This is a genomic window from Streptomyces sp. LaBMicrA B280 (genome assembly GCF_049222185.1).
GTDB classification, from domain to species: Bacteria; Actinomycetota; Actinomycetes; order Streptomycetales; family Streptomycetaceae; genus Streptomyces; species Streptomyces murinus.
Genome location: NZ_JBMJCT010000022.1, coordinates 1 through 437162 on the forward strand (window position 1 = coordinate 1; position 437162 = coordinate 437162).

368 protein-coding genes, 4 tRNA genes and 13 pseudogenes are annotated in these 437162 nt (G+C 72.5%); 207 read left to right on the forward strand and 178 right to left on the reverse strand.

What is annotated here, in order from left to right; all coding sequences use genetic code 11:
- The coding region (locus ACLF5H_RS19420) for a methylated-DNA--[protein]-cysteine S-methyltransferase (RefSeq protein WP_421677273.1) at positions 1-184 on the forward strand (184 nt) is incomplete at its 5' end.
- Between the two features lies 1 nt (position 185).
- On the opposite strand, the gene ACLF5H_RS19425 is transcribed toward ACLF5H_RS19420, so the two are convergent.
- From ACLF5H_RS19425 to ACLF5H_RS19435, 3 genes are all read right to left on the reverse strand, one after another.
- Positions 186-926, reverse strand: coding sequence for an SIR2 family NAD-dependent protein deacylase (locus tag ACLF5H_RS19425; RefSeq protein WP_421677274.1), 741 nt, complete (start codon positions 924-926; stop codon positions 186-188).
- A gap of 71 nt (positions 927-997) precedes the next feature.
- The gene (locus tag ACLF5H_RS19430) at positions 998-1492 is read right to left on the reverse strand and encodes an NUDIX domain-containing protein (RefSeq protein WP_421677275.1); all 495 of its coding nucleotides are present in this window, start codon (positions 1490-1492) and stop codon (positions 998-1000) included.
- The gene (locus ACLF5H_RS19435; RefSeq protein ID WP_421677276.1) at positions 1476-2594 is read right to left on the reverse strand and encodes an ADP-ribosylglycohydrolase family protein; all 1119 of its coding nucleotides are present in this window, start codon (positions 2592-2594) and stop codon (positions 1476-1478) included. The genes ACLF5H_RS19430 and ACLF5H_RS19435 overlap by 17 nt, the downstream gene beginning before the upstream one ends.
- Before the next feature lie 174 nt (positions 2595-2768).
- On the opposite strand from ACLF5H_RS19435, the gene ACLF5H_RS19440 reads away from it, so the two are divergent.
- Complete coding sequence (locus ACLF5H_RS19440) at positions 2769-3905, forward strand: glycerate kinase (protein WP_421677277.1); 1137 nt, start codon at positions 2769-2771, stop codon at positions 3903-3905.
- Between the two features lie 108 nt (positions 3906-4013).
- On the opposite strand, the gene pssA is transcribed toward ACLF5H_RS19440, so the two are convergent.
- Together pssA and ACLF5H_RS19450 are read right to left on the reverse strand one after the other, a co-directional pair.
- On the reverse strand, positions 4014-4832 hold the full coding sequence (pssA, locus tag ACLF5H_RS19445) for a CDP-diacylglycerol--serine O-phosphatidyltransferase (RefSeq protein WP_421677601.1): 819 nt from the start codon (positions 4830-4832) through the stop codon (positions 4014-4016).
- Positions 4833-4854: 22 nt separating this feature from the next.
- Positions 4855-5511, reverse strand: a complete 657-nt coding sequence (locus ACLF5H_RS19450; protein ID WP_421677278.1) for a phosphatidylserine decarboxylase — start codon at positions 5509-5511, stop codon at positions 4855-4857.
- Between the two features lie 18 nt (positions 5512-5529).
- On the opposite strand from ACLF5H_RS19450, the gene ACLF5H_RS19455 reads away from it, so the two are divergent.
- Positions 5530-5655, forward strand: coding sequence for a hypothetical protein (locus tag ACLF5H_RS19455; RefSeq protein ID WP_256638473.1), 126 nt, complete (start codon positions 5530-5532; stop codon positions 5653-5655).
- 36 nt (positions 5656-5691) lie between these two features.
- Here ACLF5H_RS19455 and ACLF5H_RS19460 read toward each other — a convergent pair whose 3' ends face one another.
- The 7 genes from ACLF5H_RS19460 to ACLF5H_RS19490 all read right to left on the reverse strand — a co-directional run bounded on the left by ACLF5H_RS19460 (position 5692) and on the right by ACLF5H_RS19490 (position 15021).
- Positions 5692-6897 (reverse strand): acyl-CoA dehydrogenase family protein, encoded by a 1206-nt coding sequence (locus ACLF5H_RS19460; protein ID WP_421677279.1) that lies wholly within the window; start codon positions 6895-6897, stop codon positions 5692-5694.
- Positions 6897-7409, reverse strand: a complete 513-nt coding sequence (locus ACLF5H_RS19465; protein WP_421677280.1) for a MaoC family dehydratase — start codon at positions 7407-7409, stop codon at positions 6897-6899. The genes ACLF5H_RS19460 and ACLF5H_RS19465 overlap by 1 nt, the downstream gene beginning before the upstream one ends.
- 5 nt (positions 7410-7414) lie before the next feature.
- Positions 7415-8380 carry an HpcH/HpaI aldolase/citrate lyase family protein gene (locus ACLF5H_RS19470; protein WP_421677281.1) on the reverse strand — a complete coding sequence of 322 codons (966 nt, stop codon included), beginning with the start codon at positions 8378-8380 and terminating at the stop codon, positions 7415-7417.
- The gene (locus ACLF5H_RS19475; RefSeq protein ID WP_421677282.1) at positions 8377-10428 is read right to left on the reverse strand and encodes a protein meaA; all 2052 of its coding nucleotides are present in this window, start codon (positions 10426-10428) and stop codon (positions 8377-8379) included. The genes ACLF5H_RS19470 and ACLF5H_RS19475 overlap by 4 nt, the downstream gene beginning before the upstream one ends.
- A 9-nt stretch (positions 10429-10437) precedes the next feature.
- Positions 10438-11775: a crotonyl-CoA carboxylase/reductase gene (gene ccrA, locus ACLF5H_RS19480; protein ID WP_421677602.1), complete on the reverse strand. Its 1338-nt coding sequence runs from the start codon at positions 11773-11775 to the stop codon at positions 10438-10440.
- Between the two features lie 431 nt (positions 11776-12206).
- Positions 12207-13025 (reverse strand): TetR family transcriptional regulator, encoded by an 819-nt coding sequence (locus ACLF5H_RS19485; protein ID WP_421677283.1) that lies wholly within the window; start codon positions 13023-13025, stop codon positions 12207-12209.
- 193 nt (positions 13026-13218) lie between these two features.
- Positions 13219-15021, reverse strand: coding sequence for a 3-hydroxyacyl-CoA dehydrogenase family protein (locus ACLF5H_RS19490; protein ID WP_421677284.1), 1803 nt, complete (start codon positions 15019-15021; stop codon positions 13219-13221).
- A 403-nt stretch (positions 15022-15424) separates the two neighbouring features.
- Here ACLF5H_RS19490 and ACLF5H_RS19495 point away from each other — a divergent pair, with 403 nt between their 5' ends.
- Complete coding sequence (locus ACLF5H_RS19495) at positions 15425-16009, forward strand: adenylosuccinate lyase (protein ID WP_421677285.1); 585 nt, start codon at positions 15425-15427, stop codon at positions 16007-16009.
- 180 nt (positions 16010-16189) lie between these two features.
- Here ACLF5H_RS19495 and ACLF5H_RS19500 read toward each other — a convergent pair whose 3' ends face one another.
- The 5 genes from ACLF5H_RS19500 to ACLF5H_RS19520 all read right to left on the reverse strand — a co-directional run bounded on the left by ACLF5H_RS19500 (position 16190) and on the right by ACLF5H_RS19520 (position 21234).
- Positions 16190-16666 (reverse strand): hypothetical protein, encoded by a 477-nt coding sequence (locus tag ACLF5H_RS19500; RefSeq protein ID WP_421677286.1) that lies wholly within the window; start codon positions 16664-16666, stop codon positions 16190-16192.
- Between the two features lie 162 nt (positions 16667-16828).
- Positions 16829-17890, reverse strand: a complete 1062-nt coding sequence (locus ACLF5H_RS19505) for a YihY/virulence factor BrkB family protein (protein ID WP_421677287.1) — start codon at positions 17888-17890, stop codon at positions 16829-16831.
- Between the two features lie 101 nt (positions 17891-17991).
- Positions 17992-18408 carry a RidA family protein gene (locus ACLF5H_RS19510; protein ID WP_421677288.1) on the reverse strand — a complete coding sequence of 139 codons (417 nt, stop codon included), beginning with the start codon at positions 18406-18408 and terminating at the stop codon, positions 17992-17994.
- A gap of 78 nt (positions 18409-18486) precedes the next feature.
- Positions 18487-20040 (reverse strand): alpha/beta hydrolase, encoded by a 1554-nt coding sequence (locus ACLF5H_RS19515; RefSeq protein ID WP_421677289.1) that lies wholly within the window; start codon positions 20038-20040, stop codon positions 18487-18489.
- 147 nt (positions 20041-20187) lie between these two features.
- Complete coding sequence (locus tag ACLF5H_RS19520) at positions 20188-21234, reverse strand: Rv2578c family radical SAM protein (protein WP_421677290.1); 1047 nt, start codon at positions 21232-21234, stop codon at positions 20188-20190.
- A 174-nt stretch (positions 21235-21408) separates the two neighbouring features.
- Between ACLF5H_RS19520 and ACLF5H_RS19525 the strand changes: the two genes are divergently transcribed.
- The 5 genes from ACLF5H_RS19525 (at position 21409) to ACLF5H_RS19545 (ending at position 28682) form a co-directional block, all read left to right on the forward strand.
- Entirely contained in the window at positions 21409-21852 is a 444-nt protein-coding gene (locus tag ACLF5H_RS19525) for an SRPBCC family protein (protein ID WP_421677291.1), read from the forward strand.
- 321 nt (positions 21853-22173) lie between these two features.
- On the forward strand, positions 22174-24525 hold the full coding sequence (locus ACLF5H_RS19530) for an MFS transporter (RefSeq protein ID WP_421677292.1): 2352 nt from the start codon (positions 22174-22176) through the stop codon (positions 24523-24525).
- Positions 24526-24677: 152 nt separating this feature from the next.
- Positions 24678-27215 carry a SpoIIE family protein phosphatase gene (locus tag ACLF5H_RS19535; protein WP_421677293.1) on the forward strand — a complete coding sequence of 846 codons (2538 nt, stop codon included), beginning with the start codon at positions 24678-24680 and terminating at the stop codon, positions 27213-27215.
- A gap of 106 nt (positions 27216-27321) precedes the next feature.
- Positions 27322-28041, forward strand: a complete 720-nt coding sequence (locus tag ACLF5H_RS19540; RefSeq protein ID WP_421677294.1) for a class I SAM-dependent methyltransferase — start codon at positions 27322-27324, stop codon at positions 28039-28041.
- Between the two features lie 104 nt (positions 28042-28145).
- Positions 28146-28682, forward strand: coding sequence for a MarR family winged helix-turn-helix transcriptional regulator (locus ACLF5H_RS19545; protein WP_421677295.1), 537 nt, complete (start codon positions 28146-28148; stop codon positions 28680-28682).
- A gap of 50 nt (positions 28683-28732) precedes the next feature.
- Here the strand turns inward: ACLF5H_RS19545 and ACLF5H_RS19550 are convergent, their stop codons facing one another.
- On the reverse strand, positions 28733-30457 hold the full coding sequence (locus tag ACLF5H_RS19550) for a chloride channel protein (protein ID WP_421677296.1): 1725 nt from the start codon (positions 30455-30457) through the stop codon (positions 28733-28735).
- A gap of 208 nt (positions 30458-30665) precedes the next feature.
- Here ACLF5H_RS19550 and ACLF5H_RS19555 point away from each other — a divergent pair, with 208 nt between their 5' ends.
- The 6 genes from ACLF5H_RS19555 (at position 30666) to ACLF5H_RS19580 (ending at position 38365) form a co-directional block, all read left to right on the forward strand.
- A complete protein-coding gene (locus tag ACLF5H_RS19555) occupies positions 30666-31499 on the forward strand; it encodes a M55 family metallopeptidase (RefSeq protein ID WP_421677297.1) in 834 nt (277 codons plus the stop codon).
- Positions 31492-32796 carry a M20/M25/M40 family metallo-hydrolase gene (locus tag ACLF5H_RS19560; RefSeq protein ID WP_421677298.1) on the forward strand — a complete coding sequence of 435 codons (1305 nt, stop codon included), beginning with the start codon at positions 31492-31494 and terminating at the stop codon, positions 32794-32796. Before ACLF5H_RS19555 ends, ACLF5H_RS19560 begins: the two co-directional genes overlap by 8 nt.
- Before the next feature lie 5 nt (positions 32797-32801).
- On the forward strand, positions 32802-34769 hold the full coding sequence (locus tag ACLF5H_RS19565; protein WP_421677299.1) for a prolyl oligopeptidase family serine peptidase: 1968 nt from the start codon (positions 32802-32804) through the stop codon (positions 34767-34769).
- Positions 34766-35689, forward strand: coding sequence for a S66 peptidase family protein (locus ACLF5H_RS19570; RefSeq protein ID WP_421677300.1), 924 nt, complete (start codon positions 34766-34768; stop codon positions 35687-35689). The genes ACLF5H_RS19565 and ACLF5H_RS19570 overlap by 4 nt, the downstream gene beginning before the upstream one ends.
- A 41-nt stretch (positions 35690-35730) precedes the next feature.
- Positions 35731-36276 (forward strand): GNAT family N-acetyltransferase, encoded by a 546-nt coding sequence (locus tag ACLF5H_RS19575; RefSeq protein ID WP_086808944.1) that lies wholly within the window; start codon positions 35731-35733, stop codon positions 36274-36276.
- Between the two features lie 91 nt (positions 36277-36367).
- Positions 36368-38365 carry a DUF5107 domain-containing protein gene (locus ACLF5H_RS19580; RefSeq protein WP_421677301.1) on the forward strand — a complete coding sequence of 666 codons (1998 nt, stop codon included), beginning with the start codon at positions 36368-36370 and terminating at the stop codon, positions 38363-38365.
- Positions 38366-38369: 4 nt separating this feature from the next.
- Here the strand turns inward: ACLF5H_RS19580 and ACLF5H_RS19585 are convergent, their stop codons facing one another.
- Positions 38370-38717 carry a VOC family protein gene (locus tag ACLF5H_RS19585; RefSeq protein ID WP_421677302.1) on the reverse strand — a complete coding sequence of 116 codons (348 nt, stop codon included), beginning with the start codon at positions 38715-38717 and terminating at the stop codon, positions 38370-38372.
- A gap of 82 nt (positions 38718-38799) precedes the next feature.
- Here ACLF5H_RS19585 and ACLF5H_RS19590 point away from each other — a divergent pair, with 82 nt between their 5' ends.
- From ACLF5H_RS19590 to ACLF5H_RS19650, 13 genes are all read left to right on the forward strand, one after another.
- Entirely contained in the window at positions 38800-39240 is a 441-nt protein-coding gene (locus ACLF5H_RS19590; protein ID WP_421677303.1) for a phage holin family protein, read from the forward strand.
- Positions 39241-39515: 275 nt separating this feature from the next.
- Positions 39516-41363, forward strand: coding sequence for a transketolase (locus ACLF5H_RS19595; RefSeq protein ID WP_421677304.1), 1848 nt, complete (start codon positions 39516-39518; stop codon positions 41361-41363).
- Positions 41360-42295: a non-homologous end-joining DNA ligase gene (gene ligD, locus ACLF5H_RS19600; protein WP_421677305.1), complete on the forward strand. Its 936-nt coding sequence runs from the start codon at positions 41360-41362 to the stop codon at positions 42293-42295. Before ACLF5H_RS19595 ends, ligD (ACLF5H_RS19600) begins: the two co-directional genes overlap by 4 nt.
- A gap of 56 nt (positions 42296-42351) precedes the next feature.
- Positions 42352-42831, forward strand: a complete 480-nt coding sequence (locus tag ACLF5H_RS19605; RefSeq protein WP_421677603.1) for a gas vesicle protein — start codon at positions 42352-42354, stop codon at positions 42829-42831.
- Between the two features lie 53 nt (positions 42832-42884).
- Positions 42885-43298: a gas vesicle structural protein GvpA gene (locus ACLF5H_RS19610; protein WP_421677306.1), complete on the forward strand. Its 414-nt coding sequence runs from the start codon at positions 42885-42887 to the stop codon at positions 43296-43298.
- Entirely contained in the window at positions 43295-44053 is a 759-nt protein-coding gene (locus ACLF5H_RS19615; RefSeq protein ID WP_421677307.1) for a GvpL/GvpF family gas vesicle protein, read from the forward strand. Before ACLF5H_RS19610 ends, ACLF5H_RS19615 begins: the two co-directional genes overlap by 4 nt.
- 95 nt (positions 44054-44148) lie before the next feature.
- Positions 44149-44412, forward strand: a complete 264-nt coding sequence (locus ACLF5H_RS19620; RefSeq protein ID WP_037654781.1) for a gas vesicle protein GvpG — start codon at positions 44149-44151, stop codon at positions 44410-44412.
- On the forward strand, positions 44409-45041 hold the full coding sequence (locus ACLF5H_RS19625; RefSeq protein ID WP_421677308.1) for a DNA primase: 633 nt from the start codon (positions 44409-44411) through the stop codon (positions 45039-45041). Before ACLF5H_RS19620 ends, ACLF5H_RS19625 begins: the two co-directional genes overlap by 4 nt.
- On the forward strand, positions 45038-46183 hold the full coding sequence (locus ACLF5H_RS19630) for an SRPBCC family protein (RefSeq protein WP_421677309.1): 1146 nt from the start codon (positions 45038-45040) through the stop codon (positions 46181-46183). The genes ACLF5H_RS19625 and ACLF5H_RS19630 overlap by 4 nt, the downstream gene beginning before the upstream one ends.
- Positions 46180-46527 carry a gas vesicle protein gene (locus ACLF5H_RS19635; protein ID WP_421677310.1) on the forward strand — a complete coding sequence of 116 codons (348 nt, stop codon included), beginning with the start codon at positions 46180-46182 and terminating at the stop codon, positions 46525-46527. Before ACLF5H_RS19630 ends, ACLF5H_RS19635 begins: the two co-directional genes overlap by 4 nt.
- Entirely contained in the window at positions 46524-47366 is an 843-nt protein-coding gene (locus ACLF5H_RS19640; protein WP_421677311.1) for a GvpL/GvpF family gas vesicle protein, read from the forward strand. The genes ACLF5H_RS19635 and ACLF5H_RS19640 overlap by 4 nt, the downstream gene beginning before the upstream one ends.
- Positions 47363-47572 carry a gas vesicle protein gene (locus ACLF5H_RS19645; protein ID WP_086808204.1) on the forward strand — a complete coding sequence of 70 codons (210 nt, stop codon included), beginning with the start codon at positions 47363-47365 and terminating at the stop codon, positions 47570-47572. Before ACLF5H_RS19640 ends, ACLF5H_RS19645 begins: the two co-directional genes overlap by 4 nt.
- Positions 47572-47853 carry a gas vesicle protein K gene (locus tag ACLF5H_RS19650; protein ID WP_085567438.1) on the forward strand — a complete coding sequence of 94 codons (282 nt, stop codon included), beginning with the start codon at positions 47572-47574 and terminating at the stop codon, positions 47851-47853. The genes ACLF5H_RS19645 and ACLF5H_RS19650 overlap by 1 nt, the downstream gene beginning before the upstream one ends.
- 56 nt (positions 47854-47909) lie before the next feature.
- On the opposite strand, the gene ACLF5H_RS19655 is transcribed toward ACLF5H_RS19650, so the two are convergent.
- Together ACLF5H_RS19655 and ACLF5H_RS19660 are read right to left on the reverse strand one after the other, a co-directional pair.
- Positions 47910-48731 (reverse strand): class I SAM-dependent methyltransferase, encoded by an 822-nt coding sequence (locus ACLF5H_RS19655; RefSeq protein WP_421677312.1) that lies wholly within the window; start codon positions 48729-48731, stop codon positions 47910-47912.
- 165 nt (positions 48732-48896) lie between these two features.
- Positions 48897-50405 carry a bifunctional phosphatase PAP2/diacylglycerol kinase family protein gene (locus ACLF5H_RS19660; protein WP_421677313.1) on the reverse strand — a complete coding sequence of 503 codons (1509 nt, stop codon included), beginning with the start codon at positions 50403-50405 and terminating at the stop codon, positions 48897-48899.
- A gap of 92 nt (positions 50406-50497) precedes the next feature.
- On the opposite strand from ACLF5H_RS19660, the gene ACLF5H_RS19665 reads away from it, so the two are divergent.
- The 3 genes from ACLF5H_RS19665 (at position 50498) to ACLF5H_RS19675 (ending at position 53266) form a co-directional block, all read left to right on the forward strand.
- The gene (locus ACLF5H_RS19665; RefSeq protein WP_421677314.1) at positions 50498-51154 is read left to right on the forward strand and encodes a histidine phosphatase family protein; all 657 of its coding nucleotides are present in this window, start codon (positions 50498-50500) and stop codon (positions 51152-51154) included.
- A gap of 118 nt (positions 51155-51272) precedes the next feature.
- Positions 51273-52892, forward strand: coding sequence for an ABC-F family ATP-binding cassette domain-containing protein (locus tag ACLF5H_RS19670; protein WP_421677315.1), 1620 nt, complete (start codon positions 51273-51275; stop codon positions 52890-52892).
- Between the two features lie 86 nt (positions 52893-52978).
- The gene (locus ACLF5H_RS19675; protein WP_037654794.1) at positions 52979-53266 is read left to right on the forward strand and encodes a DUF6158 family protein; all 288 of its coding nucleotides are present in this window, start codon (positions 52979-52981) and stop codon (positions 53264-53266) included.
- 111 nt (positions 53267-53377) lie between these two features.
- On the opposite strand, the gene ACLF5H_RS19680 is transcribed toward ACLF5H_RS19675, so the two are convergent.
- The 3 genes from ACLF5H_RS19680 to ACLF5H_RS19690 all read right to left on the reverse strand — a co-directional run bounded on the left by ACLF5H_RS19680 (position 53378) and on the right by ACLF5H_RS19690 (position 56217).
- The gene (locus ACLF5H_RS19680) at positions 53378-53920 is read right to left on the reverse strand and encodes a type 1 glutamine amidotransferase domain-containing protein (RefSeq protein ID WP_421677316.1); all 543 of its coding nucleotides are present in this window, start codon (positions 53918-53920) and stop codon (positions 53378-53380) included.
- 57 nt (positions 53921-53977) lie between these two features.
- Complete coding sequence (locus tag ACLF5H_RS19685; RefSeq protein WP_421677317.1) at positions 53978-54355, reverse strand: DUF2795 domain-containing protein; 378 nt, start codon at positions 54353-54355, stop codon at positions 53978-53980.
- A gap of 65 nt (positions 54356-54420) precedes the next feature.
- Positions 54421-56217 (reverse strand): thiamine pyrophosphate-requiring protein, encoded by a 1797-nt coding sequence (locus tag ACLF5H_RS19690; protein WP_421677318.1) that lies wholly within the window; start codon positions 56215-56217, stop codon positions 54421-54423.
- Between the two features lie 587 nt (positions 56218-56804).
- Between ACLF5H_RS19690 and ACLF5H_RS19695 the strand changes: the two genes are divergently transcribed.
- From ACLF5H_RS19695 to ACLF5H_RS19705, 3 genes and pseudogenes are all read left to right on the forward strand, one after another.
- A complete protein-coding gene (locus tag ACLF5H_RS19695) occupies positions 56805-57356 on the forward strand; it encodes a hypothetical protein (RefSeq protein ID WP_421677319.1) in 552 nt (183 codons plus the stop codon).
- A gap of 199 nt (positions 57357-57555) precedes the next feature.
- A pseudogene (locus ACLF5H_RS19700) lies at positions 57556-58789 on the forward strand (aminotransferase class I/II-fold pyridoxal phosphate-dependent enzyme).
- Positions 58786-59949 (forward strand): MBL fold metallo-hydrolase, encoded by a 1164-nt coding sequence (locus ACLF5H_RS19705; RefSeq protein ID WP_421677320.1) that lies wholly within the window; start codon positions 58786-58788, stop codon positions 59947-59949. Before ACLF5H_RS19700 ends, ACLF5H_RS19705 begins: the two are co-directional and overlap by 4 nt.
- On the opposite strand, the gene ACLF5H_RS19710 is transcribed toward ACLF5H_RS19705, so the two are convergent.
- The gene (locus ACLF5H_RS19710; protein WP_421677321.1) at positions 59932-60594 is read right to left on the reverse strand and encodes a DedA family protein; all 663 of its coding nucleotides are present in this window, start codon (positions 60592-60594) and stop codon (positions 59932-59934) included. The genes ACLF5H_RS19705 and ACLF5H_RS19710 overlap by 18 nt on opposite strands.
- Positions 60591-61364, reverse strand: a complete 774-nt coding sequence (locus ACLF5H_RS19715) for an MBL fold metallo-hydrolase (RefSeq protein ID WP_421677604.1) — start codon at positions 61362-61364, stop codon at positions 60591-60593. Before ACLF5H_RS19715 ends, ACLF5H_RS19710 begins: the two co-directional genes overlap by 4 nt.
- 84 nt (positions 61365-61448) lie before the next feature.
- Here ACLF5H_RS19715 and ACLF5H_RS19720 point away from each other — a divergent pair, with 84 nt between their 5' ends.
- The 3 genes from ACLF5H_RS19720 (at position 61449) to ACLF5H_RS19730 (ending at position 64691) form a co-directional block, all read left to right on the forward strand.
- Positions 61449-61880, forward strand: a complete 432-nt coding sequence (locus tag ACLF5H_RS19720; RefSeq protein WP_421677322.1) for a hypothetical protein — start codon at positions 61449-61451, stop codon at positions 61878-61880.
- Positions 61881-62010: 130 nt separating this feature from the next.
- Entirely contained in the window at positions 62011-64152 is a 2142-nt protein-coding gene (locus tag ACLF5H_RS19725; RefSeq protein WP_421677323.1) for an alkaline phosphatase family protein, read from the forward strand.
- Between the two features lie 113 nt (positions 64153-64265).
- On the forward strand, positions 64266-64691 hold the full coding sequence (locus tag ACLF5H_RS19730; RefSeq protein WP_421677324.1) for an OsmC family protein: 426 nt from the start codon (positions 64266-64268) through the stop codon (positions 64689-64691).
- 93 nt (positions 64692-64784) lie between these two features.
- Here the strand turns inward: ACLF5H_RS19730 and ACLF5H_RS19735 are convergent, their stop codons facing one another.
- Both ACLF5H_RS19735 and ACLF5H_RS19740 read right to left on the reverse strand, forming a co-directional pair.
- Entirely contained in the window at positions 64785-65648 is an 864-nt protein-coding gene (locus ACLF5H_RS19735; protein ID WP_421677325.1) for a helix-turn-helix domain-containing protein, read from the reverse strand.
- A gap of 119 nt (positions 65649-65767) precedes the next feature.
- Positions 65768-66595: a helix-turn-helix domain-containing protein gene (locus ACLF5H_RS19740; RefSeq protein ID WP_365200356.1), complete on the reverse strand. Its 828-nt coding sequence runs from the start codon at positions 66593-66595 to the stop codon at positions 65768-65770.
- A 182-nt stretch (positions 66596-66777) separates the two neighbouring features.
- Between ACLF5H_RS19740 and ACLF5H_RS19745 the strand changes: the two genes are divergently transcribed.
- Both ACLF5H_RS19745 and ACLF5H_RS19750 read left to right on the forward strand, forming a co-directional pair.
- Positions 66778-67083, forward strand: a complete 306-nt coding sequence (locus ACLF5H_RS19745; protein ID WP_421677326.1) for a 4a-hydroxytetrahydrobiopterin dehydratase — start codon at positions 66778-66780, stop codon at positions 67081-67083.
- A gap of 5 nt (positions 67084-67088) precedes the next feature.
- Positions 67089-67829, forward strand: coding sequence for a class I SAM-dependent methyltransferase (locus ACLF5H_RS19750; protein ID WP_421677327.1), 741 nt, complete (start codon positions 67089-67091; stop codon positions 67827-67829).
- 69 nt (positions 67830-67898) lie between these two features.
- Here the strand turns inward: ACLF5H_RS19750 and ACLF5H_RS19755 are convergent, their stop codons facing one another.
- Positions 67899-68663: a phytanoyl-CoA dioxygenase family protein gene (locus ACLF5H_RS19755; protein WP_421677328.1), complete on the reverse strand. Its 765-nt coding sequence runs from the start codon at positions 68661-68663 to the stop codon at positions 67899-67901.
- A 147-nt stretch (positions 68664-68810) separates the two neighbouring features.
- Here ACLF5H_RS19755 and ACLF5H_RS19760 point away from each other — a divergent pair, with 147 nt between their 5' ends.
- Positions 68811-69791, forward strand: a complete 981-nt coding sequence (locus ACLF5H_RS19760; protein ID WP_421677329.1) for a class I SAM-dependent methyltransferase — start codon at positions 68811-68813, stop codon at positions 69789-69791.
- Between the two features lie 42 nt (positions 69792-69833).
- Here ACLF5H_RS19760 and ACLF5H_RS19765 read toward each other — a convergent pair whose 3' ends face one another.
- Complete coding sequence (locus ACLF5H_RS19765; RefSeq protein WP_421677330.1) at positions 69834-70541, reverse strand: glycoside hydrolase family 75 protein; 708 nt, start codon at positions 70539-70541, stop codon at positions 69834-69836.
- Positions 70542-70731: 190 nt separating this feature from the next.
- Between ACLF5H_RS19765 and ACLF5H_RS19770 the strand changes: the two genes are divergently transcribed.
- On the forward strand, positions 70732-71343 hold the full coding sequence (locus ACLF5H_RS19770; protein WP_421677331.1) for a hypothetical protein: 612 nt from the start codon (positions 70732-70734) through the stop codon (positions 71341-71343).
- Between the two features lie 105 nt (positions 71344-71448).
- Here ACLF5H_RS19770 and ACLF5H_RS19775 read toward each other — a convergent pair whose 3' ends face one another.
- From ACLF5H_RS19775 to ACLF5H_RS19785, 3 genes are all read right to left on the reverse strand, one after another.
- Positions 71449-72285 carry an aldo/keto reductase gene (locus tag ACLF5H_RS19775; RefSeq protein WP_421677332.1) on the reverse strand — a complete coding sequence of 279 codons (837 nt, stop codon included), beginning with the start codon at positions 72283-72285 and terminating at the stop codon, positions 71449-71451.
- Between the two features lie 108 nt (positions 72286-72393).
- The gene (locus ACLF5H_RS19780) at positions 72394-74220 is read right to left on the reverse strand and encodes an AMP-dependent synthetase/ligase (RefSeq protein ID WP_421677333.1); all 1827 of its coding nucleotides are present in this window, start codon (positions 74218-74220) and stop codon (positions 72394-72396) included.
- 308 nt (positions 74221-74528) lie between these two features.
- Positions 74529-75398 carry a LysR substrate-binding domain-containing protein gene (locus tag ACLF5H_RS19785; protein ID WP_421677334.1) on the reverse strand — a complete coding sequence of 290 codons (870 nt, stop codon included), beginning with the start codon at positions 75396-75398 and terminating at the stop codon, positions 74529-74531.
- Positions 75399-75607: 209 nt separating this feature from the next.
- On the opposite strand from ACLF5H_RS19785, the gene ACLF5H_RS19790 reads away from it, so the two are divergent.
- Positions 75608-76657: a bile acid:sodium symporter family protein gene (locus ACLF5H_RS19790; RefSeq protein WP_421677605.1), complete on the forward strand. Its 1050-nt coding sequence runs from the start codon at positions 75608-75610 to the stop codon at positions 76655-76657.
- On the opposite strand, the gene ACLF5H_RS19795 is transcribed toward ACLF5H_RS19790, so the two are convergent.
- Together ACLF5H_RS19795 and ACLF5H_RS19800 are read right to left on the reverse strand one after the other, a co-directional pair.
- Positions 76607-78511 (reverse strand): exo-alpha-sialidase, encoded by a 1905-nt coding sequence (locus ACLF5H_RS19795; RefSeq protein ID WP_421677335.1) that lies wholly within the window; start codon positions 78509-78511, stop codon positions 76607-76609. The two genes, ACLF5H_RS19790 and ACLF5H_RS19795, sit on opposite strands and share 51 nt — an antisense overlap.
- Before the next feature lie 184 nt (positions 78512-78695).
- On the reverse strand, positions 78696-79613 hold the full coding sequence (locus ACLF5H_RS19800; RefSeq protein ID WP_421677336.1) for a quinone oxidoreductase family protein: 918 nt from the start codon (positions 79611-79613) through the stop codon (positions 78696-78698).
- A 181-nt stretch (positions 79614-79794) separates the two neighbouring features.
- On the opposite strand from ACLF5H_RS19800, the gene ACLF5H_RS19805 reads away from it, so the two are divergent.
- On the forward strand, positions 79795-80271 hold the full coding sequence (locus ACLF5H_RS19805; RefSeq protein ID WP_421677337.1) for a MarR family winged helix-turn-helix transcriptional regulator: 477 nt from the start codon (positions 79795-79797) through the stop codon (positions 80269-80271).
- A 71-nt stretch (positions 80272-80342) separates the two neighbouring features.
- On the opposite strand, the gene ACLF5H_RS19810 is transcribed toward ACLF5H_RS19805, so the two are convergent.
- Positions 80343-81062 (reverse strand): SDR family oxidoreductase, encoded by a 720-nt coding sequence (locus tag ACLF5H_RS19810; RefSeq protein ID WP_421677338.1) that lies wholly within the window; start codon positions 81060-81062, stop codon positions 80343-80345.
- A 151-nt stretch (positions 81063-81213) separates the two neighbouring features.
- Positions 81214-82074 (reverse strand): formate dehydrogenase accessory sulfurtransferase FdhD, encoded by an 861-nt coding sequence (gene fdhD / locus ACLF5H_RS19815; RefSeq protein WP_421677339.1) that lies wholly within the window; start codon positions 82072-82074, stop codon positions 81214-81216.
- 287 nt (positions 82075-82361) lie between these two features.
- Between fdhD and ACLF5H_RS19820 the strand changes: the two genes are divergently transcribed.
- Complete coding sequence (locus ACLF5H_RS19820) at positions 82362-83309, forward strand: beta-ketoacyl-ACP synthase III (RefSeq protein ID WP_421677340.1); 948 nt, start codon at positions 82362-82364, stop codon at positions 83307-83309.
- A 183-nt stretch (positions 83310-83492) separates the two neighbouring features.
- Positions 83493-83580: transfer RNA gene (locus tag ACLF5H_RS19825), tRNA-Leu, on the forward strand.
- A 1262-nt stretch (positions 83581-84842) separates the two neighbouring features.
- On the opposite strand, the gene ACLF5H_RS19830 is transcribed toward ACLF5H_RS19825, so the two are convergent.
- The 7 genes from ACLF5H_RS19830 to ACLF5H_RS19860 all read right to left on the reverse strand — a co-directional run bounded on the left by ACLF5H_RS19830 (position 84843) and on the right by ACLF5H_RS19860 (position 92218).
- Entirely contained in the window at positions 84843-85352 is a 510-nt protein-coding gene (locus tag ACLF5H_RS19830) for a hypothetical protein (RefSeq protein ID WP_421677341.1), read from the reverse strand.
- 559 nt (positions 85353-85911) lie between these two features.
- Positions 85912-86271: a PD-(D/E)XK nuclease family protein gene (locus ACLF5H_RS19835; protein WP_421677342.1), complete on the reverse strand. Its 360-nt coding sequence runs from the start codon at positions 86269-86271 to the stop codon at positions 85912-85914.
- Positions 86168-86773, reverse strand: coding sequence for a UvrD-helicase domain-containing protein (locus ACLF5H_RS19840; RefSeq protein WP_421677343.1), 606 nt, complete (start codon positions 86771-86773; stop codon positions 86168-86170). Before ACLF5H_RS19840 ends, ACLF5H_RS19835 begins: the two co-directional genes overlap by 104 nt.
- A 485-nt stretch (positions 86774-87258) precedes the next feature.
- Positions 87259-88623 carry an AAA family ATPase gene (locus ACLF5H_RS19845; RefSeq protein ID WP_421677344.1) on the reverse strand — a complete coding sequence of 455 codons (1365 nt, stop codon included), beginning with the start codon at positions 88621-88623 and terminating at the stop codon, positions 87259-87261.
- Complete coding sequence (locus ACLF5H_RS19850; protein WP_421677345.1) at positions 88620-90137, reverse strand: hypothetical protein; 1518 nt, start codon at positions 90135-90137, stop codon at positions 88620-88622. The genes ACLF5H_RS19845 and ACLF5H_RS19850 overlap by 4 nt, the downstream gene beginning before the upstream one ends.
- Positions 90134-91252, reverse strand: coding sequence for a hypothetical protein (locus ACLF5H_RS19855; protein ID WP_421677346.1), 1119 nt, complete (start codon positions 91250-91252; stop codon positions 90134-90136). The genes ACLF5H_RS19850 and ACLF5H_RS19855 overlap by 4 nt, the downstream gene beginning before the upstream one ends.
- 90 nt (positions 91253-91342) lie before the next feature.
- The gene (locus ACLF5H_RS19860; RefSeq protein WP_421677347.1) at positions 91343-92218 is read right to left on the reverse strand and encodes a hypothetical protein; all 876 of its coding nucleotides are present in this window, start codon (positions 92216-92218) and stop codon (positions 91343-91345) included.
- A 136-nt stretch (positions 92219-92354) separates the two neighbouring features.
- Between ACLF5H_RS19860 and ACLF5H_RS19865 the strand changes: the two genes are divergently transcribed.
- The 5 genes from ACLF5H_RS19865 to ACLF5H_RS19885 all read left to right on the forward strand — a co-directional run bounded on the left by ACLF5H_RS19865 (position 92355) and on the right by ACLF5H_RS19885 (position 106293).
- Positions 92355-93995: a PD-(D/E)XK nuclease family protein gene (locus ACLF5H_RS19865; protein WP_421677348.1), complete on the forward strand. Its 1641-nt coding sequence runs from the start codon at positions 92355-92357 to the stop codon at positions 93993-93995.
- Complete coding sequence (locus tag ACLF5H_RS19870; RefSeq protein ID WP_421677349.1) at positions 93992-95167, forward strand: hypothetical protein; 1176 nt, start codon at positions 93992-93994, stop codon at positions 95165-95167. Before ACLF5H_RS19865 ends, ACLF5H_RS19870 begins: the two co-directional genes overlap by 4 nt.
- Positions 95160-98597: a signal recognition particle gene (locus ACLF5H_RS19875; RefSeq protein WP_421677350.1), complete on the forward strand. Its 3438-nt coding sequence runs from the start codon at positions 95160-95162 to the stop codon at positions 98595-98597. The genes ACLF5H_RS19870 and ACLF5H_RS19875 overlap by 8 nt, the downstream gene beginning before the upstream one ends.
- Before the next feature lie 88 nt (positions 98598-98685).
- Positions 98686-101481, forward strand: a complete 2796-nt coding sequence (locus ACLF5H_RS19880; RefSeq protein ID WP_421677351.1) for a pPIWI_RE module domain-containing protein — start codon at positions 98686-98688, stop codon at positions 101479-101481.
- A gap of 1461 nt (positions 101482-102942) precedes the next feature.
- Positions 102943-106293: a lectin gene (locus tag ACLF5H_RS19885; RefSeq protein WP_421677352.1), complete on the forward strand. Its 3351-nt coding sequence runs from the start codon at positions 102943-102945 to the stop codon at positions 106291-106293.
- Positions 106294-106336: 43 nt separating this feature from the next.
- Here ACLF5H_RS19885 and ACLF5H_RS19890 read toward each other — a convergent pair whose 3' ends face one another.
- The 3 genes from ACLF5H_RS19890 to ACLF5H_RS19900 all read right to left on the reverse strand — a co-directional run bounded on the left by ACLF5H_RS19890 (position 106337) and on the right by ACLF5H_RS19900 (position 110021).
- Positions 106337-106843, reverse strand: a complete 507-nt coding sequence (locus tag ACLF5H_RS19890) for a cysteine hydrolase family protein (RefSeq protein WP_421677606.1) — start codon at positions 106841-106843, stop codon at positions 106337-106339.
- Complete coding sequence (locus tag ACLF5H_RS19895; protein WP_421677353.1) at positions 106827-109562, reverse strand: MXAN_6230/SCO0854 family RING domain-containing protein; 2736 nt, start codon at positions 109560-109562, stop codon at positions 106827-106829. The genes ACLF5H_RS19890 and ACLF5H_RS19895 overlap by 17 nt, the downstream gene beginning before the upstream one ends.
- A 141-nt stretch (positions 109563-109703) precedes the next feature.
- On the reverse strand, positions 109704-110021 hold the full coding sequence (locus ACLF5H_RS19900; RefSeq protein ID WP_421677354.1) for an SCO0607 family lipoprotein: 318 nt from the start codon (positions 110019-110021) through the stop codon (positions 109704-109706).
- Positions 110022-110315: 294 nt separating this feature from the next.
- On the opposite strand from ACLF5H_RS19900, the gene ACLF5H_RS19905 reads away from it, so the two are divergent.
- The 3 genes from ACLF5H_RS19905 to ACLF5H_RS19915 are packed head-to-tail and all read left to right on the forward strand — an operon-like array spanning position 110316 to position 116125.
- Positions 110316-111302 carry a hypothetical protein gene (locus ACLF5H_RS19905; RefSeq protein ID WP_421677607.1) on the forward strand — a complete coding sequence of 329 codons (987 nt, stop codon included), beginning with the start codon at positions 110316-110318 and terminating at the stop codon, positions 111300-111302.
- 48 nt (positions 111303-111350) lie between these two features.
- On the forward strand, positions 111351-113198 hold the full coding sequence (locus ACLF5H_RS19910; RefSeq protein ID WP_421677355.1) for an HSP90 family protein: 1848 nt from the start codon (positions 111351-111353) through the stop codon (positions 113196-113198).
- Between the two features lie 2 nt (positions 113199-113200).
- Positions 113201-116125: a hypothetical protein gene (locus tag ACLF5H_RS19915; protein WP_421677356.1), complete on the forward strand. Its 2925-nt coding sequence runs from the start codon at positions 113201-113203 to the stop codon at positions 116123-116125.
- Here the strand turns inward: ACLF5H_RS19915 and ACLF5H_RS19920 are convergent.
- Both ACLF5H_RS19920 and ACLF5H_RS19925 read right to left on the reverse strand, forming a co-directional pair.
- On the reverse strand, positions 116052-116996 hold the full coding sequence (locus tag ACLF5H_RS19920) for a squalene/phytoene synthase family protein (RefSeq protein ID WP_421677357.1): 945 nt from the start codon (positions 116994-116996) through the stop codon (positions 116052-116054). The genes ACLF5H_RS19915 and ACLF5H_RS19920 overlap by 74 nt on opposite strands.
- Before the next feature lie 91 nt (positions 116997-117087).
- Positions 117088-118539, reverse strand: coding sequence for an MFS transporter (locus tag ACLF5H_RS19925; protein ID WP_421677358.1), 1452 nt, complete (start codon positions 118537-118539; stop codon positions 117088-117090).
- A 193-nt stretch (positions 118540-118732) separates the two neighbouring features.
- Between ACLF5H_RS19925 and ACLF5H_RS19930 the strand changes: the two genes are divergently transcribed.
- Positions 118733-119185: a MarR family winged helix-turn-helix transcriptional regulator gene (locus tag ACLF5H_RS19930; RefSeq protein WP_037654852.1), complete on the forward strand. Its 453-nt coding sequence runs from the start codon at positions 118733-118735 to the stop codon at positions 119183-119185.
- 35 nt (positions 119186-119220) lie between these two features.
- Here the strand turns inward: ACLF5H_RS19930 and ACLF5H_RS19935 are convergent, their stop codons facing one another.
- The 18 genes from ACLF5H_RS19935 to ACLF5H_RS20020 form a co-directional block, all read right to left on the reverse strand.
- A complete protein-coding gene (locus ACLF5H_RS19935; RefSeq protein ID WP_421677359.1) occupies positions 119221-120573 on the reverse strand; it encodes an MFS transporter in 1353 nt (450 codons plus the stop codon).
- 79 nt (positions 120574-120652) lie between these two features.
- On the reverse strand, positions 120653-122194 hold the full coding sequence (locus ACLF5H_RS19940; protein WP_421677360.1) for an amino acid adenylation domain-containing protein: 1542 nt from the start codon (positions 122192-122194) through the stop codon (positions 120653-120655).
- Between the two features lie 98 nt (positions 122195-122292).
- Complete coding sequence (locus ACLF5H_RS19945) at positions 122293-125595, reverse strand: non-ribosomal peptide synthetase (protein ID WP_421677361.1); 3303 nt, start codon at positions 125593-125595, stop codon at positions 122293-122295.
- Positions 125596-125616: 21 nt separating this feature from the next.
- Complete coding sequence (locus ACLF5H_RS19950; RefSeq protein WP_421677362.1) at positions 125617-128796, reverse strand: non-ribosomal peptide synthetase; 3180 nt, start codon at positions 128794-128796, stop codon at positions 125617-125619.
- Positions 128793-129932, reverse strand: coding sequence for a condensation domain-containing protein (locus ACLF5H_RS19955; protein ID WP_421677363.1), 1140 nt, complete (start codon positions 129930-129932; stop codon positions 128793-128795). Before ACLF5H_RS19955 ends, ACLF5H_RS19950 begins: the two co-directional genes overlap by 4 nt.
- A gap of 40 nt (positions 129933-129972) precedes the next feature.
- Positions 129973-130695, reverse strand: a complete 723-nt coding sequence (locus tag ACLF5H_RS19960) for a phosphopantetheine-binding protein (protein ID WP_421677364.1) — start codon at positions 130693-130695, stop codon at positions 129973-129975.
- Entirely contained in the window at positions 130688-130912 is a 225-nt protein-coding gene (locus tag ACLF5H_RS19965) for an MbtH family protein (protein ID WP_421677365.1), read from the reverse strand. Before ACLF5H_RS19965 ends, ACLF5H_RS19960 begins: the two co-directional genes overlap by 8 nt.
- Before the next feature lie 66 nt (positions 130913-130978).
- A complete protein-coding gene (locus tag ACLF5H_RS19970; RefSeq protein WP_421677366.1) occupies positions 130979-133249 on the reverse strand; it encodes a pyridoxal-phosphate dependent enzyme in 2271 nt (756 codons plus the stop codon).
- Positions 133250-133251: 2 nt separating this feature from the next.
- Positions 133252-134079 (reverse strand): kinase, encoded by an 828-nt coding sequence (locus ACLF5H_RS19975; protein ID WP_421677367.1) that lies wholly within the window; start codon positions 134077-134079, stop codon positions 133252-133254.
- On the reverse strand, positions 133976-135841 hold the full coding sequence (locus tag ACLF5H_RS19980; protein ID WP_421677368.1) for an argininosuccinate lyase: 1866 nt from the start codon (positions 135839-135841) through the stop codon (positions 133976-133978). Before ACLF5H_RS19980 ends, ACLF5H_RS19975 begins: the two co-directional genes overlap by 104 nt.
- Before the next feature lie 82 nt (positions 135842-135923).
- Positions 135924-143246, reverse strand: coding sequence for an amino acid adenylation domain-containing protein (locus ACLF5H_RS19985; RefSeq protein ID WP_421677369.1), 7323 nt, complete (start codon positions 143244-143246; stop codon positions 135924-135926).
- 163 nt (positions 143247-143409) lie between these two features.
- Entirely contained in the window at positions 143410-144621 is a 1212-nt protein-coding gene (metC, locus tag ACLF5H_RS19990) for a cystathionine beta-lyase (protein ID WP_421677370.1), read from the reverse strand.
- Positions 144618-145877: an MFS transporter gene (locus ACLF5H_RS19995; RefSeq protein WP_421677371.1), complete on the reverse strand. Its 1260-nt coding sequence runs from the start codon at positions 145875-145877 to the stop codon at positions 144618-144620. The genes metC and ACLF5H_RS19995 overlap by 4 nt, the downstream gene beginning before the upstream one ends.
- A complete protein-coding gene (locus ACLF5H_RS20000) occupies positions 145874-146746 on the reverse strand; it encodes a sulfurtransferase (protein ID WP_421677372.1) in 873 nt (290 codons plus the stop codon). The genes ACLF5H_RS19995 and ACLF5H_RS20000 overlap by 4 nt, the downstream gene beginning before the upstream one ends.
- Positions 146743-147963, reverse strand: coding sequence for an ATP-grasp domain-containing protein (locus tag ACLF5H_RS20005; protein WP_421677373.1), 1221 nt, complete (start codon positions 147961-147963; stop codon positions 146743-146745). The genes ACLF5H_RS20000 and ACLF5H_RS20005 overlap by 4 nt, the downstream gene beginning before the upstream one ends.
- Before the next feature lie 48 nt (positions 147964-148011).
- Positions 148012-149256: a radical SAM protein gene (locus tag ACLF5H_RS20010; protein WP_421677374.1), complete on the reverse strand. Its 1245-nt coding sequence runs from the start codon at positions 149254-149256 to the stop codon at positions 148012-148014.
- Positions 149257-149336: 80 nt separating this feature from the next.
- The gene (locus tag ACLF5H_RS20015; RefSeq protein ID WP_421677375.1) at positions 149337-150557 is read right to left on the reverse strand and encodes an ATP-grasp domain-containing protein; all 1221 of its coding nucleotides are present in this window, start codon (positions 150555-150557) and stop codon (positions 149337-149339) included.
- Positions 150558-151081: 524 nt separating this feature from the next.
- On the reverse strand, positions 151082-152788 hold the full coding sequence (locus ACLF5H_RS20020) for a DUF4157 domain-containing protein (RefSeq protein ID WP_421677376.1): 1707 nt from the start codon (positions 152786-152788) through the stop codon (positions 151082-151084).
- Between the two features lie 346 nt (positions 152789-153134).
- Here ACLF5H_RS20020 and ACLF5H_RS20025 point away from each other — a divergent pair, with 346 nt between their 5' ends.
- The gene (locus ACLF5H_RS20025; RefSeq protein WP_421677377.1) at positions 153135-154577 is read left to right on the forward strand and encodes an aminopeptidase P family protein; all 1443 of its coding nucleotides are present in this window, start codon (positions 153135-153137) and stop codon (positions 154575-154577) included.
- A 128-nt stretch (positions 154578-154705) separates the two neighbouring features.
- Positions 154706-155587, forward strand: coding sequence for an alpha/beta fold hydrolase (locus tag ACLF5H_RS20030; RefSeq protein ID WP_421677378.1), 882 nt, complete (start codon positions 154706-154708; stop codon positions 155585-155587).
- A gap of 52 nt (positions 155588-155639) precedes the next feature.
- On the opposite strand, the gene ACLF5H_RS20035 is transcribed toward ACLF5H_RS20030, so the two are convergent.
- Both ACLF5H_RS20035 and ACLF5H_RS20040 read right to left on the reverse strand, forming a co-directional pair.
- Complete coding sequence (locus ACLF5H_RS20035; protein ID WP_421677379.1) at positions 155640-156059, reverse strand: ASCH domain-containing protein; 420 nt, start codon at positions 156057-156059, stop codon at positions 155640-155642.
- A 147-nt stretch (positions 156060-156206) separates the two neighbouring features.
- Complete coding sequence (locus ACLF5H_RS20040) at positions 156207-157475, reverse strand: S53 family peptidase (RefSeq protein WP_421677380.1); 1269 nt, start codon at positions 157473-157475, stop codon at positions 156207-156209.
- Between the two features lie 241 nt (positions 157476-157716).
- On the opposite strand from ACLF5H_RS20040, the gene ACLF5H_RS20045 reads away from it, so the two are divergent.
- Positions 157717-158526, forward strand: a complete 810-nt coding sequence (locus ACLF5H_RS20045; RefSeq protein ID WP_421677381.1) for a TrmB family transcriptional regulator — start codon at positions 157717-157719, stop codon at positions 158524-158526.
- 196 nt (positions 158527-158722) lie between these two features.
- Here the strand turns inward: ACLF5H_RS20045 and ACLF5H_RS20050 are convergent, their stop codons facing one another.
- Positions 158723-159736: a zinc-binding dehydrogenase gene (locus tag ACLF5H_RS20050; protein ID WP_421677382.1), complete on the reverse strand. Its 1014-nt coding sequence runs from the start codon at positions 159734-159736 to the stop codon at positions 158723-158725.
- 123 nt (positions 159737-159859) lie between these two features.
- Between ACLF5H_RS20050 and ACLF5H_RS20055 the strand changes: the two genes are divergently transcribed.
- From ACLF5H_RS20055 to ACLF5H_RS20090, 8 genes are all read left to right on the forward strand, one after another.
- Positions 159860-160459 (forward strand): TetR/AcrR family transcriptional regulator, encoded by a 600-nt coding sequence (locus ACLF5H_RS20055; RefSeq protein WP_421677383.1) that lies wholly within the window; start codon positions 159860-159862, stop codon positions 160457-160459.
- 405 nt (positions 160460-160864) lie between these two features.
- The gene (locus tag ACLF5H_RS20060; RefSeq protein ID WP_421677384.1) at positions 160865-162181 is read left to right on the forward strand and encodes an ABC transporter substrate-binding protein; all 1317 of its coding nucleotides are present in this window, start codon (positions 160865-160867) and stop codon (positions 162179-162181) included.
- A 5-nt stretch (positions 162182-162186) separates the two neighbouring features.
- Positions 162187-163176, forward strand: a complete 990-nt coding sequence (locus ACLF5H_RS20065; protein WP_421677385.1) for a carbohydrate ABC transporter permease — start codon at positions 162187-162189, stop codon at positions 163174-163176.
- 7 nt (positions 163177-163183) lie between these two features.
- Positions 163184-164023, forward strand: a complete 840-nt coding sequence (locus ACLF5H_RS20070) for a carbohydrate ABC transporter permease (protein ID WP_421677608.1) — start codon at positions 163184-163186, stop codon at positions 164021-164023.
- Positions 164020-165420, forward strand: a complete 1401-nt coding sequence (locus ACLF5H_RS20075; RefSeq protein WP_421677386.1) for a GH1 family beta-glucosidase — start codon at positions 164020-164022, stop codon at positions 165418-165420. The genes ACLF5H_RS20070 and ACLF5H_RS20075 overlap by 4 nt, the downstream gene beginning before the upstream one ends.
- A gap of 174 nt (positions 165421-165594) precedes the next feature.
- Positions 165595-166176, forward strand: coding sequence for a hypothetical protein (locus tag ACLF5H_RS20080; protein WP_421677387.1), 582 nt, complete (start codon positions 165595-165597; stop codon positions 166174-166176).
- A gap of 44 nt (positions 166177-166220) precedes the next feature.
- Positions 166221-166931, forward strand: coding sequence for a YcnI family protein (locus ACLF5H_RS20085; protein WP_421677388.1), 711 nt, complete (start codon positions 166221-166223; stop codon positions 166929-166931).
- A gap of 153 nt (positions 166932-167084) precedes the next feature.
- A complete protein-coding gene (locus tag ACLF5H_RS20090; protein WP_421677389.1) occupies positions 167085-167522 on the forward strand; it encodes a PPOX class F420-dependent oxidoreductase in 438 nt (145 codons plus the stop codon).
- Between the two features lie 42 nt (positions 167523-167564).
- Here the strand turns inward: ACLF5H_RS20090 and ACLF5H_RS20095 are convergent, their stop codons facing one another.
- Both ACLF5H_RS20095 and ACLF5H_RS20100 read right to left on the reverse strand, forming a co-directional pair.
- Complete coding sequence (locus tag ACLF5H_RS20095; RefSeq protein ID WP_421677390.1) at positions 167565-168116, reverse strand: DinB family protein; 552 nt, start codon at positions 168114-168116, stop codon at positions 167565-167567.
- 62 nt (positions 168117-168178) lie between these two features.
- Positions 168179-169111 carry an NAD(P)-dependent oxidoreductase gene (locus ACLF5H_RS20100; protein ID WP_421677391.1) on the reverse strand — a complete coding sequence of 311 codons (933 nt, stop codon included), beginning with the start codon at positions 169109-169111 and terminating at the stop codon, positions 168179-168181.
- A gap of 83 nt (positions 169112-169194) precedes the next feature.
- Here ACLF5H_RS20100 and ACLF5H_RS20105 point away from each other — a divergent pair, with 83 nt between their 5' ends.
- Positions 169195-169791 carry a TetR/AcrR family transcriptional regulator gene (locus ACLF5H_RS20105; protein WP_421677392.1) on the forward strand — a complete coding sequence of 199 codons (597 nt, stop codon included), beginning with the start codon at positions 169195-169197 and terminating at the stop codon, positions 169789-169791.
- Between the two features lie 79 nt (positions 169792-169870).
- On the opposite strand, the gene ACLF5H_RS20110 is transcribed toward ACLF5H_RS20105, so the two are convergent.
- The 8 genes from ACLF5H_RS20110 to tkt form a co-directional block, all read right to left on the reverse strand.
- The gene (locus tag ACLF5H_RS20110) at positions 169871-170548 is read right to left on the reverse strand and encodes a TetR/AcrR family transcriptional regulator (RefSeq protein WP_421677393.1); all 678 of its coding nucleotides are present in this window, start codon (positions 170546-170548) and stop codon (positions 169871-169873) included.
- 147 nt (positions 170549-170695) lie between these two features.
- On the reverse strand, positions 170696-171289 hold the full coding sequence (locus tag ACLF5H_RS20115; RefSeq protein ID WP_421677394.1) for a histidine phosphatase family protein: 594 nt from the start codon (positions 171287-171289) through the stop codon (positions 170696-170698).
- 2 nt (positions 171290-171291) lie between these two features.
- Positions 171292-172170: a phosphogluconate dehydrogenase (NAD(+)-dependent, decarboxylating) gene (gene gnd / locus ACLF5H_RS20120; protein WP_421677395.1), complete on the reverse strand. Its 879-nt coding sequence runs from the start codon at positions 172168-172170 to the stop codon at positions 171292-171294.
- Between the two features lie 2 nt (positions 172171-172172).
- Positions 172173-173831 carry a glucose-6-phosphate isomerase gene (pgi, locus tag ACLF5H_RS20125; RefSeq protein ID WP_421677396.1) on the reverse strand — a complete coding sequence of 553 codons (1659 nt, stop codon included), beginning with the start codon at positions 173829-173831 and terminating at the stop codon, positions 172173-172175.
- A 1-nt stretch (position 173832) separates the two neighbouring features.
- Positions 173833-174759, reverse strand: a complete 927-nt coding sequence (gene opcA / locus ACLF5H_RS20130; protein ID WP_416481730.1) for a glucose-6-phosphate dehydrogenase assembly protein OpcA — start codon at positions 174757-174759, stop codon at positions 173833-173835.
- On the reverse strand, positions 174756-176342 hold the full coding sequence (zwf, locus tag ACLF5H_RS20135) for a glucose-6-phosphate dehydrogenase (protein WP_421677397.1): 1587 nt from the start codon (positions 176340-176342) through the stop codon (positions 174756-174758). The genes opcA and zwf overlap by 4 nt, the downstream gene beginning before the upstream one ends.
- Complete coding sequence (gene tal, locus ACLF5H_RS20140) at positions 176339-177484, reverse strand: transaldolase (protein ID WP_421677398.1); 1146 nt, start codon at positions 177482-177484, stop codon at positions 176339-176341. The genes zwf and tal overlap by 4 nt, the downstream gene beginning before the upstream one ends.
- Before the next feature lie 19 nt (positions 177485-177503).
- Entirely contained in the window at positions 177504-179579 is a 2076-nt protein-coding gene (gene tkt, locus ACLF5H_RS20145; protein WP_421677399.1) for a transketolase, read from the reverse strand.
- Between the two features lie 146 nt (positions 179580-179725).
- Between tkt and ACLF5H_RS20150 the strand changes: the two genes are divergently transcribed.
- Genes ACLF5H_RS20150 through ACLF5H_RS20160 form a run of 3 tightly spaced genes read left to right on the forward strand, consistent with a single transcriptional unit; the run spans position 179726 to position 182034 of the window.
- Complete coding sequence (locus ACLF5H_RS20150; RefSeq protein WP_421677400.1) at positions 179726-180628, forward strand: helix-turn-helix domain-containing protein; 903 nt, start codon at positions 179726-179728, stop codon at positions 180626-180628.
- 49 nt (positions 180629-180677) lie between these two features.
- On the forward strand, positions 180678-181631 hold the full coding sequence (locus tag ACLF5H_RS20155) for an aldo/keto reductase (RefSeq protein WP_421677401.1): 954 nt from the start codon (positions 180678-180680) through the stop codon (positions 181629-181631).
- A 37-nt stretch (positions 181632-181668) separates the two neighbouring features.
- Positions 181669-182034, forward strand: coding sequence for a MerR family transcriptional regulator (locus ACLF5H_RS20160; protein WP_421677402.1), 366 nt, complete (start codon positions 181669-181671; stop codon positions 182032-182034).
- A gap of 76 nt (positions 182035-182110) precedes the next feature.
- On the opposite strand, the gene ACLF5H_RS20165 is transcribed toward ACLF5H_RS20160, so the two are convergent.
- Entirely contained in the window at positions 182111-182953 is an 843-nt protein-coding gene (locus ACLF5H_RS20165; RefSeq protein ID WP_421677403.1) for a hypothetical protein, read from the reverse strand.
- A 265-nt stretch (positions 182954-183218) separates the two neighbouring features.
- Here ACLF5H_RS20165 and ACLF5H_RS20170 point away from each other — a divergent pair, with 265 nt between their 5' ends.
- The 3 genes from ACLF5H_RS20170 to ACLF5H_RS20180 all read left to right on the forward strand — a co-directional run bounded on the left by ACLF5H_RS20170 (position 183219) and on the right by ACLF5H_RS20180 (position 186179).
- Positions 183219-184556: a 6-phospho-beta-glucosidase gene (locus ACLF5H_RS20170; protein WP_421677404.1), complete on the forward strand. Its 1338-nt coding sequence runs from the start codon at positions 183219-183221 to the stop codon at positions 184554-184556.
- Positions 184557-184639: 83 nt separating this feature from the next.
- Positions 184640-185548 (forward strand): metallophosphoesterase family protein, encoded by a 909-nt coding sequence (locus tag ACLF5H_RS20175; RefSeq protein WP_421677405.1) that lies wholly within the window; start codon positions 184640-184642, stop codon positions 185546-185548.
- The gene (locus tag ACLF5H_RS20180) at positions 185496-186179 is read left to right on the forward strand and encodes a 4'-phosphopantetheinyl transferase family protein (RefSeq protein WP_421677406.1); all 684 of its coding nucleotides are present in this window, start codon (positions 185496-185498) and stop codon (positions 186177-186179) included. Before ACLF5H_RS20175 ends, ACLF5H_RS20180 begins: the two co-directional genes overlap by 53 nt.
- 88 nt (positions 186180-186267) lie before the next feature.
- Here the strand turns inward: ACLF5H_RS20180 and ACLF5H_RS20185 are convergent, their stop codons facing one another.
- Both ACLF5H_RS20185 and ACLF5H_RS20190 read right to left on the reverse strand, forming a co-directional pair.
- Positions 186268-186498, reverse strand: a complete 231-nt coding sequence (locus ACLF5H_RS20185; protein ID WP_421677407.1) for a hypothetical protein — start codon at positions 186496-186498, stop codon at positions 186268-186270.
- Positions 186499-186617: 119 nt separating this feature from the next.
- Complete coding sequence (locus tag ACLF5H_RS20190; RefSeq protein WP_421677408.1) at positions 186618-187274, reverse strand: helix-turn-helix domain-containing protein; 657 nt, start codon at positions 187272-187274, stop codon at positions 186618-186620.
- Between the two features lie 261 nt (positions 187275-187535).
- On the opposite strand from ACLF5H_RS20190, the gene ACLF5H_RS20195 reads away from it, so the two are divergent.
- From ACLF5H_RS20195 to ACLF5H_RS20205, 3 genes are all read left to right on the forward strand, one after another.
- On the forward strand, positions 187536-188207 hold the full coding sequence (locus ACLF5H_RS20195; RefSeq protein ID WP_421677409.1) for a hypothetical protein: 672 nt from the start codon (positions 187536-187538) through the stop codon (positions 188205-188207).
- A gap of 117 nt (positions 188208-188324) precedes the next feature.
- The gene (locus ACLF5H_RS20200; RefSeq protein ID WP_421677410.1) at positions 188325-190373 is read left to right on the forward strand and encodes a phosphocholine-specific phospholipase C; all 2049 of its coding nucleotides are present in this window, start codon (positions 188325-188327) and stop codon (positions 190371-190373) included.
- Positions 190374-190439: 66 nt separating this feature from the next.
- Entirely contained in the window at positions 190440-191288 is an 849-nt protein-coding gene (locus ACLF5H_RS20205) for a phospholipid scramblase-related protein (protein ID WP_421677411.1), read from the forward strand.
- 111 nt (positions 191289-191399) lie between these two features.
- Here the strand turns inward: ACLF5H_RS20205 and ACLF5H_RS20210 are convergent, their stop codons facing one another.
- Both ACLF5H_RS20210 and ACLF5H_RS20215 read right to left on the reverse strand, forming a co-directional pair.
- The gene (locus ACLF5H_RS20210; RefSeq protein ID WP_421677412.1) at positions 191400-192371 is read right to left on the reverse strand and encodes a hypothetical protein; all 972 of its coding nucleotides are present in this window, start codon (positions 192369-192371) and stop codon (positions 191400-191402) included.
- Positions 192368-193174 (reverse strand): phosphatase PAP2 family protein, encoded by an 807-nt coding sequence (locus tag ACLF5H_RS20215; protein ID WP_421677413.1) that lies wholly within the window; start codon positions 193172-193174, stop codon positions 192368-192370. The genes ACLF5H_RS20210 and ACLF5H_RS20215 overlap by 4 nt, the downstream gene beginning before the upstream one ends.
- A gap of 213 nt (positions 193175-193387) precedes the next feature.
- Here ACLF5H_RS20215 and ACLF5H_RS20220 point away from each other — a divergent pair, with 213 nt between their 5' ends.
- The gene (locus ACLF5H_RS20220; RefSeq protein ID WP_421677414.1) at positions 193388-194002 is read left to right on the forward strand and encodes a TetR/AcrR family transcriptional regulator C-terminal ligand-binding domain-containing protein; all 615 of its coding nucleotides are present in this window, start codon (positions 193388-193390) and stop codon (positions 194000-194002) included.
- Positions 194003-194148: 146 nt separating this feature from the next.
- On the opposite strand, the gene ACLF5H_RS20225 is transcribed toward ACLF5H_RS20220, so the two are convergent.
- The 4 genes and pseudogenes from ACLF5H_RS20225 to ACLF5H_RS20240 form a co-directional block, all read right to left on the reverse strand.
- Positions 194149-194664, reverse strand: coding sequence for a hypothetical protein (locus ACLF5H_RS20225; protein ID WP_421677622.1), 516 nt, complete (start codon positions 194662-194664; stop codon positions 194149-194151).
- A gap of 770 nt (positions 194665-195434) precedes the next feature.
- A pseudogene (locus ACLF5H_RS20230) lies at positions 195435-195518 on the reverse strand (DUF2510 domain-containing protein); the annotation flags it as partial.
- Between the two features lie 72 nt (positions 195519-195590).
- On the reverse strand, positions 195591-196787 hold the full coding sequence (locus ACLF5H_RS20235; RefSeq protein ID WP_421677415.1) for an anhydro-N-acetylmuramic acid kinase: 1197 nt from the start codon (positions 196785-196787) through the stop codon (positions 195591-195593).
- Positions 196778-198121: an MFS transporter gene (locus tag ACLF5H_RS20240; RefSeq protein ID WP_421677416.1), complete on the reverse strand. Its 1344-nt coding sequence runs from the start codon at positions 198119-198121 to the stop codon at positions 196778-196780. The genes ACLF5H_RS20235 and ACLF5H_RS20240 overlap by 10 nt, the downstream gene beginning before the upstream one ends.
- A gap of 174 nt (positions 198122-198295) precedes the next feature.
- Here ACLF5H_RS20240 and ACLF5H_RS20245 point away from each other — a divergent pair, with 174 nt between their 5' ends.
- Positions 198296-200974, forward strand: coding sequence for an ATP-binding protein (locus ACLF5H_RS20245; RefSeq protein WP_421677417.1), 2679 nt, complete (start codon positions 198296-198298; stop codon positions 200972-200974).
- A gap of 22 nt (positions 200975-200996) precedes the next feature.
- Here ACLF5H_RS20245 and ACLF5H_RS20250 read toward each other — a convergent pair whose 3' ends face one another.
- Positions 200997-201962: a DUF3048 domain-containing protein gene (locus ACLF5H_RS20250; RefSeq protein WP_421677418.1), complete on the reverse strand. Its 966-nt coding sequence runs from the start codon at positions 201960-201962 to the stop codon at positions 200997-200999.
- A gap of 177 nt (positions 201963-202139) precedes the next feature.
- Here ACLF5H_RS20250 and ACLF5H_RS20255 point away from each other — a divergent pair, with 177 nt between their 5' ends.
- Positions 202140-203330 (forward strand): zinc-dependent alcohol dehydrogenase, encoded by a 1191-nt coding sequence (locus ACLF5H_RS20255; RefSeq protein ID WP_421677419.1) that lies wholly within the window; start codon positions 202140-202142, stop codon positions 203328-203330.
- A 41-nt stretch (positions 203331-203371) separates the two neighbouring features.
- Here the strand turns inward: ACLF5H_RS20255 and ACLF5H_RS20260 are convergent, their stop codons facing one another.
- Positions 203372-204442: an ATP-dependent DNA ligase gene (locus ACLF5H_RS20260; protein ID WP_421677420.1), complete on the reverse strand. Its 1071-nt coding sequence runs from the start codon at positions 204440-204442 to the stop codon at positions 203372-203374.
- A gap of 109 nt (positions 204443-204551) precedes the next feature.
- Here ACLF5H_RS20260 and ligD (ACLF5H_RS20265) point away from each other — a divergent pair, with 109 nt between their 5' ends.
- Positions 204552-205571, forward strand: a complete 1020-nt coding sequence (gene ligD / locus ACLF5H_RS20265; protein WP_421677421.1) for a non-homologous end-joining DNA ligase — start codon at positions 204552-204554, stop codon at positions 205569-205571.
- Between the two features lie 73 nt (positions 205572-205644).
- On the forward strand, positions 205645-206775 hold the full coding sequence (locus ACLF5H_RS20270; protein WP_421677422.1) for a LacI family DNA-binding transcriptional regulator: 1131 nt from the start codon (positions 205645-205647) through the stop codon (positions 206773-206775).
- 42 nt (positions 206776-206817) lie between these two features.
- Here the strand turns inward: ACLF5H_RS20270 and ACLF5H_RS20275 are convergent, their stop codons facing one another.
- Entirely contained in the window at positions 206818-207597 is a 780-nt protein-coding gene (locus ACLF5H_RS20275) for a VOC family protein (RefSeq protein WP_421677423.1), read from the reverse strand.
- A 268-nt stretch (positions 207598-207865) separates the two neighbouring features.
- Between ACLF5H_RS20275 and ACLF5H_RS20280 the strand changes: the two genes are divergently transcribed.
- On the forward strand, positions 207866-208111 hold the full coding sequence (locus ACLF5H_RS20280) for a WhiB family transcriptional regulator (RefSeq protein WP_421677609.1): 246 nt from the start codon (positions 207866-207868) through the stop codon (positions 208109-208111).
- Between the two features lie 44 nt (positions 208112-208155).
- On the opposite strand, the gene ACLF5H_RS20285 is transcribed toward ACLF5H_RS20280, so the two are convergent.
- The 3 genes from ACLF5H_RS20285 to ACLF5H_RS20295 form a co-directional block, all read right to left on the reverse strand.
- Complete coding sequence (locus ACLF5H_RS20285) at positions 208156-209133, reverse strand: acyl-ACP desaturase (protein ID WP_421677424.1); 978 nt, start codon at positions 209131-209133, stop codon at positions 208156-208158.
- Positions 209134-209381: 248 nt separating this feature from the next.
- Positions 209382-210158: a dimethylargininase gene (gene ddaH, locus ACLF5H_RS20290; RefSeq protein WP_421677425.1), complete on the reverse strand. Its 777-nt coding sequence runs from the start codon at positions 210156-210158 to the stop codon at positions 209382-209384.
- A 78-nt stretch (positions 210159-210236) separates the two neighbouring features.
- Entirely contained in the window at positions 210237-210476 is a 240-nt protein-coding gene (locus ACLF5H_RS20295; RefSeq protein ID WP_421677610.1) for an EthD domain-containing protein, read from the reverse strand.
- On the opposite strand from ACLF5H_RS20295, the pseudogene ACLF5H_RS20300 reads away from it, so the two are divergent.
- Positions 210408-210632: pseudogene (locus tag ACLF5H_RS20300) on the forward strand (MerR family transcriptional regulator); the annotation flags it as partial. The gene ACLF5H_RS20295 and the pseudogene ACLF5H_RS20300 sit on opposite strands and share 69 nt — an antisense overlap.
- Positions 210633-210720: 88 nt before the next feature.
- Here ACLF5H_RS20300 and ACLF5H_RS20305 read toward each other — a convergent pair.
- From ACLF5H_RS20305 to ACLF5H_RS20315, 3 genes and pseudogenes are all read right to left on the reverse strand, one after another.
- Positions 210721-210789: pseudogene (locus ACLF5H_RS20305) on the reverse strand (transposase); the annotation flags it as partial.
- Positions 210790-210904: 115 nt separating this feature from the next.
- The gene (locus ACLF5H_RS20310) at positions 210905-212533 is read right to left on the reverse strand and encodes an ABC-F family ATP-binding cassette domain-containing protein (protein ID WP_421677426.1); all 1629 of its coding nucleotides are present in this window, start codon (positions 212531-212533) and stop codon (positions 210905-210907) included.
- A gap of 402 nt (positions 212534-212935) precedes the next feature.
- Positions 212936-213349 carry an SsgA family sporulation/cell division regulator gene (locus ACLF5H_RS20315; RefSeq protein WP_421677427.1) on the reverse strand — a complete coding sequence of 138 codons (414 nt, stop codon included), beginning with the start codon at positions 213347-213349 and terminating at the stop codon, positions 212936-212938.
- A gap of 205 nt (positions 213350-213554) precedes the next feature.
- On the opposite strand from ACLF5H_RS20315, the gene ACLF5H_RS20320 reads away from it, so the two are divergent.
- Entirely contained in the window at positions 213555-214682 is a 1128-nt protein-coding gene (locus ACLF5H_RS20320; RefSeq protein WP_421677428.1) for a WD40/YVTN/BNR-like repeat-containing protein, read from the forward strand.
- A 73-nt stretch (positions 214683-214755) separates the two neighbouring features.
- Complete coding sequence (locus tag ACLF5H_RS20325) at positions 214756-215094, forward strand: plasmid stabilization protein (RefSeq protein WP_421677429.1); 339 nt, start codon at positions 214756-214758, stop codon at positions 215092-215094.
- A 10-nt stretch (positions 215095-215104) separates the two neighbouring features.
- Here the strand turns inward: ACLF5H_RS20325 and ACLF5H_RS20330 are convergent, their stop codons facing one another.
- Entirely contained in the window at positions 215105-215401 is a 297-nt protein-coding gene (locus ACLF5H_RS20330) for a YciI family protein (protein WP_421677430.1), read from the reverse strand.
- A gap of 60 nt (positions 215402-215461) precedes the next feature.
- On the opposite strand from ACLF5H_RS20330, the gene ACLF5H_RS20335 reads away from it, so the two are divergent.
- Positions 215462-216211 carry an endonuclease V gene (locus ACLF5H_RS20335; protein ID WP_421677431.1) on the forward strand — a complete coding sequence of 250 codons (750 nt, stop codon included), beginning with the start codon at positions 215462-215464 and terminating at the stop codon, positions 216209-216211.
- Here the strand turns inward: ACLF5H_RS20335 and ACLF5H_RS20340 are convergent.
- A complete protein-coding gene (locus tag ACLF5H_RS20340) occupies positions 216160-216348 on the reverse strand; it encodes a hypothetical protein (RefSeq protein ID WP_421677432.1) in 189 nt (62 codons plus the stop codon). The two genes, ACLF5H_RS20335 and ACLF5H_RS20340, sit on opposite strands and share 52 nt — an antisense overlap.
- A 90-nt stretch (positions 216349-216438) precedes the next feature.
- Entirely contained in the window at positions 216439-217623 is a 1185-nt protein-coding gene (locus ACLF5H_RS20345; RefSeq protein ID WP_421677433.1) for a saccharopine dehydrogenase family protein, read from the reverse strand.
- A 219-nt stretch (positions 217624-217842) separates the two neighbouring features.
- Here ACLF5H_RS20345 and ACLF5H_RS20350 point away from each other — a divergent pair, with 219 nt between their 5' ends.
- The 3 genes from ACLF5H_RS20350 (at position 217843) to ACLF5H_RS20360 (ending at position 222495) form a co-directional block, all read left to right on the forward strand.
- A complete protein-coding gene (locus ACLF5H_RS20350) occupies positions 217843-218997 on the forward strand; it encodes a CaiB/BaiF CoA transferase family protein (RefSeq protein WP_421677434.1) in 1155 nt (384 codons plus the stop codon).
- Between the two features lie 61 nt (positions 218998-219058).
- A complete protein-coding gene (locus ACLF5H_RS20355; protein WP_421677435.1) occupies positions 219059-220273 on the forward strand; it encodes an acetyl-CoA C-acetyltransferase in 1215 nt (404 codons plus the stop codon).
- A 41-nt stretch (positions 220274-220314) separates the two neighbouring features.
- Positions 220315-222495, forward strand: a complete 2181-nt coding sequence (locus tag ACLF5H_RS20360; protein ID WP_421677436.1) for a 3-hydroxyacyl-CoA dehydrogenase NAD-binding domain-containing protein — start codon at positions 220315-220317, stop codon at positions 222493-222495.
- Here the strand turns inward: ACLF5H_RS20360 and ACLF5H_RS20365 are convergent.
- Positions 222484-223221, reverse strand: coding sequence for a MerR family transcriptional regulator (locus tag ACLF5H_RS20365; protein WP_421677611.1), 738 nt, complete (start codon positions 223219-223221; stop codon positions 222484-222486). The two genes, ACLF5H_RS20360 and ACLF5H_RS20365, sit on opposite strands and share 12 nt — an antisense overlap.
- A 254-nt stretch (positions 223222-223475) precedes the next feature.
- On the opposite strand from ACLF5H_RS20365, the gene ACLF5H_RS20370 reads away from it, so the two are divergent.
- Both ACLF5H_RS20370 and ACLF5H_RS20375 read left to right on the forward strand, forming a co-directional pair.
- Positions 223476-224939, forward strand: a complete 1464-nt coding sequence (locus tag ACLF5H_RS20370) for an amino acid permease (RefSeq protein WP_421677437.1) — start codon at positions 223476-223478, stop codon at positions 224937-224939.
- Between the two features lie 42 nt (positions 224940-224981).
- Entirely contained in the window at positions 224982-225473 is a 492-nt protein-coding gene (locus tag ACLF5H_RS20375) for an Appr-1-p processing protein (RefSeq protein WP_421677438.1), read from the forward strand.
- A gap of 195 nt (positions 225474-225668) precedes the next feature.
- Here ACLF5H_RS20375 and ACLF5H_RS20380 read toward each other — a convergent pair whose 3' ends face one another.
- On the reverse strand, positions 225669-227156 hold the full coding sequence (locus tag ACLF5H_RS20380) for a M1 family metallopeptidase (RefSeq protein ID WP_421677439.1): 1488 nt from the start codon (positions 227154-227156) through the stop codon (positions 225669-225671).
- A gap of 184 nt (positions 227157-227340) precedes the next feature.
- On the opposite strand from ACLF5H_RS20380, the gene ACLF5H_RS20385 reads away from it, so the two are divergent.
- Complete coding sequence (locus ACLF5H_RS20385) at positions 227341-229317, forward strand: Xaa-Pro dipeptidyl-peptidase (protein WP_421677440.1); 1977 nt, start codon at positions 227341-227343, stop codon at positions 229315-229317.
- 14 nt (positions 229318-229331) lie between these two features.
- Here ACLF5H_RS20385 and ACLF5H_RS20390 read toward each other — a convergent pair whose 3' ends face one another.
- Positions 229332-230249 (reverse strand): FAD-dependent oxidoreductase, encoded by a 918-nt coding sequence (locus ACLF5H_RS20390; RefSeq protein ID WP_421677612.1) that lies wholly within the window; start codon positions 230247-230249, stop codon positions 229332-229334.
- A gap of 174 nt (positions 230250-230423) precedes the next feature.
- On the opposite strand from ACLF5H_RS20390, the gene ACLF5H_RS20395 reads away from it, so the two are divergent.
- A complete protein-coding gene (locus tag ACLF5H_RS20395; protein ID WP_421677441.1) occupies positions 230424-232064 on the forward strand; it encodes an ABC-F family ATP-binding cassette domain-containing protein in 1641 nt (546 codons plus the stop codon).
- 82 nt (positions 232065-232146) lie between these two features.
- Here ACLF5H_RS20395 and ACLF5H_RS20400 read toward each other — a convergent pair whose 3' ends face one another.
- Positions 232147-232818, reverse strand: a complete 672-nt coding sequence (locus ACLF5H_RS20400; RefSeq protein WP_421677442.1) for a hypothetical protein — start codon at positions 232816-232818, stop codon at positions 232147-232149.
- A gap of 219 nt (positions 232819-233037) precedes the next feature.
- Positions 233038-235497: a Tex family protein gene (locus ACLF5H_RS20405; protein ID WP_421677443.1), complete on the reverse strand. Its 2460-nt coding sequence runs from the start codon at positions 235495-235497 to the stop codon at positions 233038-233040.
- Positions 235498-235681: 184 nt separating this feature from the next.
- On the opposite strand from ACLF5H_RS20405, the gene ACLF5H_RS20410 reads away from it, so the two are divergent.
- From ACLF5H_RS20410 to ACLF5H_RS20420, 3 genes are all read left to right on the forward strand, one after another.
- The gene (locus tag ACLF5H_RS20410; protein WP_421677444.1) at positions 235682-236641 is read left to right on the forward strand and encodes a GlxA family transcriptional regulator; all 960 of its coding nucleotides are present in this window, start codon (positions 235682-235684) and stop codon (positions 236639-236641) included.
- Positions 236642-236737: 96 nt separating this feature from the next.
- Complete coding sequence (locus tag ACLF5H_RS20415; protein WP_421677445.1) at positions 236738-237373, forward strand: DJ-1/PfpI family protein; 636 nt, start codon at positions 236738-236740, stop codon at positions 237371-237373.
- Between the two features lie 98 nt (positions 237374-237471).
- Entirely contained in the window at positions 237472-237942 is a 471-nt protein-coding gene (locus ACLF5H_RS20420) for a hypothetical protein (protein ID WP_421677446.1), read from the forward strand.
- 179 nt (positions 237943-238121) lie between these two features.
- Here the strand turns inward: ACLF5H_RS20420 and ACLF5H_RS20425 are convergent, their stop codons facing one another.
- On the reverse strand, positions 238122-238871 hold the full coding sequence (locus ACLF5H_RS20425; protein ID WP_421677447.1) for an enoyl-CoA hydratase/isomerase family protein: 750 nt from the start codon (positions 238869-238871) through the stop codon (positions 238122-238124).
- A 171-nt stretch (positions 238872-239042) separates the two neighbouring features.
- On the opposite strand from ACLF5H_RS20425, the gene ACLF5H_RS20430 reads away from it, so the two are divergent.
- A complete protein-coding gene (locus ACLF5H_RS20430) occupies positions 239043-239624 on the forward strand; it encodes an HdeD family acid-resistance protein (RefSeq protein ID WP_421677448.1) in 582 nt (193 codons plus the stop codon).
- A gap of 148 nt (positions 239625-239772) precedes the next feature.
- Complete coding sequence (locus tag ACLF5H_RS20435) at positions 239773-240264, forward strand: ATP-binding protein (RefSeq protein ID WP_086805866.1); 492 nt, start codon at positions 239773-239775, stop codon at positions 240262-240264.
- Positions 240265-240286: 22 nt separating this feature from the next.
- On the opposite strand, the gene idi is transcribed toward ACLF5H_RS20435, so the two are convergent.
- From idi to galE, 3 genes are all read right to left on the reverse strand, one after another.
- A complete protein-coding gene (idi, locus tag ACLF5H_RS20440; protein WP_421677449.1) occupies positions 240287-240880 on the reverse strand; it encodes an isopentenyl-diphosphate Delta-isomerase in 594 nt (197 codons plus the stop codon).
- A 242-nt stretch (positions 240881-241122) separates the two neighbouring features.
- Entirely contained in the window at positions 241123-242064 is a 942-nt protein-coding gene (locus ACLF5H_RS20445) for a cation diffusion facilitator family transporter (RefSeq protein ID WP_421677450.1), read from the reverse strand.
- A 134-nt stretch (positions 242065-242198) separates the two neighbouring features.
- Positions 242199-243170, reverse strand: coding sequence for a UDP-glucose 4-epimerase GalE (gene galE, locus ACLF5H_RS20450; RefSeq protein ID WP_421677451.1), 972 nt, complete (start codon positions 243168-243170; stop codon positions 242199-242201).
- 333 nt (positions 243171-243503) lie between these two features.
- Between galE and ACLF5H_RS20455 the strand changes: the two are divergent.
- From ACLF5H_RS20455 to ACLF5H_RS20545, 19 genes and pseudogenes are all read left to right on the forward strand, one after another.
- A pseudogene (locus ACLF5H_RS20455) lies at positions 243504-243761 on the forward strand (CDP-alcohol phosphatidyltransferase family protein); the annotation flags it as partial.
- Positions 243762-243899: 138 nt separating this feature from the next.
- Positions 243900-245444: pseudogene (locus tag ACLF5H_RS20460) on the forward strand (DUF5941 domain-containing protein); the annotation flags it as partial.
- Positions 245441-246193, forward strand: coding sequence for a sugar phosphate nucleotidyltransferase (locus ACLF5H_RS20465; protein ID WP_421677452.1), 753 nt, complete (start codon positions 245441-245443; stop codon positions 246191-246193). The pseudogene ACLF5H_RS20460 and the gene ACLF5H_RS20465, both read left to right, overlap by 4 nt.
- The gene (locus tag ACLF5H_RS20470) at positions 246181-247242 is read left to right on the forward strand and encodes an iron-containing alcohol dehydrogenase family protein (protein ID WP_421677453.1); all 1062 of its coding nucleotides are present in this window, start codon (positions 246181-246183) and stop codon (positions 247240-247242) included. Before ACLF5H_RS20465 ends, ACLF5H_RS20470 begins: the two co-directional genes overlap by 13 nt.
- A complete protein-coding gene (locus ACLF5H_RS20475) occupies positions 247220-247999 on the forward strand; it encodes a CDP-alcohol phosphatidyltransferase family protein (protein WP_421677454.1) in 780 nt (259 codons plus the stop codon). The genes ACLF5H_RS20470 and ACLF5H_RS20475 overlap by 23 nt, the downstream gene beginning before the upstream one ends.
- A gap of 35 nt (positions 248000-248034) precedes the next feature.
- Positions 248035-248880, forward strand: a complete 846-nt coding sequence (locus tag ACLF5H_RS20480; protein WP_421677613.1) for a glycosyltransferase family 2 protein — start codon at positions 248035-248037, stop codon at positions 248878-248880.
- A gap of 55 nt (positions 248881-248935) precedes the next feature.
- Positions 248936-249865, forward strand: coding sequence for an ABC transporter permease (locus ACLF5H_RS20485; protein WP_421677455.1), 930 nt, complete (start codon positions 248936-248938; stop codon positions 249863-249865).
- Complete coding sequence (locus ACLF5H_RS20490; protein ID WP_421677456.1) at positions 249858-250670, forward strand: ABC transporter ATP-binding protein; 813 nt, start codon at positions 249858-249860, stop codon at positions 250668-250670. Before ACLF5H_RS20485 ends, ACLF5H_RS20490 begins: the two co-directional genes overlap by 8 nt.
- A gap of 361 nt (positions 250671-251031) precedes the next feature.
- Complete coding sequence (gene hpnC, locus ACLF5H_RS20495; protein WP_421677457.1) at positions 251032-251928, forward strand: squalene synthase HpnC; 897 nt, start codon at positions 251032-251034, stop codon at positions 251926-251928.
- The gene (gene hpnD / locus ACLF5H_RS20500) at positions 251925-252887 is read left to right on the forward strand and encodes a presqualene diphosphate synthase HpnD (RefSeq protein WP_421677458.1); all 963 of its coding nucleotides are present in this window, start codon (positions 251925-251927) and stop codon (positions 252885-252887) included. Before hpnC ends, hpnD begins: the two co-directional genes overlap by 4 nt.
- Positions 252887-253015 carry a DUF6380 family protein gene (locus ACLF5H_RS20505; RefSeq protein ID WP_421677459.1) on the forward strand — a complete coding sequence of 43 codons (129 nt, stop codon included), beginning with the start codon at positions 252887-252889 and terminating at the stop codon, positions 253013-253015. The genes hpnD and ACLF5H_RS20505 overlap by 1 nt, the downstream gene beginning before the upstream one ends.
- Entirely contained in the window at positions 253012-254436 is a 1425-nt protein-coding gene (hpnE, locus tag ACLF5H_RS20510; RefSeq protein ID WP_421677460.1) for a hydroxysqualene dehydroxylase HpnE, read from the forward strand. Before ACLF5H_RS20505 ends, hpnE begins: the two co-directional genes overlap by 4 nt.
- On the forward strand, positions 254436-255563 hold the full coding sequence (locus ACLF5H_RS20515; RefSeq protein ID WP_421677461.1) for a polyprenyl synthetase family protein: 1128 nt from the start codon (positions 254436-254438) through the stop codon (positions 255561-255563). Before hpnE ends, ACLF5H_RS20515 begins: the two co-directional genes overlap by 1 nt.
- 116 nt (positions 255564-255679) lie before the next feature.
- Complete coding sequence (gene shc / locus ACLF5H_RS20520) at positions 255680-257743, forward strand: squalene--hopene cyclase (RefSeq protein WP_421677462.1); 2064 nt, start codon at positions 255680-255682, stop codon at positions 257741-257743.
- Between the two features lies 1 nt (position 257744).
- Complete coding sequence (locus ACLF5H_RS20525) at positions 257745-258386, forward strand: 1-hydroxy-2-methyl-2-butenyl 4-diphosphate reductase (protein WP_421677463.1); 642 nt, start codon at positions 257745-257747, stop codon at positions 258384-258386.
- 6 nt (positions 258387-258392) lie between these two features.
- Entirely contained in the window at positions 258393-259415 is a 1023-nt protein-coding gene (hpnH, locus tag ACLF5H_RS20530) for an adenosyl-hopene transferase HpnH (RefSeq protein ID WP_232988549.1), read from the forward strand.
- Between the two features lie 4 nt (positions 259416-259419).
- A complete protein-coding gene (ispG, locus tag ACLF5H_RS20535; protein WP_421677464.1) occupies positions 259420-260535 on the forward strand; it encodes a flavodoxin-dependent (E)-4-hydroxy-3-methylbut-2-enyl-diphosphate synthase in 1116 nt (371 codons plus the stop codon).
- 38 nt (positions 260536-260573) lie between these two features.
- Complete coding sequence (dxs, locus tag ACLF5H_RS20540) at positions 260574-262472, forward strand: 1-deoxy-D-xylulose-5-phosphate synthase (RefSeq protein ID WP_421677465.1); 1899 nt, start codon at positions 260574-260576, stop codon at positions 262470-262472.
- Positions 262469-263854, forward strand: coding sequence for an aspartate aminotransferase family protein (locus ACLF5H_RS20545; RefSeq protein WP_421677466.1), 1386 nt, complete (start codon positions 262469-262471; stop codon positions 263852-263854). Before dxs ends, ACLF5H_RS20545 begins: the two co-directional genes overlap by 4 nt.
- Positions 263855-263858: 4 nt before the next feature.
- Here the strand turns inward: ACLF5H_RS20545 and ACLF5H_RS20550 are convergent, their stop codons facing one another.
- Positions 263859-264056: a hypothetical protein gene (locus ACLF5H_RS20550; protein WP_421677467.1), complete on the reverse strand. Its 198-nt coding sequence runs from the start codon at positions 264054-264056 to the stop codon at positions 263859-263861.
- A 119-nt stretch (positions 264057-264175) separates the two neighbouring features.
- Here ACLF5H_RS20550 and ACLF5H_RS20555 point away from each other — a divergent pair, with 119 nt between their 5' ends.
- Positions 264176-264802: a helix-turn-helix domain-containing protein gene (locus ACLF5H_RS20555; RefSeq protein WP_421677468.1), complete on the forward strand. Its 627-nt coding sequence runs from the start codon at positions 264176-264178 to the stop codon at positions 264800-264802.
- Complete coding sequence (locus ACLF5H_RS20560) at positions 264799-264921, forward strand: DUF6126 family protein (protein WP_421677469.1); 123 nt, start codon at positions 264799-264801, stop codon at positions 264919-264921. Before ACLF5H_RS20555 ends, ACLF5H_RS20560 begins: the two co-directional genes overlap by 4 nt.
- Positions 264922-264963: 42 nt before the next feature.
- On the opposite strand, the gene ACLF5H_RS20565 is transcribed toward ACLF5H_RS20560, so the two are convergent.
- Complete coding sequence (locus tag ACLF5H_RS20565; RefSeq protein ID WP_421677470.1) at positions 264964-265761, reverse strand: tyrosine-protein phosphatase; 798 nt, start codon at positions 265759-265761, stop codon at positions 264964-264966.
- A 280-nt stretch (positions 265762-266041) separates the two neighbouring features.
- On the opposite strand from ACLF5H_RS20565, the gene ACLF5H_RS20570 reads away from it, so the two are divergent.
- Positions 266042-266827 (forward strand): SGNH/GDSL hydrolase family protein, encoded by a 786-nt coding sequence (locus tag ACLF5H_RS20570; RefSeq protein WP_421677614.1) that lies wholly within the window; start codon positions 266042-266044, stop codon positions 266825-266827.
- A gap of 215 nt (positions 266828-267042) precedes the next feature.
- Here ACLF5H_RS20570 and ACLF5H_RS20575 read toward each other — a convergent pair whose 3' ends face one another.
- Complete coding sequence (locus ACLF5H_RS20575; RefSeq protein ID WP_421677471.1) at positions 267043-267237, reverse strand: hypothetical protein; 195 nt, start codon at positions 267235-267237, stop codon at positions 267043-267045.
- 291 nt (positions 267238-267528) lie between these two features.
- Between ACLF5H_RS20575 and ACLF5H_RS20580 the strand changes: the two genes are divergently transcribed.
- From ACLF5H_RS20580 to ACLF5H_RS20625, 10 genes are all read left to right on the forward strand, one after another.
- Positions 267529-268653 (forward strand): AfsR/SARP family transcriptional regulator, encoded by a 1125-nt coding sequence (locus ACLF5H_RS20580; RefSeq protein ID WP_421677472.1) that lies wholly within the window; start codon positions 267529-267531, stop codon positions 268651-268653.
- A 23-nt stretch (positions 268654-268676) separates the two neighbouring features.
- The gene (locus ACLF5H_RS20585; protein ID WP_421677473.1) at positions 268677-269546 is read left to right on the forward strand and encodes a hypothetical protein; all 870 of its coding nucleotides are present in this window, start codon (positions 268677-268679) and stop codon (positions 269544-269546) included.
- Entirely contained in the window at positions 269543-271018 is a 1476-nt protein-coding gene (locus ACLF5H_RS20590; RefSeq protein ID WP_421677474.1) for a TOMM precursor leader peptide-binding protein, read from the forward strand. Before ACLF5H_RS20585 ends, ACLF5H_RS20590 begins: the two co-directional genes overlap by 4 nt.
- Positions 271008-272939, forward strand: coding sequence for a TOMM precursor leader peptide-binding protein (locus ACLF5H_RS20595; protein WP_421677475.1), 1932 nt, complete (start codon positions 271008-271010; stop codon positions 272937-272939). Before ACLF5H_RS20590 ends, ACLF5H_RS20595 begins: the two co-directional genes overlap by 11 nt.
- A 94-nt stretch (positions 272940-273033) precedes the next feature.
- Positions 273034-274734: a nitroreductase family protein gene (locus ACLF5H_RS20600; RefSeq protein WP_421677476.1), complete on the forward strand. Its 1701-nt coding sequence runs from the start codon at positions 273034-273036 to the stop codon at positions 274732-274734.
- A gap of 224 nt (positions 274735-274958) precedes the next feature.
- Positions 274959-277646, forward strand: a complete 2688-nt coding sequence (locus tag ACLF5H_RS20605) for a lantibiotic dehydratase (RefSeq protein ID WP_421677615.1) — start codon at positions 274959-274961, stop codon at positions 277644-277646.
- A 32-nt stretch (positions 277647-277678) separates the two neighbouring features.
- The gene (locus ACLF5H_RS20610) at positions 277679-278758 is read left to right on the forward strand and encodes a thiopeptide-type bacteriocin biosynthesis protein (RefSeq protein WP_421677616.1); all 1080 of its coding nucleotides are present in this window, start codon (positions 277679-277681) and stop codon (positions 278756-278758) included.
- 1403 nt (positions 278759-280161) lie between these two features.
- Positions 280162-281121: an ABC transporter ATP-binding protein gene (locus ACLF5H_RS20615; RefSeq protein ID WP_421677617.1), complete on the forward strand. Its 960-nt coding sequence runs from the start codon at positions 280162-280164 to the stop codon at positions 281119-281121.
- Complete coding sequence (locus ACLF5H_RS20620; protein WP_128792697.1) at positions 281118-281870, forward strand: ABC transporter permease; 753 nt, start codon at positions 281118-281120, stop codon at positions 281868-281870. The genes ACLF5H_RS20615 and ACLF5H_RS20620 overlap by 4 nt, the downstream gene beginning before the upstream one ends.
- Positions 281867-283855 (forward strand): TOMM precursor leader peptide-binding protein, encoded by a 1989-nt coding sequence (locus tag ACLF5H_RS20625; protein WP_421677477.1) that lies wholly within the window; start codon positions 281867-281869, stop codon positions 283853-283855. The genes ACLF5H_RS20620 and ACLF5H_RS20625 overlap by 4 nt, the downstream gene beginning before the upstream one ends.
- Positions 283856-283917: 62 nt before the next feature.
- On the opposite strand, the gene ACLF5H_RS20630 is transcribed toward ACLF5H_RS20625, so the two are convergent.
- On the reverse strand, positions 283918-284091 hold the full coding sequence (locus tag ACLF5H_RS20630; protein ID WP_037657426.1) for a thiazolylpeptide-type bacteriocin: 174 nt from the start codon (positions 284089-284091) through the stop codon (positions 283918-283920).
- Between the two features lie 180 nt (positions 284092-284271).
- Between ACLF5H_RS20630 and ACLF5H_RS20635 the strand changes: the two genes are divergently transcribed.
- On the forward strand, positions 284272-285576 hold the full coding sequence (locus tag ACLF5H_RS20635; RefSeq protein WP_421677478.1) for an amidohydrolase: 1305 nt from the start codon (positions 284272-284274) through the stop codon (positions 285574-285576).
- A gap of 49 nt (positions 285577-285625) precedes the next feature.
- Here the strand turns inward: ACLF5H_RS20635 and ACLF5H_RS20640 are convergent, their stop codons facing one another.
- Together ACLF5H_RS20640 and ACLF5H_RS20645 are read right to left on the reverse strand one after the other, a co-directional pair.
- Positions 285626-286243 (reverse strand): TetR family transcriptional regulator C-terminal domain-containing protein, encoded by a 618-nt coding sequence (locus tag ACLF5H_RS20640; protein ID WP_421677479.1) that lies wholly within the window; start codon positions 286241-286243, stop codon positions 285626-285628.
- A 4-nt stretch (positions 286244-286247) separates the two neighbouring features.
- A complete protein-coding gene (locus ACLF5H_RS20645) occupies positions 286248-287441 on the reverse strand; it encodes a Glu/Leu/Phe/Val dehydrogenase dimerization domain-containing protein (protein ID WP_421677480.1) in 1194 nt (397 codons plus the stop codon).
- A 162-nt stretch (positions 287442-287603) separates the two neighbouring features.
- On the opposite strand from ACLF5H_RS20645, the gene ACLF5H_RS20650 reads away from it, so the two are divergent.
- The 11 genes and pseudogenes from ACLF5H_RS20650 to ACLF5H_RS20700 all read left to right on the forward strand — a co-directional run bounded on the left by ACLF5H_RS20650 (position 287604) and on the right by ACLF5H_RS20700 (position 298292).
- Positions 287604-288770: an MBL fold metallo-hydrolase gene (locus tag ACLF5H_RS20650; protein WP_421677481.1), complete on the forward strand. Its 1167-nt coding sequence runs from the start codon at positions 287604-287606 to the stop codon at positions 288768-288770.
- A 386-nt stretch (positions 288771-289156) separates the two neighbouring features.
- A pseudogene (locus ACLF5H_RS20655) lies at positions 289157-290862 on the forward strand (sensor histidine kinase).
- A 100-nt stretch (positions 290863-290962) separates the two neighbouring features.
- Entirely contained in the window at positions 290963-291397 is a 435-nt protein-coding gene (locus ACLF5H_RS20660) for a roadblock/LC7 domain-containing protein (protein ID WP_037657417.1), read from the forward strand.
- Positions 291398-291399: 2 nt separating this feature from the next.
- Complete coding sequence (locus ACLF5H_RS20665; protein WP_037657415.1) at positions 291400-291771, forward strand: DUF742 domain-containing protein; 372 nt, start codon at positions 291400-291402, stop codon at positions 291769-291771.
- Positions 291749-292351, forward strand: coding sequence for a GTP-binding protein (locus tag ACLF5H_RS20670; RefSeq protein ID WP_037657413.1), 603 nt, complete (start codon positions 291749-291751; stop codon positions 292349-292351). The genes ACLF5H_RS20665 and ACLF5H_RS20670 overlap by 23 nt, the downstream gene beginning before the upstream one ends.
- A 62-nt stretch (positions 292352-292413) precedes the next feature.
- Positions 292414-292989 (forward strand): GAF domain-containing protein, encoded by a 576-nt coding sequence (locus ACLF5H_RS20675; protein WP_421677482.1) that lies wholly within the window; start codon positions 292414-292416, stop codon positions 292987-292989.
- Between the two features lie 196 nt (positions 292990-293185).
- Entirely contained in the window at positions 293186-294214 is a 1029-nt protein-coding gene (tdh, locus tag ACLF5H_RS20680) for an L-threonine 3-dehydrogenase (protein WP_421677483.1), read from the forward strand.
- Positions 294215-294304: 90 nt separating this feature from the next.
- Positions 294305-295498 (forward strand): glycine C-acetyltransferase, encoded by a 1194-nt coding sequence (locus ACLF5H_RS20685; RefSeq protein WP_421677484.1) that lies wholly within the window; start codon positions 294305-294307, stop codon positions 295496-295498.
- A gap of 31 nt (positions 295499-295529) precedes the next feature.
- Positions 295530-296432, forward strand: a complete 903-nt coding sequence (locus ACLF5H_RS20690; RefSeq protein ID WP_421677485.1) for a LysR family transcriptional regulator — start codon at positions 295530-295532, stop codon at positions 296430-296432.
- A gap of 40 nt (positions 296433-296472) precedes the next feature.
- A complete protein-coding gene (locus ACLF5H_RS20695; protein WP_421677486.1) occupies positions 296473-296832 on the forward strand; it encodes an MmcQ/YjbR family DNA-binding protein in 360 nt (119 codons plus the stop codon).
- A 272-nt stretch (positions 296833-297104) separates the two neighbouring features.
- Positions 297105-298292, forward strand: coding sequence for an MFS transporter (locus tag ACLF5H_RS20700; RefSeq protein ID WP_421677487.1), 1188 nt, complete (start codon positions 297105-297107; stop codon positions 298290-298292).
- A gap of 24 nt (positions 298293-298316) precedes the next feature.
- Here ACLF5H_RS20700 and ACLF5H_RS20705 read toward each other — a convergent pair whose 3' ends face one another.
- On the reverse strand, positions 298317-299228 hold the full coding sequence (locus ACLF5H_RS20705) for a transketolase family protein (RefSeq protein WP_421677488.1): 912 nt from the start codon (positions 299226-299228) through the stop codon (positions 298317-298319).
- A gap of 122 nt (positions 299229-299350) precedes the next feature.
- On the reverse strand, positions 299351-300058 hold the full coding sequence (locus ACLF5H_RS20710) for a transketolase (protein WP_421677489.1): 708 nt from the start codon (positions 300056-300058) through the stop codon (positions 299351-299353).
- Positions 300059-300184: 126 nt separating this feature from the next.
- Between ACLF5H_RS20710 and ACLF5H_RS20715 the strand changes: the two genes are divergently transcribed.
- A tRNA-Pro gene (locus ACLF5H_RS20715) sits at positions 300185-300258 on the forward strand.
- Positions 300259-300378: 120 nt separating this feature from the next.
- Here the strand turns inward: ACLF5H_RS20715 and ACLF5H_RS20720 are convergent.
- Together ACLF5H_RS20720 and ACLF5H_RS20725 are read right to left on the reverse strand one after the other, a co-directional pair.
- Positions 300379-301842 carry a sensor histidine kinase gene (locus ACLF5H_RS20720; protein WP_421677490.1) on the reverse strand — a complete coding sequence of 488 codons (1464 nt, stop codon included), beginning with the start codon at positions 301840-301842 and terminating at the stop codon, positions 300379-300381.
- Entirely contained in the window at positions 301839-302600 is a 762-nt protein-coding gene (locus ACLF5H_RS20725) for a response regulator transcription factor (protein WP_421677491.1), read from the reverse strand. The genes ACLF5H_RS20720 and ACLF5H_RS20725 overlap by 4 nt, the downstream gene beginning before the upstream one ends.
- Positions 302601-303009: 409 nt before the next feature.
- On the opposite strand from ACLF5H_RS20725, the gene ACLF5H_RS20730 reads away from it, so the two are divergent.
- From ACLF5H_RS20730 to ACLF5H_RS20795, 14 genes are all read left to right on the forward strand, one after another.
- Complete coding sequence (locus ACLF5H_RS20730) at positions 303010-304584, forward strand: IucA/IucC family protein (protein ID WP_421677492.1); 1575 nt, start codon at positions 303010-303012, stop codon at positions 304582-304584.
- Between the two features lie 37 nt (positions 304585-304621).
- Positions 304622-306331 (forward strand): IucA/IucC family protein, encoded by a 1710-nt coding sequence (locus ACLF5H_RS20735; protein WP_421677493.1) that lies wholly within the window; start codon positions 304622-304624, stop codon positions 306329-306331.
- On the forward strand, positions 306328-307578 hold the full coding sequence (locus ACLF5H_RS20740; RefSeq protein ID WP_421677494.1) for a type III PLP-dependent enzyme: 1251 nt from the start codon (positions 306328-306330) through the stop codon (positions 307576-307578). The genes ACLF5H_RS20735 and ACLF5H_RS20740 overlap by 4 nt, the downstream gene beginning before the upstream one ends.
- Entirely contained in the window at positions 307575-308783 is a 1209-nt protein-coding gene (locus ACLF5H_RS20745; RefSeq protein ID WP_421677495.1) for an MFS transporter, read from the forward strand. The genes ACLF5H_RS20740 and ACLF5H_RS20745 overlap by 4 nt, the downstream gene beginning before the upstream one ends.
- A 40-nt stretch (positions 308784-308823) precedes the next feature.
- Complete coding sequence (locus ACLF5H_RS20750; protein ID WP_421677496.1) at positions 308824-309477, forward strand: response regulator transcription factor; 654 nt, start codon at positions 308824-308826, stop codon at positions 309475-309477.
- Positions 309468-310736, forward strand: a complete 1269-nt coding sequence (locus ACLF5H_RS20755) for an ATP-binding protein (RefSeq protein ID WP_421677497.1) — start codon at positions 309468-309470, stop codon at positions 310734-310736. Before ACLF5H_RS20750 ends, ACLF5H_RS20755 begins: the two co-directional genes overlap by 10 nt.
- 38 nt (positions 310737-310774) lie before the next feature.
- Entirely contained in the window at positions 310775-312052 is a 1278-nt protein-coding gene (locus tag ACLF5H_RS20760; RefSeq protein ID WP_421677498.1) for a hypothetical protein, read from the forward strand.
- Positions 312053-312231: 179 nt separating this feature from the next.
- Positions 312232-313176 carry an ATP-binding cassette domain-containing protein gene (locus ACLF5H_RS20765; RefSeq protein ID WP_421677499.1) on the forward strand — a complete coding sequence of 315 codons (945 nt, stop codon included), beginning with the start codon at positions 312232-312234 and terminating at the stop codon, positions 313174-313176.
- The gene (locus ACLF5H_RS20770) at positions 313173-314012 is read left to right on the forward strand and encodes an ABC transporter permease (protein ID WP_421677500.1); all 840 of its coding nucleotides are present in this window, start codon (positions 313173-313175) and stop codon (positions 314010-314012) included. The genes ACLF5H_RS20765 and ACLF5H_RS20770 overlap by 4 nt, the downstream gene beginning before the upstream one ends.
- An 18-nt stretch (positions 314013-314030) precedes the next feature.
- A complete protein-coding gene (locus tag ACLF5H_RS20775) occupies positions 314031-315341 on the forward strand; it encodes a sensor histidine kinase (RefSeq protein WP_421677501.1) in 1311 nt (436 codons plus the stop codon).
- A complete protein-coding gene (locus ACLF5H_RS20780; RefSeq protein WP_421677502.1) occupies positions 315338-316006 on the forward strand; it encodes a response regulator in 669 nt (222 codons plus the stop codon). The genes ACLF5H_RS20775 and ACLF5H_RS20780 overlap by 4 nt, the downstream gene beginning before the upstream one ends.
- Before the next feature lie 5 nt (positions 316007-316011).
- The gene (locus ACLF5H_RS20785; RefSeq protein ID WP_421677503.1) at positions 316012-316950 is read left to right on the forward strand and encodes a lysylphosphatidylglycerol synthase domain-containing protein; all 939 of its coding nucleotides are present in this window, start codon (positions 316012-316014) and stop codon (positions 316948-316950) included.
- A 179-nt stretch (positions 316951-317129) separates the two neighbouring features.
- Entirely contained in the window at positions 317130-317591 is a 462-nt protein-coding gene (locus ACLF5H_RS20790) for a BlaI/MecI/CopY family transcriptional regulator (protein ID WP_421677504.1), read from the forward strand.
- On the forward strand, positions 317588-318535 hold the full coding sequence (locus ACLF5H_RS20795; protein WP_421677505.1) for a M56 family metallopeptidase: 948 nt from the start codon (positions 317588-317590) through the stop codon (positions 318533-318535). The genes ACLF5H_RS20790 and ACLF5H_RS20795 overlap by 4 nt, the downstream gene beginning before the upstream one ends.
- Before the next feature lie 54 nt (positions 318536-318589).
- Here the strand turns inward: ACLF5H_RS20795 and ACLF5H_RS20800 are convergent, their stop codons facing one another.
- The 5 genes from ACLF5H_RS20800 to ACLF5H_RS20820 are packed head-to-tail and all read right to left on the reverse strand — an operon-like array spanning position 318590 to position 324472.
- Complete coding sequence (locus tag ACLF5H_RS20800) at positions 318590-319984, reverse strand: MATE family efflux transporter (RefSeq protein WP_421677506.1); 1395 nt, start codon at positions 319982-319984, stop codon at positions 318590-318592.
- Between the two features lie 5 nt (positions 319985-319989).
- On the reverse strand, positions 319990-321021 hold the full coding sequence (locus ACLF5H_RS20805) for a cysteine synthase family protein (RefSeq protein ID WP_421677507.1): 1032 nt from the start codon (positions 321019-321021) through the stop codon (positions 319990-319992).
- A gap of 52 nt (positions 321022-321073) precedes the next feature.
- Positions 321074-322456 carry a Y4yA family PLP-dependent enzyme gene (locus ACLF5H_RS20810; protein WP_421677508.1) on the reverse strand — a complete coding sequence of 461 codons (1383 nt, stop codon included), beginning with the start codon at positions 322454-322456 and terminating at the stop codon, positions 321074-321076.
- Positions 322447-323436: an ornithine cyclodeaminase family protein gene (locus ACLF5H_RS20815; protein ID WP_421677509.1), complete on the reverse strand. Its 990-nt coding sequence runs from the start codon at positions 323434-323436 to the stop codon at positions 322447-322449. The genes ACLF5H_RS20810 and ACLF5H_RS20815 overlap by 10 nt, the downstream gene beginning before the upstream one ends.
- A 46-nt stretch (positions 323437-323482) precedes the next feature.
- On the reverse strand, positions 323483-324472 hold the full coding sequence (locus ACLF5H_RS20820) for a TauD/TfdA family dioxygenase (protein ID WP_421677510.1): 990 nt from the start codon (positions 324470-324472) through the stop codon (positions 323483-323485).
- 400 nt (positions 324473-324872) lie between these two features.
- On the opposite strand from ACLF5H_RS20820, the gene ACLF5H_RS20825 reads away from it, so the two are divergent.
- The 4 genes from ACLF5H_RS20825 (at position 324873) to ACLF5H_RS20840 (ending at position 329936) form a co-directional block, all read left to right on the forward strand.
- The gene (locus ACLF5H_RS20825) at positions 324873-326429 is read left to right on the forward strand and encodes an ABC transporter substrate-binding protein (RefSeq protein ID WP_421677511.1); all 1557 of its coding nucleotides are present in this window, start codon (positions 324873-324875) and stop codon (positions 326427-326429) included.
- 275 nt (positions 326430-326704) lie between these two features.
- Entirely contained in the window at positions 326705-327583 is an 879-nt protein-coding gene (locus ACLF5H_RS20830; RefSeq protein WP_421677512.1) for an ABC transporter permease, read from the forward strand.
- Complete coding sequence (locus ACLF5H_RS20835) at positions 327580-328425, forward strand: ABC transporter permease (RefSeq protein WP_421677513.1); 846 nt, start codon at positions 327580-327582, stop codon at positions 328423-328425. Before ACLF5H_RS20830 ends, ACLF5H_RS20835 begins: the two co-directional genes overlap by 4 nt.
- Positions 328422-329936 carry an ABC transporter ATP-binding protein gene (locus tag ACLF5H_RS20840; RefSeq protein WP_421677514.1) on the forward strand — a complete coding sequence of 505 codons (1515 nt, stop codon included), beginning with the start codon at positions 328422-328424 and terminating at the stop codon, positions 329934-329936. Before ACLF5H_RS20835 ends, ACLF5H_RS20840 begins: the two co-directional genes overlap by 4 nt.
- A 43-nt stretch (positions 329937-329979) precedes the next feature.
- Here the strand turns inward: ACLF5H_RS20840 and ACLF5H_RS20845 are convergent, their stop codons facing one another.
- The 3 genes and pseudogenes from ACLF5H_RS20845 to ACLF5H_RS20855 form a co-directional block, all read right to left on the reverse strand.
- Positions 329980-330582, reverse strand: a complete 603-nt coding sequence (locus tag ACLF5H_RS20845) for a hypothetical protein (protein ID WP_421677515.1) — start codon at positions 330580-330582, stop codon at positions 329980-329982.
- Positions 330583-330896: 314 nt separating this feature from the next.
- Positions 330897-331070 (reverse strand): annotated as a pseudogene (locus ACLF5H_RS20850) (peptidase M75); the annotation flags it as partial.
- Positions 331071-331484: 414 nt separating this feature from the next.
- Positions 331485-331889 (reverse strand): FKBP-type peptidyl-prolyl cis-trans isomerase, encoded by a 405-nt coding sequence (locus ACLF5H_RS20855; protein ID WP_421677516.1) that lies wholly within the window; start codon positions 331887-331889, stop codon positions 331485-331487.
- A gap of 266 nt (positions 331890-332155) precedes the next feature.
- Here ACLF5H_RS20855 and ACLF5H_RS20860 point away from each other — a divergent pair, with 266 nt between their 5' ends.
- On the forward strand, positions 332156-332920 hold the full coding sequence (locus ACLF5H_RS20860) for an SDR family oxidoreductase (protein ID WP_421677517.1): 765 nt from the start codon (positions 332156-332158) through the stop codon (positions 332918-332920).
- Between the two features lie 100 nt (positions 332921-333020).
- On the opposite strand, the gene ACLF5H_RS20865 is transcribed toward ACLF5H_RS20860, so the two are convergent.
- Entirely contained in the window at positions 333021-334253 is a 1233-nt protein-coding gene (locus ACLF5H_RS20865; protein WP_421677518.1) for a cytochrome P450 family protein, read from the reverse strand.
- A 592-nt stretch (positions 334254-334845) separates the two neighbouring features.
- The gene (locus ACLF5H_RS20870; RefSeq protein WP_421677519.1) at positions 334846-335607 is read right to left on the reverse strand and encodes an SDR family oxidoreductase; all 762 of its coding nucleotides are present in this window, start codon (positions 335605-335607) and stop codon (positions 334846-334848) included.
- Positions 335608-335775: 168 nt separating this feature from the next.
- Here ACLF5H_RS20870 and ACLF5H_RS20875 point away from each other — a divergent pair, with 168 nt between their 5' ends.
- The 4 genes from ACLF5H_RS20875 (at position 335776) to ACLF5H_RS20890 (ending at position 339921) form a co-directional block, all read left to right on the forward strand.
- Positions 335776-336669 carry a helix-turn-helix transcriptional regulator gene (locus tag ACLF5H_RS20875; RefSeq protein ID WP_421677520.1) on the forward strand — a complete coding sequence of 298 codons (894 nt, stop codon included), beginning with the start codon at positions 335776-335778 and terminating at the stop codon, positions 336667-336669.
- A gap of 9 nt (positions 336670-336678) precedes the next feature.
- A complete protein-coding gene (locus ACLF5H_RS20880) occupies positions 336679-337740 on the forward strand; it encodes an effector-associated domain 2-containing protein (protein WP_421677521.1) in 1062 nt (353 codons plus the stop codon).
- A gap of 126 nt (positions 337741-337866) precedes the next feature.
- Positions 337867-338031, forward strand: coding sequence for a hypothetical protein (locus ACLF5H_RS20885; protein ID WP_365202042.1), 165 nt, complete (start codon positions 337867-337869; stop codon positions 338029-338031).
- A gap of 36 nt (positions 338032-338067) precedes the next feature.
- Positions 338068-339921 carry an HEXXH motif domain-containing protein gene (locus ACLF5H_RS20890; RefSeq protein WP_421677522.1) on the forward strand — a complete coding sequence of 618 codons (1854 nt, stop codon included), beginning with the start codon at positions 338068-338070 and terminating at the stop codon, positions 339919-339921.
- A 71-nt stretch (positions 339922-339992) separates the two neighbouring features.
- Here ACLF5H_RS20890 and fxsT read toward each other — a convergent pair whose 3' ends face one another.
- From fxsT to ACLF5H_RS20910, 4 genes are all read right to left on the reverse strand, one after another.
- Entirely contained in the window at positions 339993-343964 is a 3972-nt protein-coding gene (gene fxsT, locus ACLF5H_RS20895; protein ID WP_421677523.1) for an FxSxx-COOH system tetratricopeptide repeat protein, read from the reverse strand.
- Positions 343965-344237: 273 nt separating this feature from the next.
- Positions 344238-345683 (reverse strand): effector-associated domain 2-containing protein, encoded by a 1446-nt coding sequence (locus ACLF5H_RS20900; protein ID WP_421677524.1) that lies wholly within the window; start codon positions 345681-345683, stop codon positions 344238-344240.
- A gap of 171 nt (positions 345684-345854) precedes the next feature.
- Positions 345855-346163 (reverse strand): trypco2 family protein, encoded by a 309-nt coding sequence (locus ACLF5H_RS20905; protein ID WP_421677525.1) that lies wholly within the window; start codon positions 346161-346163, stop codon positions 345855-345857.
- 86 nt (positions 346164-346249) lie between these two features.
- The gene (locus ACLF5H_RS20910) at positions 346250-346564 is read right to left on the reverse strand and encodes a hypothetical protein (protein ID WP_421677526.1); all 315 of its coding nucleotides are present in this window, start codon (positions 346562-346564) and stop codon (positions 346250-346252) included.
- A 298-nt stretch (positions 346565-346862) separates the two neighbouring features.
- Between ACLF5H_RS20910 and ACLF5H_RS20915 the strand changes: the two genes are divergently transcribed.
- Entirely contained in the window at positions 346863-347666 is an 804-nt protein-coding gene (locus ACLF5H_RS20915) for a chaplin (RefSeq protein WP_421677527.1), read from the forward strand.
- Here the strand turns inward: ACLF5H_RS20915 and ACLF5H_RS20920 are convergent.
- Together ACLF5H_RS20920 and ACLF5H_RS20925 are read right to left on the reverse strand one after the other, a co-directional pair.
- Positions 347584-348381, reverse strand: a complete 798-nt coding sequence (locus tag ACLF5H_RS20920; RefSeq protein ID WP_421677528.1) for a hypothetical protein — start codon at positions 348379-348381, stop codon at positions 347584-347586. The two genes, ACLF5H_RS20915 and ACLF5H_RS20920, sit on opposite strands and share 83 nt — an antisense overlap.
- A gap of 111 nt (positions 348382-348492) precedes the next feature.
- Positions 348493-348912, reverse strand: coding sequence for a hypothetical protein (locus tag ACLF5H_RS20925; protein WP_421677529.1), 420 nt, complete (start codon positions 348910-348912; stop codon positions 348493-348495).
- 210 nt (positions 348913-349122) lie between these two features.
- Between ACLF5H_RS20925 and ACLF5H_RS20930 the strand changes: the two genes are divergently transcribed.
- Complete coding sequence (locus tag ACLF5H_RS20930; protein WP_421677530.1) at positions 349123-351225, forward strand: tetratricopeptide repeat protein; 2103 nt, start codon at positions 349123-349125, stop codon at positions 351223-351225.
- Here the strand turns inward: ACLF5H_RS20930 and ACLF5H_RS20935 are convergent.
- From ACLF5H_RS20935 to ACLF5H_RS20960, 6 genes are all read right to left on the reverse strand, one after another.
- A complete protein-coding gene (locus ACLF5H_RS20935) occupies positions 351191-351805 on the reverse strand; it encodes a hypothetical protein (protein WP_421677531.1) in 615 nt (204 codons plus the stop codon). The two genes, ACLF5H_RS20930 and ACLF5H_RS20935, sit on opposite strands and share 35 nt — an antisense overlap.
- A complete protein-coding gene (locus ACLF5H_RS20940; protein ID WP_421677532.1) occupies positions 351802-353025 on the reverse strand; it encodes a hypothetical protein in 1224 nt (407 codons plus the stop codon). The genes ACLF5H_RS20935 and ACLF5H_RS20940 overlap by 4 nt, the downstream gene beginning before the upstream one ends.
- Before the next feature lie 169 nt (positions 353026-353194).
- Positions 353195-353722, reverse strand: coding sequence for an NUDIX hydrolase family protein (locus ACLF5H_RS20945; protein WP_421677618.1), 528 nt, complete (start codon positions 353720-353722; stop codon positions 353195-353197).
- Between the two features lie 16 nt (positions 353723-353738).
- A complete protein-coding gene (locus ACLF5H_RS20950) occupies positions 353739-354914 on the reverse strand; it encodes an amidohydrolase family protein (protein ID WP_421677533.1) in 1176 nt (391 codons plus the stop codon).
- A gap of 2 nt (positions 354915-354916) precedes the next feature.
- On the reverse strand, positions 354917-356320 hold the full coding sequence (locus tag ACLF5H_RS20955) for a glutamine synthetase (RefSeq protein WP_421677534.1): 1404 nt from the start codon (positions 356318-356320) through the stop codon (positions 354917-354919).
- A 112-nt stretch (positions 356321-356432) separates the two neighbouring features.
- On the reverse strand, positions 356433-357230 hold the full coding sequence (locus tag ACLF5H_RS20960; RefSeq protein ID WP_421677535.1) for an SAM-dependent methyltransferase: 798 nt from the start codon (positions 357228-357230) through the stop codon (positions 356433-356435).
- A 180-nt stretch (positions 357231-357410) separates the two neighbouring features.
- On the opposite strand from ACLF5H_RS20960, the gene ACLF5H_RS20965 reads away from it, so the two are divergent.
- Complete coding sequence (locus tag ACLF5H_RS20965) at positions 357411-358265, forward strand: Cof-type HAD-IIB family hydrolase (protein ID WP_421677536.1); 855 nt, start codon at positions 357411-357413, stop codon at positions 358263-358265.
- A 52-nt stretch (positions 358266-358317) separates the two neighbouring features.
- On the opposite strand, the gene ACLF5H_RS20970 is transcribed toward ACLF5H_RS20965, so the two are convergent.
- From ACLF5H_RS20970 to ACLF5H_RS20990, 5 genes are all read right to left on the reverse strand, one after another.
- Positions 358318-359121: an SAM-dependent methyltransferase gene (locus ACLF5H_RS20970; protein WP_421677537.1), complete on the reverse strand. Its 804-nt coding sequence runs from the start codon at positions 359119-359121 to the stop codon at positions 358318-358320.
- Positions 359122-359166: 45 nt separating this feature from the next.
- Positions 359167-359814, reverse strand: a complete 648-nt coding sequence (locus ACLF5H_RS20975; protein WP_421677538.1) for an endonuclease — start codon at positions 359812-359814, stop codon at positions 359167-359169.
- Between the two features lie 35 nt (positions 359815-359849).
- Positions 359850-360194 (reverse strand): DUF3140 domain-containing protein, encoded by a 345-nt coding sequence (locus ACLF5H_RS20980; protein ID WP_421677539.1) that lies wholly within the window; start codon positions 360192-360194, stop codon positions 359850-359852.
- 60 nt (positions 360195-360254) lie between these two features.
- Positions 360255-360731 (reverse strand): Dps family protein, encoded by a 477-nt coding sequence (locus tag ACLF5H_RS20985; protein ID WP_421677619.1) that lies wholly within the window; start codon positions 360729-360731, stop codon positions 360255-360257.
- Between the two features lie 142 nt (positions 360732-360873).
- The gene (locus ACLF5H_RS20990; RefSeq protein WP_421677540.1) at positions 360874-361683 is read right to left on the reverse strand and encodes an alpha/beta hydrolase; all 810 of its coding nucleotides are present in this window, start codon (positions 361681-361683) and stop codon (positions 360874-360876) included.
- 188 nt (positions 361684-361871) lie between these two features.
- On the opposite strand from ACLF5H_RS20990, the gene ACLF5H_RS20995 reads away from it, so the two are divergent.
- The 3 genes from ACLF5H_RS20995 (at position 361872) to ACLF5H_RS21005 (ending at position 365514) form a co-directional block, all read left to right on the forward strand.
- Positions 361872-363059: a thiolase family protein gene (locus ACLF5H_RS20995; protein WP_421677541.1), complete on the forward strand. Its 1188-nt coding sequence runs from the start codon at positions 361872-361874 to the stop codon at positions 363057-363059.
- 112 nt (positions 363060-363171) lie between these two features.
- The gene (locus ACLF5H_RS21000; RefSeq protein WP_421677542.1) at positions 363172-364680 is read left to right on the forward strand and encodes a long-chain-fatty-acid--CoA ligase; all 1509 of its coding nucleotides are present in this window, start codon (positions 363172-363174) and stop codon (positions 364678-364680) included.
- Positions 364681-364734: 54 nt separating this feature from the next.
- Positions 364735-365514, forward strand: a complete 780-nt coding sequence (locus tag ACLF5H_RS21005; protein WP_421677543.1) for a sulfite exporter TauE/SafE family protein — start codon at positions 364735-364737, stop codon at positions 365512-365514.
- Here the strand turns inward: ACLF5H_RS21005 and ACLF5H_RS21010 are convergent.
- Positions 365511-366422, reverse strand: coding sequence for an oxidoreductase (locus tag ACLF5H_RS21010; RefSeq protein ID WP_421677544.1), 912 nt, complete (start codon positions 366420-366422; stop codon positions 365511-365513). The genes ACLF5H_RS21005 and ACLF5H_RS21010 overlap by 4 nt on opposite strands.
- A gap of 197 nt (positions 366423-366619) precedes the next feature.
- Between ACLF5H_RS21010 and ACLF5H_RS21015 the strand changes: the two genes are divergently transcribed.
- On the forward strand, positions 366620-367429 hold the full coding sequence (locus ACLF5H_RS21015; RefSeq protein ID WP_421677545.1) for a cobalt-precorrin-6A reductase: 810 nt from the start codon (positions 366620-366622) through the stop codon (positions 367427-367429).
- Between the two features lie 19 nt (positions 367430-367448).
- Here the strand turns inward: ACLF5H_RS21015 and cobF are convergent, their stop codons facing one another.
- Together cobF and ACLF5H_RS21025 are read right to left on the reverse strand one after the other, a co-directional pair.
- Complete coding sequence (cobF, locus tag ACLF5H_RS21020; protein WP_421677546.1) at positions 367449-368222, reverse strand: precorrin-6A synthase (deacetylating); 774 nt, start codon at positions 368220-368222, stop codon at positions 367449-367451.
- Positions 368223-368292: 70 nt separating this feature from the next.
- Positions 368293-368799 (reverse strand): DUF309 domain-containing protein, encoded by a 507-nt coding sequence (locus ACLF5H_RS21025; RefSeq protein WP_421677547.1) that lies wholly within the window; start codon positions 368797-368799, stop codon positions 368293-368295.
- A gap of 104 nt (positions 368800-368903) precedes the next feature.
- On the opposite strand from ACLF5H_RS21025, the gene ACLF5H_RS21030 reads away from it, so the two are divergent.
- Both ACLF5H_RS21030 and ACLF5H_RS21035 read left to right on the forward strand, forming a co-directional pair.
- Positions 368904-368977: transfer RNA gene (locus tag ACLF5H_RS21030), tRNA-Pro, on the forward strand.
- Positions 368978-369134: 157 nt separating this feature from the next.
- Positions 369135-369707: a GNAT family N-acetyltransferase gene (locus ACLF5H_RS21035; RefSeq protein WP_421677548.1), complete on the forward strand. Its 573-nt coding sequence runs from the start codon at positions 369135-369137 to the stop codon at positions 369705-369707.
- A 306-nt stretch (positions 369708-370013) separates the two neighbouring features.
- Here ACLF5H_RS21035 and ACLF5H_RS21040 read toward each other — a convergent pair whose 3' ends face one another.
- The 3 genes from ACLF5H_RS21040 to ACLF5H_RS21050 all read right to left on the reverse strand — a co-directional run bounded on the left by ACLF5H_RS21040 (position 370014) and on the right by ACLF5H_RS21050 (position 374341).
- Positions 370014-370379: a hypothetical protein gene (locus ACLF5H_RS21040; RefSeq protein WP_421677549.1), complete on the reverse strand. Its 366-nt coding sequence runs from the start codon at positions 370377-370379 to the stop codon at positions 370014-370016.
- Positions 370369-372996, reverse strand: coding sequence for a polymorphic toxin-type HINT domain-containing protein (locus ACLF5H_RS21045; RefSeq protein WP_421677550.1), 2628 nt, complete (start codon positions 372994-372996; stop codon positions 370369-370371). Before ACLF5H_RS21045 ends, ACLF5H_RS21040 begins: the two co-directional genes overlap by 11 nt.
- A 283-nt stretch (positions 372997-373279) precedes the next feature.
- Entirely contained in the window at positions 373280-374341 is a 1062-nt protein-coding gene (locus tag ACLF5H_RS21050; RefSeq protein WP_421677551.1) for an ALF repeat-containing protein, read from the reverse strand.
- Between the two features lie 340 nt (positions 374342-374681).
- Between ACLF5H_RS21050 and ACLF5H_RS21055 the strand changes: the two genes are divergently transcribed.
- The 11 genes from ACLF5H_RS21055 to ACLF5H_RS21105 all read left to right on the forward strand — a co-directional run bounded on the left by ACLF5H_RS21055 (position 374682) and on the right by ACLF5H_RS21105 (position 390657).
- The gene (locus ACLF5H_RS21055; RefSeq protein ID WP_421677552.1) at positions 374682-375185 is read left to right on the forward strand and encodes a hypothetical protein; all 504 of its coding nucleotides are present in this window, start codon (positions 374682-374684) and stop codon (positions 375183-375185) included.
- Positions 375186-375246: 61 nt separating this feature from the next.
- The gene (locus tag ACLF5H_RS21060; RefSeq protein ID WP_421677553.1) at positions 375247-376821 is read left to right on the forward strand and encodes a trypsin-like serine protease; all 1575 of its coding nucleotides are present in this window, start codon (positions 375247-375249) and stop codon (positions 376819-376821) included.
- Positions 376822-377426: 605 nt separating this feature from the next.
- Positions 377427-380066 (forward strand): aldehyde dehydrogenase family protein, encoded by a 2640-nt coding sequence (locus ACLF5H_RS21065; RefSeq protein WP_421677554.1) that lies wholly within the window; start codon positions 377427-377429, stop codon positions 380064-380066.
- A 5-nt stretch (positions 380067-380071) separates the two neighbouring features.
- Entirely contained in the window at positions 380072-381760 is a 1689-nt protein-coding gene (locus ACLF5H_RS21070; protein ID WP_421677555.1) for a thiamine pyrophosphate-binding protein, read from the forward strand.
- Positions 381757-383046, forward strand: coding sequence for a beta-ketoacyl-ACP synthase II (gene fabF, locus ACLF5H_RS21075; RefSeq protein ID WP_421677556.1), 1290 nt, complete (start codon positions 381757-381759; stop codon positions 383044-383046). The genes ACLF5H_RS21070 and fabF overlap by 4 nt, the downstream gene beginning before the upstream one ends.
- Before the next feature lie 10 nt (positions 383047-383056).
- Entirely contained in the window at positions 383057-385036 is a 1980-nt protein-coding gene (locus ACLF5H_RS21080; RefSeq protein WP_421677557.1) for a condensation domain-containing protein, read from the forward strand.
- The gene (locus ACLF5H_RS21085) at positions 385033-386280 is read left to right on the forward strand and encodes an aminotransferase class I/II-fold pyridoxal phosphate-dependent enzyme (protein WP_421677558.1); all 1248 of its coding nucleotides are present in this window, start codon (positions 385033-385035) and stop codon (positions 386278-386280) included. The genes ACLF5H_RS21080 and ACLF5H_RS21085 overlap by 4 nt, the downstream gene beginning before the upstream one ends.
- A gap of 56 nt (positions 386281-386336) precedes the next feature.
- On the forward strand, positions 386337-386579 hold the full coding sequence (locus ACLF5H_RS21090; RefSeq protein WP_421677559.1) for an acyl carrier protein: 243 nt from the start codon (positions 386337-386339) through the stop codon (positions 386577-386579).
- Between the two features lie 8 nt (positions 386580-386587).
- Positions 386588-387349 carry an SDR family NAD(P)-dependent oxidoreductase gene (locus ACLF5H_RS21095; protein ID WP_421677560.1) on the forward strand — a complete coding sequence of 254 codons (762 nt, stop codon included), beginning with the start codon at positions 386588-386590 and terminating at the stop codon, positions 387347-387349.
- A 139-nt stretch (positions 387350-387488) separates the two neighbouring features.
- On the forward strand, positions 387489-388745 hold the full coding sequence (locus ACLF5H_RS21100; RefSeq protein WP_421677561.1) for an MFS transporter: 1257 nt from the start codon (positions 387489-387491) through the stop codon (positions 388743-388745).
- 106 nt (positions 388746-388851) lie between these two features.
- A complete protein-coding gene (locus ACLF5H_RS21105) occupies positions 388852-390657 on the forward strand; it encodes a PQQ-binding-like beta-propeller repeat protein (protein WP_421677562.1) in 1806 nt (601 codons plus the stop codon).
- 60 nt (positions 390658-390717) lie between these two features.
- Here ACLF5H_RS21105 and ACLF5H_RS21110 read toward each other — a convergent pair whose 3' ends face one another.
- The 4 genes from ACLF5H_RS21110 to ACLF5H_RS21125 are packed head-to-tail and all read right to left on the reverse strand — an operon-like array spanning position 390718 to position 394038.
- Positions 390718-391548, reverse strand: a complete 831-nt coding sequence (locus ACLF5H_RS21110; RefSeq protein ID WP_421677563.1) for an energy-coupling factor ABC transporter ATP-binding protein — start codon at positions 391546-391548, stop codon at positions 390718-390720.
- A complete protein-coding gene (locus ACLF5H_RS21115; protein ID WP_421677564.1) occupies positions 391545-392450 on the reverse strand; it encodes an energy-coupling factor ABC transporter ATP-binding protein in 906 nt (301 codons plus the stop codon). Before ACLF5H_RS21115 ends, ACLF5H_RS21110 begins: the two co-directional genes overlap by 4 nt.
- Entirely contained in the window at positions 392447-393223 is a 777-nt protein-coding gene (locus ACLF5H_RS21120) for an energy-coupling factor transporter transmembrane component T family protein (RefSeq protein ID WP_421677620.1), read from the reverse strand. Before ACLF5H_RS21120 ends, ACLF5H_RS21115 begins: the two co-directional genes overlap by 4 nt.
- Before the next feature lie 5 nt (positions 393224-393228).
- Complete coding sequence (locus ACLF5H_RS21125; protein ID WP_421677565.1) at positions 393229-394038, reverse strand: hypothetical protein; 810 nt, start codon at positions 394036-394038, stop codon at positions 393229-393231.
- Between the two features lie 293 nt (positions 394039-394331).
- On the opposite strand from ACLF5H_RS21125, the gene ACLF5H_RS21130 reads away from it, so the two are divergent.
- From ACLF5H_RS21130 to ACLF5H_RS21160, 7 genes are read left to right on the forward strand one after another with little or no spacing between them, the layout of a single operon-like run.
- Positions 394332-395324 (forward strand): thymidylate synthase, encoded by a 993-nt coding sequence (locus tag ACLF5H_RS21130; protein WP_421677566.1) that lies wholly within the window; start codon positions 394332-394334, stop codon positions 395322-395324.
- Positions 395325-395347: 23 nt separating this feature from the next.
- The gene (locus ACLF5H_RS21135; protein WP_421677567.1) at positions 395348-397213 is read left to right on the forward strand and encodes a B12-binding domain-containing radical SAM protein; all 1866 of its coding nucleotides are present in this window, start codon (positions 395348-395350) and stop codon (positions 397211-397213) included.
- A 23-nt stretch (positions 397214-397236) separates the two neighbouring features.
- Complete coding sequence (locus tag ACLF5H_RS21140) at positions 397237-397932, forward strand: hypothetical protein (RefSeq protein WP_421677568.1); 696 nt, start codon at positions 397237-397239, stop codon at positions 397930-397932.
- Positions 397929-398741, forward strand: coding sequence for an HAD family hydrolase (locus tag ACLF5H_RS21145; protein ID WP_421677569.1), 813 nt, complete (start codon positions 397929-397931; stop codon positions 398739-398741). Before ACLF5H_RS21140 ends, ACLF5H_RS21145 begins: the two co-directional genes overlap by 4 nt.
- On the forward strand, positions 398738-399289 hold the full coding sequence (locus tag ACLF5H_RS21150; protein WP_421677570.1) for a hypothetical protein: 552 nt from the start codon (positions 398738-398740) through the stop codon (positions 399287-399289). The genes ACLF5H_RS21145 and ACLF5H_RS21150 overlap by 4 nt, the downstream gene beginning before the upstream one ends.
- Positions 399290-399339: 50 nt before the next feature.
- Positions 399340-400509: a peptidogalycan biosysnthesis protein gene (locus tag ACLF5H_RS21155; RefSeq protein WP_421677571.1), complete on the forward strand. Its 1170-nt coding sequence runs from the start codon at positions 399340-399342 to the stop codon at positions 400507-400509.
- Between the two features lie 49 nt (positions 400510-400558).
- On the forward strand, positions 400559-401677 hold the full coding sequence (locus ACLF5H_RS21160) for a hypothetical protein (RefSeq protein WP_421677572.1): 1119 nt from the start codon (positions 400559-400561) through the stop codon (positions 401675-401677).
- 101 nt (positions 401678-401778) lie between these two features.
- On the opposite strand, the gene ACLF5H_RS21165 is transcribed toward ACLF5H_RS21160, so the two are convergent.
- Positions 401779-402660, reverse strand: coding sequence for a phytanoyl-CoA dioxygenase family protein (locus ACLF5H_RS21165; protein ID WP_421677573.1), 882 nt, complete (start codon positions 402658-402660; stop codon positions 401779-401781).
- A 130-nt stretch (positions 402661-402790) separates the two neighbouring features.
- Here ACLF5H_RS21165 and ACLF5H_RS21170 point away from each other — a divergent pair, with 130 nt between their 5' ends.
- Together ACLF5H_RS21170 and ACLF5H_RS21175 are read left to right on the forward strand one after the other, a co-directional pair.
- Positions 402791-404107, forward strand: a complete 1317-nt coding sequence (locus tag ACLF5H_RS21170; RefSeq protein ID WP_421677574.1) for an MFS transporter — start codon at positions 402791-402793, stop codon at positions 404105-404107.
- A gap of 66 nt (positions 404108-404173) precedes the next feature.
- Positions 404174-405394: an ATP-grasp domain-containing protein gene (locus ACLF5H_RS21175; protein WP_421677575.1), complete on the forward strand. Its 1221-nt coding sequence runs from the start codon at positions 404174-404176 to the stop codon at positions 405392-405394.
- 21 nt (positions 405395-405415) lie between these two features.
- Here ACLF5H_RS21175 and ACLF5H_RS21180 read toward each other — a convergent pair whose 3' ends face one another.
- The 9 genes from ACLF5H_RS21180 to ACLF5H_RS21220 all read right to left on the reverse strand — a co-directional run bounded on the left by ACLF5H_RS21180 (position 405416) and on the right by ACLF5H_RS21220 (position 414077).
- Positions 405416-405997, reverse strand: a complete 582-nt coding sequence (locus ACLF5H_RS21180) for a GNAT family N-acetyltransferase (protein ID WP_421677576.1) — start codon at positions 405995-405997, stop codon at positions 405416-405418.
- 74 nt (positions 405998-406071) lie between these two features.
- Complete coding sequence (locus ACLF5H_RS21185) at positions 406072-407097, reverse strand: SDR family oxidoreductase (protein ID WP_421677577.1); 1026 nt, start codon at positions 407095-407097, stop codon at positions 406072-406074.
- A 28-nt stretch (positions 407098-407125) separates the two neighbouring features.
- Entirely contained in the window at positions 407126-408373 is a 1248-nt protein-coding gene (locus ACLF5H_RS21190) for a beta-ketoacyl-[acyl-carrier-protein] synthase family protein (protein WP_421677578.1), read from the reverse strand.
- Complete coding sequence (locus ACLF5H_RS21195; RefSeq protein ID WP_421677579.1) at positions 408370-408630, reverse strand: acyl carrier protein; 261 nt, start codon at positions 408628-408630, stop codon at positions 408370-408372. Before ACLF5H_RS21195 ends, ACLF5H_RS21190 begins: the two co-directional genes overlap by 4 nt.
- A gap of 58 nt (positions 408631-408688) precedes the next feature.
- Complete coding sequence (locus ACLF5H_RS21200) at positions 408689-409969, reverse strand: aspartate aminotransferase family protein (protein ID WP_421677580.1); 1281 nt, start codon at positions 409967-409969, stop codon at positions 408689-408691.
- Positions 409966-410433 carry a type II toxin-antitoxin system RatA family toxin gene (locus ACLF5H_RS21205; protein WP_421677581.1) on the reverse strand — a complete coding sequence of 156 codons (468 nt, stop codon included), beginning with the start codon at positions 410431-410433 and terminating at the stop codon, positions 409966-409968. Before ACLF5H_RS21205 ends, ACLF5H_RS21200 begins: the two co-directional genes overlap by 4 nt.
- The gene (locus tag ACLF5H_RS21210; RefSeq protein WP_421677582.1) at positions 410420-411670 is read right to left on the reverse strand and encodes a GNAT family N-acetyltransferase; all 1251 of its coding nucleotides are present in this window, start codon (positions 411668-411670) and stop codon (positions 410420-410422) included. Before ACLF5H_RS21210 ends, ACLF5H_RS21205 begins: the two co-directional genes overlap by 14 nt.
- A gap of 55 nt (positions 411671-411725) precedes the next feature.
- The gene (locus ACLF5H_RS21215; protein ID WP_421677583.1) at positions 411726-412856 is read right to left on the reverse strand and encodes an acyl-CoA dehydrogenase; all 1131 of its coding nucleotides are present in this window, start codon (positions 412854-412856) and stop codon (positions 411726-411728) included.
- Positions 412857-412883: 27 nt separating this feature from the next.
- Positions 412884-414077: a cytochrome P450 gene (locus tag ACLF5H_RS21220; RefSeq protein WP_421677584.1), complete on the reverse strand. Its 1194-nt coding sequence runs from the start codon at positions 414075-414077 to the stop codon at positions 412884-412886.
- 434 nt (positions 414078-414511) lie between these two features.
- Between ACLF5H_RS21220 and ACLF5H_RS21225 the strand changes: the two are divergent.
- The 5 genes and pseudogenes from ACLF5H_RS21225 to ACLF5H_RS21245 form a co-directional block, all read left to right on the forward strand.
- Positions 414512-414799: pseudogene (locus ACLF5H_RS21225) on the forward strand (sugar ABC transporter ATP-binding protein); the annotation flags it as partial.
- Between the two features lie 32 nt (positions 414800-414831).
- Positions 414832-415734: a sugar phosphate isomerase/epimerase family protein gene (locus ACLF5H_RS21230; RefSeq protein WP_421677585.1), complete on the forward strand. Its 903-nt coding sequence runs from the start codon at positions 414832-414834 to the stop codon at positions 415732-415734.
- Between the two features lie 48 nt (positions 415735-415782).
- Positions 415783-416232 (forward strand): nucleotidyltransferase domain-containing protein, encoded by a 450-nt coding sequence (locus ACLF5H_RS21235; protein WP_421677586.1) that lies wholly within the window; start codon positions 415783-415785, stop codon positions 416230-416232.
- 211 nt (positions 416233-416443) lie between these two features.
- Positions 416444-416863 (forward strand): DUF6193 family natural product biosynthesis protein, encoded by a 420-nt coding sequence (locus ACLF5H_RS21240; RefSeq protein ID WP_421677621.1) that lies wholly within the window; start codon positions 416444-416446, stop codon positions 416861-416863.
- A gap of 254 nt (positions 416864-417117) precedes the next feature.
- Complete coding sequence (locus ACLF5H_RS21245) at positions 417118-417312, forward strand: hypothetical protein (RefSeq protein WP_421677587.1); 195 nt, start codon at positions 417118-417120, stop codon at positions 417310-417312.
- Between the two features lie 24 nt (positions 417313-417336).
- Here the strand turns inward: ACLF5H_RS21245 and ACLF5H_RS21250 are convergent, their stop codons facing one another.
- The 3 genes and pseudogenes from ACLF5H_RS21250 to ACLF5H_RS21260 all read right to left on the reverse strand — a co-directional run bounded on the left by ACLF5H_RS21250 (position 417337) and on the right by ACLF5H_RS21260 (position 419827).
- A complete protein-coding gene (locus ACLF5H_RS21250; RefSeq protein WP_421677588.1) occupies positions 417337-418341 on the reverse strand; it encodes a Gfo/Idh/MocA family protein in 1005 nt (334 codons plus the stop codon).
- An 81-nt stretch (positions 418342-418422) separates the two neighbouring features.
- Positions 418423-419363: pseudogene (locus ACLF5H_RS21255) on the reverse strand (Gfo/Idh/MocA family protein); the annotation flags it as partial.
- A 119-nt stretch (positions 419364-419482) separates the two neighbouring features.
- A complete protein-coding gene (locus ACLF5H_RS21260) occupies positions 419483-419827 on the reverse strand; it encodes a cupin domain-containing protein (protein WP_421677589.1) in 345 nt (114 codons plus the stop codon).
- A gap of 131 nt (positions 419828-419958) precedes the next feature.
- Between ACLF5H_RS21260 and ACLF5H_RS21265 the strand changes: the two genes are divergently transcribed.
- The 5 genes from ACLF5H_RS21265 (at position 419959) to ACLF5H_RS21285 (ending at position 426521) form a co-directional block, all read left to right on the forward strand.
- Positions 419959-420495 carry a hypothetical protein gene (locus ACLF5H_RS21265; RefSeq protein WP_421677590.1) on the forward strand — a complete coding sequence of 179 codons (537 nt, stop codon included), beginning with the start codon at positions 419959-419961 and terminating at the stop codon, positions 420493-420495.
- Positions 420496-420580: 85 nt separating this feature from the next.
- Positions 420581-420654, forward strand: a tRNA-Pro gene (locus ACLF5H_RS21270).
- 128 nt (positions 420655-420782) lie between these two features.
- Complete coding sequence (locus tag ACLF5H_RS21275) at positions 420783-422396, forward strand: phospholipase D-like domain-containing protein (RefSeq protein ID WP_421677591.1); 1614 nt, start codon at positions 420783-420785, stop codon at positions 422394-422396.
- Between the two features lie 274 nt (positions 422397-422670).
- Positions 422671-423024 carry a hypothetical protein gene (locus ACLF5H_RS21280; protein ID WP_421677592.1) on the forward strand — a complete coding sequence of 118 codons (354 nt, stop codon included), beginning with the start codon at positions 422671-422673 and terminating at the stop codon, positions 423022-423024.
- An 11-nt stretch (positions 423025-423035) separates the two neighbouring features.
- A complete protein-coding gene (locus tag ACLF5H_RS21285) occupies positions 423036-426521 on the forward strand; it encodes a hypothetical protein (RefSeq protein WP_421677593.1) in 3486 nt (1161 codons plus the stop codon).
- 298 nt (positions 426522-426819) lie between these two features.
- On the opposite strand, the gene ACLF5H_RS21290 is transcribed toward ACLF5H_RS21285, so the two are convergent.
- Both ACLF5H_RS21290 and ACLF5H_RS21295 read right to left on the reverse strand, forming a co-directional pair.
- Positions 426820-427896: a response regulator gene (locus ACLF5H_RS21290; RefSeq protein WP_421677594.1), complete on the reverse strand. Its 1077-nt coding sequence runs from the start codon at positions 427894-427896 to the stop codon at positions 426820-426822.
- A 310-nt stretch (positions 427897-428206) separates the two neighbouring features.
- Positions 428207-428815: a TetR/AcrR family transcriptional regulator gene (locus ACLF5H_RS21295; protein WP_421677595.1), complete on the reverse strand. Its 609-nt coding sequence runs from the start codon at positions 428813-428815 to the stop codon at positions 428207-428209.
- Between the two features lie 139 nt (positions 428816-428954).
- On the opposite strand from ACLF5H_RS21295, the gene ACLF5H_RS21300 reads away from it, so the two are divergent.
- Entirely contained in the window at positions 428955-430505 is a 1551-nt protein-coding gene (locus tag ACLF5H_RS21300; RefSeq protein WP_421677596.1) for an amidase, read from the forward strand.
- Here the strand turns inward: ACLF5H_RS21300 and ACLF5H_RS21305 are convergent.
- Together ACLF5H_RS21305 and ACLF5H_RS21310 are read right to left on the reverse strand one after the other, a co-directional pair.
- Entirely contained in the window at positions 430414-433161 is a 2748-nt protein-coding gene (locus tag ACLF5H_RS21305; protein WP_421677597.1) for a molybdopterin-dependent oxidoreductase, read from the reverse strand. The two genes, ACLF5H_RS21300 and ACLF5H_RS21305, sit on opposite strands and share 92 nt — an antisense overlap.
- Complete coding sequence (locus ACLF5H_RS21310) at positions 433158-433970, reverse strand: FAD binding domain-containing protein (RefSeq protein ID WP_421677598.1); 813 nt, start codon at positions 433968-433970, stop codon at positions 433158-433160. Before ACLF5H_RS21310 ends, ACLF5H_RS21305 begins: the two co-directional genes overlap by 4 nt.
- 214 nt (positions 433971-434184) lie before the next feature.
- On the opposite strand from ACLF5H_RS21310, the pseudogene ACLF5H_RS21315 reads away from it, so the two are divergent.
- Positions 434185-434490 (forward strand): annotated as a pseudogene (locus ACLF5H_RS21315) (PucR family transcriptional regulator ligand-binding domain-containing protein); the annotation flags it as partial.
- Here the strand turns inward: ACLF5H_RS21315 and ACLF5H_RS21320 are convergent.
- A complete protein-coding gene (locus tag ACLF5H_RS21320; RefSeq protein ID WP_421677623.1) occupies positions 434479-435078 on the reverse strand; it encodes a hypothetical protein in 600 nt (199 codons plus the stop codon). The pseudogene ACLF5H_RS21315 and the gene ACLF5H_RS21320 overlap by 12 nt on opposite strands.
- Between ACLF5H_RS21320 and ACLF5H_RS21325 the strand changes: the two genes are divergently transcribed.
- Positions 435054-435752 (forward strand): PucR family transcriptional regulator, encoded by a 699-nt coding sequence (locus ACLF5H_RS21325; protein ID WP_421677599.1) that lies wholly within the window; start codon positions 435054-435056, stop codon positions 435750-435752. The genes ACLF5H_RS21320 and ACLF5H_RS21325 overlap by 25 nt on opposite strands.
- Here the strand turns inward: ACLF5H_RS21325 and ACLF5H_RS21330 are convergent.
- The 3 genes and pseudogenes from ACLF5H_RS21330 to ACLF5H_RS21340 form a co-directional block, all read right to left on the reverse strand.
- Positions 435706-436107, reverse strand: a complete 402-nt coding sequence (locus ACLF5H_RS21330) for a TOBE domain-containing protein (RefSeq protein ID WP_421677600.1) — start codon at positions 436105-436107, stop codon at positions 435706-435708. The genes ACLF5H_RS21325 and ACLF5H_RS21330 overlap by 47 nt on opposite strands.
- Positions 436108-436270: 163 nt before the next feature.
- Positions 436271-436699 (reverse strand): annotated as a pseudogene (locus tag ACLF5H_RS21335) (AMP-binding enzyme); the annotation flags it as partial.
- A pseudogene (locus tag ACLF5H_RS21340) lies at positions 436700-437162 on the reverse strand (AMP-binding protein); the annotation flags it as partial.

The window sequence follows — 437162 nt, forward strand, 5'->3', positions numbered from 1 at the left end:
CGACGCCCTGGGCAAGCCGAGTGCCTCCCGGGCGGTCGGTCTCGCCAACGGCCGCAACCCGATCGGCATCATCGTGCCCTGCCACCGCGTCGTGGGCAGCGACGGCAGCCTCACCGGCTACGGCGGCGGTCTGGACCGCAAACGCCGCCTGCTCGACTTCGAACGCGGCACCGCCCTGTTCTGACTCAACCCGCCGGAACATCCCCGGCCAGCGCGGCCAGCAGCCGGGGCAGCGCGGTGCCGATGGGCTCGCGGATCACCTCGTCGGCCCGGTCGTCGTACGGGGTGGGTTCGGCGTTGACGATGATCAGGCGGGCGCCGTGGTCGGCGGCGACGCCCGCGAGGCCGGCGGCGGGCTGGACCTGGAGGCTGCTGCCGACGGCGATGAACACCTGGCAGGCCTTGGTGACGGCCACGGCCTGGCCGAGGACCATCGGGTCGAGACGTTCGCCGAACATCACGGTGGCGGACTTCAGGATGCCGCCGCACTCCCGGCAGCGGGGATCGTCCTCACCGGCGGCCAGCCGCTCCAGGGCGTCCTGCATCGGACCACGCGTGTGACACAGGGTGCAGAGGAACTCCCGCGCGGTGCCGTGCAGTTCGAGCACCTTGCGGGCGGGCGTCCCGGCGAGCTGGTGCAGCCCGTCCACGTTCTGCGTGATCACCCGCACCGGTACCCCGGACCGCTCCAGCTCGGCGATTGCCCGGTGGGCGGCGTTGGGTTCGGCCTCCAGGGCGCGGTTCTCGCGGCGCATCCGCCAGGAACGCCGGCGGATCTCCGGGTCGCCCATGTAGTACTCGTACGTCACGAGCTTCTCGGCCTCGGGATCGCGCCGCCACAGCCCGTTCGGGCCCCGGTAGTCGGGGATCCCGGAATCGGTGGAGATACCTGCGCCACTGAGAACGGCCACGAGAGGCTTGCCCATGGGGCCGAGGGTAGGACGCCGGGCGGCGAGGGGCCAACGGATATCCGCGCGGTGGCGGCGCGGCCGCGCGGTCAGCCCGCCCGGTGCCCGTTCTCCAGCTCGGCCGGGCCCGAGCCGTCGGTGAGGGCGTCCAGGGCGGCGAGGACGCGGCGGCCGAGGGCGCCGGGGAGGTGCGCGGCGAGTTCCGCGCGCGGGACCAGCCGCCAGGACAGCAGCTCCTCCTCCTGGAGCCGGATCGCGCCCAGCTCGTCATCGGTGAGCACCCCGCCGTCGTACACGTACGCCACCAGCGGCGGCCGTCCCGTCCCCGGCACCCAGTCCACGGCGAGCAGCCGCCCGAGCGCCCGGTCGAGCCCGATCTCCTCCCGCGTCTCCCGCCGAGCCCCCTGACGGGGCGTCTCCCCGCTGTCCGACTCCACCGTGCCGCCCGGAAGCCCCCATCCCTCGCGGTAGTTGGGCTCGACCAGCAGCACCCGGCCCGCGCTGTCCCGGAAGAGCGCGGCGGCCCCGGCGAGGACCCGGGGCAGTGAGGCGATGTACGCGGCGTAGTCAGTGGTGGACGTCATGGAGGGAAGGGTATCCAGCCGGGCCGGGCCGCGAACCGTCGTGCGCCAGGCGCACGGTGCGTTCGGCCAGCGCACTGATCCGCACCCCGTCGAATCCGAACACCGCGCTGCGGACCGTGTCTTCCAGCGGGTCCTTCCACTGGCCGGGCAGGGCCGCGGCGCCGGTGCGGACCCCGGCCACCGAGCCCGCCGTCGCCCCGTTGGAGTCGGTGTCAAGACCGCCGCGCACGGTCAGCGCGAGGGTGCGGGTGAAGTCGTCGTCGCCGTACAGCAGCCCCGCGGTGAGGACGGCCGCGTTCGGCACCGTGTGGATCCAGCCCCCGGGACTTTCCCCGGTCGCGGTGTCCACGGTGTCCGCCCAGTCGAGGCCGGCCGCGTGCAGCGACATGACGCGGCGCACCGTACGGGCGAGGCGGCTGCTCGCCGGGATCACCCCGAGTGCGCTCTCCAGCGCGTCCCGCACGGTCGGCGCGGTGAAGGCCGCCGCGATCAGCGCGGCCGCGAACATGGCGCCGTAGACACCGTTGCCCGTGTGCGACAGCACGGCGTCCCGGCGCGCCAGACCGGCCGCGCGCCCGGGATCACCGGGGCAGACCCAGCCGAAGACGTCCGCGCGGATGAGGGCGCCGATCCACTCCTGGTACGGGTTGTCGTACGTCGCCGTCAGCGGCGGCCGCAGCCCGCCCGCGAGGTTGCGGTACGCCGCCCGCTCCGCCGTGAACGTCTGGAGGTACGGCAGCCGCAGCAGCCACAGCTCGCCGACGTCCTCGGTGCTGAAGCCGAAGCCGCGGCTCTCCAGCAGGTGCAGTCCGAGGATCGTGTAGTCCACGTCGTCGTCCCGGCAGCTGCCGTAGATCCGGCCCCGGACGCAGGAGCGCCACTCGGGGCGCAGTGCGGCGATGTCGGCCGGGTCGGCGGGCTCCGGCAGGTAGTCGGTGAGCGGCAGCGCGTCGCGGTCGCCGAGATACCGGTCGATGCGCGCCCGGGTCCACACCTCGCCCTGCTCGACCGGCTTGCCGAGCATGTTGCCCGCGATCCGGCCGAGCCAGCCGCCGTGGATCCGGTCGGTGAGGCCGGTGGGCGGGGGGTGCTCGCTGCTCATGCCAGGGGCCTACCCGTTTTCCCCGGTCCTGTTCCCGATTCCCGCCCCCGGCCCGCTCAGCCCGTGGTCGGGGCATGACGGCGAGGGGGCGCCGAGGTTAGGGTCGCAGCGGCGCGACCGGTCCCGACACGTGCGGGGCCCGGAGAGCAAGGGGATGGCAAGGTGGCGGAAGCTGTGGGTGAGAGCCGTCGGGTACTCATCGCCGCGGACAAGTTCAAGGGCTCGCTGACGGCCGTGCAGGTCGCCGAGCGGGTGACGGCCGGGCTGCGCCGGGTGGTGCCGGACCTGGTGGTCGAGGCGCTGCCCGTCGCGGACGGCGGCGACGGGACCGTGGCGGCTGCGGTCGCGGCCGGGTTCGAGCGCCATGAGGTGCGGGTGAGCGGGCCGCTGGGGGAGACGGTGACGGCGGCGTTCGCGCTGCGCGAGGGCACCGCGGTGGTGGAGATGGCCGAGGCGAGCGGGCTGCACCGGCTTCCGGCCGGCGTCTTCGCCCCGCTGACCGCCTCCACGTACGGCTCCGGTGAGCTGCTGCGGGCCGCGCTGGACGCGGGCGCGGAGACCATCGTGTTCGGCGTCGGCGGCAGCGCCACGACGGACGGCGGCGCCGGGATGCTGGCGGCGCTCGGGGCGCGGTTCCTGGGGGCGGACGGGGAGCCGGTGCCGCCGGGGGGCGGCGCTCTCGCCGGGCTGGCCCGCGCAGACCTCTCCGGTCTCGACCCCCGGCTGTCCTCGGTCTCCCTGGTGCTCGCCAGCGATGTCGACAACCCGCTGACCGGACCGAAGGGCGCGCCCGCGGTGTACGGACCGCAGAAGGGGGCCTCGCCGGACGACGTACGGGCGCTGGACGCGGCGCTCGGGCACTACGTGGCGGTGCTGGAGGCTTCGGCCGGGGCGCGGGCGGTGGAGTACGCGGCGGCGCCGGGTGCGGGGGCGGCGGGGGGCATCGGCTACGGCGCGCTGCTGCTCGGCGCGCGGTTCCGGCCCGGGATCGAGATCATGCTCGACGTCCTCGGCTTCGCTCCCGCGCTGTCCCGGGCATCCCTGGTGATCACCGGCGAGGGCTCCCTGGACGAGCAGACGCTGCACGGCAAGGCCCCGGCGGGGGTGGCGGCGGCGGCGCGCGCGGCGGGCAAGGAGGTCGTGGCGGTGTGCGGGCGGCTGGCGCTGGCGGAGGCCGCGCTGCGGTCGGCCGGGATCAGCCGGGCCTACCCCCTGACGTCGGTCGAGCCCGACGTCTCCCGCTGCATCGCGGACGCCGGCCCGATCCTGGAGCGCCTCGCGTCCCGCATCGCGGAGGACCTGCTGGTGTGACCACCCTGACGTGACTGCCTTGGGGGCTTCGGCCCCGGCCAGCGCGGGAAAAGACAAGGGCCCCGAACCCAGCCAACCCTGGGTTCGGGGCCCTTCGTCAAGACGCCGTCACGGCAACTGCGCCGCCCGCGCCTCCCGCCGGTTGTCGCGGAAGTTGTTCACCCGCCGCGCCGTGGCGAACAGCGGGATCACCGCGCCCATGACCAGCTGGAGCGCACACCCCGTCTGCAGGAGCAGCTGACCGCTCGGCGCGTCGAACGCCCAGGCCGCCAGCAGACCCATGGACAGGACGATCCAGGACAGCATCGCCCCGGCCAGCCGCCCCCGCGGCTTCGGGTACTCCACCCGGCTCACCATCAGCCACGCCGTACCGACGATCGCCAGCAGCGTCGCCACGAACGGCAGCTCCAGGAGCACGATCGAGACGACGGTGAGCGCGCCGAACGGCGAGGGCATCCCCTGGAACACGCCGTCCTTCATCGTCACGCACGAGAAGCGGGCGAGCCGCAGGACGACGGCCAAGAGCACCACGATTGCCCCGAGCGCCGCCACTCTCTGATGCGCGTCGTCCGCGACCATGCCGTAGACGAGGACGAAGTACGCCGGCGCGAGGCCGAAGCTGATCAGGTCGGAGAGGTTGTCCAGCTCCGCGCCCATCGGCGAGGACCGCAGCTTGCGCGCCACCAGACCGTCGAAGAGGTCGAACACCGCCGCGCAGAGCATCAGGATGACCGCCGTGGCCGCGCTGTGGCGGGCCATGCCGGACTCCTGGCTGCCGGTGAGGTGCGGGATCAGGATGCCGGTGGTGGTGAAGTACACCGCCATGAACCCGCACGTGGCGTTACCGAGCGTGAGGGTGTCCGCTATCGACAGGCGGAGCGAGAGCGGCATCTCCTCCTCTTCGTCCACCTCGTCGGCCTCGGGCACCCAGTTCGCCTGGGTCTCCGGATCAATCACGGTCAATGCGAGTCACCCCAGCCACGGTCTTCTGACCGACCTCGACCGCCACCTCCACGCCCTCGGGCAGGTAGAGATCGACACGCGAGCCGAAGCGGATCAGACCGATACGGTCGCCCTGCTCGACCTTCGTGCCCGAAGGGATGTAGGGCACGATGCGGCGGGCCACCGCACCGGCGATCTGGATCATCTCGATGTCGCCGAGTTCGGTGTCGAAATGCCAGACTACGCGCTCGTTGTTCTCGCTCTCCTTGTTGAAAGCCGGAACAAAGCCGCCGGAGATGTGCTCGACCGACGTCACCTCGCCCGCGAGCGGCGCGCGGTTGACATGAACATTGAGCGGGCTCATGAAGATGGCGACGCGGGTGCGGCCGTCCTTCCAGGGCATGATGCTCTGCACCACACCGTCGGCCGGGGAGATGACCCGGCCCTGGGCGATCTCTCGCTCGGGGTCGCGGAAGAACCACAGCATGCCCGCCGCGAGCGCGGTGGCGGGCACGGCGACGGCCTTGGCGGCACCCGAGCGGCGGGCGCGGGCCAGGCTGAGGGCTGCGGTGGCGACGGTCGGGAGAAGCCACGGCGATGCTCCGCGCGCGAGGCGTACGCCGGCTCGGCTGTCGCGAGGTGCAGAGGTTTGGCTGTGGGGCATGGATGACCTTCGTAGCGGATGATGCCGCGCAAGACGGGGGACGGCGGCTTTCCGGGGATCGTACCGGTCGCGGGCCACAACTGGGCAAGCCAGGAAGCCGAGTCGGCGGCCGAAGACCGGCTGAACAACCTCTACGGGGTGTGATCTTCCCCTCGAAGAAAACACCCCGTATGCGGACAATCAGCCTTGGAATCGATACTCTTCGAGCAACCTGCGACCGATGATCATTTTCTGGATCTCGGCGGTACCTTCACCGATGAGCAGCATCGGCGCCTCACGATACAGGCGCTCGATCTCGTACTCCTTGGAGAAACCGTACCCGCCGTGGATGCGGAAGGCGTCCTCCACGACCTCCTTGCAGTACTCGGAGGCGAGGTACTTCGCCATGCCGGCCTCCAGGTCGTTTCGCTGCCCGGAGTCCTTTTTGCGCGCCGCGTTGACCATCATCGCGTGCGCGGCCTCGACCTTGGTCGCCATCTCGGCCAGCTTGAACTGGATGGCCTGGTGCTGGGCGATCGCCTTGCCGAAGGTGTGCCGCTGCTGGGCGTACCGCACACCCAGCTCGAAGGCGCGCTGGGCGACGCCGCAGCCGCGGGCCGCGACATTGACCCGGCCGACCTCCACGCCGTCCATCATTTGGTAAAAACCCCGGCCGGTGACGCCGCCGAGCACCCGATCGGCCGGGACCCGCAGCCCGTCCATGATCAGCTCGGTGGTGTCGACGCCCTTGTAGCCCATCTTCTCGATCTTGCCGGGGATGGTGAGGCCCGGGCGGACCTCGCCGAAGCCCGGCTCCTTCTCGACCAGGAAGGTCGTCATGGACTTGTGCGGGGCGGTGCCCTCCGGGTGGCCCTCGTCGCTGCGCACCAGGACGGCCACCAGCGACGACGTGCCGCCGTTGGTCAGCCACATCTTCTGACCGGTCAGGACGTACTCGTCGCCCTCCTTGACCGCCTTGGAGCTGATCGCCGACACATCGGAGCCCAGCGCCGGCTCCGACATCGAGAAGGCGCCCCGGATGTCACCGGCCGCCATCCGCGGCAGGAAGTGGTCCTTCTGCTCCCGCGTGCCGTGCTGCTTGAGCATGTACGCGACGATGAAGTGGGTGTTGATGATGCCGGACACCGACATCCAGCCGCGGGCGATCTCCTCCACGCACAGCGCGTAGGTGAGCAGCGACTCGCCCAGACCCCCGTACTCCTCGGGGATCATCAGACCGAACAGGCCCAGCTCCTTGAGGCCGTCCACGATCTGCTGCGGGTACTCGTCGCGGTGCTCCAGCTCGGTGGCGACCGGGATGATCTCCTTGTCGACGAAGTCCCGGACGGTGGAGAGGATCTCCTGCTGGACGTCGGTCAGACCGGCGGTCTGGGCGAGGCGCGCCATCACTTCTCCTGCTGCTTCGGCTCCGGGCGGCCCGGCTGCTCGCCGCCGCGCTCCTTGATGTACGTCTCGGTCGGCACCATCACCTTGCGGCGGAAGACGCACACCAGGGTGCCGTCCTGCTTGTAGCCCTTGGTCTCGACGTAGACGATGCCGCGGTCGTTCTTCGACTTCGACGGCCACTTGTCCAGCACGGTCGTCTGGCCGTAGATCGTGTCGCCGTGGAAGGTCGGCGCCACGTGCTTGAGCGACTCGATCTCCAGGTTGGCGATCGCCTTGCCGGAGATGTCCGGCACCGACATGCCGAGCAGCAGCGAGTAGATGTAGTTCCCGACGACGACGTTCCTGCCGAAGTCCGTCGTCCTCTCCGCGTAGTTGGTGTCCATGTGGAGCGGGTGGTGGTTCATGGTGAGGAGACAGAACAGATGGTCGTCGTACTCGGTGACCGTCTTGCCAGGCCAGTGCTTGTACGTCGCCCCGACCTCGAACTCCTCGTAGGTGCGTCCGAACTGCATCGCGCTCAGCCCTCCGGGATCTCGAACTCGGTGGTGCGGCGCATGCCGGCCGCGCGGCCCTTGCCGGAGATGACCAGGGCCATCTTGCGGCTGGCCTCGTCGATCATCTCGTCGCCGAGCATCGCGGAGCCCTTCTTGCCGCCGGCCTCGGACGTGTAGTAGTCGTACGCGTCCAGGATCAGCTCGGCGTGGTCGTAGTCCTCCTGCGAGGGCGAGAAGATCTCGTTGGACGCCTCGACCTGGCCCGGGTGCAGCACCCACTTGCCGTCGAAGCCGAGGGCCGCGGCGCGCTGGGCGACCGCGCGGTAGCCGTCGACATTGCGGATCTGGAGGTAGGGGCCGTCGATCGCCTGGAGGTCGTTGGCGCGGGCGGCCATCAGGATCTTCATCAGGATGTAGTGGTAGGCGTCCGCCGGGTAGCCGGGCGGCTGCTCGCCCACGACCAGGGACTTCATGTTGATGGAGGCCATGAAGTCGGCCGGGCCGAAGATGATGGTCTCGATGCGCGGGGAGGCCTGTGCGATCGCGTTGACGTTGTTCAGGCCCTGCGCGTTCTCGATCTGCGCCTCGATGCCGATCCGGCCGACCTCGAAGCCCATCGTCTTCTCGATCTGGGTGAGCAGCAGGTCGAGCGCCACGATCTGCTCGGCGTTCTGCACCTTCGGCAGCATGATGCAGTCGAGGTTCGGCCCTGCGCCCTCCACGACCGTCACGACATCGCGGTACGTCCACTCGGTCGTCCAGTCGTTGACGCGGACCACCCGCGTCTTGCCCGTCCAGTCACCCTCGTTGAGGAACTTGACGATGGTGTGCCGCGCCTCGGGCTTGGCGAGCGGGGCGCACGCGTCCTCCAGGTCCAGGAACACCTGGTCCGCCGGCAGGCCCTGCGCCTTCTCCAGGAAGCGGGGGTTGCTGCCCGGGACGGCGAGACACGAGCGCCGGGGACGCAGGCGGTTGACGGGGGCGGTCATGCGGGGACCTCCAGGGGGTCGAGCTTGTTCGCGGTCCGGATCTCGTCGACGATGCGGCCGATGATCCCGGTGATGTCGAAGTCCTTCGGGGTGAAGACGGCGGCCACTCCGGCCTCCCTGAGCTGCTCGGCGTCACCGTTCGGGATGATGCCACCTGCGATCACCGGTATATCTGTGGCACCCGCCACACGCAGGCGCTGGAGCACGTCCGGGACCAGCTGGGCGTGCGAGCCGGACAGGATGGACAGGCCGACCGCGTGCACGTCCTCGGCGAGGGCCGCGTCCACGATCTGCTCGGGGGTGAGCCGGATGCCCTGGTAGACCACCTCGAAGCCGGCGTCACGGGCGCGCACGGCGATCTGCTCGGCGCCGTTGGAGTGCCCGTCAAGGCCCGGCTTGCCGACCAGGAAACGCAGCTTGCCGACGCCCAGGTCGCGGGCGGTGGCGTCCACCTTGGCGCGCACCTCGGCGAGCGCCGAGCCGGCCTCGACGGGCACGGCCACCGGCGCGGAGGAGACCCCGGTGGGCGCCCGGTACTCGCCGAACACCTCGCGCAGCGCCCCCGCCCACTCGCCGGTCGTGGCCCCCGCGCGGGCGCACTCCAGGGTGGCCTCCATCAGGTTGCCGGTGCCCCGGGCGGCCTCCTTCAGCCGCTCCAGCGCCTTGCAGGGACGCGGATGGTTGAACGGCGGCTGGTAGCGGGTGTCCCGCCACCGCTGGAGCGCGGAGACGACCTGGGCCTCGATCGCCGGGTCCACCGTCTGGATCGCGGTGTCCAGGTCGGCGGTGAGCGGGTTGGGCTCGGTGCCCTCGAAGGCGTTGACGCCGATGATCTTCTCGTCGCCGGACTCGATCCGGGCCCGGCGCTCGGCGTGCGAGGAGACCAGCTGGGACTTGAGATAGCCGGACTCGACGGCGGCCATCGCGCCGCCCATCTCCTCGATCCGCGCCATCTCCGCGAGGGAGTCGGAGACCAGCTGCGCCACCTTGGCCTCGATCACCTTCGAGCCGTCGAAGATGTCCTCGTACTCCAGCAGGTCGCTCTCGTAGGCGAGTACCTGCTGGATGCGCAGGCTCCACTGCTGGTCCCAGGGGCGGGGCAGGCCGAGCGCCTCGTTCCAGGCCGGGAGCTGCACGGCACGCGCGCGGGCGTCCTTGGACAGCGTCACGGCCAGCATCTCCAGCACGATCCGCTGGACGTTGTTCTCCGGCTGCGCCTCGGTCAGGCCGAGGGAGTTGACCTGGACGCCGTAGCGGAAGCGGCGCTGCTTGGGGTTCTCGATGCCGTACCGCTCGCGGGTGACCTGGTCCCAGATGCGGCCGAACGCCCGCATCTTGCACATCTCCTCGACGAAGCGGACGCCCGCGTTCACGAAGAAGGAGATGCGCGCGACCACGTCGCCCATGCGCTCCTGCGGCACCTGGCCGCTGTCGCGCACGGCGTCCAGCACGGCGATCGCGGTGGACATCGCGTACGCGATCTCCTGCACCGGCGTGGCCCCGGCCTCCTGCAGGTGGTAGCTGCAGATGTTGATCGGGTTCCACTTCGGGATGTGGGAGACCGTGTACGCGATCATGTCCGTCGTCAGGCGGAGCGAGGGTCCCGGCGGGAAGACGTGCGTGCCGCGGGACAGGTACTCCTTGACGATGTCGTTCTGGGTCGTGCCCTGGAGCTTGGTGATGTCCGCGCCCTGCTCCTCGGCGACGACCTGGTAGAGCGCCAGCAGCCACATGGCGGTGGCGTTGATCGTCATCGAGGTGTTCATCTGCTCCAGGGGGATGTCCTGGAACAGCCGGCGCATGTCACCGACGTGCGAGACGGGCACGCCCACCCGGCCGACCTCGCCGCGGGCGAGGATGTGGTCGGGGTCGTAGCCGGTCTGCGTCGGCAGGTCGAACGCCACCGACAGACCCGTCTGGCCCTTGTCGAGATTGCGCCGGTACAACTCGTTGGACGCCTCGGCCGTCGAGTGGCCGGCGTACGTCCGCATCAGCCACGGACGATCCTTCTTCTTCTGCGCCTGGGACACAGACTGACGCTCTGTCATCTACGGCTCTCAGATGTTCCGGAAACGGTTGATGGCGTCGAGGTGCTCGGCCCGCATCTCCTCGTCGCGCACGCCGAGGCCTTCCTCGGGGGCGAGGCACAGGACGCCGACCTTGCCCTGGTGCAGGTTGCGGTGGACATCGTGGGCCGCCTGGCCGGTGTCCTCCAGGGAGTACACCTTCGACAGCGTCGGGTGGATCTTGCCCTTGGCGATGAGGCGGTTGGCCTCCCATGCCTCGCGGTAGTTGGCGAAGTGGGAGCCGATGATCCGCTTCAGGGACATCCACAGGTAGCGGTTGTCGTACTCGTGCATGTAGCCCGAGGTCGAGGCGCAGGTGGTGATGGTGCCGCCCTTGCGGGTGACGAAGACGCTGGCACCGAAGGTCTCGCGGCCGGGGTGCTCGAAGACGATGTCGATGTCCTCGCCGCCGGTCAGCTCGCGGATGCGCTTGCCGAAGCGCTTCCACTCCTTGGGGTCCTGGGTGGTCTCGTCCTTCCAGAACTTGTAGCCCTCGGCGCTGCGGTCGATGATCGCCTCGGCGCCCATCGAACGGCAGATGTCCGCCTTCTGGTCGCTGGAGACGACACAGATCGGGTTGGCGCCGCCGGCCAGCGCGAACTGCGTGGCGTACGAGCCGAGTCCGCCGCTCGCGCCCCAGATGAGGACGTTGTCGCCCTGCTTCATCCCGGCGCCGTTGCGGGACACCAGCTGCCGGTAGGCGGTGGAGTTGACCAGACCGGGGGCGGCGGCCTCCTCCCAGCTGAGGTGGCCGGGCTTCGGCATCAGCTGGTTGGACTTGACCAGCGCGATCTCGGCGAGGCCGCCGAAGTTGGTCTCGAAGCCCCAGATGCGCTGCTCGGGGTCGAGCATCGTGTCGTTGTGGCCGTCGGAGGACTCCAGCTCGACGGAGAGGCAGTGCGCCACGACCTCGTCGCCCGGCTTCCAGGCGTTGACGCCGGGGCCGGTGCGCAGGACGACGCCCGCGAGGTCGGAGCCGATGATGTGGTACGGCAGGTCATGGCGCTTGGCCAGCTCGTTGGTGCGGCCGTAGCGCTCCAGGAACCCGAACGTGGACAGCGGCTCGAAGATCGAGGTCCACACCGAGTTGTAGTTGACCGAGGAGGCCATCACGGCCACCAGGGCCTCGCCCGGCCCGAGCTCGGGCACGGGGACGTCGTCCAGGTGGATCGACTTGCGGGGGTCCTTGTCACGGGTCTCCAGACCCGCGAACATCTCCGTCTCGTCCTTGTGCACGGTGATCGCCCGGTAGGACTCGGGCAGCGGCAGTGCGGCGAAGTCGGCGGACGTGGCGTCCTTCGACTGGATCGCGTCGAGGATGTCCTTCACGGTCACGGTATTGCCTCCGGCGGTGAGCGCCCTGAGGGAGGGGCGCTTGAGGGTTCGTCGGTGCTGCGGGGCGTGCTGCTGAGGGTTTGGTGAAAAGTGCCGTCGGTTCGGCTCGGTGGTGCTTCGGCAGCGCTTTGTGGCGCGGGAGGTTGCCTGTGACGCAGGCGTCCGGGCGCGCGGGCCATAAGGCCCCGGGGACAGCCGGCGAACGAATGGTCGCTGCTCGCCGGCCGCCCGGACCTCTTCAACGTATGACACCGCGTGTCAGGTGACAAGGCACTGAGTGCCAGAAGTTCCTCTCAGATGAAATCTTTACGTAACAAATGAGCGATGATCGATCGAACGGCCTCCGGAATCCGCGGGAAAAGGGCCCCTGACATGGCAAAACGGCCACCCCGAAGGGTGGCCGTCATCACAAGGGCAGAGCGGGTTCAGCGCTCCTTCAGCGCCTCCTCGATGGTGCGCATGACCTCTTCGAGGGGGGCGTCGGTACGGGCGACGGTGACCAGCACCTCGCCGTGCGGGGACACCGTCGCCGGGGCGGTGGCGGCCGTCCGGGCGGCCGTGCTCCGGCCGGCGCCGATGCCGGTGCCGAAGGTCTTGCGGACGATCGCGAACGCGTGGTCGAGCTGCGCCTCCACATCGCCCTGGCCGTCCGCGCGCAGCCAGCGCCGCAGCACATGGTTGTGCGCGGTGACGACGGCGGAGGCGGCGACCTCGGCCAGCAGCGGGTCGTCGTTGGCGTCGTCCGCGTGCGCGCGCTCGTCGAAGTGGCCGAGCAGATAGCGGGTGAACAGGCGCTCGTAGCGGGCGACGGAGGCGATCTCGGCCTCGCGCAGGGTGGGCACCTCGCGCGTGAGCCGGTAGCGGGCCACGGAGATGTCCGGATGCGCCGCGTACATCCGCATGACCTCTTTGATGCCCCGGCACACCGTGTCGAGTGGATGCTCGTGCGCCGGAGCGGCGTTCAGGACCGCCTCGGCGCGGACCAGGGTGTCGTCGTGGTCCGGGAAGATCGCCTCCTCCTTGGAGCGGAAGTGGCGGAAGAAGGTGCGGCGGGCGACTCCGGCCGCCGCCGCGATCTCGTCGACGGTGGTGCCCTCGTACCCCTTGGTCGCGAACAGCTCCATGGCTGCGGCCGCCAGTTCTCGGCGCATCTTGAGCCGCTGGGCGGCGGCGCGACTGCCTGCGGCACTTTCCGGCGCGTCGGGCGTAGCTGGTGTACGGGAGGACTTGGCGGGCTGGGACATGACCCGAACGTACTGCATGGACGCGGTGCCATGTGCGGGAGTCCGGTTTGCCCCGCCAGGCCACGAAGGGCCTGGCGGGGGAGCCGTGGCGGGGCCGAGCAGCCCGCCCCAGTCCGTCTCCGTGTCCGCCTGCGTGTCCGTCTGAGTGTCCGTCCCCGCGTCCGTCTCCGCGCGGGACCAGTCGCCGACGCCGTCAGCGGCGGGCATACTCGCGGAAGCCGCGCCCGGTCTTGCGGCCGAGGCAGCCCGCGGCCACCAGGTGCTCCAGGAGCGGGGCCGGGGCGAGGCCGGGGTCGCGGAACTCGCGGTGCAGCACCTTCTCGATGGCCAGCGAGACGTCCAGGCCGACCACGTCCAGCAGTTCGAACGGGCCCATCGGGTAGCCGCCGCCGAGCCGCATCGCCGCGTCGATGTCGTCCAGCGTCGCGTAGTGCTCCTCGACCATCTTCACGGCGTTGTTCAGGTACGGGAACAGCAGCGCGTTGACGATGAAACCGGCCCGGTCGCCGCAGTCCACCGCGTGCTTGCGAACCGTGCGGCAGACCTCGCGGACGGTGGCGTGCACCTCGTCGGCGGTCAGCACCGTGCGCACGACCTCGACCAGCTTCATGGCCGGGGCCGGGTTGAAGAAGTGCATGCCGATCACGTCCTGCGGGCGCGAGGTGGCGCGGGCGCAGGCGACGACGGGCAGCGAGGAGGTGGTGGTGGCGAGCACCGCGCCGGGCTTGCAGACCTTGTCCAGCGCCTGGAAGAGCTGCCGCTTGACCTCCAGGTCCTCGGCCACCGCCTCGACGGCCAGGTCGACGTCCGCGAACGCGTCGTAGGAACCGGCCGGGGTGATCCGCTCCAGGGTCTGCGCGGCCGCCTCGGCGGTCAGCCGGCCCTTGTCCACGGAGCGCGCCAGCGACCTGCCGATCCGGGCCTTGGCCACCTCGGCCTTCTCCTCGCTGCGCGCGGCCAGGACGACGTCGTAGCCCGCCTTGGCGAACACCTCGGCGATGCCGGAGGCCATGGTGCCGGAACCGGCGACGCCCACCGAGCGGACCTCGCGGCCCGCGGCGCCGGTGCCGTCCGCCGCCGGGGTCAGCGGGTCCGGCACCACGGCGGCGCTGCCCGGCGCCTCGTAGGTGTAGAAGCCGCGCCCGGCCTTGCGGCCGGTCAGACCCGCCTCGCTGAGCTGCTTGAGGATCGGGGCGGGGGCGTGCAGCCGGTCGCGGGACTCGGCGTACATGGCGTCAAGGACGGTGCGCGCGGTGTCGATGCCGATCAGGTCGAGCAGCGCCAGCGGGCCCATCGGCAGACCGCAGCCCAGCCGCATCGCCGCGTCGATGTCCTCGCGGGAGGCGTAGCGGGCCTCGTACATCGCGGCGGCCTGGTTGAGGTAGCCGAACAGCAGGCCGTCGGCGACGAAGCCGGGGCGGTCGCCGACCGCGACGGGCTCCTTGCCGAGCTCCAGCGCGAGATCCGTGACGGCGGCGACGACCTGCGGCGCGGTCAGCACCGAGGAGACGACCTCCACCAGCTTCATCGCCGGGGCCGGGTTGAAGAAGTGCAGGCCGAGCACGCGCTCGGGGCGGGCCGAGTCGGCGGCGAGCCGGGTCACCGACAGCGCGTTGGTGCCGGTGGCCAGGATGGTCTCCGGGCGGACGACACCGTCCAGTTCACGGAAGATCTGGTGCTTGATCTCGTACGACTCCGGGACCACCTCGATCACCAGGTCGGCGTCGGCCGCCGCGGCCAGATCGGTGGAGGTGCGCAGCCGGGCGAGGGCGTCCGCGCGCTCGGCCCCGGTCAGCCGGCCGCGCTCGACGGAGCGGGCGGTGGATGCCTCCAGGGCGGTCAGCGCGCGGGCGGCCTGGGCCTCGCTGACGTCGATGCCGACGACCTCGCGGCCGGCCTGCACGAGGACCTCGGTGATGCCGGTGCCCATCGTGCCGAGGCCGACGACGGCGATCTTCTTGAGGGACAGAGGGGTGTCGGACAGGGGAGTGGCCATCGCGGGACTCCAGGTATGAGGGTGACGACGAGGAAGCGCCGGGTGCGCCGAGGGCGCACCACGGAGCGCGGAGGAGTGCGGGTGTTGCCGGGCTGACGAGCGCACACGCCCGGTGCCGGTGCCGACGGGCGTTTTGGGCGCCCAGCGGTGGCGATGTCTTCCGACCGGCTCTGTCCCAAGCCGGGTCGTACTCGCGGTACTTAGCGCACGAGGCGCACCTGGCGTACCGAACCGTTCCTTGCCCGCGACGGCCGCGTCACCAGACCGTCACCAGCGGAGTGCGAGAGAGGGTTGCTCGCTCGTATGAGCTTAACCGGTGGGTAACGAGCGCGCCAGTCCCCTGAAGGGTTCTTTGTGTGCGAGGTGTCTCCCGTTGCCCCGGCAACATGCTTAACCTGATGCCGTGGACGAAGAGTTGCGATCGGTCACGGAACGCTTACGGCGGGAGTCGGGAGGCTCGGCGGCCTTCGACGCCCTGCTGGCGACCGGGGACCTGGACGAACTGGCGGAGGTCCTCACCGCGCCCGGACAGCCGCTGTGGGCCAGGGAGTTGGCCGCCTTTCGGCTCGGCCGCGCGGGCGACCGGCGCGCGTTCGAGTCCCTGGTGCTCCTCCTCAACCACCGCGACCCCCCGCGCTGCGCCGGCGCCGCGCACGCGTTGGCCCGGCTCGGCGACCCCCGCACCGCCCGCGCGGCCGCCGCCCTCGCCACCAATGAACTCCGCGTCGCCTACGCCCTGCACCCGGTGCGGCTCCTCGTCGTGCTGCGGGCCCCCGAGTCCGTGCCCGCGCTGATCACCACCCTGGAGCGGCGACTGCGCCCGCACGATCCGTACCGGCGGGTCTCCCTCGCCTGTGTGGAGGGCCTCGGCACCCTCGGCGACGGCCGCGCCCGGCGCGTCCTCACGGAGGCCCTCGCCCATCCGGCGCTCGCGGAGGCGGCGGTGCACGCGCTGGCCCGGCTGCCCGCGGAGAAGCGGACCGGCTGACGGCGGCAGCGGGACGGCGGCAGGGGGACGGCGGCCGGGCGGAACGGCGGGCACGGCGGCCGGGCGGAACGGCGGGCCGGGCGGTTCGGCGCCCGGCCCGCGGCTTGTGCGATCACGCGGCTTGTGCGGCTACGTGGCTTCTGCGGCTACGCGGCCTGTGCGGCTACACGGCCTGTGCGGTCAGGGCCAGTACGCGGTGCACGCCCGGTGCCCGGCGTGCCGCCCGCAGGCCTCCGCCTCCAGGTGCCAGCCCTTGCCGTGCACGTACTTGACCGCGCGGGTGTTCTGCGCCCCGCCCGAGTGCACGGTCGCCGAGCAGACGCCGAAGTCCGCCCACGAGCCGTAGTCGACGTCCCACTCCAGGGCGACCGTGTCACCCCCGCGCGCGCCCGAGACCGCCGCCCACACGTAGTACGGCGCGCCCTGCTTAGCGTTGCCGTAGCGCACCTTGACCGTGGCCCCGCCGATCCGCAGGGTCGGGCCGGAGTGCCGACGGCCGCTCGGGATCCGGGTGTCGGGGTCGATGCTCGTGCCGCAGGAGGCCGCGGCACCGGCCGGGCGCGCGGTCTGGGCCGCCGTCGCGGTCGCCGCCGACGCGGCGGCCAGCACCGCCACCCCGGCCATCGCGGCCACCACGCCCCTGGACTTGATCACCATGCGGCTGCCCCCTCTTGCCGACTGCGTGGTGTCACCGATCTCTGACACACCGTGCGCACAGTGGCCCGAGGTCGAGGTTGACAGCAGTGCGGGGGAGCGGGCAAGGAGCAGTGGGGGCATGTCCCGCGCGCCGCCCCCGCGCACCCGGCGCGCGGGCGGCGATCAGCTGTCTTTCATACGGCGGACATCGTCCTGGTCCCATGTCGCGGTGTCCCGCGGCTCGGTGTACGGCGCGTCCGACTCGGGCGGATGGCCACCGGCGATGGCCCGCTGCCGGGCGGTCTCGGCGTCGAACTCCAGGCCCAGGAGGATCGCCAGATTGGAGATCCAGAGCCAGATCAGGAAGATGATGATGCCGGCCATGGCGCCGTAGGTCTTGTTGTACGACGAGAAGTTCGCCACGTAGATCGCGAAGCCGGCGGAGGCCACCATCCAGATGAGCAGGGCCAGCAGGCTGCCCGGGGTGATCCACCGGAAGCCCCGGACCTTGGCGTTCGGGCAGGCCCAGTACAGGATGGCGATCATCAGGACGACCAGCAGGACCAGCACCGGCCACTTGGCGATCGACCAGGCGGTCAGCGCCGCGTCCCCCATGTGCAGCGACTGTCCGACATGCCGGGCCAGGCCACCGCTGAAGACCACGATCACGGAGCAGACCAGCGCGATCAGCATCAGCGCCACGGTGACCCCGAGGCGTACCGGCAGCACCTTCCAGATCGGGCGGCCCTCCGGCACGTCGTACACGGCGTTCGCGGTGCGGATGAAGGCGGCGACGTATCCGGACGCCGACCACAGGGCCAGCACGATGCCCACGACCGCCAGGATCGAGCCGGTCCCGGCGCTGTTCTGCAACTGCTCCACGGTGCGGGTGAGCACGTCCCGCGCCGAGCCGGGGGCGAGCTGCCGGATGCTGTTCAGCAGCCGGTCGGTGGTCGACCGCCCGGTGATGCCGAGCAGCGCCACCAGCACCAGCAGCGCGGGGAACAGGGCCAGCACCGAGTAGTAGGTCAGCGCCGCCGCCCGGTCGGTCAGCTCGTCCTTCTTGAACTCCTTGAGGCTCCCCTTGAGCACGGCCACCCACGCGGCCTTCGGCAGCTGCGCGGGTGACCGCGGCGCCCTGTCCTCCACCTCCCGCCCCGGCCCGGCCTCCTCGGGCGACGGCACCCGAGCGTCCGGCTCGCCGCCGTCACGGTCCCTGCGTCCTGGAAGATGCGGTTTCTCCATGGGGGGCGAGTACCCCGAAGTCGGCGCGGAGTCATGGGGCGGAGCGGAGGTCACCCCGGTCGGCGGTGCGCGCGGCCCGGCCGGTGCGGGCGGCGTCCGGGTCAGGCCGCGGCGGGCCCGGGGTCCGGGAGCACCGCCAGCGCCTCGATCTCCATCAGGAAGTCCGGGGAGACCAGACCGGCCACCTGGACCGCGGAGGCGGCCGGGAGCCGGTCCTCGGGTATGTGGGCGCCGCGGGCGGCGCGCACGGCCGGCATATGGGCCATGTCGGTGAGGAAGTACGTCAGTTTCACCACATGCTCGAAGCCCGCGCCCGCCGCGGCCAGACAGCGGCGCAGGTTCGCGAAGACCTGGCGGGCCTGGGCCGCGGGGTCGCCGGGGCCGACCAGCTCGCCGTCCTCGTCCAGGGCCAGCTGGCCGGAGACGGCGACGAGACGGCCCGTCGCCGTCACCACATGGCTGTACTGCGCCGCGGGGGCGACACCGGCGGGGGCGGTGATCCTGATCGGTTCGGTCATGCGCCCCATCATGGACCACGCCACCGACAACGCCCGCGCGGCGCCCGCCCCTTGGCGGCGCCCCCCTTCACCCCGCCCTCAGCGCCGGAACCCCAGCAGGCCGTGCAGGATCGACCCGCGCGAGGCCGTCGACGCCGCCTTGGACGCGAGCGGCGTCGGATCCGGGGACTTGGCGCAGACCGCGTCGGCGGGACCGGCGGAGCGGGGGACCTTGCCCTCGGCCAGGTAGGCGGCGAGATAGCGGTCCAGGCACGCGTTGCCGCTCAGGGTGATGCCGTGGTTGCCGCCGCCCTGTTCGACCACCAGGCTGGAGCCGGTCAGCAGCCGGTGGGCCGCGACGCCACCGGCGTACGGGGTGGCCGCGTCGTCCGTGGCCTGGAAGAGCAGCGTCGGCGGCAGCCCGGCGTTGGCCACGCTCGGCTGCTGGGCACGGCCCGTCGGCCAGTACACGCACGGCGCGTTGTACCAGACGTTGTTCCAGGCCATGAAGGGCGACTTCTCGTACACCGCCCACGCGTCCCGCCGCCAGCGCGCCCAGTCGCGCGGCCAGGCGGTGTCCCCGCACTGCACGGCCGTGTACACGCTGTAGCCGTTGTCGCCGGAGGAGCTCGCACCGGCGAAGTCGTCGTACACCTCCACCAGCGGCTCGGTCTTCTTGTCGTGGACGTAGGAGGCGAACGCCTCGGCGAGGTAGGGCCAGTAGCCGTTGTAGTAGCCGCCCTGGACGAACGTGTCCTCCAGCTCGGCCGCGCCCACCTTCCCCCCGGCCGGTCTCCTCGCCAGGTCCGCCCGCATCGCGTACCACCCGGCCTCGACCTTCGCGGGGTCCTTGCCGAGCCCGTACGTCGCGTCGTACTTGGCGATCCAGGCCATCAGCGCGCGGTGCCGGTCGTCGAAGGCCCGCTCCTGGCCGATGTTGTCCGCGTACCAGACCCCGGTCGGATCGACGATCGAGTCCAGCACCAGCCTGCGCACCCGCCCGGGGTGCAGCTTGGCGTACACCGCGCCGAGGTAGGTGCCGTACGAGTAGCCGAAGTAGCTGATCCGCGACGCGCCGAGGGCCTCGCGGATGCTGTCCATGTCCTGCGCGCCGCTGACGGTGTTCATGTACGGCAGCACATCGCCGTACCGCTTGCCGCACGCCGCGGCGAAGGACCGCGCGCGCTCCAGGTTCGCCTGTTCGAGCGCGGGCGTGCCCGGCACGGTGTCCGGGCGCACCGGCGTGAAATGGCCGGGCGCGCAGTCGAGGGCGGGGCTGCTGCGGCCGACCCCGCGCGGGTCAAAGCCGATGACGTCGTACCGCGCCGCCACGTCCTTCGGCAGCGCCGAGGCCACGAACCCGGCGAGCGTGAGCCCGCTGCCGCCGGGGCCGCCGGGGTTGACCAGCAGCGGGCCCAGGGAGGCCGCCGCGGTGTGCGGGACGCGGGACAGGGCGAGGGTGATCTGCCGGCCCGCCGGGTCCGCGTGGTCCAGCGGCACCTTCAACGTCGCGCACTCCAGCGTCGGATAGTCGCCGGTGGCGCACTTCTTCCAGGTGAGCGGCGCGGGTGCGGCGGCCCGCGCCGGGGCTCCGGTGACCGAGCCCGCCAGGACGGCGGCGGCCGCGCACAGCACGGCTGCGCGTCTTCTCATGGGTCCTCCCGGGACGGAGAGGTCGAGCGGACCGCGCGATCGCGGTCCTCGCCGCATCGTCCCGATGCGGGGCCCCTGGAGAACGTGTTGCGCCGATAGTTGACCCTATTGCCCGCGCGAAGCCCTCGAACGCTCCCGCGGGGGGTCTCACATCAGGGTGAGCTGCGTCGGCTCGGCCGCCTCGGGCACCGGCGCGGGCCGCGCCGGGCTGATCCTGCGGGCCGCGTCCGCGCGCGTGGGCCCGATGCCGTACTCCCGCGCCAGCTCGTGCACCTGACGGGTGATCCGGCGCTGGTACCAGGTCGGCGCGTAGGACCCGCCGGCGTACATCCGCTCGTAACGGGGCACCAGATGCGGGTGGTGCTCGGCCAGCCAGGCCATGAACCACTCCCGCGCGCCGGGCCGCAGATGCAGCACCAGCGGGGTCACCGAGGTCGCCCCGGCCGCCGCGACGGCCGCGACGGTCGCCCGCAGCTGCTCCGGCCGGTCGCTCAGGAACGGGATCACCGGCGCCATCAGGACACCGCAGCCGATGCCGTGCTCGCCGAGGGCGCGTACGACGTCCAGGCGCCGCTCGGGCGCGGGCGTGCCCGGCTCCACGGTGCGCCACAGCCCGGTGTCCAGGAAGCCCACCGAGACCGAGATCCCGACGTCCGTCACCTCCGCCGCGCGCACCAGTAGGTCCAGGTCGCGCAGGATGAGGGTGCCCTTGGTCAGGATGGAGAACGGGTTCGCGTGCTCGGTGAGGGCGGAGATGATCCCCGGCATCAGCCGGTAGCGGCCCTCGGCGCGCTGGTAGCAGTCGACGTTCGTGCCCATCGCCACGTGGTCGCCCCGCCAGCGGCCGGAGCCCAGCTGGCGGCGCAGCACCTCCGGGGCGTTCACCTTCACCACGATCTGGGTGTCGAAACCGATGCCGGTGTCCAGATCCAGATAGCCGTGCGTCTTGCGCGCGAAGCAGTACACACACGCGTGCGAGCAGCCCCGGTACGGGTTGACCGTCCATTCGAACGGCATCCGCGAGGCGCCCGGCACCCGGTTGAGCACCGAGCGCGCCCGGACCTCGTGGAAGGTGATCCCGCGGAATTCGGGCGTGTCGAACGTACGGGTGGTGACCGCGTCCGCGCCGAACAGGGCGGCGTCGGGGGTCCGGCCGTGTTCGACGGGCTCGTCGGTGAGGTTGTCCCAGCGCATGAGCCGTCCTCCTCGGTAGCACTCAGCGCCACAATAGAACATGTGTTCCCATGATCGTGCGCACCCGGCTCCGGGCCCGGACACGGCCCCCGAGGCACCCCCCGATTTGGGCGGCCGGGACCCGGGGTGGTTGGCTTTTCCCAACCCCGAGCAATCAGGTCCTGGAGGAACGCAATGGCGCAGGTCGAGGCCACTACGGAGCGGGTCGTCGCGGCGGACGCGGAGAAGGTGCTCGACGCCCTCGCCGACTACCGCGGCACCCGGCAGAAGCTGCTGCCCGAGCAGTTCAGCGAGTACGAGGTGCGCGAGGGCGGCGACGGCGAGGGCACCCTCGTCCACTGGAAGCTCCAGGCCACCAGCAAGCGGGTGCGCGACTGCCTGCTGGAGGTGAGCGAGCCCACCGACGGCGAACTGGTCGAGAAGGACCGCAACTCCTCCATGGTGACCACCTGGCGCGTCACCCCCGCCGGTGAGGGCAGGGCCCGCGTCGTCGTCACCAGCACCTGGAAGGGCGCCGGCGGCATCGGCGGCTTCTTCGAGCGGACCTTCGCCCCCAAGGGCCTCGGCCGCATCTACGACGCCGTGCTCGCCCGGCTCGCCACCGAGGTCGAGAAGTAGTCCCAACCTCCGCGCGGTGAAGGGGTGTTGAGCCCTCGGAAGGGTCCCCCCTTCACCGGTTCGAGTGGAAGTCCCGCCCACCGGGAACCGCCCCGTAACCCCCCGCTGTTGTTCGTAGTTGTCGCCTCGCGCGAGAAATTGCACGGGTACGACAGCCGCGATGACGGCGACGAGGGGAGCGGCACGTGGGCGGGACGACTCTGGAGGACCACGACACGCTCGTGCTGCTGCCCGCGGCCCGGACGGCACCCGCCGAGAGCGCCGCGGGCGAAGCCCCGGCGGACGGCGCGGCGCACCGCGTGGAGATCGGAAGAGCGTCGTGTGGGGGGAGTGGCGGGCGGCCCCGGGGCCCCGGCGCCCGGCCCCGCCGCCGCGCTGAGCCCGCGCCGGGTGCGGCTGGTCTTCCTCGGGCTGATGCTGGCGATGCTGCTGGCCGCCCTCGACCAGATGATCGTCGCCACCGCCCTGCCCAAGGTGGTCGGCGAACTCCACGGCCTGGACCGGATGTCCTGGGCGATCACCGCCTATCTGCTGACCTCCACCATCGGCCTGCCGCTGTACGGAAAGCTCGGCGATCTCTTCGGCCGCAAGGGCGTCTTCCTGTTCGCCATCGCGGTCTTCGTCCTCGGCTCCGCGCTCGCCGGACGCGCGGGCGACATGGACCAGTTGATCGCCTACCGCGCGCTCCAGGGCGTCGGCGCGGGCGGGCTCATGATCGGGGTGCAGGCGATCATCGCCGACATCGTGCCGCCCCGGCAGCGCGGCCGCTACATGGGACTGATCGGCGCCGCCTTCGGAGTCGCCTCCGTCGCCGGGCCGCTGCTCGGCGGCTACTTCACCGACCACCTCTCCTGGCGCTGGTGCTTCTACGTCAACGTCCCCTTCGGACTGGTCACGTTCGTCGTGGTCGCCGCCGTCCTCAAGCTGCCCGGGCCCGAAGCGCGCGGCCGACTCGACGTGCTGGGCTCCCTGCTGCTCGCCGCCGCCTCCACCTGCCTGGTGCTGCTGACCAGTTGGGGCGGCACCGAGTACGCGTGGGGGTCCCGGCAGATCCTCGGCCTCGGCGCGGGCGCGCTCGCCGCCACCGCGCTCTTCCTGGTCGCCGAGCGCTTCGCCGCCGAACCCCTCATCCCGCTGCGGCTGTTCCGCGACTCCGTCTTCAACGTCACCGGTCTGGTCGGCCTCGTCATCGGCGTCGCCCTGTTCGGCGCGGCCAGCTATCTGCCGACCTTCTTCCAGATGGTCGACGGGGCCAGCGCCACCGGCTCCGGGCTGCTGATGCTGCCCATGACGGCCGGCATCGTGGTGGCCTCCCTGCTCTCCGGCCAACTCATCAGCCACACCGGGCGCTACAAGATCTATCCCGTGCTCGGCGGCGCCGTCTCCGTCGTCGGCATGTGGCTGCTGTCCCGCCTCGACGCCGACACCTCCCGGCTCCAGTACAGCATCTGGATGGCCGTCCTCGGCGCGGGCATCGGCCTGGTGATGCCCGTCCTCGTCCTCGCCGTGCAGAACTCGGCGCGCCCCGCCGACCTCGGCACCGCCACCAGCGCCAACAACTACTTCCGGCAGATCGGCGGCAGCGTCGGCGCCGCCGTCTTCGGCACCCTCTTCGCGAACCGGCTCGCCCACGCCCTGCGCCGCGAGCTGCCCCCGCGCGCCGGTGCCCGGCTGCCCGACCCCGAGTCGCTCACCCCGCAGCTGGTCCACGCCCTGCCCCCGGCCCTGCGCGACGCCTACGTCCGCGCGTACGCCGACGCCATGCCCCGGATCTTCCTGTACCTGGTCCCGGTGCTCGTCCTCGGCCTCCTCGTCGCCTTCTTCCTCAAGGAGAAACCCCTGGTGTCCCACCACGCCACCGAATCCGACCCCGACAGCGCCCCCACCTCCGTCCCGCAACCGCGTTCGTACGCCGCCGGGATCCCGGTGTGCGGCACCGTGCAGCACCCCGACGGCACCGTGGTGCCCCGCGCCGCGCTCACCCTCATCGATGTCACCGGCCGGCAGATCGGCCGGGGCGCGAGCGGCGACGACGGGCGGTACGCGCTGAGCACCCCCGGCGCCGGGTCGTACGTCCTGATCGCCGCCGCCGGAGGGCATCAGCCGCAGGCCGTCTCCGTCACCGTCGGCGAGCGGCCCGTGGAGCTCGATGTCGTCCTCGGCGGCGCCGGTCGCCTCGCGGGCAGCGTGCTCACCGCCGACGGCAGCCCCGTGCGGGACGCCACCGTCACGCTCACCAATGTGCACGGCGAGGTGGTCGCCACCACCCGCAGCGGCCGCGAGGGCGGTTACGTCATCACCGAGCTGGTCGCGGGCGAGTACACCCTCGCCGCCAGCGCCCCCGCCTTCCGCCCGGCCGCCCTCCCGGTCAGCGTGCAGGCGTCCCGGGAGACCCGGCAGGACGTCGAACTCGCGGGCGGCGCCGTGCTGCGGGGCGTCGTACGGGCGAGCGGGGGACGGGCCGTGGAGGACGCCCGGGTCACTCTGCTGGATGCCGCGGGCAATGTCGTGGACACCCTCACCACCGGAGCGGACGGCGCCTTCCGGTTCGTGGATCTGTCCTCCGGCGAGTACACGGTCATCGCCGCGGGTTACCCGCCGGTCGCCACGGTCCTCCAGGTCGCGGGCGGGGGCCGGACGGAACGGGATCTCCAGCTGGGGCACGAGGACTGAGCCGACGGCCGCCAGGGGCCCGGCCGCGGGCCGGTGCGATCATGTGAAACCAATTCCCGGATTGCCACACATCGCCACCGGCCGCCCCCGTACCGTAGTGGCCAGCGGCACAGATCGTTTGCGAACAGCCGTGGGGAGAAGGGGCCTGGGCCATGGACCGTGGCAGCGAGCGGGACACGACTCCCGGGCGCGGCGCCGCCGACACCGACGCGGGCCGGATTCCGCTTGCCGTGATCGTCGTGGACCGCGGCGGCCTGGTGTCCCACTGGAGCAGCGGGGCGCGCCGGTTGTTCGGCGTGACCCGCGAGGAAGCCGTCGGACGCCCCGCGGGCGATCTGCTGCCGGTCTCCGGCGCCCTCCCCGACCAACTCCGGGGCGAGGCCATGCCGGACGCCTACGAGGCGTACGACGGGGAGCCGAACGACCCTGCGGAGCACGGCGGTTCGGGCGACGGCGACCTGGACCCGGGCCCCGACCTGGAGGCGTCCCTCGGCGGCCGGACCTCCTTCGCCACGGCCGGTCGCGCCCGCCTCACCATGCCCCGGCAAGGGGAACCGGACGGCGGGCCCGAGCCCGACCCCGAGCGGCTCGATGTGCTGTGGTGGGCCTACCCGTTGGTCGGTCCCGGACCCGCGCGGCTGCTGGTGCTCGCCGCCGACGCCGTCCGGCTGCGCGCGGAGCGCGGCTACGACGACGAGACCGCCGAACGCATCGCGCCCGGCTTCGCCCGCCACACCGAGCTGCCCGCCTTCGACGAACTGGAACGGCGGCTGCCGGAGATCCTGCCCAACATGGGCCCGGGACTCAGCGGCCGCATCGTCTCCCAGGTCCTCGAACTCGGCTATCCCGTCCTGGAGTTCAGCCAGTTCGAACGGGTCCCGGTGACCCCGTACTGGGGCGTGCCCCGCCGCCTCGGCCGCACCCTCGCCGATCCCGCCGAGAACGTCGTACCGCGCCAGCGCACCCCCGTCGCGCGGACCGTACCCCTGGGCGCCGAACGGGACCTGGAGTACGTCGCCGTCCGCGAACGCCTCGAATTCCTCAACGAGGTCAGCTCCGGCATCGGCTCCTCCCTCGACCTCGGTGAGACCATCCGCGAGGTCACCAGCGCCGCCGTGCCCCGCTTCGCCGACTTCGCCGGCACCCATCTGCGCGCGGCCGTCCTCGCGGGCGAGGGCTTCCCGGACGGCCCGCCGGACGCCAGCACCGTCATGTTCCGGGTGTGGGTCGAGCACAACGACGAACCGGGCCGCTGGGACGACACCGTGCCGGTCGGCGAGGCCTTCGCCTTCCCCGAGCACACCCCGTTCTACCAGTGCATGGTCACCGGCGACCCGGTGCTCGTCCCGAAGGTCACCGACGAGCTGTCCGAGCGGATCTCCGGGCAGTTCGAGAAGCGTGACCTCAGGCCGCTGATCGGCGGCCGCTCCCTGCTGATCGTGCCGCTCAAGGCGCGCAATGTCGTCCTCGGCTTCATGGTGCTGATGCGCCGCCCGGACCGGCCCGAGTTCGACGACATGGACCGCACCACCGGCGCCGAACTCGCCGCCCGCGCCGGGCTGGTGCTCGACAACGCGCGCATGTACACCTACCAGGAGAACGTCGCCGACACCCTCCAGGACAGCATGCTGCCGCAGGTCACCCCGCGGATGGCGGGCTGCGACGTGGCCACCCGCTATCTGCCGGGCACCCTGCTCGGACGGATCGGCGGCGACTGGTTCGACACCATCAAGCTGCCCGGCTCCCGTACCGCCCTCGTGGTCGGCGACGTCATGGGCCACGGCCTCAACTCGGCCGCGATGATGGGGCAGTTGCGCACCGCAGTACAGACCATGGCCACGCTGGAGACCCCGCCCGCCCAGCTCCTGCGCAATCTGGACGACCTGGCCCGCCGGCTCGGCGACAACTACCTCGCCACCTGTCTGTACGCGGTCTACGACCCGATCCGCGGCGAGGTCACCCTCGCCAACGCCGGACACATCCCGCCGGTGCTGGTGCGCGCCGAGGACGGCACCAGCGAGCTGCTCGACCTGCCCACCGGGGCACCCATCGGCGTCGGCGGCGTCCCGTTCGAGGCGGCCCGGATCAGGGTCGCGCCCGGCGACCGGCTGGTGCTGTGCACCGACGGACTGGTCGAGGTGCGCGGCTCGGACATCGGCGAGGGACTCGCCGCGCTCTGCGAGTCCGCCGCGCATCCCGCCGCCTCCATGGACGCCGCCTGCGACACCATCATCCGCGCCCTCAACACCCGGGGCGGCCGCAAGGACGACGTCGCCCTGCTCATGGCCCGGCTCAACGGCATCCCCGCCGAACACGTCGCCGACTGGCGGCTCGACAACGACGCCCGCGAGGTGGGCCGGGCCCGCCGCCTGGTCCGCGAACAGCTCCTCGCCTGGGGGCTGCCGGAGCCGGTGGAGACCGCGGAACTGCTGGTGAGCGAGGTCGTCACCAACGCCGTACGGCATGCCGAGGGCGACCGGATCGGGCTGCGGGTGGTGCGCACCGACGCGCTGCTGTTCGAGGTCACCGACGACGAGCCCACCCTGCCCGCGATGATCACCGCCGGTCCCGGCGACGAGTACGGGCGCGGACTGCGCGTGGTCAGCAGGCTCGCCCGCGAATGGGGCGCGAGCGCCACCGGGCACCGTAAGACCGTCTGGTTCGAACAGTCGGTCACGGGAACCCACTGAACCGGCGAGAGCCGTCGGTACGTCCGGTGAAGGTGGCCGCCGGGCTCTTGCCCGCACCCCGCTCCCCGCGATATCCCGATCACGGCAACCGATCGTGGGAGGGCGCATGAACGTCTCGGACAACTATCGTGGCAACTGGGAGAGTTACTGGAGCGAGACCTCCGACGCTCCGGGCGAGGCGATCTGGGACTCGGACCCCTCGCTGACCGCGGAGCCGCATTCCGCGCTGCTCCTGCCGCACGCGGACCCGGCCCGCCCCATAGTCGACCTCGGCTGCGGCAACGGCACCCAGACCCGCTATCTGGCCACCCGGTTCGCCCGCGCCATCGGCGTCGACCTCTCGCACGCGGCCGTCGAACACGCCCGGCGCGCCGCCGGGGACGCGCCCGTGGAGTTCGAACAGCTTGATCTGACCGACAGCGACGCGGTGAAGGCCCTGCACGACCGGCTCGGCGACTGCAACGTCTATATGCGGGCCGTCATCCACCAGAGCGAACCCGCCGCGCGCCCCGCGGTCGCCGCCGCCGTCGCCACGCTGATCGGCAGCGCGGGCCGCGCCTTCGTCGTGGAACTCACCCCCGCCTCCCGCGACGTCCTGGGGCGCGCCGCCGCGGAGCCGTCCGGCCCGCCGCCCAAGCTGCGGCGCGTCTTCCATCACCACCTCAAGCCCGCCGACGCCGACGAGGGCGAGATCCCGCGCCTGCTCGGCGAGGCAGGGCTGACCGTCCTCGCCGAGGGCGACACCGTCCTCCCGCAGACCGAACACCTCACCGACGGCACCCGGATCGATCTGCCGGCCCGCTGGTTCGTGCTCGCGGGCCGGTAGCCGGGCCCACCCCGAGCTGCGGGACGGCCCCTCGCGCCGTCCCGCACCGGCCTCGGCGGGACGCCCGTGCGAGCGTGACGGGCCGGGCGCGGTAGAAAGGAGCCATGCCGGAAAGAAACACCCCCGCGGGCGCCTTGGACGACGTCGACGCGGTCACCAGGGCCGTGCTGACCGCCTCCCGTCTGCTGGTGGCCGTCTCCGCCCGTTCGCTCGCCGCCGTGGAGGAGCGGGTGACCCTCGCCCAGTTCCGCATGCTCGTGGTCCTGGCGACCCGGGGGACGACCAAGCTGGTGGCGCTCGCCGAACTGCTCCAGGTGGCGCCCTCGACCGCGATGCGTATGGTCGACCGGCTCATCGCCGCCGGGCTCGCGGACCGGCAGCCCAACCCGGACAACCGGCGCGAGACCCTGCTGCGGCCGACCGAGGAGGGCCGGCGCATCGTGGCCGACGTGACCGCCGGGCGCCGCGCCGAGATCGCCGCCATCGTCGAACGGCTGCGCCCCACCGAGCGGTTGGCCCTCATCGAGGCCCTCAACGCCTTCAACGAGGCGGGCGGGGAGCCGCCGGCGCCCGGGGTGGACGACCCCGAACCGCATCCCCTGGGCTGGATCGTGGACGGTTCGACGGCCCACGAGATCTGACTCCCCGCTCCCGGGCGCTGCCTTGCATGATGCAAAGAAGCCGGTGTCGCTCAGGCCGTCGCATGCACCGCCCGCAGCGCGCCCTGGTGGCTGAGCCAGCCCACCGGCCTGCCCCGTTCGGCGTCGAGCACGGGCAGCCCGCCCCCGGCGGCCGTCAGCAGGGTGTGCAGGGCCTGGGCGAGCGGCTGGTCGGCGAGCACCGCGGCGGGGGGCTCCGCGAGCTGCCCCACGGTCGCCGGTGCCGCGTCCGGCTGTTCCGCCAGGGCCTCGGCCACGGCCTGTGCGGTGACCACGCCGAGGTACTCTCCGGAGGCGGCCACGACCGGGAGCGCGCCATGGCTGGACCGGCTGAGCAGGTCGGTGGCCTCCTTGAGCGGCATGGCCACGGGCAGCGGAGCGGGCAGCGGCTCCATGACGGTGCCGACGCGCTGGGCGCCGAGCGGCGCCCCCGGGGCGGGGCCTTCGAGGTCGATGCCGCGGCGGCGCAGCTTGAGGGTGTAGACGGTGTCCCGGGACAGCAGCCGCCCGGTGGCGGTGGCCAGCACGACGGCCAGCATCAGCGGCAGGATGATCGAGTACTCGCCGGTCAGCTCGAAGAGGATGACCACGGCGGTGATCGGCGCCCGGGCCGCGCCCGCGAACACCGCGCCCATGCCGACCAGCGCGTACGCCCCCATGGCACCGGCCGAGCCGGGCAGCAGCCGGTGGACGCCGATGCCGTACGCCGAGCCGAGCATCGCGCCGATGAACAGGCTGGGCGCGAAGACGCCGCCGGAGCCGCCGATGCCGATGGTGAGGCTGGTCGCCAGCATCTTCCCGGCCAGCAGCAGGAGCAGGAAGCCCGCCGCGTAGCCGCCCTCGGTCGCCCGTTGCAGGACCGGGTAGCCGACGCCGTACATCTGGGGCAGGGCCAGCAGCACCAGGCCGAGCGCCAGTCCGCCGACCGCGGGGCGCAGCCACTCCGGGCCCCGCCACAGCCGGTCGCAGGCGTCCTCGACCAGGTAGAGGACGCGGGTGAAGCCCACGCCGACGGCGGCCGCGACGACCCCGAGCAGGGCGAACAGGGCGTACTGGGAGAGGTGGCCGACGTGGAAGCCGGGCAGGTCCAGGAAGGCGTTGTCGCCGAACGCGGCGCGGCCGATCACGCTCGCGGTGACGCTGGCCAGCACGGTTGCGCCGAACGCCTCGGCGGAGAAGGTGCCGAGGATCAGCTCCATGGCGAAGAAGACACCGGCCAGGGGCGCGTTGAAGGTGGCCGCGATGCCGCCCGCCGCGCCGCAGGCGACCAGGAGCTTCAGCCGGCCCTCGGCCGCCCCGGTCAGCCGCCCGAGGGTGGAACCGAGCGCCGAGCCGATCTGCACGATGGGGCCCTCGCGGCCCACCGAACCGCCGGAGCCGATGGTCAGCGCCGAGGCCAGCGTCTTGACCACGGCGACCTTGGGGCTGATCCGGCCGCCCCGCTGGGCGACGGCGAGCATCACCTCGGGTACCCCGTGCCCGCGTGCCTCCTTGGCGAACCGGTTGACCAGCGGGCCGTGGAGCAGGCCGCCGACGACCGGGGCGAGGAGCACGAAGTACGGCCCCAGCCAGGGCACATGGGGATTGGCCGCGCCGGGTGCGGCGGCGTAGTCGGAGTGGCCGGACAGCAGCAGGGTGAACGTCCGGATGCACCAGCGGAAGACGATCGAGCCCGCGCCTGCCCCGGCGCCGACGACGGCCAGGACCAGGACGGCCCAGGCCCCCTGGGACGGTCCCACCGGCCTCGCCGGCCCCATCGGTCGCGTCGGTCCTGACCCTTGTGGCGCGGGCGCCCGGCCCCTCGCTCCCGCGCCGCTCCCGGGCTTCTCGTCCTCTGCCGCCGATATGGCACTCATTGATTCTCCTCCCTCACTTTTGCATTATGCAAAAGAAGTGCCGGAGTCGCCACGTCGTCTCGGCCGCTTTCCTGGTCCGGTGACCCCGCAGCGCGTAACGTGCTGCTCCATGAAGATCCTCATCAGTGCCGACATGGAGGGGGCCACCGGTGTCACCTGGCCGGCCGACGTGCTGCCGGGGACGCCGCAGTGGGAGCGGTGCCGGGGGATGTTCACCTCGGACGTGAACGCCGCCGTGCAGGGTTTCCTCGACGGCGGCGCCGACGAGGTGCTCGTCAACGAGGCCCACTGGACGATGCGCAATCTGCTGCTCGAACAGCTCGATGAGCGGACGGAGATGCTCACCGGGCGGCACAAGGCGCTGTCCATGGTGGAGGGCGTCCAGCATGGGGACGTCGACGGCATCGCCTTCATCGGCTACCACGCGGGCGCCGGGATGGAGGGCGTGCTCGCCCACACCTACCTCGCCAACCAGATCACCGGCGTCTGGCTGAACGACGTACGCGCCAGCGAGGGCCTGCTCAACGCGCATGTCGTCGCCGAGTACGGCGTCCCCGTCGTCCTCGTCACCGGCGACGACGTGGCCTGCGAGGACGCGCTCGGTTACGCGCCCGAGGCGCTGAAGGTCGCCGTCAAGGACCATGTGTCCCGGTACGCGGCCGTCTGCCGCACCCCGGCCCGCACCGCCGCCGACATCCGCGCCGCCGCCAAGGACGCCGCCCGGCTCGCGGTGCGCCACGCACCCGTGGAGGCGGGGCCGTTCACCGTCGCCGTGGAGTTCGACGCCGAGCATCTGGCGATGGCCGCGACCGTGGTCCCGGGCGTCGCGCGCGTGGGCGAGCGGAAGGTGGCGTACACCAGCGCCACCATGTACGAGGGCATCCGGACGTTCAAGGCGGTCACCACGATCGTCTCCAACGCCGTGGAGGAGCAGTATGGCTGACCCGCGGGCCCTCGAGGAGGTCGTGGAGTTCACCTCGGGGCTGATCCGGATCGACACCACGAACCGGGGCGGCGGCGACTGCCGGGAGCGGCCCGCCGCCGAGTACGCGGCCGAGCGGCTGGCCGGCGCCGGCCTCGAACCGCTGCTGCTGGAGCGCACCCCGGGCCGTACCAATGTGGTCGCCCGGATCGAGGGCACCGAGTCGGGCGCGGACGCCCTGCTGGTCCACGGTCATCTCGACGTGGTGCCCGCCGAGGCCGCCGAGTGGAGCGTGCACCCGTTCTCCGGGGAGGTCCGGGACGGGGTGGTGTGGGGGCGGGGCGCCGTCGACATGAAGAACATGGACGCGATGATCCTCGCGGTCGTCCGCTCCTGGGCCCGCTCGGGGGTGCGGCCCCGCCGGGACGTGGTCATCGCGTTCACCGCCGACGAGGAGGCCAGCGCCGAGGACGGCTCCGGCTTCCTCGCCGACGAGCACGCCGAGTTGTTCGAGGGCTGCACCGAGGGCATCGGCGAGTCCGGCGCTTTCACCTTCCACGACGGCGCCGGGCGGCAGATCTACCCGATCGCCGCCGGGGAACGCGGCACCGGATGGCTCACGTTGACCGCGCGCGGCCGCGCCGGGCACGGCTCCAAGGTGAACAGGGAGAACGCGGTGACCCGGCTCGCCGCCGCCGTCACCCGTATCGGCGAGCACCAGTGGCCGCCGCGGCTCACCCCGACGGTGCGCGCCGCGCTCACCGAACTCGCCGCGCTGTACGGCATCGACGCCGACTTCGGCGATCTCGACCGGCTGCTGGAGAAGCTGGGCCCGGCCGCCAAGCTGGTGGAGGCGACCGTTCGCAACAGCGCCAACCCGACCATGCTGAACGCCGGTTACAAGCTGAACGTGATCCCGGGCGAAGCCGTCGCCCATGTCGACGGACGTTATCTGCCGGGCGGCGAGGAGGAGTTCGCCGCCACCCTCGACCGGCTCACCGGACCGGACGTCGACTGGGAGTTCGCGCACCGCGAGGTCGCCCTCGAAGCACCGGTGGACTCCACGCTCTTCGGACGGATGCGGGCGGCCGTACGGGAGCTCGCGCCCGAAGGGCATGTCGTGCCGTACTGCATGTCGGGCGGCACCGACGCCAAGCAGTTCTCCCGGCTCGGCATCACCGGCTACGGCTTCGCACCGCTGAAACTGCCCGAAGGGCTCGACTACCAGGCGCTGTTCCACGGCGTGGACGAACGCGTGCCCGTCGAGGCGCTGCACTTCGGCGTCCGCGTCCTCGACCGCTTCCTGCGCACGGCCTAGACGAAATGGGGGAGGACACCATGCACAGGGCGCCCTACGGCACCTGGCCGTCACCCATCGACGCGGCACTCGCCGCCGCCCACGGCGGCCGCCCGGACTGGGTGGGCTACGTCGGGGACGAGACCTGGTGGACCGAGCCACGCCCCGGCGAGGGCGGCCGCCGGACGCTGATACGGCGCCGCGCGGACGGCACCGAGGAATCGCTGCTGCCCGCGCCGTGGAACGTGCGCACCCGCGTCATCGAGTACGGCGGCCGACCCTGGACCGCCGAGAGCGAAGGCGGCGCGCCCCTCGTGGTGTTCGCCCACTTCGCCGACCAGCGGCTCTACCGGTACGAGCCCGGCGGCGAACCCCGCCCGCTCACCCCGCTCTCCCCGGTCGGCGGCGGACTGCGCTGGGCCGAGCCGCACCTCGACCTCGAACGGGGCGAGGTGTGGTGCGTGCTGGAGGAGTACACCGGCGACGACCCCGGCGACGTCCGGCGCGTCCTCGCCGCCGTGCCGCTGGACGGCTCGGCCGCCGAGGACCGGGGCGCGGTGCGTGAACTCACCGAGGAGCGGCACCGGTTCGTCACCGGACCCCGGCTCTCCCCGGACGGCCGGCGCGCCGCCTGGCTCGCCTGGGACCACCCGCGGATGCCCTGGGAGGGCACCGAACTGCGGGTCGCCGAGGTCGGCGCGGACGGCACCCTGCACGGCGCGCACACCGTCGCCGGGGGAGAGCACGAGGCCGTCGCCCAGGTGGAGTGGGCCCCGGACGGGGGGCTGCTGTACTCCAGCGACCGCGGCGGCTGGTGGAACCTCTACCGCGACGACGTCCCGCTGTGCACCCGCGAGGAGGAGTTCGGCGGCCCGCTGTGGCAGCTGGGCCTGCGCTGGTTCGCACCGCTGGACAACGGGCTGATCGCGGTCGTGCACGGCAAGGGCTCGACCGTGCTCGGGATCCTGGACCCGGAGTCCGGGGAGATCGTCGACGCGGCGGGCCCCTGGACCGAGTTCGCGGCGAACCTCGCCGTGCACGGCGGCCGGGTCGCCGCCGTCGGCGCCAGCCCGCGCACCGCGTACGAGGTGGTCGAGCTGGACACCATCACGGGCCGCGCCCGCGCCGTCGGCGCCCGCCACCGGGACCCGGTGGACCCGGTGTACTACCCGGAGCCGCAGATCCGCGTCTTCACCGGACCCGACGGGCGCGAGGTGCACGCCCAGGTCTTCCCGCCGCACCACCCCGAACACACCGCGCCCGACGGTGAGTTGCCGCCCTACGTCATCTGGGCGCACGGCGGCCCCACCAGCCGGGTGCCGCTCGTCCTCGACCTGGAGATCGCCTACTTCACCTCCCGGGGCATCGGTGTCGCCGAGGTCAACTACGGGGGCTCCACCGGGTACGGCCGCGCCTACCGCGAGCGGCTGCGCGAGCAGTGGGGCGTGGTCGACGTCGAGGACTGCGCGGCCGTCGCCCGCGGGCTCGCCGAGGAGGGCACCGCGGACCCCGCGCGGCTCGCGATCCGGGGCGGCAGCGCGGGCGGCTGGACCACCGCGGCCTCCCTCACCACCACCGGTGTCTACGCGTGCGGCACCATCCTCTACCCGGTCCTCGACCTGACCAGCTGGGCCTCCGGCGGCACCCATGACTTCGAGTCGCGCTACATGGAGTCCCTGATCGGCCCGTTCACCGAGGTGCCGACCCGCTACACCGAGCGCTCGCCCGCGAGCCACGCCGACCGGCTCGCCGTGCCGTTCCTGATGCTCCAGGGCCTGGACGACGTGATCTGCCCGCCCGTGCAGTGCGAGGAGTTCCTCGCCCGCATCCAGGGCAAGGGCGTCCCGCACGCCTACCTCACCTTCGAGGGGGAGGGCCACGGCTTCCGCAGGGCGGACACCGTGATCCGCGCCCTGGAGGCCGAACTCTCGCTGTACGCCCAGGTGTTCAAGCTGGACATCTCCGATGTGCCCCGACTGGAGCTGCGCCGGTGAAACCCCTCACCCGCCCGCCGAGACTGGCCCCGGGCGCCCGGGTGGCCGTCGTCGCCCCCAGCGGCCCGGTGCCCGAGGAGCGCCTCCAGGCGGGCCTCGACGTGCTGCGCGGCTGGGACCTCGACCCCGTCGTCATGCCCCATGTCCTGGACCGGAACACCGAGCTGGGCTATCTGGCGGGCACCGACGCCGACCGGGCCGCGGACCTCCAGAACGCCTGGTGCGATCCGTCGGTGGCCGCGGTGCTGTGCGCCCGCGGCGGCTACGGCGCCCAGCGCATGGCCGACCTGGTCGACTGGGACGCGCTGCGCGCCGCCGGGCCGAAGGTCTTCCTCGGGTTCAGCGATGTCACCCATCTGCACCAGGCGTTCGCCACCCGCCTCGGCCTGGTCACGCTGTACGGGCCGGTGGCCGCCGGGATCGACTTCATCAAGAGCGCCCGGGCGCAGGAGCATCTGAAGGCCACGCTGTTCGCACCCGAGACGGTACGGACCATCACCACGACCGGGACGGCGCTGGTGCCCGGCCGGGCCCGCGGGGTGACCCTCGGCGGCTACCTCGGCGGGCTCGCCGCCGACCTCGGCACCCCGCTCGCTCGGACCGGTGCGCGCGGCGGGCTGCTGATGATCGAGGACGTGACCGAACTGCCGTACCGCATCGACCGGTTGCTCACCCAGCTGCTGCGCTCCGGCTGGCTGGACGGGGTCGCCGGGATCGGGCTCGGATCCTGGGAGCGCTGCGGTCCCTACGAGGAGGTGCGCGCCGTCCTCGGGGACCGGCTCGGCGTCCTTGGGGTGCCGGTCTGCGAGGAGATGGGGTTCGGGCACTGCGCGGACGCGCTGACGATCCCGTTCGGGGCCGAGGCGGAGCTGGACGCGGACGCCGGGACGCTGACACTGGCGGAGCCCGCGCTGAGCTGATCACCCGCCGCGCGGCGAGAAGGGACGCGTAAGCTGGCCGGATGCCGCACATCGCGTCCCGTTATCTCGCCGAAGGCCCCCGGGTGGGCATCCGTCACTTCACCCTCCAGGACGGTCCCGAGTTCACCGCGCGTGCCCGCGAAAGCAAGGACCTGCACCGCCCGTGGCTGTTCCCGCCGGACACCGAGGACGCGTACGCCGAGTACGCGGGGCGGCTGATCGACGACCCCACGAAGGCCGGTTTCCTGGTGTGCGAGCGCGAGGGCGGGGACATCGCCGGGTTCATCAACATCAACAACATCGTCCGGGGCGGCTTCCGCTGCGGCGCCCTCGGGTACGGCGCGTTCGCGCACGCCGCCGGGCGGGGCCTGATGCGCGAGGGCCTGGACCTGGTGATCGGCCACGCCTTCGGGCCGCTCGGGCTGCACCGCCTGGAGATCAACGCCCAGCCGGAGAACCTCGCCTCGGCCGCGCTGGCCCGGGGCGCCGGGTTCCGCCTGGAGGGCTTCTCCCCGAAGATGATCTACATCGACGGGGACTGGCGCGACCACGAACGCTGGGCGCTCACCGCGGAGATGCGCGCCTGACCTCGGGCGGCCCGCCCCGTCGCGGTTTTTACGCCCTTTGCGCAATCCTGACCGGCAGCTCCCCTGGCCGAGTCACCGCGCGCCGGGTTCCATGGTCGTCGTGACAAGGATCCGACGTGAGGTACTGACCCTGCCCGCCGCCGAGTTGGGCCCGGACAACCCGCTGCCCCCGCTGCGCCCGCTCGACGAGGTCCACCGCGTCGACGACCGCGACCGGGAGGACATACCCCGGGACATGGCGCGCGGGCTCGGGTACGCGCCGCTGCGCAGCCTGCTGCCGGTCCGGCTGCGCGACGGCTACGGCAGGACCCGCGAACCCCGGGCCCTGGACGTCCTGGTGATCGAGAACGACCGGCTGCGCGCCACCGTCCTGCCCGGCCTCGGCGGCCGCGTCGCCTCGCTGCTCCACCTGCCGACCGGACGCGAACTCCTGTACCGCAACCCGGTGTTCCAGCCCGCCGACTTCGCCCTCAACGGCGCCTGGTACTCCGGCGGCATCGAGTGGAACATCGGCGCCACCGGCCACACCACCCTCTCCTGCGCCCCCCTGCACGCCGCGCGCGTGCCCGCCCCCGACGGCGGCGAGATGCTGCGCCTGTGGGAGTGGGAGCGGCTGCGCGATGTGCCCTTCCAGGTCGATCTGTGGCTGCCCGACGGCTCCGACTTCCTCTACGTCGGCGTCCGCGTCCGCAACCCGCACGAGCACCCCGTGCCCACCTACTGGTGGTCCAACATCGCGGTGCCCGAGGAGGTCCGGGTCCTCGCCCCCGCCGAGGAAGCCTGGCGGTTCGGCTACGAGCGCCGGCTGCGCCGGGTGCCCGTCCCGTCGTACGACGGCATCGACCGCACCTACCCCCTCAACAGCCCTTACGCCGCCGACTACTTCTACGACGTGCCGGACGGGCGGCGCCGCTGGATCGCCGCGCTGGACGCGGCCGGGCGCGGGCTGGTGCAGACCTCCACCGATGTGCTGCGCGGCCGCAAGCTGTTCGTCTGGGGCAGCGGCACCGGCGGCCGCCGCTGGCAGCGGTGGCTCACCGAGCCCGGCACCGGCGGCTACTGCGAGATCCAGGCGGGCCTGGCCCGTACCCAGCTGGAGCACGTCCGCCTGGACGCGGAGAGCGAGGTGTCCTGGCTGGAGGCGTACGGCCCGCTCGACAGCCCGCCCGCGGGGGAGTGGTCCGGCGCGGTCCGAAGGGCCGAGGAGAAGCTGGAGTCGGTGCTGCCGCGCGCCCGGGTCGAGGAGGCGTACGCGCGATGGCGGGCGCACGCCGACACCGAACCCGGCGAGATCCTCGCCACCGGCTCCGGCTGGGGCGCCCTCGAAGTGCTGCGCACCGGACGGAAGCTGCCGGGCACGCCCTTCCCCGAGTGCACGCTCGGCCAGGCCCAGGAGCCCTGGCGGGAGTTGCTGCGTACCGGGGGCCTGCCCGCGCCGCGCGGCCCCGAGCCGGGCGGGGAGACGCTGGTCGCCCCGCACTGGCGGGACCTGCTGGAGAGCGCGCCCGCCACCTGGCACGCCGAGTACCACCTCGGCATCGCCCAGTGGCACGCGGGCGACCGGGCGCAGGCCGTCCGCAGCTGGGAACGGGCCCTGCCGCTGGCCCCCGCGCGCTGGCCGCTGCTGCGCGCGCTGGCCGTCGCCGACCAGGACGACGGCCACCACGAGCGGGCCGCCGACCGGTACGCCGACGCGTTCACCGACCTGTGCGCGGCGGGGCGCCCCGAGGACGCGGACCGGGACGCGGACCCGGATGTGGACCGGGCCGCCGACCGGACCGCCGCGCGGGCCGCCCTCGGCCGCGAGACGCTGGAGGCGCTGCTGCGGGTCGGGCGGCCGACGGAGGCCCGCGCCGTCTGGGAACGGCTGCCGCCAGACGTCCGGCGGCGCGGCCGATTCCGGCTGCTGGAGGCGGAGTTGCTGCTTGCGGAGGGCCGACGGGCCGAGGCTCGGGCCGTGTTCGAGGCGGGCTTCGAGATCGCCGACCTGCGGGAGGGATCCCAGGTGCTCGACCGGGTGTGGGCCCGGCTCACCGACGAACCCCTGCCCGCCCGCTACGACTTCAGGATGCGTCCCGATCCCGCCTGAGCGCTCAGCCGTGCTGGTCCACGTACTCGAAGAGCGAACCGTCCGGGTGCATCGCGAGCATGTTGCTGCCCGCCGGTGTCGGCACCGGCTCCACCAGGATGCGGGCGCCGAGCCCGGTGAGCAGCTCACGCGCCTCGCCCACGTCCTTGACGGCGATGGTCGCGGTGACCTTCCGCAGGATCTCCAGCTCGGCTTCCGGACCGCTCATCAACAGGAAGGAGCCGATCGCGGCGACCTGGACCCCGCCGCGTTCGAACCGCTGTGCCGTGCCACCGGCCAGCCGCTCGTAGAAGGGGATCGCGGTCTCGATGTCGGCAACGCAGATACGCAGCGAGGCGCCCATAATCTCCATGCGGCCGAGCCTAGTTGGGGCGAGGGCCGGTGCGCAGGTACCCCCGGAGTTATCCGGGGTGCGCCCAGGGTACCCGCGTGACATGAACCGTTCGCAACCTTTGGATCATCTGGAACATCTCGACAAGGAGCTGGTCGAGGAGCTGGCTCAGGTGGCCCGTGTGACGGTACGGGAGGAGCTGCGCGAGCAGACCCGCAAGCAGCGCCGTACCGCCGTGCTCTACGGGGCGTCGGGCGCCGCGGCCCTGTACGCGGGCGGCGCGGTCGTGGTCGCCGTCGGCCTGGCCCTGGCGATCGGGCTGCCCGGCTGGGCGGCCGCGCTGATCACCGGGGCGCTGATGGCCGCGGTGGCGTACGCGCTGCGGGCCAGTGCCCACTCCTCTGGCCACGGACCGCGACCGCCGCACCACGTGGTCGGCGGGAGCCCGCCGGTCGCCCCGCCCGGCGGCCTCGGCATGCCGTACCCGCCGATCCCCAAGAATCCGCCGGAGACCCCGGCCGACCTGGACGACCCGCGCCGATAACCGGCGCGGGAAGCCCCCCCCTCGCGGGGGCACTCCCCGGTCCGGCCGGTACCCCGTGTGCTCCGGCCGGGTGAGTGCCCCCGCGTTTGGTTGGTCCGGCCCCGGATACGCGGGAAACCTCGCACGAGCCCACCGCCCGGGGCGTCCTTCGTGGGTCGACCGCGCGTGCCGATCGCCGGTGCCGGTCCGGCCGGCCGTCCCCGCGCCCCGGTGATCCCGGGTGGCCCGTACGGACGCCCACCGACCGACGACCACGATCTCGCGCAAGGAGAGCCATGGACACCGCCGAACTCGCCGAACTCGGACAGCAGTTGCGCGTCGACAGCGTACGGGCCGCCGCGGCGGCGGGCTCCGGGCATCCCACGTCCTCGATGTCCGCCGCCGATCTGATGGCCGTACTCCTCGCCAACCATCTGCGCTACGACTTCGAACGCCCCGAGCATCCCGCCAACGACCGTTTCGTGCTGTCCAAGGGCCATGCCTCGCCCCTGCTGTACTCCGCGTACAAGGCGGCCGGCGCCGTCGAGGACGGCGAGCTGGTCACCTTCCGCAAGCTCGGCAGCCGGCTCGAAGGACATCCGACACCCCGCAGGCTGCCCTGGGTGGAGACCGCCACCGGCTCCCTCGGCCAGGGGCTGCCCGTAGGGGTCGGCATCGCCCTCGCCGGGCTGCGCCTGGACCGCACCGGCTACCGGGTGTGGGTGCTGTGCGGGGACAGCGAGCTGGCGGAGGGCTCGGTGTGGGAGGCCGCCGAGCACGCCGGGTACGAGAACCTGGACAACCTGAAGGTGATCGTGGACGTCAACCGGCTCGGGCAGCGCGGCCCCACCCGGCACGGCCACGACCTGGACGCCTACGCCCGCCGCTTCCAGGCCTTCGGCTGGCACACCATCGAGATCGACGGCCATGACGTGGACGCGATCGACCGGGCGTACGGCGAGGCGCTGTCCACCACCGGGCAGCCCGTCGTGATCCTCGCCCGCACCCTCAAGGGCAAGGGCGTGGCCGCCGTGGAGGACCAGGAGGGCCACCACGGCAAGCCGCTGCCCGACGCCGACGAGGCCATCGCCGAGCTCGGCGGCCCCCGTGAGCTGCACGTCCGGGTGGGGGAGCCGCCGGCCGCCGCCGCGCTGCGCGACCGCACCACCGAGGTGATCCGGCTCCCGCGCTACGACAAGGGCGACGAGGCCGCCACCCGGGACGCCTTCGGCGCCGCCCTCGCCGCCCTCGGCGACGCGCGCGGCGATGTCGTCGCCCTGGACGGCGAGGTCGGCGACTCCACCCGCACCGAGGAGTTCGGCAAGGCGCACCCCGAGCGCTTCTTCGAGTGCTACATCGCCGAGCAGCAGCTCGTCGCCACCGCCGTGGGGATGGCGGTGCGCGGCTGGGTGCCGTACGCCGTGACGTTCGCCGCGTTCCTCACCCGCGCCCACGACTTCGTGCGCATGGCGTCCATCAGCGGCTCCGGGATCAACCTCGTCGGCTCGCACGCCGGGGTCGCCATCGGGCAGGACGGGCCCTCGCAGATGGGCCTGGAGGACCTCGCCATGTTCCGCGCCATCCACGGCTCCACGGTGCTCTACCCCTGCGACGCCAACCAGACCGCCCGGCTGGTCGCCGCCACGGCCGGTCTCGACGGCATCCGCTATCTGCGCACCTCGCGCGGCAAGACGCCGGTGCTCTACGACGCCGACGAGGAGTTCCCGGTCGGCGGCAGCAAGACGCTGCGCTCCTCGGAGGAGGACCGGCTGACGATCGTCGCCGCCGGGGTCACCGTGCCCGAGGCGCTGGCCGCCGCCGACCGGCTCGCCGAGGACGGCATCGCGGTCCGGGTGATCGATCTGTACTCGGTCAAGCCCGCCGACGCCGAGACGCTGCGCCGGGCCGCCGAGGACACCGGCTGTCTGCTCACCGTCGAGGACCATCACCCCGAGGGCGGTATCGGGGACGCGGTCGCGGAGTCCTTCGCGGACGGCCGCCCGGTGCCCCGCCTGGTCCGGCTCGGGGTCCGTACGATGCCCGGCTCGGCCGCCCCCGACGAGCAGCTGCACGCCGCGGGCATCGACGCCCTCGGCATCGTGGCCGCCGCGAAACTGCTGGTGGAGGAGGCGGTGGTGCGGTGAGCGCGGACGCGGACCGGCCGATACGGGCCGGCCGTCGCACCGTACGGATCCAGCGGCCGGGAAAGGTCCTCTTCCCCGGCCGCGGGGGCGCCCCGGAGTACACCAAGGGCGACCTCGCCGACTACTACCACGCCATCGCCCCCTACCTGCTGCCGCACCTCAGGGGCCGCCCGCTGATGCTGGAGCGCCACCCGGACGGCATCGACGGGCCGCGGTTCATGCAGAAGAACACCCCCGAGCACTACCCGGAGTGGATCACCCGCGCCGAGGTCGCCAAGGAGGGCGGCACCGTCACCCATGTGGTGTGCGACGACACCGCCACCCTCCTCTTCCTCGCCGACCAGGCCTGCGTCACCCCGCACCGCTGGCTGTCCCGCACCGACCGCGCCGGGGGCCCCGGCCACCCCGACCGGCTGGTGTTCGACCTCGACCCGCCGGACGACGACTTCGCCCCGGTCCGCGCCGCCGCGGTCGTGCTGCGCACGCTGCTGGACGAACTCGCCCTGCCCGCCGCCCCGATGACCACCGGCTCGCGCGGGCTGCACCTCGTCGTCCCGCTCGACGGACGCCAAGGCTTCGACGAGGTACGGAAGTTCGCCCACGACGTCGCCGAACTCGCCGCCGCGCGGCACCCGGACCGGCTCACCACCGCGGTCCGCAAGGACGACCGCGGCGACCGCCTCTATCTCGACGTGCAGCGCAACGGCTACGCACAGACCGCGGTGGCCCCCTACGCGGTCCGGGCCCGCCCGGGCGCCCCCGTCGCCGTGCCCGTCGCCTGGCCGCAGCTGGAGGACCCCGGACTCCACGCCCGCCGCTGGACCATCGCCGACGCCCTGGAGCAGGCCCGCACCGACCCGTGGGCGGAGCTGCCGGCCCGGGGGCGCGGTCTGGGCCCCGCCCGGCGGCGTCTCGCGGACCTGCGCGACTGAGGACGGCTCGAAGGTTTGGCCACGGGATGAGCGGCCACCCGCACCAAGAGGTGGCCATGTCGAACACACATCGCACATCACGGACACGGAATTCACGGGAATCCCAAGAATCCCCACAGGAAGCCGGGCGGGAAGAAGAGCGGGAAGAAGAGCGCGAAGCTCGGCAAGAAATCGAACAGGAGCCGGAGGCGGAGCCCCGGAAGACCCGCAAGGGCTCCCGGCCGTCCCCCGGCGGCGAAGAGTCCACGCACGAGCCCGAAGGGCGTCGGCCGCCCCTCATGGAGGTGCTGCGGCGGGCGCGCGGCCAGCTCGCCGAGCTGACCGGGCTCGAAGCCGAATCGGTGTCCTCCTTCGAGCAGACCGAGGACGGCTGGTCTCTCGAGGTCGAGGTACTGGAGCTGTCCAGGGTGCCGGACACCATGAGCCTCATGGGCGGCTACCAGGTCGAACTCGACCGGGACGGACAGCTCACCGGCTACCGGCGGGTCCGCCGCTACGAACGCGGCAGAGCCGACCCGCGACCCGGCGGCCACTAGCGGGCCGCACCGATCGGACCATCAGCGACTATCCCGGAGGAGGAACGGCCGGCATGACCGTTGTCCCGGCACAGCAGTCCGGCGGCGGAGGCAGCAGCGGCCTCTACGACGTACTGGAACTGGTTCTCGACCGCGGCCTGGTGATCGACGCCTTCGTGCGCGTCTCCCTGGTCGGCATCGAGATCCTGAAGATCGACGTCAGGGTCGTCGTGGCGAGTGTCGACACCTATCTGCGCTTCGCCGAGGCCTGCAACCGCCTCGATCTGGAATCCGGACCCAACAAGAGCCCCGGCCTGCCCGACGTGGTCGGCCAGGTCACCGAGTCCGGTGCGCGCGGCAAGTCCAAGGGCGCCCTCTCCGGCGCCGCCGAGACCATATCCGACGCGTTCAAGCAGGCGCGGGAAGAGGGCGAGGAGCGCCCCCGCACCCGTAAGGCCGCGGCCCGCCGCAAGGAGGAGCAGGAGTGAGCACGTACGTCTACGGGATCACCGCCCGTTCGCACCCGGCGCTCCCCGAGGGGATGACCGGCGTGGGCGAACCGGCCAGGACGGTGCGCGTCCTCGCCGAGGGTGAGCTGGCCGCGCTGGTCAGCGAGGCCCCCGAGGGGCTGCGTCCCAAGCGCCGGGACCTGCTCGCCCACCAGAACGTGCTCGCCGAGGCGGGCGCCGGCGGCTGTGTGCTGCCCATGCGGTTCGGCAACGTGGCCCCCGACGACGACACCGTCACCCAGGTCCTCGACGAACGCGCCGAGCACTACCGGGAGCGGCTCGCCGCCCTGGACGGCAAGGTCGAGTACAACGTCAAGGCCAATCACATCGAGGAGGCCGCGCTGCACCTGGTGATGGCCGAGCAGCCGGACGTACGCGCCCTCGCGGACGCCAACCGCAAGGCGGGCGGCGGGAGTTACGACGACAAGCTGCGCCTCGGCGAACTGGTCGCCGGTGCCGTCAAGGCCCGGGAGGCCGCCGACGCCGCCGAGGTGCGGGGCCTGCTGGAGCCGGCCGCCGCCGCGGTCAGCGCCGGACCCCAGTCCACCGGCTGGCTGCTCAACGACTCGTTCCTGGTGGCCCGCGACACCGCCGAGGACTTCCTGGCCGCCGTCGAGCGGGTCCACGCCGGCCATCCGCACCTGGAGCTGCGTGTCAACGGCCCGCTGCCGCCGTACAGCTTCGTCGAACCGGGCCCCGCCCAGCCGGCGGAGACCACCGCCCCGGCCCCTTAGGGGGCGACCGGGCGACCCGGGCGACCGGGCCGCCCGGGTGACCCGAACGGCAACGGCCCGGACAGGGACCGGACGGAGACCGGAAGGAGGACCCCATGGGACTGATCAAGGAAGTGCTGCTGCTGCCCTTCGCGCCCGTGCGCGGCAGCGGCTGGGCGATCAACCAGGTGCTCCGCGAGGCGGAGCGTATCTATTACGACCCCGCCACCGTACGGGCCGAACTCGCCCGCCTCGAAGAGCAGTTGACGGCGGGCGAGATCACCGAGGAGGAGTTCGACCGGCGCGAGGACGAACTGCTCGACCGGCTGGAAGCCCCCCAGGGCCCCGGCGACACCACAGGCAACGGAACGGGACGATGAACCGAACGGCACTGGGCCTCGCCATAGGGGCCGGATACTTCCTGGGACGCACCAGGAAACTGAAGATGGCCATCGCGGTCGGCTCGCTCGTGGCGGGCAAGAAGCTCAACCTCGGCCCGGGCGCGCTCGCCGACCTGGCCCGCCGCCAGCTGCGCGACAACCCGCAGTTCAAGGAGATCGGCGACCAGCTGCGCACCGATCTGCGGGGCGTCGGCAAGGCGGCCTCCGGGGCCATGGTCGAACGCCAGATGAGCACCCTCGCCGACCGCCTCCACGACCGTACGGCCCAGGTGCGCGGCGAACTCCCCGGAGCGCCCGCGGACGAGGCCGACGAGGGGCCCGAGGGCGACGACGGGCCCGAGGCCGGGACCGGGCGTGACGACGAGGACCGCGCGGCCGGGCGCGACGAGGAGCCGGACGGCGGCGGCCGGTCCACCGGGAAGTCCCGCGCCCAGAAGCCGGCGGCCAGGAAGACCGCGGCGGCACGGCGCACGGGCACGGCGGAGAAGACGGGCCCCGCGAAGAAGACGACGGCGGGCAAGAAGACCGGCGCCCAGCGTCAGACGGCCGCGAAGAAGCCGGCCGGCTCCCGCGGCGCCGGTTCCGCGAAGGGCGGCGATGAACGATGACCGACACCGTCGGTTCCGCGGCCTCGGCCGCGGGCAAGGCCAAGGGCGCCGCCAACGACGCCAATCCGCTCACCGACCTCGCCCACAGCGAGGCCGCCGACCGGCTGAAGGAGGAGGCGCAGGAGTACCTGTCCGCACAGGCCCAGCGGCTGCTCACCGGCCTCGGCCGCAAGCTCGGCGAGACCACCGGCAAGCTGAACGACATCGCCGAGGGCAAGAGTCCCGGCTTCGCGAGCCTCGCGCTGGACGGCGGCCGCAAGCTCGCCGAGGGCAAGGGGCCGCTGCGCACCGCGCTGGAACTCGGCACCTCCCGCGTGAAGGACAACGTCATGGACGCGGTCAAGAACATCGGGGGCGGCAAGAAGGGCGGCAAGGGCCGCGGCGGCAACAAGCCGACCGTGATCATGGAGTTCATCGACGTCGGCGTGCCGCTGCGCACCGCCTACGACCAGTGGACCCAGTTCCAGGACTTCTCCACCTTCGCGCACGGCGTCAAGAGCGTCTCCCGCGCGGGCGACACCGAGACCGACTGGCAGGCGAAGATCTTCCTGTCCAGCCGCAGCTGGAAGGCCCGCACCACCGAGCAGATCCCCGATCAGCGCATCCAGTGGACCTCCGAGGGCGCCAAGGGCAGCACCAAGGGCGTCGTCACCTTCCACGCGCTCGGGGACAACCTGACCAGGGTCCTGCTGGTCATCGAGTACTACCCGAGCGGCTTCTTCGAGAAGACCGGCAATCTGTGGCGCGCCCAGGGCCGCCGGGTCAGGCTGGACCTGAAGCACTTCGCCCGCTTCATCACCCTCAAGGCGGAGGCGGACGACGGCTGGCGCGGCGAGATCCGCGACGGCGAGGTCGTCCGCAGCCACGAGGACGCGGTCGCGGAGGAGGAGTCCGAGGAAGCAGAGGGATCCGAGGAGTCCGAGGAGCCGGAGGGCCGGGCCGAGGACCAGGAGTCCGGGGAGCCGGAGGAGTACGAGGACGAGGAGGACGGCTCGTACGAGGGCGAGGACGAGGACGAGGAGCCGGAGGAGGACGACGAGGAGCAGGAGGACGAGTACGAGGACGAGGAGCCCGAGGACGAGGAGTACGAGGGCGACGAGGAGGAAGAACCCGAGTACGCCGAGCGCGGGAGCCGTCGATGACGACGCCCGCCCCCCGGTCGAGCGGTTTTCCCGACCCGTACGGCCACAGCTCGGGCGCGAACCTCGCCGACATCCTGGAACGCGTCCTCGACAAGGGCGTCGTCATCGCCGGTGACATCCGGATCAACCTGCTCGACATCGAACTGCTCACCATCAAGCTGCGGCTCATCGTCGCCTCGGTGGACAAGGCGAAGGAGATGGGGATCGACTGGTGGGAGACCGACCCGGCCCTGTCCTCCCGGGCCCGCCGGGACGAGCTGACCCGGGAGAACGCGGAGCTGAGAGAACGGCTGGCCCGGCTGGAGGAGCTGGAGCCGGGCCGCGCGAGGAAGGAGGCGCCGTGACCGGACTGCGCTACGTGTACGCCGTCTGCCGTCCCCTCGGGGCGCCCTTGCAGGCCCAGCTGACGGGCATCGGGGGCGCCCCGCCGGCCCTGCTGTCCCACCGCGGGCTGATCGCGGTGGTCAGTACGGTGCCGGAGGCCGACTTCTGCGAGGAGGGGCTCAAGGCCCATCTGGAGGACCTGGACTGGCTGGCCGCGACCGCCCGTGCCCACCAGGGCGTGATCGACGCGCTGACCACCGTCACCACCCCGCTGCCGCTGCGCCTGGCGACCGTCTTCCGGGACGACAGCGGCGTGCGCAGCATGATGGAGGCGCGCGAGACGGACTTCCTGCACGCCCTGGACCGGCTGGCGGGCCGGGTCGAGTGGGGCGTGAAGGTGTTCACGGAGCCGCCCCCGGAGCCCGCCACGGACGAGCGGGCCGGGACGGCGGGGACGGCGGGGACGGCTGGGACGGCGGAGAAGTCCGACAAGCCGATGAGCGGCCGGGACTATCTGCGCCGTCGCCGCGCCGACACCCGGGCCCACGAGGCGGACCTCCAGGCCGCCGAGGCCTTCGCGGACGCCCTGCACCAGCGGCTGGGCGCGCACGCCGAGGCCAGTCGGCTGCATCCCCCGCAGAACGCCTCGCTGTCCGGCGCCCGGGGCCGCAATGTGCTGAACGCGGCCTATCTGGTGCCCCGGGACCGCTCCGAGGAGTTCGTGGAGCTGGTGGACCGCACGAAGGACGAGGCCGGTGGGCTGCGGGTGGAGCTGACCGGGCCCTGGGCCGCGTACTCGTTCAGCGGGCTCGCCGAGGAGGACGCGCGGCACGGCGCGTCGGCGGGGGAGGGCCGGTGACCGTCGTGGAACGCCGGGAGATCGCGCTGGTCGACCTGCTGGACCGGCTGCTGGCGGGCGGCGTGGTCATCACCGGCGATGTCACGCTGCGCATCGCCGACGTGGACCTCGTCCGGATCGACCTGAACGCGCTGATCAGCTCGGTCAACGCGTCCGTGCCCTCGCCGTTCGAAATGCTGCCCGAGCCGCCCGCGAAGGAGCTGTGATGTCCGCCCGCAACCGGCTCGACCTCGAACCCGACACGGTCGAGCGCGATCTGGTGAAACTGGTGCTCACCGTGGTGGAACTGCTGCGCCAGCTGATGGAGCGGCAGGCCGTACGGCGCTTCGACACCGGGGATCTGTCCGAGGAGCAGGAGGAGCGGATCGGGCTCACCCTGATGCTCCTGGAGGATCGGATGGCGGAGCTGCGCAACCGCTACGGGCTGCGGCCCGAGGACCTCAACCTGGACCTCGGACCGCTCGGCCCGCTGCTGCCCCGCGACTGAGCCGCCCGCGCCTTGAGCCGCCCGCGACTCGGTCGCGGGCGCCCGCGTACGCCGGTTCACGCCTCCTTGCGGCACAGGATCTCCCCGTGCAGCACCGCGAACCAGCCGTCCTCCCGCCGCCCCCACGCCCGCCAGGCGTCCGCCACCGCCCGCAGCCGCTCGGGCGTGGCGTGGCCGCCCGCCGTAGCCCGTTCGGCGTAGGCGGAGGCGACGGTGCGGTCCGCCCACAGACCGCTCCACCAGGCGCGCTCCTCCTCGGTGGCGAAGGTCCAGGTGCCGCAGCTCGCGGTGATGTCCCGCAGCCCGGCGGCCAGCGCCCAGGACTTCAGCCGCCGCCCGGCGTCCGGCTCGCCGCCGTTGGCGCGCGCCACGTCCTCGTACAGCTCCAGCCAGTCGTCCAGACCGGGCAGCGCCGGGTACCAGGTCATCGCCGCGTAGTCCGCGTCCCGTACGGCGATGAAGCCGCCCGGCTTCGTCACCCGGCGCATCTCGCGCAGGGCCTGCACCGGGTCGCCCACGTGCTGGAGCACCTGGTGGGCGTGGACCACGCAGAAGGTGTCGTCCGGGTAGTCCAGGGCGTGCACATCGGCGACCGCGAAGTCGACGTTGGCCAGCCCGCGCGCGGCGGCCGTCTCCCGCGCCTGCTCCAGGATGCCGGGAGCGTGGTCGACGCCGGTCACCCGGCCGTCGGGCACCAGCTCGGCCAGATCGGCGGTGATGGTGCCCGGCCCGCAGCCGATGTCCAGGATCCTCATGTGCGGCTTGAGGGAACCGAGCAGATAGCCCGCGGAGTTGGCGGCGGTGCGCCAGGTGTGCGAGCGCAGCACCGACTCGTGGTGCCCATGCGTGTAGACGGCCGTCTCCCGTGCTTTCGGCATGCCGGTTCCCCTGCTCGTCGCGTCCTGGACGCGTGTCCCGTCGCACCGGCCGGAGCGGCCCGCGCCACGGTTCACGGTACGCGCGCGGGCCGAATGATGAGACCCCTGTTTTGCCATATGGACTGACGGCTCGTCAGTTCTCAATGCCTGACGGCTGATGAACCGTCAGGAAGTGCTGGGCAGCGGGCGGTAGACCGTCAGCGCCTCCGGCAGCTTCTCCACCGTCACCTCACCCGAGACGGTCGTGACCTCCCCGTCGTAGGCCAGCGGGGTGCCGGGCGCCAGGCCGGTCAGCCGCAGCCGGTTCACCTGGACGGCGGCATGCGCGGGCGAGCGGGTCAGCGGCCCCGCCGCGGCCGCCGCGAGCAGCCGCAGCGCGGGCCGCCCGCTGCCGTGCACCACGCGCACGTCCAGCAGCCCGTCCGCCAGATCGGTACGCCGCCCCGGCGCGAGCCCCATCCGGTGGTAGACGCCGTTGCCGGTGAACAGCATCCACAGCGGCCGCCGTTCACCGCCCACCTCCACCTCCAGCGGATGCCGTCCCTCGCGCAGCACCCGCAGCGCGCCGAGCAGCCCGGCCGGCCAGCCGCCGATCCGGTGCGACCAGGAGTCCCGGGCGCGCACCAGCTCCGGGTACACCCCGAGGCTCAGCGTGTTCAGGAACAGGTGCTCGGTGCCCTCGGAGACGAACCGCCCCGCGTCCACCCGTACCGCCTCGCCCTTGCGCACCGCGCGGGCCAGATCGCGCTCGTCCTCCACACCCAGGTCGTACGCGAAGTGGTTCAGGGTGCCGCCCGGCAGCACGGCCAGCGGCAGCCCGTGGCGCAGGGCGACGGCCGCCGCCGCGTTCACGGTGCCGTCGCCGCCGCACACCCCGAGTACCCGCGCCCGCGCTGCCGCCTTCGCGAGCGCGTCGCCCGTCTCGTCGGGCTCGCACTCCACGATCTCCGCGCGCGGCAGCGCCGCCCGCAGCCCGCTCACCCGGTCCGCGGTGCCCGAGCCCTGATTGGCGACCACCACCAGTCCCTCACCCTCCGGCAGCGCGGGCACCTCGGCGCGCGGCCGGGCGCCCGGCACCGTCGCCACGCGGGCCGGCACGAGGCGTCGTACCAGGAAGGCGGCGCCCGCGCCCAGCGCCGCACCGGCCAGTACGTCGCTCGGGAAGTGCACCCCGGTGTAGACCCGGGAGGCGGCCACCGAGAGCGCCAGCGGCGCGACGGCCGCGCCCCACGCCGGGGACTCCAGCGCCACCCCGACGGCGAAGGCGGCCGCCGAGGCCGCGTGGCCCGAGGGGAAGGACGTGGTGACCGGCTGCCGCCGCAGCCGTCGCCCGCGCGGCACCGGGTCGAGCAGCGGCCGGGCCCGGCGCACCGACCGCTTGCCGAGCGTGTTGACGGTCGCGGAGGCCACCGCGAGCGAGGCCATGCCCCGCACGGCGGCCCGCCGCGCCCTGGGCGTACGTGTCGCCGCCACCGCCGCGGCCACGGCGGCCCACAGCACCCCGTGGTTGGCGCTGCGGCTCAGCCGGGGCAGCACGCGCTCGGCACCCGGCCAGTTCCAGCGGGCGGCCCGCTCGAAGAGATGGGCGTCGGCCGCCAGCAGCCGTTCGTACAGGGGGTGCGGCAGGGCGGTCGGGGCGGTCAGGTCCACGTCCGGGCTCTCGGTCTCGTTCATAGGGGTGCGGTTACCCTGAAGTGCCCGTTTCCTGTCCCACCGCGTCCCGCACCGCGCGGACGCCGCCCGGACGCCACAAGGAGAACGCCCGGATGCGCCTGCTCCTGATCCGCCACGGCCAGACCACGTCCAACGTGCGCCGGCTGCTGGACACCGCCGCACCCGGACCCGGTCTCACCCCGCTCGGCGAGGCCCAGGCCGCCGCGCTGCCCCGGGCGCTGGCCGCCGAGGACATCGGCGCCCTCTACGCCTCCCCGCTGATCCGCACCCAGCTCACCGCCGCCCCGCTCGCCCTCGCGCGGGGGCTCGACGTGAGCGTCCGCGACGGCATCCGCGAGCTGTCCGCGGGCCGTCTGGAGATGCTGCCCGGGGACGCCCCCGAGGCGGAGCCCTACATGCGTACCGCCTTCGCCTGGGCGGCCGGGCACACCGCGCTGCGCGTCCCCGGCGGGGAGAGCGGCGAGGAGGCGCTCGGCCGGTACGACGCGGTGATCGAGGAGGCGTACCTCAGCGGCGCGGGCACGGTCGCCCTGGTCAGCCATGGCGCCGCGATCCGGATGTGGACCGCCGCCCGCGCCCGCAACATCGACGTCGCCTTCGCCGCCGCGCGTCCGCTGGCCAACACCGGTGTGATCACCCTGGAGGGCACCCCGGGTACCGGCTGGCGGGCCCTGACCTGGGAGGCCCACACCGTCGAGCCGCCGGGCACCCCCGGCCCGACGGGAGAGCCGCTGGGCACCACGGGCTGAAACCGGGGCGGGGGAGCAGGGGCGGAACCCCGGGGAACCGGTGCGGCCACGGGGTCCGGGCGGGGGCGTCCGTTATCGGTTTGCCCCTGTCCGCCCCCGGACCGGAGAATGCGGCCTCATGGGACATCTGGAAGCAGCGCACCTCGAATACCACCTCCCCGACGGGAGGACGCTGCTCGGCGATGTCTCCTTCCGGGTCGGCGAGGGCTCGGCCGTCGCCCTGGTCGGCCCGAACGGAGCGGGCAAGACCACCCTGCTGCGGCTGATCTCCGGCGAGCTGAAGCCGCACGGCGGCTCGGTCACCGTGAGCGGCGGCCTCGGCGTGATGCGCCAGTTCGTCGGCTCCGTGCGCGACGAGACGACCGTGCGGGACCTGCTGGTCTCCGTCGCCCCGCCCCGGATCCGCGAGGCCGCGAAGGCGGTGGACGAGGCCGAGCACACCGTCATGACGGTGGACGACGAGGCCGCCCAGCTGGCCTACGCGCAGGCCCTCGCCGACTGGGCCGAGGTGCGCGGCTACGAGGCCGAGACGCTGTGGGACATGTGCACCACCGCCGCGCTCGGGATGCCGTACGACAAGGCGCAGTGGCGCCAGGTGCGCACCCTGTCCGGCGGTGAGCAGAAGCGCCTGGTGCTGGAGGCGCTGCTGCGCGGCACCGATGAGGTCCTGCTGCTGGACGAACCGGACAACTACCTGGACGTACCCGGCAAGCGGTGGCTGGAGCAGCAGCTCAAGGAGACCCGCAAGACGGTGCTGTTCGTCTCCCACGACCGTGAACTCCTCGCCCGCGCCGCCGAGAAGATCGTCTCCGTCGAGCCGGGACCGGCCGGCGCGGACGCCTGGGTGCACGGCGGCGGCTTCGCCACCTATCACGAGGCCCGCCGCGAACGCTTCGCCCGCTTCGAGGAGTTGCGCCGCCGCTGGGACGAGAAGCACGCCCAGCTGAAGAAACTCGTCCTGAACCTCCGGCAGGCCGCCTCCGTCAGCCATGAGATGGCCTCGCGCTACGCCGCCGCGCAGACCAGGCTGCGCAAGTTCGAGGAGGTCGGACCGCCCCCGGAGCCGCCGCGCGAGCAGGACATCACCATGCGCCTGAAGGGCGGCCGTACCGGCGTAAGGGCCGTCACCTGCGCGGGACTTGAGCTGACCGGCCTGATGAATCCGTTCGACCTGGAGGTGTTCTACGGCGAGCGGGTCGCGGTCCTCGGCTCGAACGGCTCCGGCAAGTCGCACTTCCTGCGCCTGCTGGCCGGCGAGGACGTCGCGCACTCGGGTCAGTGGAAGCTCGGCGCCCGCGTCGTGCCGGGCCACTTCGCGCAGACCCACGCGCACCCCGAACTCCAGGGCCGCACCCTGCTGGACATCCTGTGGAAGGAGCACGCCCAGGACCGCGGCCCGGCCATGTCCCGGCTGCGCCGCTACGAGCTGACCCAGCAGGCCGAGCAGTGCTTCGAGCGGCTCTCCGGCGGCCAGCAGGCCCGGTTCCAGATCCTGCTGCTCGAACTCGCGGGCGTCACCGCCCTGTTGCTGGACGAGCCGACCGACAACCTGGACCTGGAGTCCGCCGAGGCCCTCCAGGAGGGCCTGGAGGCGTTCGACGGCACGGTCCTCGCGGTCACCCACGACCGCTGGTTCGCCCGCTCCTTCGACCGCTTCCTGGTCTTCGGCACCGACGGCCGGGTCCGTGAGACCCCGGAGCCGGTGTGGGACGAGCGCCGCGTGGAGCGGGCCCGGTAGCCGCCCGGGGGCACCCGGCGGCATGCGGAGGCCGGGGGACCGGGATGTTCGTACAGTGGATTCAGGAACGCGGGTACCCGGACCCCATGAACGGACACGACGAGCGGGGCACCACCATGACCGGAGTCGACCCCAGCCGACTGGACGACCAGCAGCTCATGAAGGAGCTGGAGACGATCCACCGCACGCGCCACGACACCCTCCTGTACGCCTCCAACGACGCTCTGCGGGCCCACAACGAGCGCATGGCGCAGCTGGAGGGCGAGTATCTGCGCCGCAACCCGCGCCGCCTGGTCAGCGCGGGCCGCACCCGCGAGGGCGCCCGGGAGCGCCACTGCGGCGAGTCGGTGACCCCGGGGCAGCCCGGCACCTGAGCCCGGCCGCCCACGAGGAAGGGGCCGGCCCACGGCGGGCCGGCCCCTTCTTCTTTCCCGGAGCTTCCCGGAGCTTTTCGGAGCTTCCCGGAGCCGAGGGGAGCGGGCGTCTCAGCCGGCCGCGCCCTCGAACACCTGGAGGAACGTCTCGCAGAACGCCTTCAGATCGTCGGGCTTACGGCTGGTCACCAGCTGGTTGGGCCCCTGGTCGCAGACCTTGACCTGCTCGTCCACCCAGGCGCCGCCCGCGTTGCGGATGTCCGTCTGCAGGCTCGGCCAGGAGGTCAGCACCCGGTCCCGTACGACGTCCGCCTCCACCAGCGTCCAGGGCGCGTGGCAGATCGCGGCGACCGGGCGCCCCTGGTCGAAGAAGTCCTTCACGAACGCCACGGCCTTCTCGTCCATCCGCAGGAAGTCCGGGTTCGCCACCCCGCCGGGCAGCACAAGCCCCCCGAACGAGCCGGCGGCCGCCTCGCCGACCACCTCGTCCACCTCGAAGGTGTCCGCCTTGTCGAGATGGTTGAACCCCTGAACCTTCCCGGACTCGGTCGACACCAGCACCGGCTCGTGCCCCGCGTCCGAGGCCGCCTTCCACGGCTCGGTCAGTTCCACCTGCTCGACGCCCTCGGGCGCCACCAGAAACGCGATGCGCATGATCTTCGTCTTCCTTTCCCTCGCTCTTCCCCCGCTCTTCCCTCGCTCATCCGCCGCTCATCCGCCGCCCGAGAGCGCCTCGGCCAGTTGCTGCACATTGCGGAACCGCTCGCCGCGCGGCAGCTCCGCCACCGCGTCCACCAGCGGATCCGGTGCGTTGTCCCGGCGCAGGGCCGAGACCAGCTCGCCCGGACGGGCCGGGAAGGCGCTGCGGTTCAGGCTGCGGGCCAGCTCCAGCCGCACCTTCTCCAGGGACGCCGGGGAGCCGATCCCGCCGACCGGGCCGCCGGTCACCTCCGGGTCGTCGTCGGCGGCGGGCTCCGGGTCGTGCCACTCCTCGGCCCGGGTCGGGTGCCCGGACCTCAGCAGCCCCTTGAGCTCGTGCTTCATCTCGTCGTCCCGGTGCACGTTCAGCCGGTCACTGCCTCGCTGCATATCTCCCTCCAGGGGTCGAACGTCCGCACCCGCGTACCCGGTACGGCACCACCGAACACCGCGGCCTACTGCCTGGTCCGGCCCGGCAGGAACTCCTGGACCTTCGCCTTCAGGCCCTGCTTGACCACCGAGCCCCGGTCCGGGTCGCCCTTGAGGACCGAGGCGGCCGTGGCCTCCATCTGCTCCCAGGTGGCGTGCGGCGGTACGGGCGGTACGGCGGGGTCGGTCAGGAACTCGATCACGCAGGGCCGGTCCGCCGCCAGCGCCGCCCGCCAGCCCGCCGCCACGTCCTCGGACTTCTCCACCCGGATGCCCTCCAGGCCGAGCGACCGGGCGAACGCGGCGTACCGCACGTCCGGGATCTCCTGCGAGGGCAGGAAGGACGGCGCGCCCTCCATCGCCCGCATCTCCCAGGTCACCTGGTTCAGGTCCTGGTTGTTCCACACCGCGACCACCAGCCGGGGGTCCGCCCAGCGGTCCCGGTACTTGGCCGCGGTGATCATCTCCGCGAGACCGTTCATCTGCATCGCGCCGTCACCGACCAGCGCGACCACCGGCCGGTCCGGGTGCGCGAACTTCGCGCCGATCGCGTACGGCACCCCGGGCCCCATCGTCGCGAGCGTCCCGGACAGCGAGCCGCGCATACCGGGCCGCATGGTGATGTGCCGCGCGTACCAGTTGGCCACCGAGCCCGAGTCGGCGGTGAGGATCACGTTCTCGGGGAGCAGCGGATCGACGGCCCGCGCCACGTACTCCGGGTTGATCGGGTCCGCCGCGAGCCCGGCCCGCCGGTCCATCGTCTCGTGCCACCGCCGCACGTTCGCGGCCACCGTGTCGTACCACTCCCGGCCGCCCCGGTCGGTCTCCAGCAGCGGGATCAGCCGCTGGAGCGTCGCCCGCGCGTCGCCGACGAGATTCACCTCGTACGGGTACCGCATCCCGATCATGTGCGGGTCGAGATCGATCTGCACGGCGCGCGCCTTGCCGAAGTCCGGCAGGAACTGGGCGTACGGGAACGAGGACCCGATGGTCAGCAGCGTGTCGCAGTCCCGCATCAGCTCGTAGGACGGCCGGCTGCCCAGCAGCCCGATCGGCCCGGTGACGTACGGCAGCTCATCGCTGAGCACGTCCTTGCCGAGCAGCGCCTTCGCGACGCCCGCGCCGAGCAGCTCCGCGATCTCCCGCACCTCCGCGACCGCGCCCGCGGCACCCTGCCCGACCAGGATCGCCGGCTTGTCACCCGCGTTCAGCACGTCCGCGGCCCGGCGCAGCGCCTCGTCGGTCGGGGTCGCCGTCCACTCGCTGACGCCCAGGCTGGAGGGCACCATCTTGAACGCGTGCGTCGGCGGCGAGTAGTCCAGCTCCTGCACATCGCCGGGGATGATCAGCGCGGTCGGGCAGCGCCGTGCGTACGCCGTACGGATCGCCCGGTCCAGCACGTTCGGCAGCTGCTCGGGCACCGTCACCGTCTCCACGAACTCCGAGGCGACGTCCTTGTACAGCGAGTGCAGGTCGACCTCCTGCTGATAGGAGCCGCCCATCGCGCTGCGGTCGGTCTGGCCGACGATCGCCAGCACCGGCACATGGTCGAGCTTGGCGTCGTACAGGCCGTTCAGGAGGTGGATCGCGCCCGGTCCCGAGGTCGCCGCGCACACACCGATGCGCCCGCTGAACTTCGCGTACCCGACCGCCTCGAACGCGGACATCTCCTCGTGCCGGGACTGGATGAACCGCGGCTTGTCCCCGGCGCGGCCCCAGGCGGCGAGCAGTCCGTTGATGCCGTCGCCCGGATAGGTGAACACCTGCTCGACATCCCAGGCGCGCAGACGCTCCAGGACATGGTCGGACACCTTCGTACTCATGCAAGGACCTCCCCGGTGGGGTTGCGAAGCGGACGATCCGGTCAGCGTCGACCGAGTCTCCGGTGGGCAGTCCGGAAAACCTCCCGGGGGTCCGCGAGTCCCGCGCGCTCCGGCACCCGGGGGCCTCGCGCCGGACCGCGCCGTCACCCGGGTGGGCGTCCGCGTCCCGCGAATGGGGCCCGGCGGCGCGCGCCGGGGCGTGGGGCGGGCTGTGATGGCTGGGGAAGGGGTACGGCCCCGGGCGCCGCAGCGCGTGGGAGTCGTCCCGCCGCCCCAGCCGCCCGTACGACCGCGCCGGTACGACCGCGCCGGTACGACCGCGCGGGTACGACTGTCAGCCCGCCGTCCGCCGCCCACTGCCCGCCACCAGCCGTCTGCCGCCCGTCATCCACCACCCGTCGTCTGCCGCCCGTCATCCGCAGTCCGCCGTAGCTCCCGAGGAGCCCTTCCATGCGCCGCACCGTCCGCGCCCTGCCCGTCGCCCTTGCCGCCGGCGCCGCGCTCGCCCTGACCGGCCCCGTCGCCCTCGCCGCGGCGGACGCCCCCGGCGCGCGCCGGACCAGGACACCGGGGGCGGCGCGGGCCGGGTGCCCGGACCCACGGCACGGGCGAGCGGGGGCCCCGACCCGCGGGCGAGCGGCGGCCCCGGCAGATCGTGCGACGGGACCGGGAAAGGCACCGGGACCGGGACCGGAACAGGCACCCAGTGCCGGGCGGGGGAGACCTGTACCGGTGACACACGGCAGTGCACCGGCGCCAGGAGCGGGTCCTGCGCCGACGACGACCGCGCCTGCGACGGCGCCCGCTCCGGCGCCTGCGCGGACTCCGGCGACGACTCCTGCCGCGAGCCCCGCTCCGCCTCCGGCTACTCCGAGGACTCCTACGACGACGGCGGCGGCGACGACCGCGACGGCGACACGGGCTGGAGTCCCGGCAGCGGTGACGACGAGGGCGACGACTGCGCCGCCGGGGGCGGCACCCAGCACGGCGTGGCGGCCGGCGCGGGCGGCACCTTCAACGACTCGGTCCCCGCCCTGGCCACCGGCGCGGCCCTGATCGCCGCCGCCTGCGCGGGCGCCGGATACCGGATCCACGGCCGCTTCCGCACCGGCGGAGGTGACCGGCCTGCGGACGTGTGACCCGCACAACTCCCGCCCCGGCCATGGAGTTACGCCCAGCGGGTACACAGGATCCCGAGGACACCCCCGACCCACCGGACCCACCCGCCGCCCGTCGCACCTTCGGCACCGCCCGGCGCGGGGCGGGAGGAGTCCAGGGCGGCACACCGGACGGCACGGCCCCGGGCCGGGCGGCACCACGGACTGCGCGGAGGCGGACATGCGGCGGACGGACCCCGAGGGCCACGGCCCCGTCCGCTACGGCCCGCCCCTGCCCGGCGACGGCCTGCCCGTGCTCCCCGAACTGGCCGCCGTGGTCCGCCCAGCCCGTCGGCGGCGCCCCCGCCCTGCTGGAGTCCGCCTGCGGCTACTGGACCCGCCGCGCCCTGCCCTGCGTCCCCGACCAGGTCGCCGCCGGACCCGGCGCCCCCGCCCTGCTCCTCGCGCTCACCGCCGCGCTCGCCGGGGACGGCGCCGACGTCCTCGTGCCCCGCCCCTGCGCCGCCTGGTGGGCCCCCTATGCCCGGGTCCTCGGCCGGCCCGTCTTCCATGTGCCCACGCCCGCCGAGAGCGGCGGCGTCCCCGACCCCTACGCGCTGCTGGAGACCGTGCGCCGGGTCCGCGCCGAGGGCGGCGACCCCCGGCTGCTGGTGCTGTCCGTCGCCGACGACCCCACCGCCACCGTCGCCCCGCCCGAACTGCTGCACGAGACCGTGGAGGCCGCCACCGCCGAGGGCCTGCACCTGGTCAGCGACGAGACCTGGCGCGACACCGTGCACGCGCCGCACGACACCGTCCTGCTCAGCCCCGCCGAGATGCGGCCCGACCGGGTCACCGTCGTCACCGACCTGGCCGGTGCCCTGCTGCCGCCCGGCTGGCCCGCCGCCGTCGCCCGCTTCCCCGCCTGCGACACCGGACGGCGCCTGCACGCGCGGGTGCTGGACATCCTCACCGGGCTCGGCGCCCGCCTCGCCACCCCCGTCGCCGCCGCCGCGTGCTACGCCCTGGACGAACCCCCGCCCGTCACCGAGCGCCGGGAGGCCGCCGTACGGCTGCACGCCCGGCTGGCCGGCGCGGCGCACGCCGAGATCACCGCCGCCGGTGCCCTCGCCCGCCCCCCGCAGGCCGGGCGCCATGTCTACGCCGACCTGAGCCCGCTGCGCGAGGCGCTCGCCGCCCAGGACGTGACCGACGCCCAGGAGCTGGAGGACTTCCTCACCGCCAGGACCGGCATGCCCGCACCCGGTGGCCACCGCTTCGGCGACGATCTGGCGGCCCCGCGCGTACGGCTCGGCACCGGGCCGCTGCTGGGCGGCACGGACGCGGAACGCACGGCAGCCCTCACCTCGCCGACACCATGGGAACTGCCCTTTGTGCAACGCTCGTTGATCTCCCTGAGGTCGGTCCTCGACGATCTCCGCGACGACGCCCAGCGATGGGAGCCCCCTCGATGACGCAGCAGACGCAAGAGCCCGGATCGACCCCGACGACCGACAACCCGCCCACGGCTCCCACGGCTCCGACGGCTCCGACGGCTTCGACGGCTTCGACGGCGACCGGCACCCGTACGGGTATCGACGCCGGTACGGCGACGGCGGCCGACGCCGTCACAGACGCCCCGCCCGCCTCCGGAGCGCCCCCCTTCCCGCCGCTGGCCGAGCCCCGCCCGCTGGGCGAACGCCGGGTGTGGCCGCGCACGTTCCACGACCGGCTCACCGCACCGCTGCCCGGCCTCAAGGCCCTCGCCCGCTTCGCCCGCGAGGGCGCCGTACGCCCCGACGCGCAGGGCCTCGCCGACATCTCCCGACTGCCGTACGCGCCCGCCCCGCTGCCCCGCGCCGACACCGGCACCCTCGCCGTCACCTGGGCGGGGCACGCCAGCTGGATCGTCCAGACGGGCGGTCTGACGGTGCTCACCGACCCGGTCTGGTCACGCCGCATCCTCGGCACCCCGGCCCGGATCACCCCCGTCGGCGTGCCCTGGGACCGGCTGCCCCGGATCGACGCGGTCGTCATCAGCCACAACCACTACGACCATCTGGACGCCCCCACCCTGCGCCGACTCCCGCGCGACACCCCGGTGTTCGCACCGGCCGGGCTCGGCCGCTGGTTCCGGCGCCGCGAGTTCACCCGCGTCACCGAGCTGGACTGGTGGGAGGGGGCCGAACTGGCGGGCGTCCGCTTCGACTTCGTGCCCGCCCACCACTGGTCCAAGCGCACCCTGACCGACACCTGCCACAGCCTGTGGGGCGGCTGGGTCCTCACCGCCCCCGGCGGCCCCCGCCTCTACTTCGCCGGAGACACCGGCTACGGCCACTGGTTCTCCCGCATCGGCCGCCGCTACCCCGGCATCGACCTCGCCCTGATGCCCATCGGCGCCTACGACCCCCGCTGGTGGCTCAGCGACGTCCACTGCGACCCCGAGGAAGCCGTCCAGGCCACCCTCGATCTGGGCGCCCACCGCATGGCCCCCATGCACTGGGCCACCTTCATCCTCTCGGCGGAACCGGTCCTGGAGCCGCTCACCCGGGTGCGCACGGCGTGGGAGAAGGCGGGCCTGCCCGGAGAAGACCTGTGGGACATGCCGATCGGCTCTTCAAGAACCCTCGACTGATTTCTCACCGTGCTCCCGGAACCGCCGCACCAGACCCGGCACCGCGCTGATCGCGACGGTCAGCACCACCGCCACCACCACGCCCTCCCACGGCTCGGGAAACAGCGAACCCCCCACGATCCCGATCACCTGGTACGTCGCCGCCCACGCCAGACACGCCGCCACATTGCCCCGCGCGAACCGCCGCAGCGGCCATTCCGCCATGAGGCACGCCAACATCACCGGGATCCGGCCGGCCGGCACCAGCCGGGACAGCACCAGCACCGCGACCCCATGGCCGGCCAGCTTCCCCCGCGCCTGTTCCAGCCGCTCCTCCGGCGCCCGCGACCGTATCGCCTCCAGCCACCGCGAGCCGCCCCGCGACCGCAGCCCCCGCCGTCCCAGCCAGTACAGCGCCGCGTCCCCGAGGAACGCCGCCAGCGACGCCGTGACGAACACCAGCGCCAGCGCGAACGGCGCCGTCTGATGGAACGCCACCACCGCCGCCGAACTCACCAGCGCCCCGGTCGGCACCACCGGCACCAGCGCGCCGATCAGCACCAGCAGGAACAACGACGGGTAACCGAGCGCCTGTTGCGTCGACTCGGGCGACACGGCGGACGTCGTCGCCGCGGCCAGCGCCGCCGCGGCCGCCAGCCGGGTCACCGGGCGACCGCCGGCCGTACGCTCTCGCCGTGCGCCGGTTTGTGCACCGCCACCTTCGGGGCGGCCAGGGCGGCCAGTCGTACGAACTCGTCGCCCGGGGCGTGGAATTCGTGCGGCCGCACCGCGTCCATGCCGATCGGCCAGTACGTCCCGTAGTGCACCGGTATCGCCGCCCGCGGCGCCAGCAGGTCCAGGGCCGCTGCCGCCCGGCCCGCGTCCAGATGCCCCTCGCCGAGGAACGGCCCCCAGCCGCCCACCGGCAGCAGCGCCACCTCCACCGGCCCGACCCAGTCGGCCATCGTGTCGAAGAGCCCGGTGTCCCCGGCGAAGTAGGTCCGCGCCTCGCCCTCGACGACGAAGCCCAGCGCGGGCGAGCGGTGCGGGCCCACCGGCAGCCGCCGCCCGTCGTGCCGTGCGGGCACCACCCGCACCAGCAGCTCGCCGACGCGTATCTCGTCCCCCGGGACCACCTCGGTGACGCGGAGGTGGCGCAGCCGGCGCACGCCCGGCACCACCTGGAGTGCGCCCCGGGGCACAAGCAGGCGTGTGCCCGGGTCGAGCGCCCCCAGTGACGGCAGATGCAGATGGTCGGCGTGCAGGTGGGAGACGAGCACCACGTCGGCGCGCCGGGCCTCGTCGGAGGGGAGCGCGCCCCGTCGGCGCCGCAGATGCGCCAGCCGACTCGCGAACAGTGGATCGGTGAGCACTCGTATGTTCGAATCCTCGATCGTGCAGGTGGCATGACCCCACCAGGTGATCTCCACCGGCACCTTCTTCGCCTCCTTCACGCGCCTGTCCGAAGCCTACGGGCAGGAGTAGGGTCGGCGGCGAAAACCGGAGGTGAGGGGGACGCCATGGGACAACGACGGGGCGGCTCCGGCGCGCGCACACCGGCACGGGTCATCGCCATCGCCAGTCTGACCCCCCTCGAAGAACTCGACGCCGACCCCTTCCTCGTCGACAGCCGCACCCAGCACGCCATGTGCGCCCGCTGGGCCGACGAACACGGCTATGTCGTCGCCCGGGAACTGCTCGTCGGCGGGCTCCGCTTCGACCACCGCGCCCTGTGGGACGGCGTACGCCCGGGCGTCGACGTGTTCGTCGCACCCAGCCTGCGGGTGCTGCGCCGGGCCCTGTCGTCCGTCGAGGAGTTCACCGCGGAGTGCGCGCGGCGCGGGGTGCGCGTGGTCACGGTGGGCCGGGCGGAGCCGTCGTACGACGCGCAGATGAAGGCCCGGGTGCACCGCAGGCTGTCCATGCCGACCGCCGGATACGACGGACGGTGAGCCCTACGTCACTCCTTCGGGTGATTCTCGGGCGGTATGACAAGGTGGAGGGCGGCCCGGTCGCCCCAGCGCACCGGGACGGTCACCTCGCCGCGGGGCGGGGGAGGGTCGAAGCGGAGGAAGCGCGGGCGTGCGGGGCGTAGGGTGGCGGCGGGCCGCCGGTCGGATCGATTGGCGGCGGATCGCCCGTCAGCTCGGGCGCAGCGTCGCCGTATGGGCCGTCTCCACGCTCACCATGCTGGCCCTCGCGCTGCTCCTGCCCGACTTCCGGCTCCAGTCCGCCGACGGCGACAGCGCCACCCGGATCGCCCTCACCGCCGCCCTCGGCGCGGGCGCGTTCGGCATCCTGTCCGCCGTGGTGTGGCCGCTGCTCGTCCGGCTGCTGCTGCTCGTCCCCGCCCTCGTCCTCGGCCTGCTGGTCTTCTTCCTCAACGGCTCGCTGCTGCTGGTCGCCCTGCGCCTGAACCCCACCGGCCGGGGCGCGGTCGCGCCGGAGACCGCCGTCATCGTGGCCGCGGTCATGTCGGCCGTCGCCTCGGCCACCGGCGGCGCGCTCGCCGTGCGCGACGACGAGGCGTACCGGCGGCGGCTGCACCGCCTCGCCGCCCGCCGCCGAAGAACCGACCCGCCCTGCGCCCGGACCCCCGGCCTGGTCCTCCTCCAGCTCGACGGCGTCGGCCACGACGTCCTGACGGCGGCCGTGCACAAGGGGCTGATGCCGACCCTCGCCCGCCTGCTGGCGGCGGACGGGGGCACCCGGCCCCCCACCCACCGCCTCACCCCCTGGCACACCGACTGGTCCAGCCAGACCGGCGCCAGCCAGCTCGGCATCCTGCACGGCAGCACCTACGACATCCCCGCCTTCCGCTGGTACGAGAAGGACCGCGGGGAGGTGATGGTCTGCAACCGGCCGACCAGCGCCGCCGAACTCCAGCGCCGTGCCGTCGCGCGCACCGGCGACGGCGGACTGCTCACCGAGGACGGCGCCAGCCGCGGCAACCTCTTCAGCGGCGGCGCGGGCGAACAGGCCCTCGTGCTGTCCATAGCGGCCCGCCGCCGAAGCCGGGAGAACCGTTCCCGCGCCGGGTACTTCGCCTACTTCTCCGACCCGGCCAACGCCGTGCGCACCGCCCTGTCCTTCATCGCCGAGGTGGCCCGGGAGATCGGCGAGTCCACCCGCGCCCGGTTCCGCAGGCAGCGCCCCCGCGTCTCGCGCGGCGGCCTCTACCCGCTGGTCCGCGCCTTCGCCACCGTCGTGGAACGGGACGTCGTGGTCGCCGCGGTGATGGGCGACATGCTCGCGGGACGCACCGCCGTCTACGCCGACCTGGTCGCCTACGACGAGGTGGCCCACCACTCCGGGCCCCGCAGCCGCGACGCCGAGAAGGTGCTCGCCCGCCTCGACCGGAGCCTCGCCCTGCTCGCCCGGGTCGCCGACCACGCCCCGCGCCCCTACCGCCTCGTGGTCCTCTCCGACCACGGGCAGAGCCCCGGCGAGACCTTCCACGCCCGCTACGGGCTCACCCTCGCCGACCTCGTACGGGCCGGCTGCGGACTGCACGTACCGCGCCGCGCCGTGGGGGTCCCCCCACGCGTCGAGCCATGGGGGAGAACGCACAGCGGCACCGAGGCACGGGCCGCCGTGCGCGCCGCCCTGCGCCGGCCCGTGGAGGAGGGCGAGCAACGCCGCCCGGCCCGCCGCCGCGAGCCGATCGTGCTGGCCTCCGGCAACCTCGGCCTGGTCTCCTTCCCGGACGTGCCCCACCGCATGACCAAGGAGGAGATCGACGCCCGCCACCCCGCCCTGCTCACCACCCTCGCCAACCACCCCGGCATCGGCTTCCTGCTGGTGGCGAGCGAGGCGCACGACGGCGTGCTGCTCGGCCCCGGCGGCACCGAGATCCCACTCGCCGGCCTCGACCGCGACCCCGGCCCGCTGGCCCGCTTCGGACCCGGCGCCGTCGAGGCGGTGCGCCGCACCCACTCCTTCCCGCACACCGCCGACATCATGGTCAACTCCGCGTACGAGCCCGCCGACGGCGAGGTGCTCGCCTTCGAGGAGCAGATCGGCTCCCACGGCGGGCTCGGCGGCGCCCAGTCCCGCCCGTTCCTCCTGTCGCCGCTGGAGCTGTCCGAGCCGGTCGCGGCGGGGGAGCGGCTGACCGGGGCCGAGCAGGTGCACCGGGTGCTGCGCCGCTGGCTCGGCGAACTGTCCGGACCCGAGGTCCCGCTCGACGCGACCGCCGTCGAGGAGGACGAGCGGGCGGCCTGAACACATCCCACGGGCACCGCCGAACCCCGGCCCGCGCCGCGCGGATGTGATCGGATAGGGATGATCTCCGGACACCCGGCAACGGGACCGCATCCCTCGTGAAAGGAACCATCGTGGCCACCACGCGCACCGCGCACACCGAATGGGAAGGCAACCTCCTTGAGGGCAAGGGCGTCGTCAGCTTCGACTCCTCGGGCATCGGCGAGCAGCCGGTGTCCTGGCCGTCGCGCGCCGAGCAGGCGAACGGCAGGACCAGCCCCGAGGAGCTGATCGCGGCCGCCCACTCCAGCTGCTTCTCCATGGCCCTCGCCCACGGCCTGGCCGGCGCCGGCACCCCGCCCACCAAGCTGGAGACCAAGGCCGACGTCACCTTCCAGCCCGGCGAGGGCATCACTGGCATCCACCTCACCGTGCGCGGCGAGGTGCCCGGACTGGACGAGCAGGGCTTCACGTCGGCCGCCGAGGACGCCAAGAAGAACTGCCCGGTCAGCCAGGCGCTCACCGGTACGACCATCACCCTGACCGCCGAACTGGCCTGAGCCGGGGCGGCTGTCCCGGTCGCCCGGGTGCCGCGCTCCCCATCGGGGCGCGGCACCTCGGGGCCGCAGGGCGCCGGCCGGACCCGGGGCCCGTCAGAACCGCGCCCGGTACTCCCGCAGGATCTCCCGGGTGCGCCGCGCCGAGGCGGCCCGCGCCGTCATATGGTCCAGCACCTCCAGATGCGCGGCGACCTCCCGCCGCGCGTCCAGATACAGGGCGCCGGTCAGATACTCGGTGAACACCATGTCGGGCAACTCCGGCTCGGCGAACCGGAACAGCGTGAACGGCGCGTACGTCCCCGGGTGCGGGCCCGCCGCGAACTCCGCGATCTGGAGCGTGATCCGGTCCTGCTCGGCGCACTCGATCAGCCGGTCCAGCTGCTCGCGCATGACATCGGCGGACGTGCTCACCGGGCGCCGCAGCACCGTCTCGTCCATGATCACCCACAGGTGCGGGGGATTCGCGCGCTCCAGCAGCCGCTGCCGTTCCATCCGCAGCGACACATGCCGCTCCACCGACTCCGGCTCGCTCTGCCCGATCGTGCCCGCCTCCATCACCGCCCGCGCGTACGCCTCGGTCTGGAGCAGCCCCGGCACGAAGTGCGGCTCGTAGGAGCGGATGATCCGGGCGGCGCCCTCCAGGCTGACATAGAGACTGAACCAGTCGGGCAGCACATCGTGGAACCGCTGCCACCAGCCCGGCTGATTGGCCTCCTCCGCCAGCCGCACGAACGCGGCCGCCTCCTGGTGCGCCACCCCGTAGGTGTCGAGAAGGACCTGCAAGTACGGTATTTTCAGCGCGACTTCGGCCGTCTCCATGCGCCGTACCGTCGCCGCCGCGACCCGCAGCACACCGGCGGCCTCCTCCCGGCTGAGCCCCGCCGCCTCCCGCAGCTCCTGCAACCGCTTGCCCAGCACCACCTGGCCCACGGTCGGTGCGGCCCGCCGCTCACTCACGCCACGCCCTCCCCTGCCGTGTCGCCCCGGCCTGCGGCAGTCTGTCACGCGACGCCTGCTCGCACAGCGGATCGAGCACACTGAAGGATCACAGGTTCGTCAACCCGCGAGAGGGTTCGTCAACCCGCCAGTGTCTGGAGGTACTTGGCGGTCGCCGGGTCCGCCGGCAGGAAGGTCTCGATGGCGAGTTCGGCGACGGTGACGTCCATCGGGGTGTTGAAGGTGGAGATGGAGGACACGAACGACAGGATCCGGCCCTCGTGTTCGACCCGCATCGGCAGCGCGAAGTACGGCACCGGCTCCTCCGGCTCCTCGCCCGGCGCGTCCTCGGGCACCGGATACGCCGTCACCTCCTCGTACAGGGCGCGGAGTTGATCGGAGCGGTGCAGCGCGAGCTGGCGCTCCATCTGCGCGACCAGGTGTCCGCGCCACTCCCTCAGGTTGCGGATCCGCGGCGCGAGGCCCTCGGGGTGCAGGGTCAGCCGCATGGCGTTCGGTGGCTGCAGCAGCTTCTCCGGGATCCCGTCGAGCAGCATGGTGATGCCCCGGTTGGCGGCCACGACCGTGTACCCGGCGTCCACCACCAGCGCGGGATACGGCTCGTAGCCCTGGATGAGCCGCTCCATGCCGTCGCGCAGGGCGTCGAGGGCGGGATCGTCCAGCGGGGTCTCCGGGTAGCGCGGGGCGTAACCGGCGGCCAGCAGCAGCGCGTTGCGCTCCCGCACGGGCACGTCCAGATGCTCGGCGAGCCGCAGCACCATCTCCTCGCTCGGGCGGGACCTGCCGGTCTCCACGAAACTGATGTGCCGGGCGGAGGAGTCGGCCCGCAGGGCCAGCTCCAGCTGGGAGATGCGGCGCCGCTCCCGCCAGGCACGGAGCAGCGGACCCACCCCCTTGCTGTCGGGGGCGGCGGTGGACACGGAAGCTTCGGTGGCGACCATGGTCATGCCTCGACCCTAAACGAGAAGTGCGCACCCCAACGACCTCGCGCCCGCGGACGCGCCAGGTCAGGCCGGAATCGATGGTGCCCCAGCCGGTATCGGCCCCGCGGACGCGTCGCCCGGCCGTCCCGGTCCGGCGCGTGGCAGGCTGGGAGGAGATCCGCCGCCGACCCGAAGGGAGCCGCGCCATGGCCGTCGCACCGCTGTCGCAGAAGGAGATCGAGGACCGGCTCGCCGAACTCCCCGGCTGGTCCGCGGAGGGCGACCGGCTCACCCGCACCTACCGGCTCCCCTCGCACTTCGCCGCGGCCGCCCTGGTCATGCACATCGCCCGCATCCAGGACGAGCTGGACCACCACTCCGACTGCACCCTCGGCTACCACTCCGTCGACCTCACCCTCACCACCCACAGTGCCGGCGGCACCCTCACCGAGAAGGACTTCGCTCTCGCCCGCAGGGTGGAAGACATCGCCCCGGGCCACGGCGCACACTGAGCGTCGTGCTCGATTACGACAAGGAAGCCCGTCTCTACGACGCCTCGCGCGGCGGCGAGCGGCGCGCCGAAGCCGCCACGCGCGCCGTCCTCGGCCTGATACCCGACCGCCCCGGTCGCCTCCTCGACCTCGCCTGCGGCACCGGCATCGTCACCCGCAGGCTCGCCGCGGCCCGCCCCGCGACCCGGGTGACCGGCACGGACCTCGCCGACGGCATGATCCGCCGGGCCGCCGCCCGGCTGCCCGGCGCGATCGTCCGGGCCGACAGCCGCCGACTGCCCTTTCCCGGCGCCGCCTTTGACGCCGTCACCAGCATCTGGCTGCTGCACCTGCTGACCGGCCCCGACGACCTGGACGCCGTCCTCGCCGAATGCGCCCGCGTCCTGCGGCCCGGCGGGGTGTACGTCACCACGGTCGACAAGGCCGCCGCGCACGACGTGGGCAGCGACATCGAGGCCGCCCTCGCGGGTCGTCCGATCCGCCCCGCCGCGGACGCCGCCGACCTCGTCACCGCGCGGGCCGCCCGGCACGGACTCGCGCTCGCGGGGCGGTCCGCCTTCCCGGGCGTCGGCCAGGGCCGCAGCCCCCGCAGCACCATCGCCGACCTGCACCGGGGCTGGTTCAGCATGCTGCCGCCCGGCGATCCCCGCCGGGGGACGTACGCCGCCCGGCTCGCCGACCTCCCCGACCAGGACCGCCCGCGCGCGGACCCGACGTTCACCCTGCGCGCCTTCCGCAAACACTGACGGGTGCCAGTGCCAGTGCCAGTGCCTGTGCCAGTGGCCGTCGGAACGGGGGGGCGGGGGCGCGGGTGGCTATCGCCCGAGCCCCCGGCGGATCGCCGTCTCCACCGGCGAGTACGCCCCGTCCGGCCGCTCCAGCTCGTACGGCACCGCGGGCTCCAGCGGCGGCTGGGCCATGAGCCGCGGCCGGGTGCCGTGGTGCGGCTGTGCCGCGTGGACGAGGAAGGGGTGGCACAGATAGACATCGCCGGGCTGCCCGGTGGCCAGGGCGAGCGGCCGGTGCTCGCTCGCCGCGACCAGCTCCGGCGCGATCTCCAGGCCGGAGACACCCGCCTCGCCGTACGGTTCGAGGATCCGCGGCACATCCAGATGCGAACCGACCCGGATCCGCGTCGGGGCGTCCTCCTCGGTCACCTCGCTGAACAGGAACAGCATCAGCAACGCCCGGTCCCGGGACCGCAGATTGGTGTGGAACCAGCCGGCGCCCGCGGGCAGATAGCTGCCTTCGATGTGCCAGCCGGCGTCGCCCGGGTCCTCGGGGTGCGGGAAGCGCAGCGGGAAGGTGCCGAGCGAGTACCGCGGCAGCCAACGCCGTTCGCCCACCAGCAGGTCGAACGCCGCGTGCAGGGCGGGGGAGTTGGCGGCGGCCGCGAAGGGGCCCTGCGCCAGGCCGCCGATCCGTACCACCGGTTCCTTCCAGGTGCCGGGGTCCTCCGGGTCGTACCCCGTCTCCCGCCACAGCAGCCGCGCGCAGTCCTCGGCGACCCGGGGCGCGACCGCGCCCTCGATCTTCACGAACCCGTCGGCGAGGAAGCGCTCCACCATGTCGTTGCCCATGCGGGCCATGGTGGACGAGGGGAGGCGGCCGGGCATCCGGTTTTCCGGCGGCCGCCCGGCGCGGAATTTGCCGGGTCGGCAACGGAACTGGCCCTCTTTGGGTGTGCCGTCGCACCCTGACGGCATCCGGAAGAGAGGCTGACCACCATGGCGCAGGACCACAACGGCGATCACACCCACGGCCAGGGACAGGAAGAGGACCACGGACCCAGGCACGGCCACGGCCACGGCCACCGGCATGGCCACGGACACGGACACGGACACGGACACGGCCACGGACACGGCACGGACCTCGACTGGAACGAGATGGCCCCCCTGCTGGAGGCCCAGGCCGAACTGTTCGCCCCCCTGTACCGGCAGGCCCTGTCCTGGCTCGCGGACGACATCGCCGAGCCGGGGCTGATCGCGGACGCGGGCAGCGGACCCGGGGTCCTGTCCTGCCTGTTCGCCGAGGCGTTCCCCGGTGCCCGGGTGGTCGCCGTGGACGGCACCGCACCCCTCCTCGACCGGGCCCGCGCCCGCGCCGACCGCCTCGGCCTGGCCGACCGCTTCGACACCCTCGCCGGTGAACTCCCGGACGTACTGGACGAGTTGCCGAAGCCGGCCGATCTGCTGTGGGCCAGCCGCAGCCTGCACCACCTCGGCGACCAGCGGGCCGCGCTCACCGAGTTCGGCCGGCGGCTCGCCCCCGGTGGCACCCTGGCCCTCCTCGAAGGCGGTCTGCCCTCCCGCTTCCTGCCCCGGGACCTCGGCATCGGCCGCCCGGGGCTCCAGGCACGGCTGGACGCGCTGGAGGAGGACTGGTTCACGCGGATGCGCACCGAACTGCCCGGCTCCGTCGCCGAGACCGAGGACTGGCCGGCCCTGCTGACCGCCGCGGGCCTGCGGCACACCGGCACCCGCAGCTTCCTGCTCGACCTGCCCGCCCCGGCCGACGAGCGGACCCGCGCCTACGTCGCCGCCAACCTCGGCCGACTGCGCGAGGGCTTCGGCGACGCCCTGGCCGCCGAGGACCGGGACACCGTCGACCGGCTCCTGGACCCCGCCGACCCGGCGAGCGTGCACCGGCGGCCGGACGTCTTCGTGCTGTCCGCGTACACCGTGCACACGGCCGTACGCCCGTCCTGACGCACCGGTACGTGCCGGTACGTGCCCGTACGTGCCGGTACGTCAGTTGTCGGCTATGAACTGCTGCGCCAGCTGGTCGCCGAGAGAGACGGCGGCGCTGTGGCTCTCGATGGGGGAGACCTTGGAGTCCTTGAACAGGATGTAGGTCACGCCCGAGTCCGCGCCGCCGGTCGCCGGGTCGGGATCGATCCCGAGCGCCTTGGCGGTGGCGTACGACGCCTCACCGATGATCTTCGTGGGGCCGGTGTCGCCGACGACGGCGTACTCCACCTTGTTGCCGTAGATGACGGCGACCACGCCGCCGCCCTTGATCCCGTAGTCGGAGTACTTCCAGATGCTGCTGGTGCTGGGCACCACGACATAGGGCAGCGACTCGGACTTCAGGGCCTTGCCGTCGGACTGGTGGAAGGCGGTGTCGTCCTGGTACCAGGGGTCGCGGTCCTCGTTGCAGTTGGTGGTGCGCTGGCCGTCGCAGTCGATGTCCATGTCGGCCTTCCAGAACACCGCGCCGTTCTTGCCGCAGACGGGGACCGTGGCCGAGGTCTCGTCGTCGGTCTTGTACTTGCCGTTGGAGATCTGCGAACAGGACTTCACCTTGGCGAGCAGGTCGGCCGCGCTGACCGAGCCCTCCTGGGCGGCCTTCGGCGTGGCTGTCGGCGCGGGGTTCGCGAGCGCGTGCGCCGGCATCAGGCCGGCGGCGAGCAGGGCGGCCCCGGAGGCCGCGGCGAGGGTCAGTGATCGAAGACGCACTGTGGGGGACCCTTCTGTTAGGAAACTTTCCTTACCGGGCGGCTCCACGGTGGCGCAGGCGCCATGTGCGCGTCAACCCTCCGGTTGCGAACTCGTGGGAACCCCGTGCGTATTGCGGGGGTTTGTGCTCATGGCGAGACTGGAGTCACCGGAGGGATCCGCGTTCTTCGCGCCCGGGAGGTGAGGCGTCATGTTCGTACGCACGGTGTACGCGACCGGGGGCCCGGCCCGGCTGGAGTCGGCCCTGCGCGCGCTGAACAGCCAGGGCCACGATCTGCTGGAGGAGCGGCCCGGCTATCGGGGCGCGGGCGTCTTCGTCGATCGCGAGCTGGGCAAACTGCTCACGGTCAGCTGGTGGGAGTCCGAGGAGGCGCAGGCCAACAGCGACGAGGTGATGCGGGAGCGGCGCCCCGCCCTGCTGGAACCCTTCGCCGCGTCGCTGGCCGTCGAGCACTATCGCGTCGCGGTCTTCCACGCCCTGCCCCGGCCCGTGGTGGGCGGCGGACTGCGTGTCGCCCGGCTGGAGTTCGACCCCCGGGACGCGGACCTGCTGGCCGACACCTTCCACGCGACCGCGCTGCCGCGTCTGGAGACGGTGCCGGGACTCGCCCGCACGGCGCTGCTGCTGGACCACGACCGGGGCCGGGGCATCGCGGGCACGGTCTTCACCGACCACCACGCCCTCGCGTCCTCCCGCGCCGCCCTCTCCGCCATCCGCGAGTCCGGCACCGCGAAGGCGCGGGCCGCGGTGGTGGCGCTGGAGGAGTTCGAGGTGGTGCACGCGGACGCGCATACGCTGTGAGAGCGGTACGGATGGGCGCAGGCGGCGCCCGGCCGCCGCCGGTGAGCGCCCCGGACCGGCCGCGGCTCAGGGCGTGCCCTGAACGCGCGGCCGGAGAAGACTTGCTCAGCCCATGTCGAACGTGGCCGGGTCCGGGCCGATCCGCCGGTCCTCGTTCAGCGCGCCGATCGCCGCCAGGTCCTCCGCGTCCAGGCTGAAGTCGAACACCTCGATGTTCTCCTTGATCCGCGACGGCGTCACCGACTTCGGGATCACGATGGTGCCCTGCTGGACATGCCACCGCAGCACCACCTGCGCCGGAGTGCGGTTGTGCTTCTGCGCGATCGCCACGATCGCCGGCACCTCCAGCAGCCCCTTGCCCTGCCCGAGCGGCGACCATGCCTCCGTCCGGATGCCCTGCTCCGCGTGGTACTCCCGGGCCGCGTGCTGCTGCAGATGCGGATGCAGCTCGATCTGGTTCACCGCGGGGATGACGGACGTCTCCTCGGCGAGCCGCCGCAGGTGCTCGGGGAGGAAGTTGGACACGCCGATGGCCCGGACCCGGCCGTCGGCGTACAGCTTCTCCAGCGCCTTGTACGTGTCGACGTACGTGTCCCGGGTCGGCAGCGGCCAGTGGATCAGGTACAGGTCGAGATGGTCGAGCCCCAGCTTGCCGAGCGAGGTGTCGAAGGCGCGCAGGGTCGCGTCGTACCCCTGGTCGCTGTTCCAGAGCTTGGTGGTGACGAAGATGTCCTCGCGGGGCAGACCGGAGGCCGCGATGGCCCGGCCGGTGCCCTCTTCGTTGCCGTACGCCGCGGCCGTGTCGATGCTGCGGTACCCGGCCTCGAGCGCCGTGCCGACGGCCCGCTCGGCCTCGTCGTCCGGCACCTGCCACACGCCGAAGCCCACCTGGGGCATCTCGACGCCGTTGTTGAGGATGATCGGGGGGACCTTGCTGCTCACGAGCTCGTGATCCTTCGCTGGTCGACGACGTGGTTCTCCATCGTCAACGATCACACACCGCGATACATTCCTGACGCGCCTGGAAGATCCGGATCCGTCCCGGCCCTGTCAGGACTTGTACAGGGCCTCGACCTCGCGCTCGTACGCCTTCTCGATCGCCTTCCGTTTCAGCTTCAACGACGGCGTCAGCAGGCCGTGTTCCTCGGTGAAGGGCTGCGCCAGTATCCGGAAGGTGCGGATCGACTCGGCCTGTGAGACCAGCGTGTTCGCGGCGACCACCGCGCGCCGCACCTCGGTCTCCAGATCCGGGTCCCGCACCAGCTGCGCGGGCGCCATCGCCGGTTTGCCGCGCATCTGGAGCCAGTGTTCGACGGCCTCGTGGTCGAGGGTGACCAGGGCCGCGATGTAGGGGCGGTCGTTGCCGACCACGATGCACTGGCTGACCAGCGGATGGTCGCGGACCCGCTCCTCCAGCACCCCGGGTGAGACGCTCTTGCCGCCGGAGGTCACGAGGATCTCCTTCTTGCGGCCGGTGATCGTCAGATAGCCGTCCTCGTCGAGGGAGCCCAGGTCACCGGTGGCCAGCCAGCCGTCGTGCAGCGATCCGTCGGTCGCCTTGGGGTTGTTCAGATAGCCCTGGAAGACATTGCCGCCGTACAGCCAGACCTCGCCGTCGTCGGCGATGTGCACGGTCGTGCCCGGGATCGCCTGGCCGACCGTGCCGTAGCGGGTGTGCTCGGGCGGGTTCGCGGTCGCCGCGGCCGTGGACTCGGTCAGTCCGTAGCCCTCGTAGATCTGCACGCCCGCGCCCGCGAAGAACAGCCCGAGTCTGCGGTCCATGCCGGAGCCGCCGGACATGGCGTTGCGGATCCGGCCGCCCATCGCGGCCCTGACCTTCGCGTACACCAGCTTGTCGAACAACTGGTGCTGCATCCGCAGCCCCGCCGTCGGACCGGGCCCGAGCCCCCATGCCTTCGTCTCGATCGCCTCCGCGTACCGCACCGCGACATCGACCGCCTTCTCGAACGGCCCCGCCTTGCCCTCCTTCTCCGCCTTCCGCCGGGAGGCGTTGAACACCTTCTCGAAGATGTACGGCACCGCCAGGATGAACGTCGGCTGGAACGCCTGGAGGTCCGGCAGCAGGGCGGCGGCGTTCAGCTGCGGCTGATGGCCGAGCCGCACCCGGCCCCGGATCGTGGCCACCTCCACCATGCGCCCGAAGACATGGGCGAGCGGCAGGAACAGCAGGGTGGACGCCTCGTCGCCGCGCTTGGAGTGGAACACCGGCTCCCAGCGGCCCACCACGCTGTCCGCCTCGAACATGAAGTTCCCGTGCGAGAGCACACAGCCCTTGGGACGGCCCGTGGTGCCGGAGGTGTAGATGACGGTGGCCACCGAGTCCGGGGTGACCGCCTGCCGGTGCCGGTGCACCACCTCGTCGTCCAGATGCGCGCCGGCGTCGTACAGCTCCTGCACACAGCCCGCGTCCAGCTGCCACAGCTGACGCAGCCGCGGGAGCCGGCCGATCACCGTGGCGATGGTCATCGCGTGGTCCTCGTGCTCCACGACCGCCGCGGTGACCTCGGCGTCGTACAGCATCCAGAAGCACTGCTCGGCCGAGGACGTGGGATAGACCGGCACCACCTGGGCGCCGATGGTCCACAGGGCGAAGTCGAAGAGCGTCCACTCATAGCGGGTACGGGACATGATCGCGACCCGGTCGCCGAACCGGACCCCGCTCGCCAGCAGGCCCTTGGCCAGGGCGAGGACCTCGTCACGGAACTCGGCGGAGGTCACATCGCGCCACTGCCCCCCAGCGTCCTTGCGGCCGAGGGCCACCCGCCCCGGGTCCGTCCGGGCGTGCTCGAAGACGACATCGGCCAGACCACCCACCGGCGGTGCCGACGTGAGAGGCGGGTTGGTGAACTCGCGCAATCCTCGCTCCCCGATCCTCGCTGCCTGAACGCGCCGGTGATGTGCGGCACAGCGCCGTGAAAGCTACCTCACACCCTGACCGGAGGGGAGGGGGGCGGAAACAGAGCAAACCTCGCCTTCCGCCCGATGGTTGTCCGGAAAATGCCCGCACATGGGGAAGGGACGGACACAATACTGACGGGTCAGTAAGTTTCGGCGGCGTAATCTCCACCGAATCTGTACGCGCCGATTACCGCTCTGTACAGGGCGATTACGGCCATGACCACGCCGTGCGCGGCCCGCCCCCTGTGAAGAGCGCCACACCGCCGTCAGCCGCCATGGCGCCGCAGCCGCTCCCCGCCCGCCAGGACCGCCGCAGCGAGGGCGTCCGCCGCCTCCTGCGTCCCGGGCCGGTGGCGGCCGTGCGCCAGCACGAAGTCGACCTTGCCCAGCTCCGGCAGCCCCGCGCGCTCCGGCAGCCGGAACAGGCCCGGCGGGATCAGCCGGCGCGAGTGCGCCATCACCCCGAGCCCCGCGCGGGCGGCCGCGATCAGCCCGTTGAGGCTGCCGCTGGTGCAGACGATCCGCCAGTCCCGCCCCTGCCGCTCCAGCGCCTCCAGGGCCCGCGCCCGGGTGACGCCGGGCGGCGGATACACGATCAGCGGGACCGGCCGCCCGGCGTCCAGGCGCAGCCGCTCGGCGCCGATCCACACCAGGTCGTCGCGCCAGACCAGTGCCCCGCGCGGATCCTCCGGGCGCCGCTTGGCCAGCACCAGGTCGAGCCTTCCTGCGGCCAGCCGCTCGTGCAGGATCCCGGACAGCTCGACCGTCAGCTCCAGATCGACCTCCGGATGGTCATGACGGAAGCCCGCCAGGATCTCCGGCAGCCGGGTCAGCACGAAGTCCTCCGAGGCGCCGAACCGCAGCCGCCCGCGCACCCGGGTCCCGGTGAAGAACGCCGTCGCCTGCTCGTGCACCTGAAGGATCCGGCGCGCGAAGCCCAGCATCGCCTCGCCGTCCTCGGTCAGCTCCACGGAGTGCGTGTCCCGGACGAACAGCGGACGCCCCGCCGCGTCCTCCAGCCTGCGCACCTGCTGGCTCACCGTGGACTGGCGCAGGCCCAGGCGCCGGGCCGCCTGGGTGAAGCTCAGCGTCTGGGCGACCGCGAGGAAGGTCCGCAGCTGCGTCGGGTCGTACACGGGCCCAGCGTACGTCGCTATCGCGAATCATGATGACAGTGAGAGTGGTGTACGGGATTCCCGATCAAGGCGAGGCAAGGGATCATGAGGAGGGGTCCGGTCCCACGGGCCCGGCCGGAACGCCGTCGCACACCCCCATGCCCCCCACGTCCCCCCATGTCCTCGCACACCATCGGAGCACCGTGACACGCCTGCGCTGGCCGAGCTGGATGCCGATCGACCCGTACATCGTGCTGCTCCTCGGCACGGTGGGCCTCGCCGCCCTGTTCCCGGCCCATGGCACCGGCGCCACCGTGGCCTCGGGCGCCTCGACCGCCGCGATCGCCTTCCTCTTCTTCCTCTACGGCGCCCGCCTCTCCACCCGCGAGGCACTCGACGGACTGCGCCACTGGCGGCTCCATGTCACCGTGCTGGCCTGCACCTTCCTCGTCTTCCCCGCACTCGGCCTGGCCGCCCGCGCCACCGTGCCGTTCCTCCTCACCCAGCCCCTCTACCAGGGCCTGCTCTTCCTGACCCTGGTGCCGTCCACGATCCAGTCCTCCATCGCCTTCACCTCCATCGCACGCGGGAACGTGCCCGCCGCCATCTGCGCCGGCTCCTTCTCCTCCCTGGTCGGCATCGTCATCACCCCGCTGCTGGCGGCCGTACTGCTCGGCAACAGCGGCGGCGGGTTCTCCGCCGACTCCCTCGTCAAGATCGTGCTGCAACTGCTGGTGCCGTTCCTCGCCGGGCAGCTGCTGCGGCGCTGGATCGGCCCCTTCATCACCCGGCACAAGAAGGTCCTCGGACTGGTCGACCGCGGCTCCATCCTGCTCGTCGTCTACACCGCGTTCAGCGAGGGCATGATCCAGGGCATCTGGCACCAGGTCAGCCCCGCCCGGCTCGGCGCGCTCCTGCTGGTCGAGGCCGCGGTGCTCGCCGTGATGCTGGTGGGGACCTGGTACGGCGGCCGGGCGCTGGGCTTCGGCCGGGCGGACCGGATCGCCATCCAGTTCGCCGGCTCCAAGAAGTCCCTCGCCGCCGGACTACCCATGGCCAGCGTCCTCTTCGGCGCCCACGCCTCCCTTGCCGTGCTCCCGCTGATGCTCTTCCACCAGATGCAGCTGATGGTGTGCGCGTTCATCGCCAAGCGCCGCGCCCATGACCCGGGGGTCGAGGCCGAGGACGCCGGTGCCGCCGGGACCGGGACGGGCGGCGGCGCCGAGGAGTCAGTCGCGCACCCGGTCCAGGGGCAGCCACAGAACCGTGTCCTTCGGTGACCGCAGCGCCTTCGGGTCCGCCAGCTCCTGATCGGTCAGCGCCCGGTCCCACACATGCACCTCGTCGATCGCACCGGTGAAGAAGGCCCGGCTGTCCATCCGCTGGCCTATGTGCACACCGAAGGCCGAGCCACGGCTCACCGAGCCCGGCACATCGGCCACCGAGGCCCGCGCACCGTCCACGAACAGCGACAGCGCCCCGCCGCCCCGGCGCAGCACCGCGTGGTGCCACCGCCCGTCGTTGTACGCGCCGTCCGTGCGCACGGACACCGTCCGCGGTGCCGCGGCGCCGTCCCGGGCGGTGATCAGCCCCTGTATCCGGTCGTTCGCCGGCTCCCCGCGCAGCCACACCTGCGGCTCGCTGGTCCCGATCCCGCCCATCCACAGCAGCGGCTGCTCCCCGGTCGTCGCCGTGTACCGGAACCACAGCGACGCGGTGAAGTCCTTCGCGTCCAGGGGAAGGCTCGCGCGGTACGGCAGCCGTACGGCGTCGTCCGTGCCGTCGAAGGTGAGCGCGCCCCCGAAGACACCGTCCGTCCGCCGCGCGCCGCCGAGCACCGAGGCCGGGCGGGCGCCCGGGGCCAGGTCCGGGGTGACCGGGTCGGGGCCCCGGCGCGGGGTGAGCCAGTCCTCGGTGAACCGGGCGAAGCGGATCTCGTCCCGCGCGTCCACCGCCCCGCCCTCGTACAGCAGGCCCACGGTGCCGTCGGCGGTCCGCACCAGATCCGAGTAGCCGGACCAGTCGGTGGTGACGACCGTGCCCCGGTCCACGCTGTCCCAGGTGCGACCGCCGTCGTAGGAGGAGCGGATCATCATGGTGCGGCGCCGGTCGGGGTCGGCGGGGCAGGCCAGCAGGACGCGGTCGCCCAGGCGCAGTATCGACCCCTGCACCTGTGGGGTGTACAGGCCGGGCAGGGCGCGGAAGGGCGCGGTGAAGCTGTCGCCGCCGTCGCGGCTGGTGGTCTGGGTGCGCTGGCCGAGGTCGGTGCCGTCCGTCTCCCGCCCGCTGACCAGGATCGAACCGTCCCCGAGCTCGGCGAGGGTCAGCTCGGACGGCTTCTGCCGGAAGGTGCCGTCCTCCGCGATGGGCCAGGTGTCGGTGGCGCCGATCCGCCAGTGGCCGCCGTGGTCGTCGCTGACGATCAGCGCCGCGTGGTTGGCGGTGATCCGGCTGCCGTTCCATGTCTCGGCGTTGACCCCGAACACCAGTCGGCCCGCGTACCGCCCCTTGGTCAGCTGAATACCGTGCACCGGGCCCGTCGCGTACCAGGAGTTCCAGTCGGCGGGCAGGATCTCGGGGCTCAGATCGCGGGGCGCGGACCAGGTCAGCCCGTCGTCGTCGCTGTACTGAAGATGCGGGGTGCGGTCACAGGGGACCGAGCAACTGGCGCTGTCCGTGCGCCCCGTGTTGTACGTCTCGGCGAGCCAGACGCGGCCGGTCGTCCGGTCCACGATCGGCGCCGGGTTGCCATGGGTGTCGCCCGCGCCCTCGTTGACCACCCGCAGCGGGCTCCAGGTGCGGCCGTCGTCGGTGGACCGCTTGACCACGATGTCGATGTCGGCGGCGTCCCCGCAGTTGAGCACCCGGCCCTCGGCGAAGGCCAGCAGGGTCCCGTCCTTCGTCCTGACGATCGCGGGGATGCGGAAGCAGGCGTACCCCGGGTCCTGGGACGCCCGGAACAGCACCTGCTGCCCGAACTCGGGCGCTCCGCCGGCCTGTTGGTTTTGCGGGGTCGATCGGGTCGGTTGGGCGTGGGCCGATTGGGCCGGCAGCAGGGGCGCGAGGAGGGCCGTCGTCATGACGGCGGCCGCGGCGAGTACGGATCTGAGTCGGGCGCGAAGACATGACGGCACGTACGGCCTGCCTCTCGTCGGCCGGACATCTGGACGTCCGGACATCCCATGTCCAAGGTGCGCCCCATCGAAGGTAGTTGGGCCTTTGGTGTCATACAAGAAGTGTGCCGGGACCCGCCGCGCGAGACGATGGAGCCCGCCACCGGAAGCATCCGGGGGTTTACCCGAGCAAGCGCCCGGGGACTCATGGGCGCAGCACGACCTTGCCCAGGTTGGACCGCGTATCTATCGCTGCGTGCGCCCGCGCCGCCTCCTCCAGGGCGAACTCCGCGTGCACGACGGGTCGTACGCTTCCCTCGGCGAACAACCCCCACAGCTCCCGGCGCCACCGCTCGTACAGCTCGGGTCGGCCGCGGGCGATCAGGGCCATCTGGAAGCCGATCACCGACTTGGCGCCCCCGAGGAGGTCGTACGCCCGGACCGTGCCGCCGCCCGAGCTGTAGGCGACCAGTCGGCCGTGGGGTGCGAGGGCGGCGAGGGCGGGGGTGAGCAGCTCGCCGCCGACCGCGTCCAGGACGCAGTCCACCGGCTCTCCCCAGCTCTCGTCGCCGTACCGGACGCAGTCGTCCGCGCCGAGGGAGCGCACGAACGGCGCCTTCGCCGGGTCGGACACGGCCCCCACCACCCGTCCCGCGCCCCGCGCCCGCGCCAGCTGCACCGCCAGATGGCCGACCCCGCTCGCCGCCGCCGTCACCAGCACGGACTCGCCCGGCTCCGGGCGCGCCGCCGACAGGGCGCCGAGCGCGACCAGCCCGCCGCGCACCAGCGCGACCGCGTCCACCTCGGTGGCGCCCTCGGGCACCGGTGAGGCCATGGCCTGGTCCAGCACCGCGTATTCGGCGTACCCGTGCCCGAAGCACAGTCCGGTCACCCGGTCGCCGGTCCGGAACCGGGTCACCTCCGCGCCGACCGCCACCACCTCGCCCGCCAGTTCGCCGCCCAGCGGTATCGGCTCGGCGGCCTCGCGGACCTTGCGGACGACCGGCAGCGTGACACCGATCGCGGCGCAGCGCACGAGCAGCTGCCCGGGTCCGGGCTCGGGGATGTCGGCCTTCTCCATGAACAGGGGGCCGCCGGGAGAGTCGTACCGGACGCGACGCATCGCAACCTCCGTGGCCGGTGGGGCCGGGCCGGACCGGGTCAGACTGGGTCGGGCCAGGTCGAACCGGCGGGATCGGTCGCGGGGCAAGGGGGGAGCCGAACCCCGCGAATTCGTTGGGAGTCCCAACGGTACGCCGAGATTCATGGGGGAGTCCAACGATTTCTCGGATAGGCTTCCGGACATGGCCGCCGAACCGTCCCCGAGTGCCGAACCGGCACCGACATCCGAACCGCCCCTGACCGCGATCCGGGCGCTGCCCAGCTGGATCCTCGGCCGCGCCGCCGCCCGGGGCCGGGCCCTCGTCGCCGACGCGCTCGCCGCCGAGGGCCTGAAGATGTGGCACCACGTGGCACTCTCCGCCGTCCGCGACCTCGCCCCCGTGGCGCAGGCCGACCTCGCGCGGGGGATCGCCCTCGACCCCAAGGACCTCGTCGGCATCCTGAACGACCTACAGGGCGCCGGCCTGGTCGTCCGCGCGCCGGATCCCGGGGACCGCCGTAAGAACGCCGTGTCCCTCACCGAGAAGGGCGGCCTGCTCCTCGAACGCTGCGAGCAGGCCGCCCGGACGGCCAACGAGGAACTGCTCGCTCCGCTGTCGGCGGCCGAACGCGAGCTGTTCATGCTCCTGTTGACGCGGATCTCCGGCACGGAGGGATGACCGTGCAAAGGGATGATCGCGAGGAGGGATGACCGCGCGGAGGGATGACCGGCGCGGTGTCGGACCGGACCTCAGGCCAGGGTTCCGCCGCCGTCCACGACCACCACCGAGCCGGTGCTGTAACCCCCGCGCATCAGATACAGGTACGCCTCCGCCACATCCGCGGGCTCACCCACCCGGCCCACCGGCAGTGATCCCGCCGCCGCGCCGTACCGCCCCTCGCGCTCCGCCTCCGGCAACTCCCGCCACAACTCCGTGCGTACGAGGCCGGGCGCGACCACGTTGACCCGCAGCGGCGCCAACTCCAGCGCCAGCGCCCGGGTCAGGCACTCCATCGCCCCGCACAGCGCCGACACCACGCTCGAACCCGGCAGCGGCCGGTTCCCCGCCGTACCCGTGGTCAGCACGATCGACCCGCCCTCCCGGATCGACCCGGCGCCGTACTTCACCGCCCGGTACGCACCCCACAGCCTGGTGTCCAAGAACCGCTGCGCCCGGTCCAGTCCGGTGTCCGCCACGCTCTCCAGCAGCAGCGTCTCGCCCGCCGTGTACACCAGATGGTCGAACGCGCCGAGGCCCTCGAAGAACCCGCGCACCGCGGCCTCGTCCGTCGTGTCCAGCACCTCCCCGCGCGCACCCTCCGGCAGCCGCTTCAGCGCCGCGTCCACGCTCTCCCGCCGCCGTGAGGCGACCACCACCTCGGCACCCTCCCGCGCCGCGCCCTCGGCCACCGCGAACCCGATGCCCGACGTACCCCCGAGCACCACCACACGCTGTCCCCGCAGACCCATGGAACTACCTCTCCGTCAGCCGGCTCCGTCTTTCCGTACGTCTCCAAGCCTGCGGCTCCGGGGGCGGGTTCGTCCAAGACTTCTTCCGGCCGCGGCGATTCTCCGAGGGGTGTGCCGCCGCTTGTGGCCTCGGTGGTCGTCCGGGTGGCGGTCAGCTCTTGGCCGTCTCCGGCTCCGGCTCCTGCGCGAGGACGATCCGGTCGTCCCCCGCGTACACGTTCATCGAGCTGCCCCGCAGGAATCCGACGAGTGTCAGGCCGGTCTCCGCCGCGAGGTCCACGGCCAGTGACGACGGCGCCGACACCGCCGCCAGCACCGGGATCCCGGCCATCACGGCCTTCTGCGCCAGCTCGAACGAGGCCCGGCCGGAGACCAGCAACACCGTCCGGGACAACGGCAGCCCGCCGTTCTGAAGGGCCCGCCCCACCAGCTTGTCGACCGCGTTGTGGCGGCCGACGTCCTCCTTGATATCGAGCAGCCGCCCGTCCTCGGTGAACAGGGCGGCCGCGTGCAGGCCCCCGGTACGGTCGAACACCCGCTGGGCCTCCCGCAGCCGTTCGGGCAGCCCGGCCAGCAACGCGGGCGTGACGCGGAGGCGGGGGGTGTCGGCGATCGGCCAGCGGGTGGTCGTACGTACGGCGTCCAGGCTGGCCTTGCCGCACAGCCCGCACGAGGACGAGGTGTACACGTTCCGTTCGAGGGTGAAGTCGGGGAGGGAGATGCCCGGGGCGGTCCGCACGTCGACCACGTTGTAGGTGTTCGAACCGTCTGCGGTCGCGCCCGCGCAGTAGACGATGTTCTGGAGGTCGGACGCGGCGGCCAGCACGCCCTCGCTCACCAGGAACCCGGCCGCGAGCGCGAAGTCGTCGCCCGGGGTGCGCATGGTGATCGCCAGCGGCTTGCCGTTCAGCCGGATCTCCAGGGGCTCCTCGGCGACGAGCGTGTCCGGCCGGGTGGAGACCGCGCCGTCCCGGATGCGGAGGACCTTGCGTCGTTCCGTGACTCGTCCCATGTCCTGATCAGCCCCGGTTCTGTACGTGCTGGTGGCCGAAGCGGCCCTTGGTGCGGGATCTGCGATGCGGAGATCTCATTGTCCTGCACATGCATTGTCCTGCACATGGAGGACGAGGCCGCGGCCCGCTTCGCGGGCGGCCCGGTGGTGCTCGCGAGGGCTCGGGGGTGCTGAGGGGAGCCGACAATTCATATGCCCGTTTCCTGTGGCTTCACGTGCCCTCGTACTGGTGAGTCACTCAGCAGACTGTGGATCCCGCTCACCACGGCAACAAAGGGGACCCCGTCATGCACGGCTCTCGTATCGCCGCCATCGGCCACTATCAGCCCGCCCGGGTGCTCACCAACGAGGACCTGGCCGGCATGGTCGACACCAGCGACGAGTGGATCCGCACGCGGGTGGGCATCCGCACCCGGCACATCGCCGGCCCCGACGAGCCGGTGGACGAGCTGGCCGCGCACGCCGCCGCCAAGGCCCTCGCCGCCGCGGGGCTCGGGCCCGCCGACATCGACCTGGTCCTCGTCGCCACCTCCACCGCGATCGACCGGTCCCCGAACACCGCCGCGCGGGTCGCGGCCCGGCTCGGCATCCCGGGGCCCGCCGCGATGGACATCAACGTGGTGTGCGCCGGTTTCACCCACGCCCTGGCCACCGCCGACCACACGATCCGCGCCGGTGCGGCCACCCGCGCGCTGGTCATCGGCGCCGAGAAGATGACCGACGTCGCCGACTGGAGCGACCGCAGCACCTGCGTCCTCGTCGGCGACGGCGCGGGCGCCGCGGTGGTGGAGGCGTGCGCGCCGGAGCGGGAGCCGGGGATCGGGCCCGTGCTGTGGGGGTCGGTGCCGGAGATGGGGCACACGGTGCGGATCGAGGGCACGCCGCCGCGGTTCGCGCAGGAGGGCCAGAGCGTCTACCGCTGGGCCACCACCCGGCTGCCGGCCATCGCCCGCCAGGCCTGCGAGCGCGCCGGGACCGCCCCCGAGGACCTCGCGGGCGTCGTCCTCCACCAGGCCAACCTGCGCATCATCGAGCCTCTCGCGGAGAAGATCGGCGCGGTCAACGCGGTGATCGCCCGCGATGTGACGGAATCCGGCAACACCTCCGCCGCGAGCATCCCCCTCGCCCTCTCCAAGCTCGTCGAACAGGGCGCCCTGTCCACCGGGGCGCCGGTCCTCCTCTTCGGTTTCGGCGGGAACCTGTCGTACGCCGGTCAGGTCATCCACTGCCCGTAGGGCGCGACCGCCCGCGCGCGGTCACTCTGCGTGCACGCGGTTCCGCACCGCGTGCACGGCCGCCCACCCCGCCCGCCTCCTCGCCCACCCGGGCGAAATACGCAGGTGAAAGGCACTCCGAAACCTTGGTATTGTTGTCCATGTCGCCGCGAGGGAAGCCCTCCGCAAGGCGACAGACACCTTGTCCGGGTGGCGGAATGGCAGACGCGCTAGCTTGAGGTGCTAGTGCCCTTTATCGGGCGTGGGGGTTCAAGTCCCCCCTCGGACACCAGCAGGGACGCTCGCGAGATCGCCCCGAAGCGTTCACGAAGTACCGGTCGAGTCATGTGACTCACCGGTACTTCGTCGTTTCTGGGGCCTCGAGCCTCGTGATCGGCCCGATGAGGAGGTGAGGCGGTGGCGGTCCAGGTACTGCGCCTCTCACTGCGGAAACAGGACCTGCCTGCGTGACGGCCGGTAGCTGTGGCGCAGGCGTTTGGGGTTTTCAGGGGGCGGAGCGCGGCGGAGGCTCGGCTGCTCGGTCGGAAGCGGTCGCGCCTGGCGCGGGTGGGAGGGCTCACCGGATCGGGCTGCGGTGCTCTGCGTGCTGGTTTTGCGGGGCTGGATGCCCTGGTCGCGGAGGAACCGTCGGATGGCAAGCATCTGTCGGCGACAGATGCCTTGGCGTCGGTGAACAAGCCTTTGGCCGGACTGGAGCACAGGGCTCGGTCCTGCGCACGTTCGCTCCGAGAGTGGGTCCTGAGACGATCAGCCAGCGAGGGCAACGGCCGTCCAGTGCCACGGCCCCCCGTGCGCCGACCGCTGAACTCGCCGAGGGGCCGCCACTTGCTTCGCCGCTTACCGCGACCGTGGTACTTGGCAAGGCAACAGCCGGTGCACAGCCAGTCCTGGGTACCTACGGAGCAACTCGCGGCTCACGTGGGGGGAAGTGAGCGCTGGCAACTGTTCAACACCCCTCGCGGCCGTCCCACCGGATCGATCGCTTCCGACCCAGCCCAAGAGATTCCGTTCGTGTTCCCACATAGTGTGAGCCGGGAACCAAACAGCGAACCACCCTTTGGCGGGCAAGCCGATGGTCGGCAGGCGCTCACCTCGGTAACTCAGCGTCCACTCGGCATCCGTCGGCCGCGTCGAACCTCGGGGCCTCACTCGACCGATACGAGCGTGGCGACCTGACGGGAGGCATGGCAGAGGAGATGACTCAGCAGCCCGTCATGGTCGATCACGCGGACGCCCTGGTCGACTTTGATGAAACTGCGGCACCTCAAATAGGTACGGCTGAACCTTCCGTCGCCCACGAATTCCCCCCTTGGTTTGCGCTGCTTCTCCCATATCTGTTGCAAGGACCTGCTGGTTTTGGGCCAGCGCCTCGCCAGCTACGCGGAGGCGAGATTCCGCGTCAACGCGTTCAGACGGTCCGGAGGCGACCGCACGGTGCCGTATTCGACTCTTGCGACGGAGGCGGGGCGCTCGACGCCCTCAGTGCACCGAGATCATCCAGGCAAGTTCACGCACGGCGTGAAGTCCTGCGCGTCAGCCGTCCCACGACATCGGGGCAGGGCCGAACGCGCGACGACTGGCCCTCACCGCGAGAGTGGCAATGGCGGCATTTGCGCTACCGCCGATCACAGCGCCGATACCGAACGGCGCCACTCGGCCGAGAACGATGATGCCCTGCTTGGTCCCGTACTTCGTGACGAAGTTCTTCCCCAGGATTTTGTTGATCTGACGCAGCGTCTCGACCGGAACCCTGGCGACGACCTGACGTCCCCAGTGCTGCCCGGTCCGCTCGGCAATCTTGGTGATGGTCGTGGAGCCGGTCCCGCCGAGCATGATCCCCATGACGATCGTCCGGCGCCGCTCGACCTCGTCGATGGGGACACCGTGAACCTCGGCGATCGAGAGCGCGAAGAGTGCAGTCAGCTCAAGAGACGACAATGCCTCACCCGCCGACAGCGCCAGCGCGACTCCCGTACCGACCCCGGGCGCGGCCGCGGTTCCCCCGACTGCGGCACCTGTCCCGGTCAAGGCGCTGACGTACATCCGCTCCAGGCTACGTATGACCTGCCCTGGCGTCGCCTCCGGGTTCCGCTGACGGGCCCGTGCGATGTTCTTGCGAACCAGTGGGCTCTGACCGCCGATTGCCTTGTCCAGGAGGCCGAGGACTTGCTGCCCACGAGCATCTCTGTCCGGAACCGGTCCGTCGTGGGCGTCCGTTGCCATGCCTTGACCCCTCTGAGTTGTTGCGTCCCAAAGAGTCTCCCATTCGGGCTGCCGGTTCCGGAGGGTTTTCGCGACAGCTCCTACCTGCCCATACCCGGCGCCGTTGCAGCCGACCATCGCTTGCGAAGTCACCGCCGGCGCCTCCTGGTTCCGCGTCGAACCGGTTGAAGTGTGGCGGCCCATCCGGGGGTCTGGCCTCCACTCATCGGCTGGGCAGAGTGCCGTGTTCGGCCGCCTGGCGCGCAGGTTCGTGTCGGAGGATGAGCGATGACCGAGGGCGGCGCTGGCTGTCTCGAAGGGACAGAGACGAGTCCTGACTACTCCTGTGTGACTACCCGTCTGGCCCGTACCCTTACACGGGCCAGGACTGGAGTAACCGTCAACTTCCGCGGTTGCGGCAGATGCCCGCGAAGTCGCAGCTGCCGCAGGTTGCGCACCAGGTGTGCCGACGGGACAGCTGGTTGGTGCGCAGGGAGTCCGCCGCCTCCGTGACCCTCTTGCCGAGGTCGGTCTTGACCTCGGGGTCCACCATCTCGCGGGTGTCGCGTCCCGCCTTGTCGAGGTCGAGCACCTCAACGACGTCCGTGTCCTGCCCGGTCAGCTCTCGGTAGTCGAGGACGTACAGGTGCAACTGGTCACGGGTCAGGTCCTCGGCTTGGGCGCGTTCGCTGGACTTGAAGTCGACGGCAGACGTCTCGTTGGTGTCCAACCGCTTGATCAAGTCGACACGGCCGGTCACGGTGACGCCGGGGACAGGGTGGAGCTCGACGGGCTGCTCGGAGAGTACCGCGTCTGGTGCAGGGTGGCGCCATGGTGCTCCAGGTACCGCCGGACAGCCGTTCGGCAGCGGGGCGGAGCTGGTCGGCCGCCGCCTTGTTCGCGAACGGGAGGTTCAGATGGCGGTTGACGAGGTCTTCCGCTTCCTCGGGGTTGGCGATTCCGCCTTCGATTGCACGCTTGTGAATCTCGGCCATGACATCGTGCAGGGACTTGCCGAAGCCGAGTTCCTTCTGCAGGGGTGAGTCGAAGCCGTGGAGCAGGCGAAGCTTGAAGGAATACGGGCACTCGAAGAGGTACTTCAGGTCCGATAAGGACATGACGACGTCGGGGGTGCCGCGCCTGGGGGTCGGCGTCAGCCCGGCGATCCGCTGTGAGATGACCTCCGTCTTGCCGGAACCGGCACCGGCGACGATGAGGAGGTTGTCGTCGTGGGTGTTGAGGGCGGTGCGCTGGACATCCATGAATGGCACTGTTCCCCCCGGAACTGACGGGTGCTTCGATGTGCGAGGCTGGTGGTGGGCGGGGTGGCCGCGCCCACCCCGTGAGTGGTGACGTCAGACCTCGATGGCCTTGAGGACCTCGTCGCCGTAGTAGTTGGCGACCTTGACCTTGATGCGATCGGACTCGGGCTTGGGGAAGGGGTATGACTTCGCGGTGAACAGGGTGGCCAGAGCCTCCTCGTCAATCTGTCCCTTGAGCGCCTTGCCGAGACGCTCGTACGGATTGAGCCCCGTGGACTTCCCGTCTCGCTAGGGCGGCACCCGGAAGCCCGTTCACCGGTCGGCTGCCCCCGCTCGTCCAGTTCCCAGTGCCAGGCCGGCTACGCGTACGGCGAATTGATGATCGGGTTCTCGATCACTGCTGCCATGCTCCAGATATCTCCCTCACGCCACATCTGCGTGGACCGTACGGCCTGCCACTGACAATGACCCCATTCGCCCCGTGATCACGTCGTCCGCACCCGATGCTCCCCCCGCTCCAGCCACCCCATGACCACCTGATGCGCCCGCCACCCATCCGGAAACTTAGGCGGCACATCCAGGTACACAGGGCTGCTCCGCGGATGGCGGTCCAGTAGGTCCCGGATGCCGGCGCGGGCCACCACGATGCAGGCGAAGCGGTGCCGGGAGAGCAGGACGCACAGGCGGCCCGTCTCCAGGTGGAAGGCGGAGGCGTCCTGGCGGCCGGACAGCGGGTGCCAGACCAGGGTGACGTCGAACTCGCGGCCCTGGAGGCGGTTGGCGGTGTCCACCGTGATACCGGTCAGGCCGCGGGCGGCGAGGCGGGCGCGGACGGCGTCCGCCTGCACAGTGCGTGCCGTGCCGATCGCGATGCGGTCCGAGGTCAGAAGCTCGCCGTTGACCAGCGCACCGCGCTCCAGCAGTCGCGCCGCCGTCGCCGCGAGGGCATCCGCCACCTCCGGGTCCTGGTCCAGGGTATGACGGGCGGGGAGCTCTAGGTGGCCCCAGCCGGAGTCGGCGGCCCGGGCGAGGACGTCGTCCAGTGGGGTGGAGCCGTGGGACAGGCTGGCGTACGACAGGACTCGCTCCGGTGCCGTCGTACCGGGGGCGAACCGGTAGAAGGGGTAGAAGGCCCGCTCGACCAGGGGTGCAGCCGTCTCCGGGAGGCGCCAGGAGACGGGGAGCTGGTGGCGGAGAAGGTCGGGGTTGTGGGCGAGGGTGACGTCGACCGCGTTGCGCAGGGGGTCCCAGGTCAGGCCGTGCCAGCGGTCGGACTCCACCGTGGCGAAGGGGTCGAGCTGGCCGGGGTCGCCGACGAAGAGGACCTGCGAGTCGTCCTGGGCGAAGAGCGGGGCTGTCGCCAGGAGCCCGTCCGAACGCATCTGGTATGCCTCGTCGACGATGGCCCATCGCCACGGCGCACACTTGTCCGGCGTGACGAACGACCACTTCTTCGCGGTGGACACCACGACGGGCAGGTCGCGCAGGTCCGTCACCTGGCTGCTCCCCGTGACGTTGGGGTGCCGGGTGACGCGGGGCGGAAGGACGTGGCCGCCAGCGTGGAGGCGGCCGAGCGTCAGGCCGGGGTGTTCCCGCGCGATGCGGTCCACCAGGTCGTCGACCTGCTCGTTGGTCTGCGCGACGATCATGAGCTGATGGCCCGCGGACGTCAGGTGCCCGGTGGCCCGCACCACCAGCGTGGACTTCCCGGCTCCGGGAGGTGAGTCCACGACGACGCCCCGGCCGGGCGCGGTGTCGAGGCTGGTCAGGATCCCCGCGACCGCCCGGTCCGCGCGTTCGCCGGGCGTGAGGGCTTCGGGCTCCCCGGTGTCGGGAAGGAGAGCGGTCACTCCCAGGTCTCCTCTGCGTCCTCGTCGGTGGGTTCGTACGGCTGCGGCGGACCGCCGTGGGTCCAGGGGGTGTTCTCCTCGTCGGGCAGGGCGGAGGGCATGGCCGTGGGGTTGAGCGTGGTGTACGTCAGCTCCTCGCCGGTCTCCGCGAGGGTGCCGGCCGGGGCCGGAGGCTTGCGCTTCCTCGCGAAGCCGCCCTCAAGCTGGAGCACCACGGTGTGGCCGCCGTCGCCCTCCTGTCGTACTTCGAGGATCCGGGCTCCTTGGCCGGGCCGGGTGGGGGACGTCACCCCCGTGCCGATCGCGAGATCGACGCGGGTGTCCGTGCCGGTGCGGAGGGTGATCGTCGGGCGCCAGACCTGGGAGCCGGGACGGTCGCCGGGGGCGAAGCGGTCCTCGTCCCTGGCCGTGACCGTGCCCGTGAACGCCTCGCCGGTCAGCTCGTACTCCGCCATCACCAGCGGGTCGTCGTACGCGCGCTGCGCCTCGTAGCGGGTGACCGCGTCCTCCAGCCGGGCCAGGCGGCGGGCGGCTCGGACGGCCTGGTCGCGGCGGGCCTGCGGGCGGCCGTCGGCGTCCAGGTACTCGGCGTACTCGGAGAACCAGCGCCGGTCGAGGGCCCAGCGGCCGGGGACGTGGGCGCCCTCCGGCAGCTCGCGGAGCAGCTCCACGCCGCGCCACATCAGTCGCCAGGTGGGCAGCATCTGGCCGTTCAGTTCACGGTCGATCTGGCGGCCCACCGCCTCGCGTCCGCGGTCGTCGGACGCTTCGTCGTAGCGCGTCATCAACTCGTGCAGGGTTCGGTCGAAGACCGGGTCGGTGGATGGACCGGCTGGCGGCCACACGGCGGGGTCCTCCGCCTCCCGTGCCGCCCGCGCGCCGTCGACGTCCCCCGGCGGATCGATCCAGGCGAGCAGGGACGCGAGGTGGGAGTCTTCGGAAGAACTCTGGCCCGTGGCCCAGTTGGCGGCGAGCAGCCGGGTCATCGCGAGCAGCACACTGGAGTCCGGGAACTCGGCCAGGTCCACGAACCAGGTCAACCACTTTCCGAGGGTTGGCACGGACGGGTCGACCGCGTACGGCCCCTCGGTGGCGCGCAGTCTGGTCAGTCGGCCGAGCAGGCGCACGTAGGCGATGCCCTCGCCGTTCGGGACGAGGAGCTGTGGGGCTCGCTGGAAGCGCAGGCGTTCCTCCTTCTCCTTGCCGCGGCCGACGGCGTAGGGCTCGGTCTCCGTCCGGCACCCGTCGACGTACGCGAGGAGGAGGGCGGCGAGGCGCTCGGCGAACCGGAAGCGTTCGGCGCGGTTGCGCGGCTGGCGGACGGTGAGGAGGGCCGGATGCTCGGGGTCCGTACCCGCGAGCGCGGCCAAGGGCGCGCACGCCTCGCCGGCGAGGGTGAGCGGCACCAGGACGAACGGCTTCTGGTCCAAGTGCTCGTGGCGGACGGTCGTCAGCGGCTCGGCACGGCCGGTGCGGGACGCCGTGAGCGCCGCGACGGTGGACAGGACGCTCATGCGGCCCCCCGGCGGAGTCGGCGCAGCCGTGCGGCGGCACGCAGCAGGTCGGCGGCTTCCGCCTCGGCCTCTCCTGGGGCGGCGACGCCGTCCAGGTAGTCGAGTGCGGTGCGAGTGGAGTCGATGCCCGGCAAGCTGTTGCGCACGCCGCTGCCCAGGCGGGCAGGCGAGGCGCATCCGTCGGCCTCGTCGCGGCAGTAGCGGGCCATCTCGCAGAAGGACAGGCAGGAGGGTGTGTACGACGCGTCCAACGCCTCTATGGAGGAAGAGAGTTCCTCCGTACTTCGGGCCGTGTCCAGGGTCGCCGTCTCGGGGAGCTGGGCCGCGAGGTCCTCGGCGCGCCGCAGCCGCGAGAGCTGGAACTGGAGGGCGTCGAGTTCCTGCCGGAGGTCGATCAGGCGGCCGTAGGGGCGGTTGGAGAAGTCTCTGGGGCAGACGAGCAGGAACTCGGGGGAGATCTGTTCGGTGGGCAGACCGGCGGCCTCGAAAGCCCGGTGGAGGGCGAGGACGTACACCGCGGCCTGCTTGGCCGCCTCGGCGACGGCGATCGGATTGGCCTGGCCGTCGATCGCCGCGAACGAGCGGATCAAGACGACGTGGAACTTGCCCCCGATGCGGTGGGTGAGCGCGTCCGGCTCCAAGTACGCCGTCTGACCGGCGACTTCGAGGGTGAGCACGGGACGGTCGAGGATGAGCCGTACGTCCTGGCCGGAGGCCACATGCGCGATGAGGCGGCGGGTCTCCCGCTCGCGCATGTGCAGGTCCGTGTTGCCCCCTACCTCGTTGAGGTCGGTGACATGAGCCTCCGCCACGGGGATGGAGAGCTGCTCGCGCAGCAGCCGGATGAGTTCGGCGTAGCTGCCCCACTTCACGAGGCCGTGGAACGCCTGTTCGCGGGCGAGGGCGAACGGGGACTGGCCGAAGCGCGGCTCGTATCCGACCTGCTGGGCGAGCAGTGCCTTGTCCACACCGGCGGCGTCGAGGACGGCACGGCGGGCGCAGGCGGGATTGGCGGTCAGGGCGGTGATCTTGCGAGCGGTGTACGGCTGAGGGGGCTGCGTTCCACGCAGCCGTGCGAGTCGGTCGTCGGGAGGTTCGGACTGCTGCGAGGGCATCGTCTCTACTTCAGGAACGTCTTCGGGAACGTCTTCAGGGGCTCACCGGCGTGCGAGGCGTCTGGCGTCATCGCCGTCGTGAAGGGGGCGTCAGGACAGGGTCCCACTCGCGTCGCGCAGAGCGTCACGCATCGGTGCCGCGCCGAACAGCTGCTGTACGTCGGCGAGTTGGGTGCGGGCGCGCTGTGCGGTCGCTTGCCGTTGCCGGTCGTCCTCCTGCTGGTGGACTGCCGCTTCGGCGCGGGCGGCCACGATCACGCGGGCGGGGTCGGGTTCCGGGGCCGCGGCATCGTAGGCGCCCGGGATCGTGAGGGCGAAACGGCGCAGCAGCCGCCAAGCTGCGTCGGGGGGCGGATGTCCCGCGGTGGTGAGTCGCCGGATCTGCTCGGCGGTTCCCACCGCGTGGGTGAGGAAGTCGGCACGTGGGCTGAGCGGGCCGATGATCCGCTGCTCCACGGGCCAGGTGGACAGGGCCAGGAGTCCGCGTGCGGGGACCAGGCGGTCGTAGGTCAGTGCCGCGCAGATGTAGTACGGGCGGGCATAGCCCTGTGCCGTGAAGGATCGCTCCTCGTCGCGGCGGAGGGACGCGAGTTTGGTGGCGACCAGTGTCTCGGTGAAGAACGCCTCGTACGTGGACGAGATGAGCTTCGGGGAGGCGGGTGCGCCCAGCAGGGTGAGCGCCTGGTGGACCTGTTCGCGGATCGGGATGGAGCCGTGCGCCGGGCGCTCCGTGCGGCGTGGTACGCCTTTGGTCGCCGACGCCTGCGGGGCCGGGGGTTCGGCCGGGAATGCCCCGCTGTCCGGTTCCGTCTCGGTCTCAAGGGCGTCCTCCCAGGCGGCCTCGGCTTCGCGCAGCGCGCGACGGATACGCGCGGTTTCGGCCTTGTCCCGTGCGCGCACGGCGCCACGCAGCTCGGTGCGCAGGTGGGACAGGCGCTGCTCGAGTTCCTCCAGTGATGCCGCCATGCGGGGCAGCCTAGCGCAGTAACCAACCTATGCCAAGAACTTCCAATGAGTTCCAAGATTACCTGCTACGGTCGAATGCGGCGGCGCACCCGGCCGGACCGAAGGGTGCCGTCTGCTCCGAGACAAGGGGGAGGCAATGAGTCACGACACGACGGCATGGCACAAGCCGCACTGGCTGACGGGGAACGACGGCCTCGTGCGCGTGGGGCCCGGTACGGGCGGGAGCGAGGAGCACACCTGCCCCTCGCACGCCGCCGCCAAGGCCCGGCCCGGTCTGTGGCCGGTCCAGCGTCTCCGGCTTCCGAAGCCGGAGCTCGAGACGTTCACCCTCGGGCCGGTGATGGACGCCGTCGATCGGGTCGAATTTCACGGTGAGTCACCCGATCAGGCCCTGGCAGGGCTGCGCTCCCGCACCCCCGCCCTCCACCCCGGTCACCTGACGTATGCCGAGCACGCCCTCCGCACGTACGTTGGAGCGTGCGCCGACGACGGTGCGCAGCGGCTGCGCCCGGTCCGTCCGTACTGGGTGGCCCAGCGGGAGAACGGCAAGTTCTGGGAGATGTACGCCTGGTGGCGCAGGTACGAGTCGACCGACGGACGACTGCGCGAGTACCGGCGGCTGCGGCATGGCGAGGCCAAGGACTCCGAGCCCGGCGAGATCGCCATCGCCGTGTACGTGGCCGTTCACGGGCGCCAGGCGGCCTGGCCGCAGAAATGGGCGCGCGCGTTCCAGCCGTACGGCCCCACCGCCCGGCCCGAGCGGGTGCGTGTCGTCGAAGTCGGGCTCGCCGACGGACAACCGTGCGTGCAGTTCGACGGGACGGCTGAGGACGCTGAGGCCTACTACGCCGAGCACGGGCACGCGCACGTGGCCCGTGTCGTGGCCGGTGACAGGCCGGCACCCGGCTCATCCTGCGTCGACTGCAAGCAGTTCACGGGCTGCGAGGTTGTGACGCGCAGGTCCGGTGTCCTCGGACTCTCCTCGCGGGTGGCACCCCTGAGGAAGGTGTCGGTCAGCGATCTGCGCTATCACGCGGCCTGCCCGGCACAGGGGTTCCTCCGTGCCCTGCACCTGCCGAAGTCCGACGAGTACGGCAACGCGGCCAGGCTCGGCCAGGCGGTGCACGGCTGGATCGAGAAGCTGCACCGGCGCCCGGGACGGCCGCCGTGCGCGGTCGGCGACATGCCCCCGGAGGGCAATAACTGGACAGAGGGACGCTGGCGGGTCTCCGACGAGGACGCCGCGACCGGTCGGGACATGCTGCTCCACCACATCGACGCCTGTCCCTTCCAGGACGCCGCCCTCATCCAGCGGGTCGAGCCCGAAGCCCTCCGAGTCGTCCACGACACCGCGGCGCAGGCCGTCGTCATCGCCAAACCCGACCTGCTCTATCAGGAGGACGGCTCATGGGTGTGGCGGGAGCTCAAGACGACGCGGAAGCGGCGCCGCCACCACGAGGACCTTCTCGACACCTACCCCCAATTGGCCCTGGCGGTCGCGCTCCTGGCTCAGGGCGCGCTGGGCGGCGATCTGAACGGCTCGCGCGTCGAGGTGGAGATCCTCCGGCCGGATGGTTCTGATCCGCACGTGATCGACCCGACTGACCCCGGCCGGCAGCAAAAGGCGCTGTCGGTGCTGCGACGGTACGCCGGTCCGTGGCGGGAGGACGAGACATGGGACGCCCGCCCCGGACCGCATTGCCGCTCCTGCCCGGTCTCCCGGTGGTGTCCGAGTGCCGCGCCCGACGGCCGTGTCGCGGGAGAGGGGGAGGCGTGAGCACGACCGACATGAGGGACACACGGTCCGAGGACGCCGTCGGCACGGATGAGGGGTTGCTCCGACAGATCGCCAGCGCCCTGGCGTGCCTGTCCCGGCACAGGACCGTACCCAACCCGGTCTACCCGGCGAAGGTGCAGAACGCATACAACCGCCTCGTCCTGCACTGCCTGCGCCGGGGCGAGGAAGCGCCGGGCAGTGTGCCGCAGATGGTCCGCTGGGCTTCTGAACGACCTCTGAGCGAGTGGCCGTTGGAGCTGCCGCCCGACAACTTTCCCGGAGCGGCCCTGCTCGTCGATCCGGAGACCAGGCTGCCGCACCAGTTGTGCCTGGAGTGGGAGGTGATCGCGGCCGACCCGGCCGCCGAGCTCTTCGAGAACGAACGCATCCGGGAAGCACTCGCCGTGTGCCGTGCGGCAAAGGCCCCGCAGGCCTACACCGCGTTCCGGGCCCTGCTCACCTCCAGGCCCGTGCTGACCGGCGCCGAGCTGGCGCTGCTGGGTGGCGATCCGGACTGCGGGATGCTGCTGCACGACGTGATCAAGCGCTGCTACGAGTCTGTGTCCGCCTCCTACCTGCGGCGCGGCACGTACCGACAGTGCGCTCGCTGCCGTTGCCTGATGGTGCCGCTGCTGCACGGCGGCCACCGATGCGAACTGGACCGATGCCGCCGCGACGGCACCTCGGACGAAGGCACGCCGCTTCGTGCCGACAAAGGTGGGATCTTCCAGCTCAGCCGCCCCCTGCGGATGTTCATCACCAGCCCCGGGCTCGCGGAGACCGATCTGCAAGCCGCCCTGGAGGAGAAGTTCGGAATCACCGCCGAGATGTGGCCCAACTACGACGCGTACGACCTGCGCGTCCCCCTGCCTGAGAGACGGCACTGGGCGGTGGACGTCAAGGACCGGGTGAACCCCGTTCTTCTGGCACGCTCCCTCACGCCGTTCAGGAACGAGCCGCCGTACGACCGGGCGTTCCTCGTCGTGCCCCGCTACCGCTTCCGTGACAACGAGGCGTACGGGCGGCAGTTCCGCCGCAATCTGCCGGAGCACCTGGCCGATCGGGTCACCCTGCTGGACGACCGGGCCTTCCTGCGGCTGGTCGCCGATGAGATCTCCATCCCACGTGACAAGGCGGGGGCCCCGCGTATCGAAGGAGGACGCCGTGCGTGACCGCAGAGGATGGCACCGGCGCTGCTCGCCGCAGCAGCTCAACGAGGTGTGGCCGGCGAACCTCGGCAGCTTCCGCCCCGGCGACCTTCTCGACGTCGAACTGGGCCTGTACCTCCTGGAGGACGTGACGCCCACCCGCACGGCCGCCGATGTCTGGCCGCTGCTGGGCGGTTACCCGTACAGCGAGGTGTTCGGAGACGTGCGCACCGACGATCAGCGGCTGCGCGTTCTGCGCGCCCGCCATTATCTGTGGGACATGCGGCGACGGCACGCCTGGTCGGAGGCGCTGACCGACTACCTTGAAGTCCCCCAGCACCTGCGCGGATACGACATCGACGGACCGGAATCCGTGCCGCGCCGTCGGGAGCCGTCGCGCTCCGCACGCCGGTTCGAGATCTTCGAAGAGCTGCTCTGCGCCCCTCCGCGGTTCGTGACACGAGCCGTTCCGTTCGCCGAGGAGGGAGAACACACCTTCCGGGTGCAGGACCGTACCCAGTCCGTGGTGTTCGACGAGGAACTGCTGACGGACACCCTGCCGCGCGCCCACGCGCTTGACGCACCACCGGCCGGGCGTGGAGAGCCCGTCGACGTCACCTGGGAAGAGCTCGAGAAGGCCGCCGACGAGATGGACGCCGTCGAGGCGACGGCACCGGACGGGCCGTGCAACGGCTGGGTCGGGCGGCTCCGGCGGGTGAAACTGCTCGTGCGCGACACGGAACTCGGCCGCTTCACCGAACAGGGACGGCTGAGGATCGACCGGCTGCTGCACCTCGTGGGGATGGTGGGAGCCGGCAAGTCCACCCTCCGGGACATCCTGACCTACCACCTCGTGACCCGGACGCCCCGCCGGGTCACCATCGTCGTCGGCGACGTGGCCGAGACGCTCTCGGTGGTGGAGCAGTTCGACCGGCTCGGTGTGCGGGCGGCGCCGATCCTCGGGCACTCCACCAGGGAGCGCAACATCAACCGGCTGCACCGCCGCACCGCCACGGCCGGCGCCGCCACCATGCTCGGGCACGACCACGCGGGCTTCGCCTACCTCAGCAGCGCCTGCCCCGTCGATGTGCTGCGCGGCTTGGAAGCCCGTCGTCCGCTCGGCGTCCGCGAAGCGCCGTGTATCACGCTGTACACCGTCCCCGAGCAGGAGGCCACGGACGGCGATCTCCTCCTCGACGAGGAGTACAGCGCGCAGCGTGACGCAGTAGGCGCGAAGCCGCAGCGGAGACTGTGCCCGTTGTGGAACCGCTGTCCGCGCCACCGCGGGGCTCGTGATCTGGTCGACGCCCAGGTGTGGGTCGCCACCCCGGCCGGTCTGGTGCACAGCTCCGTCCCACTGCACCAGCACCAGGAACAGCTCCGGTACCTGGAGCTCGCGTGTCGGCTCAGCGACCTGATCATCGTCGACGAGGCGGACCGGGTCCAGATGCAGCTCGACACGGCCTTCGCGCCGGCCAGCACTCTGGTGGGCAAGGCCCCGAACTCCTGGTTCGACGAGGTCGCCGTCCACAAGTTCCAGCAGATGGCCCGGGACGGCCGGCTCCAGCTGTCCGCCCGTGACGTCGACGACTGGACCAACGCCGTCAACACGGTCAGCGCCGCCACCGACCGCCTCTTCGCCCTGCTCGTCAAGGACGACAAGCTCAGGCGGTGGATCAGCGTCGACTACTTCAGCGCCTTCACCCTGCACAACCTGCTGCTGGACAGCTGGTTCCCGGGGAGGAAGGAGGGCGAACGCCCGCCTGCGGCGGCCCGGACGCTGGACAGTGCGCTCGGTCGGTTCCGCGACGACCCGCTGCACGAGCAGCAGAGCACAGGAGACGACGACGAAGTGACACCCTTGGTGAACACCTTCGTCCACCTCGCCCTGGAACTCCTGCACGCACCCCAGGGAGCACGGACGCGTGAGAGGCTGCGCGACACCCTCACCGACATCGTCGGAGACGACAGCACGGTGCTCGCGGACGCCGACCTCCAGGCCAGGCGCTTCGAGTTCACCCTGCTCCTTTCCGCTCTGCACAGCCGTCTCGACTTCATGACCACGCTATGGCCGCGCGTCGAGGCCGCCCTCAATCTCGAGAGCGCCTCGAACGTGCTCTCCCGCAGGCCCCCCAAGGACTACGAGGCGGTCATCCCCGAGTCGCCCATGGGTAACGTGCTCGGCTTCCAGTTCCGCCACGACGACCGTGAGCGCGATGGTGATCGCAGCGGTGAACTCCGCTTCTTCCACTGCAACGGCGTGGGCCGCGAACTGCTCATGCGGCTCGGTGACCTGTGCGCTGTGGACGGCCGCCCAGGCCCGCACGTCCTGCTCATGTCCGCAACGAGCTGGGCGGGCACGTCGAGCAGGTACCACGTGCACGCCGACGTCGGTGCCGTTCTGCGTCCTCACGACGAGGAAGTCGAAGCCGTCCTGGGCAGCGAGTTCCGCAAGGAGTTCTTGTACTGGCCCGGAAACGACCGGCCCAAGCCGCTGCGCCTGTCCGGCTGCGACCCCGAAGAACGCCCACAGGCCCTTCTGCACATGCTGCACCAGCTCGCGGTGCCCGACCGGAGTCTGCCCGACGCCGAGAGCATGCTGGACGCCGAGCTGAAGGAGATCGACGATCCGGACCGCCGCCGCATCCTGTTGCTCGTCGGCAGCTACGACGAGGCACGTCGGGCCGCCGAGTACCTCAACCAGATCCCCGAGTGGAACGGCCGCGTCACTCGACTCGTGTCCGACGACGCGGACTCCGACACCGCCTGGACCCGGCTGCCGGAGGATGCTGCCGCACGGACCCTGCCGCGCGGCGACGTAAAGGCCTTCCCTTCGGTCGGCGGCGACATTCTCGTCGCACCGCTGCTCGCCGTGGAGCGGGGACACAACATCGTGTTGCGCGGTGGGAAGGCGGCCATCGGCACGGTCTATTTCCTGGCACGCCCCCACCCGCGGCCCGACGACATCGCGCTCGCCATTCAGTCCATCAACGACTGGGCCGTTCGCCAACTCCGGGATGTCGACGGATCCTTCCGGCAGAACGCGCTCGCCGCAGTCACACCCGACCAAGCGGCCGTGGCGTTCCGCAGTCGCGCACGTCGTCAGTGGAACCGCTTCCTCACCCGGCGGCTGGCCTGGTCCAGTCTGCGGGACGAGGAGAAGGCGGCGTTCACCTGGGACCAGCTTGTCGTCATGTGGCAGGTCATCGGCCGCCTCGTGCGCGGCGGCGTGCCCGCCCGAGTGGTCTTCGTCGACGCGGCTTTCTCCCCCCGGGAAGCCGGATTCCAGGACACGGACACCCCCGACACCAGCCTGCTGGCGAGCATGCGGGAGGTTCTCACCCCCTACTTCGAGGACGGGAACACGGCGGAGCGAGACCCCGCCCCAATCGACAAATCCCTCGTCCGTGAGCTGTACGAACCGCTCTACCGCGCCCTGGTGGACATGGGCTGACGGCATCCGCCACCACACGGCACCGCATCCGCGACGTGTCCGCGTCGCGTCCGCACACTTCACGCCTTGCCCCGAGGAGAACGGCACCATGGCCTACCAGTACAACCGCCCGGCGGCGTATCTGCCCGACCCGGCACAGGGACCCTTCGTCGTCCCGATGCACACGCTCTCTCTGCCCGCCCACTGGGAGGAAACACTCCTGCGCCTCTACCACGGCGGAATGACCGAGGGGCAGGCCGGGCGACGACGCCGCGTACCCACAGCGGCCGTCAACCAGCTGATGCGCGCCACCGCGCCGGACATCGTCACGGTCGACTCCACGGCACGGTTCGGCTCGGAGAACCCCTGGCTGTACTGCCAGGACGCCTACCCGATGGCGGTGACGAACCTCTACATCGCCACCTGGCTCAAGAGCCTCCCGCGCGATGCCGACGATCCCGAGTCCACGACCCTGCTGATGAACTGCTTCCGTGACCTCGACACCGCGGCGCTCAGCTGGCGGCCAGGAAGCGTCGACCTCCTCGAGCAGAAGGTGTCGCCCGGGGGAACCGCTCTGCCCGCGCCCCACGTGTACCGGTTGCTTCCCGACGTCCTCGCCGAACGGATCGCGCGCCAGGGACCGTACGAACACCACGGGCAGCAGCTGTCGTTCCGGCAGGTCGCCGGCCGCGCGGGGGCCAGGGGGCAGGGCAGCGGGGGCGCCGAGCTGATGTCGAACGTGATCGAGTACGTACCCAGGCGGCGCGGTGGAGGCGACGGCAAGCCGGCCTACTACGCGGCGACCCTCCGCATCACCGTGCGCACCGTTCCCTTCTCACCCGTCCCGCGCGTCCACGTGGCCGCCGGCGTGCGTCGGTTCGTCACCGGCAAGGTCTACATGCCGTACGGCAAGGGCGTGTCCGCCTACCTGCTCCCGGACGACTCCCTAGTCCACGACGGTCCGCAGCCGCAGCGTTTCGCAGTCGCCATGCTGGAGTGGAAGAACGGCACCACGGACTGGCGTCAGGGCGGAGCAGAAGGAATGCTTGCCCGGATCAGCGCACTCGACGCGCTGCCGTCCCCGGACCGGCTGGTGAAGGAGGCCGACCACTGGATCCACAGCCGGGACGGCATCCGGATCGCGATCGGGCACCAGGCGGCCATGGGCAGGCACACGATCGGCACCGGACTGATGCCCAGCGAACGCCGACGGCTGATCGAGTGGGCGGAGCAGGCGATCGCTCCCGAGTTCGTCTCCGTTCCGAAGCTCGAGCGCAGTGCGTACGCGCGGCCGCCCAAGAAGCAGCTCAAGAAGCTGCCGTCCATTCCCAAGAACATGGAAGAGAAGGATCCCGAAGCGCGCGCGGTCATCCTGGACCAGCGTGAGCTGAACGCGGCCCACAACGCTCAGGTTCTGCGGGCACGCCTGGCCGAAGCTCTCGAAGGGGAAGACCTCACCGCGGTCGTGCTCCATCAGAACGAGGCCATCCGCGACCAGGTGATCGCGGCGGCGGAGACGGGGCTGGGGCTGGCCGGGCACCGGTGTGAGCAGGGTCCCGACACCTGGGTGTGGGAGGCGGAGGAACTGACCGTCCGGCTGCACGCGCGGCCACTGGGCGCTCTCGGTGCACCGCTGGGAGGCGACGGTGTGCCGCGCCGAGGACAGGAACACGACAAGGCCATCGAGGAGCGCCGTATCGGTGTCGCGCGGGCCATGGCCGCCCTGCGGGAGGCCGTCCCCGGGGTGCGGCTGGCCTTCGTGGAGCTCGACGGGCAGGATGCCTTCCGCCATGCCAAGCGACGGACCGACCCCAAGCACGCGATCCGCCTCGGCTGCGCGGACGCAGGCCTGGTGACCCAATTCATCCGTCCACCGGACCCGGACGCGGAGAAGGAGGAGGCTCTCGCCGATGCAGGTCTGCGTGCCGCCGCGGCCTGGTCGGACGGCCTGCGCCAGACCGGCATGCGGCTGGTGCCCCAGCACACGCTCGGTGACACGCTCATCCCCGCCAACCTGAACCAGGTGGCCTTCCACCTCGTGGAACGCCGCCTTGACGGGCCCACGGGCAAGCAGCAGTTCACGCCGATCGCGGTGCTCATCCGACCGGGCGCGAAATGCGTGCTGGGCAAGTCGGCCGACATGCACGCATGGGTGCCGTACCCCGAACTCCTCAGGTCACTGACGGGAAGGGTCGAAGGCAGGAAGAACAGCGCGGAGCAGTCGGCCCTCATGGCGGCCTTCGTCAAGAAGACCCTTGCACAACTGCGCAGCACCCCGACACTCGTCCTGGCCCACGCCCAGGACGTCCGCAAGCGCTGGCCGTGGCTGAGGAACGACGGTCTGGAACGGGACAGGCTCGGCCTCGACGGAGGCCCCGCCCAGCGGATCGGTCTCTACGGCAAGCAGCTGCGTGTCATCCGGATCGCCGACGGCAGCCGGGACGAGACGGCGCAGTGTTGGGCGGAGGCGGAGGAACTCTCCTCCGAGTTGAGGGGCAAGCAGTGTGGGGGCATCGCGATGGGGCTGTGGCGGCCCCGCCCGCGAGAAGACTCGGACCGCGTCTTCTACAGCACCACCGGCAAGTCCGGCACGCAGACGAAGCTCACCAACGACGACGCCAAACTGACTCCGCACACCAATGCCTCGGGCAACAACGCCTACCGGCCGACGGTGAATGCCTGGAACCCGGACCTCCTGGAACTGACCGTCGCGTGCCTTCAACCCGGTGACGACGCGGAGGCATGGGCTGCATTTGTCCACCAGCAGCGTTTCAGCGAGGACTACCGTGCCGGTCGTGAGGGGTTGGCTCTGCCCTTGATCCTCCATCTTGCGCGACTCGCGGACGATTACGCTCTGCCTCACGAGATCGAGGAGGCTTTGGACCCCACGGAGCCCGGGGCGTAGTTGCAGCCGTCAATAAATGCATGCGCATGCTCTCGGGAGAGTGATCTTGCGGCTTGCCGGAACCTCAACATCAATTAGCCCTGAGGCAGCTGGTCAAAGGATCTCGTGAACGTCCCACCAGCACCAGCAGAGACCCCAGTTGATCTGGGGTCTTTCTGTTTCTGGGGCTGCGGCCGCGAGCCGTCCAAGGGCACGGGCACGGTCCGTGCGAGGCGTTGCGGGATCAGCGCCACCGCGATCTCTTCGATTCGGTGGCGGCGAGGATGGCTCGCATCACGGGCTGGGCGTGATGTTCGGCCCGGGCGCGCTTCTCGGGGTAGCCGACCGGGTCGAGGTATGCCCGGTCGAGGTAGTGGGAGGCCGGCAGCGCCGGGGGGGTGGCCGGCGGCGAACCGCGCCCGCTCGTCCCACCGCCGGGCCGCGTCCAGCGCGGTCGCGTCCCGGTCGGCGTCGAGGTCCAGGAGGCCCCGGGGCCCGCTGTGGCAGCGGTCCCGGTCGAGCTCCTCCCGCTTCGAGCCTCGTTTCCAGTCGCTGTCCCGGACCAGCCCGGGGTCGTCCTCGCGCCCGGGCAGCACCGCGAAGGCGCAGTTCGCGCCGGAGATGGCCCAGTAGCCCCACTCGCCCACCCGGTCGGGGTGCGGAATGTCCTCGCGGTCGTAGAAGTAGGGAGCCATGGCCTTCCCGATCTCCGCGCGCAGGGCGTCGGGGTCGGCGGGTTCGCCGGGTGGTTCGACGCAGACGGTGATGCGCTGTTTGGCCAAGGCTGGCGAACGTATTGACGCCGAGTTCCAGGAAGATCGCCCGCGGGCGAGCGCACCGTCTCCGTGCGGGGCGAACCCGCTCGGGTCGAGATGCCGGCTGACGTGCCCGACACGACACGGGAGTTGAGCGCGCCGTCGAATGCCGGACCCGTTCGGCGCGGGGTGTTCCTCCTCGCCCGTGCCCCCGGCCCCGGGGCGCGTTCGGATCAGAAGCAGTCGGGGCGTTGCTCGTCGCTTTTGCGATGCGGGAGGCGCTGCCGCCCCGCCCCTCCGCGGGTCGCGCCGGGGTGGCGCGCCCCCGGGCAACTGGGGGCTCGCACGAAGTCCGCCCCGGGTGCATGCGGTTCGCCAGGGCGGACACCGGCCCCTCGGTCGGTCGGCGGCCGTCCGCCTCGACCGCGCCGCCGCCCCACCGGCCACCCTCCCCGCGAACTTCGCTCCCAGAAACTGCTGTTGGCCTCGTTGACACGCCGTAAGCCCACGCGTTTCACTCGACACCTGTGCATGGCAACGTTGTCAGGCCGCCGACCGAAGGCGTCCGGCGCCGAGGCCCTCACCGATGTCCCTGCCCTTCGATGTCCCTGCCCTTCGGCACATCAGCACCTGTGCGAAGCACGAAACGCTGCGGAGGCAACCTGTGGTCCGATCCCGACGTTCAGCTGAGCCACGTAATCGAAAGAGATTTCGCCAACGTCTCGCCGTGATCTCCGTCCTGGGCATCGCGGCGTTCCCGCTCCCGGCGATCGGGGGCGCCCATGCCGCGAGCGCCGCGCCGCCGGCCCTGGTGAAAGATCCCGCGTCCCTCGTCAACCCGCTGATCGGCACCTCCGGAGAGGTGGACACCTTCCCCGGCCCCGACATGCCGGCCGGGATGGTGCAGTGGGGTCCGGACACCACGCCCGACCGGCCCTCCGGCGGCGGCTATGAGTACGACGACAAGAAGATCTCGGGCTTCAGCCTCACCCATGTCTCAGGACCCGGCTGCGGTGTCGCGGGCGACCTGCCCGTCCTCCCGGTGACCGGCTCGCTCTCGGGCAACCTCGGCAACACGTCCGCGGGCTTCAGCCACGCCGATGAGCGGACCGGTATCGGGTCGTACGAGGTCACCGACGCGAACGGCGTCACGACCCGGCTCACCGACACCACGCGGGCCGGCCTGGGTTCCTTCACCTTCCCGGCGGGCAGTCAGGCGAACCTGCTGTTCAAGCTCAGCGGCGGGGCCACCCAGGTGGACGGGACCCGCGTCCAGGTGGTGAACAAGAAGGAGATCAGCGGCTCGGTCGACAGCGGCCATTTCTGCGGTGCGAAGAACCGGTACACCCTGCACTTCGACATCAAGTTCGACCAGCCGTTCACCGGCAGCGGCACCTGGGTCGGCGGCACCATCAACCCCGACGCGACGAAGCTGACGGCGGGCAAGGTCGAGCAGAAGGCGCGGCCTCACCCGTCGAAGCGGCTGAAGGAGAAGCACTTCACCGTTCCCGCGGCCCCGTCGCCGACCGTGCACGGGGGCGCCGACAAGTCCTCCGGCTCGCCTTCCCCGGGTTCGGGTACGGGTGCCACGCCCTCGCCGTCGGCCACGAGCGGGGCCGCCCAGCCGCCCACCACGGGCGCGAACGGGATGTACCTGACCTTCGACACCTCCTCGAACCCCACGGTGAAGGCGAAGGTCGGCATCTCGTACACCAGTGACGCCAATGCGGCGGACAACCTCACCACCGAGGTCAGGAACTGGAACCTCGACGCGGTGGAGCGGGCCAACCACGACGCCTGGAACGCGGTGCTGGACAAGGTCCGGATCGGCGGCGGCACCCGGGACCAGCAGGTGCAGTTCTACACGGCGCTCTACCACGCGCTGCTGCACCCGAACGTCTTCTCGGACGACAACGGCCAGTACATGGGCATGGACAACCAGGTCCACAAGCTGGCCAAGGGTCAGCAGGCCCAGTACGCCAACTACTCGGGCTGGGACACCTACCGCTCCCAGACCCAGCTGATGGCGATGGCCGAACCCAAGGTCACCAGCGACGTCGTCACCTCCATGCTCAACGGCTACGACCAGACGGGCCTGCTCCCCAAGTGGGCCTCCAACAACGGCGAGAGCTACGTCATGGTCGGCGACCCGGCGGCCGGCATCATCGCCGACGCGTACGCCTTCGGCGCCCGGAGCTTCGACACGGACAAGGCGCTGGCCGCCCTCCAGCACGAGGCGACCGCCCCGAACAACGACCGTCCCGGCGAGGCCGTACGGGACGCCAAGGGCTACCTCCCGCTGGACGAGAACGACTACGGCTGCTGCAACTTCTACGGCCCGGTCTCCACCCAGTTGGAGTACGACTCCGCCGACTACGCCCTCGCCGCCTTCGCCAAGTCGCTGGGCGAGAAGGCCGTTTACCAGAAGTTCGCCACCCGCGCCCAGGACTGGATGAACGTCTTCAACCCGGGGACCGGCTACCTGCAGGCGAAGGACAAGGACGGCCGGTTCGCGGGCGGTTTCACCCCGGGCACCTCCAACGGCTTCGTCGAGGGCACGTCGGCCCAGTACACGCCGATGGTCCCGTTCAACCTGAAGCAGCTCATCCAGGCGCGCGGCGGTGACCAGGCGTACTCGTCCTTCCTGGACAGCCTGCTCGACAACATCACCGACCCCGGCAACACCAACGCCAACCTGAGCAACGAGCCCAGCGTGGAGATCCCCTGGGAGTACGACTACACGGGTCAGCCGTGGAAGACCCAGGAGGCCGTCCGCGCGGCCCAGCGGAATCTGTACTTCAACGCCCCGGTCGGCTCGTTCGGCAACGACGACCTCGGCGCGATGAGCTCCTGGTACGTCTGGTCCGAGCTGGGCATGTACCCCGAGACCCCGGGCACGGACACCCTCGCGCTCGGCAGCCCGGCCTTCCCGGTGGCGCAGGTGACGCTCGCCGGTGGCAGGACGGTGCGGATCAACGCACCGCAGGCGGCGCCCGACGCGCCGTACGTGCAGTCCCTCGACGTCAAGGGCAAGGAGTGGAACACCTCCTGGCTGACGTACGCGCAGTTCAAGGGCGCGGGCACTCTGGACTTCACGCTCGGGACCCAGCCGGACAAGTCCTGGGCCTCCGATCCGTCGGCGGTGCCGCCGTCGGACACCACGGGCGGGGACCGCGTCCTGGCCGCGGCCGGCCCGACCAGTGACGGTCTGGTGCTCCAGCCGGGCGCTTCCGGTGACGGCACGCTCGACCTCACCAACCTCGGCGGCAAGGACGCCACCGTCGACTGGAAGGCGACGGCGCCGCCGGGCGTCACGCTCGACCCGGCGTCCGGTTCGGTGACGGTGCCCGCCTCGGGCAGCGCGCAGGCGAAGGTAAAGGTGACGGCGGGCGCGAGCGAGGGCACGTTCCCCGTCGCCTTCGCGCTGACCGATCACAGCACCGGGGCGGCACTGAACGGAGCGGCCCTCCGGGTCGCCGTGGCCAAGGCCGGTGAGCTGTGGCCGTACGACACCAACGAGGGCGTCTACCCCGACGGTACGACCTTCTCGGGCGGCTTCGACAACAGCGGCTGGGCGTTCTCGCAGAACGCGCTGTCGGCGGCCGGTGCCACGAGCGGCTCCACCCTCACGGTCGACGGCGTGTCCTACACCTGGCCGGCGGTGGCGTCCGGTCAGCTGGACAACCTGGAGATGGCCGGCCAGACCATCCCGATGCCGGCCGGTACGTCGGGAGCGTCGCTGGGCCTGCTGGGCGCGGCGACCAACGCGCCGACCGACGGCAGCGGGGTGTCGGGCACGGTGACCGTCACCTACACCGACGGCACCACCGCCAAGGCGACGGTCGGCTTCTCGGACTGGACGCTCAACGCCGGTTCGGCCAAGCCGATGGCGGGCGACACCACGGCCGTCACGACGGGCTACCGGAACACGGGCGGCGGCGGCCGGGACGGCGTGAAGACCTATGTCTTCGCCACGAAGGTCCCGCTCGACGCGTCCAAGCAGGTGGCCTCGGTCACCCTCCCGGTGACCGGCTCGTCGGGCAGCGACCACCTGTTCGCCTACGGCTTCGGCCGGTGAGGGACGGGAGACGCTGACACGGGTGGAGCCTGGCCGGGGCTGGTCAGCTCCACAGGTCCTCGCTCGGGCACACGCGCGCACCCATGTTCCGTTCCATCATGCGCAGCGCGGCCCGAGCGAGGTCCTCGTGGATGTGGGCCACGGCGTCGCTGGGGACGATCACGTCGAAGTGGCGGATGTGGGCGTCGAGAGCCGAGTAGAGCACGCACTGCTCGGTCACCTGCCCGGTGAGGACCAGCCGGTCGATGTGCTGCTGTCGCAGCAGGTACTCCAGGGGGGTCTCGAAGAAGACGGAGTGGCGGGCCTTCACGACGAAGAGGGAGTCCCGGTCGGGCTTCAGCGGCTTCACCAGATGGCTGTGCGGCCCGCTCAAGGCGTGATCGAGCAACTCACCGTGATGCGATCGCCACTCACCGAAGTTGTCGTTCACATAGATCACCGGCGCCGAGCGGTCCCGCGCGCGTCGCAAGAGGTCCGCCACGACCGGTACGACCCTGCGAGCCGAGGGAATCAGCAGGTCGGCGTCCTTGTGGTCATACGTGTTGATCATGTCGATGACCAGCAGTGCGGTGTTCACGCCCTCCGAGTTCCCCGTTCGCGTTCGCGCATCGGGCGGGCCCCTGTGCGCCGCTGCCGAGCTCCGCGACCAGGTCCCCGGCGGCCACGCGGTTCAGGCTCTCCGCGGCGTCCCCGGCTCCGGGGAAGAGCCGGTAGTACGTGCCCGACGCCCGTGCGGGCCCGATGGATCCGTGCACCGTCGCCAGGAACACCCGTGTGCCGGAGGCGAGTTCGGCCGCCGCCGCGTCGGGGTCCGGGCACGGTCGCCGCTCCTCGGCCTCCGCGAGGGAAGCGACCCGGCCGGCGAACGCGGCCGCGTCCTCGTCCGGCCGGCGCCGGTACCGCAGCAGCGCGGGCTCCGGCCCCCGGCACACCACGGCCACCTCGGGCGAGCGCGCCGCGGCCCGCCAGACCGCGAGGTCCCACAGGGTGGTTCGGCTGCCGGAGCCGAAATGCTCCCACAAGTCGCGTGCCACGGTGGATAGTTGGGCGCCACCGTGCGAGGCGATGCTCTGGAAGCCGCCCGCGGACGTCAGATGGGTGTCCGTCCACAGCGCCCGGCGCCGGCCCAGGTCCACGACCATCGGCAGGCACACCCGCGACTCGCCCGCCAGGTCGAAGCGCTGGCGCACCGTGCGCGGATCGTACGACGCGTCGCGCGGGCCCCGCGCGGGCAGCGCCATGAAACCGGCGAAGGCGTCCGGCAGCTCCTCGAACGGCACGTTGTTGAAACTGAAGACGAGCGGGACGGCGTACACGTCGCCCCGTGCCGCCAGTCGTTCCAGGTCCAGGTCCACGTACTCGGTGGCGCCCTGCGGGGCCGGGGCGGAGGTGAGGTCGCCGGAGTGGACCGCGGCCTGCGGGCCGTGCACCAGCTTCGTGTAGTCGCACAGGCCGGTGAACGTCCACTCGGCGTCGAAGAACGCGACCGACAGGTCCAGGTCGGTGCGGTTGCCCTCGGGCTCGGTCCAGTGCAGGAACAGCCGCAGCACCGCGCCCTCGGGCAGCGTCTGCGTGCTGCCCCGGGGCACCGCCACCAGCGCCTTCGCGGTGGACCGCTCGGTGAACGGCACGGTGAGGTCGGCCAGGTCCGCGTCCAGTACCGACAGGTCGTACGGCTCCCCGGCGGCGAACCGGCGCAGCAGCTCGGCCTCCAGGAGCGAGACCACCGCCGTGACCAGCCCGGTGGGCAGCGGGGCCCGCCGTTCCGGGACGGACAGGGCGCGGGTGACCTCGCCGCGCGGGAAGAACACCCGGCGGCGGCCGGTACGGTCCTCGGTGCGGACCCGCAGGGCCCCGAGCGCCGACAGCAGCGGCCCCGGGCCCACCTTCGGCAGGCCGCGCAGCAGGGCCTTCTCCAGTTCCGGCACGAGGGTGCCATGGGTGTGCAGGCGCAGCAACAGGTCCAGACGGCGCACCAGTTCGCCGGGGCGCTCCCCGGCCAGGGCCGCGGCCCGGCCCGCGTCGCCCTCGGCCACCGCCTGTTCCAGCCGCCCGGCCCAGGTGGCCGGACGGAGCCGGACACGGCCCACGCGGCCATCGTCCACGCGGCCATCGTCCACGCGGACGGCGTCCGGGTGTGCGGCGGCCGTCTCCAGCAGGGCGGCGCCGAAGGCCGTGCCGGGATCCACCGGGGTCCCGCGCAGCACGGCGAAGGCGAGGGCGGCGCGCGGATGCCGGGCATGCCGTTCGAAGGGGTGCAGTACCTCGGCGGCCCGCTTCCATGCCGTGGGGTGCCGTAGCACGTCCTCCACCAGATACGGCGTCGGCAACGCGTCGAGGACCGCGAGGAGTTCGCGGCGCAACGGGCGCGGAAGACTGGTGAAGGGCGACAGGGTCACCAGTCCGGCGTCGCCGTCGGAGAGCACGGCGAGCAGCCGCAGCACATCGGTGGCGGTGGTGAGCCGCTCCGACAGCAGCTTCGGTACGGGGAGGCCGTCCGGCGCCTCGCGTATCAGCGCGCCCAGCACCATCGCCTTGGTCTCCCGGACCGGGATCTCCTCCGGCAGCAGGCCCCGGCCGACGGGGGTGAGCGGCAGCAGCGTGAGCAGGTCGTCACGGTCCTGCGGGGGGAGCGGGGTACGGCGGGCCAGCAGGGAGTCGACCACGGTGGTGGCGTCGGCGGTCCGGTCGGCGCCGAGGCGCAGCAGCCGCAGCGGGCCGGGCAGCGGCGCCTTGGCGGCTCCGACGGCACGCACCGGCCGCAGGAAGGGGTCGTTCGCGTCGATGCGGCGGTGGCAGACCGGGCAGCCCGCGTAGTCGGATCCGTCCCAGCACAGCCGGCACACCAGATGGGCGCAGGGCGAGACGGGGAACACCGTGCGCGCCTCGCCGCACAGCACGCAGGGGTGGTCCGGCTGCTGGAGCAGGAAGGCGAAGACCCGGTCCACGTACAGCGCCTCGGTGTCCCGGGGCACGGTGCGCGGGAAGCGGCGGAAGAGCGGGGTGTGGACGCGGTCGCCGCCGAGCAGGTCGTCGACCAGGCCGGCCAGCCGGGCGTGCGCGGCCGCCAGCTCCTCGGAGCCCAACGAGCCGAGTGCCGTGTGCAGTTCGGCGGAGGGGACGTGACCGCGGCCGAGCAGTTCGGCCTCAAGTCGACGCAGTGCCGGTCCCGTTTTGCCGCCGGACGAGGACGGCCGGTCCACGTAGACGGTCTGGATACGGCGCAGCAGTACGGACTCGGCGGCGAGCAACAGGGGATTTACCTCCATGGTGATCTGGAACAGGAGAACGGGGGCGGAGAGTGGGCGCGCCGGGTCTTTTCAGGAAGGTGAGAAGGATGCACGCCGGGGAGCCGCCCCCGTTGCCCTGATCCCATCACGACGCCTCGCGCGCGCCAAACGAATTAACGGTCAGGAGTCCTTCGGCGCCTTGATGATGGTGCCGTGCTCGTCGATGGTGTGCGTCTGCCAGTAGATGTCCCACTTGTCGTCCACGTGCTTCGGCGTCTTGTCCTCGGGGTAACGGAAGGTGCCCTTCGGGACCTTGTGCCCGTCGGCGACGCACTGGCCGCCGGTCGTGCCGATGTTCTGCACCGGGTACTCGCCGTCGGAGCAGATCGCGTCGGCGGTCGAGCAGCCGGTGAGCAGCGCGGCGAGGGTGGCGGTGGAGCAGGCGAAGAGTGCGGCGGCGGTTCCGGTGGTCCGTCGGCGGGTGCGGTGCGTGGTCATGTGTTTCCCCTCGGATGCGCTCGGCCTTTGACGGACCAAGCCTCGGTGAGGGCGGGGGCGGGCGGATCGGCGCACGTACTCATTCGTGGGGCCGGAAACGTGAGTACCTGCGCGCAGAGGCAAAGGCAGAGGCAGAGGCAGAGGTGACGCGGACCGGGCGGCGAATCGGCATTCCGTCGCACCTGCCCGTGAAACACCGATTCGTGAAGCCCCCGTGCAAATCCCGTGGAAGTCCTGTCAGTGGCGCCGCTTATGCTGCACCAGATGATCAGCGGGACCCGGGGAGGGCGCGGCATGTTCGGCAAGGTGTTCGGCAGGGGCGGGGAGAGAGCGGCGGAGGATCCGCACGCCCTTCGTGCGCCGCTCGTGCGGAAGAACGGGATGTACACGCTGCGCGGGCTCGGGGACACGCGGGTGCTCGCCGCGGTGGAGGCGGCGGCCGCGGGGGAGTGGGAGGGGGTCAAGGCGGGGCTGGCGGCCTTCGATCTCGGGCGGGACGATCTGGTGCTCGGGGAGCTGGCCGAGACGGACGGTGTGCAGGACTGGATCGGGCGGGCCGTCGCGGAGGACAAGGAGCACCGGGCCGCGGCGTTGCTGATATCCGGCACCCGGCACATCATCTGGGGCTGGGAGGCACGTACCGCCGCGAGTGCCGTCGACGTCACACGGGACCAGTGGAAGGTGTTCTTCGAGCGGCTCCGGATCGCGGAGGAGCAGCTGCTCGAAGTCGCCGAGTCCCGGCCGGACTGGGTCACGCCGTGGCGCCGCCTGCTGACCTCCGGCCGCGGCATGTCGCTGGGCTCCGCCGTCAACGAGACCCGGCTCGACGCCGCCCTGCGCCGCGCCCCGCTGGACCTGGAGACCCATGTCGAGTGGGTGTCACACCTTCAGCCCCGCTGGAACGGCGAGCCCGGCGAGGCGCTGGCGTTCGCCCGCGAGGCGTTCGCCGGTGCGCCCGACGGCCATCGGCTCGGATGTGTGATCGCCATGGCGCACATTGAGAACTGGGTCGAGTCCGACCACAAGAACTGCCTCATCGCCCCGGAGATCCAGGACGAGTTGCTGGAGGCGGCCGAGCGCAGCATCCTCCACCCCGCCTACCAGCGGCGCCCCGGCTGGCAGCGGGACTTCAACATGTTCGCCATGGCCCTGTCCCTGGCCTCCGAGCGGATCGCGATGCCGCGCGTCTTCCGCGAGCTGAAGGGCGCCTACACCGAGTGGCCCTGGAGGTACATGGCGCGGCCGGAAAAGATGTACGCCGACGCCCGGCGCAACGCCTGAACCAGCCCCCACCCGCCGCCCGTCGCCCCTCTCACCCCGGACTGCCCGATGACTCTGCCCGAAACCCCTTCGACCCCGGCCGGCACCGACCGCACCTTCCAGGTGGACCTGCGCGGCCTCGTCGACCTCCTCTCCCACCACCTCTACTCCAGCCCCCGTGTCTACCTGCGCGAACTCCTCCAGAACGCGGTGGACGCGCTGACCGCGCGGCACGGCCTGGAACCGGCCGCCCCCGCGGGCGCGTTCGGCATCCGCCTGTACGCCGACGGCTCGGCGGTACGCGTCGAGGACGACGGCGTCGGTCTCACGGAGGCCGACGTCCACACCTTCCTCGCCACGATCGGCCGCAGCAGCAAGCGCGCCGAGAAGATCGCCGAGCAACGCGCCGACTTCATCGGCCAGTTCGGCATCGGCCTGCTCTCCTGCTTCCTGGTCGCGGACGAGATCCACGTCCTGAGCCGCTCCGCCCGCACCCCCGACGCGCCCACCGTGGAGTGGCGGGGACGCGGCGACGGCAGCTACTCCGTGCGCACCCTGCCCGCCGCGGCCCGCCCCCGGCCCGGCACCACCGTCACGCTGACGCCCCGCGCCGACGCGGGCGAGTGGACCCGGCCGAACCAGGTCCACGCGCTGGCACGGCACTTCGGCGCCCTGCTCCGCCACCCCGTGACCTTCGACGACGGCACCGGCGGCCGGGCCGCCGCCGTCAACCCCGAGCCCGCGCCCTGGACCCGTACGTACCCCACACCGGGAGCACGCTCCCGCGCGCTGGCCGCGTACGGCGAGGAGACCTTCGGCTTCACGCCGCTGGACACCATCGAACTGGATCTGCCGGCCGTGGGTCTGAAGGGCATCGCGTGCGTGCTCCCCGAGGCGGTGCCGGCCGGGCGCCGCCACGGCCACCGGGTGCACGTCAAGGGCATGCTGCTGTCCGAGCAGGCCGAGGAGATCCTGCCCGAGTGGGCGTTCTTCGTCCGCTGCGTCGTGGACGCCGAGAGCCTGCGCCCGACGGCGTCCCGCGAGTCCCTGTACGAGGACGACACCCTCGCCGCCGTCCGCGACGCCCTCGCCGAACGGCTGCGCGCGTGGATCGCCCGGATCGCCGCCAGCGACCCCGACCTCCTCGGCCGCTTCCTCCAGGCCCACCACCTGGCCGTCAAGTCGCTCGCGGTGCACGACGACGAGATCATGCGGATGCTGCTGCCCTGGCTGCCGTTCGAGACCACCGACGGACACGCCACCCTGGACGAGTTCGCGCGCGCCCACCGCACCGTGCTCGTGACCTCCAGCGTGGAGGAGTTCCGGCAGGTCGCCGCGATCGCCTCGGCCGCCGGGCTCGGCGTCGTCAACGGCGGCTACACCTACGACCGCGACCTGGTCCACCGGCTGCCGGAGATCAGGCCCGAGGTCAGCGTCGCCGACCTCGACCCGGCGACACTCACCGCGCACCTCGACCCCGTCGACCGGGACACGGAACTCGCCGCCGCGGCCTATCTGGCCCTCGCCCGCGACGCCCTCGCCGTCTTCGACTGCGACGTGGCGCTGCGCACCTTCCAGCCCGCCGCCGCCCCCGCCCTCCTCCTCGACAGCCGCGAGGCCCGGCACGAGCGCACCCGCTCCCAGCTCGCCCGTGAGCAACAGGGCGGAGTGTGGGGCGACATCCTGGGCCATCTGCGGCAGGAGGCGCCGCGCGCCCAGCTGATCCTCAACCAGCTCAATCCGCTGGTCCGTACGGCCGTCACCATCGGTGAACCCGAACTGGCCCGCACCAGCGCCGAAGCCCTCTACGGGCAGGCCGCGATGCTGTCCCGGCGCCCGCTCAGGCCCGCCGAATCGAGCCTCATCAACCGCTCCTTCCTCGACCTTCTCGCCCACGCTCTGCGCAAGGACAGCTGACGATGCCGACCGCACCCCAGACCACCGACGAGCTGTACCAGGCGCTCCGGGAGAACGACCGGCGCCCGTACGGCCGTACCCGCACCGTCACCGCCGAGGAACTGGCCGGGGCCGCCGAGCAGTTCGCGGATCCCGTCCCCCTCGTACTGGCGCTCTTCGCACTCCAGAGCGCGTACAACTACGGCTCCGAGCCCCGGAAGTCGCCCGTCGTCTTCGCCCGGCTGCTCACCCTCTTCGACGAGCGGCCCGACGCCTTCGACGAGCGCCGCCGGCACACGCTGTTCTGGCGGTTCAAGTGGGTGGCCCGCGCCCTCCTCGCGCTGCCCGAGATGCCGCTGACCGCGCTCCGCCAGTGGCTGACGGAGATGCGCGACCGGTACGAGAAGGCCGGCCTCGAACTCCAGCCGTACTACGGGCAGGCGTACCAACTCGCCGCCCACATCGAGGAGGACACCGATCTCGCCTACGAGCTGTGGGCGGGCCGCTCCCGCACCGAACTCAGCGACTGCGAGGCCTGCGAGACCTGCGAGCGCGCCCTGTACCACCTCGCGGCCGGGGACGACGAGCGGGCGCTGCGCGTCTGGGAGCCCGTCCTGGCCGGGCAGGAGTCCTGCCAGGAGGAGCCCGCCCGCTCCATCTCGTACGCGCTGCTGCCCCTGCTGCGCACCGGCGACACCGACCGGGCCCGCGCACTGCACCTCACCGGCTACCGCGCCTGCCGCCGCAACTCCTCGATGGCCGCGGAGATCGGCCGGCACCTGGAGTTCTGCGCGCTGACCGGCAACGAGGCACGCGGCCTGGAACTGCTCGCCGAGAACCGGAGCCTGTTCGACGAGGTCGACTCGCCGCTCGACCTGCTCGGCTTCTGCACCGGCGTGGAGGTCCTCCTCCAGCGCGTCGAACTCCTCGGCCACGGTGACCTTCCCGCCGCCGGTCCCGCGGGCCGCGCCTGGACGGTGGCCGCGCTGCGCGCCGAGGCGCGTGGCCGCGCCGACGACCTCGCCGCCCGCTTCGACGCCCGCAACGGAACGACGGCCCACACCGACCGGCGCGCGGAGCGCCTCGACCGCGCCCCGCTCCTGGACGCGCTGGAACTGACCCTGCGCACCCGCGGCCTCGACGACGTGACCCCGGTGGCCGCGCCCGCCGCCCGCGAGACCGCCGCCGTCCCCGAGGCACTGCCCGAACTCATCCTCCGCGCCCGGGCGTTGGACGAGCAGGGGGATCCGGACGCGGCGGCCTGCTGGGCACGGCTGCGCGCCCTCGTCGCCGCCCCCGGCTACGCCCACCCCGACGACCCGGCCGTGGGCCCCCTCGTACGGCTGCGCGCGGACCTGCTGGCCGACGAGGCGGCGCGGACCGGGGAGAAGGGCGGACACGACGCGGCCGTCGCCCTGTACGAGGAGGCGGCGGGCCTGTACGACGAGGCCGGAGCGCCGGGTCACGCGGCGTTCGTCCGCGCCTGCGCCCTGCTCCCCACGGGCAGGATCCCCGACGAGGGCGCCGACGGGGCCGAGGCGAGGGCCACCGCGCTGACCGACGTCCACGCCGCCCTCGTCCGGCTGCACGAGGACACGCCCGGACTCGCCCCGCACCTGGAGGCCCGCCTGCTGCGGCTGCGGGCGTCCGCGCTCGGCCTGCGTCTGCAGACGACGAAGAGCGAGGAGCACCTCGCGCCCGTGCTCGCCGAGGTGGACCTGCTGCTCGCCTTCGCCGAGCGGCACGGCATCGCCGGACAGGTCTCCGGCGCCCTGCTGCTGCGCACCAGTACGTACGCCCTCTCCGGCGATCTGCCCGCCGCGCTCGCGGAGACCGAGGCCCTCCTCGACCGGCTGAAGGCACACGGCCCCGCCTGGCACCTGCCCCGCACGCTGGGCATGCGCGGCAGGGTCCACCTCGGCCTCAAGGACGCGGGGGCCGCGCACGCGGATCTGACCGAGAGCCTGCGGCTGGCCGCCGACTGGCCCGCCACCGCCGTCGACACCGCCGGCCTGCACGGCGCGCTGGCCGAGGCGTGCATGCGGCTGCACCGGCCCGACGAGGCACTGCGGCACCTCACCCGCTCCGCGGAGCTGGAACTGCGCCAGGGCGACCGGACCGACGCGTTCTGCGCCTACGGCAACGCGGCCCGGCTCAGCCTCGACCTCGGTCGCATCGAGGACTGCATCGCCCTGCTCGACTCCCTCCTCGCCGAACCGGACGTCACCGCCGGGGAGTTGGACGACCGGCTCGTCGCCCAGCTGCGCCTGACCCGCGCCCGCGCCCTGCGCGCCGGGGAGGATCTGAAGGCCGCCACGGCGGAGTTCGCCGCCCTCGCGGCCGAGTCGGCCGGCTGGGACGACGACCCCGGGAGCCACGCCATGATCGCCGCCGAGACCGCCGTACTCCTCGCCGAGTCGGGGGAGTTCGGCCGGGCCCGGGAGGCCGCGGACCAGGCCCTTGCCGCGCACGTCCGGGCCCCGCGCCACGAACAGCTGAGCAACTGCCTGCGCGAACTCGCCCGCCTCCAGGCGGAGCGGCAGGGCGCCGAGGGCCTGGCCGGCGCCCTCGCCTTCCTCGCCGACGCGGGCAGGATCGCCGAGGAGGCCCGCGCCGCCGATGTCCGGGCCCACGGCCGCGACCTGGACAGCGCCCTCGCCTACGAGCACGGACGGGTCAACGCGTACGCGGGCGAGTACGGGACCGCCCTGACCGCCCTGGACGAGGCCCTCACCCTGCTCGGCGAACCGGGGGACGACAAGGACCACGCCGGGGAGTGGGCCGAGTGCGTCCGGCTCGCCGCCGTCGTGGAAGGCATCTACCTGGAACGCCCCACCCCCGCCCTCGCCCGCCTCGGCGCGGCGATCTCCCTCCTCACAAGCCTGGGCCACCCCGAGGAGACCGAACCGCTGAGCTCCTTGTCGGGACGGCTGCGGGACAAGGAGTGAGGACGCGCAGGGCTTTGGCCAGTGGTGGGTTCGCGGAGCCGCGGAGTATTTCCGGGCCCTTGGCGAGTACGGCTTGCGCCGTGAGGAGTTCGATCTCCACCAGGGCCCCGGCGAGGCGCCGGCCGCCGGGCGAGGCCAGGGTGTGGAGGGGCCTCGCGGCCGACAAGGAGGTCTGTGCGGCGGCGACTTGATCGGCTATCAGGCGCGAGAGGGGTGGCCCGCCGACGCCGGACTTCAAGGCGTCCATGGTGACCCCGCATCGCTCCATCGCCTCGACCGGGATGCCGGTGCGCCCTTCACGGATGTCCTCGGCGAGGTCGTTGACGAAGTCGAGGCGCTGACTGCCCTCGATGAAGGTCCGGCAGGCGGCCCGGTACGGCACATCGTCGGCCTCCGGCGCGAGCAGTCCGGCGACGAGCATGAAGGCGGGGTACGAGTAGGCGTCCACGTACGCCTGGTAGTCCGCCTCGGTGGCGAAGCCCGTGAAATGCAGTTCGGCGGTGGCGGTCGCCAGGTAGCCGTCCACGATGCCGTGCAGCCGCGGATGGGCGGAGACGGTGTGTATGAGGGTGCGGAGGACGGGGCTGTCGCTCGTACCCGTCCGCAGGGCGTCGCGCACCTGGCGCTCCCAGGACGACCACGCCGCCGCGCGCTGTGCCAGGGGGCCGGTGTCCAGGAGGTTGTCGCCGTGGTGCATCACGGCGGTCGCGGCCATCACGTGGGGCAGCAGCGGGCGGGGCAGCAGCAGCCTGGCCGCGAGGTACGCGGTGCGCCGGAAGCGTCGTACCGAACGCCGTTGACGGTCGTAGTCCTCGCGCAACCCCGGCTCCAGGACACCGGCGGTGTCCAGGCTCTTCGTCCACCCTCGCATGGGTCGATCGTAGGGTGCGGGCGCGCCGCCCTCGAACAGGCGTCCCGCCGAGGCGGTGCGCCCGGGCTCGTGGTGCGGGCGCACCGCCGGTTCAGGGGCGGGCCGGGGCCGGGTCGGCCTCGGTCGGGTGGGCGTCGGGGGTGTCGGCGGGCTTGCGCGGGGAGGGGATGAGGGAGGCGACCGCGGCGGAGACGAGGGCGACGCCGCAGCCGATCAGCAGACCGGTGCGGAAGCCGTTCTCAGAGGCGATGGTGTAGCCGCCCAGGGTGATGGTCATATGGGCCAGTACGACGCCGATCACGGCCGAACCGATCGTGGTGCCCAGCGAGCGCATCAGCGTGTTGAAGCCGTTGGCCGCGGCGGTCTCGGAGACCGGGACCGAGCTCATGATGAGCGCGGGCATGGAGCCGTAGGCGAGGGCGACGCCGCTGTTGATGACGATGCCGGAGAGCATGATGCCCCAGGCCGTGCCCATCAGCGGCAGCGCGAGCGCGTAGCCGACGGCCATCACCACGGCGCCGCAGGCGAGCGCGAGCTTCGGGCCGCGCGCGTTGATCAGCTTTCCGCCGAGCGGCGAGATCACCATCATCATGATGCCGCCGGGCGCGATCCACAGGCCCGCCGCGAGCATCGACTGGCCCAGCCCGAACCCGGTGGCCTTCGGGAACTGGAGCAGCTGCGGCGCGATCAGCATGAAGGAGTACATGCCGACGCCGATGAGGACCGACGCGGCGTTGGTGATCAGCACCCGCGGCCGGGCCGTGGTGCGCAGGTCGATCAGCGGGTCCCGGGTGCGCAGCTCCCAGAAGCCCCAGGCAGGCAGGGCGAGGACGGCGACGGCGAACAGCGCGAGCGTGGTGCCCGAGGCCCAGCCCCAGTCCGCGCCCTTGGAGATCGCCAGCAGCAGCGCCACCAGGCCGATCGCCAGCCCGATCGCGCCGAGCGCGTCGAAACGCTGCCCCCTGGCACCGGCCGGGACGTCCGGCACGACGACGAAGATCAGCACACCGACGATCACCGCGAGGGCGGCCGATCCCCAGAAGAGCAGCTGCCAGTCGGCGTACTGCGCGACCGCAGCCGCCAGCGGCAGCCCGATCGCGCCGCCGATGCCCATGGACGCGCTGACCAGGGCGATGGAGCCGCTGAGCTTCTCCACGGGCAGGACGTCCCGCAGCAGCGCGATGCCCAGCGGGATCATGCCCATGCCCATGCCCTGAAGGCCGCGTCCGACGATCATCGGCACGACGGACGTGGACAGCGCGCACACCACCGAGCCGATCACCAGCGGCACCACACAGATCAGCATCATCCGCCGCTTGCCCACGAGATCGCCGAGGCGCCCGGACACCGGCACGCAGACCCCGCCGACGAGCAGGGTGACCGTGACCACCCAGGCGGCGTTCGACGACGAGGTGTGCAGGATCCGGGGCAGTTCGGCGATGAGCGGGGTCACCAGGGTCTGCATGATCGCGGCGACGGTTCCGGCCAGTGCCAGGGCGGCGACGACACCGCCCGTTCTGCGGCTCGGCTGCGGGGCATCCATGGGTGACTCCTCGATTCGTCCGGTCGTCCGGGGCCGGCGGGGCACCGGGATGTGCATGAGGCACATCTGTCGATATGCATCATGCACATCGTATGCAGTATTCATATCGCATGTGCCATGCATGCCGCTGCCCGCCTGCGGACCTTCGCCGCCCGGCCCTGAGATACGGTCGACTTCTGAAGGAGGCACGTACATGGGGAAGCCGTCGCACCTGGTCGAGTTCGAGCACATGGTGCTCGGGCGGCATCAGCTGAGCAGTACCACCCGCCGGCATCAGGAAGGCCGGATGGAGCGGAGCGCGTACATCATGCTGAGCCGGATCGAGGTCCAGGGGCCGATGTCGATCGGGCAGCTCAGCGACGCCTTCCAGCTCGACGTCTCCACCGTCAACCGGCAGACCGCGCACGCGATGCGGGCCGGGCTCCTGGAGCGGATCCCCGACCCCGAGGGGGGCATGGCCCGCAAGTTCCGGCTGACTGGGGAGGGTGAGCGCAAGCTGCGCGAGGAGCGCGAGCTGCACGTGCAGGACCTGGACCGGGTCTTCGAGGACTGGTCGGCCGACGACGTGGAGAACTTTGCCCGCTACCTCCAGCGGTTCAACACGAGCGTGGAGCGGATCACCGGCCAGCCGTGGCCGCGGTCGTGAGCCCCGTCCCGGGCGGGCCGTCGGGATCCGGTCGGCTAGCTGACGGCGGCGGCGGTGTCCGTGTCGAAGGCGCGCATCCGGCGCAGCGGGGAGCACAGCAGGACCAGCGGGGTCGCCGACAGGGCCGCCGTCAGGAACCACAACGCGCCCCGCACTCCCGCCACCTGGCCGAGACCACCGGCGAGCAGACCGCTGAGCGGCAGGACGCCCCAGACCAGGAAGCGCATGGTCGCCGTCATCCGGCCCAGCAGATGCGGGGGGCAGACCGTCTGCCGGTAGGTGACCTGGCAGATGTTGTACGTCGTGACACCGGCCGACTGGATCAGGGCGCCGAGCACGAACAGGGCGATGCGCCAGCCGTGGCCGGTCAGCGGGAGCAGCAGCCCGAACGGCATCGTGACCAGCAGGGAGAGCCAGGTGAGCCGGGCCTCGCCGAGGGCGCGGGAGAGGCGCTCGGTGACCAGCGCGGCGAGCATCGAGCCGACGCCCGCCGTGGTGAGCACCCAGCCGACCGCGGCCGGCTCCAGGCCCACCGTGCGGGTCAGGAACAGCGTCTCCAGGGCGAAGATCCCGCTGAGGAAGAGATTGACGGACGCCGTGCTGAGGGCGATCACCCGCAGGATCGGGTTGCGCAGCACATGGTGCAGGCCCTCGCGGATCTCGTGCAGGAGCCGGCCGCGTCCGGCGGGCGACGGCCGCTCCTCCCGTGCCTCGATCTTGCCCAGCAGGGCGGCGGAGATCAGGGAGGTGACGGCCTGCCCGGCCAAGGTGCCGACCGCGCCGAGGAGTTGGACGAAGAAGCCCGCGATGCCGGGACCGGCCAGCTCGGCCGTCGAACGCACCGTCTCCAGACGGGAGTTGCCGCTCACCAAGGTCGAGCGGCCGACCAGGGTGGGCAGATAGCTCTGGTCGGCCACATCGCCGAACAGCCGGGCGCAGCCCAGCAGCAGGGCCACGACGTACAGCAGCGGCATGGAGTGCAGATCCAGCAGCCAGGCCACCGGCACCGCGGTGAGCAGCACCGCACGGGTCAGATCGGCGGCGATCATGACATTGCGGCGCCGCATCCGGTCGACCCAGGCCCCGGCGGGCAGCCCGAACAGCAGGAACGCCGCCTGCTCGGCCGCGGCGAGCAGACCGGCCTGCCACGCCGAGGCGTGCAGGGTCAGCACGGCGGTGAGGGGGAGGGCGACGTACGTGATGTTGTTGCCGAGCTCGTTGCAGATGTGCGACGCCATGAACCGGCGGAAGTCGCGCCGCTGCCGGGGGGAGGGGGCGGAGTCCTCGGGTTCGGCGGCGGTGGCCGATTCTGCCTCGGCGGGGTCGGATACGGCGGCGGTGTCGTCCGGGTCGGTGGCGGGGCCGGACGCGGCCGTGGGCTGGGACACGAGAGACGTTCCTTGTCTGGTGGAGGGCGGCGGGCGCCGCGCGATGACCGAAAGCGGTGCGGCTGGTCCGGCGTCGGTGTCAGCCGACGGCGATCTCGGGCAGGGCCCGCGGATCGAGCTTGCCGCCCGGGGTGCGGGGGAGCCGGGGCAGGACGGTGAGATGGGCCGGGACGAGGTGGGCCGGGACGCGGGCGCTCAGCACCCGGCGCAGCTCGGCGGCGTCCGGGGTCCGGCCAGGCGCGGCGGCGACATAGGCCGCCACCTGGACCTCGCCCAGATGCGTCACCGCGCGGGCGACCACGTCCACCACGTCCGGCAGCGCACCGACCGCCGCCTCCACCTCCTTGAGCTCCACCCGGTGGCCGCGCACCTTGACCTGGTCGTCGGCGCGGCCGAGGAAGCGGAGCGCCCCGTCGGCGGACCGGCGCACCCGGTCGCCCGTCCGGTACATCCGCTGCCCCGGCTCCTCGGCGAACGGGTCGGGCACGAAGCGTTCCGCCGTCAGCGCGGCCCTGCCGTGGTAGCCGCGCGCCAAGCACGCGCCGGACAGATACAGTTCGCCCGCCTCCCCCTCCGCCGCCTCCGTCAGCTCCTCGTCCAGGACATACGCTCGCACACCGGGCAGCGGCACACCGAGCGGAATCACCTCGTCGTCGGCGGCGCCGTCGAGCGCGGCGGGGTGGGCCTCGTGGCACGTCGCGGTGATCGTCGACTCGGTGAGGCCGTACGCGCTGGTCACCGGCGGGCCGCCCGCGCCGTACCAGCGGCGCAGGTCCGCGGTGCGCCCGGCGTCGCTGCCGATCACCACCCGGCGCAGGGACGCGGGCAGCGGCCGGGGCCGGCGCTCGACGTCCTTGGCCCACTGCGCCCAGTAGGGGGTGGGCAGATTGACGACGCTGATCCGCTGCCCCGCGAGGAAGGGTTCGAGTTCGCCGGGAGAGACCATGTTGTCGGCGACGAACACCGCGGCGCCGCCCGTGCACCAGGTGGGCAGGGCCTCTTCGAGGGACACGTCGAAGGCGGGCGCGGCGAACTGGAGCACCCGGTCGGTGCCGGACAGGCCGTAGCGCTCGGCGAGCACGCGGGTCTGCCGGGCGAGGCCGGGGTGCCCGACCGCGACCGGCTTGGGCGCCCCGGTGGAGCCGGAGGTGAACAGGACGTAGGCGAGGGCCCCGGGCGCGGGCCGTACCGGGACGAAGTCCGCGCCGCGGGCCTCGGCCCCGGTGGTCGCCGCCCAGAACAGCTCGGTGCCGACGCGGAGTTGGAGATCGGCCGCGGCCGCGTGGTCCGCCGTGACCAGGTACCGGGTACCGGCGGCGGCCAGCAGGGTGCGCAGCCGCTCGTCGGGCGTCGCCGGGTCGGCGAGCAGCAGCGCGGCACCGGAGTACCAGATGCCCAGCACGGCGACCGCCCAGTCGGCGCCCCGGCCCACGCCGACCAGCACCGTGTCCTCGGGACCCGCACCGGCGGCGGCCAGCTCATGGGCCACCGCGCGCGCCCGTTGGTCGAGTTGACGGTACGTCAGCTCTCCCTCGGGTCCGAGCACCGCCGTGGCGTCGGGGGTCGCCGCCGCCTGCCGGGCGATGAGCAGCGGTACGGGAAGCTCGGTGGCGGTGGTCATGCGGGATCTCCTGGTCGGTACGGCCGGACCGGGGCACGTCGAGGACACGGTCGGATACGAGGTCGGTCCGCTGGGGGCGGCCGCCGGTGGCGCGGGGCTCACGCGCCGTTCCTCGCGCGGGCCCGCAGGGCCGGGCGGGCCGGTGCCGGGCGGGCCGAGGCGAGCCGGGCGGCGATGCCCGCCGGGGTGGGCGTCTCGAACAGGTCGCGGATGGTCAGTTCGGCGCCGAGTTCGGTGCGCAGCCGGCCGGTCAGCCGGGTGGCGAGCAGCGAATGCCCGCCGTGCGCGAAGAAGTCGTCGTCCGGGCCCGCCTCGGACAGGCCGAGGACCGCCGCGAACAGGTCGCACACCTTCTGCTCGCCGGGGCCGGAGGGCGCCCGCCCGGCGGGGCGTGTGAGGCTCGCCGGATCCGGCAGCGCCTTGCGGTCCACCTTGCCGTTCGTGGTGAGCGGCAGCGCGGGCAGCCGCAGCAGCAGCGAGGGGACCATGTAGTTCGGCAGGGTGTGGGAGAGCGCCGCGCGGATCTCGTCCGGGGTGGCGGTGCCGGTGACGTAGCCGATCAGCCGCTGCTGTCCCGCGCCGTCCCGGTCCACCGCCACGACCGCGTCGCCGACACCGGGCGCGGCACGCAACGCCGTTTCCACCTCGCCCAGTTCGATGCGGTTGCCGCGGATCTTGACCTGGTGGTCCTGGCGGCCGAGGAAGTCCAGCTGTCCGTCGGCGCGCAGCCGGGCCAGGTCGCCGGTGCGGTACATCCGGGCGCCGGGCTCGGGGGCGAAGGGATCGGGGACGTAGCGTTCGCTGCTGCGCCGGGGATCGTTCAGGTAGCCGGGTCCGACGCCGGTCCCGGCGATGAACAACTCCCCGGGCACACCGGGCGGTACGGGTGCGAGGGACGGGTCGAGGATGTACAGCCGGTTGTTGCGCAGCGGCCGGCCGACGGGCAACCTGCCCTGTTCCAGCTGGGCTTGGACGTCCCGGGTGATCAGGGCGTGGGTGTTGTCGTCCGAGCACTCGGTGAGGCCGTAGGCGTTGACGATCGCCGCGTCCGGGTGGCGGTCGTACCAGCGCTCGCACAGCTCGGGCGGCAGCACCTCGCCGTTGACGATGAACCAGCGCAGCGACGGGAGTTCGGGCGCCGGGGTGCCGGAGTCCCACAGGTCGAGGGCCGCGCGGACGAAGGAGGGCACGGTCTCCATCACGGTGACGCCGTGCTCGGCGACGGCGGCGAAGAGCACCGCCGGATCGCGGGCGACATCACGGGAGACCAGGTGCACCCGGCCCCCGGTGATCAGCGGCGCGAGCATCTGCCACACCGAGATGTCGAAGGTGAGCGGCGCGTTCATCACCACCCGGTCGGCGGGCGTCAGATGGAGGTCGTCCAGCTTGGCGAGCAGATGGTTGTTCATGCCGCGCCGGTGCACCATGGCGCCCTTGGGACGGCCGGTGGAGCCGGAGGTGAAGCAGATGTAGGCGAGCGCGTCGCGGCCACCGGCGGTCGGCGGCGGCACGGGAGCCGCCTGCGGCTCCGCGTCGTCGAGGGAGTCGTCGAGGAACAGCAGCCGTACGGCGGGCACCGCGGCGGCGATCTCCTCGGCGCGGGCCCGCTGTTCGGGGGCGGCCAGCAGCCAGCTCACGCCGCCCGCGGCCAGCAGGTCGGCGGTGCGCACCACCGGACCCTCGGGGTCGAGCGGCACATAGGCGGCGCCGGCACCGAGGATGCCGAGCACGGCGACCGGCACCCGGGCGGTCGGCTCGCTGAGCACCGCGACCAGATCGCCCTCGGCCGCTCCCTCGGCGCGCAGCCGCAGCGCGAGCGCGTCGGCGCGGGCGACCAGCTCGGCGTACGTGTGCGCCCGGCCGGAGTCGTCGGTGACCGCCACGGCGTCCGGGCGCAGCTCCGCCTGACGCCGTACCCGGTCGGTGACCTCGGCGAAGTCCTCGTCGCGGGCGGTGTCGTTGAAGTCCACCAGGACACGGTGGCGCTCGGCCGGGGACAGCAGGTCGACGGAGCCGGCCGGGCGGTCCGGGTCGTCGGCGACGGCCGACAGGAGCCGGACCAGGCGGTCCAGCAGGGCCTGGGCGTCCTCGGTGTCGAAGACGTCCGGCCGGTGGTCGATCTGGAGGCGCAGCCGCTCGCCGGGGATGGCGGTGAGGGCGAGCGGGTAGTGCGCCGCGTCGTGCGGGTCGACCCCGGTGACGCGGAGGTCGCCCGTGGACAGCGCGGACAGCGAGGCGAGCCCCTCGGCGTCCACCTGGTAGTTCTGGAACGCGACACAGGAGTCGAACAACTCGCCTGCGTCGGCGGTGCGTTGGATCTCGGTCAGGCCGAGGTGATGGTGCTCGATCAGGCTCGCCTGTTCGTCCTGGAGACGGGTGAACAGGCCCATCAGGGACTCGGCGGGGTCGATACGGACCCGCACCGGCACGGTGTTGAGGCACAGGCCGACGATGTCGGCGACGCCGGGCAGTTCGGGGGAGCGGCCGCTGACGACCGCGCCGAAGACCACGTCGTAGGAGCGCAGCCGGTTGCCGAGCAGCAGCGCCCACGCGCCCTGGAGCAGGGTGCCCGGGGTGATCCGGTGGGACCGGGCGAGCGCGGTGAGCCGCTCCGTCAGGGACGGCGCGAGCACGGTCTCGACCCGGTGCGGCAGCAGCCCGGCGGGGGCCGCGGAGACCGGGGCGGTACGGGTGCCTCCGGCGAGCCCGGCCAGCGCGCGGCCCCAGGCGTCCCGGGCCGCGTCGGTGTCCCGGGTGCCGAGCCAGCGCAGGAACGACGCGTAGGGCGTGACCGGCGGCAGCGCGGCCGCGTCGGGTCCGGCGTCGTGCAGGGCCAGCAGCTCCCGCACCAGGACGGGCCACGACCAGCCGTCCAGCAGGATGTGATGGTACGTCAGCAGCAGCCGGTGGCTGAGCGGGCCGGTGCGTACGAGGGTGAAGCGCAGCAGCGGCGGCCGGGCCAGGTCGAAGCGGCGGGCCCGGTCCTCGGCCAGCAGCGTCTCGATGGCGGTCGCCTGCTCCGCCGCGCCGAGTCCGCTGAGATCCGTCTCGGCCCACGGCACCTGGACGTCACGCCGTACGACCTGCGCGGGCTCCCCGGAGGCGCGGCGCAGGAACCCGGCGCGCAGGTTGGCGTGGCGCCGCAGCACCGCGTCGGCGGCGGCCCGCAACCGCCCGGCGTCGAGGGGACCGGTCAGGTCCAGGAGCAACTGGGCGACGTAGACGTCCCGTTCGTCCTCGTCGTACAGCGCGTGGAAGAGGATGCCCTCCTGGAGCGGGGAGAGGGGCAGAACGTCCTCGACGCGGGAGGCGGCAGGGGAGGCGGCCGGGGAAGCGGCGGAGGAAGGGGCGGGGGAAGGGGCGGGGGCGCTCGGGTCCGCGGGGGCGGCGGTTTCGCTCACGGTGTGTTTCCTTGTCGGTTCTCAGGCGGGACGGCCGCGGCGGGCGCGGCGCACGATCGGCGGTTCCGGCGCGGCGGCGGACTCGGCGGTGGCCAGGGCGAGTTCGGCGACGGTGGGTCCGGCGAAGAAGCGGCGGACGGTGACCGCGGCGCCGAGGCCGGAGCGGATCTCCGACAGCAGCCGGGTGGCGAGCAGCGAGTGCCCGCCGAGCTCGAAGAAGTTGTCGTGGACGCCCACGCGGTCGGCGCCCAGCAGCTGCTCCCACAGGGCGGCGAGCGCCCGTTCGGTCTCGTCGCGCGGCGCCTCGTAGGGCCGTTCGGCGGCGACCGGGGTGGGGGAGGGCAGCGCGGCCAGATCGGTCTTGCCGTTCGCCGTGACCGGGAAGCGGTCCAGCACCGTGATGGTCAACGGCACCATGTAGTCGGGCAGTTCGGACCGCAGATACCGGCGCAGCCCCGCCGGGTCGGGGGCGGCGCCCGCGGCGGGCACCGCGTACCCGGCGAGGGCGGGTCCGGCCGCGGTGGGCACGACGGTCACGGCGGCCCGGCCGACGGAGGGATGCCCGGCGAGCACGTTCTCGATCTCGCCCGGTTCGATGCGCAGCCCGCGGATCTTGACCTGGCGGTCGGCCCGCCCGAGGTACTCGACCTGCCCCGCGGTGTTCCACCGGGCGAGGTCGCCGGTGCGGTACATCCGGGCGCCGGGCGGCCCCGCCGGGCAGGCGACGAACCGTTCGGCGGTGAGCCCGGGACGGCCCAGATAGCCCTGCGCGAGGCCCGCCCCGGCGATGTACAGCTCGCCGGTCACACCGGGCGGCACCGGGGCGAGCCGGTCGTCGAGGATGTGCAGGCAAGTGCCGTCCAGGGGGCGGCCGATGGGCACCTGCCCGTCCCGGAGCGGCGCCCCGGGCGCCACCGCGAACGTGGCGGCGAAGGTGGTCGTCTCGGTCGGCCCGTACGCGTTGGTGACGGTGGTGCCGGGGCAGTGCTCGCGGACCCGCCGGACGGCCGCGGGGGAGGCCGCCTCGCCGCCGGTCATCACCTCGACCAGCGTGGCCAGCCGCTCCGGGCAGCGGTCGGCGAGCTCGTTGAACAGCGTGGCCGTCAGGAACGTGCCGGTGACCCGCTGCTCCGCCATGAGGGCGGCGAGGGCGGGGACGTCCAGGTCGCCGGGCGGGGCGATGACCACGAGGCCGCCGTTCAGCAGCGGCACCCACAACTCGTAGGTGGAGGCGTCGAAGGCGTGCGGGGAGCGGAAGAGGACCCGCTCATGGGCGCCGCCGCGCCAACGGCGGTCCAAGGCGAGGGCGACGACCTCCCGGTGCGAGACGGCGACGCCCTTGGGGGTGCCCGTCGAGCCGGAGGTGTACATCACGTAGGCGAGGCCGTCGGGGTGGCCGCCGACGCGGTCCGGGAGGCCGTCGCCCTCGCTGCTGTCGTCGTTGTCGTCCACGCGCAGGATGTGCCGTACGCCGAGGTCGGGGGCGGCTCCGGCGTCGGTGATCAGCACGGCCGCCCCGGCCTCGGCGACGATCGCCGTCGAACGGGCCAGGGGGGCGGCCGCGTCCAGCGGGAGGTAGGCCGCCCCGGCCTTCAGCACCCCGAGGGTGGCCGCGATCAGCTCCACCGAGCGGTCCATCAGCACCGCGACGGTGTCGCCGTGCCGCACACCCAGTCGGGCGAGTCGCGCGGCCAACCGGTCGGAGAGCGCGTCGAGTTCACCGTAGGTGGCCTCGCGTCCCGCGCAGACGGCGGCCGTCCGCTCCGGGTGGTCGGCGGCCCGCGCGCCGAACAGGGCGTCCACGGTGGCGGCGTGGGGCTGCGCGGGGGCGCCCTGCCAGCCGTGCAGGAGGTCCGCGTGCTCGGCGGGGGTCAGCAGGTCGAGGGCGCCGATGGGGGCGGCCGGTTCCTGGACGACGGCGGCGGCGAGGCGGACCAGGCGGTCGAGGAGCCGCTGGGCGGTCTCGGCGTCGAAGAGGTCGGCGGCGTATTCGAGGGCCAGGCCGATCCCGGCGGGCGCGCCGCTCGCGGGGTCGTGGCGCTCGTCCACCTCCAGGGTCAGATCGAACTTCGCGGTCTCGGTGCGCACCGCCTCCGTCCGCACCCGCAGTCCCGGGAAGACCGGCTCGTCGTGCGCGTCCCGCTGGCTCGCCACCGCGATCTGGAAGAGGGGGTGACGGCCGGGCGAGCGCGGCGGGTTGAGCCGCTCGACCAGCGCGTCGAAGGGCAGGTCGCGGTGGGCGTGGGCGTCGAGCACGGCGTCGCGGACCCGGTCGAGCACCTCGGTGAAGGCGGGGTCGCCCGAGGTGTCGGCCCGCACCACCACGGTGTCGACGAACAGGCCGACGAGATCGTGCAGGGCCTCGTCGTCGCGGCCGTCCACCGGGCAGCCCAGGGGCAGGTCGGTGCCCGCGCCGAGCCGGGTGAGCAGCGCGGCGAAGGCCGCCTGGACGGCCATGAACGGCGTGGCGTGCCGCTCCCGGGCCAGCGCGGCGAGCCCCGCGTGCACCTCGGCACCGGCCTCGGCGCTCACCACGGCGCCGCGGTACGAGGCGACGGCGGGACGCGGCCGGTCGGTGGGCAGCGCGTGCTCCTCGGGCAGGCCCGCCAGCACACCCGTCCAGTGGGCGAGTTGCCGCGCGTGCAGCGAGTCCGGGTCCGCCGCGTCGCCCAGCACCTCCTGCTGCCACAGGGCGAAGTCCGGGTACTGCACGGGGAGTTCCGGCCACCCCGGATCGCCGCCCAGCACTCGGGCGGTGTAGGCGGCGGCCAGGTCGTGGACGAGGACGTCGAGCGAGGCGCCGTCGCCCGCGATGTGGTGCAGCACCAGCAGCAGCTGGTGCTCGTCGGCCTCGTCGGTGAACAGGTGGGCACGCAGGGGGACTTCGGCGGCCACGTCGAAGGGGCGTCCGGCGGATGAGCGCGCCCGCTCCCCGTGTTCGGCGGCGGGGCAGACCGTGACGGTCAGGTCCGGTGCGGCGCCCGGCTCCAGGACGTGCTGGCGGGGGCGGCCGTCCTCGTCGGGGAACACGGTCCGCAGGGCCTCGTGCCGGTCGGTCACATCGGCGAGGGCGGCGGCGAGGGCGGCGCGGTCGAGGTCGCCCCGCAGGCGCAGCCCCACGGGGATGTTGTGCAGGCCGGACGGGTCGCCGTCGCGGCACAGGAACCACAGACGGCGCTGGGCGTGGGACAGGGGGATCACAGCAGATCTCCGAGCTGGGATTCAAAGGCGTCGAGGTCGGCCTGGCTGAGGCCGGTGAGGGACACGTCGGAGGGGGTCAGCCCGGCGGCGCCGGGCAGCGCGGTGTGCCGGGCGAGGGCCCGCAGCATCGCGAACCACTCCTCGGCCAGCGCCCGCACCCGGTCGGCCGGGTAGGCGTTGCCCGCCCAGGTCCAGGTGGCGCTGAGGGTGAGCCCGTCGGGGCCCTCGTGCGCGGCCGCGTTGACCTCGACGGCGTGCGCCATGGGCAGGCCCGCGTCGGCGTCGTCGAGGGCGAAGTCGTGCCCGGGGGCGGCGGCCCAGTCGGCGGTGTCGCCCATGGGGAAGCGGCCCAGGTAGTTGAAGCCGATCTCGGGGATGCCGAGGGCCGAAAGCCCCGGGCCGGTACGGCTGTTGCCGTAGCGCAGCAGGCCGTGCCCGATGCCGTGGTCGGGGATCGCCCGCAGCGTCTCCTTGACCTGGCGCAGGGCGGCTCCGACGGTGGCTCCACCGGCGCGGGCGTCGGCCAGATCGGGCAGCCCGAGGTCGAAGCGGACCGGGTACACGGTGGTGAACCAGCCGACGGTGCGGGACAGGTCCACGCCGTCGGTGATCTCCTCCCGTCCGTGCCCCTCGATGTCCACGAGCACCGCACCGCCGTCACCGTCCCCGGTGCCGGGCCGCCGCCAGGCCAGGACGGCGAGGGCGAGACCGGTCAGCAGGACGTCGTTGACCGTGCCGTTGACCAGCCCGGGTGCCAGGGTGAGCAGCGGCCCGGTGACGTCCGGGGGCAGGGTGAGGGTGTGCCGGTTGACGGCGCTCTCCGCGTCGAGCCGGTCCAACGCGCAGACCCCGCCCAGTGGTTCGGGTGCCGGGCGCAGGGTGTCGGTCCAGCGCGCGGCCTCCGCCATCCGGCGGCCCGAGGTGGCGTCGGCCCGCAGCAGGCCGGCCCAGTGCGCGAACGGGGTCGGCACCGGCGCCGGTTCGGGTGCGCGACCCGAGGCGAGCGCCTCCCAGCAGGAGCGCAGATCGTCCTGGAGGATGCGCCAGGACACCCCGTCGACGGCCAAGTGGTGGACGACCAGGGCGAGTCGGCCCTGCCGGGCGGGGCCGCGGCCGACGCGCACGGCGCGCAGCACGATCCCCTCGGCGGGCGCGAGCAGCCGCTGCGCTCTTCCCCTACACGACGCTCTTCCGATCTAGCAGCCGCCGCGCGGCCCGGACGCGCTCCGTCACCAGGCCGGGCAGCTCCTCGTCGGTGGCGGTGTCCGCCTCGATGTGCTCGATCAGCGCGCGGGCGTCGACGCTCCCCGGCGGCGGCACCGACGGCCCCGCGCCGGTCGGTTCCGCACCGGCCGTACTCCCAGGGGCCGCACCCGCGTCGATCGTGGCCGCGCCGCCGGGCACCCGCAGCCTGAGGATGTCATGGGTGTCCAGCAGGGCCTGTACGACGCGCACCGCGTCCTCGGCGCCGAAACCGGCCGGGGTGCGCAGCACGAGCGACTGGTTGTACGTGTCGACGGGACCGCCCAGCTCGCCGAGCCACGCCATGATCGGGGTCGGCGCGAACGGGCCGAGCCGGCGCGCGGTCCTGGCGGGCCCGGCGCCCGCACCGGGGCGGCCGACCGCGCGGGCACCGGCCGCCAGCGCGGCGACGGTCTCGCTGCGCAGCACCTCACGAGTGGTGACGAGGAGTCCGGCGGGGCGGGCGCGGCTGACGACCTGGATGGCCTGGATGCTGTCCCCGCCGAGCCCGGTGAAGCTCTGCCCCGGGTCGACGGCGGCCAGCCCGAGCACGTCCGCGATCAGCGCGCACAGCGTCCCGGTGGGATCCACCACGCCGGTTCCGCCGTCAACCCCGTTGTCGGCGAGGGTGGTTGTGGAGCGGTCGAGGTCAGTCACGGGCCGGGTTCCCGGCGAGGGCGGCCACCAGGGACGCGGGCCGCATGTCGGTCCAGTTCCGCTCCACGTGGTCGAGGCAGCTCTGCCGCGGCGCGGGCCCGTGCACCCGCGTCCAGCCCGCCGGGACGGCCGCGGTGGCGGGCCACAGGGCGTGCTGGAGCTCGTCGTTGCGGACGACCAGGTAGTCGGCGTTGTCGTTCTCGAAGGGGTTGCTCATGGCAGGTCCTCGGGGTGTCCGTTCCGGGTGCCGTACGGGTCGTACGACGGGATGGTGGGGAGGTGGCTAGGGACGGGGACCGGTGTCGACGCTGAGCCGCACCAGGCGGCGCGCCTCGTCCAGCGCCGCCGTCACCCGCTCCGGCGTCGGATGGCCGGCGATGACGTGCCCGATCCGGTCTCCGGCGCTGCGCGGGCGCCGTACGGCCGTGCCGGGCGCGGCGGTGACCGTGACCGCCTCGACGTCCGGCACGGCGGCGGCCTCCTGGGTCCCGTCGACGGCGTCGAGGACCCCGTCGGCGTCGGGCAGCAGGAACTGGATGCCCGCGTGGGCGTCCTGGGCGGGCTTGAGCGCGGGGGCGAGCCCGACGGCGGTGCGCAGCTGCTGTTCGAGCAGGTCGACGCCGGTGGCCAGCCGGATCAGTTCGGGGATCATGCCGCCCGCGGGGCGCGGGTTGATCTCGATGACGGCGGGGCCCCGGGCGGTGAGCTTCACCTCGGTGTGGGTGGCGCCCAGCCGTATCCCGGCCGCGTCCAGGGCGGCGGTCACGGTCTCGGTGATCCGCTGGGCCGTCTCGGCTGGCAGCGGGGCCGGGAAGAGGTGCCGGTGCTCCACGAAGTGCGGGGTGCCGGTCACGGACTTCTCGGTGATGCCGACGCACTCGGCGCGGCCGTCCCAGGTGAACATCTCCACGCTGTACTCGGGGGCGTCCAGGTACTCCTCCACGAGGACCGTGCGCGCGGTCGGCATGCCCCGGACATTGGTGGTCACGGCGAGGACCCGCTCGGCGTGGGCGGTGGCCGTGGCCTCGTCGGCGCAGAGCAGGACGTTCACGGAACCGGAGTCGTCGGCGGGCTTGACCACACAGGGCAGCCCGGTCCGGGCCACGGCGGCGGCCACCTCGGACGCGTCACGGACGACGGCGTACCGCGGCTGGCGCACCCCGGCGCTCTCCAGCAGAGCCCGCAGCGCCGACTTGTCACGGCACGCGGTCACGGCCTCGGGCGGATTGCCGGGCAGCCCGAGCCAGCGGGCCAGGCGCGCGGCGGCGGGGACGTAGAAGTCGCTGGTGGTGGTGATGCCCGCGATCTCCTCGCGGCGGAAGCGGTCCTGGACGGCGGCGCGCAGGGCGGCGTCCGAGTTGGTGTCGCAGCGGATCACCTCGGCGCCGGTGGCGGCGAGCCCCCGGTACCGGTCGGGGTCACCCGTCAACAGCACCGGCACGGTGCCCAGTTCCGCGCGGGCCAGCTCCAGGGCGAGCATGCCCGTGCCGGTGGTGTTGGACTCCACGAAGACCAGATGCCGCAGCAGTTCCTCGGGGGCGCGGAACGGCTGCCGGGACCAGCTCAGCGCGGTCTGCCCGGCCGGAATCACGGACGGCCCCCCGGGCGCCGGGAGTTCGTGCAACCGGTGGGTGTCCCAGTGCTCGTCGCTGTAGACGGTGTCGGCGTACCGGTCGCCGCGGTCGGGCATGATGCCGACGATGCGCGAGCCCGGTTCGGCCCGCTCGGCGAGGTCGCCGAGGACGCGGTAGACCGAGCCGGAGGTGTTGCCCGCGAAGATCTGCTGCTCCCGGGCGAGGTCCCGGGTGGCGGCGAACGCCTCGTGGTCGTTGAGCCAGTGCACCTCGTCGATGAGCGAGCGGTCCAGGTTCTTCGGCAGCAGGCTGTTGCCGAGGCCGCTCTGCAGCCGCTGCGGCACATCGGGCTGCCCGAACAGGGCGCTGCCCACGCAGTCGACGCCCACCACCGTCACGCCGGGCAGGCTCTCCCGCAGGGCACGGGAGGTGCCGCACAGCGATCCGCCGCTGCCGACCGCCCCGACGACGGTGTCGATGTGCCCCAGGTCGGCCAGCAGTTCACCCGCCAACTCCCGGTAGGCGCCCGGGTTGTCGGGGTTGGTGTACTGCTGCGGCCAGAAGGCGCCGGGCAGTTCGGCCATCAGCTCCGCGAGCCGCTCCAGGCGGGCGGACTGCCAGCCGTGGCTGGTCATCGCCTCGACGATGTGCACCCGGCAGCCGAGGGCGCGCAGTTTGGCGAGGGTGACGGGATCGATGCGCGGATCGGTGACGATGTGCACCTCATGGCCGAGCGAGCGGCCGACGAGGGCGACACCGAGGGCCATGGTGCCGGACGAGCTCTCCACGACCGGCGCGTCCGGCCGCAGCGTGCCGAGGCGCCGGGCCTCCCGGATGATGTTGCGGGCGACGCGGTCCTTCATCGCGAAGAGGTTCTGGAGTTCCAGCTTGGCGTAGACCTCCACCCCGCGTGTCTCGCCGAGGCGCAGCCGGACCAGCGGTGTCCCGCCGATCGCGTCCGTCAGCGTGTCGAACAGCATGGTCAGATCTCCAGCTCGTGAGGGAGGGCGGAGGGTTCCGCGGCGGGATGGGATACGGGTACGGGGGCGGCGGGCCCGGTGGGCTGCCCGCGGTGCGGCCGGGTCCAGTCGTCGCCCGCGCCCAGCGAGCGGTGCACGGACACCTCGCCGCCAAGAGCCGTGCAACCGGCCCTGATGTGGGCGGACTTGGCGTCGAGTTCGGGGTCACCGGCTTCGAGGAGGACACCGAGCAGGGTGCCGCTGTGCGCGAGGACCAGGCCGAGCCCGCCGACCTCGGCGCACAGCACGCGCAGCCGGTCGAACCCGGGGCGCTCGCGCCGTCGGCCGTTCAACTCCGCGCTGCGGGTGGCCACTTCGCCCACGGACGGCAGGTCGCCTTCGGTGACGGCGGTGGTGAGCCGGTCGAGCAGCCGGGCGTACTCGCGCCGGTCCCCGGCCCCGATCGGACCGGCCGTGCGATTGTGGGCGACCGTGTCGACCTGCCCGCCCTCGTCATGCGCGACGACGGCGAACGGCGGCAGCGTGCCGAGCCTGCGGCCGAGGCGCACGCCCCGGTGGTGGAAGCAGACGATCTCGTCGTACATCACACCGTCGGCCGGTTCCACGCCCCGCAGGAACGCCTCGGTCTCGGCGGGGGAGAACGACCGCCCGAAGGCCGCGCCGACGGCTCGCACGGTGGCGACCAGGTCGGCCGACGAGCTGGCCATGCCCTTGCCCTCGGGCAGGTCACCGCCCAGTTCCAGCAGGCCGCCGTGGGTCACCCCGAGCGCGGACAGCACGGCCTCGGCGGTGCGCCGGGACTTGACCTTGTGCGCGGGCTCGATGCGCACGTCCGGCCGCCCGGGCCACGGGTGGAAGGCGGCGGTCGCCCACCTGGCCAGCGGGAACGTCACCAGGAAGTCGCCGTCCGGCTCGGGCAGCGCGCCCTGGAGGAGCTCCCCGAACGTACCGAAGGCGTGCCCGAGACCGGGTTCGAGGTCGGCCGCCGCGGCGGCCGGGCTGGAGAGCGGTGACGGCGGCATCAGCGGTCCCCCGCTTCCGCGCGTACGGCACCCTCGGCGGGGGCCGCCGTCGCCGTGAGCCCCAGCGCCCGGTCCGCCTCGGCGGCACCCGCGCGGACGGCCCACGACGCTCTTCCGATCTCCGCAGCTCCCAGGCGGCTCGCACCTCGGCGTACGCCGCCCGCTGGACGCGCAGCGCCTCGGCGACCGACTCGGGCCGCGCCGAACCCGCCGAGACCAGGCGGTCGAGCCCGCGCCGCACGTCGAAGGCGTCGGCGAGCAGCTCGCCCGGCGCGGTGAGCGTGACGGAGTGCTCGGCCGCCGCCTCGACCAGCAGCCCGGGCACGCCCGGGTGCGGCGGGGCACCGGCGCCGACGGCCCGCACGATGTACTTGCCGGCGATCACCTGGGCGGTGCGCCAGGGCACGCCCTCGGTCAGGGTGAGGGCGTTGGCGAGGCTGAACCCGCCCAGGAACTCCCGCTCGCACACCTCGCGCATCCGCGCCGCGCGGAAGGTGAGACGGCGCAGCACCTCGGTGAGCAGCCGGACGGTGCCGTGCGCCGAGTCGAAGGCGGCCAGCACATGGGTACCGGCCTCCTTGGAGACCTCGACCAGATTGCAGAACGGAGTGTTGCGCTGGCCCAGCAGCACATCCGTGTGGAAGGCGGTCAGATGGGCGGTGCGGCCCCGGATGCGTTCCAGCACGGGGTAGTTCTTCTTCTGCGGCATCGCCGAGGAGATGCCGGACAGTTCGTCGGGCAGCTCGATGAAGCCGTACTCGCTGCCGCCCCAGGTGAGCAGGTCGGTGGTGAAGCGGCTCAGGGCGGCGCCGAGCAGGCTGAGTTCGGCGGTGGCCTCGGCGCTCCAGCGGCGGGAGGCGACCGCGGTGAGCGCGTTGGACTGCGGGCGGTCGAAGCCGAGCAGCCGGGCCATCCGGACGCGGTCCCACGGCAGTTCCTGCCCGGCCATGGCACCCGCGCCGAGCGGGCAGGCGTCGATGCCGTCGTAGGCGGCCAGCAACCGGCGCTGGGTGTGCAGCACATGCTCGGAGAGCGCGGTGAGATGGAAGCCGGGGGTGATGATCTGGGCGGCCTGGAAGTGCGTGTACCCGGGCATGGGCAGCTCGCGGTTCTCCTCCGCGAGCTGTACGACGATCTCGCCGAGCTCCGCCAGGGCCCCGGCGAACGCGATGAGCCGCTCACGGCCGAACATCAACTGGGCGCACGCCTGGAGGTCGTTGCGGCTGCGGTCGACGTGCCAGCGCACGACCGGACGCGCGAGCCCCGCCTCGACATGCCGCTCGATCGCGAACGCGATGTCCGACATGTTGGCGTCGGGCCGGGCGCTGAGGGTGTCCGGGCCCACCCCGTCGAGGAGGGCGGCGACGGCGTGCGCCTCGTCCGTGTCGAGCAGTCCCATGCGGGCGTACTCGGCGGCGAGGGTCTTCTCGATGGCGACGTAGTGGTGCAGCAGATGGCGGGACTCGAACCGGAACTGCGGGGCGAGCACCTCCTCGTGCAGCAGTTCGCTCGGTCCGCCGCTGATGCGGCCGGTGAGTTCGGCGGCGGGTGCCGGGGACTGGCTCGTCACGTGACGGTGTCCGTTCTGTGGTGTGAGCGGGCGTGGCGCGAAAGGGCCGGTGGGCGCCTTCCGCGGGCGGGGCAGGGAGGGATCAGCGGTGGTCGGCCGCGGCCAGGGCGGCGCCGAGCGCGGCGGCCACGGCGAACACCCGCGGGGGCCGCACCAGTTGGTAGTGGTCGGCGTCGGCGTCGTACCGGATCAGACCGTCCGGGACCCGGTCGGCCCATCGCCGCGCCGAGCCGATCTCGGCGCCGGTCAGGCTCTGGTGGAAGTGGACGGGCCCCGGCGCGACCGGCGGCCGGTAGCGGACGGTGGCGAGCAGGCCGGTGCGGAAGACGGTGTAGTGCCGGACCAGGTCGTCGAAGTCCGGTCCCGTGTCCGGGAGATGGTCCGCCACGACCCGCAGCCGGGCCGGGGTGCCGGCCGCCGCGCGGAGTTCGGCGCGCAGCGCGGCACGGGCGTCCGCACCGGGGTCCGTCCCCGAGGAGCGCGCGAGATCGTCGTGGAACCACTCCAGCAGGGACACGTCGTCATCAGGGACGTCGACCGTCCCCGGGTAGGCCGTGTCCAGCAGCGTGAGCGTCCCGACGCGTTCCCCGGCGGCGCGCAGCTGATGGGCCATCTCGTAGGCGAGCAGCCCGCCGAAGGACCAGCCGGCCAGATGGTACGGGCCCTCGGGCCGGACCTGGCGCAGCGCGGCGAGATGGGCGGCGGCGAGTTCCTCGACGGTCGCCGGGGCACGGTCGTCCCCGTCCGGTCCCGCGCCCGTCAGGCCCGGGGCGGTGAGCCCGAACACCGGTCGCCCGGCGTCCAGTTCGGCCGCGAGGTCGCGGTAGCACAGGACCTGGCCGCCGATGGGGTGGACGAGGAAGAGCGGGTCCAGATCGCCGTCCGGGCGGATGCGGACGACCGTGTCCGGGCCGGCCGGTCGCCGCCGGGCGCGCAGCACCTCCGCCTGCCCGGCGACGGTCGGACGCTCCAGCACGGTGGAGACCGAAAGCCGTTGCCCGAACGCGTCGTTGAGGCGGCCGATGAGGCGCAGGGCGTCGATGGAGTGGCCGCCGGAGGCGAAGAAGTCGTCGTGGACGCCGACCGGTCCGGCGCCGAGCAGCTGTTCCCAGATCCCGGCGATCCGGGCCTCCGTCGCGTCGCGGGGCGGCTCGGGCGGGCTCTGGCGGAGCGCGCCCGCCGGGTCCGGCGCGGGCAGCGCGGCACGGTCGAGCTTGCCGTTCGGGGTGAGCGGCAGGGCGTCCAGCAGGACCCACGCCGACGGGACCATGTGGTCGGGAAGCAGGGCCCGGGCGTGCCGGACCAGCTCCTCCGTGCCGGTGCCGGTGCCGGTGCCGGTGCCGGTGTCTGTCCGCGCGCCCGTGCCCGTGGCGTCGGCACCGTCCTCGGCCGTCACCACGTACGCGACCAGCCGCTCCCCGCGCAGCAGCACGGCACAGCCGCGCACCGCCGGGTGTTCGCCGAGCACCGCCTCGATCTCCCCGGGCTCCACCCGGAAACCGCGGATCTTCATCTGGTGGTCGGTGCGGCCGGCGTACTCCAGGGCGCCGTCCGGCCGGTGCCGGGCCAGGTCACCCGTGCGGTACAGGCGGCGGGTGACCCCGTCGGCGCCGGTGTGCCGCACGAACCGCTCGGCGGTCAGATCCGGTCGGCCGTGGTAACCGAGCGCCAGCCCGACGCCCTCCAGGTACAGCTCGCCGGTGACGCCCAGCGGGACCTCGGCCAGGCGGGCGTCGAGCACATGGGTGCGCATGTTGGCGATGGGCCGCCCGATGGGCACGGTGTCGCCGTCGTCGGGCGCGCACCGCCAGGCCGTCACATCGACGGCCGCCTCGGTCGGGCCGTAGAGGTTGTGCAGCTCGACCCCGGGCAGCAGCTCGAAGAACCGGTTGCGTACGTCGGCGGGCAGGGCCTCGCCGCTGCACACGACCCGGGTGAGCCCGGCGGCCGACGCGACCGCCTCGGTGTCGTCCAGGAACACGGCCAGCATCGACGGCACGAAGTGCACGGTGCTGATCCGCTCGTCCCGCACGAGCCCGGCCAGATAGCCCGGGTCGCGCTGCCCGCCGGGCCGGGCGAGGACGAGGGTCGCACCGGTGAGCAGCGGCCAGAACAGCTCCCACACCGACACGTCGAACGTGTACGGCGTCTTCTGGAGCACCCGCTCACCGGCGACGAGCCCGTACGCGTCCTGCATCCACAACAGCCGGTTGGCGATGGCCCGATGGGACACCACGACGCCCTTGGGGGTGCCGGTGGAACCCGAGGTGAAGATCATGTACGCGGGGTCGTCGGGAGCCGCGGCCGGTACGGCGGTGCGCGGAGCCTCCAGCGGCCCGTCCGGTACGGCATCCGACTCGTCCGCCGGTACGACGACACGCACCTCGGCGTCCCGCAGCCGGGCGCCCCAGCCCCGGTCGGCGACGACCAGCCCGATCCCCGCCTCGGCCAGCAGGGACCGCACCCGCTGCTCGGGGTGCTCCGGGTCCAACGGCACATACGCGGCACCGCACTTGAGCACGGCGAGCAGGGCGACCGGCAGGGTCAGGGACCGCTCAAGCAGCAAGGCGACGAACGTGCCGGGACCGGCGCCGCGCTCCCGCAGTCGCTCGGCCAGCCGCTGTGCCGCCGCGTCGAGCGCCCGGTAACTCAGCTCGCCGCCCTCGAAGCGGACGGCCGAGGCATCCGGGGACAGCCGTACCTGACGATCGATCAACTCCGTGAGCATATGCGGCTCTTCGTACCGCTTCCCGGTGCTGTTCCACTCCGCGTACCGTCGGCGGTCCGCCACCGCAAGCAGGTCGGCGGCCAGGCAGTCCCGGTCCGGGGCGTCGGCGAGGGCCCGCAGCGCCGCCGTGTACGAGGCGTGGACCGCGGCCATCCGCTCGGCGGGGAAGCGGGCGGCGTCGTAGCGCAGCCCGAGTTCGAGCAGCCGGCCGTCGGGGCTGCGGGAGAACTCCGCGCCGAACGCGAAGTCCGTGTCGGCCTCGCCGATCTCGTCCAGCACGGTGAACGCGCCGTCGGCGGGGCCCTCCTGCTCGACGTGGAAGTGGGTGTAGTTGAAGAACGTCTCGAAGGGCGCGCTGCCACCGGCGGCGCGCACGATCTCCGCGAGCGGGAAGCGCCGGTGCTCGTGGACGGGCACCTCCAGGTCCGCGACCCGCCGGACGAACTCCCGCCAGCTCTCCGCGGTGAGGGCGACACGGAACGGCAGCGTGTTGAGGAACACGCCGACGACCTTGTCGCCGTCCGGCTCCTCCGCGCGCCCGTTGTGGACCACACCGGTGGTGATCTCGTCGCCGCCGCCCAGCAGCGCCATGACCCGGACATGCGTGGCGAGCAGGACGGTGCGCAGCGGCACGCCCAGCTCGGCGGCGCGCGCGGTGAGGCGCTCGTGCAGGTCGGCGGGGAGCGGCTCATGATGCCAGGACATCCGCGGCGCTGCGCCGACGGGACCGGTGCGGGGCAGCCGGGTCACGGTGGCGCCGGCCGTCTGCCCGGCCCAGAAGGACCGGTGCGCCGGATCGGCGAGGGCGGCGCGTTCGAGCGCGACGAAGGAGGCGAAGCGGGAGCGCGGCGCGGGGGCGGGCGCCGGCGCGTCCGCTCCGGCGCACAGACGGACGTACCGCGCACTGAGTTCGGTGAACAGGGAGCGTTCGCTCCAGCCGTCCACGATCGCGTGGTGTTCGGCGATGAAGAGCTGGAAGGCGGTGTCGGAGCGGCGCTGCACATGGAAGCGGATCAGCGGCGCCCGGTCCCAGGCGAACGGGCGGGTGCGCTCGGCCTCGTAGTGCCGGGCGACGGCCGCCTCCCGCGCCGCGTCGTCCAGGTCGCGCAGATCCTCGAAGGTGATCTCGGGGCGGGCGTCGCGGTGCACGAACTGGAGGGGTTCGCCGAAGCCGTGCAGATCGAAGGAGGTGCGCAGCATCTCGTGCCGGGCGGCGGCCTCGGCGACCGTCTGCCGCCAGGCGGCCTCGGACCAGGGCGCCCGGACGTGGTAGGCGGAGACGTTGTGGTAGACGCGCCCCGCGGCGGCCGGGAGATCGCTGTGGAAGAGCATCCCGGCCTGGAGCCGGGTCATCGGGTAGGCGTCGTCGAGCCCGTCCGGGAGCGCGGCCCGGTCCGCCTCGGTGAGCAGCGAGAACGGCTCGTACGACGGCGTCTCCTGCGCCGCGCCCGGGTCGTGGGCGACGGCCTCGGCCAGGCCGCGCACGGTCTGGTGCCGCATGAGGTCCACGACGCCGAAGCGCAGCCCGCGGTCCCGGGCCCGCGCCAGCACCTGGAGGGAGCGGATGGAGTCGCCGCCCAGCGCGAAGTAGTTGTCGAGGGCGCCGACCCGCTCGTGCCCGAGCACCTCCTGCCAGACCTCCGCGAGGGCGGTCTCGACGGGCCCGCTCGGCGGTTCGTACGCCGACCCGGGCGCGAGCGCACCGGTCGCCGTGCCCGGGACCGGCAGCGCGCGCCGGTCGACCTTGCCGTTGGCGGTCAGGGGGAGCACCGGGAGGGTGACAAGGGCGCCCGGGATCATATAGCCGGGGAGCCGGGCCGCCAGATGGGCGCGGAGGCCGTCCACCGTGAGGTCGCCCGGGGCGGAGCCGTCCGCCGCGGGGCTCTGCGCGGCCGGTACGACATACCCGGCCAGTACGGGGGTCCCGGTGGCGTCCGGGACGACCCGGGCGACGGCGGCGCCGACGCCGGGGTGCGCGGTGAGCGCCGCCTCGATCTCGCCGAGTTCGATACGGAAGCCCCGCAGCTTGACCTGGTCGTCGATGCGGCCGAGGTACTCCAGCTCGCCGTCGGCCCGCAGCCGTGCCAGGTCGCCGGTCCGGTACCGGCGCTCCCCGCAGGGTGCGGTGGGGAAGCGTTCCGCGGTCAGTTCCGGGCGGTTGAGATAGCCCCGGGCCAGGCCCGCCCCGGCGACGTACAGCTCACCGGCGGCGCCGCGCGGGACCGGGTCCCCGTGCCGGTCCAGCAGATGCAGCCGCAGGTCCGGGATGGGCACCCCGATGACGCTGCCCCGCCCCTGTGCCGCGTCCCGGGCGGTCAGCGGGCGGTAGGTGACATGCACCGTGGTCTCGGTGATGCCGTACATGTTGACCAGCCGGGGCGTGGTGTCGCCGTGCCGGTCGAACCAGCCGGTGAGCGCGCCGACATCGAGGGCCTCCCCGCCGAACACCACGTACCGCAGGGCGAGTTGCTGAGACGGCTCACCCGCTCCCTGGGCGTCCACCCGGTCGAGCTGATGGAAGGCGGACGGGGTCTGGTTGAGCACGGTGACCGCCTGCTCGCACAGCAGGCGGTGGAACTCCTCCGGTGACCGGCTGGTCTCGTACGGCACCACGACGAGCCGCCCGCCGTGCAGCAGCGCGCCCCACAACTCCCAGACGGAGAAGTCGAAGGCGATGGAGTGGAACAGCGTCCACACGTCCGCGGGGCCGAAGCCGAACCAGTGGTCGGTGGCGGAGAACAGCCGGGTGATGTTGCGGTGCGGGACCAGGGTGCCCTTGGGCCGGCCGGTGGAGCCGGAGGTGTAGATGACGTAGGCGAGATCGTCGGGCGTCACGCCGCTGTCCGGGGCGGTGCCGGGAAGTCCGGCGAGCCGGTCCGCGTCGGCCGTCAGATCGACCGCGTGCGGGGCCGCGGTCTCCCACAGCGGCCGGGTGGCGGTGGTGCCGACGACATGGCGGAGCCCGGCGTCGCCGATGATGTGCCGCAGCCGCTCCGGCGGGTTGTCCGGGTCGAGCGGAAGGTAGGCGCCGCCCGCCTTGAGGATGCCCAGCAGGCCGACGAGCAGCTCGGCGGAGCGCGGCGCGCACAGGCCCACCAGGGTGTCGGGTCCGACCCCGAGGTCGCGCAGCCGATGGGCCAACTGGTTGGCGCTGCGGTCGAGTTCGCCGTAGCTGAGGGCGCGGGCGCCGTCGGTGACGGCGATGGCGTCCGGGGTGCGGGCGGCGTGCTCGGCGAACACCTCGTGGGCGCAGCGCGGGGCGGCCGTCGCGGCCTCCTCGGGCAGGGCGGAGGCGAGCGGGCGCCGCTCCTCGTCGCCGAGCATGGGGAGTCGGCTGACGGGCAGTTCGGGCTCCGCGACGGCCGCGGCCAGCAGGCGCAGATAGTGCCGGGTGAACCGCTCGACGGTGGCGGCCTCGAACAGATCGGCGCGGTACTCCAGTCGGCAGCGGACGCCGTCCGCACCCCGTACGACATCGAAGGTGAGGTCGAACTTGGCGCTCCCGGCGGGGCCTTCGAGCAGCCGGGCGCGCGGGCCGGGCAGTGCCGCGGTGGTCTCCGCCTCGTCCTGGAAGCCGAACATGACGTCGAAGAGGGGCGCGCGGTCGGTGGTGCGCTCGGGGTTGAGGTGCTCGACGATCCGCTCGAAGGGCAGGTCCTGGTGGTCCTGGGCGTCCGCGACGGTGTCCCGCAGCCGCTTGAGGTGATCGCGGAAGCGGGGGTCGTCGGAGAGGTCGGAGCGGATCACCAGGGTGTTGACGAACAGCCCGACGGTGTCCTCGAACTCCTTGCGGTTGCGGTTGGCCACGGGCGTGCCGACCAGGATGTCCTCGCAGCCCGTGTAGCGGCCGAGGACGATCTGGAAGGCCGCCAGCATGGTCGTGTAGAGGGTGCTGTCGGTCTCCCGGCAGAGCCGGTTCAGCCGCTCCAGGACGTCCCCGGGGACCGCCGCCTCATGGAGGGCCGCGCCACGGGGCAGCGGCTCATCGCCGGTCCGGCGGTCCGTCGGCAGCCCCGCCGACGGCAGCTCGCCGCCCAACTGATCGGCCCAGTAGGCGAGCTGTCGCCCGGCGGCCGGACCGCTCAGCCATTCCTCCTGCCATTCGGAGAAATCGGCGTACTGGAACTCCGGCTCCTCCAGCGCGAATTCACCGCCCTCGGGTGAATGCACCGCGCCGGTGCGGGCCGCGTAATCGGTGAGCAGCTCCTTCAGCAGCAGCCCCGCCGACCACCCGTCACCGACGATGTGGTGCATTCCCAGCGCGAGTACGGCACCCTCTTCCCGGCGCAGCAGCGCGGCCCGGAAGAGCGGACCTGCCGCCAGATCGAAGGGCCGCTGGTGCTGGGCGTCCATCCAGCGCTCGGCGGCGCCGTCGCCCTGCTCCTCCGCCACCGACCAGTCCAGCGGTGCCGAGGCGTCGATGTGCTGCGTCAACTCCCCCTCGTCCAGCACGAACCGGGTGCGCAGCGCCTCGTGCCGGTCCAGCAGGCCCTGGGCGCACGCGCGGAGCACCTCGGCGTCCACGGCGCCGTCGAGCGCGCAGAAGACCGGCATGTGATAGGTCGGCCTGCCCTCCTCCATCTCCTGGAGGAAATACATCCGCTGCTGGGCCCGCGAAGCGCGGAAAACGCTGACCGACGGCTCGGTGAATGCTTCGGCCGTGACGTGAGTGGCCAAGTCGACTCCCTCGACCGCCACGCCTTTTGGACGTGCGGCACTGATCCCACTGGTTGGTGAGATCAACGCTAGGCGCGGGACGGGATGGAGATAAGTCCCGATCTGCCGGTCCCGGATTCACGTGACACGGCGCCGCGCCGATCAGGGGCCGGCAGTCCGCGGATCAGGAGTCGGCGGGGGCGCCCTGGGAGCGCAGCGCCTCGAAGCCCGCCGCCAGGTCCCGCCGGAGATCCTCCAGCCCCTCGAACCCGACATGCACCCGGATCAGCGGCCCCCGCCCGGCCCAGGTGCCCGCCAGCCGATGGGAGACGGGGTCGGCCGGGACGACCAGGCTCTCGTAACCGCCGTAACTGTGCCCGAGTCCGAAGAGGCGCAGCCGGTCCAGCATGGCGTCGACGGCCGGCTTGGTGAAGCCGCGCGCCAGCTCGACGCCGAACAGTCCGGCGGCGCCCGTGAAGTCCCGGCGCCACAACCGGTGTCCGGGGTCCGCCGGCAGCCCCGGGTGGAGCACGGCGGCCACCTCCTCCCGCCCGGCGAGCCAGCGGGCCAGCTCCAGGCCCTGCTCGTGGTGCCGGGCCAGCCGCACGCCGAGGGTGCGCAGGCCGCGCAGGCCCAGGTAGGCGTCGTCGGCACCGGCGCACTGGCCGAGCCGGATGGCCGCGCCCCGCACGAGGGGGTAGCTGTCCTCGGTGCACACGATCGCGCCGAGGATGCTGTCGGCGTGCCCCGTCAGGTACTTGGTCGCGGAGTGCACCACCGCGTCCACCCCGCCACCCAGCTCCAGCGGACGGCAGAACGCGGGCGTGGCCCAGGTGTTGTCCGCGAGGGTGACCACCCCGCGGGCCCGGCAGACGGCGGTGATCCCCGGGATGTCCTGCACCTCGAACGTGGTGGAGCCCGGGGACTCGAGATAGAGCAGACGGGTGCCGGGGCGTATCAGGGACTCGATCGCGGCGGCCGGGGCGTCCGGGCGGTAGTACTCCGTCTCCACGCCCAGCGCGGCCAGCGAGTCGCAGAACCGGCGGGTCGGCAGATACACCGAGTCGCTGACGAGGATGTGGTCGCCGGCCCGGACGTACGCGAGGATCGCCGTGGTGACCGCCGCCAGACCGGAGCAGGTCACCACCGTCGCGTGCCCGCCCTCCAGTTCGGTCAGCGCCTCCTCGAAGGCGCGGCTGGTCGGCGTGCCGAAGCGGCCGTAGACCGGGCCGCCCCGCTTGAGCGGGTCGGCCTGGGATGCCTCCATCTCGGCCATGTCCCGGTAGAGGACCGTGGAGGCGCGGTGGACGGGCGGGTTGACATAGCCGCTCTGGCGGCGCGGATCGGCGCCCGCGTGGACGTACCGGGTCGCGGGGGAGTCGCTGGGCTCCTTCACCGGCCCACCGCCGCCTCGGACAGGGGCCGTTCGGGCACGGCGGGCTGCCTGCGGCCGCCCAGCGCCAGGGCGAGCAGCGCGGCGATCACGCACTGGGCCCCGACCACCAGCCAGAACGTGCCCAGTTCACCACTCGCCTTGTAGTGGGCGAACACGAAGCCGCCGACGACACCGGCCAGCAGCCCGCCGACCCCGCCCGTCAGCCGCTGGACACCGAAGGCGAACGCGGCGTTGCGCGGCAGGAGTTCCACGAGTTCCAGATCGCAGCGCAGGAAGAGGAAGATCTCGCCCATCGTGAACAGCGCGGTACCCGCGAGCAGCGCCGGGGTGCGGCCGAGGGACATGGCCGCCGTGCCGAGCGCCATCAGGGCGAACGAACCGGCGACCAGCAGCCGGTAGTCGGCCCGTGCGATGCGGTCGGCGAGCGGCGGCTGGAGCACCACCACCATGGCGCAGTTGAGCAGCATCACCCAGCCCAGCGCCTGGATGTTCGACACCCCGGCCGCGTACAGGCCCATGAAGCTCTGGAAGAAGAAGTAGAGGTAGTAGGCGACAGCGGTGAACAGGACCGGGCGCGACGCGCCCCGGAGCGCCGCCCACTTGCGGGTGGACGCCTCGTCCCCGGTCGCCGACGGCAAGGCCGCCGACGGGCGTTCGACCGACTTCAGCGTGATCTGGTGGGCCACGGTGATCAGGGCGAACAGCCCGGCCAGGCCGATCAGCAGCAGCATCGGATCGGCGTCGACCAGCAGCGCGGCGAACAACGGACCGAGTCCCATGCCCGCGTTGAGGGCCGCGCTGCTCACTCCGAGGAACAGCGGGCGCAGTTCGTCGGAGACGCTGGTGACGATGTACGCCTTGTTCGCCGGGAGATACAGCGCGGGGCCGCCCGCCACCAGTACGACGGCCGGATACGCCACCCACGGCACCCGCACCGCCAGCCCGAGCAGCACCAGACCGGCCGTGCGCACGGTGAGCGCGAGGACCATGGTCCGCTTGAGCCCGAGCCGGTCCACGACCGCGCCGCCCAGGATGCTGCCGCCGAACTGGATGAAGGTGGCGACGGCCACCAGCACACCGGCGACCCGGACGTCCAGGTGGACCGCCTCGACCATGAGCACCCCGATGAACGGCGTGACCATGTAACTGCCCAGCGCGACCACGAACGACAGGACGATCAGCGACTTGAGCGCGGCCGGCAGCCCGGTGAACGTCCGGTATTTCGCGCCGAGTTTCGCGCGAGGTCCGCCGCTCACGGCGCATCGCTCCCGCCGGTGGCGACCGGGCGCTCCGAGGGCAGCCCCCACTCGCTCCACGAGCCGTCGTACACCGCGAGCTCGCGGTAGCCGGCCACGGTGGCGCCGAGCGCGAGGACACAGGCGGTCACCCCGGAGCCGCAGCTGAAGTACAGCCGCTCACGGTCCCCGGCCGCCTCCTCGAAAGCCTTGCGCAGCGTGTCCCGTGGCGCCAAGAGGCCGTCACCGTCGAGGAGTTCTCCGAACGGCAGGCTGACCGAGCCCGGCATATGGCCACCGCGCAGCCCCGCCCGCGGCTCGGGCGCGGTACCGGCGTACCGCTCCCGCGTCCGGGCGTCGAGCACGGCGGCACGCGGATCGGCGAGTGCCTCGGCGACGGTGTCGGCGTCCACGATCAGACCGGGCCGGGGCCGCGCGGTGAAGGTGCCGCGCGGACCGTCGTAGGCGGCGGGCACGCCCTCCACCGGATGGCCAGCGGCGGCCCAGGCGGGCAGGCCCCCGTCGAGGACGGCGACCCGGTCGAAGCCCATCGCGCGCAGCATCCACCAGGCGCGGGCGCTGGAGTAGATACCCAGCGCGTCATAGACCACGACCGTGTCCGCCTCGCTGACGCCGAGCGCCCGCAGGGCCTCGGTGAACCGCTCGGCGCCGGGCATGGTGTGCGGCACGGGGGAGGAGTGATCGGACAGCTCGCCGTCCAGGTCGAAGGGCCGGGCTCCGGGCAGGCGCCGGGCGCCGCCCCGCCGCGCGCCGACCGAGGCGTCGAAGAGAACCAGGCCCGCGCCGAGCCGCCCGGCCACCCAGTCCGCCCCGACGACCGGACCGGGAACACCGGCAAGGGAGTTGTCCGGGGGCGTTGTCGCGCTCATGCGGCACCTCCACCGGAAAGGACGGGCCGCCACCGGGAGTTGTCGGAGAACCAGACCGCCACCTGTTCGAGATGGGCGGCCACGTCGTCCTCGGTGTCCCCGTCGACCACATAACCGGCCAGGAACAGACCGGACTTGACCCCGCCGTGGAACACCTGGCCCACCGCCCCGGTCAGCATCTCCTCACGGACACACTCGGGCTGTCCGTCGGCGGCCGACGGCAGCCGCTCCAGCAGCCCGTGCCGCGGCGGGATGCACAGCGCTCCGGCGGGGCGGTAGACGGGGGCGCCGATGGTGGCGGGCAGGCCGCACTCGGCGTACAGCCACTCCTTGTCCAGGTCGATGCCGAACGCGTGCCGGACCATCCCGCTGATCATGCCGCCGCCGGTGCGGCTGGCGATCTCGCAGAAGACCAGGCGGTCGTCCGGCGTGATCCAGAACTCGGCGTGGAACGCGGTCGCAGGCGGCGTCGGCAGCTCGGCGAGCACCGCCCGCGCCGCCTCGACCAGCCGGTCGTACAGCGGATCCGACCGGGTGAGCGGGAGATTGGCCACCCAGTCGTCGTCCCGGAAGGACAGACAGTCGTGGAGGTAGCGGAAGGGGTGCACGAAGACCACCTCGCCACCGGCCACCAGCCCGTCCACGTGATACATCTGCCCCGGTACGAACACCTCGATCTCACTGGTCCCGCGCCATGGGGAGGCCAGATACGCGTCCAGGTCCGCCTCGTCGCGGACGATCGCCGCGCCCAGCGAGCCCGACTCGGACACCGGCTTGATCACGACCGGGTAGCCGTGCTCCGCGACGAAGTCGAGGATCGTGTACGCCGATTCGACCTGCCGGTAGGCGGGTATCTCGACGCTCCCGCGGACGAGGTGGTCCTTCATGACCACCTTGTCGCGGAACGCGAGCGCGCTCGCGGTGTGCTGGCCCTTCAGACCGAGCGACTCCCGCAACCGCGCGGCCCGCACGATGTCCGCCTCGGCGCGGGCGAAGACCGCCTCGACGTCGAACTCGCGGGCCAGGCGCAGCGCGGTCTTCTCCACCAGCTGGTTGGTGTCGTACGCGTCGAAGGCGTGCACGTACGGCAGATGGCCGTACCCTTGCGCGTACTCACGGGGGGTCAGGACGACCGGGACGATCCCGGTGCCGGCCAGCCACTGGTCGTACGGGGTCTTGGTGTAGGGCGTCTTGGCGAAGACGAGGATGTGGCGCATCGGGGCGGTACTTTCTCTGCGATCAGGGCACGGGACCGGTCGGGACGCTCAGTCGGTCAGGATCGGCAGCCGGCGCCGCTCCGGGACCCGGGAGATCAGACCGAGTTCCTCGGACAGCTCGGTGGCGAAGCAGCCGTCCTTGTACGTGCCGGAGAGCCGCTTGGCGGTGAACGCCTCGATCTCGTCCTGGTCGAACTCCACGTCGTACGTGACCTGTTCGCCCGCCTCGCCGTCGGTGACGGTGCGGGTCAGGATGCCCAGGTGCGGCTCGAAGGTGTTGACGCAGCCGACGACGTCGCCGATCTTCTCGCGGCGGCCCTCGGGACCGTCCGAGAGGATTTCCTCGGCCGCCGGGATCGCGGCGAACAGCTGGCGCCCTGCCCGGCACCAGCCGACATGGCCGGGGAAGCCCATGGCCTTGATGCCGAAGGTGCCGAAGTCCTCGCTGACACCGAGCTGGAAGCCCAGCGGGATCGTCTCGTGGACCCACTTGAAGTCGCGGTACGCCTGCTCGATCTCCTCGCGGGACAGGCGCAGTTCGGGGTGCCGGTTGCCGTGGTCGGTGAAGTTGTTGAACCGTACGGTGGCCACGCCCAGCTTGTTGAAGTAGTGGGCGTAGCGCTCCAGCGAGGTACGGCCGTGGTTGTGGCGGCCGATGGTGACGCCGATGTTGACGCGGAAGGCGTCCTGCGGGGCGACGTCCTGGTTGTACTCGGCGATGCGGCGCAGCACCTCCTCGGTGTCCGCGCCGGAGAAGACGCCCTTGATCGGGTAGGTCTTGTGGTCGGTGACCTCGAGGTTCTCGTCGATCACACCGTGGTAGGTGATGGAGACGGTGCCGTAGCCGTTCTCGACGGCCAGGTCGAGGAGGTCGCGCCAGTTGTCGGCGAGCAGCGGGCGGCCACTGGTCCAGGCGTCGCCCTTCTCCATGGTCGCGGTCGGCGTGTGGTCCGACTCCTGCCGGAACTCACGGTTGTTGGCGGTGCCGTACAGCTTCATGAACGCGCCGTCGTAGGCGAAGCTGTCCACGTAGCGGGGGTAGACCTGATAGCCGTGCGCGCGCAGGCCGGCCAGGATGCGGGGGCCCTCCTCCATCGCGAACGACTTGTCGTACACCTTCTCGTAGTTGACGAACCAGCAGTGCGCGCACTTCTGGCCGCAGGTGTTCTTGCCGACCTTGGTGTCGAGGTCGAGATAGAGGTGGATGTCCTCGGGCTTGATGTCCTTGAACGGCGTGGAGAACGGAACATCGCCGTGGAAATCATAGGAAATGGGGTCGTTCTGGGTGTACATGTGCCCCCCGGCATCGTGTCGTCGTCAGAGAAGTGACGGGTTCGTCGGTGAGGTGGACGAGAGGTGGAGCGGGGTTCTCGTCAGAGGTGCGGCTCGGGCGCGGTGACGACCACCGGGAGGGCGGTCAGTTCCGCGACGGCTGCCGCGCAGGAGTCGGTGTCGGCCGCGGTCAGGACCGCCATGCCGAGCCGGTCGGCGGAGGAGCGCAGCGGCTGGACCGCGGCTCCGGGCCGGACATGGAGGTCCCAGGTGTGGACGTCGCCCCGGGCGAGGACGGGGCGCGGCGCGACGGCGGTCACCCGTCCGGGTGAGGCGGTGAGGAAGACGGTGGCGGCGGCCGCCGCCGTGGCGGGGGCCTGGCGGATCCCCGCGTCGATCGCCCAGCCGAGGGCGGCGTGCCGCCAGTCGACGCCGGTGGTGAGCCGGACCAGGTCCGCGATGCCGTCGCCGCCGAGGCGGGTGTGGGTCTCGATCACGATGATCTTGTCGCCGTCGACCTTGACCTCGGTGTGGCTGGGGCCGTCGGTGACGCCGAGGGCGTCGAGCAGCTCGCCGACCGCACGGCCGACCAGCTCCTGGCGACCCTGGTCCAGAGAGGGCGGCGGCATCATGTGGCTCACCTCGACGAAGCCGTCGGTGGTGCCCTTCTCGGCGATGCCGATCACCGTGTGCCGGCCCTCGGAAGAGAGGGCCTCGACGCTGAATTCCCGCCCCTCGGCGAACTGTTCGAGCAGCGTCGCGGCCGTACGGCGGTCCGCGGGGAGGGCGTCGAGGTCGTCCACCAGGGCGATGGCGGTGCTGCCGACGCCGTCCACCGGCTTGGCCACCACCCGGCCGTGGGCGGCGAACAGCCGGGACACCGCCGCCGCGTCGTCGCCCGCCGCGAAGGCCGGGTTCAGATGCGGGGCCTCGCGTTCGAGGACGCGCCGCATCTCCAGCTTGTCGCGGGTGGTGCGGACGACGGCCGGGTCGACACCGGCGACGCCGAGCCTGCGGGCGGCCAGCGCGGCCGGCTCCAGGCCGAACTCGGTGAGGGAGACGACGGCGGTGGGGCGCAGCGGGCGCAGCACCTCGTCGGTGAAGGCCAGGAAGGCGGGCAGATCCTCGAAGTCGACGGTGAGGACCCGGGTGCCGGGGTCGAGTTCGGGTGCGCCGGGCCGCTGGACATGGATGAGCGTCCCGGGCAGTGTCTCCGCGGCCCGTGCCACGGTCGGATTGGCGCCGATGATCACCAGTGTGGGCGTACCGTCCGTACCCGGACAGTCCCCCTCCGGGCCGCCGCCCGCACCCACTGCGTCCACTTTTCCTCCCCGTCCCCTTGCCGACCGCTCGTTCGAAGCGGCGCGGCGAGCATGACGATCGCAAGCGCCCTCGCCGAATGTCAACAGGTGTCTTCCTGAGTCGAATTCACCGCTGTGACCTGCCCCGACCCGGACTTCGGGCTATGTCCCCAGGTCCCGCACGAAGATGTGTACGGGTGGCCGATCACTCGCGCTCCGTGTTCACCCCGTCGCCGCAGTCCTTGTTTCGGCCAATTTCTCGGCCACGCCTTCACATTGCGTTCACGAAACCGCAGTACGCCATGGGCGGCGGCGGCGGTTTCTGGTCAAAATCCAGGACGCGGGGGCGAGGGGCGGGGTTACGGGGGGACCGGTTCGTTTCGCTGGGACGAGTGGGGCTGAGCAGGAGGAGCGCTGCCGTAGCCGCCGTATCGGCGCCGCGGCGGCGGCCGGGACCGTACGGCTGGTTTCTCGGGGTGGCGGTCGGGTGGTGTGCGGCCCCGGTGGCGTGCCGGCCGGTGATGTGCCGCCCGGTGGCCCGCGCTCTAGTGGCCCGCCGCCGCGGCCCTTCGGTCGTTGCGCAGTTCCGTCGCCAGCTGGGTGACCGCCGTGTAGAGCGGATCCGTCTGGGGGACGCCCCAGCGGTGCAGATACACGAGGAGCTGGGTGACGACGGTGTCGTACTCCACGAGGGTGGAGCTGTTGGGACTGGTCAACCCCTCGATCTCCATGAGGCGTTGATGGGTGGCCGCATCGAGTTTGTCCTTGAACTGCGCCGCGTAGCGGCCGACGCCCTTGGCCGGATCCGTGGCGTACGTCAGCTTGGACTCGAAGAGGTTCGCCTGGTCCGGGGTGAGCGCCCCGGACCGGTGGAGGAGCGCCTGGAGGGCGTCGACGCGCGCCTTGCGCTCCGTGGCCAGCGCCTTGATGTCGGCGTCGGCGAGGTTTCGCCGCGACAGCAGCAGGATCTGCGTGTTGTCGAAGCTCTCACCGGCGTCCACGTGCGTGAGCTCGTGCGCGAGCGAGCCCAGCCGCTCGGTCGCGCCCTCCCCCTGCGCCATCATGTGCTTGAGGGTGTACTTCTCGGCGACTCCCGGACCCGACAGCCTCGTCCCCGGCAAGCCGGTCGTGAAGTTGACGATGCCCCGGTTCGCCAGCAGGTCGCCGAGGGTGTCCCGGGTGATCTGCGGGGCCTGCGGATCCGCCTGGAGCTCGGTCAGCAGCTGGAGATCGTCCCCGACGATGGTGCTCTTCTCCGCGTCCGTCAGCGCGTGGAGGGCCCGCAGCAGCGGGGTCTGGAGATGGACGTTGGCCACGGACAGCTCGCTGTTGACGTCCAGGTGCGCGGCCCGGACGCGCTGGAGGACGGCCTCCTGCGCGGCGAGGAAGGCGCGCGCCTGCGCCAGCGGATTCGCGATGCCGTCGGCGTTCGCGAGCTGCCGGAAGAGCGCGGCCTCGGGCCGGCATTCGGCGAGCAGGGCCTGCACGACCTGCCCGTGCCGGGCCGACTTCGACCGGGTGAGATAGTCCTGGCCGGCCTGGACCAGGTCCTCCAGCCGATCGGCCCTGCCCGCGAAGTTGTCCGGCCGCGCCCCGGCCCCGTGGCACTCGGCGAGGGCCCGCTCCACCTCGTCGATGGACGAGCCGCGCCGCTGGAAGGCGCCGACGGTGGTACGACCCTGGAACTCGTCGACCGACATCAGCCGGGCGACGGTCAGCCCCGCGCCGGCATGCGCCGCCGTCGGCGTCCGTGCCGGGCCGTCGGCCACCGCCTCGGACGCCCCGTCGGCCGTCACCCGCCGGGCGACCCGCTCCGCCTCCCGCTCGAACCGGTCCGCCGGATCGCTGACGGCGAGCCCGCCCCCGGTGTCCGTACCGGCGACCGGGCCGCGCCGCTGCTGCACGACATGCGTCAGCTCATGGGCGAGCACCTCGCGGCCCGCGCCGGACGAGGGGTCGTAGCGGCCCTCGCGGAAGACGATGTGCGAGCCGGAGGTGTACGCCTCGGCGGAGACGGCGGCCGCGGACTCGTGCGCCGCCCGGTCGGTGTGCACACGCACATCGGAGAAGTCCGCGCCCAGCCGGGCCTCCATGTCGCCGCGCACCGACTCCTCCAGGGGCAGGCCGGGGGAGCGCAGCACCCCGCGCACCGCGGTGGACTGCTGTTCGGCCGCCGCGGACCGCTCCGCCCCGGCGCGGCCCAGCATCTCGCTGACCGCCGCGTTGCCGATCAGCCGTTGCAGTGAGGCCATCGCGTCCGGTCGTGGCGCGCCCGGCTGCACGGGCCGCTGAGCGTCCGCGGCGCGCTCCGTGGTGGGCCGGGGCCGCGAGCCCGGCGCCGTGGGATCCTCGTGTCGCTTCCGGTGACCGTGCACAACTCTCCTCACCACGCCGAGACCTGCCCCACCCTGCCGGTGTACGACAGGGACGCTTCCCCCGAACAGGGCGAAACGGGCAACGCACGGGCAGATCCACTGCCCGGCCGGTCACCGGTTCCGCATGAAACAGGTTAAGGAGAAGGCTCCGGAAAATCCGGGCCGATGACGGTCGGCCGCAGGCGAACGGGCGGTCCCGACCGATTCGACGCAGGAGGAGAACGTGACCGAGCGGACGTCCGGCGCACCAGTCGCACCGCGCAAGAACGGCCTCGACCGCAAGATCGGCGATGAACTCGCCACGAACATGAACGAGGGCTGGGACGACACCGAGCGCGACGACCTGAAGCCGATAGCCCAGGCCGCCCACACCGCTCGCCGGCGCGCCGAGCTCTCCGCCCGCTTCCCCGGTGAGCGCCTGGTGATCCCGGCCGGCCGGCTCAAGGTCCGCGCCAACGACACCTATTACCGCTTCCGGCCCTCCGCCGACTACGCGTATCTCACCGGCGACCGGACCGAGAACGGCGTGCTGGTCCTGGAGCCCCGCGAGGACGGCGGCCACACCGCGACCGCGTATCTGCTGCCCCGATCCGACCGGGAGAACGGGGAGTTCTGGCTCTCCGCCCGCGGCGAACTGTGGGACGGCCGCCGCAACAGCCTCGGCGAGAACGCCCAACTCCTCGGCCTGCCCTGCGCGGACGTCCGCCCCCTGCCGGACGCGCTGCGCGAGACCACCGGGGCGGTGCGGGTGCTGCGCGGGCACGACCCGATGATCGAGGACGCCCTCACCGGCAAGGTGACCGCCGAACGCGACGAGGAACTACGGGTGTTCCTCTCCGAGCTGCGCCGGATCAAGGACGACTTCGAGATCGCCGACCTGCGCTTCGCCTGCGAGGCGACCGCGCGCGGCTTCGAGGACGTCGTACGGGTCCTCGACAAGGCACAGGCCACGTCGGAGCGGTATGTCGAGGGCACGTTCTTCCTGCGCGCCCGCGTCGAGGGCAACGACGTCGGCTACGCCTCGATCTGCGCCTCCGGCCCGCACGCCACCACCATCCACTGGGTGCGCAACGACGGCCCGGTGCGCCCCGGCGACCTGCTGCTGCTCGACGCCGGTGTGGAGACGCGGAACCTCTACACGGCCGACATCACCCGCACCCTGCCGGTCAGCGGGCGCTTCACGCCGCTCCAGCGCAAGATCTACGACGCGGTGCACGAGGCCCAGGAGGCCGGGATCGCGGTGGTCCGGCCCGGTGCCGGTTTTCGCGATTACCATCTGGAGGCGCAGCGGGTGCTCGCCGAACACCTGGTCTCCTGGGGCCTGTTGGGCGACCTCTCGGTGGACAAGGTCCTCGAACTCGGCCTCCAGCGCCGCTGGACGATGCACGGCACGGGCCACATGCTCGGCATCGACGTCCACGACTGCGCCGCGGCCCGCACCGAGATGTACGTCGAGGGCACGCTGGAGCCCGGCATGGTCCTCACCGTCGAACCGGGCCTCTACTTCCAGACCGACGACCTGACCGTGCCCGAGGAGTACCGGGGCATCGGCGTACGCATCGAGGACGACATCCTCGTCACGGAGTCCGGCAACGAGAATCTCTCCGTCTCGCTTCCCCGCCGCTCGGAGGAGGTCGAGGCCTGGATGGCGGGACTCGCGGACTGACCTGGGGGCAGCTCCTCCTTTCCCGGGAGAGCGACCGGCACCACGCCGAAGGCGGGCGGACCGGGGCCGGGAACCGGCGTGCCGGAATTCCAGGTGCGTGCCCTGACCGGCCGTGACAGTCTCCACGCATGTCGATCATCGGTGTGTCTTCCGAGGTGTCCCTCGCGTACGAGACCTTCGGCGACCCCGGCGACCCCCCGGTCCTGCTCGTGATGGGTTTCGGCGCGCAGCTGCCCGCCTGGCACGAGGACTTCTGCCGGGCGCTGGCCGACCGCGGCCGCTATGTGATCCGGTACGACAACCGCGACTGCGGGCTGTCCACCGGGTTCGACGACCACCCCGTCGACATGGGCGAGTTCATCGCCGCCGTCAGCTCCGGTGACCTTCCCGCCGCGCTCGCGATGGTTCCCTACCGGCTCTCCGACATGGCCGCCGACGGCCTCGGCCTGCTCACCGCGCTCGGTGTCGAACGCGCCCACGTGGTCGGCGCCTCGATGGGAGGAATGATCGCCCAGACGATGGCCGTCTCCGCCCCGGAGCGGGTGCTGACCCTGACATCGATGATGTCCTCGACCGGCGAGAGCGGGTACGGCGGATCCAGCCCAGAGGCGCAGGCCGTGCTGTTCGCCCCGAAGCCCGCGGACCGGGAGGGGTACGTCGCGGTGGCGGAGAAGGAACTGGTGTGGGCCTCCAGGCGGTACGGCGACGCCGCGGCGTTGCGCGAACTGGCCGCCGCGAGCTACGACCGCGCCTACCGTCCCGCCGGGATCGCACGGCAGCTCGGCGCGATGATCCTCAGCGGCTCCCGCGCGGACGTGCTCCGTGCCCTGCGGGTACCGACCCTGGTGATCCACGGCCTGGACGACACGCTGATCGACCCCAGCGGCGGCAGGCGCACCGCGGAACTGGTGCCCGGTGCCGAACTCCTGCTGATCCCCGACATGGGCCACGACCGCCCCCGCGAACTCTGGCCCACGCTCATCGACGCGCTGGCCGCCCACACCGGCTGAGCGGGCATCGCGACGCCGGAGAGTCCCACTCCTCCGCGCCGGTCACCCGGAACTAGTCCTCCGCGTCGACCACCCGGAACCGTTCGGCCACGACCAGCGCGTCGTCGTCCACGACGGGGGTGTAGCCGAGCAGTTCGGTCACCTGTTCACCGCGGAAGAAGTCCCGGTGGCCGGCGGCCCACTCCTCGGCGTTCGCGTAGCCGCGGCCCTCGTCCAGCGCGAACCGGTCGTCCACCTCGCGGAACGGGATCACCCGGGCCTCGGTCAGTTCGATCACGACGGCCGTACGGTCGTCCGAGTCGAGCACCGCGTACCGCTGGCCGGCCTGGGGGAGGGGCTGCCCCGTCCGCTCCAGGATCTCGACCAGCGCCGTCATGGCCGTCTTGCGGCCGCTGATGATGGCCTCTACCCCGCTGTCGCGCTCCGGGCCGGGAAAGGCGAGGGCGAGATTGGGGAGATCATCAGCACTCATACGGCCGAGCGTACCCGACAGTGTGTCCGAACTCCCGTATCCCACAATGCCGTTGGAGCGTAAAGCGGAACGCCGGTCCGTCCGACCCGCGGCGGGGGTCGGACGGACCGGCGTCGAGGCGCTCACACGGTCCGGATCGGTCCCGGACTACTTGGTGAAGGCGCCGGTCCCGTTGGGGGTGCCGAGACCCGTCGGGCCGTCGTACCCCTTGCCCGCCTGGCACAGGTAGGCGACGTCGCAGGACCCGTTCGAGCCGCTGGTCACGTCGTTCAGCTGGTCCGGGTGGGAGTACGGGTAGGACGCCGGGGTGTCACCCGAGCCCGGGGCGCCCGCGAGGGCGTAGACACCGGCGATGAAGGGCGCGGCGGCGCTGGTGCCGCCGTACACGTTCCAGCCGCTGGCCTGGTAGGTGTCGTAGACGGCGAGACCGGTGGCCGGGTCGGCCACGGACGCGACGTCGGCGACCGCGCGCTTGGCGCAGTCGGTGTCCTTCTGCCAGGACGGCTTGGCGTCGTACTGCGAGCAGCCCGAACCCGCGCCGTCGCCGCCTGCCGAGGTGCCCCAGACGGTCTCGGAGTAGCCGCGGGTGCTGCTGTCCTTCTTCAGCGAGGTGCCGCCGACCGCCGTCACGTACTGCGAGGCCGCCGGGTACTCGACGCCGTAGCCGCTGTCGCCGGAGCTGACGGTGATGGCGACGCCGGGGTGCTTGAAGTACTGGTCGTCCGCGGTGGTGTCGTCGGACCCCTCGCTGCCGCCGTAGCTGTTGGACACGAACTTGGCGCCCTGCTTGACGGCCTGGTTCACGGCCGCGCCCAGGTCGTCCATGTTCGCCGACTTGGCCTCGACCAGCAGGATGTTGCACTGCGGGCAGGCCGCGCTGACCATGTCGACGTCGAGGGAGATCTCACCGGCCCAACCCGCGTCCGGGGTCGGGTAGTTGGTGCCGCCGTCCTGGTCGATCTTCTTGAAGCAGCCGTTGTCCGTGCTGCACTCGGGAAGGTTGTACTGGGAGCGGTAGGCCGCCAGGTCCTTCTCGGCGTTCGGGTCGTCGTTGGCGTCGACGATCGCGACCGTCTGGCCCTTGCCGCCGTCCTTCGGGAGGTTGTAGGCGGCGGCCAGGTCGGACGGCCCGAAACCCTGCGGGGTGTCGTTGCGGCCGAGGGACTTGTGCTGGGCGATGTCGGTGCGCTCGACCGACTGGCAGGCCATGTAACCGGGCTTGCTCGGCTGCGAACACAGCCGGTGCGTGTGCACCGACGCGGCCGCGGAGGTGGTCGCCGCGTGCGCGGCGGCAGGAGTGGTGGCGAAGGCCGACGTCTGCGTGGCGACGGCCACGCCGCCGGTGATCAGCGCCGCCGCGGACAGCAGCGCGGGGGCGCTGCGGCGTATGCGGTTCCTTCTGCGGTGGGAATGCAAAGAACTGCCCTCCGTGGGGGGATGGTCGACTCCGGAGCGACGGCCTGATGGGCATGTCAAAGGCATGACAACCCACCGTTGGGGGTGGCCGGCCGGAGTCTGGTTCTGGGCATGTCGATGGATCTGCCACCCCGGTCAGTGGTGGCTGGGCTTGAGGTTATTGACTGTTTGCCGTTGAGAACAAGGGCAGTTGGTAAAACCTTGGCTCAAGCTCTTTGGACGGCCGATAGGTTGAGCGGCCATGGAGCTGGACGACACCACCGTCAACCGTCTGATGTCCCTCGGGCTCGCCCGCTACGAGGCCCGGATCTATCTGTCACTCATCAGGCGCGGCTCCTACACGGCCGCCGAGGTGGCCCGCGAGGCCGATGTCCCGCGCCAGCGCGTGTACGACGTCCTGGACGCCCTGGTGCGGCGGCAGTTGGCCACCGCACGCCCCGGACGTGTGACGACGTACTCCGCGGTGCCCCCCGAACTGGCCCTGGCCCGGCTGATGTCCGCCCAGCGGGAGACCGTCGACCGGCTGGAGCGCTCCGCACAGGAACTGGCCGGTCTGCTGGGCCCGCTGTGGACGCAGGGCCGGCAGCACACGGACCCCCTGGACTACATCGAGGTGCTGCGCGACCCGAAGGCGATCAGTGAACGTTTTGCCGACATTCAGTTTCAGGCCCGTCACGAACTCCTCACCTTTTGCAAACCGCCCTTCGTCGCACCGCCCGAGAACACGGCGGGCATCACCGCTGTGCGCCGCCTGCGGCAGAGCGGCGGCACGGTCCGCGCGATCTACCTCTGCGACACCCTCGCCGACCCCGGGACCGCCGATCACGTCCGCCGGTTCGCCGTCGCGGGGGAGGAGGCGCGCTTCGCGCCCGACCTGCCCCTGAAGCTCGTCATCGCCGACGCGTCCCTCGTCCTGTGCGACATGCCGGACCCGGTGGCGGGGGCGGACACCACGACGACCCTGTTCATCGAACATCCGGCCCTCGCGGCATGCCTGCGGCTGGCGTTCGACACGGTGTGGGCGGCGGCGCGGCCGGGTCCGGAGCTCTGAACGTCCTTGCCGCGGCGCGGAGATGGCCGGGGCGGGGGAGCGATGGTTTGTGAAGAAGCGGTGTGGTGTGCGAAGGCGGGGGGGGGGGGGGGGGGGGGGGGGGGGGGGGGGGGAGGGGGGGGGGGGGGGGGGGGGGGGGGGTGTCGGCCCCCCTTTCCCCCCCCCCCCCCACCGCCCGTCCTCCCGAGCCGCCCGGTCAGGGGCGCAGGATCAGCCGGATCGGGTCGCCGGTCTTGTTCTCCAGGCGTTCGACCGCCTCGGCCGCCCGCGCCAGCGGGAGTTCGCCGCTGATCGAGGCGGAGAAGTCCAGTCGGCCGCCCTGGAGCAGGGACAGCAGCTGCGGCAGCGCGACCGGCATGTCGGAGCCGTAGTGGCCGAGGATCTGCTGCTGGAGGTAGCTGAAGCGGGTGCCGTCGGCGACGGTCAGCGGCTGGTCGGTGAGGCCCACCAGAACCAGTCGGCCCTTGGCCGCGAGCACCGACAGCGCCTGCGCGCGGACCGCCGGGACACCGGCGAAGTCGAACGCGGCGGCGAGACCGGCCCCGCCGGTCGCCTCACGGATCCGCTCGCGCAGCGCCGGGTCGGCGGAGTCGAGCGCCAGGTCGGCGCCCTGGGCGAGGGCGCGCTCGCGGGCGGTGGGATTGGGGTCGATCGCGACGACCGGGTACGCGCCGACGGTCCGCAGCAGCTGGACGGCGTGGACGCCGAGCCCGCCGACACCCCAGACGCCGACCGCCTCGGCGGGCTTCACGGCGCCCGTGACGGTGATCGCGCCCCAGGGCGTGGAGACCGCGTCCGGGATGATCGCGCCCTGGTCGAAGGGGATGGCCGCGGGCAGCTCGGTGAGGGCGTGCTCGGAGGAGAGCGCGTACTCGGCCCAGCCGCCGTCGTAGTCCACGCCCCGGGTGTACGTGACGCCCTCGCGGATCTCACCGGCGTACAGCACGACCCGCTGGCCCGGGGTCCAGCGGGTGACGCCGGGGCCGGTCCCGGCGATGGTGCCGGACACCTCGTGGCCCAGGGTGACCGTGTCGCCGCGCAGCAGCAGCGGGGTGAGGGTGCCGTCGATCAGATGGACGTCCGACAGGCAGACGCCCGCGGCCTCCACCTTCACCAGCACCTGGCCGGGGCCGGGTTCGGGCTTCGCCACTTCCTCGATCCGCAGGGTGCGGCTGGGGATGTGCAGCCGGGCGGCGAGCATCTGCTCCATGACATGGCCTCCTTGGCACGGCGGCGACCCCTGGGGCCGCGAGCCCCTTAACGCAAGTCGCCTTGCGATGAAACCTACGCCCGCTCCCGGGCTAAAGCAAGTAGCCCTGCGTTATGCTGGACCATGCCCTCGCCCGACCAGAACGCACCGCCCCTGCGCCGCCGGGGGGCCCGGATGCGCTCCGCCGTGCTCGCCGCCACCGTGGACGTCCTGACCGCGCACGGGCTCGCCGGTACGACCGTCGGTGCCGTCGCCCGCGCCGCCGGCGTCCATGAGACCTCCGTCTACCGGCGGTGGGGGACCCGCGAGAACCTGATCCTGGACGCGCTGACCGAACAGCTCGACGCGGCGATGCCCGTGCCGGACACCGGGCGCGTCCGCGACGACCTCGCCGCCTACTTCGGCGCGCTCGCCCGGCTGCTCGCCACCGCGCAGGGCGAGGCGCTGCTGCGGCTCAGCGTCGAACGCGACGACACCTTGCCGGACCGCCGCCTCCCCTACTGGACCGAGCGCCTCGAACGCGGCGCCGTCATGGTCCGCCGGGGCGTCGAGCGCGGCGAACTCGCCCCGGACACGGATCCCGGCCTGGTCATCGAGGCCATCAGCGGCGCCCTGTTCACCCGCACCCTGATCAGCGGCGCCCCCCTCGACGAGCACCTCGCCACCCGCCTCGTCACCCTGACCCTCACGGGCACCCTCCCCCGCACCCCACCCGTCCCCTGACCCGGCCCGCGGGTGCGTCTCTCCCGGGGGCGCCGGTGGAGCTGCCCCGGGGCCCGGAATTCCGCGACGTCGTACGGCGGTTGGCGGCGGCGGAAGCGGGCGAGCGGCGGGTCGCCGGTGAGCGGCGCGCGGGCACCGGCCCCTGCCTCAGCCGAAGCCGACCGGGCCCGGTGCCCCTGCCCGGCTTAACGGTCCCCTTAACGGTCCCCGCCCTGCGTGGCCGACGGTCCTGAACGCGCGTGAACATGAGGAACCTCTGCCGGATCCCTTGACGGCGCGCGTCCGCGCCGATTAACTCACGTCCTAAATTAAGACGTGAGGGTCTTCGGAGGGGAACGGTCGCGCAGGCCGCTCCCGGGGCGCGATCCCGAAGGTTCTCGACGCCCGGAAGGGACACCTGGAGACATGCGCAGCATCCGAGCCGCGGCCGTCGGCGCCGTCACCCTCTCTCTCGCCCTCACGGCGACGGCCTGTGGAGGCGGTTCGTCCACGGGGGGCGGGTCCAACGACGCGCCGAAGACGCTGACCTACTGGGCCTCCAACCAGGGCGCCAGCGTCGCCGTCGACAAGCAGGTCCTCCAGCCCGAACTCGACAAGTTCCAGAAGCAGACGGGCATCAAGGTGAAGCTGGAGGTCGTGCCCTGGCCCGACCTGCTCAACCGGATCCTGACCGCGACCACCTCCGGCCAGGGCCCCGACGTGCTGAACATCGGCAACTCCTGGAGCGCCTCCCTCCAGGCGAGCGGCGCGCTGCTGCCCTGGAGCGCCGAGAACTTCGACAAGATCGGCGGCAAGAGCCGGTTCGTGCCCTCCGCGCTCGCCTCCACCGGCGTCCAGGGCAAGGACCCGGCGGCCGTACCGCTGTACGCGCTGGCGTACGCGCTCTACTACAACAAGAAGATCTTCGCCGACGCCGGGATCTCCCATCCGCCCACCACCTGGGACGAGTTGACGGCAGACGGCAAGAAGATCAAGGCGAAGGGCATCGCCCCGCTCGGCGCCGAGGGCGCCAACGTCTCGGAGAACATCCACCACATCTTCGTCTTCGCCAAGCAGCGCGGCGCCGACTTCTTCACCGCCGACGGCAAGCCGAACTTCACCGACCCCAAGGTCGTCGACGCGGTCCAGGCCTACGTCGATCTGATGGCGAAGGACCAGGTCATCCCGACCGGGGACGCCGAGTACGCGCAGAACCAGTCCGTCAGCGACTTCGCCAAGGGCCACCAGGCCATGCTGCTGTGGCAGTCGGCCTCCGCCAACCTCGCCTCCCAGGGCATGAAGGACAGCCAGTACGGCGTCGCGCCCGTGCCGGTGCGCTCCGGCACCCCCGGCCCCGGCACCCAGATCAACTCGATGGCCGCCGGGATCAACATCGCGGTCTTCCGCAACACCCACAACCTCGACGGGGCGACGAAGTTCGTGAAGTTCATGACCTCCGACGACGAGCAGAAGATCCTCAACAAGGCCTACAGCTCCATCCCGGCGGTCACCTCGGCGCAGAACGACCCCGCGTTCAACACCCCCGCCAACACGGTCCTGAAGAACACCCTCGCCACCAGCGCCGCCGCCCTGCCGCAGGTGCCCACCGAATCGCAGTTCGAGACGACGGTCGGCACCGCCGTCAAGGACCTGTTCGCCGACGCCGCCGCCGGGCGCGCCGTGACCACCGCCTCGGTCAGGGCCGCGCTCCAGAAGGCCCAGCAGCAGATGCCGGCGGCGTAACGGCCATGACCACCCACACCCTTGAGGAGTCGGTGGCGAAGTCTCCTCCCGGGACGGCGGCGTCCTCGGCCCGCCGCCGGCCCGGGAGGTTCCGCCGCGCCGGGCTGCCGTACCTGCTGCTCCTGCCCGCCCTCGTCCTCGAACTCCTCGTCCACCTCGTGCCGATGGTCATCGGCATCGTGATGAGCTTCAAGGAACTCACCCAGTTCTACATCCGCGACTGGGGCACCGCCCCCTGGTCCGGCCTCGGCAACTACCGGCTGTCGGTGGACTTCCACGCCCCCGTCGGCGCGGCCCTGCTGCACTCCTTCCTCGTCACCGTCGGCTTCACGCTGCTGTCCGTCGCCCTGTGCTGGCTGATCGGCACCGCCGCCGCCCTCTTCCTCCAGGACACCTTCCGCGGCCGGGGCCTGCTGCGCGCCCTGTTCCTGGTGCCGTACGCGCTGCCCGTCTACGCGGCCGTCATCACCTGGGTGTTCATGTTCCAGCACGACAACGGCCTGGTGAACCACGTCCTGCACGACCAGCTGCACCTCGGCGCCCAGCCCGCCTTCTGGCTCATCGGCGACAACAGCTTCTACGCCCTGCTGACCGTCTCGGTGTGGAAGGGCTGGCCGTTCGCCTTCCTCGTGGTGACGGCCGGACTCCAGAACATCCCGGGCGAGTTGTACGAGGCGGCCGCGCTGGACGGCGCCGGCATGTGGCAGCGGATCCGCCGCATCACCCTGCCGTCCCTGCGCCCGGTCAACCAGGTACTGGTCCTGGTGCTGTTCCTCTGGACGTTCAACGACTTCAACACGCCCTACGTGCTGTTCGGCAGGTCCGCGCCTGCGGCCGCCGACCTCGTCTCCGTGCACATCTACCAAGCCTCCTTCGTCACCTGGAACTTCGGCACCGGCTCCGCCATGTCCGTCCTGCTGCTGCTCTTCCTGCTCGTGGTGACGGGCGGCTATCTGCTGGCGACCTCGCGGGAGCGGAGGAGCACCGATGTCTGACTCGCCGCTGGCACCGCCGCGTTCGTTCCGCTGGGCCCGGCGCGTCTTCCTCACCCTGCTCACCGGCTTCGTACTGCTCCCGGTGTACGTGATGCTCTCCAGCTCGCTGAAGCCGCTCGCGGACGTCTCGGGGAAGTTCCGCTGGGTGCCGAGCGGGCTGACGATCCGCCCGTACATCGACATGTGGTCCACGGTGCCGCTCGCCCGCTACTTCGTGAACTCGCTGATCGTGGCGGGCTCGGCGACCGTACTGTCCGTCGTCGTCGCGGTGTTCGCCGCCTACGCGGTCAGCCGCTACGACTTCCGGGGCAAGCGCGTCTTCACGGTCACCGTGCTGTCCACGCAGATGTTCCCCGGCATCCTCTTCCTGCTCCCGCTCTTCCTCCTCTACGTCAACATCGGCAACGCCACCGGCATCGCCCTGTTCGGCTCCCGCGCCGGCCTGATCCTCACCTACCTCACCTTCTCCCTGCCGTTCTCCATCTGGATGCTGACCGGATACCTCGACTCGGTGCCGCGCGACCTGGACGAGGCGGCGCTGGTCGACGGCTGCGGGCCGCTCGGCGCGCTGTTCCGGATCGTCGTACCGGCGGCGATCCCCGGCATCGTCGCCGTCGCCGTCTACGCGTTCATGACCGCGTGGGGCGAGGTGCTGTTCGCGTCGGTGATGACGAACGACACCACCCGCACCCTCGCCGTCGGCCTCCAGGGCTACTCCACCCTCAACGACGTCTACTGGAACCAGATCATGGCCGCCTCGCTGGTCGTCAGCGTCCCCGTGGTGGCCGGATTCCTGCTGCTCCAGCGCTATCTCGTGGCCGGGCTGACGGCGGGGGCCGTCAAATGACCGGCAACACACCGCATTCCGAAGGGACTTCCGTGTCCGAACGCATCGACCTCGCCGCACTCCCGGACGGCTTCCTGTGGGGCACGGCCACCTCGGCCTACCAGATCGAGGGAGCCGTCGCCGAGGACGGCCGGACCCCCTCCATCTGGGACACCTTCTCGCACACCCCGGGGAAGATCGCGGGCGACGACAACGGCGACATCGCCTGCGACCACTACCACCGCAGGGGCGAGGACATCGCCCTGATGCGCCGCCTCGGCCTCAACGCCTACCGCCTCTCCGTCGCCTGGCCGCGCGTCGTCCCCGGCGGCACCGGCCCCGTGAACCCCAAGGGCCTCGCCTTCTACGACGCCCTGGTGGACGACCTGCTCGCGGCGGGCATCACCCCGTCCGTCACCCTCTACCACTGGGACCTGCCGCAGTCGCTCCAGGACCGCGGCGGCTGGCCGGAGCGGGACACCGCCCACGCGTTCGCCGCCTACGCCGACGCCGTGGCCCGGCGCCTCGGCGACCGCGTCACGCTCTGGACGACGCTCAACGAGCCGTCCTGCTCGGCCTGGATCGGCCACCTCGAGGGCACGATGGCCCCCGGCCACACCGATCTGACCGCCGCGGTCCGCGCCTCCTGCCATCTGCTCCTCGGCCACGGCCTCGCCACCGAGGCCGTCCGCGCCGCCGTCCCGGACGCCCGGATCGGCATCGTCAACAACCTCTCCACCGTGCACCCGGCCACCGACCGCCCCGAGGACATCGCGGCCGCCCACCGGCACGACGGCCATGTCAACCGCTGGTGGCTCGACCCCGTGCACGGCCGCGGCTTCCCGGCCGACATGACCGAGACGTACGGCGTCGAACTCCCGCTCAAGGACGGAGACTTGAAGACGATCGCCGCGCCCCTGGACTGGCTGGGCCTGAACTACTACTTCCCGGCCCATGTCGTCGACGACCCCGAGGGCCCCGCGCCCTACGCTCGCACCGTCCGCCGCGAGGGCGTCCCGCGCACCGGCATGGACTGGGAGATCGACGCCGGCGGCATCGAGACCCTGCTGCTCCGGCTCACCGAGGAGTACGGCGCCCGCACCCTCTACGTCACCGAGAACGGCTCCGCCTTCCCCGACACGGTCCGCCCCGACGGCACCGTCCACGACCCCGAACGCCAGGACTACCTGGAGGCCCACCTGGCCGCCTGCGCCTCCGCCGCCCGCCGGGGCGCCCCGCTGGCCGGCTACTTCGCCTGGTCCCTGCTGGACAACTTCGAATGGGCGTACGGCTACGACAAGCGCTTCGGCCTGGTCCACGTCGACTACCGGACCCAGGCCCGCACCGTCAAGGGCAGCGGGCACCGGTACGCGGAGATCGTGCGCGCGCACCGGGAGCGGGGCCGCAGCGCCGCCTGACCCGGACCGCCGGGCGCCCGCCCCCGACCGGTGCCCGGCGCGGAACCGGCCGACGCGTCCCGCCGTACCGGCGCGGGCGGGCGTCCCCTCCTGCCCGTGTCGGCTCGTGCCCGTGTCGGCCGAACGCCACGGGCACTGCGCGCGCCCCTCCCCGCCGTGGGAGGATCGCCCACTGTGAGCGCATCCCCGGCGGTGAGAGGCCTGCGGGCCGCGGTGTTCGCCGCGGTGTGCGTGCTGCTCGCCGCCGCGGGCCACGGGCTGGCCATGGGACAGCTGCCCTCGCCGCGCTGCGACGGCGCCGGTTTCCTCGCGGTCTTCGCGCTCGGCTGGGCGCTGGGCGCACGGGAGCGGTCGGGGCCGGGCATCGGCGCGGTGATGCTGCTCACCCAGGCGGGGCTGCACCTCGGCTTCGACGCCGCCCACAGCCGCTCCGATACGACCCGCATGGCCGACATGCCCGGTATGGCCGGACCCGCCGCGCACGCGACGGCCGCGCACACCATGGCCCATGCCACGGCCGCCCACCTCCTCGCCGCCCTCGCCGCCTCCTGGTGGCTGCGGCGGGGCGAGGCCGCGCTGTGGTCGCTGCTGCGGCGCACCGCCGCGCTGGTCCCCGCCCTGTGCACCCGGTGGCGGCCCGCCACCGCCGAGCCGGTCCCGCGCGACCGGTCCGTCGACGTCCCGCCCCGCCGGGCCCCGCTGCGGCACGCGGTCACCCGGCGCGGGCCGCCCGCCCCGATCCCGTACCCGCTCTGACCCCTGACCCCTGTCACTCGTCACCGTACGGAGATCGACTCACCATGTCCGCATCACGCACCACCCTGCGCCGCGCCGGCGCCGTCACCGCCCTCACGGCCGCCTCGGTCCTGCTGGCCGCCGGTGCCGCGTCCGCGCACGTCACCGTCCACCCGGAGAGCTACGCCAAGGGCGCCACCGACGGCGTGCTGACCTTCCGCGTGCCCAACGAGGAGGACCACGCCTACACCAGCAAGGTCCAGGTCTTCCTGCCCACCGACCACCCCGTCCTCGGCGTCCTGGTCCACCCGGGGGACGGCTGGAGCGCCAAGGTGACCACCACCAAGCTGAAGACGCCGGTCAAGACCGACGACGGCACCATCACCGAGGCCGCCTCCGAGATCACCTTCTCCGGAGGGAAGATCGAACCGGGGCAGTACGAGGACTTCAACGTCGCCTTCGGTGAACTCCCCGAGGACACCGACCAGTTGGTGTTCAAGACGCTGCAGACCTACTCGGACGGCAAGGTCGTCCGCTGGATCGAGCAGCCGGCCTCGGGCGACGACGAGCCGGACAACCCGGCCCCCGCCCTGAAGCTCACCGCGGACGACGCCTCGCCCGCCGCCGCCCCCGCCAAGGCGGCCGCCGCGACCACGGCCAAGGCGAGCGACTCCACCGCCCGCGAACTCGGCGTCGCCGGGCTGGTGATCGGCGTCCTGGGCCTCGCCACGGCCGCGTTCGCCCTCCTGCGCGGCCGGTCCTCGGCGCGGTCGTAGCGACGGACGCCGGTGGGCCGCGCACATCCGCGCGGCCCACCGGCGTGCGGGAGCGCGGTCAACGTGCGGGAACGCGGTCAAGGGGTGGCGGCGTCCGGGCGGTGCGGCGCGCCGCCGGGAATGCGGCCCCTGCCACCCGCGGTTGATCTCTTCATGACTCAGGACTCCACGCAGGACGCGCTCCTCCCACTGCTCTCCGCAGGACACGGCGGCGTGCTGGTCACCCTTCGCCGCGACGGCCGGCCCCAGCTGTCCAATGTCAGCCACGCCTTCGACCCGGACGAGCGGATCATCAGGATCTCCGTCACCGACGACCGCGCCAAGACCCGCAATCTGCGCCGCGACCCCCGCGCCTCGTACCACGTCACCAGCGGCGACCGCTGGGCGTACGCCGTCGCCGAGGGCATGGCCGAGCTGTCCCCGGTCGCCGAGGACCCCCAGGACGAGACCGTGGAGGAGCTGATCCGGCTCTATCGCGCGGTCAGCGGCGAGCATCCGGACTGGGACGAGTACCGCGCCGCGATGGTCCGCGACCGCCGACTGGTCGTCCGGCTGCATGTCGCACGGGTGTACGGCATCCCCGAGCGCTGACCCGGGCCAGGAACTGTCCGGCGGATCGTTCGACCCTCGGGCTCATCGCGGCGGGTCCTCGCCCGTGAGCCCGTCGACGGATTCACGGATGAGGTCGGCGTGACCGGCGTGGCGGGCGTACTCCTCGATGAGGTCGAGGAGGATGCGGCGGAGGTTGGGGCGTTCGCCGCTCCGGGTGGTGCAGGCGCCGAGCCGGTCCAGCCCGCCCGTGCGGAGCGCCTCGTCGACGAGGGCACGGGAGCGGGCCACCGATTCCTGCCAGAGCGCGCGCAGTTGCTCGGGGGAGTCCTCCGCGGCGGAGCGGTAGTCCCAGTCGGGGGTGCTGTCCCAGTCGACGCTGTCCCAGGGCGCGCCGACGGGGGAGCCGAGCCACAGCCGGGCGAAGTGACTGTCTTCCACGTGCGCCAGGTGCTTGAGGAGGCCGCCCAGAGTGATGCCGGACGTGCCGAGTGTGGCACGCAGGCCGGAGGCGTCAAGGCCGGAGCACTTCCAGGCAACGGTGGCCCGCTGCCGTTCGAGGGCGCCGAGGACGGCCGCCGCCTCGGTACCGGCGAGCGGAGGTTCTGGCCAGGCTTCGGTTCTGCTCTCGGTCATGGCCGGAGACTCTAGCGAACGGGACTGACCGTCCGGCCGACGGGTGAAGCGCGGCGAACCGCTCACTCGGAGCCGCGAGATCCGCCGGACGGGCCCCGGGCCGCGCTCCGGGTCCGTGCCTCGATCGCCCGCAGGACGGCGACCATGTCCTCGCCGCCGTGCCCCTGGCTCACCGTCTCCTCGAAGAGGGTGTGGCAGACGTCGAGCAGCGGGGACGCCAGACGGGCGCCGCGGGCGGCCTCGGCGACGAGGCGGTTGTTCTTCAGGACGTCCAGCGCGGCGGCCTGCACCGCGAAGTCCCGCTCGCGCAGCTTGGGCGCCTTCATCCGGGAGACCGGGCTGGCCATCGGGCCCGCGTCGAGGACGTCCAGGAACAGGCTGGGGTCCAGGCCCTGCCGTTCGGCGAAGTGGAAGGCCTCGGTCAGCCCGGTCACCAGGGTGATCAGGAACAGGTTGACCGAGAGCTTCATCAGCAGCGCGCCCGGCGCCGCACCGCACGCGAACGTCTGCCGGCACATCGGCGCGAGCAGCGGCGCCACCGTCTCCACGGCGGCCTGCTCGCCCGCGAGCATGGCCACCAACTGCCCCGTTTCCGCGGGCACTCGGGACCCGGACACCGGCGCCTCGACGTAACGGCCACCGGCGGCGTGGATGTCCGTCTCCAGGGCGGCCGAGTACGCGGGCGAGGTCGTGCCCATGTGGACGACGGTTCGCCCCGCGACCCGCGCGGCCAGTTCCGGGGTGCCGCGGCCGAGGACCGCGTCGACGGCCGGCTCGTCGGCGAGCATCAGCAGCACCACCTCGGCCCGCGCGAACACCTCCCCGGCGTCCCCGGCGACCTCGGCACCGGCCGCCCGCAGCGGCTCGGCGCGGTGCGGGGTGCGGTTCCACACCACCAGGGGAGTGCCGGCCGCGGCCAGGCGCAGGGCCATGGGCCCGCCCATCACTCCGAGACCGATGAATCCGACGCGCACGGGGGCCGCCCTTCGCTCCACGGGCCGACTATGACAGCGGTCATAGTAGCGAACGTTATGACGGCGGTCATAGAGTGGTCCGGGGGGAGAGACGGAGGCAGGACATGAGCGAGCGGCAGCACGGCCCGCGCGAGCGGATGGTGTTCAGCGCGGCCCAGCTCATCCGGCGCGACGGGGTGAACGCGACGGGCATGCGCGAGGTCGCCGCGCACGCGGGCGCCCCGCGCGGCTCCCTCCAGCACTACTTCCCGGGCGGCAAGGAACAGCTGGTCGGCGAGGCCGTCGCCTGGGCCGGACGGTACGCGGGCAAGCGCATCGGGCGCTTCGTCGAGCGGCTGCCCGAGCCGACGCCCAGCGCGCTGTTCGCGGCGATGGCCGCGCAGTGGACCGAGGAGTACGACCGGGACGGCTTCGGCGCGGGCTGCCCGGTCGCCGCCGCCACCGTCGACCGCGCCGCCTCCGACGACGTCATCCGCGCCGCCGTGGCCGCCGCGTTCACCATCTGGCGGACCCCGCTCGCCGAGGCCCTCACCGCCCTGGGCGTACCCGCCGACCGGTCCGCGGACCTGGCCACCTTGATGATCAGCACCCTGGAGGGCGCGATCCTGATGGCACGGGCCGAGCGGGACGTACGGCCCCTGACGACGGTGGTGCGCGAACTCGGCCCGCTGCTCGACGCGGCCGCGACCCGCCCCGCGTAGACCCGGCCCGCGCAGCCTCCGCCGGGCGGTGACGGCCGATCGGCGACGGCCGGTTGGTCAGCGGAGAGCGGCCGGGCGGTCAGCGGAGACCGGCCGTGCCCGCCCCCTCGGTCGTCAGGTACCCGATCACCATGTCCCCGAGCATCACCCGGTAGTGCTCCCGGCGGTCCGGGTCCACCAGATCGCGGCCGAACAGGGCGCCGAACGCCCGCCGGTTGACGGCGCGGAAGAAGCAGAACGAGCTGATCACCGCGTGCAGGTCGACCGCGTCCACGTCCGGCCTGAACACCCCCGACTCCCGCCCGGCGGCGAGGATCTCGCGCAGCACGTCCAGCGCCGGGGAGCCGATCGCGTCGAGCCGCCCCGAGGGCGCGGAGTCCTCGGCGCACTGGAGGTTCTCGATGCTCAGCAGGCGGATGTAGTCGGGGTGTCGCTCATGATGGTCGAAGATCAGCCCGGCCAGCCGCCGGATCGCCTCGACCGGGTCCAGGTGGGCGACGTCCAGCCGCCGCTCGGCCTCGCGCAGCGCGCCGTAGGCCCGTTCGAGGACGGCCGTGAACAACTGCTCCTTGCCGCCGAAGTAGTAGTAGATCATCCGCTTGGTGGTGCGGGTGCGGGCGGCTATCTCCTCGACGCGGGCGCCCTCGTACCCGGCCCGCGCGAACTCCCGGGTGGCCATGTCGAGGATCTCGGCCTTGGTGCGGGCGGCGTCGCGCACCCGCCCGTCGGGTCGTGTCGGCTCATCGACGCTGGTCATCGAGTGGTTCCTTCGGGCCTCGGGCCGCCTCGGTGGCGTGCTCGGTGCCGTCGATTCTAGGACGCGAACATGACAGTACGGGCGCCGTGGCCCGGAGCACCCGAGGTGCTCCGGGCCACGGACGGGGAAAGCCGCGATCGACGCCCGCTACGGCTGCCGGTTCCACTCGGCGATCACCGGGTGCCCGTGCTCGGTGGACAGCCGGCTGACGGTGCCGGTGGCCAGCTGGAACAACCGGCCCTCGGCGGGCGGGAGGCCCAGCCGACGGGCCGTCAGGACCCGCAGGAAATGGGCGTGGGCGACGAGCACCACGTCGGGTCCGTCCGCGGCGAGCGCGTCGGCCACCCGGGCCAGCACCCGGTCGGCGCGGGCGCCGACCTCGGCCGGTGTCTCACCGGGATGCCCCTCGGGCCCCGGCGCCACCCCGTCGGTCCACAGGTCCCAGTCGGGGCGGGTGCGGTGGATCTCGGCGGTGGTGATGCCCTCGTAGCCGCCGTAGTCCCATTCGTGCAGCGCGGGTTCGGGCTCGACCCCGGTCAGGCCCGCGAGCGCGGCGGTGCGCAGGGCGCGGCCGAGCGGGCTGCTGAGCACGAGGGCGTGGGTCCGGCCGGACAGGAGCGGGGCGAGGGACTTGGCCTGTTCCTCGCCGTGGTCGGTGAGGGGCAGGTCGGTGTAGCTGGTGTGCTGCCCCGACCTGCTCCACTCCGTCTCCCCGTGGCGGACCAGCAGAAGGTCCGCCACGGTCAGCCCTTCTTCTCGACCGCGTGGCCGCCGAACTGGTTGCGCAGCGCCGCGATCATCTTCATCTGCGGCGAGTCGTCCTGCCGGGACGCGAACCGGGCGAACAGCGAGGCGGTGATCGCCGGGAGCGGCACCGCGTTGTCGATGGCCGCCTCGACGGTCCAGCGGCCCTCGCCGGAGTCCTCCGCGAAGCCGCGCAGCTTCTCCAGGTGCTCGTCGTCGTCCAGCGCGTTGACCGCGAGGTCGAGCAGCCAGGAGCGGATGACGGTGCCCTCCTGCCAGGAGCGGAACACCTCGCGGACGTTCTCCACCGAGTGCACCTTCTCCAGCAGCTCCCAGCCCTCGGCGTACGCCTGCATCATGGCGTACTCGATGCCGTTGTGGACCATCTTGGAGAAGTGCCCGGCGCCGACCCGGCCCGCGTGCACATAGCCGTAGGGGCCCTCCGGCTTGAGCGCGTCGAAGATCGGCTGGAGGGCGTCCACGTTCTCCTTCTCGCCGCCGACCATGAGCGCGTAGCCGTTCTCCAGGCCCCACACACCGCCGGAGACGCCCGCGTCCACGAAGCCGATGCCCTTGATGGCGAGCGCCGCGGCGTGCTTCTCGTCGTCCGTCCAGCGGGAGTTGCCGCCGTCGATCACCGTGTCGCCGGGCTCCAGCAGGTCGCCCAGCTCGTCCACGACGGTCTGGGTGGCCGTGCCGGCCGGGACCATCACCCACACATGGCGGGGCGCGTCCAGCTTCTCGACCAGTTCGGCGAGGCTCTTGACGTCGGAGACCTCAGGGTTGCGGTCGTAGCCGATGACGGTGTGGCCGGCGCGGCGGATGCGCTCGCGCATATTGCCGCCCATCTTGCCGAGACCGATGAGACCGAGCTGCATGATCAGTTCTCCGATGCGTTCTTGAGAGTGCGGTAGGCGGCGACGAGGGCCGTGGTGGAGGGGTCGAGGCCGGGCACCTCTGCCCCCTCGGTGAGGGCGGGTTCGACGCGCTTGGCGAGGACCTTGCCCAGCTCCACGCCCCACTGGTCGAAGGAGTCGATGTCCCACACCGCGCCCTGTACGAACACCTTGTGCTCGTACAGTGCGATCAGCTGGCCCAGCACGGACGGGGTCAGCTCGGCCGCCAGGATGGTGGTGGTCGGGTGGTCGCCCTGGAAGGTGCGGTGCGCCACCTGCTCCTCGGGCACGCCCTCCGCACGGACCTCCTCGGCGCTCTTGCCGAAGGCCAGCGCCTGGGTCTGGGCGAAGAAGTTGGCCATCAACAGGTCGTGCTGCGCCTTCAGTTCGGCGCTCAGCTCGCCGACCGGGCGGGCGAAGCCGATGAAGTCGGCGGGGATCAGCTTGGTGCCCTGGTGGATCAACTGGTAGTACGCGTGCTGCCCGTTGGTGCCGGGCGTGCCCCACACCACGGGACCCGTCTGCCACTCCACCCGGCGCCCGTGCCGGTCCACCGACTTGCCGTTGGACTCCATGTCCAGCTGCTGGAGGTACGCGGTGAACTTGGACAGGTAGTGGCTGTACGGCAGTACGGCGTGCGACTGGGCGTCGTGGAAGTTGCCGTACCAGATGCCCAGCAGGCCCAGCAGCAGCGGGGCGTTGGCCTCGGCGGGCGCGGTGCGGAAGTGCTCGTCGACCAGGTGGAAGCCGTCCAGCATCTCCCGGAAGCGGTCCGGGCCGATGGCGATCATCAGGGAGAGGCCGATGGCGGAGTCGTAGGAGTAGCGGCCGCCGACCCAGTCCCAGAACTCGAACATGTTGTCCGGGTCGATGCCGAACTCGGTCACCTTGCCCGAGTTGGTCGAAAGCGCCACGAAATGCTTCGCTACGGCCTTCTCGTCCCCATCGAACGCTTCGAGCAGCCACGAACGCGCGGACGTCGCGTTGGTGATCGTCTCGATCGTCGTGAACGTCTTGGAGGCGACGATGAACAGGGTTTCGGCCGGGTCCAGATCGCGCGTCGCCTCGTGCAGGTCCGCGCCGTCCACGTTCGACACGAAGCGAACGGTCAGATCGCGGTCGGCGAAGCTGCGCAGCGCCTCGTAGGCCATCGCGGGCCCGAGGTCGGAGCCGCCGATGCCGATGTTGACGACATTGCGGATCCGCCGGCCGGTGTGACCGGTCCAGGCACCGGAGCGCACCCGCTCCGCGAAGTCGCTCATCTTGTCGAGGACGGCGTGCACCTTGGGCACCACGTTCTCGCCGTCGACCTCGATCACCGCGTCCCGGGGCGCGCGCAGCGCGGTGTGCAGCACCGCCCGGTCCTCGGTGATGTTGATCCGCTCGCCGCGGAACATCGCGTCCCGCAGCCCGAACACATCGGTGGCGGTGGCGAGTTCCTGGAGCAGGGCCAGGGTCTCGTCGGTGATCAGCTGCTTGCTGTAGTCGATGTGCAGATCACCGACCCGGACCACGTACCGCTCGGCGCGGCCCGGGTCCGACGCGAACAGCTCGCGCAGGTGCAGCGGCCTCTCGGCGCGGTGGTCGGCGAGCGCCGTCCACTCGGGCCGGTGGATCAGATTCGGATAGTGGGCGTCGGCCATCTCAGGCGTTCTCCTTGGCGGCCTCGCCCCGCAGGGCGATGGCGTACATCTCGTCGGCGTCGAGGCGGCGCAGCTCCTCGGCGATGAGTTCGGAGGTGGGTCGGACCTTCAGGGCGAGGGTGCGCGGCGGCTGACCCGGCAGGGTGAGCGTCGCGAGCGGGCCCTCGGGGCGGTCCACGACGATCTCGCCGTCGCGGGTGCCCAGCCGTACGGCGGTGACCACCGGACCCTCGGTGACCACGCGGTCCACGCTCACCCCGAGCCGTGCCTCCAGCCAGCGGGCCAGCAGCTCGGCGCTCGGGTTGTCCGCCTCGGCCTCCACGGCCGCCGACGTCACCTTCGCCCGCGCCTGGTCGAGCGCGGCGGCCAGCATCGAGCGCCACAGCGTCAGCCGGGTCCAGGCGAGGTCGGTGTCGCCGGGCGCGTAGGTGCGGGCGCGGGCCTGCAGGACCTCCATCGGCCGCTCCACCGCGTACAGATCGGTGATCCTGCGCTGCGCGAGCGCGCCGAGCGGGTCCTTGGACGGCGTGTCGGGCGCGTCCACCGGCCACCACACGACGACCGGGGCGTCCGGCAGCAGCAGCGGCAGCACCACCGAGTCGGCGTGGTCGGAGACCTCGCCGTAGGTGCGCAGCACCACCGTCTCGCCGGTGCCGGCCTCCGAGCCGACCCGGACCTCGGCGTCCAGGCGCGAGTGGGTGCGGTCGCGCAGGGTGCGGGCGTGCCGCTTGATGACGACCAGGGTGCGCGAGGGGTGCTCGTGCGAGGCCTCCTCGGCGGCCCGCATCGAGTCGTAGGCGTTCTCCTCGTCCGTGACGATGACCATCGTCAGGACCATGCCCACGGCCGGGGTGCCGATCGCTCGGCGGCCCTGCACCAGCGCCTTGTTGATCTTGCTTGCCGTGGTGTCGGTCAGGTCGATCTTCATGGCCTGCGCCAGCTCCGTCCGTCTCGTGCGAGCATCTCGTCGGCTTCCCGCGGTCCCCAGCTGCCCGACGCGTACTGTGCCGGCCGGCCGTGCGCCGCCCAGTACTGCTCGATCGGGTCGAGGATCTTCCAGGACTCTTCCACTTCCTGGTGACGCGGGAACAGGTTGGCGTCGCCCAGGAGCACGTCCAGGATGAGCCGCTCGTACGCCTCCGGGCTGGACTCCGTGAACGACTCGCCGTAGGCGAAGTCCATGGACACGTCCCGGATCTCCATCGAGGTACCCGGCACCTTGGAACCGAAGCGGACCGTCATGCCCTCGTCCGGCTGGACGCGGATCACGATCGCGTTCTGGCCCAGCTCCTCGGTGGCGGTGGAGTCGAACGGGGAGTGCGGGGCCCGCTTGAAGACCACCGCGATCTCCGTCACCCGGCGCCCGAGCCGCTTGCCGGTGCGCAGATAGAACGGGACGCCCGCCCAGCGGCGGTTGTCGATGCCGATCTTGATCGCGGCGAAGGTGTCGGTCTTCGACGCCGCGTCGATACCGTCCTCCTCGAGGTAGCCGACGACCTTCTCGCCGCCCTGCCAGCCGGCCGCGTACTGCGCCCGCACGGTGTGGTCACCCAGGTCGTCGGGGAGCCGGACCGACTTGAGCACCTTCAGCTTCTCGGTGAGCAGCGCCTCCGCGTCGAACGCGATGGGCTCCTCCATGGCGGTGAGCGCCATCAGCTGGAGCAGGTGGTTCTGGATGACGTCACGGGCCGCGCCGATGCCGTCGTAGTAGCCGGCCCGGCCGCCGATGCCGATGTCCTCGGCCATCGTGATCTGGACGTGGTCGACGTAACTGCGGTTCCAGATCGGCTCGTACATCTGGTTGGCGAAGCGCAGCGCCAGGATGTTCTGGACCGTCTCCTTGCCCAGGTAGTGGTCGATGCGGAACACCTGGTCCGGCTCGAACACGTCGTGCACCAGCGCGTTCAGCTCACGGGCGCTGGCCAGGTCGTGGCCGAATGGCTTCTCGATGACCGCGCGCCGCCAGGAGCCCTCGGGCGGGCTCGCCAGGCCGTGCTTCTTCAGCTGCTGCACGACCTTCGGGAAGAACTTCGGCGGCACCGAGAGGTAGAACGCGAAGTTGCCGCCGGTGCCGCGGGAGGCGTCCAGCTCCTCCACGGCGTCCTTGAGCTGCTTGAACGCGGTGTCGTCGTCGAAGTCGCCGGGGATGAAGCGCATGCCCTCGGCGAGCTGCTGCCACACCTCCTCGCGGAACGGGGTGCGCGAGTGCTCGCGCACCGAGTCGTGGACGACCTGCGCGAAGTCCTGGTCCTCCCACTCGCGGCGGGCGAAGCCCACCAGGGAGAAGCCCGGCGGCAGCAGACCGCGGTTGGCCAGGTCGTACACGGCCGGCATCAGCTTCTTGCGGGACAGGTCACCGGTCACCCCGAAGATGACCAGGCCCGAGGGACCCGCGATGCGCGGGAGGCGGCGGTCCCGGGTGTCCCGCAGCGGATTCACCCAGTCGGCGGCCGGCACGATGGGCACCCGCACCTCCTCCGGCGCCGGGGCAGGGCTCGCTTTTTCGGTCATCGCGCGTCAACTCCCTTGCTCTCCAGGGACTTCGCCACCGCGTCCAGCAGGTCCTGCCAGGCCGTCTCGAACTTGGCGACGCCCTCGTCCTCCAGCTGCTGGACGACCTCGTCGTAGGAGATGCCGAGCCGCTCGATCGCGCCGAGGTCGGCACGGGCCTGCGCGTAGCCGCCGGTCACCGTGTCGCCGGTGATCTCGCCGTGGTCGGCGACGGCGTTCAAGGTGGCCTCCGGCATGGTGTTGACCGTGCCCGGCGCGACGAGGTCGTCCACATACAGGGTGTCCTTGTACGCGGGATCCTTCACACCGGTGGACGCCCACAGCGGACGCTGCTTGTTCGCCCTGTCACCGGCGAGCGCCAGCCAGCGGTCCGAGGCGAAGACCTCCTCGTACGCCTCGTAGGCCAGTCGCGCGTTGGCGAGGGCCGCGCGGCCCTTGAGCGAGAGGGCCTCGTCGGTGCCCAGCGCGGTCAGCCGCTTGTCGATCTCGGAGTCCACCCGGGAGACGAAGAACGACGCCACCGAGTGGACGGTGGACAGGTCGATGCCGCGCTCGCGGGCCTTCTCCAGACCGGCCAGGTAGGCGGCCATGACCTCGCGGTAGCGCTCCAGGGAGAAGATCAGGGTCACATTGACGCTGATGCCGAGCCCCACGACCTCGGTGATGGCCGGCAGGCCCGCCTTGGTCGCCGGGATCTTGATCATCACGTTGGGGCGGTCGACCAGCCAGAACAGCTGCTTGGCCTCGGCGACGGTGGCCGCGGTGCGATGCGCCAGCCGGGGGTCGACCTCGATGGAGACCCGGCCGTCGCGGCCGTTCGTCGCCCGGTACACGGAGTCCAGGATGTCGGCGGCGTCGCGGACGTCGGCGGTGGTCATCATCCGCACGGCCTCGTCGACCGTCACGCCGCGTACGGCCAGATCGGTGAGCTGCTCCTCGTAGCCCTCGCCGGAGCCTATGGCCGCCTGGAAGATCGACGGGTTGGTGGTGACACCGACGGCGCTGCCGCTCGCCACCAGGTCGGCGAGGCTGCCCGAGGTGATCCGCCCCCGCGACAGGTCGTCCAGCCAGATGGACACACCCTCGTCGGCAAGGCGCTTGAGGGCTCCCGGGGTCGCGATTGCTTCGGTCACAGTGATCATCTTTCTTTGTGTGTCGGTGTCAGACGCGCGCGGCGGCGAGCGACTCGCGGGCCGTCGCGGCGACGTTCTCGGGGGTGAAGCCGAACTCGGTGAACAGGGTCCCCGCGGCGGCGGAGGCGCCGAAGTGCTCCAGGGAGACGATCCGGCCCGCGTCACCCACATAGCGGTACCAGGTCAGCCCGATGCCGGCCTCCACCGCCACCCGGGCCCGCACGGCCGGCGGCAGCACCCGCTCGCGCCAGGCGCGCGGCTGCTCCTCGAACCACTCCACGGACGGCATCGAGACCACCCGGGTGCCGGTGCCCTCGGCCTCCAGCAGCTCCCGCGCGGCCACGGCGAGCTGCACCTCGGAGCCCGTCGCGATGATGATCACCTCCGGGACCTCCGTCGAGGACTCGCGCAGCACATAGCCGCCCTTGGCCGCGTCCTCGTTCGGCGCGTACACCGGCACGCCCTGGCGGGTGAGCGCGAGCCCGTGCGGGGCAGGGCTGGTGGCGTGCCTCTTCAGGATCTCGGCCCAGGCGATCACGGTCTCGTTGGCGTCCGCCGGGCGGACGACGTTCAGACCCGGGACGGCCCGCAGCGAGGCCAGGTGCTCGACGGGCTGATGGGTCGGGCCGTCCTCGCCGAGGCCGATGGAGTCGTGCGTCCAGATGTACGTCACCGGCAGCTGCATCAGCGCGGACATCCGCACCGCGTTGCGCATGTAGTCGGAGAACACCAGGAAGGTGCCGCCGTAGACGCGGGTGTTGCCGTGCAGGGCGATGCCGTTCATCTCCGCCGCCATGGAGAACTCGCGGATGCCGAAGTGCACGGTACGACCATAGGGGTCGGCCGTCGGCAGCGGGTTGCCCTCGGGGAGAAATGAGCTGGACTTGTCGATGTCGGTGTTGTTCGAGCCGGCGAGGTCGGCGGAGCCGCCCCACAGCTCCGGCAGCACCGGGCCCAGCGACTGGAGTACCTTGCCGGAGGCGGCGCGGGTGGCGACCGACCTGCCCTCCTCGAACACCGGCAGGGTGTCCGCCCAGCCCGCGGGCAGCTCGCCCCGGCTGATCCGGTCGAACAGGGCGGCGCGCTCCGGCTCGGCGTCCCGCCACTCGGCGATCCGCTTGTCCCAGGCCGCGTGCGCCTCCGCGCCCCGGTCCAGGGCCCGCCGGGCGTGCTTCAGGACCGCGTCCTCGACCTGGAAGGACAGCTCCGGGTCGAAGCCGAGGAGCCGCTTGGTGGCCGCGATCTCCGCCGCGCCGAGCGCCGAGCCGTGGGAGGCCTCGGTGTCGCGGGCGTTCGGGGCGGGCCAGGCGATGATCGTGCGCAGCGCGATGATCGAGGGCCGCCCGGTCTCGTTCCGCGCCGCCTGGAGGGCCGCGTACAGGGCGGGCGCGTCCACGTCGCCGTCGGCGGTGGGCGCGACGCGCTGGGTGTGCCAGCCGTACGCCTCGTACCGCTTCAGGACGTCCTCGGAGAAGGCGGTCGCGGTGTCGCCCTCGATGGAGATGTGGTTGTCGTCGTAGAGGAAGACCAGGTTGCCGAGCTTCTGGTGGCCGGCGAGCGAGGACGCCTCGGCGCTGACGCCCTCCTCCAGGTCGCCGTCGGAGACGATCGCCCAGACGGTGTGGTCGAAGGGGGAGGTGCCCGCGGGGGCCTCAGGGTCGAACAGGCCGCGCTCGTAGCGGGCGGCCATCGCCATGCCCACCGCGTTGGCGGCGCCCTGCCCGAGCGGCCCGGTGGTGGTCTCCACGCCCGCGGTGTGCCCGTACTCGGGGTGGCCCGGGGTCCGGGAGCCCTGGGTGCGGAACGCCTTCAGATCGTCCAGCTCCAGCTCGTACCCGGCCAGGAACAGCTGGGTGTACAGGGTCAGCGAGGTGTGGCCGGGGGAGAGGACGAACCGGTCACGGCCGGTCCACTCCGGGTCCGCCGGGTCGTGACGCATCACCTTCTGAAAGATCGTGTACGCGGCAGGCGCCAGGCTCATCGCGGTGCCCGGGTGGCCGTTGCCCACCTTCTGCACCGCGTCGGCCGCCAGCAGACGGGCGGTGTCCACGGCCCGCCGGTCGAGATCGGTCCACTCGAAGCCACCGGAAGTCTGCGTGCTCATCTTCAAGAAGTCCTCGTTCAGTACGGAAGGGCTGGCCGGACGCGTTCAAACTTAAAAGTCTGACTTTTTCGACGGAAGGGCGGGATGTGTCACCCTGTGGTGAATCTGGGACAGTGATCGCGGAGCAGGGACGGCACGAAAAGGACATGGCTGACACAACGCCCCAAGAGGGCGGCGCGGCGGTCGGTGACGGCATCCGGACCCTCCCCTTCCCGACCGAGCTGGCCGTCGGCGGCGTCGGCATGCGGATCGGCCGTATGGGCACCGGCCGCGGCTGGCGGGCCGACATCCCGCTGGACCGCGTGCACCGCATCGACTTCCATGTGGTCCTGCTGTTCACCGAGGGCCCCGTACGCCATATGGTCGACTTCACCGAGTACGAGGCCGCGGCCGGCGACCTGCTGTGGATACGTCCCGGACAGGTCCACCGCTTCTCCCGGGAGTGCGTGTACCGCGGAACCGTGCTGACCATGCAGCCCGGCTTCCTGCCGCGTGCCACCGTGGAGGCCACCGGCCTGTACCGCTACGACCTGCCGCCGCTGCTGCACCCCGGGACGGCCCAGCTCGAAGCGCTCCGGGCGGCCCTGGAGCAGCTGCGCCGCGAGTACGAGGACACGGCGACGCTCCCGCCGAGCCTGCACACGGCCGTCCTGCGGCACGGGCTGACCGCGTTCCTGCTGCGCCTCGCCCACCTCGCCGCCAGCTCGGCGCCCGGCTCACGGCAGCAGTCGGACAGCACCTTCACCCTGTTCCGGGAGGCGGTCGAGCAGGGCTTCGCCACCAATCACAGTGTCAGCGCCTACGCCGACGCCCTCGGTTACTCCCGCCGCACCCTGGTGCGCGCCGTCCGCGCCGCCACCGGCGAGACCCCCAAGGGCTTCATCGACAAACGCGTCGTCCTGGAGGCCAAACGCCTCCTCGCCCACACCGAGCTGCCCATCGGCCGGGTCGGCGCGGCCGTCGGCTTCCCGGACGCGGCGAACTTCTCCAAGTTCTTCCAACTGCACACCGGGCGGACACCGGTGGCCTTCCGCGCCGAACTGCGCTGACCGCCGCGGCTCTTGACCTGGAGCGCGCTCCAGATCCGAGCATGGGCGCATGAACACCGGCCGGGTGCACGCCACCCACCCCCAGATCGTCCTCGGCACCATGGACTTCGGAACCCGCGTCGACCGCGAGCGGGCCTTCGCGGTCCTCGACTCCTTCGTCGCCGGCGGCGGCCGCTGGCTCGACACCGCGAACTGCTACTCCTTCTGGGCCGATCCCGAGGGCGTCGGCGGCGCCGGCGAACGGGTCATCGGCGATTGGCTACGGGCCCGCCCGGGGGCACGCGAGGCGGTACGGATCGCGACGAAGGTGCGGCACAACCCGCTGGTGCCGGGCTCCTGGCCAGGGAGCGCGGAAGGGCTCTCCGCGCCCGCGATCCGCAAGGGCGTCGAGGAGAGCCTGCGCCGCCTGGGCGTCGAGCACCTCGATCTGCTCTGGGCGCACGCCGAGGACCGGAGCGTGGAACTGGAGGAGACGGTCGGCGCCTTCGGCGAACTGGTCGGCGAGGGAGTGGCCCGGCGGATCGGGGCGGCCAACCACGCCGCCTGGCGCGTCGAGCGCGCCCGGTCCCTCGCGCGGGAGCGGCATCTGGCGCCCTGGACGGCCCTGCAACTGCGGCACTCGCTCCTCCAGCCGCGCCCGCTCACCCCCGTCGCGGAGGCGGGCCACCGCCTGCTCACCGCCGAGGACCTGGACCTCGCGGCGGCGGAGGGGCTCACGGTGTGGTCGTACAGCTCTCTGCTGTGGGGTTCGTACACCCGCCCGGACAAGCCGCTGCCGCTCACCTATGACCACCCCGGCACCGCACGGGTCCTCGCGGTCCTGGACGCCGTCGCCGAGGAACTCTCGGCCACCCGCAACCAGGTCGTCCTCGCCTGGCTGATGCGGCAGGGGATCGATCCCATCGTCGGCGCGAGCCGGGTGCACCATGTCGAGGAGGCGCTCGCCGCACGCCAAGTGCGCCTCGGTGACGAGCACATGGCGCGCTTCGCGGCGGCGCGGTAGTGGCCGCCGCCGGAAACCCCGCGACCAAGGAGCCCCCATGACCCCCAGCAGCCCGACCGCGACCCTCTCGCCCGCGCGGGCGGCCGACCGCACCGGCGTCTCCCTCGACACCCTGCGCTACTACGAGCGCGAAGGGCTCATCGGCCCGATCCGGCGCTCACCGGGCGGCCGCCGGGAGTACACCGAGGACGACGTCTTCTGGATCGGCCTGGTCACCTGCTTCCGGGAAGCCGGTCTCGGCATCGCGGACCTGCGCGGCTTCGTCGCCCTCCTGCGCGCCGAACAGCCCCCGCAGGACCGGGTGTCCTTCCTGCGCGAGCGCCGCGCCGCCCTCGCGGAACGGGCGGCGGCGCTGCACCGGGCCATGGCGGTGCTCGACGAGAAGATCGCCTACTACGGCTGAGCCTCGGGGGACCCGGCCGACGTCCGCGAAGTCGGCCGGAACCGTCCGCCGCGCCGCCGCCCCCCGGGGCGCGCCCCTACTCCAGGTGGTACGCGTACACCGTCGTCGCCACCGCGCACACGCCCGGTGCGATCACCTCGGTGCGCAGGGTGCCGGTGCCGGGGTCGTAGTCGACGCCCTCGGCCTCGAACGTGCCCTTGCACAGGCTCTGCTGGGGGAGTCCGAAGAGGCTGCTCACCCGGCCGGTGACCGGCCTGCCGTCCAGCGGGTGCGGCAGATCGACCTGGAGGAGCGGCCTGCTCTGCGGGAACAGCGTGCCCGAGCCGTCGTCGGAGGCGCACACCAGCCGGGTGGCGGTCACGAAGTCGCAGCCCTGGATGTCGCGCACCGGCCTGTCCAGGCTGATCTGCCCGGCCTGGGCCAGCGTCCCGCCGGTGCGCGGGGTCGCCGGGTTGAGCAGCGGCGCGGGGAACACCTGGAGCCGGTCCTGGTCCTCCCACTCGCCGGAGACCAGCCACTGCCCGTCGGGCGAGACCGCGGCGAAGGAGTTGTTCACCTTCTCGCCCGGATCCAGCGGGTGCACATAGTCGTACCGCTTGCCGTCCGGTGTGGTCACCGCGTACATCTTCGACGTGGCCGTGTCCGCGCCCTGGTAGGCGTCGAAGACATAGCCGCGCGCGATGTCCGGGTCGCCCACGTGGTTCCAGCCCTTGATCCGCAGATCCAGCGGGATGTCCAGCAGTCCGCGGTGCAGCAGCGAGCCGTCGGCCCGGCTGGCGAGGCCCTGGCCGCCGCCCAGGGTGTCGGTGTACGACGTCCCGGCCGCCGTCCACCGGTCCTGCCCGGCCGCCGAGGCGCTCGAGGCGGCACACACGAGGGCGCCCACCAGTGCGGTGAGCGCGGCGATTTGACGCTTCATCAGGCTCCTGTCACAGCTGTGGAGTCGGGGTTCGCATGCAACCACGGATCGGCGGCCGGCGGGTGACGGCGACGCGTCGGGTGTGCCGGTTCCGGCCGACGCCCCGGCGACTTCCGGCCGACGCCCCGGCGACTTGCGGGGACGCGCCGGTGCCTTCGCGGGACCGGCGGGCAAGCGAGGGGGCCCGGAACGTGCGCCCGGAGGCGGCGCACGGGGATGATGTGCCTGGCAGGGGTCTCGGGACTCGGGAAAGGTGCGTGGTGACGTGAGGCTGACGATTCTGGGCGGTGGCGGCTTCCGCGTGCCGCTCGTGTACGGCGCGCTGCTGACCGACCGCACCGAGGGCCGGGTCACCGAGGTCGTCCTGCACGACCTGGACGCCGACCGGCTGCACGCGGTCTCCCGGGTCCTCGCCGAGCAGGCCGCCCAGAGCCCGGACGCGCCCCGGGTGACCACCACCACGGAACTCGACGAGGCCCTGCGCGGCGCCGACTTCGTGTTCTCCGCGATCCGTGTCGGCGGCCTCGACGGCCGGGCGGACGACGAGCGGGTCGCGCTGGCCGAGGGCGTGCTCGGGCAGGAGACGGTCGGCGCGGGCGGCATCGCCTACGGGCTGCGCACCGTGCCCGTCGCCACCGAGATCGCCCGCCGGGTGGCCCGCCTCGCCCCCGACGCCTGGGTGATCAACTTCACCAATCCGGCCGGTCTGGTCACCGAGGCGATGTCCCGGCACCTCGGCGACCGGGTCATCGGCATCTGCGACTCCCCGGTCGGCCTCGGCCGCCGCCTCGCCCGCGTCCTCGGCGCCGACCCGCAGGACGCCTTCGTGGACTACGTCGGACTCAACCACCTCGGCTGGGTCCGCGGCCTGCGCGTCGCCGGACGCGACGAACTGCCCCGGCTGCTCGCCGATCCCGCGCTGCTCGGCTCCTTCGAGGAGGGCAGGCTCTTCGGCCCCGACTGGCTGACCTCGCTCGGCGCGATCCCCAACGAGTACCTGCACTACTACTACTTCAACCGCGAGACCGTCCGCGCCTACCGGCAGGCCGAGGCGACCCGCGGCGCCTTCCTGCGCGACCAGCAGGCCCGCTTCTACGCCGAGGCCGGGCGCCCGGACGTCTCCGCGCTGGGCGCCTGGGACCGCACCCGCGCCGAGCGCGAGGCGACGTACATGGCGGAGAACCGGGAGACCGCGGGCGCCGGTGAACGCGAGGAGGAGGACCTCTCCGGCGGCTACGAGAAGGTGGCCCTCGCCCTGATGCGCGCCATCGCCCGCGACGCCCGTACGACCCTCATCCTCAACGTCCGCAACCAGGGCACCCTGCCGGACCTGGACGCCGACGCGGTCATCGAGGTCCCCTGCCTGGTGGACGCCAACGGCGCCCACCCCCTGGCCACCGCCCCGCTGCCCGACCACGCGACGGGCCTGGTCTCCTCGGTCAAGGCGGTGGAGCGCGAGGTGCTCGCCGCCGCCGAGTCCGGTTCCCGGGCGACCGCGCTCAAGGCGTTCGCCCTGCACCCCCTGGTCGACTCGGTGAACGTGGCACGCCGGCTGACGGACGGCTACCTGGCGGTCCATCCGGGCCTTTCCTACCTCAAGTAGACCGGCTCAAGAGGCACTTGAACGCCGCACACAATTATGTTCTTGTGGACCAGACAAACCGCTGATGGGAAGGGGAACACGGGGTGGAGCCGACGGCCGGTCCCGGCCAGTTGCTGGCCATCAGCGATCTGCACATCTCCTACCCGGAGAACCGGGCGCTCGTGGAGCAGCTGCACCCGACGGGCGACGAGGACTGGCTGATCGTCGCGGGCGACATCGCGGAGACGGTGGAGGACATCCGCTGGACCCTCGCCACCCTCGCGGCCCGCTTCCGCAAGGTCCTGTGGACACCGGGCAACCACGACCTGTGGACCCACCCGAAGGACCCCGTGCAGCTGCGCGGCGTCGCCCGCTACGAGCACCTGGTCCAGGTCTGCCGCGAACTCGGCGTCCTCACCCCCGAGGACCCCTACCCCGTCTGGCAGGGCCCCGGCGGCCCGGTCGCCGTCGCCCCGCTGTTCCTCGGCTACGACTACAGCTTCCTGCCCGCCGGCTGCTCCACCAAGGCCGAGGGCCTCGCCTACGCCGAGAGCACCGGCATCGTCTGCAACGACGAGTACCTGCTGCACCCCGACCCGTACCCGAGCCGCGAGGCGTGGTGCCGCGACCGGGTGGCACGGACCGAGGAGCGGCTCGCGGCGCTGCCCGCGGACCTGCCGACCGTGCTGGCCAACCACTACCCGCTGCACCGGCACCCCACCGAGGTGCTGTGGCACCCCGAGTTCGCCATGTGGTGCGGCACCGAGCTGACCGCCGACTGGCACCGCCGGTTCCGCGTCGCCACCATGGTCTACGGCCATCTGCACATCCCCCGCACCACCTGGCACGACGGGGTCCGCTTCACCGAGGTCTCCGTGGGCTACCCCCGCGAGTGGCGCAAGCGTTCGCAGCAGCCGGGCACGGCGCGCCGCATCCTGCCGATGGAGGAGGTGGAAGCCGGTGATCGAGGAACTGCTCCCGGAGTCGGTCGTGGCCGTGGAGGCACTTCGTGACGACCCGCTGTGGGACACCCCCCTCCACCCGGAGGAAGAGGTGCTCGTCGCCCGGGCCGTGGCCAAGCGGCGCCGCGAGTTCGCGGCCGTGCGCGGCTGCGCCCGGCGGGCCATGGAGAAGCTCGGCATTCCGCCGCGGCCCGTGGTCAGCGGTGAGCGGGGCGCCCCGCAGTGGCCGGCGGGCATCGTCGGCAGCATGACCCACTGCGACGGCTACTGCGCCGCCGCGCTGGTCCGTGCCACCGACCTCGTCTCGCTGGGCATCGACGCCGAACCGCACGGCCCGCTGCCCGACGGCGTCGGCGCCACCGTCTTCCTGCCCGCCGAGACGGCACGCCTCGCGCGGCTCGCCGAGCAGCGGCCCGCCGTGCACTGGGACCGGATCCTGTTCAGCGCCAAGGAGTCGGTGTACAAGGCGTGGTTCCCGCTCACCCGCGAGTGGCTGGACTTCTCCGAGGCCGACATCACCCTGTGCCCGTCCCCCGACGGCGCCGCGCACGGCACCCTGCACGCCGAACTCCTGGTCCCCGGCCCCCTCGTCGGCGGCCGCCGCCTCCAGGTCCTCGACGGCCGCTGGGCCGCCCGGGACGCCCTGGTGACCACCACGGTCGTCATCCCGCACTCCGCCTGACGGCCCCGGGCGCCCGGCCGACGGGCACGGGCGCCCGACGAGCACCGCTACGACGGACCCGCGTTCCCCGGACCGGTCCGGCGCCCGGTCAGCCGGCCGACGGGCACCACTCGCCCAGCATCCGGAAGAACTCCTCCTCGTTGCCCGTGAGGCCCGCCCGGGTCAGGGCCGTCTCCGCCTCGGCGAGCACGGACGGCGGCACCAGGGCGGGCGGCGCCCCGTCCGGTGGACCGTCGAAGGCGGCGCGCACCGTGTGCAGCAGCCGCAAGTAGGCCTGGACTGCGGTGCGCTCATGATCGGTCAGTACGGCGGTGGGCATCGGTCGGCTCTCCCCGAGTAGGCGGCACGGTCACGCGCGCTGCGGCGCACGCACACCAGCTTGCCGCCCACCACTGACAATCGGGCGAAACCGCACCTCGGCCTGTGTCCCGGGCGCCGTCAGGCCTCCGGCCGTTTCACGCTCTCCAGGAGCATGTCCAGCCATTCCGCGACCTTGTCCCGGTGCTGGTCGGTCGGCAACTGCGCGGCCCGCCAGGCGATTCCGCGCACCCCGTGGTCCTGGAGCAGCCGTTCCAGCGGATCCTCGGCGGGACCGGCCGCGGCCCGCTCCCGGTCGGCCAGCTTCTGGAGCAGTTCCTGCTCGGTGCGCTGGAGCGCGCCCGCCAGCGCCTCGGGATCCTCCGCCGTCAGGAACCCGGCGTGCACCCGGAAGAAGCGCTGCAACGCGTCGCAGTGCTCCATGGTGGGCCGCCGGTCGCCGTTGATCAGGGCACCGGCCTGCTGCCGGGACATGCCCGCGCCGTCGGCGATCTCCTGCTGGGTGTACTTGCGGCCGTTCGGTTTCAGCCGGGAGCGCCGCAGCAGCCCGAGGCGCTGCAGAAACCGCGCCTGGACATCGGGTTCGCCCGCCGGGCGCCCGCTGAGCAGCGCCTTGACCACCGGCTCGGGCACCCCGCAGGCGACCGAGAGCCGCGCGATGTCGAAGACCTCGGCCTGGGTCACCCCGAGGCGCTCGGCGAGCGCGGTGACGCGGGCGACGACGGCCGGCAGCTGGGCGGTCGCCGCGGCGCCCGGATCCTCGTAGCCATCCGTCACCGACAGAACTCCTACGTCTCTCAAGCAAGGGCAACAGGTGCGTCCGTGCATCCCGCATGCTCGGTACCAGGACCGGCGGTCGCCGTGAACTTCCCGGAGATTAGCCCGTGCTGTGAACCCACATCCAGGTGTCGCCACAACTGTGGCGAATTTCAGCCGTCAACCGGCCTGGAATGCCACGATAGTTGACATCACTCCTCGTGGGGAAGCAGGATCGCATCGCCGCGTGAAGGCCGCAGAGGCAAGAGGGGTGACCTCCCGATGGCACATCAGGCAGGAGGGCAGTGGCCGGCGCCGCGGCCCGTCCCCGAGACCTCCGAGACCCAGTCGTACCTACAGGACTACGGCGTGCTGCTGGACGCCGTGCCCTTCCCGTCCCTGGTGGTGGACCACCGCTGGGACGTGGTGCTGGCCAATGACGCCTACGCCACGCTCTTCGGCGGGGCGCGCCCGCACCCCACGGCCATGCCCGGGGACAACTTCCTGCGGTTCGTGCTCTTCCACCCGGACGCCGGGCTGGTCCTCGGCGACCACGAGGCGGGCTGGTGCCTGCCGATGCTGGCCCAGTTCAAGGGCGCCATGGACGCCTACGGCCACGATCCCGAACTCCAGGCCATCCGCCGGGAGATCACGCAGGACCCGCTGATGGACGCCGCCTACCGGCAGGGCCTGCCGCACTGGATCCGCGCCGTCGGCGAGCGCGGCACCCGGCTCGACGGGGCCGTACGGCTGCTGCTGCCACCCGATCCGCGCCGGGGCCCCACCGAGTGCCGCATCGTGGACGAGACGCCCCAGGCCCTGCGCGAACTGGGCTGCCGACGCCTGACGTTGGTCCCGCGCGACTCCCGCGGGGCCGCCGCGCCGGTCCGGCGTCCGCGCAGGTCCCGCGCCATGCCGGCGCATCTGACGGTGGTCCCGCCCCCGGAGGGCTGACACCGTTCCAGAGCCGTACTTTCACATCGGCGTCATCTCACCCTTCCCTGACGTTCGCCGCGCTTGGAACACTCGGCGCGGCAGTCACGGACGTCAGGACGAGAGGACCCACCCCCCATGACCGAAGTCAACCGCCGGCGCTTTCTCCAGATCGCGGGCGCCACGACGGCGTTCACGGCGTTGTCGAGCAGCATCCAGCGCGCCGCCGCGCTGCCCGCGAACCATCGCACCGGATCGGTCGAGGACGTCGAGCACATCGTCGTCCTGATGCAGGAGAACCGTTCTTTCGACCACTACTTCGGCTCGCTGCGGGGCGTCCGGGGTTTTGGTGACCCGCGCGCGGTCAGCCAGCACGGCCGCTCCGTCTGGCAGCAGTCGGACGGCACCCGGGACATCCTGCCCTTCCACCCGGACGCCGACGACCTCGGCCTCGCCTTCATCCAGGACCTGCCGCACGGCTGGAACGACGGGCACACCGCGTTCAACGGCGGCAAGTACGACAAGTGGGTACCCGCCAAGTCATCGACCACGATGGCGTACCTGACCCGCCGGGACATCCCCTTCCACTACGCCCTCGCGGACGCGTTCACCGTCTGCGACGCCTACCACTGCTCGTTCATCGGCTCCACCGACCCCAACCGCTACTACATGTGGTCGGGTTACACCGGGAACGACGGCAAAGGCGGCGGCCCGGTCCTCGGCAACGACGAGAAGGGCTACGGCTGGACGACGTACCCCGAGCGCCTGGAGCAGGCGGGCGTCTCCTGGAAGATCTACCAGGACATCGGCGACGGCCTGGACGCGAACGGCGGCTGGGGCTGGATCGACGACGCCTACCGGGGCAACTACGGCGACAACTCGCTGCTCTACTTCAACGCGTACCGCGACGCGAAGCCCGGCGACCCGCTGTACGACAAGGCCCGCACCGGTACGAACGCGAAGGCCGGTGAGGGCTTCTTCGACCGGCTGAAGGCGGACGTCAAGGCCGGGACGCTCCCGCAGGTCTCCTGGATCGCCGCCCCCGAGGCGTTCACCGAGCACCCCAACTGGCCCGCCAACTACGGCGCCTGGTACGTCTCCCAGGTCCTCGACGCGCTCACCTCCAACCCCGAGGTGTGGGCGAAGACGGCCCTGTTCCTGACCTACGACGAGAACGACGGCTTCTTCGACCATGTCGTGCCGCCGTTCCCGGCCGCCTCCGGGGCGCAGGGCAAGTCCACGGTCGACGCCTCGGCCGACCTGTACCAGGGCGGCGCCGGGTACGCGGCGGGACCGTACGGTCTCGGCCAGCGGGTGCCGATGCTGGTCGTCTCGCCTTGGAGCAAGGGCGGCTACGTCTGCTCCGAGACCTTCGACCACACCTCCATCATCCGCTTCATCGAGCAGCGCTTCGGGGTGCGCGAGCCGAACATCTCGCCCTGGCGGCGGGCCGTGTGCGGCGACCTCACCAGCGCCTTCGACTTCTCCCGCAAGGACACCAAGCCCGTCTCCCTGCCCTCCACGGCCGCCTACCAGCCGCCGGACCACGACCGGCACCCCGACTACGTGCCCAAGCCGCCCGCGAACCCCTCGCTGCCCCGGCAGGAGCGCGGCAGCCGCCCCACCCGCCCGCTGAAGTACGCGCCCGCCGTGGACGGCTCCGCGGACACCTCGGCCGGCACCTTCACCCTCACCTTCGCCTCGGGCGCGAAGGCGGGCGCGGTCTTCCTCGTCACCTCCGGCAACCGCACCGACGGCCCCTGGACCTACACCACCGAGTCCGGCAAGACCCTGTCCGACACCTGGAACTCGGCCTACTCCGGCGGCTCCTACGACCTCGCCGTGCACGGCCCCAACGGCTTCCTGCGCGTCTTCAAGGGCGGCAACAAGGCGGCGGGCCCCGAGGTGACCGCCCGGCACACCGGCGACCACGTCGAACTCACCCTCACCACCAAGGGCTCCGGCACGGCCCGGCTGAAGATAGCCAGCGGCTACGGCGGCGCCCCGGTCACCGTGTCCGTACGTCCCGGCGCGACCGTCCGGCACACCGTGGACCTGACGAGCAGCCACCTCTGGTACGACCTGACGATCACCTCGGCGGACGACCCGGCCTTCCTGCGCGGCTTCGCCGGGCACGTGGAGAACGGGCGGCCCGGCGTCAGCGACCCGGCGCTCGCGACGGAGTGAACGGGCGATGAACACCGCTTCCGCCGGGCTGGTCAGGTACCGGTCAGAGCAGGGTAGTGTGCCCCGGTGACCACGCAATCAAACACTCCGGCAGGCTGGTACCCGGACCCGCACGGCGCGCCTCAGACGCTCCGTTACTGGGACGGCAGCCAGTGGACCGAGCACACGAACAACCAGGCCCAGCAGGGCCAGCAGGCCCCGGCGGCCCAGCAGGCCGCGCCGCAGCAGCAGTTCCCGCAGCAGCAGGCCCCCGACGCCCGGGTGCAGCGCCAGGTGCAGCAGCAGGCGGGTGTCGTGGCCGGCGGCCCCGGCGGCGGCACCCTGTTCACCGAGCCGGTGCTGGTGGTGAACCAGAAGGCCAAGCTGATCGAGCTGACCAATGAGTACAAGGTCATGGATCAGAACGGCCGCGAGCTCGGCTCGGTCACCGAGGTCGGGCAGGGCGCGCTGCGCAAGATCCTGCGCTTCGTCTCCAGCTGGGACCAGTTCCTCACCCACAAGCTGGAGATCCGCGACGCCTACGGCCAGCCGCAGCTGCTGCTGACCCGGCCCGCGAAGATCTTCAAGTCCCGGGTGATCGTGTCCCGCCCGGACGGCACGCCGGTCGGTGAGATCGTCCAGCAGAACATGATCGGCAAGATCAACTTCGCGATGAACGTGAACGGCCAGCAGGTCGGCGCGATCAAGGCGGAGAACTGGCGGGCGTGGAACTTCGCGATCGTCGACCACACGGACAGCGAGGTGGCCCGGATCACCAAGACCTGGGAGGGCCTCGCCAAGACGCTGTTCACCTCCGCGGACAACTACGTCCTCCAGATCCACTACCAGCTGCCCGAGCCGCTGCTGAGCCTGGTGGTCGCGACGGCCCTGACCGTCGACACCGCGCTCAAGCAGGACTCGCGGGGCTGGAACTGACCGCCTCCCGTACGGGGGCACGCGACGCACAGCAGAACACCGGGTACGGCAACGGCGGTCGGTGCACGCGGAAACGCGCGCACCGGCCGCCGACGTCTGCGGGCACCGCGGTCACAGCGCCGTGAGATGCCCCGGCTGTTCGGGCCGTTCGGGCTGCTCCGGCAGCCGGGACCGCAGGGCGGGTTCGGCCGCCGCCGTCTCCGCCCGCAGGGCGAGCACCGCCGCCACCGGATGGTCGTGCGGCTCCGCGTCGTCCGCCGTCTCCCTGGTGACCCGGGTGAGCAGCACCACACCCCGGGCGGCCAGCGCCGCCCCGGCGAGCGCCAGCAGCACACCGCCCGCGCCGCCGGTGAGCCCCTGCCCGAGCAGGGTGAGCCCGATCAGCGCGGCGGCCACCGGATTGGCCAGGGTGACGACCGCCAGCGGGGCGCCGAGGCCGCCGCGATAGGCGGTCTGCGAGAGCAGCAGCCCGCCGACGGCGAACGCCGCGACCAGCGTCGCGACCACGATCACCTTGGTGCTCAGCACCGGGCCCGAGCGGTCGGTGGCGGCCACGGTCACGGTCTGGGTGAGCGCGGAGGCGACCCCGGAGGCGAACCCGGACGCGGTCGCGTGCCGCAGTCCGGGCCGGGCGCCGGGCCAGGACAGGGCGCCGACCAGCGCGGCCGTCGTACCGGCCACCGCGACCGCTTCCGGCAGGCTGAGCACCCGGGAGGGCGCCGGGCCCGACGCGGTGACCAGCACCGCGCCGAGGCCGAGCAGGGTGAGTGCCGTACCGCGCCACTCCACCGCGCTGACCCGCCGCCCGGCCGCCCGCGCGCCCAGCGGCACGGCCGCCACCAGGGTCAGCGCGCCGAGCGGCTGTACGACGGTCAGCGGACCGTACTTGAGGGCCGCGACATGCAGCAGCGCGGCCGCCGCGTTCAGGCCGACCGCCGACCACCAGGCGCCCGTGCCGAGCAGCCGCAGCAGCCCGGCCCCGTCGTCGCAGGCGGCCAGGCGTTCCTGGGCGACGGCGGCGAGCGCGTAGGCCACGGCCGAGACCAGGGACAGCGCGACGGCGACCAGCTCGGCGGCGTTCACCGGGCCGCTCCCGCCAGGACCCGCCGGCGCTGGCGCGGGACGATCCGGCCGGTGCCGCGGCCCAGCGCGGTGGTGGCGCGGTGCGGGGGGCGGAGCAGCGCGAGGGCGACGCCCAGCATGGCGGTCGCGGCGAGCGCGTCGAGCCAGTAGTGGTTGGCGGTGCCCACGATCACCAGCAGTGTGAGCAGCGGGTGCAGCAGCCAGAGCAGGCGCCAGCGCGAGCGGGTGGCCGCGATCAGTCCGATCGCCACCATCAGCGCCCAGCCGAAGTGCAGCGAGGGCATCGCGGCGAACTGGTTGGAGAGATGGTCGTGGGCCGGTGGGCCGTACACCGAGGGGCCGTAGATCCGGGCGGTGTCCACCAGGCCGGTCCCGGCCAGCATCCGTGGCGGGGCCAGCGGGAAGGTGAAGGGCAGCACCAGGGCGGCCGCGGTGACCGCGGCGAGGACCCGGCGGGCCCAGACGTAGTGCGCGGGGCGCCGGAGGTAGAGCCAGACCAGGAAGGCGAGCGTGGCCGGGAAGTGCACCGTCGCGTAATAGGTGTTGGCCACCCGCACGAGCGTGTCGCCGTGCAGCAGCGCCGACTGGACGGCGGTCTCGTGCGGGAGGTGCAGGGACCGTTCGAGGTCCCAGACGCGACGGGCGTTGTGGAAGGCGCGCGCGGTGTGGCCGGTGGCCAGCTGACGGCCGAGCTTGTAGACGAGGAAGAGCCCCGCGACGAGCAGGAACTCGCGTATGAGACCCGGACGCGCGACGGCGTCCGGCTCCGTTTCTGCCTCGGCAGGCTCGGTGAGCGCAGTCATCCCCCGGCCCCCTTCGCTGACGATCGTGTGTGGCGGTGCTTCGGTACGGTGCGGCAACCCTTGGGTACGTGTCCGTACCGATACGTTGGTGTACCGATACGGCAGTGTACCGATACGATGGAGTACCGGTACACTCATGTATCGATTGAAGTGCGACACACTGGAAACTGGGCCCCGGGGGCGCCCGAGCCCATGAGTGAGGGGAAACACCACATGACGTCGCAGGCCGCGGAGGGACCGGAGACGGTCGTCGCCTCGCGCCGCTCCAAGATCACGCCGGAGCGTGAGCGGGAGTTCTTCGACGCCGTGCTGGAACAGATCCGCGAGTGCGGCTACGAGTCCGTGACCATGGAGGGCGTCGCCTCCAGCACCCGGTGCAGCAAGTCCACGCTCTACCGGCAGTGGAAGAACAAACCCCAGTTCGTGGCCGCCGCGCTGCGGGCCCGGGGGCGGGTGCGCTTCGCCGGTATCGACACCGGATCGCTCGCCGAGGATCTGCGCCGGGCCGCGCGGGCCGCGGGCGACTGGTCCGGCAAGGACACCAAGCTGCTCCAGGCGCTCGGGTCCGCGATGACCCAGGACGCGGAGCTGGCCCAGGCGCTGCGCGAGGCACTGGTGCACCCGGAGATCGCCGCGCTCCAGGAGATCCTCGACCGGGGCGTGGCGCGCGGTGAGATCCCCGCGGGCCATCCCGCGCTGGAGTTCATCCCCGCCATGATGTTCGGCGTGCTGCGCGTACGGCCCGTGCTCAGCGGCCAGTACGCCGACGCCGACTACCTGCTCCGGTTCGTGGAGGCCACCGTGCTGCCTGCGCTCGCACTGACTTAAAGACCCAGACCGCCGTTCACGGGATGACTGAACGGCGGTCTGCCCGCGCCGCACCGTGGGGACGGGGGCGGCGCGCACCCCCCGGCCGGGCGGGGTTCCCCTTGAGCGGAGGGGAACCCCACCCGGCCGGACTCTTTCCGCCCCGGTCAGACGTTCTGGCCGTCCCCGCCGCCGGAGGAGACCTTGATCCCCTTCAGGATCTCGTCGATGACCGAGGTGTCCTGCCCGACGTCGATGCCGAAGCGCACGACCACCATCTGCCGGGCGTCGTTCGGGGAGGGGAAGGCGACCGACTCGACCAGGCCGTCGGCGCCCTTGCTGGTGACCGCCTTCCAGCGCACCAGGTAGCCCTTCTGCCCGGCCACCGTCACCGCCTCGGCGGCCAATTGCCGGTGCGAGGTGATGCTGCCGTAGGTGCTGCCGCCGTACGACTCCTTGGCGTTCGCCGCGATGTCCGCCTTCGCGACCTGCTCCGCGGTGTCGCCGTCGGTGCCCAGCGCCACGGCGGGCGCGGTGTAGGCGCCGCCCGCGGTGCAGGTCTGGGAGCTGTTGCCGGGGCACTTGTAGGAGTTGTCCGAGGTGACCTGCGCGCCGACGCTGATCGCCTGCCCGGTCCAGCCCTTCGGCACGGGCAGGCTGACGCCGTCGATCGAGTCCGGCACGGTCCCGCCGCCCTTGATCTTGGGCGCGGGCGAACGGTCGGGCGACGGCGACTGACCGCCGGAGCCGCCCGAGCCGTCCCCGCCGCCGCCCGGGCCGCCGGAGGCGCCAGATCGGAAGAGGATCTGCCGCCGGAGCCGCCCGGGCCGCCCTGCCCGCCGGAAGCGCCACCGGAGCCGTCGGACCCACCGGGACCGCCGAACCCGCCGCCGTCCTGCCCGCCGCTCGCGCCCTGCCGCACCCCGGCGCGGTCATTGCTCCCGCCGCTGTCCTTGGTGAGCGCGTACACGCCGATCCCGATGCAGGCCAGTACCGCGACCGCCGCGGTGACGGCTATGCCGGTCCGCAGCCCGCTCCGGGAGGGCGGCGGGGGCGGCGCGGGGTAGGACGGGTAGCCGGTGTACGCCGGGTAGCCGGGCTGTCCGGGCGGGGGCTGGTGGCCGGGGTGGGCGCCGTAGCCGGGCGGCGCCTGGCCGACGGGCGACAGGGGAGCGGTCCCCGCAGCGGGAGGGGTGAGGGGGGCCTGGCCGACGGGCGGCACGGGACCCGCCTGCGCCCCCGGGCCGTCCTGTGCTCCGGTGTCGGCCGCCGCCGGGTCGGCCGCCGCCGCCCGGCCGTTCTCCGGTGTCCGACCGTCGTCCGACGCCCGGCCCGTCTCCGCCCGGCCCGCCTCCGGCCGCCCCGCCTCCGGCTGATCCGCCGGAGGCACCTGTGCCGGGGGACCCCACGGCGCGGCCGTCCCGGCGGGGCGGACCCGGTCCGTCCAGGCCGTGCCGTCCCACCAGCGCTCGGTGGGCGGACCGTCATGCGTCTGCCCGGGGTCGGGGTACCACCCGGGAGGAGTCACCTGCGTCATGGCCCCACCGTAAGAGGCAACCGTGAAAGTGCGATGAGAGGATCTGCCGCCAATCCCATCGACCCGGACATATCACCTCTCGATTTCTTCGGCCGACCCCGTCCGGCTCCCCTCCCCGCCCTCCACCACCAGCCGCACCGGCGCGCACCGTGCGGCCACCGGCATCCGGAATCCGTCCCGCCCCGGTGTCACCGACCCCAGCACGCTCGGCCGCCGCGCCCCCGTGCTGCGCGGATCGGTGCCCGGGAGGCCGTGCACGGTGAGAAAACCGAGGACGGCGAAGGCGTACGCCTCCTTCGCGGCGGCGGGCAGCCCGAGTTCGTCCGAGGAGCGCAGCGGAATCCCGTCGAGCAGCTCCCGGAGCAGACGCACCAGCACCGGATTGCGCACGCCCCCGCCGGACGCGATCACCTCGCTCGCGCCGACGGACCGCACCGCGTCCGCGACCGTCCGCGCGGTCAGCAGGGCGAGCGTGGCCAGTACGTCCGCCGGGCGGCCCCCGTCGAACGCCCCGGCGGCCCGCAGATACTCCGCGTGGAACAGCTCCTTGCCGGTGGTGCGCGGCGCGGGCAGGGCGTAGTACGGCTCCGCCAGCAGCCGTTCCAGCAGCCGCGGGTCGGGGCGGCCGCGCGCGGCGAGGGCCCCGTCCATGTCGTAGGCCAGCCGCCCGCCGCTGAACTCCCGGACCGCCGCGTCCAGCAGCGCGCAGCCCGGCCCGGTGTCGAAGGCGGTGCCGTCCGGCGCGGTCAGATTGGCGATGCCGCCGATGTTCAGCGCCACCGGACGGCCGGCCCTGCCCCGCAGCCACAGCAGGTCGAACAGGCTGACCAGGGGCGCGCCCTGGCCGCCCGCCGCGACGTCCCGGGCCCGGAAGTCGGCGACCACGGGCAGCCCGGTCGCCTCCGCGATCCACGCGGGCTGCCCGAGCTGCAAGGTGCCGCGCACCCGCCCGTCCGCCACCCAGTGGTAGACCGTCTGCCCGTGCGAGGCCACCAACTCCGCGCGTCCCGCGCACAGTTCCCGGTCCGCCCGCACCGCCGCCGCCGCGAACGCCCGCCCGATCCCGGTGTCCAGGCGGCACACCGCCTCCAACCCGCTCGCCGCGGGCGGCATCGCCTTCGCGAGCGCCGCGCGCAACGGCTCCTCGTACGGCGCGCTGACCATCCCGAGCGGCCGCAACGCCAACGTGTCGCCGTCCAGCCGCAGCTCCCCGGCCGCCGCGTCCACGGCGTCGTACGACGTCCCGGACATCAACCCGATCACTCGCACCGCTTCCTCCAACTCGCCTCGTGTGCCGCCTCTTCCGGTTGCCCATGTCGCCAACGCCCCTCCTGCGGCGCCCGCTTCAGCAGGGCCACCGCGCTGACCGCGCACGCGGCCGCCGCGTAGTACCCGGGTACGTCCGGGTTCCCGGTCCTGCGCACCGCCTCCGTGATGATCAGGCCCGCGCAGCCGGAGAAGACCGCGTTGGACAGGGCGTAGGCGAGGCCGAGGCCGGTCCAGCGGACGCGGGAGGGGAACATCTCGGCGAGCAGGGCCGGACCGGGGCCCGCCATCAGACCCACCACCGCACCGGCACCGGCCAGGGCGAGGGCCTTCGCCAGGGTCGGCGCGCCGGGATCCTGGAGCAGGTCGAGCACCGGCAGCGCGCCCGCCACCACCAGCACCGCGCCCGCGAACAGCACCGGCCGCCGCCCCACCCGGTCGCTGAGCACCCCGGCGGGCAGGATCGCCGCGGCGAACCCCGCGTTGGCCACCGCCGCGGCCAGCAGCGCCTGCGCGAAGCCCGTGTGCAGCGCGCTCTGGAGATACGACGGCAGCACCACCAGGAAGGTGTAACCGGCCGCCGCCCAGCCCGTCACCCGAGCCGCCGCGAGCACCAGCGCCCCCCAACCGAGCTTCACCCCGGGGGACTTGGCCGCCCGCTCCAGGAACGCGGGTGTCTCCGTGAGACCGGCGCGCAGCCACAGCGCCAGCAGGCCCAGCGGCACGGCCAGCAGGAACGGCAGCCGCCACCCCCACGCGGACAGCCGCTCCGTGCCCAGCACCGCCGCCGTCACCGCGGTGACCCCCGCCCCGCCCAGCAGCCCGAGCGCCACCGTGAAGGACTGCCACGCCCCGTACAGCCCCCGCCGCCCCGGCGGGGCGAACTCGGTCAGCACCGTCACCGCACCGCCGAACTCCCCGCCCGCCGCGAGCCCTTGGACGATCCGGAGCAGCGTGAGCAGCCAGGGCGCGAGGGCCCCCACCGCGCCGTACGTCGGCAGCGCCCCGATCAGCGCCGTGGCGCCCGACATCAGCGCCACCACCCCGATCAGCACCGGCCGCCGTCCGTACCGGTCGCCCAGCCCCCCGAACAGCACCGCGCCGAGCGGCCGGAAGAAGAACGCGAGCGCGAAGGAGGCGTACGTCCGCACCAGCCCCTCCACCGCGCCGCCGCCCGCCGGGGTGAAGAAGCGCTCGGCGAGCACGGTCGCGAGGAAGCCGTAGACCGCGAACTCGTACCACTCCACGAAGTTCCCGACCGATCCCGCCGCCACCGCCCGCACCCCGGGGCCCCGGCCGGCCGTACACCCCTGCGGAACCCGCCTCGTCTCGCTCACCGCTGACGCTCCGTCCGCCGACGACACCGCTGATCGGGGCGGGCCCGCGTCGCCCGGCCGTCCGAACTTTCACCCGGCTGTGCAAGAGCTGCCCCGACCGGCCACCACATATCCCACCGGACGACTACGCTCGGGGTCTGTACGTCATTCGGGCGACCTTGGGGAGGTAACGGGATGACGGAGGGACGGCCGGCGGCGGCCGCTTCGGCTCCCCTGTGGGAGCGGGACGCGGAGATCGACACCGTCGCGCGGGCCATCGAGGAGCTGCGCGCCGACGAGTCCTCCGCGGGCGGCCTGCTGGTCTTCCGCGGCGAGGCGGGTATCGGCAAGACCGCGCTGCTGACCGAGGTCCGCCGGATGGCCGAACGCCGGGGCTGCACCGTGTGGTACACCCGCGGCGCCGAGACCCTGCGGTCCGTGCCCTTCAACGTGGTGCGGCAGCTGCTCCAGCCCGCGCTGCTGTCACTGCTGCCCGAAGAGGCCCGCGAGTACCTCGGCGACTGGTACGACATCGCCGGTCCCGCCCTCGGCATAGCCGAACCGCAGGAGGAGAGCGCCGACCCGCAGTACGTGTGCGACGGCCTCGTGGCCGCCGTCCGCCGGCTCGCCCGCCGCGAATGGCCGCTCGTGCTGCTGATCGACGACGCGCACTGGGCCGACCAGGAGACCCTGCGCTGGCTCGCCGCCTTCGCCGAACGCCTGCACGACCTGTCCGTCCTGGTCGTGGTCGCCCGCAGGCCCGGCGACATCAGCGGGGAGAGCGCCCGGTACCTCGACGCGGTCGCCGAGGCCGCGGGCCGCCCCGTCAACAACCTGCGCGAGCTCACCCCCGACGCGGCGGCCGGACTCACCCGCGCCACCCTCGGCCGGCACGCCGACGACGCGTTCTGCCGCGAGGTCTGGGCCGTCACCGCGGGCAATCCGTACGACGCCGTCGAACTCCTCGCCAAGGTGCAGGAGAGCGAACTGCCGCCGGTGGAGGCCCGCGCCGGGGAGCTGCGCGCCCTCAACCGCGCGGCCCGCGGCGGCGGACTCGTCGACCGGATCAAGGAACTCGGCCTCCAGGCCACCCAGTTCGCCTGGGCCGCCGCCGTCCTCGGCACCGGCATCACCCTGGAGTCGGTCGCCCGCCTCGCCACCATGGACGAGGACACCGCCCGGCACTGCGCCGGTCTGCTGCGCACCGCCCGCATCCTCACCACACCCGACCCCACGGCCGGCGAACACCGGGGCGGCGAGCTGGAGTTCGTGCACCCGCTCATCGCCTCCGCCGTCTACAACTCCATCCCGCCGGGCGTGTGCACCGCCATGCACGGCGTGGCCGCCGAGATCGTCACCGAGCTGGGCCGGGGCGCCGCCGAAGCGGCCCGGCACCTCCTCGAAGTCCATCCGGAGGCCGACGAGAGACTGGTCGAGCGGCTGCGCGAGGCCGCCCGCGAACACCTCGCCGTCGGCGCGCCCGACGCGGCCCGCGTCTGCCTCGAACGCGCCCTGGAGGAGCCGCCCCGCCCCGAGATCCACGCCCATGTCCTGTACGAACTGGGCTGCGCCACCCTGCTGACCGCGCCCGCCGTCACGATCGCCCATCTGCGCAGCGCCCTCGGCATGCGCGGCCTCGACGGCAGCGACCGCGTCGACGCCGTGGTCCGGCTCTCCCAGGCCCTGCTCCACAACGACCAGTTGGAGGAGGCCGTCCGCACCATCGAGGCCGAGGCCGCCCGGCACGAACCGGGGCCCGTGCGGATGCGGTTGCAGGCGTTCCAGTACATGTGGGAGGGCATCCACGGCGAGACCGTCGCCCCGGCCCGCTCCCAGGGCCTCGCCGAACTCGCCGCCACCTGCGACGGTCGCGACAACACCGAACGCGCGCTGCTGATCCTGCGCGGCTTCGACGCCATGACGCACGGCGAGAGCGCCGCCGAGATCGTCGAACTCTGCGACCGGGCCCTCGTCAACGGACGGCTCGCGCCCGGCCTCGGCTGGACCGACCGCGAGTGGGGCATCGAACTGCTGATGATGCTCGGCAGCGCCTACGTCTACACTGACCGGCTCGACCGCGCCGAGAGCCTGTTCGCCCAAGCCCTGCGCGTGTACACCGGCGCCGGCTGGCACGGCGGGCACCTCTCCCTGGCCAACGCCTACCTGGGTCTGGCCTACCGTCGGCAGGGCCGCCTGCGGGACGCGGAGACCAATCTGCGCGAGGCCCTGGTCCTCGCCGAACGGGTGGGCCGACGCCTGCCGTTGCACTGGTCCGCCACCTGCGGCCTGGTCGACACCCTGCTCGCCCGCGGGCGCGTCGAGGAAGCCTGGTCGGTCGCCGAGCAGTACGGCTTCGCCCCGCCCTACCCGTCCACCATCGTGCTGCCCGACGTCCGCTCGGTGCGCGGCCGGCTGCTGCTCGCCGTCGGCCGAACCGAGGAAGGCATCAACGAGCTGGAGGCCGCCGAGAAGACCGCCGTCTCCCGGGGCGGCCACAACCCGGTCCTCGCCCCCTGGTCCGTCGACCTCGCCCGGGCCCTCGCGGCCCAGGACCCGGCCCGCAGCAAGCGGCTCGCCGCCGACGCCCGTCGGCAGGCCGAGCGCTTCGGCACGGACACCGCCATCGGCGAGGCCCTGCGCTGTGCCGCCGCGCTGGAGACCGGCCCCCGCGCACTCCAGCTCGCGCGCCGCGCCGTCACCTATCTGGAGGCCTCGCCCTCCCAGTACGAACACGCGGCCGCCCGCATCGAGTACGGCATCCTCGCCCGCTCCGCCGCCGACCTCGAACGGGGCCTGGACCTGGCCCGCTCCTGCGGCGCGGACGGCCTGGTCGCACAGGCGAGAGCGGCGCTCGACGGGGGAGGAGCACGGTGATCCGCCCGTGTCGCGGCGCGGTTCAGCCCGCCCGCGCGAACACCACCCACACCTGACCGGCGGCGAAGTCCAGCGGCGCGCCGTCCGCCCCGGTGAACGCCGTACCGCCGTTCGCCGCGGGCCGGGACCAGGTGGCGGCGAAGGAGCGCCCGTCGCGCAGCACCTCCGCCCGCCCGGAGCCGGTCGTCTCGGTGTAGGGGGTGGGGTTGCCGAGCACGTCGTGGTACCGTGAGTCGCGGATGTCCACGTACTGGACGACGACCGTCGGCGGCGCCGGGCGGGGACCGTCCGTGGTGACCGCGGGGGTGCCGTCCATCGTGATCAGCCAGCCGTGCCGGGCCGGGGACCAGGTGAAGGTGAACCGGGCCGCCGGGTAGCGCACGGTGCGCGAGGAAACCGGGGTGCCGCCGGAGGGGGCGGGGCCGTAGCGGAAGCCCGTGGTCAGCGCGCCCGCGCCCGGCGCGGAGCGCAGCAGGCGCGCGGGGCGCAGATAGAGGTTGTGCGGCGCGGCCCGCGCGCTGTCCCGGTAGTAGGCGCCGGGCGCCTCGTCGGGTGACTCGGGCCGCACCGGCGCCCGCTCGATCAGCGGCAGCAGCTTGCGCTGGACACCGGAGAACGCCAGATACGGCCGGTCGAACTGACCGAGCAGCTCCAGATCGGACTCGCGGGCGCTGCGCACCGGTCCGACGGCGCTCGGCAGCCGGCTCGCGTACACCGCCATCAACCGGCTCAGCCCGCCCTCGACCTGCTCCGCGTACACCACGTCGGCCGCGTCCAGCCCGGTCCCCGGGCGGGCCGCCGGCACATTGTCGATCTTCACGGCGAGCGGCGAGCCGCCCCTGGCGGTGGGGGCCGGGGGCCGGGTCGGAACCGGCCCCCGGTCGTGCCGTCCGCCGTGCCCGCCGCACCCCGACGCCAGGGAGGCGACCAGCACGACCGCCGTCACCGCGCCTCTGTGCGAACCACGTCTCCCGCCCACCCTCGCCACCCCGTCCGTCAACCGTCGCCGTCGCCGTCGTCCGATCGTGCGCGCACGCGGGTCATACCCACTGTGTCCCCGCCCGGCACCCACACCGCGCCCACCAGGGGATTCGGCGCCCGGACGCACGGGTACCCGGCCGCCACTGCGGAACGGACGCACGCGACCGAAGAGGAGCGCGACCCCATGAAGGCAGTCACCTGGCAGGGCAGGCGGGACGTGCGGGTGGAGGACGTGCCCGACCCGAGGATCGAGAAGCCCACCGACGCCGTCATCCGCATCACCTCCAGCGGGCTGTGCGGCTCCGACCTGCATCTGTACGAAGTGCTCACCCCGTTCATGACCCCGGGCGACATCCTCGGCCACGAGCCCATGGGCATCGTGGAGGAGGTCGGCTCGGAGGTGCCGAACCTGAAGCCCGGCGACCGGGTCGTGGTGCCGTTCCAGATCTCCTGCGGGCACTGCTTCATGTGCGACTCGGGGCTCACCACCCAGTGCGAGACCACCCAGGTCACCGGCGAGGGCATGGGCGCGGCCCTGTTCGGCTACACCCGGCTCTACGGCGCCGTACCGGGCGCCCAGGCCGAGTATCTGCGGGTACCGCAGGCCCAGTTCGGCCCGATGAAGGTGCCCGAGGGCCCGCCGGACGACCGCTTCGTCTATCTCTCCGACGTCCTGCCCACCGCCTGGCAGGCCGTCGAGTACGCGGCGATCCCGCCCGGCGGCAGCGTCGCGGTCCTCGGCCTCGGCCCGATCGGCGACATGTCCTGCCGGATCGCGAAGGCACGCGGCGCCGAACAGGTCTTCGGCATCGACCTGGTGCCCGAGCGGCTCGCGCGGGCGAACCGGCGAGGCGTGAAGACGTACGACCTGCGGACCTATGACGACGAGAAGGCGCTGATCCACGCGATCCGCGACGAGACCGGCGGCCGGGGCCCGGACGCGGTGATCGACGCCGTCGGCACCGAGGCCCACGGCAGCGTGGCCGCTCGGCTCGCCCAGCAGGCCACCGCCCTCATGCCGCGCAAGGTCGCGGCCCCCCTCGCGGAGCGCTTCGCCATCGACCGGCTCGGCGCCCTGTACATGGCGATCGACCTGGTACGACGGGGCGGCACCATCTCGCTCAGCGGCGTCTACGGCGGCATGGCCGACCCGATCCCGCTGCTCACCCTCTTCGACAAGCAGACCCAGATGCGGATGGGGCAGGCCAACGTCCGCCGCTGGAGCGACCAGATCATGCCGTACCTCACCGACGACGACCCGCTCGGCGTCGAGGACTTCGCCACGCACCGGGTGCCGCTGTCCGAGGCGCCGCACGCCTACGAGATGTTCCAGCGCAAGGAGGACGGCGCGATCAAGATCCTCATGAAGCCGTAGCGGCGGCCCGTTGTGGCGGATGCTTCCCGGCGGCGCGGGGCTCAGCCCTTCTCCCCGAGGATCTCCGCGAGGTCGTACCGCACCGGCTCCTCCAGCTGGGCGTACGTACAGCCCTCGGGTGTCCGGTCGGGGCGCCAGCGGCGGAAGCGGGCGGTGTGCCGGAAACGCTGCCCGCCCTCCATGTGGTCGTAGGCGACCTCGGCCACCCGCTCCGGCCGCAGCGGCACCCAGGACAGGTCCTTCTTGCCCGACCAGCGGCTCGGCCCGCCGGGCAGCCGGGCGCTCTCGTGCGCGGCCTCCTCGGCCCAGGCCGCCCAGGGGTGCCCGGTGACATCGTCCATCCGCAGCGGCGCCAGCTCCTCGACCAGTTCGGCGCGCCGCTTCATGGGGAACGCGGCCGACACGCCCACATGCTGGAGCCTGCCCTGCCCGTCGTACAGGCCCAGCAGCAGCGAGCCCACCACCGGGCCGCTCTTGTGCAGCCGGTACCCGGCCACGACGACATCGGCCGTACGCTCGTGCTTGATCTTGAACATGGCCCGTTCGTCCTGGCGGTAGCGCAGGTCGAGCGGCTTGGCCACGATCCCGTCGAGCCCGGCGCCCTCGTACCGCTCGAACCACTGCTCGGCCAGCGCGAGATCCGTCGTCGCGGGCGCCAGATGCACCGGCGGGCCGGCCCCGGCGAGGGCCCGGTCCAGCAGCGCCCGGCGGTCGGTGAGCGGCACCTCCAGCAGGGCGTGATCGTCCAGCGCCAGCAGATCGAAGGCGACGAAGGAGGCCGGGGTCCGCTCCGCCAGCGTCCGCACCCGGGAGGCGGCCGGATGGATCCGCTCGGTCAGCGCGTCGAAGTCCAGATGCCCGGCCCGCGCGATCACGATCTCCCCGTCGAGCACGCACCGCTTCGGCACCCGCTCCCGCAGCGCCTCGACCAGCTCGGGGAAGTACCTGGTCAGCGGCTTGCCGGTGCGGCTGCCCAGCTCGATCTCGGCGCCGTCGCGGAACACGATCGAACGGAACCCGTCCCACTTCGCCTCGTAGTGCATGCCCGGCGGGATCCTCGCCACCGACTTGGCGAGCATCGGCTTCACGGGCGGCATCACCGGCAGCTCCATGGCTCCGATTCTGCTCGCGCCCGCCGGTGCCCGCCCGGCGTGCGCGCCCGTGTGCGTACCCGTGCGCGCCCGGTGTGCGCGCCGCGCGGCGGGCGCCTACGGTGGCCGCATGGCCGAAGCGCTGGAACTGGAGGTGGCCGGGCGGACCGTACGGCTGTCCAGCCCGGACAAGGTGTTCTTCCCGGAGCGCGGCTTCACCAAGCTGGACCTCGCGCGCTACTACATCGCGGTCGGCCCCGGCATCCTGCGCGCCCTGCGCGACCGCCCCACCACCCTGGAGCGCTACCCGGACGGCATCGAGGGGGAGTGGTTCTTCCAGAAACGCGCCCCCAAGGGAATGCCCGACTGGATCCCGACCGCCCACATCACCTTCCCCAGCGGCCGCAGCGCCGACGAGATGTGCCCGACCGAGGAGGCCGCCGTGGTGTGGGCCGCCCAGTACGGCACCCTCACCTTCCACCCCTGGCCGGTGCGCGCGGGCGATGTCGACCACCCCGACGAACTCCGCATCGACCTCGACCCGCAGCCCGGCACCGACTACACGGACGCCGTCCGCGCCGCCCATGAACTGCGCGCCGTCCTCGACGAGTTCGGCGGACTGCGCGGCTGGCCGAAGACCTCCGGCGGCCGGGGACTGCATGTCTTCGTGCCCATCGAACCCCGCTGGACCTTCACCCAGGTACGGCGCGCCGCCATCGCCGTCGGCCGGGAGCTGGAACGCCGGATGCCCGAACAGGTCACCATCAAGTGGTGGAAGGAGGAGCGCGGCGCCCGGATCTTCGTCGACTACAACCAGACGGCCCGCGACCGCACCATCGCCTCCGCCTACTCGGTACGGCCGCGCCCGGAGGCCACCGTGTCCGCGCCGCTGCGCTGGAGCGAGGTCGACTCCGCCCGTCCCCGCGACTTCGACCTGGCCACTATGCCGGCCCGGTTCGCCGAACTCGGCGATGTGCATGCCGACATGGACGACCACGCGCACTCCCTGGACGCCTTGCTGGAGCTGGCCCGCCGCGACGAGCACGACCACGGGCTCGGCGATCTGCCGTACCCGCCGGAGTACCCGAAGATGCCCGGCGAACCCAAACGCGTCCAGCCGAGCCGGGCCCGTAAGGACCCCGCGCCCTGACCGCCGGAGGCGCCCCGCCGGGCACCGAACCCTCGATATCCTGGGCGGTAACCGGCCGATGAGGAGTCCCGTGGTGCCCGAGGCAGTGTCGCGTCCCACCCTGGAGGCCGTGGCGACGCGCGCCGGGGTCTCCAGAGCCACCGTGTCACGGGTGGTCAACGGCGGATACGGCGTACGGGAATCGCTGGCCGAGCGGGTCCGGCGAGCCGTGGCCGAACTGGGCTACGTCCCCAACCAGGCGGCGCGCAGCCTCGTCACGAAGCGGCACGACGCCGTCGCCGTCGTCATCGCCGAACCGGAGGCCCGGGTCTTCACCGACCCCTTCTTCGCCCTCCAGTTGCGCGGCATCAGCAAGGAACTGACCGCCCACGACAACCAGTTGGTGCTGCTGCTCACCGAGGGCCGGGACGACCACACCCGGGTCGCCCGGTATCTCGCCGGGGGCCATGTGGACGGGGCGCTGGTCTTCTCCCTGCACCTGGACGACCCGCTGCCCGGACTCATCCATGACGCCGGGGTGCCCACCGTGTTCGGCGGCCGGCCGGGCTGGCGGGACCGCACCGGCACACCGGTGTACGTGGACACCGACAACCGGGGCGGCGCGCGCACCGCCGTACGCCATCTGGCCGGGCTCGGCCGGACCCGGATCGCGCACATCACCGGTGCCCTGGATCAGACCTCGGCCGTGGACCGGCTCGACGGCTACCGGGACGTCATGGCGGAGACGGCCGACGGGGGCGGCGATCCCTCGCTGGTCGTGGAGAGCGACTTCACCCCGGCCGGCGGGGAGCGGGCCATGCGGGAACTCCTCGACCGCCGCCCCGATGTGGACGCCGTGTTCGCCGCGAACGACCTCACCGCGCTGGGCGCGCTGCGCGTGCTGCGGGAGCGGGGGCTGCGGGTGCCCGAGGACGTGGCCGTGGTCGGCTTCGACGACATGCTGCCGCTGGCCGAGCAGTCCGACCCGCCGCTGACCACGGTCCGTCAGGACATCGAGCGGATGGGGCGCCTGATGGCCCGTCTGCTGCTGCGGGGGGCGTCCGCCTCGCAGGGCACGTCCGTTCCGCTCGGCGACGCGGCCACAGGGGGCGACTCGGCCGCCCCGGACGATGCCGCAGGGCCGGGCGGCGCCGAGGCTGCGGCCCGGACCCCGGGGCCCGGCGTGATCCTGCCGACCACCCTGATCCGCCGGGCATCCGCCTGAGCCGTACGCGGCAGCCGTCAGCCCCGGCCCCCGGCCCCTGCCTCACTCCCGCGCCCGCTCGCTCCTGATCACCGCGAACCGTGCGCCGTACGGATCGGCCAGTCCGGCGATGCGCCCCACGCCCTCGACCGTCAGGGCCGGAGCGGTCACCGAGCCGCCGAGGCGCCGCGCCTCGGTCACGATCGCGTCGGTGTCCTCGACCCCGAAGTACGGCAGCCAGTACGGCTCGTCCTCCGTCCGGGTCAGCGGCACCATCCCGCCGAACATCGCGTCCTCCCCGGCACCCGCCGGGTTGACGCACGTATACATACCGCCGGGGAAGGACACGCCGGAGGTCTTCAGACCGAGCACCCGGTGGTAGAAGGCGGCCGCCGCCGCGATGTCCGGGGTGTGCAGCTCGGCCCAGCACAGCGCGCCCGGCGCGTTCGCCATGTCCACGCCCTTGGTCCGGCCGGGCTGCCAGACCCCGAACTTCACCCCGGCCCGGTCGCCGAGGACCGCCATGTGCCCCTGGCCCATCACATCGACGGGCCCGAACAGCACCTGCCCATGGGCCTGTTCGACCGCCCGCGCGGTCGCCGCCGCGTCCGCGGTCCTGAAGTACAGCGTCCAGGCCGGCGGCCCCTGCTCGGGCCCGCACCGCATGCCACCCGCGACGGTCTTCCCGTCCAGCTGGAAGAAGCCGTAACCCCCCGCGTCCGGGCCCGCCGACTCGAAGTGCCAGCCGAACAGGGAGCCGTAGAAGGAGCGCGCGCCGTCGATGTCCGGGGCGCCGACATCGAGCCAGTTCGGCGCGCCGTCGACGAAATCGGTGGTGAGCATTGCCGCCCTCCTCGAAGGGGTCCCGTCCCGTGCACTGCCGAGTCTGGCACCGCCCACTGACAATCGCCGCCGGAGCTCCACCGGAGCCCCGCCGGGACCCGCCCTCACCTTCAGTGATCCGGCATGTCCGCTGGGTTCTCGAACTTTCCGCGCGCCGCCGTGCAACCGACCGGCCCCGGGGAGCATCATCGATGCGGCCGGGGGCCCCGACGACGGCGTTGAGCGCGCGTTGATCGAACGTTTTTCGCCGATCGGCATGATCCTGGCCATGCACCTCGACACCATCACCCCGGCCGACCCGACCTGGCAGGCGCAGGCCCTGTGCGCGCAGACGGGGCCGGACTTCTTCTTCCCCGAGCCGGGCAGCTCGGTCCGCGAGGCGAAGCGCATCTGCGGGATGTGCGAGCTGCGCCCGGCCTGCCTGGAGTACGCCCTCGCCCACGACGAGCGCTTCGGCGTCTGGGGCGGCCTGTCCGAGAAGGAACGCCTCGCCCTGCGCCGCACCTCCGGCTGACCGGCCGCCCGCGATCGGGGCCGGTCAGCCGATGACCGCCTCGCTCAGTGGCCGGCGGCCCGCGCCGCCATCCGCGCCTTGCGCGCGGCCAGCTTCTCGTCGAACCGGCCGGCCTCCGCGTCCAGGCCGCCCATGTACAGGCCGAGTTCCTCCTGCGCCTGCCGCCCCTCGGGGCCGAGGCCGTCGAGCTCCATGACCTTCAGGAAGCGGAGCACCGGCTGGAGCACGTCGTCGTGGTGGATGCGCAGGTTGTAGACCTCGCCGATCGCCATCTGCGCCGCGGCCCGCTCGAAACCGGGAATGCCGTGCCCGGGCATCCGGAAGTCGACGACGACATCCCGGACCGCCCGCATCGTCAGGTCGGGCGCGAGCTCGAACGCCGCCTTGAGCAGGTTGCGGTAGAACACCATGTGCAGGTTCTCGTCGGTCGCGATCCGGGCGAGCATGCGATCGCACACCGGGTCACCGGACTGATGGCCTGCGTTGCGGTGCGAGATCCGGGTGGCCAGCTCCTGGAAGGCGACATAGGCGACCGAGTGCAGCATCGAGTGCCGGTTGTCGGACTCGAAGCCCTCGCTCATGTGCGCCATGCGGAACCGCTCCAGCTTGTCCGGGTCCACCGCGCGCGAGGCGAGCAGATAGTCCCGCATCACGATGCCGTGCCGGCCCTCCTCGGCCGTCCAGCGGTGCACCCAGGTGCCCCAGGCGCCGTCGCGGCCGAACAGGCTGGCGATCTCGTGGTGGTAGCTGGGCAGGTTGTCCTCGGTCAGCAGGTTGACGACCAGGGCGGTGCGACCGATCTCGGTCACCTTGGACTGGTCCTTCGCCCAGGCCTCCCCGTCCTCGAACAGGGCCGGGAAGTTGCGCCCGTCGCCCCAGGGCACGTACTCGTGCGGCATCCAGTCCTTGGCGACCTTCAGATGCCGGTTCAGCTCACCCTCCACCACTTCCTCCAGCGCGTACAGCAGCCGGGCGTCGGTCCAGACGGACGTGCTGCCGAGATGGGGAGAGGTGATCGTCACGGGAACTCCAGGGGACGCCGAACGGGGGAGAGCACAAACGAGGGGTACCGGCGAGCGGTGCCGAGAAACCTACGTGATCGTAAGCTACGAGTCCGTAGGTTACGAAACCGTAGGTTAAGGCCGCCGTAAGAGAGTCCCAGATCAGGTGGTGCGCCGGGGCTGTCCGGGCATACGGAACAGCCCCGGGACGCCTCGGTCCCGGGACTGCCGGAGGGAGGGATCCGCCCGGTCAGGCGTGCGGCTCCCGGTCAGGCGTACAGCTCCCGCAGACGTACGGACAGACACGTGACCGAGCCCTCCAGTTTCTCGAACTCGCCGATGTCCACCGTGACCACCTCGTAGCCGAGGTCGGTCAGCAGCTCGGCGGTCTTCGGGGCGCTCGCCGCCATCAGCAGTTTGTGCCCGCCGAGCAGCAGCACCCGCGCGCCGGACTCCTCGGGCACCGCGAGGAAGCCGGGGAACAGCGAGGGCCGGTCCATCTTCGGGATGTGCCCGACGACGGTGCCGTCCGGCAGCGTGGTCACGGCCGACTTCAGATGCAGCACCTTGCTCACCGGTACGGCCACCACCCGGGCGCCCAGCGGCTCGAACGCGGCCCGCAGCTGCTGCACTCCGGTCGCGTCGGTGCGCCCGCCGCGGCCGACGTAGACGGTGTCGCCGACCTTCAGGACGTCGCCGCCGTCCAGGGTCCCCGGATCCCAGATCCAGTTCACCGAGCAGCCGAGGCCGGCCACCGCCTCCTCCACACCGGCGGTCTCCGGGCGGCGGGACGCGCTGCCCGGCCGGGTGATCAGCGCGACATTGCGGAACAGGACGACGGTGTCCTCCACGAACACCGAGTCCGGGCAGTCGTCGGCCGGTTCGACCTCGCGGGTCTCCCAGCCGTGCGCCCGAAGCGCCTCGACGTACGCCTCCCACTGCTCGGTGGCGAGCCCGACGTCGACCTTCTGCCGCTCGACATGGGTCACCAGGCCCTCGGCGAGACGGGGGCTCGGGCGGCGGACGAGAGCCTTCTTGCTGGGCACGACGGGCCTTTCCGGTCGGGGACGCGGTGCCTGCGCCGCAGGTGCGACGCCGGTCCGCCATCATGCAGTCCGACCCGGTCAGGACAAAACCCCCGCCATCAGGCCCCGGGCCACCGATTCCATGTCGATGAAGCGCGCTTCGTCGGGGTTGACCAGCGTCCGGTAGTTCTCGGAGGCGAAGAAGGCGTCGTGATCATCCCAGTTCTCGAACCAGATTTCCGTCAGGCCGTCGTAGGCCCGGAGTCCGGCATGCGGATCGGTGAACTGTCCGCCCGGACGGGAGCCAGCCGCCGGTCGCTGCGCTACTACGAGGAGCAGGGCCTGCTCGTCAGCTCCCGCTCACCCAGCGGACAGCGCCACGACGAGGACGAGCACGTTCAGCGGGTGCGCCTCATACAGGCGTTCCTGGCGGCAGGCATGCCCAGCAGCACCATCGCCGAGATGGCGCCCTGCCGCGCCACTGCTTCAGGCGGTTGATGCGGCGCTCGACAGTGTTGCGCTGTTTGTAGCTCCCGGGGTCGAAGGGCCATGACGGCATGGCCGTCCGGTTCACCGGCCGGGGCCCTTTTTCGCGGGCCCCGGCCGCGTGCTGGTGAGCCCGCACAATCGTGGAGTCCACCGACACGATCCAGTTGAGGTCCTCGTCCGCGTCGGCCCGGGCCACCAGGGCGGTGAAAACCCGCTCCCACTGCGCGTCAGTCAACGGCACACCCGGACCAACGACCAGCTGAGCCGGACGAAACCGCCTAGCCCACCTCCTCCGGTGCGATCTCCTTCAGCTCGCCGTCGGCCATCAGCAGCCAGCGGGTGATGCCGATCGACTCCAGGAACGGCAGATCGTGGCTGGCCACCAGCAGCGCACCCTCGTACGACTCCAGGGCCGAGGTGAGCTGCCGGACGCTCGCCAGGTCGAGGTTGTTGGTCGGCTCGTCCAGCAGGAGCAGCTGGGGTGCCGGTTCGGCCAGCATCAGCGCGGCCAGCGCGGCCCGGAAGCGCTCGCCGCCGGACAGGGTGGCCGCCCGCTGGTCGGCGCGGGCGCCCCGGAACAGGAAGCGGGCCAGGCGCGCCCGGACCCGGTTGTTGGTGGCGCCCGGCGCGAACCGGGCCACGTTCTGGGCGACCGTCAGCTCGTCGTCCAGCACGTCCAGGCGCTGGGGCAGGAACCGCAGCGGGACGTGCGCGGTGGCGGTGCCCTCCGTCGGCGCCAGCTGCCCGGCGACCGTGCGCAGCAGCGTCGTCTTGCCCGCGCCGTTGCGCCCGACCAGCGCGATCCGCTCCGGGCCGCGCAGATCGAGGACGCCCTCGATCCGCGCCCCGTAGGCCATCGCCAGGTTCTCCAGGGTGAGCACCTGCCGGCCCGGCGGTACGGCGGTGTACGGCAGGTCGACACGGATCTCGTCCTCCTCCCGCACCGCGTCCACCGCGTCGTCCAGGCGCTCCCTGGCCTCGGCGAGGCGCTCCTCGTGCATGATGCGGTGCTTGCCCGCCGACTCCTGGGCGGCGCGCTTACGGGCGCCCATCACGATCTTCGGCTCGCGCTTCGTCTCGAACATCTTCTGCCCGTACCGCTTGCGGCGGGCCAACTTGATCTGGGCGTGGGACAGTTCGCGTTTCTGTTTGCGCACATCGGCCTCGGCGACCCGGACCATCCGTTCGGCCGCCTCCTGTTCGACGGACAGCGCCTCCTCGTAGGCCGAGAAGTTGCCGCCGTACCAGGTGACCTCGCCGGCGCGCAGGTTCGCGATCTGGTCGACCAGGTCCAGGAGTTCACGGTCGTGGCTGACGACGACGAGCACCCCGGGCCAGGCGGCGACGGCCTGGTGGAGGCGGCGGCGCGCGTACAGGTCGAGGTTGTTGGTGGGCTCGTCCAGGAGCAGCACGTCCGGGCGGCGCAGCAGCAGGGCCGCGAGCCGGAGCAGCACCGACTCGCCGCCGGAGACCTCGCCGACGGTGCGGTCGAGGCCGAGGTGGCCCAGGCCGAGTTCGCCGAGGGTGACCAGGGCGCGCTCCTCGACGTCCCAGTCGTCGCCGACCGTCTCGAAGTGCCGCTCGGACACGTCGCCCGCCTCGATGGCGTGCAGCGCGGCCCGCCGCTCGGCGATGCCGAGGGCCCGGTCCACGCGGAGCGCGGTGTCCAGGGTGACGTTCTGCGGGAGGTAGCCGATGTCGCCCATGACCTTGACGGTGCCGTCGGCCGGGGCGAGTTCACCCGCGATGAGCTTCAACAGGGTTGATTTTCCCGATCCGTTGACGCCGACGAGCCCGGTCCTGCCGGGGCCGAAGGAGACGTCGAGGCCGTCGAACACGGTGGTGCCGTCGGGCCAGGCGAAGGACAGGGACGAAAGGGTGACGGAAGAGGATGACGCGGATGACATGAGGGCCTCGCGGGGGAGTGGGTGCGGTTTCGCGGACGCGTCTTGAGACACCGCGGGGCGGGAACCGAAGGGTCACCCGGAGGCCGTAAAGAAAAAGGGGCCTGTGCCGGAGGACGGCTCGAACGCCGAGGGTCGTACGCCACGCACACCTCACCGGTGCGACGCGGTGTCTCCGAACCTCAGACGAGCAACGTCCTTCTCCGATCGACGGCAACAGATCCGAGACAAACGCTAGGAGCACCGCCGACGGGAGTCAAAACATTTATCGCCGCGGCAGGCCGCTGCCGCGGCGGCCCCCCCCCCCCCCCCCCCCCCCCCCCCTCCCCCCTCCCCCCCCCCTCCCCCCGGACCCGGCAACACTCGCCCAGGCCGCCCCCGCCCCGGTGCGCCGGGCCGCGCCGGTCAGGCGTCCCGCATCAGTTCGGCCAGGTGGTGGTCCAGGTCCAGCTGGAGGTGTTCGAGCCCGACCGGCACCAGCTCGCCGGTCGCCTCCAGGAAGCGGCGTATCTCGCCCGCGCGCACATGGACGACGGCGGTGCCCTCGGGGGCGTGGAACTCCAGCACGATGCGGTCGTAGCCGTACGGCCGCACCCGGACGTCGCCCTGGCCCTCGGGCGCCAGCAGCCCGGCGGCGAGCAGTTCCCGGGCGAAGGTCCAGCAGACCTCGACGCCTTCCAGGGTGGCCGGGGCCGGGAAGGTCATCCGCACCGCGAACGGGTCGCAGCGGTCGTACCGCAGCGTGGCGGGAATGCTCGGCATACGCGGTGCGGCGGCGACGAGGCGGGCTTCTACGGGCTGCTCGATGACGGTGGACAACGCCTTGCTCCCTCGTGACGGCTGGACTGCGGCCTGGTGACTCCCGGCACTGGATGAGACGACGGAACGGGCCGGGACGTGCACCTGGGGAACGAGTGACCTCGGTCACCGCGTTCATGCACGCGCGGCCGCCCCTGGCACGCAGGGCAGTTGGCCCTCTGGACGGCGACCGGCCGGTGGGCTAGCTTCGCCCGCCATGAGGCGCATGGGGAGCACGAGGGACAAGCGGGACAAGCGGGACGTGAGGGGTGCGCGGGGCCTCCGGCGGGCGGGCAGGCTGACCGCGGCGGGAGTCGCGTGCGGCGCGGCGCTGGCCGCGCTGACCGTCCCGTCGGCCGCCGCGCTCGGCCGGCACCAGGGCGTGCACTGGGCCGCGAAGGACCCCGGCACCCCGCAGGTCCGCTACCGGGGCCTTGCCGCCGTCGACCGGCACACCGCCTGGCTGGCCGGTACCGGCGGCACCGTCCTGCTCACCCGGGACGGCGGCACGTCCTGGCGAGACGTCTCCCCGCCCGGCGCGTCCGGCCTGGAGTTCCGGGACGTCGAGGCGTTCGACGCGCGGCACGCGGTGGTGCTGGCCATCGGCGAGGGCGAGGCGTCCCGGGTGTACCGCACCGACGACGGCGGGGCGAGCTGGACGGAGTCCTTCCGCAACACCGATCCGAACGCGTTCTACGACTGCATGGCCTTCTTCGACCGCCGCCACGGCCTCGCCATGGGCGACCCCGTGGACGGGAGGTTCCGCATCCTGTCCACGAGCGACGGCGGACGCTCCTGGCGGGTGCTGCCCCCGGCCGGGATGCCGTCCGCCCTGGACGGCGAGGCGGGCTTCGCGGCGAGCGGGCAGTGCCTGGTCACCTCGGGCTCCAGGGACGCCTGGCTGGCCACCGGCGGCGGCGCCCGCGCCCGGGTCCTGCACTCCGCCGACCGCGGCCTGACCTGGACCGCCGCCGACACCCCGGTCCCGGCGGGCGACCCGGCCCGGGGGGTCTTCGCGCTCGCCTTCCGCGACCGCGTCCACGGCCTCGCCGTCGGCGGCGACTACGCAGCGGGGCAGCCCTCGCCGCAGGCCGCCGCCGTCACCCGGGACGGCGGGCGCACCTGGCAGCCGTCCGCCACACCCCCGCCCGCCTACCGCTCCGGCGCCGCCTGGCTCCCGCACAGCCGGACCTCGGCGCTCGCCGTCGGCCCGACCGGCACCGATCTGACCACGGACGGCGGCCGCACCTGGCGCACGATCGACACCGGTTCGTACGACACCGTCTCCTGCACCCCCGACCTCGGCTGCTGGGCGGCCGGCGAGCAGGGCAGGGTGGCCCGGCTGGAACGGTGAGGTAGGGGCGCCGACAGCCGGGTACTCGCGCCCCGAAGGCGTCGTAGCAGCCTTCGCGGTGAAAGGAGCGATCATGCCAGCCGGTTCCAGCCCCAAGCGCGAACGCCAGTACGAGCACATCAAGGAGAGCGCGCAGGACCGGGGCGAGAGCGAGGGACGCGCCGAGGAGATCGCCGCGCGGACCGTCAACAAGGAGCGCGCCCGGTCCGGCGAGTCCAGGACCGCGAGCCGCACCTCCACCGAGGACATGTCGTCCGGCAGGCGCGGCGGCCAGCGGTCGGGCAACCGGTCGGGACCCCAGGGCCCGACCCGCGACCAGCTGTACAACGAGGCGAAGCAGCGCGGCGTCGAGGGCCGTTCGCACATGAACAAGGACCAGCTCCAGCGCGCGCTGAACGCCAAGAAGGGCTGAGGGGCCGCCCTCAGGCGGGGGTCTGCCGGTACCGGGCCAGCTCCGGGACCGTCGTGGTGGCGATGAACTCCGTGATCCGGTAGGCGCACACCCCGGCGACGGTGTACGGGTCGGCCGCGACGATCTCCTCGATCCGGGCCCGGTCCTCGGCGACGGCCAGGATCACCCCGCCGTCGCGCGGGTTCTTGCGCCCCGACGCCAGGAAGCAGCCCTTCTCGAACTGTTCCCCCAGCCATGCCATATGGTCGGCGTGCAGGGCGTTCACGGCATCGAGGGGCGCGGTGTAGGTCAGCTCCAGTACGAACATGATCGCGAGCCTAACCCCGGGAGCGGGGCGGCCCGGGCGGGGCACGTACAGTCGGCCGACATGACGACCGTAGGCGTACCGGCGGGCTGGCCCACCACCGAGGCGGAGGCCCGCGCGGTCCAGGACGAACTGCGCGGCCGGGTGGTGCTCGACGAGCCCGGACCGCCGCCGGGCACCGGCCGGGTGACCGGGGTCGACGTGGCCTATGACGACGAGCGCGACCTGGTCGCCGCCGCGGCCGTCGTCCTGGACGCCGCCACCCTGGAGGTCCTCGCCGAGTCGACCGCGGTCGGCCGGGTGTCCTTCCCCTACGTCCCCGGTCTGCTCGCCTTCCGTGAACTGCCGACGGTCCTGGCCGCGCTGGCAGCCCTGCCCGTCGCGCCCGGCCTGGTGGTGTGCGACGGCTACGGCCTCGCCCACCCCCGCCGCTTCGGCCTGGCCAGCCACCTCGGCGTTCTCACGGGCCTGCCCACCATCGGCGTCGCCAAGAACCCGTTCACCTTCACGTACGAGGAGCCCGGTGCCGCCCGCGGCAGCTCCGCAGCACTGCTCGCCGGGTCCGAGGAGGTCGGCCGCGCCCTTCGTACCCGCGACGCCGTCAGACCCGTCTTCGTCTCCGTCGGCCACCGGGTGTCCCTGGCGGGCGCCCTCGCCCACACGCTCGCCCTCACCCCCGCCTACCGCCTCCCGGAGACCACCCGGCACGCGGACGGCCTGTGCCGCAGGGCGCTCAAGGAGGCGACGGCGGACGGGCTTGCTCAGTCGCCGGCGAGCCGCCACACACCGACTTCCTTGTACTGGGAGTCGTAGACGGGTGAGCCGTCGCCCGGCTCCAGCGCGTAGTGGTGCAGATTGCCGCCCCAGTAGCGCAGGATCCGGCCCAGCTCGGCGGCCCGCTCCTGCGCCGACGCGTTCTCGTCCACGGTCACTTCGAGCACGAACTTCACTGTTTCCGCGCCTCCTTGGGCTTCGTCCGGTCCGAGTGCCCATCCTCGCACCGGGTCTCGGGGCGGGACGCGCGCACCGGACGATCCAGGTCACCGCTCGGCGGCCACCCGGAAGGTGATCCCGGCCGCCCGCAGCCGGTCGGTGAGCGCGTCGCCCATCGCCTGGGCCGTCGTCACCTGGCCGGATGTCTTCGGGAGATCGTCACAGGCGAGGCAGAGCGCGGCCTCGGCGAACATCTTGGCGGTCTCGTCGTATCCGGGGTCGCCGCCCGAGACCTCCGTGAAGAGGCGCCGCCCGCCGCCCTCGCCGACGAAGCGGACCCGGAACCAGCTCCTGGCCCGCTTCTCCGCGCTGGGCCCCGCGCCGGAACCGAGCCGGCCGGACAGCCAGTGGCGCACCGGCGGCAGCTGGGCGGCGGCCACCGTGGCACCGACCGCGGCCACCCCGCCGAGCGCGACCGGCAGATGGCGGACCGCCGCGAAGTGCCGGTAGCGGAAGTCGGGGCCGTACCGGTCGAGGGCCCGCGCCGAACGGCTCACGATCCGCGGGTCGATGGTGGGCAGCGGCAGCGCCCAGGCGCCGACCTCCGGGGCGAAGCGCGGCGCCCCGGTCGGCGCGCTCACCCGGCGCCCGTGCAGCCGCGGCCCGTGCAGCCGCGGCTCGTGCCGCGCCCGGTCGCGGGCGGCGGCCAGCATCGTGCGCCCGCGCGCGAACTGGTCGAGCGCCGAGGCCAGCGTGCCGCCGGAGAACGCCGCGTCGGCCGTCACATAGCCGTCCACCCGCAGCGGCACACCCTCCGGCAGGTGTTTCACCGTGAAGTAGACGCCAAGATCGTGCGGCACGGAGTCGAACCCGCACGCGTGCACCAGGCGCGCGCCGGTCTCCCGGGCGCGGGCGTCGTGCCGTACGTACATCAGGTCCACGAACTCCGGCTCTCCGGTGAGGTCCAGATAGTCCGTCCCGGCGTCCGCGCAGGCGGCGACCAGCTCCTCGCCGTGACGCAGGTACGGCCCGACGGTCGTGGCCACCACCCGGGCGCGCCCGGCGAGATCGCGCAGCCCGGCCGGCCGGGACGCGTCGGCGCGCAGCACACCGATGTCCGCGCCCGCGGGCAGCCCGTCCCGCAGCCGCCGCAGCTTCACCTCGTCGCGCCCGGCGATCGCCCAGCGCAGTCCCTGTGGCGCATGCGCCGCCAGATACCGCGCCGTGAGGGCCCCGACGAAGCCGGTCGCCCCGTAGAGCACCACGTCGTAGGGACGGTCCAGCCCGTTCATGACCCACCTCGCCTGCTCATGACACCCCTCGGTCGCGCAGCCCGCGCCGCTGTCGGTGGCCGAGGCTAGCGTGAGGTGAGCGTCCCGGAGGCGTCCGGGCGATTTTCGGTCGCCCGGGCACTTGGCTAAGCGCTTGCTCGTTCAGGTCTTGTGCCGGATGGAACGCGTTCATAGCATCACCGGTGTTACATCAGTTGTGTCACACGCTTGGGGGACGGCATGAGCACGGCGGCACCAGCAGAGCGGGGCCCGCTCGGCGGCGTGCGCGTGGTGGAGCTGGCCGGCATCGGGCCGGGCCCGTTCGCCGCCATGCTGCTCGCCGACCTCGGCGCCGATGTGGTCCGGGTGGACCGCCCCGGCGGCCCCGGCCTCGGCGTCGACCCCGCCCACGACATCACCAACCGCAACAAGCGCTCGGTCGTGGTCGACCTCAAGTCCCCGGAAGGCGCCGCCCGCGTGCTGGACCTCGCCGAGCGCGCCGACATCCTCCTGGAGGGCTACCGGCCGGGCGTCGCCGAGCGCCTCGGCGTCGGCCCCGCCGACTGCCACGCCCGCAACCCCCGACTGGTCTACGGCCGGATGACCGGCTGGGGCCAGGACGGCCCCCTCGCCGAGCGCGCGGGCCACGACGTGGCGTACATCGCCCTCACCGGCGCCCTCGGCATGATCGGCCGCCCCGGCGAGCCCCCGGTCGTGCCCGCCAACCTCCTCGGGGACTTCGCGGGCGGCTCGCTCTACCTGGTCGTCGGCGTCCTCGCCGCCCTGCACCACGCGCGCGCCACCGGCACCGGCCAGGTCGTGGACGCCGCCATCGTGGACGGCACCGCGCATCTGTCCACGATGATCCACGGCATGCTGTCCGCCGGCGTCTGGCAGGACCGGCGCGGCACCAACTTCCTGGACGGCGGCTGCCCCTGCTACGGCACCTACGAGACCGCCGACGGCGGCCATATGGCGGTCGGCGCCCTGGAGGAGAAGTTCTCCGCCGAGTTCCTGCGCCTGCTCGGCCTGGACGACCTCCGAGCCGCCCGCACCGACCTCACCCGGTGGCCGGAACTGCGCGCGGCGATCACCGCCCGCTTCCGGGAGCGCACCCGCGCGGAGTGGACCGCCCTGTTCGCGGACTCCGACGCCTGCGTGGCCCCCGTACTGTCGCTGCGCGAGGCCCCGCACCATCCGCACCTGGCCGCCCGCGGCACCTTCACCGACCACGGCGGCATCACCCAGCCCGCCCCCGCGCCCCGTTTCTCCGCCACCCCCACCGCCCTGCGCACCGGACCCGCGCTGCCGGGCGCCGACACCGAGACCGTGGCCCGGGACTGGGACATACCCGCGCTCACCGGCGACGACCGGCCCACCCCGGCCGCCGACTGAGCCCACCGACCCACCCGCCGCGGGCCGAACCGCCCGGCCGACCCTCCCGAAAGGCATCCCAGTGAGCACCGAAGCGTATGTGTACGACGCGATCCGCACCCCGCGCGGCCGCGGCAAGGCGAACGGCGCCCTGCACGCCACCAAGCCCATCGACCTGGTCGTCGGCCTCATCCACGAGATCCGGGACCGCTTCCCGAACCTCGACCCGGCCGCCATCGACGACATCGTGCTCGGCGTCGTCGGCCCCGTCGGCGACCAGGGCTCCGACATCGCCCGCATCGCCGCGATCGCCGCCGGGCTGCCGGACACCGTGGCGGGCGTACAGGAGAACCGCTTCTGCGCCTCGGGCCTTGAGGCCGTCAACCTGGCCGCGGCCAAGGTCCGCTCCGGCTGGGAGGACATGGTCCTCGCGGGCGGCGTGGAGTCGATGTCCCGGGTCCCGATGGCCTCCGACGGCGGCGCCTGGTTCAACGACCCGATGACCAACCTGGACGTCAACTTCGTGCCCCAGGGCATCGGCGCCGACCTGATCGCCACCCTCGGCGGCTTCACCCGCCGGGACGTGGACGAGTTCGCGGCGCTGTCCCAGGAGCGCGCCGTCACCGCCTGGAAGGACGGCCGCTTCGACCGCTCCGTGGTCCCGGTCAAGGATCGCGCGGGCCTGATCGTCCTCGACCGCGACGAGCACCCACGCCCCGGCACCACCGCCGACAGCCTGGCCAAGCTCAAGCCGTCCTTCGCCGACATCGGCGAACTCGGTGGTTTCGACGCCGTGGCGCTGCAGAAGTACCACTGGGTCGAGAAGATCGACCACGTCCACCACGCGGGCAACTCCTCCGGCATCGTGGACGGCGCCTCGCTCGTCGCGATCGGCTCCAAGGAGGTCGGCGAGCGCTACGGCCTCACCCCGCGCGCGCGGATCGTCTCGGCCGCCGTCTCCGGCTCCGAGCCCACCATCATGCTGACCGGCCCCGCGCCCGCCACCCGCAAGGCCCTCGCCAAGGCCGGCCTCACCATCGACGACATCGACCTGGTCGAGATCAACGAGGCGTTCGCCGCCGTCGTGCTGCGCTTCGTCGAGGAGATGGGCCTGCCGCTGGAGAAGGTCAACGTCAACGGCGGCGCCATCGCCCTCGGCCACCCGCTCGGCGCGACCGGCGCCATGCTCGTCGGCACGCTCGTGGACGAACTGGAGCGCCAGGACAAGCGCTACGGCCTGGTCACCCTGTGCGTGGGCGGCGGCATGGGCATCGCCACCATCATCGAGCGTATCTGAACTCCCCGCGGAACCAAGCGACTTCAACGGAGACGACTGTCATGACCGAGAGCACCACCATCCGCTGGGAGCAGGACGACACCGGTGTCGTCACCCTGGTCCTGGACGACCCGAACCAGTCCGCGAACACGATGAACCAGGCCTTCAAGGCCTCCATCGAGGCGATCGCGGACCGCGCCGTGGCCGAGAAGGACTCCATCCGGGGCATCATCTACACCTCCGCCAAGAAGACCTTCTTCGCGGGCGGCGACCTCAAGGAGATGATCCAGGTCGGCCCCGGGGACGCCCGGACCGTCTTCGACACCGCGACCGCCATCAAGAACGCGCTGCGCCGCATCGAGACCCTCGGCAAGCCGGTCGTCGCCGCCATCAACGGCGCGGCCCTGGGCGGCGGCTACGAGATCGCGCTCGCCTCCCACCACCGCATCGCGCTGGACGCCCCCGGCTCCAAGATCGGCCTGCCCGAGGTCACCCTCGGCCTGCTGCCCGCGGGCGGCGGTGTCGCCCGTACCGTGCGCCTGATGGGCATCACCGACGCGCTGCTCAAGGTGCTGCTCCAGGGCACCCAGTACACCCCGCGGCGCGCCCAGGAGAACGGGCTGGTCCACGAGGTGGCGCAGACGCCGGACGAGATGCTGGCCAAGGCCCGCGCCTTCATCGACGAGCACCCCGAGTCCCAGCAGCCCTGGGACGTCCCCGGCTACCGGATCCCGGGCGGCACCCCGGCCAACCCGAAGTTCGCCGCCAACCTGCCCGCCTTCCCGGCCAACCTGCGCAAGCAGACGAACGGCGCGCCCTACCCGGCGCCGCGCAACATCATGGCCGCGGCGGTCGAGGGCTCCCAGGTCGACTTCGAGAACGCGATCACCATCGAGACCCGCTACTTCACCGAGCTGGTCACCGGGCAGACCGCGAAGAACATGATCCAGGCGTTCTTCTTCGACCTCCAGGCGGTCAACTCCGGCGCCAACCGGCCCCAGGGCATCGAGTCCCGCGAGGTCCGCAAGGTGGCCGTGCTCGGTGCCGGCATGATGGGCGCGGGCATCGCCTACTCGTGCGCCCGCGCGGGCATCGAGGTCGTCCTCAAGGACGTCTCCCTGGAGGCCGCGCTCAAGGGCAAGAACTACTCCGAGAAGCTGTGCGCCAAGGCCGTCTCCCGGGGCCGTACCACCCAGGAGAAGGCGGACGCGCTGCTGGCCCGGATCACGCCCACCGGGGACGCCGCCGACGTCGCGGGCTGCGACGCGGTGATCGAGGCCGTCTTCGAGGACACCGCGCTCAAGCACAAGGTGTTCCAGGAGATCGAGTCCGTTCTCGCGCCCGACGCGCTGCTGTGCTCCAACACCTCCACGCTGCCCATCACCACCCTCGCCGAGGGCGTCGAGCGCCAGGGCGACTTCATCGGCCTGCACTTCTTCTCGCCGGTCGACAAGATGCCGCTGGTCGAGATCATCAAGGGCGAGCGCACCGGCGACGAGGCACTCGCCCGCGCCTTCGACCTGGTCCGGCAGATCAACAAGACGCCGATCGTCGTCAACGACTCGCGCGGCTTCTTCACCTCCCGGGTGATCGGCCAGTTCATCAACGAGGGCGTCGCCATGGTCGGCGAGGGCATCGAGCCCGCCTCCGTCGAGCAGGCCGCCGCCCAGGCCGGCTACCCGGCCAAGGTGCTCTCCCTGATGGACGAGCTGACCCTCACCCTGCCGCGCAAGATCCGCAACGAGACGAAGCGGGCCGTCGAGGAGGCCGGTGGCACCTGGACCGCGCACCCGGCCGACGGCGTCATCGACCGCATGGTGGACGAGTTCGAGCGCCCCGGCCGCAGCGGCGGCGCCGGCTTCTACGACTACGCGCAGGACGGCAGTCGCGCCGGGCTCTGGCCGGGCCTGCGCGAGCACTTCACCAGGGCCGGGCACGAGATCCCGTTCAAGGACATGCAGGAGCGGATGCTCTTCTCCGAGGCGCTGGACACCGTGCGCCTGGTGGAGGAGGGTGTGCTGACCTCTGTGGCCGACGCCAACATCGGCTCCGTCCTCGGCATCGGCTTCCCGGCCTGGACCGGCGGCGTGCTCCAGTACATCAACGGGTACGAGGGCGGCCTGCCCGGCTTCGTGGCCCGCGCCCGGGAACTCGCCGGGACCTACGGCGAGCGGTTCGAGCCGCCGGCGCTGCTGGTGGCGAAGGCGGACCGGGGCGAGCCCTTCTCGGACTCAGCCGCCTGACGGTCCCGCGCCGCCGAGCAGCTCGCTCAGCTCCTCGCGCAGCGAACGCTGGAAGGTGGTCAGCAGCGCCTGCACCACCAGCGGGTGCATGTGCGCGGACAGGTCCCGCACATCGCGGGTGTCCCGCTCGGCCACCTCGCCGCGGAAGAGCCGGGCCAGCTCACGGGCCGCGGCGCGCGAGTGCTCCATGAGCACCTCGCGCGCCGCGAGGATCGCGCCCTGCGACAACGGCACGTCCAGCAGTTCGAGGCCGAGCCGCAGCAGCCCGGTGTCGACCCGGAAACCGTCCTGCGCCGTGCCGTCGGCGCCGTCCGCGTCCCCGGCGATCAGGACCCCGGCCGCCGTGAGCCGCTCCAGCTCCTCGTCAGCCAGCTCCCGCCCCGCCCGCCGGTCCAGCTCGGCGCGCGAGAGGGACTCCACGGAGTCCGGCGCCCAGGAGGCGACGACGGCCCGGTGGATGGCCAGGTCGTAGGCGGACAGATCGGACGGCAGCTGCCCCAGATACCGCTCGATCGCCGCCAGCGTCATCCCCTGCCGCTGCAACTCCTCGATCAGCGCCAGCCGCGCCAGGTGCTTCGCCCCGTACCGCCCCACCCGCCGCGGCCCGATCACCGGCGGCGGCAGCAGCCCCTTGCTCCCGTAGAAGCGCACGGTCCGCACCGTCACCCCTGCCCGCGCGGCCAGCTCGTCGACGGTGAGGCTCAGCTCCCCGGCATCGGTCGTCATGTGCAGCAGTATCGCTGTCACACCACTACTGTGAAACCCGTCGAGAGGGCATCTACGCACCCGTGGTGAACATCATGTGGACACTGGGAAGATCATGTGAGAAGTAACGCTCTGTGACGTGGGCCACCGCGTAATGCCCGGCGTGTCTGGGAAGCTGCTGGCTTGGTCTGTGCCGCGACTCATCGGGTGGTGCGGGCCAAGCCCTGCACGACCCCCGGGCTCAGGCCCGGGCGCACCAGGAAGTGGTACCACCCGTGAGCAAGGACGCCGTGGAATCGGCACAGGCCGCCCCTACCCAGGCGGCGCAGACGCCCGCCGACGCGGGCGACGCCGGCTACAGCAAGGACCTCAAGGCCCGCCACGTCAACATGATCGCCATCGGCGGCGCCATCGGAACCGGACTGTTCCTCGGCGCCGGAGGGCGCCTGCACAACGCGGGCCCCGCGCTCGCCCTGGCCTACCTGGTCTGCGGCATCTTCGCCTTCTTCGTCGTGCGCGCCCTGGGCGAGCTGGTCCTGTACCGGCCCTCCTCCGGGTCCTTCGTGTCGTACGCGCGTGAGTTCCTCGGCGAGAAGGGCGCCTACGTCGCCGGCTGGATGTACTTCCTGAACTGGTCGACCACCGGTATCGCGGACATCACCGCGATCGCGCTCTACACGCACTACTGGAGCTTCTTCACGCCCATCCCGCAGTGGGTGCTGGCGCTGATCGCGCTCGCCGTGGTCCTCACCGTGAACCTGATCTCGGTGAAGATCTTCGGCGAGATGGAGTTCTGGTTCGCGATCATCAAGGTCGCCACCCTGGTGGGCTTCATGTTCATCGGCATCTTCCTGCTGGCCACCCAGCACCATGTCGACGGCTACACGCCGGGCCTGAGCCTCATCAGCGACCACGGCGGGTTCCTCCCGCACGGCATGATGCCGGTCGTCCTCGTGATGCAGGGCGTGATCTTCGCGTACGCGGCCCTGGAGCTGGTCGGCGTCGCCGCCGGCGAGACCGAGCAGCCGGAGAAGATCGTCCCGCGCGCGGTGAACTCGATCATGTGGCGCGTGGGCCTGTTCTACGTCGGCTCGGTCGTCCTGCTCGCGCTGCTGCTGCCCGGCTCGGTGTACTCCGCCGACCAGAGTCCGTTCGTGACCGTGCTGTCCAAGATCGGCATCCCCGCGGCCGGCGACGTGATGAACCTCGTGGTCCTCACCGCCGCCATGTCCTCGCTGAACTCCGGCCTGTACTCCACCGGCCGCATCCTGCGCTCCATGGCGATGTCGGGCTCCGCGCCCAAGTTCACCCGGGTGATGAGCCGCAGCCAGGTGCCCTACGGCGGCATCCTGCTGACCTGCGGCATCTGCGTCCTCGGCGTCGGCCTGAACTACCTCGTGCCCAGCCAGGCCTTCGAGATCGTGCTGAACGTCGCCTCGCTCGGGATCATCAGCACCTGGGTGATCATCATGATCTGCCATGCGATCTTCGTCCGCCGCGCCCGCGCGGGCCTGGTGACCCGGCCGCACTTCCAGCTGAAGTTCTCCCCGGTCACCGAGATCGCCACGATCGCCTTCCTGCTGGTCTGCCTCGGCATGATGTGGGACGACCACGAGGTCGGCCGCAAGACCCTGCTGCTCATCCCGGTGATCGCCGTCATGCTCGTCGCGGGCTGGTTCGGCGTCCGGCGCCGGGTCAACGCGGGCTCCGGCCGGCAGCCGACCGCGTCGGCGAAGTAGCGGCCCGGCGCCACTGTCAGTGGCGGCCCCTACGGTGGCGTCATGCCGGAGATCACTTTCGTCCGGGGTGACGCCACCGCCCCGTCGGGCCAGGGCCCGAAGAGCATCGCCCATGTGTGCAACGACCTCGGCGGCTGGGGCAAGGGCTTCGTCCTCGCCCGCTCCCGCCGCCGGCCGGAGCCGGAGCGGGCCTACCGCGCCTGGCACCGCGACCGCGCGCACAACGACTTCGGGCTGGGCGCGGTCCAGCTCGTCCAGGTCGACCCGCGCACCTGGGTGGCCGACATGGTCGGCCGGCGCGGCATCAGGACCGGCGGCAAGGGCGTTCCGGTGCGCTACGAGGCGATCGACACCGCCCTCACCTGCCTCGCCGCCCACGCCCTCGACCTGGGCGCCCGCGTGCCCATGCCCCGCATGGGCCGCGGCCTGGCCGGCGGCGAATGGTCCCGCGTCGAGCCGCTCGTCACCGAGCGGCTGACCGGACGGGGCACAGCGGTCACGGTGCACGACCTCGACGACCGGGCCGGGAACTGAACCGGCGCCCTCGCTGCGCCCTCGCGCCGTCGCCGGTACCGACCTGGTCCCCGGGCGGCCCGTTGTCCGACGCCTCTCCCCGGCGGCGCGCCACCCGCGAAGCCCGCCCGCCCCCGCCCTCCCGCCCCACCACGCGAACGCGCTGAGCCGGGAGGGCGACACCCCCGCGCGATGGAGCCGCCCCGGTGCGAAGGATCAGCGGTTGGGTCCGCCGTGCGCCGCCTCGACGGCCTTCCAGGACTTCGGCTGCGCGAGGGGCGTACCGGCGGCCGCGAACCCGCGTGCCGCCGACGCCGACGGCTTCATCGGCTGGTACAGCCAGGTGTCGAAGAGCCCCGCGAGAGGTTTGCCGGAGATCTGCTCGGCATACTTCTCGAAGTCGGCCACGGACGCGTTGCCGTAGGCGTGCGCCTTCGGCCAGCCCTTCAGGATGCGGAAGAAGGCGCGGTCGCCCACCGTGTCGCGCAGCGCCTGGATCGCGGCGGCGCCCCGGTCGTAGACGGCGTCGTCGAACTGGTCGTCCGGACCGGGATCGCCGGGCGCCACCTTCCAGAACGGGTCGTCGGCCGGGTGCGCGGAGTACACCTGGTCGGCGAGCTGCCGCGTCGTGCCCTGGCCCTCGTGCTCCGACCACAGCCACTGCGCGTAGGTGGCGAAGCCCTCGTTGAGCCAGATGTCCTTCCAGCCCTTCAGCGACACGTCGTCGCCGTACCACTGATGGGCCAGCTCGTGCACGACCACCGAGGGGTTGGCGCCCTTCGCGAACTGCTTGGGGCTGTAGTAGACGCGGGTCTGGGTCTCCAGCGCGTACCCGGTCGTCGTGTTCGGGACATAACCACCCGCCGTGGCGAACGGATACGGCCCGAAATAGTTGCTCAGCCAGTCGACGATCTCCCCGGTGCGCTCCACGCTCGCCCGCGCCGCCGCGTCATCGGCGCCCAGGTCCTTGCTGTACGCGTTGATCACCGGCACGCCGCGCCCGGACCGGCTCGTGGTGATGTCGAACGCGCCGATCGCGAGCGTGGCCAGATAGGTCGCCTGCGGCCGGTCCTGCCGCCAGGAGTAGCTGGTCCAGCCCCGCTTCGAGGAGACCGAGCGCAGCGCGCCGTTGGAGATCGCCTGGGTGCCCTTCGGCACCGTGACCGAGACGTCGTACGTCGCCTTGTCGCTCGGATGGTCGTTGCTCGGGAACCACCACCACGCCGACTCGGGCTCGTCCGCCGCGACCGCGCCGTCCGGGGTGCGGTGCCAGGTGGTGAAGCCGTAGGCGCTCTTCGTGGACGGCACCCCGCTGTAGCGGACCTCCACCGTGATCGGTGTGCCCTTCGCCAGCGGCCGCTTCGGCGTGATCACCAGTTCATGCTGCTCGGCACGGGTGAAGGACGCCTTGACGCCGTTGACCCGCACCTGGCTGACGTCCAGCAGGAAGTCCAGGTCGAAACTGGACAGATCCTGGGTGGTCCGCGCCTTGATCGTCGCGGTGCCCGCCAGCTCGTCCGTCTTCGGCTGGTAGCGCAGCCGCAGACCGTAGTGCGAGACGTCGTAGCCGCCGTTGCCGTAGTACGGGTAGTAGGGGTCGCCGATGCCCGGCGCGCCGGGGGAGTAGCTCGCGGCCGATGCCGGGATCGCCAGCAGGAGGGAGGCCGCCGCCAGTGCGCCCGGCGCGATGATTCTGCGGTGCACGTCAGCTCCAAGTCGTGGGGACTGCGGGTGCTTTCACGGGACTGTCCGGAGCCTATTCACCCCCTGTGCCCCTTGCCCTGTCCATGACCCCTGCTGTCACACGATCGCCATTCGGCCGCAATCAGCCACCCGGTTGCCGTAACGCACTCTTCTGTACGGCAGTTGACGGGACTATCGTCCGCGCATGCCGAAGAGCACATCTGTCCGAGCGCCCCTGCGCACGCGCCTCACCCTCTGGAGAGCGCTCGCGACGGCGGCCGTCGCCGCCCTGCTGGCCACCTTCCTCACCCCGGCCGCCGCCCAGGCCGCGCCGCCCCGGGAGAGCGCCCCCGTCTACTCCTACGCCCACGCCGTCCGCGAGTCCGTGTGGGTGGACACCGGCCTCGACGAGGACGGCGACGGCAGGCACGACCGCGTCGCCGCCGACATCGTCCGCCCCGCCGAACCGGCCCGCGAGGGCCGCAAGGTGCCGGTCATCATGGACGCGAGCCCGTACTACTCCTGCTGCGGACGCGGCAACGAGAACCAGGTCAAGACGTACGACGCGAGCGGCCATGTCGTCCAGATGCCGCTGTTCTACGACAACTACTTCGTGCCCCGCGGCTACGCCTTCGTCGGCGTCGACCTCGCCGGCACCGACCGCTCCGACGGCTGCGTGGACGTCGGCGGCCGCTCCGACGTGCGCTCCGCGAAGGCCGTCATCGACTGGCTCAACGGCCGCGCCACCGCCTACACCAGCCGCACCGGGACCCACACCGTCAAGGCCACCTGGACCAACGGCAGAACGGGCATGATCGGCAAGAGCTGGGACGGCACCATCGCCAACGGCGTCGCCGCCACCGGCGTCAAGGGCCTGAAGACCATCGTGCCGATCAGCGCCATCTCCTCCTGGTACGACTACTACTTCGCCCAGGGCGCCCCGCTCTACGAAGGCGGCCCCGCCGACCTCGCCGGATACGTCCAGAGCGACGCGGCCGCGGCCCACTGCGCCGCCGAGCAGAAGAAACTCACCGACGGCAGCCCGCGCAGCGGCGACTGGACCCCGCTGTGGACCGAGCGGGACTACGTCAAGGACGCGGCCAAGGTGCGCGCCAGCGTGTTCGTGGCGCAGGGCATGCAGGACCTCAACGTCCGCACCAAGCACTTCGGCCAGTGGTGGGACGCCCTCGCCAAGAACGGTGTGAAGCGCAAGCTGTGGCTGTCCCAGACCGGCCATGTCGACCCCTTCGACTACCGGCGCGGCGCCTGGGTCGACACCCTGCACCGCTGGTTCGACCATGAACTCCTCGGCTACGACAACGGCATCGACCGCGAGCCGGTCGCCGACATCGAACGCCACCCCGACCAGTGGGTCACCTCCGCCGCCTGGCCGCCCGCCGGTACCCACGCCACCACCCTGCACCCCGCCCCCGGCACCGCGCCCGGCGTCGGCACCCTCGGCCTGCACCGTGCCACCGGCACCGAGACCTTCACCGACGACCCCAAGCTCGGCGAGACCGACTGGGCGGCCGGACTCAGCACGTCCACACCCGAGAAGACCGGCTTCCTCACCGCGCCCCTCACCCAGGACCTGCGCCTGTCCGGCATGTCACAGGTGACGGTCACCGCGACCCCGACCACCGCCTCGGCCCATCTCTCCGCCGTGCTCGTCGACGTCGGCCCGGACACCATCCGCGACTACTCCGACGACGCCGAGGGCATCACCACGCTGAAGAACCGCACCTGCTGGGGCGCGAGCACGGCCGGCGACAGCGCCTGCTACCTGGAGACCGCCGCGAAGACGGCCGACGTCGGCTACACGGTCTTCAGCCGCGGCTGGGCCGACCTCGGCCACTACGCCTCCCTGGCCAAGGGCGTCCCCCTCACCCCGGGCAGGGCCTACACGATGACCCTCACCCTGGCCGCCACCGACCATGTCGTCCCCAAGGGCCACCGCCTCGCCCTGATCGTCGCGGGCACCGACCGCGACCTCATCGACCCGCCGTCGACCAAGCCGACGGTGACGGTCCAACTGGGCGGCACCTCGGCCGAGTTGCCGCTGGTGGGCGGCGCGGAGGCCTTCACCCGCGCGACATCCGGTACGACGGCGAAGGCTCCGGCGCCGAAGCGGCTGAAGGGCCTGCGCGCACCGCGTACGACCGAGCACCTTCCGGCGGGCTGACCGCCACGGCGGGTTCAGGCGGCCGGGCCCGGCACCAGCCCGGCCGCCTCCCGCGCACACCCCCACGCCACCGTCACGCCCGCACCGCCATGGCCGTACGAATGCACCACCACCCGGCCCCCGTCCAGCACCTCCCGCTCCAGCCGCACCGCGTCCCGGTACGGCCGCAGCCCCACCTTGTGGGCCAGCACCCGCGCCCCCGCGATCTCCGGCCGCACCCGCGCGCACCGGGCGACGATCTCCGCCGCCGTGCCCGGGTCCGGCTCCAGCGACCAGTCGCCCTCCTGCGCGGTGCCGCCGAGGATCAGCCCGTACGGCTGCGGGATGAAGTACGCGGCGACCGGCGAGGAATGGTCGACGGACGTGTAGTACGTGTCGATCCCGGGATTCTCCACCAGCACCAACTGCCCCCGCACCGGGCGCACCGTGTCGTCCCCGGCCAGCGAACGCGCCCCGAGCCCCGCGCAGTTGACCACCACGGGTGCGGGCACCTCGGCGAGATCGGTCACCTCGCGCAGCACCACCGTGCCACCGGCCCGCACCAGCCGCTCCCGCAGCCACCCCAGATGCGTCGGCATGTCGATCACCGGCAGCCGCGCCGCCAGCCCGTCCGGCACCGCGCGCAGCCCCGGCACCCGGGCCGCCCAGTCGCCCAGCTCGTCCAGGCGCGCCCCCTGATGGACGCCGTCGACCAGCCGTACGCCGGTCCGCTCGGGAGCCGCCGCCAGCTCCTGGTAGACGGCGAGGGTCTCCAGCGCCCAGGCGCCGACCAGCCGCTCCGGTTCGATGCGGTACGGCCACCACAGGCCGCCGGCGACCGCCGAGGTGGTCTCCTCGGCGGGCTCCCGTGTCCATACGCTCACCCGGCGCCCGGCCTCGGCCAGCACCACGGCGGTGGTGAGTCCGACGACCCCGCCGCCGATCACGATCACTTCGCCGTCCGTCTCACGGTCCACGCTGCTCACCCTGTTCACGTGTGGACCATAGGCCCTGCCCCGCCGTCCCCGTCAGAGCCCGGCGCGCATCGGCTGACGTGGGGATACTCACAGGAGAGGGGGGCGGGCGGGATCGGCCCGGGCGGCGGGCCCACTAGGATCGGCGTCCTGATGACTGCCACCCTCGTCGCCAAGAATCTCGCCGCCGGGCACGGCGACCGCTCGCTCTTCTCCGGGCTCGACCTCGTCGTGGCGCCCGGCGATGTGATCGGGCTGGTCGGCGCCAACGGCGCGGGCAAGTCCACGCTGCTGCGGATGCTCGCCGGACTGCTCGCGCCCGAGCAGGGCGAACTGCGCCTGTCCCCGCCCACCGCCACCGTCGGCCATCTGCCGCAGGAGCCCGAGCGCAGGCCGGGGGAGACGATCCGGGAGTTCCTGGCCCGCCGCACCGGCGTGGCCCAGGCGCAGCGGCTCATGGACGAGGCCACCCAGGCGCTGGTCGACGGCGCGCCCGGCGCGGACGACGCCTACGCGATGAGCCTGGAGCGCTGGCTCGACCTCGGCGGCGCCGACCTGGACGAGCGCGCGGAGGAGGTCGCCGACACCCTCGGCCTCGCCGTCGGCCTGGACCAGCCGATGACCTCCCTGTCCGGCGGCCAGGCGGCCCGCGCCGGACTCGCCTCCCTGCTGCTCTCCCGCTACGACGTCTTCCTCCTGGACGAGCCCACCAACGACCTCGATCTCGACGGCCTGGAGCGTCTGGAGCGGTTCGTCACCGGGCTGCGCGCGGGCACCGTCGTCGTCAGTCACGACCGCGAGTTCCTCACCCGCACGGTCGCCAAGGTCCTCGAACTCGACCTGGCGCAGGGGCAGATCAACCTCTACGGCGGCGGCTACGAGGCGTACCTGGAGGAGCGCGCGACGGGCCGGCGGCACGCCCGCGAGGAGTACGAGGAGTTCGCCGACAAGAAGGCCGCCCTCCAGGACCGGGCGCAGATGCAGCGGTCCTGGATGGACAAGGGCGTCAAGAACGCCCGGCGCAAGGCGGGCAACGACAACGACAAGCTCGGCCGCAAGTTCCGCAGCGAGGCCAGCGAGAAGCAGGCCGCCAAGGCCCGGCAGACGCAGCGCATGATCGAGCGCCTGGAGGTGGTCGAGGAGCCGCGCAAGGAGTGGGAGCTGCGCATGGAGATCGCCTCCGCCCCGCGCTCCGGCGCGGTGGTGGCGACGCTGCGGGACGCCGAGATCCGGCGCGGCGACTTCGCCTTCGGGCCGGTCAGCCTCCAGATCGACTGGGCCGACCGGGTCGCGGTCACCGGGGCCAACGGCGCCGGCAAGTCCACCCTGCTGGCCGCCCTGCTCGGCCGGGTCCCGCTGGACTCCGGGCACGCGGCCCTCGGCTCGGGCGTGCTCGTCGGCGAGGTCGACCAGGCCCGGGGCCTGTTCCACGGCCCCGAGACGCTGCTGGACGCCTTCTGCGCGGCCGTCCCCGACACCGAACCGGCGGAAGTGCGTACCCTGCTCGCCAAGTTCGGCCTCAAGGCGGACCATGTGCTGCGCCCGGCCGCGACCCTCTCCCCGGGCGAACGCACCCGCGCCGCCCTCGCCCTGCTCCAGGGCCGGGGCGTCAACCTGCTCGTCCTGGACGAGCCGACCAACCATCTCGACCTGCCCGCCATCGAGCAGCTGGAGTCCGCCCTGGACGCCTACACGGGCACCCTTCTGCTGGTCACCCATGACCGCCGCATGCTGGACGCGGTGCGGGTGAGCAGGCGCTGGGAGGTCGCGGCGGGCAAGGTGACCGAGCACTGACGGCGCCGGGCCCCGGGGGTACGGCGTCCCCGGGGCCCGGCGGGTCATGGCGTCAGATCAGCTCCGATCAGATCAGGTCTGCTCAGGAAGGCAGCACCTTCCAGGAGCCGGTGCCGGTGCCGCGGTCGGTGTAGGGGCTGGTGGAGACGCCGTACTTGGCGCCGCCGCCCTGGGAGGAACGGCCGTTGGTGTCGAGGAAGCCACCGTTGGCGGAGCCGTAGTCGTTGAGCAGATGCACGATGTCGTCGGTGCGGATGTGCCCGTCGTTCGGCGAGGACCGCACGCCGAAGATGTGCCACTTGCCGGTGCCGGGGCCCCGGTCCTTGGTGGTGGTGGCGGAGACCTTGTACTTGGCGCCCGACTGGTCGCTGACGCCGTTGGTGTCCAGGTACGTGTGGTGGCTGCCGTACTGGTTGATCAGGTAGACGACGTCACCGCTGACCACCCGGGCGCCGGTGGCCTTGCCGGTGGCGGAGACGACCCGCCATTCCGAGGTGGCCGGACCGCGGCTGTTGGGCCGGTCGTTGGTGCTCACGTTGTAGGTGGCACCCGGCTGGTTGGAGACGCCGTTGGTGTCGAGGTAGCCGCCGTCGCCGCCGTACTGGTTCTGGAGCAGGATGACGGTGCCGTAGGTCAGCTCACCTCGGGCCGCGGCGCCGGTGGCCGCCGTCGGAGCGGCGAACGAGGCCGCCGCGGCGGCCACGGCGGCGGCGGCCGTGCACGCCGCCAGGCGCTGCTTGGTAGTGCGGAACACAGAGTCCTCCCCATTGCTTCGCGTGCACGGTCACGTGCACAGAAGCGAGTGTGGAGGGGGCGGGTGGGCGCTGTGCCCGCTTCGTGCGTTTCCTTGCGCCAAACCCCTCGATACGGGGAAAAGTCTGGTTCGGCCGGTATCCCCTGATGCGGAAGAGACCGGAAGAGACCGGAAGGGGCCGGAGCAGTGCCTGCTCCGGCCCCTGAGGCGGTCGGCGGGTCAGCGCTGCTTCGGGTTCAGCAGACCCGCGCGGCGCAGCGCGTCCGCCATGGCGCTGTTCGCGGGGGCCGGCGCCTGCCGCCCGCCCCGGTCAGCGCCGCCACGGCCCTGCCGCTGGCCCTGACCGCCCTGCCGCTGCCCCTGACCCTGGCCCTGTCCCTGGCCCTGTCCCTGGCCCTGTCCTTGGCCCTGCCCCTGGCCGCCCTGCCGCTGCTGGGGCGGGCGGGCGCCACGCTGGCGCTTGCCGCCGCCGGACCGGTCCGCCGGAGCCGCCTCGTCGTCCAGGCGCAGGGTCAGCCCGATCCGCTTGCGCGGGATGTCCACCTCCAGGACCTTCACCTTGACGATGTCGCCCGGCTTCACCACGTCCCGCGGGTCCTTGACGAACGTCTTGGACATCGCCGACACATGGACCAGGCCGTCCTGGTGGACGCCGATGTCCACGAACGCGCCGAAGGCCGCCACGTTCGTCACCACACCTTCCAGGACCATCCCGGCGGACAGGTCGGAGATCTTCTCCACGCCCTCCTTGAAGGTGGCCGTCCTGAACGCCGGACGCGGGTCGCGGCCCGGCTTCTCCAGCTCCTTGAGGATGTCCGAGACGGTCGGCAGACCGAAGGTGTCGTCCACGAAGTCGGCCGGACGCAGCGAGCGCAGCGCGCCCGTGTTGCCGATGAGGGAGGCCACCTGCTGGCCCGAGGTCTTCACCATGCGCCGCACCACGGGGTAGGACTCCGGGTGCACGCTGGAGGCGTCCAGCGGGTCGGCGCCGCCGCGGATGCGCAGGAAGCCCGCGCACTGCTCGTACGCCTTCGGGCCGAGCCGGGCCACCTTCTTCAGCTCCGCGCGGGAGGTGAAGGGGCCGTTCTCGTCCCGGTGCGCCACGATGTTCTCGGCCAGCCCGGCCGAGACGCCCGACACCCGGGCGAGCAGCGGCACGGACGCGGTGTTGACGTCCACACCGACGCCGTTCACACAGTCCTCGACCACCGCGTCCAGCGAGCGGGAGAGCTTCACCTCGGACAGGTCGTGCTGGTACTGGCCGACACCGATGGACTTCGGGTCGATCTTCACCAGCTCGGCCAGCGGGTCCTGGAGGCGGCGGGCGATGGAGACCGCGCCGCGCAGCGACACGTCCATCCCGGGCAGTTCCTGGGAGGCGTACGCGGAGGCCGAGTACACCGAGGCGCCGGCCTCCGAGACCATCACCTTGGTGAGGTTCAGCTCCGGGTGTTGGGCGATGAGTTCGGCGGCGAGCTTGTCGGTCTCGCGGGAGGCGGTGCCATTGCCGATCGCGACCAGGTCGACCGCGTGCTCCTTCGCGAGCCGGGCCAGCTTGGCGAGCGCCTCGTCCCACTTGTTGGCCGGGACGTGCGGGTGGATCACGTCCGTGGCGACGACCTTGCCGGTGGCGTCGACCACGGCGACCTTCACCCCGGTGCGGAAACCGGGGTCCAGGCCCAGCGTGGCGCGGGTGCCGGCCGGGGCGGCGAGCAGCAGGTCGCGCAGGTTCGCCGCGAACACGTTCACCGCCTCGTCCTCGGCGGCCGTGCGCAGCCGCAGCCGCAGATCGATGCCGAGGTGCACCAGGATGCGGGTGCGCCAGGCCCAGCGGACGGTGTCCGTCAGCCACTTGTCGCCCGGCCGGCCGCGCTCGGCGATGCCGAAGCGGTGGGCGACGATCCCTTCGTACGAAGAGGGTCCGTCGGTCGCCTCCTCGGGCTCCAGGACGAGGTCGAGCACCTCCTCCTTCTCGCCGCGCAGCATCGCGAGGACGCGGTGCGAGGGCAGGTCGGTGAACGGCTCGGCGAAGTCGAAGTAGTCGGCGAACTTGGCGCCCGCCTCCTCCTTGCCCTCCCGCACCTTCGCGGCCAGCCGCCCGCGCACCCACATGCGTTCGCGCAGCTCGCCGATCAGGTCGGCGTCCTCGGAGAACCGCTCGGTGAGGATCGCCCGCGCGCCCTCCAGGGCCGCCCCCGGATCGGCGACGCCCTTGTCCGCGTCCACGAACGCGGCGGCCGCCGACAGCGGTTCCACCGACGGATCGCCCAGCAGGCCCTCGGCCAGCGGCTCCAGGCCCGCCTCACGCGCGATCTGCGCCTTGGTGCGCCGCTTCGGCTTGTACGGGAGGTAGATGTCCTCCAGGCGCGCCTTGGTCTCGGCGCCGCGGATCCGGGCCGCCAACTCCTCGGTGAGCTTGCCCTGCTCGCGCACCGACTCCAGGATCGTGGTCCGCCGCTCCTCCAGCTCCCGCAGATAGCGCAGCCGTTCCTCGAGCGTGCGCAGCTGCGCGTCGTCGAGCATCTCGGTCGCTTCCTTGCGGTAGCGGGCGATGAAGGGCACGGTCGAACCGCCGTCGAGCAGTTCGACCGCGGCCTTCACCTGCCGCTCCCGTACGCCGAGTTCCTCGGCGATCCTGCCTTCGATGGATCCTGCTTCGATGGACCCGGGTGTCGTCACGATCCCGTACCGCCTTCTCCACTGAGGTTGCGCGGCAATTGTGGCAGGTGACACCGACAACCGTGGATCAGGGCGGCTCCCGGCGGGGCGCCGGGCCCCGTCGCCCCGCGCAGGTCCCCGATGGCAGAAAAGGTGGGAAATTCGTCATTGCGGCCATCCGCCCGGGACCCGAAGAATCGGGGACATGCCGCAGCGCACCGTTCTCCTCGTGGTCTTCGACGGGGTCCAGAGCCTGGACGTCACCGGGCCCCTCGAAGTGTTCGCCGGTGCCGAGGCGCACACCCCCGGCACGTACCGGATCCGCACGGCGTCCCCGGACGGCGCCCCGGTGCGCACGTCCAGCGGGCTGACGCTGGTCCCGGACGAGGCGCTCACCGGCGCGGGCGACCCGCACACCCTGCTGGTCCCCGGCGGCGAGGGCACCCATGCCCCCGACCCGCGGCTGGTCGACTGGCTGCGCGCCCACGGCCCGCGCGCCGAGCGGCTGGTCTCGGTGTGCACCGGCGCCTTCCTGCTCGCCGCCGCGGGACTGCTCGACGGCCGCCGGGCCACCACCCACTGGGCCTACTGCGAGCAGCTCGCGCACGACCGTCCGGCCGTGCGCGTGGACCCCGAGCCCATCTATGTCCGCGACGGCCGCATCGCCACCTCGGCGGGCGTGACCTCGGGCATCGACCTCGCGCTCGCCCTGGTGGAGGAGGACCTGGACCGGGATGTCGCGCTCTGCCTCGCCCGGCATCTCGTGGTCTTCCTGCGCCGCCCCGGCAACCAGGCCCAGTTCAGCGTCCAGCTGGCCGCCCAGACCGCCTCGCGCGAGCCGCTGCGGGACGTGCAGCGGTGGATCACCGAGCACCCGGACACCGACCTGAGCGTCGACGCCCTGGCCGCCCGCGCCGCGCTCTCCCCCCGCCACTTCGCCCGCGCCTTCCGCGACGAGACCGGGGTGACCCCGGGCCGCTATGTCGACCGGGTCCGCCTGGAACACGCCCGCCGACTGCTGGAGGACACCCCCGACGGCGTCGAGGAGATCTCCCGTTCCAGCGGTTACGGCACCCCCGAGGCCATGCGCCGCGCCTTCCTCAAGGCGTTCGGCTCGGCCCCGGCGGAGTACCGGCGCCGCTTCCGCCCGGCCGCCGTCGACTGAGGACCACCGCGGTCGACCGAGCACCACCGCCGTCGACCGAGCACCGCCGCGGACGACCGAGCACCACCGTCGTCAACCGAACCGAAAGGAACCGCCGTGCAGATCGCCGTCGTCGTCTACGACCGCTTCACCGCCCTCGATGTCGTGGGGCCCTACGAGATCCTCAGCCGCCTCCCGGACGCGAAACTCACCTTCGTCGCCGAGCGGGCCGGAGCCGTCCGCACCGAGACCGGCTTCCTCGCCCTCACCGCGGACCGCGCCCTGCACGAGCTGCCCGACCCGGACATCGTCGTCGTCTCCGGCGGCCCCGGCACCCTGGCCCAGCTGGAGAACCCCGTGCTGCTCGACTGGCTGCGCGCCGCCGACACGACGAGCACCTGGACCACCTCGGTGTGCTCGGGCTCGCTGCTGCTCGCCGCCGCCGGGCTGCTCAAGGGCCGCCGCGCCACCAGCCACTGGACCGTGCTGCCGATGCTGGAGCAGTACGGCGCCCGGCCCACCGGCGAGCGGGTGGTGACCGAGGGCAAGTACGTCACCGCGGCCGGGGTCTCCTCCGGCATCGACATGGCGCTCACCCTGGTCGGCCGGATCGCGGGCGACGAACACGCCCAGGCCGTCCAGCTGTTGACCGAGTACGACCCGCAGCCGCCCTACGACGCCGGGTCCCCGGAGAAGGCGCCCGCGCACCTGGTCGAGGAGCTGCGGTCGGGCGGCCGTTTCGATCTGTCGTAGCCGCGAAGGGGCTGCGCGCACCCGGCGGGGCCGGGCAGGAGATGTCCTGCCCGGCCCCGGTGAGCCCCGATGCCGACGGCGATCCGTGGACCGGATCAGTGCCAGCGGTGCCCGCGGCGGTCGTGGTCGCCGAAGCGGCCGTCCCAGCCGTGCCGGTGGCCGTAGCGCCGGCCGTCGTCGCGGTGGTCCCCGCCGCGGTGGTGGTCACGGCCCCAGCGGTCGCCGGGGTACGGGAAGTGCCGCGCGTCGGTGGCGACGCCGTGGTGCGGACGGTCGGCGGGCCGCTGCTGGTGGCCGACGACAATCCCGTGGTGCGCGCCGGTCTGACCGCGCTGCTCACCGACCGCGCGGAGACCACCGTGGTGGCGCAGGCGGCGGCCGGCAGGGCGGCCGCGCCCACGAGGGCGGCGGCCAGGACACCGGCGGCGGTCAGTCTGCGGACAGAGGCGAGAGCGGACACGAGGTCCCCCTTCACAAGGTGTGTGGTGCGTGTGGGCGACCGGTCGGCCGCACGCCCACACCCTGCGACCCGCCCCCCGGCCGACACGGGGGACGCGCGGGCGTCATGACGGATATGAGGGACTTCTGTAACAGTCGCCTGTAGCAACCATTTATGCCCTGAATGCGCCCTCATCCTGCACTTTCACGCCCCTGCGCGCCCCCACGCTCACCCGAAAGTGAGTAACAGGGCGTGCGCCGGTCGAACGGCCCCGGCCCCGCGTGTCCGCAGGCTGTCCGCGCGAGCGCCTCACGCGGGCGGGGTCCAGGTGAAGTGCGGGGAGCGGCGCTCCAGGAAGGCGGCCACGCCCTCCGCGGTGTCGTCGGCGGTGCGGGCCGCTTCCGTCCAGTGGGCGTCCCGGTCCTCGCGGCCGTTCGCGAACTCCTTGGCGGCGGCCTGGGTCAGCCCCGAGCGGGCGACCAGTGTCCGCGTCAACTCGGCGACCCGCTTGTCGAGTTCGCCCTCGGGCAGCACCTCGTCCACCAGCCCGGTGCGCAGCGCGCGCTCGGTGTCGATCAACTCGGCCGTGAACAACAGGTACTTGGCGGTCGCCGGGCCCACCAGCGACACCAGCCGACGGGTCGAGGAGGAGGGGTAGACGATGCCCAGCCGCGCCGGGGTCACCCCGAACAGGGAGCCCTCCTCGGCCAGTCGCAGATCACAGGCCGCCGCGAGCTGCACCCCGCCGCCCACGCAGTATCCGCGCACCGCGGCCACCGTCGGCTTCGGGAACGCGGCCAGCGCCTCCTCCGCCGCCATCGCGAGCCCCTGCGCCGGATGCGCCGACACCCGCAGTGTGGAGATGTCCGCGCCCGCGCAGAAGGTCGTGCCCTCGCCGGTCAGCACCAGCGCCCGTACGTCGTGATCGCGCGCGAGCCGCGCCAGCAGCGGCGGCAGCGCCCGCCACATGTCGGCCGTCATGGCGTTGCGCTTGGCCGGATTGCCGATCACGACCGTGGCGACGGAGTCGGTGACCTGGTGGGACAGCTGGGGCTCCATGCGCCGGATGCTATCCGCCCGCCCCCGGAGTTACGAGACCGCCCCCGAGGGGGACATGAATAGGGGAATGCTCGCAAACAGCAGGATGCACGGGATTCGAGACGCACGGGATTCCAGTGGAAACGGCGGAATCGGAATCGGCGGGAACAGCTGATTCCCGAGGAGGTGGCGATGGCCAGGGCGCGCAAGCCCAAGGACAGGGCGACATCGATGCGCCAGGGGTTCGGCCTGCTCGCGGTGCTCGGCGTGATCCTCGTCCTCGCCGGACTCGTCGGGCTCGTCTACACCGGGGTCGCCACGCTCACCTCGATGCTGCTGTTCGGCTGGCTGCTGCTGATCGGCGGGATCGTCGGACTGCTGCACGCGATCCAGGCCCGCGGCACCAGCTTCTTCTGGCTCGGCGTGATCGTGGCCGCCCTGAACATCGCGGCCGGCGTCGTCGTCATCCGGCTGCCGCACGCGGCCGCCGCCGCGCTCACCATGTTCGCCGCGCTGCTCTTCCTGTCCGCCGGCCTCTTCCGGATGGTCGGCAGCATCGTCGTGCGCGGCCCCCAGTTCGGCTGGACCCTGCTGCTCGGCGTCTTCGACCTGCTGCTCGGCATCCTGGTCCTCGCCCACTGGCCCAGCAGCAGCCAGTACGTCATCGGCGCCTTCTTCTCGCTCGCGCTGCTCTTCGACGGCCTCGGCCTGATCGCCACCGGCTACGGCGGCCGCCGGATCGTCGGCCTCGTCAGCGAGCAGCGGGGGGCGTGAAAACAGTCCGACACGTGACGTTGTCATAAGCAGTCGGTCGAAAAGCGCTCGATACCCGGCGACTTCTGGTCAGATGTCCGGGCCGGAGCCGGTCGTTGCCAACACTCGACGCGTGGTGACAATCGAGCGCGAGGGTGGCGACCGGACGATGGACAACCACGGGCGCGGGGACGGCCCGCGCCCAGCGGGGGACGCCGAGCGGGCGCCCCATCCACTGCCGTACGAGGGTGTCTGGCGGTTCACCGCGGCCGCGGTGGACGCCTCGGTCCCGCAGGCCCGGCACGCGGTACGGGACCTGCTGCTGCGCCAGGGCGTACCGGTCTCCGAGGAGCTGGTGCAGGGCCTGCTGCTGATCGTCTCCGAGCTGGTCACCAACGCCGTGAAGCACGCGGCGCTGCTCTCGCCCATGGTGGCCGTGGAGGTCGCGGTCGGCGCCGAGTGGGTACGGGTGTCCGTGGAGGACAACCACCCCTACCGCCCGACCGCGCTGGAGGCCGATCACGGCCGGACCGGCGGGCGGGGGCTGCTCCTGGTGCGCGAGGTGGCCCGGGAGGCGGGCGGGGTGGTCGACGTGGAGCACACCGCGAGCGGCGGCAAGGTGATCTGGGCCGCCCTGCCGCTCAAGCCCGCCTACCCCTGAGTCCAGGGCGCCGCGCGGGGCGTCACCAGCCCGCGGCCGGGCCCGTCAGCTCCCGGACCGCGGGGCGGGCCGCGTCCAGCACCGTCATGAACCAGGCCGAGAAGGTGTCCCGGGCGTGGCGCTCGGCCAGCTCCTGCGCGGTCACGAAGGCGGCCTCGGCGACCTCCTCCGGGTCCGGCGCGAGCGGCGTCTGCACCAGGCCGACGAACAGGTGGTTGAACTCCTGCTCCACCAGGCCCGAGGCCGGGTCCGGGTGGTTGTAGCGCACGGTGCCCGCCTCGGCCAGCAGCGAGGGGGACACGCCCAGCTCCTCGTACGTACGCCGGGCGGCGGCCGCGAACGGCGCCTCGCCGGGGTAGGGGTGGCCGCAGCAGGTGTTGGACCACACGCCGGGGGAGTGGTACTTGCCGAGCGCCCGCTGCTGGAGCAGCAGCCGGCCCTGCTCGTCGAAGAGGAACACCGAGAACGCGCGGTGCAGCCGCCCCGGCGCCTGATGGGCCGCGAGCTTCTCCGCGGTGCCGATGGTCACGCCCTTCTCGTCGACGAGTTCCAGCAAGATCGCCGGTGCGGCGTCGTTCGTCGAGCTGTGCGTCTCGGTGGCAGGTGTGATCGGCATACCCATCCTTCGCCTCGGTCTTCGCCCCCCAAGTCTGCCGTACGAATCCGGCACTCCCGGCACTTCCCGGCACACCCGCATGTCAGAGCGTGCGAACGGCGCCGGAAGGGGGACCCGGTAGATCATCGTGCCCGGGGGCCCCGGGAGGGAACCGTCCGGGTGCCATCGAACGGATGAATGCCTTCCGTGTCCGGTACGGCGGCGGACCGCCGGTGGTACGGCGGCGGCGGTCCGCGGCCGGCTCAGTGGCAGAGCCGCGCCTCGTGCTCCGCGTGTCCGCCCGGCTCCAGCTGGAAGGTGCAGTGCTCGACGTCGAAGTGCGTGCCGATGCAGCCCTGGAGCTCGTGCAGCATCTTCTCGTGCCCGATGGCGCTGAGCGCCTCCGAGCTGACCACCACGTGCGCGGAGAGCACCGGCATGCCCGAGGTGATCGTCCAGGCGTGCAGATCGTGTACGTCCTCCACGCCGTCCAGCGCCAGGATGTGCGCCCGGACCTCCGCCATGTCCACGTCCTTGGGCGCCGCCTCCAGGAGCACGTCCAGCGTCTCCCGCAGCAGCTTCAGGGTCCGCGGCACGATCATCAGCCCGATGACGAGCGAGGCGATCGGGTCGGCGGACTTGAAGCCGGTGAGCAGGATCACGGCGGCGGAGATCATCACCGCGACCGAGCCCAGCGCGTCGGCGGCGACCTCCAGGAAGGCGCCGCGCACGTTCAGGCTCTCCTGCTGGCCGCGCATCAGCAGGGTCAGCGAGATGGAGTTCGCCACCAGGCCGATCGCGCCGAACACGATCATCAGACCGCCGTGGGTGTCCGCGGGGGTGACGAACCGCTGGACCGCCTCGTACAGGACGTAGCCGCCGACGCCGAGCAGCAGCACGCAGTTGGCCAGGGCGGCGAGGATCTCGGCGCGGGCGTAGCCGAAGGTGCGGTTGGCGCTCGCCGGTCGGTTGGCGAAGTGGATCGCCAGCAGCGCCATGCCGAGGCCCACCGCGTCGGTCGCCATGTGCGCGGCGTCCGCGATCAGCGCGAGGGAGTCCGCGAGGAGCCCGCCGGCGATCTCCACCACCATGATCGTCAGCGTGATGCAGAGGGCGATCCGCAGCCTGCCGCGGTAGGCGGCCGCGGCCGTGCCCGTGGGAGGCGCATGGGTGTGCGCATGCCCGTGATCGTGCCCAGCCCCCATGGCGGAACCGTCCTTCCGTGGTCGTCCAAGGGCCCAGTGAACTACGGGCGGGGGGTATCGGGCAACGCGGCACTGAACACCGTTGTCATGTGCCCTGACCTGCGGAAACGATCCGCTGGTCAGGGCGGTGCGGGCTACTTGCCGTGGTGCAGCCGCCAGCCCTCCCAGGCCGAGGCGACCATCGCGCGGACATCGCGGCGGGCGCGCCAGCCCAGTTCCCGGGCGGCGCGTTCGGCCGAGGCGACCGCGCGGGGCGCGTCACCGGGCCTGCGGGGCTCCACGACCGGTTCCCGGCGGTCTCCGGAGACCTCGCCGATGACCGTGATCAGCTCCCGGACCGAGACGCCCTCGCCGCGGCCGATGTTCAGCGTGAGATCGCCGGCCGGGGCGTCCCCGGCGAGACGGCGCGCCGCGGCGAGGTGGGCCTCGGCGAGGTCGGCCACATGGATGTAGTCCCGCACACAGGTGCCGTCCGGCGTCGGGTAGTCGTCGCCGAAGATCCGGGGGGCCTCGCCGCGGGTGAGCCGGTCGAAGACCATCGGCACGATGTTGAACACCCCGGTGTCCGCGAGCTCCGGCGCGGCGGCGCCCGCCACGTTGAAGTAGCGCAGGCACACGGTGGAGATCCCGTACGCCCGCCCGGCCGCCCGGACCAGCCACTCACCCGCCAGCTTGGTCTCCCCGTAGGGGTTGACCGGCGCGCAGGGGGTGTCCTCGGTGATCAGGTCCGCGTCCGGGTTGCCGTACACCGCGGCGGAGGAGGAGAACAGCAGCCGGTGGACGTCCGAGGCGGCCATGGCGTCCAGGAGGGTGGCGAGACCGCCGACGTTCTCCTGGTAGTAGCGGGTGGGCTCGGCGACGGACTCGGCGACCTGCTTGCGGGCGGCGAGGTGGACGACGCCGGTGACGCCGTGCTCCGTGAGGACCTCGCGCAGCCGGGGGCCGTCCAGGGTGGAGCCGGTGACGAGCGGGACGTCGGAGGGGAGCCGTGCGGGTACGGCGGCGGAGAGGTCGTCCAGTACGACGACCTTCTCGCCGGCGCCGGCCATGGCGCGTGCCACATGCGCCCCGATGTATCCGGCACCGCCGGTGATCAGCCAGGTCATGTTTCCTCACCCTATGCTCCGCGGGGGGTCGCGCACCGGCGCCGCCGGGCGGCCCGTAGCCCTCGGCGACCGACCGCACACCCCTCGTCGACCCGCGTGTCCCGGATGCCCGGGTCTGCGGCCGCGGTTTGTGGGGCGGGGGCGGGATCGCTCATGATGATCGCGGCAAAGGGCGGTGCCCCGGACGCGGGACGGGTCGTGAACGGCCGGTGAACACGGGCTTCGGTTCATCCGATACCCTCTGCCGACATGCCGCCCGGGTGCCGCAGGCAAGGGCGTCCCACCATGCAGAAGACCGGCGCCGACGCGCCGGCACCCAGGGAGTGAGTTCGGTTGCCGACCGCCATCGTCACCGGTCAGCCGGTCCCCGGATCGTCGCTCGAGAGCGATCTGCGGTCCCTCGGCTTCGACGTCCGGACGGCGGAGAGCACCGCCGAGACCGAGGCCCTGCTCGCGGCCGCCCCCGCCGGTGACCGCGTGGCCGTGGTCGACGCCGGTTTCGTCGGCCACGCGCACGCCCTGCGGCTCGGCCTGACCGACCCCCGCTTCCCGCTCGCCGCCGTCCCCGGCGCCGTCACCGCGCAGCCGGCCCCGGTATTCGCTCTTCGGGCATGTCCACCAGCCGCTGGCGCGCAGGATGCGGATCGGGGCGACGGAGTGTGTGAACGTGGGGCACTTCGCGAGCAGCGGGCTCGCTCTGCGACCAGGCGTCGTTCATGAGAGCGGCGGCGTAGGCAGGCGCTGACCCGCGCCGTGGCCCGCGAGACCTCCTCGGGCGGCGGCACCGCGGTCGCCGTCGGCAGCCTGGCCGACCGGATCGTCACCGAGCTGGACGCCGACGGCAGCGAGGTGCACCGCCCCGAGCTGGGCAGCCTCGTGGCCGTCGTACCCGCCGACCCGCAGGCCCGCAACGAGGCGCGGCAGGCCGTCGCCGCCGTCGACGACGAGGCCGTACGCCTGAAGTCGGCCGTGAAGTCCCGCGACGGCTTCTTCACCACGTACTGCATCAGCCCGTACTCGCGCTACCTCGCCCGCTGGTGCGCACGCCGCGGTCTGACCCCGAACCAGGTCACCACCGCCTCACTGCTCACCGCGCTGATCGCGGCGGGCTGCGCGGCCACCGGCACCCGCGGCGGTTTCATAGCCGCCGGTGTGCTGCTGATCGCCTCCTTCGTGCTGGACTGCACCGACGGCCAGCTCGCCCGCTACGCCCTGAAGTACTCCACCCTCGGCGCCTGGCTCGACGCCACCTTCGACCGGGCCAAGGAGTACGCCTACTACGCCGGGCTCGCCCTGGGCGCGGCCCGCGGCGGCCATGACGACGTATGGGCCCTCGCGCTCGGCGCAATGGTCCTCCAGACCTGCCGGCACGTGGTCGACTTCTCCTTCACCGAGGCCAACCACGACGCCACCGCCAACACCAGCCCCACCGCCGCCCTCTCCGACAAGCTGGACAGCGTCGGCTGGACGGTCTGGGTGCGCCGGATGATAGTGCTGCCGATCGGCGAGCGCTGGGCGATGATCGCGGTCCTGACCGCCGTCACCACCCCGCGGATCACCTTCTACGCGCTGCTCGTCGGCTGCGCCTTCGCCGCCACGTACACCACCGCGGGCCGGGTGCTGCGCTCGCTGACCCGCAAGGCGCACCGCACCGACCGCGCCGCGCAGGCGCTGGCCGACCTCGCCGACTCCGGCCCGCTCACCGAGACGCTCGGGCGCGTCGCCCGGCGCGGTCTGCCCGGCCTCGCCGTCCCCGCCGCCGCCCTGCTCGGCGGCGCCGCGGTCGTCGCCTGCTCGGCCCTCTCCGGACACGGCTCGGTGGTACCGGTGATCGGCGCCCTGGTCTACGTCCTGACCTCGGCCCTCGCCGTCGCCCGCCCGCTCAAGGGCGCCCTCGACTGGCTGGTCCCGCCGTTCTTCCGCGCCGCCGAGTACGGCACCGTCCTCGCACTCGCGTGCAAAGCGGGGGTGAACGGGGCGCTTCCCGCGGCTTTCGGGCTGGTGGCGGCGGTCGCCTACCATCACTACGACACGGTGTACCGCATCCGCGGCAACGCCGGAGCGCCGCCGGCCTGGCTGGTGCGCTCCATAGGGGGGCATGACGGGCGCACCCTGCTCGTCACCGTCCTGGCCGCGGCGCTCACCGCCGCGCAGTTCACGGCCGCGCTCACGGTGCTCGCCGTGATCGTCGCCCTGGTGGTGCTCGCGGAGAGCATCCGGTTCTGGGTGTCCGCAGGGGCACCCGCCGTACACGATGAAGGAGAAACCGCATGATCGGCCTCGTGCTGGCGGCCGGCGCCGGACGGCGTCTGCGCCCCTACACGGACACCCTGCCCAAGGCGCTGGTGCCGGTGGGGCCCGCGGGCATAGAGGGCGAGCCCACGGTTCTCGACCTCACCCTCGGCAACTTCGCGGAGATCGGGCTGACCGAGGTCGCGATCATCGTCGGCTACCGCAAGGAGGCCGTCTACGCGCGCCAGGCCGCGCTCGAGGAGAAGTACGGCCTCAAGCTCACCCTGATCGACAACGACAAGGCCGAGGAGTGGAACAACGCCTACTCCCTGTGGTGCGGGCGCGACGCGCTCAAGGACGGCGTGATCCTCGCCAACGGCGACACCGTGCACCCGGTCTCGGTCGAGAAGACGCTGCTGGCCGCCCGCGGCGACGGCAAGAAGATCATCCTCGCGCTGGACACCGTGAAGTCCCTGGCGGACGAGGAGATGAAGGTCGTCGTCGACCCCGCCAAGGGCATGACGAGGATCACCAAGCTGATGGACCCGGCCGAGGCGACCGGTGAGTACATCGGCGTGACCCTGATCGAGGGCGACGCCGCCGAGGAGCTGGGCGACGCGCTGAAGACGGTCTGGGAGACCGACCCGCAGCAGTTCTACGAGCACGGCTACCAGGAGCTGGTCGACCGCGGCTTCCGGATCGACGTGGCGCCCATCGGCGACGTCTCCTGGGTCGAGATCGACAACCACGACGACCTGGCCAAGGGGCGGGAGATCGCGTGCCGCTACTGACCCGGCTGATCCCCTCGCCGGTCGTCGTGGACATCCGCCCGGGTGCCCTGGACGACCTGGCCGGTGTCCTCGCCGACGAGCGCATCTCCCAGTCGGGCCGCCTCGCCGTCGCCGTCAGCGGCGGCTCCGGCGCCCAGCTGCGCGAGCGCCTCGCCCCCTCGCTGCCCGGCGCGTCCTGGTACGAGGTGGGCGGCGGCACCCTGGACGACGCGATCCGGCTGGCCGGCGAGATGAAGTCCGGCCACTACGACGCGGTGGTCGGACTCGGCGGCGGCAAGATCATCGACTGCGCCAAGTTCGCCGCGGCCCGGATCGGTCTGCCCCTGGTCGCCGTGCCCACCAACCTCGCGCACGACGGCCTGTGCTCGCCGGTCGCCACGCTCGACAACGACGCGGGGCGCGGCTCCTACGGTGTGCCGAACCCGATCGCGGTCGTCATCGACCTGGACGTGATCCGCGCGGCCCCGGCCCGCTTCGTCCGGGCCGGTATCGGCGACGCCATCTCCAACATCAACGCGATCGCGGACTGGGAGCTGTCCCACAAGGTCAACGGCGAGAAGATCGACGGGCTCGCCGCGGCCATGGCCCGCCAGGCCGGCGAGGCGGTGCTGCGGCACCCGGGCGGCATCGGCGACAACGGCTTCCTCCAGGTGCTCGCCGAGGCGCTGGTCCTCAGCGGTATCTCGATGTCGATCTCCGGCGACTCCCGGCCCTCCTCCGGCTCCTGCCACGAGATCAACCACGCGTTCGACCTGCTGTTCCCGAAGCGCGCGGCCGCCCATGGCGAGCAGTGCGGGCTCGGCGCGGCCTTCGCGATGTATCTGCGCGGGGCCCACGAGGAGGCCGGGCACACCGCCCAGGTGCTGCGCCGGCACGGGCTCCCGGTGCTGCCGGAGGAGATCGGCTTCACCGTGGACGAGTTCGTCCGCGCCGTGGAGTTCGCGCCGGAGACCCGGCCCGGCCGCTACACCATCCTCGAACACCTCGACCTCAAGCCGAACCAGATCAAGGACATCTACGCCGACTATGTCAAGGCCATCGGTAGCTGAACTCCGTCCGGTCGTCCACCCCGCCGGGGTGAAGGACCGGCGCAGCGGTGAGCACTGGGCGGGACGCCTCTACATGCGTGAGGTCTCCCTGCGCATCGACCGCTACCTGGTGAACACCAGGGTCACGCCCAACCAGCTCACGTACCTGATGACCCTGTGCGGTGTGCTCGCGGCCCCGGCCCTGCTGGTGCCGGGGATCTGGGGCGCGATCCTCGGCGTGGTCGCCACCCAGCTGTACCTGCTGCTGGACTGCGTCGACGGCGAGATCGCCCGCTGGCGGGGGCAGTACTCCCTCGCCGGTGTCTACCTGGACCGCGTCGGCGCCTACCTCACCGACGCGGCCGTGCTGGTCGGCCTCGGGCTGCGCGCGGCCGACGTGTGGGGCACCGGCCGTATCGACTGGCTGTGGGCCTTCCTCGGCACCCTGGCCGCGCTCGGCGCGATCCTGATCAAGGCGGAGACCGACCTGGTCGGTGTCGCCCGGCACCAGACGGGCAAGCCGCCGGTCCAGGAGGCCGCCGCCGAGCCGCGCTCCTCCGGGATGGCGCTGGCCCGCCGGGCCGCCTCGGCGCTGAAGTTCCACCGGCTCATCCTCGGCATCGAGGCATCGCTGCTGATCGTGCTCCTCGCCGTCGCGGACCAGATCCACGGCGATCTGTTCTTCACCCGGCTCGGCACCGCCGTCCTCGCGGGCATCGCCCTGCTCCAGACGCTGCTGCACCTGGTGTCCATCCTCGCCTCCAGCAGGCTGAAGTGAGCGCGGCCCCGCGCGTCGGCGCCGTCATCATCACCATGGGCAACCGGCCCGAGGAGCTGCGCGCCCTGCTCGACTCGGTCGCCAAGCAGGACGGCGACCCCGTCGAGGTGGTCGTCGTCGGCAACGGCTCCCCGGTGCCCGACGTCCCCGAGGGTGTGCGCACCGTCGAGCTGCCGGAGAACCTGGGCATCCCGGGCGGCCGCAACGTCGGCATCGAGGCGTTCGGCCCCGGCGGCCAGGACGTCGACATCCTGCTCTTCCTGGACGACGACGGCCTGCTCGCCCGGCACGACACCGCCGAGCTGTGCCGCGAGGCGTTCACCGCCGACCCGGAGCTGGGCATCATCAGCTTCCGCATCGCCGATCCCGAGACCGGCGAGACCCAGCGCCGCCATGTGCCCCGGCTGCGCGCCGCGGACCCGATGCGCTCCTCGCGGGTGACCACCTTCCTGGGCGGCGCCAACGCGGTGCGCACCAAGGTGCTCGGCGAGGTCGGCGGGCTGCCCGCCGAGTTCTTCTACGCCCATGAGGAGACCGATCTGGCCTGGCGGGCGCTGGACGCCGGCTGGCTGATCGACTACCGCTCCGACATGGTGCTGTTCCACCCGACGACCGCGCCCTCGCGGCACGCCGTCTACCACCGCATGGTGGCCCGCAACCGCGTCTGGCTCGCCCGGCGCAACCTCCCCGCCCCGCTGGTCCCCGTCTACCTGGGCGTCTGGCTGCTGCTCACGCTCGCCCGGCGGCCCTCGCGGCCGGCCCTCGCGGCCTGGTTCGGCGGCTTCAAGGAGGGCTGGACCACGCCCTGCGGCCCGCGCCGTCCGATGCGCTGGCGCACGGTCTGGCGGCTCACCCGGCTGGGCCGTCCCCCGGTCATCTGAGAAGCTTCTTACCTGAACAGCAAGCTTCTTACCGAGAGAGTCCGGGTTCTTACTCGTGAGTCACACAACGCATGACGCCGGTGTCGCGGTGAGCGCGATACCGTCGCCCGACGAGGGGCTGACGCCGGCCGAGCTGGCCGCCAGGTACGGGCTCGCCGTCAGCGGCGCCCGTCCCTCGCTGGTGGAGTACGTCCGTCAGCTGTGGAGCCGGCGCCACTTCATCCTCGCCTTCTCGCAGGCGAAGCTGACGGCGCAGTACAGCCAGGCCAAGCTCGGGCAGCTGTGGCAGGTCGCCACCCCGCTGCTGAACGCGGCCGTGTACTACTTCATCTTCGGCGTCATCCTGCACGCCAGCCGCGGCATGTCCCATGACGTGTACATCCCGTTCCTGGTCACCGGCGTCTTCGTGTTCACCTTCACGCAGAGCTCGGTCATGTCGGGCGTGCGCGCCATCTCCGGGAACCTCGGCCTGGTGCGCGCCCTGCACTTCCCGCGTGCCTCGCTGCCCGTCTCCTTCTCGCTCCAGCAGCTCCAGCAGCTGCTGTTCTCGATGATCGTGCTGTTCATCGTGGCGATCGGCTTCGGCAGCTACCCCGGGATGTCCTGGCTCCTGATCGTGCCGATCCTGGCGCTGCAGTTCCTGTTCAACACCGGCCTCGCGCTGATCGTGGCCCGGATGGGTGCCAAGACGCCGGACATGGCGCAGCTGATGCCGTTCGTGCTGCGCACCTGGATGTACACCTCCGGCGTGATGTTCTCCATCAGCACGATGATGGCGGACCGCCCGGAGTGGGCGGTGCGGCTGCTCCAGGTCAACCCGGCCGCGGTCTACATGGACCTGATGCGCTTCGCGCTGATCGACGGCTACGGCGCCTCGAACCTGCCCCCGCACGTGTGGGCGATCGCGGCGTTCTGGGCCGTGGCGGTCTTCGCCGGCGGCTTCGTGTACTTCTGGAAGGCGGAGGAGCGGTACGGCCGTGGCTGAGCAGAACGCCGAGCGGAACCCCCAGCAGAGCACCACGGACACCGGCGAGCGCCGCCCGACGGTCATCGCGGACGATCTGCACATCGTCTACCGGGTCAACGGCGCCAAGACCGGCAAGGGCAGCGCGACGGCCGCCCTCAGCCGGATCCTCAAGCGCGGCGAGGAGCGGGGCGTGCGCAAGGTGCACGCCGTGCGCGGGGTCTCCTTCGTCTCCTACCGCGGCGAGGCCATCGGCCTGATCGGCTCCAACGGCTCCGGCAAGTCCACCCTGCTGCGCGCCATCGCCGGCCTGCTGCCCGCGGAGCGGGGCAAGGTCTACACCGACGGCCAGCCCTCCCTGCTGGGTGTGAACGCGGCCCTGATGAACGACCTGACCGGCGAGCGCAACGTCATCCTGGGTGGTCTCGCCATGGGCATGTCGCGCGAGCAGATCAGGGAGCGCTATCAGGACATCGTCGACTTCTCCGGTATCAACGAGAAGGGCGACTTCATCACCCTGCCGATGCGCACCTACTCCTCCGGTATGGCCGCGCGGCTGCGTTTCTCGATCGCGGCCGCCAAGGATCACGACGTCCTCATGATCGACGAGGCCCTCGCCACCGGTGACCGCAAGTTCCAGAAGCGCTCGGAGGAACGCATCCGGGAACTGCGCAAGGAGGCCGGCACGGTCTTTCTGGTCAGCCACAACAACAAGTCCATCCGCGACACCTGCAACCGCGTGCTGTGGCTGGAACGCGGTGAGCTGCGCATGGACGGGCCGACCGAAGAGGTGCTCAAGGAGTACGAGAAGTTCACCGGCAAGTGAACTGTTTCGGCCAGGGCCCCGCCGGCAACCTTCCGGCGGGGCCCCGCGTCTGCAAAGGAAGCGTCAACTCCCAAGGCCCTCAGGAATCTTGACGCCAATCGGTGTGTTGTTGTGATGTGCGGGACACCCCCTCGAATCTTGATGTGTTGTACAACGTAAGCTGTACCGGTGCCGGAAAGCGGCAAGTGGGGCGATAATGCGCGACACCCTGCGCCAGGCCACGCCCCGCGAATTGCCGGGCGGCGTGTCCGAAATAGTGTGTATTGGGTCAGCAGTGTAGAACGGGAGATGTGACGGCAATGGCTACGGAAACTCCCCAGCTCAACGCAGCATGTGCCGTTGCCGCCCCGGGCGTCGCCCGATGACGGCCACCAAACCGGCGCCGGACCTGGAACGCGCCACCCTCGACAAGGCCGCGCGCGAGAACTTCCCCGTGGCCCCCTTCTTCCTGCCCCGCGACTGGCGCGACGACCTCATGGCGGTCTACGGCTTCGCCCGTCTGGTCGACGACATCGGCGACGGCGACCTCGCCCCCGGCGGAGCCGACGCCGAACAGCTCGGCGTGTCGGCCACCGACGCCGAGGACCGGCTGCTGCTGCTCGACGCCTTCGAGGCCGATCTGCGCCGCGTCTTCGACGCCACCCCGAGCCATCCCCTGCTGCGCCGGCTCCAGCCCGTCGTACGGCGCCGGGCGCTCACCCCCGAGCCGTTCCTCGGCCTGATCGCCGCCAACCGCCAGGACCAGCTCGTCACCCGGTACGAGACGTACGACGACCTCCTCGCCTACTGCGAACTGTCCGCCAACCCCGTCGGCCGTCTCGTCCTCGCCGTCACCGGCACCTCGACCCCCGAGCGGATCCGTCTGTCCGACGCGATCTGCACCGCGCTCCAGATCGTGGAACACCTCCAGGACGTCGCCGAGGACTTCGGCCGCGACCGGATCTATCTTCCGGCCGAGGACATGAAGCGCTTCCACGTCTCGGAAACGGATCTGTCCGCGAAAACCGCGGGCGCATCGGTGCGCGCCCTGGTTGCATACGAAGCACAACGCGCCCGCGATCTGCTGAATGAAGGCGCCCCCCTGGTGGGTAGCGTCCACGGCAGGTTGAAGCTGCTGCTCGCAGGGTTCGTGGCGGGGGGAAAGGCGGCGGTCCACGCGATCGCCGCCGCCGAATACGACGTTCTTCCCGGCCCGCCCAAACCAGGCAAGGTCCAGTTGCTGCGTGAGGCGGGCGTGATTCTGCGAGGAGAGGGGTGATCCGGACCGTGGAGTCTGCGTCGCACGTGTCCGCACCGGTGCTCGCCGCCTACCGCTACTGCGAGACGGTGACCGGTCAGCAGGCCCGTAACTTCGCGTACGGCATCCGGCTGCTGCCCACGCCGAAGCGGCGCGCCATGTCGGCGCTGTACGCGTTCTCACGGCGTGTCGACGACATCGGCGACGGTGATCTGGCCCACGACGTGAAGGTGGCACGGCTCCAGGAGACCCGGGCCCTGCTCGCCCGGATCCGGGCGGGCGGCATCGAGGAGGACGACACCGATCCGGTGGCCGTCGCGCTCACCCATGCCGCCGACGCCTTCCCGATCCCGCTCGGCGGCCTGGACGAGCTGATCGACGGCGTCGAGATGGACACGCGCGGGGAGACCTACGAGACCTGGGACGACCTGAAGGTCTACTGCCGGTGTGTCGCCGGTGCCATCGGCCGTCTCTCGCTCGGCGTGTTCGGCACCGAACCGGGCGCCCGCGGCGCCGAGCGCGCCGCCGAGTACGCCGACACGCTCGGACTCGCGCTCCAGCTCACCAACATCCTCCGGGACGTCCGCGAGGACGCCCAGGGCGGCCGTACGTATCTGCCCGCCGACGACCTGGCCAAGTTCGGCTGCGCGGCCGGCTTCGAGCGGCCCACGCCGCCGGAGGGCTCCGACTTCGCGGGCCTCGTGCACTTCGAGGTCCGCCGTGCCCGCGCCCTTTTCGCCGAGGGTTACCAGCTGCTGCCCATGCTCGACCGGCGCAGCGGCGCCTGCGTGGCCGCCATGGCCGGCATCTACCGCCGCCTCCTCGACCGCATCGCGCGCGACCCCGAGGCCGTGCTGCGCGGCCGGGTCTCGCTGCCCGGCCACGAGAAGGCGTACGTCGCCGTGCGCGGCCTGTCCGGACTCGACACCCGGCAGGTCACCCGGCACGGCGCCGGGCGGTCCCTCGGGAGGCGCGTCTGATGGACCTCACCGCACCAGGGGACTTCCGCCGGGCAACCCCGCGCCACGGCGTGGCGTCCCTGACTGCGACGACCGTACGTGCACCGTTCAACCAGCACGGCCGGCACGCACGGAAGGATGCACCATGAGCGACGGCGCACGCCCCGCACCGGGACAGCGCACCCCCGAGAGCGCGGCACGCGGCGCCGTCGTGATCGGCGGCGGCCTCGCCGGCATCACCGCGGCGCTCGCCCTCGCCGACGCGGGCGTCCGCGTCACCCTGCTCGAAGGCAGGCCCAGGCTGGGCGGCCTCGCCTTCTCCTTCCAGCGCGGCGAACTGACCGTCGACAACGGCCAGCACGTGTACCTGCGTTGCTGCACCGCCTACCGCTGGTTCCTCGACCGGATCGAGGGCGCGGCGCTGGCACCGCTTCAGGACCGCCTGGACGTGCCCGTCGTGGACCTCGCCAAGCCCGAGGGCCGGCGGCTCGGCAGACTGCGGCGCGACCCGCTGCCCGTGCCCCTGCATCTGGGGCGCAGCCTGGCCGCCTATCCGCATCTCTCGCTCGCCGAGCGCGCCTCCGTCGGGCGTGCCGCGCTCGCGCTCAAGGGTCTCGACCTCGCCGATCCGACCCTGGACGCCCAGGACTTCGGCAGCTGGCTGGCCGCCCACGGCCAGTCGGCGCGTGCCATCGAGGCCCTGTGGGACCTGGTCGGGGTCGCCACCCTCAACGCGGTCGCGGGCGACTCCTCGCTGGGGCTCGCCGCGATGGTGTTCAAGACCGGTCTGCTGTCCGACCCGGGAGCGGCCGACATCGGCTGGGCCCATGTCCCGCTGGGCGAACTGCACGACCGGCTGGCCCGCAGGGCGCTCGACTCCGCGGGCGTGCGTACCGAGGTCCGTTCACGCGTCACCTCCGTCTCTGTCATGGAGAACGGCGGCTGGCGCGTCGAGGTTCCCGGCGAGCGGATCGAAACCGACGCGGTCGTCCTCGCCGTACCCCAGCGCGAGGCGTACGAACTGCTGCCGCCCGGCGCTCTCGACGCCCCCGAGCGGCTCCTTGAGATCGGCACCGCCCCCATCCTCAACGTGCATGTGGTGTACGACCGCAAGGTGCTCGCGCGGCCCTTCTTCGCCGCCCTCGGCACCCCCGTGCAGTGGGTGTTCGACCGCACCCACGCCTCCGGACTGCGCTCGGGCCAGTACCTCGCGCTGTCCCAGTCGGCCGCGCAGGACGACATCGACCTCCCCGTCGCGGACCTGCGCGCGCGCTACGTCCCGGAGTTGGAGAAGCTCCTCCCGGGCACGCGCGGCGCCGTGATCGAGGACTTCTTCGTGACCCGGGAGCGTACGGCGACGTTCGCGCCCACCCCCGGCGTCGGGCGTCTGCGGCCCGGCGCCCGCACCAAGGCATCCGGCCTGTACCTGGCCGGAGCGTGGACCGCCACCGGGTGGCCCGCGACCATGGAGAGTGCGGTCCGCAGCGGAGTGAGCGCGGCCGACGCCGCGCTCCGCGCCCTGGGCCGGCCCCGCCCGAGCCGTCTCTTCGCCTTCGAGGAGGCGGCCTGATGCCTCATCGGCAGCCGGCGGCAGGCCCCCGCACCTTCGGTACCGCAACAAGAGGAGAGACTGTGCCCACTGTGCCCCCGGCCTCGACGGAGACCGCGGTGGACGTCACCGCGCTGCTGGAGCGCGGACGGACCCTGGCCACACCGGTCCTGCGTGCGGCCGTCGACCGCCTCGCTCCTCCCATGGACACCGTCGCCGCCTACCACTTCGGCTGGATCGACGCCGCCGGCAACCCGGCCGACGGCGACGGCGGCAAGGCCGTACGCCCCGCGCTCGCCGTGCTCTCCGCCGAGGTCACCGGCAGCGCGCCCGAGACCGGCGTCCCGGGCGCCGTCGCCGTCGAACTGGTCCACAACTTCTCGCTGCTGCACGACGACCTGATGGACGGCGACGAGCAGCGCCGCCACCGCGACACCGTCTGGAAGGTGCACGGCCCGGCCCAGGCGATCCTGGTCGGCGACGCCCTGTTCGCGCTGGCCAACGAGCTGCTGCTGGAGCTGGGTTCGGTCGAGGCCGGCCGCGCCACCCGTCGGCTGACCACCGCCACCCGCGCCCTGATCGACGGTCAGGCCCAGGACATCTCCTACGAGCACCGCGATCGCGTCAGCGTCGAGGAGTGCCTGGAGATGGAGGGCAACAAGACCGGCGCGCTGCTCGCCTGCGCCTCCTCCATCGGCGCGGTCCTCGGCGGCGCCGACGACGCCACCGCCGACGCGCTGGAGCGCTACGGCTACCACCTCGGCCTCGCCTTCCAGGCGGTGGACGACCTGCTCGGCATCTGGGGCGACCCGGAGTCCACCGGCAAGCAGACCTGGAGCGACCTGCGCCAGCGCAAGAAGTCGCTGCCGGTGGTCGCCGCGCTCGCGGCCGGCGGACCCGCCTCCGAGCGGCTCGGCGAGATCCTCGCCGCCGACGCCAAGAGCAGCGACTTCGAGAACTTCTCCGAGGAGGAGTTCGCGGCCCGCGCCGCCCTCATCGAGGAGGCGGGCGGCCGCGCATGGACCGCCGAGGAGGCGCGCCGCCAGCACACCATCGCCGTCAGCGCCCTGGACGCGGTCGTCATGCCGGACCGGGTGCGGGCCGCCTTCGTGGCCCTCGCCGACTTCGTCGTCGTACGAAAGAGATGATCACTATCGGTCGAACCATCCTCGCGTAGTCGCCGGCCGGTGTCGCGACAGGAAGCACACCGGCCGACGGCGGACCCACAGCAGCACGTCTCGCACGACTGTACGAAGGGGAAGCCATGACAGCGACGACCGACGGAAGCACCGGGGCCACCTTGCCGTCCCGCGCTGCCGCGGCCAGCGACACCACCCTCACGACCCCCGAGGCGGCCGGGGCACCGGAAGCCGCCGCGCAGGCCGCCCGCCGCGCCACCGACTTCCTGCTCTCCCGGCAGGACGCCGAGGGCTGGTGGAAGGGCGACCTGGAGACCAACGTCACCATGGACGCCGAGGACCTGCTGCTCCGCCAGTTCCTGGGCATCCAGGACGAGCGGACCACCCAGGCCGCCGCGAAGTTCATCCGCGGCGAACAGCGCGCGGACGGCACCTGGGCCACCTTCTGGGGCGGGCCCGGCGAACTGTCCACCACCATCGAGGCCTACGTCGCCCTGCGGCTGGCCGGTGACGCGCCCGACGCCCCGCACATGGCGCGGGCCGCCGCCTGGATCCGCGAGCGCGGCGGCATCGCGGCCGCCCGGGTCTTCACCCGTATCTGGCTCGCCCTGTTCGGCTGGTGGAAATGGGAAGACCTGCCGGAGATGCCCCCGGAACTGATCTGGTTCCCCGGCTGGATGCCCCTGAACATCTACGACTTCGGGTGCTGGGCCCGGCAGACGATCGTGCCGCTCACCATCGTCTCGGCCAAGCGCCCGGTGCGCCCCGCGCCCTTCGCGCTGGACGAGCTGCACACCGACCCGGCGCACCCCAACCCGCCCAAGCCGCTCGCCCCGGCGACCACCTGGGACGGGGCCTTCCAGCGCCTGGACAACGCGCTCCGGCAGCTGCGCAGGGTCGTCCCGCGCCGGCTGCGCAAGGCCGCGATGAACGCCGCCGCCCGCTGGATCATCGAGCGGCAGGAGAACGACGGCTGCTGGGGCGGCATCCAGCCCCCGGCCGTGTACTCGGTCATCGCCCTGCATCTGCTCGGCTACGACCTCGAACACCCGGTGCTGCGCGAGGGGTTGGCCTCGCTGGACCGGTTCGCGATCTGGCGTGAGGACGGCGCCCGGATGATCGAGGCCTGCCAGTCCCCGGTGTGGGACACCTGCCTCGCCGCCATCGCGCTGGTCGACGCCGGACTGCCCGTCGACCATCCCCAACTGGTCAAGGCCGCCGACTGGTTGCTCGGCGAAGAGATCGTCCGGCCCGGCGACTGGGCCGTCAAGCGCCCCCAACTGCCGCCGGGCGGCTGGGCGTTCGAGTTCCACAACGACAACTACCCGGACATCGACGACACCGCCGAGGTCTCCCTCGCGCTGCGCCGGATCCGGCACCACGACCCGGAGCGCACGGACCGGGCGATCGGGCGCGCGGTGCGCTGGAACCTCGGCATGCAGTCGAAGAACGGCGCGTGGGGCGCCTTCGACGTCGACAACACCAGCCCGTTCCCCAACCGGCTGCCGTTCTGCGACTTCGGCGAGGTCATCGACCCGCCGTCCGCGGACGTCACCGCGCACGTGGTGGAGATGCTCGCCGCCGAGGGCCTCGCCCACGACCCGCGCACCCGGCGCGGCATCGCCTGGCTGCTCGCCGAACAGGAGCAGAACGGGGCGTGGTTCGGCCGCTGGGGCGTCAACTACATCTACGGCACCGGGTCGGTGGTCCCGGCGCTGACCGCGGCCGGACTGCCCGTCTCGCACCCGGCGATCCGGCGGGCGGTGACCTGGCTGGAGTCGGTCCAGAACGACGACGGCGGCTGGGGCGAGGACCTGCGCTCCTACCGGCACGCCAGGGAATGGGCCGGCCGGGGCGCCTCCACCCCCTCGCAGACCGCGTGGGCGCTGATGGCGCTGCTCGCGGCGGGGGAGAGGGACTCCAAGGCCGTCGAGCGGGGTGTGCAGTGGCTCGCGGCCACCCAGCGCGAGGACGGCACCTGGGACGAGCCGTACTTCACCGGCACCGGCTTCCCCTGGGACTTCTCCATCAACTACCACCTGTACCGGCAGGTGTTCCCGCTCACCGCGCTCGGCCGGTATCTGCACGGCGACCCCTTCGAGCGGCAGCTGCTCGCCAAGGCCCCCCGGCCGCGGCCCGCGGCGGCCGACACCGCCGGGTCACCGCTCTCCGAGGCCAAGGGGAGCTGATGTGAACGTCCAGCCCGCCCCGGCCCCGCTGCTGATCGCCTGCGCGCTCGGCATCGAGCACCTCGCGCTGCGCTCGGGCGACCGCGGCGGGGCCGGCGGGCCGGTCACGTTCGTCCGTACCGGGATGGGGCCGCGGGCGGCGCAGCGCTCCCTCGCCCGGCATCTGGCCCGGCCCGCGTTCACCGATGCCGCCGTGGTGGCCACCGGTTTCTGCGCGGGCCTCGCCCCCGGCATGCACCCCGGTGACCTGGTGGTCGCCGGCGAGACCCGGGACCCGCACGGCACCGTCCGTTGCGTGGGCACCGAACTGCTGGTGAAGGAACTCACGCGGCTGCTGCCCGGCCGCACGGTCCACACCGGCCCGCTCACCGGCTCCGATCATGTCGTCCGCGGCCCCGAACGGTCCGCCCTGCGCGCGACCGGCGCGATCGCCGTCGACATGGAGTCCGCGGCCACCCTGCTCAGCGCCGTGACCGCGGGCGAACGCCCGGTCGCCGCCGTCCGGGTGGTCGTCGACACTCCCGAACACGAACTCGTCCGGATCGGCACCGTGCGCGGTGGAATATCAGCATTCCGTGTTCTTCGTTCCGTACTTCCCGCATATTTCGAATGGCACCGTTCTTTGCCGCTCCCCCGGAGGTGAGCCCAGATGGCCATGCCGTTGCGTCAGTCCATCAAGGTCGCTACATACCTGGCCGAACAGAAGTTCCGCAAGCGGGACAAGTTCCCGCTGATCGTGGAGCTCGAACCGCTCTTCGCGTGCAACCTCAAGTGCGAGGGCTGCGGCAAGATCCAGCACCCGGCCGGGGTGCTCAAGCAGCGCATGCCGGTCGCCCAGGCGGTGGGCGCGGTGCTCGAATCGGGTGCGCCGATGGTCTCCATCGCGGGTGGCGAGCCCCTGATGCACCCTCAGATCGATGAGATCGTGCGGCAGTTGGTGGCCAAGCGGAAGTACGTCTTCCTGTGCACCAACGCGATGCTGCTGCGCAAGAAGATGGAGAAGTTCACCCCCTCGCCCTACTTCGCCTTCGCGGTGCACATCGACGGGCTGCGCGAGCGGCACGACGAGTCCGTTGCCAAGGAAGGCGTGTTCGACGAGGCGGTGGCGGCCATCAAGGAGGCCAAGCGGCGCGGCTTCCGGGTGACCACCAACTCCACCTTCTTCAACACCGACACCCCGCAGACCGTCATCGAGGTGCTCAACTTCCTCAACGACGACCTGAAGGTGGACGAGATGATGATCTCGCCCGCCTACGCCTACGAGAAGGCCCCGGACCAGGAGCACTTCCTCGGCGTGGAGCAGACCCGCGAGCTGTTCCGCAAGGCGTTCTCGGGCGGCAACCGCAAGAAGTGGCGGCTCAACCACTCCCCGCTCTTCCTGGACTTCCTGGAGGGCAAGGTCGACTTCCCGTGCACCGCGTGGGCGATCCCGAACTACTCGCTCTTCGGCTGGCAGCGCCCCTGCTACCTGATGAGCGACGGGTACGTGCCGACGTACCGGGAGCTGGTGGAGGACACCGACTGGGACAAGTACGGCCGCGGCAAGGACCCGCGCTGCGCCAACTGCATGGCGCACTGCGGCTACGAGCCCACCTCCGTGCTCGCCACCATGGGCTCCCTGACGGAGTCGCTGCGGGCCCTGCGCGAGACGGTCTCGGGAAACCGGGAGTAGGGCGATGGCCGCCGTACCCTTGGGCGTTCCCGAGGTACCGGCCCGGCAGGTGACCCCGCGGCGGCGGTCGCGGGAGATCCATGTCGGGCCGGTGGCGGTCGGGGGCGGGGCGCCGGTCTCGGTGCAGTCGATGACGACGACCCGTACGTCGGACATCGGCGCCACCCTCCAGCAGATCGCCGAACTCACCGCGTCCGGCTGCCAGATCGTCCGCGTCGCCTGCCCCACGCAGGACGACGCGGACGCCCTCGCCGTCATCGCGCGCAAGTCGCGGATCCCGGTGATCGCGGACATCCACTTCCAGCCCAAGTACGTCTTCGCGGCCATCGAGGCGGGCTGCGCGGCGGTCCGGGTCAACCCGGGCAACATCAAGAAGTTCGACGACCAGATCGCCCAGATCGCGCGCGCGGCGAAGGACCGCGGCACGCCGGTCCGGATCGGGGTCAACGCCGGTTCGCTGGACCGGCGACTGCTGAAGAAGTACGGCAGGGCGACGCCCGAGGCGCTGGTCGAGTCGGCGCTGTGGGAGGCGTCGCTCTTCGAGGAGCACGACTTCCGGGACATCAAGATCTCGGTCAAGCACAACGACCCGGTCGTGATGATCGAGGCGTACCGGCAGCTGGCCGAACAGTGCGACTACCCGCTGCACCTCGGCGTCACGGAGGCCGGTCCCGCGTTCCAGGGCACCATCAAGTCGGCCGTCGCGTTCGGGGCGTTGCTGTCCCGGGGCATCGGCGACACCCTCCGGGTCTCGCTGTCCGCGCCGCCGGCCGAGGAGGTCAAGGTCGGCATCCAGATCCTGCAGTCGCTGGGGCTGCGCGAGCGGCGCCTGGAGATCGTCTCCTGCCCCTCCTGCGGCCGTGCCCAGGTGGACGTCTACCGGCTCGCGGACGAGGTCGCCGCGGGGCTCGACGGCCTCGAAGTGCCGCTGCGGGTGGCGGTGATGGGCTGTGTGGTCAACGGCCCCGGAGAGGCCCGTGAGGCCGATCTCGGAGTTGCCTCGGGCAACGGAAAGGGGCAGATCTTCGTCAAGGGGGAGGTCGTGCGGACCGTCCCGGAGTCCCGGATCGTCGAGACCCTGATCGAGGAGGCGCAGCGGCTCGCCGAGCGGATGAGCTGAGTCCACGTCACTGCACGGAGCGAGAGGGGGCCACGAACGTGACGATTCTGGAGACGATCCGGCAACCACGTGATCTGAAGGGGCTGTCCGGGGCGGAACTCGGCGTACTCACCGAGGAGATACGCGAGTTCCTGGTGCGGGCGGTCTCGCGCACCGGCGGTCACCTCGGGCCCAACCTGGGCGTGGTGGAGCTGACCATCGCCCTGCACCGGGCCTTCGACTCACCGGTCGACCGGATCCTCTGGGACATCGGCCATCAGTCCTATGTGCACAAGCTGCTGACGGGACGTCAGGACTTCTCCGCGCTGCGCGGCAAGGGCGGTCTGTCCGGCTACCCGGCACGCGAGGAGTCCGAGCACGACGTCATCGAGAACAGCCATGCCTCCACCGCGCTCGGCTGGGCCGACGGCCTCGCCAAGGCGCGCGAGGTGAAGGGGGAGCGCGGCCATGTGGTCGCCGTCGTCGGGGACGGCGCGCTGACCGGCGGCATGGCCTGGGAGGCGCTGAACAACATCGCGGACGCCCCGGACCGGCCGCTGATCATCGTCGTCAACGACAACGCGCGCTCCTACGCCCCGACCATCGGCGGGCTCGCCGACCATCTGGCCACCCTGCGCACCACCGACGGCTACGAGAGGGTGCTCGCCTGGGGCAAGGAGGTGCTCCGGCGGACCCCGGTCGTCGGCGCGCCGCTCTACGAGTCCCTGCACGGCGCCAAGAAGGGCTTCAAAGAGGCATTCGCCCCCCAGGGGCTCTTCGAGGACCTGGGCCTGAAGTACGTCGGCCCGGTCGACGGGCACGACATCGGGGCCGTCGAGTCCGCGCTGCGCCGCGCCAAGCGCTTCCACGGGCCCGTCCTGGTGCACTGCCTGACCGAGAAGGGCCGCGGCTACGAGCCCGCGCTCACCGACGAGTTGGACCGCTTCCACACCATCGGCGTGATGGACCCGGCGACCTGCGCACCGCTCGCCGCCCCCGGCGGGCGGCCCTGGACCTCGGTGTTCGGCGAGGAGATCGTTCGGATCGGCGAGGAGCGCGCGGACGTCGTCGCGCTCACCGCCGCGATGCTGCACCCGCTCGGCCTCGGCGCCTTCGCCGAACGCTTCCCGGACCGGGTGTGGGACGTGGGCATCGCCGAACAGCACGCGGTCACCATGGCCGCCGGGCTCGCCACCGCCGGACTGCACCCGGTCGTCGCCCTCTACGCCACCTTCCTCAACCGCGCCTTCGACCAGCTGCTGATGGATGTCGCCCTGCACCGCTGCGGGGTCACCTTCGTCCTGGACCGGGCCGGTGTCACCGGTCCCGACGGCGCCTCCCACAACGGCGTGTGGGACCTCTCGCTCCTCCAGGTGGTGCCGGACCTGCGGATCGCCGTCCCGCGCGACGCGGCCCGGCTGCGCGCCCAGCTGCGGGAGGCGGTGGCCGTGGACGACGCGCCGACCGTGGTGCGGTTCCCGAAGGAGAACGTCGGCCCGGACATTCCGGCCCTCGACCGGGTGGGCGGCATGGACGTGCTGCACCGCGCGGAGCGGGCGCGGGTGCTGCTGGTCGCCGTCGGCGTGCTGGCGCCGGTGTGCCTCGGCGCGGCGGAACTCCTCGCGGCGGGCGGCACCGGGTGCACGGTGGTCGACCCCCGGTGGGTCAAGCCGCTCGATCCCGCCCTGCCGCAACTGGCCTCGCGGCACCGGCTGGTGGCCGTAGTGGAGGACAGCAGCCGTACCTCCGGCGTCGGTTCGGCCGTCGCGGGGGCCCTCAGGGATGCCGGAGTGGACGTGCCGGTACGGCAGTTCGGCATCCCGGACCAGTTCCTGCCGCACGCCGAGCGCGGTGAAGTACTGGCCGACCTCGGTCTCACCCCGGTGGAGATCGCCGGACGCATTTCAGCGAGCCTGGCCGTCAAGGACATCGACGGCACCGTCAAGGAGAGCGAATGACCAGCGAGTTCGACCTCGGCGCCCTGCTCGCCGAGCGCGGAGCCGAGCGCTATGAGCTGCACACGAAGTACCTCAACCCGCAGCTGCCGCGCATGTTGCACACCATCGGCTTCGACAAGGTCTACGAGCGCGCCGAGGGCGCCCACTTCTTCGACGCCGACGGCAACGACTACCTGGACATGCTCGCCGGGTTCGGGGTGATGGGCCTCGGCCGCCACCACCCGGTCGTCCGCAAGGCGCTGCACGACGTCCTCGACCTGGACCTCGCCGACCTCACCCGGTTCGACTGCCAGCCGCTGCCCGGACTGCTCGCCGAACGGCTGCTCACCCACAGTCCGCACCTGGACCGGGTGTTCTTCGGCAACAGCGGCACCGAGGCGGTCGAGACGGCCCTGAAGTTCGCCCGGTACGCCACCGGCCGGCCCCGCGTCCTGTACTGCGAGCACGCCTTCCACGGGCTGACCACCGGCTCGCTGTCCGTCAACGGAGAGAGCGGCTTCCGCGACGGCTTCGCCCCGCTGCTGCCCGACACCGCCGTGGCCCTCGGTGATCTCGACGCCCTGGCACGGGAGTTGAGGAAGGGGGACGTGGCCGCGCTGATCGTGGAGCCGATCCAGGGCAAGGGCGTGCACGAGGCGCCGCCCGGCTATCTGCGCGCGGCCCAGGAGCTGTTGCGCCAGCACAAGGCCCTGCTGATCGCGGACGAGGTGCAGACCGGCCTCGGCCGTACCGGCGACTTCTACGCCTACCAGCACGAGGACGGCGTGGAACCGGACCTGGTGTGCGTCGCCAAGGCCCTGTCCGGCGGGTACGTCCCGGTCGGCGCGACCCTCGGCAAGGACTGGATCTTCAAGAAGGTCTACTCGTCCATGGACCGCGTCCTGGTCCACTCGGCGAGCTTCGGCGCCAACGCCCAGGCGATGGCGTGCGGGCTCGCCGTGCTGTCGGTCATGGAGAACGAGCAGATCGTCGCGGGCGTGCGCACCACGGGCGAGCTGCTGAAGTCCCGGCTCACCGAGCTGATCGACACGTACGAGCTGCTGTCCGACGTGCGCGGCCGGGGCCTGATGATCGGCATCGAGTTCGGCAAGCCGTCCTCGCTGAAGCTGCGCGGCCGCTGGGCCATGCTCCAGGCCGCCCGCAAGGGCCTGTTCGCCCAGATGGTCGTCGTACCGCTGCTCCAGCGGCACCGGATCCTCACCCAGGTCTCCGGCGACCACCTCGAAGTCATCAAGCTGATCCCGCCGCTCGTCTTCGGCGAGGCCGACGTGGACCGGTTCATCGAGGGCTTCGCCGCGGTCATGGACGACGCGCACAGCGGCGGCGGCCTGATGTGGGACTTCGGCAAGACACTGATCAAACAGGCGGTCGCCAACCGCTGACCGGTCAGTACGCGAGGACGAGCAGCAGACAGGGGAGGACGAAGGCGGCCGCACCGAGAGCGGTTCCGGTGGCGGCCGGCCACATCCTGCCGATCCCGCGCTGTGCGTAGCGCAGGCCGGGGAGCCCCAGGGTGATGGCGAGAGGGTGGCCGGTGAGTCGCACGGGCTGGGCGCGGTGCGGTGCGGTCGGGCATGTGATCACGCAGCGGCGAAAGCCTCGACTCTGAACGCGTTCAAAAGCATGGCGCGGCGGCGACCGCCGTCTTTTGCCTCACAGGCAAGAAATTTGCCCGACGGGCAAAAGTGGCGCTGAATAGAGGCATGAACGCCTCAGATGCCGCACCGCCCGCGGCGGGCCAGGGCGACGATCTGCCGGCCGTCGCGCCGCAACTGCGCGCGCTGCGCCGACGGGCCGGTCTCACCCTGGAGGCCGCGGCCCGGGACGCCGGACTCTCACCGGCCCATCTGTCCCGGCTGGAGACCGGGCAGCGACAGCCCTCGCTGCCGATGCTGCTCGCGCTCGCCCGTATCTACGGTACGACGGTCTCCGAACTCCTCGGCGAACGGGTCGCCGACCAGAACGCGATCGTCCGCGCCGCCGACATGGACCCGACCCGGGCCGCCGGGTGGACCTACTTCCAGGCCGGAGCCCCCGGCCGCGGGATGCAGGCCCTGCGGGTGCACGCGCCGTACGGCACCCAGGGCGACATCGTGCGCGTCCACCCCGGCGAGGAGTGGCTCTATGTCCTCAAGGGACGGCTGCGGCTGCGCCTCGGCGACGCCACGCATCTGCTCGCCCCCGGCGACAGCGCCCACTTCGATTCGCTCACCCCGCACCGCCTCGCCGCCGAGGACCCGGACGGCGTGGAGCTGCTGTTCGTCCACACCCTGCTGCAGAGCCCCACGGCCGCACTGTGCCTGGGGCACCTGAACGGAGAGCTGCCATGAGCGACCTGGAGACCAAGTTCCCCCGTGCCCTGTGGATCCGGCTGCTCATCTACATCGCCCTCGGGCACGTCGTGGCCGCGTTCCTCTATCTGCTCTTCGCGATCGGCGGCAAGGGCTGAGCCCGCGCCCGCGCACCAGGCGGGCGCGGACCGGAGGACGGATCAGTCCACCAGCCGCGCCCGCAGCCGCTCCCGGGTCTCGGGAGCCAGCCGCAGACCCTGCTCCAGATAGCGGTCCACGCCGCCCCAGGTCTCGTCGATGCTGTCGAAGGCGGCTGCCAGATACTCCGCGCGCGCGTCGAAGAGCGGGCTGAGCAGCTCCATCACCTCGGGCGTGTACGCGCTCTGCGCACTGCCGCTGCGCCGCACCTTGTAGCGGCGGTGCTTGGCGTTGGACTCCAGATAGTCGGCCACGATCGCGTCCCGCTCCACCCCCACGGCGAGCAGGGTGACGGCTATCGAGATGCCCGCGCGGTCCTTGCCGGCCGCGCAGTGCAGCAGCGCCGGGACGCTGTCCTCGGCGATCGCGTGCAGCACCTGGGAGTGCTCGGCGGTGCGATCGCGCAGCGTTGACCGGTACGAGGCCACCATGCGGGCCGCGCCCTTGCCGTCGTCCAGGATCGCGCGCAGCTGGTCGAGGTCGCCGTCGCGGACCATCGTCCAGAACTCGGCGCCGTCCGCCGGGTCGCTCAGCGGCAGATTCACATTGCGCACGCCGGGCAGCGCGACGTCCGGGCCTTCCAGCTTCTGGTCGGCCGCGTTACGGAAGTCGAAGATGGTGTGCAGGCCCAGGGAGGAGAGGAACACCGCGTCCCGCGCGGTCGCGTGCGCGAGGTGCCCGCTGCGGAACAGCACGCCCTGGCGCAGCCGCCGTCCGTCCACGGTCGGCAGTCCGCCGACGTCACGGAAATTGCGCACACCGGCCAGCTCCGGCTCGGTCGACGGGACCTGCTGCGTCACGGGGGCTCCTCCCGCTCGGTCCCCGCCGTCACGGTCGCGGCGGGCGCTGCGTCGACCATACGGCATGGGTTTCGCGGGGCGATGAGTTGTCCACAGGCATGATCGACGAGGGGCGGCCGGGCGCCAACAGCCCTGCCCGCGACTGTATTCCTGGAACGGGGAATCTCGCGGAGTGGCTCATCTCACCGTTCGTCAACCCCTTCCTACGGTCGCGTAAGTCACACCCCGAGGTGAATCATGGTCCGACGTGGCAGACGATTCGAAGAGTGACAGCAGATCAGTGATCGGGTCGTACGTGGCGGTGGGGGACAGCTTCACCGAGGGCGTCGGCGATCCCGGCCCGGACGGGGCGTTCGTGGGCTGGGCCGACCGGTTCGCGGTACTGCTCGCCGACCGGCGGCCCGAGGGGGACTTCCAGTACACCAATCTCGCCGTGCGCGGGAAGCTGCTGGACCAGATCGTGGCCGACCAGGTCCCGCAGGCGGCCGAACTCGCCCCGGATCTGGTCTCCCTGTGTGCGGGCGGCAACGACATCATCCGTCCCGGCACCGACCCGGACGAGGTGGCCGAGCGGTTCGAGGCGGCCGTGGCCCAGCTCGCCGAGGTGTGCGGCACCGTCATGGTGACCACCGGCTTCGACACCCGGGGCGTCCCCCTGCTCAAGCACCTGCGTGGCAAGATCGCCACGTACAACGGGCATGTGCGGGCCATCGCCGACCGGTACGACTGCCCCGTGCTCGACCTGTGGTCGCTGAGGTCCGTGCAGGACCGCCGGGCCTGGGACAGCGACCGGCTGCACCTCTCGCCCGAGGGGCACACCCGCGTCGCCCTGCGCGCCGGGCAGGCGCTCGGGCTGGAGATCCCGGCCGACCCGGAGCAGCCGTGGCCGCCGCTGCCGCCCCGGGGCACCCTGGACGTCCGCCGCGACGACGTGCACTGGGCCCGCGAGCACCTGGTCCCGTGGATCGGCCGCCGACTGCGCGGCGAGTCCTCCGGTGACCACGTCACCGCGAAGGGCACGCTGTCCCCCGAGGACATCCGGATGCGCATCGCCTCCGTGGCCTGACCGGTCCGGAACCCGCCCGGAACACGTCCGGCACACCTCCGCCCCGCCTCGCACCTCACCGGGTGCGTCGCGGGGCGCGCGCGTCTCGCCGTAAATGTCCGATCGCCGCCCGCGCACCGCCCCGTGACCCGCGGTGGAAATTATGCAACCCACTTTCGGAATGCCGGTTCGAGTTATCTCGTTCCCGCATGGAAATCGGTGACGCCGCGCGCCGACTACTCGCGGTGGCGGTCGCGGCCCTTTGGAAGCTCGCCCGAGGTGGTCTCCTCCAGCAGGGCCGTGTACTTCCGCGAGAGCTCCTCGTACCGCTCGTCCGCCCTGTCCTCGGCGCGTTTACGCCGGGTCATGACGTACAGAGCGAGCGGCCCGGTGATCATCGAGACGACCGGGATCAGCGCCCACCACGGCATGGATCCTCCCCTGGGTGCGTGGTGCCCCGGCATATGACCCGGCCCACCTCGTCGCAGCGTATGCCCTTGCGATCGGATCGCCAACGCCCCATCTCCCGGCGACCTTTGTGCCGCTCACGTGTCACCGGACGTTTTCTTCCGAGCACTGGACGCCACCGCGTCTTCGAATCTAAGTTCCCGTCTCGGCAGTGGATTTGGCGCGTCGGGGATCTTCGGCGTGCCCAACGTCGCGCCGTCGTACCACCGTTGTGCACCCCCACCGCACCCCCACCTCGACGCTGAAAGGCCACGGTGAAGACAGGCACCTCCGCGCCGGACAGCGCTTTCCCCGCACCCGGGACCCGTCAGCCCCGGTTCCTCGTGCTCGGCCTGCTCGCCATCACCGACGGCCACGACACCGTCGTACTCCAGCCCTCCCGCCCCGCCTCGCTCCTCGCGGCCCTGCTGCTCCACCCCGGCGCGGTGGTCGGCTCGGAGCTGCTCCAGCGCGTCGTCTGGGGCAACCGGCCACCCGCGGGCGGCAGATCGGCGCTGCACACCTGTGTGCTGCGGCTGCGCCGGCTCTTCGCCAAGTACGGCATCGCCGACCACGCCATCGAGGCCGTGCCCGGCGGCTACCGGCTGTACGCCGACGCCGGCACCCTCGATCTGCTGCACTTCCGCGAGCTGCTCGCCCGCTCGTACACCGCCGACGACCCGGAGTCCGCGCTGCGGCTCGCCCGCGCCGCGCTCGGGCTGTGGGGCGAACCCCTGCTGACGAACGTGCACTCGGACGAGATCCACCGCGACCTCGTGCCCCGCCTCGCCGAGGAGCGACTCCTCGCGGTGGAGCGGGTGTTCGACGGCGAGCTGCGCCTGGGCCGGCACCGCGAGCTGATCCCCGAGGCCCGCGAGGCGGTGCGCGCCCACCCCGGGCACGAGGGGCTGTCCGCCCTGCTCGTCGAGGCGCTCTACCGCTCCGGGCGGCGCGCCGAGGCGCTCGCCGAGTACCGCAGGATCCACGCCCACCTCACCGAGGAACTCGGGGTGGAGCCGGGACCGGTCCTGCGCGACCTGCAACTCGCCGTACTGCGCGGCGAATTACCCGAGGGGCCGGGCGGGTCGGGCGGCACCGGCGCACCGGCCGCGGCGCTCCTGTCCGGTCGCCGTCCGCTGCCGCTGCCGGTCGGGAGCGGCGGGTCCGGCGAGCCGCCCCCGGGGCTCGGCCGGGGCTCGCCCAGCGCCCCCGGCGCCCTGGTGCTCAGCTCGCTCGTCGACGCCGGGCTGCTCCAGGAGGACCCCTCCGGCCGCTATCGCGTCCACGACCTGCTGCGCCTGTTCGTCCAGGCGGCCGGCGCCAGTCTCCCCGGCGCCCCCGCCGTACCGCACGACCCGACGGACCTGCCTCCCCCGGCCGCCGGCCGACCCTCCCCGTGAGCATTCGAAAGGTCTCCCCGCCCATGCCCCACGCTCCCGCCTCCCCCGAGGAGATCGCGCAGTCGCGGCCCCGTATCCGCCGGGACGTGCTCTACACCCGCACCCCGGACGGAGTGCTCTTCCACAACGCCCACGGCGGGTTCAACGTCCGTACCCGCAACGCGTACCGCTTCGCCACGCTGATCGTGCCGCACTTCGACGGCGAGCGGCGGGTCGAGGAGCTGTGTGCGGGGCTGGGGGACAAGCAGCGCGACATGGTGGTCCAACTCGTGCGCGCGCTCTACGCGCGTGGCTTCGCCCGGGACGCCGGACCCAAGCCCCCGGTCGATGTGCTCGCACCGCAGGTCAGCGAGCGTTTCGCGCATCAGCTCGACTACCTCGACCACTACGCCGACGACGCGAGCGGACGCTTCGCGCGCTTCCGTGACACCCCGGTCGCCGTCCTCGGTGACGACGCCCTGGCCCGCTGGGCCGCGCTCGGCCTGCTGCGCAACGGCAGCGCCGCCGTGGCCGTCACCGAACAGGACGCCCCCTACAGCGAGTTGCGGGCCGAGCGGCACGGGGTGGAGGGCGTCGCGGAGATCGACACCGAGGCCGCCGCCCTCGCCGAGGCGGGCTGCGCCCCCCGGCTCGCCCGCCTCGGGGAGGCCGCCGACGGCACGTACGGCTGGGCCGAACTGGAGGGCTGGGACACCGTCCTGGTGACCCCCGCCGCCGGGCCCCGGCAACTGCTGCGGCTGCTCGCCGAGGGCGTGCCGGCCGGGCGCCGGCTGCTCGGCGCGTGGACCTTCGGCGACCGCGCCGTCATCGGCCCCGAGATGACCGGCCGGCCGGGCGCCGGCGGCTCGGCGCTTGGACTTTCGTCTACCTCGACTGCATCGGCCCCGAGATGACCGCCGGGCGCACCGGCTGCTGGTGCTGCGCCGCGCTGCGGCTCGGCGCGGGCGCCGACGCGGCCGACAGCGCCGACCTGTGGGCGTCCGTCGGACCCGCCGCACCCCTCGGCGCGCCCGCGCCCCTGATCGGCGGACCGCTCGCCGGGATGCTCGGCAATCTGCTCGCCTTCGAGGTGTTCCGCCTGGTCACCGGCGCGCTGCCCGCCGAGACCCGCGGCCGGCTCGTCGTCCAGGACCTCGACTCCCTCGATGTGCTGACGGAGCCGCTGCTGCCGCATCCCCGATGTCCCTACTGCTCCGCCGTCCCCGAGGGTGAGCACGCGGAGGGCGTCGACGCCCTGCGCACCGCCCGCCCCGAGGACGAGTCCGCTGCCGCGCCCGCCGACGGCGCCGCCGACGAGGACGCCGCCCGGGCCGCGCTCGCCGCACTGGAGGAGCGCGACGTCCTGGTCCGCGAGGCGACGGGCGTCATCACCGCGTACGCCGACGACGAGTGGGAGCAGACCCCGCTCAAGATCGGCACCGTACGGCTGGGCCTCGCCCCGGGACGGACCCGCGCGGTGTCCGCCGCCGACGTCCACCATGTCGCGGGGGCCCGCCTCAACGCGCTCTTCCGCGCCGCCGAGGTGTACGTCGAACACGTCGTACCGCCCCAGGTGCTGACCGCCGCCGCGCTGGAGGCCGCCGCGGGCAAGTGGAGCCGCCTCGCCCCCGCCGAACTCGCCGTCTCCAGCGGCCTGGACGTGCCCGCCGACCGGATCGCCCGCTTCAGCGAGGCCGCCTCGCTGCTCGACGGGCGGATCGTGCTGGTGCCCGCGGGCGCCGTGCGCACCTTCGGCGGCTGGAACGACGCGGGCCTGTTCGAACGGACCTCCGCCGGTACCGGCGCCGCGGGCAGCCCCCGGGCCGCGCTCGCCCGCGCCCTGCGCACCGCGCTCGCCCGGGACACGCTGGACGCCGCCGTCCGCCGGACGAACCCGGTACGCACCGTGGACCCCGCGACCCTCACCGGGGACCCGGAACTGCGGTTCCTGCTGCGCTCCGCGGAGAACCTCGGCGTCACGGCCGAAGTCCTGGACCTGGGCTGCCCGTTGCTGCCGGTCGTGCTCGCCCGGTTCACCGACGGGCGCAGCGGCGAGACGCGTTGGGCCACCGGCAGCGGGCTGCGGCACCGGGAGGCCGTCCTGGAGGCGCTGCGCGATCTGCTCGGCGCCGAGCAACTGCGCCGCGCCGGAGGCGAGTCCGACGCCGGTGACCCACTGTGGGCCGACCTGGACGCGGCCACCCTCGTCCCCGGCGGCGTCGTACCCGCCCCCGCCGCGGCGACCACCTGGCCCGCCGTCCTCGACGGGCTCGCCGCGGCCGGACGGGACGCCTTCGCGGTGCGCGTCACCGCCCCCGACCTCGCCGAGGGCACCGTGTTCGCGTCGCGTGTCCTGCTGACCCGCGGGACCCGTCGTGCCCACTGAGACCGTGACCGCGCCGCACCCCGCCCCGACCACGGCCGCCGGGCCGTGGGACCCGGTGTGCGCCGCGCTCACCGCCGCACTCGCCGAGCGCCCGGGCACCCCGCCGGTGGCGGTGACCCCGCTCGGCGTCCGCGACGAACTCACCGTCGAAGCCGATGAGTTCACGCGGGACGCGGTGCCGGTCGGCCTGTACGGACACCACGCTCTGGTCGGTCCGGTACCGGCCGAGGGCGCGCCCGGCTGCCCCCGGTGCCTCGCGCGCCGCTGGCAGGCGGTGCGGGCCGGGTATCTGCGGGACGCGCTGGAACGCGGCGCCGAACCCCGGGCCACCGGCACCCCGCCCTGGCTGGCCGGTTTCCCGGTGGACGCCCTCGCCGCGCTGGTCGCGGCGGTGGCCCGCGGGGACCGGGGCGGCCGGCACCCCTGGGTGTGGCTGCTGGACCTGGAGACCCTGCGGGTCTGCCGGGTCGCGCTGGTGCCCGACGGCGAGTGCCCGTCCTGCGGAACCCGCCCGGAGGACACCGCCGAGGGCGCCTGGATCACCCTGGACCCCGGCGCCAAGCACGACCCGGCCGACTTCCGCGCCCGCCCGCTCGCCGCCTACGACCTGGTGCCGGAGGCGTTCGTCAACCCCGTCACCGGCGCCCTCGGCCCCTCCTTCGCACCCGACCTGGCCTCCGCGTCGACCTCCTCGGTGATCGGCGCCTTCACCACCCGCTCGGGCGACTACCTGCGGGAGTGCTACTGGGGCGGCCACACCGACTCCTACGGCACCAGCGTCCGCGTCGGGGTGCTGGAGGGCCTGGAGCGGTTCGCCGGGATGCGGGCCCGCGCCAAGCGGACCGTGCTCCGCGCGACCCTCGACGACCTCGGGGACCTCGCCGTCGACCCACGCGTCACCGGCCTGTACTCCGACGCCTTCCACGCAGCCGCCCCCGAGGTGCCGCGGTTCGCGCCCGAGGACCCGGTGGACTGGGTGTGGGGCTGGTCGCTGCGCGACGACCGGCCGGTCCTCGTGCCCGAGATCGTCGCCTACTACCACGCGCCCGGCGGGATCCGGCGGCGCTTCGTCCAGGAGAGCTCCAACGGCTGTGCCTCCGGCGGCAGTCTGACCGAGGCCGTCTACCACGGGCTGATGGAGACCGTCGAACGCGACGCCTTCCTGCTGGCCTGGTTCGGCCGGCTCCGGCTGCCCGAGATCGACCCGGCGAGCAGCACCCGGGCCGCGACCCGCGCCATGGTCGACCGGCTGGCGATGTACGGCTACCGCGCCCGGTTCTTCGACACCCGCGTCACCTTCCCGGTACCGGTGGTCACCGCCGTCGCCGAACGCGTCGACGGCGGGCCCGGACTGCTCTGCTTCGGCGCGGGCGCCTCCCTGGACCCCGAGGCCGCGCTCGCCGGGGGACTGTGCGAGATCGCCACCGACTCGGTCAACCTGCGCCGCCGCACCGCCCGCGACGCACCCCGACTGCGGCGCATGGCAGGGGACTTCGGCGAGGTCCAGGTGCTGCACGACCACCCCCTGCTGTACGGGCTGCCCGAGATGGGCCGGTACACCGACTTCCTGCTGAGCGGACGCGACGACGCCGAACGGGTGCCGCTCGCCTCCCTCGCCACCGGGAAGGGCGCCCTGGTGCCCGCCGCCGAGCTGCGCACCGACGTGGAGGCGTGCGTCGACGCCGTCACCGCGCACGGCTTCGACGTCGTCGTGGTCGACCAGACCTCCCCGGAACAGCGGGAGTTGGGCCTGCACACCGTGAAGGTCCTGGTGCCCGGCCTGCTCCCGATCGACTTCGGCACCAGCCGCCAACGCGCCCCGCTGATGCCCCGGATGCGCACCGCGCTGCGCGAAGCGGGCCTGCGGGACGACGACGTGACGCCCGCCGAACTCAATCCGGCGCCGCATCCCTTCCCCTGAGCGACGCCCCGCACCCCGGCCTACCCGGCCCCGACGCCCCGTGCACGGCTCGGGCGGCCGACCTCGACCACAGACAGCAGAAAGGGAAGTGACCATGGGATACGCCCATGAGTACGCGACCGCGGTGATGCGGCGGGGCAGGATCCCCATGGAGCCCGCCGACTTCGTGCCCGACTGGTCCGACCGCCCCCGCAAGGGCAAGTTCTTCCCCGGCGCCCCCGTCCTGCCGCTGCCCGACGGCGGCTGCGCGGACGACGCCACGCTCGGCCGGGGCCTGTTCGGGCCGCGCGGCACCGGCGCGTTCAGCCTGCCGCTGCTCGGCGCGATGCTCCGCGACTCCTACGGACTGACCGGCCGCAGGCTCGCCGTCCAGGCCAACAGCGACCTCGGCTCCCTGCCGTTCCACACCCACGCCAACTGGTCGCGCGGCACCTCCTCCGGCGGCGGCCTCTACCCCATCGGCATCCACTGGATCAGCGGCGCGAGCGGCCCCCTCACCCCCGGCGTCCACTACTACGACACCCCGCGCAACGCCTTCGTCAGGACCCTGTCCGGCGATGTCACCGGCGAGGTGCGGGCCGCCCTCGGCGAACGCGAAGAGGCCGCGGGGACCGACCAGTTCCTGGTGCTGGGCGTGACGTTCTGGCAGAACGCCTTCAAGTACAACAGCTTCTCCTACCACGTCGTCACGATGGACATCGGCGCCCTCCTCCAGACCTGGCGCATGTGGGCCCGCGCGCACGGGCTGCACATCGGCGCCGCGCTGTGGTTCGACGAGCCCCGCCTCGGCCGGGTGCTCGGGCTCGACCCCGAGGACGACGGGGTGTTCGCGGTGGTGCCGCTGCGGTGGGAGAAGGCGGACGAGGGCGACGCGGGGGAGGCGGACGAGGGCGACGCCGGGGAGAGGGACGCGCGGGAGAGGGATGCGGGGGAGAAGGACGCGCGGGAGAAGGACGCGGGGTGGGAGGACGCGGGGTGGGAGGCCGCCCCGGCCACCCCCGGCGCCCGTGTCCGCCGGGTCCCCGACGAGCGGTCCCGGCGCGTCCTGACCTTCCCGACCGTGCACGCGATCCACGCGGCCACCCTGGAAGGCGCCGCCGACCGTCCCGCGCCCGGGGCGCTGGACTCCGCGCTGGTCACCCCGCCCGGCCCCGGTGAGCGCGTCGCACTGCCCGCGCCGCTCGCGCTGGACGCGACCGTACGCCGCGCGCTGCGCGAACGCCGCAGCAGCTTCGGCCGGTTCACCGCTGCCGCCCCGCTCGATCCGGCCCGGCTGTCCGCCGCGCTCGCCGCGGCCGTCGCCGCCGGCACCCTGGACACCGACGCGGAGACACCCGGCGCCGCCCCCCTCACCCGGCACTACGTCTTCGTCAACCATGTCCAGGGCATCGCGCCCGGCGTCTACGAACACGACCGTCAGACGAACGAGTTGGTCCTGATGAAGCCCGGCGACTTCGGCGGCTTCCTCCAGGAGAACTACTTCCTCGCCAACTACAACCTGGAGCAGGCCGCCGCCGTCCTGGTGCCCGCGGCCCGCACCCACGCCGTCCTCGACACGGTCGGCGACCGGGGCCTGCGGCTGGTCAACGCCGTCATCGGCGCCACCGCACAGGCCGTGTACACCGCCTCCTCGGCCGCGGGCACGGGCTGCGGTGTCGCGCTCGGCTTCGACTGCGTCTCCTTCGCGGAGGAACTCGGCCTCGCCGAGCGGGGCGAGATCCCGCTGCTCGTGATGATGATCGGCAACGAGGCCCCCCGCCCGGCCGGTTACCGCTTCGACATCGTGGCCCCATGACCCGAGGACCCCGCCCCGCCCCCGGGGCGGCCGCACACCCCACAGGAAAGGGGGAGGGCGTGAGCCCGACCGCCACCACCCCGGCCGAGGACGTCCCCGCGCAGGACGGCCCGGGGCCCGACCCCTCGGTCTCACCTTCCGGCACCCCGGCCGCGACCGCGTCGGCCGCGTCGCACGGGAACATCCCCGCCGGACCCGTGACCCCGGCCCTGCACCACCGCTTCATGCTGCGCGTCAGTGGCCTCCCCGTGGACACCGCCCTCGCCCTGCGCGCCCCCGAGGCCGCCGACTGGGCCGCCCGGACCGCCGCCGAGCAGGACCGGCTCGCCGCGCTCGGCGCCCGGCTCAGCGATCCGCTCTCCGCCGCGGTCGGCTCCGCCGACGACGCGGTGCTGCGCCGCCGGTTGCTCGCCCTGCGCCGCCAGGTGTTCAACAACCGTCTGCCCGGGGACCTTTCGGCCGCCCGCCAGCTCGCCGGGAGCCTCGGTGGGGACGCCGGTGCCGATCTCGCCGAGTGGCTGGAGGCCCGGGTCCGCTGGGAGGAACTGCGGGCCGAGGGCGATTCGGTGCTCGCCGCCGGGTTCGGCCGCACCCGCGCCGCGCTGCGCGAGCTGGCCCTGGACGACCGGCTGCGCCGGGGCCTGCTGCTGGCCTCGCCCACGCTGGAGGAACGCCTCGACGCGTTCGCCGCCGACCCGGCGCCGGTACCGGGCAAGCGCGCCCGCAAGATGGAGCGCTCCCTGCTGTCGTACGTCTACCGCACCGCCTGCAAGACCAGCCCGTTCAGCACGCTCACGGGCGTCGCCGTCGGCCGGTTCGGGGACGAGGGGGACGGTACGGCGCTCACGCGGGTCGGCGACGACTGGACCGGCCACCCCCGGCTGAACGTGGTCGCGCTCGCCCGCCTCGCCGAACTCGTCGCCGCCGACCCCGCGCGCCGCGCCGACCTCCCGGTCGCCCTGGCCTCCGGCTGGAAGCTGGACGAGGGCCGTGTGCGCTATGTCCAGCGGGCCGTCACGGCGGGCGACGACAGCGCCGCCGTCAGCTTCGACGCCGCCCAGGACCGGTTGTTCTTCCTGCGCCGCCAGGGCACCCTCGACGGCATGCTGGCCCTGCTGCGCGACCACGAAGGGCCGCTCAGACACGGGGAGTTGGCGCACTGGCTGGCCACCACCACCGGCGCCGGGGCGGAGGAGGCCGAGCGCTATCTCGCCGCGCTGCGCGACCTCGGCATGCTCCAGCTCCCGAGCCTCGCCACGGGTGTGCACAGCGGCGACCCGGTGCGCGCCTTCCAGCGCTCGCTGCGCGCCCTGGACCGGCCGTGGGCCGAGGCGCTCGCCGCCCGCCTGGACGGCCCCGCCGGCATCCTGGCCCGCTTCCCGGCGGCGGACGTCCCCACCCGCCGCACCCTGCTCGGCGCGCTCCGCACGGAACTCCTGTCACTTCAGAGCGAATTGGGGGCCGAACGCCCGTCCCTCCCGGGGACCCTCCTCTACGAGGACGTCTCGGCCGGGACCACCACCGCCGACCTCGCCGAGTGGACGCGGCTCGCCGAGGGCCCGCTGCGCTCGCTCGGGCGGCTGCTGCCCGCCTTCGACGTGGCGCTGCCCCAACGCCTCACCCTCAAGGGCTTCTTCCTCGCCCGCTTCGGCCGCGGCGGACGCTGCGGTGATCTGCTGCGCCTGGTGCACGACTTCCATGAGGACATCTTCCGGCAGTACCTCCAGTTCACCTCCGCCAAGGACGACTTCCTGCCGGACGGCGGCCACGCCCCGGAGGAGAACTGGCTCGGCCTGCCCGAGATCACGGCGCTGGACGCGGCCCGCGCCACCTTCACCGCCCGCATGCGTGAACGCTGGGCCGAACTGCCTCCGGACGCCGAGGAGTTCGTCCTGGACGACGCCTTGACCGCCGAGGTCGCCGAGGCCCTCGGCGGTGCCGCCCCGGCGTTCCAGCCGCACAGCCACTTCCTCCAGCTGGCCCGCCGCGACGGCGACCCCCTGGTCGTCCTCAACGACTCCTTCGGCGGCCTCTGCTTCCCCTTCACCCGCTTCACCCACTGCTTCGACGGCCCAGGCGACCCCGGACTGACCGCCGCCCTCCGCGCCGAACTGCCCGAACTGCTGCCGCCCGGCGCCGTGTTCGCCGAGATCACCGCGGGCTCCGCGACCACCAACCTGAATCTGCACGGCCGGCTGACCGAGCACGAGATCGTCTGCCCCGGCGAGACCAGCACGGCGCCCGAGGAGGCCCGCCTCCACCTGGACGACCTGTACGCCGTGCACGACGAGACCACCGACCGGCTGCTGCTGCGCTCACGGCGGCTGGGCCGCGAGGTCGTCCCGCTCTACCTCGGCTACCTGGTGCCCATGGTACTGCCCGAGATCCCGCGCACCCTGCTGCTGTTCTCCCCGACCGCCCGCCCCAAGCCGGACGTCTGGCGCGGCGTGCCCGCGGGACCCGAGCGCGAGGGAGTCACCCGGCGCCCCCGCGTCCGCCACCACCGCCTCGTCCTCCAGCGCCGCTCCTGGACCGTCGCCCACGGACGCCTCCCGCTGCGCGCCCCGGGCGTCCCCGACGCCGACTGGTACCTCGGCTGGCACCGCTGGCGCGTCGAACACGGCCTGCCCGAGCGGGTGTTCGCCACCGTCCACGAGGAGCGCGAGGGCGAGGGGGCCGGGGGCTGGTTCGGCAACGCCAAGCCCCAGTACGTCGACTTCGCGAGCCCGCTCTCCCTCACCGGACTCGAAGGTCTCCTCGCCGGAAAGCGCGCCCGGACCGTGTTCGAGGAGATGCTGCCCGGAGAGGACGAGCTGCACGTCACCTCGCCCCGCGGCCGCCATGTCGCCGAACTCGCCGTAGAGATGCTGCCCGCCCCGGCCGGCCCGCACCGGAAGGACGAAGCCCGATGACCGCACCCACCCCCGCCGTGGAAACCCCCGCCATGGGAACCCCCGCCGTGGACACCGCCGCCGAGGCCACCACCACCGAGGACGCGCCCGGCACCTGGCTCGCGGTGCACGTCTTCTACGCGGCCAGCCCCCGCCCGCTGCTCCTCCAGTGCGTCAAGCCCCTGGTGGACCGGCTCACCGAAGAGGGCCTGATCACCGGCTGGTTCTTCATCAACTACTGGCTGGAGGGCCCGCATCTGCGGCTGCGCCTGAAACCGGCCCGCGCCGCCGACACCGACACCGTCCGGGAGCGCACCCACACCGCCCTCGACGCGTTCCTGCGCGAACGCCCCGCCCTCTACGAGGTCAAGGCGGGCTTCTTCGCCGAGCTGTACGAGACCCTGTTCACCCTGGAGTACAGCGAGGAGGAGCGCGCCCGGTTCCTCGGCCCCGACGGGCGGATGCTGCTGCGCCCCAACAACAGCTTCGAGGACCGCGACTACGAGCCCGAGTACGGCAAGTACGGCGGTCCCGCCGGCATCGCGCTCGCCGAATGGCACTTCCAGCGCTCCAGCGACCTCGTCATCGAGGCCACCCGCACCATGAACCTCCATCTGCGCACCGTGCTCCTCGGCCTGTCCGCGCAGCTGATGATGGTCGTCTCCGGCACCTTCCTCGCCGACGACGAGGCCCTGCTCGCCTTCCTGGACCGCTACCACGGCTTCTGGAACAACGCGTTCAGCACTACCAACTACACCACCGACAAGGGCTACGAGCGGGCGTACGCCGCCATGGGCGACCGGCTGCCCGAACGCTTCCGGCACATCCGCGAGGCGGTCGCCCGCGGCGAACTGGAACGGCTCCCGGCCTTCCTGCGCGGCTGGGCCGAACACTGCGCCGAACTCCGCGACCGCGCGGCCCGGTCGGCGCACCGGGGCGACCTGGTCTTCCGCTCCTTCGACGGCACCCGCGACATCCACGCCACCGACCCGGCGCACGCCCTGCCGATGCTCCTGTCGCCCTATATGCACATGACCAACAACCGGCTGGGTATCACCGTCCGGGACGAGGCGTTCCTCTCCTACGTCCTCGCCCGCGCCCTGCGCGACGGCGCCCCGGAGGACACCAGATGACCACGGACGCCTTCCTGGCCGCCCGGCCGCGGGTGCGCCCCGACCTCGTCCTCGGGCCCAGCCTGCTGCGCGGCCCGACCCGCATCCATCTGCTGAAGGACCCGCGCACCGGACGGCGCCTGGAGGTCGGCGCCAAGGAGCACTTCATCATCACCCGCCTGGACGGCACCCGGTCCCTGGAGGAGATCGGGCAGGCGTACTCGGGCACGTTCGGCACCCGGCTCGGCGAGGCCCAGTGGGGGCAGATGCTGCGGCTGCTGGGCACCCGGGGCCTGCTCGACGGCGGCCCCGCGCCCGTCGCGCCCGCGCCGGTCCCCACCCCCGCCGAGGGGCCGAGCGGCTTTCTGTCCGGACACACCAGGATGGTGGCCGACGCGCCCGCCCTCATGGACCGGCTGCACCGGCTGACCGCGCTGGACCGAAGGCCCGCCCTGCTGGGCGTGCTCACCGCGCTGGCCCTCGGGGTGCTCGCCGCCGTCGCCGTCAGCGCGGGCACCCTGTGGCGGCAGACGGTGCACACCGCCGAGCAGCCCGTACTGCTGTTCGCTGTCGGCTGCGTCCTGTGGTGCAGCCTCGCCCTGCACGAGCTGGCCCACGGCCTGTTCGCGCGCACCTGGGGCGGCCGCGTCAGCGAGATCGGGCTGCGCTGGATCCTCGGCGCCACCTACCTCTACTGCCAGGTGGACGACGTCCAGTTCCTCGGCAGCCGGGCCCGCAAGGTCGCCACCGCCTGCGCCGGTGTCCTCGCCAACCTCCTCTTCCTGGTGCCGTTCTACGTCATCTGGCTGGTGCTCCCGGCCGCCGCCCAGGCCCGGCCCGCCCTCGGCGCGCTGCTGCTGCTCGGCGTCGTCACCGGCCTCGCCAACCTGCTGCCGCTGGCACCGCTCGACGGCTACCGGGCCCTCGGCCACGCCCTCGGCGTCTCCGGACTCGCCGAGGGCAGCCGCGCCTTCACCGCCCTCGCGGCCCGCGCCCTGCTGCGCCGCGGCCCCGGCCTGCGCGCCTACCCGCCCCGGCTGCGCCTGCTGTACGGCGGCTTCGCCCTGCTCACCGCCGCGCAGACGGCCGCGCTGCTCGCCCTCGCCGGGCTGGTCCTGCGCAAGCTGCTGCCGGACAACATGGCGCTCCTCGCCTGGTGGCTGCCGACCGCCCTGCTCGCCGCCGCCCTGCTGCTGTGGGGACTCGGCAACCTGGGCCGGCGCCTGCGCGGACGCCGTACGGAAGGCAGTACCGAGAGCCGCGCGGAAGGCCGTACGGAGAGCCGTACCGAAGGCCGCGCCCAGGGCCCTGCCGAAAGCCGGACGGCGGGCCCCGCGCTCTCCGCCGCCCCCACCTCACCGTCCGCGGACCCCGGCCAAGTCACCGGAGTACGCACCCCGTTGGACCCCGCAAGGAAAGGCGAGATGAACGAACCCCACGCACAGACCGGGACCGCACCCGGCCCCGCCAGCGTCACCGAGCCGGTCGTCGTCCTCGACGGCGTGATCAAGCGGTACGGGGAGGTCACCGCGCTCGACGGCGTCTCCCTCACCGTGCGGCGCGGTGAGTTCTTCGGCATCCTCGGCCCCAACGGCGCGGGCAAGACCACCCTGGTGGAGATAGTCGAGGGCATGCGCGAGGCGGACGGCGGCACCGTCAGCCTGCTCGGCCAGAGCCCCTGGCCCCGGGACACCGCGCTGCTCGCCCGGATCGGCGTCCAGACCCAGGCGTCCGCGTTCTTCGCGCGGCTCACCGCGGGCGAGCACCTGCGCACCGTCGCCGCGCTCTACGGGATGGACCCGGACGCGGTGCGTATCGCGCTCGAACGGGTCGGGCTCACCGAGAAGGAGCACGCGCGCGTCGACCATCTCTCCGGCGGACAGCGCCAGCGCCTCGCCATCGCCACCGCGCTGCTGCACGAACCGGAACTGATCTTCCTGGACGAGCCCACCGCCGCCCTCGACCCCGAGGCACGACGCGAACTGTGGGCGCTGCTGCGCTCGTTGCGCTCCGAGGGCCGCACCATCGTGTGCACCACCCACCACCTGGACGAGGCCGAGGCGCTGTGCGACCGGGTGGCGATCGTGGCCGACGGCCGGATCATCGCCCTCGACACCCCCCGGGGCCTGATCCGCGCCCTCGCCGCGCCCGCCCGACTGCTGCTGCCCGCGACCGAGTTGACGGCCGAGGCTGCGCTCGCGCTGCCCGGCGTGGACCGGGCCACCGTGGAGGGCGACGAACTCGTCCTGGAGACCTCGGCCGTCAACCACGTCCTCACCGCCCTCGGCGACCTCGTCGACATCGAGTCGGTCACCGTGCGCACCGCCACCCTCGAAGACGCCTACCTCAGCCTCACCGGCCATGGAACGGAGCACCGCAGTTGACCGCCTACGCCGCACTGACCAGGGCCGGTTACGTCGCGAGCGTGCGCGACCGTACGACCCTCTTCTTCACCTTCCTCTTCCCGCTCGCCTTCCTGGTCCTCTTCGGCCTCATCTTCCAGGGCCAGCACGTCAACGGTGGGATGGCCTCCATCAACTACACCGCCCCCGGCGTCCTTTCGTGGGGCGTCGGCAACGCGTGCGTGTTCTCCGTCGGCTTCGCCCTGATGCAGTGGCGCCGTGACGACCTGCTGCGCCTCATCTGGCGCACCCCGACCCCGCTGCGCTCGCTGATCGCCTCCCGCTGGACCCTCGCCCTCGGTGTCGCCGCCGCGCAGACGGTCCTGTTCACCGCCGTGGCCCTGCTGCCGTTCTTCGGGCTCGAGCTGAACGGCCCCTGGTGGACGGGCATTCCGCTGCTGGTGCTCGGTGTCACCGCGTTCCTCGCCATGGGACTGGTCGTCGGCAGCCTCGCGAACACCCCGGAGTCGGTCGCGGCCATCGCCAACCTGGTGATGGTGCCGATGGCCTTCCTGTCCGGCTCGTTCTTCCCCGACGACCTGATGCCGGGCTGGCTGCGCACGGTCGCCAAGGTGCTGCCGCTGCACTACCTCAACGACGGCCTCACCGACGCCATGGGCGGCCGCGGCGACCTCGGGGACATCGGCCTGGACTGCGTCGGACTCGTCGTCTTCGCCCTGATCTTCGGGCTGATCGCCACCCGGATCTTCCGCTGGAGCAACCGGACATGACCACCGTCACCGCCCCCGCCCCGGCGGCGGCACCCCTGGAGGCCGCCCGCGCGGCCCTCCAGGACCGTCTGGCGGCCCGCGCCGCCGCGGCGGGAGCGCCCCGCGCCGCCGCGGCGGGAGCGCCCGCCCCCGCCGTCTCCCGCATCGGCGACACCAACATCCTCGGCGAGCGCCCCGGCCCGGCCGCGCCGGTGCCCCCGCACACGACCGAGGTCCATCTCACCGCCCAGGCCGTGCTGTTCGGCCCCTGGGGCGGCACCGGACGGACCGGCCGGGCCTGCGGCACCTGCCTCGCGATGCGCCGCCAGCGGCTGCGCACCCGCACCGAACGGGACGCGCTGGAGACCGGCACCGAGACCACGGTCGCCGGTCACTGGCCCGCCCTGCCCGACCATCTGGTGGACGCCGTCTGGTCCCTGCACCGCCTCATCGCCACCGGCGGCGCCCGGCACGAACCACCTGGCCCCGACGCCGAGTTGCCCCGGGTCACCGAACTCGACCTGGAGACCCTCCAGGTGCGCACCTTCCCGCTGCTGCCCGACCCGATGTGCCCGAACTGCCGCCCCGTGACCGGCGAAGCCGTGGCCGAGGCGGCGGCCCGGCGCACCGCGGGACCCATGACCTCCCGGCCCAAGTCCGGCCCCGACGACTACCGTTCGGGCCGCCCCGGCGACTTCCCGGTGCCGGTCAAGGGGCTCGCGAACCCGGTCTGCGGGGTGCTGGGCGGCGGCACCTGGATCGATGTGACCTCGCCCACCACCGCGCCGGTCGCGGGCAGCGTCTTCATGCGGGGCTACGCCGGACTCACCGACGTCACCTGGAGCGGCCAGGCCAACTCCTTCGCCCGCAGCCGGGAGCTGGCCTTCCTGGAGGGGCTGGAACGCTACGCGGGCACCCACCGCAGGCACCGCGCCCCCGTCGTCACCGCCTGCTACGACGACCTCGGCGAACGCGCCCTGGACCCCCGTGCCTGCGGGCTGTACCCGCCGCGCACCTACGCCGAGGACCCGATGGTCCAGCCCTTCGACCCGGCCCGGCCGATCCCCTGGGTCACCGGCTGGTCGCTGCGCGACGAGCGGCCCGTCCTGGTGCCCGCCCGGCTCGTCTACTACAGCGCGGGCACCCGCGAGGACAACTTCGTCTTCGAGTGCTCCAACGGCTGTGCCACCGGCGCCAGTCTGGAGGAGGCGGTCTTCTTCGGACTGCTCGAACTCCTGGAGCGGGACGCCTTCCTGCTCGGCTGGTACGGAAATCTGCCGCTGCCGGAGATCGACCTGGGCTCGGTCGGCGGCGCACGGGTGCGGGCGATGGCGGCCCGCGCCGAACTCCAGGGCTACGACGTCCATGTCTTCGACAACCGGGTGGACCTCCCGGTACCGGTCGTCACCGGCCTCGCCGTCCGCCGCGACGACGGACCCGGCACCCTGGCGTTCGCCGCCGGCGCCTCCTTCGACCCGGAGACGGCCGTGGAATCGGCGCTCTCCGAGATCCTCACCTACATCCCGCACCTGCCCCGCCAGGTCGCCGAACGCCCCGCCGAACTCGCCGCGATGGCCGAGGACTTCGACAAGGTCGTCCGACTGCCCGACCATGCCGCCCTGTTCGGGCTGCCCGCCATGCGCCAGCACGCCCGCAGCTATCTGGCGCCGCCCCGAGTGGCCCCGCTCGCCGAGCTGTTCGCCGACTGGGAGGAACGCCGGCCCCGCACCACCGATCTGCTGGACGACGTCACGCTGCTGCGCGATCTGCTGGCCGACGCGGACTGCGATGTCATCGCCGTCGACCAGACCACCCCGGAGCAGCGCCGGATGGGGCTGCGCACGGTCGCCACGCTCGCCCCCGGGCTGCTGCCGATCGACTTCGGCTGGCCGCGCCAGCGGGCGCCGCACCTGCCGAGGCTGCGGACCGCGCCGTACCGCGCGGGGCTGGTGCCCGCCCCGCTGCGCGAGGAGGACCTGCGGCTGGTGCCGCACCCCTTCCCCTGACGGGGCCCCGGAACGCGAAAGGTCCCCGGCAGGGCCGGGGACCTCTCCACCGACGTCGGACGTCAGGCGGTGCAGGAGGTGGTGCTGGTGGTGCTGGAGCAGGTGCTCGTGGAGGAGCAGCTCGTGGACGAACCGAGCATGACCTCGCTGGCGTCCGAGTAGTCGGTGATCTCGAAGGTCTCCGACTCGAGGTCCAGGATCTCCTGGGCGAGGGAGGCGAGGGCGTTGTCAGACATGACGACTCCTTCCATTGCGGGGACGGTGCGGTACGGCCGGTCGGGCGGTTCGGACCGCACCGTCCCGCCTTCGCGGGAGCGTCACGGCCTTCCGGCACTCCACAGTTCTACGCGCGTCCGCGCGCACCCCCCTTGCCGTTCGCTGTCACCTCGCTGACACCCGCCCGAGGAGCCACAGACATGAGCACCAAACCCACCCGGACCACCCAGGAACTCCCGGCCCTGGAAGAGCTGTTGGCGCCGACCGCCGAGTTCTACCTGGACCTGCACCGCCATCCCGAGCTCTCCGGCGCCGAGGCGCGCACCGCCGCCCGGTTCGCGGACCGGCTGGACGCCGACGGCTACCGGGTGCTGCGCGGCGTCGGCGGCCATGGCGTCGTGGCGGAACTGCGCAACGGCGAGGGCCCCGCCGTCCTGCTGCGCGCCGAACTCGACGCGCTGCCGGTCGCCGAGGCCACCGGCGCGCCCTACGCCAGCACCGTCACCACCACCGGGCCCGACGGCCGCCCGGTCCCGGTGATGCACGCCTGCGGCCATGACGCCCATCTCGCCTGTGTGGCGGCCGCCGGACGCTGGCTCGCGGCCCGGCGGGACCGGTGGCGGGGCACGCTGCTGCTGCTCGGCCAGCCCGCCGAGGAGACCCTCGGCGGCGCGCGAGCCATGCTGGAGGACGGCCTGTACGACCGTGTCACCCCGCCCGACGAGGTGCTCGCCCAGCACACCGCGCCGTTCCCGGCGGGGATGGTGGCGCACGCCGAGGGCCCGGTGCTGGCCGGCAGCCGCACCCTGTCCGTGGCCTTCGAGGGCGAGGGGGGTCACGCGGCCACCGCGCACCTCGCCGCGGACCCGTTGCGGGCTGCGGCCGGGCTGGTCACACGGCTGCCCGAGGTCGCGGCGGGCGCGCGCGGGCGTCCCACCGTCACCGCCACCGCGCTGCGGGCCGGGGACGCCGGGCACCCGGGCAACGTGCTTCCCGACCGCGCCGACCTGCTGATCTCCCTGCGCGGTTTCTCCGAGCCCGCACTCGACAGCGCCGCCGCGGATGTCTCGCGCCTGGCCCACGCAGAGGCCGCGTCGGCCGCGCTGCCGCCCCGGGTCACCGTCACCACCGTCTCCCGCTCCGGCGTCACCGTGACCGACCCGGAGTGCGCCGACGGCGTCCGCACCGCCCACCGGGCCGCGTTCGGCCCCGCCCGCGTCACGTCCTGGCCCCCGGGCCTGGCCACCGAGGACTTCCCGCTGCTGACGGGCGCGGGCGCCCCTCTGCACGGCCGCGGCGGCATCCGGGGCTGCTACTGGATGCTCGGCTCCACCGGCCCCGCCCAATGGGCCGCGGCCCCCGGCCCCGACCCCGCGGCCAAGCTCCGCGCACTGCCGGCGAACCACTCACCGCGCTATCTGCCCAGCGTGCGGCTGACGTTGCAGACGGGGATCACGGCGATGGTGACGGCGGCGCTGGCGCGGTTGGGGGCGAGGGAGGGGTGACACACCGGTCGACCCCGCCGGTCGAACCCGCCGGTCGAACCCGTCCGGGTCAGACCCGCCCCCTCAACTCCTCCCGCTCCACCCCGAGTTCCCGGGCCAGCGCCTCGTCCACCCACTCCCGCGCCCGCGCCCGCGGCACCGAGCCGGGACAGGAGGTGAGCTGGACGGCGAGGCCGTCGAGGAGGGCGGTCAGGCGCAGGGCCGTGGCCGGGGGGTCGGGGCAGGTGAACTCGCCGTTGGTGACGCCCTCGGCGATGACCTCGGCGAGGGCCGCCTTCCAGCGGCGGTCCAGATCGCGGGTGACCTCGCGCAGCGCGGGTTCGCGCAGGGCGACGGCCCAGCCCTCGATCCACAGCCGCCAGCCCTTGGCCTGACCGGTCGGCGCGTACCAGCGCACCGCGGCCCGCAGCCGCCGCAGCGCGGTCGTCCGCCGCCCGAGCAGCTTGCGCAGCTGCGCGAGATCGCCCTCGGCGGCGTGCGCGAACGCGGCGGCGACCAGCTTCTCCTTGGTCGAGAAGTGGTACAGCACCAGCGCGTTGCTCACCCCGAGCGCGGCCGCCACATCGGCGATCCTGACCGCCGCCACGCCCCGCGCCTCGATCTGCTCGACGGCGGCCCGCAGCAGCTCCCCCTGCCGCTCGGCCACGCTCAACCGCACTCTCGCCACCCGGTCACCCTAGTGCGTTATGCCGATACGACCCGAACCGCTCCGCCAGCACCGGCAGCCGGTCGGCCACCACGGCATGGGCCGCCGCGCGGGGTGTCGTACCGTCGCGCTCCGCCCGGTCGAGGGTCAGCGTGAGCAGGGCCCGCATCGCGCGGCGGATCTGGGCGAACGCCGCGTCCGCGTCGGCGCCGATGTCGCCGAACAGGGTCCACCACCACCACGCGTTCGTCGCCGAGTTGACCACCACGTCCGGCAGCACGGTCACCCCGCGCGCGGCCAGCAGCGCCTCCGCCTCGGGCAGCACGGGCATGTTGGCCGCCTCCGCGATCCAACGGGCCCTGATCCGGGCCTGGTTCGCGGGGGTGACGGCGTACGACACGGCCGCGGGCACCAGGACCTCCGCGTCCGCCGCCAGCCAGGCGTCACCGGGCAACCGCCGGTCGGCGGGGCGCAGCACGGAGCGGTCGACCGTGCCGTAGCCGTCCCGCGCGGCGAGCAGCGCCTCGACGTCGAGGCCGTCCGGGTTGGCGATCGTCCCCTCGACGTCGGCGACCGCGACCACCCGCAGGCCCGCCCGGGCGAGGAAGCGCGCCGTCGCCCCGCCCATGGTGCCGAGGCCCTGCACGGCGACCCGCGTCCCCCGGTACGGCACCCCCGCGCGGTCCAGCGCGGTGAGCACCGACTCGGCCACCCCGCAGCCCCCGGCCAGCTCGTCCAGGCCGATGCCGTCCACCTCGACGGCGAAGGCGTCCGCGAGCCGCGCCCGGGCCGCCGCCTCGTCGTCCAGCAGCGGATACACCGCCTGCACGGTGGAGACCAGGCCCGCCTCGGCCGCCGCCCGGTCCACCAGGTCCTGGGTGAGACCCAGGTCCTCACCGGTCGTCCAGCAGCTCTCGACGTACGGCCGCACCGCGCGCAGATAGCGCACCAGCAGCCCGTACGCCGCCGGGTCGCGCGGATCGCAGTCGATGCCGCCCTTCGCGCCGCCGAGGGGGACGTAGCGGCTCTCGGGGTCGTAGTGCAGGGCCTCCTTCATGGTCATGCCCCGGGCCAGGCCCGCGACCTCCTCCAGCGTGCAGCCGGGGCGCATCCGCAGCCCGCCGCTGGACACACCCCGCACCAGCCGGTCCACGACGAGGAAGCCCCGCCGGCCGGTGACATGGTCGGTCCAGGTGAGGGAGATCAAGGGGGCGGTCATCGGTGCTTCCTCGGAGTCGGCATCACTGAATGCCGAGTCAGTATTGGCGGAGGTCCCGCGATCGTCAACGTACTGAATGGGTGTTCAGTAGTGCCGGGCCGTTCCCGGGTTGTCGGATGGGCCGACCATAATGGGGGGCCCAGCACTCCACCGGGAGGTACCGTGACCGGTCCGCGTTCCTCGTCCCCAGGGCCCCGTGTGCCGCGCCCCGCGGCCTTCGGTGTGGACCCGGGCGGTGAGCGCCTGGCACGCATCCGCCGCTCCCCGCACTTCAAGGACGGCGTCTTCCAGAACCCCGGCGGCCCCGCGCGCACCCGGCCCTCCGGCTCCACGCTGGACTTCGCGAAGGTCTTCTTCGACAAGGAGACCCGGCCGCTGCGCGCCCCCAGGGGCACGGTGCCGGTGCACCCCACGACCTTCGCCGACCTCACCCGGCCGCCCGCCACGGGCCTGCGGCTGACCTGGACGGGGCACTCCAGCGTGCTCGCCGAGATCGACGGCCACCGGGTGCTGTTCGACCCGGTGTGGGGCGAGCGCTGCTCCCCGTTCCCCTTCGCCGGGCCCAAGCGGCTGCACCCCGTGCCGCTGCCGCTCGCCGCGCTCGGGGACGTCGACGTGGTGGTGATCTCCCACGACCACTACGACCATCTCGATCTGCCCACCATCAAGGCGCTGGCCGGCACCGACACCGTCTTCGCCGTGCCGCTCGGCGTGGGCGCCCACCTCGAACACTGGGGCGTCCGTCCGGACCGGCTGCGCGAACTGGACTGGCACGAGTCGACCCGGGTCGGCGGGATCACCCTCACCGCCACCCCGGCCCGCCACTTCTGCGGCCGCGGCCTGCGCAACACCCAGCACACCCTGTGGGCCTCCTGGGTCGTCGCCGGGGAGGAGCACCGGATCTACCACAGCGGGGACACCGGCTACTTCGACGGCTTCAGGGACATCGGCGCCGCCCACGGCCCGTTCGACGCCACGATGGTGCAGATCGGGGCATACAGCGAGTTCTGGCCGGACATTCACATGCGTCCGGACGAGGGGCTGCGGGCCCATCTGGACCTTCAGGGCGGCGCGCCGCACGGAGTGCTGCTCCCGATCCACTGGGGCACCTTCAACCTCGCCCCGCACCCGTGGGCCGAGCCGGGGGAGTGGACCAAGGAGGTCGCCGAGGAGGCCGGTCAGGCGGTCGCCCTGCCGCGTCCGGGCGAGCCCTTCGAGCCCGCCGGGAAGCTCCCGGCCGAGGCCTGGTGGCGAGGCGTGTCCGGCGAGGTCCGCCGCACCTGGCGCTCGGTCGGCGCCCTGGTCGCGGAGCCGCCGAAGCGCGGCTGAGGCACATTTTTTCCGGGGCGCGCGGCACGAGCGCATCGAAGGCCAAGGGGAACACGCTGAGTGACATTCGTGAGCGTCCGGGAAGGGGATCGCGCCCGCTTCGGTGAGGGGTGAAGGCTGCCGAGTCGGCGTGAGCCGAGGTTGGGGGCGGGGGGGGTGACCCTCCCGCCCCTCGCGTTCTTTCTGACCGCTTTTGATCGGATCGTATCGATCTTTTTCGACCCGATCGGAGCACAGGCGGCCCGGTTATCGGTCTTTCGTACGGAGCCTCATACCAGAGCGGGACGCTGGGCGGGGGAGTTTGGCAACTGCCCCTCGCACATGAGCCGGAGGCGACTACCGTCAGTGTCCGACCCCAGGCCCGACGGACCAGTACGAGGACGCAGATGTCTCACCTTCGCGCACCGGGCACCCGTGCCGACCGCCGGGAGGGCGGGCGGCACGGGCGGCCGGTCGCCCGACCCGCTCCCGCACTGCCCGAGACGCACATACGGCCCCAGCTGATGCGGCTCGCCGTGCTGCCCCCGCTCGCGGTCGCCCTCGGCGCCACCGCCGCCGTCCTGTTCACCATCCGCTCCACCGGCGCCCGCACCGGCCCCGTCCTGTGGGCCGTGCTCGGCGGCGCGGTCGCCGTGGCCGTCGCGGGCATCCTGATCGCCGCCGTGGCCGCCGACCGGCCCGCGCGCACGAGGGCGCCACCGCCGCCGTCGTGCGCGCCGCCCAGCTCTCCAGCCACGCGGGCAGCGAGCAGAAGCTGGAGGTCTTCGTCAACCTCGCGCGCAGGCTCCAGTCCCTCGTGCACCGCGAGATCTCCATCCTGGACGACCTGGAACACGAGATCGAGGACCCCGACCTGCTCAAGGGCCTCTTCCACGTGGACCACCTGGCCACCCGCATCCGGCGGCACGCCGAGAACCTCGCCGTGCTCGGCGGCGCCGTCTCCCGGCGCCAGTGGAGCAACCCGGTGAGCATGACCGAGGTGCTGCGCTCCGCCATCGCCGAGGTCGAGCAGTACTCCCGGGTCAAACTGGTGCCCCCGACCGACGGCGAACTGCGCGGCCACGCCGTCGCCGACGTCATCCACCTGCTCGCCGAACTCATCGAGAACGCCACGGTGTTCTCCGCCCCCGGCACCCAGGTGCTGCTGCGCGCGGGCCTCGTCACCGCCGGGCTCGCCGTCGAGGTCGAGGACCGCGGACTCGGCATGCCCGTCGGCGAACAGGCCCGGATGAACGCCCTGTTGGCCGACCCCGACCAGGTCAACGTCGCCAGCCTGCTGGCCGACGGCCGCATCGGCCTCTACGTCGTCTCCCAGCTCGCCCGTCGGCACGGCATCGGCGTACGGCTCCAGAGCAACATCTACGGCGGGGTCCAGGCCGTACTCGTCGTACCCGAGGCGCTGTTGGGAACCCCGCAGGCGGAGCTTCCGGCGGCCGCCGTCCTGCCGCCCGCGCAGGTCCCGGTGGCACCGCCCGCCCCCCAGGCCCAGCCGGTACGGCACGCACCCGCACCCGCGCCCGCGCCGATGAGCGCGGCAACCCCCGTCGCCCACACGGACGTTCACACCCACGACGACCCGCCCCCGCTCCCCGTCCGCGGCACCCACCGCGAGCGTCCCACCCCCGCCGAGGCGGTACCCGGCATCGGGCCCCGGCACCGCGCGGCGGTCGAGGAGCACGCGGGCGTCCTGCCCGCCCCGCGCGTCGACACGGTGCGCGGCACCATGGCCAAACCCCAACTGCCGCGCCGCCGCGCCCAGGAGAACCTCGTCCCCCAGCTCCGGGGCGGCCCCGCGCCCCGCCCGGACGGCGACACCCTCGGCGGTCACGACCCCGGGCTGATGGCGGCCTTCCAGCGCGGCATCGGCCTCGCCGAGGCGGCCCGACCGGCGACGGACGGCGAACACACGCACGCCGGGCACCACGGACCCGCGGCGCCTGTCGCCTCCGCCGAGCCCGCGCGCCTGCGCGTCCTGCACCCCGATCAGGACCCACCCCAAGGGCCCCTGAAACCGGGCGACTTGAACCACTTCCACCCCGACCCGTCGTCCCTGTCCACCGGCCCCACCGAGGGAAGCGCACCGGCCGGCTGACCCCTCGTACCGGGCCCGCGCCGGGTCCCGTACCGACCCGTACCACCCCCCAACCCCCAGCGCTCCCACAGACCTTCGTACCCCAAGGAGTCGATCCACCATGGCGAGCGATGCGCCGACCGCTCACGCATCCGACCTCGACTGGCTGCTCAGCGGCCTAGTGCAGCGCGTACCGCACACCAGCAGCGCGGTGCTCCTGTCCTGCGACGGGCTGGTGAAGGCCGTGCACGGCCTCGACCCGGACAGCGCCGACCACATGGCCGCCCTCGCCTCCGGCCTGTACTCGCTCGGCCGCAGCGCGGGCGTCCGGTTCGGGGACGGCGGTGACGTACGGCAGGTCGTCGTGGAACTCGCCTCGACCCTGCTGTTCGTCACCACCGCCGGATCCGGCACCTGTCTCGCCGTGATGGCGGGCCGCGAGGCCGACGCGGCCGTGCTCGGCTACGAGATGGCGATGCTGGTCAAGAGCGTGCGCCCCTATCTGGTCACCGCCCCCAGGCAACACGCCGCCGACCCCGCGGCGCCGAGGCATTGAGCGTGGCCGCGGCCGGCGACGGGCCCTGGCTGGACGACGCGGCCGGACGGCTGGTACGCCCGTTCACGGTCAGCAACGGCCGCACCGAACCCAGCGTCGCACTCGACCTCATCTCCCAGGTGATGGCCACCGGGGTCACCCCGCTCGGCTACCTCGGCCCCGAGCACGCCCAGGCGCTCGATCTGTGCCGGGCCCCCGTCTCGGTCGCCGAGGTCGCCGCCCACCTGAAACTGCCCGCCGTGGTCACCAAGGTCCTGCTCGCGGACCTGGTCGACTGCGAAGCGCTGACCACCAAGCCCCCCGCGTTCCACCACACTCCCACCGACCGGTCCCTGCTGGAGGCAGTGCTCGATGGACTACGACGACAGCTCTGACCCGTTCCCCACCGCGCTCAAGATCCTTGTCGCGGGCGGGTTCGGGGTGGGCAAGACCACCTTCGTGGGCGCGGTCAGCGAGATCGCCCCGCTGAGCACGGAGGAGCTGCTCACCACGGTCAGCGCCGCGACCGACAGCCTCGAAGGCATCGAGAACAAGATGGAGACCACGGTCGCCATGGACTTCGGCCGGATCTCCCTCGATCCGGACCATGTGCTCTACCTGTTCGGCACCCCCGGGCAGGAGCGGTTCTGGTTCATGTGGGACGAGCTGTCCGAGGGCGCGCTCGGCGCGGTGATCCTCGCCGACACCCGCCGGCTCCAGGACTGCTTCGCCGCCGTGGACTTCTTCGAGGAACGCGGACTCGGCTTCATCGTCGCCGTCAACGAGTTCGACGGAGGGCACCGCTACGACACCGAGGAGGTGCGCGCCGCCATCGACCTCGACCCCGAGGTGCCCGTCGTGCGCTGCGACGCCCGGATCTCCAGCTCCGGCGTCGGTACCCTGCTGGCCCTCGTCCGCCATCTGCTCGCCCACACCCCGGAGCACGCGCCGAGCCACGGCGCCGCGCACCGGTGAACCCGCCCGACCGCCCACGGAGTTCCCCAGATGAGGCACCCGCACAGCGACGGAGCCCGGCCATGAGCTACGAGCCGCCCCGGCCGGTCCGCGGTCTGCTGCTCACCCCCGAGGACAAGGAGGCACCCGCCCGCGTCCGGCGGCTGCGGGCGCTCGGCCTCGGGGAGCGCCCCGACCCCGCGCTCGACGCCTTCGCGGACCATCTCGCCCGCCGCATCGGCGCGCCCTACGCCATGGTCAACTTCATCGGCGAGGAACGGCAGTTCTTCGCCGGTCTGCGCGTCCCCGCCGTCGCCCCGGTCCTGCGGCCGGACGGCAGCGGGGCGCAGTGGGGCCGGACGCTGCCCCGCGACCACGGGTTCTGCCCCCATGTGGTGGTCCGCCGCAAGGCCCTGGTCCTGGAGGACGTCCGGGACTACCCCCGCTTCGCGGGCAACCCGGTCGTGGATGAGTACGGCATCCGCTCCTACCTCGGCGCCCCGCTCCTCGACGGCACCGGCATGGCGCTCGGCACCGTGTGCGCCGCCGACACCGGGCCGCGCGCCTGGGGCAGGGACGGACTGGAGACGATCAAGGCGCTGGCCGCCGAACTCGTCATACGGATCGAACGCAGCGCACGGGACGGGCTGCCCATCTGAGAATCGGCTCATGTGAGAAACCGTTCCTGTGACAAGAGGGGCGTGAAGGAAAGCTGAGGCGGCGGTTAAGAAAAGCTCGATGGATTACGGCGCGTCCATGCGGCAGATTGCAGGGTGATTCCACTTATCTGACCCGGTGCGGGCGCGGCCCTTCGGCATGCCCGCGTACGGGACCTCACCCACAGGAGCCGCACGAGTGAAGGCGCTGGTCAAGGACAAGGCGGAGCCCGGACTCTGGCTGACGGACGTCCCGGAGCCCGCGATCGGGGCCGACGACGTACTGATCAAGGTCCAGCGGACCGGTATCTGCGGCACCGACCTGCACATCCGGGCCTGGGACGGCTGGGCGCAGCAGGCGATCAGCACCCCGCTGGTGCTCGGGCACGAGTTCGTCGGCGAGGTCGTGGAGGTCGGCGGGGGCGTCACCGACGTCCAGATCGGCGACCGGGTCAGCGGCGAGGGCCATCTGGTGTGCGGCAAGTGCCGCAACTGCCTGGCCGGGCGCCGCCATCTGTGCCGGGCCACCGTCGGTCTCGGCGTCGGCCGCGACGGCGCGTTCGCCGAGTACGTCGCCCTGCCCGCGAGCAACGTCTGGGTGCACCGCGTCCCGGTCGACCTCGATGTCGCCGCGATCTTCGACCCGTTCGGCAACGCCGTGCACACCGCGCTGTCCTTCCCGCTGGTCGGCGAGGACGTCCTGATCACCGGCGCGGGACCGATCGGCCTGATGGCCGCCGCCGTCGCCCGGCACGCGGGCGCCCGCAATGTCGTCGTCACCGACGTCAGCGAGGAACGCCTCCAGCTGGCCCGCAAGATCGGCGTGAGCCTCGCGCTGAACGTCGCCGAGACCACCATCGCCGACGGACAGCGGGAGCTGGGGCTGCGCGAGGGCTTCGACATCGGCCTGGAGATGTCCGGCAGGGCCGAGGCCATGCGCGACATGATCGCCAACATGACGCACGGCGGCCGGATCGCCATGCTCGGCCTGCCCGCCCAGGAGTTCCCCGTCGACTGGGCCCGGGTCGTCACCTCGATGATCACGATCAAGGGCATCTACGGCCGCGAGATGTTCGAGACCTGGTACGCGATGTCGGTGCTGCTGGAGGGTGGCCTCGACCTCGCCCCCGTGATCACCGGCCGGTACGACTACCGCGATTTCGAGTCGGCCTTCGCGGACGCCGCCAGCGGCAAGGGCGGCAAGGTCATCCTCGACTGGACCGCGTAACCCGACCGGACCGCGTATCCCGCCCGGACCGCGTAAGCCGTACCTCACCCGCTCGGCGTACGCCATCCGCATCACCTAGGAGCTTCAGTCATGTTCGAGACCGTCCGCGACGATCTGCGCACCACCCTCGACGAGATCCGCGCCGCCGGCCTGCACAAGCCCGAACGGGTCATCGGCAGCCCGCAGTCGGCGACCGTCAGCGTCACCTCCGGCGGCCGCCCCGGCGAGGTCCTCAACTTCTGCGCCAACAACTACCTCGGCCTCGCCGACCACCCCGAGGTGATCGCCGCCGCCCACGAGGCCCTGGACCGCTGGGGCTACGGCATGGCCTCCGTCCGCTTCATCTGCGGCACCCAGGAGGTGCACAAGGAGCTGGAGGAGCGCCTCGCCGCGTTCCTCGGCCAGGAGGACACGATCCTCTACTCCTCCTGCTTCGACGCCAACGGCGGTGTCTTCGAGACCCTGCTCGGCGAGGAGGACGCGGTGATCTCCGACGCCCTCAACCACGCCTCCATCATCGACGGCATCCGGCTCTCCAAGGCCCGCCGCTACCGCTACGCCAACCGCGACCTCGCCGACCTGGAGGCGAAGCTCAAGGAGGCGTCCGGCGCCCGCCGACGGCTGATCGTCACCGACGGCGTGTTCTCCATGGACGGCTATGTCGCCCCGCTGAGCGAGATCTGCGACCTCGCCGACCGCTACGACGCGATGGTCATGGTCGACGACTCGCACGCCGTCGGCTTCGTCGGCCCGAGCGGCCGCGGCACCCCCGAGCTGCACGGCGTGATGGACCGCGTGGACATCATCACCGGCACCCTCGGCAAGGCCCTCGGCGGCGCCTCCGGCGGCTACGTCGCCGCCCGCGCCGAGATCGTCGCCCTGCTGCGCCAGCGCTCCCGCCCGTACCTCTTCTCCAACACCCTCGCCCCGGTGATCGCCGCCGCCTCCCTCAAGGTCCTCGACCTGCTGGAGTCCGCCGACGACCTGCGGGTGCGGCTGGCCGAGAACACCAAGCTGTTCCGCTCCCGGATGACCGCCGAGGGCTTCGACGTCCTCCCCGGCGACCACGCCATCGCCCCCGTGATGATCGGCGACGCGGCGCAGGCGGGCCGCATGGCCGAGCTGCTCCTGGAGCGCGGCGTGTACGTGATCGGGTTCTCCTACCCGGTCGTCCCGCAGGGCCAGGCCCGTATCCGCGTCCAGCTGTCCGCCGCGCACTCCACCGCGGACGTCAACCGCGCGGTGGACGCGTTCATCGCGGCGCGCGCGGAGCTGGCGGCCTGACCAGGGGCTGTCACCTGGGATAATCGGAGGCATGATCGAGGCACGGCGGCTCCACATCCTCCGTGCGGTGGCCGACCACCGCACGGTCACCGCGGCGGCCGCCGCCCTCTATCTCACCCCCTCCGCCGTCTCCCAGCAGCTGACCGCCCTGGAGCAGGAGACCGGCCACCGGCTGGTCGAGCGGGGCGCCAAGGGCGTACGGCTCACCCCGGCAGGCGAGATCCTGCTCGGCCACACCAACGCGGTCCTCGCCCAGCTGGAGCGCGCCGAGGCGGAACTCGCGGCGTACGGCTCGGGCGAGGCGGGCACGGTCACCGTGGCGGCCTTCGCGACCGGCATCGCCCAGGTCGTGGCCCCCGCGGTGGCCCGCCTTGCCACCACCGCGCCCGGCATCCGCATCCGCGTCCAGGACGCGGAGGGCGACGCCAGCCTGCCGATGGTCCTCGACCGGCAGGTGGACGTGGCGGTGGCCGTCGAGTACCGGGGCGCGCCGTCGGCCGACGACCCCCGGCTCACCCATGTGCCGCTGTACGCCGAGCCGTTCGACGCGGTGGTCCCGGTCGGCCACCGGCTCGCCGACGCGGCCGAGGTTCCGCTCGCGGAGCTGGCCAAGGACCCCTGGATCGGGCCCTACCCCGGCAACCCGTGCCACGACGTCGTCGTACTCGCCTGCGAGAGCGCGGGGTTCCAGCCCCGCCTCGAACACTCCTCCGACGACTTCCGCGCCGTCGTCGCCCTCGCCTCCGCCGACGCGGGGGTCGCCCTCGTCCCCCGTTCCGCCCTGCGCGGCATGGACCTCAGCGATGTGGTCGTACGCCCGGTCGACGGTGTGGCCCCCACCCGCCGGGTCTTCGCCGCGGTGCGCCGGGGCGCGGAGGGGCATCCGCTGATCAGGCCGGTGCTGGTGGCGCTGGGCGGGGCGGCGGGGGGCTGACCACCGGGCATTGTCAGTGCTCGGCGCTACGGTGCGGGGCATGCCGGATGCCGAAGCTGTACGCCGTATCGCGCTGTCCTTTCCCGACACCGCGGAGAAGACGGCCTGGAACATGCCCACCTTCCGGGTGGCCGGGAAGATGTTCGCGACCCTGCCCGAGGACGAGACGTCCGTCGCCGTGCGCTGCCCGAAGGAGGAGCGGGACGAACTGGTGCTGGCCGAGCCGGAGAAGTTCTGGATCGCCGGGCACGAGGCGCAGTTCGCCTGGATCAGGGCCCGGCTCGCGACCCTGGAGGACGAGGCCGAACTCCACGACATCCTCGCCGACTCCTGGCGCCAGGCCGCCCCACCCCGACTCCTCGAATCCCACCCGGAGTTGGGCCCCCCGCCCACCCACTGAAAATCCCGGTGGCCCGGGGCGGCCCCATGGAATGATCCCGCGCGTTCGCTAGGGAGGGAGCCGGGATGGACGGCGTCGGCACGGGCGGGTCCGCCAGAACGGCGGGCGGCCGGGACGGCCAGGACGGCGGCGGTCGGCGGGGAACGGATCCGGATGCCACGGGGGCGGGTCGGCCGGGTGAGGGGTCGGACGCCGGGGTGGCGGGTCGGCCGGGTGGGGGGCCGGGTGCGCGGGGCCGGGGTGTCTGGTCGCGGGACTTCGGGCTGTTCTTCGTGGCGCGGGCCGTGGCGCGGCTCGGGGACACCATGCTGCCGGTGGCGCTGGCCGCCGGACTGCTGGAGCGCGGCTACGGCGCGGGCGCGGTGGGGCTCGCCATGGCGGCGTCGACCGCGGCCTTCGCCGGTCTTGTCGTCTTCGGCGGGGTGATCGCCGACCGGTTCAGCACCCGCCGTCTGATGATCGGCGCCGATCTGACCCGGGTCTGCACCCAGTCCCTCGCCGCGGGCCTGTTCTTCGCCGGGCACGTGGTGCTGTGGGAACTGTGCGCCATCGGCTTTGTCAACGGCGTGGCCGCCGCCGTGTTCCAGCCCGGCGTGGCCAGCACGCTGCCCCGGCTCGCCGCCGACGTCCAGGGTGCCAACGCGGCCATCCGTATCGCCGAGTCCGCCGCCCAGCTCGCCGGTCCGGCCTTCGCCGGACTCCTCGTCGGCTTCGCCTCGCCCGGCGGGGTGTTCGCCGCCCACGCCGGGACCTACGCGGTCAGCGCCCTGTGCCTGCTGCTGCTCCGGCTGCGCCCGCTGCCCCCGGACACCCTCGTCGCCACCGGCCGTGCCCTGCGCGACTTCCGCACCGATCTGGTGCGCGGCTGGCGGGAGTTCACTTCCCGGACCTGGCTGTGGTCCGTGATCGCCATCTGGTGCCTGTACATGATCGCGGTGAACGGCCCGGTCGTCCCGCTGGTCGCCACCGAGGTCGTCCAGCACCACGGTGCCCGCGCCTACGGCCTGGTCAACTCCGGCCTCGGCGCCGGCACCGTCGCGGGCGGCCTGCTCGCCCTGCGGCTGCGCCCCCGCCGCATGCTCAGGGCGGGCGCGCTGTCCCTGTGCCTGTACTTCACCTTCCCGGGCGCCGTCGGCCTCGGTCTCGGCGTCCCGGCCATGTCGGCGGGCGCCGCGCTCGCCGGAGCCGGGATGTCCTTCTGGGGCGTGATGTGGGCGACGAGCGTCCTGACCCAGGTCCCGCCCGAGACCCTCAACCGCATCCACGCCTACGACGTCGCGGGTTCCCTCGCCATGATGCCGGTCGGCCAGGCCCTCGCGGGCCCGGCGGCCGTACTGCTGGGCGCCGACCGCGTACTGCTGGTCGCCGCGGTGACCAGCCTCGCCGTGGTCGCCCTGCTCCTCGCCGTCCCCGCGATACGCGACCTGGTACGAGCGGACGCGTCCCCGGCACCGAGCTGACTCCGCATCGCGCCCGCCCCCCCCTCACGCCCCGGCGCGCGCCCCCAGGAACCCCCCGATCCGCTCCCGCAGGCTCCGCGCGTCCAGGCCGTGCGCGGCGGTGTGCTCCTCGACGGTGCCGTAACGGCGCAGCTCCCGGCGGCCGACCCCGAGGCCGAGGACCCGGTGCGGGAGGTCCGCGAGGGCGTCGTTCACGGTGGCGGTCGACGTGCCCGCGAGATACGGCTCGACCAGCACCACATCCGTCCCCGCGGCGCCGGCCGCCCGGCGCAGCCCGGCCGCGTCGAAGGGTCGTACGGTCGTCGCGTACAGCACGGCCGCATCCATGCCCTCCGTCGCGTCCAGCACCGCGTCCAGCAGCGGTCCCACCGCGATCACCACACCGGACCGCCCCTCCCGTACGGTCACGAACCGCTCGCCGTCGACCGGCCGCGCCCGCCGGTTGGACTGCGCGGACAGTCGTACGTACACCCGGTCGTCGCCCGCCGCGACCGCGTGCCGCAGCAGGGTCCCGGCCTCGTCGGGGTGGCCCGGCACATGGACGGTCCAGCCGTCCAGGGTGTCCAACAGGGCCACGTCACCCGGCGCCATATGGGTGAACCCACCGGCCGGCCAGTCGTAGGAGGCGGCGGCGCTCACCAGTACCGCCCCCGTGCCCTGATGCCCGAAGTCCAGCTTGACCTGCTCGAACGGCCGCTCCACCAGAAAACTGGCGAACGTGTGCACGACGGGCCGCAGCCCGGTCAGCGCCATCCCGGCAGCCGCCCCCACCAGCAGCTGCTCGCGGATGCCGACGTTGACCACCCGCTCGGGATGCCGGGCGGCGGCCTCGGTGAAGGCGTCCTTGCCGATCTCGGCGAGGACCACCGCGACCCGCGGGTCCTCGTCCAGGAGCCGGGAGACGACGGGAGCGAAACGGTCGCGCATGGTGTCCATGGAGATATCGCCCTTTCGGAGCGTGCGGAAAAGCCGGAGCGTGCGGGAAGGCCGGAGCGTCAGGAGGAATGGAGCGGCGTCAGAGGGAACGGGGGGTCGGGAGAAGGGGGGGGGCGGGGCGGTCAGGCGTTCTTCGGCTCGACCCGGGCCACGACCACGTGCGGCCGCCCCGGATGCGGCGCCGTGAACGCCTCGTACAGGGCCGTGTGGTCCCGCCCGTCGACGGTCGCCGCCGACCAGCCCGCGGCCTCGAACCGGGCGGCGATCCCGCCGGGCCGGGCATGGCTGGCGGAGGAGTTGTCCACCACGACGGTGTGCAGCCGGTCCAGTCCCGCGGGCCCCGCGAAGGCGATGGCCTCGTGATTGCTGCCCTCGTCCAGCTCGGCGTCCCCGATCAGCACCCAGACCGCCGGATCGGCGAGACCCTGGGCCCGTAGCCCCAGCGCGGTCCCCACGCCGATGGGCAGCCCGTGCCCGAGCGACCCGCTGCCGATCTCCGCCCCCGGCACCAGCACCCGGTCCGGGTGGTGGCCGAGCGGGGAGTCGTACCCGCCGAACCCGGGCAGCCACTCGACCGGCAGGAACCCCTTGGCGGCCAGCACCGCGTAGTACGCCATCGGCCCGTGCCCCTTGCTCAGCAGGAACCGGTCCCGGCCCGGCTCCGCCGTCCGCTCCGGCGTGACGCGCAGCACCCGGTCGTAGAGCACCCACAGCACATCGAGCGTGGAGGTGGCCGCCGGGCCGTGCTTCTCGTCCCCGGTCATCAGCCCCATCAGCCGGGGCAGGTCGGCGTACGCGTGGGTGCGGTGGTCGTCCGCTGTGATCGTCATGTACGACAGCGTGCAACCTCGACCAAACTTGAGGTCAACCCCAGGAAGTCGTGCGCGATCACCGAGCCGAGTGCGGTATTGTTTCCCTGCACGTTGCGACCGGGGAAACCGCAGGTCAAACGGCAACGGGACGTGGCGCAGCTTGGTAGCGCACTTGACTGGGGGTCAAGGGGTCGCAGGTTCAAATCCTGTCGTCCCGACTCGAGAGAGTCGCAGATCAAGGGGCGGTTTCGGAGAGATCCGAGACCGCCCCTTGATCATTTCCAGCGGACTCGCGCGCGGCGGGGACGGGTGCGCGATCGCAGTACAGGGCACCGCGCCTACCGTGCGGGTGTGGATCGGGTGGCCGTGTCGACGTTCGTCGCGAGGGCGAGGCGATCCTGCTGATGCCGGCGCTCGGCGTGCCGGAGGCGGACGACCGCGTCGAGTCCGCCGCCGGGGGCTGCCTCCAGGGTGACCTCGCCGCCTCCGGCGCGGGTGAGGTGCCGGACCAGCGGCAGACCGAGGCCGGTGCCGTCATGGTCGGCGTCGGCAGCTCGCCAGAAGCGGTCGAAGGCCCGGTGCCGTTCGGCCTCGGTCATGCCGGGGCCCTGGTCGATCACATGCAGCTCGGTCATGGGCGGGGTGCGGGTGCCTCGCGCGGGGGTGCTGACGACGGCCAGCGTGATCGCGGTTCCCGGTGCGGACACGCGGAGCGCGTTGGAGAGCAGGTTGTCGATGATCTGTTCCAGTGCGCCGGGGACCGCCAGTACCGGAACGGACGTGCCCGCGGGCACGATGATGTCGACCTGCTGTTCGTCGGCGAAGGCCGACCAGATGTCCGCGCGATCGGCGACGACGGCATCGAGGTCGGCGGCTTCCGCCCGGATCTCCGTGTTCTCCAGCCGTGCGAGAGCGAGCAACCCCTGCACCATGCGACTGAGCCGCTCCAGTTCGCCGAGTGCCGTGTCGAGGCTGCCCTGGGCGCAGGGGGCGAGGTGCGGCTCGAAGTTCTCCAGGCGCAGGCGTAGTGCGGTGAGGGGCGTCTTCAGCTGGTGCGACACGTCGGAGGCGAACGCCTGTTGGGTCTGCAGCAGGTGCTGAAGCCGGGTCGCGGTCCGGGTGAACGACGCGGCCAGCCGACGCAGTTCCGGTGGCCCGTGGTCGGTGGCCGGTGGATCGGTGATCCGGCCCTCGGCGAGTTGCGCGGTGGCGCGTTCCAGGGTCTGCACGGGGCGGGTGATCGAGCGCGCGAGAGCGAATCCGATCAGGGAGGCCCCGGCGAGGACGGTGAGACCGGCGGCGGCGAGGACCAGCCAGGTGGTGCGCACCCTGGTCTTGAGCGGGGCCAGCGCGTACACGGTTCGCACGACACAGGCGACGGCGGGGTCGGACCCGCCCGGCACGGTGACGGAGAGGAACTCACCGGCCGCAGGCGGGGCGCTGTGGGTGCCGACGGTGGAGCGATCGTGGAGCGCCGCGGCGATGTCCGGCTCGGCGGACAGGCCCTTGCCGACCATGGTGTGAGCGGCGGTGTCGGTGAGGGCGATGCCCCGACGGTCGGCGACGAGCACGGTGGCTCCGGTCCGCCGCGCGTACGCGCGGGCGAGGTCGGGCAGGTCGGCTGTCAGTCCGTGCTCCATCTTGTCCTCGCAGACCTCTGCGAGCGTCATCGCCCCCTGCTCCGCCGTGCGTGAGAAACGGGACAGCTCGCTTCGGGCGTAGAAGACGCCGAAGGGCACTTCGAGCGCCAGCAGGACGAGCAGTATCAGGCTCAGATGGCTGAGCAGCAGACGACGGGTCACCGGTGCTCTTCGCCGAGTGTCCGCACGGTGGCGGACGTGGTGTCGAGAGGGGCCGGGGGGACGAGGCGGAAGCCGATTCCGCGGATGTTCTCGATCCAGGACGCGTCGCCGAGTTTGCGTCGCAGCGCGGCGATGTGGACGTCCAGGGTCTTGGTGGGGCCGAAGAAATGAGGCTCCCAGACCGCGTCGAGGATCTGCCGGCGGGAGCAGACGGCGCCGGGGTCCTCCGCGAGGAAGGTGAGCAGGTCGAACTCCTTGGGCGCGAGGGCGACGGACGTCCGGTGCAGCGTTACCTGCCGGGTGCGGCAGTCGATGGTCAGCGGGCCGACCCGTCGGATGTCGGGCGTCCCGGGATGACTCGGGCCGTCGGAGGGCTTCGGGGATCCACCCTGGGGATCGGGGACCGCTGGGCGGGCGCGGCGGGTGACGGCACGGATCCGGGCGACGAGTTCCCGTACGCCGAACGGCTTGGAGACGTAGTCGTCCGCACCCAGTTCGAGACCGAGGACGCGGTCCACCTCGTCGTCCCTGGCCGTGATCATGATGATCGGTACGGACGAGCGGGATCTCAGCGTCCGGCACACATCGATGCCGTCCATGTCCGGCAGCCCCAGGTCCAGCAGTACCATCGCCACATCCGGCGCGGCGAGGCCCTCGGCCCCGGTTCTGGCGTGTTCCACGGTGAACCCGAAGCGGCGCAGCCCCTCCGCCAACGGTCCGGCCACCCGGTCGTCGTCCTCGATCAGCAAGACACGCATGCCGAAAGGCTCACAGACACCGGCCGCGGCGCGTGGGGCAAACGCCGCAAGCTCCCCCGAGCCAGTGATCTTCCACGGCCGGCTCATTCGCTGTGGCGCGACTTTCCGACGACATCAAGGGACTGGCCAGCGTTGCGTAAGCCAACAGTTAAGACGCCGTACGCCGGTACTCGGACCCCCAGGTGACAGTCGCTGCCTGATCCAAGGCCAGCCCTCAGCCCCCGGCGTCCTTCACGGCCGGATCGGCCGGAACCGCGCAGGGCGAAGGTCGTTCGAGGGATGTTCTCCACTTCTCGCTGTCTTCGCTCTGGCAATTCCCTTGATCGGCCTCCCGTAGCGTCGGTCGAGCGGTCGGTGCCACCGGAGCACCACCGGACGACCCGCCCACCGCGAGAACCAGGGACCCCCCATGCCCATTGACCAACTGCGCCGTGTCCGCCCGGACTTGGTGGAGCCATTCGCGACCGCACTCCCGGGAGCACGCGCCACCGTGCTGTCCCGGCTGTGGGGCGCCTTCGGACGAGAACCCCTGCCCGGTGTGACCAGCCGTCGTCGTGTGTCCGGCTCTTTGACCGTCGAGCTGCGAGGGGGCGGTTCACTCTCGGCGGCCGAGGCGACTGCGCGGCCGTTCGCCGACGTCCCGCAGGACTTCACCGTGTCGGGACCGCAGGGGCCGATCGGCGACCCGGCCCGGCTGCTGGGACAGCTGGGCCTGCGTACCCCCGCGGCAAAGCGGCTGGCGGCCGAACTCGACAACAGCGTCGTCAACCTGGCCCTCGCCAGGGCCGCGAACGCGGACCGTAAGGTCTCCCCGGCCGACTCCACGGACGCCGAGCAGGCGGTCGTCGACGGCCACCCGCAGCACCCCTGCTGCCGAACGCGCATTGGCATGTCGGTCGCCGACGTACTGGCCTACGCGCCCGAACACCACCCGGTCGTGCGGCTGGCGCTGCTGCGGGTGCCGGCCGACCGCTGGCGAGGCGCCGGCGACTGGCCCCGAGCCCTGCGCGACGGCGATGCCCACCTGCTGCCGGTGCACCCCTGGCAGCGCGACCACCTGCTCGGACACCACCCCGACCTGGTCCTGGCGGAGGAGACGATCGCGACCCGCCCGCTGCTGTCCCTGCGTACCCTCGCACCGCTGGACGCCCTGCCGGGCTGCCATGTCAAGACCGCGCTCGACGTCCAGGTCACCAACTACCGGCGCACCATCTCCCCGGCCGAGGTCGCCGACGGACCCCCGCTGTCCGACCTGGTCGCGGCCGTCATCGACAAGGCCGGACACGGCGGCAGCCTGCGCGTCCTGCGGGAGCTGGGCGGCGGCTCGGTGTGCGTGGACGGGCGGCCCTCCCCGAGCCTCACCGCCATGATCCGCGAATCGACCGAACAGCACCTTGCCGCGGGGGAGATCGCGGTACCGCTGACGGCCGTGCACGCGACCGGAGCCGCCATGGTGGCGGGGGACCCCGTGCGCTGGCTGGCGGACCTCGCCGGTCTCGTCCTGCCGCCGACCCTGACGCTGCTGTCCATGGGGGTGGCGCTGGAGGCACACGGCCAGAACACGCTGGTCGTCCTGCGGAACGGGCGGCCGGTGCGGGTGCTGTACCGGGATCTGGACGGCGTACGGGTCAGCCCGCGCCGCCTGGCCCGGTGCGGTTTCACGCTGCCGCCGCTGCTCGGCGCCCGCGCCTGCGACGACATCGGCGCCCTGCGGACCAAGCTCTTCGGCGGCCTGATCAGCGGGGTCTTCAGCGAGTTGGCCGACGTCCTCGGCCGGACCCGGGCGGCCGAGCCGCGCGCGCTGTGGGGCACGGTCGCCGAGGTCGGGCGCCGCGTCTTCGCCGCCCTGCCGGACCGGGAGGACGCGGCGGCGTTCTTCGGGGACACGATGCCGCTGAAGGCGACCATCGCCATGCGCCTGTCCGAGAACCCGGGCGCCGCGCAATGGACGTCCGTTCCCAACCCCCTGGCGCTGTGCCGCTGACCTCCACAACCGTCCGCTGTCCCACTGGAGCGACCACATGACCACCGGTACGGCCCCCCACACCGATCCCGCCGCCACCGCCTCGTCCCCGACCGCGGAGCCGTCGCGGACCGCCGACCTCGTCACGACCCACACACTGCTCAACTGCCTGATCCGCGAGGTGTCCGCCCCCGAGCACCAGGTGACGGTCGTCGACGATCACCTCCTGCTACGACTGCCCCGCCGGGGCCTTCTGCTGCGTGCCGCGCTGCGCCGCATCTCGTTGATCGGGGCGCATCGCTTCCAGGGCTCGGTGCAGCGGCTCGACGGCGACAGCTGGGTGGCCGTGGACTGGCGCGAGCTGGCCGGCTGCATCCAGGACGAACTGGAACAGCGCACGGGTCTGGCCAACGAGGAATTCCTGGGCCAGGTGGCGGACAGCAGGGAGACGATCCGCGTCGTGCTCCAGGAGCGGGCGGGCGTCCGGGCGACCGCGGACCCCTACGTGGCCTCGGAGCAGTCCCTGGTGTTCGGCCACCGTTTCCACCCCGCTCCCAAGGCCCGTACCGGCGACCCGGCGGACTGGCTGGCATACGGCCCGGAGACCGGCAACCGCTTCCGCCTGCGCTACCTGGCGGTGCGCCGCCACCTCGTACGGGAGGAGGGCGAGCCGCACGCGCTGGACGCGCTGCGCCCGGTGGCCGGCGAGGAGTTCGCCGTCCTCCCCGTGCACCCCTGGCAGTACCGGCTGATGAAGGACCACGACCGGCTGCGCGAGGCGATCGCCGCGGGGGATGTCGTGGACACCGGCACGGGCGGCCCGGAGCTGGTGCCGACCGCGTCGGTGCGGACCCTGTACGCCCCCGAGAACGACACGTTCCTGAAGTTCAGCCTCAACGTCCGCCTCACCAACTGCGTCCGGAAGAACGCGAGTTACGAGCTGTCCGGGGCCGTCGCCCTCAACCGGCTGCTCCAGCCCGTCCTCGCCCGGCTCACCGACCGCTTCCCTGACTGCGCGCTCCTGGCCGAGCCCGGCTACCGCACCCTCGACCCGGGCGGCGACAGAGCCCTCCTGGAGGGCTTCGGCGTCATCGTCCGCTCCGGTCTGCGCCACCATCTGCGGCCCGGGGTCACCCCCCTGCTCGCCGCCGCGGTGGCGGACGAGTACCCGACCAGCGCGGCGCATGTCTCCCGGCTGCTCGCCCGCGGCGACGGCGACATCCTGGCCTGGTGGGACGCGTACCTCAGGCTGCTGCTGCCCCCGGTACTGGCCGCCTACTTCGAACACGGCGTCGTGCTCGAACCCCACCTGCAGAACGTCGTCGTCGGCGTCGAGGCCGACGGCACGCCCGCGCAGATGTTCTTCCGCGACCTGGAGGGCACCAAGCTCCTGCCCGGCCCTCACCGGCAGGCCCTCGCCGCCCTCCCGGCCGACGTGCGCGGTCCCCTCACCTACGACCCCGAACGCGGCTGGAACCGGGTCGCGTACTGCCTCCTCGTCAACCACACCGCCGAGACGCTCGGCGCACTGGCCGACCTCGACCCGGTGCTGGAACCCGCCCTGTGGGGCCTGGTCCGCGACCATCTCACCGGCTACGCGCGGACCGCCGGCGAACCGCCGCGCCTGCGCGCCCTGTTGTCCGGCGTACCGCTGCCGGCGAAGGCCAACCTCCTGCTGCGCTGGTCCCGCAAGGCCGACCGGCACGCCGACTACGTGCCCCTGCCCAGCCCGCTCGGCGCGGACTTCCCCCGCGAGGTGGTCCGGTGAGGCCCGAGACGTACGATCTCGTCGCCGCGCTGCCCGAGGACGAGCTGCCCGCCTACGTCTACGACCTGCCCGGGCTGCGCGCACACGTGCGGACGATCCGGGCCGCGCTGCCGGAGCGTGTCGAGTTGCTGTACGCGGCCAAGGCCAACTCCGACCCCCGCGTCCTGTGCGCCCTCGCCGAACACGTCCACGGCTTCGAGGTGGCCTCCGGCGGCGAACTGGACCACGTCCGTGCCACCGTCCCCGACGCCCTGGTCGCCTTCGGCGGTCCCGGCAAGACCCAGCAGGAGCTGGCCCGCGCACTGGACACGGGAGCCGAGCGTCTGCACATCGAGAGCGAACACGAACTCCGCCTGCTCACCACCTTGCTGGGCGACCGGGCCGTGGACGTCCTGCTGCGCGTCAACCTGCCCGTCGACGTGGGCCGGGTCGATCTGGCCATGGGCGGCGGGCCGTTCGGCATGGATCCCGTACAGCTGGACCGTTGCGTGCAAGTGCTGGAGTCGGCCCCGGGCGTCCGGCTGCGCGGCCTCCACTTCCACCTTGCCAGCGGCCTCCTGGCCCAGCCCCAACTCCTGCTCGTCGGGCAGGTTCTCGCCTGGGCCGAGAGCTGGGCCCGCGAGCGCGGAGTGGACCTGCGCGAGGTCAACGTGGGCGGCGGCATGGGCGTCGACTACACGCATCCGGCCCGGGTGTTCGACTGGGCCGCCCTCGGCGCCGGACTGCGCCGGATCCTCGCCCGCCACCCCCGCCTCACCCTGCGCATCGAGCCCGGCCGCTCGGTCACGGCGTACTGCGGCTGGTACGTCACCCAGGTCCTGGACATCAAGTTCAGCCGAGGGCACGCGTTCGCCGTGCTGCGCGGAGGCACCCACCACCTGCGCACCCCGGCCGCGAAACAGCACGACCAGCCGTTCGAGGTGATCCCCGACGACGCCTGGTCCAGGCCCTGGAACCGTCCGGAGGTCCGGGACGAGCCGGTGACACTGGTCGGTCAGCTGTGCACGCCCAAGGACGTACTGGCACGCCGGATCATGACCGAACGGCTGCGTACCGGCGACCGCGTCGCCTTCGCCATGGCCGGCGCCTACGCGTGGAACATCTCCCACCACGCGTTCCTCATGCACCCCCACCCCACCTTCCATCATGTCCACGACGCCGACGCACCCGTCGCGGGCGACACGCGTGCCCGTCGGACGTCGCGTGCCCGTCGGACGTCATCAGCGCCGTCCTCCGCCCGCCGGTGACGCACGCGCTCGCCGTCCGGGACTTCCGGCGCTACCTGTTCGGTCAGCTGGTCTCCAACATCGGCACGTGGATGCAGCGCGCCGCCCAGGACCTGCTCGTCCTCCACCTCACCGCGAACAGCGGCAGCGCGGTCGGCATCGTGACCGCGCTGCAGTTCCTGCCCCAGACGCTGCTCGGCCTGACCGGAGGGGTTCTGGCCGACCGGTATCCCAAGCGGCGGATCCTGCTCCTGACCCAGACGGTCATGGCCGCCCAGTCCCTCCTGCTGGGACTGCTCACGGTCACCGGGGCGGTGAACCTGTCGTCCCTCTACGCGCTGGCCTGCGTCCTCGGCACCGCCACCGCCGTGGACGGTCCCGCCCGCAACGCCTACCTCTGCGAACTCGTCTCCCGCGAGCGCACGGCCGGCGCGGTCAGCCTGAACGCCGCCCAGTTCAACGTGGCCCGCGCCATCGGCCCGGCCCTTGCCGGCCTGACCGTCGCGGCCTTCGGCGCGGGACCGGTGTTCCTGCTGAACACCGCCTCGTACCTGGCCGTCCTCTACGGCCTGACCACCATCCACACCGACCCGTCGGACGCCCCTTCCCGCACCCGGCCAGGACCCGTCCGAACGCGCGAGGCGCTGCGTCACATCGTCACCACCCCGGAGCTGCTCCTGCCGATCACCCTCATCGCCTTCGTGGGCACCTTCGGTCTCAACTTCCAGGTCACCATCTCGCTCGCCGCCCTCACGGTGTTCCACACGGGCGCCGCCACCTTCGGCTACCTCTCCGCCGCCTATGCCCTGGGCAGCCTCCTCGGCGCGATCTACTGGGCCAACCACCGCAAACCGCCCACCGCGCGCCGTCTGACCGGCACCACCATCGGCTTCGGCGCGCTGGAGATCGCGCAGGGCCTCATGCCGGGCTACGGCTCGTTCCTGGCCCTTCTGTTCGTCACCGGATGTCTGGCGGTGACCGTGACCACCACGGCCAACGCGCTGATCCAGCTCCATGCCGACCCGCGGGCGCGGGGCCGCGTCCTGTCCGTCTACTTCCTCGTCCTCCTCGGCGGCACCCCCATCGGCGCACCACTGGCCGGCCTGGTGTCCGACGCTCTCGGAGCCCGCTTCGCCCTGGTCCTGGGCGGCCTCGTCTCGCTCGGCGCCGGGCTCGCGCTCTCCGTCACGCGCGGTGCGGGCACGCCGTACTCTTACAACATGTAGGAGCTGCCGGGGCGGCCCCTTGCCGAGAAGGAGTGCCCGCGTGGCTTTTATTACGGTATGCGAGGATGACGCGGCTGTCCGCGACGTCCTCAAGCGTGCGCTTGAGCACGACGGCCATACGGTCGCGGCCGCTGCCACGGCGGACAGCCTGCTGCGGCACCTCGATCCGGTCCCTCAGCTGGTCGTCCTGGACCTCGGACTCCCGGACGCCGACGGCCGCGATGTCTGCCTGGCGCTGCGGGCACATGGCGTCGATGTCCCGGTACTGATGCTCACGGCTCTGGACGGCATGCAGCACAAGGTGGGCGGCTTCGAGGCGGGAGCCGACGACTACCTGACGAAACCGTTCGACATCCCGGAGCTGCTGGTGAGGGTCCGCGCCCTGCTGCGCAGGACCACCGCGACGACCCCACCGAGGGGCGTCGTGCTCGATCCCGCCAAACACGTCGTGAGCCACGGTTCGGCGAGCGAGAGCCTGACGCCGACCGAGTTCCGGTTGCTGGGCAGACTCATCGCCTCGCAGGGCGACGCCGTACGCCGCCACGCCCTCGTCGCCGCCGGCTGGCCGCACGGCGCGCAGGTCAGCGACAACACCCTCGACTCCTTCGTGCGCCGGTTGCGGACCAAACTCGGCGTGCTGGGTGTGGCCGATCGGCTGGCGACGGTCCGCGGGGTGGGCTACCGATGGCAGTGACGGGTTTCCGCGGAAGGGTCGTCGCGCTCGCGGTCCTGATCGCGACAGCGGTGGTCGCGGTGCTGGTCGTCGTCTCGCACGTGCTGCTGGGCCAGGTGACCGACGCCGACGCGAACGCGCTGGCGCACCTGCGCGCGGAAGCGGTGGCGGGGAACGTCGCCGTACGCGGCGGCCGGGTCGTGCTGATCGAGGGCGGCAACGAGGCACTGGACACGGTCTCCTGGGTGTACGCCGACGGGCACCTCATCGACGGGATCGTGCCCCCCGCCGTCCGCGACCGCGTCGACGCGCTGGTCGGCTCCGGGCGGTCCCAGACCACCACGGTCGGCAGCCACCTCCTGTACGCCCAGCCGATCCGGCTCGAAGGCCACCGCGTCATGGCGGTCGTGCGGGTGGATCTGACGCCGTACGAGACCTCGGAGCAGCGCAGCCTGACGATGTCGCTGATGCTGGGCGGCATCTCGATCCTGCTCGCGGGCGTCGTCGCACACCTCGTGGTGCGCCGCGCGCTGCGAGTGGTCCACGACATGGCCGCCCTCGCCGACGACTGGGGCGATCACGAACCCGGGCGCCGGTTCGACCTCGGCGTTCCACGCGATGAGTTCGGGGAGCTCGGGCGAACGCTGGATCGCCTGCTCGACCGCGTGGACAACGCGCTCGCGGACGAGCGCCGGCTCACCGACGAGATCGCCCATGAATTGCGGACGCCCCTGACCGCCCTGCGGGGCGAGGCGCAACTGGCACAGCTCTCCCGTCATGATCTGGCACCGGAGACCGTGCTGACCGAGGTCGACCGCCTGAACGCGGCGATCACGACGATTCTGGGCACCGCCCGGACCCGCGTCGACGGCGGTACCCGGTGCGATCTCCGGGCCGCGGCGCGCGCGGCGATCGCCGGGCGCTCCATCGAACTGGCCGTCCCCGCGGGCGTCGACGTCGCCGTGGCGAACGAACTCGTCGTGGCCGTGTTGTCGCCGCTGCTGGAGAACGGTCTGCGGCATGCGCGTTCGCGCGTGCGGATCACGGCGCGCACGCGGCCCCAGGGGGTCGTGGTCCATGTCCTCGACGACGGCCCGGGGTTCGACCCGGCGGAGGTCGACCGGGTCTTCGAAGCGGGCGTGACCGGCGGCCACGGGCACGGGTTGGGGCTGGCCGTGGTGAAGCGCCTCGCCACGTCCGCGGGCGTCGCGGTGCGTGCTTTCGCGGAGGGTCACGGTCGCGTCGAAGTGACCTTCCCCATGCCGGAGGCGATCGCGTAGTCAGGTTGTGTGCAGGTTGGCCGAGCCAGCATCGGCGCATGACAACGACAAGCGAGGCCCGGGCGCACCGCGGCGGGCGGCTGATGCTGAACAAGGTTCCCGAGGTCACCGTCTGGTTCTGGGTGATCAAGATCCTGTGCACGACGGTCGGTGAGAGTTTCGCCGACTGGATCAACATGAAGCTGGGCGTCGGCCTGGTGAACACGGCATGGATCTTCACCGCGGTGTTCGTCGTGGTCCTGGGCGTCCAGCTGCGGCTGAAGCGGTACGTCCCGTTCCCGTACTGGCTGACCGTGGTCGTCGTGAGTGTCACGGGCACGCTGTACACCGACATCCTGACCGACCAGCTCAACGTGCCGCTGTGGATCAGCTCGGCCGTCTTCTCGGTCCTGCTCGCCGTGGTCTTCGGCGCGTGGTGGCTGCGCGAGCGCACCCTCTCGATCCACTCGGTCACCACGCCCGCGCGCGAGTCGTTCTACTGGCTCACCGTTCTCGTCACCTTCGCGCTGGGCACCGCGACCGGCGACTGGACCCTTGAGCTGACCGGCTGGAGCCCGGGAGTCTCGGTCCTGCTGCCGCTCGGCCTCATCGCGGCGATCACGCTGCTGTGGAGGTTCGGCGCGAACCCGGTGCTGTCCTTCTGGCTCGCCTACATCCTGACCCGGCCGCTGGGCGCCAACATCGGCGACTGGCTCGCCTCCCCGAAGGTCGCTCAGAGCCCGGGCGACCCGACCGGCCTCGCGCTCGGCACCTTCACCACCAGCCTGATCTTCCTCGGCCTGATCCTGGCGACCGTCGTCCACCTGACGGTGACACGCTCCGACGTGACCGAGACCCATGACGCCACGCACGCCCCGGGGACCGCCGCCGACCCGCGAAGGGAGCGCGTCGCGCTGGCGGGCTTCGGCCTTCTGGCCGTCGCGACCGTGGCCCTGCTGGTCTGGGCGCACAACCAGCCGCACGTCGGCCCGGCGCCGGAGAGCGACGCCACCTCCACCGTTCATCTCGCCCCCGGCCAGGCCGTGCAGAAGTTCCCGCCCGCGAAGGTCGACGCGTTGCGGGCACTCGCGTCGACCTCGCTCAAGGACGCGCGGTCGGGGAACGCGGGCGGCGCCCGTGCGGCCGCGCAGTCGCTGCGCGACCTCTGGGACGCGGACCAGGCCACGCTTCAGCCGCTGGACGACACCGGCTGGACGTTCCTCGACGCCCAGATGGACCAGGTCCTGAAGACCTTCGGCATCGACCACCCGAACCCGCCGATGCCGCCGGCCCGGCAGGAAGCCGAACTCACCACCCTCCTGACGGACATGCGCTGACGGTGAACGTGACCCGGACGGTGAGACCGAGGGCGCAGTGGCGCGTAGTACCGCGGTACGACCCGGCGGGCACGGATCAGTCCGCGGTACCACCGAATCCGGGTGGCGCGGCTCCTAACTTTTCCGGTGAGGCGTCCGGGGCGACGGACCGGCGCCGGTTCCGACAGGAAGAGACACACATGATCGACGCTCAGCAGCTGACCAAGCGGTACGGCGAGAAGACGGCCGTCGACGGCCTGGAATTCGCCGTGCGGCCGGGCACGGTGACCGGCTTCCTCGGGCCTAACGGCGCGGGAAAGTCCACGACCATGCGCATGATCGTCGGACTCGACGCCCCGACCAGCGGCTTCGTCACGGTGAACGGACACCGCTACGCCCGCCACCACGCGCCGCTGCAAGAGGTCGGAGCGCTTCTGGAGGCGAAGTCCGTCCATCCGGGCCGCTCCGCCTACAACCATCTGCTGGGACTCGCCCTCACACACGGGATCCCCCGGCGCCGGGTCGACGAGGTCATCGACATGGCGGGGCTGGGCGGCGTGGCGAAAAAGCGGGCCGGTGCGTTCTCCCTCGGGATGGGGCAGCGGCTCGGTATCGCGGCGGCGTTGCTGGGCGATCCGCAGACGGTGATGCTGGACGAGCCGGTCAATGGGCTGGACCCGGAGGGCGTGCTCTGGATCCGCAACCTGTTGAAGGCCCTCGCCCACGAGGGGCGAACCGTGTTCGTGTCGTCCCATCTGATGAGCGAGATGGCTCTGGTCGCGGACCACCTGATCATCGTGGGGCGCGGGCGCCTGCTGGCGGACACCACGGTGGGAGACCTCGTCCGGCAGGCGGGCGGCGACACGGTGCAGGTGGCCACCGGGGAGCCGGCCCGACTGCGGGAGGCGCTGGCCGGACCCGGGGTCGAGATCACCAGCCGGGCCGGTTCCGAGGACCTCCAGGTGGCCGGGCTGAGCGCCCGCGAGGTCGGCCTGAGGGCGGCCGAGCACGGGATCGCGCTGTTCGAACTGACGGCGCGGGCGGTGTCGTTGGAGGAGGCGTTCATGAACCTGACCAGGGACGCCGTGGAGTACCACGGCTCCACGGCCGTCGAGAGCATCGAGACCGCAGGGAAGTCCGCATGAGTACCCTCACCACGACGATCGAGGCGCCCACGGCAGCCCCGGCCCGACCCGCCTACCGTGTGACCGGGCGTCGCGTGCTGGCCTCGGAGTGGGCCAAGCTGTGGTCGCTGCGCTCGACCTGGATCACCCTGGGCCTCGGTCTGCTCTTCCTCGTCGCCTTCGGCCTGATCGCGGCGAACCACTACAGGTCCGGGATCGGCTCCGCGCATCAGGACCGGGACTTCGCCACCGCCACGGCGGTGAGCCTGTCCCTCTTCGGCACCAACTTCGCGCAGCTCGCCCTCGGCGTGCTCGGCGTGCTGGTCACGGCGGGGGAGTACTCCACCGGGATGATCCGCTCGACGCTCGCGGCCGTACCGCGCCGACTGCCGGTGCTGTGGTCCAAGGCGGCCGTGTTCGGGCTGGTCGCGCTGGTGGTCGGCACTCTCGGCGCGTTCGTCGCCTTCGGGTTCGGCAGCGGCATCGTGTCCGGAACCCCCGCCGCCATGGGCTTCACCCACGCGGGCGTCGTACGGAGCCTGCTGGGCGCCGGTCTCTACCTCGGCCTGGTCGGTGTGATCGGCACGGCTCTGGGCGCCCTGCTGCGGTCGGTGGCCGGTGGCATCTCGGTGCTGGTGGCCGGCCTGATGCTGGTTCCGGGACTGATCTCCCTGCTGCCCAGCGCCTGGCAGGACGACATCAGCCCCTACCTGCCGAGCAACGCGGGCGAGTCGATGTTCGCGCTGACCCACGACAGCACCACCCTGTCGCCGGGCACCGGGCTGCTGGTCTTCCTCGGCTGGACGGCGCTCGCGCTGGCGGGAGCGGCGTACCGGCTGGTACGCAGCGACGTCTGACCCCTGCACCATGAGCGGATGACGACCTTGACCACCACCACGATCACTGACGACATCAGCGGGATGGGGCCGCTGGCCGCCCCGTTCGCCCGGGCCGGTCAGCGGCTCCGCCAGGCGGACCGGGGTCGCCCATGGGTACTGGACACCGCGGTGGTGGTGCTGGTCCTTCTCCTGTTCTGTCTGCCGGACCTGCCGCACCACGGCGGCGCGGGGGACGGGGACGGGGACGACCGGCACAGGTTCCAGTTCGCCTTCACCCAGCTCCCCCTCGCGGTGGTGCTGGCTCTTCAGGCCGGTCTGGTGCTGCCGCTGATATGGCGGCGGCGCCGGCCGCTGGCGGCCTTCGCCGCCATAGCCGTCGTCTTCGTCCTGCAATGGTCGCTGGGTGCCGCGCTGCGCGCGGACATCGCCCTGTTCGTGGCCCTGTACAGCCTGGCCCTGCACGGGCAGCTGCGGCGGTTGCCGTGGGCCTGCGGGGTCATGGCGGCAGGGATGGTGCTGGTGGCGGTGCGGGTCTCGCCTGCCGTGTCGGTCTGGGACGCCCTGTTCTTCCTGCTGAGCACGGTGATCGCGGCCCTGGCCGTCGGCCTGATGGTGCGGACCCGGCGGGCGCGGCTCGCGGGCCTGCGGGAGCGGGCGGCGCGGCTGGAGACGGAACGCGACCAGCGCATCAGACTCGCGACCGCCACGGAACGCGCCCGGGTGGCCCGGGAGATGCACGACATCGTGGGCCACAACCTGTCCGTCATCATCACCCTTGCCGATGCCGGCGCGTACGCCGCGGACACCGCTCCCCAACGCGGCAAGGAGGCCCTCCAGCTCATCGGTGACACGGGCCGGACGGCCCTGGGCGAGCTGCGCCGGGTGCTGGGTGTCCTGCGCGAGGCATCGGACGGCACCCGTCGGGCGCCCGAACTCTCCCCCCAGCCGGGCCTGGCGGACATCGCGTCGCTGTGCGACAGCGTGCGCACCGCCGGACTGGAGATCGTCTACCGGACGGTCGGAGAGGTGGGCGCCCTGGACCGGGGCATGCAGCTGGCGGTCTATCGCATCGTCCAGGAAGCCCTGACCAACACCCTGAAGCACGCCGGTGCCGGCACCCGGGTGACCCTGTCGCTCGTCGTCGAGGACGAACGGCTCGTCATCAGGATCCGGGACGACGGACCGGGCGGGCAGCGCGGACCATGGAACGAGGAAGGACACGGACTGGTGGGCATGCGCGAACGAGCGGCGCTGTACGGAGGGACCGTGCACGCCGGTCCCGCGGCAGAGGGCGGATGGGGCGTCGAGGCCGCCCTCGACCTGACATCCGGGGAAGGCGCCCGGTGACCACGGTCCTCGTCGTCGACGACCAGCAGTTGCAGCGCTACGGCTTCCGGGTGCTGCTCGACTCCATGCCCGAGACGGAGGTGGTCGGCGAGGCCGCGAACGGGGTCGAAGCCGTCCGCAAGGCCGCCGAACTGCGTCCCGACGTCGTGCTGATGGACGTACGGATGCCCGGCATGGACGGCATCGAGGCGACCCGCCGGATAGCCGGGTCCGGGGGGCGCTCCCGCGTCCTCGTGCTGACCACCTTCGACATCGACGAGTACGTGCACGCCGCTCTGCGGGCCGGGGCCAGCGGCTTCCTCCTCAAGGACGCGCGGCCCGAGGAACTCCTCGCCGGGATCCGGGCGGTGGCCGGCGGCGACGCGGTGATCGCGCCGGTCCTCACCCGCCGCATCCTGGACGAGTACGCCCGGCACGTGCCCGCCGTAAGGGCGGACCGGGCCGAGGACCCGCGACTGGCCTCCCTCACCGAACGCGAGCGCGAGATCCTCGTCGCCATCGGCAAGGGCTGGACCAACGGTGAGATCGCCGCCCGCTTCGTCGTGACCGAGTCCACCGTGAAGACACATGTCGGCCGCGTCCTGGCCAAGATAGGTGCCCGCGACCGGGTCCAGGCCGTGATCTTCGCCTACGACCAGGGGCTCGCCCGCCCCGGTTCCGGTTGACCGCGGTGTCCGCGCCCGAGGGGCTGCCGGCCACCGTGGGCAGGCGCCGGTACGTTCAGCCGGGAATCACCCTGATCGCGTTCGCCGCCGCCGGCGGGATGCTCGCCGCGCACCGGACCGCTCTGGACACCGGCGCCGATCGGCTGGCCGCCGCCGACGGGGAGTGGCTGGTGCTCGCCTGCGTCGCGGCCGCGGCCACCTGGGTGTGTGCGGCCGTGGCGCAGCAGGGCGCGGTACGCGAACGGCTGCCCAGGGGACGGCTGGTGGCGGCGCAGTTCGCGGCCGGCGCCGCCAATCACCTCCTGCCCGCAGGGGCTGGAGCCGCGGTGGTCAATCTGCGGTTCCTGACACGGTGCGGGCTGTCCACCCGGCGCGCGGCGACCGCGCTTGCGGTGAAAGCGGCCGTCGGCGGGGCGGTCCGCTGCGCGCTGGGGGTGGCTCTGCTGGTCGCCTCGCCCGACACGGTTCATCTCTCCGCGCGGGCCCCGCAGTTGCTGGTCCTGCTGCCGGTGGCGGCCGGAGCCGCCGTCCTGACGGTCGCGATCAGCGGCCGTCTCAGGCGCATGACGGGCCGGGTCTTCGCGGACGTGCGGGACGTGCACCGGCACCGGGCGCGGGCCTGTGCGCTGTGGGGCGGGTCGGTCGCGTTCGCTCTGCTGCATGCCGGTGTGGTCGTCGCCGTGGTCCATGCGATCGGTGTCGGCCTCCCCGTGGGCCGCGTGGTGATGGCCTATCTGGTCGCCAGTGGTGCGGCGGCGCTGCTGCCCACACCGGGCGGACTGGGCTCACTGGACGCCGCACTCGCCCTCGCGCTCACGGCGGCCGGCGCGCCGGGACCGGCGGCTGTGTCGACGGTTCTCGGCTACCGCCTGCTGACCGGATGGCTGCCGATGGCCCCGGGGCTGCTGGTCCTGGCGCTGCTGGCCCGCCGCTCGGCACTGTGAACCGGCGAGGTGCCCGCCCCCTCCGGGGCGCCGTGAACGCCTTCGCGCCACCAGCCGGGACGCCACGCGTACGATTAGGCATACCTTAGTAGGTCGGTTCCGGTCGTCCACCCGCGAGCAGTCACCGGTGGGCTGGCGAGGGCCGTACGGCGGAGTGTTGGACAGGGGGGTGATGAGAAGTGGCAGGCAAGCGTCGGGATGAGAGACGTCAGCACGGCGAGCTCGTCGGGGATGTGCTGGCCGTGCTGTGGGGGGCCGGTCGGCCGATGACCGCGCAGCAGGTGAACGAGGCGCTCGACAGGGGGCTGGCCAGAACGACCACGGCCACCGTCCTCAGCCGTCTGTACGAGAACGGCACGCTGCGCCGGACCCCGTCGAAGCGGGGTTTCGCCTATGAGCCGGTGGAGGACGCTCAAGGGCTCGTCGCCGGTCGTATGCGCCGTGAGCTGGAGAGCGATCCGCATCGGGACCTGGTGCTGAAGCGATTCGTTTCCTCCCTGTCCCAGGACGACGAGGAGACGCTGCGGCGCCTGCTCCTCGAAGCCGAGGCCGAAGCCGAAGCCGAGCCCGAGGCCGAGGCCGAGGCCGAGCCCGAGGCCGAGGAAGAGGACGAACCCGAGGCCGAGGACGAGTCACCGTGACGTACGTACTGGTCCTGGTCGTGCTGGCCCTCGGCTTTCCCTGGGGCGGCGCCTTGGTCGCGCGGCGCCTGGTCGGGCTGCTGCCGCCGCGTGAGGCGTGCTGGGCACTGACCGGTGCGGCGGTCCTGCTCGCCGGCGGGACGATCGCGGCGCTGATCGGGTTGTTCCATGTGCCGTTCCTGGCTTCGCTGGAGCAGGTGTCCCTGGCCCGTGTGGTGGAGGTGTGGCCGGCCGCGGTCCCGTTCGCCGTCGCGGCCGCGGTGGCGCTTTCCGTCCAGCTGACGCTGCTGCTGAGCCGCTGGTTCAGGCAGCGATCGCTGCTCAGGCGTGCCTGGCAGGCAGCCGAGAAGGGGACGGACGAGGGCGATCTGATCGTGGTTCCGGGAGCGGACGTGGACGCCTTCGCTCTTCCCGGACACCGGGGACGGCGCGGCCGGGTTGTCATGACGTCGGGAGCGGCGCGGTTGCTGACGACGAAGGAGCGCGCGGTGTTGATGGCCCATGAACGCGCTCACCTGGCCGGTCGGCATCACCTGCTCTCTGCGGTCGTCGATCTGGCCGCTGCCGTCCACCCCGCCCTGCGCGGTATGCGCGAGTCGCTGGCGTTCCACCTGGAGCGGTGGGCGGACGAACGTGCGGCCGCGGTTGTCGGCGATCGGCGGGTGACGGCTGCGGCCATCGCGCGGGTGGCGCTGGCCAGAGCGTCCCAGGACCGGCCCCGCGCGGCGGGATTCCCGCTGCTGTCGGCGGCGAGTGGGCCCGTGCCGCAGCGGGTCGAAGCCCTGCTTCGACCGGAGCCCGCGGCACCGAGCGGCCGGGGCCGGCGCGCGGGTGCCGTGCTCCTGGCGTGCGCGATCGCCGCTGTGGCACTGACTGCTCTCGCCCTGGCCTACGGGCTGCATGAGTACGTGGAATTCGCCTGCGTCGCCGTGCGGGGCGGCTGATCGCGGGCCCGGCCACGCGGGACCGCGCGGCTGGTGCGGCGCGCATCGTGCCGGTCAGGCGGCGGCCGCGCTGGTGGGCCGGGTCTGTTTCGCGGTGAGCGCGCTGTTGTAGCGGCGCAGGAGGAGCAGGGCCGTGGCGGCGAGGCCGGTGAGGAGCCCGAGCCAGATGCCGAGGGTGTCGAGGTTCAGGGCGTAGGCGAAGAGCCATGCGGTGGGCAGCCCGAGGGCCCAGTAGCCGATCAGCGTGATGCGGAAGCCGCTCTTGGTGTCGTCCAGTCCGCGCAGCAGGCCGACGCCGATGTTCTGGGCGCAGTCGAAGAACTGCAGGAACGCGGTGACGATCAGCAGATGGGTGGCGATGGCCAGGGCCCGGTCGGATCCGGTGTCGAGGAACGGGGCCAGGACGAGGCGAGGCAGGGTGAGGTACCCGAGGCCGACGACGGTCATGACGGCTGCGGCACAGGCCAGGGCGGTGTTCTTGATGCGGCGGGCACCGTCGTGGTTGCCGAGGGCGAGTTCCCGGCTGACGTTGATGGACGCGGCGTGGGAGAGTCCGACGGCGACCTGGAAGACGATGTAGACGAGCTGGTTGACGGCGGTGTGCGCGGCGAGTGCGTCGGGGCCGAAGGAGCCGGCCATGAGCGCGGTGACGGAGAAGAATCCGGCCTCGGAGCCGTAGGTGGCCGCGATGGGGACGCCCAGGCTCAGGAGGCGCCTGACGGTGGCGGTCTCGGCGCGGGTGATGTCCAGGGTGAGCAGCGGTGCCAGCTGGCCCTCGCGCTTCGCGGCCAGGTAGAGCGCGAGGAAGGTCAGCAGGTAGACGGTGGAGGTGGCGATGCCGACGCCGGTCAGGCCGAGGTGGGGGAGGCCGAAGGTGCCGTGGATGAGGGCCCAGTTGAGTCCGGCGTTCACGGCGATGGAGGCGAGGGTGATCCGCAGGAGCGCCTGGGGGCGGCGCATGCCGACGGTGAACTGGCGGATCGCCTGGAACCACAGGCAGGGCAGCAGGCCGGGGGCGAGCGCGTAGATCATCGTCCGGGCGAGGCCGACGACATCGGCGTCCTGTCCGAGCAGGGGCAGGGCCTGTCCGATGAGGACCATGACGAGCGCCCCGGCGACACCGGCCAGTGTGGCGACCGCCATGGCGGCCCGGACGAGGCCCCGGACCTCCTCCGTGCTGTCGTCTTCCGCGCCTGCGCTTGCGTGTTCGGCTCGGGCGGCTGCCGCGGCGATCTGGTTGCCGACGGAGGTGACCAGGCCGACGCCCATGGTGCGTATCTGGTTGAAGATGACGATGGCGAGGCCGCCGGCCGCGAGTTCGGTGGTGCCCAGCAGGCCCATCATCACGGTGTCGGTGGTCGTCAGGGCGACCTGCGCGAGCTGGGTGAGGACGAGGGGGACGGCGAGGGCTCCGAGGGCGCGGCTGTCACGGAGGAGGGTGGTCAGCATCAGGGTTACCGGTTCCTGCGGAGCTTGGTGAGCCGTTCTTCGACTTCGCGTTCGACGGCGGGTTGGAGGAGGCCGTGTTCGGTCATCCAGTCGTCGTTGAAGACGGTGTCCATGTACTTCTCCCCTCCGTCGTTGATCAGGGCGACCACAGTGCTGCCTGGCGGCAGCAGGGGCAGCCGGGCCAGCGCCTCGTGGACGACACCGCCGGCGGAGCCGCCGATGAGCAGTCCGGTCCTCGCGACGGCGCGGCAGGTGGCGAAGGCTTCGATGTCGCCGACCTTGACGCCCTCGTCGATGAGGTCGAAGTCGACCAGGGCGCCGATCTCGGCGCCTTCGGGGGTGCCGGTGCCGGACTGGTAGTAGTCGTGGGCGGGCCCGCCGAACGCGATCGATCCCTTCGGCTCGACACCGATGGTGGAGAAGCCGGTGACCAGCTTGGCGAGTTCGCGGCCCGTACCGCACAGGCCGCCACCGGTGCCGACGGCGCCGATGAGGATGTCGATACGGCCGTCGAGGGCTTCGGCCAGTTCGTGTGCGACGGGGGAGTAGCCGACGCCGTTGGCGGGGTTGTTGTGCTGCTCGGTGAAGATGGTGTTGTCCTGGCCTCGGGCCATGTCCTCGGCGAGTTCTTCGCGGGCCGCGGTGTGGAGTTCCTCCCCTGAGCTGTCGCCGTCGACGTAGACGAGTTCGGCGCCCAGGGCCTTCATGGCGCGCAGCTTGTCGGCGGCGGCGTGGTGGTCGACGACGGCGGTGAAGGTGTAGCCGCGCTCGGCGGCGATGACGGACAGGCCGAGTCCGGTGTTGCCGGACGTGGACTCGATGATGCGTCCGCCGGGGCGCAGTTCGCCGGCGGCTTCGGCGGCGTCGATCATGGCGCGGGCCATGCGGATCTTCGCGGTGCCGGTGGGGTTGAACATCTCCAGCTTCAGCAGCAGGCGGCTGCCGGTCTCGGTGGTGGCCAGTTCCAGCAGGGGGGTGCGGCCGATCAGGTCGGACACGCGGGAGACCACGGCGGGCCGCTGCACGGCTCCGGGCATCAGAAGACTCCTGTGAGGGGGACGCGGGGTGACGGGTGTGCGGTGCTGGGGATCAGGTGAAGTGGCGGTCGAGGCGCCAGCGTGGCCGGGGGCGGTCGATCTGGTCGATGACGACCTTGGGCGGCAGCGGCAGGTCGTGGAAGGGAGACTCGTTGGAGTCCATCTGGTAGCCGGCCGTGTTCGGGTAGAGCAGCAGGTCCCCGACGCGTGGCGGGTACGGGAAGGCGATCTTGCGCCAGGTGAGCATGTCCGATTCCAGGCAGGTCGCGGCGCCCACGCTGGCCGGGAACACCCCGGAGGGGCCCGCGGGTGCGGCTCGGTCCTGGCGGATCAGCTGCGGGTCGGGCAGGTATTCGCTGTTGAACCACTGCTCGGACAGACTCAGGCTGGTCCCGTCGACGGTCACGATCCGGTAGCCGTCGCGGTCCTTGACGCCCTGGACGCGGAAGACGGTGGCGCCGGCCTGGTCGAGCAGGGCGCGGCCGGGTTCGAGGAGCAGCTCGATCCCGGCGTCCCCGATCAGGTCGGCCAGCGTGGAGCCGGTGTCCCGCGGGTGGATCGCCAGCAGGGCCGCCAGGGCGTCCGCGCCGGCCACGGGCGAGTGATACGGGTAGAAGTCACCGCTCCGGAACGTTTTGCGGGCGTGGTAGTGGGTGGGGCGCTGGGCGGTGAGGAAGGTGTGCCAGCTGTCGGCGTCGGTGTAACTGACGGGCAGGCCACCGCCGATGGAGATCCGGCCGGCCTCCAGCCCTTGGAGCCGGGCGGTCAGGCACAGGCCGACGAGGCGGGCGGCGAGGTCCGCGCGGGGCTGGAGGGCGTAGCCGGACAGATGGAAGCTGAAGCCCTCCATCCGGATCGCGTCCCCGGCTTGCAGGCATCGCTCAAGGGCGGTGGCCAGTTCGCTTTCGTCCATCCCGAACCGGGAGTGCGGCTGGGCGTCGGGCAGGACGCGCAGCAGCACGCGGGCCGGACGGACGCGGCCGGTCAGGGCCAGCGAGATCACCCGGTCCAGCTCGTCGAGGGCGTCCACGGCGATGGTCGCGCCGTGGGTGACGGCCAGGCGCAGCAGGGCCGGGTCCTTGGCCGGGCCGGTCACCATGAGGTGTTCGCCGCGTACGCCGTGGCCGAGGGCTTCGCGCAGTTCGGCGGCGGACGCGACATCGACGCCGGCCCCGCAGGCGGCGGCGCGTTCGACGAAGACGGCGGCCTTGTTGGCCTTCTTCGCGTAGTAGACGAACCCGTCCACCCCCGCCCGGGTGAGCGCGTCCTGCATCGCGGTGAGGTTGGCGGTGAACGCGTCGGGCAGCAGGAAGTGGAAAGGGCCGCCCAGCGCGTGGGCGAGTTCGGCGGGGAGCCCGCTGGCGACGACCCGGCGGGTGGCCGCGCCGGGTAGGGCGGGCAGCGTCGGCCAGGAGGCGGCAGTGGCTACTTCCACAGCGATATCTCCGTTCCCAGGCCCTGTTCGAGGGCGAGCTGTGCGAAGCGGTGTCCCAGGGCGATGTCGGTGACGACCAGGCCGCTGTTGTACGCGAAGATGCGCTGATCGGCCGTGGTGCGCGCCCTGTGGACGCCGGAGATGACGACCGGCAGCTCCAGGTCCACGGCGGGCAGCTTGCCTTCGGCGTCGGCCATGTCGGTGCCGGTGACCCGCATCTGGGCCTCGCTGGTGGCGATGACCCGGTCGGCGCGGTGCAGGGTGGAGGGGGCCAGCCCATGGCCGACGAGGATCGCTGTCGCGCCGGGGCGCAGCCAGTCGGCCTCGACGGCGGCGGTCGTGTGCCCACCGGCGGTCGCGACGACCACGTCGGCGTCGCGGGCGGCGGACTTCAGGTCGGTGACCAGTTCCACCTGCCGGCCGGGGAAGTGGCGGGCGAGTTCGGCACGGACGGCGGCGATGCCGTCGGGGTGGGTGCCCGACAGCAGCAGCCGGTCCAGCGTCGGCAGGGTGGTCAGCAGGAACGGCAGCGCGAGACGGCCTTGGGTGCCGGTGCCGATGACCAGAGCGGTCGAGGCGTCCGGGGCGGCGCATTCGCGGGCCAGGAGCGCGGAGACGGCGGGGGTGCGCAGGGATCCGATGCGGGAGCAGTCCATCAGCGCGACCGGCAGGCCGGTGACGTCGTCGTAGATGGTCAGGGTCGTGTAGTAGTGCTGCCGCTCGCGGCTCTCGTGCAGCCCGTGCTTGTACGAGGTCTTGATCGCGACGACCTCGCGGACGCCGTCGCGGCCGAGCATCGCGTACGCGACGGAGTGGCCGTCGGCGGGCTTGACGGTGAGCTTGCGCGGGTTGTCCGAGCCGCCTGCCGCCAGGGTGCGGTAAGCCTGCTCGACGGTGTCGACGACATCGGTCAGGGAGATGTCCAGACCGGCGAGGTCGCTGGTGGACAGCGCGCGCACGGTGGTGTCGTCCCGGTCCATGTAGGGCCCCTTCAAAAGTGGTTCGGCGTCGGGTGGAACTGACTGGTCAGACGGTCCAGGCGGTCAGCGCCGCCTGCCCGTAGCCGTGCTCGTGGCGCTCGGCCCGCGGGCGGGTCGGACGGTCCTGGACGCGGACGGAGGCGCGCTTGAGCCAGCGGTCGGTGCCGTCGTAGCGCGCCGTGAAGGGCACCCGCCCGTGGACGACGATGTCGTTGTCCACGACCAGGACGTCGCCCGGCTCCAGACTCACCGCGACCGAGACACGGGCCAGTTCGTCCTCCAGCCGTCGGTACGCCCCGCGCCACTCGGCTTCCGCCTCGTCCAGCGGGGTGTAGGCGGGGTCGAACCGCAGGGTCAGGCCCTCGGGGGTGTCGAACAGGGCCGGTACCGGGGCGGGACGGCCGGCGAACTGCTGGGCCTCCTCGTAGGCGTCGTCGGGCAGGATCGGCACGACCGGTCGCTTGAGTCGTTCCACGTCCGCCGGTGCGAGGGCGGTGCGGCGGACGCTGGCCGCGGTGGTGGCGATGCCGTCGTGGTTGCGCATGCAGCACAGCAGGAGCAGGTGCGCGCGGCCGGGGTGGAAGGCGTCCTCGGTGTGCGGGGTGAGCAGCACATCGCTGGAGGCGCCGGTCTGCTCGTTCTCGTGGCCGGGGGAGGGAACGATGTTGTGGACGAACCGGCCGTCCTGCTGGCCTTCCCAGGCGATCGGGGTGCCCATCAGAGCGGAGACGAGCAGCAGGACCACGTCCCACAGCGCACCGGCGTCGCCGACGCTCGACCAGTGGCCCGGGGTGGGCCCGAGTCCGGCGTCGTCGAGGTGCAGGCCGCGCAGGACGAACAGCCCGTCGGCGGTGTCCACGGGGCGCAGCGCATGCCGTACGGCGTCGGAGAGTTGAGCGCACGCGCCGGGCAGGGCGGCGAGCAGTTCGGGCGAGGTGGCCGAGGTGTGGTCGGCCAGCAGCTTGGCGGCGACGGTGGTCAGTTCGGCCGCGGCGGCATCGTCGAGAGGGCGTACCGGGGCAGGGCAGGTGGGCACGGTGGCACCTTCCGGGGCAGGGCAGGGCAGGGCAGGGCAGGGCAGGGCAGGGCGGAGCGCGGGCATGCGGCATCGCCGCACCGGCTCGAAAGCGGGGGAATGGGAAGACGGTCGGGCGTTGCGCGGCTGGAGGCGCCGCCGGACACCAGGGAAGGTAACAACGCCGACTTGGTGAGGCAACCCTAACTTGCTTGAGCGACTACATCAACGTAGTCCATTTTTGGGGCGGCTGACGCGTGCCTGACTAACCGTCAAAAGCCTTGCTGAGCAGGCTATTTGAGGTGTCAAAGGATCGCTTGCGCGGACGCGGAGGGCGCTCGGCGCGGCTTGCGGAGCCCGGCCTGATTAGGTTAGGTAACCCTAAGAACGACCAAGTGCTTACCTGAGACGAGGACCAGACGTGGGCGTCACCAGACGACAGCTGCTGTGGGCCGGCACCGGCATTTCAGCGGCCGGACTTCTCGCGGCCTGCCGCGGCGGCAGCGATGACTCCAAGGCGCCCGCGAGCTCCGGCGGAACCGGTGAGCCCCGCACCGGCGGCACGCTGCGCGTCGGGGCGCTCGGACATGCGAGTGCGATCACCCGTGACCCGCACGGCACCCAGGCCAACGAGAGCGACTACCTGATCCTCGCCCTCGTCTTCGACACCCTCACGATTCCGGGCGCCAAGGACAACACCGCGCCGCGGCTCGCCGCGTCGTGGGAGCCGTCGGCGGACCTGAAGACGTGGACGTTCAAGATAGCCAAGGACGCCGTGTTCCACGACGGCACTCCGGTGACCGCCGACGACGTGGTGTGGTCGCTGAAGCGGCTGCGCAATACCCCTTCCGGCGCGGCACGCCTGCCCGGAATCCGGGCCGGGAACATCAGCGCCAAGGGCACGGACACGGTCGTGGTCGTCTCCGACTACGCCAACGCCGACTTCCCCCTGATGACCCGCTTCTCCTCCTTCGTGCTGAAGAAGGGCACCAAGGCGGCGGACCTCGCCAAGGCGCCCGGAACCGGCCCGTTCAGACTGGACTGGTTCCGGGGCGGCAACGCCCGCCTGGTGCGCAATGACAAGTGGTACGGCCCCCACGTGTACCTCGACGCGATCGAGGTCACCATGTTCGAGACCCCGCAGGCGATGGCGAACGCCCTGCTCGCGGGACAGATCGACCTCGCCTCCAACGCCGGGGCGGTGGCCGCGCGCACCGCCGGGTCCCGGCACGACATCCAGGTGCTGCGCCGTCCCAACGACATGGCGATGCCCGTCGTCATGCGCACCGCGAAGGGCAGTCCGTTCGCGGACCAGCGGGTCCGTGCGGCGATGCGGCTGGTCGTGGACCGTGCGGCGATGGTCGAGCAGGTCCTGTCCGGCTACGGCACGGTCGCCAACGACATCCTGGGTACCGGCGACCCGGACTACGCCAAGGACATCCCGCAGCGCAAGCGCGACCTCGCCCAGGCGAAGCGGTTGCTGAGCGACGCGGGCTTCGACGTGTCAAAGACCTACGAACTGGTCACCACCGAGGACATCGCCGGTCTGGCCGACTCGGCAACGCTGTTCGCGAACCAGGCCCGCGAGGCCGGGATCAAGATCAAGGTCGTCAAGCAGGAGTCCGGCGCGTTCTGGGAGAAGACCTGGAAGTCCGGCGACTTCTACACCACTTACTGGGGCACCAACGACTCGGTCGTCTTCTTCGCCTCCAAGACCATGGTCAGCGAGGCGGGCCAGAACGAGGCCGGCTGGGACGATCCCGGGTTCGACGCCGCCTACCGCAAGGCCATCGGCAGCGGTGACCCGAAGAAGCGCGCGGCGGCACTGAAGGAGCTCCAGCAGATCGAACACGACCGCTCCGGCTACCTGCTGTGGGGCATGGCCGACGGCATCGACCTGGCCGCCGCCAAGGTGCGGAACCTGCCCAAGCTGCCCGGCTACGGCCGCGTCCAGCTCGAAGGCGTGTGGCTGCGTTGAGCCCGGCCACCGGGACCGGTCCGGGGGGCGGCCCCGACATGGGGGTGGTCCCCGCTCTCCTTGCCTGGAACATCCCCCCTCTGCTCTCTGGAACGGCCCCCCCCCCCCGTCTATGCCCTCGCCCCTCGCGGGGGTGTGGGTCTTCGGGAGCCCCCCCCATTGGTCTTTCTCTTTTCCCCGCCCCCGCCGCGGGGGCGGCCACCGCGCGCCGGGCCGGGAACATCGCCCTGCGGATCGCGGGAACGGCCGCACGCCGCCTCCTCCTGCTCATCGCGTTGCTCGCGCTGGTGTTCGCGGCCGTGGAACTGCTCCCCGGTGACGCCGCCGGCGCCACGTCCGAGCGCGGGGAGAGCGCGGCCGACCTCGCCACGCGCCGCCATCTGCTGGGCCTGGACCGGCCGTTGTGGGAGCGGTTCGCCGACTGGATGACCGCCCTGCCCACCGGCGACCTCGGCACCTCCGCCCGCGGCCAGAAGGTCACCGAACTCCTCGCCGACCCGCTGCCCAATACGCTCGTCCTCGCCGCGAGCGCGTTCGTGCTCACCGTGGCGCTCTCCCTGCTGCTGGGCTGCTGGGCCGCGTCGCGCCCCGGCCGCCCGGCCGACCGGATCATCTCCCACACCTCCACCGCCGCGTTCGCGGTGCCCGAGTTCGTGGTCTCGGCCGCCCTGCTGCTGGCGCTGTCCCTGTGGACCGGCTGGCTGCCCGCGGTCACCGTGACCGGCGGCGACGGAAGGCCCGCCGACTGGACCATGCTGATCATGCCGGTCCTCGCCCTGGTCATCCCGCAGACCGGCTGGAACACCCGCGTCGTACGCGCCGCCCTCGCCGACCAGGCAGCCGCCCCGCATGTCGAGGCCGCCCACTTCGACGGCCTGCCGCCGCGCCGGATCCTGCTGCGCCACCAACTGCCCGGCGCCATCCCGGCCATCGCCACCGGCCTCGCCACCTCCACCGGCCTGCTGTTCGGCGGGGCGGTCGTGGTGGAGACCCTGTTCAACTACCCCGGCATCGGCAGCGTCCTGGCCGGCGCGGTCGCCGCCCGCGACACCCCGCTGATCGCCGGCGTCGTCATGTGCGCGGGCGCCGTCATCAGCCTCGTGCTCCTGGCCGCCGATCTCATCCGCTACGCCACCCTGGGAGTACGCGCATGACCGCGACCCTGCCCGTGGCCGCCCGCCGGTCCGCCCGCCGGGCGAGAACCACCACACTCGTCGCCATGGCCGTCCTGCCGCTGTCGCTCGCCCTCGCCGGACCGCTGATCGCTCCGCACACCGTCGACACCCCGGTCACCGCACCGTTCGCCGCCCCCGGCGACGGCGCCCTGCTGGGCGGGGACCAACTCGGCCGCGACGTGCTCAGCCGCCTCCTGCACGGCGGCACCGCCCTGATCCTCGGTGCCCTGCTCGTCGCCGTCGTCACCACCGCGTGCGCCATGCTGACCGGCTGCCTCGCCGTGCTGCGGCCCCGGCTGGGGCGGGCGGTCGAGCGCTGCGCGGACGTCGCGATCCTCCTGCCGCCCCTGCTCGGCATCATGCTCATCGCCCTGGCCTGGCCCGGCGGCGGGCGCTGGGCGGTGATCGCCGCCGCCGTCGTCCTCGGCACGCCGTACGCGGTACGGATCGTCGCCGCGGCCGCCTCCCCGCTCGTCACCTCCGGCTACGTCGAAGCCGCCCTGGCCCGCGGGGAGTCCACCCCCTACATCGCGCTGCGCGAGATCCTGCCCAACCTCCGCGCCACCGTCCTCACCCTGTTCGGACTCCGCTTCGTCGAGGCCGTCTACGTCATCTCCATGGCCGGCTTCCTCCAGATCGGGCCCCAGCCGCCCGCCTCGGACTGGTCGCTGATGGTCCGTGAGAACGCCTCCGGCATCCTCCTCAACCCCTGGGCCGTGATCGCCCCCAGCCTGGCCATCGCCCTGCTGGCGATCACCGTCAACCTGGTCACGCTCTCCCTGGCCCCCGACCCCACGACGAAGGCGGTGACCCGCTCATGAGCGACCTCGCCCCTGCCCCCGCCCCGCCCACCGGCACTCGTACGCCGGTCGCCTCCCTGTCCGACTTCTCCGTACGGATGCCCGACGGCCCCGTACTCCTGCCCCCCGTCACCGCCCGGATCCACGCCGGACAGGTCACCGCCCTCATGGGTGCCTCCGGCTCCGGCAAGACCACCCTGCTGCGTGGCCTGATCGGTCACCTCCCGGCAGGAGCCACGGCGACCGGAACCCTTGACGTTCTCGGCCGCAGCCCGCACCAGCTGCCGGCCGAGGACCTGCGCACGCTGCGCCGTACCGCCGTCGCCTACGTCGGGCAGGACCCCGGCTCCGCCCTCGACCCGCGGATGACCGCGCGCCGTCTCGTCGCCGAACTGGCCACCGACCCGAGCGAGGAATCGGTCCTGGCGCTGCTCGCCGAATGCCGCCTGCCGGTGCGGACAGGCATCGCCGGGCGCAGGCCCACCGCCCTGTCCGGCGGCCAGCAACGACGCGTCGCTCTCGCCCGCGCACTGGCCCGCGCCCCCGAGATCCTTCTCCTGGACGAGCCCACCGCCGGACTCGACCCCGCGGTGCGCGACGACATCGCCCACCTGCTGCGGCACCTCGCCACCAGCCGCGATCTCGCCGTCGTCCTCGCCACCCACGATCCGCACCTGGCCGAAACCTGCGCGGACCACACCGTGCGGCTCACCTCGAGGACGCCGCCCTCCCCCCGGCCGCGCGCAGCCGAGTCCATCCCCGAGGCCACCGGTCAAGAGGGCCTCCGCGGCGACGGTCTCGCCGTGCACACGATCGACGCCTTCTTCCCGGGCGACCGAGACCGGCGACCCGTCCTGAGCGACGTCGCGTTCACCGCGGCACCCGGCGCCGCCACGGCCGTCATCGGGCCGTCCGGCTCCGGCAAGACCACCCTGCTGCGCGTGATGGCGGGGCTCCACCCCGCCCACACCGGTCACCTGACCCTGGACGGCCGCCCGCTCGCCGCCCGCGTGCAGCGCCGTACCCGGGAACAGCAGCGCCGTATCCAACTCGTGCCGCAGAACCCGCTGGCCGCGCTCAACCCCCGCCACACCGTCGGCCAGCAGCTCAACCGCCCCCTGCGCCTGCACGCCGATCTGCCCAAAAGCGTCCGCCCGGAGCGGGTCACCGAACTCCTGGCCCAGGTCGACCTCCCCGCCGAGTATGCCGACCGCTACCCCGCAGAGCTGTCGGGCGGACAGCGCCAGCGCGTCTCCATCGCCCGCGCGCTGGCCGCCGGGCCCGACATCCTGCTCTGCGACGAGGTCACCTCCGCGCTCGACACCGACACCGCCCTGGGCATCATGGACCTCCTCACCCGCCTGCGCGCCGAACACCGGATGACCCTGGTCGTGGTGTCCCACGAACACCACCTGGTCGCCCGCTACACCGAGACCGTCCACCTCCTCGAGAACGGTCGCGTCACCGAGAACGGGGCCACCACAGCCGTCCTCTTCCGCCAGTCGCGCGTCGACCGGCCAGATCAACCGTGAACCCGGCGGACCCGGGCGAGCCCGCGGCAGGGGTGTCCGCGCCTCAAGGATCCTCGCGCCGCACGAGCCGGTACCCGTTGGCGGGCGCGGCATGTCCCGGTCTCCTCGGCCGGTAGAACGGCGGAACGTAGGTCCTGGGTGTACGTGGCCTCGGGCGGCGCGCCGCGTCCACCAGGGCCACCAGTACGGGAGACGACCTCCACATCCGGCGGAGCTTTGAGCTGCCGATGCCCGCGATCTCGGCGGCGTCCGTCCAGGAGCAGCCCTTGCGCAGGGCGAGGATCACGACGCGGATCATCGCCGGTGTCTTCGTCCCGCCGGGCTCAAGCCCGTGTGCCGCGGCAAGCTTCGAGGCCGCTCGCACGGCGAGCGCGAAGTCCTTGTCGTGGTCCAGCCACTGCTGGACGAGTTGCTCGGGCACCCCGGCCCACACCGCCGCCGCCCGTGGTCCGAGCCCTTGAGCGGTGGCCTGGAGGATGTCGGCCATCCGCGCCATGCGGTCGTCGCGTGCGCTCGGCAGCCCGCCCAGTGGATCGCGGCAGGCCTCTTCCACTTCGTCACGAGCGGCCAGCCAGGCCAGTACCCGCTCGGCCTGCGGGACCGCTTTGCCGACCAAGTCCGCGTCGGGCCTTCGGCTTTCGGACATCATCTCCCTCCCCGGGCCGTATCGAGCTGTGCGGAGCGCGGCCTTCCGGACCGCCGGGTACCGGGCAGCGCGTCATCGACGTTCACGGACACGCACCGCCGACGGGGGTTTCCAGGGTGTGCGGGGCCCGGCGGCCCAGGGAGCGCCGATGGCCCCGCAGGCCGAGACGTGCGGGAGCGGTCAGGGGGCTCGCCCGGTGCTCGGCCGACTCGCGGTCTGCCGGGACCGGGCGACGGGGCGGCCGCGTTCGGGGGCGAGGAAGAGGGCCATGACGGGGACGAGATGGAGCAGCCGGTGCCGAGCGCGAGGGCGGCATCGAGCTTCGGGTCGATGTCACCGAAGGACTCGGCGACCGGCTCGGTGCGCTCCCACCCGATCCGGGAGGGCGCGTACAGCTCCTTCGCCTTCTCCCCGTCGCCCTTCGTCCCGGGCGTGCACGCGATCTCGTAGTCGCCCGCCGTGAGTTCGGTGACCAGCGTCGCCTTCGTACGTGCAGCCCGGCGGAGGCACGGCGACGGCTGTCGCCGCGCCGGTGCCGAGCAGAAGGGGGCGAGGTCCGGCGGACATGGGGTGCCTCGATTCACAAGGGACGAGCCGACGGCACGGGCACAGCCGCCCGGCCCCAGCAGAGTCTACGTAAATGTAGACAGCAAAGGAAGGCTACCCTTATCTGGCCCTCGGCTGAGGGCTGTTCGGAGGGGCCTTGGTGGCGTGCGTGGGTGCTCGTCGCCCGCGCGAAGTCCCGCAAGATCACCGAAGGTGCCGCCCGCGCCTTCAGCCGGACCCGTCTGCGTCCGCTGATCGCCGCACGAGCCCGACGGGGCGCGCTGATCGTGAAGCCTCTGCTCCTGGGGGCCAAGGGGCCGCGGGTCGGGGGCGAGCGTCAGTGGTGCTGAGTGGTGCTAGGAGTTGCTCCACCCGGTCGTGCTCGAATACGAGTCCAGCAGGTCCACCACGAAGACCAGGGTCGAGCCCGCCGGGATCAACGGCGAGGGCGACTGGTTGCCGTAGCCGAGACGCGGGGGAACGATGATCTCGCGCCGGCCGCCGACCTTCATCCCCCTCACCCCCCGGTCCCAGCCCTTGATGACCTTGCCGCCGCCCAGGGCGAACTTGTACGGCTGACCCCGGTCCCAGGAGGCATCGAACTCCTTGCCGGACTCGAAGGTCACCCCGACGTAGTGGACCCTGACCACCATGCCCGGCTTCACCTCGGGCCCGTCCCCGACGACCAGGTCCCGGATGGTCAGCTCAGTGGGAGCGGCGCCCTCCGGGACGTCGACCTCGGGCTTCGTCGGTTCACTCATCGGGGCCTCATCACTTTCCGTCGGAAGACCTCGCACGGGCCGGCCGAACACAGAACACCTGGCCACTCCCTGCGGCAGATGGTCACGTTACCGAGCCGACCTGCGGCCATCCAGCCGGATGCGACGGTGCGGAACGGCTTGTTCCCTCGGCGATCGGACCGTTCAAGATGCGCGCGCCCCGGTGCGGATGAGTCCATGGGCAGGGCAGGGCCCCGGCAGCCGCCGGGCCGTGCCGACCCCGTTCGGAACACCGCAGGAGGGCTGTCATGGCCAGTACCCCGGACAAGACACTCAACGGCAAGGTCGCCTTCGTCGGCGGCGCGTCCCGCAATCTCGGCGGGCTGATCAGCACGACCCTCGGCGCCGAGGGCGCCCTGGTCGCGGTGCACTACAACAGCGAGTCCTCCCGCGCCAAGGCCGAGGACGTCGTCGCGCAGATCAACAAGGGTCCGGGCGAGGCGTTCGCCGTCCAGGCCGATCTGACGAAGGTCGCCGAGGTGGAGCGGGTCTTCGAAGCGGTCCTGGACCGGTTCGGCAAGCTCGACTACAGCATCAACACCGCCGGCATGGTGCTGAAGAAGCCGCTCACCGAGATCACCGAGGAGGAGTACGACCGTATGTTCGCGGTCAACTCCAAGGCCGCGTTCTTCGTGATGCGCGAGGCGGCCCGCCGGATGGACGACGGCGGGAAGATCATCACGGTCGTCACCTCGCTGCTCGCCGCCTACACCGGCCTGTACTCCGTGTACGCGGGCAGCAAGGCCCCGGTCGAGCACTTCACCCGCGCCCTGTCGAAGGAGCTGTTCGGCCGGAACATCTCGGTCAACAACATCGCTCCCGGCCCGATGGACACCTCGTTCTTCTACCCCGCCGAGGACGACGACTCCGTCGCCTATCACAAGTCGTCCGCGATGAACGGCGAGCTGACCAAGATCGACGACATCGTGCCGTGGGTCCGCCATCTGCTGACCGAGGGATGGTGGGCCAACGGTCAGACGATCTTCCTCAACGGCGGGTACACCACGCGCTGATCTGTCCCCGGCGTCACGACCGCGCCGATCAGCCCGGCACCGCGGGGCGCCGGGCCGATCGGGGCCGTCGGGGCGCCCCGGCGGGCGGAGACCGTGCCGGTCAGGCGGACACCGGACGCAGGCGGACCGGCAGGGTCAGGTGCCCGTTGCTGATCAAGGTCGGCAGCGGCCGCAGTTCCTCGGCGGGCACCGCGAGCCGGGCCTCGGGGAAGCGCCCGAACAGCTGACGCAGGGCGGCGGCGACTTCGAGGCGGGCGAGCGGGGCACCGAGGCAGAAGTGGACGCCATGGCCGAACGCCAGGTGGTCCTTGGTGGTCCGGGTGGCGTCGAAGAGATCGGCGTCCGCACCGTGCCAGTCCGGGTGGCGGTTGGCGGCGGCGTAGGAGGCGAGGATGGCTTCCCCCGCCCGGATCGTCCGCCCGTCGGGCAGCGGGATGTCCTGGAGCGCGAAGCGCATGGGCAAGTGCTTGATGGCCGACTCGTGGCGCAGGGCCTCCTCGACCACGTCCTCCCAGCCGCACCGGCCGGCGCCGACGTGGGCCAACTGCGCCGGGTCGGTCAGCAGGGACGTGACGGCGTGGTCGATGACGTTGACGGTCGTCTCGTACCCGGCGCTGATCATCAGCACGAGGGTGCCGCGCAGTTCGGCGTCCGTCAGGGAACCGCCGTCGCCCTCCTCGTCGCGGGTGGCGATCAGCAGCGAGGTCATGTCGTCGCCGGGCGCGGCACGCTTCGCCGCGATCAGCTCGTCGAACAGCCGGTAGAGGGTGGCCGTGTTGGCCGTGGCCTCCTCGGCGGACAGGGTGGTGGCGAACACCCGGTCCACCACCGTACGGAGCCCGTTCGACCGGTCGGTGGAGAGACCCATCATCCGGCCGATGACCGCGATCGGCAGCGGATAGGCCAACCGCTCGCGCAGGTCCACCACTTCCCCGTCGGGGAGGGCCTCCAGATCGTCGAGGATGCCGGTGACGAGGGCCTCCACGACGGGGGCCAGGGCGGCGACACGGCGGGCCGAGAAGGCCGGCGCGATCAGTCGGCGCAGCCTGCGGTGGTCGCTGCCGTAGGCGGTGAACATGTTGTCGACGGCCACCCAGAGAGCCAGTGGCCAGGTGGGGACCGTGGCGGCGAAGGCCGGCCAGTGCGCTCGCGCGTCCTTGGAGACGGCGGCGCGGGTCAGGAGCTGCTTCAGGAGAGCGGGGTCGGAGACGGACCACGCGGTCACCCCGAGGATGTCCACGGGCGTGGCCGCGCCGCGGGCGTACAGCGCCCGGTGCTCGGCGTGGTGATCGGAACCGGTGGGGTCGAGGACGAGAGGCTGCTCTTCGGTCACGGCCAGGGCTCCTTCGACGGGCGGGAACGGCGACGGGAAGGGCGGCGAGGGGCGGGAGGGGCGGGAGGGATGGGAGGGGCGGGAGGGGCGAGGGGGCCGAAGGTCGACGGCGGCGCGCGATGCGAGCGCCCCGCACCGCCGGATCCCGCCGCCGGAGCCCGTCGCCGGATCCCGCCGCCGGTCCCGGCCGGGCACGAGCCACCGGCTTCAAGACCCACCCCGGATCCGGCCTCGAACCCGGCCTCGAACCGGGCCTCGAACCCGGCCTCCAAGGTTCGCTGCGCGGCCGGGCATGCCGACCGGCGCGGGGGAGTCCGTCGTCCGTGAGCGGGTTCAGGAGTGCCATGTCCGAACGCCTCCGTGGCAAGGTGTCACGCACCGCGTGCCGCAGGGGAGGCGAAGTCCGGCTTTCCCCCCGGCAGCCGGCCGTGCGAGCAGGGTAGACCTCGCATATCGGGTCAAGGGGGCCTGGCCGAGGAAGATACGCCGGAAGGCCCGCCGGGCATCCGTTACCGCGAGTACGGCCCCTGCCCCATCGCCGTGCGGGCTGTGACCGGAGCTTCTCACCGGGAAGGCTGATGCTCCCCGGGCGTCAGCCCGCGCGCCCGGGGAGCATCGCCAGCGCCCGGGAGCGCTGGGCGACGAGGTCGTCGTACGTGCCCTCGCGCTCGGCCCAGCGGTGCGTCAGGACGCCCCGCACAAGGATCTCGTCGGGGGTGGGGTCCGCCGAGAGCAGTTCCATGACCTCGGTGACGAAGGCCCCCAGCGGCAGCGCGTGCGGGTTCACCTTCTCCTGGCCCGCCGTGGCGACCGCCGGGGGGACGAGTTCCACCACGCCGACACCGGTCCCGGCGAGCTGTGCGCGCAGCGCCTCGGAGTAGGCGTGCACCGCGGCCTTCGAGGCGGCGTAGCTGGGCATCGGCGGGAAGGGCAGGAAGGCGATGCCGGAGGTGACCGTGACGAAGGTACCGGCGCCGCGCCCGACCAGATGCGGGGTGAAGGCGTCGATGACCCGGATGGTGCCCAGCAGGTTGGTGTCGATCGTGGCCCGCGCCGCCTCGAAGTGCGCCGGATCGCGCAGGTCCTCCATGAGCATGACGCCCGACATGGTCACCACCGTGTCCAGCCCGGGATACCGGTCGAGCACGGCGTCACGGGCGGCGGCGACGGAGGAACCGTCGGTGACATCGATCTCGAACGTGCCGAGGCCCTCCTTTGCCAGTTCCGCGAGCGCCCGGGGGTCACGGCCGCCGACGGCCACGGTGCTGCCCGCCGCGGCGAACCGCCGGGCCAGCTCCCGCCCGATGCCCGAGGTGCCGCCGACGACGAGGACGGTGCGGTGGGAGAGATCCATGAGAGCTTCCTTTCCTTTCAAAACGGTTCATCTCACATCAGAACGGTTCATCTCAGAATCGGTGTCCCCTCAGTCTTGGCGGCCGCCGCCGCTCGTGGCAGGGCCCCCGTTCTCCCTGGTCCTGCCAGGGCCCCCGCTGGGACACGCGCACCGCATTACCGTGGCCGTATGAAGGACGAGGAATCCGGCAACCGGCTCGGCGCCTATCTGCGCGCCCGGCGTGAGCTGGTCACCCCGGCGCAGGCGGGGCTCCCGCCCGGCGGCAACCGCCGGGTGCCCGGGCTGCGCCGCGAGGAGGTCGCCCTGCTCGCCGGGATCAGCCCCGACTACTACCTGCGCCTGGAGCGCGGCCGGGACAAGAACCCCTCAGCGCAGGTCCTCGAATCGCTCGCGCGCGTCCTGCGGCTCGACGACATCGAGCGGACGTATCTGCTCGGCCTCGCCGCGGCACGCCCCAGGGCGCCGCGCCGCAGGCGGCCCGAGCAGGTACCGGCGCGGGTGCACGAGTTGCTCGCCCACCTCCAGATCCCCGCGTTCGTGGAGGGCCGCGCGTTCGACGTCCTGGCCTCCAACCCCATGGCCGTCGCGCTCTCCCCGCGCCTCGTGCCCGGACAGAACCGGCTGCGCTCCCTTCTCCTCGACCCCGAGGAACAGGCCTTCCACCAGGACTGGACGAAGGCCACCGCCGACTTCGTCGCGGCCCTGCGCACCACCGTCGGGGACGACACCGACGACCCGCGCTTCGTCGAACTCGTCGGTGAACTCGCCCTGTCCAGCCGGCGGTTCCGCACCCTGTGGGCCCGGCACGACGTCCGGAGCCTGGACGGCGGTACGACCACCGTCCACCACCCCCTCGTCGGCGAACTGCGTCTGCACCGCGACAAGCTCCCCGTGGAGGACGTCATCCTCGTCGTCTACTACCCCGACAGGAACAGCGACAGCGACGAGAGGCTGCGGCTCCTCGCGGCGCTGACGCGGACCGGTTCAGCTGGCGGGCCGGAACCGGCACCTGAGGAATCACCGGGGGCCGAACGTCGCGTACCCCCGGTGCCCGAGGGGTAGAGGACGGACGTGAGGGGACCGGGGGAAGAGGGGCTGGACGCGGCGCGGGTCGCCGAGGTGCTGGTGGCGGGGACGCCGGGGCGGCGCGGGTCCGGGTACCGGGTCGGGGACGGGCATGTGCTGACCGCCGCCCATGTCGTCGCGGGGACGAGCGCCGTACGGGTACGGTTCGACGCCGACCTGCCGGGGGAGTGGAGCGCCCCCGCACGGGTCGTGCTCTCGGCCGCGGCCGCCGATGTCGCGCTGCTGGAGATCGAGGACGTACCGGCGGACCGAACCGGCGTCGACCCGCCGCGCTACGCCGCCGTACCCGACGCGGACGTGATGCTGCCCTTCAGCGCGATGGGCTTCCCGCGGTTCAAGCTCCGCGAGAGCGGGGGCGAGGGCGGGGGCGGGGACACGCCCGGCCGCTACCGGGACTCCTGCCATGTCACCGGCACCGTCTCGGTCCTGTCCAACCGCCGCGAGGGCACCCTGGAACTGGCGGTCGCCGCCCCGCCCGCCGACCCCGAGCCGCACCGCTCCCCCTGGGAGGGCATGTCCGGCGCGCTCGTGTGGTGGAGCGGCGCGGTGATCGGCGTGGTCAGCGCCCACCACCGGGCCGACGGCCTGGGCAGGCTCGCGGCACGGCGGGTGGAGCGGTGGTACGAGTCGCTGTCCGCGGCGGACCTGGAACGGCTCGGGCGGTACGCCGGTCTGCCGTCGCGCGTCGCGTTCGGCCTCACCGACGGCGTCGAGGAGCCCCGCCCGGCCGTCGCTCTCGCGGAGCTGCCGTCCGATCTCCCCTTGCGCGAACTCGTGGAGCTGGTCGACGCGTTGATCGAGGTGCCGCTCCTGCGCAGCGGCAACGGCATGGGATTCGTGCTGGACAGCATCAACGACCAGGTGGCGGCCAACTGCCCCCGTGATCACCGGCTGCGGATGGACGTCTACGGCGTCGTGCGCACCTGTCTGCGCTATCCGGGCACGCTCGATCAATTCCTGGAGGCGATACGGCTGTTGGAGGGATGCTCGCCCGAAGTGGCCCGGATGGACAGCGCGGCGGCCCGGCTCGCCCGGTTTCGCCGCTGACTCGATCTCGCGGCGTCGAAAGGCCGCAGGGTTGCGGGGCGTGCGGTGCTGGGTCATGCTGGTCGAGGCACTGATAGTGCATAACTGGTAGATACGGGAGGGGACTTGGCAGCCTTGGAGCATCCGGTGCCTGCCGTCGAGTCCGGTCTCGTCGATCTCTCGGGAATCTCCCTCGAAGCACTGCGCTCCCTGGACGACCGGACCTTCACCGAGTCCCTGGAGCAGCTGCTGCACCACATCGACGGGCCGCAGGCCATCACGCTGTCGTACAGCCCGTCCCGCTTCGACTGAGCGACGAGGTGATCAGCAGGGTGCTGTGGGGGACACGTGGCCGTTGACGCCACGACGCCGGGGGAACATCTGCCGTACCACCGGCTCTCGGCGGCCGGTCTGCGGACGCTCGCGTCGGGCGAGGGCGACGGCGCGGTCATGGCGGAACTGCTGCGCGCGGAACGCAGCCGCCGGCTTCTGCTGCTGCGGGCCCTGCGCAACGGAGCCTGCCAGGACGGCGCGGGACCGGACGGCACCGGACCGGACGGCACGGACGCCTTCGCGCAGGGCTGGGACCTGCTGGAACGCGCCCAGCGAGACGCCCCCGAGGTGTGCGAGGACCTGCTGATGTCCCCGAACACCGGTATGTGGGTGTCGCTCGCGGTGCGCCGGATCAGGGGCCGGGTCTACGAGGACGCGCCGCACTGGGTGGTCATGGGCCATCTCGCCGCCCTCGCGGCCGCCGCCGCGGCACGGGCCGGGCTGGACTTCGACATCACCGTTCCCGTGCGCCGCGGCCTGGTGCCGCTGCCCACGCTGGGCTGCGCGGTCCTGCCGGACCCCGGACCATGGGGCACCGCCCGGGTCACGGGGCGCGCCGGCCGGGTGCGCCTCACGAGTGCGAGCGGTGCCGTGGAGGTTCCCGCCGACCCGGACCGCCGCGAGCCGCACTGGATACCGGTGCGCCGGACGACGCTGGGATCCGGGAGCCGGGCGAAGTCCCTGGTGCTGGAGGAACTCGACCCCTACCGCACATTCCCCCACCCGAGCGAGCCCAGCCTGCTGCCCCCGGCGGAGGCGGCGTACTGGGAGTCCTCGCTCGCGAAGGCATGGGAGGTGCTGCTCCGCGACGAACCGGAGAGCGCCGAGGCGATGCGCCGGGGCCTGCTGTCGGTGGCGCCCACCCCCTTGAGAGAAAGGTTTCGGCCGCATAGCAGCACGGCGGGCGACGCCTTCGGCGGTGTCACCGCGTCCCGCCCGGACGACGTCGCCCAACTCGCCGCGACCCTCGTGCACGAGTTCCAGCACACCAAGCTCGGCGGGCTGATGCACCTGGAGCCGCTGACCGAGCCACCGGCGGACCCGGAGACACCCGAGACCCTGCTCTACGCCCCCTGGCGCGACGACCCGCGCCCGCTCGGCGGACTGCTCCAGGGCATCTACGCCTTCTTCGGCGTGACCCGCTTCTGGCGCGCCCACCGGCACACCGCCGACCCCGCCTACGTCCCCCTCGCCCACTTCGAGTTCGCGCTCTGGCGCGCCCAGGTCCGGGCCGCGCTGAACACGGTGAGCGGACACGAACGGCTCACCCCGGTCGGCCGGTACGTGGTCGAGCGCCTCACCGAGCGCTGCGCCGGATGGCTGACCGAGGAGATTCCCGCGACACCGCTGCGCCTGGCCGAGGAGGCGGCGGCCGACCACCACGCCCGCTGGCGCGCCCACCATCTGCGCCCACCGGCGCGGGCCGTAGAGGAAGCGGTCCTCGCCTGGCGGCAGGGCGCCGACAAACCGCCGTCGGCGCTCGCGGCGGAACCCCTCCTGGTCCCCGACTCCGGGGTCCGCTTCTCGGACAGCACCGCGGTCCTGGCCCGGCACCTCCTCAGCGACCCCGACGGAGCCTGGCGGCACCCCGGCGGTGTCGACGGCGCCGACCCGGCCGAGATACGGCTGCTCAACGGCGAGTACGCCGCAGCCCGCGCCGCGTTCACCGACCGGCTGTCGGCGCGGGGAGCGCCGGTGTCCGCCTGGGCCGGCCTCGGCCGTGCCCTCGCGGCCGACCCGGCCCACCGGGCCGCCGCCGACCTCCTTCGCCGTCATCCGGAGCGCGCCCGCGCCGTACAGGACGCGTTGGCGGAGCGGACCGGCCGCCGCGCGGACCCGGTACGCCTCGCGGCCTGGCTGGGGGCGTGACAGAGGGCGGCGAACAGCCCCGGAGCAGGGCTACTTGGGGGCCGACCGGGCTGCGCGGCCCCCGGTGACCCTCACAACGGCAGCGGATCGATGTCGCAGTTGGCCCGCCCGCGCTCCCTGAACTGCACCGTCGCCGGGTGCCGGGTCCCCGAGTCCGACTGGAGGCGCGGGGCGTCCAGCACCCGCTCCATACGGATCAGGGTGTCCTCGCGCAGCGCCCCGCACTCGGCCTCGGCGCCGGTCGCGAGGAGGTCAAGGGACAGGTTGGCGGCACAGGCGAGGGTGGTCGGGTGGTCCTCGCCGAAGGACTCGCGGCACCGGGCCAGCGTCTCCGCACCGCGCCGCCGTGCCTCCTCGTGCCGGCCGACGGCGGCCAGGTCACTGGCCAGGTTGATGGAGCAGACGAGGGACAGGGGGTGCCCCGCGCCGAGCCGGTCGGTGAGCGAGGCGAGCGCCGCCTCGTCCAGCCGTCGTGCCTCCTCCGGGCGGCCGAGCAGCCGTAGGGTGACGGCCAGGTCGATGTCCGCGGACAGCACGTGCGGGTGGTGCGGGTCGTAGATCTGCCGGTATCCCTCGCATGCCTTCACACCCCGCGTCCGGGCCGCCTGGAGATCGCCGTTCTGCCGCAGCGCGATCGACAGGGCCAGCGCGGAGGCCAGCGACTGCGGATGGGTCTCGCCGTAGCGGCGGGTGAACTGGCCGTGCGCCTCGGTGGCCAGCTCCAGCGACCTCGCGTGGTCGCCCGCCTTGCGGTACGCCTCGCTGAGCTGGCGCTTGGTCTCGACCGTGGTGGGGTTGTCGCGGCCGAACACGTCCTGGCAGGCGCTGAGCACGGACTCCTGGAGGGCGCGTGCCCCGATGTAGTCGCCCGTCTCGCGGGTGTCGATGGCGACGTGGTTCTCGGAGTGCAGCGTCCGCCGGTCCTCGCGGCCGTACAGCCGCATCTTCAGGCTCAGGGTGCGCAGGTCGAGTTCGAGCGCTCCCTTGAAGTCACCCACCAGGCGCAGGCTCACACAGAGGTTGTGCGCGACGTTGAGCGTCGTCGGGTCGTCCTCGCCGAACGCCCGGTGCGCCCGGTCGTACGCGATCCGGTCCAGCTCGGCGCCGGTGGCGAACCTGCCCTCCACGCGCCGTACCGCCGCCTCCAGCTGGATCGCGTCGAGCGCGTCCTCGCGGTTGTCCTCGACGTCCGGTGAGGCGGTGCGCTCGTACACCTCCCGGAGGTGGCCGACGAGCCGCCCCGCGTCGTCGAACCGGCCCACCACCCAGTACATGAAGCACAGCCACTGCCCCATCAGCAGCGTCTGCTGGTCCTCCTCGCCGAAGATGTCCAGCCAGGACTTCCACGCCTGTTCGGAGAAGTCGAGGGACACCTCGTGGTCGCCCCACCAGTACAGGTACTCCGCGATGTTGCGCACCAGTTGCCGTACCCAGGGCTGGTCGGACCTGATCGCGCCGGCGGCGATGACATGGCTGTACAGCTCCGCGTACCGGGGCCAACTCGCCGGTTCCATCGGCGCCTTCGGGTCCGCCGCCGCCAGCAGCGTGTGCGCCCCGTGCCGCATCCGCGCCTGCTCCTCGGGCGACATGCGGTTGTTGAGGACCAGCTGCACCAGGCGGTGCATCTCGATGGAGTTCGTCCGGTGGTCGATCCGCGCCAGCGAGTACCGGTTGACCTCCCTTATGGCGCGGGCGAGCCGCATCGGGTCGTTCAGGGCGGCGTCCAGCTCCGGGAAGATGCTGCTGTTGCCGAGGCCGGAGAAGATCGAGCGGGAGATCGGGTCGGGCGCGAAGTAGGAGCACAGCTGGAGCAGCCGCAGGGCCGCGGGGCTGCGGGTCTCCAGGTGGTCCAGGGACACGTTCCAGGCGGCGGCGACGGGGAGTTGGTAGTCCGGCGGCGGGGCCACCTCCAGCAGCTCCATGCGCTTGTTCTCGAACAGCCGCAGATACTCGGACGCGGGCATCCCGGTCTCGGCCCGCCAGGCCGCGGCCTGTTCGAGGGCCAGCGGCAGATCGCCCAGCGCCTCGGCCAGCGCGTCGGCCTCCTCCTCGCGCAGCGGCGGGCCCGAACGGCGCAGCAGCTCCTTGCTCTCCTCCCGGGTGAACACATCCACTTCGAGGGAGCCGCCCACCTGTCCCCAGCGGCGGTTGCGGGAGGTGACGAGGATGGTGCCGTGGCCGCCCTGCGGGAAGTAGTGGCGCACCTGTTCGGGGTTGTCGGCGTTGTCGAAGATGAGCAGCCAGCGGGAGTACGGCCGGCCCTCGCGCAGCGCCTCCCGGACCGCCGGGCCCGCGATGTTGGCCTCGGTGGTGGTCACCAGGCCCAGCCGCTGGGCCAGTTCCACCAGCGCCTGGCCGATCTGGCCGGGCCGCTCGGAGGGGATCCACCACACGATGTCGTACTCGGACTGGTGCCGGTAGGCGTACTCGATCGCGAGCTGGGTCTTGCCGACGCCGCCCATGCCGTGGATCGCCTCCGGCAGCACCGTGGTGGTGCCCTCCCGCAGCCGCTGGTCGAGCAGCTCCAGCAGCTCGTCGCGCCCGGTGAAGTTGGGGTTGCGCGGCGGCAGGTTCCCCCAGACGCGCGGCTGTGCGGTGCGCTCTCCCTCCGCGGTTTCCTGAGGCGGTGTCGGCATCGATGAGGCTCCTTCGGAAACGGTCCGGGATCCGGGCCCGGCGGCGGGCCCGTCCGCGCCGGAGGCCGAGGCGGCCTGCGCGGATCCCGTGGATGTGCGGCGCGTCTTTTCCAGGGTGAACTTCTCCAGGCTGACCGCGTAGCGCCGATCGTGCCAGCTCAGCACCTTGGCCAGCATCGCGGCACGCTGGTCGTACCGCCCCGACAGGGCGCGCAGCGCGGTCAGCTCCACCCGGAGGAAGACGATGTTGCGGCTGTCGACGCCGGGCATCGCCAGCGTGTCCAGCGGTTCGTCGGGAGCGGGCAGCAGGGAACGGGTCGCCTCGTCCCCGGCCAGTAACCCCCGGACGTCGTACAGCACCCGGGCGGTCGCGCTGCGGCGGCCCAGCGCCAGCAGTTCCTCGCGGACATCGGGCGCGAAGTCGAACACCACGTCCGTCGGGCCGTCACCGCGCGCCGGTACGGGCCGTACCAGACCGCTCATCAGCAGTTCGGAGACATGCACAGGACCCGCGTCCGGGGTGGCGGCGACGAGTACCCGGATGACGGGCAGGCTCAGCGGCGCGGCGGCCAGACGGGTCGCCAGGGTGAACGCCGTCGGGCTGGCCGCGGCCCGGAAATCGGAGACACGTTCGGCGGCGGGCACCGGGCTGTGCGGATCGGGCACGTCCTGCGCCCAGGGCAGCGCACGCGCCGCGTCGGGCCTGCTCTTCCACTCCCGTGCCTGTACGGCGGCCAGATCCAGCCATTCGGGCTCGGCCCCGGTCACCAGCCGGAGCAGCACGGCCGCCCAGCGCTCGGACAGCGCCAGCACCGGTACGACCACGGGGGCGGCCGCCTCCGCCTCCGCGTCCCGTCCCTCGTCGTCCCCCGGACCGGCCGGAGTCTCGCGCTCGGCCCAGCCCCAGGCGCTGTTGGCCGCCCAGGGGCGCGGGGAGCGGATCCGCACCCGGTACACGTCGAGCCCGGTGCGGAACCACAGGTGCGGGGGCAGCAGATGGGCCACGGCGACCGGCTGCGCGCGCCCCCACTCGCGCAGCAGCGGATGCACGGTGCCAAGCCGCCAGCCGGTGGCGATGCCGTCGGTCAGCACCAGTACCACCCGGCGGGCGCCCGTGTCCGGCACGCCCAGCGGCTCCTCGGTGCGCGCCTGCGCGGGGTCCGTCTCATCGGTGCCCAGCAGCCGTACCACCCGCACCCGGGTGAACCGCCCGGCCCGCTCCAGCTCCTCGACCAGATCGCCCTGGACGGACCCGTCCCACACCCGCATCGTGGGATGCGCGTCGACGACGAGCACCGCCTCCACGGGCCGCGGGCCGCTCTCCCGGCCGAGCCGGCTCAGCACCCGGGCGGCCTCCCGGCGGGCCCGCGCGGCCTTGGCCGGCCGCTGTTCGTCGTCATCGTGCATGGGGGCTCTCAAGGCGCCGTAGTGACGGTGAGAGTGCGGTGGAGTCCCGCAGACTCCAGGCATGCGTGACATCCACGCACCAAGCCTCGCAGCGTGGGCACCCCCGAAGCAAGGACGCACGGAGGCACGCGGACGGGGTACGCCGCAGCACGGCGGAAGCAGAGCGGCGGACCGGGAAGGGACGCGGACCGGTGGAATCACGCCGGTGCATGCCGGGCACCCCCACTCACCACGCGCGGACGGTCGGTGGACACGCGGACCCGGCCGGCCGCCTCACGGCTTCACCGGCACATGCGCGGGCCCCGGTGGCTCGGGCTTGCGCTCCGGATCGTCGAGCAGGATCGCCAGATGGCGCCCCACATGGTTGTCCCACCCCTCCGGCCCCATGGCCAGTGCCTCCTTGCGCCAACGTCCGGTCCGCTCCAGCAGCCCGGCCAGCCCCCGGTCCTGCACGATCTCGGCCACCGCCTCCTTGAAGGCGGGATCCGCGCAGTCGCCGCGGTGCCAGATCATGGCCGGAACTCCCGCCCGCAGCCCCGCCAGATACTCCTGGCGGCTGGTGGCGGAGTCCGTGCCGGGCGGCTCGCTGAGGACCAGGCAGACGGCCCGCTCGTCCTCCTTCAGCTCCCGCTCCAGATGGAAGTGCGAGTGGCCGGGGCGGTTCCAGTAGGAGTGCGTCTCCGCCGGACGCTCCTTGAACTGGCGCCACTTGTTGTGCCAGGGCCGATGCCACGCGGCCTTGCGCAGGCGTTCGAAACTGCGGATGAGGACCGTGTAGTCCATGACCAGGGGAGTGGGCGAGGCGGAGTCCGCCTCCTTGTGCCACCACTCGACCGGTTCCCCGAGCAGTTCCCACGGAAGGATGAATTCGAGTACGACGGGCTGCCGCAGGTCCGACCAGCGCTCCTCGGTCTGCTCGATGAGCGTGTCCACCTCGGCCGGCAGGTCGTCGCGGTGCAGATGCAGCGTCTCGCCCGGGACGGGGTGCCAGCTCTCCGCGTCGGACTGACGCCAGTGGGAGAGGTAGTACCGGTCCGGGTCGACGCCGTCCGGCTCGAACTGGATCATCAGATAGGCGGGCATGAGCGAGGCCGGCTGATCGGCGATGCGGTCGTGCTGCCACTCGGCCATCTGGTCCTCGAAGCCCCAGACCCGGGCCTGTGCGCGGTTCCAGCGGCGCAGCCGTTCGGCGGGCTCCCGCAGTCCGTCCTCGATCAGCTGGTCCGCGGCCAGCGACAGAAAGGCCATGCTCACGGGCAGTTCCCGCGCGGCCGAGTTGCCGCCGGCCAGGCGTAAGAACACCGCCCAGCCGCTGTCGCACCAGGCGGGCAGCTCCTGGGTGCGGGAGCGGCTGGCCCGGCGCGCCATCGCCGCGAGCGCGGCCGAGGAGCGCAGTTCCATCAGGTCGGGCCGCAGCGGGTGCAGATCGGCGCCGTCGAAGAAGTCGACCGCCTCCCACTCGTCCACCAGGCGGCGCAGCGCCAGCACGGTGACGGACTGCTCCTCCACATAGCCGAGGCAGCGCACCAGGCAGGGCAGCCCGTCGGGGATCCGCGCGCACTCCTCCACGAGCTGGAGCAGATACGGGCGCAGCGTCCTGTTCCGCAACGGCTCGACGGGCGCGCCCAGTTCCTGGCTCAGCATGGTCACCAGCAGGTCGGCACTGGTCGGGTGCCGCAGGGTGGCCGATTCCTGGAGCACGTCGACGACTTCGGCCACCAATTCGTTGCGAACCCGCGCGGGGTTCCGCCCTTCCACCCCCGTGACCTCCGATCGTCACCTGCCGCCGGTTCTCTCCCACCGGCGGTGCCGACCAGCGTACGACCACCCGTCCCGCCACGTCAGGGTGTCGGGACGGGTGGAGCGGCCGTACCGCCCCGGCGCTCGCCGTCAGCGCTCTCCCTCTTCTTCCTCCCCCGAGATGAGCACCTTCACGTGTGTGCCGTCCGGCGCGACGAGTTTCGGGTGCAGGGCGAGGCGGATCCGGTGGGTGCGCGAGGTCTCCGACTGCCCCTCGGCACCGGCCTCCACCACCCAGAACCGCACCTTGGCGCCCGCCCCGCCCTTGCGGCTCACCACGACATCCGCCTCGACCTCGACGGTCCCGAGCTCGAACCGCACCACCCCGGACGGACCTTCGCTGAGAGCGCCGTTCAGCTCCTGGCCCAACTCCCTGATCATTTCCGCCAGTTCGATCACATGGCGATCCTATCGGGGAGGGCGGCCCCGTGGAGGGTGAAAGGGCGTCAGATGTGGGTCGCGACGCGGTGGATGGCCGGCCCGAATCAGCCGTTGGAGACGCAGACCGCCCAGGTCCGCACCCCCGCGGAGCCCTGTGCGTACCAGCCGCTGAGGTCGCCCAGCGGGACACTGTTCGTGGCCGGGGAGGTGCCGCTGAAGCCACCGCCGGTCACCGTGTAGCCCGCGGGGCAGTAGGCCCGTGCCTGGGTCCCGAACTCGCCGATCACCAGCCTGTACTGCGGGGCCTGCCGCGCGGTGGGCTGGTCGGCCAGGGCGGGGACGGACCACGCGGTACCGATCCCCACGCCGCAGCCGGCAAGCGCCACCGCCACCCAACGTGCCGCGCCCAGCTTGGACATGGATCCACCCACTTCCCGAGATGCTCTCATCGCGGACGGCGACCCGGTCCGCAGGGGAAGCGTGACCGGTCGGCTTTCCGGAAGGAAGCGGGTCGCCCCCTCTTCACGCGATCGCACGAAGTAGTACGACTATGCCGGTGCCCGGCGCCACGAGGCCCAGCGATCGTGGCATATACCGGCCGAATGATTGACAAGCCATAACTCACCTGTTTTTCCCCGCGTTTACCTCCGTGCGGGCGAGTGCCCGCGCTTGATTCTGGAAGGCAGGGAACCGATGAAACGGGTTACCCGAAACGGTGTGATCGCCCTCGCGGCCGCCTCGGGCGCGATCGCTGTGGCGGGGCCGGTGTACGCCGACTCCACGGCGGACGGCGCCGCGGTCGGCTCGCCGGGGCTCATCTCCGGCAACGGGATCCAGCTCCCGGTGCACATCCCGGTGAACGTGTGCGGGGACACGGTGAACGTGGTGGGGCTCCTCAACCCCGCGATGGGCAACAGCTGCGCCAACACGGGCGGCACCACCACCAGGGGCGGCTCCGCCAACGGGGGCGGGGCCACGGCCGCCTCGGCGGAGAAGGGCTCGCCGGGCGCGGTCTCCGGCAACGGCATCCAGCTGCCGATCGATCTGCCGGTGAACATCAGCGGCGACAGCGTCAACGTGGTGGGGCTCCTCAACCCCGTCTTCGGCAACCACTCCGAGAACACGTCGAGCACCCACGCCACGCGGCCGGTGACCCCGCCGCGGGTCACCCCGCCGGCGCACACCACGCCCCCGGCCCACCCGCAGGCGCCGCCCGCGCGCACGGCCCCCGAGCCGGCCGACGGGCACCCTCGCCCACACCGGCGCCGACGGCACCCTGACGGCCGCCTTCGCGGGCGCCGCCTCGCTGGTCGGCGGCGCGGCCCTGTACCGGCGCTTCCGCGCGGGCGCCACGCGCTGATCCACCCCGCTGCACGCGGCGGGAAGGCCCCGCGGGACATGTCCCGCGGGGCCTTCCCGTCAGCGATGGAGGCGGCTGTCAGGCGGCGGCCCTGCTGTCCCGCCGCGACACCGCGAGGAACGCCACGAACGCGACGATCGCCACGGTCCAGGACAGCGTGACCGGGCCGAGGCCCCAGCCGAGTCCGCCCCGCCGGGCCGGATCGGCCATCCAGTCCGCGAGGGAGGCGCCGAGCGGGCGCGTGATGACGTACGCCGCCCAGAACGCGGTCACCGCGCCGAGGACGCCGCCCCGGTGGGCGAGGGCCGGGACCGCGATGGCCACCGCGAACAGCACGGCCGAGCCCAGGTATCCGAGGCCGATGCTCGCGGTGAGGTCGCCCGCGGCGGTGCCCAGGGCGAAGGTGGCGAGCACGGCCGCCCAGTAGAAGCCCTCGCGGCGCCGGGTGCGCACGGTGTGGATCGACAGGGTGCGCTCGCTCGCGTACCAGAGCGCGAAGACGGCCGCGAGGGCGACGAGGAAGAGCGGGGTGGACAGGGTGTACGGCACGCCGAGGCCGACATGGAGCACGTCCGCGGCCATGGTGCCGAACACGCTGACCATGACGATGGCCGTCCAGTAGATCCACGCCACGTACCGGCGGACGGCGAACTGGAGCACGAGCGCGGCGACGAACGCGAGACCGCCGAGGCCGACGGCGGGGATCGGGCCCAGCGCCTTGGCGAGCAGGTCGGAGGCGGTCTCGCCCATGCCGGTGGTGAGGACCTTGACGATCCAGAAGTAGACGGTGACCTCCGGCACCTTGCTCGCGCCCTCCCGCAGACGTGCGCGTACGGGGCTGCCGGGCCGGTGGTCGAGGACGTGCTCTGTGCTCATGCCTCGCACCCTCGCACGCGCGAGGAACCCACCCCCAGCCCCCTTTGCCATTGTTTTTGTCGCTTCTCGTGCGACTGTTGTCCGCGTCTTACCGAATCCAGGGGCGGTCGGTCAGCCGTCGGCCGGGGGCGTCCCGAAGGTCGTGCCCGTGAAGTCGCGCCCCTGGATCACCGGTGCCGAGAACGTGCCGCCCGAGATGGAGTTGTGGACGTCCCCGCCGGTGCCGGAGACCCGCCGGGCCGCCTCGTCCCAGCGCCGCAGCAGTTCCCCGAACTCCGGGTCGGCCAGGGCCCGTCGGTGCAGTACGAGACTCAGCGCCCGCGCCGCCGCCGCGTCACCCGGATCCCGGGCCAGCCTGGCCAGCTCCGCCTCCCCCGATCCCTCCGGCGCCGACCCCTCGGGCGCCGATCCCGCCGGCACCACCGCGCCGCCGCGCCGGAAGGGGCGTCGCACCAACTCCCCGAGCCCCGTCCACGCCTGGCGGCCCAGCTCCCCGCCGGCCCCTCCCGCCAGAGCCGTCAGCAACCCCATCGACACCGGATCCATGTGTGACATCCCCCGTCCCGTCCCGTTTCGTTCCGTCCTTCTGGCCCCTCCACTGTGCGGGCCGGACGCGCCGCCTTCAAGACCGCCGCAAAGCGCCGCCGGTGGCCGGGAATGTGCTGCTGCCGCATACGGCATGCCGTCTCAGGGGTAGAGCCCGGGGACAGATGAATATGACAACGGGCGGGGGAGAAGCGGATGGGAGCGGCGGAAGACGGCGGTCGGGACGGCGGAGTCGGCAACAGCATCGCGAGCGGCACCTTCTCGGGGCCGGTGGTCCAGGCCCGTGACGTCCATGTCCACCTGCCGGCGAAGGAGCCCTTGCCGGTGCCCCGGCAACTCCTGCCGGTACCCCATCACTTCACCGACCGGACCGATGAACTCGCGCAACTGAACCACCTGTTGACCAGCTCCGACGACCCGGGGACCGGGCCCCCGCTGATCGTGGTCAACGGCCCGGCCGGGATCGGCAAGACCGCGCTGGTCTCCCGCTGGCTGCGCACCCAGGAAGCGGCCTTCCCCGACGGCCAGTTGTACGCCGACCTGTACGGCCACGCCGCCGAGGGACCCGCGGACCCGGCCGAGGTGCTCGGACAGTTCCTGCGGGCCCTCGGGGTCGCCGCCCCGCCCGCCGGACTGGCCGAACAGGCCTCGCTGTGGCGGACGGTGACGGCGCGGCTCCGGGTCGCCGTCATGCTGGACAGCGCCTTCACCGCGGCCCAGATCCGGCCGTTGCTGCCCGGCGGCTCCGGCGCCCTGGTGGTCGTGACCAGTCGGCAGCGGCTGACCGGGCTGCGCCTGGACGGAGCCGCGTACGTCCGGCTGGACGCGCTCGACGCCGCCGCCGGTCTCGAACTGCTCACGCGCGGCGTCGGCGAGGAACGCGTGGCGGGTGAACGCACCGCCGTGGACCAGGTCGTGGAGCTGTGCGCCGGAGTCCCCCTGGCGGTGTGCCTGGCGGCGGCCCGGCTCGCCGCCCGCCCCCGGCAGCCCATCGCCGCCCTGGCTGATTCCCTCGCGCCGGACGCCGACCGGCTGGCCGCACTGGAAGTGGAAGGGGAGATCACGGTGAGCAAGGCACTGGACGCGTCGTACGCGGTGCTGGACCCGCGGGCCGCCCGTCTCTACCGCACGCTGGGCACGCTCCCCGTGCCCACCTTCGACACCCGCACCGCGGCCGCCGGCTGCGCCGAGAGCGAGCAGTGGGCAGAACGCCGCCTCGACGAACTGATCGAGGCCAACCTGGTCGAGGACATCGGCCCCGACACCTTCCGCTTCCACGATCTCGTCCGGGTGCACGCCCGCTCCCGCGCCGAGACCCACGACGGCGAGGACACCCTGACCGAGGCACTGAGACGCGTCACCGACTGGTATCTGCGGACGACCACCGCCGCCGAACAGCTCATCACCCCGGCCCAGTTCACCCTCCCGAGAACCTACGCCCACCCGTCCCCGCTGCCCGCGCCGTTCACGGCGGAGAAGGGGGCCTTGGACTGGCTCGACGCCCATCGCCACCACCTCATGGCCCTGCTGCGCACCGCCGCCGGACGGGGCTGGCACACCACCGCCTGGCAACTGGCCGACGCCATGTGGCCGTTGTTCCTCCGGCTGCGCTACTACGACCTGTGGGCCGAGGCCCACACCATCGGTCTGGCGGCCGCGCGCGCCGACGGACACGCCGAGGCCGAACGCCAGATGCTCAACTCCGGCGCCATCGGCCTCTCCGCCGCCGGACGCCTCGAAGAGGCCGCCGACTGGTACACCCAGTCCCTGGCGGCCGCCCGCGCCGCGGGTGACGTCCGCGACGAGGGACAGGCCCAACTCGGGCTCGGCAGCTGCCGTATGGCCACCGGACAGCTCGCGGAGGCCGTGCGCCATCTGGACCTGGCCGTGCGGGTCTGGGAGGAGTGCGGCTACCGCCGGGGCGTCGCGCTCGCCGGGATCCTGCTCGGCGAGACCGCCCTGCGCCGGGGCGACCCGGTCACGGCGATCCCGCTCTTCGCGGAGGCCCGGCGGATCCTGATCGAGGTGGCCGACCCGCACGACGCGACCCGGGCCCTGGCCTTCCTCGGCCGCGCCCATGCCCAGGGCGGCGAACACGCCCTGGGCACGGTTGAGTTGACCGAGGCACTGGAGGCGTTCCGGGCCTCGGGCGCCCTGCACTGGCAGGCCCGCACCCTGGAGATGCTGGGGCGCGGCGCGCGGGAACAGGGCGCCGAGGCGGAGGCCCGCGGGTACCTGGCCGAGGCCCGCTCCCTCTACGAGGTCACCAGCCCCGCCGACGCGCGCCGCCTGGAGTGAGCGCACGCCCCCGCGGCCGTACGGCCATCCGCGGCGACCTGCCGCAGCGGTCGTACATACGCCAGCTCGGTGAGCGAACGGCCCCCGACCAGCCACGCGTGCAGACAGGACGCCAGCAGCGGCTGATCGGGGCCGACCGCCTCCGCCACGACCCGCGGCCCGCCACCTCGACCACCAGCGCCACCGCGCCCCATTTGACGTTCGACCCGGCCGCGCCCGCCAGCGCCAGCCAGCCGCCCCCGGACAGCGGCACCGCGGCCAGCGCGCACGACGGATGGCGCGCCGTCATCCCGGTCAGCCAGTGCACCGCCGACGCCGGGGGCCGCGGCCGTACCCCGTACAGCACATCGGCGCAGGCCAGCCGGCGGTTCTCGGGGGCCGCCTCGGCGTTCACGGCGCAGTGCTCGTCCGCCTCCGGCAACTCATGTGCTCCGAGCCGGACATGGCCCGCCTCGGCGATCATCTCCGCACCGGACCCCGTCGCCCCCATCCGCACCCGCAGCACCGGCCCCACCCGGTGCGCGGCCCCGGCCGCCTCCCCGCCCGGGGACAGCAGCCGTACGACGACCAGGCCGCTCATGCCGGCACCTCCTGCCCCGCCGCGGGCCAGGCACTCAGCGGCGGCGGCGCCGGGAGCTGGGCCGTGACCGGCGCGTGGGCGGGCTGTCCGAGCCCGAGGGTCCGGTACAGCAGCCGCCGCATATTGCGGTGGAAGCGCCCCGGCTCCGAGGTGATGCGCGCGCTGATCGCCGTGTACTCCTCGCGCCGGTACTCCCCGGCCGCGTACCGGAGTTGGTCGACCAGCGGATGCACCGGCGACAGCGCGGGCGCGGTCAGGGCGAGCGTGGCGGCGGGGGAGGCGGGGTTGATGTCCCCCGCGGGCGAGGAGGCGAGCAGGATCGGTGCCGGGGTGAGCGTCCCGTACAGGGTGACCGAGCCGTGGTCGCCGATGATCCAGTCCGCGGCGATCAGCACACTGCGCCACTCCGCCTCCGGCGGCAGCAGCGAGATGCCCAGCCGGGCGCAGCGCCGCAGCCAGGACCGCACCTGCCAGGCGCCGTGCCCCGACCACACGTTCGGATGGGCGAGGACGACGCAGCGGTACTCGTCGCCGGGCAGTTCGGCCAGCAGCCGGGGCAGCAGTGCCTCGAACCGGCCGAACGAGGACCGCGCCCCCCAGGTGGACGCGATCACCACCAGCTTCTGCGAGCCGCGCAGCCCGAGGGCCTCGCGGTAGCGCTCGCGCAGCGGCAGGCTGACGGACATCCGGTCGTACACCGGATCCCCGACGACATGGGCGAGCGGCACCGCCTCCGGGCACTGGCGGGCCAGCTCCGCCAGGTCGGCGTGGTGCGGCATGACCAGCGCCGCGGGTAACCGCCCGCCGGGCGCGACGTCCGTCCGGCGCAGCCCGGCCACCCCGGGCTCGGTGGCCGAGGGGACGAGCTTGAGATACGCGGCGCCGTGCGGCAGCGTGATCAGCGGCGCCGACAGCTGTTCGACGCCCTTCGGACCCGCCGCCACCGCCACGTCGAAGGGCAGCCGGACCGCCTCCTCCCACGGCAGCACCGCACAGCCGAGCCGCTCCAGGAAGCGCGGCACCTCGTCGCCGAAGACGTGCGGCGGCGCCGTGAACGCCACTTGGACGCGGAAGTCGTCGTCGACCAGCGACAGGATGTCGACCAGTCGTTTCGCATAGGTGATCGTGTGCGCGACGGTCAGGACCGTCCTGCGGCCGACCAGTGTCCGCCATTCCCTGCCGGTGGCCGATGGATCGGCCTGTGAACCCAATGCCGACACGATGTACCCCCGATGTCTCTCGCGAGTGCCCCTGCGGGCCGTTGCCCAGGCTCTGCCCGGGCCCACCGGACGAAAGCCTTGCGGCGACCTTGCAGAAACCTGGCAGGGGTAGGGGGCGGACGGGCTCCGGTGCCGGGCGCGGTGATCCCGCCCCGGCACCGGAGCGGGGTCAGAACACCAGGCCCACGTGGGCCAGCGCCTGCTTCAGCAGCGCGCCGTGGCCGCCCGGCATCTCGCTCTGCAGCACCTCGGATCCCGCCTCCTGGGGGCTGAACCAGACCAGGTCCAGGGCGTCCTGGCGGGGCCGGCAGTCACCGGTGACCGGGACGACATAGGCGAGGGACACCGCGTGCTGGCGCGGGTCGTGGTAGGGGGTGATGCCGACCGTCGGGAAGTACTCGGCCACGGTGAAGGGCTGGAGCGAGGCGGGGACCCGGGGCAGGGCCACCGGGCCGAGGTCCTTCTCCAGATGGCGCAGCAGCGCGTCGCGGACCCGCTCGTGGTGCAGCACCCGCCCGGAGACCAGGGTCCGGCTGACCGTGCCGTCCGGGCCGATGCGCAACAGCAGTCCGATGCTGGTGACTTCGCCGCTGTCGTCGACCCGTACGGGCACGGCCTCGACGTACAGGATCGGCATCCGGGCCCTGGCCATCTCCAGCTCGTCCGAGGTCAGCCAGCCGGGCGTGGTATCGGTCATGTCAGACATTGCTTGATCATACTTTCCGGGTGGGGTGGCCGCGGGGGGCGCGGACCGGTTCGGATACGGGCGGTCCATAGAGCCGGCGGGCGTTGTCGCGGCCCGTCCAGGACGCGATCCGCAGGGCGTCGGACAGGGACAACTCATCGGCCTCCACACGATGTCGCAGCAGCTCGGCGAGGCCCTGACGAAAGCACAGGGCACCCAGGTGGTGGAACTCCGCCACACCGTAGGCATCCGAGCTGTACAGCAGTTTGCGGAACGGGGTGATCTCCAGGGCCTCCGCCAGCACCACCCCTGCCCGCGTGGGACCGGTGTGATGCAGGGCGAGCCCCACATCCAGGTACACCCGCTCGAACACCGCGGCCAGATAGGCGGCCTGGCGGTGATAGGGCCAGCAGTGCAGCAGCAGCACGGGGATCGTCCCGGCGACACGGTGCAGCCAGTCGGTGAGCAGCGCGGGATCGGCCCGGTGCAGCCGTACGTCCGCGTCCCCGAAACCGGTGTGCAGCTGGAGCGGCTGCCCCAAGTCGACCGCCGTCCACAGCAGTTGCCGTACCAGGACCGGGTCCGCGAGGCGGCCACCGGCGGTGAGCCAGCGCCGCGCCGCCACCGTCACCTCGGCGTCCGAGGGCCGCTCCGGATCGAGGGCGAACCCGGTGCGATAGGCGGCCACCGACTTCACCGCCACCACACCCGGCCGCCGCACCGCCTCCTCGGCCGCCGCGCGGAACACGGACGCGTACTCGCCCGCCTCCACGCCCCGCGCCGCCACCTCCTCGGCGATCCGCTCAAGGCGTACGACCTCGTACCCGGCGGCACCGGAGGCCTCGGCCAACTCGGCGGGGGAGGTGAGCGGTTGCGGGGCGTAGCCGGTGTCCACGCAGTACGCCTCGACACCGGCCGCGGTCAGGAACCGCCGGTTCACCTCCCGCCACCCCAGCTCCGCGCGCCGGGCCACGTAGGCGTCCGGCGGGGCGTGCCGGGGCAGGTCGAGCAGGGGCGCGCAGTGCCGTCGTACGGCGATGCCCACCGGACTGTCGAAGGGCGAGACACCGGGCCAGGCACCGCCCTCGGTGAGCAGCGACTCGAACCCCTCGAAGGACAGGTCGGCCACCGTCGCGCCATGGCAGTGGTGGTCCACCAACTCCAGGGCGGCCAGCGCCTCGTGGACCGGCCCGGCGGACGCCATGGTCAGTACGCCCAGCGGTAGGCCGCCGCCACCCGCTCGTCGTCCAGCCCCTCGACGGCGGTCGCCTCACCGAGCCGTACGGCGCTCACCGCGTCCGCGAGGACCGGGCCGAGCGCGGCCCGCAGCACCGCGTCCGCGCGGAACTCCGTCACCGCCTCGGCCAGGGTGGCCGGCAGCCGTCGTACGCCGAGCTTCGCCGCCTCCTGCGCGTCGTAGCGCGCCGGGTCGCCGGTGATCTCCTCGGGCAGCGGGCGCTTCGCCGCGAGTCCGTCGAGTCCCGCGGCGATCAGACAGCCGAGGGTGAGATAGGGGTTGGCGGCCAGGTCGACGGGTTTCACCTCCAGGTTGGCCTCCTGCCGCTGCCGCCCCGCGCTGCCGGTGACCAGCCGCAGCGCCGCCTCCCGGGTCTCGCGGCCCCACGCGGTGAAGACGCCCGCCCACTGGGAGGGCCGCAGCCGCAGATAGCTGGCCGGGCTGGGCGCGTTGACGGCGGTCAGCGCGGGCAGACGGGCCAGGATCCCGGCCGCGAAGGACTCCGCGTCGGGCGTCAGACCGTACCGGCGCTCGCCGCCCGCGTGCAGATTGACGCCGTCGCACCAGCAGGACAGATGCACATGGCCGCCGTTGCCGACGCTCCCGGCGAGGACGGCGGGGGAGAACGACACCCGCAGTCCGTGCCGCTGGGCGAGGGCCCGGATCGTCTGGCGCACCAGCACACTGCGGTCGGCTGCCGCGACCGGGTCGAGGGCGCCCGCCGACAGCTCGAACTGCCCGGCCGCGTACTCGGGATGGACCTGGTCGACGTCCACACCCTGGGCGTCGAGCGCGCCCAGCAGATCGGCGAGGAAGTCGCCCAGCTCCACCTGGCGGATCGCGCCGTACGCCGGTCCGGACACCGCGGGCACGAACTCCCCGGCGGGCGCGGAGCCGAGCCCGAGGGCCCACTCGATCTCGAACGCCGCCTTGAAGGCGAGCCCGTGCCGCTCGGCCGCCTCGGTGACCATGCGGCGCAGGAAGGTGCGGGCGCAGCCGGGGTGCCGTTCGCCCTCCTGGGTGATCCGGTCCACCGGCGCCCACGCCCAGCCGGGCTGCCCGGCCAGCGCCACCAGATGGTCCAGGTCGGGGTAGAGCCGGAGATCGCCGTCGGGGGAGCCGAGCACATCGGTGCTGACGATCGAGTCGTCGGCCAGGAAGGTGTCGAACACCGGGGACATCCCGACGCCCCAGGAGACGGCGGCCTCCAGCCGGGCCGTGGGGACGGTCTTCACCCGGGTGACGCCCGCCGTGTCCACGTATGCCAGGACGATGCCGCGCACGTCCTGCGCGGCCAGTGCGGTGCTGAGGGCGGCGACCCGCCGCAGATCGGCCGGACGGCCGCCGGGCACGGGGTCGGCGAGAGTGGTCATACGTGTCCTTTGCGGGCGGGGCCCGGTGGGGGCGGTCGGTTCAGGTGGGGGGAGTGTCTTCGGGCTTGCTTGCCGGGGGTGTGCGGACGCGCCGACGCCCGCCGCCCGGGCGTCAGCGCTTCACGGCGACCGCGCCGAACTGCGGGACCGGGGCGGCGCCCGGCTCGGCGCGCCACTGGGAGCAGGGCACCAGGCCCGGCTCCACCACGTCGAGGCCGTCGACGTCATGGAGGAAGGAGGCGATCTCGGCGCGGCTGCGGGCGGTGATCGGCGGGGTGGCGTGGGCGTTCCAGAACTCCATCGCGGCGACATTGCCCGCGCCGCCCACCTCGGCGTCGGTGGTGGGGTGGGTGAGCACCAGATGGCTGCCGGAGGGCAACGCCGCCATCAGCCGCCGCACGATGTCGAGGGCCTCGCCGCTGTCCAGGACGAAGTTGAGGATGCCCAGCATCATCAGCGCGACGGGCCGCTCCAGGTCGAGCGTGTCGGCGGCGCGCCGCAGGATGGTGTCCGGGTCGTGCACATCGGCGTCGACGTAGTCCGTGACGCCCTCGGGGGAGCTGGTGAGCAGCGAACGGGCGTGCACCAGCACGATCGGATCGTTGTCGACGTACACGATCCGGGACTCGGGGGCGAGGCGCTGCGCGATCTCATGGGTGTTCTCCACGGTCGGCAGGCCGGTGCCCACGTCCAGGAACTGCCGGATGCCCTGCCCGGCGGCGAGGAAGCGCACGGCACACGCGAGGAACTCCCGGTCCGCGCGGGCCACCTCCCGGATCACCGGGAACATCCCGGCGACATGCTCGCCGACCCGCTGGTCGACCTCGTAGTTGTCGCGGCCGCCGATCCAGTAGTTCCACACCCGGGCGTTGTGCGCCACGGACGTGTCCAGCCGCGCTCCGGTGGTCACAGCGTCACCGTCGGTCACGTCTCTCGCCCCTCTTCCGTGCGGGTGCCCGCCGTCATTGTGCCGCCGGGTGATCGCGCTGTCCCGGGAACCGCGCACGGTCGGCGGTTCGGGGTGGCTCGGGGACGTTCCGCCCCATGAGGGACACTGGACGAGTACCCTGACCCCGGCCGGAAGCAGGACATGTCCGCCATACCCACGCCCCTCCTCGACGTGCCCGGCCTTCCGGCAGGCCCCGCGGACATCCGGCTGATCGTCACCGACATGGACGGCACCCTGCTGGACGACGACAAGCGGATCCCGGCCGGTCTGTGGCCGATGCTCGCCGAACTGCGCGGGCGCGGGGTGCTGTTCAGCCCCGCGAGCGGCCGCCAGTACGCCACGCTGGCCCGGCAGTTCGCGGAGGTCGCCGAGGGCATGGTCTTCATCGCCGAGAACGGCACCTATGTGGTCCGCGACGGCGTCGAACTCAGCTCCGACCCGCTGGAGCGCGCGACGGCCACCGGGGTCGCCGAGGCGGTACGAGGGCTGAACGCGGCCGGTGGTGACGCGGGGGCCGTGGTCTGCGGCAAGCGCGCGGCCTATGTGGAGCGGACCGACGAGGCGTTCCTCGCCGAGGTGCGCCGCTACTACGTCGAGCACCGCGTCGTCGACGACGTCACCGCGGTGGACGACGACTTCATCAAGGTCGCGGTCTTCGACTTCCACTCCGCCGAACGCTCCACCGCCCCCGCGCTCGCGCCGTTCGCCGACACCCACCAGGTCGTGGTCTCGGGCGAGCACTGGGTCGACGTGATGACGCGCACCGCCAACAAGGGCACCGCGCTGCGCGCCCTCCAGCGGACCCTGGGCATCACCCCGGCCCAGACCATGGTCTTCGGCGACTACCTCAACGACCTGGAGATGATGGACGCGGCGCACTGGTCCTTCGCCATGTCCAACGCCCACCCGGACGTCATCGCGCGCGCCCGCCATCTGGCCCCGTCCAACGGCGAGAACGGCGTCCTGCGGACGATCTCCCGGGTCCTCGGGCTGTAGCCGGGGCGTGCACGGCCGCGGCCGGTGCGCCGACGGCCCGGGGCCCGGCGGCTCAGTTCGCCGGTTTGCGGGCCACCCCGCCGTACAGGGAGATGGGCCGGTCGCCGTCCGGAGCCGTCTCGGGACGCCACTCGGCGACCGGTACGACACCCGGCTCCAGCAGGTCGAGTCCCTTGAAGAAGGCGCCCACTTCGTCCCGGGAGCGGGCGACCAGGGTCACCCCGCCCGCGGCGTAGGCGGCGATGCCCTTCGCCACGTTCTCCGGTTCGAAGTCGCCCGTCATCATCGACAGCACCAGGCAACTGCCCGGCGCCAGCGCCGACATGAGCGTCGCGACCATCTCATGGGGGCCGTCCTCGTCGGCGACGAAGTGCAGCAGCGCGATCAGCGAGAGGGCGACCGGGCGGCCGAAGTCCAGTACGGCGGCGGCCCGTTCGAGGATGGACCCGGGCTCGCGGGCGTCGGCCTGGATGTACTCCGTCACGCCCTCGGGGGTGCCGCGCAGCAGCGCGCCCGCGTGGGCCAGCACGATCGGATCGTTGTCGGCGTACACCACCCGCGCGTCCGGCGTCACCGACTGGGCGACCTGGTGCAGATTGGGCTCGGTGGGTATGCCGGTGCCGATGTCCAGGAACTGGGTGATGCCGTCCTCGGCCAGCGCCCGGGTGGCCCGGCGCATGAACGCCCGGTTGGCGCGCGCCCCGCGCAGGGCGCCGTCGTCGAGGGCCGCGATCCGGCGGCCCAGCGCCTCGTCGACGGGATAGTTGTCCTTGCCGCCGAGGAACCAGTCGTACACCCGCGCCGGATGCGGCCGTGTGGTGTCGATGTACGGCGTGACCGGCCCGGTCCCCGTCATGTGCTGCCCTCCGCTCGGAATGGAACGCAGAGCAGTCTGGCACGATCACGCGGCGCGCTGGAGGCAGTCCTCGGCCACGTCCTTGTCGAGCGCCGCCCGCACCAACGCGGCGGCCAGCACGGCCGGTTCGGTGTCCCCGGCCAGCTCCGTCAGCTTCCCCGGGTCCTTCGGCAGCCCGAGCCGGTCCGCGCCGTCCAGGGCCTTGCCGTCCAGATAGGGGCCGATTTCCGGCCAGACGCGCTGCGCCTCGCGCAGGAAGATGTCGGCGCCGGCCGGGCCGACCCCCGGCTCCTCCTGGAGCAGCCGCTTCAGCTCCCCGGTGTCGCCGCCCGCCTCCTCGTGCAGCCGGCGCAGATCGCCGCCCCAGCGCTCGCCCAACAGCTCGGCGCCGTCACCGAGTTGGGTGGCGGTCCGCTCGTCGTAGCGCCGGTAGCCGCCCCGGCCCAGCGCGTCGACCCGCCGCTGCCAGTCCGCGTCGGCCATCCGGCGCGGACTGTCCAGCCGGTCCTCGTGCAGGGCGCGGGCGGCGGCCACCGCCACCGAGGCCCGGATGCGGGCGCTCAGCAGCAGCGACAGCACCAGCAGCCGGTACAGCGGCTGCGGGGTGTTGGCCAGCCGGATCCCCGCCTCCTCGGCGTAGGTCCGCCCGTACGCGGACACCAGCTCCCGTACGACGCGTTCGTCCCGGTTCATCGCGTCACTCCCTCGCCGCGGCACTCCCGCCGCCGCTACGGCTTGAGCGGATCGTGGCCCAGCGTCATCAGCCGGTGCCGCCGCCGGGTGTCCTGCGGGGTCCGCTCCGGTTCCGGCTCGTCCGCCATGTCCACCAGGTCACCGACGGTGTCGACGACCTTGTACATCACCCGGACGTCGTCGTCGGTGAGATCGGTGCGGCGCTTCTGGAGGATCGCGAGGACATGGCGGCCGGTCGCGCTGCCCGCCTCGTCGGGCAGCGGCTCCGAGCGCTCCTCGGCGTCGCGGACCCTGAGCCAGGCCGCGAGTTCCGCCGAGGTCATGTTCACCACGCGGTGGAAGTCATCCCACAGCGCCTCGGTCTCCAGGGCGTCGGCCATGGAACTCCCCTTTCCCTTGGGATCCGTTCGCGTCCCTTCGAGTTCCCTGTGCGGCGGGTGTCAGTGCGACTGGTTCTCCGCCGCGAACATCCACCGCTCCTTCTCCAGGTCGGCGGTGATGGTGATCAGCAGGTCCTGGGTCACCGGATCGGCCTTCTCGGTGGCCGTGATCCGCTCGCGCAGCCGCCCGACGGCCGCCTCCAGGGCCGAGACCATCAGCTCGACCACCTCGGTGTCCCGCAGCCAGCCGTCCTTGGTCCCGGGCAGCGCGAAGGTCGCCGCGATCGTCTCGGGCCGGCCGTCCGGCGAGACGCCCAGCGCGGCGGCGCGCTCGGCGACCGTGTCGGAGTGGGCACGGGCCGTCGCCACCACCTCGTCCAGCTGGAGGTGGATCGAGCGGAACCGGGGGCCCACGATGTTCCAGTGCGCCTGCTTCCCGATCAGCGACAGACCCAGCAGATCCACCAGGGTGTCCTGGAGCGCGGGCGCGGTGACGCCGAGGGCCTTCTCGGGCAGCGTGCTCTTCACCACGGTCATGGTGCCTACGTCCCCTTTCATCAGCGTCGTACGCCTTGCACAAGCGACGTACGATCTCGTCCGAAAAGGCGGGTGCCCCGCGTTCGGGGGCGCAAACAGCCCTGCTCAGCGGGCCGGTGCGGGTCTCGACGGGGGTCCGGGCTCAGCGGGCGAGCACCCGTTCGAGGAACCGCGTCACCTCCGCGAACGCCTCCTCGCGCACCGTCTCGTGGAACACCTCGTGCCGCGCCCCGGGGAAGATCCGCTCGGTGAGATCGCCGTCGGCGAGCCGCTCGACGCCGGGGCGGCTGCCGGACAGCGGCACCAGCCGGTCGTCGTCCCCGTGCAGCCACAGCACCGGGGTCCCGGCCACCCCACCGCCCGCGGCGACGGCGTCCAGGGTCCGCGTGAACGCCTGGAGGGTGGGCCGCTTCATCGGCCCGTGCCAGACCAGCGGATCGGCGGCGTACGCGGCGCCCACCGCCGGATCGCGGGAGAGTGCGCCCGGACTGATGGGCGTGTCCGGGATCTCCGGCAGCGCCAGCAGCCGCCCCGGCAGCTCCCAGGCGCCGATCACCGGCCCGGACAGGACCAGCGCGGCGAGCTCCTCGCGGTGCAGCTGCGCGTAGCGGGCCGCGATCAGCCCGCCCATCGAGTGGCCCACCAGGACCAGCGGCAGCCCCGGGTGCGCGGCGCGGGCGAGACCGGCGACGGAGCGCACATCGGCGACCACGTCCTCGAAGTCCTCGATCAGCACCCGCTCACCGGCCGAGCGCCCGTGCCCCATGTGGTCGGGCGCGTACCCGGCGGCCCCGAGCCCGGTGAGGACGGCGGCGAGCCCGTCGTAGCGGCCCGCGTGCTCGCCGTACCCGTGCACCAGCAGGGCGAGGAAGCGGGGCGTGGGATGCTCCCACTCGCGGACGGCGAGTTCGCCGCGGGTGCCGTCGACGACGTGCGTGCGAACGTGGGGCATCTCTCCTCCAACTGCCTCGGTACGGTTCGGGAGGATCTTCCCAGGGGGCCGTTCCTGGGTCTATAGTCAAAAACTAGCAGTGCTAATTAGCAGTGCTAATTAAGTGCTGTTCCGGCCGATCAAGAGCCATTCCGGTCCGCTGATCCACACCGTCTGATCCACACCGTCGTAGGTCAGGAGTCAAAGCCGTGCGTCCCGTCCACTTCGCGGCAGCCCGCCGTACCCCCATCGGCAAGCTGCGTGGCGCCCTCTCGTCCGTCCGGCCCGACGATCTCGCGGCGGCCGTCATCCGCCGGCTGGTCGCCGAGGTGCCCACGCTCGACCCCGCCCGCATCGACGACGTGTACTGGGGCGCCGCCAACCAGTCCGGTGAGGACAACCGCAACGTCGCCCGGATGGCCGCCCTGCTCGCGGGCCTGCCCGAGTCCGTGCCCGGCGCCACCGTCAACCGGCTGTGCGCCTCCGGCCTCGAAGCCGTCACCACCGCCGCCCGCGCCATCGCCGCGGGCGAGGCCGACATCGTGATCGCCGGTGGCTCCGAGTCCATGAGCCGCGCCCCCTTCGTGCTGCCCCGCCCCGACGAGGCCCTGCCGCACCGCATGGAGACCTTCGACACCCGGCTCGGCTGGCGCCTGACCAACCCCGCCATGAAGGACCTGCACGGCGTGCTCGCCATGGGCGAGACCGCCGAGGAGGTCGCCACCCGGCACGGCATCTCCCGTGAGCGGCAGGACGAGTTCGCGCTGCGCAGCCACCAACTCGCCGCCGCCGCGCGCAAGAACGGCCTGTTCGCGGACGAGATCCTGCCCGTCGAACGCCCCGACGGCATCGTGGTCGAGCAGGACGAGTGCATCCGCGAGGACACCTCCCTGGAGAAACTGGCCCGCCTCAAGCCGGTCTACCGCGCGGGCGGCACGGTCACCGCGGGCAACACCTCGCCGATGAACGACGGCGCCGCCGGTCTGCTCCTGGTCAGCGAGGAGGCCCTCGGCGAACTGGGCCTCGAGTCCCTCGGCCGGTATGTCGCCGGTGCCTCCGCGGGCGTCCACCCCGACGTCATGGGCATCGGACCGGTGCCCGCCACCCGCAAGGTGCTCGCGCGGGCCGGCTGGGAGGTCGGCGACCTCCAGGAGGCCGAGTTCAACGAGGCGTTCGCCGCCCAGGTCCTCGCCTGCGTCGACCAGCTCGGCATCGACCCGGGCCTGATCAACCCCACCGGCGGCGCCCTCGCCCTCGGCCACCCCCTCGGCTCCTCGGGAGCCCGCATCCTGACCACCCTGCTCCACCGCATGCGCCGCACCGGCGCCGAGCGCGGCCTGGCCACCATGTGCGTGGGCGTGGGCCAGGGCAGCGCGGTGCTGGTCGAGAGGCACTAGCAACCACCCGGCGCGGGAACCCCTCTTGGCACAAGGGGGATTCCCGCCGAGGGAACGACCGTACGACCGGTTCGGCCTGCCGAGCCGCAGCAAGGAAACGGAGCCGCACTCCATGGCAACCCTGTCCGTCGCCGCCATCCTGGCCGAGAACGCCAGGCGCCGCCCCGCCCGCACCGCACTCGTGGAAGGAGAGCGGCGGCTGACCTTCGGCGACGCGTGGCAGGCGGCGCTGGCCCAGGCGGGCGCGCTCACCGGCCTCGGCATCCGACCGGGCGACCGGGTCGCCCTCATGGCTCCGAACACCACCGAGTTCCCGCTCGCCTACTACGCCGTCGCCGCGGCCGGCGGTGTCGTCGTCCCCGTCCATCTGCTGCTGTCCCCGGGCGAGATCGAGCACGTCCTCAAGGACAGCGGCGCCACGCTGCTCCTCGTCCACCCGGCGCAGGCCGTCGCGGGCCGGGCCGCGGCCGACGCCCTCGGCGTGCGAGTCGTCACCCTGGGCGCGGAGTTCGACGCCCTCGCCGCCGCGGCCGAGCCGCCGGCCACGTACGCCACCCGGGCCGCCGACGACCCGGCCGTGATCCTCTACACCAGCGGCACCACCGGCGTCCCCAAGGGCGCCGTGCTCAGCCACTTCAACCTGGTGATGAACGCGACCGTCTGCGCCTTCGACGCCAACGACGTCCGCCCCGACGACATCGCCCTCGGCGCGCTGCCCCTCTTCCACGCGTTCGGGCAGACCGTCTCGCTCAACTCCACCTGGCGGGCGGGCGCCACGCTGGTGCTGCTGCCCCGCTTCGACGCGGCCCGCGCCATCGAGCTGATGGTGAAGGAGAACATCAACACCTTCCACGGCGTGCCCACCATGTTCGTCGCGCTCGCGGCGGCCGCGGCGGACGCCGACGTCCTGCCCGAACTGCGGGTGTGCATCTCCGGCGGGGCCTCGCTGCCCGTCGCCGTCCTCGAACGCTTCGAGGCCGCGTTCGGCGCGCGGACCTACGAGGGGTACGGGCTGTCGGAGACCTCGCCGACGGCCACCGTCAACCAGCCGGACTTCGGCACCCGGGCCGGCACCATCGGCCATCCGCTGTGGGGCGTCGACGCGGAGATCGCGCGCGCCGAGGTGGAGGGCCGGATCGAACTGCTGCCGCCCGGCGAGCTGGGTGAGGTCGTCATCCGCGGCCACAACGTCTTCTCCGGCTACCTCGGCCGCCCGGAGGCCACCGCCGAGGCCCTGGTCGACGGCTGGTTCCGCACCGGCGACCTCGGCACCAAGGACGAGCAGGGCTTCCTCACGATCGTCGACCGCAAGAAGGACGTCATCATCCGCGGCGGCTACAACGTCTACCCGCGCGAGGTCGAGGAGGTCCTGGTACGGCACCCCGGCATCGCCCAGGTCGCCGTCATCGGCCTGCCCGACGAGCTGCACGGCGAGGAGGTCTGCGCCATCGTCGTCCCGGCACCCGGCGGCGCCCTCGACGCCACCGCCGTCATCGAGTGGTCCAAGGAGCACCTCGGCCGCCACAAGTACCCGCGGCGCGTGGAGTTCGCCGAGGAACTGCCGCTCGGCCCGAGCATGAAGGTGCTCAAGCGGGAGCTGCGGACGCGGTACGCGGGCTGACGGTCCGGGGGCCCGGGTGCGGGACCGATGCCTGCGCATAGCATCGGTCTCCGCATGAACATGATGACGCTCTGGCACATATCCGGCTGGGAGTTCGCCGCCCTCGCCCTCGCGGCCCTGCTCGTGGGCTTCTCCAAGACCGCGGTGAGCGGCGCCAACACGATCAGCCTCGCCGTCTTCGCGGCGATCCTGCCCGCCCGCGCCTCCACCGGCATCCTGCTGCCCCTCCTGATCGCCGGGGACGTGCTGGCCGTCCTCACCTACCGGCGGCACGCCCACTGGCCCACCCTGTGGCGGCTGTTCCCGGCCGTCGCGGTCGGCGTGGTGATCGGCACGCTGTTCCTGATGTGGGCCGACGACGGGATCGTACGGACCTCGATCGGCGCGATTCTGCTGCTGATGACCGGCCTCACCCTGTGGCGCAGGCGCAAGGAGAGCGCGGGCGAGGAGGACGCGCCGGAGGCGGTGACGACCTCCGCGGGTGGGCTGAAGGCCCGCTCCTACGGTGTGCTCGGCGGATTCACCACGATGGTCGCCAACGCGGGCGGCCCCGTGATGTCCATGTACCTCCTGTCCGCCGGTTTCCGGAAACTGGGTTTCCTCGGCACCTCGGCCTTCTTCTTCCTCATCGTCAATGTCTCCAAGGTCCCGTTCAGCGCCGCCCTCGGCCTGATCGACACCCGTTCCCTGCTCCTCGACGCCACGCTGGTGGTCTTCGTCGTGCCCGGCGCCCTGCTCGGCCGCTGGGCCGTGCACCGGATCGACCAGCGGCTCTTCGATCGGCTGGTGATCGCGGCGACGGTGGTGGGCGGACTGCAACTGCTGGTGGGCTAGCTCCCGGCGGCCTTCTCGCCCGGTGCGTCGAGCAGGGCCAGTTCCTCCTCGGTCAGCCGCAGGGCTCCGGCGGCGATGTTCTCCGCGAGGTGGGCCGGGTCGGTGGTGCCGGGGATGGCCAGCACATGCGGACCGCGGTGGAGGGTCCAGGCGAGCCGCACCTGGGCGGGCGTGGCGTCATGGGCGCGGGCGACGGAACGGACCCGGGCGTCGCTCTCCTGACCCGCGCTCGCCTCGCGGCGCAGGCCGGAGACCGCGAAGAACGGCACGAAGGCGATGCCCCGCTCCCCGCACAGGTCCACCAGACCGCTCTCGTCGGCGCGGCGCCAGTCCAGGCCGTAGGAGTTCTGCACACAGACCACGGGCGCGATCGCCAGGGCCTCGGTCACCTGCTCCGGGCGGACGTTCGAGAGCCCGAGATGCCGGATCAGACCTGCCCGGCGCAACTCGGCCAGAGCGCCGAAGTGTTCGGCGATCGACTCCATGCCGGGGCCGTTGCGGCGCAGGTTCACCACGTCCAGCTGATCCCGGCCGAGCTGGCGCAGATTCTCCTCGACCTGGCCGCGCAGCTGGTCGGGGCGCGCCATGGGCAGCCACTCACCACCGGGATCGCGCCCGGGCCCGACCTTGGTCGCCACGACCACGTCGCCGCCCCAGCCGGTGAGGGCACGGCTGATCAGCTCGTTCGCGGACCGCAGCGGCGAGAAGTAGAAGGCGGCCGTGTCGATGTGGTCGACCCCCAGCTCGAACGCGCGGTGCAGCAGGGCGACGGCGGCGGCGCGGTCGATCGGCGCGCCGTCGGAGTTCCCCATCATTCCGTTGCCGGTCAGCCGCATCGCGCCGTAGCCGACGCGGTTCACCTCCAGGTCTCCGAGCGTCCAAGTCCCCGCCGTCGCCGCTGTGTTCACTCTGCTCCTCGGGCCGTGTGCTGATCAGGTCCTGGAGTATGGGGTGCCCGCGGTCCCCCGCGACAGGGTGATCGGCCGGGCGGAATGTCACATCCGCCGCGGGAACCATCCCCGGCCGCCGGACCGTTGACCCTACGGGGAAGGGACGGCACGGCACGCGTTTCCCCACCCCCTGACCTGCCGATACGCTCATCCTCATGCCCGCACCGTCCCCGCGGCCCCCGCGACGCCATGTCCTCGTCCTGGGCGGCACCGCCGAGGCCCGCCGCCTCGCCGCCGCTCTGGCCGCGCACCCCGCCGGGATCCGGGTGACCACCTCCCTGGCCGGACGCACCGCCCGGCCCGAGGCACCGGCCGGGGAGGTACGGATCGGGGGCTTCGGGGGAGCCGAGGGGCTGGCGGAGTGGCTGCGGGCACACCGGGTGGACGCGCTGGTCGACGCCACCCATCCGTTCGCCGAGTCGATCACCGCGAACGCGGCCCGCGCGGCGGCGGCCACCGGAGTCCCGGTGGTCGTACTGCGCCGCCCCGGCTGGCGGCCCGTCCCGGGCGACCGCTGGTACGACGTCCCGTCCCTGGCCGCGGCCGCCGAGGCGCTGCCCGGCCTGGGCGAGCGGGTGTTCCTCAGCACCGGGCGCCTCGGCCTGGCCGCCTTCGCCCGGCTGACCGGCCGGCACTTCCTGGTGCGCGCGGTGGAACGGCCGGACCCCCCGCTGCCCCCGGACACCGAAGTCCTGCTCGCGCGCGGCCCGTTCACCCTCGCCGGTGAACGGGAACTGCTGCGGGCGCACCGCATCGACGTCCTGGTCACCAAGGACAGCGGCGGCGAGGCCACGGCGGCGAAACTCACGGCCGCCAGGGAACTCGGCCTGCCGGTGGTGGTCGTACGCCGCCCGGCGCTACCGGACGGGGTGCCGGCCGTACCCGATGTGGCGGCGGTGCTGCGCCGACTGGGCCTCGCCCCGGACGGAACCGGTCAGGCCGAACAGGCCGGGAAGCCGACGTGAGAGGACCGCCCGGACCGGGTCACCGCGCCCCGGGGTTCCGCCGCAGCAGATACGTGTCCATGATCCACCCCTTGCGCTCCCGGGCCTCCGCGCGCACCCGCTCGATCTCGGGGCCCGCCTCGGCGAGCGGGCCGGACACCAGGATCTCGTCCGGGGTGCCTATGTAGGCGCCCCAGTAGATGTCGACGTCCTCGTCCGCGTAGTGCCGGAAGGACTGGTGGGCGTCGAGCATCACGACCACGTCGTCCACCCCCTGCGGAAAGCCCTCGGCGAGCCGCCGCCCGGTGGTGATCTGCACGGGCCGGGCGACCCGGTTCAGGCCGGTGCGATGGCGGGCGACCAGCGCGGAGACGCTGCTGACACCGGGCACCACGTCATACTCGAAGGAGACCGCGCCTCGCGCGAGCACCTCGTCCAGGATGCCGATCGTGCTGTCGTACAGCGCCGGATCGCCCCACACGAGGAACGCGCCGGTCTCGTCGTCGCCCAACTCCTCGGCGATCATCCGCTCGTAGATACCGGCGCGGGCGCTGCGCCAGTCCCCGACGGCCGGTGAGTACGCCGACCCGCCCGCCTTGCGGTCCCGCTCCGGGTCCCGCGCCTCGACCACCCGGTACGAGCCCCCGGACAGATGCGCGTCCAATATGTCCAGGCGGAGCCGGGTGAGGTCGCTCTTCTCCTCGCCCTTGCCGAGCAGGAAGAACACATCCGTGCCGCGCAGCGCCCTGACCGCCTGGAGGGTCAGCTGCTCGGGGTCGCCCGCGCCGATACCGATGACATGAATCTCTCGCACGGCACCGAGTCTGCCGTACGCCACTGACAACGGGCCCACCGGCTCCGCACGGCCGCCGCCGGGCGGGACGTCAGGGCCCGAGCCTGGGCGCCTCCACCACGGCGTCCACGGGCTCGCCGCCCGCCGCCACCCGACCGGCCAGCTCCCGCGCCCACCGGACGACCCCGGCGAGATCCAGCCCGTACGGCCGGTCCTCGCCCCCGCCGCGCTCCCACTCCTCGACCGCGTCCGCGCCGCGCCGCAGCAGCCGGGCGCCGCCGACCGCGTTGCCCCGGGCCGCGTGGGTGAGCCCCACCGCCAGCTGCGCCAGCCCCCGCCACAGGGCGCGCTCGTCCGCGGGCCCCGCCTTCCAGGCGTCCTCGAACACCTCGTGCGCGTGGAACGGCCGGCCCGCGTCGAGCAGCGCCTGAGCCTCGGCGACCGTCTCGCCCGGCGCCCGCACGACACCCTCCGGCTGCCGCGGCACCCCCCGCGCGCCGTACGGCAACGGCCGCCCGAGCCCGTCCCGAGGCCGCGCGCTGCGGGCCCGCCCCTCCGCGTCCCGATCCCGCTCCTCGCCGTCACCCGCATTCGTCATACCGCCGATTCTCTCCCCCCACCCCGAGCCCCTTTCTGCGCACCCCCGTACGTGCGGTAAAGTTCTCTTCGCGTGATCACGCGGTTCACCGCGAGTCAGCGCATCGGGACGTGGCGCAGCTTGGTAGCGCACTTGACTGGGGGTCAAGGGGTCGCAGGTTCAAATCCTGTCGTCCCGACTCGAATGAGTCGCAGGTCAGAGGCCATTTCAGAGAGGATCTGAGGTGGTCTCTCGGTCGTTCTCGGGCTTCGGCGAGCGGTCTGCCGCGCGGGCCACGCGGGCGTGGTCGGCCGAAAGCCGCCCTGTCGCTCTCCGGTCGGTCCTAGCGTCGTGCCGTGACCACTGCTGACAACACCGTCTACCGATACCGCACCGCCGTCCCCGAGGACGCCGAGGCCATCGAGGCCCTGGACGGCTCCTTCACCACCGGCACGGTCTTCCGGGTATCCGCCGGAGACGATGGGTTCGCGCTGCGGGAGATCCCCGTGGACCCGCCCCTGACCAAGGTGTTCCCCGACGACGAATCGGACGATGACGGTGGTGAGAGCGGCGAGGGCGGTGACGGGAATTCCCGCACCTTCGTCGCCCGGGGGGCCGCCGGTGACCTGGCCGGGTTCGTCACCGTGTCGTACTCCGGATGGAACCGTCGGCTGACCGTCGAGGACATCGAGGTCGCACCGGAGCACCGCGGCCGGGGGGTCGGGCGCGAACTGATGCGGCTCGGGGCGGAGTTCGCCCGCGGGCGGGGTGCCCGACAGATCTGGCTGGAGGTCACCAACGTCAACGCGCCGGCCATCCACGCGTACCGGCGGATGGGCTTCGCCTTCTGCGGGCTGGACATCTCCCTCTACGACGGCACACCTTCCGAGGGCGAGCAGGCGCTCTACATGAGCATGCCCTGCCCCTGAGCCGACGGCGGACGCCCCGAACGCCGCGGCGAAGTGCAGGAGTTACGTCATGCGCTCGGCCTCCGGCGGCGCACCCAGCACCGCCCGGGCGAGTCGTGCAACGCCCCCCACTCGATGTCGGACACCAGCCGGGGGGCCGGCGCATGTCCGGGGGGCCCAGAACAGCACCACGTTCGAGCGGCGCATCGCCTTCTCCCCGTGGCGGTACACCGGCAGCAGGTGATATCGCGAAGCCCCGCCGGAAACCAGCGTGACGCAGTGTCAGGGTGGTGTCCGGCGGGGCTTCGGTTCATAGGGGCACCGCTGCTAACGCCCCAGATACAGCATGGGGTCCACCAGGCGGAATCTGGGGGAGATGACGACCCTCAGTTCGCACCTGAAGCCGGGGACACCCACTTCGACGACGATGCCGCGCTCCTCGTCCCGCGAGTACAGGAGAATGCGGTCCACCTGTTCACGGTAGATCTCGATATCGCATTCGCCCATCGACTCCCTGGTCAGGCGCACCGACCTCGCGCCGATGTCGAAGCTCAACGCCACAAGATCGCCGGCGGAACCCACCGGAGTCTCGACCCGCCATACATCGGGGTCTTCTTCCGTAGGCTCGGGAGCCGCACCGAGTACGTCGATGAATTCCAGATCCTCTGGAATCTGCATGACCTCACTTGCCATAGCCCCTGCCTCCGATAGGGATCATTGTGGTGAGCCGCACCCCATTGTCGGTCACTTCGAAGTTGGCGCGAATCAGGAGAGCTCCACGCGGGCCGTAAAGGAGCGACTCCGTTCGGATGTTCGTGAGTCCGGACTTCGGATTCACGTACGTCTCCACGACACCGTTCCTCATCGCCTCGTTGAAGTGCCCGGTCAGCGCTTCGCGCCCGGCGGCGTTGTCGCGGATTCCGATGGATTCCAGCTGATAGGCGTTCTGGGCCGACCTCTCCGCGTTGTGCGGGTTGGAGTTGACGCGCCCGAAGAAGTAGTCCCACTTGCCGTTGTCGATGGTCACGCCGCAGTTGCTGTTGTGAACCAGGACCGGCGTCTTGCCCGCCAGCACATAGTACGTGTGGAGGTCGGCGACGGTGAGGTTGTAGGTCCGCGCGTTCTTCTCGAAGGAGCGGTTGTGCCGGACGGTGACCGTAGTGCCGTCGACGGTCCGCAGGGTCGCCCCCGCGCGCAGCCGCTCGGCCTCCACCCAGCCTCGGGAAGAGGGTGACCAGAAGGGGTGCTCGCTGGTCGCCGTGAGGTGCTCGGTGCCGCGGCCGGTTGCCAGGGTGAGATCGTTGAAGTGCTTGTCGTCCTGGGTGACGATCTCGCCGGTCACGGTCCGCGGTCCGGTGGTCCCGGTCAGCGGATCACTGGCGGTGACGGAGTCGCCGGCCCTGACGGACTCGATGTTCTTGGCCGAGCCGTCAGCCATGAGCACCTTGGTGCCGGCGAGGAAGCACTGCAGGCAGTTCTTCGCGGCCTTCGCGGCGCGGGAGGCCTTGACGATGTCCTCGACGCCCTCGGCGGCCTTCTTGGCCAGTTTCAGTTTGCCGAGGGGCAGGACGCCGGCCACGGCGAGGGTGCACTTGCCGAGTGCCGGTTCCTTGGCGCAGTCCAGGAGGTCGTTGACGCCGAGAACTTCCATGCCGCCCTTGAGCAGCAGCTTGGCCAGGTCCGGGGACGGCTCGGGCAGTTCGAGGGGCTGGCCGGCCAGTGCGCATGGCGGGAGGCTGTCGCGGCTCATGTAGGCGACGCAGCGCTTTTGCTCGCCGGCCTGCTTCTCCTTCTCGCGCTGTTGTTTCCGCTGCTCCTCGACCTGCTTGCGGAGCGCGGCCTCCTCGGCCTGGCGCTTGGTCACCACGTCCGACCATGCCTGCGAGGCAGCGGTCTTGGCCTCCGCGGCGCTCTTGCCCGCGTAGACGGCGGACCAATGGGCTTCCGTGGCCGCGTCGTTGGCGGCGGAGGCCGAGCCGCGGGCGTAGTCCGCGGACCACGCCGCGCGGGCGGCGGACTCGTCGGCGTCGGCGGCGTCCCGGTCGGCCCGGTCGGCGGCGCTGCGGGCGGACTTGGCGGAGTCGGCCGCCTCGTTGGCGCTGCTCTGTGCCCGGTCGGCGGACTTCTTGGCGTCAGCGGCGTACTTGCTCGCCTGGTCGGCGTTCTGCTGTGCCTCGGCCGCCGCCTTCTTGGCCGCGTCCTCCGCGTTCTTGGCGTGGGCCGCGGCCTTGGCCGCAAGGCAGCTGTCCTTGCGCGCGCCGGCGGCGATGCCGTCGGTTTCGTCCAGCAGCCGCTGCATCTGTGCGACGTGCGTCTGTGCGAGCTTGTCCTTGCGGTCGGCCATGAACCGGCCGACCTCGACGAACTCGTGCAGCTGGTCAGCGGGGCCGGTCAGCGCGATCTTGGCGGCTGCTTTCACCTCCGGCCCGCCGTCGTTGACCAGCTTGGACGCCAGCACCCGCTCGTCCTGGTTGCGGGCCTGGTACTGGCCGCCGTTGAGGAACGCCATCATCGCCCGCGGACTGCCGTCGGCGAGGGCCGCCTTGGACGCGTCCTTGACGGCCGGGCCGCCGGCGTTGTTGATCCGGGAGACGAGCACCCGGTAGTCGGCGGTGGCCACCGTGTACTGGCCGCCGGTGTAGAAGTCGCGGATCTGCTGGTCGTCGCCCTTGAGGGCGTCCGCAGCCGCGGCGCGGACACTCTCGTACGGGCTGGACTCGGCCAGGTCGCCGACCTGTTGGCGGATCTCGTCCGTCTCGGCCTGCTTCGCGCCGGTGCGCAGATAGTCCAGGACGGCGGTGTCGTCGCCGGAAAGGGCCTGAGCGGCGGCTTCCTGCCGCCAGGAGCCGTACTGCTTCAGGGCGCGCAGGGCCACGGCGCGGCCCTTTGCGGCGATGTCCTCGGTGTCCGCTCCGGGCTTGTCGGCGTCGGCCGCGAGGGCCGCGGCGTCCGCGCCGATCTGCTTGTCCTCCAGGGCGACCTTCGCCAGCTCGGAGGTGAAGGTGTCGGTGGACTCCTTCTGCGACTGCGCGGACTCCATCGCCGCGCCCGTCCGGGTGGCCAGGTCCTCGGCCTCGGTCTTGCGGGCGATGGCGAACACCTTGTGCGCGGTCGCGGCCGCGGTGGTCGCGGTGTCGGCGGCCTGTTTGGCCTTGCCCGCTTGCTTGGCCGCCTCGTTGGCGGCGTTCGTGGCCTTCCCCGCCTGTTTGGCGGCCTCGTCGGCCGCGTCCGCGGCCTTCCCGGCGTGTTCGGCGGCCGAGTTCGCCGCGTCCCGCGCGTCGTAGGCGGCCTGGGCGGATTCCTTGGCCAACGTCTCGGCCGCGTTCGCCGCGCGGGACGCCTCACGTGCGTGACGGCGCGTCTCGGCCGCGGCGGCCTGCGCTTCGGCGGAGTGGGCACCCGCGGCGTCCGCGGCACGGTTGGCCTCGTCGGCCGCGTCGGCCGCCGCGTTCGCGTCGCCGATCGCGCTCAGCGATGCCTTGGCCGCGGCTCCCGCGGCCAGAGAGGCCCGGCCGGCCTGTTCGGCGGCCGCCGCGGACGACTTCGCCAGGAGACCGGCGGCACGGGCCTGCTTCGCGGAGTCCCGTGCGGCGTCAGCCTTGTTCTTGTCGAGGGCCGCGTCGGCGGCGGCCTTGTACGCGGCTCCGGCCGCGTTGGCCGCGGCGGTCGCCGCCGCGGCGGTCTGTGCGGCGGCCAGTGCCGCGATCCGCGCCGAACCGCGCCGAACGGTCCGCGGCGCTCGCCGCGTTGATCGCGGTCTGCGCGGCCCCGGCGGCGGCCCGCGCCGCTTCGGCTGCCTGCCGCGCCTTGGCCGCGGCCTTCAGCGAGTCGTTCTTCGCGGCCGCGGTCTCCTTGGCCGCCGTTTGCGCGGCCTCCTTGGCCAGCTGCGAGGCGGCGACCGCCTTCGCCGACGCCTCCTGCGATGTCTTCGCGGCGTCATCGGCCTGAGCGCCGGCCTGTTTGGCCTGCTCGGTCAGCTGCGCGATCGTGGCGTGCTCCTGGTCACGGTTGCGCGCGGTGAACTGTCCGACCTCCAGGAACTCCACGATGTCGTCCGGCGATCCCTGCAAGGCGACCTTCCCGGCCGCCTTCATCGCCGGGCCGCCCGAGCCGATCAGCTGGGAGACCCTGACCCGGTCGTCCGTCTCGCGAGCCGTGTACTGGCCCTGGCCGAGGAAGGCCGCCACGTCCTCCGCAGAGCCCTTGAGCGCTTCCTTGCCCGCCTCCTGCACACCAGGGCCACCAAAATTGATGACCCGTGAGGCCTCGACGCGCCGGTCCTGTTCCAGCGGGGCCTTCCAGCCGTCACGCAGGAACGCGGTCACCTCGTCCGGGTTCTGGGACGCGAGCGCCGCCTTCGCGGCCGAACGCACCGCCGGGCCGCCCGCGTTGATGACCCGGCTGACATCCACCCGGTCGTCCACGGCCTGAAGTGCCGGCCGGTCGCGGATGAACGCGCGGATCTCCTCGTCGCCGCCGAGCAACGCCCGCTCGGCGGCCTCCTTGACGCCGCTGCCGCCGGTGCGCCAGTACTCGACCACCGGCCCGCGGCCGACGGAAGGGTGCGACTCGTCGTCCGCGGCGGTGGCGGGCGAGGCACCGAGGAGCCCGGCCGTCAGGGCGAGCGGCAGCAGTCCGGCAGCCGCGCCGCGCAAGGCGGTACGGCTCCGGGCGCACAAGGGCTCGCCGGATCGGGTGCGTGACGCCCGCACCGGGCGCCAACGTTTCTTCATGCAAAGTCCTTTTCATGCCTGGTGAGCCCCAAGGCGCCGGGATTATCGATCGACGGGCCTGTCTACGCGTCCATGTCGATGTTCACGAAAGTGAACGATTATCGCTGGACGCAGGTGCCGCACGTCGTCCTGACGTGACGTCACGAGGTGGGGGGCTCGAAGCAGTTGGGGGGGGTGCTTCGGGGATACTTTACATATGGTTCACTTGCGCTTTACATGCACATGGTTGATCAGACTTCGCTGATCGGGAGGAAACGTGACGATGTCCCGCACCGGGAAGGCCCTTGTCGTGGGGGCTGTGACGGCTCTGGTGAGCTCTGTCGGTTTTGCCGCCTACGCGGTGGCCGTGGGGGATGCGCCCGCCGCGCCCGAGCCGACCGCCGCCGCCACCGATATGCCGTTCGCAGTCGAGACGTTCGACTACCCCGGAGCCGAGGGGATCCAGGCCGAGCGCAAGATCACGCTGAAGCGGGGCGACGGCCACATCATGCTTGCGGATTGCAACTCGGCCTTCGACATCAAGGTCGAGTCCCGCACCGCGAGCATGTACTACTGCTTCAAGGTGAGCGGCAAACAGGGGTACTTGACCATGGAACTCCCCGACGCCTACGGCATATGGACCCAGGATCACCCGGTCCAGGCCACGCTCACCACCGACGGCAAGAAGAGTGTCGTCAACGCTCCGAAGAACGACTACACGCCGGTCGGCGAGGCGGGCGACACCAATAAGAAGTCCGTCCTCGTCGAACTCCGCGTCACCAGCTGAGCATTCGCCCGAGCGGCGTCACCGCTACTTTTCACCGACCTCACAGGAAACGGGGAACCTCATGTCCGGCTCTCGTCCGCACACCGCGCGGGCCGGCGGCCTGATCGCCGCCGCCGCGCTGGCCGCCACCGCCGTGTCGGCCGCACCCGCGACCGCCGTATCCGGCCCGCGGGCCGACGTGGCCACCGCGGCCGCCCTCGCCCGGCTCGACATCGGCACCCAGATCAACGACAAGCGCGGCTGCTCCGCCGTACTGGTGGCACCGCAGTGGCTGCTGACCGCCGCGAGCTGTTTCACCGACACTCCGGGCGGCAGCCTCGCCCCCGGTGCGCCGAAACTCAAGACGACGGCCACCATCGGCGGCACCGCCCAGCAGGTGGTGAACCTCGTACCCCGCGCCGGCCGTGATGTGGTCATGGCCCAGCTGGCCAAGCCCGTCGGCGGCATCACCCCCCTTCCGGTGGCCGACAGCGCGCCCGCCGTCGGGGACGAGGCCCAGGTCGCGGGATACGGGCGTACGCGTGAGGAGTGGATACCCGACCAGGTGCACGCGGCCACCTTCACCGTCCAGAACCTGAGCGCCACCACCGTGGACCTGGCGGCGAAGTCCGACAACGCCGCCGTGTGCCAGGGTGACACCGGCGGCCCCGCGCTGGGCACCGTCAACGGCCGTACGGCGGTCGTCGCCGTCAACAGCCGCTCGTGGCAGGGGGGTTGCCTGGGCGCGGACCCGGCCGAGACCCGCACCGGGGCGGTGGCCGCCCGCGTCGACAACGTGGCCGGCTGGGTGCGGCAGGTCGTCTACGGCACCACGTTCGCGAACGCGCCCTGGAAGCACGCCGTGCAGATGACCGCCGGCCATTACACCGGCGCCGCCGCCGGGACCCGCAGGATGGATCTGATCGTCGTCTGGGACGACGGCGAGGTCACCCTCTATCAGGGCGGCGACGGCACCGACCCCGCCCACCCGTTCTCCGCCGAGTACCGGCTCCAGCCCGCCAAGAGTATCTGGGCCAAGGCGCTCGCGGTCACCGGCGTCAACACGGGCGGTGGCACGGACGGGGTGGTGGTGCGCTGGATCGACGGCGAGATGTCCCTCTACTCCACCGTGGACGCCAAGGGCTTCCACGGCGAGAAGCAGCTCGCGCCGCCGAAGAACGCCATCTGGAAGGACGATGCCCGGCTGCTGGTCGGCGGCAGGTTCACGGCGGGCGGGCGGCGGGACGACCTCTTGGTGGACTGGAAGGACGGCCATGTCTCCGTCTTCGGCGACGTGGCGGCCAACGGGTTGAAGAAGCAGACCCAGACCGTCGCCAAGAACAACACCTGGACCTACGCCGGCCACCTGACGACCGGCTCCTTCACCGGTAAGAGCACCGATGATCTGCTGGTGCGCTGGGTCGACGGTGAGAGCACCGTCTATCCGGGCGTGACCGCCAAGGCCCTGCCCGGTGAGGTCAAGATCCGCCCCGCGCAATCGAATTGGAAGGACGCCACGGTGGTCGCCGCCGGCGCCTTCACGGGCGACAGCGCCGCCGATGTGCTGGTCCGCTGGAGCGACGGGCACGTCAGCCTCTTCCCCGGCGTCGATGCCAAGGGCCTGCACGCCGAGGTTCGCCTCGCCCCGGCCGGCTGACGGATCCCGGGGGACACCACAACTCCTTCAGGGAGCACGGAGGCGCCGCCCGTTCTCGGGCGGCGCCTCCGCGCTGTCGGCTCAGCGTCACCGGCGACGGCAGAACTCGCGGACGAGCGGCGGGCGACGCTGCCTGTCGCCGGTACGCGTGCGGCGCTTGTCAGTGAGCCGTCGGTGTAGAGGGCGGGCCCGGTGGGCAGCAGTGGTGCTGCCGGGCCGGGGAGTTCCAGCGCGCGGGCACACCCTTGCACAGCCGGAATTGTCGCAGAATGGCCGTCGTGCCGGTCATTCAATAATACTTTAGTGGCCGTCTGTTGAGGGTTCCGGTGAGGCCGCCGTCGTACAGTCCGAGCTTCCGCCCTGATCGACGGGATTCCTGTCGGCACTCAAAAAGAAACGCCGCTGCCAACCGCGCCATGAATTCGCCGATCAGAATCGGCCGCCCGGTGCGTCACTTCCGTCGCTGCGCACTCAAGCATCCCGTATGTGTCATGGAGCGCCCCTTGCCGTATTCGACGCCGATCTGCGGGTGTGGGACAGTCGCGTGAGAGCTGAACGCGCTCTCTGGCGGTTTTAAGGAGCACGAGGTGCCTATTATCAGGCGCTTGATCTCGCCCGAGGGGCGTATCTGGGAGACGGATGAAATCGTGGCCCGAATTTTTGGTGCCACGGAACTTCTCGCACACCGTGGCGTCGGACCCGGTTCGCGGGTGATGATGAGCGGGGCGAATTCCCCAAAATGGGTCGTCGATCTGCTGGCGCTCATTCACCTCGACGCCTCGGTGGTCCTGACCGATCATCGGGCCACCCCCGCACGGCGATCGCAGATCCGTGCCCAGGCGCGCGCACTGCTCGAAATCAGCGACGGGACGGACACCGCCGCGCCGCCACCACCCACGCCGGACACGGCGTCCGTGCCCGATGTCGCGGCCTGGACACGGCGTCAGGACGCCGCGATCTCCTGGTCGTCGGGTACGACGGGCAGCCCCAAGGGCATCGTCCGCTCCGGGCGCTCCATCCTGGACAACCTCGCGCTCAGCGCGGAACGGATGGCGTACCGGCCCGACGACGTCTTCCTGCCCGTCCTGCCGTACTCCCATCAGTACGGCCTGTCGCTGGTCCTCAGCTGGTGGCTGGGCGGCGGCACGCTCGTGGTCTACGGGCCGGCCACGCGCCTGGACCACGCGCTCGCGGTCGGCGTGGAGCACGGTCTCTCCGTCGTGGACGCGGCCCCGTCGACCTACTACAGCCTGCTCAATCTGTTCGACCGACGTCCCGCCCTCGCCGACGCGCTGGAGACGGTACGGGCCTGGTGCGTGGGCGGCGCGCCGCTGGGACGCGACCTGGCCGCCCGGTTCCACGCCCGCACGGGCCGGCGCCTGCTCGACGGCTATGGGGCGACCGAGGTGGGAAACATCGCGCTGGCGACCCATGCCGATCCGGTCGGGTGCGGCACGCCACTGCCCGGCGTGGTCGTCGAGGTGCACGACGAGCACGGCGAGCCGCTTCCCAGCGGCCGGCTCGGCGAACTCGTCGTGCGCAGCGGCGGCCTGATGACCGGCCGACTGGGCGAGGACGGCGAGATCGTCCCGGTTCTGGATCCCGTGTACCGCACGGGCGACATCGGTCTGCTCGACGACGCCGGCCGGGTGTTCCCGATCGGACGCAGGCACGCGGTGCACCGTGACGGCCACACGCTCTATCCCGACCACCTCGCCGGGCGGGCCGCGGAGGTCGGCGTGGAGACGCAGGTCGTCGCCGTCCCCGACGACCGTCTGGGCTGCCGTCTGGTGTTCGTCGTCGTGGACCCGGACGATCACGAACCGGCGCACTGGAAGCGGCTGCTGCGCCCCGCGCTCGCCCGCTACGAGCAGCCCGACCACATCGTGGTGCTTCCCTCGTGGCCCCTGACGGGCACGGGAAAACCCGACCTGGCCGCTCTGGAGGACATCGCCATGGCGTCGCTGCCCACGGCGCCGGACGAGATCAGCGGCACCAGCGTGGCCGGCCGGGGCGTCGGCGTGTCCGGCTACCGCATCCCCTTCCCCGGCCGTGTCGACGCGCTGTGTGCGGTGCGCCGGTACGTGGCCGACCACGAGGACGCGGTGCTGGACATCCTCACCGAAGTGTCCCCCCACCGCACCGCCGTCGCGGAAATCCACTCCTTCCTCGCCACGCTCGACGGAGCGGAGGAGGAGATCCGCCGGGTCCGGCCGGGCCGCGTGCCGCTCGCGGCCGTCTTCATGCCCTCCAACATCCCCCTCTACTCCTACGCGCTGTACATGCTGGTCGCATCCCTTTACAGCGAGCGGATCGCCTTTCGGCCGTCCTCCGAGACAAAAAGCCAGATGCGGCGCCTGCACGCCCTGCTCGCGCCGGTCCACGGCTTACCCATCGAGCTTTTCGAACTCAGCCAGCGCAAGTTCGTGACCGGGCCCGTACGCGAGGCGGACCTCATCGTCTTCACCGGAAATTACGACAACGCCGAAACCGTCCGCGAGAGCCTGGACGAAGACCAACTCTTTCTCTTCTTCGGCAACGGAATCAACCCCTTTGTGATTGCGCCCGACGCCGATCTCGCGCACGCCGTGCGGGACCTCACGCGGATCCGGCTCTACAACTCGGGCCAGGACTGTTTCGGGCCCGACGTCGTGTTCACACCGCGGGGCCGTACCGAGGAATTCTTCGGCCTGTTGTCCGCCGGACTGGACGCGCTGCGTTTTGGAGACAACCGTGACCCCGCCGCGGACTACGGGCCGATCCACTACGACTCGGCGCTGGTGAACTGCGCGGACTACCTGGTACGCCACGCACGGCGCATCCGGCACGGCGGGCGCATCGATCTGCCGTCCCGCAGGATCGAACCGACCGTGCTGCTCTGGGACTTCGACGACAAGATCCCCCTGGACGAGATGTTCGCCCCGGTGTTCAACGTCGTGCCCTACCCCGGTGCCAGGCGATTACGCGAACGGCTGTCAAGCCCCCACTTCAGCGAACGCGCGCTGGGAGCGATGGTCTACGGAAGCGACGCGGACACGGTGCGAGTCCTGTCCGAGCGTCACCAGACCTGTGTCAACCACACCTTGCTCGACGCCGAGGACGGAAACCGCCCGTTCGGTGGATTCGGGATGAGGGCGAACTACATCTCCTGTGGCGGGAAGCGGCACGCCGAACCGCTGCTCATGTCGCAGGCGGTGGCCCGGAACCTCCCGACCGCCGCCCTGGACGCGGTGGGTGGAAGGTGAACGCGGTGAGCAAGCGATACGCCGACGCGTGGTCCGCGATCGTCGACCTGCTGGTGGCGAGCGGGGTGGACACCTGCTTCGGACTGCCCGGCGACGACCTGGAGTTGCTCCGCGCCCTCGACACCGCGGGCGTGGCCCTCGTACCGTGCCGTGACCAGCGCAACGCGATGTACATGGCCACCGGCTACGCGCTCCAGTCGGGCCGGCTCGCCGTGTGCGCCCTGGGCAAGGGTCCGGCCGTCACCCACGCGGCCACCGGGCTGCTGGAGGCCCGGGAGTCCGGCGCACAGGTCCTCGTGCTCGCCGCCGCAGTGGCCGAACGGCGCCGGGGCAGCGGTGGGTTCCAGGAACTCGACCAGGTCGCCGCGGTGGCGCCCCTGGTGCGGTGGGCGCACCGGGTGGGGCATCCGGACCGGGTCGTGCCCGCGACGGTGACGGCGCTGACCCGGGTCGCGGGGCCGCCGTCCGGCCCGGTGTACCTGGAGGTGCCCGACGACGTCCGCACGGCGGAGATCCTCGCCACCGGACCACCACCGGCACCGCCCGAACGGCTGCTCGCCGAGTCCGCCCCCGTGCCGCCGGGACCGGCGCTGGCGGCGATCCGCGCGAGCCGGCGGCCGGTGGTCCTCGTGGGCGGCGGGATGCGGCACCGCAACGGGGACGGGGCGGTCGAGCGCTTCGCCGAACGCCTCGGCGCGGCGCTCTTCACCACCGCGTCCGGCCGCGGTGCCGTGGACGAGCGCCACCCGCTGTTCTGCGGCCTGGCGGGCCTGTACGCCGCCGCCCCCGCCCGTGAACTGTGGTCCTCCTGCGACCTGGTGGTGTCGCTCGCCGGGCGACTGGAGGAGACCGCCGTCGAAGGCGGGACACCGTGGCCCCCGGTCACGGTGGTGCAGGTCAATGTCGACCCCGGCGGCCTGTCGGCCGAGTTCGCGGGCCCGCGCGTACTCGGAGACGCCCGGCACGCCGTGCTCGGCTGGTCGCGGGCGCTGGCGGAGGACCCCGGGGCCGGACAGGCGGACGCGTCCGGGGCGTGGCCGGACCGGATCGCCGCCGCCCGTACGGCCATGTCACTCGGCGTGGCGGCAGAGCTGGCCCGCGCGGCGACGCTGCCGGGCATCCGCGTCGCCGAGCTGCTCGCCGCGCTCGACGCCACCGCCGACGGGCCCCGCGTACTGGTCCAGGAGAACGGGCTCCAGGACATGTGGTCCTACTGCTTCCCCTTCCACGCCGGGGGCGGGTCCGTCGTGCCGTCGGAGCAGACCCCGCTGGGCTTCGGCGCGGCGGCGGCCATCGGGGTCAAGCGGGCCGCCCCGGACCACGAGGTCACCGCGATCGTCGGGGACGGAGCGTTCCTCGCGGCCCGCGCGGACATCGCCGTCACCGCTCCCGCCCACGGCGGTGTGCTGTACGTGGTGCTGTGCAACGGCGGCTACGGCTGGCTGGACGCCCAGCGCGCCCGCCTCGGACTCGACGCCGACCGCCACCCGTTCACCCGGCCGGGCGCGCCACCGCCCGTGGTGGACGGCCCGGACATCCACTGCCGGGTGCTGCGCGACAAGGCCGCGCTGACCGAGGAGATCCGCGCCGCGCGCCGGTTCTGCGCCCAGGGCGGCACGGCCGTGCTCATGGTGCCGGTCGCCCCCGACGACATCGCCCCGCCCATCCGCGACGCCGAGGTGGTTCCCCAGTGACGGACGTGACGGACGCGACGGACGTGACGGGACCGGCACAGCGAGGTGACGCCCGGCGCCGGGTGATGGTCACCGGGTACGGGGCGGTGACACCGCTGGGCCACAGTGTCGACGACACCTGGACGGCGATGCTGGCCGGGCGCAGCGGCATCGACACCGTGGACGGGATCGACGTGACCGGACTCGGCGTCCGGATCGGCGGCCAGGTCCGCGCGTTCAGCCCCGGCCGCTACATGCCCCGGACGGTCAGCCGCCGCGCCGATCCGTACGCGCAGTACGCCCTCGCCGCGGCGCTGGAGGCCTGCGAACACGCCGGACTCGTCGTCGACGACCGCCTCGCGCCGCGGGTCGCGGTGGTCATCGGCAGCGGCTACGGCCCGGTGGGGTCGATCTACCGGGCCGCGCACACGCTGCGCGACAAGGGGCCGCGGGCCATCGGCCCGTTCACCCAGGTCACCACCGCCATGGACAGTGCCGCCGCCGAGATCAGCATGCGGCTGGGCACCCGGGGACCGAGCCGTGCGCAGAGCACGGCGTGCGCCAGCGGCGCCGACGCGGTGGGCGCGGCGATGCGCATGATCGGCCAGGGGGAGGCCGACATCGTCATCGCCGGTGGCGCCGACGCCTGCGTCACCGCCGTCGACCTCGCGGGCAGCGGCAACGCCCGCGCGCTGTCCACCCGCAACGACGACCCGACCGCGGCGTGCCGGCCGTTCGACGCGCACCGCGACGGATTCGTGATGAGCGAGGGAGCCGCCGTGCTGGTGCTGGAGGCCGCCGAGGTGGCCGACCGGCGCGGGGCGACGGCGCTGGCCGAACTCACCGGCTACGGGGCGAGTTCCGACGCTCATCACTGGACCGCCCCGCACCCGGCGGGACGCGGCGCGTGCCTCGCCGTCGAGGCGGCGCTGCGCGACGCGGGGATCACGGGGGCGGACGTGGACTACGTCAACGCGCACGGCACCGGAACGCTGCTGAACGACGCCATGGAGACGGCCGTCCTGCGCACGGTGCTGGGCGACCGTGTCACCCGGATCCCGGTCAGCTCCACCAAGTCGATGACCGGGCACATGATCGGTGCCGCCGGGGCGGTCGAACTCGTGGCCTCCATCCAGGTCCTGCGCACGGGTGACGTCCCGCCGACCGTCAACTGTGACGAACCGATCGACCCGGACATCAACTTCGTGCCGCACCGGGCGCAGCACCACGAGCGGATGCGGATCGCGCTGAGCAACTCCTTCGGCTTCGGCGGACACAACGCCGCGCTCGTGGTCCGGGCCGTATGAGGTACCGGCCGTGAACCACGCTCCGCGACCGGCTCCGAGCCCCGCCACCGTCGTCCGCAGCGGACCGCTGAGCTGGGTCCAGCAGTGGCACTGGTACGAACGCACCATTCCCGCGCCACGGCGGGTGAACCCGACACCGCTCGCCGACCACTGCCACGTCCCGCCCCCGGCGACGATCGCCGACATCCACCGGGCGCTCGCCGCCCTCACCGCCCGCCACGAGGCGCTGCGCACCACGGTCGACCCGCTCCGCCCGGTGCAGTACGTCCACCGGGCGGACTGGGCCCCGCTGCCGGTCGACACCGCCGATGTCCCCGCCGCCTCCGCCGACGCCCTGGAGGCCGCCACGGCGGCGCTGGCCGCCCGCCCGATCGACCCCGAGCGCAATCCGCCCTGGCTCGCCCGGGTGCTGCTGACGGAGGGGAGGCCGCGCGCGGTCGTGCTGGCCGCCCACCATGTCGTGATCGACGGCTGGGGACTTGGGGTCCTGCTCGACCAGTTGCACGCCCTGCTGCGCGGCACCGGCACACCGGCGAAGACGCCCGCGCACCCGCCCATCACCGCGCACCCGCTCGACGCGGTCGGCGACCAGGACCCGGAACGCGCCCGCGCGGCGGAGCGGGAGTGGCTCACCCGCTTCGCGGACAATCCGACCTGCGTACTGGATCCGTTCGGCGGAAGTGACGACGGTGCGGGGCGCCACCGCCTCCAGCACCGCTCGGTGGCGGCGTACGACGACCTCGACCGCGTCGCCCGGCGCCATCGGGTCAGCCCGGAGATCGCCATGCTCGCCGTACTGGCCCACGATGTCGCCGCCCGCACCGGCGAACACCGGTTCCTCGCCTCGGTGGTGGTGTCCAACCGGGCCCGCGCCGCGCTGCGGGACAGCATCGGCGTCCGGGCCCTGACGGTCCCGGTACAGATCGATCTCCGTCCGGGCGCGGCGTTCGGCGAGGTGGCCGCCTCGGTCGCCGCCGCCTCCGCCGCGGCCTACCGGCACGGCCGGTGGCGCCCCGCCGAACTGGTCGCCGCCCAGGCGCGCCAGGACCGCCGCCGCGGTGCCGTGACCGTACCCACCATCGAGTACAACTGCTACTCCTGGCCACGCGACTACCTGGTCCCCGCGTCTGACACCCCGCCCGGCGGGGCCGCCACCTGGCTCAGCAGCGCGCCCGACGAGCCCTGCGACACGCTGTACGTCGACTTCAGCCGCGACGGCGGGGCCGTCACCCTGGATGTCACCGTCGGGGACCATCTGCTCGACGCGGGACAGGCCGCCGCGCTGCCCGTCCGGCTGTGCGCCTTCCTGCGCGGGCTCGCCGACGGCGAAGAGCGCGCGCTCCCGGCACGCCGGCTCACCCCGCCCGCCCCCGGCTGGTGGCGCGCCCCGCAAGGATGGGTGAGCCTGCCCAAGGTCGCGGACGTGGTGCGCGGCCACCCCGGAGTACTCGACGCGACGGTGACACCCGGCGGGGACGCCACCGCGCGGGGCGGCGCGCCACACCTCGTCGTACACGCCCGTACGGCCCCCGGTGTCACCCCCGGCGACCTGCACCGCCACATCCTGGACCACCTCGGCGACGCACCCGGCACCCTGGCCCCGGGCCGCTACGTCCTGTGCCAGGCCGCCCCCGGATCCGGCGCGCTCCCCGACCCGCCCCGCGCCACCACCGGCGGCCCGGAAACCCCGCGGGTCCCGTCCCGTCCGCCCGCGACGGACGCCGAACGGGCGCTGGCCGCCGCCGTGACCGCCGTCGGGGCCCCTGATCCGTCGGCCGCCGGCCGTGCCGCCGTGGACATGAACCGCTGCCTCGCCGACCACGGGATCACCCTGGTCGCCGTCCCCCGGCTGCTGGCGCTGCTGCACCGGTCCGGCTTCACCGGGATCGCGTCGGACGAACTGACCGGAACGGCCTCGCTCGGCCACCTCGCCGGGGCCCTTGAGCCCCTGCCGCCCCGCGCCCACCGTGGAGGAGAGATCTCGCCATGACCGCGTCCCACACCCCCGCACCGACCGTGGACCGCCTGGCCCCGTGGGCCTTCGCCGCCTTCGTCGAGGCGAACACCCATGACACCGCGTACCGCCCGCCGGTGGTGGACGGCCCCGTCGGACCCACCGTCGTCCGCGACGGCCGCGAACTGGTGAACTTCGCCAGCATCAGCTTCCTCGACCTGGAGCGGCACATCCCGGTCCAGCGCCATTTCGCCCAGGGGGCGCTCGCCCACGGACTGAGCACCAGCGGATCCCGGATGACACAGGGGATCTGCCGCCCGCACCAGGTGCTGGAGGAGACGATCGCCCGCCACACCGGCAAGGAACGGGCCATCAGCTTCGCCACCGGACTCCTGGCCAACATCGGCTTCGTCCACGCCATGAGCAGTTCCGCGCACTTCGACGCCGGGATCGAGGTGCACAACCACGACACGGTCTTCGTCGCCGACCGCGATGTCCACTGGAGCATCTGGAAGGGCCTCGAAGGACTCGGCTACGGCCGCAAGGCGCACGCCTTCCGGCACAACGACGTCGCCGACCTGGCACGCGTCCTGGACCGGGTCCGGGCCCCCAAGACCGTGGTGATCGCCGAGAGCATCTACTCGGCCGACGGCACCATGGGGCCCATCGTGGAGATCCTCGACGAGTGCGACCGGCACGGCGCCATCAGCATGATCGACGACGCGAACGGCTTCATGGTGTACGGGCCCGAGAACCGGCCCTACGCCGCGGAGGCGGCCGCGATCCGGGAGCGGGCCGACTTCGTCATGGTGTCACTGTCGAAGGCCATCGGTCTGGAGGGCGGCGCGATCGCCGGGCCCGCCGCGGCCATCGACGCCTTCGAACTGCTCTCCGGCACCTCGATGTTCACGGCCGCCATCCAGCCGCCCACCGCCTACGCCGCCCAGCACACCATCGACGCCCTCGCCGACGAACCGCGCATCGTCGACGACTACTTGGCGCACGCCGCCCGCCTCCGCCGGCAGATGCGCGAGGCCGGCACGCCCACGACACCGACCGAGTCGTACATGCTCTCCGTGCCGGTCGGGAGCGACGCCGCCGCCCTGCAGATGCGGGAGTGGTTCGTGCGGGACGGCTATCTCGTGCCCGTCTTCTCCTACCCGGCGGTCGCCCGCAACCAGGCGCTGCTGCGCCTGTTCCCGCACGCGGGCCACACCGAGGAACAGATGGAGGGCTTCCTGGACACCCTCCTCACCTACCGGCGACGCCTCGGGCTCTGACGCTCCCGCACCCACCACGGCCGACTCACGGCAACCCGCCCCAAGAAGGAGGAACCATGGCGAACGACGCCGACATTCTCGACTCCCTTGCGAAGATCGTCGAAGAGGTCGCGGGCATCGACCCCGCCGACGTGACCACCGAGAAGTCCTTCACCGACGACCTCGACATCGACTCCCTGTCGATGGTGGAGATCACCGTGGCGGCCGAGGACAAGTTCGAGGTGAAGTTCCCCGACGACCGGGCCGCGGAACTGAGGACCGTCGGCGACGTGGTGAGCTTCATCGCCACCCATCGGTGACCGGGACCATGAGCGTCCTCGATCGCTTCCGGCTCGACGGCCGCGTGGCCGTGATCACCGGCGCCTCCTCCGGACTGGGTGTCGCCTTCGCCACCGCGCTGGCGGAGGCCGGGGCCGACGTCGTGCTCGGGGCCCGGCGCGCCGAGCGGCTGGCGGCGGTGCGCACGGCCGTCGAGCAGCTCGGCCGCCGGGCCGTCGCGGTGCGCACCGACATCTCCAGGCCGCAGGACTGCCGTGCCCTGGTCGACGCGGCCGTGGGCGCCTTCGGGCGGCTGGACATCCTCGTCAACAACGCCGGGATCAGCGGCGAGAGACCCGCGGCGGAGGAGACGCCGGAACAGTTCCGCGAGGTCATCGACATCAATCTCAACGGCTCCTACTGGATGGCCCAGGCCGCGGGCGCGGTGATGCCGCCCGGCAGCGCCATCGTCAATGTGTCGAGCATCCTCGCGCTGGTCACCGGCGGTCTGCCGCAGGCCGCCTACTCGGCGTCGAAGGCCGGCCTCCTCGGCCTCACCCGCGACCTCGCCCAGCAGTGGACCCCCGGCCGGGGCATCCGCGTCAACGCCCTCGCACCGGGCTTCTTCCCCTCCGCGATGACCGACGAATACGCCGAGGGCTACCTCGACGCGATGCTGCCGCGGGTGCTCTCGGGCCGCGTCGGGCAGCCCGAGGAACTCGCCGCCGCCCTGGTCTTCCTCGTCTCCGACGCGGCGTCGTACATCACCGGCACCACCCTGACGGTCGACGGCGGCACACACATCGCGTAGGGACACCGGCGCGTTCCCTTCCCACAGGTGTCGATCGATGAGCGATACGGTCATGTCCGCCTCGGCGTGACCGGGCGCGGCCATGTCGCCGGAGCGTCGCGCGCAGGACCGATCCACTCGGCACCCCGGGGGGCAGAGCATGACGACGGAGCCGACGGCCCGTTCCCGTCCGCGCGGACCGCTGGGCGATCCGCACCTGCGCCGTCTGGTCGCGGGCCAGGGGCTGGCGGCCGTGGTCGACGCGCTGTTCCTCGTATGGCTCACGCTTTTCGTGCTCGAACTGTCGAAACCCGGGATCGTCACCGGGTTCGTCCTCGTGGCCGCGGCGCTGCCGCGAGCGGTTCTCCTGCTTCCCGCGGGCGTGATGGTCGACCGTCTCGGACCCGTGCGGGTCGTGGTCGGTGCCGCCTGGCTGCGGGTCGCCGTGCTGCTCGCCCTCGGTGCCGTCATCACCCTCGCCTCCCCGTCGGTGACGACGGTCGCGGTGATCGCCGCGCTGCTCGGCGTCGCCGACGCCGCGTACTTCCCGGCCGCCCTGGCGGTGCTGCCCGCCTTCGTGCCGGCCGAGCGGCTCTCCCGGGTCAACGCGCTGATCCAGGGCGCGGAGTCGGGGGGCGACCTGGTCGGGCCTGCCGTGGCCGCCGCGGCCGTCGCCGCGGTCGGGTTCGACGCGACGCTCGGTGGGATCTCGGCGATGGCGGTGCTCGCCGCCCTCGCCCTCAGCTCGCTCGCGCGCGTGGTACGACGCGGTGAACGCGCCGGGGGAGACGCCGTTCCCGGTGCCGTCGACGGTGAGCGGCTCGGCAGTGCGCGTGCTCTCGGGGCGGGCCTGGGATACACCTGGCGCGAGCCTCTGGTGCGGGCGATGCTGGCGGCCGTGGCCCTCATCAACATCGCGGTGGTGGGCCCGGTCCTCGTGGGTGGTGCGGTGCTCGCCGATCGGCGCCTCGGTGGCTCGGGGTCTCTCGGGGCGGTGCTCTCCGGTTTCGGCGCGGGCTCGCTGGCCGGGTCGCTGCTGGCCGGCTGGCGGCCGCCCGCCCGGCGTGGCTGGACCGTGGTGGGCGGGGTCGCGGCGATCGGCGCGGGTGTGGCGGGACTCGGTGTCGTCACCCATGTCGCCGCCGCGACGGCGGTCGCCTCGGTCGTGGGTCTCGGGTCCGCGTTTCTGGGGGTGGTGGTCGTGGCGACTTTGCAGGAGCGGGTGCCCGAGCGGCTGTTGGGCCGCGTCCTCAGCCTCGTCGTGCTGGCCACGGTGGCGCTGGACCCGTTCTCCTACGTCGTCGCCGGTCTGCTCCTGCCGTACGGCACGACGACGCTGTTCCTGGTCTGCGGCGGCGCCGTCCTCGCGTGCGCCGTCCTGGTCGCCACGAGCCCGACCGTCCGCTCCCTGCGCTGACCCACGCCGCCCGGTCCCGGGCCACAATTGTCCGTGCGGGTCCTAACGCCCCCGTTCCTGACGGGAGTTGGGACTGACAGGCGCCGGGCGACTGGAGAGGGCGGACATGGCGAGGAACAGGGACCAGCGGGAGCGCGGCGCCGCGCGCCGCCGCCTGGCCGAGGAGCGCGGGTGGACCTACACGGACCGGCACCCCGAACGCATGCGCCTGTGCGCGGGGTTGCCCGGCATCGACGCCGAGAAGGCGACGGCCCTGGACATGGTGAGCGGCACCCTGGACGGTCACCGGTTCAGTGTCGTCGACTGCGTCCCCGACGGCGATCCCTCGGCCGGCCGTACCGTGTACCTCGTCCGATTGCCCACCGTACTGCCGCTGGTCGCGGTGAGCCGGCACTCACTGGGCGTGGACACGATGGTCCCGCTGCTCAAGCGGCTCGTCACCGAGCGTCCGGACCGCCATCTGTACGAGATCGGTGAACCGGTCTACGACGCCCACCATGTGGTGGAGTGCGCGGACCCGCGGACGGCGGCACGGCTGCTCACCCCGGCGGTGCGCGAGTTCGCCGACGACCGCCGCTGGCTGGAGTGGCGGGTGGACGGCGGCCACCTCGTCCACGCGGCGCCCCCGGGACCGCGCGGGGCGCCGGACGACACCCAGGCGATCCTGCTCCAACTCCGGTCATTGGTCGACCTGGTGGAGATCATGGACCCCGGGCTGTGGGGCGAGTCGGTGGACACGAGCCCCGGCACCGGCGACGGCCGTGCGGTGGCGCGGAACGCCCCGGACGACGCCGGGCCCGGGACGGCGGCGGCCACCCGCGGACCGTCCGCCATGGTCCACGGCGGCCCGGCCCACACCGGCGTCTATCCGGAGGGCACCCTGCCGCCCGGCTTCGAGGCATGGAGCGTCCGGCTGCCCGGCGCCGTCGTCGCCCCGCCGGTCGTCTGCGCGGGCACGGTGTACGTCAACTGCTGCGACGGCCGCTGCTACGCGCTGGACGCGGTGACGGGCGCGGCCCGCTGGTCCTTCGACGCGATCGGTGCCCTGAAGACCACACCGGCGGTCGCCGACGGGACGGTGTACATCGTCGGCGAGTCCGGTGTGCTGCACGCGATCGACGCCGCGGACGGACAGGAGCGGCGGCAGCAGCGGGTGGGCCACTCGGGCGCGCCGGTGGTCTGCGACGGTCTGCTCTACGTCGTGCACCACCCGGCCGACCTGCTGCACGACGCCTCCCGGATCCGCGCGCTGGACGCGGCGACCGGCGACGAGCGCTGGGCGCGGCGGTTGCCCGACGGGTCGGCCGCCGCGGCGGCGGTGGCCGACGGCCGGGTCCATGTGCAGGGCGCGGGGGGCCAGTTGACCGCCTTCGACGCGGTGAGCGGCGAGGAGCTGTGGCATCAGGGGGCCACCGCGGGCCAGTTGAGCTGCTGCACCCCGAGCGTCGCGGCAGGCATGGTCTGCGCGGGCACCGGGGCGGGCCGGTGCCACGCGTACGACGCCGTCACCGGCGAGCGGTTGTGGGAAGCACCGGCGGCCGGTGTGGTCGACCACACCCCGGCGCTGACCGAGGGCCTGGTCCTCGTGGGCGACAGCCACAGCGGCCTGCACGCGGTGGCCGCCGCCGACGGCGAGCACGTGTGGCATCTGCCGGATCCCTACGGCGCCTCCTCCCCGGCGGTCTGCGGCTCCTCCGGCTGGATCGTCGGGGCCAAGTACGGGCGTGGCCTGTTCAAGATCGGCCTGAGCGACGGCAAGGTCCGGTGGCGGCAGCGTCTCGACGGCCGCGGCACCCGCCCCGTCTACGCCGACGGGGTCGTCCACCTCGGCACGCACGCCGGTACGGTGCTCGCGCTGAACGCCGAGACCGGCCGCAGACCTCACCGGTCGCGGCGGGGGACACGGGTCTGAGCGTACGGAACGGAAGCGGGTGACCGCCCGGGTGCGCCCGCGTCGCCGCGCGGGCGGTGGTCAGCCGCCCGGCGGAACCGGCGCGGGGTCGGCCCCGGCGGACAGGCGGTCCAGGAAGCCCGCCACGGTCGTCACCGGTCCCTCCCAGCCCAGTCGGCGGCCGAGCCGTGTCATCTGGGGCAGTTCCAGGCTCTCGTCCGCCGTGTCGGCGACATGCTCCGGCCAGTGGGCGACCGGGCCGTCCCAGGCGACCCGGCCGTTCGCCAGGACGATCACGCGGTCGAAGTGCTCCACGCAGAAGTCCATGTCATGGGTGATGGCGAGGACGGTCCGGCCGTCGGCGGCCAGGCTGTCGACCAGGTTCCCCAGCAGGACGATCGAGGCGTGGTCCTGACCGGTCGTCGGCTCGTCGAGGACGACGACCGGGGTGTCCATGGCCAGGACCGAGGCGAGGGCGACCCGCTTGCGTTCGCCGAGCGACAAGTGATGGGGGTGGGTGTCGCGGGCCTCCGTGAGGCCCGTCCGCCGCAGGGCCGACTCGACCAGCTCCGCGCGGCGTGCGGCCGGGAAGCGCAGGTTGCGCGGCCCGAATCCCACCTCCTTGACGACGCTCGCCGCGTGCAGCTGGTCGTCCGGGTTCTGGAAGACGAATCCCACGGTGCGGGCGAGTTCGGCGATGCCGAGCCCGTCGGTCCGTCGGCCGTCGATCTTGATGGTTCCGGAGGCCGGGCGCTCTATGCCGACGAGGTGACGTGCGAGGGTGCTCTTGCCCGCGCCGTTGGCACCGACGACCGCCACCCGTTCACCGGCCCCGACACCGAAGGACACCCCGTCCAGGGCCGTGGTGCCGTTGGGGTAGCGGAACGTCAGGGAATCGATCCGTATGATCATCGCCGGTCTCCTCGGTCTCCTCGGTCTCCTCGGTCTCCTCGGTCTCCTCGGTCGAGGCGGGCCGCCGTCTCGGCGAATCCCTCGGCGGCGGCGTCGAGGGTCACCGGCAGCGGCTTCCGGTCCGGCCAGAGCCGCCGGGCCGCGGCACGGCGCGCGGCCACCGTGTAGCGCAGCGGTGAGACCCCCCATTCCGCCAGCCGTTCGTCCGCCAGTACCTCACCGGGCGGGCCCTGCGCCACGATCGCTCCCCGGTCGAGGACCAGCACGCGGTCGGCCGCGCGGGCCAGGCGTTCCATGCGGTGTTCGATCAGCAGCACGGTCACGCCCTGCTCCTTGAGGGTGCCGAGCGCGTCGAAGACCAGCGCGTTCCCGGCCGCGTCGAGCTGCGAGGTCGGTTCGTCGAGCACCATGACGGTCGGCCGCATGACCAGGATCGATCCGATGGCCAGCAGTTGCTGCTGACCGCCCGACAGTTCGTACGGCGACCGGTCGCGCACCCCGGTGAGTCCGAGGTCGTCCAGGACGGGGTCGATCCGGGCCGCCATCTCGTCCCGCGGGACGCCGAGGTTCTCCAGGCCGAAGGCGATCTCCTCGCGTACCGAGAAGCGGGCGCCGGATATCTGGTTGAACGGATTCTGCATGACCAGCCCGACCTCGCCGACCAGTCCCGACAGCGGTGTTTCGGCCAGGTCCCTGCCGTTGACCCGGACCACTCCCTCCGCCGTACCGCCGGTGAGATGGGGAACGGTGCCGCTCACCACGCCGGCCAGGGTGCTCTTGCCCGCGCCGCCGCCGCCCACCACCGCGCACAGTTCGCGCGGGGCGACCTCGAAGGCGACATCGGTGAGGGCCGGCCGGGAGCCGGTGGGATAGGTGAAGGAGAAACCCTTGACTTCGATCAACGCAGTACTCCCCAGACGTTCACGGTGACCGCGGCCGCGGCGCAGAGCAGCATCGCGGCGCGGAGGCGGCGCTGTACCCCGCTGTCGGGGACCTCGGTGAGGCTCGTGGGACGGCGGGTGGCGCCAAAGCCCCGGGTCTCCATCGCGGCGGCGCGTTCGCCCACGTCGGTGAAGGCGCCGAGGATCAGCGGGCCCATCAGCGGTACCAGCGCCCGCGCCCGGCCGCGCAGCCCGTGGATCACCTGCCCGCGTGCCTGCTGGGCATGGAGGATGCGTGTGGCCCGGCGGTTGAGCGCCGGCACGATCTGAAGCGCCGCCGACACGATGTAGATGAGGCTCGGCGACACGTTGCGTTCGCTCAGGGCGCTCATGAACGCGCCGGCGTGGGTGGTGAGGAGCAGAAGGAAGAACCCGCTCATCAGCACCAGGATGTGCAGCGCCGTCTGAAGGGCGAAGGAGACGCCCTCGCTCTTCAGCTCCAGCGGGCCGAGCCGGGCGATCACATCGTGGGCGCCGGGAAGAAAGAATCCCTGGATCAGGAACAGGACCACGGCCACCGGAACCCAGAACGTGGCGAGCAGGAGGAGGAATCGGCGTAACACTCCCGCGCCGATCGCGACCGGAAGGAGGAGGGCGGCGAAGAGCAGCAAGGGCCACCGGTAATCCACCACGGCGAAAGCGCAGACGGTCACGGTGACGGCGAAGGCGAGTTTCGTCAGGGGATTGAGCCGGTGAATCCCGGAAACGCCCCCCGTGTGGGTTGTGTCCTGCATGGCGTTCACGCCGCCCTCACCAACTCGGCCCGCGGCGCCAGGACGTGCCGGTCGCGGACGAACGGGAAGCGGTGCAGGAATCCCGGTGGCAGGCCCTTGAGAATGGCCATCGCGAGCACCACCGTCAGCGCCTTGTCGAGCGGATCGGCCACCAGCCCTTGCAGGGTGGCCGCCTTGAGCATGCCGTTCCCGAACGCCTGGAAGGTCGCGATGAGCGCGGACTGGCCCACCGATCCGCTGGCGTTGCCGAAGACGAAGGCGGTGATGGGGGCGGAGATGACGCCCGCGACCACTCCGATCAAGCCACCGGCGAGCACCGCGGTGGGCAGCCGCCGGAACATCCCGGCGCGGGCCAGCACGCCCGCGGTGAAGCCGATCATGGCCGCCGTCACGGCGTACGGCAGGGCGCCGGGTGTGATCGTCATGCCCACGATGACACTGGCCAGCGCCCCGGTGGCGGCCCCGGCGGCGGGCCCCGCGACCACTCCCACCAGCACGGTGCCGATGGAGTCCAGTTGCAGGGGAAGGCCGCTGAAATAGACGATCTTGCCCATCACGATGTTCACCGTGATGGCCACGGGTAACAGGGCCACGGTGGTGGGAGGCAGCCGGGCCACCGCGCCGGAGACGATCAGCAGGGCGCCGAGCGTGTAACCCACCAGCGCCAGCAGTGCGATCGGGCCACCCACGCCGTGCTTCGAGGTGGGGTGGACGGCGATGAGCCCCGCGTAGGTCACGAGCACCACGCCGGTGCCCCACCCGATGCGCCATCGCTCGTTCAGCCATGGCGGGGCGGAGCGATTGAAACCAGCCATTGTTTGACCTCATTCGGACCGGCGGCCAGGTAATTACCGGAAATTCAAGCGCGCACACTAGCAGGGCCTCTCCAATGCGTGTCAACGCTCGGTGACTTTACCGATTCCTGGGCAACCGGGGAGGCGGCCGGAGACTGTAACTCGCTTATCCAGGGGGTTGGTTGACAATGATCGGGTGGCTGGTGTGGGATCGCTCGGGTAGCTGGCCAACAGGTCACGATGGTTTGTCCGGGTTGACGTGAGGTGAACTCTTCGCAATCTCTCGGGCAGCTCTCAGAATTAAGGAACGTGGCATGGATGTTTTCCGTTCTTTTGCTGATGCCTATACGTCCGGCCTCCAGGCGGTCCTCGACGAGGGAAGCGACATCGCCTCGGTCCGTGACCCGCTCTCCAAGGCGTCCGACTTCGGCCGCAACGACCGTCCCTACCGCGAAGTCATCGCCCACCGCAGCACGATCGAGAACCCGACGTCCTGTCTCGCCGTCACCCCGCACCTGCCGGTGAACCTCTCCTACTGTTTCGGTCTGCTCGCCTGGTCGCTCGACGGGCGCAACGACGTGGAGACCCCCGCGTACTACCGCCGCGGCGCCCATGAGTACTCGGACGACCAACACACCCTCAGCGGCGCCTTCGGCCACCGGCTCATCACGGCCAACGGCAACCAGCTGGAGGAGGTCGTCGGCCGCATCGAGCGCGACCCCGCCCACCGCCGTGCCTTCGCCCTGGTCCTGGAGCCGCAGGACAACTTCCGGCAGTCGCGGGAATACCCCTGCGCCGTGGGCGTGCACCTCTTCCTGCGGGACGGGGCCCTCGTATGGCTCACCGTGATGCGCGCCCAGCAGGCGCTGACCGTCCTGCCGTACGACGCCTTCCTGTTCATGGGCCTGCAGCAGTACGCCGCCGGTCTGCTCGGCGTGCCCGCCGGCCGGTACATCCACCAGGCCGGCACGTTCCACTTCTACGAGAACGAGACGGCGCTCGCCCGGAAGATCGCGGACGACCCGGCGGTCCCCGCCTCCCTGCCCGCCTTCCCCACCACCCCGGAGGGCGCCCGCGAGGCGGCGCGGGAACTCGTCGACCTCGAATCCCGGCTCCGTCAGGCGGCCCAGGCCAAGGACACCGCCGCGGTCGACAAGATAGCCGCGACACCGGCCGTCACCGACTACGCGGACGTGGCCCGCGCCTGCCTGGCCACCCACGCCTACCGCAAGCTCGGCGACAGCACCTCCCTGGTGACCAGCCGCGCGGCCGAACCCGCCGTGGCCGAGCTGATCTCGTCGATCTGATCACCGGAATCGCAGGCCCCCACGTGATACTGACGGTTCGTCCCCCCCTGGAACCGCGATGTCCCGACTCCGTCACCCGGCAGGAGCTGGCCGACCGCCTCTCCCGCCGCCGCGAACTCTTCGCGCGGTCCGCTGACACCGCCCCCCACCCGGCCCGGGACCCCTACCTCTTCCCGATCATGGCCGCCCTGGTCCCCGTCGCCACCAGCCGAGGCGGCGAGGTCGCCTACCCCGGCGACCCCATGTGCCTCTACTCGGCGCTCTCCCTCACCGTCGAACGATCCGTCGCACGCCTGGTGCGCGGGCTCCCCGAACAGCCGTCGCTGGACGACGTCGCCGCCGACTGGGGTCACTACCCGGACGACGCCTACCGCCTCGCCGAGGACGGACCCCGCTCCGTGCTCGTGGCGGACAGCCGGACCACCGACGGCCATGTCTTCGACCCGCGCATCTGGGACGACGTGGCCCGCACGGCGTTCATCACCGAACTCCGGGCGCTGCGCCCCAAGGTGCTGCTGCTCAGCTCGGTGTCGGCCGGCCACCGCTACGCGCTGGAGATGGCCGAACTGGCCAAGGAGCACGCCCCCGGCTGCCTGGTGATCGTCGGCGGCAGGCACGCCGACGAGACCGTCCGCTACCAGGACGCCACCCGCACGGCCGACCTGTCCTGGAGCAGCACGGTGGAAGTCATCCGCGACGGCCGGTCCCGGCCGGTGGTCGACTTCGTGGTGGCAGGGGACGGATCCCCCCTCCTCGACCTGCTGTTACGCGCGGTCGCACTGGTCACGACCCCCACCTCGGACCCCACCCCCGTCGAGGCGGTCCTCGACGCCCTCGCGCTCGTCGCCGCCCACGACGGGACGACCAAGGGGGCCGGCAACATCGTCGGCCTCACGGCGGACGAGGCCGTGCTCGTCCCCGTACGGGGCGAGCGCATCGACGCGGCGCGGCTCCCCTCGCCGTACCAGGCCTTCTCCGTGCGGGCCCGGTTCGGGATCTTCACCCGCGCGGGCAGCTCCCCCCTGGGCAGCCGCACCGCCCATGTGATGACACTGGACGCCTGCCCCTTCAAGTGCACCTTCTGCTCCGAGAGCATCCAGGTGTCCAAGCGCCCCACGCGCTTCGCGGTGTCCGAGACCGAGCACGTCGCCCAGCGCATCGAGCAACTGGTCGACTGGGGAACGGAAGCCGCCTTCTTCGACGACCCGGTCTTCTGGGGCGGCAACTGGAAGGCCATCACCGACTTCTGCCACGACCTGGCACGCCTGCGGGCCCGCAAGCCGCGGTTACGGTCCTTCGAGTGGGGCGCACAGCTCACCGTGGACGTCGTCCTCAACCGCGCCAAGGCGCCGGAGGTCCACGCGGCCCTCGACCTCATGCGGGAGAACGGCTGCACCTACGTCTACATCGGCATCGAGAGCATGGCCCAGCAGGTCATGCGGAACGTCGGCAAGAACCTGCTGCGCCGCAACCCCGAGGCATGGGTGAGCAAGGTGCGGGAAGCCCTGACCACCATCAGGGACCACGGGATCCGCGTCGGCAGCTCCGTCCTCTTCGGACTCGACGGCGAGAACCGCGATTCCATCGAGGAGACGATCGAGGAGATAGGCCGGCTCATCGACGACGGACTGCTCGTCATGGCCAGCCCGAACATCCTCACCTACCACCCCGGCACCGCCATCACCGCGGCACACGGGCAGGACCGGCTCGACTACCACTCGCGCAAGGACAACCGGCCGCCCTACACGTACTTCGAAGAGGCATACCCCGAGGTGGTCTCCCGGCTCCTGGACGAGGACGACATCTGGTTCATCCACGAGGCCGCGGCCAAGCGATGGGGCAGCACCCGCAACAGCGCCGCCGAGTCGGCGACCCCCATAGGCGCATGACGCCCACCAGCGGAAGGATTCCCTTGAAAGACCATGTGCTGGACGTCGACGAGAAGAGCTACTGGGGGCCGTACTACTCGTACTTCCCCGCGCTCGCCCGCTACATCCCGCTGGGCGAGTACGCCCGCCGGGTCCGCCCGAGGGCCTGCGTGCTCGGCGCCTCGGACGGCAAGTTCGCCCTTCCCCTGCTCCGCGCCGGCTGGGAGGTCGTCGGTGTGGAGACCGACGCGCTCTTCCTGAACGGCGGCGAGTTCGACCTCGTCGACGGCCACCACGAGGTCGTCGGCCTCCGGCAGCGGCTGGCCTCCGAGGGCCTCACCGACGACTGCGCCATCGTCGAGCAGGACTACATGACCCTCCCGGCCTCGGGCGACTTCCAGCTGGTGCTGGGCAGCGGCCTGTGGTCGATGCCCCCCAACCGGGCGCACACCCTGGAAGCGCTCATCCACCACGCGATGGACATGGTCGCCCCGGGCGGCATCTTCTTCGGCGAGTACCTGATCGGGCTCAACGACGAGGAGCGGCGGTGCGGTTACTACCCGCCCAGGGAGGAGATGGACACCATCGTCGACCGCCCCGGCTGGCAGCTCTTCGAGAACGCCGACCTCGGCATCCGTGGCGAGAGCCACCTCGGCTACGAAGAATGGCACTACCACCGGTACGCCGCCGCCATCGTGCACCGCATGCCGCTGCCCACCACCCCCGAACCGGCCCCGTGACCTCCACGGACCTCGCACGGACCGGCGGGCGCCCCCACCTTCCCGGGGGCGCCCGCCCGGCGGTCGTCGTCTCGGACCTGGACGGCACCCTCCTGAACGCGGACCACGAGGTCGGCGAGCGCACCGCCAAGGCCCTCACCGCGGCCGTGGCGGCCGGCGTGCACCTGGTCCTCGCCACCGCCCGGCCCGCCTGGTCCGCCCGGCAGGTGCTGCTGCCGCTGCGCGGCCTGGGCGCGTCCCTCGTCTCCTCGAACGGCGCCGTCACCGGCGATCTGGACGACCCCCGGCCGCGGCGGGTCCGCGCCATGGCACCGGCCCGGGTGCGCGAGGCGCTCACCCTCCTCGGCCCGGTGCCCTGGGCTCTGGACCGGCCCTCCGGGCGGCTGCTCGGACCCGACTGGCCGGACGTCCTCAGCAGCGGGGGAGCCGACGCGCCCCGGGTCGGCCAGGTGCCGGACGACGAGGACGTCCTCTGCCTCATGGCCCTGCGCGCCGACCCGCCCCCGCCCGACCTCCTCGCGCCCGCCGGTCTCGGCTGGACCTCCTCGGACGCCGGGCTGGTCGAGGTCTCGGCGCCGGGGGCCGACAAACGGTCAGCCGTCTCATGGCTCCTTGAGGCCCGGGGCCTCGACTGGAGCGCCGTCGTCGCCTTCGGCGACGCGCCCAACGACCTGAGCCTGCTGCGCGCCGCCGCCAGGGGGGTGGCCATGGCCAACGCCGTTTCTGACGTACGGTCTTCGGCGACGGAACTGACGGCCTCCCACGACGAGGACGGGGTGGCCATGTGGGTGGAGAGGAACCTGCTGTGAGCGAAGAGAACCCTTCCGGCGGCCCACCGGCGGGGAAGGTATGGATAGTCGGCGGCCCGGGCTGCGGCAAGTCGACCCTCGCCGGACTGCTGACGCGGTCCGAGGCGCCCCCGGTCTGCCTGGACGCCCTGTTCTGGGGGCCCGGGTGGACGCCGGTGCCGGAGGAGGCGTTCCTCGCCGAGGTCGGCAAGGCGCTGGAGGGCGAACGCTGGGTGGTGGACGGCCAGTTCCCGGCCGCCGTCGCCGCCTACGCGCACACCGCCGACTGCGTGGTCTGGGTCGACCCGCCGCTGCGCCTGGCCTTTCCCCGGCTGCTGCGCCGCACCCTGCGCCGCTGGATACGCCGGGAGAAGCTCTGGGGCGGCACCCGGGAAACCCTGTGGACCGTCGTCGGACCCCGCTCGATCCTCTGGTACGCCCTCAAGGTGCGGGCGGAGCAACAGCGCGCCAACCAGGAGCTGTTCGCACGGCTGGCGAAGTCCGGCGTGCGCCTCATCCGCTTCCGCGACGGCGACGTACGCGACCTCGTCGGCCGGATCCCCCGGTGATCCTCTCCAGGCCGGTGCAACAACCCTCTTGTCAATGTCGGGAGTTACCCATGGATGTCCGCACCTACGACACAGTCGGCGCGCTGCCCGGCGCCGACTGGGACTCTCTCACGTCCGGGTCCACCATCTACTCGACCGCGGCCTTCCAGGGCGTACGTGAGGAAGAGCTTCCGCCCGGGGCCCGGGCCCGGCGCGTCACGGCCCATGACGCCCAGGGCGCCATGGCGGCCGGACTCGAGGTCTACACCTTCGCCCGGCCCCCGCACGCGCTCTACACGCCCGCCGATCTGCTCGCCGGACTCGTCGACGAGGAACGCCATGCGGCGGTCGCCTCGCGGCCACTGGCGATCGGGGCGGGCTGGTCCGAGTTCCGGGGCCAGATCGTCCACCACCCGGACGCCGGGCCCGAGCGGCGGGCGGCGGCCGTCGAGGCCCTGACGGCCGAGGCCCTGGCCTTCGCCGAGAAGGCGGAGGCGTCCGTCCTCGCCTACTACTACCTTCCCCGCGAGGACGCGCTCGACCTCGCCACCGCCCACGACGATGCCGTCGTCCTCTTCCACGACGTGGAGACGGTGCTCCCGGTCGGCCTCTGGGACGACCTGGAGGACTACTACGCGTGGCTCCCCGCGAAACGGCGCCCCCGTGCCCGGCGTGAGGTGCGGACCTTCGGCGAGAGCGGGCGCACCGTGCGTGAGGTGGCGCTGCCCGGGGTCGTGGAGCGCATCGCCCCGCTCAACAGCGCGCTGATGCGCAAGCACGGCCACGACTACGGCGTCGCCAAGGCGGCGGAGGTCTACGGCAGGCAAGGACGGCACCTGGGGGAGCGCAGCACCCTGCTGCTGGCCGAGGAGGGCGAGAACCCCGTCGGCTTCGCCCTGCGCTACCGCCACCAGGACATGCTGTACGCCCGGGTGGCCGGTTTCGACTACGGCTACGAGAACAAGGCGGACTACTTCAACCTGGTCGTCTACCACCCGATCGCACAGGGGACGGGGCGGTCCACCCGGGCCATCCACCTCGGCCTCGGCACCTTCGAGGCCAAGCTGAGCCGGGGTGCCCAGCCGGTGCCCCTGTACACGGTGCTCGTGGGCGTGGACCGGCCCCTCGGGGCCGACCCCGACGCCGTGCGGGAACGCAACCGCGAGGAGACCGAGGCGTTCGGGGCCGCGTACGCGCGGCACGTGGTCGGCGGAGTCGACACGAAGGACTGGCAGCTGTGAACCCGCGTACCGCCCCGCGGACCGGACGGTGCGCGAGGAGGCCCCGGCCGTGACCGAGACCAGGCATCTGACATCGATCGGCGACATCGCCCGCGACACCTGGGACTCCCTGGTGCCCGCCTCCTGCTTCTACCAGAGCCATGGCTGGCTCGCCGGGCAGGAGCGCCCCGACTTCGCCGCGGCCACCTACACCGTGGTGTCGTCGGAGGGCAGGCTGCGCGCCGCCACCCCGTCCTACGATTTCCCCGCGAGGAACGCACCGCCCCTTCCGCCGGTCGCCGCCGACCGCGCGGTGCTGCGCGTCGGCACCCGCACCGGGTACCACAATGAATTCCTGCTCGCCGGAGGGGAGGCGGAACAGCGGGACGCCCTGGCCGAGTTGGTCGGGGGCCTGGCGGAGCACGCCCTGCGGCTCGGCCGTGACGCCCTCCTCTTCGACTTCCTCACCACCGACAGCCTGCGGTTGCTCGCCGGTCTGTTCCCGGTCCGGGCACAGCTGCGCAGCGCCGAGGCCGTGATCCACAACGAGGAGGGCACCTTCGAGTCGTACCGCCGACTGCTCGGACACAACGTCCGCAAGCGTGACTACGAGGTGCGCAAGTTCGAACAGGCCGGGCTCTCGCTGGAGACGGCGCCCCTGTCGGAGTGCGTGGACGAACTGGCGCCGCTGATCGGCCAGACCATGGACCGGTACGACGCGTCCCTGGACCTGGCGGAGATCAGGGCGTTCCTCAAGGTCCAGGCCGAGCACCTCGACGGCCTCAGCACGGTCTTCCGTGTCGTCGACGAGGAGGGCGGCCTGGTCGGCGGGCATGTCGCCTTCGCCTGGCGGGAGATGCTCTACGCCCGGGTGGCCGGGTTCGACTACACCCGGACCCGGGGCGCGTACGAGTACTTCAACGCCGTGTACTACGGCCCGCTGCGGCACATGGAGCGGCATCGGCTCGACACCCTGCATCTGGGCCTGTCGGCGGTGGAGGCCAAGGTCAGACGCGGGGCGCGGCTCCATCCGGTCTGGGCGGCGGTGCTGCCGCTGCCGCTGGTCCGGGGCGCGGGGCTGACCCGCGACACCGCCGCCGACCAGGCCCTCGCCGACGCGGTGCGGGCCGAGGCCGGTGGCGGAATGGACGAGGGGGAGTGGGAATTCGGCCGGGTCACCCCGCTGTGACCCGCACGGCGGGCTCCAGGGGGTGACGCGCCGGGCGACCGGTACGGCACCCCGGGCGAGCCTCGGCCCCGGGACCCGCGCGGGTCCCGGGGCCGGAGCCCTCATCCCCCGGCGGGCCAGAGGGTGGGGCAGAACTCCGGGTCCGCGTAGTCCGGTTCGCCGGACGGGGTCCGCCGTACCAGGACGTCGTGCTTGTACGGCTGCTGGCGGCCGTCGGAGTTCCGGTAGTGCCGGTAGGCGTTGGACCCGTCCTGGAGGTGGAACGAGATCGCGCGGCGGGGGTGCGGGCTGCGGTTGGGCCCGCTGCCGTGGTACAGGAGGCAGTGGTGGAAGGTCATATGACCCCGCGGTATGTGCACGGGCACCCGCTCGACGGTGGCGCCGTTGCGCTCCGCGTCCCCCTCCAGCAGGTACTCGCGGGCCACATCGGCGGGATCGCCGGCCGGCCGCTCGGCGCCGTGCCGCCGTTCCCACCGGTGGCTTCCCGGCACCATCGTGATGGTGCCCGCCTCCTCCGTGCAGTCATGGAAAGGGATGAAGGCAGTCAGCATGTTGTCGGACGAGCAGGTGGGCCAGAAGTATTTGTCGAAATGCCAGGAGACAATGTTCGACGTTTCTTCCGGAGCGGCCGGCTTGTAAATGAGGGTCGCCTGGAAGGTGCGTATCTCCGGAGTTCTCGCCAATCGTGCGGCCACGGCGGCGACGAGAGGTTTACGGAGAATTCCGGCGATGGTCTCGTCCCGGTAATGAATGTAGTCGCTGTTGCGCTGGATCTCGCCGTCGGCGGAGGACCAGTCGGCCAGTCGATCCGGTCGAACGGGTAGCTCGCGACCCCTCTGACCTGCATAGAAGCGCTCGCTGGCCTCGGTCAGGGCCTCGGTCTCCGCGTCGCTGAGCAGTTTCTGCGAAAGATACCAGCCGGTTTCCTCGTAGCGCAGGACATCCTCGTCCGACGGCAGCAGCCTTAATTCTTCCTCTGTCAATACCGAATATTCCGACACCGTATCCTCGCCTCTCTGGACGTCTGTCGAACCGTCGGTCCGCGACGCACTCTAGCGTATGGGTGAGGCGTGTGCTAGGTTCATTTTCAAATTGGTTCGATCGAAGGACGAGATGGCGATCCTAGACGACGAAATCCGAGTTCTCCTCAAGGAGAACAGGGATTTCCGAAACGTATGGACAGGGGAGTCCGCCGCTCATTTCGGGGCCCAGCTGACCAACTTCCTGCTCCCGCTGGTCGCGGTGACCGCCCTGCACGCCAGCGGTACCGAGGTGGGCCTCATCTCCGCCGTGCAGTTCGTCCCGGTCGTTCTGCTGTCGCTGGTCGCCGGGATGGTCGTCGACCGCCACCCGCCCCGCCGTACGCTGGTGCTCACCAGCCTGGTCCGGGGCGCCGCGCTCGGGCTCCTCGGCCTCGCCCAGGCCGCCGGAGGGCTGACGGCCGCCCAGGTCGTCGCGGCCGCCGCGGTCATCGGCACGGCCACCGTCTTCTACGAGGTCGCCTACCAGTCCACCCTCCCCAAGATCGTCCCGGTGGACGCCATCTCCTCGGCCAACGGACTGCACCAGGCCACCTACTCCATCAGCCAGCTCGCCGGACCCTCGGCGGCGGGCTTCCTGGTGGGAAGGGCGGGGCTGTCGCCCACCTTCGCCATCACCGCCGCGCTCTTCGCGGGCGCGGCGCTCAGCGGATCGCTCCTCCGCGGCGTCAAGGCCCCCGGTGTGCCGCGGCAGTCGGCACTGCGCTCGATCGGATCGGGGCTGCGGTACACCTGGTCCCTGCGGCCCCTGCGCGACCTGTGCACCCAGGCGGGCCTGTCCAACCTGCACGAGCAGTGCTTCCTGACCGTCTTCCTGGTCTTCGCCGTCCGCGAGCTGGGCCTGGACGGCACCACCATCGGCGTGGCCATCGGCATCGGCAGCGTCGGCGCGCTGGTCGGTTCGCTGGTGGCCGCGCGCATCGGCGCCCGGCTCACCGTGGGCAGGGCGCTCACCTGGGGCGTGGTCCTGGCCGCCGTGGGTCTGCTCCTCGTCCCCGCCGTGGCCCTCTTCGACCTCGGTACGGTCGTACTGGTGACCCTCTTCGCCCTCGCCTTCGTCGTGAACGGCTTCGGGGTGGCGCTCTTCAACGTCTTCGCGGTGAGTCTGCGCCAGACCATCCCGCCGGAGGACCAGCTGGGCGCGGTCACCGCGAGCTACCGGCTGGTGGCCCTCGGGACGCTGCCGCTCGGTGCCTTCGCCGGCGGGGCCCTGGCCGACGCGCTGGGGCCCGGCCGGGCCATCTGGATCGTCGCGGCCTCGTACCTGTGCGTCTCCTTCTGGCTGATGTTCTCGCCGCTGCGCTCCGCCACCACCCTCGAACAGGCCCGTGTGCTGGGCGAGGAGCCGCGGACCGCGGACACCGCCGGTGAGCAGCCCTCCACCTCCTGACCGGCCGCCCGCCCGGCCCGCATCACCTCCTGCCCCTCCGCCCGGACACAGATAGAGAGAAACGACGTGGCTGTTGAGCGAGATGTCCTGATCTACTCCAAGCGCTTCGAGGGCGGGGTACGCCTCGTCTCGCGCATGCTCTCGGACATGGGACGCCGCCCCGTCCTGGTCTCCGACGAGCCGGAGGACGTCAACCGCGACCACTGCGCGGCCCACATCGTCGTCGACTGGGAGCAGGCGAGCCTGGCGGAGCTGGTGGCGGCGGTCGGCGCGGCGGGCGTGGAGCCGACCGCCGTCGTCAACTTCGTCGACTCGCTGATCTCCTGGCAGGTGCGCACGGCACGGCACTACGGGCTGCCGGGCGGAGAGCGCGGCCGGGAGGTCCTGCTGAGCAAGGCCCGGGTGCGGGCGGCCATGGCGGAACGGGGCCTGTCCTCGCTCCCGTTCGTCGCGGGAACCGTCGCCGCCCTGGACGTCGAGGCGGTCACCTCGTACCCCGTCATCGTCAAGCCCGACCAGGACTCGGGTGGTTCACGGCTCGTCCGCCGTGCCGGGAACGCCGTGGAACTCCGCGCCCGCCTCAAGGACCTGGCCGACACCATGGGTCCGGACACGGACGCCATCGTGGAGGAGTACATCGACGGCGTCGAGTTCTCGGTCGACGGTCCGGTGCTGGACGGCCTGTTCCACCCGCTCTTCGAGGTCGAGAAGACCGAGCACGACAACCAGCGGCACCACGACGCGGGACTCCTCATCTCGCCCCCGCCCTCCGCGCACGTCCGGCAGGCCGTGCGCGACCTGTCGGAGCGGATCGGGATCCTCTGCGCCTCGCTCGGCCTGGAGAGCAGCTGGTTCCATGTCGAAGGGCGGGTGCGCGCGGACGGCAGCTGCGAGCTGGTCGAGATCAACCCGCGCCCCGGTGGCCGGATGTACCGGACGGCCACCCAGCGGACCTGCGGGGTCGACCCCATCGACATGTCGGTACGGATGGCACTCGGCGAGCGGCTGGACGACGCCCTGGCAGCGGCGACTCGCGGCGGCGCCGAGCTGCTGGCCATGCTCCCCTTCGAGGCCGACCGGGTCGGCACCCTGGTGAGCGCCACCTCCGTCGAGGAGCTCAAGCGGATTCCCGGGGTGGTGGACGGCTACCTGTTCGACAACTTCCGCGTGGTGACGATGGACCGGGAGAACTTCTTCGCCGAGGCCATGATCATCGCGGACGGCGTCGCCGATCTCCATGGGATCGCCGAACAGGTCCGCTCGGTCTTCACCTTCACCTTCGAGTGACCCGCGACGGCGGCATCCGGTTCAGGGCCCGGACGGGGCCCGCCGCTCACCTTCGGGGACGACGGGCGCGGCGTAGCAGTGCACCGTCACCGTCTCGGTGGGGCTCCACCGCTGGTCGACGGTGTCCAGCAAGGTCCACCCCAGCCGTGTGTACAGGGCCACGGCCGAGGTGTCGGACGTCAGGACGTCCAGGACCGGATGGCGCCGGCGCCGCCGTGCCTCGCCCGCGGCCCGCTCCATCAGCAGGGCGCCGACCCCCTTTCCGCGCACCGCGGGGGACACGAACAGACGGCTGATCACGACGGCCGCCTCGACGGGCGTCCCGGCGCGGCGGCTCCACAGGCCCGGCGCCCGGTCCTCCGCCCCGCCCTCGGACAGGCCGACATGACCGACGATCCGGCCGTCCAGCTCGGCCACCCAGGCGGCGAACAGGGCGGGCCGGGCCAGCCAGTCACCGGGACGCTCGGGCCAGTTCTCCGGGTAGCCGTCCCGCTCGTGCACCTCGGCCAGCAGCTCCACGCAGGCGTCGAGATCCGCGTCCTCGCGCCGCCGTACACAGCAGCCGGAAGCCTCTTCCACCATGGGCTGTGCCGGTTGTTCCACCCCAGCATGAAACCACGGCAGGACCGCTCTCGCGTGGTGGCGACGGGCGCGGGCCGAACCCGGAGCCGATCCGCTCACGCGCCCTTCGTCAGCAACGTCCACGGCCGCGGCTCCGCCAACGCCAACCGGGGCTTTCGCGCCGCCCAGTGCTGGACCGCGGTCGTCATCGCCTCGGCGGGATCCCGGACGGGATACGTCGGGGTGAAAGGGGTGGCCATGCTGGTGTAGCTCTGGAACATGGCCAAGAGCTTGACCGCCTCGCTCTGGAAGGGGGACAGGTAGCGGTCGGCGAGGGGGAGGAAGAAGCGGGTCCAGGTGTCCGGGGGGACGATCGGGGGGCGGGCGATCGGTGGGGCGCCGTGCGTGGCGCGGAAGGTGTTCAATGCCGCGCAGGTCACGTCGATGAGCGTGGCGAGGCGCAGGCTCTCGGGGCCGGCCGCCACGATCTCGGTGCGGGACGCGGGCGGCGGGGCGGAGAGCGCCGCGTCCGCGATCGCGCGGGCGACCTCGTCCACCGGGCTGATCTCCGCGAAGCCGTCCGGGTCGCCGACGACGACCGCGGCGAGCCCGGACACCAGGGCGTGCAGCAGCGTGTACGGGCCGGAGAAGCGGGCGATCCGGCCGTCGTGGCGCCTGCCGACGACCAGCGGGGGGCGGACGATCGTCAAGGGGCCGGGGTGCTCCTCGCGCACCACCTGCTCGCACACCGCCTTGGACCACTCGTAGCCGTTGCGATAGCCGTCGAACTCCGTTGCCGCCGCGCTCCGTTCCCCGGCGACGTACGCCGTGGACACATGCACCAGATGGGTGTCGCGGCCGGCGAGGGCGAGGACCGCGCGCAGCGGCTCCACATTGGCGGCGAGCGCCTCCGCGCGGGTCATCGTCCAGCGGGTGGAGGCCGCGGTGTGCACGATGACGTCCCAGTGGCCGCCGAGCCCCGCCGGTACCGGGCCCCCGCCGAGAGCCCAGGGCACGATGCCCGCGTCCGTCGCGCGTCGCGCCGTACGGACCAGGACGTGCGGCGGCGCGTCGGCCGCGCGCAGGGTGTCGACGGTCTCGGTGCCGATCACACCGGTGGCACCGGTGACGAGAATGCGCATGGTTCCGTCTCCGAGCGGGCGCGAGGGATCAGGGGGCGGGAGAGAGCACGAGGCAGGCGTTCTGGCCGCCGAAACCGAAGGAATTGGACAGCACGGGAGCCGGACGCACCGTCCGGGGCGCCCCGGTGACCAGGTCCACGAGGTCGGCCTCGGGGCTGGTGCGGGTGTTGGCGATCGCCGGGACCAGGCCTGCCGAGACGCAGCGCAGGGCCAGCGCCGCCTCCAACGCCCCGGAACCGCCGATGAGATGGCCGGTGACGCCCTTGAGCGCGGTGACCGGCGGGGACTGCCCGGCGAAGCAGCGGTCGATCGCGGCGGCCTCGGCACGGTCGTTGAGCAGCGTGGAGGTGCCGTGCGCGTTGACATGGCCGATCTCCGACGGTGCCAGATCCGCGTCGGCGAGCGCCGAGCGCATACAGGCTGCGGCGACGGAGCCGTCCTGGTGCGGGGCCACGATGTGGAAGGCGTCGCAGTTGTCCGCGTAGCCCGTGATCTCTCCATGGATACGCGCCCCGCGCGCCACCGCGAGGTCCCAGCGCTCCAGCACCAGCAGCGCCGCGCCCTCGCCGACCACGAACCCGTCGCGGTCCGCGGCGAAGGGCCGACTGGCAAGCCAGGGCTCCTCGTTGCGCAGGGAGACGGCCCGCATCCGGGCGAAGCCGCTCATGATGACGGTCGTGACCGGCGCGTCGGCGCCGCCCGCGAGCGCCACGTCCAGTTCCCCGTGCCGGATCTTGCGGGCCGCCTCGCCGAGCGCGGTGGTGCCGCTGGCGCACGCGGTGGCGTACGTGGTGCACGAGCCCCGGAACCCGAACCGCATGGCGATCCGGCACGCGGGGGAGTTGGTCATGGTCCGGGGCACGGTGTGCACCGGCATGCCCATCGGGAAGGCGCCGTGGTCGAGCGCGGTCGCCTCCATGCTGGGCAGTCCGCCGATACCGGTGCCGAGCTGTACTCCCGTGCGGTCCGGCGGCAGATCGCCGGGCAGCCGGGCGTCGGACACCGCGTCGGCCGCCGCGCACAGTGCCAGCATGGTCACCCGGTCGATCTGCCGGGCCTCGCGGCGGGTCAGATACTCCTCCGGTTCGAACGGCGGCACCAGGCAGGCGAAGCGCACGGGCACCTCCTCGGCCGCGAGCCGATCGACCGTCGCCGCCGTGGACTTGGCCGCCAGGAACGTCTGGAACGCCTCCTCGGGTGTGTTTCCCGCGGGTGACTTCACCCCGACACCGGTGACGGCCACCCGGAACCGGCCACGCGCGTCCCGGGCGTTCACCGCGGCTCCGCGAGCCGGGTCTCCAGCAGGTCCACGGCCTCGCCCAGGGTCTCGGCGGCCGTCAGGTCCTTCACCTGGATGCGCAGTCCGAGCGCCGACTCCAACCGGGAGCCGATCTCCATGAGTTCGAGGCTGTCGATCCCGAAGTCGTCCACCAGGCTGGTGCCGCCGTGGAGTTCCGCCGGTTCGGTGCCGATCACATCGGAGACGACGGTACGCAGCAGGAGGTCGAGCTGTTCGCGGGTCCGGGTGGGCATGGGGGTTCCGTTCTCCTTGAGCGGGGGCGCGGGGGCGCGGCACGGACGGGCTTCGGGGTCATCTCTCGGCGCACCGGGCCTCGGCCTCGGCCGTGGCGTGGTCCAGGGCGGCCAGCGCCTCCGCCACCTCCGACAGGCCGCAGGCCAGCGAGGGCAGCAGGCGCACGGTGGCGGGGCGGCTCAGACAGGGGGAGACCAGCAGCCCGGCGTCGGCCAGACCGAGGACGACATCGCCGGCCAGCCGCGGCGAGGCGTAGTCGATCCCCCACAGCAGCCCGCGGCCCCGCACCTCGCGCACCGCACCGGGATGACGGCTCCGGAGCCGGTCCAGCCCCTCGGTCATCGCCTCAGCCAACTCGGTCCCATGTGCGGCCAGTTGCTCGATGGCGGCCAGGGCGGGTGGCAGCGCGGCGCACGCCAGCGGGTGCCCGCCGAAGGTCGCCGAGTGCAGGAACGGGTCCGCCTCCAGGGGTGCGTACAACTCCTCGGAGCACACCACCGCCGACAGCGGTACGACGCCTCCGCCCAGCGGCTTGCCCACCAGCACCGCGTCCACGGGCAGCCCCTCCGCGAGCGCGACGGACCGCTCGCCGCAGCGCCGCAGCCCGCACTGGATCTCGTCGGCGACGGTGAACGCGCCGTGCCGCCGGGCATCCGCGCACCAGCGCCGCAGCACGGCCAAGGGCAGCGGTACGACGCCGTTCTCGCCCTGCACCGGCTCGAAGACCACGGCCGCCAACTCACCCGAGGCGGCGGCCCGTTCGACGGCCTCGAAGTCCTCCGGGTCCGCGTGCACCACATCGACCACGCTGCCGCGCAGCCCGGTGCGGAAGAGCGGGCTGTGGGTGAGGGCCAGCGCGCCGGTGGACTTGCCGTGGAACCCGCCGCGCACCGCGAGGACCCGGTCGCGCCCCGAGGCCAGCCGGGCCAGCTTGACCGCCACCTCCACCGCGTCGGCGCCGTTCAGCCCGAAGTACACCTTGGGCAGGGCGCCTTCGAAGTACCGCACCAGGGTGGCGGCCGCCCGCGCCGTCACCGGGTTGGCGAGGCTGCGGGTCGCGGTGGGCAGAGTCTCCAGCGCCCGCCGCACGCCCGCCACGACCGCCGGATGCCGGTGCCCGAGCAGCGGCACGGCGTAGGAGCCGAAGTCGAGCACACTGCGGCCGTCGGAGAGGGTCACCCGGCATCCCACGGCGCCCACCTCCACGGCACCGCGCCCCGCGAAGCTCCCGGTCAGCGCGAGCCGGGGCGAGAAGTGCCGGCGGACCAGGTCGAACGTGCGCTGGGCGTCGGGGAGTTCACGGTCCTGGTCGAGCCCTGCGGCCGGGCTCCCCGTCACCGCCGTACCCCCGCGTCCGTGTCCGCGGTCCCCAGCCGCCGCTCCAGCGCCCGCAGCATCTGGGCGGCGTTCTCCCGCAGCGCGTCCGAGGCGACCGGGTTGAGCATCTCGGCCAGCAGCGGGATGCCGATGTCGAAGTCGACGTGCAGGGACACCGTGCTGTGCGCCGCGCCGGTCGGGGTCACCGCCCAGTGGCCCGAGAAGTCCCCCAGATCGCCGGTGACTTGACGGAAGTCGAAGCGCCGCGCCCCGGGATCGAGCACCTCCGCCTCGGTCCAGCGCAGGACCGAGCCCTTGAGCCGGACCGACCATGCCGTCGTGCGGTGCCGGGCGTCGCCGCGCTCGATCACCGTCACCGATTCCACGTTGTCCATGCAGCCCGGATAGGACTCGACGTCGGCCACGGCGGCCCAGACCTGATCGGGCGAGGCGGCGATGCGCAGTTCCACGTCAACTCGGGGCATGCGAAGTCCTCTTCTCGGGCGCGGACGGCGGGGCGGCGAGGGGTGCGGGCAGCAGATCGGCGTGCGCGCCGAGGGCCTCGGCCAGGGCGGAGTCCAGGGCGCGCGGCAGCAGGGCGCGCAACAGGGCGCGGGGGAGCGGGCGTCGGTGGGTGAGGGCGTAGGACTGCGGGACCAGGCCGCAGCCCAGCTCCACCTTCGGTGTGTACGCGGTCTGCGCGAACCGGATATGGGTGCAGCCCGACTCGATGGCCAGCCGGATCGCCGCGTAGTGCACGGCGTGGTAGAGCCGCGCCTCGTGGGCGATACGATAGTCGAGGCCGATCCGCGCCCCGGTCGCGCCGGTGCCCCGGAACAGGCACAGCAGGAACGCCACCAGGCGGTCGTCCTCGAACACGCAGACCAGCGCCCGCCGGGGCTCGGCGGAGCCCGCCAGGGCGGTGAGGAAGGACGCGTCCAGGCGATCAAGCGTCTGGTCGGCGCGGTCCATCACCTGTCCGTACAGGGCGAGTACGTCGGGCAGCAGGGATGCGAAGTCCTCGACGATCTCCACGCGGGCACCCGGCCAGGCCGCGAACTTGCGCAGCTTGCTCCGGGCGTTGCGCCGCGGCTTGGCGGGCAGCGCGCGGACGTACGCGTCGAACGAGTCGTACCCGAGCCGCAGTTCGGTGTCCGGCATGCTGCGCGTGACGAAATATCCGGCGCGCTCCAACTCCGGTCGCAGGAGTATGAGTTCCGTGTCGCCGAAGTCCTTGAACACCACGGTTCCGAGCCCGGACCAGTCGGCCACGTCTCCGGCCGCCGACACCAGCAGCCGTACGGCCTGTGGCGGCAGCGGCCGCGCCGCCGCGATGTGGCCCTGGCCCAGCAGATGGCCGCAGAACAGCATGGGCACGCGCAGCAGCCCGGGACACGCGGCGCGCAGCGGGCGCAGCAGCCGGCGTTCGCGCGGACCCACCACGTCGTCCAGGCGCAGCCCGGGGAAGAGGCACAGCGGCAGCACGGCCACCGTCTCGTCCCCCTGGCGCAGCAGCAGATAGCGGTAGCCCTCGGGGCCGAGGCGGCCGCGCTCCATCGCCGCGAACACCCCCTGGGACCACAGCGGATCGTCCGCCGGGGCCAGCTCCCGCCAGACCGTCGACGGCACGGCGTCGACGGTGTCCGCGATCTCGACCCGGTAGGGCGTCCGCGCGGGCGACGGCTCGCCGTGCCGCGCTGCCGTGCCGCGCTCTCGCCTCATGGGTGCCTCCTCGGCGGGTGGGATCGACGTCCGGAGCCCGTGCGCACCGCGCCGCTCAGCCGATGCGCAGCCGGGCGCCGCCGAGGTGCTCCCGCAGCGGCGCGGCCATGCGGGTGCGCGAGGGTGGATGGAAGGCGAGCCCGGACGCGGCCGAGGCCAGATAGGTGCCGTCGGGCGAGCCGATGAACGCCATCCCGCCGAGGGCGGACAGACAGCGGGGCGCGGTGCGGGCGATGGCGTCCTGCGCCGCGTACCGGGCGTGCAGCGCCCGCACCAGCAGCGTGTCGTCCCACGCCTCGCTCTCCATGGCCGTCGCCACCGCCTCCACGGCGAGCATCGCGGCCTCGACATCGACCAGGAACGGCGTCGGATCGCCGCCGAAGCCCCCGGGTTTGGTCAGCACCCGTTCGACCAGGCCGCTGATCACGCCCAAGTAGCCTGCGGTCAGAAGGAGTTCGAACCAGAGGAAGCCCGCGACATTCAGTGAGTCGGGCACCGCGTCGGCCGTGACCTCCGTGGTGACGACCATCTGCGGATCGAGCTCCACCTCGGTGAGCACCACCTCGTCGCTCTCGGCCCCCGCCAGCACCGGGCTGCCCCAGAACGGCCGCACGGTGAGCCCCGGGGTCTTCGCCGGTACGATCGCCACCGCGAGACGGGCCACCCCGTCCGCGCCGGTGAGCGTGACGGAGGCGGTGAGCAGGTCCATCGAGCGGGACAGGCTGCACGGCTTCTTGGATCCGTTCAGCACCACCCGTCCGTCGCGGAGTTCGGCCCGGATGCCCGGACGCAGGATGTTCTGGCCGGTGTTGCCCTCGGCGAACCCGGAGGCCAGCAGCAGCCGTTCCCCGGCGACCGCGGTCAGCAGCAGGCCCTCCATGCCGGTGCCACCCCTGGCGGTCTCCACCAGGCCCGCGACCGAGAAGTGGTGCATGGTGGTGGCGACCGCGAGGGACGGGCACCGGGCGCCGACGGCCCGCTGCGCCCGGACCGCCTGGAGCACGGTCGCCCCGGCGCCGGAGTGCTCGGCGGGCACCAGCAGCCCCGGGCCGCCCGCCGCGCGGAACGCCTCGATCGCGGGGCTCGGGGCGCGCTCCAGATCGGCCAGCGGATGCGCGGCGAGCGCGGTGTCCAGGCCCGGGAGCAGCCGGTCGAGCACGGCGCGTTCGGTGTGCAGGAAGTTCACGGACGTCCCTTCTGTGGGCCGGGGTGCTCAGCCCGAGGTGACGAGGGGCAGCCGGGTGAAGGCCCGCAGGCTGATGCTGTCCCGGCGCACCGGGCGCCGGGCGTGGGCCAGTCCGGGGAAGCGCGCCAGCAACTGCCGTACGACGGCGGCGCCTTCGAGACGGGCCAGGGCCGCGCCCAGGCAGTAGTGGGCGCCCGCGCTGAAGCTGAGCACCCGGATGTCGGGCCGCAGCACATCGAAGGCGTCGGGGTCCGGATGCCGGGCGGGGTCGCGGCCCGCGGCGGCGAGCACGGTGGTGATGTTGGCGCCTTGGGGGATCGCGACGCCGCCCACGGTCAGCGGGCGGGTGGCGATCCGCTCCGTCATCCGCACGGGCGTGTCCCAACGCAGGGACTCCTCCACGCCGTTGGGCACCAGGGCCGGATCCTCGCGCAGCATTTCCAGCTGGTCGGGATGGCTGAGCAGGGCGTGCACGGTCAGGCCGAGCAGGCTGGCGGTCGTCTCGAAACCGGCCACGAACACCAGCAGCAGCATGTCCAGCAACTCGCTCTCGGCGAGCCGCCCGTCGTCGGTCTCGCGCACCGCGAGCAGCGCGGAGACCAGATCGTCGGCGGGCCTGCGCCGCCGCAGGGCGACCAGTTGGGCGAAGTAGCCGCGCAGGGCGCTCACGGCCTCGTCGGCGCGCTTCCAGTCCTCGTCGGTGCGCACCGGCTCAAGGAGCCGGCCGGCGTCCTGCCCGTAGTGGTGGAAGCGGTCCTGGTCCGTGTGCGGGACGCCGATCAGTTCGCCCACGACGGCCACGGGCAGCGGGTAGCCGACCAGTTCCTGGAAGTCGGCCGCGCCGCCGTCACGGGTGGCGTCGGCGAACCGGTCGAGGAGTTCCGCGGTGATGGTCTCGATGCGCTCCGTGAGGACGGCGACCCGGCGGGCGCTGAACCGGTCGGCCACCAGCCGCCGCAGCCGTACATGGTCGGTTCCGTTGGCGCGCAGCAGCGAGGAATAGAAGAACACGGCGGCCGGATGTTCCCGCCAGTCCGGCAACTCCGTTTCGCACCAGGTGAGATCGGGAGTGAGGCAGGACGGATCGCTCAGCACCTGCTGGCAGTCGGCGAACCGGGTCAGGAAGTAGGTGTCGAGCTTCTCGTGGTAATAGACGGGGGCGATACGGCGCAGTTCGGCCAGGACCGGATAGGGGTCTTCCTTCCCCTCGGCCGTGAACATCGACGAAAGCAGCGTTTCCGAATCCACCGTTGTGGCCTTTCCGCCATCCGGTCCGGGAGCGGAGTGGCACGTCGCCAGTATGTCCCTCAGCTGGTCCGACTGCCATGCCGGTGAATTCTCCGGCCAATTATGATCCACCTCTGGCCGGATCTCATGAGGGGTGCGAAATACGCGCCCTCTTCACCACCCCGGAGTGCAACCGGGTGGTGAAGAGGGTGAATTCGTAAGTCATATAAGCAGGCTTTGTGTGCGGATATTCCGGAGGTGTGGAGCACATGAATCCCGGACCGTGCGGCGGGGCCATGTCTGGACAAAGTGTTGACAGCGGCTCCGGCGGGGACTTGTATCGCGTCCCGACGCAACAGCGCCCTTCCCGTCGCACGCACAGTGAGGTGCAGAGAACGATGGATCGCTCTTCTCGCCCGGGCTCGCGCGGGTCCGAGCCGACCCGGGGCCCCTGGCCGCCGCGCCGCCTGGACATCGCCCGGATGAAGGAGACCGCCGACCGGGAACTGCGCCGCGTGGGCATCGTCCTGGACGACCTGGAGCAGCCCGTCGGCACCCTCTCCGGCGGCCAGCCCCAGTGCGTGGCCATCGCCCGCGCCGTCCACTTCGGCGCCCGCGTCATCACCCACCACCCGCACCACGCCTGCCTGGTCGGCGACCACTTCAGCGTGCTGCGCCTCGGCACCCTGGAACTCGACGCGCTGCCCGAGGACCTCGGCGACACCTTCCCCGAAGGGACCACCTGATCATGCCGCACGACCTCGACCGCATCCGGGTCGGCTCCGCCCCCGACTCCTGGGGTGTCTGGTTCCCCGACGACCCCCGGCAGGTGCCCTGGGAACGCTTCCTGGACGAGGTCGCCGAAGCCGGCTACGCCTGGATCGAACTCGGCCCCTACGGCTACCTCCCCACCGACCCCGCGCGGCTCAACGAGGAGGTGGCCCGCCGCGGCCTGAAGGTCTCCGCGGGCACGGTCTTCACCGGCCTGCACCGCGGCCCCGCCGTCTGGGACGACACCTGGGCCCACGTCTGCCAGGTCGCCGCGCTCACCCGGGCGACGGGCGCCCGGCACCTCGTGGTGATCCCGTCCTTCTGGCGCGACGACAAGACCGCCGAGATCCTGGAACCGTCCGAGCTGACCACCGAGCAGTGGGGCCACCTCGCCCGGGGCATGGAGCGGCTGGGCCGCCGGGTGAAGGAGACGTACGGCCTCGACATCGTCGTCCACCCGCACGCCGACACCCATATCGACACCGAGGCCCATGTCGCACGCTTCCTGGACGCGACCGACTCCGGCGCGGTCGGCCTCTGCCTGGACACCGGTCACTACGCCTACTGCGGCGGCGACAGCGTCAGGCTGATCGAGACGTACGGCGAACGCATCGGCTATCTGCACCTCAAGCAGGTCGACCCCGCGGTCCTCGCCGAGGTCGCCGCGCGGGGCCTGCCGTTCGGACCCGCCGTGGCACGCGGCGTCTTTCAGGAACCGCCGCACGGGGTACCGGAGTTGGGGCCTGTGCTGGAGGCGGCGCAGAAGCTGGGCGTGGATCTCTTCGCCATCGTGGAGCAGGACATGTACCCGTGCGAGCCGGACAGGCCACTGCCGATCGCGGAGCGGACACGCAGGTTCCTGCGGTCCTGTGGGGCGTGAGGGGTGAGGTGCGGGGACGGGGCCGAGAGCCCGCCGGACCAGACCGGTGTGCCACCTGAATGCCTCGCCGAGGTACGGGAGTTCCTCGACCGCCTCACCCCCTGGGTCGCGACCCGCGAGGACATTGTCGGCCTCCTCCTCGTCGGCTCCTACGCGCGCGGGGCGGCGCGACCGGACTCGGACGTGGACATCGTCCTCCTGACGTCGGACCCGGCGTCGTACCTCACCGACACCGCCGAATCCGGGAGCACATGGACCGACCGGGCCGGCGAACTCGGCCTGGGCCGACCGGTCCGCACCCGCGCCTGGGGACTCATCACCGAGCGACGTCACACCCTCGCCTCCGGCCTGGAGGTCGAGCTCGGCATCGGCGGCCCGCAGTGGGCGCGGACCGATCCCGTCGACCCCGGCACCCGTCGTGTCGTCACCGACGGCGCCCGCACGCTGTACGACCCGCGGCGCGCCCTCGCCGCGTTGGTCCGGCGCTGTCGGCCGTGACGCCTGTCGGCAATCACCTGCAACAGGCGTCTCGCGGAGTGCACACGGCCCTCGCCGCTCGCTTCTTTTCGCGGTCACTCCGCTGCGACGATCGCGGCGGGCTGGAACCAAGTGGTCACGGTTCTTGGAACCAGCGTCGAATTGCCGTCGTTGTGGGAGCCGGATCCGAACAACCGGCTTCCGAAGCGCGGGGATGATGGTCACCGTGGATATGACACCAGCGGACCAGCATGCCTTGGTCGAAGTGGGTTGGCAGAACGTTCGCGACGACGGGCGGGTCCGTCCGGAGCTGCTCGAAGCCGCCTACGCCGAGCCCCGCCTACGCCGGCTGTTTCCCTGGACGGGAATGGGGGAGCTGCACTTCAGCCGCTGCACAGAGTGGCCGTGGGCATGGGACGTTCCTTACATCCAGCCCGCAGCAGAAGGCGAATACTGGGTCTCTGGCCCTCTGCGCAGCGAGTCCGTGGGTCCGGCCGCAACGGCACAGCAGGCCGTCACGATGGTCGTCGACCGGCTCCCTCCCCATTGCGGGCCCGCCCTCGTCGGAACCCGAGAAGAACTCGCCGCCCACGACGCAGCGATCCTCCCCGCGAACCCCGAGGACCCGGGTCCCGACCGTGCCACGAGCTGATCTTGGTTCCAACCGTCGTGGCCCGGTTCCAACTAGCGCGTCCCGGCTCAGCACATCATCCTCCGGACGCGGAACGAGGACCATCCGAGGCACTCAACTCGCCAACTGCGGCGTTCAGTCACAGCGCTGCAGGAGTGGGGCGCCGTTCCTCCGTAACCCTGACGGATTCGCGCCAGGCGCGGCCGGGAACCAACCGGGGGCACGTGGGCGTTGTTGAGGTGAACGGGGGCGCCCGCGCAGACGGGAGGACGAGGATGACACACCGTACGGAACCCCGGAAGACGGCACCGGACACCGCCGAGGCGGCGGCCCAGCGCCGGGAACGCTTCGGCACCCTGCCCGAGCGGATACGTCCCGAGGACACGGTCGAGACCAGCCCGGCGACGCTGCCGGACCCGGCCCGCGACCGGTATCACGCGGACGAGTGGCTGGTGCGGTACTGCGGCTGACGAAGCCCCCCGGTACCGGGCCCGTCAGGCCTGCCGCACCTCCGCGATCGCCACCGGACGGTGTTCGGCGCGGGAGAGCGTGCAGGCCTCCGCGATCCAGCCCGCCTCCAGGGCGTCCTCGACGGTGCACGGGGACGGTCTGGTGCCGGCCACCACCTCGGTGAAGGCGGTGAGTTCGGCGCGGTAGGCGGCCGCGAAGCGGTCCATGAAGAAGGCGTGCGGGGTGCCGGACGGGAAGCCGGCCCCGGGCTCGGCCGAGCGCAGCGGCAACCGGTCGTCCAGGCCCACGGCGAGGGCGTCGGCGAAGCCGTGCAGCTCCATGCGCACGTCGTGACCCCGGCCGTTGTGACGGGAGTTGGAGACCACCGCGATGGTGCCGTCGTCCAGCGTGAGGAGCGCGCCCGTGGTGTCGGCGTCACCGGCCCGCGCGATGTGGTCGGCGCCCCGGTTGCCGCCCACCGCGTACACCTCGCTGACTTCGCGCCCCGTCACCCACCGGATGATGTCGAAGTCGTGCACCGAGCAGTCCCGGAAGATGCCACCGGAGGCGGCGACGTACGCGGCCGGCGGCGGCGCCGGATCCAGCGTCGTACAACGCACGGTGTGCAGCGCCCCCAACTCGCCCGAGCGTACGGCGGCGCGCGCGGCGGCGAAGCCCGCGTCGAAGCGGCGGTTGTAGCCGATCTGGATCGGCACCCCGCTGCCGCGCACACTGTCGCGCACCGCCACGCCCTCCGCCATCGTGCGGGCCACCGGCTTCTCGCAGAAGACCGGGACACCCGCCGCCACCCCGGCCCGGATCAGCGCGGGATGGGCGTCCGTGGCCGCCGCCACGACCAGGGCGTCCACCCCCGCGGCCAGCAGCGCCCCCGGAGAATCCGCGACCTGTGCCCCGAACCGCTCGGCGGCGGCCTTCGCGGCGTCCGCGAACGGATCGGCGAACACGAGCGATTCGACGGCGTCGAGCCCGAAGAGGGTCTCGGCGTGGAAGGCACCGATGCGGCCGAGGCCGAGGATTCCGATACGCATGGGTGTTGCCGCTCCTTGAGGGTTCGGACGAACGGGGCGAGACGCCAGGGGTGTTGACCAACCTGCCTACACATCGACCCAGCCGTACGGTGTGCCTTCGGCGCCGGAACGCAGGAACCGGTGGGCCTCGATCAGCTTCAGATCGTCGTAGCCCATCGCGTTGGCCGCGCCCGGCTGGAACGCGGCGAACTCCCCGTCGCCCGGGCCGACATGCACGGTGCTCACCGGCTGGTCCTGGAAGGATGAGCCCCGGCTTGCACGGCACGAGCGGCGCGGTGTTCTGGGACTTCCGGCGGATGAACGAACTCGCGGTCGTGCCCGGCGGTGGCGCCGGTCGGGCGGGCGCGCTCGGGGACGAAGACCGCGGTGTCGGCGGTGAGCGCGGTGATCTCACCGAGCAGGAAACGGGCCAGGTCGGCGCCGTGCGAGGCCAGATAGCCGAGCACCCCGCTGCCGCCGCGCTCCCGCTCGTAGCGCCAGGTCAGGGCGGAGTCGGGGTGGGCGGCGTAGTCGCTGAACAGCCGGATGCGCACATGGGTGACGGTGCCGATCTCGCCCGCCGCGATCAGCTCGCGGGCCCTCTCCACGGGGGGCGCGTTGCGGTAGTCGAAGCCGTCCGTGCCCTGCACCCCGGCCCGTGCGACGGCGTCCGCGACCGCGCGGGCGTTCCCGGCGGACAGGCCCACCGGCTTCTCGATCCACAGATGCTTGCCCGCCCCGGCCATCGCCACCCCGATCCGGCGGTGCAGGAAGTTCGGCGCGGTGACGCTGACCGCCCGCACCCGGGGATCGGCGGCCACCTCCCGCCAGTCGCGGGTCGCGGTGGCGAAACCGAACTGCGCGGCGGCCTCCTCGGCCCGGCCCGGTGCCTCCTCGGCCCGGCCCGGTGCCTCCTCGGCGACCGCGATCAGCCGTGGCCGCAGCGGGAGCCGGGGGTAGTGGTGGGGGAGACGGGCGTACGCCCGGGTGTGCACCCGGCCCGTCCAGCCGAACCCGACGACGGCGACACCCAGCTCCTCCACCCCGCCCGCCTCTCCGCGTCAGCACCGCGGGACCGGCCCGCCTTCCCGCCCGGCCACCTTTGTCCTGACATGGTGGCGCTGTCAACGCCCCGAACGGGGCGGGGCGCCGGAATCGGCCCCTACAGGTTGATGGCGTACGCCTTGCGGAGCGTCTCGTGCACGGTCCATGTCGTACGGTCGCCCGCGCGCAGCACCGCCATGTCACCCGGTCCGACCCGCAGCGTCGGGCCGTCCTCGAAGTCGATCGTGGCGGAGCCGCTGATCACGACGAACAGCTCGTCGGCCTCGGTGTCGGTGACCACACCGGGGGTGATCTGCCAGATCCCGCGGATCTGCCGGCCGTCCGGGGACTCCCAGACCACCTTCCCGGTGACCTCGGGGTTCCCGGAGACGATCTGTCCGGGGTCGAGGGGGTCGGGTTCGAGGTCGGCGTCGGGGATGTGGAGCGCGAAGCTGTGCGTCATGGGCCCGACCCTAACGGGGCCCGCGCCTCGGCCGCCGTCGACAGAGTGTGCGGCATCGGGCCTGGTCGGAGGACACTTCGTCGGCCCGCGCCCACTGGCGGGCGCGCGGGCCGGGGGTGATCGTGGAAGACATGGCCGACTCGACCGCGGCGGACGCCCACGGGTATGCGGAGGACGGGCCGCGCCCCGGCGGGCACAGCACCCGCGAGGCGCTCCTCTTCGGCGGGGTCTACGGCTCCGTCCTCGCCAGCTCGATGGTCGCCGCCCTCACCCGCTACGGCGCCAGCACGCCCGCGACCCGCCGCTACGACGCCCTGTGGCTGCTGGTGACCGCCCTCGCCTCCGCCCTGGCCCACGGCTACGCCCACTACATCGCCGAGCGCGCCCCGCACCGCCGCTGGGACGGCCTGCGCGCGCTGCGCAACGAGTGGCCGCTGGTCGCGGCCGTGGTGCCGACGGTCTTCCTGCTCGCGGGCGCGGGCTGGGGATGGTGGCCGGCCAAGGGCGTGGAATACCCCGCCTTCACCCTGAACATCCTGATCCTCTTCGTCCTCGGCCTGACCACCGCCCGCCAGGCGGCCCGCCCCTGGCCCGCCGCCGTCCTGATGGGCCTCGGTGACGCCCTCCTCGGCCTGGTCGTGGTCGTCGCCAACGCCCTCATCAAGTGACCCGACCCTCGACGTCACCGGGCACCCGCGCGCATACGGTAGTGTTGACCTGCGTGATCACGCGAAACACCGCGTGTGGTCGCAACGGGACGTGGCGCAGCTTGGTAGCGCACTTGACTGGGGGTCAAGGGGTCGCAGGTTCAAATCCTGTCGTCCCGACTTGAAAAAGTCGCAGATCAGGGGCGGTTTCGGAGAGATCCGAAACCGCCCCTGATCGTTTTCGGGGACCAGGCGGACGGCACCGAAGCCGACCGGGGGCGAGGCCTCTCACCTGGTAATTTCTGTAGATGATCATTTCGTCTCGCTTATCCCGTGCGGCCCGGGCCGCCTTCATCTGCGCTCTCGCCCTGACCGTGCTGCCCGCCTCGCCCGCCGTCGCCGCCGACGCCGCGGCTCCTCATCTCGATGCCGTGGAGCGCACGTTGCGCGAGGTCTCGCCCGGCCTCGAAGGGGATGTGTGGGAGCGGACGGCCGGCAACCGGCTCGACGCCGGGGCGGACGATCCCGCGGGCTGGCTGCTCCAGACGCCCGGCTGCTGGGGTGACGCCGGCTGCCGGGACCGCGTCGGTACCCGGCGGCTGCTGGCCAGGATGACCGAGAACATCTCGCGGGCGACGCGGACCGTCGACATCTCCAGTCTGGCGCCCTTCCCGGACGGCGCCTTCCAGGACGCCATCGTCGCGGGCCTGAAGTCGTCCGTGGCCTCCGGGCACCGGCTCAAGGTCAGGGTCCTGGTCGGAGCCGCGCCGCTCTACCACATGACCGTGCTGCCCTCGAAGTACCGGGACGACCTGCGCGACAAGCTGGGCCCGGCCGCCGACGCCGTCACGCTGAACGTCGCCTCGATGACCACGTCGAAGACCGCCCTCTCGTGGAACCACTCCAAACTGCTGGTCGTGGACGGCGAGTCCGCGGTCACCGGCGGCGTCAACGACTGGAAGGGCGACTATCTCGACACCGACCATCCGGTCAGCGACGTCGACCTCGCGCTGAGCGGCCCCGCCGCCGGGACGGCCGGGCGTTACCTGGACCGGCTGTGGGGCTGGACCTGCCGCAACAAGGGCAACGCCGCCAGCGTGTGGTACGCCGCCTCGGGCGGATCGGACTGCATGGCCACCATGGAGCGGGACACGAACCCCCGCGCCGTCCCGGCCACCGGTGACGTGCCGGTGATCGCCGTCGGCGGACTCGGCGTGGGCATGGAGGACTCCGACCCCGCCTCGGCCTGGCGACCGGCCCTGCCCGCCACCTCCGACACCCGGTGCGTGGTCGGCCTGCACGACAACACCAACGGGGACCGCGGCTACGACACGGTCAACCCCGAAGAGAGCGCCCTGCGTGCGCTGATCTCCAGCGCGACCCGGCACATCGAGATCTCACAGCAGGACCTCAACGCGACCTGCCCGCCGCTGCCCCGCTACGACACCCGGGTCTACGACGCCCTCGCCGCCAAGCTCGCCGACGGCGTGAAGGTGCGGATCGTCGTCAGCGACCCCGCCAACCGCGGCGCCGTCGGCAGCGGAGGCTACTCGCAGATCAAGTCCCTCTCCGAGGTCAGCGACGTGCTGCGGGACCGACTGGCCCGCATCACCGGCGACGAGACCAGCGCCGGGGCGGCGCTCTGCGCCAACCTCCAGCTCGCGGCCTTCCGCAGCTCCCCGAGCGCGCGCTGGGCGGACGGGCATCCCTACGCCCAGCACCACAAGCTGGTCTCGGTCGACGGCTCGGCCTTCTACATCGGATCCAAGAACCTCTACCCGGCGTGGTTGCAGGACTTCGGGTACATCGTGGAGAGCCCCGGCGCGGCCCAGCAGCTCGACGCGCAGTTGCTGAGCCCTCAGTGGACCCACTCGAAGGAGACCGCCACGGTCGACTACGAGCGGGGCCTGTGCCACATCTGACGCCCCGCCCAGGCAGCGGCCGACACGGGCCGAGGCCCGCCGCCGGACCGGCTCCGCGCTCGGCGACCTCACGCATGTCGGGCAGCCGAGGGCATTGCCTTCCCGAGCCCGAGCGAACCACGGAGGAAGGGCCCCTGCGGCGGCCGTCGCAGGGACCACGGCTTCACGCTCGGGGCCGGGATCCTCGCCCCCGGCAAAACCAGAACCACGATCAAACCGACGTATTGATCCCCGGCAACCCCTAGCATGTGGCGGAGGTGTGAGGGAGGCGGGGGTGCCTGTGCGGCGTCATCGGCGTGCGGTCCTGGTCGCGACGGTGCTGGTCCTGGCGGTCTTCGCCGGTGTGCTGTCGTTGCTGAGCTGGGACCGGGCGAACCAACTGGCCGGAGTGGTCTCCGCGCTCGTCGGGGTGGCCGCCCTGGGGGCCGGAGTCTGCGCGCTGCTGGCCCCGTCCGGGACCGCGGTGGTGCAGGTGTCCAGGACCGGGGGTGCCACGGCTACCGGCGGCGGGGACGCCAACACCGGTGCCGTCCTCCCTTCCTCCGCCGGTGCGGTCTCCATCAGGGAGACCGGTGACGCGCGGGCGGACGGCGGTAGCGCGAACACCGGTTACCGGCGGCAGGAGTAGCGGCGCATCAGATGATCTTCCGCAGGCGTGCCGCAGTACGCAAGTCGGGCGGAGCCACCGCCGAGGGAGCCGGGGCCTTCGCCAACAGCGGCGTGATGATTGACAGCTGCGTGCAGATGGTCGAGAGGCGCGCCGCCGTCTCCGGCTATCTCCTCAAGGTGGAACAGGACCTCGTCGCCGCTGACTTCCAAGGGCGGGAGAGCGAACTCGTCCAGATGGCCGCTTTTTGCACGCAGGAGGTCCCCGCCGACCGTCCTGGCACCAGCTACTGGCGCTGGGTGGCCCCGGCGTGGGCGGGAAAGTCCGCTCTGCTGGCGCACTTCGTCCTGCATCCGCCACCCGGCGTCGACGTCGTGTCGTTCTTCGTCACCTCCCGCATGGCCGCGCAGAACGACGCCGCGGTGTTCTGCGAGGTCATCCAGCGGCAGGTGTACGCCTTGCTGGGCGAGGTGGACCCGCTGAGCACCCCCGCCACCCGCGACGAGCAGATGTTGCTCGCGCTGGATCGCGCCGCACAGTGGTGCGAGGCGCGCGGCCGGCGGCTCGTGCTCGTGGTGGACGGGCTGGACGAGGACCGAGGCGTGATCGCCGGCCCTGACGGCCACAGCATCGCGGCGCTGTTGCCCCGCGTGCCCTCGCACGGCATGCGGATCGTCGTCGCCGGCCGTCCGCATCCTCCCGTACCGGAGGACGTACACGCGGACCATCCCCTGCGGAGCACACGGATCGACCACCAGTTGGAGCCGTCCCCGTACGCCCGAGCGGTGCGCCAGAACGCGGAGGAGGATTTGTTGCGACTGCGGGCCGGCGGCGGCCTTGGCTGGGAGCTGGCCGCCCTGACCGTCGCGGCTGGGGGCGGACTGAGCCCGTCCGACTTCGCGGAGCTGACCGGAAGCCCGGTGAGGCTGGTCGAGCGCGAGCTGTCCGCGGTGAACGGCCGCAGCTTCGGTCGGCGCTTCGGGCACTGGACATCCGCCGGTCCGCCCGTCTTTCTCTTCGCGCACGAGGAGATCCGGCGCGTCGCGGCCGAATTGGCCACGAACCAGGAGCTGGCGGCCGACCGCAGCCGTCTGCACCAGTGGGCGGACTCGTACCGGCATGCCGGGTGGCCAGAGGAAACCCCCGAGTACCTGCTGCGCGGCTACACCCGATTGCTGCGCGAACAGCACGACACTTCCAGGCTGGTCGCGCTGGCTTGCGACACCCGGCGCCAGGAGCGGCTGTGGCAGGCGTCCGGGGCGGACCTGGAGGCGCTCAGCGCGGTATCGGACGCATTCGACCTGGTGCTCGCGGACGGCGGGCGCCACAGCGATCAGGATGTGTCCATGGCGCTGCGGCTCGCCGTCGCGCGGGACGGGCTGCATGAGCGAACAGCGTCTCTTTCCCCCGGCCTCGTCGCCCTGTGGGCCCGGTGCGGGCACCCGGCACGGGCCGTTCAGCTAGCCGAGTCGCAGCGAGACGCGCGGGACAGGACAGTCGCCCTGAGCGCCATCGCCGGCGCCCTGGCCGCCGTGCGCCCGGATCAGGCGGCCGCTCTCCTGAGCAGAGCGGCCGACCCCGAAGCCCGGGACCACTTCGGCACGGCGATCGCCAAGGGCTTTGCGGACTGTGGGCGGCCATCTGAGGCCCTGCAGATGGCCGCCCACATCAGCGACCCGGAGCGCAGGGCGGAAGCTCTCGTCGCGGCCGTCGGTGCCCTGGCCGCAGTCACGGGGAACGCCGCGACGGCTCAGGAGGAGGCCGGGGTCCGGGATACTGATGCGGATTCCCGGGCGCTGGAAGCCGTCGACGCGGTCATGGCGGTGCCCAACACCGTCTCCCAGAGCGTCCTGGGCGCCTCGCTGGCCGCCGCGCTCTCACGGCTCGGCGAGCATCCCCGGGCCTTGGCGCTGGCGGAGCGCGTCGTGTCCCGTTCGGTCGACTCCGGTGCCACGGTTCGGCGTGCGCAGTCCCTCGCCCTGTTCGCCCGAGGGATGTCCATGGCACCCGGTCTCGCCGCGCAGGCCGCCGAGTTCGCCGTGACGTCGGCCCGGCTGGTGGCGGACGTCGACGACTTCGTCGGCGATGACTGGGTCTACCCCCACGTCGCCGCCGGCCTGGAGGCGACAGGACACCGGCAAGAGGCGATCGACTTGGTCAGCCGCTGCCTGAACGATCCGGAGGACGGGCTGGTCGAAATGGGCATCGCGGCCGCGGAGACCGGTAACCCCGACCGGGCCCTGGAGCTGGCCGAGCGGATCACGGAACCCATCTACCGGGCGCGCGTCCTCAACGCCGTCGGCAAGATGACGACAAACTCCTATGACCCGGTGCGGACGCTGCACCTGGCTCAGCAGGCCGGTGAGGCCACCGACAAGGTGCCGTACCTCCACTGGCGGGTGGCGCTGTCAACCGACACCGCCGACTTCCTGCTGCGGGCGGGCCAGGAGAAACATGCCCACGCCGTGGTCAAGCGGGCGACGAACATGCTGCGGAGAGGCCGGGGGCCCGGGGTGCGTGCCCTCATCAACGCGGCTGTCGCAGTCGACCGGTCTGGACAGCGAGGTGCTGCGGCCCGTCTCATCCACCGCGCCGAACAGGCCGCCGACACGTCCGACAGTTACGCACGCGTCGTCGGCCTCGCGGAGGTGGCCGAGGGCTTGCACCGCACAGGTCGCTCCGCGGAGGGGGACGAACTCCTGCGCCGTGTAATCCAGGAGAGCCGGGTCCTGGCAGATCACGCCGAGCACGCCGAGGGCCTGCGGCAGGTGGCCGAGGTATTCGGCCGCATCGGGAAACCAGACCAAGCGGCAGAGGTGGCTCAGGAGATACTGGCCCTGGCCGCCACCGCCGACAGCTCCTACCAGCGGCGCTGGGACATGTACGCCGCCGCGGGTGCGCTCCTCGCGGCGGACGATATCGACGCGGTGCTCGAGCTGGAAGGCTGCCTGCCGGAGGACGCGGTGGACGAGATGCTCGCCGCTCTTGTGGAAAGGCTCGTGGCCGTGGGCGATCTGACCACAGCAGAGGGGGTCACCGATTGGGGAGGAGACGAGCACGCCATCGGCTACCTCGCGGCGGGCGTCGCCGCCACGGGGGACATCGCGCGTGCCACCGCGCTGCTGGAGGAGATCAGCCACCCTGCCCGGCGCGAGGCGGCCACACCGGCGGTCGTCAAGGCGCTCTGCCGAGCCGGCGCCCGCGATGCGGCCCGCGCCTTGGCGGACGCCCTCACCGCGCCCGAGCACCGCAGCAAGGCGATCGCGGCGATCGCCCAGGCACTCGGGCCCTGCCCGCAGGGGCGCCTTGTCCTGACCGAGGCGCTGAGCTGCGGCCCATGGGAGCAGATGCATGCGGAGATCGCCGGTGTGGCGCCGGAGCACCTGCCTCTGCTGGCAGACCTCGTGCTGGCAGAAGGCATGATCCGAGACGACGATCCTGCTCGGGAGGCGACTGCGCCGTCGCCTCCGTGGGAGCCCACTACCTGGTTCATCAATGAGACGGAGACAGGTGCTTAGACATCGTTTCTGATGGCGGACGGCCGGCCGCTTGCATCGGGTGGCCCGCTTGCGGGACTGCTCGGTACGGTGCGCCAGTGTGCTGCTACGCCATGACCTACCGCAAGCCGCACTACGCGTGCGTCTCGTGTGTGAAGGGCCGTGCTGTGAAGGGCTGTCGGTCTGCGGGTGCGGCCAGGAATCCCAAGTACCGCCCGCGGACGCGCTGAACCGCGGGCCCGTCGGTCCGTAGCCGCGAGGGGCGGTCCGCCGTTGTCCGAGGCGCTGTACCGGCCGGACCCTCTGACCCCGCTGACGTCTATCGGTTGTGCCGCTCCAGATGGATGGACGTGAACACCGCGACCTTGGCGCGCAGGGCCCAGGGGTCGAAGGGTTTGCTGATGTAGTCGACGGCGCCGGCGGCGTAGCCGCGTGCGGAGTGTTCGGAGCCGAGGCCCATCGCGGTCAGGAAGATGATGGGGATGTCCCGGGTTCTTGAGCGGCGCTTGATGTGGGCGCACGTCTCGTAGCCGTCCATCTCCGGCATCTGGACATCCATGATGATGACGGCGAAGTCGTCGTGGTCGAGGAGGGCCTTGAGGGCTTCCCGGCCGGAGGAGACGGTGACGAGTTCCTGTTCGAGCGTCGCCAGCACCGCGGTCATCGCCAGCAGGTTGTCCGGCTGATCGTCGACGATGAGGATCTTGGGCATGTCCTGACGCCCTGGCGGCAGCGGGGCGGGCGCGGACTGTTCGACGGCCTCCAGCTGGCGTTCGAGCAGTTCGCAGCGGCCCTCCGCCGCGGCACGCTGGGCCTGTGCCTCCTGGAGGGCCGCTCCGAGCCGCTGGACCTCCAGCTGGAGCTCGTCGCGCTCCTGGATGAGGCCGTACACGTCCGGATGCGCCTCGGCGAGTTCGTCCGCCCGTTTCCGCTCCGCGATGCGGTCGGCCTCCAGCTGGTTGAGCCGCGTCTCCAGGTCGGCGATGCGCTGCGTCCGGTCCAGCAGCGCGTCGCCGAGGACGTCGCCGCGGACGCTGGACCGCCGGGAGACATGGTCGGCGTCGGCCAGCTGCCGCTCCAGGATCTCCACCGCGTGCTTCGGTGAGGAGGCGGCGTCCACGGCCGATCCGTACAGGCCCCGCACCAGCTCGATGGCCTCGGTGGTGACGGCGGTGCCACGATGCTCGGCGACATCGGTGAAGAGATCGTTGATCACCCCCCACGGGGGCAGCCGGGTGCCGTTGAGGTAGCGGGAGACGGTGCCGGGGTCGAGTCCGCGGCGGGCCGCGTACCGGCGGACGGACACATGAAGGCTCTCGAACAACTCGCGCAGCGCCTCGGCCAGCGCCCGGGAAGCCGCGTTGAGGTCGTCTCCCAGAGGCCGTAATTCACCCATGGTGCGCCCCCGCGGCCGTCGTTCCGCCTCTCGCCGCACCGGCGGGCAGAAGGGGCGCCGTTCGTCTCGGCGGCAGCAGGGGGTCCGGGTCCATCGAGTCCTCCATTCGTCCGAACCAGGATGGAGGAAGCGAGGGGCGTTGCGGCCCACGATTCGATGGCGCGGGCTCCAACGAGGGCCTGTTGCACGGGTGTTGTCGCCGCATGACATCAAGTCGCGGGCAGGTCAGGGGGGTTGGCGGGACAGTTGTTGCCGCGGTGTTGCTCCGCAACGCTCTCGAAGGCCGACAACGCCGGCAACGCCTGGCCCCTCACGGGGCGGTCGTGGGGGCCGAGTGGCGGTCCAGGACGGCCTCGACGATCCTCATGAGCCGTTCCCCCGCGCGCTCGACGCTGCCGTTCTGGGCGCTCACCTGGGCCCCTTCGAGGACGAAGGTGATCTCCGCCGCCGCCTCGTCCGGCTCGGGCAGCCCGGCCCGGGCGCACAGGTCGGTGAGCCGGTGCAACTGGCCGGACTTGTGGGCCTCGATCAGCCGCCGTGCCGGGTGGGCGCGGTCCGGCAGTTCCGCGAGGGAGTTGATGAACGGACACCCCCGGTGCGAGATCTCGGGAAGCCCGTCGGCGATGAACCGGGCCATGCCCAGGATCTGCTCCCGGGGCTCGTCCGGGTGCGCGGCCGCCAGCCGGTCGAACACGGCGATGTAGTCGGCCGCGACGATGCGCAGCCACTCCTCGACCAGCGCGTCCTTGGTCGCGAAGTGCCGGTACAGCGCCATCTTGGTGGTCTTCGCCCGGTCGGCGATCGCCTGGACGCCCACGGCTTTGATCCCCTCGCGGGAGAACAGTTCCTCCGCCGCGTCGAGGATCCGCTCCCGCGGGGGCAGCGTGGCCACCCTGCTCTGCCTGCTGACTCTGTCCATGTTCGCCGTACGGCCCCTCGTCGGTTCCGGTGGAGCGTCGCGCCGCCCCGTCTCAATGCTACGGTACCGATCAGTCCCGCACGATACCGAGCGGTATCGTGCGGGACTGATCGGTACCGCTGTTCCCGAAGGGACGAACATGAAGCTCTCCGAGTACGTCAGCTACGACGGCGTCGGCCTGGCCGACCTGGTGGCTCGCGGCCAGGTGACCGCCGCGGAACTCGCCGCGACCGCCCAGGCGGCGTCCGACGCGGTGCATCCGCGGCTCAACGCGGTCGTGGAGACCTGGCCCGCGCAGGACATACCGGCCGCGGGCAGTACGCCGCTGGCGGGGGTGCCGTTCCTGATCAAGGACCTCGCCGTCGCGATGGCCGGCAAGCGGGTGGAGCTGGGCAGTCGTATCGCCGCCGGAAACGTCGCCGGGGCCGACTCGTCACTCATGGCGCGCCTGCGTCGCGCCGGGCTGGTGACGCTCGGCCGCACGGCGACGCCGGAGTTCGCGTACAGCACCACCACGGAAGGCGTCCTGTACGGCGCCACCCGTAACCCCTGGGACCCGACCCGCAGCCCCGGCGGCTCCAGCGGCGGCTCGGGAGCGGCGGTCGCCGCGGGCGTCGTCCCGATCGCGCACGCCACCGACGCGGCGGGCTCCGTCCGGGTCCCCGCCGCCGCCAACGGCCTGTTCGGGCTGAAGCCGACCCGCGGCCGGATCTCCATGGGGCCGGACACGGACGAGGTCTTCAACGGGCTCGCCGTGCACGGCTTCCTCAGCCGCTCGGTGCGCGACAGCGCCGCGCTGCTCGACCTCGTCCATGGCCCCGAGGCCGGCGACCCCTACGCCGCCCCGCGGCCCGAGCGGCCGTACACGCGGGAGATCACCCGTTCCCCGGGCAGGCTGCGGATCGGTCTCCTCACCCGGCCCTGGGGCGGCCGGGACATCGACGCCACCGTCCTGGACGCCGCGCTCCGCGCCGCCCGGCTCGCCGAGTCCCTGGGGCACCGGGTGGACGAGGTCCAGGTCGAACTGGGCATCGGCTGGCCGGAGTTCGTCGTGGCCAACGCCCGTCTCTGGAGCACCAATCTGGTGACCTGGATCGACGGCTTCGCCACCGCCTTCGAACGGCCCGTCGACCTCAGCACCCTCGAACCCGAGACGCTCGCCAGTTACGTCTACGGACGGCGGGTCAGCGGCGCCGAGTTCGTCGACGCGCTCGCGATGCGCAACAGCGTCGCGCGCGCGATCGGCCGCTACTTCACGGAGTACGACCTGCTGCTCACCCCGACCCTGCCCGAACTGCCGGTCCCCTTGGGCACGTACGCCGAGAACGCCGAGGGCCTCGACGGGCTCGGCTGGCTCGAACAGGTCTTCCACCGCTCGCCGTTCACCGCCGCCTTCAACATCGCGGGCACCCCGGCCATGTCCGTCCCCCTGGAGACGGACCCCGCCACCGGACTCCCCATCGGCATCCAGTTCGCCGCGGGGTACGGCCGCGAGGACGTCCTCTTCCGCCTCGCCGGGCAGCTGGAACAGGCCGCCCCCTGGGCCCAGCGGACCCCTGCCGTGTGGGCGGGCGGACACGACGAAGCCCCGGCGGCCTCTACGAGGAGCTGCTCACCCTCGGCTGATCCGGCACCCCGGCCCGGTGCAGGGCGAGCCACACCCGGTCGCGGGTCAGCGGGAGTTCGGTGAAGCGGACGCCGGTCGCGTCGCGCAGCGCGTTCGCGAAGGCGGGGGCGACCGGGTTGAAGGGGCTCTCGCTCATGGACTTGGCGCCGAGCGGGCCGATGGCGTCCGCGGTCTCCATGAAGTGAACCTCGGTACGCGGGACATCGGCGTACTGGGGGAGCCGGTACCGGCGGAACGCGGCCGTCTCGACCGCACCGCGCCCGTCGACCCGGACGTTCTCGAAGAGCGTGGCCCCGAGCGCCTGCGCGACCCCGCCCTCCACCTGGCCCCGGCACTGCATCGGGTTCATGACCTTGCCCGCGTCGGCCGCGTGCACACTGCGCAGGATCCGGATCTCACCCGTGCCGGGGTCCACGGCCAGCCGGAACCACTGGGCGTTGAAGGCGACCGAGCGCGGGGTGCCGCCGAAGTGGCCGTCCGCGGCGAACTCGACGCCGACCGCGCGGGCGGTCGCGTACAGCTCCTTGAGCGGCAGCCGTCCGCCCGGGTGCAGCACGGCCTCCTCCGCCAGGCGGCAGTCGGCGCGCGGCACGCCGAGATGGGCGGCGGTGAAGTCGAGGAGCATGTCGGCGAGGGCGCGGGCGGCACGCAGGGTGGCCTTGCCCGCGACCACCACACCGGTCGAGGCGAAGGCGCCGGTGTCATGGCGTACGACGTCCGTGTCGGACTGCCGGACGGTGATCCGCTCGACGGTGGTGGCCAGTTCCCCGGCCGCGATCTGCCGGTGCACGGTGGTGGTGCCGTTGCCGAACTCGGCGGTGCCGACGGCGAGATCGAAGGCTCCGTCCGGCAGCAGGGCCGCGCGGGCGTCCGCGAAATGGCCGCCCGGCGGGCCCGTGGCGATCATCGCCAGGGCCGCGCCCTCGCCGACCAGCCAGCCCTCGGGCGCGGGATCGCCCCCGGGTTCCGTCCGGGCCCGGCGGACGATGCCCAGACACTGGTCGAGGCCGTAGCTGGCGATGTGCAGGTCCTCCTCGTGGCCGCCCGGGGTGCGCATCGGCTCGCCGGGTCCGATGATGTTGCGCGCCTTGAACTCCAGGGGATCCAGGCCGAGTCGGCGGGCGAGTTCGTCCAGCGCGGACTCGACGGCGAACATGACCTGGCCGAGGCCGTAGCCGCGGAAGGCGCCGGCCGGGACGGTGTGCGTGTAGACGGCGTAGGCGTCGACCTTCTTGTGCGGGGCGCGGTAGACGGCCGTGGACTCGCCGATGCCGTGGAACATCACCGCCGGGCCGTGGTTGCCGTACGCGCCCGTGTTCGAGACCACCCTCAACTGGAGCGCGGTGAGGGTGCCGTCGCGCCGGGCCCCGACCTTGACGCCGATGGTGAAGGGGTGCCGGGTGGTGGCGCCGTAGAACTGCTCGGCGCGGGTGTACTCCAGCTTCACCGGACGCCGCAGCCGCAGCACCGCCAGCGCGACGATGTCCTCGACGAGCATCTCCTGTTTGCCGCCGAACCCGCCGCCGACCCGGCCCGCCACGACCCGGACCCTGTCGTGCGGGAGGTCGTAGAGGGCGCACAGGGCGCGGCGGGTCAGGAAGGGGGTCTGGGTGCTGGACCGGACGTTCAGCCGGCCGTCCTCGTCGAGCCAGGCCACCGCGCCGTGCGTCTCCAGGCTGGCGTGCTGCACCCGCTGGGTGCGGAAGGTCTCCTCATACACGGTGTCGGCCGCGGCGAAGCCCGCCTCGACGTTGCCGATCTCGCCGTGCGCCTCGCCGACCACGTTGTCGCGGGGGCGGGCGATCCGGGCCCGCGCCGCGTCCTTGTCGTGGACGACCGGGGCGCCCGGCCGCATCGCCTCCTCCGGATCGAGGACGGCGGGCAGCACCTCGTACCTGACCTCGATCCGTCGGCAGCCCTCCTCGGCGGCGGCCTCGCTGTCCGCCACCACGGCGGCGACGCGCTGACCGATGTGGCGGACGGTGTCGTCGAGGACGCGGGTGTCGTCCGGGTCCTCCTCGGGGTGTTCGTGGCGGGCGGTGGAGAAGTGCCGTCCAGGGGCGTCCTCATGGGTGAGTACGGCGTGGACGCCGGGGACGCGCAGGGCGGCGGCCGGGTCGATCGCGGTGATGCGGGCGTGGGCGTGCGGGGAGCGCAGCAGCTTCATGTGCAGCAGGCCGGGGACGTCGATGTCGAAGGTGTAGCGGGCGGTGCCGGTGACGACCTGGGGCCCGGCCGGGGCGGGCAGGTTGCGGCCGACGGACTCGCCCGCGCCGGGAGCCTCCAAGTGCCTGACCCCGCGAACGGCGTCCTCGATGGCCCGGTAGCCGGTGCAGCGGCACAGATTGCCCTTGAACGCCCTGGGCAGGTCGGCGAGTTGGTCCTCGTCCAGAGCGGCCGTGGTCATCAGGTACCCGGCGGTGCAGAATCCGCATTGGAAGCCCTGGGCGTCGAGGAACTTCCGCTGTACGGGGTGGAGTTCACCGTCCGCCGGGGCCAAACCCTCCACGGTGGTGACCGATCGGCCGTCGGCGCGGAAGGCCGGGTAGAGGCAGCTGTGGACGGGCTCGCCGTCGACATGGACCGTGCACGCACCGCAGTCCCCGGCGTCGCAGCCCTTCTTCACACCGAACCAGCCGCGTTCGCGCAGATAGGTGCGCAGGCACTGGCCGGGGCGCGGCTCCTCCTCGTGGGAGCGGCCGTTGACCTCGATGTTCACCCGGTCACCTCCTCGCGGATCTCCTCCGCGAACCGCACGGTCATATGGCGCCGCCACTCGGGCAGCCCGTGGATGTCGTCGAACCACTCGCCGTCCGCGACGGCCGAGCCGATGGCCGCCCGCAGCGCCCCGGCGGACGGGGGCAGCGGGAACCAGAGCCGCACCGGCCGGACGGTCGACGCGGTGACCGTGATCGCGAGGGAGCCGTCGACCGGGTCCAGCGCGCCGATGACCAGCACCCCGGAGCGGCCCAGCCCGTACAGCGACGCCTGCCGGAACGCCGTACGGCAGGACAGGGCGCGGGCCGGCAGCGTGACGGACCGCAGCAGCTCGCCCTCGGCGAGGTCCTTGCGGCCCGCGCCGGTGACGAAGTCGGCGACGCGCACCCGGCGGCGGGCGCCGTCCTGGGCCAGCAGCAGGCATCGGCCGTCCAGCGCGGTGGTGAGGGAGATCATCGGCCCGGCCGGGAGGGCGTTGCAGAGGTTGCCGCCGACGGTGGCCATGTTCCAGATCTTGAAGGAGGCCAGGAAGGCCCGGCAGCACTGCTCGAACAGCGGCGCCGCCCGGTCCGGCAGCTCCTTGCCGAAGCGGGACAGCTGGGCGACGGTGCAGGTGGCGGCGATCTCCAACGAGCCGTCCGGGCGTAGTTCCACCGGTGTCCAGCCGGTCCGGCTCAGGTCCACCAGGCGCCGCAGCCGCGGCTGGGGCTCGGAGAAGAGATACGTGCCGCCGCCCAGCCAGGCGTCACCCGGCCGCCAGGGCGCGCGATCGCGGGCGTCCCGCACCTCGACCACCGTGTTCAGGTCCATGGCCGTCAGTGAAGCAATCCGACCAGGGCCCGGACGACTGGTTCACCACACGGAAACGCGGACTTTTCCGGGCCGATCCATGGAGGATCAACCAAGAGGCATTCCGCCCGTCTGATCTGGCATTTACGATGCGATGACTCGCATCCACCTGGTGAATGTGAGATGCCGGGCACGCGCCCCGTGCTCGGCTGCCGCACAGGGAGCCAGCGCACATATGCACGTCGAACACCTCCTCGGGGACGAGTCTCTCGGCCTGCGTCTGCTGTGGGCCGAGGGCGCGCTGCTGCGGCGGGAGATCAACGGGGTGACCGTCACCGATCTGGAGGACCCCGCGCGCTTCGTCCGGCCGGGCGAGGCCGTGCTCAGCGGACTGGTGTGGTGGACGCCGGAGGCCGGCCGGGCCAAGGCCGAGCGTTTCGTCTCCGCGCTGCGGGACGCCGACGCCGCCGTGCTGCTGGCGGGGGAGGAGACCCACGGCTCGGTCCCCGACGAGCTGATCGAGGCATGCTCACGGCACGGCATCCCGGTGGCCGGTGTCCCGGCCCATGTGATGTTCCGGGCCGTCACCGAGACGGTCTATCTCCAGCAGTGGGGCGAACTGAGCCGGCACCACGCGCTGCCGGAGTACGTGCGCGGGCGCCTCAGCCGGCTCGTGGCCCGGGACGCCGGGCCGCAGGAGATCGTCGCGACCGCCTTCGCCCATCTCGCGGACGGGGCCGCCGCCCATGTCCTCACCGCCGCCGGTCGTACCGTCGCGGTGACCGCGGGCGCGGACGTCCTGCCCGCGCCCGAGGCCGCCCGGATCCTCGCGGACAGCGGTGGCGTGACGGTCCCCGTCGACGCGGATGCCGTTTCCCCCTACGAGCGCTGGTACCTCCATCTGCCCGACCCCGCCGCCGCGCCGCCCCGCCTGCTGCACGAGGTCGCCGCGCTCCTCGGCCGCAGCCAGGCGGCACGGGCCCAGCTCCGGGCCACCGCTCGCCGGGCGGCCGGTGCACTCGGGGCGCTGCTCGCCGCGGACGGGGCCGACGCGGTCGGCGTCGAGGGCGCGCTGCGGGCCAGATCGGAAGAGCGTCGTACCGGGTGCTGGCCGCCGCCACCGGCGCACCGGGGGCGGGCCTGGCGGAGGGCGCGCTTGCGGAGGTGCTCGCCGGTGCGGGGACCGAGGGGGCGGCGGTCGGGCGGCTGCCGGACGGCACCGTCTTCGCCGTCGTGCCCGAAGCCACCGCGGGGACCGTCACGACCTCCGGGATCGGCGCGGTGTGGCCGCGGGTCGCCGCGTGCGAGCGGACCGTGCCGCTGCACGGCGGAACCGGATCCCCGGCGCGGGGCCTCCAGGATCTGCCCAGGGCGCTGGCCGAGGCCCGCTACGCCCTGGCCTCCGCGCGCAGCACCGCGCCGGACGCGTCACTCCTCACCGACGCCACGACGCTCACCAGCCTCGAAGCCCTGCTGACCGGCGTCCCGGCACCGGTCCGCGCCGCGTACACCCGCTCCGTCCTCGGACCACTGCTCGACATCCGCGGCACCTCCGCCACACCGCTGCTGGAGACCTTGACGACCTTCCTCGCCTGCGACGGCTCCTGGGCCCGCACCGCCGAGGCCCTGCATCTGCACGTCAACACCGTCCACTACCGCGTCGGCCGCATCGAGCGCCTCACCGGCCGCGATCTGTCCCGCCTCACCGACCGCCTCGACCTGTGGGCCGCCCTGCTGTGCCGGAGCGCCCTGGGCGTCACCGGCGATCGACATGGACATTCGTCGACTTCACGCGCGCGGTGACCGTGATGCCGACCGCGAGCCCCAACTCCTCGACGGCCTCGCGGGTCACGAGCGAGACCAGGGTGTGCGGCCCGGACTGGACCTCCACACGGGCCGCCACCTCGTCCACGGCCAGCGCGGTGACGATGCCGGTGAACGCGTTGCGCACGGAGGTGGGCGGCGCGTCCTCGGGGGCGCCGCGCAGGTCACCCGCCGCGCGCTCCGCCGCGAACCGGGCCAGCCCGGCCCCGTCGACCGACCGGTTCCCCGAACTGTCCCGGTCCATCGGCAACCGTCCGCCGTCCGCCCATCGGCGCACGGTCTCCGGACTCACCCCCAGCAGGCGCGCGGCCTGCCCAATGCTGTACGTCGGCACACCAAGACCCTAGGGGGTGCGCGGATGCCGTCGTGCGGGATCAGTCCTCGGTGGGGGTGGTGGGGAGTTTGGACTGGATGAGGTCCATGACGCTGGAGTCGGTGAGGGTGGTGACGTCTCCGAGTTGGCGGTTTTCGGCGACGTCGCGCACCGTCGTGCGGGATCAGTCCTCGGTGGGGGTGGTGGGGAGTTTGGACTGGATGAGGTCCATGACGCTGGAGTCGGTGAGGGTGGTGACGTCTCCGAGTTGGCGGTTTTCGGCGACGTCGCGCAGGAGGCGGCGCATGATCTTGCCGGAGCGGGTCTTGGGGAGTTCGGCGACGGGGAGGATTCGTTTGGGTTTGGCGATGGGGCCGAGGGTGGCGCCGACGTGGTCGCGGAGTTTGGCGGTGAGGGTGTCGTCGTCGGCGGAGGCGGTGGCGCGCAGGATGACGAAGGCGACGATGGCCTGGCCGGTGGTCTCGTCGGCGGCGCCGACGACGGCGGCTTCGGCGACGGCGGGGTGGGAGACGAGGGCGGATTCGACCTCGGTGGTGGAGATGTTGTGGCCGGAGACGAGCATGACGTCGTCGACGCGGCCGGTCTCGTCGGCGGCGCCGACGACGGCGGCTTCGGCGACGGCGGGGTGGGAGACGAGGGCGGATTCGACCTCGGTGGTGGAGATGTTGTGGCCGGAGACGAGCATGACGTCGTCGACGCGGCCCAGGAGCCAGATGTCGCCGTCCTGGTCTTTCTTGGCGCCGTCTCCGGCGAAGTACTTGCCTTCGAAGCGGGACCAGTAGGTGTCTTTGAAGCGCTGGTCGTCGCCCCAGATGGTGCGGAGCATGGAGGGCCAGGGTTCGGTGAGGACGAGGTAGCCGCCCGCGCCGTCGGGGACCTCGCGGGCGTCGTCGTCGACGACGGTGGCGCTGATGCCGGGCAGGGGGCGTTGGGCGGAGCCGGGTTTGGCGTCGGTGACGCCGGGGAGGGGGGAGATCATCATGGCGCCGGTCTCGGTCTGCCACCAGGTGTCCACGACGGGGGTTCGGTCGGCGCCGATGTGTTTGCGGTACCAG

Bases quoted from the DNA above. Each gene is read 5' to 3' on its own strand.
- ACLF5H_RS20325 (WP_421677429.1), top strand. From the start codon at position 214,756: ATGCCAGCCGGTTCCAGCCCCAAGCGCGAACGCCAGTACGAGCACATC.
- ACLF5H_RS20605 (WP_421677615.1), top strand. From the start codon at position 274,959: ATGCTGCGCGTCAGTGGCCTCCCCGTGGACACCGCCCTCGCCCTGCGC.
- ACLF5H_RS20870 (WP_421677519.1), bottom strand. From the start codon at position 335,607: ATGGATCTCTCCCACCGCACCGTCCTCGTCGTCGGCGGCACCTCGGGC.
- ACLF5H_RS20990 (WP_421677540.1), bottom strand. From the start codon at position 361,683: ATGCCCCACGTTCGCACGCACGTCGTCGACGGCACCCGCGGCGAACTC.
- ACLF5H_RS20165 (WP_421677403.1), bottom strand. From the start codon at position 182,953: ATGAAGCGTCAAATCGCCGCGCTCACCGCACTGGTGGGCGCCCTCGTG.
- ACLF5H_RS20930 (WP_421677530.1), top strand. From the start codon at position 349,123: ATGGGAGCGGCGGAAGACGGCGGTCGGGACGGCGGAGTCGGCAACAGC.
- ACLF5H_RS19800 (WP_421677336.1), bottom strand. From the start codon at position 79,613: ATGCGTCGCGTCCGGTACGACTCTCCCGGCGGCCCCCTGTTCATGGAG.
- ACLF5H_RS20055 (WP_421677383.1), top strand. From the start codon at position 159,860: ATGCCCTCGCCCGACCAGAACGCACCGCCCCTGCGCCGCCGGGGGGCC.
- ACLF5H_RS21000 (WP_421677542.1), top strand. From the start codon at position 363,172: ATGGCAACCCTGTCCGTCGCCGCCATCCTGGCCGAGAACGCCAGGCGC.
- ACLF5H_RS19930 (WP_037654852.1), top strand. From the start codon at position 118,733: ATGGGGAAGCCGTCGCACCTGGTCGAGTTCGAGCACATGGTGCTCGGG.
- ACLF5H_RS20005 (WP_421677373.1), bottom strand. From the start codon at position 147,963: ATGCGCCACATCCTCGTCTTCGCCAAGACGCCCTACACCAAGACCCCG.
- ACLF5H_RS20375 (WP_421677438.1), top strand. From the start codon at position 224,982: ATGCCGGAGATCACTTTCGTCCGGGGTGACGCCACCGCCCCGTCGGGC.
- ACLF5H_RS19770 (WP_421677331.1), top strand. From the start codon at position 70,732: ATGTTCGTACGCACGGTGTACGCGACCGGGGGCCCGGCCCGGCTGGAG.
- ACLF5H_RS19435 (WP_421677276.1), bottom strand. From the start codon at position 2,594: ATGAGCAGCGAGCACCCCCCGCCCACCGGCCTCACCGACCGGATCCAC.
- ACLF5H_RS20935 (WP_421677531.1), bottom strand. From the start codon at position 351,805: ATGAGCGGCCTGGTCGTCGTACGGCTGCTGTCCCCGGGCGGGGAGGCG.
- ACLF5H_RS20365 (WP_421677611.1), bottom strand. From the start codon at position 223,221: ATGACGACCGATGCCGGGGAGCTGAGCCTCACCGTCGACGAGCTGGCC.
- ACLF5H_RS19485 (WP_421677283.1), bottom strand. From the start codon at position 13,025: ATGTCCCAGCCCGCCAAGTCCTCCCGTACACCAGCTACGCCCGACGCG.
- ACLF5H_RS21295 (WP_421677595.1), bottom strand. From the start codon at position 428,815: ATGGACAGAGTCAGCAGGCAGAGCAGGGTGGCCACGCTGCCCCCGCGG.
- ACLF5H_RS21110 (WP_421677563.1), bottom strand. From the start codon at position 391,548: ATGATCATACGGATCGATTCCCTGACGTTCCGCTACCCCAACGGCACC.
- ACLF5H_RS20545 (WP_421677466.1), top strand. From the start codon at position 262,469: ATGACCAGCGAGTTCGACCTCGGCGCCCTGCTCGCCGAGCGCGGAGCC.
- ACLF5H_RS20425 (WP_421677447.1), bottom strand. From the start codon at position 238,871: ATGGAGCCCCAGCTGTCCCACCAGGTCACCGACTCCGTCGCCACGGTC.
- ACLF5H_RS20835 (WP_421677513.1), top strand. From the start codon at position 327,580: ATGACCGCGACCCTGCCCGTGGCCGCCCGCCGGTCCGCCCGCCGGGCG.
- ACLF5H_RS21210 (WP_421677582.1), bottom strand. From the start codon at position 411,670: ATGAGGCGAGAGCGCGGCACGGCAGCGCGGCACGGCGAGCCGTCGCCC.
- ACLF5H_RS21290 (WP_421677594.1), bottom strand. From the start codon at position 427,896: ATGGGTGAATTACGGCCTCTGGGAGACGACCTCAACGCGGCTTCCCGG.
- ACLF5H_RS20395 (WP_421677441.1), top strand. From the start codon at position 230,424: ATGACTGCCACCCTCGTCGCCAAGAATCTCGCCGCCGGGCACGGCGAC.
- ACLF5H_RS21230 (WP_421677585.1), top strand. From the start codon at position 414,832: ATGCCGCACGACCTCGACCGCATCCGGGTCGGCTCCGCCCCCGACTCC.
- ACLF5H_RS21120 (WP_421677620.1), bottom strand. From the start codon at position 393,223: ATGCAGGACACAACCCACACGGGGGGCGTTTCCGGGATTCACCGGCTC.
- ACLF5H_RS21170 (WP_421677574.1), top strand. From the start codon at position 402,791: ATGGCGATCCTAGACGACGAAATCCGAGTTCTCCTCAAGGAGAACAGG.
- ACLF5H_RS19855 (WP_421677346.1), bottom strand. From the start codon at position 91,252: ATGCCCTCGCAGCAGTCCGAACCTCCCGACGACCGACTCGCACGGCTG.
- ACLF5H_RS19515 (WP_421677289.1), bottom strand. From the start codon at position 20,040: ATGAGAAGACGCGCAGCCGTGCTGTGCGCGGCCGCCGCCGTCCTGGCG.
- ACLF5H_RS19625 (WP_421677308.1), top strand. From the start codon at position 44,409: ATGAACCGAACGGCACTGGGCCTCGCCATAGGGGCCGGATACTTCCTG.
- ACLF5H_RS20670 (WP_037657413.1), top strand. From the start codon at position 291,749: ATGGACTACGACGACAGCTCTGACCCGTTCCCCACCGCGCTCAAGATC.
- hpnH (WP_232988549.1), top strand. From the start codon at position 258,393: ATGGCCATGCCGTTGCGTCAGTCCATCAAGGTCGCTACATACCTGGCC.
- ACLF5H_RS21040 (WP_421677549.1), bottom strand. From the start codon at position 370,379: ATGGCAAGTGAGGTCATGCAGATTCCAGAGGATCTGGAATTCATCGAC.
- ACLF5H_RS20980 (WP_421677539.1), bottom strand. From the start codon at position 360,194: ATGGCCGACGCCCTGGAGACCGAGGCGCTGTGGGATGACTTCCACCGC.
- ACLF5H_RS19660 (WP_421677313.1), bottom strand. From the start codon at position 50,405: ATGAACGAGACCGAGAGCCCGGACGTGGACCTGACCGCCCCGACCGCC.
- ACLF5H_RS20925 (WP_421677529.1), bottom strand. From the start codon at position 348,912: ATGGGGTTGCTGACGGCTCTGGCGGGAGGGGCCGGCGGGGAGCTGGGC.
- ACLF5H_RS19690 (WP_421677318.1), bottom strand. From the start codon at position 56,217: ATGAGTACGAAGGTGTCCGACCATGTCCTGGAGCGTCTGCGCGCCTGG.
- ACLF5H_RS19705 (WP_421677320.1), top strand. From the start codon at position 58,786: ATGACGCAGCAGACGCAAGAGCCCGGATCGACCCCGACGACCGACAAC.
- ACLF5H_RS19425 (WP_421677274.1), bottom strand. From the start codon at position 926: ATGGGCAAGCCTCTCGTGGCCGTTCTCAGTGGCGCAGGTATCTCCACC.
- ACLF5H_RS21055 (WP_421677552.1), top strand. From the start codon at position 374,682: ATGTCCCGCACCGGGAAGGCCCTTGTCGTGGGGGCTGTGACGGCTCTG.
- ACLF5H_RS21105 (WP_421677562.1), top strand. From the start codon at position 388,852: ATGGCGAGGAACAGGGACCAGCGGGAGCGCGGCGCCGCGCGCCGCCGC.
- galE (WP_421677451.1), bottom strand. From the start codon at position 243,170: ATGACCTGGCTGATCACCGGCGGTGCCGGATACATCGGGGCGCATGTG.
- ACLF5H_RS19865 (WP_421677348.1), top strand. From the start codon at position 92,355: ATGAGTCACGACACGACGGCATGGCACAAGCCGCACTGGCTGACGGGG.
- ACLF5H_RS21220 (WP_421677584.1), bottom strand. From the start codon at position 414,077: ATGTTCACGGCCGAGGGGAAGGAAGACCCCTATCCGGTCCTGGCCGAA.
- ACLF5H_RS19680 (WP_421677316.1), bottom strand. From the start codon at position 53,920: ATGCGCATCGCGTTTCTGGTGGCGCCCGAGGGCGTCGAGCAGGTGGAA.
- ACLF5H_RS19970 (WP_421677366.1), bottom strand. From the start codon at position 133,249: ATGCTGTTCGACACGCTGACGGACGCGATCGGCGGGACACCGCTGGTC.
- ACLF5H_RS20920 (WP_421677528.1), bottom strand. From the start codon at position 348,381: ATGAGCACAGAGCACGTCCTCGACCACCGGCCCGGCAGCCCCGTACGC.
- tal (WP_421677398.1), bottom strand. From the start codon at position 177,484: ATGATCACTGTGACCGAAGCAATCGCGACCCCGGGAGCCCTCAAGCGC.
- ACLF5H_RS20615 (WP_421677617.1), top strand. From the start codon at position 280,162: ATGAACGAACCCCACGCACAGACCGGGACCGCACCCGGCCCCGCCAGC.
- ACLF5H_RS20635 (WP_421677478.1), top strand. From the start codon at position 284,272: ATGAGCACCAAACCCACCCGGACCACCCAGGAACTCCCGGCCCTGGAA.
- ACLF5H_RS20625 (WP_421677477.1), top strand. From the start codon at position 281,867: ATGACCACCGTCACCGCCCCCGCCCCGGCGGCGGCACCCCTGGAGGCC.
- ACLF5H_RS20860 (WP_421677517.1), top strand. From the start codon at position 332,156: ATGGCCAGTACCCCGGACAAGACACTCAACGGCAAGGTCGCCTTCGTC.
- ACLF5H_RS20735 (WP_421677493.1), top strand. From the start codon at position 304,622: ATGACCACCGGTACGGCCCCCCACACCGATCCCGCCGCCACCGCCTCG.
- ACLF5H_RS21185 (WP_421677577.1), bottom strand. From the start codon at position 407,097: ATGCGCATTCTCGTCACCGGTGCCACCGGTGTGATCGGCACCGAGACC.
- ACLF5H_RS19520 (WP_421677290.1), bottom strand. From the start codon at position 21,234: ATGCGCTGGGACAACCTCACCGACGAGCCCGTCGAACACGGCCGGACC.
- ACLF5H_RS19540 (WP_421677294.1), top strand. From the start codon at position 27,322: ATGAACGTCTCGGACAACTATCGTGGCAACTGGGAGAGTTACTGGAGC.
- ACLF5H_RS19940 (WP_421677360.1), bottom strand. From the start codon at position 122,194: ATGACCACCGCCACCGAGCTTCCCGTACCGCTGCTCATCGCCCGGCAG.
- ACLF5H_RS20690 (WP_421677485.1), top strand. From the start codon at position 295,530: ATGATCGAGGCACGGCGGCTCCACATCCTCCGTGCGGTGGCCGACCAC.
- ACLF5H_RS19590 (WP_421677303.1), top strand. From the start codon at position 38,800: ATGAACCGTTCGCAACCTTTGGATCATCTGGAACATCTCGACAAGGAG.
- ACLF5H_RS20430 (WP_421677448.1), top strand. From the start codon at position 239,043: ATGGCCAGGGCGCGCAAGCCCAAGGACAGGGCGACATCGATGCGCCAG.
- ACLF5H_RS19635 (WP_421677310.1), top strand. From the start codon at position 46,180: ATGACGACGCCCGCCCCCCGGTCGAGCGGTTTTCCCGACCCGTACGGC.
- ACLF5H_RS20965 (WP_421677536.1), top strand. From the start codon at position 357,411: ATGTCCGCCATACCCACGCCCCTCCTCGACGTGCCCGGCCTTCCGGCA.
- ACLF5H_RS19510 (WP_421677288.1), bottom strand. From the start codon at position 18,408: ATGACCGAACCGATCAGGATCACCGCCCCCGCCGGTGTCGCCCCCGCG.
- ACLF5H_RS20840 (WP_421677514.1), top strand. From the start codon at position 328,422: ATGAGCGACCTCGCCCCTGCCCCCGCCCCGCCCACCGGCACTCGTACG.
- ACLF5H_RS21060 (WP_421677553.1), top strand. From the start codon at position 375,247: ATGTCCGGCTCTCGTCCGCACACCGCGCGGGCCGGCGGCCTGATCGCC.
- zwf (WP_421677397.1), bottom strand. From the start codon at position 176,342: ATGACCGAAAAAGCGAGCCCTGCCCCGGCGCCGGAGGAGGTGCGGGTG.
- ACLF5H_RS19965 (WP_421677365.1), bottom strand. From the start codon at position 130,912: ATGAGCAACCCCTTCGAGAACGACAACGCCGACTACCTGGTCGTCCGC.
- ACLF5H_RS21260 (WP_421677589.1), bottom strand. From the start codon at position 419,827: ATGACGCACAGCTTCGCGCTCCACATCCCCGACGCCGACCTCGAACCC.
- ACLF5H_RS19655 (WP_421677312.1), bottom strand. From the start codon at position 48,731: ATGCCGAAAGCACGGGAGACGGCCGTCTACACGCATGGGCACCACGAG.
- ACLF5H_RS19525 (WP_421677291.1), top strand. From the start codon at position 21,409: ATGGCGCAGGTCGAGGCCACTACGGAGCGGGTCGTCGCGGCGGACGCG.
- ACLF5H_RS19675 (WP_037654794.1), top strand. From the start codon at position 52,979: ATGAACGGACACGACGAGCGGGGCACCACCATGACCGGAGTCGACCCC.
- ACLF5H_RS20950 (WP_421677533.1), bottom strand. From the start codon at position 354,914: ATGGCGTCCGCCGGGCCGGTCCACGAGGCGCTGGCCGCCCTGGAGTTG.
- ACLF5H_RS20515 (WP_421677461.1), top strand. From the start codon at position 254,436: ATGCCTCATCGGCAGCCGGCGGCAGGCCCCCGCACCTTCGGTACCGCA.
- ACLF5H_RS20765 (WP_421677499.1), top strand. From the start codon at position 312,232: ATGATCGACGCTCAGCAGCTGACCAAGCGGTACGGCGAGAAGACGGCC.
- ACLF5H_RS20075 (WP_421677386.1), top strand. From the start codon at position 164,020: ATGACCGGCAACACACCGCATTCCGAAGGGACTTCCGTGTCCGAACGC.
- ACLF5H_RS20200 (WP_421677410.1), top strand. From the start codon at position 188,325: ATGACCGAAGTCAACCGCCGGCGCTTTCTCCAGATCGCGGGCGCCACG.
- ACLF5H_RS21085 (WP_421677558.1), top strand. From the start codon at position 385,033: ATGACCGCGTCCCACACCCCCGCACCGACCGTGGACCGCCTGGCCCCG.
- ACLF5H_RS19475 (WP_421677282.1), bottom strand. From the start codon at position 10,428: ATGACAGAGCGTCAGTCTGTGTCCCAGGCGCAGAAGAAGAAGGATCGT.
- ACLF5H_RS20875 (WP_421677520.1), top strand. From the start codon at position 335,776: ATGAAGGACGAGGAATCCGGCAACCGGCTCGGCGCCTATCTGCGCGCC.
- ACLF5H_RS19905 (WP_421677607.1), top strand. From the start codon at position 110,316: ATGTTCGGCAAGGTGTTCGGCAGGGGCGGGGAGAGAGCGGCGGAGGAT.
- ACLF5H_RS20985 (WP_421677619.1), bottom strand. From the start codon at position 360,731: ATGACCGTGGTGAAGAGCACGCTGCCCGAGAAGGCCCTCGGCGTCACC.
- ACLF5H_RS19575 (WP_086808944.1), top strand. From the start codon at position 35,731: ATGCCGCACATCGCGTCCCGTTATCTCGCCGAAGGCCCCCGGGTGGGC.
- ACLF5H_RS19430 (WP_421677275.1), bottom strand. From the start codon at position 1,492: ATGACGTCCACCACTGACTACGCCGCGTACATCGCCTCACTGCCCCGG.
- ACLF5H_RS19490 (WP_421677284.1), bottom strand. From the start codon at position 15,021: ATGGCCACTCCCCTGTCCGACACCCCTCTGTCCCTCAAGAAGATCGCC.
- ACLF5H_RS19605 (WP_421677603.1), top strand. From the start codon at position 42,352: ATGTCGAACACACATCGCACATCACGGACACGGAATTCACGGGAATCC.
- ACLF5H_RS21130 (WP_421677566.1), top strand. From the start codon at position 394,332: ATGGATGTTTTCCGTTCTTTTGCTGATGCCTATACGTCCGGCCTCCAG.
- ACLF5H_RS21310 (WP_421677598.1), bottom strand. From the start codon at position 433,970: ATGGACCTGAACACGGTGGTCGAGGTGCGGGACGCCCGCGATCGCGCG.
- idi (WP_421677449.1), bottom strand. From the start codon at position 240,880: ATGCCGATCACACCTGCCACCGAGACGCACAGCTCGACGAACGACGCC.
- ACLF5H_RS20360 (WP_421677436.1), top strand. From the start codon at position 220,315: ATGACCGAGAGCACCACCATCCGCTGGGAGCAGGACGACACCGGTGTC.
- opcA (WP_416481730.1), bottom strand. From the start codon at position 174,759: ATGAAGATCGACCTGACCGACACCACGGCAAGCAAGATCAACAAGGCG.
- ACLF5H_RS19760 (WP_421677329.1), top strand. From the start codon at position 68,811: ATGGCGCAGGACCACAACGGCGATCACACCCACGGCCAGGGACAGGAA.
- ACLF5H_RS21125 (WP_421677565.1), bottom strand. From the start codon at position 394,038: ATGGCTGGTTTCAATCGCTCCGCCCCGCCATGGCTGAACGAGCGATGG.
- ACLF5H_RS20770 (WP_421677500.1), top strand. From the start codon at position 313,173: ATGAGTACCCTCACCACGACGATCGAGGCGCCCACGGCAGCCCCGGCC.
- ACLF5H_RS19925 (WP_421677358.1), bottom strand. From the start codon at position 118,539: ATGGATGCCCCGCAGCCGAGCCGCAGAACGGGCGGTGTCGTCGCCGCC.
- ACLF5H_RS19810 (WP_421677338.1), bottom strand. From the start codon at position 81,062: ATGGGTCTGCGGGGACAGCGTGTGGTGGTGCTCGGGGGTACGTCGGGC.
- ACLF5H_RS21240 (WP_421677621.1), top strand. From the start codon at position 416,444: ATGACACCAGCGGACCAGCATGCCTTGGTCGAAGTGGGTTGGCAGAAC.
- ACLF5H_RS19685 (WP_421677317.1), bottom strand. From the start codon at position 54,355: ATGCAGCGAGGCAGTGACCGGCTGAACGTGCACCGGGACGACGAGATG.
- ACLF5H_RS19620 (WP_037654781.1), top strand. From the start codon at position 44,149: ATGGGACTGATCAAGGAAGTGCTGCTGCTGCCCTTCGCGCCCGTGCGC.
- ACLF5H_RS19505 (WP_421677287.1), bottom strand. From the start codon at position 17,890: ATGGAGAAACCGCATCTTCCAGGACGCAGGGACCGTGACGGCGGCGAG.
- ACLF5H_RS19555 (WP_421677297.1), top strand. From the start codon at position 30,666: ATGAAGATCCTCATCAGTGCCGACATGGAGGGGGCCACCGGTGTCACC.
- ACLF5H_RS20945 (WP_421677618.1), bottom strand. From the start codon at position 353,722: ATGACCGATACCACGCCCGGCTGGCTGACCTCGGACGAGCTGGAGATG.
- ACLF5H_RS20275 (WP_421677423.1), bottom strand. From the start codon at position 207,597: ATGCTCACCACCGATTTCGTCGACGGCGCGCCGAACTGGCTCGATGTC.
- ACLF5H_RS19610 (WP_421677306.1), top strand. From the start codon at position 42,885: ATGACCGTTGTCCCGGCACAGCAGTCCGGCGGCGGAGGCAGCAGCGGC.
- ACLF5H_RS21155 (WP_421677571.1), top strand. From the start codon at position 399,340: ATGGATGTCCGCACCTACGACACAGTCGGCGCGCTGCCCGGCGCCGAC.
- ACLF5H_RS20675 (WP_421677482.1), top strand. From the start codon at position 292,414: ATGAGCTACGAGCCGCCCCGGCCGGTCCGCGGTCTGCTGCTCACCCCC.
- ACLF5H_RS20065 (WP_421677385.1), top strand. From the start codon at position 162,187: ATGACCACCCACACCCTTGAGGAGTCGGTGGCGAAGTCTCCTCCCGGG.
- gnd (WP_421677395.1), bottom strand. From the start codon at position 172,170: ATGCAGCTCGGTCTCATCGGTCTCGGCAAGATGGGCGGCAATATGCGC.
- ACLF5H_RS19450 (WP_421677278.1), bottom strand. From the start codon at position 5,511: ATGCCCCACAGCCAAACCTCTGCACCTCGCGACAGCCGAGCCGGCGTA.
- ACLF5H_RS20215 (WP_421677413.1), bottom strand. From the start codon at position 193,174: ATGACTGCGCTCACCGAGCCTGCCGAGGCAGAAACGGAGCCGGACGCC.
- ACLF5H_RS19550 (WP_421677296.1), bottom strand. From the start codon at position 30,457: ATGGGGCCGGCGAGGCCGGTGGGACCGTCCCAGGGGGCCTGGGCCGTC.
- ACLF5H_RS19920 (WP_421677357.1), bottom strand. From the start codon at position 116,996: ATGCGAGGGTGGACGAAGAGCCTGGACACCGCCGGTGTCCTGGAGCCG.
- ACLF5H_RS20705 (WP_421677488.1), bottom strand. From the start codon at position 299,228: ATGGACACCATGCGCGACCGTTTCGCTCCCGTCGTCTCCCGGCTCCTG.
- ACLF5H_RS20590 (WP_421677474.1), top strand. From the start codon at position 269,543: ATGACCGCCGGGCGCACCGGCTGCTGGTGCTGCGCCGCGCTGCGGCTC.
- hpnE (WP_421677460.1), top strand. From the start codon at position 253,012: ATGAGCGACGGCGCACGCCCCGCACCGGGACAGCGCACCCCCGAGAGC.
- ACLF5H_RS19720 (WP_421677322.1), top strand. From the start codon at position 61,449: ATGGGACAACGACGGGGCGGCTCCGGCGCGCGCACACCGGCACGGGTC.
- ACLF5H_RS20645 (WP_421677480.1), bottom strand. From the start codon at position 287,441: ATGACCGCCCCCTTGATCTCCCTCACCTGGACCGACCATGTCACCGGC.
- ACLF5H_RS20685 (WP_421677484.1), top strand. From the start codon at position 294,305: ATGTTCGAGACCGTCCGCGACGATCTGCGCACCACCCTCGACGAGATC.
- ACLF5H_RS20445 (WP_421677450.1), bottom strand. From the start codon at position 242,064: ATGGGGGCTGGGCACGATCACGGGCATGCGCACACCCATGCGCCTCCC.
- ACLF5H_RS20815 (WP_421677509.1), bottom strand. From the start codon at position 323,436: ATGGACCGGGACGACACCACCGTGCGCGCGCTGTCCACCAGCGACCTC.
- ACLF5H_RS19545 (WP_421677295.1), top strand. From the start codon at position 28,146: ATGCCGGAAAGAAACACCCCCGCGGGCGCCTTGGACGACGTCGACGCG.
- ACLF5H_RS20090 (WP_421677389.1), top strand. From the start codon at position 167,085: ATGACTCAGGACTCCACGCAGGACGCGCTCCTCCCACTGCTCTCCGCA.
- ispG (WP_421677464.1), top strand. From the start codon at position 259,420: ATGGCCGCCGTACCCTTGGGCGTTCCCGAGGTACCGGCCCGGCAGGTG.
- ACLF5H_RS19900 (WP_421677354.1), bottom strand. From the start codon at position 110,021: ATGACCACGCACCGCACCCGCCGACGGACCACCGGAACCGCCGCCGCA.
- ACLF5H_RS20150 (WP_421677400.1), top strand. From the start codon at position 179,726: ATGGCTGACACAACGCCCCAAGAGGGCGGCGCGGCGGTCGGTGACGGC.
- ACLF5H_RS20600 (WP_421677476.1), top strand. From the start codon at position 273,034: ATGGGATACGCCCATGAGTACGCGACCGCGGTGATGCGGCGGGGCAGG.
- ACLF5H_RS19665 (WP_421677314.1), top strand. From the start codon at position 50,498: ATGCGCCTGCTCCTGATCCGCCACGGCCAGACCACGTCCAACGTGCGC.
- ACLF5H_RS21025 (WP_421677547.1), bottom strand. From the start codon at position 368,799: ATGACGAATGCGGGTGACGGCGAGGAGCGGGATCGGGACGCGGAGGGG.
- ACLF5H_RS20585 (WP_421677473.1), top strand. From the start codon at position 268,677: ATGCCCCACGCTCCCGCCTCCCCCGAGGAGATCGCGCAGTCGCGGCCC.
- ACLF5H_RS21090 (WP_421677559.1), top strand. From the start codon at position 386,337: ATGGCGAACGACGCCGACATTCTCGACTCCCTTGCGAAGATCGTCGAA.
- ACLF5H_RS19805 (WP_421677337.1), top strand. From the start codon at position 79,795: ATGGCCGCCGAACCGTCCCCGAGTGCCGAACCGGCACCGACATCCGAA.
- ACLF5H_RS20800 (WP_421677506.1), bottom strand. From the start codon at position 319,984: ATGCTGACCACCCTCCTCCGTGACAGCCGCGCCCTCGGAGCCCTCGCC.
- ACLF5H_RS20725 (WP_421677491.1), bottom strand. From the start codon at position 302,600: ATGCGTGTCTTGCTGATCGAGGACGACGACCGGGTGGCCGGACCGTTG.
- ACLF5H_RS19560 (WP_421677298.1), top strand. From the start codon at position 31,492: ATGGCTGACCCGCGGGCCCTCGAGGAGGTCGTGGAGTTCACCTCGGGG.
- ACLF5H_RS20385 (WP_421677440.1), top strand. From the start codon at position 227,341: ATGCCGAAGAGCACATCTGTCCGAGCGCCCCTGCGCACGCGCCTCACC.
- ACLF5H_RS20955 (WP_421677534.1), bottom strand. From the start codon at position 356,320: ATGACCACTCTCGCCGACCCCGTGCCCGGCGGCCGTCCGGCCGATCTG.
- ACLF5H_RS20610 (WP_421677616.1), top strand. From the start codon at position 277,679: ATGGGAACCCCCGCCGTGGACACCGCCGCCGAGGCCACCACCACCGAG.
- ACLF5H_RS19830 (WP_421677341.1), bottom strand. From the start codon at position 85,352: ATGTACGTCAGCGCCTTGACCGGGACAGGTGCCGCAGTCGGGGGAACC.
- ACLF5H_RS20330 (WP_421677430.1), bottom strand. From the start codon at position 215,401: ATGTTCGTACTGGAGCTGACCTACACCGCGCCCCTCGATGCCGTGAAC.
- ACLF5H_RS20465 (WP_421677452.1), top strand. From the start codon at position 245,441: ATGATCGGCCTCGTGCTGGCGGCCGGCGCCGGACGGCGTCTGCGCCCC.
- ACLF5H_RS19890 (WP_421677606.1), bottom strand. From the start codon at position 106,843: ATGATCAACACGTATGACCACAAGGACGCCGACCTGCTGATTCCCTCG.
- ACLF5H_RS20695 (WP_421677486.1), top strand. From the start codon at position 296,473: ATGCCGGATGCCGAAGCTGTACGCCGTATCGCGCTGTCCTTTCCCGAC.
- ACLF5H_RS19585 (WP_421677302.1), bottom strand. From the start codon at position 38,717: ATGGAGATTATGGGCGCCTCGCTGCGTATCTGCGTTGCCGACATCGAG.
- fxsT (WP_421677523.1), bottom strand. From the start codon at position 343,964: ATGCACGATGACGACGAACAGCGGCCGGCCAAGGCCGCGCGGGCCCGC.
- tkt (WP_421677399.1), bottom strand. From the start codon at position 179,579: ATGAGCACGCAGACTTCCGGTGGCTTCGAGTGGACCGATCTCGACCGG.
- ACLF5H_RS20085 (WP_421677388.1), top strand. From the start codon at position 166,221: ATGTCCGCATCACGCACCACCCTGCGCCGCGCCGGCGCCGTCACCGCC.
- ACLF5H_RS19465 (WP_421677280.1), bottom strand. From the start codon at position 7,409: ATGCAGTTCGGACGCACCTACGAGGAGTTCGAGGTCGGGGCGACGTAC.
- ACLF5H_RS19500 (WP_421677286.1), bottom strand. From the start codon at position 16,666: ATGGTGATCAAGTCCAGGGGCGTGGTGGCCGCGATGGCCGGGGTGGCG.
- ACLF5H_RS19860 (WP_421677347.1), bottom strand. From the start codon at position 92,218: ATGGCGGCATCACTGGAGGAACTCGAGCAGCGCCTGTCCCACCTGCGC.
- ACLF5H_RS19470 (WP_421677281.1), bottom strand. From the start codon at position 8,380: ATGACCGCCCCCGTCAACCGCCTGCGTCCCCGGCGCTCGTGTCTCGCC.
- ACLF5H_RS19455 (WP_256638473.1), top strand. From the start codon at position 5,530: ATGATGCCGCGCAAGACGGGGGACGGCGGCTTTCCGGGGATCGTACCG.
- ACLF5H_RS21095 (WP_421677560.1), top strand. From the start codon at position 386,588: ATGAGCGTCCTCGATCGCTTCCGGCTCGACGGCCGCGTGGCCGTGATC.
- ACLF5H_RS21245 (WP_421677587.1), top strand. From the start codon at position 417,118: ATGACACACCGTACGGAACCCCGGAAGACGGCACCGGACACCGCCGAG.
- ACLF5H_RS21195 (WP_421677579.1), bottom strand. From the start codon at position 408,630: ATGCCCACCCGGACCCGCGAACAGCTCGACCTCCTGCTGCGTACCGTC.
- ACLF5H_RS20095 (WP_421677390.1), bottom strand. From the start codon at position 168,116: ATGACCGAGAGCAGAACCGAAGCCTGGCCAGAACCTCCGCTCGCCGGT.
- ACLF5H_RS19745 (WP_421677326.1), top strand. From the start codon at position 66,778: ATGGCCGTCGCACCGCTGTCGCAGAAGGAGATCGAGGACCGGCTCGCC.
- ACLF5H_RS20630 (WP_037657426.1), bottom strand. From the start codon at position 284,091: ATGTCTGACAACGCCCTCGCCTCCCTCGCCCAGGAGATCCTGGACCTC.
- ACLF5H_RS20345 (WP_421677433.1), bottom strand. From the start codon at position 217,623: ATGAACGGGCTGGACCGTCCCTACGACGTGGTGCTCTACGGGGCGACC.
- ACLF5H_RS20000 (WP_421677372.1), bottom strand. From the start codon at position 146,746: ATGAGCGCGACAACGCCCCCGGACAACTCCCTTGCCGGTGTTCCCGGT.
- ACLF5H_RS20730 (WP_421677492.1), top strand. From the start codon at position 303,010: ATGCCCATTGACCAACTGCGCCGTGTCCGCCCGGACTTGGTGGAGCCA.
- ACLF5H_RS20755 (WP_421677497.1), top strand. From the start codon at position 309,468: ATGGCAGTGACGGGTTTCCGCGGAAGGGTCGTCGCGCTCGCGGTCCTG.
- ACLF5H_RS19880 (WP_421677351.1), top strand. From the start codon at position 98,686: ATGGCCTACCAGTACAACCGCCCGGCGGCGTATCTGCCCGACCCGGCA.
- ACLF5H_RS20560 (WP_421677469.1), top strand. From the start codon at position 264,799: ATGAGCGACCTGGAGACCAAGTTCCCCCGTGCCCTGTGGATCCGGCTG.
- ACLF5H_RS20475 (WP_421677454.1), top strand. From the start codon at position 247,220: ATGTCAAGGCCATCGGTAGCTGAACTCCGTCCGGTCGTCCACCCCGCC.
- ACLF5H_RS19850 (WP_421677345.1), bottom strand. From the start codon at position 90,137: ATGAGCGTCCTGTCCACCGTCGCGGCGCTCACGGCGTCCCGCACCGGC.
- ACLF5H_RS20105 (WP_421677392.1), top strand. From the start codon at position 169,195: ATGAGCGAGCGGCAGCACGGCCCGCGCGAGCGGATGGTGTTCAGCGCG.
- ACLF5H_RS19565 (WP_421677299.1), top strand. From the start codon at position 32,802: ATGGGGGAGGACACCATGCACAGGGCGCCCTACGGCACCTGGCCGTCA.
- ACLF5H_RS20845 (WP_421677515.1), bottom strand. From the start codon at position 330,582: ATGTCCGAAAGCCGAAGGCCCGACGCGGACTTGGTCGGCAAAGCGGTC.
- ACLF5H_RS19755 (WP_421677328.1), bottom strand. From the start codon at position 68,663: ATGGGCAACGACATGGTGGAGCGCTTCCTCGCCGACGGGTTCGTGAAG.
- shc (WP_421677462.1), top strand. From the start codon at position 255,680: ATGACAGCGACGACCGACGGAAGCACCGGGGCCACCTTGCCGTCCCGC.
- ACLF5H_RS20060 (WP_421677384.1), top strand. From the start codon at position 160,865: ATGCGCAGCATCCGAGCCGCGGCCGTCGGCGCCGTCACCCTCTCTCTC.
- ACLF5H_RS20280 (WP_421677609.1), top strand. From the start codon at position 207,866: ATGCACCTCGACACCATCACCCCGGCCGACCCGACCTGGCAGGCGCAG.
- ACLF5H_RS19740 (WP_365200356.1), bottom strand. From the start codon at position 66,595: ATGACCATGGTCGCCACCGAAGCTTCCGTGTCCACCGCCGCCCCCGAC.
- ACLF5H_RS20110 (WP_421677393.1), bottom strand. From the start codon at position 170,548: ATGACCAGCGTCGATGAGCCGACACGACCCGACGGGCGGGTGCGCGAC.
- ACLF5H_RS20260 (WP_421677420.1), bottom strand. From the start codon at position 204,442: ATGGAGCTGCCGGTGATGCCGCCCGTGAAGCCGATGCTCGCCAAGTCG.
- ACLF5H_RS19840 (WP_421677343.1), bottom strand. From the start codon at position 86,773: ATGGATGTCCAGCGCACCGCCCTCAACACCCACGACGACAACCTCCTC.
- ACLF5H_RS20335 (WP_421677431.1), top strand. From the start codon at position 215,462: ATGACGACCGTAGGCGTACCGGCGGGCTGGCCCACCACCGAGGCGGAG.
- ACLF5H_RS20660 (WP_037657417.1), top strand. From the start codon at position 290,963: ATGGCGAGCGATGCGCCGACCGCTCACGCATCCGACCTCGACTGGCTG.
- ACLF5H_RS20010 (WP_421677374.1), bottom strand. From the start codon at position 149,256: ATGTACACCCAGAACGACCCCATTTCCTATGATTTCCACGGCGATGTT.
- ACLF5H_RS19895 (WP_421677353.1), bottom strand. From the start codon at position 109,562: ATGGAGGTAAATCCCCTGTTGCTCGCCGCCGAGTCCGTACTGCTGCGC.
- ACLF5H_RS20710 (WP_421677489.1), bottom strand. From the start codon at position 300,058: ATGACGATCACAGCGGACGACCACCGCACCCACGCGTACGCCGACCTG.
- ACLF5H_RS20310 (WP_421677426.1), bottom strand. From the start codon at position 212,533: ATGTCATCCGCGTCATCCTCTTCCGTCACCCTTTCGTCCCTGTCCTTC.
- ACLF5H_RS20320 (WP_421677428.1), top strand. From the start codon at position 213,555: ATGGGGAGCACGAGGGACAAGCGGGACAAGCGGGACGTGAGGGGTGCG.
- ACLF5H_RS20035 (WP_421677379.1), bottom strand. From the start codon at position 156,059: ATGAGTGCTGATGATCTCCCCAATCTCGCCCTCGCCTTTCCCGGCCCG.
- ligD (WP_421677421.1), top strand. From the start codon at position 204,552: ATGGCCGAAGCGCTGGAACTGGAGGTGGCCGGGCGGACCGTACGGCTG.
- ACLF5H_RS21015 (WP_421677545.1), top strand. From the start codon at position 366,620: ATGCCCGCACCGTCCCCGCGGCCCCCGCGACGCCATGTCCTCGTCCTG.
- ACLF5H_RS21250 (WP_421677588.1), bottom strand. From the start codon at position 418,341: ATGCGTATCGGAATCCTCGGCCTCGGCCGCATCGGTGCCTTCCACGCC.
- ACLF5H_RS21205 (WP_421677581.1), bottom strand. From the start codon at position 410,433: ATGCCCCGAGTTGACGTGGAACTGCGCATCGCCGCCTCGCCCGATCAG.
- ACLF5H_RS21275 (WP_421677591.1), top strand. From the start codon at position 420,783: ATGATCATTTCGTCTCGCTTATCCCGTGCGGCCCGGGCCGCCTTCATC.
- ACLF5H_RS20555 (WP_421677468.1), top strand. From the start codon at position 264,176: ATGAACGCCTCAGATGCCGCACCGCCCGCGGCGGGCCAGGGCGACGAT.
- ACLF5H_RS21005 (WP_421677543.1), top strand. From the start codon at position 364,735: ATGAACATGATGACGCTCTGGCACATATCCGGCTGGGAGTTCGCCGCC.
- ACLF5H_RS20435 (WP_086805866.1), top strand. From the start codon at position 239,773: ATGGACAACCACGGGCGCGGGGACGGCCCGCGCCCAGCGGGGGACGCC.
- ACLF5H_RS21300 (WP_421677596.1), top strand. From the start codon at position 428,955: ATGAAGCTCTCCGAGTACGTCAGCTACGACGGCGTCGGCCTGGCCGAC.
- ACLF5H_RS19580 (WP_421677301.1), top strand. From the start codon at position 36,368: ATGGTCGTCGTGACAAGGATCCGACGTGAGGTACTGACCCTGCCCGCC.
- ACLF5H_RS20255 (WP_421677419.1), top strand. From the start codon at position 202,140: ATGAAGGCAGTCACCTGGCAGGGCAGGCGGGACGTGCGGGTGGAGGAC.
- ACLF5H_RS20970 (WP_421677537.1), bottom strand. From the start codon at position 359,121: ATGACGGGGACCGGGCCGGTCACGCCGTACATCGACACCACACGGCCG.
- ACLF5H_RS20045 (WP_421677381.1), top strand. From the start codon at position 157,717: ATGGAGCTGGACGACACCACCGTCAACCGTCTGATGTCCCTCGGGCTC.
- ACLF5H_RS20505 (WP_421677459.1), top strand. From the start codon at position 252,887: ATGGACCTCACCGCACCAGGGGACTTCCGCCGGGCAACCCCGCGCCAC.
- ACLF5H_RS20155 (WP_421677401.1), top strand. From the start codon at position 180,678: ATGAACACCGGCCGGGTGCACGCCACCCACCCCCAGATCGTCCTCGGC.
- ACLF5H_RS20050 (WP_421677382.1), bottom strand. From the start codon at position 159,736: ATGGAGCAGATGCTCGCCGCCCGGCTGCACATCCCCAGCCGCACCCTG.
- ACLF5H_RS20410 (WP_421677444.1), top strand. From the start codon at position 235,682: ATGCCGCAGCGCACCGTTCTCCTCGTGGTCTTCGACGGGGTCCAGAGC.
- ACLF5H_RS20975 (WP_421677538.1), bottom strand. From the start codon at position 359,814: ATGAACCGGGACGAACGCGTCGTACGGGAGCTGGTGTCCGCGTACGGG.
- ACLF5H_RS19630 (WP_421677309.1), top strand. From the start codon at position 45,038: ATGACCGACACCGTCGGTTCCGCGGCCTCGGCCGCGGGCAAGGCCAAG.
- ACLF5H_RS19670 (WP_421677315.1), top strand. From the start codon at position 51,273: ATGGGACATCTGGAAGCAGCGCACCTCGAATACCACCTCCCCGACGGG.
- ACLF5H_RS20030 (WP_421677378.1), top strand. From the start codon at position 154,706: ATGTCGATCATCGGTGTGTCTTCCGAGGTGTCCCTCGCGTACGAGACC.
- fdhD (WP_421677339.1), bottom strand. From the start codon at position 82,074: ATGGGACGAGTCACGGAACGACGCAAGGTCCTCCGCATCCGGGACGGC.
- ACLF5H_RS20775 (WP_421677501.1), top strand. From the start codon at position 314,031: ATGACGACCTTGACCACCACCACGATCACTGACGACATCAGCGGGATG.
- ACLF5H_RS20195 (WP_421677409.1), top strand. From the start codon at position 187,536: ATGGCACATCAGGCAGGAGGGCAGTGGCCGGCGCCGCGGCCCGTCCCC.
- ACLF5H_RS20855 (WP_421677516.1), bottom strand. From the start codon at position 331,889: ATGAGTGAACCGACGAAGCCCGAGGTCGACGTCCCGGAGGGCGCCGCT.
- ACLF5H_RS20245 (WP_421677417.1), top strand. From the start codon at position 198,296: ATGACGGAGGGACGGCCGGCGGCGGCCGCTTCGGCTCCCCTGTGGGAG.
- ACLF5H_RS19820 (WP_421677340.1), top strand. From the start codon at position 82,362: ATGCACGGCTCTCGTATCGCCGCCATCGGCCACTATCAGCCCGCCCGG.
- ACLF5H_RS20575 (WP_421677471.1), bottom strand. From the start codon at position 267,237: ATGCCGTGGTGGGCGCTGATCCCGGTCGTCTCGATGATCACCGGGCCG.
- ACLF5H_RS20805 (WP_421677507.1), bottom strand. From the start codon at position 321,021: ATGCCCGGAGCCGTGCAGCGGCCCGCCGTGGTCTCCCGCGTGTCCGAC.
- ACLF5H_RS19595 (WP_421677304.1), top strand. From the start codon at position 39,516: ATGGACACCGCCGAACTCGCCGAACTCGGACAGCAGTTGCGCGTCGAC.
- ACLF5H_RS19790 (WP_421677605.1), top strand. From the start codon at position 75,608: ATGCCGATCGACCCGTACATCGTGCTGCTCCTCGGCACGGTGGGCCTC.
- ACLF5H_RS20350 (WP_421677434.1), top strand. From the start codon at position 217,843: ATGAGCACGGCGGCACCAGCAGAGCGGGGCCCGCTCGGCGGCGTGCGC.
- hpnC (WP_421677457.1), top strand. From the start codon at position 251,032: ATGACGGCCACCAAACCGGCGCCGGACCTGGAACGCGCCACCCTCGAC.
- ACLF5H_RS21285 (WP_421677593.1), top strand. From the start codon at position 423,036: ATGATCTTCCGCAGGCGTGCCGCAGTACGCAAGTCGGGCGGAGCCACC.
- ACLF5H_RS19910 (WP_421677355.1), top strand. From the start codon at position 111,351: ATGACTCTGCCCGAAACCCCTTCGACCCCGGCCGGCACCGACCGCACC.
- ACLF5H_RS21265 (WP_421677590.1), top strand. From the start codon at position 419,959: ATGGCCGACTCGACCGCGGCGGACGCCCACGGGTATGCGGAGGACGGG.
- ACLF5H_RS19915 (WP_421677356.1), top strand. From the start codon at position 113,201: ATGCCGACCGCACCCCAGACCACCGACGAGCTGTACCAGGCGCTCCGG.
- ACLF5H_RS20020 (WP_421677376.1), bottom strand. From the start codon at position 152,788: ATGGCCTCACTGCAACGGCTGATCGGCAACGCGGCGGTCAGCGAGATG.
- ACLF5H_RS20760 (WP_421677498.1), top strand. From the start codon at position 310,775: ATGACAACGACAAGCGAGGCCCGGGCGCACCGCGGCGGGCGGCTGATG.
- ACLF5H_RS20910 (WP_421677526.1), bottom strand. From the start codon at position 346,564: ATGTCCAAGCTGGGCGCGGCACGTTGGGTGGCGGTGGCGCTTGCCGGC.
- ACLF5H_RS19650 (WP_085567438.1), top strand. From the start codon at position 47,572: ATGTCCGCCCGCAACCGGCTCGACCTCGAACCCGACACGGTCGAGCGC.
- ACLF5H_RS20160 (WP_421677402.1), top strand. From the start codon at position 181,669: ATGACCCCCAGCAGCCCGACCGCGACCCTCTCGCCCGCGCGGGCGGCC.
- ACLF5H_RS20185 (WP_421677407.1), bottom strand. From the start codon at position 186,498: ATGCCCACCGCCGTACTGACCGATCATGAGCGCACCGCAGTCCAGGCC.
- pgi (WP_421677396.1), bottom strand. From the start codon at position 173,831: ATGGCCGACGCCCACTATCCGAATCTGATCCACCGGCCCGAGTGGACG.
- ACLF5H_RS20220 (WP_421677414.1), top strand. From the start codon at position 193,388: ATGACGTCGCAGGCCGCGGAGGGACCGGAGACGGTCGTCGCCTCGCGC.
- ACLF5H_RS21100 (WP_421677561.1), top strand. From the start codon at position 387,489: ATGACGACGGAGCCGACGGCCCGTTCCCGTCCGCGCGGACCGCTGGGC.
- ACLF5H_RS19535 (WP_421677293.1), top strand. From the start codon at position 24,678: ATGGACCGTGGCAGCGAGCGGGACACGACTCCCGGGCGCGGCGCCGCC.
- ACLF5H_RS19460 (WP_421677279.1), bottom strand. From the start codon at position 6,897: ATGGCGCGCCTCGCCCAGACCGCCGGTCTGACCGACGTCCAGCAGGAG.
- ACLF5H_RS20480 (WP_421677613.1), top strand. From the start codon at position 248,035: ATGGGCAACCGGCCCGAGGAGCTGCGCGCCCTGCTCGACTCGGTCGCC.